Annotated in this window: 434 protein-coding genes, 12 tRNA genes and 3 riboswitches (2 of these 449 cut by a window edge); of the genes, 197 read left to right on the top strand and 249 right to left on the bottom strand. The window is 53.6% G+C overall.

Translation table 11 applies throughout. The features are described 5' to 3' along the window. The 4 genes from ccoO to B9Z46_RS07855 all read right to left on the bottom strand — a co-directional run. Positions 1–276, bottom strand: partial view of a cytochrome-c oxidase, cbb3-type subunit II gene (gene ccoO, locus B9Z46_RS07870; protein ID WP_108255425.1) — the 5' portion only. Its footprint begins 351 nt before the window's first position; 276 of the gene's 627 nt are visible here — the first part of the coding sequence; its start codon is at positions 274–276; the stop codon falls past the left edge of the window. Positions 277–297: 21 nt separating this feature from the next. Continuing rightward, positions 298–1,731 carry a cytochrome-c oxidase, cbb3-type subunit I gene (ccoN, locus tag B9Z46_RS07865; RefSeq protein WP_055361043.1) on the bottom strand — a complete coding sequence of 478 codons (1,434 nt, stop codon included), beginning with the start codon at positions 1,729–1,731 and terminating at the stop codon, positions 298–300. Between the two features lie 65 nt (positions 1,732–1,796). Then, a complete protein-coding gene (gene ccoS, locus B9Z46_RS07860) occupies positions 1,797–1,934 on the bottom strand; it encodes a cbb3-type cytochrome oxidase assembly protein CcoS (protein ID WP_055361044.1) in 138 nt (45 codons plus the stop codon). Beyond that, complete coding sequence (locus tag B9Z46_RS07855; RefSeq protein WP_108255423.1) at positions 1,934–4,243, bottom strand: cation-translocating P-type ATPase; 2,310 nt, start codon at positions 4,241–4,243, stop codon at positions 1,934–1,936. The genes ccoS and B9Z46_RS07855 overlap by 1 nt, the downstream gene beginning before the upstream one ends. A gap of 103 nt (positions 4,244–4,346) precedes the next feature. Here B9Z46_RS07855 and B9Z46_RS07850 point away from each other — a divergent pair, with 103 nt between their 5' ends. Further along, positions 4,347–4,790 (top strand): universal stress protein, encoded by a 444-nt coding sequence (locus B9Z46_RS07850; RefSeq protein ID WP_055361046.1) that lies wholly within the window; start codon positions 4,347–4,349, stop codon positions 4,788–4,790. On the opposite strand, the gene B9Z46_RS07845 is transcribed toward B9Z46_RS07850, so the two are convergent. From B9Z46_RS07845 to lgt, 3 genes are read right to left on the bottom strand one after another with little or no spacing between them, the layout of a single operon-like run. Further along, positions 4,782–6,326, bottom strand: a complete 1,545-nt coding sequence (locus B9Z46_RS07845) for a malonyl-CoA synthase (protein ID WP_108255421.1) — start codon at positions 6,324–6,326, stop codon at positions 4,782–4,784. The two genes, B9Z46_RS07850 and B9Z46_RS07845, sit on opposite strands and share 9 nt — an antisense overlap. A gap of 2 nt (positions 6,327–6,328) precedes the next feature. Continuing rightward, a complete protein-coding gene (locus B9Z46_RS07840) occupies positions 6,329–7,324 on the bottom strand; it encodes a tripartite tricarboxylate transporter substrate binding protein (protein ID WP_108255419.1) in 996 nt (331 codons plus the stop codon). 43 nt (positions 7,325–7,367) lie between these two features. Further along, positions 7,368–8,168: a prolipoprotein diacylglyceryl transferase gene (gene lgt / locus B9Z46_RS07835; protein WP_055361048.1), complete on the bottom strand. Its 801-nt coding sequence runs from the start codon at positions 8,166–8,168 to the stop codon at positions 7,368–7,370. Between the two features lie 130 nt (positions 8,169–8,298). Between lgt and ilvD the strand changes: the two genes are divergently transcribed. After that, on the top strand, positions 8,299–10,011 hold the full coding sequence (gene ilvD, locus B9Z46_RS07830) for a dihydroxy-acid dehydratase (RefSeq protein WP_108255418.1): 1,713 nt from the start codon (positions 8,299–8,301) through the stop codon (positions 10,009–10,011). Between the two features lie 7 nt (positions 10,012–10,018). Further along, positions 10,019–10,357: a c-type cytochrome gene (locus B9Z46_RS07825; protein ID WP_108255416.1), complete on the top strand. Its 339-nt coding sequence runs from the start codon at positions 10,019–10,021 to the stop codon at positions 10,355–10,357. Between the two features lie 3 nt (positions 10,358–10,360). Here B9Z46_RS07825 and B9Z46_RS07820 read toward each other — a convergent pair whose 3' ends face one another. Next, complete coding sequence (locus B9Z46_RS07820) at positions 10,361–10,768, bottom strand: heme-binding protein (RefSeq protein WP_055361051.1); 408 nt, start codon at positions 10,766–10,768, stop codon at positions 10,361–10,363. A 174-nt stretch (positions 10,769–10,942) separates the two neighbouring features. Here B9Z46_RS07820 and B9Z46_RS07815 point away from each other — a divergent pair, with 174 nt between their 5' ends. Further along, on the top strand, positions 10,943–11,641 hold the full coding sequence (locus B9Z46_RS07815) for a Bax inhibitor-1/YccA family protein (RefSeq protein WP_108255414.1): 699 nt from the start codon (positions 10,943–10,945) through the stop codon (positions 11,639–11,641). Positions 11,642–11,727: 86 nt separating this feature from the next. Here the strand turns inward: B9Z46_RS07815 and rlmD are convergent, their stop codons facing one another. From rlmD to surE, 4 genes are read right to left on the bottom strand one after another with little or no spacing between them, the layout of a single operon-like run. Next, the gene (rlmD, locus tag B9Z46_RS07810) at positions 11,728–13,167 is read right to left on the bottom strand and encodes a 23S rRNA (uracil(1939)-C(5))-methyltransferase RlmD (RefSeq protein WP_108255412.1); all 1,440 of its coding nucleotides are present in this window, start codon (positions 13,165–13,167) and stop codon (positions 11,728–11,730) included. Then, on the bottom strand, positions 13,164–14,024 hold the full coding sequence (locus tag B9Z46_RS07805; RefSeq protein ID WP_108255410.1) for a peptidoglycan DD-metalloendopeptidase family protein: 861 nt from the start codon (positions 14,022–14,024) through the stop codon (positions 13,164–13,166). Before B9Z46_RS07805 ends, rlmD begins: the two co-directional genes overlap by 4 nt. 10 nt (positions 14,025–14,034) lie before the next feature. Then, the gene (locus B9Z46_RS07800; RefSeq protein WP_369907420.1) at positions 14,035–14,817 is read right to left on the bottom strand and encodes a protein-L-isoaspartate(D-aspartate) O-methyltransferase; all 783 of its coding nucleotides are present in this window, start codon (positions 14,815–14,817) and stop codon (positions 14,035–14,037) included. Continuing rightward, complete coding sequence (gene surE / locus B9Z46_RS07795; protein ID WP_108255406.1) at positions 14,814–15,578, bottom strand: 5'/3'-nucleotidase SurE; 765 nt, start codon at positions 15,576–15,578, stop codon at positions 14,814–14,816. The genes B9Z46_RS07800 and surE overlap by 4 nt, the downstream gene beginning before the upstream one ends. Positions 15,579–15,679: 101 nt before the next feature. Here surE and B9Z46_RS07790 point away from each other — a divergent pair, with 101 nt between their 5' ends. Continuing rightward, a complete protein-coding gene (locus tag B9Z46_RS07790) occupies positions 15,680–16,654 on the top strand; it encodes an NADPH:quinone oxidoreductase family protein (RefSeq protein ID WP_108255404.1) in 975 nt (324 codons plus the stop codon). Positions 16,655–16,674: 20 nt separating this feature from the next. Here the strand turns inward: B9Z46_RS07790 and B9Z46_RS07785 are convergent, their stop codons facing one another. The 11 genes from B9Z46_RS07785 to uvrC all read right to left on the bottom strand — a co-directional run bounded on the left by B9Z46_RS07785 (position 16,675) and on the right by uvrC (position 27,745). Further along, a complete protein-coding gene (locus B9Z46_RS07785) occupies positions 16,675–18,771 on the bottom strand; it encodes a S9 family peptidase (RefSeq protein ID WP_108255402.1) in 2,097 nt (698 codons plus the stop codon). 28 nt (positions 18,772–18,799) lie between these two features. Beyond that, the gene (locus tag B9Z46_RS15110; RefSeq protein WP_255416922.1) at positions 18,800–19,102 is read right to left on the bottom strand and encodes a 4a-hydroxytetrahydrobiopterin dehydratase; all 303 of its coding nucleotides are present in this window, start codon (positions 19,100–19,102) and stop codon (positions 18,800–18,802) included. 13 nt (positions 19,103–19,115) lie between these two features. Then, entirely contained in the window at positions 19,116–20,183 is a 1,068-nt protein-coding gene (locus B9Z46_RS07775; RefSeq protein WP_233245944.1) for a Stealth CR1 domain-containing protein, read from the bottom strand. A gap of 156 nt (positions 20,184–20,339) precedes the next feature. Next, positions 20,340–20,415 (bottom strand) — tRNA-His (locus tag B9Z46_RS07770). A 36-nt stretch (positions 20,416–20,451) separates the two neighbouring features. Continuing rightward, positions 20,452–22,395 (bottom strand): SurA N-terminal domain-containing protein, encoded by a 1,944-nt coding sequence (locus B9Z46_RS07765; RefSeq protein WP_108255398.1) that lies wholly within the window; start codon positions 22,393–22,395, stop codon positions 20,452–20,454. Between the two features lie 80 nt (positions 22,396–22,475). Beyond that, positions 22,476–22,551 (bottom strand) — tRNA-Val (locus B9Z46_RS07760). A 13-nt stretch (positions 22,552–22,564) separates the two neighbouring features. Continuing rightward, entirely contained in the window at positions 22,565–22,837 is a 273-nt protein-coding gene (locus tag B9Z46_RS07755; RefSeq protein ID WP_055361060.1) for an HU family DNA-binding protein, read from the bottom strand. Between the two features lie 274 nt (positions 22,838–23,111). Next, entirely contained in the window at positions 23,112–24,197 is a 1,086-nt protein-coding gene (locus B9Z46_RS07750) for a tartrate dehydrogenase (RefSeq protein ID WP_108255396.1), read from the bottom strand. Further along, positions 24,194–25,117 (bottom strand): DMT family transporter, encoded by a 924-nt coding sequence (locus tag B9Z46_RS07745; RefSeq protein WP_108255394.1) that lies wholly within the window; start codon positions 25,115–25,117, stop codon positions 24,194–24,196. The genes B9Z46_RS07750 and B9Z46_RS07745 overlap by 4 nt, the downstream gene beginning before the upstream one ends. 26 nt (positions 25,118–25,143) lie before the next feature. Further along, complete coding sequence (pgsA, locus tag B9Z46_RS07740) at positions 25,144–25,710, bottom strand: CDP-diacylglycerol--glycerol-3-phosphate 3-phosphatidyltransferase (protein ID WP_108255392.1); 567 nt, start codon at positions 25,708–25,710, stop codon at positions 25,144–25,146. Between the two features lie 88 nt (positions 25,711–25,798). Beyond that, positions 25,799–27,745 (bottom strand): excinuclease ABC subunit UvrC, encoded by a 1,947-nt coding sequence (gene uvrC / locus B9Z46_RS07735; protein ID WP_108255390.1) that lies wholly within the window; start codon positions 27,743–27,745, stop codon positions 25,799–25,801. A 39-nt stretch (positions 27,746–27,784) separates the two neighbouring features. Here uvrC and earP point away from each other — a divergent pair, with 39 nt between their 5' ends. From earP to B9Z46_RS07720, 3 genes are all read left to right on the top strand, one after another. After that, positions 27,785–28,864 carry an elongation factor P maturation arginine rhamnosyltransferase EarP gene (gene earP / locus B9Z46_RS07730; protein ID WP_108255388.1) on the top strand — a complete coding sequence of 360 codons (1,080 nt, stop codon included), beginning with the start codon at positions 27,785–27,787 and terminating at the stop codon, positions 28,862–28,864. Between the two features lie 113 nt (positions 28,865–28,977). Beyond that, positions 28,978–29,532: an elongation factor P gene (gene efp, locus B9Z46_RS07725; protein WP_055361066.1), complete on the top strand. Its 555-nt coding sequence runs from the start codon at positions 28,978–28,980 to the stop codon at positions 29,530–29,532. A 99-nt stretch (positions 29,533–29,631) separates the two neighbouring features. Continuing rightward, a complete protein-coding gene (locus tag B9Z46_RS07720) occupies positions 29,632–30,456 on the top strand; it encodes a TIGR00730 family Rossman fold protein (RefSeq protein ID WP_108255822.1) in 825 nt (274 codons plus the stop codon). Here B9Z46_RS07720 and B9Z46_RS07715 read toward each other — a convergent pair. The 11 genes from B9Z46_RS07715 to B9Z46_RS07665 all read right to left on the bottom strand — a co-directional run bounded on the left by B9Z46_RS07715 (position 30,453) and on the right by B9Z46_RS07665 (position 42,178). Continuing rightward, positions 30,453–31,634, bottom strand: coding sequence for an MFS transporter (locus B9Z46_RS07715; protein WP_108255386.1), 1,182 nt, complete (start codon positions 31,632–31,634; stop codon positions 30,453–30,455). The two genes, B9Z46_RS07720 and B9Z46_RS07715, sit on opposite strands and share 4 nt — an antisense overlap. Continuing rightward, on the bottom strand, positions 31,631–33,001 hold the full coding sequence (gene rmuC / locus B9Z46_RS07710) for a DNA recombination protein RmuC (protein WP_108255384.1): 1,371 nt from the start codon (positions 32,999–33,001) through the stop codon (positions 31,631–31,633). Before rmuC ends, B9Z46_RS07715 begins: the two co-directional genes overlap by 4 nt. 5 nt (positions 33,002–33,006) lie before the next feature. After that, positions 33,007–33,990 carry a D-glycerate dehydrogenase gene (locus B9Z46_RS07705; RefSeq protein ID WP_108255382.1) on the bottom strand — a complete coding sequence of 328 codons (984 nt, stop codon included), beginning with the start codon at positions 33,988–33,990 and terminating at the stop codon, positions 33,007–33,009. Further along, positions 33,987–35,384 (bottom strand): sodium:proton antiporter, encoded by a 1,398-nt coding sequence (locus B9Z46_RS07700; RefSeq protein ID WP_233245966.1) that lies wholly within the window; start codon positions 35,382–35,384, stop codon positions 33,987–33,989. Before B9Z46_RS07700 ends, B9Z46_RS07705 begins: the two co-directional genes overlap by 4 nt. A gap of 81 nt (positions 35,385–35,465) precedes the next feature. After that, entirely contained in the window at positions 35,466–36,650 is a 1,185-nt protein-coding gene (pncB, locus tag B9Z46_RS07695; RefSeq protein ID WP_055361071.1) for a nicotinate phosphoribosyltransferase, read from the bottom strand. 95 nt (positions 36,651–36,745) lie between these two features. Continuing rightward, entirely contained in the window at positions 36,746–37,429 is a 684-nt protein-coding gene (locus B9Z46_RS07690) for an ABC transporter ATP-binding protein (protein WP_055361072.1), read from the bottom strand. Further along, positions 37,422–38,210: an ABC transporter ATP-binding protein gene (locus B9Z46_RS07685; RefSeq protein ID WP_108255378.1), complete on the bottom strand. Its 789-nt coding sequence runs from the start codon at positions 38,208–38,210 to the stop codon at positions 37,422–37,424. Before B9Z46_RS07685 ends, B9Z46_RS07690 begins: the two co-directional genes overlap by 8 nt. Then, entirely contained in the window at positions 38,207–40,060 is a 1,854-nt protein-coding gene (locus tag B9Z46_RS07680) for an ABC transporter permease (RefSeq protein WP_108255376.1), read from the bottom strand. Before B9Z46_RS07680 ends, B9Z46_RS07685 begins: the two co-directional genes overlap by 4 nt. After that, on the bottom strand, positions 40,057–40,791 hold the full coding sequence (locus B9Z46_RS07675; RefSeq protein ID WP_055361074.1) for a nitroreductase: 735 nt from the start codon (positions 40,789–40,791) through the stop codon (positions 40,057–40,059). The genes B9Z46_RS07680 and B9Z46_RS07675 overlap by 4 nt, the downstream gene beginning before the upstream one ends. Then, on the bottom strand, positions 40,788–41,252 hold the full coding sequence (locus B9Z46_RS07670) for a thioesterase family protein (protein ID WP_108255374.1): 465 nt from the start codon (positions 41,250–41,252) through the stop codon (positions 40,788–40,790). Before B9Z46_RS07670 ends, B9Z46_RS07675 begins: the two co-directional genes overlap by 4 nt. Further along, positions 41,249–42,178 (bottom strand): histone deacetylase, encoded by a 930-nt coding sequence (locus tag B9Z46_RS07665; protein ID WP_108255372.1) that lies wholly within the window; start codon positions 42,176–42,178, stop codon positions 41,249–41,251. The genes B9Z46_RS07670 and B9Z46_RS07665 overlap by 4 nt, the downstream gene beginning before the upstream one ends. A gap of 192 nt (positions 42,179–42,370) precedes the next feature. On the opposite strand from B9Z46_RS07665, the gene phaP reads away from it, so the two are divergent. Next, on the top strand, positions 42,371–42,916 hold the full coding sequence (gene phaP, locus B9Z46_RS07660) for a TIGR01841 family phasin (protein WP_055361077.1): 546 nt from the start codon (positions 42,371–42,373) through the stop codon (positions 42,914–42,916). Between the two features lie 104 nt (positions 42,917–43,020). On the opposite strand, the gene B9Z46_RS07655 is transcribed toward phaP, so the two are convergent. After that, complete coding sequence (locus B9Z46_RS07655) at positions 43,021–43,926, bottom strand: patatin-like phospholipase family protein (RefSeq protein ID WP_108255820.1); 906 nt, start codon at positions 43,924–43,926, stop codon at positions 43,021–43,023. A gap of 120 nt (positions 43,927–44,046) precedes the next feature. Here B9Z46_RS07655 and B9Z46_RS07650 point away from each other — a divergent pair, with 120 nt between their 5' ends. Continuing rightward, a complete protein-coding gene (locus B9Z46_RS07650; RefSeq protein WP_108255370.1) occupies positions 44,047–44,493 on the top strand; it encodes a DUF423 domain-containing protein in 447 nt (148 codons plus the stop codon). On the opposite strand, the gene ahpF is transcribed toward B9Z46_RS07650, so the two are convergent. Together ahpF and ahpC are read right to left on the bottom strand one after the other, a co-directional pair. Next, a complete protein-coding gene (ahpF, locus tag B9Z46_RS07645; protein ID WP_108255368.1) occupies positions 44,450–46,015 on the bottom strand; it encodes an alkyl hydroperoxide reductase subunit F in 1,566 nt (521 codons plus the stop codon). The genes B9Z46_RS07650 and ahpF overlap by 44 nt on opposite strands. A gap of 178 nt (positions 46,016–46,193) precedes the next feature. Then, positions 46,194–46,757, bottom strand: a complete 564-nt coding sequence (gene ahpC, locus B9Z46_RS07640) for an alkyl hydroperoxide reductase subunit C (RefSeq protein ID WP_055361990.1) — start codon at positions 46,755–46,757, stop codon at positions 46,194–46,196. Between the two features lie 241 nt (positions 46,758–46,998). On the opposite strand from ahpC, the gene B9Z46_RS07635 reads away from it, so the two are divergent. Both B9Z46_RS07635 and ggt read left to right on the top strand, forming a co-directional pair. Beyond that, positions 46,999–47,757 (top strand): 3-hydroxyacyl-CoA dehydrogenase, encoded by a 759-nt coding sequence (locus tag B9Z46_RS07635; RefSeq protein WP_108255366.1) that lies wholly within the window; start codon positions 46,999–47,001, stop codon positions 47,755–47,757. Positions 47,758–47,802: 45 nt separating this feature from the next. After that, entirely contained in the window at positions 47,803–49,629 is a 1,827-nt protein-coding gene (gene ggt / locus B9Z46_RS07630; RefSeq protein WP_108255818.1) for a gamma-glutamyltransferase, read from the top strand. A gap of 79 nt (positions 49,630–49,708) precedes the next feature. Here ggt and acs read toward each other — a convergent pair whose 3' ends face one another. After that, the gene (gene acs / locus B9Z46_RS07625; protein ID WP_108255364.1) at positions 49,709–51,670 is read right to left on the bottom strand and encodes an acetate--CoA ligase; all 1,962 of its coding nucleotides are present in this window, start codon (positions 51,668–51,670) and stop codon (positions 49,709–49,711) included. A 164-nt stretch (positions 51,671–51,834) separates the two neighbouring features. On the opposite strand from acs, the gene B9Z46_RS07620 reads away from it, so the two are divergent. The 3 genes from B9Z46_RS07620 to murI all read left to right on the top strand — a co-directional run bounded on the left by B9Z46_RS07620 (position 51,835) and on the right by murI (position 54,928). Then, on the top strand, positions 51,835–52,446 hold the full coding sequence (locus B9Z46_RS07620) for a TIGR00645 family protein (RefSeq protein ID WP_055361991.1): 612 nt from the start codon (positions 51,835–51,837) through the stop codon (positions 52,444–52,446). A gap of 63 nt (positions 52,447–52,509) precedes the next feature. Next, positions 52,510–54,063 carry a fumarate hydratase gene (locus B9Z46_RS07615; protein WP_055361084.1) on the top strand — a complete coding sequence of 518 codons (1,554 nt, stop codon included), beginning with the start codon at positions 52,510–52,512 and terminating at the stop codon, positions 54,061–54,063. Next, a complete protein-coding gene (murI, locus tag B9Z46_RS07610) occupies positions 54,050–54,928 on the top strand; it encodes a glutamate racemase (RefSeq protein ID WP_108255362.1) in 879 nt (292 codons plus the stop codon). The genes B9Z46_RS07615 and murI overlap by 14 nt, the downstream gene beginning before the upstream one ends. Here the strand turns inward: murI and B9Z46_RS07605 are convergent. The 6 genes from B9Z46_RS07605 to B9Z46_RS07585 all read right to left on the bottom strand — a co-directional run bounded on the left by B9Z46_RS07605 (position 54,920) and on the right by B9Z46_RS07585 (position 59,093). Further along, a complete protein-coding gene (locus tag B9Z46_RS07605; RefSeq protein ID WP_055361085.1) occupies positions 54,920–55,438 on the bottom strand; it encodes a YgjP-like metallopeptidase domain-containing protein in 519 nt (172 codons plus the stop codon). The two genes, murI and B9Z46_RS07605, sit on opposite strands and share 9 nt — an antisense overlap. After that, positions 55,435–56,706 carry an MFS transporter gene (locus B9Z46_RS07600; protein ID WP_108255360.1) on the bottom strand — a complete coding sequence of 424 codons (1,272 nt, stop codon included), beginning with the start codon at positions 56,704–56,706 and terminating at the stop codon, positions 55,435–55,437. Before B9Z46_RS07600 ends, B9Z46_RS07605 begins: the two co-directional genes overlap by 4 nt. Positions 56,707–56,739: 33 nt before the next feature. Continuing rightward, positions 56,740–57,369 carry a DUF6806 family protein gene (locus B9Z46_RS07595; RefSeq protein ID WP_055361087.1) on the bottom strand — a complete coding sequence of 210 codons (630 nt, stop codon included), beginning with the start codon at positions 57,367–57,369 and terminating at the stop codon, positions 56,740–56,742. A gap of 18 nt (positions 57,370–57,387) precedes the next feature. Then, positions 57,388–57,480 (bottom strand) — tRNA-Leu (locus tag B9Z46_RS07590). A 109-nt stretch (positions 57,481–57,589) separates the two neighbouring features. After that, complete coding sequence (locus B9Z46_RS15215) at positions 57,590–57,760, bottom strand: hypothetical protein (protein ID WP_194942722.1); 171 nt, start codon at positions 57,758–57,760, stop codon at positions 57,590–57,592. Between the two features lie 82 nt (positions 57,761–57,842). Further along, the gene (locus B9Z46_RS07585) at positions 57,843–59,093 is read right to left on the bottom strand and encodes an MFS transporter (RefSeq protein ID WP_108255816.1); all 1,251 of its coding nucleotides are present in this window, start codon (positions 59,091–59,093) and stop codon (positions 57,843–57,845) included. A 72-nt stretch (positions 59,094–59,165) separates the two neighbouring features. Here B9Z46_RS07585 and B9Z46_RS07580 point away from each other — a divergent pair, with 72 nt between their 5' ends. After that, positions 59,166–59,630 (top strand): YbaK/EbsC family protein, encoded by a 465-nt coding sequence (locus B9Z46_RS07580; RefSeq protein ID WP_108255358.1) that lies wholly within the window; start codon positions 59,166–59,168, stop codon positions 59,628–59,630. A gap of 54 nt (positions 59,631–59,684) precedes the next feature. Here B9Z46_RS07580 and B9Z46_RS07575 read toward each other — a convergent pair whose 3' ends face one another. The 3 genes from B9Z46_RS07575 to B9Z46_RS07565 form a co-directional block, all read right to left on the bottom strand. Next, positions 59,685–61,718, bottom strand: coding sequence for a TRAP transporter large permease subunit (locus B9Z46_RS07575; RefSeq protein WP_108255356.1), 2,034 nt, complete (start codon positions 61,716–61,718; stop codon positions 59,685–59,687). After that, the gene (locus B9Z46_RS07570; protein WP_055361090.1) at positions 61,715–62,374 is read right to left on the bottom strand and encodes a TRAP transporter small permease subunit; all 660 of its coding nucleotides are present in this window, start codon (positions 62,372–62,374) and stop codon (positions 61,715–61,717) included. Before B9Z46_RS07570 ends, B9Z46_RS07575 begins: the two co-directional genes overlap by 4 nt. A 90-nt stretch (positions 62,375–62,464) precedes the next feature. Continuing rightward, a complete protein-coding gene (locus B9Z46_RS07565) occupies positions 62,465–63,571 on the bottom strand; it encodes a TRAP transporter substrate-binding protein (protein WP_055361091.1) in 1,107 nt (368 codons plus the stop codon). Positions 63,572–63,769: 198 nt separating this feature from the next. Between B9Z46_RS07565 and B9Z46_RS07560 the strand changes: the two genes are divergently transcribed. Together B9Z46_RS07560 and B9Z46_RS07555 are read left to right on the top strand one after the other, a co-directional pair. Beyond that, positions 63,770–64,351, top strand: coding sequence for a DUF4337 domain-containing protein (locus B9Z46_RS07560; RefSeq protein ID WP_055361092.1), 582 nt, complete (start codon positions 63,770–63,772; stop codon positions 64,349–64,351). 19 nt (positions 64,352–64,370) lie between these two features. Then, complete coding sequence (locus B9Z46_RS07555) at positions 64,371–65,420, top strand: serine hydrolase (RefSeq protein ID WP_108255354.1); 1,050 nt, start codon at positions 64,371–64,373, stop codon at positions 65,418–65,420. 32 nt (positions 65,421–65,452) lie between these two features. Here B9Z46_RS07555 and B9Z46_RS07550 read toward each other — a convergent pair whose 3' ends face one another. Together B9Z46_RS07550 and B9Z46_RS07545 are read right to left on the bottom strand one after the other, a co-directional pair. Continuing rightward, complete coding sequence (locus B9Z46_RS07550; protein ID WP_055361094.1) at positions 65,453–65,866, bottom strand: VOC family protein; 414 nt, start codon at positions 65,864–65,866, stop codon at positions 65,453–65,455. Positions 65,867–65,953: 87 nt separating this feature from the next. Next, positions 65,954–66,856, bottom strand: coding sequence for a dienelactone hydrolase family protein (locus tag B9Z46_RS07545; RefSeq protein WP_233245941.1), 903 nt, complete (start codon positions 66,854–66,856; stop codon positions 65,954–65,956). Positions 66,857–67,048: 192 nt separating this feature from the next. Between B9Z46_RS07545 and B9Z46_RS15295 the strand changes: the two genes are divergently transcribed. Both B9Z46_RS15295 and B9Z46_RS07535 read left to right on the top strand, forming a co-directional pair. Continuing rightward, the gene (locus tag B9Z46_RS15295; protein ID WP_255416920.1) at positions 67,049–67,174 is read left to right on the top strand and encodes a hypothetical protein; all 126 of its coding nucleotides are present in this window, start codon (positions 67,049–67,051) and stop codon (positions 67,172–67,174) included. Between the two features lie 24 nt (positions 67,175–67,198). After that, entirely contained in the window at positions 67,199–68,242 is a 1,044-nt protein-coding gene (locus tag B9Z46_RS07535; RefSeq protein ID WP_108255352.1) for a 2-dehydropantoate 2-reductase, read from the top strand. A gap of 85 nt (positions 68,243–68,327) precedes the next feature. Here the strand turns inward: B9Z46_RS07535 and B9Z46_RS07530 are convergent. The 9 genes from B9Z46_RS07530 to B9Z46_RS07490 all read right to left on the bottom strand — a co-directional run bounded on the left by B9Z46_RS07530 (position 68,328) and on the right by B9Z46_RS07490 (position 78,890). After that, positions 68,328–68,401 (bottom strand) — tRNA-Cys (locus tag B9Z46_RS07530). Positions 68,402–68,474: 73 nt separating this feature from the next. Next, positions 68,475–68,550: transfer RNA gene (locus B9Z46_RS07525), tRNA-Gly, on the bottom strand. A 96-nt stretch (positions 68,551–68,646) separates the two neighbouring features. Beyond that, complete coding sequence (gene lon / locus B9Z46_RS07520; RefSeq protein ID WP_108255350.1) at positions 68,647–71,079, bottom strand: endopeptidase La; 2,433 nt, start codon at positions 71,077–71,079, stop codon at positions 68,647–68,649. A 105-nt stretch (positions 71,080–71,184) separates the two neighbouring features. After that, positions 71,185–72,450: an ATP-dependent Clp protease ATP-binding subunit ClpX gene (gene clpX / locus B9Z46_RS07515; RefSeq protein ID WP_055361098.1), complete on the bottom strand. Its 1,266-nt coding sequence runs from the start codon at positions 72,448–72,450 to the stop codon at positions 71,185–71,187. Positions 72,451–72,575: 125 nt separating this feature from the next. Beyond that, positions 72,576–73,184 carry an ATP-dependent Clp endopeptidase proteolytic subunit ClpP gene (clpP, locus tag B9Z46_RS07510; protein WP_055361099.1) on the bottom strand — a complete coding sequence of 203 codons (609 nt, stop codon included), beginning with the start codon at positions 73,182–73,184 and terminating at the stop codon, positions 72,576–72,578. 32 nt (positions 73,185–73,216) lie between these two features. Next, the gene (gene tig / locus B9Z46_RS07505) at positions 73,217–74,530 is read right to left on the bottom strand and encodes a trigger factor (RefSeq protein ID WP_108255348.1); all 1,314 of its coding nucleotides are present in this window, start codon (positions 74,528–74,530) and stop codon (positions 73,217–73,219) included. Between the two features lie 19 nt (positions 74,531–74,549). Next, a tRNA-Leu gene (locus B9Z46_RS07500) sits at positions 74,550–74,636 on the bottom strand. A gap of 93 nt (positions 74,637–74,729) precedes the next feature. Continuing rightward, positions 74,730–77,882: an efflux RND transporter permease subunit gene (locus B9Z46_RS07495; RefSeq protein ID WP_108255346.1), complete on the bottom strand. Its 3,153-nt coding sequence runs from the start codon at positions 77,880–77,882 to the stop codon at positions 74,730–74,732. A gap of 3 nt (positions 77,883–77,885) precedes the next feature. Continuing rightward, complete coding sequence (locus tag B9Z46_RS07490; RefSeq protein ID WP_369907419.1) at positions 77,886–78,890, bottom strand: efflux RND transporter periplasmic adaptor subunit; 1,005 nt, start codon at positions 78,888–78,890, stop codon at positions 77,886–77,888. Positions 78,891–79,119: 229 nt separating this feature from the next. Here B9Z46_RS07490 and hpnC point away from each other — a divergent pair, with 229 nt between their 5' ends. Genes hpnC through hpnE form a run of 3 tightly spaced genes read left to right on the top strand, consistent with a single transcriptional unit; the run spans position 79,120 to position 82,123 of the window. Next, a complete protein-coding gene (gene hpnC / locus B9Z46_RS07485; protein ID WP_108255812.1) occupies positions 79,120–79,938 on the top strand; it encodes a squalene synthase HpnC in 819 nt (272 codons plus the stop codon). A 26-nt stretch (positions 79,939–79,964) separates the two neighbouring features. After that, complete coding sequence (gene hpnD, locus B9Z46_RS07480) at positions 79,965–80,804, top strand: presqualene diphosphate synthase HpnD (protein WP_055361103.1); 840 nt, start codon at positions 79,965–79,967, stop codon at positions 80,802–80,804. Beyond that, entirely contained in the window at positions 80,801–82,123 is a 1,323-nt protein-coding gene (gene hpnE / locus B9Z46_RS07475; protein ID WP_108255342.1) for a hydroxysqualene dehydroxylase HpnE, read from the top strand. Before hpnD ends, hpnE begins: the two co-directional genes overlap by 4 nt. Here the strand turns inward: hpnE and B9Z46_RS07470 are convergent. Then, the gene (locus tag B9Z46_RS07470) at positions 82,120–82,770 is read right to left on the bottom strand and encodes a glutathione S-transferase family protein (protein WP_108255340.1); all 651 of its coding nucleotides are present in this window, start codon (positions 82,768–82,770) and stop codon (positions 82,120–82,122) included. The genes hpnE and B9Z46_RS07470 overlap by 4 nt on opposite strands. Positions 82,771–82,803: 33 nt before the next feature. Beyond that, complete coding sequence (locus B9Z46_RS07465) at positions 82,804–83,502, bottom strand: HAD family hydrolase (RefSeq protein WP_108255338.1); 699 nt, start codon at positions 83,500–83,502, stop codon at positions 82,804–82,806. An 18-nt stretch (positions 83,503–83,520) separates the two neighbouring features. Here B9Z46_RS07465 and hemH point away from each other — a divergent pair, with 18 nt between their 5' ends. Beyond that, positions 83,521–84,621, top strand: a complete 1,101-nt coding sequence (gene hemH / locus B9Z46_RS07460) for a ferrochelatase (RefSeq protein ID WP_108255336.1) — start codon at positions 83,521–83,523, stop codon at positions 84,619–84,621. 31 nt (positions 84,622–84,652) lie between these two features. Here hemH and B9Z46_RS07455 read toward each other — a convergent pair whose 3' ends face one another. The 9 genes from B9Z46_RS07455 to B9Z46_RS07415 all read right to left on the bottom strand — a co-directional run bounded on the left by B9Z46_RS07455 (position 84,653) and on the right by B9Z46_RS07415 (position 94,537). Further along, complete coding sequence (locus B9Z46_RS07455) at positions 84,653–85,279, bottom strand: HAD family phosphatase (RefSeq protein ID WP_055361108.1); 627 nt, start codon at positions 85,277–85,279, stop codon at positions 84,653–84,655. A 17-nt stretch (positions 85,280–85,296) separates the two neighbouring features. Beyond that, positions 85,297–86,364, bottom strand: coding sequence for an ABC transporter ATP-binding protein (locus tag B9Z46_RS07450; protein ID WP_108255334.1), 1,068 nt, complete (start codon positions 86,362–86,364; stop codon positions 85,297–85,299). After that, entirely contained in the window at positions 86,361–88,565 is a 2,205-nt protein-coding gene (locus tag B9Z46_RS07445; RefSeq protein WP_108255332.1) for an iron ABC transporter permease, read from the bottom strand. Before B9Z46_RS07445 ends, B9Z46_RS07450 begins: the two co-directional genes overlap by 4 nt. After that, positions 88,565–89,611, bottom strand: coding sequence for an ABC transporter substrate-binding protein (locus tag B9Z46_RS07440; RefSeq protein ID WP_055361111.1), 1,047 nt, complete (start codon positions 89,609–89,611; stop codon positions 88,565–88,567). The genes B9Z46_RS07445 and B9Z46_RS07440 overlap by 1 nt, the downstream gene beginning before the upstream one ends. 105 nt (positions 89,612–89,716) lie before the next feature. Next, a complete protein-coding gene (locus B9Z46_RS07435) occupies positions 89,717–90,781 on the bottom strand; it encodes a branched-chain amino acid ABC transporter permease (protein ID WP_108255330.1) in 1,065 nt (354 codons plus the stop codon). Between the two features lie 15 nt (positions 90,782–90,796). Beyond that, complete coding sequence (locus B9Z46_RS07430) at positions 90,797–91,777, bottom strand: branched-chain amino acid ABC transporter permease (RefSeq protein WP_108255810.1); 981 nt, start codon at positions 91,775–91,777, stop codon at positions 90,797–90,799. Positions 91,778–91,785: 8 nt separating this feature from the next. Further along, on the bottom strand, positions 91,786–92,514 hold the full coding sequence (locus B9Z46_RS07425; protein WP_055361114.1) for an ABC transporter ATP-binding protein: 729 nt from the start codon (positions 92,512–92,514) through the stop codon (positions 91,786–91,788). Next, a complete protein-coding gene (locus B9Z46_RS07420) occupies positions 92,514–93,326 on the bottom strand; it encodes an ABC transporter ATP-binding protein (protein ID WP_108255328.1) in 813 nt (270 codons plus the stop codon). The genes B9Z46_RS07425 and B9Z46_RS07420 overlap by 1 nt, the downstream gene beginning before the upstream one ends. Positions 93,327–93,337: 11 nt before the next feature. Further along, positions 93,338–94,537: a substrate-binding domain-containing protein gene (locus B9Z46_RS07415; RefSeq protein ID WP_055361996.1), complete on the bottom strand. Its 1,200-nt coding sequence runs from the start codon at positions 94,535–94,537 to the stop codon at positions 93,338–93,340. Between the two features lie 284 nt (positions 94,538–94,821). On the opposite strand from B9Z46_RS07415, the gene B9Z46_RS07410 reads away from it, so the two are divergent. The 4 genes from B9Z46_RS07410 to B9Z46_RS07395 are packed head-to-tail and all read left to right on the top strand — an operon-like array spanning position 94,822 to position 111,667. Then, positions 94,822–96,135, top strand: coding sequence for a TolC family protein (locus tag B9Z46_RS07410; RefSeq protein ID WP_233245940.1), 1,314 nt, complete (start codon positions 94,822–94,824; stop codon positions 96,133–96,135). Further along, entirely contained in the window at positions 96,132–98,174 is a 2,043-nt protein-coding gene (locus B9Z46_RS07405) for an ATP-binding cassette domain-containing protein (protein ID WP_108255324.1), read from the top strand. The genes B9Z46_RS07410 and B9Z46_RS07405 overlap by 4 nt, the downstream gene beginning before the upstream one ends. Continuing rightward, a complete protein-coding gene (locus B9Z46_RS07400; protein ID WP_108255322.1) occupies positions 98,171–99,415 on the top strand; it encodes an HlyD family efflux transporter periplasmic adaptor subunit in 1,245 nt (414 codons plus the stop codon). The genes B9Z46_RS07405 and B9Z46_RS07400 overlap by 4 nt, the downstream gene beginning before the upstream one ends. Positions 99,416–99,421: 6 nt before the next feature. Next, the gene (locus B9Z46_RS07395; protein WP_108255320.1) at positions 99,422–111,667 is read left to right on the top strand and encodes an Ig-like domain-containing protein; all 12,246 of its coding nucleotides are present in this window, start codon (positions 99,422–99,424) and stop codon (positions 111,665–111,667) included. 33 nt (positions 111,668–111,700) lie between these two features. Here the strand turns inward: B9Z46_RS07395 and B9Z46_RS07390 are convergent, their stop codons facing one another. Further along, a complete protein-coding gene (locus B9Z46_RS07390; protein WP_108255318.1) occupies positions 111,701–114,355 on the bottom strand; it encodes a zinc-dependent metalloprotease in 2,655 nt (884 codons plus the stop codon). Positions 114,356–114,528: 173 nt separating this feature from the next. On the opposite strand from B9Z46_RS07390, the gene B9Z46_RS07385 reads away from it, so the two are divergent. After that, positions 114,529–115,428, top strand: a complete 900-nt coding sequence (locus tag B9Z46_RS07385) for a diacylglycerol kinase family protein (RefSeq protein ID WP_158268409.1) — start codon at positions 114,529–114,531, stop codon at positions 115,426–115,428. Between the two features lie 17 nt (positions 115,429–115,445). Here the strand turns inward: B9Z46_RS07385 and B9Z46_RS07380 are convergent, their stop codons facing one another. From B9Z46_RS07380 to cysS, 13 genes are all read right to left on the bottom strand, one after another. Further along, complete coding sequence (locus B9Z46_RS07380; protein WP_146179235.1) at positions 115,446–115,856, bottom strand: hypothetical protein; 411 nt, start codon at positions 115,854–115,856, stop codon at positions 115,446–115,448. Between the two features lie 47 nt (positions 115,857–115,903). Continuing rightward, positions 115,904–116,377 carry a TlpA disulfide reductase family protein gene (locus tag B9Z46_RS07375; RefSeq protein ID WP_233245939.1) on the bottom strand — a complete coding sequence of 158 codons (474 nt, stop codon included), beginning with the start codon at positions 116,375–116,377 and terminating at the stop codon, positions 115,904–115,906. Between the two features lie 68 nt (positions 116,378–116,445). After that, complete coding sequence (locus tag B9Z46_RS07370; protein WP_108255314.1) at positions 116,446–117,354, bottom strand: FAD:protein FMN transferase; 909 nt, start codon at positions 117,352–117,354, stop codon at positions 116,446–116,448. Continuing rightward, on the bottom strand, positions 117,354–118,553 hold the full coding sequence (locus B9Z46_RS07365) for a DUF3570 domain-containing protein (RefSeq protein ID WP_233245938.1): 1,200 nt from the start codon (positions 118,551–118,553) through the stop codon (positions 117,354–117,356). The genes B9Z46_RS07370 and B9Z46_RS07365 overlap by 1 nt, the downstream gene beginning before the upstream one ends. Next, the gene (locus B9Z46_RS07360) at positions 118,540–118,758 is read right to left on the bottom strand and encodes a DUF4266 domain-containing protein (RefSeq protein ID WP_108255312.1); all 219 of its coding nucleotides are present in this window, start codon (positions 118,756–118,758) and stop codon (positions 118,540–118,542) included. Before B9Z46_RS07360 ends, B9Z46_RS07365 begins: the two co-directional genes overlap by 14 nt. Before the next feature lie 41 nt (positions 118,759–118,799). Beyond that, positions 118,800–120,854 carry a prolyl oligopeptidase family protein gene (locus tag B9Z46_RS07355; protein WP_233245937.1) on the bottom strand — a complete coding sequence of 685 codons (2,055 nt, stop codon included), beginning with the start codon at positions 120,852–120,854 and terminating at the stop codon, positions 118,800–118,802. Between the two features lie 74 nt (positions 120,855–120,928). Then, positions 120,929–122,191, bottom strand: a complete 1,263-nt coding sequence (locus B9Z46_RS07350) for a D-alanyl-D-alanine carboxypeptidase family protein (RefSeq protein WP_108255308.1) — start codon at positions 122,189–122,191, stop codon at positions 120,929–120,931. A gap of 123 nt (positions 122,192–122,314) precedes the next feature. Further along, positions 122,315–122,407 (bottom strand) — tRNA-Ser (locus B9Z46_RS07345). Positions 122,408–122,424: 17 nt separating this feature from the next. Continuing rightward, entirely contained in the window at positions 122,425–123,687 is a 1,263-nt protein-coding gene (locus tag B9Z46_RS07340; RefSeq protein WP_108255306.1) for an aspartate kinase, read from the bottom strand. Positions 123,688–123,770: 83 nt separating this feature from the next. Continuing rightward, a complete protein-coding gene (gene tilS / locus B9Z46_RS07335; RefSeq protein ID WP_108255303.1) occupies positions 123,771–124,766 on the bottom strand; it encodes a tRNA lysidine(34) synthetase TilS in 996 nt (331 codons plus the stop codon). Next, positions 124,732–125,706: an acetyl-CoA carboxylase carboxyltransferase subunit alpha gene (locus tag B9Z46_RS07330; protein ID WP_108255301.1), complete on the bottom strand. Its 975-nt coding sequence runs from the start codon at positions 125,704–125,706 to the stop codon at positions 124,732–124,734. Before B9Z46_RS07330 ends, tilS begins: the two co-directional genes overlap by 35 nt. Before the next feature lie 21 nt (positions 125,707–125,727). Further along, positions 125,728–126,381 (bottom strand): DNA-3-methyladenine glycosylase, encoded by a 654-nt coding sequence (locus B9Z46_RS07325; protein ID WP_055361130.1) that lies wholly within the window; start codon positions 126,379–126,381, stop codon positions 125,728–125,730. Beyond that, a complete protein-coding gene (gene cysS / locus B9Z46_RS07320; RefSeq protein ID WP_108255297.1) occupies positions 126,363–127,739 on the bottom strand; it encodes a cysteine--tRNA ligase in 1,377 nt (458 codons plus the stop codon). The genes B9Z46_RS07325 and cysS overlap by 19 nt, the downstream gene beginning before the upstream one ends. 241 nt (positions 127,740–127,980) lie before the next feature. On the opposite strand from cysS, the gene B9Z46_RS07315 reads away from it, so the two are divergent. From B9Z46_RS07315 to B9Z46_RS07300, 4 genes are read left to right on the top strand one after another with little or no spacing between them, the layout of a single operon-like run. After that, the gene (locus B9Z46_RS07315) at positions 127,981–128,457 is read left to right on the top strand and encodes a tetratricopeptide repeat protein (RefSeq protein ID WP_158268408.1); all 477 of its coding nucleotides are present in this window, start codon (positions 127,981–127,983) and stop codon (positions 128,455–128,457) included. A 58-nt stretch (positions 128,458–128,515) separates the two neighbouring features. Then, positions 128,516–129,154 carry a peptidylprolyl isomerase gene (locus B9Z46_RS07310; RefSeq protein ID WP_233245964.1) on the top strand — a complete coding sequence of 213 codons (639 nt, stop codon included), beginning with the start codon at positions 128,516–128,518 and terminating at the stop codon, positions 129,152–129,154. A gap of 4 nt (positions 129,155–129,158) precedes the next feature. After that, complete coding sequence (locus B9Z46_RS07305; RefSeq protein ID WP_055361134.1) at positions 129,159–129,665, top strand: peptidylprolyl isomerase; 507 nt, start codon at positions 129,159–129,161, stop codon at positions 129,663–129,665. 18 nt (positions 129,666–129,683) lie between these two features. Beyond that, positions 129,684–130,484, top strand: coding sequence for a UDP-2,3-diacylglucosamine diphosphatase (locus B9Z46_RS07300; RefSeq protein ID WP_108255291.1), 801 nt, complete (start codon positions 129,684–129,686; stop codon positions 130,482–130,484). Between the two features lie 55 nt (positions 130,485–130,539). On the opposite strand, the gene B9Z46_RS07295 is transcribed toward B9Z46_RS07300, so the two are convergent. Further along, positions 130,540–133,353 carry a DUF349 domain-containing protein gene (locus B9Z46_RS07295; RefSeq protein WP_233245936.1) on the bottom strand — a complete coding sequence of 938 codons (2,814 nt, stop codon included), beginning with the start codon at positions 133,351–133,353 and terminating at the stop codon, positions 130,540–130,542. Between the two features lie 216 nt (positions 133,354–133,569). Between B9Z46_RS07295 and B9Z46_RS07290 the strand changes: the two genes are divergently transcribed. The 3 genes from B9Z46_RS07290 (at position 133,570) to nrdR (ending at position 136,216) form a co-directional block, all read left to right on the top strand. Further along, a complete protein-coding gene (locus tag B9Z46_RS07290; protein ID WP_146179234.1) occupies positions 133,570–134,262 on the top strand; it encodes a lytic transglycosylase domain-containing protein in 693 nt (230 codons plus the stop codon). A gap of 43 nt (positions 134,263–134,305) precedes the next feature. Beyond that, positions 134,306–134,469: riboswitch (ZMP/ZTP riboswitch) on the top strand. A 56-nt stretch (positions 134,470–134,525) separates the two neighbouring features. Further along, positions 134,526–135,770, top strand: coding sequence for a serine hydroxymethyltransferase (glyA, locus tag B9Z46_RS07285; RefSeq protein WP_108255285.1), 1,245 nt, complete (start codon positions 134,526–134,528; stop codon positions 135,768–135,770). After that, positions 135,767–136,216 (top strand): transcriptional regulator NrdR, encoded by a 450-nt coding sequence (gene nrdR, locus B9Z46_RS07280; RefSeq protein ID WP_055361138.1) that lies wholly within the window; start codon positions 135,767–135,769, stop codon positions 136,214–136,216. Before glyA ends, nrdR begins: the two co-directional genes overlap by 4 nt. Before the next feature lie 79 nt (positions 136,217–136,295). Here the strand turns inward: nrdR and B9Z46_RS07275 are convergent, their stop codons facing one another. Next, positions 136,296–136,946: a GspH/FimT family protein gene (locus tag B9Z46_RS07275; protein ID WP_108255283.1), complete on the bottom strand. Its 651-nt coding sequence runs from the start codon at positions 136,944–136,946 to the stop codon at positions 136,296–136,298. Positions 136,947–137,016: 70 nt separating this feature from the next. Between B9Z46_RS07275 and B9Z46_RS07270 the strand changes: the two genes are divergently transcribed. The 13 genes from B9Z46_RS07270 to tolA are packed head-to-tail and all read left to right on the top strand — an operon-like array spanning position 137,017 to position 146,090. Then, on the top strand, positions 137,017–137,454 hold the full coding sequence (locus tag B9Z46_RS07270; protein WP_108255281.1) for a type IV pilin protein: 438 nt from the start codon (positions 137,017–137,019) through the stop codon (positions 137,452–137,454). Beyond that, the gene (locus B9Z46_RS07265; RefSeq protein ID WP_108255279.1) at positions 137,448–137,996 is read left to right on the top strand and encodes a hypothetical protein; all 549 of its coding nucleotides are present in this window, start codon (positions 137,448–137,450) and stop codon (positions 137,994–137,996) included. The genes B9Z46_RS07270 and B9Z46_RS07265 overlap by 7 nt, the downstream gene beginning before the upstream one ends. Then, on the top strand, positions 137,978–139,051 hold the full coding sequence (locus B9Z46_RS07260) for a hypothetical protein (RefSeq protein ID WP_108255277.1): 1,074 nt from the start codon (positions 137,978–137,980) through the stop codon (positions 139,049–139,051). Before B9Z46_RS07265 ends, B9Z46_RS07260 begins: the two co-directional genes overlap by 19 nt. Further along, positions 139,038–139,493 (top strand): hypothetical protein, encoded by a 456-nt coding sequence (locus B9Z46_RS07255; RefSeq protein WP_108255275.1) that lies wholly within the window; start codon positions 139,038–139,040, stop codon positions 139,491–139,493. Before B9Z46_RS07260 ends, B9Z46_RS07255 begins: the two co-directional genes overlap by 14 nt. Positions 139,494–139,523: 30 nt before the next feature. Then, the gene (gene ribD, locus B9Z46_RS07250; RefSeq protein WP_199220571.1) at positions 139,524–140,672 is read left to right on the top strand and encodes a bifunctional diaminohydroxyphosphoribosylaminopyrimidine deaminase/5-amino-6-(5-phosphoribosylamino)uracil reductase RibD; all 1,149 of its coding nucleotides are present in this window, start codon (positions 139,524–139,526) and stop codon (positions 140,670–140,672) included. 30 nt (positions 140,673–140,702) lie between these two features. After that, positions 140,703–141,368, top strand: coding sequence for a riboflavin synthase (locus B9Z46_RS07245; protein ID WP_055361145.1), 666 nt, complete (start codon positions 140,703–140,705; stop codon positions 141,366–141,368). Positions 141,369–141,378: 10 nt separating this feature from the next. Beyond that, entirely contained in the window at positions 141,379–142,512 is a 1,134-nt protein-coding gene (gene ribBA / locus B9Z46_RS07240; RefSeq protein ID WP_108255273.1) for a bifunctional 3,4-dihydroxy-2-butanone-4-phosphate synthase/GTP cyclohydrolase II, read from the top strand. A 3-nt stretch (positions 142,513–142,515) separates the two neighbouring features. Next, positions 142,516–143,007, top strand: coding sequence for a 6,7-dimethyl-8-ribityllumazine synthase (ribH, locus tag B9Z46_RS07235; RefSeq protein ID WP_108255271.1), 492 nt, complete (start codon positions 142,516–142,518; stop codon positions 143,005–143,007). Further along, positions 143,004–143,537: a transcription antitermination factor NusB gene (nusB, locus tag B9Z46_RS07230; protein WP_108255269.1), complete on the top strand. Its 534-nt coding sequence runs from the start codon at positions 143,004–143,006 to the stop codon at positions 143,535–143,537. The genes ribH and nusB overlap by 4 nt, the downstream gene beginning before the upstream one ends. Then, complete coding sequence (gene ybgC, locus B9Z46_RS07225; protein WP_108255267.1) at positions 143,534–143,944, top strand: tol-pal system-associated acyl-CoA thioesterase; 411 nt, start codon at positions 143,534–143,536, stop codon at positions 143,942–143,944. The genes nusB and ybgC overlap by 4 nt, the downstream gene beginning before the upstream one ends. Continuing rightward, a complete protein-coding gene (gene tolQ / locus B9Z46_RS07220; RefSeq protein WP_055361150.1) occupies positions 143,941–144,672 on the top strand; it encodes a protein TolQ in 732 nt (243 codons plus the stop codon). Before ybgC ends, tolQ begins: the two co-directional genes overlap by 4 nt. Positions 144,673–144,690: 18 nt before the next feature. Then, entirely contained in the window at positions 144,691–145,110 is a 420-nt protein-coding gene (locus B9Z46_RS07215) for an ExbD/TolR family protein (protein WP_108255265.1), read from the top strand. Between the two features lie 38 nt (positions 145,111–145,148). Next, positions 145,149–146,090 (top strand): cell envelope integrity protein TolA, encoded by a 942-nt coding sequence (tolA, locus tag B9Z46_RS07210; protein WP_108255263.1) that lies wholly within the window; start codon positions 145,149–145,151, stop codon positions 146,088–146,090. A gap of 142 nt (positions 146,091–146,232) precedes the next feature. Here tolA and dnaE read toward each other — a convergent pair whose 3' ends face one another. Further along, a complete protein-coding gene (dnaE, locus tag B9Z46_RS07205; RefSeq protein ID WP_108255261.1) occupies positions 146,233–149,721 on the bottom strand; it encodes a DNA polymerase III subunit alpha in 3,489 nt (1,162 codons plus the stop codon). 45 nt (positions 149,722–149,766) lie between these two features. Between dnaE and B9Z46_RS07200 the strand changes: the two genes are divergently transcribed. Next, positions 149,767–150,507, top strand: a complete 741-nt coding sequence (locus tag B9Z46_RS07200) for a sulfurtransferase (protein WP_108255259.1) — start codon at positions 149,767–149,769, stop codon at positions 150,505–150,507. Between the two features lie 88 nt (positions 150,508–150,595). Here the strand turns inward: B9Z46_RS07200 and B9Z46_RS07195 are convergent, their stop codons facing one another. Both B9Z46_RS07195 and B9Z46_RS07190 read right to left on the bottom strand, forming a co-directional pair. Then, the gene (locus tag B9Z46_RS07195; RefSeq protein WP_108255257.1) at positions 150,596–151,129 is read right to left on the bottom strand and encodes a flavodoxin family protein; all 534 of its coding nucleotides are present in this window, start codon (positions 151,127–151,129) and stop codon (positions 150,596–150,598) included. Between the two features lie 40 nt (positions 151,130–151,169). Further along, complete coding sequence (locus B9Z46_RS07190) at positions 151,170–151,871, bottom strand: pirin family protein (protein ID WP_108255255.1); 702 nt, start codon at positions 151,869–151,871, stop codon at positions 151,170–151,172. Positions 151,872–151,979: 108 nt separating this feature from the next. Between B9Z46_RS07190 and B9Z46_RS07185 the strand changes: the two genes are divergently transcribed. Genes B9Z46_RS07185 through B9Z46_RS07165 form a run of 5 tightly spaced genes read left to right on the top strand, consistent with a single transcriptional unit; the run spans position 151,980 to position 156,626 of the window. Further along, entirely contained in the window at positions 151,980–152,924 is a 945-nt protein-coding gene (locus tag B9Z46_RS07185; protein WP_108255253.1) for a LysR family transcriptional regulator, read from the top strand. A 9-nt stretch (positions 152,925–152,933) separates the two neighbouring features. Beyond that, positions 152,934–153,998: an NAD(P)/FAD-dependent oxidoreductase gene (locus B9Z46_RS07180; RefSeq protein ID WP_108255251.1), complete on the top strand. Its 1,065-nt coding sequence runs from the start codon at positions 152,934–152,936 to the stop codon at positions 153,996–153,998. Positions 153,999–154,004: 6 nt separating this feature from the next. Next, positions 154,005–154,931 (top strand): tRNA glutamyl-Q(34) synthetase GluQRS, encoded by a 927-nt coding sequence (gene gluQRS / locus B9Z46_RS07175; RefSeq protein ID WP_108255249.1) that lies wholly within the window; start codon positions 154,005–154,007, stop codon positions 154,929–154,931. Beyond that, positions 154,928–155,665 carry a tRNA (guanosine(46)-N7)-methyltransferase TrmB gene (gene trmB / locus B9Z46_RS07170; RefSeq protein WP_108255247.1) on the top strand — a complete coding sequence of 246 codons (738 nt, stop codon included), beginning with the start codon at positions 154,928–154,930 and terminating at the stop codon, positions 155,663–155,665. The genes gluQRS and trmB overlap by 4 nt, the downstream gene beginning before the upstream one ends. Next, positions 155,643–156,626 carry a pseudouridine synthase gene (locus B9Z46_RS07165; RefSeq protein WP_108255245.1) on the top strand — a complete coding sequence of 328 codons (984 nt, stop codon included), beginning with the start codon at positions 155,643–155,645 and terminating at the stop codon, positions 156,624–156,626. The genes trmB and B9Z46_RS07165 overlap by 23 nt, the downstream gene beginning before the upstream one ends. Before the next feature lie 81 nt (positions 156,627–156,707). On the opposite strand, the gene alaS is transcribed toward B9Z46_RS07165, so the two are convergent. Beyond that, positions 156,708–159,332, bottom strand: coding sequence for an alanine--tRNA ligase (alaS, locus tag B9Z46_RS07160; protein WP_108255243.1), 2,625 nt, complete (start codon positions 159,330–159,332; stop codon positions 156,708–156,710). Positions 159,333–159,429: 97 nt separating this feature from the next. On the opposite strand from alaS, the gene B9Z46_RS07155 reads away from it, so the two are divergent. Further along, complete coding sequence (locus B9Z46_RS07155) at positions 159,430–160,908, top strand: NAD-dependent succinate-semialdehyde dehydrogenase (RefSeq protein WP_108255241.1); 1,479 nt, start codon at positions 159,430–159,432, stop codon at positions 160,906–160,908. A gap of 97 nt (positions 160,909–161,005) precedes the next feature. Here B9Z46_RS07155 and B9Z46_RS07150 read toward each other — a convergent pair whose 3' ends face one another. Together B9Z46_RS07150 and B9Z46_RS07145 are read right to left on the bottom strand one after the other, a co-directional pair. Next, a complete protein-coding gene (locus B9Z46_RS07150) occupies positions 161,006–161,647 on the bottom strand; it encodes a CoA transferase subunit B (protein WP_055361164.1) in 642 nt (213 codons plus the stop codon). Positions 161,648–161,649: 2 nt separating this feature from the next. Further along, positions 161,650–162,357, bottom strand: coding sequence for a CoA transferase subunit A (locus B9Z46_RS07145; protein WP_055361165.1), 708 nt, complete (start codon positions 162,355–162,357; stop codon positions 161,650–161,652). 80 nt (positions 162,358–162,437) lie between these two features. On the opposite strand from B9Z46_RS07145, the gene B9Z46_RS07140 reads away from it, so the two are divergent. Further along, positions 162,438–163,040 (top strand): peroxidase-related enzyme, encoded by a 603-nt coding sequence (locus B9Z46_RS07140; RefSeq protein ID WP_108255239.1) that lies wholly within the window; start codon positions 162,438–162,440, stop codon positions 163,038–163,040. A gap of 23 nt (positions 163,041–163,063) precedes the next feature. Here the strand turns inward: B9Z46_RS07140 and B9Z46_RS07135 are convergent, their stop codons facing one another. Continuing rightward, on the bottom strand, positions 163,064–163,486 hold the full coding sequence (locus B9Z46_RS07135) for a thioesterase family protein (protein WP_055361167.1): 423 nt from the start codon (positions 163,484–163,486) through the stop codon (positions 163,064–163,066). Positions 163,487–163,622: 136 nt separating this feature from the next. On the opposite strand from B9Z46_RS07135, the gene B9Z46_RS07130 reads away from it, so the two are divergent. From B9Z46_RS07130 to B9Z46_RS07105, 6 genes are all read left to right on the top strand, one after another. Continuing rightward, positions 163,623–165,320 carry an electron transfer flavoprotein-ubiquinone oxidoreductase gene (locus tag B9Z46_RS07130; RefSeq protein ID WP_108255237.1) on the top strand — a complete coding sequence of 566 codons (1,698 nt, stop codon included), beginning with the start codon at positions 163,623–163,625 and terminating at the stop codon, positions 165,318–165,320. Between the two features lie 34 nt (positions 165,321–165,354). After that, positions 165,355–165,457, top strand: a riboswitch (glycine riboswitch). A gap of 17 nt (positions 165,458–165,474) precedes the next feature. Continuing rightward, a riboswitch (glycine riboswitch) is annotated at positions 165,475–165,605 on the top strand. Between the two features lie 14 nt (positions 165,606–165,619). Then, the gene (gene gcvT / locus B9Z46_RS07125; protein ID WP_199220570.1) at positions 165,620–166,777 is read left to right on the top strand and encodes a glycine cleavage system aminomethyltransferase GcvT; all 1,158 of its coding nucleotides are present in this window, start codon (positions 165,620–165,622) and stop codon (positions 166,775–166,777) included. Between the two features lie 78 nt (positions 166,778–166,855). Beyond that, the gene (gene gcvH / locus B9Z46_RS07120; protein ID WP_108255235.1) at positions 166,856–167,227 is read left to right on the top strand and encodes a glycine cleavage system protein GcvH; all 372 of its coding nucleotides are present in this window, start codon (positions 166,856–166,858) and stop codon (positions 167,225–167,227) included. A gap of 59 nt (positions 167,228–167,286) precedes the next feature. Further along, entirely contained in the window at positions 167,287–170,190 is a 2,904-nt protein-coding gene (gcvP, locus tag B9Z46_RS07115) for an aminomethyl-transferring glycine dehydrogenase (RefSeq protein ID WP_108255233.1), read from the top strand. After that, positions 170,187–170,672, top strand: coding sequence for a GNAT family N-acetyltransferase (locus B9Z46_RS07110; protein ID WP_108255231.1), 486 nt, complete (start codon positions 170,187–170,189; stop codon positions 170,670–170,672). Before gcvP ends, B9Z46_RS07110 begins: the two co-directional genes overlap by 4 nt. Before the next feature lie 12 nt (positions 170,673–170,684). After that, positions 170,685–172,643 (top strand): radical SAM protein, encoded by a 1,959-nt coding sequence (locus tag B9Z46_RS07105; RefSeq protein WP_108255229.1) that lies wholly within the window; start codon positions 170,685–170,687, stop codon positions 172,641–172,643. 6 nt (positions 172,644–172,649) lie between these two features. On the opposite strand, the gene B9Z46_RS07100 is transcribed toward B9Z46_RS07105, so the two are convergent. After that, a complete protein-coding gene (locus tag B9Z46_RS07100) occupies positions 172,650–173,165 on the bottom strand; it encodes an Rrf2 family transcriptional regulator (RefSeq protein WP_108255227.1) in 516 nt (171 codons plus the stop codon). A 132-nt stretch (positions 173,166–173,297) separates the two neighbouring features. On the opposite strand from B9Z46_RS07100, the gene B9Z46_RS07095 reads away from it, so the two are divergent. Genes B9Z46_RS07095 through B9Z46_RS07085 form a run of 3 tightly spaced genes read left to right on the top strand, consistent with a single transcriptional unit; the run spans position 173,298 to position 177,167 of the window. Further along, complete coding sequence (locus B9Z46_RS07095; RefSeq protein ID WP_108255225.1) at positions 173,298–174,269, top strand: MerR family transcriptional regulator; 972 nt, start codon at positions 173,298–173,300, stop codon at positions 174,267–174,269. A gap of 6 nt (positions 174,270–174,275) precedes the next feature. Then, positions 174,276–175,805, top strand: a complete 1,530-nt coding sequence (locus B9Z46_RS07090) for a cryptochrome/deoxyribodipyrimidine photo-lyase family protein (RefSeq protein WP_108255223.1) — start codon at positions 174,276–174,278, stop codon at positions 175,803–175,805. Between the two features lie 18 nt (positions 175,806–175,823). Next, positions 175,824–177,167, top strand: a complete 1,344-nt coding sequence (locus B9Z46_RS07085; protein ID WP_108255221.1) for a DASH family cryptochrome — start codon at positions 175,824–175,826, stop codon at positions 177,165–177,167. Between the two features lie 36 nt (positions 177,168–177,203). Here the strand turns inward: B9Z46_RS07085 and B9Z46_RS07080 are convergent, their stop codons facing one another. Genes B9Z46_RS07080 through B9Z46_RS07065 form a run of 5 tightly spaced genes read right to left on the bottom strand, consistent with a single transcriptional unit; the run spans position 177,204 to position 179,745 of the window. Beyond that, positions 177,204–177,794: a histidine phosphatase family protein gene (locus B9Z46_RS07080; protein WP_108255219.1), complete on the bottom strand. Its 591-nt coding sequence runs from the start codon at positions 177,792–177,794 to the stop codon at positions 177,204–177,206. Further along, positions 177,791–177,964 (bottom strand): hypothetical protein, encoded by a 174-nt coding sequence (locus B9Z46_RS15210; protein WP_197274872.1) that lies wholly within the window; start codon positions 177,962–177,964, stop codon positions 177,791–177,793. Before B9Z46_RS15210 ends, B9Z46_RS07080 begins: the two co-directional genes overlap by 4 nt. A gap of 27 nt (positions 177,965–177,991) precedes the next feature. Next, positions 177,992–178,696, bottom strand: a complete 705-nt coding sequence (locus tag B9Z46_RS07075) for an SDR family NAD(P)-dependent oxidoreductase (protein WP_108255217.1) — start codon at positions 178,694–178,696, stop codon at positions 177,992–177,994. Next, complete coding sequence (locus B9Z46_RS07070) at positions 178,693–179,082, bottom strand: thiol-disulfide oxidoreductase DCC family protein (RefSeq protein WP_108255215.1); 390 nt, start codon at positions 179,080–179,082, stop codon at positions 178,693–178,695. The genes B9Z46_RS07075 and B9Z46_RS07070 overlap by 4 nt, the downstream gene beginning before the upstream one ends. 3 nt (positions 179,083–179,085) lie before the next feature. After that, positions 179,086–179,745, bottom strand: coding sequence for a DsbA family oxidoreductase (locus tag B9Z46_RS07065; protein ID WP_055361181.1), 660 nt, complete (start codon positions 179,743–179,745; stop codon positions 179,086–179,088). Positions 179,746–179,864: 119 nt separating this feature from the next. Here B9Z46_RS07065 and aroQ point away from each other — a divergent pair, with 119 nt between their 5' ends. Further along, entirely contained in the window at positions 179,865–180,314 is a 450-nt protein-coding gene (gene aroQ, locus B9Z46_RS07060; protein WP_108255213.1) for a type II 3-dehydroquinate dehydratase, read from the top strand. On the opposite strand, the gene B9Z46_RS07055 is transcribed toward aroQ, so the two are convergent. The 4 genes from B9Z46_RS07055 to B9Z46_RS07040 are packed head-to-tail and all read right to left on the bottom strand — an operon-like array spanning position 180,257 to position 183,935. Beyond that, on the bottom strand, positions 180,257–181,162 hold the full coding sequence (locus tag B9Z46_RS07055) for an alpha/beta fold hydrolase (RefSeq protein ID WP_233245934.1): 906 nt from the start codon (positions 181,160–181,162) through the stop codon (positions 180,257–180,259). The genes aroQ and B9Z46_RS07055 overlap by 58 nt on opposite strands. Further along, a complete protein-coding gene (locus tag B9Z46_RS07050) occupies positions 181,159–182,361 on the bottom strand; it encodes an MFS transporter (protein WP_108255211.1) in 1,203 nt (400 codons plus the stop codon). The genes B9Z46_RS07055 and B9Z46_RS07050 overlap by 4 nt, the downstream gene beginning before the upstream one ends. 9 nt (positions 182,362–182,370) lie before the next feature. Then, positions 182,371–183,450: a chorismate synthase gene (gene aroC, locus B9Z46_RS07045; protein WP_108255210.1), complete on the bottom strand. Its 1,080-nt coding sequence runs from the start codon at positions 183,448–183,450 to the stop codon at positions 182,371–182,373. A 14-nt stretch (positions 183,451–183,464) separates the two neighbouring features. Beyond that, positions 183,465–183,935, bottom strand: a complete 471-nt coding sequence (locus tag B9Z46_RS07040) for a CBS domain-containing protein (RefSeq protein ID WP_055361185.1) — start codon at positions 183,933–183,935, stop codon at positions 183,465–183,467. A gap of 113 nt (positions 183,936–184,048) precedes the next feature. On the opposite strand from B9Z46_RS07040, the gene B9Z46_RS07035 reads away from it, so the two are divergent. Genes B9Z46_RS07035 through B9Z46_RS07020 form a run of 4 tightly spaced genes read left to right on the top strand, consistent with a single transcriptional unit; the run spans position 184,049 to position 187,873 of the window. Then, the gene (locus B9Z46_RS07035) at positions 184,049–185,377 is read left to right on the top strand and encodes an O-acetylhomoserine aminocarboxypropyltransferase (protein WP_108255209.1); all 1,329 of its coding nucleotides are present in this window, start codon (positions 184,049–184,051) and stop codon (positions 185,375–185,377) included. Further along, the gene (locus tag B9Z46_RS07030; RefSeq protein WP_108255208.1) at positions 185,374–186,183 is read left to right on the top strand and encodes an alpha/beta fold hydrolase; all 810 of its coding nucleotides are present in this window, start codon (positions 185,374–185,376) and stop codon (positions 186,181–186,183) included. Before B9Z46_RS07035 ends, B9Z46_RS07030 begins: the two co-directional genes overlap by 4 nt. Beyond that, positions 186,180–187,523, top strand: a complete 1,344-nt coding sequence (locus B9Z46_RS07025) for a cytochrome P450 (RefSeq protein WP_108255207.1) — start codon at positions 186,180–186,182, stop codon at positions 187,521–187,523. Before B9Z46_RS07030 ends, B9Z46_RS07025 begins: the two co-directional genes overlap by 4 nt. A gap of 20 nt (positions 187,524–187,543) precedes the next feature. Then, a complete protein-coding gene (locus B9Z46_RS07020; protein WP_108255798.1) occupies positions 187,544–187,873 on the top strand; it encodes a DUF962 domain-containing protein in 330 nt (109 codons plus the stop codon). Here B9Z46_RS07020 and B9Z46_RS07015 read toward each other — a convergent pair. Continuing rightward, positions 187,863–189,086 (bottom strand): YihY family inner membrane protein, encoded by a 1,224-nt coding sequence (locus tag B9Z46_RS07015; protein ID WP_199220569.1) that lies wholly within the window; start codon positions 189,084–189,086, stop codon positions 187,863–187,865. The two genes, B9Z46_RS07020 and B9Z46_RS07015, sit on opposite strands and share 11 nt — an antisense overlap. 21 nt (positions 189,087–189,107) lie before the next feature. Between B9Z46_RS07015 and B9Z46_RS07010 the strand changes: the two genes are divergently transcribed. The 6 genes from B9Z46_RS07010 to xth are packed head-to-tail and all read left to right on the top strand — an operon-like array spanning position 189,108 to position 193,746. Continuing rightward, positions 189,108–189,548 carry a DUF2069 domain-containing protein gene (locus B9Z46_RS07010; protein WP_108255205.1) on the top strand — a complete coding sequence of 147 codons (441 nt, stop codon included), beginning with the start codon at positions 189,108–189,110 and terminating at the stop codon, positions 189,546–189,548. Then, complete coding sequence (locus tag B9Z46_RS07005; protein WP_108255204.1) at positions 189,545–190,969, top strand: FAD-binding oxidoreductase; 1,425 nt, start codon at positions 189,545–189,547, stop codon at positions 190,967–190,969. Before B9Z46_RS07010 ends, B9Z46_RS07005 begins: the two co-directional genes overlap by 4 nt. Before the next feature lie 52 nt (positions 190,970–191,021). Continuing rightward, positions 191,022–191,855 (top strand): thymidylate synthase, encoded by an 834-nt coding sequence (locus tag B9Z46_RS07000; RefSeq protein WP_108255203.1) that lies wholly within the window; start codon positions 191,022–191,024, stop codon positions 191,853–191,855. After that, a complete protein-coding gene (locus B9Z46_RS06995) occupies positions 191,855–192,355 on the top strand; it encodes a dihydrofolate reductase (protein WP_108255796.1) in 501 nt (166 codons plus the stop codon). Before B9Z46_RS07000 ends, B9Z46_RS06995 begins: the two co-directional genes overlap by 1 nt. A gap of 19 nt (positions 192,356–192,374) precedes the next feature. Further along, positions 192,375–192,959: a DUF4337 domain-containing protein gene (locus B9Z46_RS06990; protein ID WP_055362006.1), complete on the top strand. Its 585-nt coding sequence runs from the start codon at positions 192,375–192,377 to the stop codon at positions 192,957–192,959. A gap of 4 nt (positions 192,960–192,963) precedes the next feature. After that, complete coding sequence (gene xth, locus B9Z46_RS06985) at positions 192,964–193,746, top strand: exodeoxyribonuclease III (RefSeq protein WP_108255201.1); 783 nt, start codon at positions 192,964–192,966, stop codon at positions 193,744–193,746. Here the strand turns inward: xth and B9Z46_RS06980 are convergent. After that, positions 193,743–194,654 (bottom strand): SDR family NAD(P)-dependent oxidoreductase, encoded by a 912-nt coding sequence (locus tag B9Z46_RS06980; protein WP_108255199.1) that lies wholly within the window; start codon positions 194,652–194,654, stop codon positions 193,743–193,745. The genes xth and B9Z46_RS06980 overlap by 4 nt on opposite strands. 121 nt (positions 194,655–194,775) lie before the next feature. Here B9Z46_RS06980 and B9Z46_RS06975 point away from each other — a divergent pair, with 121 nt between their 5' ends. Both B9Z46_RS06975 and B9Z46_RS06970 read left to right on the top strand, forming a co-directional pair. Further along, positions 194,776–195,561 carry an NUDIX hydrolase gene (locus tag B9Z46_RS06975; protein WP_108255197.1) on the top strand — a complete coding sequence of 262 codons (786 nt, stop codon included), beginning with the start codon at positions 194,776–194,778 and terminating at the stop codon, positions 195,559–195,561. Next, entirely contained in the window at positions 195,558–195,914 is a 357-nt protein-coding gene (locus B9Z46_RS06970; RefSeq protein ID WP_108255195.1) for an Hpt domain-containing protein, read from the top strand. Before B9Z46_RS06975 ends, B9Z46_RS06970 begins: the two co-directional genes overlap by 4 nt. On the opposite strand, the gene B9Z46_RS06965 is transcribed toward B9Z46_RS06970, so the two are convergent. Together B9Z46_RS06965 and B9Z46_RS06960 are read right to left on the bottom strand one after the other, a co-directional pair. Further along, positions 195,892–196,947 carry a tRNA-dihydrouridine synthase gene (locus tag B9Z46_RS06965; protein WP_108255193.1) on the bottom strand — a complete coding sequence of 352 codons (1,056 nt, stop codon included), beginning with the start codon at positions 196,945–196,947 and terminating at the stop codon, positions 195,892–195,894. The genes B9Z46_RS06970 and B9Z46_RS06965 overlap by 23 nt on opposite strands. A 47-nt stretch (positions 196,948–196,994) precedes the next feature. After that, complete coding sequence (locus tag B9Z46_RS06960) at positions 196,995–197,513, bottom strand: GNAT family N-acetyltransferase (RefSeq protein WP_055361197.1); 519 nt, start codon at positions 197,511–197,513, stop codon at positions 196,995–196,997. Positions 197,514–197,626: 113 nt separating this feature from the next. Between B9Z46_RS06960 and B9Z46_RS06955 the strand changes: the two genes are divergently transcribed. The 3 genes from B9Z46_RS06955 to bktB all read left to right on the top strand — a co-directional run bounded on the left by B9Z46_RS06955 (position 197,627) and on the right by bktB (position 200,326). Continuing rightward, the gene (locus B9Z46_RS06955) at positions 197,627–198,283 is read left to right on the top strand and encodes an RluA family pseudouridine synthase (protein WP_108255191.1); all 657 of its coding nucleotides are present in this window, start codon (positions 197,627–197,629) and stop codon (positions 198,281–198,283) included. A 15-nt stretch (positions 198,284–198,298) separates the two neighbouring features. Further along, the gene (locus B9Z46_RS06950) at positions 198,299–199,057 is read left to right on the top strand and encodes an SDR family NAD(P)-dependent oxidoreductase (RefSeq protein WP_108255189.1); all 759 of its coding nucleotides are present in this window, start codon (positions 198,299–198,301) and stop codon (positions 199,055–199,057) included. A gap of 84 nt (positions 199,058–199,141) precedes the next feature. Then, entirely contained in the window at positions 199,142–200,326 is a 1,185-nt protein-coding gene (bktB, locus tag B9Z46_RS06945) for a beta-ketothiolase BktB (RefSeq protein WP_108255187.1), read from the top strand. Between the two features lie 71 nt (positions 200,327–200,397). Here the strand turns inward: bktB and B9Z46_RS06940 are convergent, their stop codons facing one another. Genes B9Z46_RS06940 through B9Z46_RS06930 form a run of 3 tightly spaced genes read right to left on the bottom strand, consistent with a single transcriptional unit; the run spans position 200,398 to position 204,172 of the window. Beyond that, entirely contained in the window at positions 200,398–201,417 is a 1,020-nt protein-coding gene (locus B9Z46_RS06940) for a methionine synthase (RefSeq protein ID WP_108255185.1), read from the bottom strand. Positions 201,418–201,435: 18 nt separating this feature from the next. Next, positions 201,436–202,437 (bottom strand): LLM class flavin-dependent oxidoreductase, encoded by a 1,002-nt coding sequence (locus B9Z46_RS06935; protein WP_108255794.1) that lies wholly within the window; start codon positions 202,435–202,437, stop codon positions 201,436–201,438. Between the two features lie 40 nt (positions 202,438–202,477). Then, positions 202,478–204,172 (bottom strand): long-chain fatty acid--CoA ligase, encoded by a 1,695-nt coding sequence (locus tag B9Z46_RS06930; RefSeq protein WP_108255183.1) that lies wholly within the window; start codon positions 204,170–204,172, stop codon positions 202,478–202,480. A gap of 233 nt (positions 204,173–204,405) precedes the next feature. On the opposite strand from B9Z46_RS06930, the gene B9Z46_RS06925 reads away from it, so the two are divergent. Beyond that, positions 204,406–205,002, top strand: coding sequence for a response regulator (locus B9Z46_RS06925; protein WP_108255181.1), 597 nt, complete (start codon positions 204,406–204,408; stop codon positions 205,000–205,002). 102 nt (positions 205,003–205,104) lie between these two features. On the opposite strand, the gene B9Z46_RS06920 is transcribed toward B9Z46_RS06925, so the two are convergent. The 9 genes from B9Z46_RS06920 to folC form a co-directional block, all read right to left on the bottom strand. Further along, positions 205,105–205,181 (bottom strand) — tRNA-Asp (locus tag B9Z46_RS06920). Between the two features lie 68 nt (positions 205,182–205,249). Further along, positions 205,250–205,325, bottom strand: a tRNA-Glu gene (locus tag B9Z46_RS06915). Between the two features lie 40 nt (positions 205,326–205,365). Then, positions 205,366–205,441, bottom strand: a tRNA-Ala gene (locus B9Z46_RS06910). Between the two features lie 58 nt (positions 205,442–205,499). Then, a complete protein-coding gene (gltX, locus tag B9Z46_RS06905) occupies positions 205,500–206,897 on the bottom strand; it encodes a glutamate--tRNA ligase (protein WP_108255179.1) in 1,398 nt (465 codons plus the stop codon). Positions 206,898–206,914: 17 nt separating this feature from the next. Then, positions 206,915–208,126 carry an O-succinylhomoserine sulfhydrylase gene (locus B9Z46_RS06900; RefSeq protein ID WP_108255177.1) on the bottom strand — a complete coding sequence of 404 codons (1,212 nt, stop codon included), beginning with the start codon at positions 208,124–208,126 and terminating at the stop codon, positions 206,915–206,917. A 42-nt stretch (positions 208,127–208,168) separates the two neighbouring features. Next, on the bottom strand, positions 208,169–209,689 hold the full coding sequence (purF, locus tag B9Z46_RS06895) for an amidophosphoribosyltransferase (protein ID WP_108255175.1): 1,521 nt from the start codon (positions 209,687–209,689) through the stop codon (positions 208,169–208,171). Between the two features lie 12 nt (positions 209,690–209,701). Continuing rightward, on the bottom strand, positions 209,702–210,190 hold the full coding sequence (locus B9Z46_RS06890) for a CvpA family protein (protein WP_108255173.1): 489 nt from the start codon (positions 210,188–210,190) through the stop codon (positions 209,702–209,704). A 13-nt stretch (positions 210,191–210,203) separates the two neighbouring features. After that, positions 210,204–211,088, bottom strand: a complete 885-nt coding sequence (locus B9Z46_RS06885; protein ID WP_055361235.1) for an SPOR domain-containing protein — start codon at positions 211,086–211,088, stop codon at positions 210,204–210,206. An 11-nt stretch (positions 211,089–211,099) separates the two neighbouring features. Continuing rightward, on the bottom strand, positions 211,100–212,389 hold the full coding sequence (folC, locus tag B9Z46_RS06880; RefSeq protein WP_108255171.1) for a bifunctional tetrahydrofolate synthase/dihydrofolate synthase: 1,290 nt from the start codon (positions 212,387–212,389) through the stop codon (positions 211,100–211,102). 44 nt (positions 212,390–212,433) lie between these two features. Between folC and B9Z46_RS06875 the strand changes: the two genes are divergently transcribed. From B9Z46_RS06875 to argG, 4 genes are all read left to right on the top strand, one after another. Then, a complete protein-coding gene (locus B9Z46_RS06875) occupies positions 212,434–212,799 on the top strand; it encodes an ArsC family reductase (protein WP_108255169.1) in 366 nt (121 codons plus the stop codon). Between the two features lie 113 nt (positions 212,800–212,912). Next, positions 212,913–213,410 (top strand): glycine zipper 2TM domain-containing protein, encoded by a 498-nt coding sequence (locus B9Z46_RS06870; RefSeq protein WP_108255792.1) that lies wholly within the window; start codon positions 212,913–212,915, stop codon positions 213,408–213,410. Positions 213,411–213,541: 131 nt separating this feature from the next. Beyond that, on the top strand, positions 213,542–213,859 hold the full coding sequence (locus tag B9Z46_RS06865) for a pyrimidine/purine nucleoside phosphorylase (protein WP_108255790.1): 318 nt from the start codon (positions 213,542–213,544) through the stop codon (positions 213,857–213,859). 26 nt (positions 213,860–213,885) lie between these two features. Beyond that, positions 213,886–215,217 (top strand): argininosuccinate synthase, encoded by a 1,332-nt coding sequence (gene argG, locus B9Z46_RS06860; protein WP_055361239.1) that lies wholly within the window; start codon positions 213,886–213,888, stop codon positions 215,215–215,217. Between the two features lie 73 nt (positions 215,218–215,290). On the opposite strand, the gene murB is transcribed toward argG, so the two are convergent. Further along, positions 215,291–216,331: a UDP-N-acetylmuramate dehydrogenase gene (gene murB, locus B9Z46_RS06855; protein ID WP_108255166.1), complete on the bottom strand. Its 1,041-nt coding sequence runs from the start codon at positions 216,329–216,331 to the stop codon at positions 215,291–215,293. 40 nt (positions 216,332–216,371) lie between these two features. Between murB and B9Z46_RS06850 the strand changes: the two genes are divergently transcribed. Further along, on the top strand, positions 216,372–216,857 hold the full coding sequence (locus B9Z46_RS06850) for a YajQ family cyclic di-GMP-binding protein (protein ID WP_055361241.1): 486 nt from the start codon (positions 216,372–216,374) through the stop codon (positions 216,855–216,857). 68 nt (positions 216,858–216,925) lie between these two features. Here B9Z46_RS06850 and plsY read toward each other — a convergent pair whose 3' ends face one another. From plsY to B9Z46_RS06835, 3 genes are read right to left on the bottom strand one after another with little or no spacing between them, the layout of a single operon-like run. After that, the gene (gene plsY, locus B9Z46_RS06845; RefSeq protein ID WP_108255163.1) at positions 216,926–217,579 is read right to left on the bottom strand and encodes a glycerol-3-phosphate 1-O-acyltransferase PlsY; all 654 of its coding nucleotides are present in this window, start codon (positions 217,577–217,579) and stop codon (positions 216,926–216,928) included. Between the two features lie 38 nt (positions 217,580–217,617). Next, complete coding sequence (locus tag B9Z46_RS06840; protein ID WP_108255161.1) at positions 217,618–218,676, bottom strand: aldo/keto reductase; 1,059 nt, start codon at positions 218,674–218,676, stop codon at positions 217,618–217,620. A 49-nt stretch (positions 218,677–218,725) separates the two neighbouring features. Continuing rightward, a complete protein-coding gene (locus tag B9Z46_RS06835) occupies positions 218,726–220,459 on the bottom strand; it encodes an acyl-CoA synthetase (protein WP_108255159.1) in 1,734 nt (577 codons plus the stop codon). 26 nt (positions 220,460–220,485) lie between these two features. Here B9Z46_RS06835 and B9Z46_RS06830 point away from each other — a divergent pair, with 26 nt between their 5' ends. The 4 genes from B9Z46_RS06830 to B9Z46_RS06815 all read left to right on the top strand — a co-directional run bounded on the left by B9Z46_RS06830 (position 220,486) and on the right by B9Z46_RS06815 (position 226,366). Beyond that, positions 220,486–221,400, top strand: a complete 915-nt coding sequence (locus B9Z46_RS06830) for an alpha/beta fold hydrolase (RefSeq protein WP_108255156.1) — start codon at positions 220,486–220,488, stop codon at positions 221,398–221,400. A gap of 67 nt (positions 221,401–221,467) precedes the next feature. Continuing rightward, positions 221,468–222,572 (top strand): peptide chain release factor 2 gene (gene prfB / locus B9Z46_RS06825; RefSeq protein ID WP_108255154.1). Its coding sequence is split into 2 segments (ribosomal slippage): positions 221,468–221,548 and positions 221,550–222,572, totalling 1,104 coding nucleotides; the frame shifts between segments, so codons are not numbered across the junction. 50 nt (positions 222,573–222,622) lie between these two features. After that, positions 222,623–225,334, top strand: a complete 2,712-nt coding sequence (gene pepN, locus B9Z46_RS06820; protein ID WP_108255151.1) for an aminopeptidase N — start codon at positions 222,623–222,625, stop codon at positions 225,332–225,334. 24 nt (positions 225,335–225,358) lie between these two features. Further along, positions 225,359–226,366 carry a class 1 fructose-bisphosphatase gene (locus B9Z46_RS06815; protein WP_055362013.1) on the top strand — a complete coding sequence of 336 codons (1,008 nt, stop codon included), beginning with the start codon at positions 225,359–225,361 and terminating at the stop codon, positions 226,364–226,366. Between the two features lie 42 nt (positions 226,367–226,408). Here the strand turns inward: B9Z46_RS06815 and B9Z46_RS06810 are convergent, their stop codons facing one another. After that, positions 226,409–227,440, bottom strand: a complete 1,032-nt coding sequence (locus B9Z46_RS06810; RefSeq protein WP_108255788.1) for an ABC transporter substrate-binding protein — start codon at positions 227,438–227,440, stop codon at positions 226,409–226,411. A 125-nt stretch (positions 227,441–227,565) separates the two neighbouring features. On the opposite strand from B9Z46_RS06810, the gene B9Z46_RS06805 reads away from it, so the two are divergent. The 3 genes from B9Z46_RS06805 to B9Z46_RS15205 all read left to right on the top strand — a co-directional run bounded on the left by B9Z46_RS06805 (position 227,566) and on the right by B9Z46_RS15205 (position 229,481). Continuing rightward, the gene (locus tag B9Z46_RS06805) at positions 227,566–228,438 is read left to right on the top strand and encodes a PIG-L deacetylase family protein (protein WP_108255148.1); all 873 of its coding nucleotides are present in this window, start codon (positions 227,566–227,568) and stop codon (positions 228,436–228,438) included. A 65-nt stretch (positions 228,439–228,503) separates the two neighbouring features. Next, entirely contained in the window at positions 228,504–229,016 is a 513-nt protein-coding gene (locus tag B9Z46_RS06800) for a lipocalin family protein (RefSeq protein WP_199220567.1), read from the top strand. Between the two features lie 99 nt (positions 229,017–229,115). Further along, on the top strand, positions 229,116–229,481 hold the full coding sequence (locus B9Z46_RS15205) for a hypothetical protein (RefSeq protein ID WP_199220566.1): 366 nt from the start codon (positions 229,116–229,118) through the stop codon (positions 229,479–229,481). A 56-nt stretch (positions 229,482–229,537) separates the two neighbouring features. On the opposite strand, the gene B9Z46_RS06790 is transcribed toward B9Z46_RS15205, so the two are convergent. After that, the gene (locus B9Z46_RS06790; protein ID WP_055361247.1) at positions 229,538–229,864 is read right to left on the bottom strand and encodes a hypothetical protein; all 327 of its coding nucleotides are present in this window, start codon (positions 229,862–229,864) and stop codon (positions 229,538–229,540) included. Between the two features lie 24 nt (positions 229,865–229,888). Beyond that, positions 229,889–230,803, bottom strand: a complete 915-nt coding sequence (locus B9Z46_RS06785; protein WP_108255146.1) for a hypothetical protein — start codon at positions 230,801–230,803, stop codon at positions 229,889–229,891. A 155-nt stretch (positions 230,804–230,958) separates the two neighbouring features. On the opposite strand from B9Z46_RS06785, the gene B9Z46_RS06780 reads away from it, so the two are divergent. Next, positions 230,959–231,963: an adenosine kinase gene (locus B9Z46_RS06780; RefSeq protein WP_108255144.1), complete on the top strand. Its 1,005-nt coding sequence runs from the start codon at positions 230,959–230,961 to the stop codon at positions 231,961–231,963. Between the two features lie 26 nt (positions 231,964–231,989). On the opposite strand, the gene rfbC is transcribed toward B9Z46_RS06780, so the two are convergent. After that, complete coding sequence (gene rfbC / locus B9Z46_RS06775; RefSeq protein WP_108255142.1) at positions 231,990–232,547, bottom strand: dTDP-4-dehydrorhamnose 3,5-epimerase; 558 nt, start codon at positions 232,545–232,547, stop codon at positions 231,990–231,992. Further along, entirely contained in the window at positions 232,547–233,425 is an 879-nt protein-coding gene (gene rfbA / locus B9Z46_RS06770; RefSeq protein WP_108255139.1) for a glucose-1-phosphate thymidylyltransferase RfbA, read from the bottom strand. Before rfbA ends, rfbC begins: the two co-directional genes overlap by 1 nt. A 62-nt stretch (positions 233,426–233,487) precedes the next feature. On the opposite strand from rfbA, the gene B9Z46_RS06765 reads away from it, so the two are divergent. Further along, positions 233,488–234,750, top strand: coding sequence for a DEAD/DEAH box helicase (locus B9Z46_RS06765; RefSeq protein WP_108255137.1), 1,263 nt, complete (start codon positions 233,488–233,490; stop codon positions 234,748–234,750). On the opposite strand, the gene uppS is transcribed toward B9Z46_RS06765, so the two are convergent. The 3 genes from uppS to B9Z46_RS06750 form a co-directional block, all read right to left on the bottom strand. Next, positions 234,747–235,475, bottom strand: coding sequence for a polyprenyl diphosphate synthase (uppS, locus tag B9Z46_RS06760; protein WP_255416927.1), 729 nt, complete (start codon positions 235,473–235,475; stop codon positions 234,747–234,749). The two genes, B9Z46_RS06765 and uppS, sit on opposite strands and share 4 nt — an antisense overlap. A 77-nt stretch (positions 235,476–235,552) precedes the next feature. Next, entirely contained in the window at positions 235,553–235,855 is a 303-nt protein-coding gene (locus tag B9Z46_RS06755) for an H-NS family nucleoid-associated regulatory protein (RefSeq protein ID WP_108255133.1), read from the bottom strand. Positions 235,856–235,950: 95 nt separating this feature from the next. Beyond that, on the bottom strand, positions 235,951–237,240 hold the full coding sequence (locus B9Z46_RS06750; RefSeq protein ID WP_108255131.1) for a hemolysin family protein: 1,290 nt from the start codon (positions 237,238–237,240) through the stop codon (positions 235,951–235,953). A 111-nt stretch (positions 237,241–237,351) separates the two neighbouring features. Here B9Z46_RS06750 and B9Z46_RS06745 point away from each other — a divergent pair, with 111 nt between their 5' ends. From B9Z46_RS06745 to B9Z46_RS06735, 3 genes are read left to right on the top strand one after another with little or no spacing between them, the layout of a single operon-like run. Next, a complete protein-coding gene (locus B9Z46_RS06745; protein WP_108255129.1) occupies positions 237,352–238,182 on the top strand; it encodes a symmetrical bis(5'-nucleosyl)-tetraphosphatase in 831 nt (276 codons plus the stop codon). A 29-nt stretch (positions 238,183–238,211) separates the two neighbouring features. Continuing rightward, positions 238,212–238,931: a CoA pyrophosphatase gene (locus tag B9Z46_RS06740; protein ID WP_108255127.1), complete on the top strand. Its 720-nt coding sequence runs from the start codon at positions 238,212–238,214 to the stop codon at positions 238,929–238,931. Between the two features lie 7 nt (positions 238,932–238,938). After that, positions 238,939–239,913, top strand: a complete 975-nt coding sequence (locus tag B9Z46_RS06735) for a CobD/CbiB family protein (RefSeq protein WP_108255125.1) — start codon at positions 238,939–238,941, stop codon at positions 239,911–239,913. A 13-nt stretch (positions 239,914–239,926) separates the two neighbouring features. Here the strand turns inward: B9Z46_RS06735 and rsgA are convergent, their stop codons facing one another. Next, positions 239,927–240,946 carry a ribosome small subunit-dependent GTPase A gene (gene rsgA / locus B9Z46_RS06730; RefSeq protein WP_108255123.1) on the bottom strand — a complete coding sequence of 340 codons (1,020 nt, stop codon included), beginning with the start codon at positions 240,944–240,946 and terminating at the stop codon, positions 239,927–239,929. After that, entirely contained in the window at positions 240,939–242,198 is a 1,260-nt protein-coding gene (locus B9Z46_RS06725; protein WP_108255121.1) for a M48 family metallopeptidase, read from the bottom strand. Before B9Z46_RS06725 ends, rsgA begins: the two co-directional genes overlap by 8 nt. 66 nt (positions 242,199–242,264) lie before the next feature. Here B9Z46_RS06725 and orn point away from each other — a divergent pair, with 66 nt between their 5' ends. Both orn and B9Z46_RS06715 read left to right on the top strand, forming a co-directional pair. Further along, positions 242,265–242,861, top strand: a complete 597-nt coding sequence (gene orn, locus B9Z46_RS06720; RefSeq protein ID WP_108255119.1) for an oligoribonuclease — start codon at positions 242,265–242,267, stop codon at positions 242,859–242,861. Between the two features lie 280 nt (positions 242,862–243,141). Then, positions 243,142–245,133 (top strand): DEAD/DEAH box helicase, encoded by a 1,992-nt coding sequence (locus B9Z46_RS06715; protein ID WP_108255117.1) that lies wholly within the window; start codon positions 243,142–243,144, stop codon positions 245,131–245,133. 103 nt (positions 245,134–245,236) lie between these two features. Here the strand turns inward: B9Z46_RS06715 and rplS are convergent, their stop codons facing one another. The 4 genes from rplS to rpsP form a co-directional block, all read right to left on the bottom strand. After that, positions 245,237–245,617: a 50S ribosomal protein L19 gene (gene rplS / locus B9Z46_RS06710; protein WP_055362017.1), complete on the bottom strand. Its 381-nt coding sequence runs from the start codon at positions 245,615–245,617 to the stop codon at positions 245,237–245,239. Positions 245,618–245,824: 207 nt separating this feature from the next. Then, the gene (gene trmD, locus B9Z46_RS06705; protein WP_108255115.1) at positions 245,825–246,610 is read right to left on the bottom strand and encodes a tRNA (guanosine(37)-N1)-methyltransferase TrmD; all 786 of its coding nucleotides are present in this window, start codon (positions 246,608–246,610) and stop codon (positions 245,825–245,827) included. 17 nt (positions 246,611–246,627) lie between these two features. Beyond that, positions 246,628–247,245, bottom strand: coding sequence for a ribosome maturation factor RimM (gene rimM / locus B9Z46_RS06700; protein WP_369907424.1), 618 nt, complete (start codon positions 247,243–247,245; stop codon positions 246,628–246,630). A 30-nt stretch (positions 247,246–247,275) separates the two neighbouring features. Then, positions 247,276–247,527, bottom strand: coding sequence for a 30S ribosomal protein S16 (gene rpsP / locus B9Z46_RS06695; protein WP_055361263.1), 252 nt, complete (start codon positions 247,525–247,527; stop codon positions 247,276–247,278). A 149-nt stretch (positions 247,528–247,676) separates the two neighbouring features. Between rpsP and B9Z46_RS06690 the strand changes: the two genes are divergently transcribed. Next, positions 247,677–248,198: a GNAT family N-acetyltransferase gene (locus tag B9Z46_RS06690; RefSeq protein ID WP_055361264.1), complete on the top strand. Its 522-nt coding sequence runs from the start codon at positions 247,677–247,679 to the stop codon at positions 248,196–248,198. A 31-nt stretch (positions 248,199–248,229) separates the two neighbouring features. Here B9Z46_RS06690 and B9Z46_RS06685 read toward each other — a convergent pair whose 3' ends face one another. From B9Z46_RS06685 to B9Z46_RS06655, 7 genes are all read right to left on the bottom strand, one after another. After that, positions 248,230–249,237, bottom strand: coding sequence for an inorganic phosphate transporter (locus tag B9Z46_RS06685; protein WP_108255113.1), 1,008 nt, complete (start codon positions 249,235–249,237; stop codon positions 248,230–248,232). A gap of 17 nt (positions 249,238–249,254) precedes the next feature. Then, positions 249,255–249,902, bottom strand: coding sequence for a DUF47 domain-containing protein (locus B9Z46_RS06680; RefSeq protein WP_108255111.1), 648 nt, complete (start codon positions 249,900–249,902; stop codon positions 249,255–249,257). A gap of 177 nt (positions 249,903–250,079) precedes the next feature. Next, positions 250,080–250,571, bottom strand: a complete 492-nt coding sequence (gene folK / locus B9Z46_RS06675) for a 2-amino-4-hydroxy-6-hydroxymethyldihydropteridine diphosphokinase (RefSeq protein ID WP_108255109.1) — start codon at positions 250,569–250,571, stop codon at positions 250,080–250,082. Positions 250,572–250,591: 20 nt separating this feature from the next. After that, complete coding sequence (gene pcnB / locus B9Z46_RS06670; protein WP_108255107.1) at positions 250,592–252,082, bottom strand: polynucleotide adenylyltransferase PcnB; 1,491 nt, start codon at positions 252,080–252,082, stop codon at positions 250,592–250,594. Next, positions 252,079–252,744, bottom strand: coding sequence for an HAD family phosphatase (locus tag B9Z46_RS06665; protein WP_108255105.1), 666 nt, complete (start codon positions 252,742–252,744; stop codon positions 252,079–252,081). Before B9Z46_RS06665 ends, pcnB begins: the two co-directional genes overlap by 4 nt. After that, positions 252,741–253,427, bottom strand: coding sequence for a DnaA regulatory inactivator Hda (gene hda, locus B9Z46_RS06660; protein WP_108255103.1), 687 nt, complete (start codon positions 253,425–253,427; stop codon positions 252,741–252,743). The genes B9Z46_RS06665 and hda overlap by 4 nt, the downstream gene beginning before the upstream one ends. Then, a complete protein-coding gene (locus tag B9Z46_RS06655) occupies positions 253,424–254,500 on the bottom strand; it encodes an AI-2E family transporter (RefSeq protein ID WP_108255101.1) in 1,077 nt (358 codons plus the stop codon). The genes hda and B9Z46_RS06655 overlap by 4 nt, the downstream gene beginning before the upstream one ends. A gap of 133 nt (positions 254,501–254,633) precedes the next feature. Here B9Z46_RS06655 and purM point away from each other — a divergent pair, with 133 nt between their 5' ends. Further along, complete coding sequence (gene purM, locus B9Z46_RS06650) at positions 254,634–255,665, top strand: phosphoribosylformylglycinamidine cyclo-ligase (RefSeq protein ID WP_108255099.1); 1,032 nt, start codon at positions 254,634–254,636, stop codon at positions 255,663–255,665. Positions 255,666–255,669: 4 nt separating this feature from the next. Here the strand turns inward: purM and B9Z46_RS06645 are convergent, their stop codons facing one another. Together B9Z46_RS06645 and murJ are read right to left on the bottom strand one after the other, a co-directional pair. Beyond that, complete coding sequence (locus tag B9Z46_RS06645) at positions 255,670–256,521, bottom strand: SirB1 family protein (RefSeq protein WP_108255097.1); 852 nt, start codon at positions 256,519–256,521, stop codon at positions 255,670–255,672. 15 nt (positions 256,522–256,536) lie between these two features. Beyond that, positions 256,537–258,102: a murein biosynthesis integral membrane protein MurJ gene (murJ, locus tag B9Z46_RS06640; RefSeq protein WP_108255095.1), complete on the bottom strand. Its 1,566-nt coding sequence runs from the start codon at positions 258,100–258,102 to the stop codon at positions 256,537–256,539. Between the two features lie 117 nt (positions 258,103–258,219). On the opposite strand from murJ, the gene rpsT reads away from it, so the two are divergent. After that, positions 258,220–258,516, top strand: a complete 297-nt coding sequence (gene rpsT / locus B9Z46_RS06635) for a 30S ribosomal protein S20 (protein ID WP_055361275.1) — start codon at positions 258,220–258,222, stop codon at positions 258,514–258,516. A 117-nt stretch (positions 258,517–258,633) separates the two neighbouring features. Here the strand turns inward: rpsT and B9Z46_RS06630 are convergent, their stop codons facing one another. Continuing rightward, complete coding sequence (locus B9Z46_RS06630; RefSeq protein WP_055361276.1) at positions 258,634–258,948, bottom strand: DUF3579 domain-containing protein; 315 nt, start codon at positions 258,946–258,948, stop codon at positions 258,634–258,636. 167 nt (positions 258,949–259,115) lie between these two features. On the opposite strand from B9Z46_RS06630, the gene B9Z46_RS06625 reads away from it, so the two are divergent. Next, positions 259,116–260,312: an aspartate aminotransferase family protein gene (locus B9Z46_RS06625; RefSeq protein WP_108255093.1), complete on the top strand. Its 1,197-nt coding sequence runs from the start codon at positions 259,116–259,118 to the stop codon at positions 260,310–260,312. Positions 260,313–260,317: 5 nt separating this feature from the next. After that, complete coding sequence (gene argF, locus B9Z46_RS06620; protein ID WP_108255091.1) at positions 260,318–261,253, top strand: ornithine carbamoyltransferase; 936 nt, start codon at positions 260,318–260,320, stop codon at positions 261,251–261,253. Positions 261,254–261,297: 44 nt separating this feature from the next. On the opposite strand, the gene B9Z46_RS06615 is transcribed toward argF, so the two are convergent. From B9Z46_RS06615 to B9Z46_RS06595, 5 genes are all read right to left on the bottom strand, one after another. Then, positions 261,298–262,488 carry an FAD-dependent monooxygenase gene (locus B9Z46_RS06615; RefSeq protein WP_108255779.1) on the bottom strand — a complete coding sequence of 397 codons (1,191 nt, stop codon included), beginning with the start codon at positions 262,486–262,488 and terminating at the stop codon, positions 261,298–261,300. Between the two features lie 104 nt (positions 262,489–262,592). Further along, the gene (gene acnB / locus B9Z46_RS06610) at positions 262,593–265,184 is read right to left on the bottom strand and encodes a bifunctional aconitate hydratase 2/2-methylisocitrate dehydratase (protein ID WP_108255089.1); all 2,592 of its coding nucleotides are present in this window, start codon (positions 265,182–265,184) and stop codon (positions 262,593–262,595) included. A 54-nt stretch (positions 265,185–265,238) separates the two neighbouring features. Then, positions 265,239–265,811: a hypothetical protein gene (locus B9Z46_RS06605; RefSeq protein ID WP_055361280.1), complete on the bottom strand. Its 573-nt coding sequence runs from the start codon at positions 265,809–265,811 to the stop codon at positions 265,239–265,241. Then, positions 265,799–266,749, bottom strand: a complete 951-nt coding sequence (locus tag B9Z46_RS06600) for a CoA ester lyase (RefSeq protein ID WP_233245962.1) — start codon at positions 266,747–266,749, stop codon at positions 265,799–265,801. The genes B9Z46_RS06605 and B9Z46_RS06600 overlap by 13 nt, the downstream gene beginning before the upstream one ends. A 60-nt stretch (positions 266,750–266,809) precedes the next feature. Continuing rightward, the gene (locus B9Z46_RS06595; protein WP_108255087.1) at positions 266,810–267,796 is read right to left on the bottom strand and encodes a malate dehydrogenase; all 987 of its coding nucleotides are present in this window, start codon (positions 267,794–267,796) and stop codon (positions 266,810–266,812) included. Positions 267,797–268,025: 229 nt separating this feature from the next. Between B9Z46_RS06595 and B9Z46_RS06590 the strand changes: the two genes are divergently transcribed. The 7 genes from B9Z46_RS06590 (at position 268,026) to B9Z46_RS06560 (ending at position 274,041) form a co-directional block, all read left to right on the top strand. After that, entirely contained in the window at positions 268,026–268,808 is a 783-nt protein-coding gene (locus B9Z46_RS06590) for a GntR family transcriptional regulator (protein ID WP_055361283.1), read from the top strand. Positions 268,809–268,950: 142 nt separating this feature from the next. After that, complete coding sequence (sdhC, locus tag B9Z46_RS06585) at positions 268,951–269,382, top strand: succinate dehydrogenase, cytochrome b556 subunit (RefSeq protein ID WP_055361284.1); 432 nt, start codon at positions 268,951–268,953, stop codon at positions 269,380–269,382. 15 nt (positions 269,383–269,397) lie between these two features. After that, positions 269,398–269,763, top strand: a complete 366-nt coding sequence (sdhD, locus tag B9Z46_RS06580) for a succinate dehydrogenase, hydrophobic membrane anchor protein (protein ID WP_055361285.1) — start codon at positions 269,398–269,400, stop codon at positions 269,761–269,763. 60 nt (positions 269,764–269,823) lie between these two features. After that, a complete protein-coding gene (gene sdhA / locus B9Z46_RS06575) occupies positions 269,824–271,629 on the top strand; it encodes a succinate dehydrogenase flavoprotein subunit (RefSeq protein WP_108255085.1) in 1,806 nt (601 codons plus the stop codon). Positions 271,630–271,647: 18 nt separating this feature from the next. Next, positions 271,648–272,352, top strand: a complete 705-nt coding sequence (locus B9Z46_RS06570; RefSeq protein ID WP_108255083.1) for a succinate dehydrogenase iron-sulfur subunit — start codon at positions 271,648–271,650, stop codon at positions 272,350–272,352. A gap of 28 nt (positions 272,353–272,380) precedes the next feature. After that, complete coding sequence (locus tag B9Z46_RS06565; RefSeq protein ID WP_055361288.1) at positions 272,381–272,671, top strand: succinate dehydrogenase assembly factor 2; 291 nt, start codon at positions 272,381–272,383, stop codon at positions 272,669–272,671. Positions 272,672–272,736: 65 nt separating this feature from the next. Beyond that, positions 272,737–274,041 carry a citrate synthase gene (locus B9Z46_RS06560; RefSeq protein WP_108255081.1) on the top strand — a complete coding sequence of 435 codons (1,305 nt, stop codon included), beginning with the start codon at positions 272,737–272,739 and terminating at the stop codon, positions 274,039–274,041. A 76-nt stretch (positions 274,042–274,117) separates the two neighbouring features. Here the strand turns inward: B9Z46_RS06560 and pntB are convergent, their stop codons facing one another. Next, entirely contained in the window at positions 274,118–275,539 is a 1,422-nt protein-coding gene (gene pntB, locus B9Z46_RS06555) for a Re/Si-specific NAD(P)(+) transhydrogenase subunit beta (RefSeq protein ID WP_108255079.1), read from the bottom strand. Between the two features lie 17 nt (positions 275,540–275,556). Continuing rightward, the gene (locus B9Z46_RS06550) at positions 275,557–277,188 is read right to left on the bottom strand and encodes a Re/Si-specific NAD(P)(+) transhydrogenase subunit alpha (RefSeq protein WP_108255077.1); all 1,632 of its coding nucleotides are present in this window, start codon (positions 277,186–277,188) and stop codon (positions 275,557–275,559) included. Positions 277,189–277,357: 169 nt separating this feature from the next. Between B9Z46_RS06550 and leuC the strand changes: the two genes are divergently transcribed. From leuC to accD, 10 genes are all read left to right on the top strand, one after another. Further along, a complete protein-coding gene (gene leuC / locus B9Z46_RS06545) occupies positions 277,358–278,779 on the top strand; it encodes a 3-isopropylmalate dehydratase large subunit (RefSeq protein WP_108255075.1) in 1,422 nt (473 codons plus the stop codon). Between the two features lie 46 nt (positions 278,780–278,825). Continuing rightward, on the top strand, positions 278,826–279,470 hold the full coding sequence (leuD, locus tag B9Z46_RS06540) for a 3-isopropylmalate dehydratase small subunit (RefSeq protein ID WP_055361292.1): 645 nt from the start codon (positions 278,826–278,828) through the stop codon (positions 279,468–279,470). A gap of 37 nt (positions 279,471–279,507) precedes the next feature. Beyond that, on the top strand, positions 279,508–280,593 hold the full coding sequence (leuB, locus tag B9Z46_RS06535; protein ID WP_108255073.1) for a 3-isopropylmalate dehydrogenase: 1,086 nt from the start codon (positions 279,508–279,510) through the stop codon (positions 280,591–280,593). A 73-nt stretch (positions 280,594–280,666) separates the two neighbouring features. Next, on the top strand, positions 280,667–281,794 hold the full coding sequence (gene asd / locus B9Z46_RS06530) for an aspartate-semialdehyde dehydrogenase (protein ID WP_108255071.1): 1,128 nt from the start codon (positions 280,667–280,669) through the stop codon (positions 281,792–281,794). An 11-nt stretch (positions 281,795–281,805) separates the two neighbouring features. Next, the gene (locus B9Z46_RS06525; RefSeq protein ID WP_158268406.1) at positions 281,806–283,152 is read left to right on the top strand and encodes a FimV family protein; all 1,347 of its coding nucleotides are present in this window, start codon (positions 281,806–281,808) and stop codon (positions 283,150–283,152) included. Further along, positions 283,149–283,931 (top strand): tRNA pseudouridine(38-40) synthase TruA, encoded by a 783-nt coding sequence (gene truA, locus B9Z46_RS06520; protein WP_108255067.1) that lies wholly within the window; start codon positions 283,149–283,151, stop codon positions 283,929–283,931. The genes B9Z46_RS06525 and truA overlap by 4 nt, the downstream gene beginning before the upstream one ends. Continuing rightward, positions 283,928–284,611: a phosphoribosylanthranilate isomerase gene (locus tag B9Z46_RS06515; protein ID WP_108255065.1), complete on the top strand. Its 684-nt coding sequence runs from the start codon at positions 283,928–283,930 to the stop codon at positions 284,609–284,611. The genes truA and B9Z46_RS06515 overlap by 4 nt, the downstream gene beginning before the upstream one ends. Before the next feature lie 4 nt (positions 284,612–284,615). Beyond that, positions 284,616–285,911 (top strand): tryptophan synthase subunit beta, encoded by a 1,296-nt coding sequence (gene trpB / locus B9Z46_RS06510; protein WP_108255774.1) that lies wholly within the window; start codon positions 284,616–284,618, stop codon positions 285,909–285,911. Continuing rightward, a complete protein-coding gene (trpA, locus tag B9Z46_RS06505; protein WP_108255063.1) occupies positions 285,908–286,717 on the top strand; it encodes a tryptophan synthase subunit alpha in 810 nt (269 codons plus the stop codon). The genes trpB and trpA overlap by 4 nt, the downstream gene beginning before the upstream one ends. Before the next feature lie 22 nt (positions 286,718–286,739). Then, positions 286,740–287,612, top strand: a complete 873-nt coding sequence (accD, locus tag B9Z46_RS06500) for an acetyl-CoA carboxylase, carboxyltransferase subunit beta (protein WP_108255061.1) — start codon at positions 286,740–286,742, stop codon at positions 287,610–287,612. Positions 287,613–287,647: 35 nt separating this feature from the next. Here the strand turns inward: accD and B9Z46_RS06495 are convergent, their stop codons facing one another. Next, on the bottom strand, positions 287,648–288,193 hold the full coding sequence (locus B9Z46_RS06495) for a YggT family protein (RefSeq protein WP_108255059.1): 546 nt from the start codon (positions 288,191–288,193) through the stop codon (positions 287,648–287,650). 118 nt (positions 288,194–288,311) lie between these two features. On the opposite strand from B9Z46_RS06495, the gene lysS reads away from it, so the two are divergent. Continuing rightward, on the top strand, positions 288,312–289,862 hold the full coding sequence (gene lysS, locus B9Z46_RS06490; protein ID WP_108255057.1) for a lysine--tRNA ligase: 1,551 nt from the start codon (positions 288,312–288,314) through the stop codon (positions 289,860–289,862). A 24-nt stretch (positions 289,863–289,886) separates the two neighbouring features. Here lysS and B9Z46_RS06485 read toward each other — a convergent pair whose 3' ends face one another. The 19 genes from B9Z46_RS06485 to B9Z46_RS06390 all read right to left on the bottom strand — a co-directional run bounded on the left by B9Z46_RS06485 (position 289,887) and on the right by B9Z46_RS06390 (position 306,298). Then, entirely contained in the window at positions 289,887–290,183 is a 297-nt protein-coding gene (locus B9Z46_RS06485) for a hypothetical protein (RefSeq protein WP_108255055.1), read from the bottom strand. A gap of 1 nt (position 290,184) precedes the next feature. After that, positions 290,185–291,267, bottom strand: a complete 1,083-nt coding sequence (nagZ, locus tag B9Z46_RS06480; RefSeq protein WP_108255053.1) for a beta-N-acetylhexosaminidase — start codon at positions 291,265–291,267, stop codon at positions 290,185–290,187. Then, positions 291,264–291,659 carry a holo-ACP synthase gene (gene acpS, locus B9Z46_RS06475; protein WP_108255051.1) on the bottom strand — a complete coding sequence of 132 codons (396 nt, stop codon included), beginning with the start codon at positions 291,657–291,659 and terminating at the stop codon, positions 291,264–291,266. The genes nagZ and acpS overlap by 4 nt, the downstream gene beginning before the upstream one ends. A gap of 13 nt (positions 291,660–291,672) precedes the next feature. Further along, positions 291,673–292,419, bottom strand: a complete 747-nt coding sequence (locus B9Z46_RS06470; protein ID WP_108255049.1) for a pyridoxine 5'-phosphate synthase — start codon at positions 292,417–292,419, stop codon at positions 291,673–291,675. A gap of 7 nt (positions 292,420–292,426) precedes the next feature. Next, complete coding sequence (recO, locus tag B9Z46_RS06465; protein ID WP_108255047.1) at positions 292,427–293,182, bottom strand: DNA repair protein RecO; 756 nt, start codon at positions 293,180–293,182, stop codon at positions 292,427–292,429. 12 nt (positions 293,183–293,194) lie between these two features. After that, on the bottom strand, positions 293,195–294,109 hold the full coding sequence (era, locus tag B9Z46_RS06460; protein WP_108255044.1) for a GTPase Era: 915 nt from the start codon (positions 294,107–294,109) through the stop codon (positions 293,195–293,197). Then, complete coding sequence (gene rnc / locus B9Z46_RS06455) at positions 294,106–294,759, bottom strand: ribonuclease III (protein WP_055361308.1); 654 nt, start codon at positions 294,757–294,759, stop codon at positions 294,106–294,108. Before rnc ends, era begins: the two co-directional genes overlap by 4 nt. Before the next feature lie 91 nt (positions 294,760–294,850). Then, entirely contained in the window at positions 294,851–295,816 is a 966-nt protein-coding gene (gene lepB / locus B9Z46_RS06450; protein ID WP_108255042.1) for a signal peptidase I, read from the bottom strand. Further along, positions 295,816–297,624, bottom strand: coding sequence for a translation elongation factor 4 (gene lepA, locus B9Z46_RS06445; protein WP_055361310.1), 1,809 nt, complete (start codon positions 297,622–297,624; stop codon positions 295,816–295,818). Before lepA ends, lepB begins: the two co-directional genes overlap by 1 nt. A gap of 454 nt (positions 297,625–298,078) precedes the next feature. Continuing rightward, positions 298,079–299,572, bottom strand: a complete 1,494-nt coding sequence (locus B9Z46_RS06435; protein WP_108255040.1) for a DegQ family serine endoprotease — start codon at positions 299,570–299,572, stop codon at positions 298,079–298,081. 38 nt (positions 299,573–299,610) lie between these two features. Continuing rightward, entirely contained in the window at positions 299,611–300,057 is a 447-nt protein-coding gene (locus tag B9Z46_RS06430; protein ID WP_146179232.1) for a hypothetical protein, read from the bottom strand. A 5-nt stretch (positions 300,058–300,062) separates the two neighbouring features. Beyond that, entirely contained in the window at positions 300,063–301,307 is a 1,245-nt protein-coding gene (gene fabF / locus B9Z46_RS06425; protein ID WP_108255036.1) for a beta-ketoacyl-ACP synthase II, read from the bottom strand. A 6-nt stretch (positions 301,308–301,313) separates the two neighbouring features. Then, positions 301,314–301,550 carry an acyl carrier protein gene (gene acpP / locus B9Z46_RS06420; RefSeq protein WP_055361315.1) on the bottom strand — a complete coding sequence of 79 codons (237 nt, stop codon included), beginning with the start codon at positions 301,548–301,550 and terminating at the stop codon, positions 301,314–301,316. A 36-nt stretch (positions 301,551–301,586) separates the two neighbouring features. Then, the gene (gene fabG / locus B9Z46_RS06415; protein ID WP_199220565.1) at positions 301,587–302,342 is read right to left on the bottom strand and encodes a 3-oxoacyl-ACP reductase FabG; all 756 of its coding nucleotides are present in this window, start codon (positions 302,340–302,342) and stop codon (positions 301,587–301,589) included. Next, a complete protein-coding gene (fabD, locus tag B9Z46_RS06410) occupies positions 302,339–303,289 on the bottom strand; it encodes an ACP S-malonyltransferase (protein WP_199220564.1) in 951 nt (316 codons plus the stop codon). The genes fabG and fabD overlap by 4 nt, the downstream gene beginning before the upstream one ends. 19 nt (positions 303,290–303,308) lie before the next feature. Next, positions 303,309–304,286, bottom strand: a complete 978-nt coding sequence (locus B9Z46_RS06405; RefSeq protein ID WP_108255033.1) for a beta-ketoacyl-ACP synthase III — start codon at positions 304,284–304,286, stop codon at positions 303,309–303,311. Continuing rightward, complete coding sequence (gene plsX / locus B9Z46_RS06400) at positions 304,283–305,338, bottom strand: phosphate acyltransferase PlsX (RefSeq protein ID WP_108255770.1); 1,056 nt, start codon at positions 305,336–305,338, stop codon at positions 304,283–304,285. The genes B9Z46_RS06405 and plsX overlap by 4 nt, the downstream gene beginning before the upstream one ends. 89 nt (positions 305,339–305,427) lie before the next feature. Then, positions 305,428–305,610 carry a 50S ribosomal protein L32 gene (rpmF, locus tag B9Z46_RS06395; protein ID WP_005794249.1) on the bottom strand — a complete coding sequence of 61 codons (183 nt, stop codon included), beginning with the start codon at positions 305,608–305,610 and terminating at the stop codon, positions 305,428–305,430. 130 nt (positions 305,611–305,740) lie between these two features. Continuing rightward, positions 305,741–306,298, bottom strand: a complete 558-nt coding sequence (locus B9Z46_RS06390; RefSeq protein ID WP_108255768.1) for a DUF177 domain-containing protein — start codon at positions 306,296–306,298, stop codon at positions 305,741–305,743. A 25-nt stretch (positions 306,299–306,323) separates the two neighbouring features. On the opposite strand from B9Z46_RS06390, the gene B9Z46_RS06385 reads away from it, so the two are divergent. Then, positions 306,324–306,941 carry a Maf family nucleotide pyrophosphatase gene (locus tag B9Z46_RS06385; RefSeq protein WP_199220563.1) on the top strand — a complete coding sequence of 206 codons (618 nt, stop codon included), beginning with the start codon at positions 306,324–306,326 and terminating at the stop codon, positions 306,939–306,941. Further along, positions 306,938–307,726 (top strand): SAM-dependent methyltransferase, encoded by a 789-nt coding sequence (locus tag B9Z46_RS06380; RefSeq protein ID WP_108255032.1) that lies wholly within the window; start codon positions 306,938–306,940, stop codon positions 307,724–307,726. Before B9Z46_RS06385 ends, B9Z46_RS06380 begins: the two co-directional genes overlap by 4 nt. 19 nt (positions 307,727–307,745) lie before the next feature. On the opposite strand, the gene B9Z46_RS06375 is transcribed toward B9Z46_RS06380, so the two are convergent. From B9Z46_RS06375 to B9Z46_RS06360, 4 genes are read right to left on the bottom strand one after another with little or no spacing between them, the layout of a single operon-like run. Further along, complete coding sequence (locus B9Z46_RS06375) at positions 307,746–308,765, bottom strand: S49 family peptidase (protein ID WP_108255031.1); 1,020 nt, start codon at positions 308,763–308,765, stop codon at positions 307,746–307,748. Then, positions 308,762–309,130, bottom strand: coding sequence for a Rieske 2Fe-2S domain-containing protein (locus B9Z46_RS06370; protein WP_055361321.1), 369 nt, complete (start codon positions 309,128–309,130; stop codon positions 308,762–308,764). Before B9Z46_RS06370 ends, B9Z46_RS06375 begins: the two co-directional genes overlap by 4 nt. A 40-nt stretch (positions 309,131–309,170) precedes the next feature. Next, positions 309,171–309,845, bottom strand: a complete 675-nt coding sequence (locus B9Z46_RS06365) for an HAD family hydrolase (RefSeq protein WP_108255764.1) — start codon at positions 309,843–309,845, stop codon at positions 309,171–309,173. Further along, the gene (locus B9Z46_RS06360; RefSeq protein WP_108255030.1) at positions 309,811–310,830 is read right to left on the bottom strand and encodes an RluA family pseudouridine synthase; all 1,020 of its coding nucleotides are present in this window, start codon (positions 310,828–310,830) and stop codon (positions 309,811–309,813) included. Before B9Z46_RS06360 ends, B9Z46_RS06365 begins: the two co-directional genes overlap by 35 nt. A gap of 527 nt (positions 310,831–311,357) precedes the next feature. Between B9Z46_RS06360 and B9Z46_RS06350 the strand changes: the two genes are divergently transcribed. Next, the gene (locus B9Z46_RS06350; RefSeq protein WP_108255028.1) at positions 311,358–314,255 is read left to right on the top strand and encodes an Rne/Rng family ribonuclease; all 2,898 of its coding nucleotides are present in this window, start codon (positions 311,358–311,360) and stop codon (positions 314,253–314,255) included. Positions 314,256–314,301: 46 nt separating this feature from the next. Here the strand turns inward: B9Z46_RS06350 and B9Z46_RS06345 are convergent, their stop codons facing one another. The 4 genes from B9Z46_RS06345 to hemC are packed head-to-tail and all read right to left on the bottom strand — an operon-like array spanning position 314,302 to position 318,385. Then, positions 314,302–315,588: a heme biosynthesis protein HemY gene (locus B9Z46_RS06345; RefSeq protein ID WP_055361325.1), complete on the bottom strand. Its 1,287-nt coding sequence runs from the start codon at positions 315,586–315,588 to the stop codon at positions 314,302–314,304. A gap of 6 nt (positions 315,589–315,594) precedes the next feature. Next, entirely contained in the window at positions 315,595–316,659 is a 1,065-nt protein-coding gene (locus B9Z46_RS06340; protein ID WP_108255027.1) for a uroporphyrinogen-III C-methyltransferase, read from the bottom strand. Continuing rightward, the gene (locus tag B9Z46_RS06335) at positions 316,656–317,459 is read right to left on the bottom strand and encodes a uroporphyrinogen-III synthase (protein ID WP_108255026.1); all 804 of its coding nucleotides are present in this window, start codon (positions 317,457–317,459) and stop codon (positions 316,656–316,658) included. The genes B9Z46_RS06340 and B9Z46_RS06335 overlap by 4 nt, the downstream gene beginning before the upstream one ends. Next, entirely contained in the window at positions 317,456–318,385 is a 930-nt protein-coding gene (hemC, locus tag B9Z46_RS06330; protein WP_108255762.1) for a hydroxymethylbilane synthase, read from the bottom strand. The genes B9Z46_RS06335 and hemC overlap by 4 nt, the downstream gene beginning before the upstream one ends. 76 nt (positions 318,386–318,461) lie before the next feature. Here hemC and ppc point away from each other — a divergent pair, with 76 nt between their 5' ends. The 6 genes from ppc (at position 318,462) to B9Z46_RS06300 (ending at position 326,692) form a co-directional block, all read left to right on the top strand. Further along, positions 318,462–321,284, top strand: a complete 2,823-nt coding sequence (gene ppc, locus B9Z46_RS06325) for a phosphoenolpyruvate carboxylase (RefSeq protein WP_199220562.1) — start codon at positions 318,462–318,464, stop codon at positions 321,282–321,284. 90 nt (positions 321,285–321,374) lie between these two features. After that, a complete protein-coding gene (gene argH, locus B9Z46_RS06320) occupies positions 321,375–322,829 on the top strand; it encodes an argininosuccinate lyase (RefSeq protein WP_055361328.1) in 1,455 nt (484 codons plus the stop codon). A 12-nt stretch (positions 322,830–322,841) separates the two neighbouring features. After that, entirely contained in the window at positions 322,842–323,354 is a 513-nt protein-coding gene (locus tag B9Z46_RS06315; protein WP_108255758.1) for a hemerythrin domain-containing protein, read from the top strand. A 52-nt stretch (positions 323,355–323,406) separates the two neighbouring features. After that, positions 323,407–324,561, top strand: coding sequence for an alpha-hydroxy acid oxidase (locus tag B9Z46_RS06310; RefSeq protein WP_108255025.1), 1,155 nt, complete (start codon positions 323,407–323,409; stop codon positions 324,559–324,561). An 81-nt stretch (positions 324,562–324,642) separates the two neighbouring features. Continuing rightward, positions 324,643–325,887, top strand: a complete 1,245-nt coding sequence (gene dinB, locus B9Z46_RS06305; RefSeq protein WP_108255756.1) for a DNA polymerase IV — start codon at positions 324,643–324,645, stop codon at positions 325,885–325,887. After that, positions 325,850–326,692, top strand: coding sequence for an enoyl-CoA hydratase-related protein (locus tag B9Z46_RS06300; RefSeq protein WP_108255024.1), 843 nt, complete (start codon positions 325,850–325,852; stop codon positions 326,690–326,692). Before dinB ends, B9Z46_RS06300 begins: the two co-directional genes overlap by 38 nt. Positions 326,693–326,697: 5 nt before the next feature. Here B9Z46_RS06300 and queF read toward each other — a convergent pair whose 3' ends face one another. From queF to B9Z46_RS06285, 3 genes are all read right to left on the bottom strand, one after another. Beyond that, a complete protein-coding gene (queF, locus tag B9Z46_RS06295; protein WP_108255023.1) occupies positions 326,698–327,543 on the bottom strand; it encodes an NADPH-dependent 7-cyano-7-deazaguanine reductase QueF in 846 nt (281 codons plus the stop codon). Beyond that, positions 327,540–328,322 carry a peroxide stress protein YaaA gene (gene yaaA / locus B9Z46_RS06290; RefSeq protein ID WP_108255022.1) on the bottom strand — a complete coding sequence of 261 codons (783 nt, stop codon included), beginning with the start codon at positions 328,320–328,322 and terminating at the stop codon, positions 327,540–327,542. Before yaaA ends, queF begins: the two co-directional genes overlap by 4 nt. Before the next feature lie 62 nt (positions 328,323–328,384). Continuing rightward, positions 328,385–328,807 (bottom strand): rubrerythrin family protein, encoded by a 423-nt coding sequence (locus tag B9Z46_RS06285; RefSeq protein WP_108255021.1) that lies wholly within the window; start codon positions 328,805–328,807, stop codon positions 328,385–328,387. A gap of 137 nt (positions 328,808–328,944) precedes the next feature. Between B9Z46_RS06285 and B9Z46_RS06280 the strand changes: the two genes are divergently transcribed. The 4 genes from B9Z46_RS06280 to galU all read left to right on the top strand — a co-directional run bounded on the left by B9Z46_RS06280 (position 328,945) and on the right by galU (position 334,859). Further along, positions 328,945–330,654 carry an FAD-dependent oxidoreductase gene (locus tag B9Z46_RS06280; protein ID WP_108255020.1) on the top strand — a complete coding sequence of 570 codons (1,710 nt, stop codon included), beginning with the start codon at positions 328,945–328,947 and terminating at the stop codon, positions 330,652–330,654. 18 nt (positions 330,655–330,672) lie between these two features. Continuing rightward, positions 330,673–330,852 (top strand): DUF2783 domain-containing protein, encoded by a 180-nt coding sequence (locus tag B9Z46_RS06275; RefSeq protein WP_082466905.1) that lies wholly within the window; start codon positions 330,673–330,675, stop codon positions 330,850–330,852. A 136-nt stretch (positions 330,853–330,988) separates the two neighbouring features. After that, positions 330,989–333,955: a valine--tRNA ligase gene (locus B9Z46_RS06270; RefSeq protein WP_108255019.1), complete on the top strand. Its 2,967-nt coding sequence runs from the start codon at positions 330,989–330,991 to the stop codon at positions 333,953–333,955. Between the two features lie 16 nt (positions 333,956–333,971). Then, positions 333,972–334,859, top strand: coding sequence for a UTP--glucose-1-phosphate uridylyltransferase GalU (gene galU / locus B9Z46_RS06265; RefSeq protein WP_108255018.1), 888 nt, complete (start codon positions 333,972–333,974; stop codon positions 334,857–334,859). 45 nt (positions 334,860–334,904) lie between these two features. Here galU and B9Z46_RS06260 read toward each other — a convergent pair whose 3' ends face one another. The 3 genes from B9Z46_RS06260 to cysM are packed head-to-tail and all read right to left on the bottom strand — an operon-like array spanning position 334,905 to position 336,618. Beyond that, positions 334,905–335,132: a sulfurtransferase TusA family protein gene (locus B9Z46_RS06260; RefSeq protein WP_197274952.1), complete on the bottom strand. Its 228-nt coding sequence runs from the start codon at positions 335,130–335,132 to the stop codon at positions 334,905–334,907. A 38-nt stretch (positions 335,133–335,170) separates the two neighbouring features. Further along, positions 335,171–335,719: an NUDIX domain-containing protein gene (locus B9Z46_RS06255; RefSeq protein ID WP_055361338.1), complete on the bottom strand. Its 549-nt coding sequence runs from the start codon at positions 335,717–335,719 to the stop codon at positions 335,171–335,173. Then, positions 335,716–336,618, bottom strand: coding sequence for a cysteine synthase CysM (gene cysM, locus B9Z46_RS06250; protein WP_108255017.1), 903 nt, complete (start codon positions 336,616–336,618; stop codon positions 335,716–335,718). Before cysM ends, B9Z46_RS06255 begins: the two co-directional genes overlap by 4 nt. Positions 336,619–336,705: 87 nt before the next feature. Between cysM and B9Z46_RS06245 the strand changes: the two genes are divergently transcribed. The 3 genes from B9Z46_RS06245 to B9Z46_RS06235 all read left to right on the top strand — a co-directional run bounded on the left by B9Z46_RS06245 (position 336,706) and on the right by B9Z46_RS06235 (position 338,955). Beyond that, on the top strand, positions 336,706–337,059 hold the full coding sequence (locus B9Z46_RS06245; protein ID WP_108255016.1) for a glutaredoxin domain-containing protein: 354 nt from the start codon (positions 336,706–336,708) through the stop codon (positions 337,057–337,059). A gap of 106 nt (positions 337,060–337,165) precedes the next feature. Then, entirely contained in the window at positions 337,166–338,131 is a 966-nt protein-coding gene (locus B9Z46_RS06240) for a sodium-dependent bicarbonate transport family permease (RefSeq protein ID WP_108255754.1), read from the top strand. 11 nt (positions 338,132–338,142) lie between these two features. Then, a complete protein-coding gene (locus B9Z46_RS06235; RefSeq protein ID WP_146179231.1) occupies positions 338,143–338,955 on the top strand; it encodes a DUF6671 family protein in 813 nt (270 codons plus the stop codon). Between the two features lie 37 nt (positions 338,956–338,992). Here B9Z46_RS06235 and B9Z46_RS06230 read toward each other — a convergent pair whose 3' ends face one another. Continuing rightward, the gene (locus B9Z46_RS06230) at positions 338,993–340,747 is read right to left on the bottom strand and encodes a cation:proton antiporter (RefSeq protein WP_108255014.1); all 1,755 of its coding nucleotides are present in this window, start codon (positions 340,745–340,747) and stop codon (positions 338,993–338,995) included. A gap of 94 nt (positions 340,748–340,841) precedes the next feature. Between B9Z46_RS06230 and B9Z46_RS06225 the strand changes: the two genes are divergently transcribed. Together B9Z46_RS06225 and B9Z46_RS06220 are read left to right on the top strand one after the other, a co-directional pair. Beyond that, on the top strand, positions 340,842–341,048 hold the full coding sequence (locus tag B9Z46_RS06225) for a hypothetical protein (RefSeq protein ID WP_108255013.1): 207 nt from the start codon (positions 340,842–340,844) through the stop codon (positions 341,046–341,048). Between the two features lie 173 nt (positions 341,049–341,221). Continuing rightward, a complete protein-coding gene (locus B9Z46_RS06220; protein WP_055361343.1) occupies positions 341,222–342,184 on the top strand; it encodes a TerC family protein in 963 nt (320 codons plus the stop codon). Positions 342,185–342,204: 20 nt separating this feature from the next. On the opposite strand, the gene B9Z46_RS06215 is transcribed toward B9Z46_RS06220, so the two are convergent. Further along, on the bottom strand, positions 342,205–343,086 hold the full coding sequence (locus tag B9Z46_RS06215) for a LysR family transcriptional regulator (RefSeq protein ID WP_108255012.1): 882 nt from the start codon (positions 343,084–343,086) through the stop codon (positions 342,205–342,207). A 419-nt stretch (positions 343,087–343,505) separates the two neighbouring features. Here B9Z46_RS06215 and B9Z46_RS06210 point away from each other — a divergent pair. Both B9Z46_RS06210 and B9Z46_RS06205 read left to right on the top strand, forming a co-directional pair. Continuing rightward, positions 343,506–343,590, top strand: a tRNA-Leu gene (locus B9Z46_RS06210). Beyond that, complete coding sequence (locus B9Z46_RS06205; RefSeq protein WP_146179230.1) at positions 343,561–344,181, top strand: hypothetical protein; 621 nt, start codon at positions 343,561–343,563, stop codon at positions 344,179–344,181. The genes B9Z46_RS06210 and B9Z46_RS06205 overlap by 30 nt, the downstream gene beginning before the upstream one ends. Here the strand turns inward: B9Z46_RS06205 and B9Z46_RS06200 are convergent. After that, the gene (locus B9Z46_RS06200) at positions 344,147–345,313 is read right to left on the bottom strand and encodes an MFS transporter (RefSeq protein WP_108255010.1); all 1,167 of its coding nucleotides are present in this window, start codon (positions 345,311–345,313) and stop codon (positions 344,147–344,149) included. The two genes, B9Z46_RS06205 and B9Z46_RS06200, sit on opposite strands and share 35 nt — an antisense overlap. A gap of 10 nt (positions 345,314–345,323) precedes the next feature. Next, positions 345,324–346,274: an SDR family oxidoreductase gene (locus B9Z46_RS06195; RefSeq protein WP_108255009.1), complete on the bottom strand. Its 951-nt coding sequence runs from the start codon at positions 346,272–346,274 to the stop codon at positions 345,324–345,326. Between the two features lie 45 nt (positions 346,275–346,319). Between B9Z46_RS06195 and B9Z46_RS06190 the strand changes: the two genes are divergently transcribed. Together B9Z46_RS06190 and B9Z46_RS06185 are read left to right on the top strand one after the other, a co-directional pair. Next, entirely contained in the window at positions 346,320–347,366 is a 1,047-nt protein-coding gene (locus tag B9Z46_RS06190; protein WP_108255008.1) for a CDP-6-deoxy-delta-3,4-glucoseen reductase, read from the top strand. Next, positions 347,366–348,409, top strand: a complete 1,044-nt coding sequence (locus tag B9Z46_RS06185) for a tripartite tricarboxylate transporter substrate binding protein (protein ID WP_108255007.1) — start codon at positions 347,366–347,368, stop codon at positions 348,407–348,409. The genes B9Z46_RS06190 and B9Z46_RS06185 overlap by 1 nt, the downstream gene beginning before the upstream one ends. A gap of 47 nt (positions 348,410–348,456) precedes the next feature. Here B9Z46_RS06185 and B9Z46_RS06180 read toward each other — a convergent pair whose 3' ends face one another. From B9Z46_RS06180 to B9Z46_RS06150, 7 genes are all read right to left on the bottom strand, one after another. Beyond that, on the bottom strand, positions 348,457–349,173 hold the full coding sequence (locus B9Z46_RS06180) for an ABC transporter ATP-binding protein (RefSeq protein WP_108255006.1): 717 nt from the start codon (positions 349,171–349,173) through the stop codon (positions 348,457–348,459). A gap of 1 nt (position 349,174) precedes the next feature. Beyond that, positions 349,175–349,945 carry an ABC transporter ATP-binding protein gene (locus B9Z46_RS06175; protein WP_108255752.1) on the bottom strand — a complete coding sequence of 257 codons (771 nt, stop codon included), beginning with the start codon at positions 349,943–349,945 and terminating at the stop codon, positions 349,175–349,177. 19 nt (positions 349,946–349,964) lie between these two features. Next, positions 349,965–351,050 (bottom strand): branched-chain amino acid ABC transporter permease, encoded by a 1,086-nt coding sequence (locus B9Z46_RS06170; protein WP_199220561.1) that lies wholly within the window; start codon positions 351,048–351,050, stop codon positions 349,965–349,967. A gap of 15 nt (positions 351,051–351,065) precedes the next feature. Beyond that, entirely contained in the window at positions 351,066–351,995 is a 930-nt protein-coding gene (locus B9Z46_RS06165) for a branched-chain amino acid ABC transporter permease (RefSeq protein WP_055361352.1), read from the bottom strand. Positions 351,996–352,008: 13 nt separating this feature from the next. Beyond that, positions 352,009–353,310: a replication-associated recombination protein A gene (locus B9Z46_RS06160; RefSeq protein WP_108255004.1), complete on the bottom strand. Its 1,302-nt coding sequence runs from the start codon at positions 353,308–353,310 to the stop codon at positions 352,009–352,011. After that, on the bottom strand, positions 353,307–353,936 hold the full coding sequence (gene lolA, locus B9Z46_RS06155; protein ID WP_108255749.1) for an outer membrane lipoprotein chaperone LolA: 630 nt from the start codon (positions 353,934–353,936) through the stop codon (positions 353,307–353,309). The genes B9Z46_RS06160 and lolA overlap by 4 nt, the downstream gene beginning before the upstream one ends. A gap of 74 nt (positions 353,937–354,010) precedes the next feature. Further along, on the bottom strand, positions 354,011–356,434 hold the full coding sequence (locus B9Z46_RS06150) for a DNA translocase FtsK (protein WP_055361354.1): 2,424 nt from the start codon (positions 356,432–356,434) through the stop codon (positions 354,011–354,013). A gap of 104 nt (positions 356,435–356,538) precedes the next feature. Here B9Z46_RS06150 and trxB point away from each other — a divergent pair, with 104 nt between their 5' ends. The 3 genes from trxB (at position 356,539) to rpmG (ending at position 358,195) form a co-directional block, all read left to right on the top strand. Next, complete coding sequence (trxB, locus tag B9Z46_RS06145) at positions 356,539–357,504, top strand: thioredoxin-disulfide reductase (RefSeq protein WP_108255003.1); 966 nt, start codon at positions 356,539–356,541, stop codon at positions 357,502–357,504. Between the two features lie 266 nt (positions 357,505–357,770). Continuing rightward, on the top strand, positions 357,771–358,004 hold the full coding sequence (gene rpmB / locus B9Z46_RS06140; protein WP_055361356.1) for a 50S ribosomal protein L28: 234 nt from the start codon (positions 357,771–357,773) through the stop codon (positions 358,002–358,004). 20 nt (positions 358,005–358,024) lie between these two features. After that, entirely contained in the window at positions 358,025–358,195 is a 171-nt protein-coding gene (gene rpmG, locus B9Z46_RS06135; RefSeq protein ID WP_019425810.1) for a 50S ribosomal protein L33, read from the top strand. A gap of 199 nt (positions 358,196–358,394) precedes the next feature. On the opposite strand, the gene B9Z46_RS06130 is transcribed toward rpmG, so the two are convergent. Then, on the bottom strand, positions 358,395–359,600 hold the full coding sequence (locus B9Z46_RS06130; protein WP_108255002.1) for a fatty acid desaturase: 1,206 nt from the start codon (positions 359,598–359,600) through the stop codon (positions 358,395–358,397). 114 nt (positions 359,601–359,714) lie between these two features. Beyond that, positions 359,715–360,971 carry an RsmB/NOP family class I SAM-dependent RNA methyltransferase gene (locus B9Z46_RS06125; RefSeq protein ID WP_108255001.1) on the bottom strand — a complete coding sequence of 419 codons (1,257 nt, stop codon included), beginning with the start codon at positions 360,969–360,971 and terminating at the stop codon, positions 359,715–359,717. A 41-nt stretch (positions 360,972–361,012) separates the two neighbouring features. Here B9Z46_RS06125 and B9Z46_RS06120 point away from each other — a divergent pair, with 41 nt between their 5' ends. Continuing rightward, entirely contained in the window at positions 361,013–361,267 is a 255-nt protein-coding gene (locus B9Z46_RS06120) for a DUF1653 domain-containing protein (protein WP_055361359.1), read from the top strand. Here B9Z46_RS06120 and purN read toward each other — a convergent pair. Continuing rightward, the gene (gene purN, locus B9Z46_RS06115) at positions 361,257–361,847 is read right to left on the bottom strand and encodes a phosphoribosylglycinamide formyltransferase (RefSeq protein WP_108255000.1); all 591 of its coding nucleotides are present in this window, start codon (positions 361,845–361,847) and stop codon (positions 361,257–361,259) included. The two genes, B9Z46_RS06120 and purN, sit on opposite strands and share 11 nt — an antisense overlap. A 125-nt stretch (positions 361,848–361,972) precedes the next feature. On the opposite strand from purN, the gene B9Z46_RS06110 reads away from it, so the two are divergent. From B9Z46_RS06110 to lspA, 5 genes are all read left to right on the top strand, one after another. Further along, on the top strand, positions 361,973–363,154 hold the full coding sequence (locus tag B9Z46_RS06110) for an acyl-CoA dehydrogenase family protein (protein WP_108254999.1): 1,182 nt from the start codon (positions 361,973–361,975) through the stop codon (positions 363,152–363,154). A 26-nt stretch (positions 363,155–363,180) separates the two neighbouring features. Continuing rightward, positions 363,181–364,296, top strand: a complete 1,116-nt coding sequence (locus B9Z46_RS06105; RefSeq protein WP_108254998.1) for an acyl-CoA dehydrogenase family protein — start codon at positions 363,181–363,183, stop codon at positions 364,294–364,296. Between the two features lie 133 nt (positions 364,297–364,429). Further along, entirely contained in the window at positions 364,430–365,467 is a 1,038-nt protein-coding gene (locus tag B9Z46_RS06100) for a bifunctional riboflavin kinase/FAD synthetase (RefSeq protein WP_108254997.1), read from the top strand. A gap of 137 nt (positions 365,468–365,604) precedes the next feature. Further along, positions 365,605–368,460: an isoleucine--tRNA ligase gene (ileS, locus tag B9Z46_RS06095; RefSeq protein WP_108254996.1), complete on the top strand. Its 2,856-nt coding sequence runs from the start codon at positions 365,605–365,607 to the stop codon at positions 368,458–368,460. A gap of 12 nt (positions 368,461–368,472) precedes the next feature. After that, the gene (gene lspA / locus B9Z46_RS06090) at positions 368,473–368,976 is read left to right on the top strand and encodes a signal peptidase II (protein WP_108254995.1); all 504 of its coding nucleotides are present in this window, start codon (positions 368,473–368,475) and stop codon (positions 368,974–368,976) included. A gap of 40 nt (positions 368,977–369,016) precedes the next feature. Here lspA and B9Z46_RS06085 read toward each other — a convergent pair whose 3' ends face one another. Next, a complete protein-coding gene (locus tag B9Z46_RS06085) occupies positions 369,017–370,000 on the bottom strand; it encodes a quinone oxidoreductase (RefSeq protein ID WP_055361365.1) in 984 nt (327 codons plus the stop codon). 131 nt (positions 370,001–370,131) lie between these two features. Between B9Z46_RS06085 and B9Z46_RS06080 the strand changes: the two genes are divergently transcribed. After that, positions 370,132–371,037 carry a DMT family transporter gene (locus tag B9Z46_RS06080; protein WP_108254994.1) on the top strand — a complete coding sequence of 302 codons (906 nt, stop codon included), beginning with the start codon at positions 370,132–370,134 and terminating at the stop codon, positions 371,035–371,037. Between the two features lie 43 nt (positions 371,038–371,080). On the opposite strand, the gene B9Z46_RS06075 is transcribed toward B9Z46_RS06080, so the two are convergent. The 10 genes from B9Z46_RS06075 to B9Z46_RS06030 all read right to left on the bottom strand — a co-directional run bounded on the left by B9Z46_RS06075 (position 371,081) and on the right by B9Z46_RS06030 (position 381,396). Beyond that, a complete protein-coding gene (locus tag B9Z46_RS06075) occupies positions 371,081–371,878 on the bottom strand; it encodes an SDR family oxidoreductase (protein WP_108254993.1) in 798 nt (265 codons plus the stop codon). Positions 371,879–371,939: 61 nt separating this feature from the next. Beyond that, on the bottom strand, positions 371,940–372,845 hold the full coding sequence (locus tag B9Z46_RS06070; protein WP_108254992.1) for a DMT family transporter: 906 nt from the start codon (positions 372,843–372,845) through the stop codon (positions 371,940–371,942). Beyond that, positions 372,842–374,464: a gamma-glutamyltransferase family protein gene (locus B9Z46_RS06065; RefSeq protein ID WP_108254991.1), complete on the bottom strand. Its 1,623-nt coding sequence runs from the start codon at positions 374,462–374,464 to the stop codon at positions 372,842–372,844. The genes B9Z46_RS06070 and B9Z46_RS06065 overlap by 4 nt, the downstream gene beginning before the upstream one ends. A gap of 3 nt (positions 374,465–374,467) precedes the next feature. Next, entirely contained in the window at positions 374,468–375,412 is a 945-nt protein-coding gene (locus B9Z46_RS06060) for a tripartite tricarboxylate transporter substrate binding protein (RefSeq protein WP_233245959.1), read from the bottom strand. A gap of 218 nt (positions 375,413–375,630) precedes the next feature. Continuing rightward, positions 375,631–377,142, bottom strand: a complete 1,512-nt coding sequence (locus tag B9Z46_RS06055; RefSeq protein WP_108254990.1) for a tripartite tricarboxylate transporter permease — start codon at positions 377,140–377,142, stop codon at positions 375,631–375,633. Between the two features lie 10 nt (positions 377,143–377,152). After that, positions 377,153–377,641: a tripartite tricarboxylate transporter TctB family protein gene (locus B9Z46_RS06050; RefSeq protein WP_108254989.1), complete on the bottom strand. Its 489-nt coding sequence runs from the start codon at positions 377,639–377,641 to the stop codon at positions 377,153–377,155. 130 nt (positions 377,642–377,771) lie between these two features. Continuing rightward, on the bottom strand, positions 377,772–378,539 hold the full coding sequence (locus B9Z46_RS06045; RefSeq protein ID WP_108254988.1) for a spermidine synthase: 768 nt from the start codon (positions 378,537–378,539) through the stop codon (positions 377,772–377,774). A gap of 7 nt (positions 378,540–378,546) precedes the next feature. Then, entirely contained in the window at positions 378,547–379,425 is an 879-nt protein-coding gene (locus B9Z46_RS06040; RefSeq protein ID WP_108254987.1) for a TatD family hydrolase, read from the bottom strand. Next, positions 379,422–380,126: a lipoprotein-releasing ABC transporter ATP-binding protein LolD gene (gene lolD, locus B9Z46_RS06035; protein ID WP_233245933.1), complete on the bottom strand. Its 705-nt coding sequence runs from the start codon at positions 380,124–380,126 to the stop codon at positions 379,422–379,424. Before lolD ends, B9Z46_RS06040 begins: the two co-directional genes overlap by 4 nt. After that, positions 380,119–381,396, bottom strand: a complete 1,278-nt coding sequence (locus B9Z46_RS06030) for a lipoprotein-releasing ABC transporter permease subunit (RefSeq protein ID WP_108254985.1) — start codon at positions 381,394–381,396, stop codon at positions 380,119–380,121. Before B9Z46_RS06030 ends, lolD begins: the two co-directional genes overlap by 8 nt. A gap of 71 nt (positions 381,397–381,467) precedes the next feature. Here B9Z46_RS06030 and B9Z46_RS06025 point away from each other — a divergent pair, with 71 nt between their 5' ends. After that, positions 381,468–382,406 carry a hypothetical protein gene (locus B9Z46_RS06025; RefSeq protein WP_108254984.1) on the top strand — a complete coding sequence of 313 codons (939 nt, stop codon included), beginning with the start codon at positions 381,468–381,470 and terminating at the stop codon, positions 382,404–382,406. A 2-nt stretch (positions 382,407–382,408) separates the two neighbouring features. Further along, complete coding sequence (gene recJ, locus B9Z46_RS06020) at positions 382,409–384,118, top strand: single-stranded-DNA-specific exonuclease RecJ (protein ID WP_108255745.1); 1,710 nt, start codon at positions 382,409–382,411, stop codon at positions 384,116–384,118. Here the strand turns inward: recJ and coaD are convergent. Then, positions 384,115–384,597 carry a pantetheine-phosphate adenylyltransferase gene (gene coaD, locus B9Z46_RS06015; RefSeq protein WP_108254983.1) on the bottom strand — a complete coding sequence of 161 codons (483 nt, stop codon included), beginning with the start codon at positions 384,595–384,597 and terminating at the stop codon, positions 384,115–384,117. The two genes, recJ and coaD, sit on opposite strands and share 4 nt — an antisense overlap. 25 nt (positions 384,598–384,622) lie before the next feature. Continuing rightward, complete coding sequence (rsmD, locus tag B9Z46_RS06010) at positions 384,623–385,240, bottom strand: 16S rRNA (guanine(966)-N(2))-methyltransferase RsmD (RefSeq protein ID WP_108255743.1); 618 nt, start codon at positions 385,238–385,240, stop codon at positions 384,623–384,625. Positions 385,241–385,375: 135 nt separating this feature from the next. Between rsmD and ftsY the strand changes: the two genes are divergently transcribed. Beyond that, complete coding sequence (gene ftsY, locus B9Z46_RS06005; RefSeq protein WP_108254982.1) at positions 385,376–386,398, top strand: signal recognition particle-docking protein FtsY; 1,023 nt, start codon at positions 385,376–385,378, stop codon at positions 386,396–386,398. Here the strand turns inward: ftsY and B9Z46_RS06000 are convergent. Beyond that, the gene (locus B9Z46_RS06000) at positions 386,391–387,674 is read right to left on the bottom strand and encodes an FAD-binding oxidoreductase (RefSeq protein WP_108254981.1); all 1,284 of its coding nucleotides are present in this window, start codon (positions 387,672–387,674) and stop codon (positions 386,391–386,393) included. The genes ftsY and B9Z46_RS06000 overlap by 8 nt on opposite strands. A 130-nt stretch (positions 387,675–387,804) precedes the next feature. Between B9Z46_RS06000 and B9Z46_RS05995 the strand changes: the two genes are divergently transcribed. Together B9Z46_RS05995 and B9Z46_RS05990 are read left to right on the top strand one after the other, a co-directional pair. Beyond that, positions 387,805–388,836 carry a formylglycine-generating enzyme family protein gene (locus B9Z46_RS05995; RefSeq protein ID WP_108254980.1) on the top strand — a complete coding sequence of 344 codons (1,032 nt, stop codon included), beginning with the start codon at positions 387,805–387,807 and terminating at the stop codon, positions 388,834–388,836. A gap of 16 nt (positions 388,837–388,852) precedes the next feature. Further along, entirely contained in the window at positions 388,853–390,226 is a 1,374-nt protein-coding gene (locus B9Z46_RS05990) for a DUF1254 domain-containing protein (protein WP_108254979.1), read from the top strand. A gap of 18 nt (positions 390,227–390,244) precedes the next feature. Here the strand turns inward: B9Z46_RS05990 and B9Z46_RS05985 are convergent, their stop codons facing one another. Then, positions 390,245–390,844 carry a TetR/AcrR family transcriptional regulator gene (locus tag B9Z46_RS05985; RefSeq protein ID WP_055361382.1) on the bottom strand — a complete coding sequence of 200 codons (600 nt, stop codon included), beginning with the start codon at positions 390,842–390,844 and terminating at the stop codon, positions 390,245–390,247. Between the two features lie 172 nt (positions 390,845–391,016). On the opposite strand from B9Z46_RS05985, the gene B9Z46_RS05980 reads away from it, so the two are divergent. From B9Z46_RS05980 to B9Z46_RS05950, 7 genes are read left to right on the top strand one after another with little or no spacing between them, the layout of a single operon-like run. After that, positions 391,017–392,171, top strand: coding sequence for a transporter (locus B9Z46_RS05980; RefSeq protein WP_055361383.1), 1,155 nt, complete (start codon positions 391,017–391,019; stop codon positions 392,169–392,171). 21 nt (positions 392,172–392,192) lie between these two features. After that, positions 392,193–393,398, top strand: a complete 1,206-nt coding sequence (locus tag B9Z46_RS05975; protein WP_108254978.1) for a DsbA family protein — start codon at positions 392,193–392,195, stop codon at positions 393,396–393,398. Positions 393,399–393,401: 3 nt separating this feature from the next. Beyond that, on the top strand, positions 393,402–395,177 hold the full coding sequence (locus B9Z46_RS05970; RefSeq protein ID WP_108254977.1) for an arylsulfatase: 1,776 nt from the start codon (positions 393,402–393,404) through the stop codon (positions 395,175–395,177). Next, positions 395,159–396,445 carry a hypothetical protein gene (locus B9Z46_RS05965; RefSeq protein ID WP_108254976.1) on the top strand — a complete coding sequence of 429 codons (1,287 nt, stop codon included), beginning with the start codon at positions 395,159–395,161 and terminating at the stop codon, positions 396,443–396,445. Before B9Z46_RS05970 ends, B9Z46_RS05965 begins: the two co-directional genes overlap by 19 nt. Further along, the gene (locus B9Z46_RS05960) at positions 396,438–397,229 is read left to right on the top strand and encodes an SDR family NAD(P)-dependent oxidoreductase (protein WP_108254975.1); all 792 of its coding nucleotides are present in this window, start codon (positions 396,438–396,440) and stop codon (positions 397,227–397,229) included. The genes B9Z46_RS05965 and B9Z46_RS05960 overlap by 8 nt, the downstream gene beginning before the upstream one ends. Before the next feature lie 2 nt (positions 397,230–397,231). Further along, a complete protein-coding gene (locus B9Z46_RS05955; protein WP_108254974.1) occupies positions 397,232–398,305 on the top strand; it encodes an MBL fold metallo-hydrolase in 1,074 nt (357 codons plus the stop codon). An 8-nt stretch (positions 398,306–398,313) separates the two neighbouring features. Then, positions 398,314–399,225 (top strand): haloalkane dehalogenase, encoded by a 912-nt coding sequence (locus tag B9Z46_RS05950; protein WP_108254973.1) that lies wholly within the window; start codon positions 398,314–398,316, stop codon positions 399,223–399,225. Between the two features lie 12 nt (positions 399,226–399,237). Here the strand turns inward: B9Z46_RS05950 and B9Z46_RS05945 are convergent, their stop codons facing one another. The 4 genes from B9Z46_RS05945 to garD form a co-directional block, all read right to left on the bottom strand. Further along, a complete protein-coding gene (locus B9Z46_RS05945; RefSeq protein WP_108254972.1) occupies positions 399,238–400,929 on the bottom strand; it encodes a sulfatase-like hydrolase/transferase in 1,692 nt (563 codons plus the stop codon). Between the two features lie 175 nt (positions 400,930–401,104). Continuing rightward, on the bottom strand, positions 401,105–402,082 hold the full coding sequence (locus B9Z46_RS05940; RefSeq protein ID WP_108255741.1) for a tripartite tricarboxylate transporter substrate binding protein: 978 nt from the start codon (positions 402,080–402,082) through the stop codon (positions 401,105–401,107). Positions 402,083–402,156: 74 nt separating this feature from the next. Next, the gene (locus B9Z46_RS05935; protein WP_108254971.1) at positions 402,157–403,110 is read right to left on the bottom strand and encodes a tripartite tricarboxylate transporter substrate binding protein; all 954 of its coding nucleotides are present in this window, start codon (positions 403,108–403,110) and stop codon (positions 402,157–402,159) included. 17 nt (positions 403,111–403,127) lie between these two features. Further along, positions 403,128–404,675, bottom strand: a complete 1,548-nt coding sequence (garD, locus tag B9Z46_RS05930) for a galactarate dehydratase (RefSeq protein WP_108255739.1) — start codon at positions 404,673–404,675, stop codon at positions 403,128–403,130. Positions 404,676–404,778: 103 nt separating this feature from the next. Here garD and B9Z46_RS05925 point away from each other — a divergent pair, with 103 nt between their 5' ends. The 6 genes from B9Z46_RS05925 (at position 404,779) to rpoH (ending at position 410,587) form a co-directional block, all read left to right on the top strand. Beyond that, a complete protein-coding gene (locus B9Z46_RS05925) occupies positions 404,779–405,516 on the top strand; it encodes a FadR/GntR family transcriptional regulator (protein WP_108254970.1) in 738 nt (245 codons plus the stop codon). 82 nt (positions 405,517–405,598) lie between these two features. Next, positions 405,599–406,936, top strand: a complete 1,338-nt coding sequence (locus B9Z46_RS05920) for an enolase C-terminal domain-like protein (protein ID WP_108254969.1) — start codon at positions 405,599–405,601, stop codon at positions 406,934–406,936. A 32-nt stretch (positions 406,937–406,968) separates the two neighbouring features. Next, on the top strand, positions 406,969–407,733 hold the full coding sequence (locus B9Z46_RS05915) for an HpcH/HpaI aldolase/citrate lyase family protein (protein ID WP_108254968.1): 765 nt from the start codon (positions 406,969–406,971) through the stop codon (positions 407,731–407,733). A gap of 25 nt (positions 407,734–407,758) precedes the next feature. Then, positions 407,759–408,583, top strand: a complete 825-nt coding sequence (locus tag B9Z46_RS05910; protein ID WP_108254967.1) for an NAD(P)-dependent oxidoreductase — start codon at positions 407,759–407,761, stop codon at positions 408,581–408,583. Between the two features lie 10 nt (positions 408,584–408,593). Beyond that, positions 408,594–409,553, top strand: coding sequence for a sugar kinase (locus tag B9Z46_RS05905; protein ID WP_108254966.1), 960 nt, complete (start codon positions 408,594–408,596; stop codon positions 409,551–409,553). 89 nt (positions 409,554–409,642) lie between these two features. Next, positions 409,643–410,587, top strand: coding sequence for an RNA polymerase sigma factor RpoH (gene rpoH, locus B9Z46_RS05900; RefSeq protein WP_108254965.1), 945 nt, complete (start codon positions 409,643–409,645; stop codon positions 410,585–410,587). Between the two features lie 45 nt (positions 410,588–410,632). Here rpoH and B9Z46_RS05895 read toward each other — a convergent pair whose 3' ends face one another. The 3 genes from B9Z46_RS05895 to B9Z46_RS05885 are packed head-to-tail and all read right to left on the bottom strand — an operon-like array spanning position 410,633 to position 413,292. Continuing rightward, the gene (locus tag B9Z46_RS05895) at positions 410,633–411,211 is read right to left on the bottom strand and encodes an SCO family protein (RefSeq protein ID WP_108255737.1); all 579 of its coding nucleotides are present in this window, start codon (positions 411,209–411,211) and stop codon (positions 410,633–410,635) included. Between the two features lie 20 nt (positions 411,212–411,231). Next, the gene (locus tag B9Z46_RS05890) at positions 411,232–412,350 is read right to left on the bottom strand and encodes a heme A synthase (protein WP_108254964.1); all 1,119 of its coding nucleotides are present in this window, start codon (positions 412,348–412,350) and stop codon (positions 411,232–411,234) included. 18 nt (positions 412,351–412,368) lie between these two features. Beyond that, a complete protein-coding gene (locus B9Z46_RS05885) occupies positions 412,369–413,292 on the bottom strand; it encodes a class I SAM-dependent methyltransferase (protein WP_108254963.1) in 924 nt (307 codons plus the stop codon). 230 nt (positions 413,293–413,522) lie between these two features. Here B9Z46_RS05885 and B9Z46_RS05880 point away from each other — a divergent pair, with 230 nt between their 5' ends. Together B9Z46_RS05880 and trmL are read left to right on the top strand one after the other, a co-directional pair. Continuing rightward, entirely contained in the window at positions 413,523–414,116 is a 594-nt protein-coding gene (locus B9Z46_RS05880) for a ComF family protein (protein ID WP_369907415.1), read from the top strand. A gap of 44 nt (positions 414,117–414,160) precedes the next feature. After that, complete coding sequence (trmL, locus tag B9Z46_RS05875) at positions 414,161–414,625, top strand: tRNA (uridine(34)/cytosine(34)/5-carboxymethylaminomethyluridine(34)-2'-O)-methyltransferase TrmL (protein WP_108254961.1); 465 nt, start codon at positions 414,161–414,163, stop codon at positions 414,623–414,625. A 25-nt stretch (positions 414,626–414,650) separates the two neighbouring features. Here the strand turns inward: trmL and B9Z46_RS05870 are convergent, their stop codons facing one another. The 3 genes from B9Z46_RS05870 to pcaF are packed head-to-tail and all read right to left on the bottom strand — an operon-like array spanning position 414,651 to position 417,343. After that, positions 414,651–415,106 carry a MaoC family dehydratase gene (locus B9Z46_RS05870; RefSeq protein ID WP_108254960.1) on the bottom strand — a complete coding sequence of 152 codons (456 nt, stop codon included), beginning with the start codon at positions 415,104–415,106 and terminating at the stop codon, positions 414,651–414,653. A 25-nt stretch (positions 415,107–415,131) separates the two neighbouring features. After that, entirely contained in the window at positions 415,132–416,130 is a 999-nt protein-coding gene (locus tag B9Z46_RS05865; RefSeq protein WP_108254959.1) for an NADPH:quinone reductase, read from the bottom strand. Between the two features lie 10 nt (positions 416,131–416,140). Beyond that, the gene (pcaF, locus tag B9Z46_RS05860; RefSeq protein ID WP_108255735.1) at positions 416,141–417,343 is read right to left on the bottom strand and encodes a 3-oxoadipyl-CoA thiolase; all 1,203 of its coding nucleotides are present in this window, start codon (positions 417,341–417,343) and stop codon (positions 416,141–416,143) included. 139 nt (positions 417,344–417,482) lie between these two features. Here pcaF and B9Z46_RS05855 point away from each other — a divergent pair, with 139 nt between their 5' ends. From B9Z46_RS05855 to B9Z46_RS05825, 7 genes are all read left to right on the top strand, one after another. Next, positions 417,483–417,917, top strand: coding sequence for a DUF1841 family protein (locus B9Z46_RS05855; RefSeq protein WP_199220576.1), 435 nt, complete (start codon positions 417,483–417,485; stop codon positions 417,915–417,917). A 102-nt stretch (positions 417,918–418,019) separates the two neighbouring features. After that, positions 418,020–418,862, top strand: coding sequence for a MoxR family ATPase (locus tag B9Z46_RS05850; protein ID WP_055361401.1), 843 nt, complete (start codon positions 418,020–418,022; stop codon positions 418,860–418,862). Positions 418,863–418,865: 3 nt separating this feature from the next. Further along, on the top strand, positions 418,866–419,132 hold the full coding sequence (locus tag B9Z46_RS05845) for a hypothetical protein (RefSeq protein ID WP_055361402.1): 267 nt from the start codon (positions 418,866–418,868) through the stop codon (positions 419,130–419,132). After that, on the top strand, positions 419,132–419,749 hold the full coding sequence (locus B9Z46_RS05840; protein ID WP_108254958.1) for a GNAT family N-acetyltransferase: 618 nt from the start codon (positions 419,132–419,134) through the stop codon (positions 419,747–419,749). The genes B9Z46_RS05845 and B9Z46_RS05840 overlap by 1 nt, the downstream gene beginning before the upstream one ends. Before the next feature lie 3 nt (positions 419,750–419,752). Continuing rightward, positions 419,753–420,937 (top strand): VWA domain-containing protein, encoded by a 1,185-nt coding sequence (locus tag B9Z46_RS05835; protein ID WP_055361403.1) that lies wholly within the window; start codon positions 419,753–419,755, stop codon positions 420,935–420,937. A 32-nt stretch (positions 420,938–420,969) separates the two neighbouring features. Next, entirely contained in the window at positions 420,970–421,266 is a 297-nt protein-coding gene (locus B9Z46_RS05830; protein ID WP_055361404.1) for a DUF1330 domain-containing protein, read from the top strand. A gap of 12 nt (positions 421,267–421,278) precedes the next feature. Beyond that, positions 421,279–421,353, top strand: a tRNA-Arg gene (locus tag B9Z46_RS05825). Between the two features lie 8 nt (positions 421,354–421,361). Here B9Z46_RS05825 and B9Z46_RS05820 read toward each other — a convergent pair. From B9Z46_RS05820 to B9Z46_RS05785, 8 genes are all read right to left on the bottom strand, one after another. Next, positions 421,362–421,850, bottom strand: coding sequence for a carboxymuconolactone decarboxylase family protein (locus B9Z46_RS05820; protein WP_233245932.1), 489 nt, complete (start codon positions 421,848–421,850; stop codon positions 421,362–421,364). Positions 421,851–421,968: 118 nt separating this feature from the next. Further along, complete coding sequence (locus B9Z46_RS05815) at positions 421,969–422,946, bottom strand: tripartite tricarboxylate transporter substrate binding protein (RefSeq protein WP_108255731.1); 978 nt, start codon at positions 422,944–422,946, stop codon at positions 421,969–421,971. 40 nt (positions 422,947–422,986) lie between these two features. After that, a complete protein-coding gene (locus B9Z46_RS05810; RefSeq protein WP_108254956.1) occupies positions 422,987–423,727 on the bottom strand; it encodes a 1-acyl-sn-glycerol-3-phosphate acyltransferase in 741 nt (246 codons plus the stop codon). Positions 423,728–423,729: 2 nt separating this feature from the next. Continuing rightward, the gene (locus tag B9Z46_RS05805) at positions 423,730–425,001 is read right to left on the bottom strand and encodes a dihydroorotase (RefSeq protein WP_108254955.1); all 1,272 of its coding nucleotides are present in this window, start codon (positions 424,999–425,001) and stop codon (positions 423,730–423,732) included. Positions 425,002–425,034: 33 nt separating this feature from the next. Continuing rightward, the gene (locus tag B9Z46_RS05800; RefSeq protein ID WP_108254954.1) at positions 425,035–425,997 is read right to left on the bottom strand and encodes an aspartate carbamoyltransferase catalytic subunit; all 963 of its coding nucleotides are present in this window, start codon (positions 425,995–425,997) and stop codon (positions 425,035–425,037) included. A gap of 2 nt (positions 425,998–425,999) precedes the next feature. Then, positions 426,000–426,518, bottom strand: coding sequence for a bifunctional pyr operon transcriptional regulator/uracil phosphoribosyltransferase PyrR (gene pyrR, locus B9Z46_RS05795; protein WP_108254953.1), 519 nt, complete (start codon positions 426,516–426,518; stop codon positions 426,000–426,002). After that, positions 426,515–426,931, bottom strand: a complete 417-nt coding sequence (gene ruvX, locus B9Z46_RS05790) for a Holliday junction resolvase RuvX (protein WP_055361410.1) — start codon at positions 426,929–426,931, stop codon at positions 426,515–426,517. The genes pyrR and ruvX overlap by 4 nt, the downstream gene beginning before the upstream one ends. Beyond that, entirely contained in the window at positions 426,928–427,560 is a 633-nt protein-coding gene (locus B9Z46_RS05785; RefSeq protein ID WP_108254952.1) for a YqgE/AlgH family protein, read from the bottom strand. The genes ruvX and B9Z46_RS05785 overlap by 4 nt, the downstream gene beginning before the upstream one ends. 26 nt (positions 427,561–427,586) lie before the next feature. On the opposite strand from B9Z46_RS05785, the gene B9Z46_RS05780 reads away from it, so the two are divergent. Continuing rightward, positions 427,587–429,077, top strand: a complete 1,491-nt coding sequence (locus tag B9Z46_RS05780; RefSeq protein WP_108254951.1) for a deoxyribodipyrimidine photo-lyase — start codon at positions 427,587–427,589, stop codon at positions 429,075–429,077. Positions 429,078–429,105: 28 nt separating this feature from the next. Here the strand turns inward: B9Z46_RS05780 and B9Z46_RS05775 are convergent, their stop codons facing one another. Next, on the bottom strand, positions 429,106–429,258 hold the full coding sequence (locus tag B9Z46_RS05775; RefSeq protein WP_055361413.1) for a rubredoxin: 153 nt from the start codon (positions 429,256–429,258) through the stop codon (positions 429,106–429,108). Positions 429,259–429,336: 78 nt separating this feature from the next. Between B9Z46_RS05775 and B9Z46_RS05770 the strand changes: the two genes are divergently transcribed. Both B9Z46_RS05770 and hemL read left to right on the top strand, forming a co-directional pair. After that, on the top strand, positions 429,337–430,281 hold the full coding sequence (locus tag B9Z46_RS05770; protein ID WP_055361414.1) for a bifunctional hydroxymethylpyrimidine kinase/phosphomethylpyrimidine kinase: 945 nt from the start codon (positions 429,337–429,339) through the stop codon (positions 430,279–430,281). Beyond that, the gene (gene hemL, locus B9Z46_RS05765; protein WP_108254950.1) at positions 430,265–431,572 is read left to right on the top strand and encodes a glutamate-1-semialdehyde 2,1-aminomutase; all 1,308 of its coding nucleotides are present in this window, start codon (positions 430,265–430,267) and stop codon (positions 431,570–431,572) included. The genes B9Z46_RS05770 and hemL overlap by 17 nt, the downstream gene beginning before the upstream one ends. A 22-nt stretch (positions 431,573–431,594) precedes the next feature. Here hemL and B9Z46_RS05760 read toward each other — a convergent pair whose 3' ends face one another. The 6 genes from B9Z46_RS05760 to dusB all read right to left on the bottom strand — a co-directional run bounded on the left by B9Z46_RS05760 (position 431,595) and on the right by dusB (position 437,365). Continuing rightward, entirely contained in the window at positions 431,595–432,575 is a 981-nt protein-coding gene (locus B9Z46_RS05760) for a tripartite tricarboxylate transporter substrate binding protein (protein WP_158268405.1), read from the bottom strand. Then, positions 432,575–433,510 carry a phosphate ABC transporter substrate-binding protein gene (locus B9Z46_RS05755; RefSeq protein ID WP_108254948.1) on the bottom strand — a complete coding sequence of 312 codons (936 nt, stop codon included), beginning with the start codon at positions 433,508–433,510 and terminating at the stop codon, positions 432,575–432,577. The genes B9Z46_RS05760 and B9Z46_RS05755 overlap by 1 nt, the downstream gene beginning before the upstream one ends. A 5-nt stretch (positions 433,511–433,515) precedes the next feature. Further along, positions 433,516–434,412: an amidohydrolase gene (locus B9Z46_RS05750; protein ID WP_108254947.1), complete on the bottom strand. Its 897-nt coding sequence runs from the start codon at positions 434,410–434,412 to the stop codon at positions 433,516–433,518. A gap of 90 nt (positions 434,413–434,502) precedes the next feature. Beyond that, positions 434,503–436,083, bottom strand: a complete 1,581-nt coding sequence (gene purH / locus B9Z46_RS05745) for a bifunctional phosphoribosylaminoimidazolecarboxamide formyltransferase/IMP cyclohydrolase (RefSeq protein WP_108255729.1) — start codon at positions 436,081–436,083, stop codon at positions 434,503–434,505. 5 nt (positions 436,084–436,088) lie between these two features. Continuing rightward, positions 436,089–436,325, bottom strand: a complete 237-nt coding sequence (locus tag B9Z46_RS05740) for a Fis family transcriptional regulator (RefSeq protein ID WP_108254946.1) — start codon at positions 436,323–436,325, stop codon at positions 436,089–436,091. Beyond that, entirely contained in the window at positions 436,322–437,365 is a 1,044-nt protein-coding gene (dusB, locus tag B9Z46_RS05735) for a tRNA dihydrouridine synthase DusB (RefSeq protein WP_108254945.1), read from the bottom strand. The genes B9Z46_RS05740 and dusB overlap by 4 nt, the downstream gene beginning before the upstream one ends. A 129-nt stretch (positions 437,366–437,494) precedes the next feature. Between dusB and B9Z46_RS05730 the strand changes: the two genes are divergently transcribed. Further along, complete coding sequence (locus B9Z46_RS05730) at positions 437,495–438,010, top strand: YqaA family protein (RefSeq protein WP_108254944.1); 516 nt, start codon at positions 437,495–437,497, stop codon at positions 438,008–438,010. A 27-nt stretch (positions 438,011–438,037) separates the two neighbouring features. Here the strand turns inward: B9Z46_RS05730 and B9Z46_RS05725 are convergent, their stop codons facing one another. Genes B9Z46_RS05725 through B9Z46_RS05710 form a run of 4 tightly spaced genes read right to left on the bottom strand, consistent with a single transcriptional unit; the run spans position 438,038 to position 442,115 of the window. Continuing rightward, positions 438,038–438,790, bottom strand: coding sequence for a sulfite exporter TauE/SafE family protein (locus tag B9Z46_RS05725; protein WP_108254943.1), 753 nt, complete (start codon positions 438,788–438,790; stop codon positions 438,038–438,040). Between the two features lie 52 nt (positions 438,791–438,842). Continuing rightward, a complete protein-coding gene (locus B9Z46_RS05720; protein ID WP_055361423.1) occupies positions 438,843–439,835 on the bottom strand; it encodes an ABC transporter substrate-binding protein in 993 nt (330 codons plus the stop codon). A 12-nt stretch (positions 439,836–439,847) separates the two neighbouring features. Further along, a complete protein-coding gene (locus tag B9Z46_RS05715; protein ID WP_055361424.1) occupies positions 439,848–440,825 on the bottom strand; it encodes a tripartite tricarboxylate transporter substrate binding protein in 978 nt (325 codons plus the stop codon). 24 nt (positions 440,826–440,849) lie between these two features. Next, entirely contained in the window at positions 440,850–442,115 is a 1,266-nt protein-coding gene (locus B9Z46_RS05710) for a Rieske 2Fe-2S domain-containing protein (protein ID WP_055361425.1), read from the bottom strand. A gap of 158 nt (positions 442,116–442,273) precedes the next feature. Between B9Z46_RS05710 and B9Z46_RS05705 the strand changes: the two genes are divergently transcribed. The 3 genes from B9Z46_RS05705 to B9Z46_RS05695 are packed head-to-tail and all read left to right on the top strand — an operon-like array spanning position 442,274 to position 444,976. After that, complete coding sequence (locus B9Z46_RS05705; protein ID WP_108254942.1) at positions 442,274–443,257, top strand: PDR/VanB family oxidoreductase; 984 nt, start codon at positions 442,274–442,276, stop codon at positions 443,255–443,257. A 2-nt stretch (positions 443,258–443,259) separates the two neighbouring features. Then, complete coding sequence (locus B9Z46_RS05700; RefSeq protein ID WP_108254941.1) at positions 443,260–444,474, top strand: Gfo/Idh/MocA family protein; 1,215 nt, start codon at positions 443,260–443,262, stop codon at positions 444,472–444,474. Then, complete coding sequence (locus tag B9Z46_RS05695; RefSeq protein WP_108254940.1) at positions 444,464–444,976, top strand: MarR family winged helix-turn-helix transcriptional regulator; 513 nt, start codon at positions 444,464–444,466, stop codon at positions 444,974–444,976. The genes B9Z46_RS05700 and B9Z46_RS05695 overlap by 11 nt, the downstream gene beginning before the upstream one ends. Here the strand turns inward: B9Z46_RS05695 and ychF are convergent. Continuing rightward, entirely contained in the window at positions 444,973–446,064 is a 1,092-nt protein-coding gene (ychF, locus tag B9Z46_RS05690; RefSeq protein WP_108254939.1) for a redox-regulated ATPase YchF, read from the bottom strand. The genes B9Z46_RS05695 and ychF overlap by 4 nt on opposite strands. A 68-nt stretch (positions 446,065–446,132) precedes the next feature. Between ychF and B9Z46_RS05685 the strand changes: the two genes are divergently transcribed. From B9Z46_RS05685 to B9Z46_RS05665, 5 genes are read left to right on the top strand one after another with little or no spacing between them, the layout of a single operon-like run. Next, the gene (locus tag B9Z46_RS05685; protein ID WP_108254938.1) at positions 446,133–446,879 is read left to right on the top strand and encodes an NTP transferase domain-containing protein; all 747 of its coding nucleotides are present in this window, start codon (positions 446,133–446,135) and stop codon (positions 446,877–446,879) included. Positions 446,880–446,900: 21 nt separating this feature from the next. Beyond that, positions 446,901–448,079 carry an FAD-dependent monooxygenase gene (locus B9Z46_RS05680; protein WP_108254937.1) on the top strand — a complete coding sequence of 393 codons (1,179 nt, stop codon included), beginning with the start codon at positions 446,901–446,903 and terminating at the stop codon, positions 448,077–448,079. A gap of 43 nt (positions 448,080–448,122) precedes the next feature. Then, entirely contained in the window at positions 448,123–448,836 is a 714-nt protein-coding gene (locus B9Z46_RS05675; RefSeq protein ID WP_108254936.1) for a DsbC family protein, read from the top strand. After that, positions 448,833–449,282, top strand: coding sequence for a DUF3429 domain-containing protein (locus B9Z46_RS05670; protein WP_055361433.1), 450 nt, complete (start codon positions 448,833–448,835; stop codon positions 449,280–449,282). The genes B9Z46_RS05675 and B9Z46_RS05670 overlap by 4 nt, the downstream gene beginning before the upstream one ends. Further along, the gene (locus tag B9Z46_RS05665; protein ID WP_233245931.1) at positions 449,282–451,057 is read left to right on the top strand and encodes a M61 family metallopeptidase; all 1,776 of its coding nucleotides are present in this window, start codon (positions 449,282–449,284) and stop codon (positions 451,055–451,057) included. Before B9Z46_RS05670 ends, B9Z46_RS05665 begins: the two co-directional genes overlap by 1 nt. Positions 451,058–451,060: 3 nt before the next feature. Here B9Z46_RS05665 and paaK read toward each other — a convergent pair whose 3' ends face one another. The 3 genes from paaK to B9Z46_RS05650 are packed head-to-tail and all read right to left on the bottom strand — an operon-like array spanning position 451,061 to position 453,661. Continuing rightward, a complete protein-coding gene (paaK, locus tag B9Z46_RS05660; protein WP_055361434.1) occupies positions 451,061–452,365 on the bottom strand; it encodes a phenylacetate--CoA ligase PaaK in 1,305 nt (434 codons plus the stop codon). Between the two features lie 25 nt (positions 452,366–452,390). Then, entirely contained in the window at positions 452,391–452,855 is a 465-nt protein-coding gene (paaI, locus tag B9Z46_RS05655; RefSeq protein ID WP_108255725.1) for a hydroxyphenylacetyl-CoA thioesterase PaaI, read from the bottom strand. 2 nt (positions 452,856–452,857) lie between these two features. Next, positions 452,858–453,661 carry an enoyl-CoA hydratase-related protein gene (locus B9Z46_RS05650; RefSeq protein WP_108254935.1) on the bottom strand — a complete coding sequence of 268 codons (804 nt, stop codon included), beginning with the start codon at positions 453,659–453,661 and terminating at the stop codon, positions 452,858–452,860. Positions 453,662–453,807: 146 nt separating this feature from the next. Between B9Z46_RS05650 and B9Z46_RS05645 the strand changes: the two genes are divergently transcribed. Beyond that, on the top strand, positions 453,808–453,866 hold the 5' end (the start) of the coding sequence (locus B9Z46_RS05645) for an enoyl-CoA hydratase (protein WP_108254934.1). The gene runs 721 nt beyond the window's last position; only the first 59 of its 780 coding nucleotides appear in the window; it begins with the start codon at positions 453,808–453,810; the stop codon falls past the right edge of the window.

Here is a 453,866-nt window from a genome sequence, read left to right as displayed (position 1 = left end):
ACCGTAACGCAATGTTTCAGCGCGGAAGGGTCGAATCATTTGGGAGTGGCAGTTGTAGCAACCTTCACGCACATAAATATCGCGACCCGCCACTTGCAAGGCTGTGTAGGACTTCAAACCAGGCACAGGCTCTGTGGTTGATTTTTGGAAAAACAACGGCACGATTTCGACCATACCGCCGAACAACAACACCACCAAGATCAGAACGATCATCAGGAAGTTGCTGGTTTCAATTTTCTCGTGGGACATGCCACCGGAATTTGAAGGATTGGACATCTTATTTTTCTCCTGATGCTGTTAGGCGTGTGCGGGTGCTGGAATTTGCACATCAACGGCACGGCCATTGGTGGCTGTTTTCAGCGTGTTCCACAACATGATCAACATGCCGCCCAAGTACAACAAACCACCCAACAAACGCAACATGTAGAAGGGATAAGTGGCTTTGACAGACTCAACAAAGGTGTAAGTCAAGGTACCGTCTGCATTGACAGAGCGCCACATCAAACCTTGCATCACGCCAGCAATCCACATGGCCGCGATGTAAATCACGATGCCGATCGTGGCAATCCAGAAGTGCGCTTCAATGGCCTTCACGCTGTACATCTTTTTCTGACCGAACAAACGAGGAATCAGGTAGTACATGGTGCCCATGGTGACCAAGCCCACCCAACCCAAAGCACCCGAGTGCACGTGACCCACGGTCCAGTCGGTGTAGTGAGACAAAGCGTTCACAGTTTTGATGGACATCATGGGACCTTCAAAAGTGGACATGCCATAGAAGGACAAGGACACAATGAGGAAGCGCAGCACGGGGTCATCGCGAAGTTTGTGCCAAGCGCCAGACAAGGTCATGACACCATTGATCATGCCGCCCCAGCTTGGCGCCAACAAAATGAGCGAGAACACCATACCCAAAGACTGCGTCCAGTCGGGCAATGCGGTGTAGTGCAAGTGGTGAGGGCCCGCCCACATGTAGGTGAAGATGAGTGCCCAGAAGTGAACAATCGACAAGCGGTAGCTGTAGACGGGGCGCTCTGCTTGCTTCGGAATGAAGTAGTACATCATGCCCAAGAAGCCTGCGGTCAAGAAGAAGCCCACCGCATTGTGGCCGTACCACCATTGCACCATGGCGTCTTGCACACCGGCGTAAGCAGAGTAAGACTTCATGAGACCCACAGGCATGGCCGCGCTGTTGACCAAGTGCAACAAGGCTACGGCAATGATGAAGGCACCAAAGAACCAGTTGGCCACGTAAATGTGGCGCACCTTGCGGGTGCCAACCGTGCCAAAGAACACAATGGCAAAAGACACCCAGACCAGTGTGATCAGGATGTCAATGGGCCACTCGAGTTCGGCATATTCTTTGCCACTGGTGTAACCCAAAGGTAAAGTGATGGCTGCCGCCAAGATAACCAGCTGCCAACCCCAAAAGGTGAAGGAAGCCAACTTCTCGGCAAACAAGCGAACATGGCAGGTTCTTTGAACCACGTAATAGGCCGAAGCGAACAAGCCGCAACCGCCAAACGCAAAAATCACGGCATTGGTGTGCAAAGGACGCAAACGGCCGTAACTGAGCCATGGAATGCCAAAGTTGAGCTCTGGCCAAGTCAATTGAGCTGCAATGATCACGCCAACCAGCATGCCCACTACACCCCAAACCACCGTCATGATGGCAAATTGTCTGACAACGGTATCGCTGTAGACGCCTGCCTGTTCGTTGGCAAATTTCATTTTCACCTCTTCTAAAAATACGAATCTAGTGTCGCAGTTAGGGCAAACGCTTAGGTTGACTTAAGTCAATCATTTCTAAGAATTCGCTCCCCTTCTGCCTCTATGTCTTCAAACTGACCGCGGTTCACAGCCCACCAGAGGCCTGCCAGGATGAAAAAGACCAAGGCCACCGACAGAGGGATCAACAAATACAGGATGTCCATCAGGCAAGTCCTTTCACATCAAACTGAAGGGTTTTGGACAATCGCATGGCGTTCAACACCACACCCAGAGAACTGCATGCCATGCCTAGGCCTGCCAACCAAGCTGGCAAATAGCCCAACACCGCCAACGGCACACAAGAGAAGTTGTAGACCGCCGCCCAAATGAGGTTTTGACGCACAATTTGGAGCGTTTTTCGGCTCAAACAAAAGGTGGCCACCAAGGGCTTCAAATCACTGGCCATGAACACAAAGTCAGCCTTGGATTGCGCCAATGGCAGCGCCTGACCCAGAGCAAAAGACACATCAGCCCCTGCCAACACAGGGCCGTCATTCAGACCATCGCCCACCATCGCAACCCGATGCCCTTGGGCCTGTTCCAGTTTCACTTGTTGGAGCTTTTCTTCAGGCGAACAAGCACCCATGGCATCGGCAATGTTCAAGCGCGCAGCAAGATGCGATACAGACGCTTGACCATCTCCGGACAACACGCGAACGCGCAAACCCATTTGCTTCAAAGCTTGCAAAGTCGCTAATGCTTCCTCGCGCGGTGTTTCGGCAAACTCGAAGGTGGCCAACCAACCCTCTTGGTCGCTGAGACAGGCCTGCAACACATCACCCTGCATGGATGGCAAGCCGCAGAACGCTGCTGAGCCCAAACGCAGCTCTTTTCGATTGTCGACACCGTCCCTGTTGTCGCTTTGACGCCATGTCGCTTGAACGCCCTGCCCCGCAAATTCCTGAATGTTCTCCAACTGGGGCTGAACATCCGACGTGTGAACATTGGCGCGCACCAAAGACCTGGACACAGGGTGCAGGGAGTGCTTCGCCAATCCAGCCGCCAAAAACAAGGCTTGCTGATCTGATACACCCTCTCGGGTGAGAATGCGCTGGAGACTAAAGTCCTCTTGGGTCAGGGTGCCCGTTTTGTCAAAGATCACCGTATCAACTTGTGCCAAGCTCTGAAGAGCTTGCAAGCTGCGCAACATAACGCCAGCGCGGGCCAACGCACCTGCCGCAGACAGCATGGCCGCCGGCGTTGCAAGCGACAACGCACAAGGACATGTCACGATCAGCACCGAGACCGCCACCATCAACGCATGCGCAGGGCTGTCTTGCCAACCCCAAGCTGCGGCCAGTGCGGCCACAAGCAAGACGCCCCACAAAAAGGGCTTGGCCACCCGATCGGCTAACAGGGCCATGCTGGGTTTTGAAACTGCAGCACTTTCCATCAAGGCCACCATTTGACCGAATCGGGTTTGCTTGCCCACGGACAAGACTTGCACTTCAACCGTGCCCGTTAAATTCAAACTGCCCGCCAACACGCGTTCACCTGGCGATCGGGGCAAGGGTTTTGACTCTCCCGTCAAAAGCGCTTCATCCACTTGCGTTTCACCCTGCACGATGTTGGCATCCGCCGCAAAAGCTTCACCAGGCTTGACTTGAATGACATCTTGCACGCGCAAATGTCGCAGGGTCGTTAACTCCCAGAGGCCGTTCAGGGACTTTCGGTGCACGGCATCCGGCAGTCTGTTCATGACGGCTTCTAACGCTCCTGCCGTTTTGTCGCGCAACCTGAGCTCTAACCAACGACCCGTGAGCAAAAAGAAAACGAACATGGTGAAGGAGTCAAAATAAACTTCTGCACCAAAAGGCCCCTGTGGCTCGAACGTGCCCATGGTGCTCACCACAAAGGTCACGCCCATGCCAATGGCCACGGGCAGGTCCATGCTGATTTTTCGCTGCTTCAAATCAAGCCATGCCGTTTTGAAAAAAGGCATGCAAGAAAAAAACAAAACAGGCAGCGACAGCACCCATGAAGCCCAGCGTAACAACTGCACCATGTCAGGTGCGATGTCCTGGGGCTCACTCATGTAAACAGGGGTTGCGTACATCATGACCTGCATCATGCAAAGTCCCGCAACACTCCAGCGCCACAGCATTTTGCGAGCGTCTTCCCGGCGCGCTTCATTGGCCAAGGCATCATTGGCAGGGACGGTACGATAGCCCAACTGAGCAACTGCCCTCATCCACTGCGAAGGCTGGGTTTGATCGGCCGACCAGACCACCCGACCCCTGTGACTCGCTGCACTGATTTGCGCCGACTTGACACCGGGCACAGACATCAATGCCTCTTCAATGTTGATCGCACACGCGGTGCAATGCATGCCTTCAAACACCACACTGGAAGTCCATTGGCCGGGTTCAAGGGCACTGGCTTGACTGAAATCGGACCATTCCTGGGCATGATCAAGCAAAGACCATTGAGATGTCAAAACCTCTAAATCGGGAAGGAGTGCTTGCTGAGCCATGCCCTGAAGATAAGGGCGCAAGCTTTCATGAAACTTGATTTACATCAAGACGGGCGAAATTGAGAGTTTTAGACTTTGGTCATCACTTCAAAAGGAGCACACCATGTATGCACGTATTCTTGTTGCCACCGACGGCTCAACCCTGTCCAAAAAAGCAGTTGCCGACGCCATTGGCTTGGCCGCTACCTGCGGCGCCGAATTGATTGCCCTGAAAGTAGTGCCTCGTTATCCTCAGGCCTATTTCGAAGGCAGCATTCCCCTGAATGCCAAAGATGTGGCACGCATTGAGGCCCAATGGACAGACGAGGCGCAAGCAGCTGTCGATGCCGTTCAAAAAGCGGCATCCGCCAAAGGCGTCAAAGCCAAAGGCGTGGTCAGCCGCTCCGACATCGTCTCCGATGCCATCATTGCCGCTGCCAAAAAACACAAAGCTGATTTGGTCGTGATGGCCTCACATGGCCGCAAAGGCATCAAGCGTTTACTGCTGGGCAGTGAGACTCAACAAGTGCTGACACACTGCCATGTGCCAGTCTTGGTCTTACGCTGAGAATAAATTTTTGTGCTGATCTCGCAATAAATTTTTCTGCACTTTGCCCATGGTGTTTCGAGGCAGCTCCGGCACCACGAAACACTTTTTGGGTATCTTGAAATTGGCCAGTTGCGATTTCAAGGTCGCAATGATCTTGTCTGCGTCTATTTGCGCGCCAGGCTTGGCAATCACAATGGCCACACCTACTTCACCAAAATCAGGATGCGGTACGCCCACCAACGCGCTTTCAGCGACGCCAGGCATTTCATTGATGTAGCCTTCAATCTCTGCAGGGTAGACGTTGTAGCCGCCGCTGATGATCAAGTCTTTGCTGCGTCCCACAATGGTGACATAACCACGCTCGTCAATTTTGCCCACATCGCCCGTTTTGAAAAAGCCGTCTGAGGTGAACTCTTCTTTTGTTTTTTCGGGCATGCGCCAGTAGGCTTGAAACACGTTCGGGCCTTTGACCTGGATGTTGCCAATTTCGCCCACAGGTAAAGCTTTGCCATCGTCGCCTTGCACGCGCAATTTGACGCCAGGCAAAGGAAATCCGACCGTACCGCCACGACGCTCACTTTGCCCCCCATGCCGCTTGTCTGCTGCGTAAGGATTGGAGGTCAGCATGACGGTTTCGCTCATGCCATAACGCTCCAAGATGGTGTGACCGGTGCGTTGCTGCCACTCAGTGAAAGTTTCAATCAACAAGGGTGCAGAGCCTGCAATGAACAAGCGCATGTTGCGTGCGGCTTGCTTTGTCAATCCAGGCTCGGCCAAAAGGCGAACATACAAAGTGGGGACGCCCATGAACACCGTTGCTTCGGGCATTTTGGCGATGACAAATTTGGGGTCAAATTTGGCCATCCAAATCATTTTGCTGCCATTGATCAAGGCACCATGAATGGCCACAAACAAACCGTGCACATGAAAAATGGGCAAGGCATGAATGAGCACGTCACCCTTTTTCCAACCCCAATAAGTTCGAAGGGTTTGGGCATTGCTGAGCATGTTGCCATGTGTCAGCATGGCGCCTTTGCTGCGGCCCGTGGTGCCACTGGTGTACAGGATGGCAGCCAAATCGCCTGCACCTTTGACTGCAATCTTGTGCTGGTCTTTGTGGTGAACTGCGCGTTCAAGCAAGGTGCCCGTGCGGTCGTCGTTCAAGGTGAACACATGCTGGGTACCGGCTTTGAAGGCAATCTTGCTAACCCAACCAAAATTGGCGCCCGTACACACCACCACGGCCGGCTCGGCATTGCCAATGAAGTATTCAATCTCGGCACTTTGGTAGGCGGTGTTCAATGGCAAGAACACGTAGCCCGCCCGTAGCGTTGCCAGATACAACATCATGGCTTCGACAGACTTTTCAACCTGCACCGCAATGCGACTGCCTTTGGGCAGTTTCAAACCATCCAGCAAATTGGCCAGCATGGCACTGGCACGGTCCAGGTCACGCCATGAGTACTTCAAACCGTGGTCTGTTTCGACAGCCACTTCATCTAAGTTGGCAGGAAAAGCAGCACGCAGTGCAGCAAACAAATTCTCTTGTGACATCTTCAATCCAATTTTGCGCCAGAGGCTTTCACCACTTGACTCCATTTGCGTAATTCAGTTTTGATGAATGCATCAAATTGTGCACCTGTCAAATTGGGAAAATCTGCGCCTTGTGCTGCCCAAACAGCCTTGGCATCATCACTTTGACAAGCTTTGCGCACCTCTTCGATCATGCGCCCTTGAGCCTCTGAGGGCGTCCCTTTGGGCGCCCAGAGTCCGTACCAAGTACTCACCGTGTAATCAGGCAAGCCGACTTCAGATGAACAGGGTACATCTGGAAATGCAGGATTGCGCTTGGTACCAGAGACCATCAGCGCCTTGATTCTGCCACCCTTGATGTGAGCTGCCGAAGAACCCAAACCATCAAACATCATGTCGACATTGCCAGAAATCAAATCTTGCAAAGCTGGGCCTGCACCGCGGTATGGAATGTGGGTGATGAAGGTTTGCGTTTGCAGCTTGAACAGCTCCCCCGCCAAATGATGCGAGGTACCGCCACCAGCAGAACCATAATTGAGTCGACCTGGATTTTTCTTCACGAAATCCAGAAACTCTTTCATGTTGTTGGCGGCGACTTTTTTAGGGTTGACCACCAAAACCTGCGGCACGGCTGCCACAAAAATCAAAGGCACCAAATCACGTTCAAGGTCGTAATCAAGCTTGGGGTACATGCTAGGCGCGATGGTATGGTGAACCGCACCCATGAAGTAGTTGTAGCCATCAGGGGCTGCCTTGGCTGCAATGCCTGCACCCAAGGTACCGCCCGCACCACCTCGGTTGTCAATGATCAGTTGCTTGCCGGTTTGCTTTGAAAAAATGGCCGACAAGGGCCTGGCAAATGCATCCGTGCCGCCGCCTGCAGGGAAAGGCACGATCATGTTGACCGGTTTGGTTGGCCAAGCAGATTGGGCCAATGCGGGCATCAGCGGTGCTGCGGATGTGGCCGCGGCCCACTGCAACAGCGAGCGTCTTTGAATACCGTCTTTTGAAAACTGCATGTTTGTCTCCTTTGATCAAATGAAACCAACCCACCGATAAGTGTCAAGCATTCTTTGGCTTGTTCACCGCAACGTACAAAATCACACCCAGCAACATCATGGGCACACACAACCACTGCCCCATGCTGAGCCCCATCGACAACAAGCCGAGGTGCGCATCGGGCTCTCTGAAAAACTCGGCAATGAAGCGAAGGCTGCCATAGCCCATCAAAAACACAGCCGATACTTGACCCATGGGCCTGTCTTTGCGCGCAAAGAGCCACATCACCACAAACAGGAGCAGGCCTTCTAGCAAGAATTGGTAAATTTGCGAAGGATGCCTGGGAAAGTCTCCTGCCCCTCTAAAAACCATGCCCCAAGGCAAGTCGGCATCCGCTTGGCGCCCCCATAACTCACCATTGATGAAGTTACCGATGCGTCCGGCTGCCAAACCCGTTGGAACACAGGGCGCCACAAAGTCCATCACCTGGAAAAAAGGGCGTTGTCGTGTTTTGGCAAACCACACCATGGACGCCATCACACCCAACAAGCCTCCATGAAAACTCATACCGCCTTGCCAAACATAGGCCACTTCGAGGGGGTGCGAGAAATAGTAGGCGGGTTGATAAAACAAGCAATAACCAATGCGGCCACCCAACACCACACCCAAAACACCCGCAAACAAGATGTCTTCCACATCCCTCAGGGTCCATTGGGGTAATCGCGAATAGGGCTCGTGCTGAAGACGTTTGCTGGCCAAAAGGAAAAACAAGCCAAATGCGGCAAGGTAGGTCAGGCCATACCAGTGAACAGCAATGGGCCCCACTTGCAGCGCCACAGGGTTAATTTGGGGGTGAATCAACATGGGGGGAGATTGTGCCCTGTTCATGGACCCCGATGCACCCTTATATGCCCTAAGTTCTAGGGGTTCTTCCTGACTCTCCCTTAGAATGACCACCCTAGGCTTAAATTCTTGACTCAATCAGACACCTAACATGAGCGAAAAAATCATCCCCATCCAACCCGCTGGCGCCATCAATCGCCGCAGTGCCAACATCACGCAAGGCAAATCACGGGCGCCCAATCGCTCGATGTACTACGCCATGGGCTACGAAGAAGGTGATTTTGTGAAACCTATGGTGGGCGTGGCCAACGGTCACAGCACAATCACCCCTTGCAACAGCGGTTTACAAAAACTGGCAGACGCTGCAGTGGCAGGCATTGAAGAAGCCGGTGGCAACGCTCAGATTTTTGGTACGCCCACCATTTCTGATGGCATGGCCATGGGCACCGAAGGCATGAAGTATTCCTTGGTTAGCCGCGAAGTGATTTCCGACTGCATCGAAACCTGCGTGCAAGGCCAATGGATGGACGGCGTCTTGGTGGTGGGTGGCTGTGACAAAAACATGCCCGGCGGCATGATGGGCATCTTGCGCGCCAATGTGCCAGCTATCTATGTGTATGGCGGCACCATTCTGCCAGGCCGCTATCAAAACAAAGACCTCAACATCGTGAGCGTGTTTGAAGCTGTGGGTCAAAACGCTGCGGGCAATTTGAGCGACTTCGATTTGAAAGAAATCGAAAAGCGCGCCATTCCTGGCACCGGCTCATGCGGTGGCATGTACACGGCCAACACCATGTCTTCTGCGTTTGAAGCACTGGGCATGTCACTGCCATTCTCCTCCACCATGGCCAACCCCCATGACGAGACCAAAAACTCGGCCAAAGCATCTGCCAAGGTTCTGATTGAAGCCATCAAGAATGACTTGAAGCCCCGCGATATCGTTACCAAAAAATCGATTGAAAATGCAGTGGCAGTGATCATGGCCACTGGTGGTTCGACCAACGCGGTGTTGCACTTCTTGGCCATCGCTCACACCGCCGGAGTGGAGTGGACCATTGACGACTTTGAGCGCATGCGTAAAAAGATTCCCGTCATTTGCGACTTGAAGCCAAGCGGTCAATATTTGGCCGTTGACTTGCACCGCGCCGGCGGTATTCCTCAAGTCATGAAGGTCTTGTTGAAGGCAGGTTTGTTGCATGGCGATTGCATCACCATCACCGGCAAAACAGTGGCCGAAAACTTGAAAGACATTCCAGACGCACCTCGCGCCGACCAAGATGTCATTCGCCCCATCGACAAGCCCATGTACGCAGAAGGCCACTTGGCCATTCTGAAAGGCAACTTATCACCTGAAGGTGCTGTGGCCAAAATTACCGGCTTAAAGAACCCTGTCATCACAGGCCCTGCCCGCGTGTTCAACGATGAGCAGTCTGCATTGCAAGCCATTTTGGACGGCAAGATCAAAGCTGGTGACGTGATGGTCTTGCGTTACCTTGGCCCCAAAGGCGGCCCTGGCATGCCCGAAATGTTAGCCCCCACAGGCGCGCTCATTGGCGCCGGTTTGGGCGAAAGCGTGGGCCTGATTACCGATGGCCGCTTCTCTGGCGGTACCTGGGGCATGGTGGTAGGTCACGTGGCTCCTGAAGCCGCAGCTGGCGGCACCATTGCGTTTGTCAACGAAGGCGACTCCATCACCATCGATGCCCACAAACTGATTTTGGAATTGAACGTGCCTGAGGCAGAAATTGCCAAGCGCCGTGCCAACTGGACTGCGCCCGCACCGCGTTACACACGGGGTGTGCAAGCCAAGTTTGCGTTCAATGCTTCAAGCGCCAGCAAAGGCGCTGTGCTTGATTTGTATTGATCGGCACATGGCGAACTTTGCAAGCTCTTGCTTTCAAAGTGTGCGGTGGGGTTTGACGGCGTCAGCCCTCGCCTGCACAGTGTGCTTGCCCGTTTGGGCAGACCAAGCTTTGGCGAGCAAAAAGAACTGCATGGGTTGCCATGCTTTAGAACGGAAAATGGTCGGACCGTCTTACAAAGACGTTGCTAAAAAATATGCAGCCGACCCCAATGCGTCTGACAAACTGGCGCTCAAAATTCAACAAGGTGGCGCCGGTGTTTGGGGGCCTGTGCCCATGCCCAGCAATCCGCAAGTCAATGAAAAAGAGGCCAAAACTTTGGCCTCTTGGATTCTCAGCTTGAAGTAATCTTCAAAGGCCGATGGCAGCAATGCCTGCTTTGGCAATTTGCGCATCTTCGTTGGACTTCACGCCGCTGACGCCCACTGCACCCAAGCAGAAGCCATCTTTCATGATCGGCACGCCACCTTCCAGCAAACCTTCAACTTCAGGTGCTGACAAGAAGGACACGCGGCCGCCATTGATCACATCTTCGTAAATTTTGCTTTCACGGCGACCCAAGGCTGCTGTTTTGGCTTTGGCAGGTGCAATGTGTGCGGAAATGGGCGGCGCGCCATCCAAACGTTGGAAATGGAACAAATGGCCACCCGCATCCACAATGGCAATGCTCACAGCCCAATTGTTCTTTTGGGCTTCCGCTTGGGCTGCGGCTGCAATGGCTTGGATGTCTGACAGTTCGAGGCTGGATTGAGTTTTCATGGTTCTCTGGAGGTGAAAAAATGATCCGCAAGGATACCTCAGGCAAGGGATCGCATTGCATTCACTCAGGTCACTACACAAAAGACCCTGAATACTTCGGCAAATAGGGCATTTTGGGTTACAAGCCCTACAATTTGCCTACCCGATACAGGGTGGATTATTAGGAGTTCACACATGAGCGATCTTCAAAACATTGAACAACCCAGCTGGGGCGACGTTGTCAGCACGCCAGCAGAGCGCAACAAGGTCATGCGCAACACCTATTGGTTGTTGGCACTGAGCCTCTTGCCAACCGTCTTGGGCGCTTGGCTTGGCGTGGCCACAGGCATCACGCAGTCTTTGGGTGGTGGCCTAGGTTTGGTCGTCTTCTTGGGCGGTGCCATTGGCTTTATGTTTGCCATCGAGAAGACCAAAGACTCCTCCACAGGCGTGTTTGTCTTGCTGGGCTTTACGTTCTTCATGGGCCTCATGCTTTCTCGCATGATTGCCATGGTGCTGGGCTTTAAAAACGGCTCAGACCTCATCATGACGGCTTTTGCGGGCACTGCCGGTGTGTTTGCTGTCATGGCCACTTTGGCCAGCGTCATCAAGCGCGACTTGTCTGGCATGGGCAAGTGGTTGTTTGTCGGCGCCTTGGTCTTGATGGTCGGTGGCATCGTCAACATCTTTGTAGGCTCTACAGCTGGCATGATGGCCTTGTCGGTGGCTGCCATCGGTATTTTCAGCGCCTACATGTTGTACGACCTGAAGCAAATTTTGGATGGCGGTGAAACCAATTACATCAGCGCCACCCTCATGCTCTACATGGACTTGTTCAACGTGTTCCAAAGCCTGCTGGCCTTGTTGGGCATCATGGGGGGCGAGCGCGACTAAGAGCGACTAAGGGCACATAGCGCCAAGCCTTTGGACTTGGTCACTGTCCAAGCATCTGAGTTGTCAAAGGCTCAGATGCTTTTTTTTCAAACAATTCTCTCAAATACAGCCATGCTTTCCACGTGGGCGGTGTGTGCAAACATGTTGATCACGCCGGCACTGAGGCAACGGTAGCCAGCTCTGTGGACCAACAGGCCCGCATCACGGGCCAAGGTGGCGGGGTTGCAGCTGACATACACAATGCGTTTTGGAAATTGCCATTGACCGCGCAGTTCGGTGTTTTCGTGCAATTCAGCCAAAGACTTGGCCAAAGCAAACGCACCCTCTCTGGGCGGATCGATCAGCCACTTGTCAGCAATGCCATCGGCCATCAGCATCTCGGGCGTCATTTCAAACAAATTGCGCGCAATGAATTGGGTTGGTGCCAACGGCTTGCCCGCACCTCGCATGCCTTGATTGCGCGCAAAATTGTCGCGAGAGCGCGCCACCAAGGTTTCTGATCCTTCGATGCCCACCACTTCTTTGGCCGTGGTGGCAATCGGCAATGTGAAATTACCCAAGCCACAAAACCAATCGATCACGCGTTCGTGAGCTTCGGGCTTGAGTAAACGCAAAGCGCGTGTCACCAAGACTCGGTTGATGTGCGGATTGACCTGCGTGAAATCGGTGGGCTTGAAAGGCATGTGAACGCCAAAATCGGGCAGGTCGTATGACAATTCAGGACCGCCCTCGTCCATCAACTTCACGGTGTCCGGGCCTTTGATTTGCAACCACCATTGAACGTCATGCTGTTTTGCGAACGCACGCAAGCGTTCTTGATCGGCCTGTGTGAGTGGCTCGAGATGTCGCAACACCAAGGCAGTGACCGTGTCGCCTTGGGCCAATTCAATTTGGGGCACAGTTTCACGCGCATCCATGCCAAAAATAAGTTCTCGCAAAGCCATCAGCATGGCGCTGATGTTGGGCGGTAAAACGCGGCAGGTTTTGATATCGGCCACATAGCGACTCTTGCGCTCGTGAAAGCCGATCAAAACTTCGCCTTTTTTGTGAACGTAGCGGACCGACATGCGGGCACGGTATCGGTAACCCCAGCTGGGCCCTTCCATGGGACGCAGCAAATTTTCAGGTTTGACTTTGCCCAAGTGCCACAAGTTGTCTTCGAGGACACGTTGCTTGACCGCCACTTGCGCACTGGCTTCCAGGTGCTGCATTTTGCAACCACCGCATGCACCCGCATGCAATCCAAAATGCGGACAGCCAGGCTTCACACGTTGTGAAGATTCTTGATGAACAGCAGTGACAACACCCGCCTCCCAATTGTTTTTCTTGCGATGAACATTGACAGACACTTGCTCAAACGGCAGTGCGCCTTCTACAAAAACAACTTTACCATCAGGGCGCCTGGCAATGCCTTGGGCCTCCATGTCGAGCGCATCAATGTGCAACCAACCTTCGGGCAAATCAGTGCGGCCGAAAATGATCTCTTGTGTTTGTTCTTCTCTCGAAGAATCGCTTTGTTTGCTCATGGACGTGAAGGCAAAAATTTAGAAGGGTCGACAGGTTTGCCTTGCTTGCGAATTTCAAAATGCAACTTCACACGGTCGGCATCCGAACTTCCCATTTCTGCAATGCGTTGACCTTTGACCACGGCTTGATCTTCTTTAACCAGCAAACTTTGGTTGTGCGCGTAGGCTGTGAGGTAGGTGTTGTTGTGCTTCAAGATCACCAAGTTGCCATAACCTCTGAGGCCAGAACCCGCATACACCACCTTACCGTCGGCAGCTGCCAGCACGGGGTCGCCCGCCTTGCCTGCAAAGTCTAGACCCTTGTTTTTGGCTTCATCAAAGCCAGCCAGTATTTGACCCGAATGCGGCCATGCAAAAGTCAAACCATCCTCGGCATTGTTGGATGTTGAAGGCGCTTGGGGTGCAGGCTGGGGGCTTTGTTGGGGAGGTACGGCAGCAGGCTTTGGGGCAGCAGCCACTTTGGTCTCTACAGGCAAAGGTGCCACACGAAGGACCTGGTCAACTTCAATCACGTTGGGGTTGTCTAGGCCATTCCATTTGGCAATGTCACGCCAAGCTTGTCCATGGTCAAGGGCAATTTTGGTCAGGGTGTCACCTGGACGAACGCTGTAGTAGCCTGGCTTGCCTGCATTCTCAGAACCGGGCATGGATGCCCCCATCGAAATAGGCGTGCTGACAGCACCCATGCTTGGATTGGCTTGAGGCGCAGGGGCTTTGGCAGTGCGCGAACTGCTTTGGCCTGCCACACGGTCTTCTACAGGAATAGGGCCACGCGGCTTTGCACTACAGCCCACCAACGTAGCTAATGCTGAAAAACAAACTACCGTCAAAACGTGACGGACACCTATCAATTTCATGCCAAATCCTTCAGGAGACACCCGATTTTAGAGGGACAAAGTGAACGGCTTCGAGCACGTTTTGCTTGAAGCCATGGGGGGTCTTGTCGATCACCATCAAAGCTTGCTGACCACTGGCAGTCACAGTCGGCGCAACCAAACGGCCACCAACGGCCAATTGATCGAGCCAAGCTTGAGGCACAGACTCGCCACCCGCTGCAGAAATGATCGCAGCATAGGGTGCACCTTTGGGATACCCCAGCATGCCGTCGCCAAACAACAGGTGCACATTGGCCAAACGAAAGTGCCTTAAATTGGCGCGCGCTTTTTCGTGCAAACCTTTTAATCGCTCGATGCTATAGACCTCGGTGGCCACATGACTTAAGACTGCCGCTTGATAACCACAACCCGTGCCGATTTCGAGCACGCGACCCAACTTGCCATCGGCGCCTTCGCGCAACAGCTCAATCATGCGGGCCACCACATTGGGTTTGGAAATGGTTTGCCCCAAACCGATGGGCAAGCTGGTGTCTTCGTAGGCTTGCGCGACCAAGGCACTTTCTACAAACCGATGACGCTCAACCGTGCCCATGGCTTGCAAAACCATGGGGTCCTGCAGTCCTTGCGCTGCCAACTTTTGCACCATGCGCTGTCGCACAGCGCTGGAGTCCATGCCCAAGTTTTGAGACAGCATGGGAGCAGACTTGACGTCAGATTGAAGTGCCGATTTCACCGGCGCATTGGTTTTCAGCGAGCGAGGCGCAGGCGAGGCCTTCTCTAACTTCAGCGGAAACCCAGGTCGTTGTGCCATCAAGCACCCCACACCTTTAACTTGGACAAGTTTTGCGACCACATGCCGGCGTTCTCATGGTCCGTTAAATCGACCTTCAAAGGCGTGATGGTGACGTGACCATTTTTAGCAGCATGGAAATCGGTGCCCTCGCCATCGTCCATGGCTTCACCCGCATTGCCAATCCAGTACATGGTTTCGCCGCGCGGACTGAGCTGTGTAATGACGGGTTCGGCAGCATGCCGTCGGCCCAAACGGCACAGCTTGGCATTTTTCCAATGGGCCGAAGTGTTAGGGATGTTGACATTCAAGAGCCACGGTGACTTGCCAATCAACTGCGCTTCTTCAAATTGCGCCACCATGTTTTTGGCAAACTCGGCCGCTTGGTCTAAGTGAGCCCAACCCTTTTCAGTTTGTGAAAATGCCAGCGCAGGGATGCCAAACAAGTACCCTTCCATGGCTGCGCCTACGGTGCCAGAGTAAAGGGTGTCGTCGCCCATGTTGGCACCGTTGTTGATGCCAGAGACAACCAAGTCAGGGCGATAGCCCAACAAACCCGTCAATGCAATGTGCACACAGTCTGCAGGCGTTCCGTTGACATATCGAAAACCGTTTTCACCTTGCCGAACATAAAGCGGGGAATGCAAGGTCAATGCGTTGGACTTGGCGCTGTTGTTGTGCTCGGGTGCCACCACCTCAACATCGGCCACTTGTTTGAGGGCGTGGTAAAGCGCCACAATGCCGTCAGCACGGTATCCGTCGTCGTTGGAAATGAGAATTTTCATGGGGGTGTCCTAGCCCTCAATTGTAGGTCGCTACCGAGACATCCCGATGACGACCTGGGCCTTTATATTCAAGGAATTGTGTGTTTTTGAGGAGAATTTCTGTGCACGCTTGGCTTTGTGAAAATCCCGTCGGCGTTGAGGCTTTAACTTGGAAAGAGTTGCCCACGCCAAGTCCGCAGGCCGGTCAAGTCCTGATCCGCATTGAAGCGGCCAGTTTGAACTTTCCGGACCTCTTGATCGTTCAAAACAAGTACCAAATGAAACCCGACCTGCCCTTTGTGCCAGGGTCGGAATATGCCGGTGTGATTGAAGCCGTTGGCGAAGGCGTGACCCACCTCAAGGTCGGTCAATCCGTGGCCTGTTTGTCGGGCACCGGTGGCTTTGGCACCCACACCTTGGCTCCGGCCAAGTTGTGCATGCCCCTTCCTGCAGGTTTTCCCGCTGTCGACGCCGCAGCCTTCATCATGATTTACGCCACCTCGCACCACGCCCTGATCGACCGAGCGGCCCTCAAAGCGGGCGAAACAGTGTTGGTCTTGGGAGCTGCGGGCGGCGTGGGAACAGCGGCCATTCAAATTGCCAAGGCCGCAGGTGCGCGCGTCATTGCAGCTGCCTCAACCGATGAAAAATGTGCGCTTTGCAAATCCTTGGGCGCCGATGAAACCATCAACTACACCACACAAAACATGCGTGAGGTTTTGAAAACCCTCACGGAAGGCAAAGGCCCCGATGTCATTTACGACCCCGTGGGGGGTGACTTCGCAGAGCCGGCTTTCCGCTCCATTGCTTGGCGCGGTCGTTACCTGGTGGTGGGCTTTGCAGCCGGCCCCATCCCTGCCCTGCCCTTCAACTTGGCCTTGCTCAAAGGTGCCTCCATTGTGGGTGTGTTCTGGGGCGACTTTGCGCGCCGCGAACCCCAAGCCAATGCCGCCATGATGGCCGAATTGGCACAGTGGTATGCCCAAGGCAAAGTCAAACCCGCCATTGACCGCACCATGCCCATGAGCGACCTGAAGGCCGCTTATGCGCACATGGGCTCACGCGGTGTGATGGGCAAATTGGTGATGGTCAACTAAGGCCTCACCCTTCGAGCTGCTTAACCCTGCTTTTTCTTTTGAAAAGCAGGGTCGTAGCGACGAATCCAATTGAAGAACTCGTGGTACCACACCACGTTGTTGGCGGGCTTCAAAATCCAGTGGTTTTCGTCAGGGTACCAAAGCAGCCTTGCGTCCACACCTTTGGCTTTGAGCGTGTTGTAGTACGCCAAGCCTTGCGCGTCGGGCACGCGGTAATCTTTGGCGCCATGGATCACCAAGGTGGGTGTTTTCATGGTGGCGGCAAATGCATGGGGACTTTGCGCATGAATCTTCTTCATGTTGTCCCAATAGGATGCGCCCAGCTCTTGCGGATGCCAACCGTAGGCATCGTCTGAGAACATGCCCACCCAGTCAAAACAGCCTGCATGGCACACGTAGGCCTGGTAGCGGCCAGGCTTCACATGCGCATTCATCCAGGCCACCATGTAGCCGCCGTAGCTGCCACCTGTGGCAAAGACCCGCTCTTTGGCAATCCAAGGTTTTTTGCGCAACCAATCGGTACACGCTTCCATGTCTTGCAACTCGAGCTGCCCCCACTTGTGCGTGATGGAATCCAAGAACTTGAAACCAAAACCAGATGAGCCGTGGTAGTTGACGTTGGCCACCACATAGCCTTGCGCCGCAAACACATGGTAGTTCCAGCGCCAATGCCAAACATCGCCCGGCCCGGTGTGAGGGCCGCCATGGATGGTATGCAGCAAGGGGTATTTTTTGTCCTTCTTGAAGCCAGGTGGGAAGTGCAGCCACACCTGAACATCGTCACCTTGGGCGCCCTTGAACCAGTGCTCTTCGGTATCACCCATGGCAACGCCATTCAAGAGATCGTCATTGAAAGACTCCATCCTGGCCGAGACTGGTGCTGCCGCATGGCCTGCCTCATCAACACCTTGAACATGAATGCGTCCAGGATGAATGGCCCTGTCGCACAAAGTCACCAAACGACCCGCCGCCATGTCAAAGGCATGCACCGTGCCGCCTTCAACCACGCGACTGACCTTGTGGCTGGCCACATCGAATCGCCAAACATGCTGCCGACCTTGGTCCTCTGCCTTGCACAGCAAGGCGCTGCCGTCCTCACTCCACATCAACGGTGCTTGGGGTTCACGGTCCCACTTGGCGCTGAGGATTTTCCAAGCCAGTGCACGTTGGCTTGCAACCGAACTTGTGGGCAACTTCATGCAAGCCAAGCGATTGGGCTGCGTATTGCTGATTTTTTGGTGCGATGCCAAGAAGGCCAATTGCAAACCATCTTCACTGTAAACAGGTGCAGAAAAATCCCAGGCGCGGTCATTCAACACACTTTGAATGCTTTGCGTTTTGTTGCCGCGCAATTCAATTTGCGCCAAGGCCATGCGGGGGGCTGGATTTTGACCGCGGTCTGGATCGTGCACAAAGGCAATTCTTTTGCCGTTGGGTGCAATGGCAAAATCATTTGCACCTGTGTCGCGGCGCTGCAATTCAAAATCGCTGCCCTCCAACAAGTCATGCACACTGCCTGTTGCAATGTCCAAAACACACAAATGCGGCACGCGGTTCATGGGCAGGTTGTGATCCCAATGTCTGTAAACCGCATCTTCCGTGGCGAAAGCAGTGTCTTTGACCGCCGACACTTCTTTGAGTTTGTCGGCTTGCGCTTTAAAACCTTTTAAGTGGGGCCAGACCCAGGTCACAAAGGCAATGCGTTGGCCATCTGGAAACCACTTGAAGTCATCGACCCCGGTAGGCACATGACCCGCACGTCGCGCCTCACCACCGTCGGGTGGGATGAGGTAAAGCTGAGGCTCTTGATCTTTTTGACCGTTCTGTTCACGTTTGGCTACAAAAGCGATCCAGTCCCCATTCGGAGAAAACTGCGGCCGCCCGTCTTTGTCGCCACATTGGGTCAACTGACGCGGCTGTCCACCCAATGTGGACAACAGCCAAATGGCGCTTTGAATGTTGTTTTCTTTGACGGAGGGTTGCGCCACCGCACAGACAGCTTGCGCACCATCAGGGCTGATGCTGGGCGCGCCAAGGCGCTTGAGTTGCCACATCAACTCCACGGTGAGTTGTGAGCGAGAGACCTTGGTCGTAGATGTCGATTGTGAAACAGCCATGTTCAAAAACTTCCCTCTTGTAAATCTGTTAAAAAGCTTGCGCAACCAAGTTGTCAATGGCCTGTGCTAGTTCAAAGTCTTTGGTGCTCAGGCCCTGCACATCGTGCGTCCACAACTTGATGCGAACGGTCGTATAGGCCGATACCATTTCTGGATGGTGATTGTGTTGTTCAGCCAACTCACTCACCTTGACCAACATCGCAATGGCTGTTTTGAAGTTTGCAAAGCGCCACTCCTTGGTGATGCAGGATTCCGATACAGCATGCTGCCATTGGTGGAGGTTTTTCATGCACGCTTCAATTTGGTCAGGATCAAGTCGTTCGAGTGTCATGTGCGCCAATGCCTTATTCGTTGCTGAATTGGGTTTGCATTCTGTGCACGGCGCTATCCTTGAATTCAAGTTCGCAGCGCGATGGCATGGGCAATAGCGCATTCAAAGTTTCACGTACTGCCATCAATCGCGGATCGCCGTCGTGCGCATCGTCTGTCGTGTCGTTGATGCAAAAGAAATGAAGGCGGCCAAACAGGCTTTGAAGTTGTTGGAGGGTCTGCGTTTCCAACAAGTCGCCGGTTGCAATGTAGAGGTGCGAGTGGTCGATGGTTTTCGCAAAGCCATGCGCCAGAGCCCAACGCAGCACGAAGTCTGAAACGATGGTGGGCTTGTTCCAAGTTCGAAACACGGTTGATCGCACTTGTTCAAATAATTCCGGCGCATCGCGTTCGATCTCCAAGAGTACAGACTTCAACATGGGCCTTGGAGAGTGCGAGAACGTTCTGGGCGTGTGTTGATATTCAAAGTCTGGCGAACGGGCCATTGGCGCCTTGTTCGATGACGATTGATCAACTTTACTTTGAAGCCACTCTTTGGACAAGCGACTGGCATTTTCCAGAGAGGTTGATTCAAGCTGCAATTGGCTGCCTTCAACTTCAGGCTCGTCAGACCAAGAAACATAAAAGCCATCCTCATAGAACCAATCGTCCAAACAAACCGGCGCGCCGAAGAACACGTCATCGTTCAAATAGAAATAGCGCTCAGACAGGCCTGGAATGTGGTGAATGTAAGACTCAATGTTGCCAGAGTCGAAGGTGGGCAATGCGGAATGAGGAATGAGTTGATGGTGATCAACCAAAGTGATGTGATTGGAAGCCTGAAACCAATCGGGCACTTGCCCATCCGTCACGATGTAGATGTGACCGTGCTGCGGAAAAAATTTTTCAAGTGCGCGCAAACTGAAGCGCAATTCATCATTGTCGCGGTACCGGCCTTCAACATTGCCAAAGATGGCAACGCTGGCAGTGTCTTCAGCGGCCAGGTCACGTGCATGCTTCTCACGCTTTGCGCGCCATTCATCATCTTTGCCGTTGACCCACAGGTAAACGATGTCAATTGGGTTTTTGATTTGGTTTGACAATTGAATCAAGATGGAATGATGAAAATCGAAGTTTGCAATTAAACCTAAATTTCAAACGCACTGTTGCAAAGGGGGTTACTGAACACATGTTTTGCATCGGTCAGCGTCGATACAAAGAAAAAGGCCTGCAAGATAACTTGCAAGCCTTTGAATCTTTGGGGTGGCTGATGGGGCTCGAACCCACGACAACAGGAATCACAATCCTGGACTCTACCAACTGAGCTACAGCCACCGTAGAAGCGGAATTATAGCTCAAAGAATTTCAAATTCAGGCGCCCTGCGCTTCCGATTTGGCTTTTTCAGGGCTTGGTTTGGTGACCAAAATCTCGGCCTTCAACATGGATTTGAGCTGTGCCAAATACGCTTGCGTTTCGGCCGAACCCCAAAGCTGTGTGAATTGTTGCTGGGCTTGCACCATCAAGTCCTTGTTCTCAGATTCTGGTGGCAAGACTTTGGTGACGCGAATGACTGCGTAACCCTGTGCGCCCAAATCAACCCCTTGGGCTGCAGGAAGTTTGGAAGGATCGGCCTTCAAAGCAGCGTCAACCACTTGGGGCAATTGTCTTTGCGTTTTTTCACGCGACACGACGATGGCATTGGGCAGGCCATCTGTCCCTGTGTTGTTCTTTAATGCGGCCAAACGTTGTTCACCTTGCGCTTTGGCCAACGAAGCAGCCTTTTCTTGCGTCACATTGCGCTTGACGATGTCTTTGACTTCGGCAAAGGGCAACACTGCAGCAGGATGGTATTTGACAACACGCGCCGCCACCAAGGTGCTGGGTGCCACTTCTATGGCTTCTGTGTTGCGCTGCTTTTGCAAAGATGCTTCGCTGAACACAGCCTGCAACAAACCAGGATGGTTGATGGGGTTCTTGGTTTGCGAAGTTGCTGGCGCAGGGTTGCGGCCCACTTTAGAAGCCTGTTGAATGCTGAGCTTCAACTTCTCAGCAACAGGCTTCAGGCTGTCTGATTGTTCATAGACCGTGTTGGAAAATGTTTCAGCCAGCTCAGCATATTTGCGCTGTGCTTGCTGCTTTTTCAAATCGGCTTCGAGCGAAGGACGCAATGACTCAAAACTGGGTGCTTTGGGCGCCTTGATGTCTGTCAATTGAATGATGTGATAACCAAATTCGGATTCGACCACATCGCTGATGTCTGCTTTTTTCATGCTGAATGCAGCATCTTCAAAGGCTTTGACCATGGCACCACGGCCAAAGAAATCGAGGTCACCACCCTTGACGGCAGAACCGGGGTCTTGCGAGTTTTTGCGCGCCAGCTCGGCAAAGCTGGCAGGCTTGGCCTTGACGGTTTTTAACAAAGCCTCTGCTTTTGCACGGGCCGCTTTTTTCTCCGCTTCAGGTGCGTCTTTGGCTGCAGTGATCAAAATGTGACTGGCACGACGTTCTTCTTTGCCTGACAAGCGCTGCAAGTTTTGTTCGTAATATGTTTTGAGATCTTGCTCATTGACCGTGACAAGTTGCTTCAAGCTGTCGGTGTCCAGCACCACATATTCAATGTCTGCAGTTTCTGCAGACTGAAATTGAGCTGTGTTTTTTTCGTAAAACGCCTGCAACTCTGCATCGGTGATGCTTACTTTGTTCAGAAAGTCTGCAGCTGGGAAATTCAAAATTTGAACTTCACGGCGCTGCATGAACGCATTCATGGCCGTTTGCGTTTGAGCTGGCGTGGCATAGGCTGAAGCTTGAACACCTTGAATCACTTGTCGGCTGGACAAATCTGCGCGCACTTGCAATTCGAACATTTCGGGGGTCATGCCTTGTGAAGCGGCCAATTGCTTGTAACGCTCCATGTCTAACTTGCCATCCGGTCCGCGAAGTGCGGCAATTGCTGGACTTTGCTGCAACTCACGGGCAAGGCGTGTGTCGCTGGCTACCAATTGCAGTTTTTGTGCTGCGGCGGCAATCACTTGCTCACGCACCAATCGCTCCAAGGTAGCGTATTTGGCTTCTGGCGTGTCAAACATTTTGACATCGATGTTGGGCATGGAAGCACGAATACGGTCAACCTCTCGTTTGTGCGCTGCATCCCACTCGGCTTGCACAATTTTGTTGCCATTGACTTTGGCCACCACGGCACCTTTGTCATTGAAGCGGCTGTACCCCTCAATGCCAAACATCACAAAGGACGGGATGATGAGCAAGAACAACAAGCCCATCATGATCTTGGTGTTGTTACGGACAAAATCAAACATGTGAGAACTCTCAGTAAAGTTTCGCGGTCAAAGTCTTGAAAGACAAAAGGCGAACAATTTGTTCGCCTTTGCTTGAGGGGTGGTGGGTGATGACGGGCTCGAACCGCCGACCTACGCCTTGTAAGGGCGCCGCTCTACCAACTGAGCTAATCACCCCCTTGATCAAAGATTAATTCAAGGCGTCTTTCAAGGCCTTACCTGGACGGAACTTAGGCACCTTGGCAGATTTGATCTTGATGGCAGCGCCAGTACGTGGGTTGCGGCCAGTGCGAGCAGCACGCTTGGTGACGGCGAACGTACCGAAACCAACCAGGGCAACTGTGCCGCCCTTTTTCAATGTGGTGCGAACGGCGCCGATGGTGGCTTCCAATGCGCGGCCGGCAGCAGCTTTTGAAATGTCTGCTTGTTTAGCAATGTGCTCGATCAATTCTGTCTTGTTCATACAAAGAGCCTTAGAAAAAAATTTGAGCACTCAAATGAATGAGTGACTCATCATGTTAAAAATTTGTTGTTTGAAGATTCTGAAACTTCTTAGACAAAGCATTGTCTCCGCGATGCAATTTGTCAACTTCAATTTGATCAGACAAACCGCGTCTGTCAAATGAATTTGTGCCCACAAACCGCAAAGCGAAACGAATTCTAGACGCAAACTCAATGGCAATGAGGGCTTGACTGAAAAATTTTTTTTAAATATGTAAACTAGTTCCGAAAAGTTCTCACAATGCGGCCGCAATGGCTTTGCCAACGTCCTGCGTATTAGCACTTCCCCCAATATCCGCCGTCCGGGGTGCACCGCTATTAGGCGCCAAAACTTTTTCAATGGCAGCCAACACAGCATCGTGTGCGGGTTTGCAGCCTAAAAATTCCAGCATCATGGCGCCACACCAAATTTGGCCAATGGGGTTGGCAATGTTTTTGCCCGCAATGTCAGGGGCTGATCCATGCACAGGCTCAAACAAAGAAGGATGGGTGCGATCGGGATTCAAATTGGCACTGGGCGCAATGCCAATGGTGCCCGTGCAGGCCGGACCCAAATCACTCAAGATGTCGCCAAACAAATTACTGGCCACCACCACATCAAAAAAGTCAGGGCGTTGTACAAAGTGGGCCGTCAAAATGTCAATATGGAACTTGTCGACATTGACGCCGGGATAGTTCTTGGCCATTTCAACCACACGCTCATCCCAATAAGGCATGGTGATGGCAATGCCGTTGGATTTGGTGGCACTGGTCAAATGCTTTTTAGGACGCGACTGCGCCAACTCAAAAGCAAACTTCAGCACCCGATCCACACCCACGCGTGACATGACTGTTTCTTGCATCACAATCTCGCGCGGCGTGCCAGGGAACATGCGACCACCGATGCTGGAATACTCACCCTCTGTGTTTTCGCGCACGATGTACATGTCAATTTCACCGGGCTGGCGAGGCGAGCCATCGCGGCGCACCACGGGGGCAATGATGCCGGGCATCAAACGCGCAGGACGCAAATTGATGTACTGGTCAAACTCGCGGCGGAACAACAACAGGGAACCCCAGAGTGAGACATGGTCAGCGATTTTCTCTGGCCAACCCACGGCGCCAAAGTAGATGGCGTCGTGACCACCGATTTGGTCTTTCCAGTTGTCGGGCAGCATTTGGCCGTGCTTTTCAAAGTAATCCCAACTGGAAAAATCGAAGTGATCAAACTTCAAATCCAGATTGAACTTGCTGGCCGCAGCTTCCATCACGCGCAAGCCTTCGGGCATCACTTCTTTACCAATGCCATCACCGGCAATCACAGCAATTCGTTTTTGACTCATGTTTTTTCTCCATCTGAAATTTTGGCAGGCCGAACCACCCAACTGACACCCCATGCCGTCAGCGCGATGCCCATCAGTGTCACCGCAGTGATGGGCTCATCAAACAAGACCCAAGCCATCATGGCTGTGCAAGGGGGTACCAGGTACATCAAACTCGACACGGAGGCTGCTGCGCCTTTTTGTATCAGCAAGTAAAGCAATGAGCTGCCGCCTAGCGTCAGACCCAATACCGACCAAGCCATGGCGCCCATCAATTCTTGATTCCATTGCATGGGCTCAGTCTCCAACAAGGCCAGAGGGGTGGTCACCAGCATGGCGGCCATAAGTTGCACCGTATTGGCCGTTCGAACATCACAAGGTTTGACAAAACTTTTTTGATACAAGGTGCCCAAGGTGATGGCAAACAAGGCCATCACTGCAAAACTTAAGTTAACTGCCGTCACATGGTCCAAGGCGCTGCCCTGCGTGAGTTTTCGCCAGACCACCAACAGCAAGCCACAAAAACCCAACAACAAGCCCATCCACTGACGGCGGCTGACAGCGCTGTGTGCTGCGCCGCCATGGGTGGACAACCAAATGGCGGTCAGCACAGGTTGCAAGCCGACAATCAAGGCCGAAAGACCAGAACCCATGCCTGCCTTCACAGCAGCCCAAACACCACCCAGATAGCCTGCATGCATCAAGACGCCTGTGACAGACAAATGCAGCCATTCGCGTTTGTCTTGCGGCCATTTCACGCGCGCCCATTGAATCCAAGCCAAAAAACAGGCGATTGAAAACAGGTACCTGAACCACAGAAAAGAAAATGGGGGGGAATTGGGCATGCCAAAGCGCGCCACAATGAAACCCGTGCTCCAAATGAGCACAAACACTGCTGGCATGTGCTTCACCCAAGAAGCTGTTGAATCAGTTGAATTCATGAACGCTCATTCAGCCGCAATGAGGTTCATTTCACGCGGGCACGTATTTCTGGCAAAGCCTTTTGCATGTAGTAAATCATGGACCAGATGGTCAGGATGGCTGCGACCCAAATGAGCACCGTTCCCCACAAGTGGGTATCGATGACACCAAACAGTTGACCGTTGTAAAGCAAAAAGGGAATGGCGACCATTTGAACAGTGGTCTTGAGCTTGCCCACAAAATGCACAGCAACACTTTTGCTGGCACCAATTTGAGCCATCCATTCACGCAAGGCGGAAATGGCAATTTCACGGCCAATGATGACCAGGGCCACCAAAACGTGAGCACGGTGCAGATGAACCAACATCAACAAGGACGCACAGACCAAAAATTTGTCGGCCACCGGGTCGAGGAACGCGCCAAAGGAAGACGTTTGATTGAGTTTGCGCGCCAAGTAGCCATCCAACCAGTCGGTGATGGCAAAAATCACAAACATGGTGGTGGCCAAGAAATTGCGCGATTCCAGTGGCAGGTCAGAATAAAACACCCCCACAATGAATGGAATCGCAACAATGCGTGTCCAGGTCATGAGCGTGGGAATGGTGAAAAACATGGTCCTTATTGTGGCATGCCTTGACGACTTTTCGCTGACACAGCCGTTCAAAGCACCCGAGAAAACGTCTACCGCCCGAGGGTTTTCGTCAATGCAAAGCCTGGTAAATGGTTTCAGCCAATTCTCGGGAAATGCCATCCACCGACATTAAATCTTCAACACTGGCATCTTCGACGCCTCGCACCCCACCAAAGCGCTGAAGAAGTTTGGCCCGTTTTTTAGGACCAATGCCGCCAATTTCTTCCAATCGGCCACCGCCAACCCGGACCTTGGCACGTTGGGCGCGCATACCCGTAATGGCAAATCGGTGTGCTTCGTCTCGCACTTGGGCCACCAGCATCAAAGCAGCGGAATCTTTGCCCAAATAAACCTTGTCGCGGCCATCTGCAAATACCAACTCTTCCAGGCCGACTTTTCGGCCTTCGCCTTTTTCCACGCCCACAATCAAAGACAAGTCGAGTCCCAGACTCTCAAAGACCTCGCGTGCCATCGACACTTGACCTTTACCGCCGTCAATCAAGACCACATCGGGCATGCGAATTTTGTTGTCCGCTTCGCCCGACTTCATCGCCTCAGCCACTTTGCCATAGCGGCGCATTAGCACCTGGCGCATCGCAGCGTAATCATCGCCCGGCGTGATGCCCTCGATTTTGTAACGACGGTATTCGCTATTTTGCATCTTGTGATTTTGAAACACCACACAAGAGGCTTGGGTGGCTTCACCCGAGGTGTGGGAGATGTCGAAGCACTCCATTCGCAAGGCATCGATGTCATCGGGCGCTAAATCCAAGGCTTCGACCAACGCACGCGTGCGCGCTTGTTGCGAGCCCTCTTCTGCCAACAATCTGGCCAGTTGAATCGCCGCATTTTTTTCGGCCATTTCCAGCCAAGCACGCCGCTGCTCCCGCGGGTTGTGAACCGCCGTCACTTTGATGCCCGTCTGAGATGAAATGGCCTCTATCACTTTGGCGTCAATTTTTTCGCTGGTGATGAGTGCGGGGGGTACAGGAATTTGAAGGTAATGCTGCGCAATGAACGCTTCCAGCACTTTGACTTCCAAGCTGGGCAAGTCAGCTGCCTCATCATCTTCGAGTGCAGTGCCGCCAATGGCATGTCCATCTTCAACATGCGATGGAAAATAGGGCCGATCGCCCAAATGTCGCCCCCCACGCACCATGGCCAAATTGACACAGGCACGTCCGCCCTGCACTTTAACGGCCAAGATGTCGACATCGGTGTCGGTCACTGTGTCCACGGATTGTTGATGCAACACACGCGACAACGCGGTCATCTGATTGCGCACCTCGGCTGCCAATTCAAATTCCAGTTTGTCGGAATGCGCCATCATGCGGGCTTCCATCGCCTTCAAAACCGATTGCGTTTCGCCGCGTAAAAAAGCCTCTGCATGCGCCACATCATTGGCATATTGCTCAACGGAAATCACACCAACGCACGGGCCAGAGCAGCGTTTAATTTGATACAGCAAACAAGGTCGGGTGCGATTGGCAAAGACGGTGTCTTCACAGGTTCTTAGCCTGAAGACTTTTTGCAAGAGCTGGATGGTTTCTTTGACAGCCCAGGCACTGGGATAGGGTCCAAAGTAGCGGTGCTTTTTCTCAACCCCACCCCGGTAATAGGCAATGCGTGAATAGGCGTCTGGCTTGACGCCCTCATCCGACTTGTTGCTGCGAACGCTGCCGGTTCCAGAAACTTTGAGGTAAGGATAACTTTTGTCATCCCTGAACAAAATATTGAACTTGGGACTGAGCGTTTTGATCAGGTTGTTTTCAAGCAGCAAGGCCTCTGCCTCTGAACGCACCACGGTGGTTTGCATGCGCCGAATCTTGCTGACCATGTGACCAATGCGTGTGCCGCCGTGGTCTTTTTGGAAATAACTGCTGACGCGCTTCTTCAAATTGCGTGCTTTGCCAACGTATAGCACTTGGTCTTCGGCATCGAAATAGCGATAGACCCCCGGCAAACTGGGGAGTGCAGCCACTTCGGCCAACAAAGATTCTGGGTGAACGCTCGACATGCTCGCTATTGTGTCTTGAAGCGCGCGACAATATCACGCATGCTTTGGGACATATTTTGCCGCGTCATCGACAACCATGGAGATTTGGGGGTCTGTTGGCGCCTGAGCGTCGATCTGGCGTCGCGCGGGCATCAAATTCGACTTTGGGTAGATGACGCCAGCGCCCTCACCTGGATGGCGCCCGAAGCCAACTTGAATGCCGAGGGCTGGGGGCAACAGGCATCTGAAAAGGGGCAGATTGAAGTTCGCCCCTGGTCAAGCCCCTTGAACGACAAATCCCATGCGTCGCAGATTTGGATAGAAGCCTTTGGTTGCGATCTGCCCGAGCACTTTGTCCATTGGGCCTCCAGCCAGTTGACAGGCCTAACCGAAGCCCAAGCGCCCGTTTGGTTGAACTTGGAGTATCTGAGTGCCGAATCCTATGTCGAGAGAAGCCACAAACTGCCCTCGCCTGTGATGAGCGGCCCGCTCAAAGGACGAACCAAGTGGTTCTTCTATCCAGGGTTCACTGAGAAAACAGGCGGCCTGCTTCGGGAATCCCATGTCGCAAACCGCCTCCCCGCTCAAGCGCCCGCTGCGCCGTTGGTCCCACAAAAAACTTTTCTGTTTTGCTACGAGCCCGATGCGCTCCATGAAGCCATTGACCAACTCGTGGGCCACTCTCCCGCCAACGTTTGGCATGTTGCACACGGCAGAGGCGCTCTTGCGTTTGAAAATGCGTTAACGAAGTTGCCTCCTTACAAAAGGCCCCAATTTCAAATCCTCCCACCCATGCCGCAACCAAGCTTTGATGTGCAATTGGCACAAAGTGATCTGAATTTCGTTCGTGGTGAAGACTCCTTGGTCAGGGCCATCTGGGCCGGTCAAGCTTTCATTTGGCACATTTACCCCCAAGGGGACGGCGCACACGGCCCCAAGCTACGGGCTTTCTTGGACTGGCTGGAGGCGCCTGCTAGTTTGCGTTCATACCATCTGCGCTGGAATGACCTCACGCAAGACCCCCTGCCCCCCATCGACTTGCCCCTCTGGCAAGCCTGCGTCCTGTCTGCACGCACTCGATTGATGGCCCAAATGGACCTGGTCAGCCAAATTCTTCAATTTGTGGCCGAAAAGCGCTAAAATCTTGGGCTTTGGGCAAAGTTTCAGCCTTTGCCCTTAAACAAATTACAAATCTTTTTTAGCAACTTACTCAAAGCAACTCAACGCCTGACAAAGGCACCACTGGACACCTTATGAAAATCGCTCAAGAAATCCGCGTTGGCAACGTGATCATGCAAGGCAAAGATCCCATGATCGTCTTGCGCACTGAATACAGCCGTGGCGGCCGTGGTGCAGCCACCGTCCGTATGAAACTCAAAGCTTTGTTGAGCAACATGGGTTCTGAAGTGGTCTTCAAAGCCGATGACAAAATGGACCAAGTCATCTTGGACCAAAAAGAATGCACCTACTCTTATTTCGCCGACCCCATGTATGTTTTCATGGACAGCGAATACAACCAATACGAAGTTGAATCCGAAAACATGGGCGATGCCATGAACTACCTCGAAGACGGCATGGCTGTTGAAGTGGTGTTCTATGATGGCAAGGCCATCTCGGTTGAGTTGCCTACCAGCGTTGAGCGCGAAATCACTTGGACAGAGCCCGCAGTCAAAGGCGACACATCCGGCAAGGTGCTCAAGCCCGCCAAAATTGCAACAGGCTTTGAAGTACCTGTTCCTCTGTTTGTGAACCAAGGCGACAAAATTGAAATTGACACACGCACTGGCGAATACCGCAAGCGCGTCTAATGCAAAGGCTGTGACGAAAGTCCAGTTTTGCCCCATCAAGACCTCTTCGGAGGTCTTTTTTTTGCTTGAAATTCAGCATGCATGCTTCACAATGGTGTCATGCAATCAACCCAAGACCTGAACGAATCCAAAGAAGTGGCCGATGCTTACCGCTTGGCATTCAATGACCCCGAGTTCTTAAGACGCCCTGAAACTCGCGGCATCCGTTTTCAGCTTGAATTGCTCAAGCCAGAACTGATTCAAACCGAGGAAGGCATACACAACACGGTGGTGGTCTTCGGCAGTGCGCGCTTCAAAAGCCTTGAAGAGGCGCAGCGGCGTTACCAAGAAGTGTCACAACTGCCTTCATCCGCCCAAAACACAGAGGTGTTGGCACTGGCACAGCGTGATTTAGAAAATGCCAGCTATTACGAAGCGGCCAGAAAGTTTGCGCACTTGGTGTCTCAAGCTTGCGCCTCTCACCCCAAAAAAGACCGTTTAACCATTTGCACGGGGGGTGGCCCCGGCATCATGGAGGCCGCCAACCGAGGCGCCATGGAAGCCGGCGCCCCGTCGGTCGCTATGAACATTTCACTGCCCCACGAGCAGGCACCCAACCCCTATGTCACACCCGGCTTGAGCTTTCAGTTTCACTACTTTGCTTTGCGCAAAATGCATTTTGCAATGCGTGCCAAAGCACTGATTTCATTTCCAGGCGGCTTCGGCACATTGGACGAATTGTTTGAAATCCTCACCTTGGTTCAAACACGCAAAGTCCAAGCGACGCCCGTTTTGCTTTATGGCTCGGATTTTTGGAAACGCTTGATTGACTTCGACTGGCTGGTCTCGTCGGGCACCATCGCCAAAGAAGATTTGGCGTGCTTCAAATATGTTGATTCGCCAGAAGAAGCTTGCGAAGAAATTAAAAAGCTGCTGCCCTGTTAACTTGGGTGACTTGCGTGCTTTGGCCTGAGCCGCCAGGCCTGAGGTGTGCCACTGGCAACGCAGGTCCCCACCACCCAAAACACCACAGAGACGCCCGCCACTGCCCCTGCTGCGCCAAAAATCAAAGGCATGATCACGCTGGACGCATTGACCGTCATGATGCGCAAGCCAAGCGCTTCGCCCTGCCGGTGATCCGGCGTGATTTGGTGCAAGGTGCTCATGATCATGGGCTGCACCACCCCCAAAACCACACCCAAACAAACGGAACAAATGCCCATGGCCAAGGCTGAATCAAACAAGGGATAGACGGCAAAGATCAAACTGGCACAAATCATCGCACCGGTCAGCAACCGATACTCTTGCAAACGCCTCGCAATCCATGGCAGCACGACCCGAATCATGGCTGAGGCCACCGCAAAAGATCCCAAGATGGTTCCCACCACTGACGCACTCAAGCCGCGTTCGTGGCCCAGAACGGGCACCACAAAAGTGTGCACATCCCAGCAAGAAGACAATAACCAATTGACCAACAACAAACGACGCATGAGGGGCTCGTGCAGCAAGTCCCACACACGGTTGTTGGCATGCTCTGGGAGCACAGGCTCAACGGGTTTCTCTTGAACTTTGCGGATCCAAAACCATGCCACCAACGGCATGATGGACAACATGACAAAAGCCGCTCTAAAACCACTTGCATCTGCAGGCGTCGCACCAGCATGGTCAATCAGCAAGCCCGCAAAAAAGGGGCCCATGAAGTTGGAGATGGCAGGCCCAATGGCCAACCAGCTGAAGGTCTCTTTGAGTTGATTGGCGTCACTGGCCATGCGCCCCACATGTCTTTGCAGTGCAATAACGGTAATGCCTGTGGCACCACCAGTTGTCAAGGCTCCAAAGCAAAGCACAGGGAAAATGGGCCACACAATGGCCAAGCCCGCACCTACACATGCCACCACGACACTGAAGCGTACGGGCTTTTTCAAGCCATGGCGGTCTGTGAAGCGGCCTGCGGGAATGGCCATGAACACTTGCGTCAATGAAAACAAGGCCAGCAACACACCGACCGCCATGGCACTGTAGCCTTGTTGCAATGCCAACAGTGGCGTGGCCATTCGCATACCCGTCATGCAAGCATGCAAAAAAATTTGGCCGCTGATCAGTCTGGCAAGTTCTCGCTTCACAGAGACTCGCCATCACTTTCTTCTGCCGCCTGCGACAACAAGCCAGGCACCTGCCCCTCCGGCATGGCTTCCACTTGCCTCAGTGCTCTGTGCATCACATTGCTTCGCGTTTGCGCTTTGTCTAAGGTGTTGAGCACTGTTTGGGTTTGCTCTTTGACTTTGGCCAGCACATCGCCAAATTTGCCGAACTCTGTTTTGACGGCACCCAGCACTTGCCAGACTTCGCTGGAGCGTTTTTCCAAAGCCAGTGTTCGAAAACCCATCTGCAAGGAGTTGAGCATGGCCATCAAGGTGGTGGGGCCAGCCAGCGTCACGCGGTAATCGCGCTGCAAAGACTCAATCAAGCCAGGTCGACGCAGAACTTCTGCATACAAACCTTCAGTGGGTAAAAACAAGATGGCAAAGTCGGTGGTGAACGGGGGTTCGATGTACTTTTCGGTGATCGATTTGGCTTCCAAGCGAACCCGGGCTTCTAGTGCTTTGCTGCACAACTCCGCCTGAATGGCATCGGCGCGAGATTGTGCGTCAAGCAAGCGCTCGTAGTCTTCGTTTGGAAACTTGGCATCGATTGGCAACCAGACTGGCTGGCCATCCTCAGACTTGCCTGGTAAGCGAATGGCAAAGTCGACCCGATTTTTACTGCCAGGTCGGGTCGCACATTGCGCTGAATATTGATCAGGCGCCATCACCTGCTCGAGCAAGGATGCCAACTGCGCTTCACCAAACATGCCCCGAGTTTTAACGTTGGTCAGCAAATGCTTCAGATCGCCAACACCTTGCGCCAAGGTGTTCATCTCGCCTAAACCTTTGTGCACCTGCTCCAAGCGATCCGCCACTTGCTTGAAGCTTTCACCCAAGCGAGCTTGCAAAGTGGTTTGCAATTTTTCATCCACGGTTTGGCGCATTTCATCCAACTTGGCCGTGTTGCTTTGTTGGAGTTGCGCCAATTGTGTTTCTAAGGTGCCACGCATTTCCGTCAAGCGCCTTGCATTGGCTTCTGAAAGTTGCTGCACTTGCAAAGTGAGCGTATCCGACAGGGTTTTTTGCAACAAGGACAACTGCTGCGCAAAAGCATCCATTTGGCTGTTTTGCGTCCGGGTGGCTTCAGCACTTTGCTGAACCAAACTTTGCTGGAAAGTACCCAGCGTTTGAATCAGTTCTTGACGACCGCCCCTGGCAGACTCTGAAATGGCATTGCGCAATTCACGCTCAAGGCGTTCGTTGGCTGCATTGAAAGCGGCAGTCAGTTGCGCAAGCTCTTGCTTGTCATGGACTTGCAATTTCAGTTGGCGCCAAATCAAGAAAACGCCCACCAGCACAGCCAGCAAGACAGCACACAACACAGCCGTGAACAATGAGAATTCCATGGAACTTAGCTTGCGCTAGCAACTTGATTGAGCGGTGTCAAAGCATGCCCCTTGGTGAAATACGACACCAAGTTGTCTGCCGCCAATTGCGCCATGGCCAGACGCGTTTTGGTGGTGGCACTGGCAATGTGCGGTGTGAGAACCACATTGGGTACTTTGAGCAAATCGGGATGAACTGTGGGCTCACCCTCAAACACATCCAAGCCGGCGGCCGCAATTTGACGCGCAGCCAATGCCTTGGCCAATGCCGCATCGTCCACGATGCCGCCCCTGGCAATGTTGACCAAAGTAGCGGTGGGTTTCATCAAAGCCAATTCGGCGGCACCAATGGTGTGATGTGACGCCGCACTGTAAGGCACCACCAACATCACATGGTCAGCAGTTTTGAGCAAGGTCTCTTTCGACACATAGGTGGCTTTGCATTCAGCTTCTAATTGCGGCGACAGCTGGGTGCGGTTGTGATAAATGACTTTCATACCAAAGCCCAAAGCACCACGGCGCGCGATACCTTGGCCAATGCGCCCCATGCCAATGATGCCCAAGGTGCTGCCATGAACTTCAGCGCCGGCAAACATGTCATAACTCCATTTTTGCCAATGACCAGCACGCAAATAGTGCTCGCTCTCTGTCACTCGGCGGGCTGTTGCCATCAGCAACGCAAAACCAAAGTCAGCGGTTGTTTCTGTCAATACATCAGGCGTGTTACTGGCCAAGACACCAGAAGCCGTCATAGCCGGCACATCAAAATTATTAAAACCCACAGCCATATTGGCAACGATTTTCAATTGAGGATTGACTTTCAGGACGGCGCCATCAATTCGTTCGCTGCCAGTGGTAAGTGCTCCAACTTTGCCTTGTAAACGCATTGAGAGTTCAGAAGGACTTAACACTTCATCAGCTTGATTACTTTCAACTTCAAAGTGCTTCGACAAATACGCCAATGTCTCTGGGAATATGGCACGTGCAACCAAGATAGCGGGTTTTTTCATTGACGGAACCAAATAAAAGTCATAACGACAAACAAGGGAATCAGCACGCACAGAGACCAAGCCATGTAGCCAAAAAAGCTGGGCATTTTGATGCCGCGATCCTCAGCAATAGCCTTGACCATGAGGTTGGGTGCGTTACCAATGTAGCTGTTGGCCCCCATGAACACAGCACCTGCAGAAATTGCCGCCAAAGTGCTGGACATGGTGGTCATCAATTCTTGTGCATTGCCACCGGCTGTGTTGAAAAAAACCAAGTAAGTTGGAGCGTTGTCTAAAAATGAACTCAACAAACCAGTGATCCAAAAGTACATCATCACATCAGGTGAACCGTTTGGTTGGGTAACGGCCGCAACCACAGGACCAAACGGACCGCTAACACCGGCTTTCAACATCGCAATGACAGGAATGATGGTGAGAAATATACCTGCAAACAATTTCGCAACTTCTTGAATTGGCCCCCAACTAAATTGGTTATCAGAATGAACTTGGGAAGGTGTTAGTTTTAGAGACAATAAGATGATCAAAACCAAACCAAGATCGCGAACAATACTTTGCAATGCCACTTCAGCACCCGCAATGGTAAAAACCACAGGAGATTTCCAAAGCCCACTCATAAGCACTAAGCAGACAACACCACCTAACAATACAAAATTAACCTTTCCATCAAATCCGATTTGACGCGAGTCGGGTGTTGGATCGACAGGTAGCAATTCTTCTCGCCTGTGATAAAACCAGGAATCGAGCAGGTAGAAAATTAACAACAAAGAACCTACCAAGAAAAGTGTTTCTGGAAGCAGTGTTTTAACTGTCCAGAAAAAATCAACACCCTTTAAAAACCCCAAGAACAGGGGGGGGTCACCCAAGGGCGTTAATGAACCTCCTGCGTTGGCCACAATGAAAATGAAAAAAACGACCACGTGCGCAACATGCTTTCGATTGTCATTGGCACGTATAAGTGGCCTGATCATCAACATGGATGCCCCTGTTGTACCCATGAAACTGGACAAAACTGCACCAATTCCCAGGATACTGGTATTTAGTCCAGGGCTGCCATGTAAATTTCCACGAATGAAAATTCCACCTGATACTGTGAACAAGGCAGTCAACAAAATAATGAATGGAATGTATTCCGCCAACAGGGCGTGAATCAAGTTAGCACCAGCAAGTTCGACGCCATAAAGCAATGCAAATGGCACCAAAAAAGCCAAAGACCACGCCACAGTCACCTTACCAAAATGGTGATGCCAAAATTGTGGCGCCATCAACGGAAAAAGTGCAATTGACAACAAGATCCCAGCAAATGGAATTCCCCAAAGAGGACTGAGTTCAGCGCCATTCATCTCGGCAGCATTCGCAATGCCCGGCAGGATCAGCAAACTTCCCAACAAGCACATGAAGAGCATGTGTCTATTTAAATTCATAAATCTTGCACCTAAAAATAAAACTTAGAGTTGTTTGTACTAAATAGCGTCGTATCAATTGATGGGCGAAATTTCAAAAACTTGCGCCAGATATGCCAAGTATTTTTCGTCGTCACACATCCCTTTACCGGGTGTATCTGACAGTTTAGCGACTGGCTGCCCATTGCATCGAGTCATCTTGATCACAATTTGCAAAGGCTCATAACCTAAATCATTGGTGAGGTTGGTACCAATGCCAAATGCCAGCAGACAACGGCCGTTGAACTGTCTGAACAAGTCAATGGTTTTGGGCACGGTCAGGCCGTCGCTGAAAATCAGCGTTTTGGTAAGCGGGTCAACACGGTTGGCACGGTAATGCGCAATCATGCGCTCCCCCCAAATGAAGGGGTCCCCACTGTCGTGACGCGCACCATCAAACAACTTACAGAAGTACATGTCAAAGTCACGCAGAAAGGCATTGAAGCCATAGACGTCGCTCAATGCAATGCCCAGATCGCCGCGGTACTCGCGGGCCCAAGACTCAAAGGCAAAGACTTGGCTGTCGCGCAGGCGCGGGCCCAAAGCTTGACACGCCTGCAAGTACTCATGCGCCATGGTGCCCAAAGGCGTGAGGCCCAGCATGTATGCAAAATGCACATTGCTGGTACCTGCAAATTGGCCATTTGGACCTGAACCCAGTCGGCCAATCAATACACGCAACACTTCTTCATGCCAGGCACGAGAAAATCTGCGACGTGTGCCGTAATCGGCAATCTTCAATGATTTCAGATCGTCCGCTTGCAGCTGTTTGATTTTGGTATCAAGCCGACTACGGCCTTGCATCAAATCGGGCAATCGCTGAGTGTTTCTAAAGTACACCTCGTTGACAATGGCCAGCACGGGGATTTCAAACAGGATGGTGTGCAACCAAGGTCCTTGAATGACGATGTCTATTTCACCCGCCAAATTGGGCGTGACCTGAATGTATTTTTCATTCAGCTTGAACAAGCCTAAAAAATCAACAAAGTCGCTTTTGATGAAGCGCAAAGAGCGCAAATAAGCCAGCTCATCTTCTTTGAAATGCAAGCTGCAAAGTGATTTAATTTCGCTTCGAATTTCTTCAACGAAAGGTGCCAGTTCGACGCCAGGATTTCGGCATTTGAAACGGTACTCAACTTGTGCACCGGGAAATTGATGCAGAACCACCTGCATCATGGTGAACTTGTAGAGGTCCGTGTCCAGCAAACTGGTAATGATCATGTCGAAAATGGGGCTTAGAAGATGACCCTGCAGTGTACGTGAAGCCAGTCTCTTTCAGAGGCTTGGGGGCTCAGGATAAACGCGGCTTTTCTGCCCTATTTAAGCTCAGAAAGCGCCAATGACGCCTCAGGAGAACTCAAGGCCCCGCCTGCCAAGTTCAAGATCTGGTCAGCCAGAGGGTTCAGAGTCCGATTTTGCTCAGCAATCAACAGGGTATAGCCCTCCTGTTTCAAGCGTGCCAAAGCATTCGAAATGGACTGCACCAGAACAGGTGCAATGCCCTCACAAGGTTCATCCAGCAACAACATCTTGGCCTGCGTCATCAGGGTTCTGGCCAAGGCCAACATTTGCTGTTCTCCGCCACTCATTTGGGCAGCAGGTCGCTCCAACATGCCTGCCAAAGCAGGAAACAAATCCAGAATGTCTTGAACATTGACAGAAGCCTTTTGCGGCTTGTTTCGCATCTTGCCCTTTGGCACGGCAATCTCCAAGTTCTGTCGCACCGTGAGTGCCGTGAAAATGCGCCGATCTTCAGGCACATAGCCCAAGCCAAATTCTGATCGTTGGTAAGGCGGCAAATTCATCAGCACTTGACCCTGCCACGAGATATGGCCTTGCACATTGGGCATGAGTCCGATGATGGATTTCATCAAGCTTGACTTGCCAGCACCGTTCAAGCCATGGATCAAGACCAGACTGCCACTGGGCACTGAAAACGAGACATCAAACAAAGCCTGCGCTTCACCGTAAAAAGCATTCAGATGCTTGACTTCAAGCATGTCGCCCCCTTTCAGTCAGGGCAAAACCAGCGCCTAAGTATCTAGCGCGAACTTCAGGATGTGCCGCCATGTCTTCGGGCAAGCCTTGCGCAAGCAGCTGGCCTTCCATCAACACCAAAACACGATCGGCCACACCAAACACGGCGTCCATGTTGTGCTCGGTGTACAGCACCGTTGTGCCTTGTTGGGTCAGCTTGCGAATACGCGCCATCATGTCAAGTCGCTCCTCAGGCGACAAGCCCGCTGCAGGCTCGTCCAGCAGCAGCAAGCCTTGTTCAGGATGGGGCAAACCTGCCATGGCCATGGCCAACTCCAAACGTTTTTTGTTGCCATAAGACAAATGCGCCGCAGCGTCATGAAGCGCTTCCAAGCCCAATTCTTCCAAGCCCATGGTCTGGGCCCAAGCAAGTGCAGCCTCGTGCTCACAATCGTCCAAGCTGTCCAAAGCAGACACAGCCTTGTTTGCCTTCAAGACCAATTGCAGGTTTTGAATGACGGTAAGTGCTTCAAAGACTTGTGCAACCTGGAAAGTTCTGCCGATGCCCAAGGCACGGCGCTCAGTGACAGACACCTGTTTCAAATTTTGATGGCGCCAAACAACTTGTCCTGAGGTGGCGTTTTGTTGACCCGCAAGGCAAGCAAAACAGGTTGACTTGCCAGCACCATTGGGGCCGATCAAAGCAACGCATTCACCCTGTTGCAATTCGAAGCTGACACCTCGCAAGGCATGAACGCCCGCATACTGGTGTTGCAAATTTTGAACTGACAGCACAGCGCTCATGTGTGGCCTCCGCGCCATGGATCCTGTCGACGGCGCCACCCCCAAATACCCTCAGGCGCAAACACCATCAGCAACATGATGAGCAAGCCCAGGAAGCCACGCCAGTATTCAAAGTGTCGGCCCATTTCGGATCCCACACCCACCAAGAAAGCACTGCCAGACAAGGCGCCTAACAAATGGTGAACCCCGCCAAGCAACACGATCATCAATGCATCCACAGAGTTTGCAACCGATGCCACCGATGGGAAAACAGCCCCTTTGCTGATCGCCCATAAACTGCCTGCCAACCCTGCCAGGCTGGCACTTAACCAAAACACGCGATTGTTCAAAGTCCGCACATTCAAACCACTCGCTGTGGCACGCAAAGGTGCATCGCGGCCAGCCTGCAGCGCAGCCCCCATGCTGGAGCGGACCAAACGTGCCAGCCCCAGCACAGACAGCGCACTCAGAGTGATCAAGGCCCATTGAAACGCCGTACGTGATGTGCTGGGCAACAGCTGCAATCCAATCAGTCCGTTGTCACCTCCGGTGAAGCTGATCCACTGACTTGCACTTGCCCATACCATCTGCGCAAAGGCCAAGGACAACATCGCCAAATAAACCCCTGCACTTCTTTGCAACAAGCCCGACATGGCATAGGCCGCCAAACCCGCACACAACATGCCACTGAGGGCGGCCTGCCACGCATTGAAACCCCAATGCAAATGACTCAAGGCCGCCGCGTAGGCACCTAAACCAAAATACGCGGCATGGCCAAAACTGACCCAACCCGACAAGGCCATCATGGCCTGTAAGCTGATGCCAAACAGCATCATGATGAAAACATCTTCAAGCACATGCTGCGTGTAATCATCGACCCACACCATCAACACACTCAGCACCAGCCAAGCCAGGCCTGTCGACAAGATCAAAACACGCTGCGAAGTCCAGCCCTTGAAAGCCGCCACTTCTTCACGGGGTGCAGCGCCAGGCAACTCGCCCATCAAGCCTTGCGGACGCCATGCCAAGACCATGGCCATGGTGAGAAAGATCAACACCAAAGTGGCTTGCGGGAAAAAATAAATGCCAAAGGCATGAACACAACCGATCAGCACAGCCGCAAAAAAGGCACCAGAGATGCTGCCCAGCCCGCCCATGACAACCACCACAAAAGTTTCGACCACCATTTGCAAATCCATCTGCAAATTGGCGGGCTCACGGGGCAATTGCAGAGCGCCAGCCAAGCCCGCCAAGCCACAACCCAACACCACCACGCCCATCATCAGAGGCGCAGGATTGACGCCCAAGGCATCCAACATGTCACGGTCTTGTGTGGCCGCACGAACTTGTCGACCCCATCGCGTTTGCGTGAGCAACAAATGCAAAGCCAGCCAAACCAAAGGGCCTAACAACAAAGTCACCAGTTGCCATTGTGGAAAAAAGTCTTCACCGATTTGAATCGAGCCTTTGAGGCCAGGAAAACGGGGTGCAAAAACTTCTGCAGGCCCCATCCACGCAAGCAATACGTCGTGAACCACCAGGCTTAAACCAAAGGTGGCCACCAAGGGGTAAAGGGGCGGCGAGGCTCGAAGGGGTCTGAACAAACACCACTCTGCAGCCGCCCCCAACAGTGCGGCGGCGCAGGCACCGGTCAATATGACCAACAAATAAAGGTGCGCTTGTTCAGACCAAGACGGCACCCATTGCGTTAGCAAATGACCTGCAAGCATGGCCCCCAGCATGTAAAAACTGCCATGCGCAAAATTGACAATGCGGGTCACGCCAAAGACCAAGGTCAGGCCGGCCGCCATCATGAACAGCGTGCTTGCGTGGCTGAGGCCATTCAAGCATTGAATGAACCAAAAACTCATTCAACCCAATGCGTGAAGTCGCGTGCATCCACACGCGTTGTCTTAAACGTGTTGACCAACGCAGTTTCATCGGCATAACCCAGCGCCATACCGCACACCATCATTTCGTTGTCACCAGCGCCAACGTGTTTGAAAATAATTTTAGAAAAATTATTCCAAGCCGCTTGCGGGCAGGTGTGCAAACCGCGCGCACGGGCGGCCACCATGACGCTTTGCAAGAACATGCCGTAGTCCAGCAAACTGCCGCGGCCCATGACCTTGTCAATGGTGAAAATCAAACCCACAGGCGCTCCAAAGAAACGGTAGTTTTGCTGATGCTGCAAATGCATCTTTTCTTTGTCGCCTTTTCCAATGCCAAGCACGCCATAAAGACCGAAACCGCATTCACGTCGGCGGTCAATGAAGGGACTTACCCATTTGCTGGGGTAGTAGTCGTATTCCTCTGCGTGCTCGGCAGCCAAAGCAGGATTGCTTGCCATGGCGTTGTGCACATCGCAGACCTCGTTCACCAATTTGTCCTTGGTGGCGCCTTGCACCACATACACATTCCAAGGTTGCGTGTTGGTGCCACTGGGGGCACGTGCTGCGACTTGCAACAATTCTTCCAGCACCGATTTCTGAACGGGCTTGTCTAAAAATGCGCGTGCAGAAAAGCGGCTCAAGATGGCAGCATCCACGCTATCGGCATCTGCTACCACCGTGCTCACTTGAGAGGATGTCAGTTCTTTCATGAAAGGGTCTCCAAGACTTGAATAAAGGGTTCAGTTAAGGGCTGAGGACGGCGCGAGGCTTTGTTCACATACACATGCACAAAATGGCCACGTGCAGCGGTCAAGGGCTCGCCCTGCGCAAACAAGCCCACTTCGTAGCGCACACTGGACGTTCCGCGATGAGCGACGCGAATGCCAGCCTCAATGGTTTGGGGAAATGCCAAAGGTGCAAAGTAGTTGCATTGTGTTTCGACCACCAAACCAATGGTGTCACCTTGATGAATGTCCAACACACCTTGTTCAATCAGGTGCGCATTCACAGCCGTGTCAAACCAGCTGTAGTACACAACATTGTTCACGTGGCCATACACATCATTGTCCATCCATCGGGTGGTGACGGGACGGAAGACGCGATAGGCACTGCGAGGCAAAGGCGCCGGCTTGGCATCGGCTTGGGGCGACTGAGGGGCGTTAGAAGTCATAAGCCTCGATTTTGCCAGTGAAGCCAATGGTCCATCGCAAGTTGCCAGGTGTTCATTTGCACTTGGACAGTCTGGGACAATTCATGCCCATAACCGCCGCCCATGCAAATGAGCATGGGCAGGCCCTGTGCTCGAACCCAGTCAAAGACCCTTTGATCTCGCCGCCTCATCCCCTCTTCCGTGAGCTTAAGTCGCCCCAAACGATCTCCCTCATGGGCATCTGCTCCAGCCAAATAGATGACAAATTGAGGTTGAAAGCGTTTCAAAACTTGCCCCAGCGCGTCGTCTAATGCCTCTAAATAGGCCTCATCTGAACAGCCATCAGGCAAACCCACGTCCAAATCGCTGTTGACTTTGCGAAAGGGAAAGTTCTTTTCGCCGTGAAGCGACAGGGTGAAAACACTCGAATCCGTCGCAAAAATGTCGGCTGTGCCGTTGCCCTGATGGACGTCCAAATCAATGACCAAGACCTGCAAGCCCAGCTTGGTCGCCCTGAAATGCTCCATTTGAAGTACGCGGGCCGTGACAGCGATGTCATTGAACACACAAAAGCCCCCACCCTGGTTAGCGCTGGCGTGGTGGGTTCCCCCTGCCAAATTGCCTGCAATACCTTCCCGCATGGCCACTCTGCCCGCCGCGATCGAGGCCCCTGCAGACCGAACTGAGCGCTCCGCCATGGCTGGTGTCCAAGGAAACCCAATTTCGCGCTGAGCTTGGGCGCTCAGACTCCCCGTTTTGACGGCCAAAACATAGTCTGGTGCATGGGCCAATGCCAACTCGCCCTCTGTTGCCGCGGGCGCCTCCAGCAGCCGAACCCCCAAAAGCTCTCGGGCAACACGCTCTCGGAGCATGCTGTACTTGGCCATGGGAAAGCGATGCCCCTCTGGCAGCGGCAGTACAAAATGGTCTGAATAAAAGGCCTTCATGACCCGATTGTGACGAATTTCAATTTCTAGAACGCCGACTCTAAAATGCTGCAACGCAACAAAAACCCCTTGTAATTGGCTTTGGAGTCCCTAAAATCCAAACCATGCTGCACTGCAACAAGAAGTTAGGCCAAGCGTCAAGCAAAGCCGGTTCGGCGCAGTCCCTTGAAACTTTTTTAAATTACTGGAGAAATCATGATGACTACTGAACAAATCGTTGCATCCCACAAAGCCAATGTCGAAACCCTCTTCGGTTTGACATCCAAAGCCTTCGAAGGCGTTGAAAAATTGGTCGAATTGAACTTGACAGCCACCAAAGCTGCCTTGAGCGAGTCTGCACAAAGCACCAAAGCTGCTTTGAGCGTGAAAGACGCCCAAGAATTGTTGGCTTTGCAAGCCAACTTGTTCCAGCCTTTGGCTGAGAAGACAGCTGCTTACAGCCGTCACCTCTATGACATCGCTTCTGGTACTTCTAACGAATTCACCAAAGCTTTCGAAGCCCAAACAGCTGCTGCACAAAAGCAGTTCGCTAACTTGGTGGACTCTGCCACTTCCAACGCACCTGCTGGTTCCGAAACTGCTGTTGCCGTGATGAAGAGCGCCGTGTCTGCCGCCAACAACGCATACGAATCAGTTCAAAAAGCTGTGAAGCAAGCCACTGACATGGCCGAAGCCAACATCGCCGCTGTGACCAACACAGCTGTGAACACAGCTAAGACAGCTTCTAAAAAGCGTTAATCAGTCATGCGCCAACCCTGACTTGCGAGTTGGGGCTGTGTGATACAAAAAAAGCCGGTGACTCACCGGCTTTTTTCATGGTCACGCCAAACAAGGTTTGCAGCTCATGGCTTCACAGCATAGCCAGCCAAGATTTCCTTCAAGCGCGGTAACTGTTTCAGCATGGCTTCCCTGCCCGCTTCGATGGATCGACGTCGCGCTGCAAAATCGGCGCTTTTAACGCCCATCAAAGAAGGCTTGACCACCACATCCGCATCTTTCAACAAGACAGTGTTCAAACTTTTACCCATGATGTTGAAGGTCTGCATCAAAATTTGAAAAGTGTCGGAGGCAGGGCTACCCTCGGGGTCTGTCGAAATGTCCACCGCAATCACCACATTGGCGCCCATGTCGCGGGCTTGTCGAACAGGCACGGGGGAGACCAAACCACCATCCACATATTCTCGGGCACCGATCTTGACGGGTTGAAACACGGCGGGAACCGCACTAGAGGCACGGACCGCTGAACCCGTGTTGCCGCGTCTGAACAAGACAGGTTCACCACTGTGCAAATCGGTCGCCACAATGCCCAAAGGCAATTTCATTTGCTCAATCAAACGACCGCCCACCTGGGTGTTCACATAGCGCGCCAAAGCTTCGCCGCGCAATGCACCGCGGTTCAAAATGGGCATCATCCAATCGGTAATTTCAGCCTCCTCCATGGTCTCGGCTACGCGCTTGAGTTGGGCACTGTTTTTGCCGCTGGCATACAAGGCTGCAACCAGGCTGCCAGCAGAAGTGCCCACAACCAAGTCTGGTTGTATGCCTGCTTCCTCTAAAACTTGAATCACACCCACGTGTGCAAAACCACGCGCAGCGCCGCCGCCTAAAGCCAAGCCAAGGTGCAATACCTTAGGCGCTATGGGAGGCTCGCCCACTGCCGTAACAGTGGTGCTGTCTGCTTGGCTTTGAGGTGTCTTGGCTGCATTGAGATCTGGCGCTTTCACACCGGCACAGCCCGCCAACAACATAGCGCTTAAAAGCCCCAAGCATGCCGAGCGCTGAAACAGCCAAGCACCTAAAGAGTTCAACCGCCACTCAGAGATAAGCTTCACTTGCATAATGATGAAAGTACATTGAGGATTCAAAATATGGAACACAGCACGGGTCAAGCATCACGCTGGACATCAGGCTTTATCGTCTTCGGCGCTTTGTCAGCCGCTATTTCAGTGATTGGTGCCGCATACGCTGCGCATGGTCAGAGTTTATACGGCAGTTCACCGGCCATGGTTCAGTCGGCATTGCAATTGATGCAATTTCACGCACTGGGTTTGATCATGGTCGGTGTTTTAAGCCAATTCAGGCTTCAAGAAAAACGCCTGCGGGTGGCAGGCGTTTTGTTCATGCTGGGCATCCTTCTGTTCTCTTGCAACATTTTGCTTCGCGCCTGGCATGACATTCAAACTTTCCGGGCCTTGGTGCCATGGGGTGGCACCTGTTTCATCTTAGGCTGGTTGGCTTTGGTCTTGGCTTATGTTCGCAAGGAAAAAAACATCAGGCCGCCACAGGGGTCCGAATCAGGTGATCAAACGCACTGAGGGCTGCTTTAGCGCCCTCACCGGCCGCAATCACAATTTGTTTGTACGGCACGGTGGTGCAATCGCCCGCGGCAAACACGCCTGGCACGTTGGTATGACCCTTGGCATCCACCACAATCTCACCGAATTTGCTTAGCTCAAAAGTGTCCTTTAAAAACTCGGTGTTGGGGATCAAACCAATTTGAACGAACACACCTTCTAAGGCCACGTGGTGTTCTTCTCCAGACACACGATCTTTGAAACGAATGCCATTGACAACACTGCCGTCGCCGGTAATTTCGGTGGTTTGCGCGTTGGTGTGAATGGTGACGTTATTCAAGCTCTTGAGCTTGTTCACCAGCACCGCATCGGCCTTGAGTTGATCGGCAAATTCAATGACAGTGACGTGGGCCACGATACCAGCCAAATCAATGGCCGCTTCAATGCCAGAGTTACCACCGCCAATGACCGCAGTCCGCTTGCCCTTGAACAAAGGACCATCGCAATGTGGGCAGTACGCCACGCCTTTGTTTTTGTACTCTTGCTCGCCAGGTACATTGACATTGCGCCAGCGAGCGCCGGTTGAAAGAATCACGGTGCGTGCACTCAATGCGCCGCCATTTTCCATTTGCACTTGAATCAGGCCGCCAGGCTCTGTGGCGGGTACCACTTTGGCTGCCTTCTGTAAATTCATGATATCGACACCGTAGTGGCGAACTTGTTGCTCTAAGGCCGCGCCAAATTTGGGACCGTCTGTCTCCAAAACAGAGATGTAGTTTTCAATGGCCATGGTGTCGTTCACTTGACCACCAAATCGTTCTGCCGCCACACCCACGCGAATGCCTTTGCGTGCAGCATAAACTGCAGCAGCAGCGCCTGCAGGACCGCCGCCCACAATCAACACATCAAAGGCTTCTTTGGCACTCAGTTTGGCGGCTTCACGGTCTGCTGCGCCCGTGTCCAATTTGGCCACGATCTCTTCCACACTCATGCGACCTGAACCAAAGACTTTGCCGTTCAAGAACACCATGGGAACGGCCATGATTTCGCGTTCGGTGACTTCTTGCTGAAAAGCACCGCCTTCAATCACAACGGTCTTGACCTTAGGGTTGAAGATGGCCATCAGCGACAAAGCCTGCACCACGTCTGGGCAGTTGTGGCAAGACAAAGACATGTAGACCTCAAAATTGAAGTCGCCATCCAAGGCTTTGATGGCATCGAGCACGTCTTGCTCAACCTTGGGTGGATGGCCACCCGTCCAGAGCAAAGCCAAGACCAAAGAGGTGAACTCGTGACCCAATGGCAAGCCAGCAAAACGCACACCCTGTGTTTCGCCTTCACGCGCCACCACAAAGGATGGTTTACGAGCGTCACTGCCGGAGGTGTCCAATGACACTTTGTCTGACAAACTCACAATGGTTTCGAGCAGGCTGCGCATTTCCACACCTGTTTCGCTGTCGTCCAAAGTAGCGACCAATCGGATGGGGTTTCGCAACATGCCCAAGTAGGTTTGCAATTGCGATTTGAGTGTGTCGTCTAACATGTATTTCTCCTGATGCTGTGTCTGTTTCAAGTCGATGCGCTGCCAGACCCACGCTTGAACGCAGGTCTTAAAGCTGGGACTTCATGTGGGAATGGGTTGAGGGGAGGACACACAGCCATTCAACGGCCAGATGCCCTTCCCACAACGCCCTGTTGCCAGGGCATTGAAGGTTTGGAAATTAGATCTTGCCGACCAAGTCCAAAGAAGGTGTCAAAGTCTTAGCGCCTTCTTTCCACTTTGCGGGGCAAACTTGACCTGGGTTAGCGGCTGTGTACTGAGCAGCTGTCAACTTGCGCAGTGTTTCAGACACGTCACGTGCGATTTCATTGGAGTGCACTTCCATGGTCTTGATGATGCCGTCTGGATTGATCACGAAGGTACCGCGCAAAGCCAGGCCGTCTTCTTCAATGTGCACGCCAAATGCACGTGTCAATTTGTGTGTAGGGTCGCCGATCAATGGGAACTTGGCTTTGCCCACTGCAGGGGATGTCTCGTGCCACACTTTGTGTGAGAAGTGTGTGTCGGTGGTCACGATGTACACCTCTGCACCGGCCTTTTGGAAAGCTGCATAGTTTTCAGCAGCGTCTTCAATTTCTGTAGGGCAGTTGAAGGTGAAAGCAGCAGGCATGAAAATGAAGACGTTCCACTTGCCTTTGAGACTGGCTTCTGTAACTTCAATGAACTTGCCATTGTGGAAGGCTTGGTTTTTGAAAGGCTGAACTTGTGTATTGATGAGTGACATGGTTTTTACTTAAGGTTGGTTGAACAAAAAGGGTTAATGAGAAAACTCATTGGGCTCAATGCTAAACGCGAATGAAGGCTCGCATGATTGGTAGTTTTTATGACCTCGATAGTCTGAGGTTACAAACGCCCTGAAAAAGCGTACAAAAATCAGCTGACAACCTTGCCAAAAGCTTCCTCTCAAGAGGGCAAAAGTGCATAATTGACGTTTACGTAACGTCAACTAAAAACAGGAGTGAACCATGGACATTCAAGGCAAAGTTTTCATCGTGACAGGCGGGGCATCAGGTCTGGGCGAAGGCACGGCCCGCATGCTAGCGGCCAACGGCGGCAAAGTGGTCATTGCCGACATGCAAGCCGAAAAAGGCGAAGCCATTGCCAAAGAATTGGGCGGCGCGTTTGTGAAGTGCGATGTGAGCAACGAGGCCGATGGTCAAGCTGTGGTGGCCAAGGCTGTCGCCATGGGCAAATTGGTGGGTTTGGTGAACTGTGCAGGCATAGCACCCGCAGAAAAAACAGTAGGGAAAAATGGCGCCCATTCCCTGTCCGTGTTCAGCAAAACCATCACCGTCAATTTGATCGGCAGTTTCAACATGATTCGTTTGGCCGCCGAAGCCATGTGCAAAAACGAGCCCGAAGCAACAGGAGAGCGCGGCGTGATGATCTCTACAGCTTCTGTGGCTGCGTATGACGGCCAAATTGGTCAAGCAGCCTACTCCGCGTCCAAAGGTGGCGTGGTGGGCATGACACTTCCGATTGCCCGTGACTTAGCCCGCAATGGCATTCGCAACATGACCATTGCCCCAGGCATTTTTGGCACCCCTATGATGTTTGGCATGCCTCAAGAAGTGCAGGACGCATTGGCTGCATCCGTCCCCTTCCCTAGCCGTTTGGGCACACCGAACGACTATGCCAAGTTGGTCAAGCACATTTTGGAAAATGACATGCTCAATGGCGAAGTCATTCGCTTAGACGGCGCCATTCGACTCGCACCGAAGTAAGTCATACACTGTGCACTTCCATCAACGGAGTGCAGTATGAAGTCCATGAAGTACCGCAGCAGCCTTTGGGCTGCTGTTGCCATTTTGGTGTCAGGTTTAAGCGCTTGCGCCTCTAAGCAAGTCGCGTTCAACTACAAAGCGCCAGACATCGAAGTTAGCGCGCTTGAATATCAAGAAAAACCTGGTTGGGCCACCAAGAGCTTTGCTGTCGCCGCAGCCAATCCATTGGCCACTGATGCAGGATATCAAGTATTGCAGGCAGGTGGCTCGGCCATCGATGCTGCTATTGCGGTTCAAATGGTATTGACACTGGTAGAACCTCAATCCAGTGGCATTGGCGGCGGTTCATTTGTATTGCACCACGACGGTCAAAAAGTAGAGGCCTATGACGGCCGTGAAAGCGCGCCTGCTTCTGCCACAGACAAATTATTCTTAGATGCGCAAAGCAAGCCACTCCCCTTCATCGAAGGTGTTGTCAGTGGCTTGTCTGTTGGCGTTCCAGGAACCCTGAGCGTTTTAGAATTGGCACACAAAGAACATGGCAAATTACCATGGGCCACATTGATGCAACCAGCCATTCAGCTGGCTGAGCAAGGCTTCAAGTTGAGCCCGCACTTGCACAGAGCACTGCTTTCTGAAAATTTCCTCATGAAAGACCCGGTGGCTGCAAGTTACTTTTATGATCATCAAGGTAAGCCACATCCTGTCGGCTATGTACTGAAAAATCCAGAATTGGCAGCCATCTTTCGTGACATCGCTGCTCGAGGATCGCAAGCTCTAAAGCAAGGCCCTGTGGCCGAAGCTTTGGTGCAAAAAGTCCGGCAGCACCCCACACGTCCGGGCAGCATGACGCTGCAAGACTTGGCAAATTACAAAGCCAAAAAACGCGAGCCCTTGTGCTTTGATCACGCAGTGCAAACCAAAGGCAAAACCTACCAGCTCTGCGGCTTTCCACCTCCCAGTTCAGGCACCTTGGCCATCGGTCAAATGTTGGGGATTTTGAACAATACGCCCGCAGGCAAGATGCCGCTTGAACAAGGGCTGCCGTCCTCTGATTGGTTGCACTTCTACACAGAAGCTGCACGATTGGCATTTGCAGACCGTGGTCAATTTGTGGCCGACCCCGACTTTGTCCAAGCGCCTGGCGGCGATTGGAAAACCATGCTGAATCCGACTTATCTAAAACAACGCAGCAGCTTGATTGGGAACCAAAGCATGAAGGTGGCACAGCCCGGCAATCCTGCTGGCACCAGAACCGCTTTTGGACCCATGCCAGCGCAAGAAGAATACGGCACCAGTCACATCAGTGTGATTGACAAGGACGGCAACGCAGTTGCGATGACCACCACCATTGAAGCGGTATTTGGTTCTAGGTTGATGGTCAATTCGGGTCAAGGTCGCCATGGCGGTTTCTTGCTCAACAACGAACTGACCGACTTCAGTTTTTCACCCACCGATGCGCAGGGCCTGCCCATTGCCAACCGCGTGGAAGGTGGTAAGCGTCCGCGCTCTTCTATGTCGCCTACGTTGGTGTTTGAAAAGGACTCAGGCAAACTGAAAATGACCGGTGGCAGTCCAGGTGGCGCCGTGATCATTCACTACACCGGCAAGCTGTTGATTGGCACTTTGCAATGGGGCTTGAACACCCAGCAAGCCATCAGCTTGCCCAACTTCAGTTCATTGAACGGCCCAACCATCTTGGAAGAGAAACGTTTTCCAGAAAGCACGATCAAGGCACTCCAAGCCAAAGGTCATGATGTGCGCGAAACGCCGTTGCCCAGTGGCCTTCAAGCCATTGAAGTCACACCTACAGGTTTCTTTGGGGGCGCAGATCCAAGGCGTGAAGGTGTGGTGATGGGACCTAAACCCTAAACCGATTCAACCTGTAAGAAAAAAGAGTCCACCCCGCAAGGGTTGGACTCTTTTTTACATGCGAGCGTAGTGCGTTAGGTCAATACGCTTGGCCCAGTTGTCCCAAGATCGCTGGGTTTTCCAAGGTACTGATGTCTTGAGTAATTTCTTCGCCTTTGGCCAAGCTGCGCAGCAAACGGCGCATGATTTTGCCGGAGCGTGTCTTGGGCAAGTTCTCGCCAAAACGAATGTCTTTGGGCTTGGCAATCGGGCCAATTTCCTTGGCGATGTGATCGCGCAATTGTTTGGCAATGGCCTTGCCTTCGTCGCCTGTTGGCAAGGGGCGCTTGAGAACCACAAACGCGCAGATGGCCTCACCTGTGGTGTCGTCAGGACGACCCACCACAGCGGCTTCGGCCACCAGCTCAGTGCAGCTGACCAAGGCAGATTCAATTTCCATGGTGCCCATGCGGTGACCCGACACGTTCAACACATCGTCGATGCGACCGGTGATGGTGAAGTAGCCTGATTCGGCATCGCGAATGGCACCGTCGCCGGCCAAGTAGTACTTGCCCTTAAAGTCATCGGGGTAGTAGCTCTTCACGAATCGATCGGGGTCACCCCAGATGGTGCGAATCATGGAGGGCCAGGGGCGCTTCACCACCAAGATACCACCTTGGCCGTTGGGCATGTCTTTGCCCGTTTCGTCAACGATGGCGGCTTGAATGCCTGGGAAAGGCAGTGTGCAGGAACCGGGCACCATGGGTGTCACACCAGGCAATGGCGTGATCATGTGGCCACCGGTTTCGGTTTGCCAGAAGGTGTCGACGATGGGGCAACGACCGCCGCCCACGTGCTGGTGATACCACTCCCACGCTGCGGGGTTGATCGGCTCGCCCACAGAACCGAGCAAACGCAAGCTGCTGAGGTTGTAGCTCTTTGGATGCACAGCATCGTTGGCTTCAGCGGCTTTGATCAAGGAACGAATGGCAGTTGGTGCTGTGTAGAAAATGGAAACCTTGTGGTCTTGGATCATTTTCCAGAAGCGACCTGCGTCTGGGTAGGTGGGCACACCTTCAAACACAATTTCAGTACCGCCCAAAGCCAAGGGGCCGTAGGTGATGTAAGTGTGGCCCGTGACCCAACCGATGTCGGCAGTGCACCAGAACACATCGTCTTGCTTCAAATCGAAAGTCCATTTGGTGGTGAGTGCTGCGTGAAGCAAGTAGCCACCCGTAGAGTGCTGAACGCCTTTAGGTTTACCCGTTGAGCCAGAGGTGTACAACAAGAACAAAGGATGCTCTGCGCTCACCCACTCTGGCTCGCAAGTTGTTGCTTGCTTGGCGATTAAGTCGTGCATCCAAGTGTCGCGGCCAGCAGTCATGGCCACATCAGCGCCACTTCGTTTGACGACCAGGACATTCTTGATGCTGTCGCAACCACCCAATGACAAAGCTTCGTCCACAATGGATTTCAGGGGCAACTGCTTGCCACCGCGAATTTGGTGGTCGGCTGTGATCACTGCTTTGGCGCCTGTGTCCTCAATGCGATCGCGCAATGACTGGGCAGAGAAGCCACCAAACACCACGGAATGTGTCGCGCCAATGCGCGCGCAGGCTTGCATGGCTGCCACGCCGTCGATGGACATGGAAATATAAATGACAACGCGGTCACCTTTTTGGATGCCAATGGACTTGAGGCCGTTGGCAATTTGGCACGTTTTGGCCAACAATTCGCTGTAAGTGATGCGCGTGACTTCGCCGCCGTCGGCTTCAAAAATCAGGGCAGTTTTGTTGCCGAGGCCTTTTTCAATGTTGCGGTCCAAGCAGTTGTAGGAGGCATTCAATGTGCCATCTTCAAACCACTTGAAAAATGGGGCCTTGGATTCGTCCAGAACTTTGGTGAAAGGCGTTTTCCAAGTAATCAGCTCCTTGGCCAAACGTGCCCAGTAGCCTTCGTAGTCGGTTTCAGCCTCTTTGCACAGAGCAAGGTAAGCAGGCATGCCTGAAATATGGGCATTTTTGACGAAGTCAGCACTGGGTTGGTAAACGGTGGCGCTCATTCTGTGTCTCCTAGGGGAACTTGTTCGAAATAATCACCATGAATGTCGGTCTTGGCTCTTACATACCCCTGACTGACACCATTCTTTCAAGGGTCGGGCCACAGATAGCCCTCAGGGGTAGGAACGCCCCTTAAAATCCGGAATTACCCTCAATGAGCATCACCATGGCCGACAAACCCAAACTCAACCCTGCAGCCACGCCCCTTCGCCCTCTGCCCAAGTTGATCTTCGCCAGTCGTTGGTTACAACTGCCTTTGTACCTTGGCCTGATTGCAGCCCAAGCTGTCTACGCTTTTCACTTTTGGGTTGAGCTGGTTCATTTGCTGGAGGCCGCCTTTGGCAGTCAGGCCGCGTTGGAAGCCCTGATTTCCAGCATCGGCTACAAAGCCGACGCACCCGTGACCCACCTCAATGAAACCGTCATCATGTTGGTGGTTTTGGCCCTGATCGACGTGGTCATGATTTCCAATTTGCTCATCATGGTGATTGTGGGCGGCTATGAAACCTTTGTGTCCCGCATGAATTTAGAGGGGCACCCCGACCAGCCCGAATGGCTGGACCATGTGAACGCCTCCGTTTTGAAAGTCAAATTAGGCACCGCCATCATTGGCATCAGCTCCATTCATTTGCTCAAAACCTTCATCAATGCGGCCAACTACAGCGAAAAAGTTTTGATGTGGCAAACCATCATTCACATCACCTTTTTGCTCAGCGCCATCGCCATTGCTTACACCGACAAGCTGATGTCGCACCATGACAAAGTTGAAACGCATTGAATCGGCAAGCTGAATTTGCCGAGACTCCTTATCCAATTCAAATAGACCTCGTGAAAGACTGACATGACGACTTTGATCAAACAAGAAGACCTGGTTGAATCTGTTGCAGCGGCCCTGCAATACATCAGCTACTACCACCCTGCGGATTTCATTTCACATTTGGCCAGTGCTTATCACCGCGAGCAAAGCCCAGCTGCCAAAGACGCGATTGCGCAAATTTTGACCAACAGCAAAATGAGCGCCATCGGTCACCGCCCGATTTGCCAAGACACCGGCATTGTCAATGTGTTTTTAAAAATCGGCATGGACATCAAGTTCGACAACTTCACAGGCAGCCTGGAAGACGCCATCAACGAAGGTGTCCGACGCGGTTACAACTACGCAGACAACATGCTGCGCGCGTCTGTCGTCGCCGACCCCGAATTCGCCCGTAAGAACACGCAAGACAACTCCCCCGCGGTTATCTTCACGCAAATCGTCCCTGGCAACAAACTGGACATCACTGTGGCGGCCAAAGGCGGTGGCAGTGAGAACAAGTCCAAGATGGTCATGCTCAATCCCAGCGACAGCGTGATCGATTGGGTTCTGAAAACAGTGCCCACCATGGGCGCTGGCTGGTGCCCCCCTGGCATGTTGGGCATTGGCATTGGTGGCACTGCTGAAAAAGCCGTGTTGATGGCCAAAGAAAGTTTGATGGACGATTTGGACATGTACCAGTTGCTTGAGAAATCAAGCAAGGGCGAGAAGTTGACGCAAGTCGACAACATGCGCTTGGAAATTTACGAGAAGGTCAATGCTTTGGGCATTGGCGCGCAAGGTTTGGGCGGCCTCACCACCGTGCTAGACGTCAAGATCAAGATGTACCCTACCCACGCAGCCAGCAAGCCAGTGGCCATGATTCCTAATTGCGCGGCTACACGTCACGCGCACTTTGTGATGGACGGCTCTGGTCCTGTTTATTTGGATGTGCCATCCCTCGATTTGTGGCCAGATGTTAACTGGACGCCTGACACAGAAAAGAGCAAGCGCGTTGACCTGAACGCCCTCACGCCTGCCGAAGTGGCCAGCTGGAAACCTGGTCAAACCCTGCTGCTCAACGGCAAGATGCTGACAGGCCGCGATGCTGCCCACAAGCGCATTCAAGACATGTTGGCCAAGGGCGAGAAGTTGCCAGTCGACTTCACAAACCGCGTGATTTACTACGTTGGCCCCGTGGATCCCATCAAGGGCGAAGCTGTGGGTCCTGCAGGCCCAACGACCGCCACGCGCATGGACAAGTTCACAGAGATGATGCTGGCCCAAACCGGCCTCATTGCCATGGTGGGCAAAGCAGAGCGCGGACCTGTTGCCATTGAAGCCATTCAAAAGCACAAGTCTGCTTATTTGATGGCCGTGGGCGGTGCTGCTTACTTGGTTTCCAAAGCCATCAAACATGCCAAGGTGGTGGGCTTTGCCGACCTGGGCATGGAAGCCATTTACGAATTCGATGTGGTCGACATGCCCGTCACAGTTGCGGTGGACTCTGGTGGCACCAGCGCGCACATTACAGGCCCCGCCGAGTGGCAAAAACGCATCGCAACGGGTGAATTCAAAGGCATCAAAGTTGCCAGCAACTGAACCAAGCACTTCAGGCTTCATTGGCGTTTTTGACAGCGGCATTGGCGGCCTGAGTGTGTTGCAAGCCTTGCGTGCAGAAATGCCGCAAGAGCGCTTTGTTTACTGGGCCGACAGTGGCCATGCGCCTTACGGTGAGCGCAGCGATGCGTTTGTGATTGAACGCTGCATGCGCATCACGCAACAGTTGATGGCACAAGGCCCAGTCAAAGCCATTGTGGTGGCGTGCAACACGGCCACAGCAGCAGCCATTGAGCATTTAAGAGCGGCCTACCCTCAGGTGCCATTTGTGGGCGTGGAGCCAGCGCTGAAACCTGCCATTGCACTGACTCGCACAGGCAGGGTTGGCGTGATGGGCACACAAGGCACATTGAACAGCAGTCGCATTGAGAAGCTAAGGCAAATGGTTCTGGCGGAGGCCTCTCCCAAATCGTGTGAATTTGTGATGCAAGCTTGTGAAGGCTTGGCATTGGCCATTGAACAACAAACTGTCAAAGCACTCAGCGACACACTGGCCCTTGAAAATTTGTGCAAACAGCATCTACAGGCCATGGGGCCATTTGGACAAAACGCTGGTGAAATGGACACGCTAGTCTTGGGCTGTACACACTATGTGTTTGTAGAAGACATGTTGCGCAAGTGGGTTGGCCCCGCAGTCCAAATCATTTCAACGGGCGAAGCCGTCGCCAAACAAACTCATCGCTTGTTGACCGACGTCAACAGGATGCAAGCCCTTCCAAACAAATCGGGCGATGTTCAGCTTTGGACCACAGGTTCATTGCACGCGCTTGAAGCCGCAGCCAGTCGCTGGTTAGATTTAACTGCCGCGCACTGTCACCTTGCGCCGGTGGAGAGTCCGTTAAGCTGAAGCCCACAAACGCTCACCGCCGGCGTCTAGGTGCGTGAGGTAAACGCGAAGTTCAAACTCTGATTGCGCATAGTCTGGCGCCATGTGATGGCACAGTTTGTAAAAAGCTTTGTCGTGTTCGCGAACTTTCAAATGCGCCAGTTCATGCACCGCAATCATCTGCAAAAAAGCCATGGGGGTGTCTTTGAACAAAGCAGCCACTTTGATGTCACGCTTGGCTTTGAGCTTGCTGCCCTGAATGCGGGAGGTGCTGGTGTGCAAGCCCAATGCGTGCTGAATGATGTGCAGCTTGCTGTCAAATGTCACTTTGTTGATGGGATCGGCTTGGCGCAAGAATTCATTTTTCAAATCCATCACATAGGCATAGAGCGTGCTATCGGTGCGAACACCATGCGCCTGCGGATGCCGTGACAACAGCCAAGCACCCAGGCCTGGGCCATCGCTGATTTTTTGCACCTGCTGCAGCAGCGACTCTGGATAGGCTTGAAGGTATTTGAACCTTGAGGTCACGATGGACTGGCCGCTTGGCGTTGGCCTCGCTGAACATTCACAGGCAGCAACAACCACCACCCCACCACAAACAAAACGGTGGTTGATGCGATGGCCAAGCGTTGGTTACCGTCTGTCAACCAAGTGATCAAACCATAGCCCAAGGGACCCACAATGCTGGCCAATCGGATGGCGAAAGTCCAAAGGCCAAAGAATTCGGCCAAGCGATGCGCTGGAATGAACAAACCTGCCATGGCTCTGCCAGTGGACTGGCTGGAGCCCATGCAAATACCAGCCAAAGCAGCCGCCCACCAAAAGACTTCCTTGCTGCTGGTCAGTGCTGCCATCACACAGGTGATGCTCCAACCCACCAAGGTCAGCGACAAGGTCAATTTGTGCCCTATGCGATCTTGCGCATGACCAAAGACCAAAGCACCGACAAAGGCTGCGATGTTCAACACAAAAATCAACACCATGGTTTCTTGGGGCTGAAAACCAATGACTTGCTCGGCATAGATGGCTGCCAGCGTGATGGCCACGGCAACGCCGCCCTGATAGGCCACAGCGCAAGCCATCAACTGCATGAAATCTTTGTAGGCCTTGGCTTCTTGAAATGTTTGGCGCAGCTGCTGCCATTGGCTGCTGGCCTTGACGCGGTGCATTTGAGGCTTGGCATGCTCTTTCATCAAGACAAACGTGACCGAGGCAGCCAATGCGTAAATGACCGCAGTCACCCACATGGTGACGGGCACAAATTGCCCTGCAGTTTGCCCCTGCCCTTGCGCCCAGAGCACGTAGGCCAAACAAATGCCCAAGGTCAGCATGCCCCCCAAATAGCCCCAAGCCCAGCCCCAAGAACTGATGCGCCCCATGGCTTCTGGCTTGGCCAACTCGGGCAGGAAGGCAGCCGTCAAAGACTCACCATATGAATAAAAAGTGTTGGAGACGATGATGCAGACGACGGCCAAGGCCACTTGCCCTGGTCCAACCCACGACAGTGCAGCCGTGCTGAGCACGCAAGCCGCAGTGACCAGCATCAAAAGTTTTTTCTTGGCTGCGTGCCGGTCAGCCCATTCACCTAAGGCTGGCATGGTGAACATGACGATGGCATAGGAAAAGCTCAGGGCGCTGGTCCATGCCAGGGTGGCCCATTCGGCTTTGTCGGCCACTGCACCCACGAAGTAAGCGGCAAACACAGCCGTAATGACCACGGTGGTGTAACCTGAGTTGGCAAAGTCGTACATGGCCCAGCCAAAGACTTCTCTGCGTTTGACACCTGAATTCAGCATGGCAATGGGGCCTGCGCTTGATGAAGAACTGACTTAATGCAAATGACGCGGTCTACGGCCGCCACCATGACCGCCTGAAGGGCCACCGCTGTTGCCTTTGGGTGGCTTGCCCAACTCGAGAGAGCTGACCAAGTTGTCAAAGCGTTGTGAAAACAGTTTGTCGATTTCGTGAACCACACCGCCCAATTCAGCGCCATCAAAGTGACGCTCCATGAGACCCACCACATCTTGTACCAGCAAGTCGCGCTGCGCTTGCATGATGGCTGCAGGATCGGGGCCTACAAACAAGATGACGAAATCATCGCGTGATTCAGTCCCGCGTGTTTCTTCTTCGTCGTCAAATTCGGTATCGTAGAAAGTAACCTCAAGCTGTGCGCCTGCAGCCGAAACTTCGTTGATGTTCATGCACAAATCGTCGAGGACTTGCCGAAAATCGTCGTCGCCACGAACTGTCCAACACAGCTGAAGTTTGTGCGCTTCTGCATCAAAGCGAATGCCAGGTTCTTCTTCGTAGAGACTTTGAGCGCCCTCCGTGAGAGAGCGGCCACCCGCGTATTTCCAAAGGGGCTTGGTGGCTTCTTGCAAGGCTTTGAAGTCGACATCGTCTCGCAACAGGACTTCACCATGAACATGAATTTCAAAGGGGGTACTGAAGGATGTCATGGCTGTCTACTTGGTCAGTGGTGCCCCGGGCCGGAATCGAACCGGCACGCCCGCTATGAACGAAGCGGCGGATTTTAAGTCCGATGTGTCTACCAATTTCACCACCGGGGCTAAAGCTCTATTGTGCCTTCAAGTTGAGCTTTCTGGCATTAAAAAGCCCTCCAAAGAGGGCTTTTCTTGAGTCTAAAGTGAAAACTTCAGAGTCAAAGAAGAAGAGGTATCAACCGCCTTTTTTGGCGCGCTTGCCTGGGTTCTTTTTGCTGCGAGTTGCAACACCGCGCTCTAAGCTGACGCGCTGACCACGGCCGCTGGTGGGCAAAGTGACGCCAGGCAGTGGCTTCAAAGGGGGTGTGAATTTACGGTCAGCTTCGGTAACGATCTTATTGCCCATCTATGGCTCCAGGAAAAAAAGTTCAAGGCGATATTAAGCCACAGATTCGAGGCCTCTCCGGTTCAACACCCGAAATTAGCCTTCAATCTTCATGACCTTGCGACGCTTCCTGGGCTTCACTGAGCGATTTCAGGCTTCTCACCCTCGAAAACGTGATCACGATGGCTTGAACCGCAAAGCCAGCCACCACAACCAGCAAACTGGCCAGATCGGAGCCCATTTCACCCACGAAGCCCCCCAACAAGGCACCCAGAGGGCGGGCCCCTGTGCCGGCCACAATGTTGATGGCCGTCACTCGGCCCATCATGGGATTGGGGGTGACGCTTTGTCGCAGCGTGGTCGAGGTGATGGTCCAAATGATGGGGCCAAAACCAAACAGGAAATAAGCAAAACAGGCCACCAGCACCGAAGGCAACCAATGCGTTGAGGTCATCACGCAGGCCGCCGCGACCGAGAAAAACGGACCGAGCAAGATGGCTTGGCCAAATGGCATCAACGAGACAATGCGCGAGGCCAATAAGGAGCCTGCGATCATGCCCACGCCATAACAGGCCATGGTCAGCCCCACTTCACTTGAACCCATGCCCAGTGTGCGGATGGCATAGGGTACATAGATGGCTTGCAATACAAACCACGAAATATTCCAGGCAATCGAGGTCAACAAAATAGGTCGAAGCAAATGGCTAGACCACACAAAATGCGCGCCATCTTTAAGCTCTAACCAAGGGTGACGATCGGGTGCAGCTTGTCGAACGGGTTCTTGAATTTGCCTTAAAAACCCAACAGCGGCCAAAGACAACATCAAGGACAAAACGAAAGAAGTTGAAGCGCCCATCCAAGCAATCAAAGCGCCCGCCAAGGCAGGACCACCCGCAAACGCCATGCTTCGAGCCAACTCCAAACGACCATTGGCTTGTGCCAATTGTTGACTGCCAACCAATGCAGGAACCAAAGATGGCGCACTCACACTGAAGCCCACAGTACCCACTGCCGCCAAAAATCCAACGCAAGCCAACAAGGGCACGCTGATTTGTTCTAGCAACATCGCCACAATGAGAACCAAAAGGGCACAAACACGCAGCACCTCAGACATCAACATGAGCCTCTTGCGCGACATGCGATCGGCAAGCAATCCCAAGGGAATGGAGAGCAATAAAAAAGGCAGCGATTGAACCGCTGCAATGACACCAATTTCACCAGGGCCTGCTTTGAGCATCAGCACCGCCACGATGGGCACAGCAGCCAAGGTCAACTGCTCAGCCGATTGCGCCATGAGATTGGAGAAAGCCAGCTTGTGAAACGCGGAAGGCAAGGCGTTTGAATTTGAGTTCATCGAGGACATTTTTGGCTGGGCTTTTGTCTGCTATCTTCAGGCCTTCATTTTGCCTTGATTTCCACACACGCCATGAGCCTTCAATCTGTCAAAGACTTCTTTTCCAATCGTCAAATCGACATTGACATCATTGAGCTACCGGTCAGCACAGCCACGGTTGCGCTGGCGGCTGAAGCCCATGGGGTCGAACCGGGTCAGATTGCCAAAACATTGGCCTTTCAGTTAAGCGATGGCCGTGTGGCTTTGGTCGTTGCCAAGGGTGATGCACGGATTGACAACAAAAAATTCAAAGATGCGTTGGGCAAGGGAAAAATGCTAGACCTTGATGCAGTGGCTGAGATCACCGGCCATCCGGTTGGCGGTGTTTGTCCTTTTGGATTGGCGTCCCCACTGCCCGTCTACATGGACGTTTCTTTGAAAATTTACGAAGAAGTCATCCCAGCTGCAGGCTCCATCAACAGTGCCGTTCGCATCAGCCCAGAAAAAATGGCAGACATCACCCAAGCAGAATGGGTCGATGTCTGCCAATCACAATGAGCGCCTGATGGGATCAGGCCTTAAAGCTTCAGCGTTCACTTCATTTGAAGTACATCATTTGCCGTACAAATAGTTAGGCAACCACAGCGTGAGCTCTGGCCAGATGTACATCAAGATCAAGCACAAGATCACGATGAACATGTAAGGCATCATGCCTGCAAAGATCTGATTGATGGTGACGTGCGGTGGCGACACCCCTTTCAGATAGAACGCAGACATGGCCACCGGTGGCGACAAGAATGCGGCTTGCAAGTTCACAAACACCATCACGCCCCACAGCATGGGATCAATCTGGAAATGGGCCAGAAGTGGCAAAAAGATGGGCACAAAAATCACAATGATCTCGGTCCACTCTAATGGCCAACCCAAGACAAAAATGATGGCTTGAGAAAGCAGCAGGAATTGAATGGGCGTGAGGTTCAACGCCATCACCCATTCCTCGACCAAACGCTGACCACCCAAAATAGCAAACACGGCAGAGAACAAGGCTGAGCCCACAAACAACCAGCACACCATGGAGGTGGTTTTGGCTGTCAAGAACACTGCTTGTTTGATTTTTTCAAAATCCAGCGTCCCTGCAGACCACGCCATCAAGAATGCACCTGCTGCACCCACCGCAGCCGATTCAGTGGCTGTGGTGATACCAAACAAAATGACGCCCAGCACCACGAAGGTGAGAATGCCCAAAGGCATGACAGAGCGAACCAACATGTTCAGAATTTCATACTGCTCAGCATCAAAGTGCCAGTAGTAGTAAGCCAGCATGGCAGCACACAAACCACACGCAATCCAGAAGCCTAGGTAAAAGCCTTCAGGAACGGGTTCTGTTTTGGGTGCATCAGATGTGTCGCCATCACCCAAAGCCTGCAACGGCGCATCTGACTCTTCAGCCTTGGCTGAAGTGCTTTCTGCGCCAGGCGGCAATTGAACCCCTTGCGAAGATGACGCTGTCTTCACAGTTTCTGCCCCTGGGGGCTCTTGAACACCTTGTGAACCTGGAGGCTCTTGCAATCCACCAGCACCAGGTGGCTCCTTCAAGTCGCTAGCGCCTGGTGGCTCTTGCACCCCAGAGCGCTCCGTTGCAACGGGCGCAGGAGCGGCATTGGCCTCACCTGCAGGTGCAGCAGTTGGGGCTTCCGCTTGAGCCGTTTGTGTTGCCACCACTTGGGCCGCAGCCGCATTGTTTTCTTCTTGAGAATGAATGACCACATACCACCAGACAGCACCCATGGTGACCACCGTCATCAAGATGGGAACCAAACTCATGACAAAACTTTTGGCGATGAAGCCCCATGTCACCACCACGCTGTCAGCAGATTTCTTCAAAACTTTGCCAGGTGACAAAAGCGCTTGAAAAAGTGCCAAGAAATATTTGGGCGCGTAATGGTCCGCAATTTTTTGCACTTCTGGCGAAATGTTCGCGCGTGTTTGCTCAGCTGGCAGTTTGGGCGCGACTTTGGGATCGATCAATACCCAGCCAATGACGTAGATGAGGTACAAGGTTGCCAAGAAAAATCCTGGGAACATAGCCGCCGCATACAACTTCACCACCGATTGTCCGGCAACCGCCGCGTACACAATGATCATCACCGAAGGCGGAATCAAGATACCCAAAGTTCCGCCCGCGGTGATGACGCCTGCTGCCAAGCGAGTGTCATACCCAGCGTTGAGCATAGGACGCATGGCAATCACGCCCATCAACACCACCACAGCGCCCACCAAACCACTGGCAATACCCCAGAAGGTGCAAATGACCAAAGTGGCCACCGCCAATGAGCCTGGCAATTTGCGGAAGGCCAATTGAACACTGTGGAACATTTTGTCAACCAAGGCGCCCCGCTCCATCACATACCCCATCAGCACAAAGAGCGGGATAGAAAGCAAGGTGTCATTGGTCATGGCACCAAAGGTGCGCTGAACCATGAGGTTGAAAATTTTGTTGTCAAACCATGGGGCCGACGGATCGTAGAAAGCGCCAAAGCCAAAGGCCATGCCCAAACCCATCAAGGTGAATGCTGTTGGGAAGCCCAACATGATCACCACCACGATGAGTGAGAGCATCAAGAGACCGAGTGCGGGATCGCTCATGCTTGGCCTCCTTTCGCGCGTTGGTGGGCAGATTCTTCAATGTTTTTGGCATTGGCAATGGCTTCCATTGCCGCGTCATGGTCTACCAATGTGCTGCTTGCCAACTGCTGCTCCACAACGTCAATCTCGTCTGCATCTTTCAGTCGTGGCGTCCATTCGCCGGTGCGTATGCAGACAGCACAACGCAGAATTTCAGCCAAACCTTGCATGAAAACAATGAGGCCCGCCAGCGGAATGACCGACTTGAAGGGATACAAAGGCAATGGATCGGCGTTGAATGTTTGCTCATGGATGGCCCATGAGTCGGCTGCATAGTTCCAACCTGCCCAGGTGAGCGCAATCACGCCGGGGATGAAGAACAAGATGTACAACACCAAATCAAGCCAAGCTTGTGTTTTGGGTTTGGCACTGCCATAGAAAAAATCGCCGCGCACATGACCATCCTGACATAAGGTATAGGCGCCGCCCATCATGAAGAGCGTCCCATACATCATGTTACTGGCATCAAAAATCCAGGCTGTGGGGGCATTCAATGCGTAGCGCTTGAAAACTTCCACAACCACCAACAACATGAGCCCAACGATCAGCCAGGCAAATGCTTTTCCTACCCACGTGCTGATTTGGTCAGCTGTGTGTAGCAGTGTTTGCGTATTCATATAAAACCGATAAAAAAATTAACAACCAAAAGCAAAATACCCATCCTGACTCAAACCAGGATGGGCAAGCTCTAAAAAAACGAAAGTATCTTAGGCTTTTTTGTTGAAGTAGCGGTTGTACGCCATCTTGAAGTCGACCATGTAGTCGTTCTGCCACTGACCTGCACGCTGCGCAAAAGCCATTTGTGAGTCCATGACTTTCTTGAAGAATGGGTTTTCAGCAGACTTCTTGGCAACCACTTTGTCCCACGCATCGAGCTGCGCCTTCAAGATGGCGTCAGGCGTTTTGTAGAACTTGATGCCCTGCTTCTTCATCTCTGTGTAATCTTTGGAGTTGCGATCGATGGCTTTCCAGCTCATCTCTGCTGAAGAGGCTTGCACGGCATATTCAATGATGGACTTCAACTCTGCGGGCAATGCATTGAGCTTGCCTTTGTTGAACAAGATTTCAAATTGTTCACCGCTTTGGTGGAAGCTTTGCAACATGCAGTTTTTAACCACATCAGGGAAACCCAACACACGGTCTGAAGAAGCATTGTTGAACTCGGCCGCGTCAATCAATCCACGGTCCAAGGCAGGCACAATTTCGCCACCTGGCAAGGGGTTCACGGAAGCACCCAGTTCTGTGAAGATGTCGACAGCCAAGCCAACCGTACGGTACTTCAAGCCTTTCAAGTCAGCCACTTTGGCAATCGGCTTCTTGAACCAGCCCAAAGGCTGCGTTGGCATAGGGCCGTAGACATAAGACGCCACGTCAATGTTCAATGACTTGTAAATTTCTTCGAGCAACTGCTTGCCGCCGCCGTAGTTGTGCCATGACAAAACCATGTTGGGGTCCATACCGAAGGCAGGGCCAGAACCCCACAAAGCCAAGGCAGAGCTTTTGCCATAGTGGTAAGCCAACACACCGTGGCCACCATCGAGTGTGCCCTTGTTCACCGCGTCCAACAATTGGAAGGCTGGCACCACGGCGCCAGAGGGCAACACTTCAATCTTCAAGCGACCGCTGGCCATGTCGTTGACTTTTTTGGCAAAGTCGTTCGCGTATTCATGGAAGATGTCCTTGGCAGGCCAAGTACTTTGGAAGCGCAAGCTGACCGTGTCTGCTTTAGAGATCATGGGAGCGGCTAACGCGCCTGCTGCAACAGCACCTTTCAAAAGGCCGCGGCGAGAAGATGATGTTTTCTTTTCTGTCATGGTTATTTCCTTAAGTTGACCAAATCAAATCCACCAGAAATGATGCACAGGACATGGATTTCACAACTCAGGGTTAGTACCGAATTTGATGAGAATATTTTCTCAAAGTGTCAATCAAAATAGACAAAATATCCCAAGTGATACACCGTTAATTTCCCTCGTGCTAGGCACAATAGGCAGGTCATCAAAGGAGACACCATGGAAGCACAAGAAACCGCAGAACTGATCGAACAAACGGGCCACGGCGACAAATCGCAAAACCGATCTGCGCTCACCATCTCCATCTTGGCCATGGTTCTGGCCATTGCCAGTTTGGGCGGTTCCAATGCGATGAAAGAGGCCACACAAGAAAACATCTTGGCAGCCAATGCCTATGCTTTTTACCAAGCCAAAAACATTCGTCAAACCACATACAAGTTGGCAGTTGCCGATTTAGAACTGCAAATGGCGCGAGAGCCCAACATGAATGCCAATGCCAAGGCCATGTTTGATAAAAAGATAGAGGATTACAAAAAAACGGTTGAGCGTTATGAGTCGGAACCCGACACCAAGGAAGGCAAGAAGGAGTTGATGGCTCGCGCCAAAGAACATGAAGCAAGCAGAGACCATGCGATGCGGCAAGACCCTTGGTTTGACTATGCAGAAGGCATGTTGCAAATCGCCATTGTGTTGCTGTCGGTTTCCATTGTGGCCTCTGTGCCAGCACTTTATTGGGCGGGTTCTGTTTTAGGGGCCTTAGGCTTTCTCAGCACAATCAACGGCTACTTTTTACTTTTCTAATTCCAGCTGACTTACAAGCATGACGCCCTCCCTTCAATCGGCCGTAGAGTTTATTCAATCTTGCGAAACGCCTTGGTCGCGAGACACCTCTGCGCCATGGGGCATTCACGATGTTGATCCGGCCCCCTACAACCGTTTGTATGGGCCTGTACACGGCCGGGGCCCCGTCTCTGGCATCATTTATCACAAGCACCAATTGCTGGCTGCTTGGGGTGAGCCTCGAAAATCGGACCTGACTTTCAGCGTGGCCAAAACCTATTTGGCCTTGTTGGCAGGTGTTGCTTTTGATCGCGGCCTTTTAAGCGATGTGCACGAACCTGTCATTGCAAAATGTCCAGGCATCGGCTTTGAAGGCGAGCGTTTATCACGAATCACCTGGCACCATCTGCTACAGCAAACCAGCGAATGGGAAGGCACCTGTCTGGGAATTCCCGAGCAAGTCGATCGGTACCGGTGGGTGTCCTATCAACCAGGTCAGGCCGACGGTAAAAAAGGCGACGCCAGACCGCTTGGCCAACCTGGATCGCGGTTTGAGTACAACGATGTGCGCATCAACCAGTTGTCTTTGGCACTTTTACATTTGTTCAAGCGCCCCTTGCCTGAAGTCTTTGAAGAATCCATTCTTCAACCCGTGGGATGCCAAGACCCCTTTCAATGGCAAGGTTACGAACAGGGCTGGACCCAAGTGGCAGGTCAACGAATGATGTCTGTACCAGGCGGCAGCCACTGGGGTGGCGGCGTGTCCATCTCGGCCATGGACCAGGCCAAAATAGGCCTCATGCTCATGGGCAATGGCCAATTGAACGGAAAGCAAGTACTGTCTCATCAATGGCTTGAGATGATGCAGCAGGCCTGTGACATTGCACCCTACTACGGCTATCTGATTTGGCTCAACCAATATGGCCAGCTGTTCAAAGATGCACCCCGTACTTCTTGGTTTGCCATTGGCGCAGGTTCCTCTGTGACATGGGTCGACCCGCAACTTGAATTGGTTTGCGTGATGCGCTGGATTGATGCCCCAAAAACAAACGACTGCATCGCCAAAGTGATGCAGTCGTTGTCGATGTAAATCACTGAAGGCTGTGAGCCTTCAGCAAGTCTTCATTTGGCAAACAAGCTGGCTGGATTTGCAAAGGCTTTGAACTCAACAGCATTACCGCACGGGTCTAAAAAGAACATGGTGGCCTGCTCGCCCACCTGACCTTTGAAGCGAATGTGCGGTTCAATGACGAATTTGATGCCGGCTTTTTTCAGCTTCTCAGCCAGCGCTTCCCACTGGCCCATTTCCATCACCAAACCAAAGTGGCGAACGGGCACGTTGTCACCATCAACCGCGCTGGTGTTGCGATGGCCGGCCTCATCTGGCGACAAATGGGCAACGATTTGATGACCATAAAAATTGAAGTCAACCCACTCGTCACTTGAACGACCTTCTGGGCAACCTAACAAGTCGCCATAGAAAGAACGCGCCGTGGCCAAAGAGGTAACTGGAAAAGCAAGGTGAAAGGGTTGCATGTTGATTCAAGTTGATACAAATAAAACGACATTCTGCCTCAAGCTGAGCCCGAGGTGTAGCGGTCGATGTGAGTCAAAGTAACCCGCTTAGGCTTTCAAAGTTTTCTGAAACAAGGCCAAGGTACGGCTCCAAGACAAGTCGGCTGCGGCCTGTTGATACCTGGGCGTCGAGTTGTTGTGAAAGCCGTGTTGCGTGCCTGCATAGAGATGTGCGGCATAGGCCGTGCCCTGCGCCTTGAGGCCCGCTTCAAAAGCAGGCCAACTGACGTTGATGCGCGGATCGTTTTCAGCAAAATGCAAGACCATTTCGGCTTTGATTTTGCTCACCTTGTCTGCTGAAGGGGCGATGCCGTAATAAGGCGCACCAGCTTTGACACCATCACCTAAAGCTGCAGCAATTTCACTTGTCATGCCACCGCCCCAGCAAAAACCAGTCACCCCCAATTTGCCATTCGACAGCGCATGGTTTTTCAAGAAAATGGCGCTGTTCAACATGTCGGTTTGAAGCTGCGAGGGGTTGAGCTTGTCTTGCAACAACTTGCCTTCTTCGTCATTGCCTGGGTAACCACCCATTGGATAAAGCCCGTCGGGCGCCAATGCCAAAAAGCCTGCGGCAGCCAAACGACGTGCCACATCCTCAATGTAAGGGTTCAAACCGCGGTTTTCATGAATCACCAAGACCACTGGAAATTGCGTGGCGGTTGGCGAAGTCGGTTGAACCAGATAGCCACGCATCTCACCGGAACTGCCGCCCGGTGAGGCATATTTCACATAACTGGCCTTGATCCTGGGATCGGTGAACGAAATGGTTTGAGCGCTGGCATACCGCGGAAAGAGGGCTTGCGCCATGGCCATGCCCCCCACAGCGATGGCACTGGCTTTGGCCAGAAATTCTCGTCGGTCCATGGCGCCATGGCAGTACTCATCGTAAAGCGCATAAATTTTGGGATGAATGGTGGCAGGCTGAACAGTCGATTGAGGTTGATGCACGATCACTCCTTGAAGTTTGAGTCATGTTAATTCAAGGGGCTCAAATTTGCTGAAGTCGACGTCATCTGCTTCTTTTTATTATGATGAGACATCCATTTCATTTAGCCCCTTCGTCTCTTGCCAAGTTCCACAACCCTCAGTCCAGTAAATTGTTGGAAGTGCAAACACTTTGCCACCAGCTGGGATCCCAAAATGCCATACAGCTGCAAGTTGTTGGGATTCAAGTCACAAGTCTTGCCCAGCATTCAAGTGATGAACTCAGACGGACGCCCATGCTTTGGCTTCGACCCCAAGCCAGTCAATGCAGCCAAGACCTAATTGGCGCTTTACGCTTGTAACTTGATGAACACCAACATAGGCTTTCTGGATCAAGGCACTCCGCACATTGTTGTCTTGGGTGCTGGTGCCATTGGCGGTTACATCGGAGGCTGCTTGGCAGTTGCAGGCGCTAACGTCAGCTTCTTGGGTCGCACTAAGATGCTTGACATCGTGAAGACCCACGGGTACAGATTGACAGATTTATACGGACGTCATTCCAAGCTCGCGCCCTCTGAAATTCATTTCACTACAGACGCCAAGGTATTGAAGCTGGCAGACTTTGTTTTGGTGGCTGTCAAAAGTCGTGACACGCTTGCAGCAGCCGAGTTGCTCCGTATGCATGCCAAACCGAATGTGACCATCATCAGCTTTCAAAATGGTGTTGGCAATGCAGAGGCATTGGCGAATCATTTGCCACAATTCAAGGTCGTTGCGGGGATGGTGCCTTTCAATGTCGTGACCTTGCCAAACGGACATTTACATTGTGGCACTGAGGGACAACTTTGCACGGAAAGCAACGCCGTCTTAAGCCCACTGAACACGTTCTTTGAAAAAGCAGGATTACCGTTGAAGCAATTTACAAACTTCAAAGAAATTCAATGGGGCAAATTGATTTTAAATTTGAACAACGCAGTCAATGCAATATCAGACCTACCTCTTAAAGAAGAGCTGTCTCAACACGCCTATCGCAAATGTTTAGCGCTCCTGATCAATGAAACTTTAACGGTCTTGGCGCAAGCAGGTATTCATCCGGCCAAAGTTTCAAAAGTATCAGCGCAGTTGTTGCCCTACATTTTGAGAACGCCCGACTTTGTATTCAAAAGATTGACCGCCAGCATGCTCAAAATTGATGAGAAGGCCAGATCTTCAATGTGGGAAGATTTGCAAAATCAAAGAACAACTGAAGTCACAGCCTTGAATGGGGCTGTGGTTGATTTGGCCAAGTCAATTGGCATAAGTGCACCACGCAATGCTCGGATGGTGGCTTTGATCCAACAAGCAGAGCAAGGCGAGTTTAAAGCACTCACAGGAAAAGATTTACTTCAAAACTTGACTTCGCCCCCATGACATTTGCAACTTGACGGTTCAATTTTGCCCTCACCAAACAAAAAGCCCCTTGCGGGGCTGTCTTGTTAATTTCAAAAGAGAAATTTGGAGGCGCGGGCCGGAGTCGAACCGACCTACACGGATTTGCAATCCGGTGCATAACCGCTTTGCTACCGCGCCATTTTTTGCGACAAAAAAGGGAAGCTGTTGCTTCCCTAAATTGCTGAAAGATATTGGCACATCTTTCAATGTTTGGAGCGGGATAAGAGGCTCGAACTCTCGACCTATACCTTGGCAAGGTATCGCTCTACCAACTGAGCTAATCCCGCATTTGCAATCAACTCAGCATTGTATGCCGCTTTGTCTGCGTTGAACGAATTGTAGCGCAATTTTTGCGGATTTTTAAAGTCCCCAAAAAAAATCTATCAATGTTTGACGGCCCCTTCTTTGGCCTCTGTTTTGGCATCGGCCGGGACAGGCGCAGAGGCAGCCACGGCCTCCTCTTCTGGGAGGGGTTCTGGCATCTTTTCCAGGGCTACTTCCAGCACTTTGTCGAGCCATTTCACAGGCACGATTTCAAGGCCGTTTTTGACATTTTCAGGAATGTCCTGCAAGTCTTTGACATTGTCCTCGGGGATCAGAACCGTCTTGATACCACCGCGAAGTGCAGCCAACAGTTTTTCTTTCAAACCACCAATGGCAGTCACTTCACCGCGCAACGTAATTTCACCCGTCATAGCCACATCGGCACGCACAGGAATACCCGTCATGGCAGACACCATGGCGGTGGTCATGGCAGCGCCAGCACTGGGGCCATCTTTGGGCGTTGCGCCATCGGGGACGTGGATGTGCAAGTCTTTTTTCTCAAAGACATCGTCCTTGATGCCCAGCATGCGTGCACGGCTTCTAACCACGGTACGCGCTGCTTCAACAGATTCTTTCATCACGTCACCCAAAGAGCCCGTGCGGGTGATCACACCCTTACCTGGCATGAGTGCGGCCTCGATGGTCAGCAAATCGCCACCCACTTCGGTCCAGGCCAAGCCAACCACTTGGCCCACTTGGTTCTGCGCCTCGGCACGGCCATAGGTGTATTTCTGCACACCCAAGAAATCGTTCAGATTGTCGGGGGTGACCAGCACCGGTGCAGTCATTTGTTTGAGCAACAAACTCTTGACCACCTTGCGGCAAATTTTGGAGAGCTCGCGCTCGAGAGAACGCACACCTGCTTCACGTGTGTAATAACGAACCACATCGCGCACAGCGGCATCGTTGACGCTCAGTTCTTCAGCCTTCACACCATTGTTTTTCATTTGCTTGGGCAGCAAATATTTGATGGCGATGCTGGTTTTTTCGTCTTCGGTGTAGCCAGACAAGCGAATCACTTCCATGCGGTCTAACAACGCAGATGGAATGTTCATCGAGTTGGAGGTGGCCACGAACATGACGTCGCTCAAATCAAAATCGACTTCAACGTAATGATCGCCAAAAGTGTGGTTCTGCTCGGGGTCCAACACCTCCAACAAAGCGCTAGAAGGGTCACCGCGGAAATCTGTGCCCAGTTTGTCGATCTCGTCGAGCAAGAACAAAGGATTGCGTGTGCCCACCTTGTTCAGGCTTTGAAGCACTTTGCCTGGCATGGCGCCAATGTAAGTGCGACGGTGACCGCGAATTTCGGCTTCGTCTCGCATGCCACCTAAGGCCATGCGCACGTACTTACGACCCGTCGCTTTGGCAATGGACTGACCCAAGGATGTTTTACCCACGCCAGGAGGGCCCACCAAGCAAAGAATAGGTGCTTTGACTTTGTCAACACGCTGCTGAACCGCCAGGTATTCCATGATGCGGTCTTTGACTTTTTCCAAACCGTAATGGTCTTCGTTCAACACCACTTCAGCATTGCCCAAGTCGTGTTTGATTTTGGTCTTCTTGCTCCAAGGCAATCCAGTGAGCACTTCAATGTAGTTGCGCACAACAGAAGCTTCGGCCGACATGGGCGACATCAGCTTGAGTTTCTTCAACTCGGCATCGGCCTTTTTGCGCGCTTCTGCGGGCATTTTGGCAGCTTTGATTTTCTTTTCGATCTCTTCGATGTCGGCGCCCTCTTCGCCTTCACCGAGTTCTTTTTGAATGGCCTTGACTTGCTCGTTCAAATAGAAATCGCGCTGATTCTTTTCCATCTGGCGCTTCACGCGGCCACGAATTTTTTTATCAACATTCAGGATGTCAACTTCACGCTCAAGTTGTGTGAAAAGATTTTCCAAACGATCGCGGATGCTGGCCAAGTCGAGCACCACTTGCTTGTTTTCTAACTTGAGTGGCAAGTGCGCCGCAATGGTGTCAGCCAGACGACCGGGTTCATCAATGCTCGAGATCGATGTCAAAATTTCTGGCGGAATCTTTTTGTTCAGTTTGACGTACTGGTCAAACTGCTGCATGACCGCGCGGCGCAGGGCCTCAATTTCGCTGCTTTGCTCGGCCTTTTCAACAGCGGCTTCAACCGGCATGACCGTGGCCACGAAATGCGCTTCACCATCGGCGATGGATTGCACCTTGGCACGCTGCTGACCTTCCACCAACACCTTCACGGTGCCGTCAGGCAGCTTGAGCATCTGCAAGATGGTGGAGACACAACCGACTTCAAACATGTCGGTGGCTTCAGGCTCATCTTTGGCCGCTGTTTTTTGCGCCACCAGCATGATGCGGCGGTCGGTGAGCATGGCGCTCTCGAGCGCCTTGATGCTTTTGGGACGGCCCACAAAAAGTGGAATGACCATGTGCGGAAAGACCACGACATCGCGCAAAGGCAACATCGGCAGGTCGAGCAATTCGGCGGGGAGTGGTGTATGTCCAGACATGAGATTCCCTAAGTTATTGGGGATAGATGGCCCCTGAATTTTCAATTTCAAGCCCAAGTGATGTAGGGGTATTCATTGGATTTCAGGGGGTGGGCTGGAAAAAATTCAAGCTTGTTTGGCCGACTCTCGGTAGACCAACAAAGGAACATGGTTTTCTTCGATGGTGGACGCATCCACCACCACTTTTTCGACATTGCTGGCATTGGGCAATTCGAACATGGTGTCGATGAGGGCTTGCTCCAAAATGGAACGCAAGCCACGCGCACCGGTTTTTCGGGCCAGTGCTTTTTTGGCAATAGCGTGCAAAGCTTCGGGGCGAATTTCGAGTTCGACGCCTTCCATGTTGAGCAACTGGCCAAATTGTTTGACCAACGCATTTTTGGGTTCGGTCAAAATTTGAACCAGCGCTTCTTCAGTGAGTTCGGCCAAGGTGGCCACCACAGGCATACGGCCTACCAGTTCGGGAATAAGGCCGAACTTGATCAAATCTTCCGGTTCAACTTCTGTGAAGACTTCGGTCAGTGAGCGTTGCTTTTTACTTTTGACAACGGCGCCAAAACCAATGCCAGAGGCCTCGGTACGATTTTCAATGACCTTCTCCAAGCCCGCAAACGCGCCACCACAAATGAACAAAATGTTGGTGGTGTCAATTTGCAAGAAGTCTTGGTTGGGATGCTTGCGGCCGCCTTGGGGTGGCACGCTGGCCATGGTGCCTTCAATGAGCTTGAGCAAGGCTTGCTGAACACCCTCACCTGACACGTCGCGCGTGATGGAGGGGTTGTCAGACTTGCGTGTGATTTTGTCGATCTCGTCGATGTACACAATGCCGCGCTGTGCACGCTCAACGTCGTAGTTGCAGCTTTGCAGCAACTTGGAAACAATGTTCTCAACGTCTTCACCCACATAACCGGCTTCAGTCAAAGTGGTGGCATCGGCCATGACAAAAGGCACATCGAGCATGCGCGCCAAAGTCTGGGCCAACAAAGTTTTGCCAGACCCAGTGGGGCCAATCAGCAAGATGTTGCTCTTTGCCAATTCGACGTCTTCTTTTTTGGCGCCTTCTTTGTGCTTCAAACGCTTGTAGTGGTTGTACACAGCCACCGCCAAAGTTCGCTTGGCTTTTTCTTGACCGATGACGTAGTTGTCCAAATTGGACTTGATGTCCAAAGGTGTGGGCAATCCGTTTTTGGTGTCTTTGGCAATTTCGGTAGCGGGCAATTCATCACGGATGATGTCATTGCACAAGTCGATGCACTCGTCGCAAATGAAGACCGAAGGGCCTGCGATGAGCTTCTTGACCTCGTGCTGGCTTTTGCCGCAGAAGGAGCAATACAAATTCTTTTCGGTAACCGAGCCTTTTTTATCGGCCATAAACGACGCCTTGTGGTTCTATTTTCCCAATGATAACGAAAGAAAAACGGCGCTCTCCCAGAATGGGGGCGCCGTCTTCAAAAAACAGGGCTGAAACCTCAATTTCCACCCTGTTGTGTTGCGTCTCAGGGACGTTTTGCGATCACTTGGTCGATCAGACCGTAATCTTTGGCCTCATCGGCGGACAAATAGTAGTCACGCTCAGTGTCCAATTGGATCTTTTCGAGGGGTTGGCCCGTATTTTCGGCCAGGATGCGGTTCAACTGCTCACGGGTTTTGAGGATTTCACGGGCGTGAATCTCAATTTCGGTAGCCTGACCCCGCGCACCGCCCAAAGGCTGGTGAATCATGACTTTGGAATTGGGCAAGGAGAAACGCTTGCCTTTAGCGCCAGCGGACAACAAGAACGCGCCCATGCTGGCAGCCATGCCCGTGCACAAAGTGGACACATCGGGTTTGATGAAGTTCATGGTGTCGTAGATGGCCATGCCAGCACTGACTGAACCGCCAGGCGAATTGATGTAGAACGAAATGTCCTTTTCAGGATTTTCGCTCTCCAAAAACAACAACTGAGCCACCACAGAATTGGCGGTGTAGTCGTTGACCTCACCCACCAAGAAAATCACACGCTCTTTGAGCAAGCGGGAGTAAATGTCATAAGCGCGTTCGCCGCGTCCTGACGTTTCGATCACCATGGGCACATTGCCCAAAGCTTGAATGTCGAGTGAGTTCATGGTGTTTCCAAACTGCAAAGGGTTCAAAGTGATCAGGCTTGTTGGCCCATCAATTCGTCGAAGGTGATGGCTTTTTCAGTCACTTTGGCTTTAGACAAAATGAAGTCGGAGACATTGGACTCAATGACCACAGCTTCAATTTCAGCCATGCGCTGATTGTCGCCATAGTACCAACGCACCACGTCTTCGGGACGCTCGTAGCTAGAAGCCAGTTCTTCAATGTGGGCTTTGATTTGCGCTTCTGTTGCGTTCAAGGTGTTGGCCTTGACCAACTCGGCCACGACCAAGCCCAAACGCACGCGGCTTTCGGCTTGAGGACGGAAGATATCGTCAGGGATTGGGGCTTTGTCGGCGTCTTTGATGCCACGTTGCTTGAGATCGGCACGTGCGCCGTCTTTCAAACGCTCAATTTCGTTTTGCACCACAGATTGGGGCAAGTCGAGCTCGGCTTTTTCAACCAGTGCATTCATGGCGGCTTGTTTGTTGCGACCTTGCAAGCGGAATTTCACTTCGCGCTCGAGGTTTTTGCGAATGTCAGTGCGCAGGCCTTCAACGGAGGCGTCTGCAATGCCCAAAGACTTGGCCAAGGCTTCGTTCACTTCGGGCAAGTGGGCTGCTTCAATTTTCTTCACAGTAACCAAGAAGTCGGCTGTTTTGCCGGCCACGTCTTGACCGTGGTAGTCGGCTGGGAAGGCCAATGGAAAGGTTTTGCTTTCGCCATTTTTCATGCCGCGAACAGCTTCTTCGAATTCTTTCAACATTTGGCCTTCGCCAACCAAGAATTGGAAGTCTTCGGCTTTGCCGCCAGAGAACACCTCACCGTCAATTTTGCCTTCAAAGTCAACCGTCACACGGTCGCCGTCGACTGCTGCTTCAGTAGCAGGACGCTGAGAAAAAGTGCGGCGCTGCTTGCGCAAGATGTCGACGGTTTTGTCGATGGCTTCTTCGGTCACTTCAGCGCTGAGTTTTTCAACTGTGGCCGTGCTCAGGTCGCCCAATTTAACTTCGGGATACACCTCGAAAATGGCTTCAAAAGACAATTCACCTTCGGGCGCGCCTTCTTTTTCAGAAATGCGGGGCTGGCCAGCAACGCGCACTTTGGCTTCGTTGGCGGCAATGGCAAACGCCTCGCCCACTTTGTCGTTCATCACTTCGTACTGGACTGAGTAACCGTAACGTTGTGCCACCACATTCATGGGCACTTTGCCTGGACGGAAACCGTCCATCTTGACGGTGCGTGCCAATTTTTTCAAACGTGCATCGACTTCAGATTGGATTGCAGTCACAGGCAGTGACAGGGTCATTTTGCGTTCCAATTTTTCCAATGTTTCTACAGTAACTGCCATGGTCTTCTCTTTTAGTAAGTGGTGCGCGGGGCGGGACTCGAACCCGCACAGTATTGCTACCGTCAGGACCTAAACCTGGTGCGTCTACCAATTTCGCCACCCGCGCGGGTCCCATCGATATGGGTTGAATCGGTCAACCTTCTATTTTAACCATGGAAGTGGGGGCTTCGAGGTTGAAGCCCCCAAGTCAAGGCCTGCTTTAGGCGGATTTGGCAGGGGGCGAAACCTTGAACCAAGCCGCATACATGGCCGGTAAAGCCAGCAAGGTCAGGGCTGTGGCCACAATGAGGCCGCCCATGATGGCAACGGCCATGGGCCCCCAAAACACGCTTCTGGACAAGGGAATCATGGCCAAAACAGCCGCCGCTGCGGTAAGCACGATGGGGCGCAAACGTCTGACGGCGGATTCCACGATGGCCTCCCAAGCTGGCACGCCCGCGGCACGGTCCTGCTCAATTTGGTCGATCAAGATGACCGAATTGCGCTGAATCATGCCCATCAGGGCAATCACGCCCAGCAAAGCAACAAAGCCAAAAGGACGATCAAGCACCAGCAAGGCCCCCGCCACGCCCGCCATACCCAAGGGGCCGGTGAGGAACACCAACAAAGCACGACTGAAACTTTGCAACTGCAACATCAAGAGCGTGAAGGTAACAAAGAGCATCAAGGGCATGCCAGCAGCAATGGAAGCAGATCCTTTGGAACTCTCCTCCACAGCACCCGCGACCTCAATGCGATAGTCATTGAACCCTGCGTCGTGCCATGCGGCTTCAATCTTTTTGAGTTCGGGCAGCAATTGGTTGGTAACAGTGGCACCCTGAATGCCTTCAATCAGGTCGGCATTGACGGTGATAGCGTAGTTGCGACCTTCACGCCACATGACGCCGGGTTCCCAATTGAACACAGGCTTGGCGATTTGCATCAAGGGGATGGATTTGCCCGTTGCAGTCGGCACATAAGCGCCAGCCAAATCGGTGATGGCATCACGCTCGGACTGCGGTTGTCGCAACACGATGTCGATCAATTTGTCACCATCACGGTACTGACCCACCGTAGATCCGGAAGCCATGGTGCGCGACGCTTGCGCAATGGATTGACTGGTCACACCCAATGCACGTGCTTTGGCTTGATCAACTTCCAAACGGATGACCTTGATCGATTCGTTCCAGTTGTCGTTCACGCCGCGCGTGTTGGGATTGGCGCGCATGGTGGCCTTGACTTCGTCGGCCTTCAAGCGCAGGGCCAAAGGATCGGCACCCACCACCCGGAATTGAACGGGGTAAGGCACTGGCGGTCCATTAGGCAACAGCTTCACGCGGCCGCGAACCTCTGGGAACTCGGTGGCCAACAAAGCTGGCAGTTTGATGCGCAGTGATTCACGCACTTTCAAATCTTTGGGCAGCACAATCAACTGTGACACATTGGACTGGGGGAACACCTGGTCCAAGGGCAGGTAAAAGCGCGGCACACCAGAACCGACCCATGTACTGACGGACGTGACACCCTCCTCCGCCATCAAACGCTTTTCAATGCGCTTTGAAACTTCATCACTGGCTGCAAAACTGGAACCCTCGGGCAACCAAACATCCACCATGATTTCAGGGCGACTTGAGTCTGGGAAAAACTGCTGCTGCACTTTGCCCATGCCCACAATGCCCAACACAAACAAGGCCAAGGTAATAGCGATGGTTTTCCATTTGTTGAACACACACCAAGTGACAGCAGTTCGGAATTTTTTGTAAAAAGGCGTGTCAAACATTTCATGGACGACAGCTTCGCCAGATTCAGCCACATGCGGCGGCGCCTTCAACAACAAGGTCCCCAAATAAGGAACAAAGTAAACGGAGGCAACCCAACTGATCAGCAAAGCAATGACTGTGACAGCAAAGATGGCAAAGGTGTATTCACCCGTCATGGACTTGGCCAATCCGATGGGCAAGAAACCGGCTGCCGTGATCAAGGTGCCCGTGAGCATGGGCATGGCCGTGAGCTCGTATGCAAAGGTGGCCGAGCGAACTTTGTCATAGCCCTCTTCCATTTTGCGAACCATCATTTCAACGGCAATGATGGCATCGTCTACCAACAAACCCAAGGCGATGATGAGCGAACCCAGCGAAATTTTGTGGAGGCCAATGTTGAAGTAGTCCATGGCCAAAAACGTAACCGCTAACACCAAGGGAATGGTGATGCCCACCACCAAACCGGGTCGAATGTCCAAAGTCCAACGGCGCCACAAAGGATGAATGCCCGGACGCTTGTGCAAACCCAGTGACAAGAAACTCACAGCCAACACAATGGCTACGGCCTCCACCAAAGTTTGCAAGAACTCATTCACAGACTTTGACACTGCTTTGGGTTGGTCTTGCACTTGAATCAGCTTCACACCTGCGGGCAAGGTGGCCTCAATGTTTTGTGCGCTGGCCTTGAGTGCTTTGCCCAATTGAATGATGTCGCCCCCTTTGGCCATCGACACACCCAGGCCAATGACCTGCTCGCCGTTGTGTCGCACTTTGACGGAAGGTGGATCGATGTAGTCTTGTTTGACTGTGCCCAAATCAGACAATTTGATTTGCTGGCCAGAAGCACCGCGAATGGGCATTTGCCTTAAGGCCTCGAGGCTGTTGAACTGGCCATTGACACGCAACTGAATGGCATCTTTAGGCAAATTCAACGTGCCTGCAGATTCCACCGCGTTTTGTTGACCCAACTGTGCGATGACGGCGCCCATGTCGAGGCCCATCGCTGCCAATTTCTTTTGCGAAATTTCAACGAATACTTTTTCGTCTTGCACGCCAAACAATTCGACCTTGGCAACGTCTTGAACGCGCAAGATCTTTTGACGCACATCGTCAGCAAACTTTTTCACTTCAGCGGGCGTAAAGCCCTCGGCTTGCAATGCATAAATGACGCCATACACATCGCCAAAATCATCCACGAAGAAGGGCCCGACCACACCCGAAGGCAAGCTGCTGCGCATGTCGCCAATTTTCTTGCGGACGGTGTACCAAACATTGGCCACTTCGGCTGGCTTGGAATAGTCTTTGATTTGAAAAATGATTTGCGATTCACCCGGCTTGGAATAGCTGCGAATCTTGTCGGCATAGGGTACTTCTTGAAGCGTTCGCTCCAATTTGTCAGTGACTTGTTCAGCCACTTGCTGCGCTGTGGCACCGGGCCAATAGGCGCGAACGACCATGACGCGGAAGGTGAACGGTGGATCTTCGTCTTGACCTAAGTTGAAGAAAGCAAAGATGCCCAAAAGCATCAACACCAACATCAAATAACGAGTGAGCGCCGGATGGTCCAGCGCCCATTTGGACAGGTTGAAACCTGCTTTGGGTTCGGTACGCATGGTTTATTTGCTCGCAGGTGGCGTGAGGGCTTCGGGGTTGTAAACCGTGACTTTTTGACCCGGCGACAAAACATGCACACCGGCACTCACAATTTGTTGACCTGGCTTGAGGCCGGAGGCGATCACCACGTCATTGCCATCGGCCGTGGCCACTTGAACCACTTGCGATGAGACCGTGCTACTTGCTGAATCAAACAACCATACCGTGGTTTGCTGACCCTCCTGACGCAAGGCACTGGTGGGTACCTTGATGACATTGGCTTGACTACCCGCCAATTGCGGCGCATGGACATTCAAGGTGATGCCCAAGGGCAAGGCTTCGGCTTTTTCCAAGCCCAATTTGACTGTGAAAGTGCGCGTTGCAGGATCGGCACTGGCACCAATTTCACGCACTTGGCCTTGGACGGTTTGATTGCCGTTGCCAACAGTCGCGGTCATTTTTTGACCCAACTTCAAGCGCCCCACCACATGTTCTGGCACCGCAAAGACGGCATCGCGGGGGCCATCTTGTGCAAAGCGGACCACTGGCTGGCCAGCAGAGACGACTTGGCCGGGTTCAGCTTCCACCCCCGTAATGACGCCAGATGAAGTGGCCAACAATTTGGCATAGCTCGCTTGATTGCTTTGAGACTGTGCTTGGGCCAAGGCTTGATCAAGCGTTGCTTGTGCAGCCTTGAGTGTTGCAGAGCGACGCTCTAATTCGGCCGCACTGATGAAATTTTGCGCCAACAAGGCTTCGTAGCGCTTGAAGTCTGCAGCTGCTAAATCGCGTTGGGACCGAGCGCCAATGACTTGTGCTTGAGCAGCCTGCGCGGCCAAAGCGTAATCTTGCACATCAACCTCAGCCAAAACTTGGCCCGCTTGAACGCGTTGTCCTGCCTCGGCTTGGCGTACCAGAATTTTGCCCCCGACGCGAAAGCTCAAGCGGCTTTCAACCCGTGCTTTGACTTCTGCCGCGTATTCACCCTGCACATTCAAATCCGATGCACCCACAGCGATCAATTTCACGGAACGAATAGGTTCAGGTGTTTCCTTTTTGCCTGAACACGCGCCCAGCGCCATCAAAGCGCTCAGAACTCCCACGAGTCCAATGCGTCTACCTGAAAGGAATGTCTTGAATGTTGCTGGCCAAATGTGGCGCACAAAGAGGTGTGGCATGGTGATCCAAAATTAATGACTGACTGGTTAGTAATTTAGGGTAATCCATGAGGCTTGTCAAGCGAAAATGCTTGGATTCATGACACCTCATCCAGGCCATCCAACCACTGTTCAGCCGCTTCCGGTGACCCACCCCGAAAACTTTCCGGTGGCGTCTTGGTTGTGCCCGCCTACCCTGCGTCCCGCCATTGCAGCCATTTATGCATTTGCGCGCGCAGCCGATGACATTGCCGACGAAGGAGAGATGCCTGCCGCAGAGAGACTGGCGCTGCTTCAAGCGTTTCGTCATGCATTGCAGCATCCGGCGCAGGCCGCCCACTTCCACCCAGAAATTTTTGAACCGCTTCATCAAGTCATCACCTTGAAGGCTTTGCCAGTGGGCTTGTTGGATGATTTGCTGAAAGCCTTTGAGCAAGATGTGACAGCCAGTGCAAATGCTTCGACCTATGCAGACATGAATGACTTGCTGAGCTATTGCAAACTGTCAGCCAACCCCGTTGGCCGCCTGCTTCTGCATTTGTATGGCGTTCAAGATGAGGCGTCTCTTGCGCAGAGCGATGCCATTTGCAGTGCACTTCAATTGATCAATTTCTGGCAAGACTTAAGCGAAGACATTCCGCGAGGTCGCTATTACTTGCCGCAAGATCAGGCCGCCAAGCTGTCCAACTCAGAGCTGCTTGAATTCCTTTGCCAGCACGCACATCAACTGATGATGTCGGGCACACCCTTGGTCCACAAGGTACCAGGTCGCGCGGGTTGGGAGCTTCGCTTGGTCGTACAAGGCGGCATGCGCATCTTAGAAAAAGTGAGGCAACTTGGCCCCCGTGCCCTGCACTCGCGGCCGCGTCTGCGCCCTTGGGATCTTCCCTTGATGTTGTGGCGCAGCCTCTGGATGTAGGCCAGACAGTGGGAGAATCGAAAACCATGACACCCCAAGAGTACGTCCAACAAAAAGCCGCCAGCTCGGGCAGCAGTTTTTATTACGCTTTTCTTTTCCTGCCCACCGAACGTCGAGCTGCCATCACAGCTTTCTATGCGTTTTGCCGAGAAGTAGACGATGTGGTGGATGAAATCTCTGACCCTAGCGTAGCCCAAAGCACCTTGGCATGGTGGCAAAAAGAAGTGGTTCAGGCTTTCGAGGGCAACCCAACGCATCCTGTCATGCATGCCTTGATGCCGCACGTGAAAGCCTATGGCATTGAATCGCATCATTTGTTGTCCGTGATTGAAGGTTGCCAAATGGACCTGACCCAAACACGCTATTTGGACTACCCGGGCTTGCAACGCTATTGCCACTTGGTGGCGGGTGTGGTGGGCGAAGTGGCCGCCAAAATTTTTGGCCAAACCGACCCAGCGACCACGCAATATGCACACACCTTGGGCTTGGCATTTCAATTGACCAACATCTTGCGTGATGTCGGCGAAGACGCATTGCGCGGCCGCATTTATTTGCCCATCGATGAACTCAAACAGTTTGACGTCAAGGCGCAAGACCTGATGCAACGTCAATACTCAGAGCGTTTCACAGCCCTCATGAAATTCCAAGCGGCCCGTGCGCACCGCTTGTACGACGAAGCCTTTGAGCTCTTACCAGAAGCAGACAAACGCGCGCAAAAACCTGGTCTCATGATGGCCAGCATTTACCGCACCTTGTTGCGCGAGATCGAAGCCGACAACTTTCAAGTGTTGCACCAACGCGTTTCACTCACGCCTTTGCGAAAGCTCTGGCTGGCCTGGAAAGTCCAAGCGCTGGGACGGCTTTGAAAACTACTCGCAAGATTGCGGTCGTTGGCGCAGGCTGGGCAGGATTGGCTGCGGCCATCACAGCCACACACCAAGGCCATCAGGTCAGCTTGCTCGAGGCCAGCCGCCATTGGGGTGGCCGCGCCCGTGCCTTGCCACCCGTCCAAACAGATGCGCCCACTTTGGACAATGGCCAGCACATTCTGATTGGCGCTTACGCGCAAACCTTGAAGCTGATGCAAACGGTGGGCGTCGACATTGAGCAGGCCCTGTGGCGAATGCCACTCAAGTTGCAAGACTTGAACGGCAATGGTTTGTCACTTCCCGATGCGCCCTATCCTTTGAATCTTTTGTGGGGCATCGCCAATGCCAAGGGATGGGACTTGACAGACAAGTTCTCACTGGTGACAACCGCATGGCGTTGGCAACGCATGAAATTTGAATGCAGTGAGGCCCTCACTGTGCGCGATGTGTGTCAAGGTTTGTCGCCTGCCGTTTGGCGTGACTTGATTGAGCCCTTGTGTGTCTCGGCTTTGAACACCCCTGCACAGCAGGCCAGCGGCACTGTGTTTTTGCGCGTCTTGAAGGACGCCGTGTTTGGCCCCCCTGGCAGCGCAGACCTTCTTTTACCTCGACAAGACTTAGGCCAGATCTTTCCGCACGCAGCCATTCGCTGGCTTGAGGCGCGTCACGCCAAGTGCCAACTTGGCTCGCGCGTTGAAGGGCTTTCAATCGACAAGACAGGCAACGGACGCTGGCAAATTTTGGATGAAATTTTTGATCATGTGGTGCTAGCAACACCTGCATGGGATGCAGCGCATTTGATGGCCTCCCTGAACCCTGCTTGGTCGCAAACCGCCAGCGCACTAAGGCACGAAGCCATTGCCACGGTCTACATTCAGATGCCAGTCGATTTCAAATTGCCTCAGCCCATGCTGTCTTTGCCATCTAGCAAAGAAGCGCCAGCGCAGTTTGTCTTTGATCGTGGGCAAATGATGTTGCAAGGCAACACGCCAGGATTGCTCGCCTTCGTGGTCAGCGCCGCAGAAACGTCCAAGCAAACATTGGAAGCCAACGTGTTGCAACAAGCGCTGGGTTTACTCAACCGATTGCGCCCAGGACCAGACAACTTGAGCGCAATGCAAGTGCTGCAAACAGTGATTGAAAAACGGGCAACCTTTGCCTGCACACCTCAGTTGCGCAGGCCCAGTGCTCATCCGGTCCAAGGTTTAAGTGTGTGCGGTGATTACGTGGCGGGCCCTTACCCTGCAACCCTGGAGGGCGCCATTTTATCTGGCATTGCCGCGGGCCAACAGGCAGCGCAACCTAGCGAGGCTTAAGCCAATTTTCGAGACGCTGCAAATCCAGGCCTGCCCACACAAGCATCTAACCAGGTTTTGACTGTGGGAAATTCAGTCATCAACAGCTCGGATGACTTGGCCCAAACCAACACACTGGCCATACACAAATCCGCTACTGTAAAACGCTGACCCGACACGTAATGCGCCCCCGCCTTGGCTTGTGATTTCAAATGCGCCTCCAGCACTCGGCAAGGCACACGCAGCCTTTGCTCTGCAGCGTCGGCCAAATCGGGTTTGCGTTGCTCGGCGGGCATGGCCAAGCGGTGCATCAAGACGGTCAACGCATCCTTCTCCACTTCGGTCACGGTCCAAAAACTCCAGCGCAAGGCATCGGCTTCTTCTTGTGCGTTGGCTGGGGTGATGGACTGCCCATCGGCTTCGCCATGAACCTTGGCAAGGTACAAAGCACACGCCATGCTTTCCCATACGGTGACTTTGCCTTCAGGTCGCAAGTCTTCAATGACGGGAATGTGACCGTTCGGATTGAGTGCCAAAAATTCGGGTGTGCGCGTAGCACCGCCCTGATAGGGCACGGACACATGTTCGAAGGTCAAACCCAATTCTGCTGCCGCCCACAAAGGCCGCACTGCGCGTGACGCGCCAATGCCATAAATCTTCAATGTCATGTATTGCTCCTGTTGTCTTTTGAAATTGGTTTTTCAGACGGGCCAAGACTCGCACAAAGCCTTCAAACTGATCACCGTGAACGGCGCAGGATGAACGTCGTGAGTCCAAGGTTTTTCTTCCCGATTCACCCACACGGCTTGCAGGCCCGCACGTTGGGCGGCCAAAACGTCCAAATGAGGATCATCACCAATGTGAAGCACTTCATCGGGCAAGACACCCAAAGCCTGTGCGCCTGCATGAAACATTTGGGGATCGGGCTTGCCGACGCCCAAGTTAATGGGATTGAACGCAGCTTTGAAGTAAGCGGCAAGACCCACTTTTTGGATGTCTGCATTGCCGTTGGACAAAGCCACCATCGGAAACTTGGCATTTAAAAACTGCAGCGCAGGGAGTGCATCGTCAAAAAAAACCACCTTTTGACGTGCTTCAAAAAACACCTCAAACGCTGGCTCGGCCAAGTTGGGGTCTTCGCCGGCCCTTTGCAGCAACACGCGGATGGCTTCGCGGCGCAATGCCGACAGGTCATTGCCAAGGTCGGGCCGCAAGGCTGGCATCTCTTCACGAATTTGCCGCTGATAGCCCGGAATGGCGCACAAGGGGACTGTGAGGGGGGCTTTTTCGGCCAGCCATTGGGCCAGCTTCTCCTCGGCCCGGCCAATCGTGGGCCAAACGGGCCATAAAGTGTCATCTAAATCAAGGGAGATGGCTTTAATTTTTGAAAAGTCGATCATGGTGGGAGAGAATAACGCATGGCTTTCCAAAAAGAACCCCCTTTTCAACACGGACAATCTGCAAAAACAGCCGTGTTGTACTGCAACCTCGGTACACCCGCTGAACCCTCCGCACCCGCATTGCGCCAATATTTGGCCCAATTTTTGGGTGATGCACGCGTAGTCGAAATTCCAAAGGCCATTTGGTGGCTCATCTTGCACGGCATCATTTTGCGTGTGCGCCCCGCCAAATCAGCAGCCAAATATGCAAGCATCTGGACCACCGAAGGCTCCCCGCTTCGCGTTTGGACAGACAAACAAGCACAAGGTTTGGCTGAAAAACTCAAGCAACGTGGCCATGATGTGCTGGTGAAATACGCCATGACCTATGGCCAGCCCAGTGTTGCTTCGCAAATTGACGCGCTCCGCCTTGAGGGTGTCACACGCATTTTGATCGTTCCGGCTTACCCTCAGTACAGCGGCACCACCACGGCACCCGTTTTTGATGCGGTGTATCGATGGGGCCTGACCACCCGCAATTTACCCGAGTTTCGGTTTGTGAACCGTTACCACGATGACGCAGGCTACATCCAGGCTTTGGCCACACGCATCCAAAAACACTGGGCAGCGCATGGCAAAGCAGATCAGCTGGTGATGAGCTTCCACGGCGTGCCCGAACGCACCTTGCAATTGGGAGACCCCTACCACTGCGAATGTTACAAAACGGGTCGCTTGTTGGCTGAAAAATTAGGTCTCGACAAAACACAATACAAAGTGACTTTCCAATCACGTTTTGGCAAGGCCAAGTGGTTGGAGCCCTACACCGAGCCAACCCTCATTGCCATGGCACAAGCAGGCATGCAAAGTGTCGATGTGGTGTGCCCAGGCTTTACAGGTGATTGTTTAGAGACCCTGGAAGAAATCAGCATGGAAGCCCGAGAGGCCTTTTTGCATGCAGGCGGCAAAACATTCAACTACATCCCTTGCTTAAACGATGAGCCCACTTGGATGGATGCCTTGGCCAACATCAGCGAGCAACACTTGCAAGGTTGGCCCACATCGGCTCAAGCTATCAGTGCGCAGGCCGCCGCTTTAGCGAATTCTCGCCAGCTGGCCTTGGCGCTTGGCGCCAAAGACTAAGCCATTCCTTCAGGCGATCTGGTGGCTTGGCTTAGGCCTTCAAAAGGCCCATGGCCACCAAGTCACGCCGCACTTGGGCCGGCTCATCAAAGCGCAAGCCCGTCCAACCATGGGCATGCGCAGCGTCGATGTTGTGCTGAACATCGTCAATGAACACAGTCTCTTTGCCTGACACCTTAAAGCGCTCATTGGCGCTTTGAAAAATAGGCAATTGCGGTTTGATTTGCTGAATGCGCGCCGAAAAAATGCCATCCGAAAAATGTCGGAAAAAATCATTTGAACGTTCTAAATGATCCGCATAAGTCGCTGGCATGTTGGACAAAAAGTAAAGCGGATGTCCCGCTGCTTTCAAATCGGAAATGATGTCTACGGTGCCCACTTGCGGCACCATGTGCGGTGGAATGCTGGCAATCAATAAATGCATATCGGCTTCGGGAATGCCCACACGTTTTGAAATTTTGGCAGCCAAAGCATCGGGCTCAATGAGGCCCAAATCAAACTGCGCCCAATCGCTCAGCGGGTTGAAACTTTCAAAAATCTGATCGGCCCATTGTTTGGCAGCCACTTCATTGGGGGCACGTTCCGGGAATATATTTTGCAACAGCTCAAGGGGTTTCCATTTGAAAACCACGCCGCCAAGGTCAAACACAATCGCCATGAATTACTTTCAAAAAATTAAATACGCGAGACCACCGACACACCGCGGCCTGTCAGTGACAAACCCAGCGTGATGTGCAACGGCCACTCTTGCGACAAATCAGAAGTGACAACAAACAAGGGGCCCAAGGTGGTGTCAAAGGTGAGCTCCAAGGTGCTGCCCAAGTAGGCTTTCTTTTGCAATACACCGGTCAGTGCGGCGCCTTGCGCAGACACCACGGTCCAGGCTTCTGGCCGTATGGCTGCGGTAATTGCACCTTCTTGAACTTGCTGACGCGCTTGAAACGTGAGAGGACCCACACGGACCTGCCCCTGCGCATTGACTTCACCCTGAAACAGCATGGCTTCACCCATGAAACCAGCTACAAACTCGGACACAGGTCGTTCGTACAAATCTTCAGGAGAGCCAGCCTGCGCAATGGTGCCCGCTTCCATCACAATGATTTGATCGCTGACAGCCAGCGCTTCACTTTGATCGTGGGTGACATAAGCGACCGTTAAACCCAAGCGCTGTTGAAGGCTGCGAATTTCGTCGCGCATCGAGCGGCGCAAACGTGCATCCAAATTAGACAGCGGCTCATCAAACAACAACACAGAAGGCTCGAGCACCAAGGCACGTGCCACCGCAACGCGCTGTTGTTGCCCTCCAGAGAGTTCACTGGGCAGACGGTTGTCAAAGCCTTTGAGGCCCACGTTTTCTAAAGCCACATGCGCACGCGCTGTTGCTTCAGATACCGAAACACCACTGACCTTGAGACCATATCGCACATTGTCAATGACGGTCATGTGCGGAAATAGCGCATAACTTTGAAACACCATGCTGACATTTCGCTCGGCTGGTCCCAAGTTAGTGACATCTTGCCCATCGATCAAAATTTGACCGCCACTGACAGTTTCCAAGCCTGCAATCATGCGCAAGGTGGTGGTCTTGCCGCAACCCGAAGGGCCCAGCAAGGTGGTGAGCGTGCCTTTGGGTACGACAAAATCAATGCCCTTGACGACCAAAGGCGCGTTGCCCTCACCATAGCGTTTGGTGACTTGGCGAAACTCAATACCGGCAACGGCAGGTTGTGAATGTGAGGTCATGTGGATGCTTTCATTTCTCTGCGGCCCAACTCACGCTTGCCCACCCATCGTTGGATGACCACTGTGATGAATCCCATGAGTGCCATGAGCACGGTGCAATACGCTAGGGCCACACCATAGTCACCATTGCCCACGCGGCCAATGATGTAGGTGGTGGCCAATTCGTACTTGGCCGTCACCAAGAAAATCACGGCCGAGACGGTGGTCATGGAACGAACAAAACTGTAGATGAGTGCCGCCACCAAAGCCGGTTTGAGCAATGGCAACACCACTTCACGAAGGGTGGTGAGCGTACTGGCCCGCAGCATGACCGAGGCTTCATCGAGTGAGCGATCGAGTTGCTTGAAAGCTGCGGTGCCCGCACGCACACCCACTGGCAAATTGCGAAAAATAAAGCACAGCACAATGACCAAACCCGTGCCTGTGAGCTCCACAGGCGGCACATTGAAGGCCAAGATGTAACTCACGCCCAGCACCGTGCCTGGAATGGCAAAGGTGAGCAGCGCAGCAAACTCAAACGCATTCTTGCCTTTGAACTCGGTGCGCGCCAGCAGCCACGCCATCAGCAAGCCCAGGCCTGCACACACAGGCGCGGCCATGGCCGACAAACTCAAAGTGTTGAACAAGGAGTTCCAAGCTGTGCCTGCCCAAACCCAACCGAATTCACCCCACTGCACATCAAAGGCTGTTTTGAAATGGTTCAAGGTGAAGGTGTAATCCCGGCCCCATGTTTGCACGAACCCACCGGCAAAGGCAAATACATACACAACCAAAGTGAAAGCCAACCAAGGTCCTGCAATGCCGCGGCACACATTCAAAACTGCAGGGGGCAAGTTGAGGGGAATGCCGGCATCACCTTTGCCCGACACTGTGGTGAACTGCGCACCACTGAGCACTTGACGTTGAATGACAAAAACGGCCAATGCAAATACGGTGAGGACCAAAGACAAAGCTGCTGCCATGCCAGGGTCGATGGCAGCGCCCACAATGGCAAAAAAGATTTCAGTCGACAGCACAGAAAACTGTCCACCCAAAATGATGGGATTGCCAAAGTCGGCCATGCTTTCAATGAAGCCCACCAAGAAGGCATTGGCCAAACCCGGTTTGAGAAGTGGCAATGTGATGCGCCAAAAGGTTTGCATGCGCGTGGCGCGCAAGGTTTGAGAGGCTTCTTCCAAAGAAGGACTGACACCCTGAACCACCCCGCGCATGATCATGAAAGCGATGGGCGTAAAGGCAAACATTTGGGCCAACCAAATGCCAAAGACGCCATAGAACCATCGTGTGGGCGGAATGCCAAAGGCCCACTCCAAGGCTTGGTTGACCAAGCCTGATCGGCCAAACAGCAAGATCAAGCCCAGACCCACCACAAAGGGCGGCGTGATGATGGGCATGAGGGCCAATGCGTTGAGCGGCTTGCCCAAACGCGTGCCGCTGCGCTCGGCCCACAAGGCAATGAGTGTTCCTAAAAAGGTGGTGCCTGCTGCAGTCGCCAAGGCCAAGCCCAAAGTGTTCCAAGCCACGCCACAGCGTCCCGTCGCGTTCAAACAATTCAAACTCCATATGCGCGGCGTCCCGATGCGGTCCCATACGGCCATCAGGCTCAGCTCGTTGGCTTCTGTATAAAAAGCGGAGGCCAAGGAGCGGCAAACGGGATAGACCACAAACAAGGCCAACAACATCACGCACAAAGTGACCGCACTGGCAATGAAGACATCGCCTCTGCAATAGCCCAAACGCGCCAAACCTGCGCCCAGCAAAATGGTCAGCGACAACAAGACGCCTGCAGCGCCCCACCCCATGCCGTACTGACCCTGCGCGATGGGACCAAACGATTGCTCAAGGAATTCAAATGACCAGCCCACAGCACCGATGGCAAAACCACTGAGGGTGATACCGAGCAAGCCCAACATGGCACCGCACACCAACAACACCCCTTGGCGTTTGGGATACACCGCCACTGGTGCGATGAGACCGATCAAACAAGTGCACAAACCTGCAAAACCAAACCACAACCAAGGACGGCCGTGTTGGAGGGCTTGCATCAGGGCACTGGCTGTTTCTGGGCCAGCCCAGACAGCGGGCATGGCAGCAGCCAAAGAGCCTTGCTGAAGAAAGTACCAAGGCAGAAAACCAAAACTGAGCAGGCCCAACAGGGCCCACATCGTTAAGGCTCGCTGCGTGCGCAGCGCGGCAGTCATTATTGCGGCAGGCTGTTAACTTCTTTTTCCCAGCGCTGAATTAAACGCTTGCGCTCTGCAGTTTGACCGTACTTGGCATAGTCGTAATTGATGAGCTTGATTTTTTTGAAATCAGGCACACGTGGATCGACTTTGGTTTCTTTGTGCGAAGGCAACTGGAACTGCAATGTGGCAGCACCCAAAGCTTGCGCCGAAGGCGTCAATGCCCATTCGTAAAACTGCTTGGCTGCGGTCAGGTTGCGTGAACCTTTGACAATGGACATGGAGCCAATTTCGGCGCCCGTGCCATCGGCAGGTGTGATGGTTTCAATGGGGAAACCTTGGGCTTTTTCACCAGGGCCGTCGTGAACGAAACTGATAGAGACAGAAGTTTCGCCTCGCGCCACTGCCTTGATGGGCCCAGTGCCTGAACGTGTGTAGGTACTGATGTTTTTGTGGAGCTTCTTGAGGTACTCATAGGCTTGGTCTTCGCCCATTAATTGCACCAAGGTGGCAATCATGGTGTAAGCCGTACCACTAGACGATGGATTGGCCGATTGAATTTCGCCTTTGTACTCGGGCTTGAGCAAGTCATTCCAAGTTTTGGGAATGGCCAGTTTTTTCTTTGCTAACAACTCGGTGTTATAACCAAAACCTAAGGGGCCTGAATATATACCGACCGTTTTGTAGCCAGATTGTTTAGCTTGTTGCTGCGCCCAATCGTGCAGTTTGGGCAAAGTGGGGGATTTGTACTCAAGGGTGAGGTTTTGCTCAGCGGCTTGCAGGTGAGGGTCGCCAGTACCACCGAACCACACGTCCGTTTTGGGGTTGGCTTTTTCAGCCAAGATTTGGGCAATGGCTTCGCCAGAACCCTTCATGGTCATGTTGACCTTGACGCCTTGGCTCTTTTCAAAGGTGACGGCAATCATGCTGCACCAAGCAGCTTGCGCGGAACAAATGACGTTGACTTCACCGCTTTGCGCTAAGGCAGAGTTGCTGGCCATGAGGCCAGTGGCGGCAAGGGCAAGGGCCAATTGACTGGCGCGCGTAGAGGATGATTTTTTCATTGGAAATACTCTCAAATTCAAGTGACGATATCTTGCGCAATTAAAGTGCTTGGAACAACAGGGAAAGCACTCATTTGGGATGAATAAATACCAGATGGATGCGTTTCAGCGCAAGGCTTTGACTCTCAGTCGGCCCACGATACCTGTTGGGAAATAATAAACCGACAACACAAACAGCAGGCCTAACCACAGCAACCAACGATCGGGCGACAGCAGCGCAGCAAGCACTGGCCAAGCCGAGACAGCTTCACTGGCCCAGCGCAGCAAATCTTGCAGATAGCTTTGCGCCCATAAAAAGAGAACCGCACCAATGGCCGAGCCGTAGATGGTGCCCATGCCCCCAATCACCACAATCAACAAAACGTCCATCATGATTTCAAAACTGAGCGACGTATCAGGCCCGTTGTAGCGCAACCAAAGCGCCAGCATCACGCCTGCCATGCAAGCAAACAAAGCCGACAACACGCTGGACAACGTGCGGTACACCACCACGCGATAGCCAATGGCTTCCGCCCTGAATTCGTTCTCTCGGATGGCTTGCAAAACACGGCCAAACGGCGAATTCACAATGCGCAGCAACATCAGGAACTGAAGCAACGCGGCCGCAAACAAGAGGTAGTAGCACAGCAAGCGTCCGTCCAAGTTCACCCCCCAGAAAGGGGTGTCACTGAACTCGGTGCTGGGCAATAACAAGGCTGGCAATTTGAAACTCAAGCCGTCTTCACCACCTGTCCATTCAGACAATTGAGATGCCAAGGTTTGGAATGCTGCCGCCACGGCCAAAGTGATCATGGCAAAAAAGATGGCCCTCACGCGTAGAGAAAAAAGACCAATCAGTAAGGCCAATACCAACGTGAGCATAAGCGCAATTGCAATGCCCAAACCCAGTGACGTCCAAGTTGCCCCCCAATGGTTAGACGACATGGCCACGCCATACGCACCAATGCCAAAGAACATGGTGTGGGCAAAACTAACGATGCCGGTATAGCCCAACAGCAAATCGAAACTGGCCACCAAGACGATGAAGACCAATATCTTGGCAGCCACCGACAAAGCCTTGACACCCGGAAAAAGAAAAGGCGCAAAGGCCAAGCCCAACAACACCGCCGCCAGCATCCAGGCCAGCCAGGTGCTGCGGGGCATGTCATGAGACAGTAAACGTTTCAACATGTCTTGCGCTTTCGTTCAGCGATTGGCCACGGGGTAGACCCCTTGCGGACGCCACAACAAAATGGCGGCCATGAGCGCAATGTTGGAAAACAACGCCAGCTTGGGAAACAAAAAGCCTGTGTAGTTGGCCATCAGGCCCACCATCAAGGCACCGATCAGCGCACCGCCAGTCGAGCCCAAGCCGCCCATGATGATGACAATGAAAATCAGCACATTCACTTGCGCGCCAATTTGCGGCACCACATTTTGTTGGTACAGCCCCCACATCACACCGCCCAAACCCGCTAAGCCACTGCCCACCACAAACACGCCCACAAACAATCGGCGAATTTTGTAACCCAAAGACTCGACCATTTCGCGGTCTTGCACGCCAGCGCGAATGAGCAAGCCCACCTTGGTGCGACTCAAGGTCCAGGCCTGCAAAGCGAACACCAGCAGCCCCACCACCACCGCCATCAAACGGTATTTTTCAAGCGAGGCATCTCCCCACAGCAATGACCCGCGCATGGCTTCGGGCAAGGGCAACGCAATTTGCAAGGGTCCCCAAATCACCTTGATGATTTCCTCGCCAATGATCATGCCGCCCATGGTGATCAAAATTTGTTTGAGGTGTTGGCCATACACGGGCCGCACGATGAATCGCTCAAACGCCAAGCCAATGACTGAAGCCGCCATCATGGCCAGCGCCATGGCCGAGCCGACCGCAAGCAAGTTGCGCCAGAGTTCTTGCGACTGCGTCCAATCGGCCATGCCCGACATCACACTGGTGGCCACAAAAGCACCCAATGCAATGAAAACACCGTGACCAAAATTGAGGACGTCCATCAAACCAAAGACCAAAGTAAGGCCCGAGGCCATGATGAAGATGATCATGCCCATCGCAAAGCCCGCCACACTCAGGGTCAGCCAAGTATCGACCGAGCCAACGAGCGGCAAGGCCAACAAAGCCAAAACCGGAACCAAGAGCAAAGGCTTGATGTCTAAACTTGTTTTCATGTTCACCATCACAATGCCAAGCCCAACAAAGATTGTTGCAAAGCCGGGTCGGCACTTAGCGCGGCCATGCTGCCTGCATGGATGACACGACCGTTGTCCATCACCGCCACGCTGTCACCCAGCTGCTGCGCAAAATGAATGTTTTGCTCCACCAACAAAATGCTCACGCCACTGGCTTTCATTTTTTGAAAGGCATCGATCATGTTTTGCACAATGGCTGGTGCCAAGCCTTTGCTCGGTTCATCGACGATGAGCAAATCGCGGGGCTCGACCATGGCACGGGCCACGGCCAGCATTTGCTTTTGTCCGCCCGACAACTTGCCTGCGGGGTGATGCCAAAATTTTTCAACTGCAGGAAACATGGCGTAAATCCAGGCCAAGCGGTCTGCGTCCATTTGCTGCGCATGCGAGGCTTTGCGTGCAGCCAACAACATGTTTTCTTCAACTGTGAGGTCTGAAAAAATGCCCATGTTTTCGGGCACATAGGCAATGTTGAGCGACGCAATGTCGGGCGTGCTCATGTGCGTGATGTCATGTCCATTGAAATTCACTGTGCCTTGTGAGGCTTGCCACAAACCCATGATGGTTCTGAGCGTGGTGGTTTTGCCTGCGCCATTGCGGCCCAACAAAAGGGTGAGTTCACCTCGAGGAATTTGCAAATTGACGCCATGCAAGATGTGATAAGCCCCAATGTGCGTGTGAACCTCATTCAATTCGAGCAAGACATTGGAAGACATCACACGCCCTCCTCTGCACTGGCGTTGACACTGGATTGTGGATGCATCTGCGCTGGTTTGGCACCCAAATAAGCTTCTTGCACCACGGCAGAGGCCATGACTTCTGATGGCTCGCCATCGGCCACCAACTGGCCGTTGTGTAACACAATGATGCGATCGGCCAATTCGCGCACCACGTCCATTTTGTGCTCGACCAACAAAATGGTTTTGGTTTTGTCACTTTTCAATTGGCGAATGAGGTTCAAGATCACGGGCGCCTCATCTTGGCTCATGCCTGCCGTGGGTTCGTCAAACATGTACACCGAGGGTTTGAGTGCCATGAGCAATGCCACTTCCAATTTGCGCTGATCGCCGTGCGGCAAACTGGACACGGTGGCTTGCGCCTGATGCAGCATGGCCACTTGTTGCAAGATGTCCTGCGCTTGTTGCGTCAGTTGCGCGTGGTCTTGCCAAATTGACCACAAATTAAGACCCCGCAAATGCGCACCCGATTCAGTTGCCTGAACAGCCAATCGCACATTTTCAAGCACAGACAAATTGGGAAATAAATTGGTCAACTGAAACGCACGGCCCAGCCCTGCACGGGTTCTGGCCGAGGCACTCATGCCTGTCAGCTCTTGGCCCTCTAAAAAGACGCGCCCCTCACTGGCCGGCAATTGACCCGATATCAAGTTGAAGTAGGTTGTCTTGCCAGCACCGTTGGGGCCGACGATGGCCGTCAAGGTGCCGGGTTCAAAACGACAAGAGACCGCATTGACCGCCACGTGTCCGCCGAAGCGGATGGTGAGGTCATGCGTTTGCAGAACGCCCAAGGGAGCTCACCTTAGCGTTTGTTGCGAATGGGCACGTTCATTTCTTCAGGTTTGATTTCGCGAATCAACTCTGGCACACCCCACGCAAACGCGGGGTCTACTTTAATTTTGAAGTGGTACATGCTTTGCATGGCTTGATGGTCTTCTTTGCGGAAGGTCATCTTGCCTTTAGGGGTGTCAAAGCTCATGCCTTCCATGGTGCTGATCAACGTGTTGGCATCTGTGTTGCCATTGGTTTTCTTCAAAGCAGTGACCAAGGCCATGGCCGATGCAAAGCCACCTGCTGTAAAGAAGTCAGGGGGCGATTTGAACTGCGTGTAATGACGCGCCACCATGGCATCGTTGACGGTGTTCTTGGGCATGCCGAAGTAATAGTAAGCCGCACCTTCCATGCCAGGGAACTGCTTGTAAGCCACCATGGCGGGCAGGATGTTGCCGCCCGTGGCGATTTCAATGCCGTAGCGCTTCAAGTCCATGTCGGCAATTTTGAATGGATTGCCACCAGCCCAAATGATGAAAATAATTTTGCGACCGGGTTGCGATTTGAGCTTGTCGATCAAATGTTGAGCACCGGCTGTGAAGTCGGTGGTGGCGGGTGGCAAGTACTCTTCATGCACCAGCTTCGCTGTTTTCAAGGACTCTCGGAAAGCCTTCACACCATCACGACCAAACGCAGAGTCTTGTGCCAAGGTGGCGATGCTGTATCCCGCTTTGTCCAATGCAACAGCGTTGGAGATGGCATCTTGGCTGCTGTTGCGACCTGTGCGGAAAATGTACTTGTTCCACTTGTCACCCGTGATGGAGTCGGCAACGGCAGGCTCCACCAGCAAAATCTTTTTGTACTCTTCGGCAACAGGCAACATGGCCAAGGCCACAGGCGATGCCGTTGGGCCCACTGCAATCTCAACTTTGTCGTCACCGTAAGCAGCTGCCAACAGGTTTTTGCCTAAGTCAGGTTTGCCTTGGTCGTCTTTTTCAATCACAACCAACTTGCGACCGCCCACTTGCATGGTGCCACCGGTGGCGTAGTCCAAGCCCATCATCAGACCCACTTGAGTTTGCTTGCCGTAAGCCTCTAAGGGACCTGTTTTGCTGTAAATGTGGGCAATTTTCAAATCTTTGGCCTGGGCCATGGCAAGAGGCGCTGCAGACAAAGCGGCGAAACCAGTCAAAGCAGAAACCAGGATGGGAAGAACAAAACGACGTTGCATCAGCATCTCCAAAAGAGTTGGCATAAAATCATCAAAATGAATACCAAATTATTCACATTTGATTCACACAATGTCCTGCAAATTACAGGGCTAATTTCCATCATAACCCTCTTAGAAGGCCAATGACGAAAAACAAAGTTGAACGAGATGTTCACTCGCAAATAGAACCTGCACCCCCAAGACAAGCGCTTGAAACATGCTAATATTAAATACAACTTAAAGTTTTATTGATTAATTTTCACGAATACAAAAGAATATATAGGCTTCCCCTGCTATGTATTTTTGTGTTGATAAGCGCACAGCCGCTTTATTCCAGCGCAAAAGATCCTGAATTTGGCTTGGTTGCGCAGCCGTCTGTTTTTTCTGCCGTATCGCCCCTGCTACCCCTTCTTTTGCAGAAGGTCACAGCCGAACATCCCCAGGTCCAAAGTCAAATCCAGAACTTGCAAGCTGCAAGCATGGATTTGAAGGTCAAGCAGCAAGCGTATTGGCCAACCCCCTCCATCTCCATGGAACGCGTGCAAACGCAATCACCTGATCCTGTCTACACAGGCTCACCCCAAGTTCTCAGCTTCAGACTCCAACAGCCCCTCTGGACAGGCGGCCGACTGACGGCGCAATCTGACAAAGCGATCGCCACACAAGCCATCGAACATGCACGCCTGATTGAAATTCAACAGGGCTTGGCTTTGAAAACGCTTCAAGCCTGGATGGAGGTGGTCATGGCGCAGCGCCAGCAACAAGTCTTGGAAAAAAGTGAAACGGTTCAAACGCAACTGCTTCTGAAAATCACGCGCCGCGCTGAACAAGGCCTGTCGCCCCTGAACGAAGTCAACTATGCCAACTTGCGCTTGGTGCAAGTTCGTCAAGATCGGTTCAATGCCTTGCAGCAAGAAAACCAAGCTTGGATTCGTTTGTCGCAATGGGTGCCAGAGGCCAAAAGCCTGGATCTCAAGCTGATCCATCCCAACATTCAAATGCTAACGCTGGATGGACTTGCATTGAAGCAAGCTTTGCCGCACTGGGAAACCATCAGCCTAGGCAACTCGCCATTGATCCGTCGACTTGAACACGTTGCTCAACTGCAATTGGCCGAGGTGGCCGAAAAACGCGCAGCCTTGCAGCCTGAAGTTTATGTTCGCGCAGAACACCAACGTGGCAACTACACCTACGCCAACACGCCCAACACCAATCGGGTGTTTGTAGGTTTCAGTGCCAGCACCGGTGCTGGCTTTGGTTTGGCATACCAGCTGGTGGCCTTGCTAAACAAACACGATGGCGCCTTGCAAGAAATTGTGGCTGCTCGCAGAAGTGTGTTGGAAGCCGTTCAAAGCGATTTTTTGAATGCCAATGCAAGGCAAAGCAAGGCGGAGATGCTGCTTCTCAACCTAGAGTCTTCCCAAGAAATTCAAGCTGCTTGGGAGCGTCAATTTATCAATGGCAAGAAAACTTGGATCGATGTGATGAATGCTGCTCGTGAAACTTCGCAGGCTGAATTGGCCGTCATCGAAAACGAGATGGCTTGGCTGCAAAGCCTTGGTCGATTGCACATTCAAGCACACGGAATCCCTGCGGCGTATGCGGGGTCTGCACCATGAATTCATTGCAAGCTGCACTGCAACGCTTGGCGCAACTGCAACGCCAAAGTTTAGACAAGCATGCGTTGTTCGCCTGCACCGACATGGCGCAGGCTCACTCAGCGAAAAAAACTTTGCAACTTTTAAAGTCGCAGCTGAATTGGAAATCTGTGCAATGGCTCAACAACGCCAGCATCGATCCCTCTCAACTGCCCTGCCTCGCCGTCGACCATGAAGGCACTTGGCGAGTTGTTAAAAGCTACAACAGCCAATCGCAATGGGTGCTGGATTCGGCAGACGGCGAGTCCACGCAACACCACTTAAGTTCTTTGGCTTTGGTCAAGGTCGATTTCAGAATGCCCTTTGAGCGATCGAACAGTCCTGTCTGGCGCTTGATCAAACTGGAAATTCAAAAGCATCAAAGTACCTTGATCGATGCCAGCCTGAACGGCGTCATGTTGAATTTTGTCGCGCTGGGCATTTCCTTTTACAGCATGCAAATCTACGATCGCGTGGTGCCCACAGGTGCCAGTGCTACTTTGTGGGTTTTGAGTTTGGGCGTGTTGGGTGCCATTGCGTTTGAATGGTTGGCGCGGCGCTTGCGATCCGACTTGAACGAAAAAATCATTGAAGCTGTCGATCAGCGTTTGGGGCGTGACGTGTTCATGCGACTGCTACAAGTTCGCATGGACAAATTGCCCACCAGCGTGGGCAGCCTGGCTGGCCAAATCAAGGCCTATGAAAGTGTGCGCGCATTTTTAACGGGGTCGGCCACGCAAATGTTGATCGATGCCCCTTTTGCCTTGGTATTCACCTTCGCTTTGTGGGCCATGGCGGGCTGGCTGGCCTTGATTCCTGCGGTGTTTTTGTTGTTGTCCTTGATGGTCGGTTTGCAAGGTCTGCGGGAAATTGAAAAACGCAGTCACCAGGTGGCGTTGGCCAACATGCGAAAAACAGGCCTGCTGGTAGAGGCCATTGAAGGCGCAGAAACCTTGAAGTCTGGCCAAGGGGGTTGGCGCCAACTCAGTTTGTGGCAGAACATTTCGGACACCGCGCGCGGCGAAGAGTTGCGCTTGCGAAGAATCAGCGAATCTGCCCAACACCATCTACAAGCGCTGCAGCAAATTGCCTATGTGGTGTTGGTGGCATCGGGTGCACTGATGATTTCCAGAGGCGAGCTCAGCATGGGCAGCCTCATTGCCTGCTCCATTTTGTCCAACCGCATCCTGCAGCCTATTGCAGCCTTGCCTTCTCAACTCATTCAATGGGGACATTGCCAATCGGCACTTCAAGGCCTCGACCAAATCTGGCAACTGCCGGACGACCATCATGGCCAAACACCCGTGGTTTTGGATGCAGTGCAAGGCAATTACACCCTCAAAGAAGTGATGTATGGGTACGGGCAGCAAGCGGCCCTGAAAGTGAACACGCTGCACATCCGCAACGGAGAAAAAATTGGGGTCTTAGGTCCGATCGGTGCTGGCAAAACAACCTTGTTGCGATTGCTCAGTGGCATGTACAAACCGCAAGTGGGTGGCATTACTCTTGATGGCGTCGATTTGGCGGTCATTGCCAAACCTTTGCTGGCAGAGCAACTGGGCTATCTGCAGCAAGAGGGCCGCTTGTTTGAGGGCACGCTACGCGACAACTTGCTGATGGGCATGACCGATCCAGGTGACGACATTCTGAACGGCGTGGCACAGCAAACAGGACTCCAGCATGCTGTATTGGCCCACCACCCCATGGGCTTTGACTTGCCCATCCAAGAAGGTGGCCATGGCTTGTCGGGTGGACAGCGCCAGCTGGTTAATTTGACGCGCGTGTTTTTAAGGCGACCCCGCATTTGGTTAATGGACGAGCCCACTGCCGCCATGGACCGTCAACTGGCCGATCACGTGACACGGGCTCTTCAACAAACCCTTCGACCCCAAGACACCTTGGTATTGGTCACGCACAAGCCTGAAATGCTGACGTTGGTCGATCGCTTGGTCGTCATCGCCAAACACGAGGTTTTGCTGGATGGCCCTAAAGAGCAAGTGCTCAAACAACTTCAAGCATGAACACACAAACTCCCAGGCCTGACCGCCCCTTCTTTGAAGCTAGGCTCACGCGTTGGCAACAACAACTCACTGGCACGCGCTTGCTGCTAGTGGGTTTGCTTAGCTTTTTAGGCTGGTCCAGCTTGTCGCACATGGACCAGACTGTGCGAAGCAATGGCCAAGTGATTGCGGCATCGCGCAATCAAATCATCCAAGCGGCTGATGGTGGGGTGCTAACCAAATTGCTGGTGACAGAAGGCCAACAAGTGCATGCTGGCCAAGCGCTTGCAATGTTAGAGACCACGCGCACTGAAGCCAGTTACCAAGAAGTCAAATCCAAGCTGAGCGCTTTGCATGCTGCATTGGCCAGGGCTAACGCAGAGTCCTCAGGTCAGGCTCTGGCATTTCAAAAAAATGACGCAGCAAGTAGCGCCTTTCAATCAGGCCAAGCGCAAGTCTATTTGCAAAGAAAACAGGGTCACCTCGATGAATTGAAACTTCTACGCGCTGGCTTAGAACTTTCTGAGGATGAGTTGCGCATGAGTCAATCGCTTTTGAAAACAGGCGATGTCAGCCAACTGGAGATGATGCGCGCGCAACGTCAAGTGCATGAAACGCAAGGCCGCATCGCCGGCGTTCAAAACAAATATTTGCAAGACGCCAAGCAAGATGTGATTCGCTTGCAGGAAGAAATAGCTGCCAACCAATTCAAGCTGAACGAACGCCAAAGTTTGTTGGACCACAGCGTACTCACAACGCCGGTGGATGGCGTTGTCAAATTCATGCGCATCAACACAGTGGGGGGCGTTTTGCGCGCAGGCGATGAGTTGATGCACATTTCACCCAGCACGGGCGGCTACATTGTCGAAGCCAAAATCAACCCGAGCGACATTGGTGAACTGCGCATCGGTCAGCCTGTGAGTTTGAAGTTGGATGCATTCGATTTCAGCGTTTACGGCATGCTGAACGGCACCCTCAGCTACATCAGTTCAGACACCTTCACCGACAGCACCGCCTCGGGTACCACACAAGCCTTTTACCGTGTGCAAGTGCAAATTGATCCCAACACGCCTTCTGAGTCGGTTCAAACACTTAAAAGTGCTTCACTTTTTTCGAACCAAGCCGCTCATCGCCTGCGTATGAGTGATCTCAAGCCTGGTATGACGGCCACACTCGATATACGAACTCGCTCCAGGTCGGTGCTTCAGTACCTTGCCAAACCTGTCCAAAAAGCATTCTCCGGCGCACTGCATGAGCGGTAAATCAGCATGATCAACGACGTTCAACTTCAAGCCACCACGCCCGATGGTCGCGTTCAAACCATTCAACTGGCCAAATTGAGCACGGCCCCTGATGCACCTTTGTCGGTCATCAAACCTCTGCTTGTGAAAACACAACCAGGCTATGAATACAAACTGATCGACAAAGAAGCAGGCGGTCACCTCAAAGGGCAAAAGCTGCTGCGCTCGCAAAAGAACCTTCAAGTGTTGGTGGAAGATCAAGTGGCACTGGAGTTGCAAGACTATTTTGTGGCAAGCATCGCCCCTGTCCCCAACGCACCGGTTTACAAACTGCAAAACCAAGCCTGCGAAGAAGTTCATGTCACAGCGCATTTGCCCAAAGAAGCATTGGACGTCCCTGAAAGTTTGGTTTGGACCGAGCGCGACGATGCGCTCGATTGCAAGGTGGCTTTACTCAATCCTGGCACTGTGATGGCGCTCTTGCCAGCTGCACCTGTTGCGGCAAGCATTGGTTTGGCGGATGTTTCTGGCGCTTTACTTGGCGTGATTGCTTTGAGTGGTGGCGGCAAAGACACGCCTGTCACACCAACTCCAACGCCACCACCACCTGCACCCCCGCCAGTGGTCCACCCAACCACCATCACGTCGATGGCGCTGACAAGCGCCACGGGCGAGATGAACCATCGCTTGAACGCTGGTGACACGCTCACAGCCACAGTCACATTCAGCGGGCTTGTGAACTTAGACACACGCAGTGGCAGTCCTTCCCTTCAATTGATTGTTGGCACCCAAAGTGTCGAAGTGCGCTATGTATCGGGATCGGGCACCAACGCGTTGGTCTTTGTCACCACCATCGTGAATGGTCAAACCGACTTGGACGGTGTGGCCATTGCAAGCAACGCTCTTCAGTTGAATGGTGCAAGTCTTCAAGACACCTTAGGCAGAGCCACCCTCAACACGGCCAGTGCCGTTCTGAGCAACCCTTTGTACTTGGTGGACACCACGGCCCCTATCTCCAAACTTGAGGATGGCTCGCTCACGCTGACACAAACACAGTCAGGCACCCTCCAAGTTCAAAGCAATGAACTGGGTAAAGCCTATGTGGTGCCTAGCACCAGCATCATTCTCAACTTGGGTGATTTGGAAAATCTCAGCCCGCTTGTTTCCAAAAGTGTGGCCATTGACATCGTCCAAAGCAACACCCCCATTTCTCTGAGTGGCCTGCCTGCAGCTGTGTACCATCTCTACGCCGTTGACTTGGCGGGTAATGTCTCGGTGCGCAGTGCTGAATCCTTTGAAGTCACAGCAGACCCAACACCCACGCCGCCGCCCACACCAGACCCAGCACCGCCGCCACCACCGCCAATCACTCCTCCTCCGCCACCAACACCGCCACCTGCGCCACCGCCACCGCCTTCAGATACCACGCCGCCCAATCTCACGGCCATTGTTCTAAGCAGCGCCACAGGTGCTGTGAACCGCATCTTGAATGCCGGCGACACACTCAGCGCCACCGTCAGCTTTGACGATGCGGTCACACTGAATGCGGCGGGTGGCTCACCGACCCTTGCTTTGCAAATTGGCAGCAGCGTGGTACAGGCCACCTACATGTCGGGCACTGGCACCAACACTTGGACTTTCACTGCCACCATCGTGGCAGGCCTCAACGACACCGACGGCGTGTCATTGCCACTCAACGCCTTGACCCTCAACGGTACCATCTTGTCCGATGCCGCCGGCAATGCTTGTGTGATCACCAGTGCGGTGGTTCTCTCCAACCCGCTGTTTTTAGTGGACACCACCGTTCCCACGGTGGTGATCACTTCCGACACGAGCGTATTGAAAGCGGGTGACACGGCCAACATCACGTTCACATTGTCAGAAGAAACTGGCAGCAGTTTTGCATGGGATGGCAGCACCGGCGATGTCGCTGTGACCGGCGGCACGTTGAGCGCACTCACAGGCACGGGTCTCACGCGCACGGCCGTGTTCACACCCGACGCTAATTTGGTCAGCGGCAGTGCCAGCATCACCGTCACGGCACAAAGTTATGAAGACGCAGCGGGCAATTTGGGGGCTGCGGGCGCATCGCCTTCGTTCAGCCTAGACACCGTGGCGCCTAGCTTGACAAATGTGTTGCTGACCAGCGCCATTGGCGCCATTCTCAGCCCCAGTGATGCCACTGTGTCCTTGCTCAATGCGGGTGACACGCTACTTGCAACAATGACCTTCAGCGAAGTGATTGTGTTGAACATCACCGCGGGCTCACCCTCTCTCGAATTGACCGTGGGAAGCAGCACTGTGCAGGCCACGTATGTCTCGGGTTCAGGCACCAACGCATTGGTGTTCAGTACGGCCATTGTCAACGGCCAAATCGACAACGATGGTGTGGCCATTGCACTGAATGCCCTGCACTTGAATGGCGCCAACTTGAAAGATATTGCAGGCAATGCAGCGACCATCACATCTTCTGCGGTGGCCAGCAATCCGGCCTATTTGGTGGACACGACCGCGCCAAGCGTCAACATCACATCGGATGTAAGCGCACTCAAAGCTGACGAAACTGCCAGCATCACCTTCACATTTTCAGAAGCACCTCTTGCCAGTTTTGCATGGGATGGCAGCGCAGGCGACTTGTCAGTCACGGGTGGTTCTTTGAGTGCCATCAGCGGTACAGGACTGACGCGCACAGCGGTGTTCACCCCCACAGCCAATTTGGCTTCTGGCAATGCCAGCATCACCGTCACCGCCAACAGTTACCAAGATGCTGCGGGCAACAACGGCAGCACCGGCGTCTCATCAAACCTCAGCCTTGACACCCTTACACCCAGCATTGCAAGTCTTGCCCTCAGCAGTGCCACTGGCGCTGTGGCCAGCCCGCAGGATGCCACCGTCAAACTGCTCAATGCCGCCGACACCCTCAGCGCCACCGTCACTTTCAATGAAGCGGTCACGCTCAACACCACCGCAGGATCGCCCACGCTGGCCTTGGTGATTGGCAGCAGCACGGTGCAAGCCACTTATGTGTCGGGCTCAGGCACAAGCGAATTGGTGTTCAGCACCACCATTGCCAGCGGCCAAACCGACACCGATGGCGTGGCCATTGCCATCAACGCGCTCAGCTTGAACGGCGCCACCTTGAAAGACAGTGCGGGCAACACCAGCGTCATCACGTCAATCGCTGTGGCCAACAACCCGCTGTATTTGGTCGACACCACAGCACCCAGCGTCAGCATCACCTCGGATGTTGCCACCTTGAAATCGGGTGAAACTGCCGCCATCACTTTTACATTCAGCGAAGATCCCGGCAGCAGTTTTGTGTGGGCTTCCAATGCGGGTGACGTGGTGCTCAGTGGCGGCACTTTAAGCAACATCAGCGGTACCGGCTTAACGCGCACAGCCACGTTCACCCCCACCGCCAATGTGGTGTCAGGCACGGCCTGCATATCTGTCAATGCAGGTACTTACAAAGATGCCGCAGGTAACACAGGCAGCGCTGGCACCACACCTTCACTTACCTATTCAACGTCTACACCCACTGTCAGCCAGGTGGGCCTGAGCAGCGCCACGGGGGCTGTGAGCAACTTGCTCAATGCGGGCGACGTGATTTACGCCAAGGTGGTTTTCAGTGAAGCCATTGTGCTCAATGCCACAGGAGGCTCACCCACTTTAAGTCTGATGATCGGCAGCAGAGTCGTTCAGGCGGACTACGCGTCTGGCAGCGGCACCTCCGACTTTGTGTTCAGCTACAGCATCCTGGCAGGGCAAGAGGATGCCAATGGCATCTCGATTCCCTCGGCGGCCATCACCCTCAACAGCAGCACTTTGAAAAGCGTGCCCGGCAACAGCTTGACCTTGGGCAATGTCAGCGTTGCCGACAACATTTTGTACCCGGTCGACACCACTGCCCCCAGCGTGCTCATCACCTCCTCTGCCTCCAGTTTGAAAACAGGCGAAACCAACCTCATTTGCTTCACGTTCACAGAAGACCCAGGCACCAGTTTTTCTTTGGCAGATATCACCGTGACCGGCGGCACCCTCAGCGCACTCACAGGCTTTGGCAATGTGCGCCGCAGCACCTTCACGCCAACCGCCAACTTGGCCAGTGGTTCGGCCAGCATCACGGTGGCCGACTTAAGCTACACCGACGTTGCGGGCAATCTGGGCACAGCGGGCACCACGCCCAGCATCAGCATTGACACCTTGGCACCAACGATCAGCAGCGTGGCTTTGAGCGGTTCAACGGGCGGCTTGAACAACACCTTGAACACAGGCGACACCTTGAATGTCACGGCCACCTTCAACGATGTGATCACAGTCAACACCGATGGCGGATCGCCTACTTTGGCCTTGCTTGTAGGCGCTAGCACCGTGCAAGCCACCTATGTGTCGGGATCAGGCACCAACGCCTTGGTCTTCACCACCGCCATCGTCAGTGGACAAACCGATACCGATGGCGTTGCCCTGCCCGCCAATGCACTCACATTGAACGGTGCCACCCTCAAAGATGCAAATGGCAACACCAGCAGCATCACGTCTGCCGCTGTCAGCAGCAACGCCAACTATTTGGTGGACACCACGGCACCCAGCGTGGTCATCGCCTCTGACAAATCAAGTTTGAATTCAACGGACACAGCCTCCGTCACATTCACATTTTCTGAAGACCCAGGAACCAGCTTTGCATGGGATGGCACGACAGGTGATGTGGTCATAGCTGGCGGCAGCTTAGGTGCCATCAGCGGCACAGGCCTGACGCGCACAGCGGTGTTCACACCTGCTGCCAACCAAGGCAATGGCACGGCCAGCATCACCGTGGCGGGCAACAGCTACCAAGATGCTGCAGGCAACAATGGCGCAGCAGGCACCACACCCACGCTCAATTTGGACACCCTGGCACCCACCCTCTCAAGCTTAGCTTTAAGCAGTTCCACAGACGGCGTGGCCAGTGCGTCAGACGCCACCGTCAACAATTTGAACGCTGGCGATACGCTCAGTGCCACCGTCACCTTCAATGATGTGATCACCGTCAATGCATCTGGTGGCACGCCCACCTTGGCTCTCAATGTGGGCGGCACAGCGGTTCAAGCCACTTACATATCCGGTTCTGGCAGCAATGCCTTGATCTTCACGGCCACAGTGGCCAACGGACAAAACGACACCAATGGTGTGGCCCTTAACGCAGATGCACTCAGCCTGAATGGCGGCACTTTGAAGGATGCCTCTGGCAACAACACCAGCATCACCTCCTTGGCAGTTGCAGACAACGGCAAGTATTTGGTAGATACCACCCGTCCAACAGCCAGTGTCACCAGCAGTACCAGTGCTTTAATTTCTGGCCAAATTGCCACCATCACGTTCACCTTCAGTGAAGACCCCGGCACTAGCTTTGTTTGGAACGGAACCAGCGGGGACTTGGTCGTCACAGGCGGCACCTTGGGTGCGCTCAGTACCACGGGCAATCCGCTGACGCGCACCGCACTCCTCACGCCCACGTCTGGTGTGAGTGCAGGCACCGCGAATGTGGCTATTTCACTCAACAGCTACACCGACGCTGCTGGCAACATCGGTCAAGAAGCCTCGGCAGGCGTCACCGACAAAACGGCTGACATCAGCGTCAACACAAGCACCACCACCGTTGCAAGCGTGGCCTTGCTCAGTGCCACAGGCATTCAAAATAATTTGCTCAATCAAGGCGACGTGGTGTCGGTGGCCGTCAATTTCACGGAAGCTGTTTTCTTGGATGCCAACGTTGGCACGCCCAGCGTTGACCTCACCATTGGAAGCACCATCGTCAGTGCGCAATATGTGTCGGGCGCTGGCACCACGCAACTGGTTTTCAACTACACCATTCTGAACGGCCAAACCGATGTCAATGGCATTGCCATCAATGCCAACAGCCTCAGCTTAAACGGCAAAGCCCTTACTGACACAGCAGGTAACACGCCCACGCTCACCTTTGCAGCCGCGGCCGACAACGCCAACTATTTGGTCGACACCACTGCGCCAACCGTGGTCAGCATCAGCAGCAGTCGCAGCACCTTCTTGAGTGGCGAAACAGCGATCATCACTTTCACATTCAGCGAAGACCCTGGCAGCACTTTCACTTGGAACGGTAGCGCGGGCGATGTGACGCTGGTCAATGGCACCTTGTCGGCCATCAGCGGTACAGGCCTCACCCGCACCGCCACGTTTTTGCCCACGCAAGGTTTGACGGGTGGCAGTGCCAGCATCACTGTCAACAACGATCTGTTCACCGATAGCGCAGGCAATTTAGGCGTGGGCAACACGCTAGGCAGTTTGGTGGTCAACACCTCACCTGCCACTTTGATGGATGTACAAATTACCAGCGCAGTGGGTGTGCAAAACAATGCCCTCAATGCAGGCGATGTGGTGACTGTCACCGCCCACTTTTCTGAAGCCCAAACACTCAACACCACCGCGGGCTCGCCCACTGTGGCTTTGCAAATTGGCGGCAGCACGGTCAATGCCACTTACGCCTCAGGCGCAGGTACTGCCGACTTGTTGTTCACCTACACCATCCTTGCAGGACAAACCGATGCCGATGGCATCGCTTTGGGTGCCAACGCCTTGTCATTGAATGGCAGTACTTTAAAAGACCCACGCACCAATACCACCACACTCAGCGTGCCAGCAACAGCGGACAACAGTAACTTCACCGTTGACACCACGGCGCCATTTTTAAGCATCACATCCAATGTGGGTCAAGTGAAAGTGGGCGAAACCGCCAACATTACCTTCACCTTCAGCGAAGATCCGGGCAACACATTTGTGTGGAATGGCACCACGGGCGATGTAACCCTTAGCAATGGCACTTTAAGCGCCATCTCTGGCACTGGCGCCACCCGCACGGCAGTCTTCACACCAACCGCTGGCGTCAACTCAGGTACCGCGAGTATTTCTGTCAGCGCAGGTGCTTACCAAGATACTGCTGGCAACAACGGCAGCGCAGGCGGCACACCCAGCCTCACCCTGGACACTCTGGCACCCACCATTTCTGCAATTGCACTCAGCGGTTCAACCGGTATTCTCAACACTTATTTGAATGAAGGTGATACCGCCAACGTCACTGTGACCTTCAACGAAGTGGTCAATTTGAGTCTGGCGGGCGGCTCGCCCACAGTGGCCTTGTTGGTGGGCAGCAGCACGGTGCAGGCCACCTATGCATCAGGCGCTGGCAGCAACACCTTGGTGTTCACCACCACCATTGCCGCAGGTCAAAACGATGCCGATGGCATTGCCATTGCACTGAATGCTTTGAGCTTGAATGGCGCCGTACTGACAGATGCCGCCGGCAACACATCGACACCCGCCTCGGCTGCCGTAAGCAGCAACAGCGCTTACATGGTCGACACGCTTACGCCTTCAGTGTCTGTGGCATTCAATGTAGCTTCCCTTAAAGCCGGCGAAACCGCAACCTTGACAGTGACTGTCAGCGATAAAACAGGTAACAGCTTTTCTTGGGATGGCTCCTCTGGCGACTTAACCGTCACCGGCGGAACACTCGGCTCACTCAGCCCATTTGTATTGAGTGGTACCAACTATGTCAGCACAGCCACCTTCACACCTACGGCGGGAAGTACTATGCTCGGTGTTGTATCAACCGCTTCTGCTGCCTATACAGACTTGGCAGGAAATTCGGGCCAAGTGGGCGCTAGTGCAAGTGTGGCCATAGACACCAATGTGCCATCCCTGACAAGCATGAACATCACTGGTGCCAGCGGCAGTCTGAGCAACACCTTGAATGCTGGCGATGTCTTACAAATCACCGCTGTGTTCAGCGAAGCCGTCATTGTGAATGCCACAGGCGGGAATCCCAAGGTGGTTTTGAATGTGGGCGGAAGTAGCAGCTCAGCCACTTATATATCGGGTTCAGGCACCACCGACTTACTGTTCAACTACACCGTGTCATCCGGCGAAAACGACACCAATGGCGTGAGTTATGCCGACAACGCACTGCTGCTCAATGGCGGCACGATCAAAGACAGCGCTGGCAACAACGCGCTCATCACTTCAACGTCACGCATAGACAATCCTCTTTACAAAGTGGACACCACAGCCCCATCGGTCAATATCACCATGAGTGATGTTTTGTTGTCAAACACCGATACCAGCTTGGTCACATTTACATTTTCAGAAGATCCGGGCAATTCATTCACATGGAATGGCACCTCGGGTGACGTGACCTTGGCGTCTGGCTCCTTGACTGCCATCAGCGGTACGGGACTGACGCGCACTGCCACGTTCAGACCCTCTGCAAATACCATTGCTTCTAATGCCAGCATTGCCGTCTTGGCAAACAGTTATGTTGATGCTGCCGGCAACAACGGTACAGCAGGTACAGGACCCCTTTACAGCATTGACAGCACCACCCCCACACCCAATTCATTGAGTATCACCAGCCCCGGTGTCCTCAATAGTCGTTTGAACGAGGGTGATGTGGTCACGCTAACTGTTTTCATGAATAAAAGCACCATGGTGTTGGACATCACCAATGGCGCCCCCACGTTGGCACTGACCATTGGTAGCACAGTGGTACAAGCCAGCTATGCGTCTTACACCAACTCAACCCTGCAATTCAGCTACACCATTTTGGCTGGCCAAAACGACACGGATGGCGTGATGTTCAACGCCAACGGCTTGAGTTTCAACGGTTCAGTTTTCAAAGATGAGTATGGCAACAATGCAAGCAACGTATATAGCGCTTGGACAGTGGGCAGCTACCGGGTCGACACCACGCTTCCAACGGTTAGCATAACTTCCAACATCAGCGCTATTCTTGCGGGTCAAACGGCCACCATCAGCTTCACATTCAGTGAAGACATTGGTACAAGTTTTTCGCTGGGCGATGTGGCAATCACCAATGGCACGCTCAGCAATTTAGCCGGCACCGGGCTCACACGCACAGCCACCTTCACACCGACTGCCAACTTGTCCAGCGGCACAGCCAGCATCACTGTGACAGCAAACAGCTATCAAGATTTGGCCGGCAACAATGGCCTTGCGGGCTTAACACCTTTGATCAACATTGACATGATTGCGCCGACGGTGGTGATCTCGAGCAGTAAAACAACTTTGAAATCAGGTGACACGGCCACCATCACTTTTACGTTCAGTGAAGATCCCAATACCAGTTTTGCTTGGAATGGCACATCAGGTGATGTGACTGTGACAGGCGGCACCTTGAGCGCAATCAGTGGCACTGGGCTCACACGAACTGCTGTTTACACACCCACCGCCAATAGCAGCGGCAATCCCACCTTCAATGTGGCAGCCGGCAGCTATCAGGATGCCTTGGGTAATTTAGGTACAGCTGGAATCACGCCTTATATGTTGTTTGATACGGTTGCACCCACCGTTGCAGGTCGAGTCAATTCTGGCAGCCTCATTGCTGGACAAACCACTCGGGTTTATTTCACTTTCAGTGAAGACCCAGGGACCAGCTTCACGTGGGATGGCAGCGTTGGAGATTTGACTTTCACTGGCGCGGGCAACTTGGTCATCAGCAGCGTGCCAGGTCAACAAGTGGGCGTAGAAAGGGGCTTTGATTTCACACCCCCTGCCAACACCAATTCAGGCACCACCACGATCAGTGTGAAGAATGCCAGCTATCAAGATGCAGCGGGCAATTTGGGGTCTGCCAGCGGCACCGTCACGGTCCGTTACGACACAGCCGTGCCCACGGTGGCCATCACGTCCAACTTAACAACGGTCGGCATGGGCCAAACGGCCAACATCACCTTCACGTTCAGCGAAGATCCTGGCAGCACCTTTGCTTGGGATGGCACTACCGGCGATGTGGTGGTGACGCAAGGCACGCTGAGTGCTATTTCTGGCACAGGCCTTACTCGGACGGCCGTGTTCACACCCTTTGCGGATACACCCTTGGTTGCCGCCAGCATCACAGTCGCTGCAGGCAACTACACGGACACAGCAGGCAATGCTGGCCTTGCTGGCACGACCCCTACTCTCAATGTCAACACTTTCAAAAACGCCATCTACTTGGACGACATTGCCAACAACATTGGCGGCTACGCCATTGAAGCCCCGAATACCGGTTCGTACTTTGGCTTTGCGGTCAGTTTGGCAGGCGACTTTAACGGTGATGGGTATGGCGATGTGGTGATGGGCGCACCACTCAACACCTTCACCGACACGGCCTTGCGCACTCAAGGCGGTGGCGCCGTGTTGTACGAAGGCGGCCTGAACACCAGCCTGGTGCCCAAAGGTTACAGCGGCACAGGACAGGTCAATGGCCACTACTACACCTACAGCGTCAACAAAGGTTGGTTGGGCTTCTCAGTGGCAGGTTTAGGCGACATGAACAACGACGGTCTGGCCGATCTTTTAATCGGCATGCCGCAAGATGCCGCCAGCACCAACCCAGGTGGCGCCTTCTTGGTCTACGGCAAGGCGAATTCAACAACTGGCAGTTTGGCGGAGTACCAAAAGGACATCTCGGCATTGAGCACCACACCTGATGCACTCAGCATCACCAGTACGTTTGACACGGCAGGCTTTTCAGTCAGCAGTGCGGGCGATGTCAACGGTGATGGCTGGATCGACATGATCATCAGTGCGCACTTTCAAACTGTTAGCGGGCTTGTTGGCAACACAGGTAAGACCTATGTGGTGTATGGCAGCGCGGCCTTGTCGGCATTGCAAACCATCTCATTGGGAAATGTGGGTGGCACGGTGCCAGGCTTTGTCATTTCGGGTTGGCAAGCCGGCGAAGAAAGCGGAACGTCTGTCAGCAGCGCAGGCGACTTCAATGGCGACGGCAAAGCCGACTTGCTGGTCAGTGCCTATTTCAATGACACCGCCGGCAGCCAAGCCGGTGCCACGTATGTCATCTTGGGCAAAACGGGCAACACCGCTGTAGATTTGGCCAACATCAAAAACAACACTGGTGGCTTTGTGATCTTGGGAGAAAACGGCCAAGACATGAGTGGCGTGTCGGTGAGCAGTGGCGGCGACATCAACGGCGATGGCTTGGGCGACATTTTGATTGGCGCCGTGATCGGGGGCAGCGGCAATGCTTATCGAGAAAGTGGCAAAACTTATGTCATCTTTGGCAGAAGCACCGCCAACGCCACCATCGACTTAGCGCAAATTGCGGCTGGCAATGGTGGCTTTGCCATTCTGTCTACCACGGCTGTAGAGCAAAGCGGTCACAGCGTGAGCAGTGCCGGCGACATCAACGGCGATGGCTTGGCCGACATCATCTTGGGCGCACCCTTTAGCCCCGTGGACGGTGGGGCCAGCGCGGGCCGAAGCTTCGTGGTCTATGGAAAATCGACCACCACCAATGTCAACCTGAGTGATGTTCTTAACAACACAGGCGGCTTTGCCATCATTGGCCAAGGCGCCCAAGATTTGAGCGGTTATTCAGTGGGCGCTGCGGGTGATGTGAATGGCGACGGCTTGGCCGATTTAATTGTGGGCGCGCCCGGTTATGACGCAGCCCACGGCAGTGTTCAAACGGGTCGCTCGTACATCATCTTTGGCAGCAAGACCGGCGCATTTGCAGCTGGCAGTGCGGTTGACAACAAAGGTACCAGCGCCAACGACACCCTCACCTCCACGGGCGTACAAACCTTGGCGGGCGGCAGCAACTCTGCTGGTACGGGCAATGACACCTTCACCTCCAGTGGCGCTGACGTGTTGCTGGGCGGCATGGGCAAAGACACTTTCATCGTGAACCAAAGCACCATCACCTCCCTTCAAAGTAATTTTGGTGCAGGTGGCAACACCACACAATTGGCCAAGATCGATGGCGGTTCTGGCATTGACACCCTTCGCCTAGGCGGCACAACGGCCTTGAACTTGAATCTTTCTTTGGTCAGCAACACCTCTGTGGGCAACATCGAAGGCAGCAGCCGCATCAACAGCATCGAACGCATTGACATGAGCACCAACACTGGCGCCAACGAATTGACCATTCGCGTGGCCGATGTGCTCGACATGGCGGGTAGCAACTGGGCCAATTTGTCGGCATTGAACAGCCAGGGTGCGGGGGGTTGGGAAACCTCTGCCGGCTCAACCGGCATCAATGCCAATGTGATGAACTACCACCAAGTGGCCGTGACGGGTGGCACCAACGACAAAGTGAGCACCACCGGCTGGACCTTGGACACTACGGGCAATGTGCGTGACAGCTCATCTGGCATTTACTACAGCGTTTACACCGCCAGCAACGGCGCACCGGCCATGCTGCTGGTGCAAACAGACATTCAGCGCAGCAGCATTTTGTAAGAACTGCTGCTGAATGGCTTTGCTCTGAGAAGGTCAAGGTGCGGCGCGCTGCATCGAGGCCTTTAAGGTGGCATTCAATGAATCCAGTGCATCTGCATAATGCGCACGCGTTGTTTTGGAAATGCCTGGTTTAGCGATGGCCTTTTCCAGCAAACTGACCAATTGACGCGCGTTCTCGCGCATGATGCTGCGGGCGTCTGCTGGCCAAGGTCCGGCTGGTTTGACCAAGACATCCGTCATACGGCGCAGCTGCTCGCGCTGTAAGTTGCGCCGTATGAGACTGGTCTCTTGGCCCGTTTTGGCTTCAGACCAAATAGCGTCTTGCAATGTGTCATAAACGTCAGCCAAACCTAAAGTTTCTTTAGGGTCGTTGACCTTCATACCGACCTCTGCCAAGCGATTGGCGACTGAGGAAGAGTACACATGGTCTAGGATGCCTTTTTGGACGTTAGCGACCAAAGAGGCGACCGAAGTTTGCAAGTTACTTGGATTATCGATGCGCTCTAATCTGTCTGTTGCAAGCCGTGCAATGAATTCAGGTTTGAATTTAAAACTTTCAACACCCAAAAAATCTTTGGTAATCAAGTTCAAAGCCTCTCGCTGCTTAGCGGCTGCTACAGGCTCAAACATCGGCTTCGAAGTGCCAGCTCTTACACGTCTAGTATGAACACCGCCAATGTATTTTGCAGCGAGGGGGGCCACATTCGCCACTTGTGCAAACCCACTTCGGAAGCTTCGCGTAAGGCGTTCGTAACTGTCGCCGGTAGCCAAATTCATATTTTGCAAACGATCCCACAACTCTCTAGATAGTTTCATGCGCAGTTTGTAATAGGCGAGTGGATCAGACCCTAGGTCAAAACGATTCACCATGGGATCAATTCCAATCACATTACCGTAACCGGCGTCTTCGTCTGTATCAAACTGTAATTCAGGTTGAGTTGACTTTGCCAAAATCTGCGCAAGCCCTTCAGACTCTTGTCCAGGCGGAAATTGTCTGTAACCAAATTCGACAGCCCAATAGTCATAAACACCTAAAGTAGACATGACATATTCGCCCTGCTTTTCACCTTTGGGCGCAATGTTGAATGGCGAATAGTCCATGACAGATGCAGCAATGCCATGGATTTTTGTATGCTCCGCGTCGTGAACTTTTTTCAGGTCATTCAATGTAGAAGCCCTGAAGTTATGGCGCAACCCGATGGTGTGGCCGACCTCATGCATGATGGTTCTCTTCAAATATGCTTTTGCCAAAGCTTCAGCCTCTGGACCATCCAACTCAACACCTCTGGCCTCCAACAAATCTAAAGCGTAATTGAGCTCTTGCGCAGAAGTCTCAGCCTCCTCACACATTTCACCATCCTGCCCACGAGGTCTGGCCAAATCATCAACGACCCACCGTCGTGCACTGCGCGTAAAACCATCTGACATGCCAATGTCAGCATCTAAGATTTCACCGGTTCGCGGATCTGCTTGCGAAGGTCCTATTGCAAAGCCTACATCTGCACCCGTAAACCACCGAATGGATGCATGACGTGCATCCATGTTATTGAAGTCGTCATTGTCTTGCTGTTGTTTTACAACCAACGCATTTTTAAAACCTGCTTTTTCGAAAGCCTTGTTCCATTCAAGAACACCTTCTGTCACAGTTGCTCGATATTTCAAAGGTATGTTTTTATCAAGCCAATAAACAATAGGTTCTTTAGGCTCAGAAACAACCGCAGAAGGATCCTTCTTTTCCAATCGCCAACGTTTCAAGTAATGCGTTTTCGATTTAATTTTGGCATCTGAAGTTAAGTCAGAACGAGCAACAGTAAAGAAGCCGACTCGCTCATCTGCCAATCTTGTAGCCATGGGATCAGGCAATGGCATCATGCTGTAATAGAAAGATACAAACATGCTGCGAGGGTCTGGCGTGGCAGTGGGCGGAGGCGGCGATGGCACAGGCGAAGGCATCATCGGTGGCGCCGATAACTTAGGCACTGCAAAATGGGCTCTTACTTCCAAACCTGTTAGTAATGGCGTGTTCTTGGTAGAACTGAACGAGGTGTTTCGAGTATCAAGACTGAATGGCATGCGAAACGCGTATTCCAAGCCCGTTTGATAACCAGGAATGTCCGAGAACAACAGCGCGTTAGCCTCAATCAAAATAGATTTGGTTTCAGGATTCGGTGCTGACACGACAGCCGCGCTGCTCATCAAACTGTCAGAGAAAGACTCAGACACAAACTGCGCTTGCGGTGTGCCCTCTTTGGCAAAAAACTGTGTGTTCTTGGCAATCAACTGAACCTGATTGCCCACCTTTTGAAACTCCACCAACTTGGAGCCGCCCATTTGGCTGCCATACAAACCACGCTCGCCAATGGAGCGTGGCACGTTGTAGGAAAAGAAGAAAGGCTTGCCTAATTGAGAAGGCAAGATTTCAATCCAAACCTTGTCGTCCTTTTGGTGCAATGTGAAAAAACCAGGCTTGGACTTAGCGTCTTTCAAAATGTCTTTCATAGGCCTTAGAGCACCGGGAGCGGCTGGCGGTGTGGCAGACGCGGCAGTGGGTGCCGACGCGTTGGCTGGCGGTGTTGCAGGCGCAGCAGGCGATTGCGCTTGCACTGAAGACCAGGCCCATAAACTCAAACAAGCTGCCGACAACAGTGAATATTTAAAACGGTTTAATTGACATGCAATGCGAGCCATGAGAAGTCCAAGTTCAAAATTTGAATGATTTGCGCATTCTAAAGAGACCTTGACTGGGGTTAATACCAAGCCCTGATGGGCTTAGGGTTAAGTTGCATCAGTGGTGACCTCATCGTGAAAAAAAAGGGTTTGCACGTCTCATGCATTGGCTCACAAACTTGCACAATCTAGGCATGTCGACACTTATCCTAATCAACCCTCATGCGGCAGGCGGGCGAGCCCGGCGACTCTTGCTGCCTTTGGATGTTTGGCTAACTGCGCTTGGACATGAGCAGAAGCCCGATATCGTGATGCCCGAAAGTTTGCACGAGGCGCACCATGAAATTGCCAAGCGCCTCCATGGGTCGAAGATTGTGGTGGTGGGCGGTGATGGCACGCTGAACCAAATGTTGCCCAGCCTGATCAGCGGCAAGCATGTGATTGGCTTGGTACCTTATGGCAGTGGCAATGACTGCGCGCGTGCATGGGGTTTGCACAAGTTGTCTTGGCAGGACGCACTGTCCTTTGCATTGAGTGGTCCAGCCAGTGCCATCGATGTGGGGCACATTCAATTGAACCATCGCGATCCGCATTATTTCCACTCCAGCTTGGCGGTGGGATTTGATGCGTCTGTGGGCAATCGCGCTTTGGCGGGCCCTAAGTTTTTAAGAGGTCTGCCAAGGTATTTGTTGGCCACATTGCGCGAACTATTGCATTTAAAAAACTGGCCTTTGAAGGTTCAAGCTGATGGTCATGTGGTGCATGAAGGCAATTGCTTGCTGGCGTCTGCTTTGAACACCCCTACCTATGGCGGCGGCATGCCGGCTGTGCCGCATGCCATGGTGAACGATGGCCAGCTGAACTTGTTGGTAGGTGGCAGCTTTAACCGTTGGCAAACGCTGTTGATGTTGCCGCGTTTGTTAATTGGCAAGCACTTGGGCCATGCGCGCATTCAATGCGTGGCCTTTACTGAGGCCACCCTCACATGCCCTGCGCCTGTGCCCGTGGCAGCAGATGGCGAGACCCTGGGCTTTGCAACACACATTCAAATTACGTTGCTGCCCGGTGCATTACAAGTCGTCAAGAAGACTTAATTGGGGTCAGATCAACATTAATTGGCACCCAACTTCACATTGCCCGTAAACAAACTGAACCCAGCCCCCAGCACCACCTTCTCCAAAATGTTCTCAGAAGGCGTGCCCAACCCACCGCAAGCTTTTGAGACATGGGACGCATCCAAATGGTCCAGCGCATCCAGGCCCATGTTCACACCCAACAGGGGCAACAAATAGCTGCCCCCACTCAGCAACAACAAGGTGGGCGTTGCAATGGACCGTGTTAGTTTGATGTCGTCGTGCAAAGGCGCCAACTCAAATGAGCGCTGGCATGCGGCGTCTTTGTATTGCGGGCCATGGGGGCTGATGCTCTCCGCCATGTTGCGCGTTTGGCTGGCACAGCCAGTCAAATTCACAGACAGAAAAACCGTTACCAACAAACCAATCAAGCTGACAAATCGGCGCATGACGCAAGCTCTCCAGAATTTGCTTGGCATCATAACTGGACAGGTTATCAGAGCCCCATCAAAGCCAAAATCTTAGCCTCCAACTGCCCGGTCTCTTCCGTCCTGAACCCTGAGTGCACAAACAACACCTTCCCCTCCGGACTCACCAGCATGGAAGTTGGCATGGTCTTAATGGCCAAGGTCTTGGCCGACAAACCCTGTGGGTCATAAGCCACCGTAAACTGCGCTGGCGTGTGCACCAAAAACTTATCGGCATCGGCTCGTCTAACGTCTACATTCACGGCTACAACCTTCAAACCCTTAGGACCTAATTTAGCCTGCAAGGCATTCATCCAAGGGAAGGATTGCCTGCAAGGACCGCACCAAGAGGCCCAATAGTCAATGTAAACAAACTGCCCTGGCGCAGATTGCACTTCTGCCAAACCCAGAGCAGGCAAACTCTTTCCAGGTTCAATGGCGAAGGCGCGACCGGCCTGCAAAGTCAGAGCCAGCAACAGAGCAGCAATCAATTTGAATTTCATAAGAAGCAGTTTAATGGTGCAAGGCTATAGGGTCACGACATTTTTCAAACGCATCCCCTCTAAGTCGCCTACTGACGCATGTGTACTTTGCCAGCGTGATCTATTGCCAAGAAGTCAAACCCAGTAGCCTGCAAAAATGCCAGACCTTCTTCTTCTTTCAGCATGGTCATGGTGCTGGTACATCCCGCCACCACGGCCGCAGGCGCCGTCACACTCACACTACGCCAATACTTGACAGGCCGCCCTGTGAAAGGATTAAGCACATGACAGTAGCGCTCGCCGTTCAATTCAAAATAGCGTTCATAGTCACCACTGGTGGCTAAACCACCTTGCGTAATCGGCAAAGTGGCTACCACTTGATTGGCATGCCTTGGGTCTTGAATGCCGATCATCCAGGGCTCACCCGTAGGTTTAGGGCCTAGAAATCGCATATCCCCAGCTAAGTTTACGTAGCCACTGACCACACCCTGCGCTTGCAGCACTTGTGCGGCTCTGTCGGCAGCATACTCTTTGCCAAAGCCGCCCAAGTCAATTTCCATTCCAGCAGAAGGCAAGGCAATGCTTTGATCTTTCAGCACCACTTTATGCCACCCTACTTTGGCACGCAAAGCATCTAACGTTTCAGTAGAAGGTATTGCGGGCACTTGGAAATTCCAAGCTTGCCGAAACACACCCGACGTGATGTCAAACAAGCCCTGACTTTGTTCGTGCAATTTAGATGCATATTGCAACAAAGCCCAAGTTTCATCGTCGCATACCACGAGCCTCAGACCAGCTTGCTGATTGATGTTGGCAATCAATGATTCGGTCGTATAGCGTGAGTATTTTCTTTCTATGCGCAGCACTTCATCGATGGCCATCTGCGCCAAGCGTTGGGCATCATGCACACTGCTGGCCGCCAACACGACCTCACAAGCACTGCCCATGGCCCTGAAGGGGCACCTGTGAACAGACCAACTTGAAACTGTGCGCGTCATCAAAATGTATGTGTGATGCCCACTTGAATACTGCGCGCATAAAACGGCGCCAATCCCTGACTGCCCGAGCCAGTGAACTTCCAAGCAGCCTTTTGTCCATATTGCTCCACCTTCAAATCGACTGCGGTGTCTAAGCTCAACTGACGCGTCAATTTAAGGCCCATGGTGATGGCACCAAAAGCACTGAGTCGCTGGTCTTCAGAAAAATGGACAGCATTGGGCAATGGACTTGGTGGAAATGGTGCAATGCGCGGGTCAACTTCCACATAAAAGCGGGCCGCATTTTGTGAATACAAACGCAACTGAGGCGCCACGCGCCAATCACTGCCAAAGCGTTGCACCCATTCAGCATCTAAGGTGTGTGAGCGAATGCCCCACGTGTCTGTGTAGTAGCGATAGGCCAAGCGAGATGTGCCGCGCCATTCTGAAACATGGTGATTCCATCGGGCCTGAAACGTTTGATGTTGACGCTCTCTGGGGCGCTCGTCGTAGATTTTGTAGGGATCTGAAAAGTAGCCACGGCCGCTGTAGTGCCCCAGGTTAACTTGCACGATGTCGTCCATGCTGAGCACTTGCGTCACGCCCAGCAACAGGTCTGCACCTCTCTTTTGTTCATGGGTGACAATGAAGTTGGCAGGTTGAATTGCGTCGCGGTTTAAACCCAAACCCGCAGTCCAAGTGGTATTTTTATCTTCTGACACTTGGGTGGCCAAAACAGACACAGCCCGCGAGACGTAATCATTTTCGCCGGAGTGGCTCATCCCCACTGTGAAGGTACCGTGCGGCAAGTAACGTGTGAGCGAGGTGTCAACTGCACGCCGAAAATCTTTCATGCCAGACAAAGCTTGCGTGTGATACGCAGGCGATGCGCCTGAAATGCTGTCCGTGATAAGTGTGCCCGCCACGGACCACTCAGCGTTGAGCGGCACCATCAGGTTGGTGGCACTGGCTTTGACGCGAATGCGATCGTCGAACGCCGAGGCCCCTGACTTGCTGTAACCCGAGTTGCTGCCACTTGCGCCAGCCTCACTGGCAATTTGTTGACGCTCTTGGTAGTTAAGGTATTTGAAACTGAGAGTGCCTTTTTCTGGGGCCGTTTCGGCGTGGGCCACACCCATCACGCAGGGCAAGGCCATGGCGGCACTCAGCAATGCAGCGCCCAGTTCAGTGCTTTGTGAAGAGGTTTTAGTTGCAACCACAGCCGCCTCCGCCTACGCCCGACCCGCCTGCCGATGCTTCTTTGCTGCTGTAAATGTGCTCTTTGTAACCGCGCTCGAGCGGGTCGTCGTCAAAGGTCATTTCTGGCAATGCCAAATTGCCTTTTTGCCATGCCGCCACAGGCTGAATGTGCGAGCACGCTTGCAAGACCAACAGGGCCATCAACGCCAAGACTTTGGCACACATGCAGCTTGTCCTTGTTAAATTTAACTGGGGTCAGAGTAACATTATTTTCCGCCCAAAGCATTCCACAAGAAGGTATTTTCTAGCGCCACCAAATTAGCCCGCTGCGCGTTATCAGCAGCCCCGCCATGACCACCCTCGATGTTCTCGAAATACAGCACTTCATGACCTTGCTCGATCATGCGAGCAGCCATCTTGCGCGCGTGCCCTGGGTGCACCCGATCATCTCGCGTGGAAGTTGCAAAGAGCACCTTGGGATACTTCACACCCTGCTTCACATTCTGATAAGGACTGTATTTGCTGATGTAGGCCCATTCCTCAGGCTTGTCCGGGTCTCCATACTCCGCCATCCAACTGTTACCTGCCAGCAGTTTGTGATAACGCTGCATGTCTAACAAAGGCACGCTGCACACCACAGCGCCAAACAACTCGGGCCGCTGCACCATCACCGCACCTACCAAAAGGCCGCCATTACTGCCACCCATGATGCCTAAATGCTTCGGCTGGGTAATGCCCGCCTTGATCAGATCCTCTGCCACTGCAGCAAAGTCATCGTAACTTTTTTGCTTGTTCTGCTTGATGGCACTTTGATGCCATGCAGGGCCAAACTCGCCACCACCACGGATGTTGGCCACCACGAAAACGCCACCGCGCTGATACCAGGTGGTGCCCCATCCGCCACTGTAAAACGGCGCCATGGAAATTTGATAACCGCCATAGCCATACAACACGGTGGGGTTGGTGCCGTCTGACTTGTAGTTCTTGGGATACACCACAAAGTAAGGCACTTGGGTACCGTCCTTTGAAGTTGCAAAGCGCTGCTCGGTGCGCATGCCTTGTGAATCAAAAAACACCGGATTGCTTTTCAACAAGTCACGTTCATCACTGCCAGCCTTGCCCAGATACAAACTGGCTGGGGTTAAGAAGTCGAGGTACGACATCTGGTAATGATTGGCCAGGGGATCATCTTTCACAAAGGGATCGTGCATGCCCCTGGCACTGAGGGTGCCCGTTAAGGGAACTTTCACATCGCGCCGCTGCCACTGACCCTCTTTGAATTGAAGCTCTTCAATTCGCCCGGCCACATTTTCCAAAATATTCAGCAACACGTGATCGCGTGTGGTGCTGAAACCCTCACGTGACAAAGAACGTGTGCCTGTGGGCTCAAAAAGCACATGGTAGCTGCGTTTGCCATCCATCAATTCATCAAACTTAATGGCCAACAAACTGCCATTTTTGTAAGTGCGATTGTCAACTTGCATGTCACGTTTGAGAAGCAGGAAAGCCCACTCACGGTGCCAAGACAATGACGCATCGCTTGGTTTGTCAATTTTGACCAAGCGGCCATTGATCCACAAACTGATTTCGGTATTGTAAAAATCTGTGGACCGACCCACGATGGTTCGCTCGAAGCCAGGTGTCATGTCTACGCTAGCAAAAGCAGACACATCACTTTCTTGTCCTTCAAAAATGATGGTAGCTGATGACAGCGGCGTACCTCGCTTCCATTGCTTGATGACCCGCGCATAGCCACTCTTTGTCATGCTGCCAGGGCCGAAATCCGTCCCCACCAACAGCGTGTCAATGTCCACCCAATCCAATTGGGACTTAGCCTCAGGAACTACAAACCCATCTTTGACAAATTCGCGCTTTGAAACATCAAACTCGCGCGTCACTTTGGCATCCGCACCACCGCGCGACAAAGAAATCAGGCAACGGTTGTAATCTGGCGCCAAACAATCTGCACCTGCCCAAACCCAGTTTTCATTTTCTGTTTTAGCCAGGGCATCTAAATCTAGAATTACATCCCACAGCGGCTGAGGCTTTCGGTATTCGTCCAAGCTGGTGCGACGCCACAGCCCTCTTGGATTCTTGTCGTCTCGCCAGAAGTTGTAGAGGTAATTTCCCCTGCGGGTGACACCCGGAATTTGATCGCGGTTATTGAGGATCGCTAAAACTTTGGCCTTGTTGTCTGCAAATAAGGGCTGCGCTTGAAGCAGCGATGTAGAAACCGCATTGCGTTCGCGGACCCAAGCCAAAGCTTTGTCGCCCTGCACTTCTTCTAGCCAAAGATAGGGATCATTTAAAGCTGAATTCACAGGCTGGGCCTTTGCAAAAAATGCGCACAACAACGTGACTGCGCCCATAGCACAGCGACGACCGAACGACATACTCACTTCCCAAACAACTTGGTCACATGCTGCCACCCACGCAACAACAACCCAGACCTCTCCACATCGACTTGCGCCACCAGCGGCGCTTCACTCACTGTCTTTCCATTTGAAGTAGCAATCACCTTGCCCACCACAGCACCTTTTGTCAAAGGTGCCTCAAGCCCTGCCTTCACTTCAACAGCAGTCTGAATTTGCTGACCACGCGGCACCGTCACCAACCACGGTGCGCCAAGAACTGCGGGCACAGTATCGGCTTTGCCAAAACTGACCTTGACTGAACTCACCACCGCATTGGGCTGAATTGGCGTGAGTTTCTCAAAACTACCAAAGCCCCAACCCAACAAAGTTCGGGTCTCATCAGCACGCGACTTTGCACTACCCGCATTCAACACCACAGTGATCAAACGCATGCCATTGCGTACCGAAGAAGTCACCAAGCAATAGCCAGCCTCTTGTGTGTGGCCCGTCTTCAAACCATCCACAGTGGGATCGGTGTAAAGCAGTGCGTTGCGATTGCCCTGCTTGATGCCGTTGTACTTGAACTCACGCTCTGCATAGATGGCGTAATAGTCTGCACTGTTGCGAATGATGGCGCGCGCCAAAATGGCCAAATCACGCGCAGATGATTTGTGCGCAGGATCAGGCAAACCTGTAGGGTTCACAAAGTTTGTTTTGGTCATGCCCAGCTTCTGAGCTTCGGCATTCATCAATTTGGCGAAGCCTTCTTCAGAGCCTGCCATGTGTTCTGCAATTGCCTTGGATGCGTCATTGCCCGATTGAACAATGATGCCGCGCAAGATATCGATCACCGTTGCTTGGCTGTTCAACGGCAAATACATGCACGACTCGGTGTTGGTGCCGCGGCACCAAGCGTTCTGACTGACCGAGACCAAATCGGTTGGCTTTAATTTGCCGGAGCGCAAAGCTTGCTCGACGATGTAACTGGTCATCATCTTGGTGAGCGATGCGGGTGGCAGGGGCTCGTCTACATTGGCCGAAGCCAGCAACTCGCCAGAATCAAAATCCATCAAGAGCCAAGCTTTGGCGGCAATAGCGGGCGCATTGGGCGCCAATGAATCCTGAGCTGCCAAAGGGGGTACGGCGCTAGCAGACGCCTCTGATTTTTTGGAAGCTTCGGCTTTTTTGGTGGCCGCATGTTTTGCAGCATGCTGTTTGGCTGCGAAAGAGATGGGCGTGACGAACAAAGATGCCAATGTGATGGCACAAGCGATGGAAATTTTGGAAGATGTGTAGGTTTTCATGGCACTTTTAAAAACAGTGCGCCAATTGTCGCCGAAGTGGTTTCAAAAACACTGCGACACCCCCAACAAAAAAGCCCCTTGCGGGGCTTGTTGCAAAACCTCTTTGGAGGCTTTAAGTTGTGCTGGCGGAAACGGAGGGATTCGAACCCTCGATGAGGCTCTACACCCCATACTCCCTTAGCAGGGGAGCACCTTCGGCCACTCGGTCACGTTTCCAGCACTCGAAAATTATATCAGGCTTGGTCGAGGTCAAAAGCCTTGTGCAAGGCGCGAACGGCCAATTCCATGTATTTCTCATCGATCACCACAGAAGTTTTAATTTCTGATGTGGAAATCATCTGAATGTTGATGCCCTCTTCGCTCAAAGAACGGAACATCTTGCTGGCAATGCCCACGTGGCTGCGCATGCCAATGCCAACGATGGACACTTTGCAAATTTTGGCATCGCCGCTAACTTCGGTGGCGCCCAATGCAGGCACCACTTTTTCTTTCAGCAAGTCCATGGTGCGCGCAAAGTCATTGCGGTGCACGGTGAAGCTGAAATCGGTCTTGCCGTCTTTGCTCAGGTTTTGAATGATCATGTCAACTTCAATGTTGGCATCGGCCACTGCACCCAAAATTTGATATGCAATGCCTGGCTTGTCAGGCACGCCCAACACAGAAATTTTGGCTTCATCGCGGTTAAAGGCAATGCCGGAGACTACGGCTTGTTCCATTTTTTCGTCTTCCTCAAAAGTGATCAGCGTGCCAGATTTGGCTTCTTCATTGATGTCGATGTCCCAAGGTGTGAAGCTAGACAACACACGCATAGGCACTTTGTATTTACCGGCAAATTCAACTGAGCGAATTTGCAAAACCTTGGAGCCAAGCGACGCCATTTCCAGCATCTCTTCAAAGCTAACGGTGGTGAGGCGACGGGCCTCAGGCACTACACGGGGATCGGTGGTGTACACACCATCCACGTCGGTGTAGATCAAGCACTCGTCGGCTTTCATGGCTGCAGCCACTGCCACCGCAGAAGTGTCAGAACCGCCGCGACCCAGGGTGGTGATGTTGCCATCAGGGTCCACGCCTTGGAAGCCGGTCACGATGACCACGCGGCCAGCGGCCAAATCTTTGCGAACGCGAACGTCGTCAATGGATTCGATACGGGCTTTGGTAAATGCGCTGTTGGTTTTGATGGGCACTTGCCAGCCCGCATAGCTGACCGATTCCATGCCTTCCGATTGCAAAGCAATGGCCAACAAAGCAGATGAAGCTTGCTCGCCTGTGGCCGCCAACATGTCAAGTTCGCGGTCGTAAGACGTGTTTGTTTTGGCAGGTGCCAATTCTTTGGCCAAGCCCAGCAAGCGATTGGTTTCGCCGCTCATGGCGCTGGGCACCACCACCATTTGGTGGCCAGCCCGTGCCCATTTGGCGACGCGTTTGGCCACATTTCGAATGCGCTCTGTCGAGCCCATGGAAGTGCCGCCGTATTTATGAACGATCAGTGCCATTTTTAAAAGTTATAAAAGGGAAATTTCAGCAAAACCCGACGATTGTACCCGGGAGAACCCTGATTTTGAGGGTTTCAAAGAGTCTACCCCTCAGCCAACCACACCAAAACACCCTGATCACGCCGTACAAAGCCCCGCCCCACCTTCAAATGCAATTGGTGCCCGCGCGTGGTGCAAGCCGAAATTTGAGACAGCAACTCGGCCAACTGCACAGTACTGGGCGTGGTTTGATGCGCCGCTTTCAGCCAATGCCGCAGCACCAAGGACTGCCTGGCCGAACTGAGGGACTGCAAAGCCTTGATTTCGGGAAAGCCGCCCACCAACACCCTTTGCAAGTCAGCCTCAGCCACCTCATCCAAAATTTCTTGCGCCTCGGCAGCATGGGCAGCACTTCGCGCGAAGGTGTCACGAAATTGAGGGAAAGCACGGTCCAGTGCCGGCAGGAGTTGCGCACGAATGCGGTTGCGGGTGAACTGTTCGTCTTGGTTGGTGGGGTCTTCGACCCATGCCACTTGCGCATCAACAAGGTACTCACGCAACTTCGCACCTGGCACCTTCAACAAAGGGCGATGCCACTGCAAACCGCCACGCGCCCACTGCGCAGGCATGCTGGCCAAACCGGGCAAGCCTGCGCCACGCGACAGCGCCAGCAACAAGGTCTCCACCTGGTCATCGGCATGCTGCGCCAGCGCCACGTCGTTCACACCTTGCAAATCTGGATGCGAATGCACTGCCTCGCTAAGCGCGGCATAACGCGCTTTGCGCGCCGCATCCTCCGGGCTCTGCCCTGGCACATGTTGGGCGTTGACCTCGCATTGAACCAAGGGCACTTGCCATTGGTCGCACAATTGTTGGCAATGCTTTGCAAATTGGTCAGCAGCCTCTTGCAGGCCATGGTGAATGTGAACAGCCCTCACCTGCCCTGGCCATTTTTGGACACAAGCCAAAAGCAAGGCGGTTGAATCGGCGCCGCCGCTGAACGCAACGGCGATTGGCAAGGAAGGCTGAAAACTGAGCGGCAACAAACCTGCGCCGCCTGCAGAATTATTTGCTGACTTTGGTGTCGGTGAAACGGCCATAGCTTTGCAAACGCTCGTAGCGGCGCTCGACCAATTCTTTGGGTTTCAAATCGGTCACTTGGCGCCATGCATCGCCTAAGGCGCGCTTGAGGAAAGCGGCCATTTGGGCGTGATCGCGGTGGGCGCCGCCCACGGGTTCGTTCACAATTTTGTCGACCAAATTGAGCGCCTTCAAACGATGGGCGGTGATGCCCAAAGCTTCTGCAGCTTCTTCAGCTTTTTCAGATGTTTTCCACAAAATGGAAGCACAGCCTTCGGGGCTGATCACGGAGTAAACCGCGTACTGCAACATGAGCACCGTATCGGCCACGGAAATGGCCAAAGCACCGCCAGAGCCGCCTTCACCAATGATGGTGGTGATGATGGGCACTTCGAGTTGGGCCATTTCAAAAATGTTGCGGCCAATGGCTTCGGACTGGCTGCGCTCTTCAGCATCAATGCCCGGATAAGCACCTGGTGTGTCCACAAAAGTAAACACTGGCAATTTGAATTTCTCGGCCGTCTTCATGAGGCGCAAAGCTTTGCGGTAACCCTCAGGCTTGCTCATGCCAAAGTTGCGCAGGGTGCGTTCTTTGGTGTCGCGGCCTTTTTGATGGCCGATGACCATGCAAGGCGAACCATTGAAGCGGGCCAAGCCGCCCACAATCGACAAGTCGTCGGCAAAGTGGCGGTCGCCATGCATTTCCACGAAGTCGGTGAAAATTTCACGGATGTAATCCATGGTGTAAGGACGCTCCGGATGACGGGCAATTTTGGTAATTTGCCAAGGCGTCAGGTCCGAATAGATGTCTTTGGTCAGCTGGTGGCTCTTTTTGCTGAGCTGGTCAATTTCTTCCGAAATATCGACGGCTGATTCGCTTTGCACGTAGCGCAGTTCTTCAATTTTTTCTTCAAGTTCAGCCACGGGCTGCTCAAAGTCTAGGAATGTGCGTTTGGCCAAAATGGGCCTCCTTTATCGATCTCAATACTCAACCGGTAAGGGGTCAAGCGACCGCCAAATATACCAAGTTGCAACGGTACTGTAGGGTTGCCAGGCTTGGGCCACTTCGCGCGCATCGCTGCGGCTGACCGGTTCGCCTGAAAAATAGTTCTTGCTGATGCCGTTGATCAAGCCCACATCGTCGAGCGGCAAAACGTTGGGCCGCATGAGGTGGAAGATCAAAAACATCTCGGCCGTCCAGCGGCCAATGCCGCGAATGGCCACCAATTCGGCAATGATGGCTTCATCGTCCATGCTTTGCCATTCTTTGACGTGCACGGTTTTGCCGTGAAAGTGCAAGGCCAAGTCGACCAAATACTCTACTTTTCGAGCCGACAAACCTGCCGCGCGCATGTCGTCCACTTTAAGCTTCAGCACACCCGCTGGTGTGATTTTTTTACTCAAAGCGGCGAATTTATTCCAAACCGATTGCGCAGCCTTGACAGATATTTGCTGTCCCACAATGCTGCGTGCCAGCGTGACAAACGCATCGCCGCGCGAGACCAAACACGCATCGCCAAACTGAGGAATCAGACGCTTCATCACCCTGTCTTTTTTAGACAGATGTGCGCAAGCAGCAGCCCAATAGGCTGGCGTCATCACCTCGTCGGCTTTGGTCATTGAGACGCTTCCCATGTGGTTCCTGTGGCAGAGTCTTTGAGCACAATGCCCTGCTCTAACAACAGTTTGCGAATGCGATCGGCTTCGGCAAAATTCTTGGCCGCCTTGGCATCGGCCCTGGCTTGAATGTGTGCCTGAATGGCGGCCTCGTCCAGCCCTGCGCCAGATTGCAAATAGGCCACAGGATCAGATTGCAGCAAGCCCAAGATACCGCCCAAGGCTTTCAACAAACCAGCCTGTTCGGCAGACTTGCTGCGATTGACTTCACCCGCCAAATCGAACAACACAGCCACCGCTTCTGGCGTGCCAAAGTCTTCGTCCATGGCGGCTTTAAAGCGTGCGGCATAAGGATTGGCCCAATCAATTTGAACCTCGGCAGGAATGGCCGCTTGCAAAGCGGTGTACAGGCGCTTCAATCCACCGCGGGCATCGTGCAAATGCACGTCGGAATAATTCAAGGGTGTGCGGTAGTGACTGCGAACCAAGAAGAAACGCACTGTCTCAGCATCGAAGGCCTTGAGCACATCGCGAATGGTGAAAAAGTTGCCCAAGCTCTTGGACATCTTCTCGTTGTCCACATTGATGAAGCCGTTGTGCATCCAAAACTTCGCAAATGGCTCGCCTGTGGCGCCTTCGCTTTGGGCAATTTCGTTTTCGTGGTGCGGAAACTGCAAGTCAGCGCCGCCGCCATGGATGTCAAAGCTGTTGCCTAACATTTGGCAAGCCATGGCCGAGCACTCGATGTGCCAACCGGGTCGGCCCGGGCCAAACGCGCTGTCCCACTTCACGTCAGAAGGCTCTGTGGTTTTGGCACCCTTCCACAAGACAAAATCCAAGGGGTCGTCTTTGCCATCCAACACTGCAACACGTTCGCCAGCATGCAATTCGTCCAATGACTTGCCAGACAACTTGCCGTAGCCTGGAAACTTGCGAACGGCATAGTTCACGTCACCTTGAGGTGTGCGGTAGGCCAAGCCTTTTTCTTCCAAAGTCCCAATCATGCTGAGCATTTGGGGCACAAACTCTGTGGCACGGGGTTCGGCAGTGGGACGCGCAATGCCCAAAGCATCAAAGTCGGCGTGCATGGCCTCGATCATGCGGTCTGTGAGGGCGCGAATGGTTTCGCCGTTTTCAACCGCACGCTTGATGATCTTGTCGTCAATGTCGGTGATGTTGCGGATGTGCGTGACTTTGTAGCCACTGGCTTTGAGCCAGCGCTGAACCACATCAAAGGCCACATTGGAGCGCGCATGACCGACGTGGCACATGTCGTAAACGGTGATACCGCAAACGTACATGCGAACGTGGCCAGGCTCAAGAGGCGAAAAATCGGCGACGGCGCGGGAGAGCGTGTTGTAAATGCGCAAGCTCATGAATCACTGTTTTTGTTGTTCGGGTGCAAAAAGGGGCCGCAGCCCCATAGACATTGCAAGGGCGGCCTGAACGCAAGGCCTCCGTTACAATTTGCCCCAGTATAAGGCCCAAATAAGTCACTGACAAAGCTGGATGACCCGCAGTCGGTGGCGCCTTTTTACCCCCCAAAAGCTGCCCCATATGCCGATTCAAAGGGTTCTTGCCCGCGTTTTACCCCTCGTGCTCTGCTTTTTTTGCAGTTTGTCGTGGGCTGACGCCACAGCCGAGTTGGAAGAACTGATCCAAAACAAACAGTGGGCCCAAGCCCAGCAGCGCCTGCAGTCCGCTGCGCAGCAAAACCCCAAAACAGCCGCATCTCCCCAATGGCGCATTCTGAACAGCCAAGTCCTGGCTGGGCAAGGCAAGCGCCAAGAAGCGATCGATGTGCTTCAAGCCCTGATTCAAGAGTTCCCCGAGCTGCCCGAGCCTTACAACAACTTAGGCGTTTTGCTGGCAGCCCAAGGCCAATTGGAAGAAGCCGTCGCGGCCTTGCAGACGGCTGTTCAAGCCCGTCCCAATTACAAAGTAGCGCTTCAGAACCTAGGCGACTTGTACACCGCCCTGGCCCAGCAAGCCTACGGTCAAGCCAAAAATGCCAGCAATGGCAATGGGCTGCTCCCTTTGCCCAAGCCCGCGGCACAAACCACCACCTCAACCAACACACGCACTTTGCGGTAACACCATGAACTTCAGTCATTTGCGTCGTCAAAGTTTGCAACTGGCCAGCACCCTGGCCATGATCTTGGGGCTGGTCACACCGCTCCTCGGCCATGCCCAAGAAGCCCCTAAGCTCAAAATTGCCACCAACTTGGGCGACATCATGGTGGAGGTTTACCCCGACAAAGCGCCCAAAACTGTGGCCAACTTTTTGCAGTACGTGAAAGACAAGCACTACGACGGCACTATTTTTCACCGCGTCATTCCCAATTTCATGATCCAAGGGGGTGGCTATGACGCGCAATACAAAGAGCGCAACACCCGAGCGCCCGTGCAACACGAAGGCCGTCAAGCATTCGTGGCCGGTTTGAAAAATCAAACCGGTTACTTGGCCATGGCACGTACCAACGACCCTCACTCGGCCACAGCCCAGTTTTTCATCAACACGGTCGACAATGCATTCTTAGACCCAACGCCCATTCCGGACGGCGACCCTGTGAAGCGTTTTGAATACCGCGGCCAGGTCTATGAAAACGTGCCTCGTGAAAACTTACTCAATGCCCTACAACTTTTCGGTTATACGGTTTTTGGCAAAGTCACCTCCGGTATGGATGTTGTGAATAAAATCAGAACAACCCCGACGGGCATGGGCGGACCTTTCAGAACAGACGTTCCTAAATCCCCTGTCACTATTCTTTCAATCACTTTGGTGCAATAACAACATGAGCAATCCTCAAGTCGAACTCCACATCGCCGGCAAAGGCGTCATCCTCATTGAACTCGATGCCGAAAAAGCGCCCTTGAGCACTGAGAACTTTTTGCACTACGTGAACAAAGGTCATTACGACAACACCATTTTTCACCGCGTCATTCCAGGCTTCATGATTCAAGGCGGTGGCTTTGAACCCAACATGGAACAAAAGCATTCTGATGCAGCCATTCAAAATGAAGCCAACAATGGTTTGAAAAACAAGAAGTACACCTTGGCCATGGCGCGCACACAAGCGCCTCATTCAGCCACTGCCCAGTTTTTCATCAACACGGCAGACAATGAATTTTTGAACCACACAGCACCTTCCTTGCAAGGCTGGGGTTACGCCGTGTTTGGCCACGTGGTGTCGGGCACCGAGATTGTGGATGCCATCGAAGGCGTCAAAACAGGTCGCAATGGTTTCCACGACGACGTGCCCAAAGAGGCTGTGATCATTGAAAAGGCTGTGGCGCTTTAATTCAGCCCTGCACTTTCCATGACAGCAACCGTGTTGCCGTTTCAGGTGATTGAAGCACCTGAACACTGGCGCACGGTTGACTTTATTTCTGACCTGCATTTGCAGGAAAAAGACCCCGCCACATTCAAGCTTTGGCAGCACTACTTGCAAACCACCACAGCCGATGCGGTGTGGATTCTTGGGGATTTGTTTGAAGTGTGGGTGGGCGACGATGCCGCACAACATCACCCCTTTTTGCAGCAATGCGCCGCTGAGTTAAGCCATTGCGCCGCAAAGCGCCACGTGGCCTTCATGCGTGGCAACCGCGATTTTCTGGTGGGTTCTGAATTTCTAAAGTCTTGCGGTGTTCACGACTTAACAGACCCCAGTGTGTTGAATTTTGCAGGTCAACGCTGGCTGTTGTCCCACGGTGATGAAGGCTGCTTGGGCGATGTGGATTACCAAGCCTTCCGAAGCACCGTGCGGCAACCGGCTTGGCAACAAAGTTTCTTGGCCAAACCCCTTGCAGAGCGTGAAGACATCGCCCGTCAATTGCGCATGCAAAGCCAGCAGCACAAAAACGACCCTGCCACAGTCTATGCAGACGTCGACAACGCATGGGCAGAAACGGCATTGAAGCAATCTCACTGCACTTGCCTGCTGCATGGTCACACGCATCGGCCAGGCGACCATCTGCTAGAAGGCTCAGCACAATTGCAGCGTCGCGTTTTAAGTGATTGGGACGCTCAAAGCACAAAACCTCGCGCGGAGGTTTTGCGTTGGCATGCCAGTGGACTGGTTGAGCGCGTGAACCTGTTGGATCAGCGAACAAGTCGATAACTTGGATCCACAACTCGATGGGTTCTATCACGAACCCTAAGGCTTAGACCCAGCTTCAACGTCGCAGCAAATTTTTCAATGCGTTTTGCAAACGACGCGCCACTTTGGGATCGTGGGCAGACGACAAAACAGCCGTCACGTCCAGCGCCCATGTGTCTTGAGGACCCGGTTGGTTTTTACGGGTTAACAATTGCAATTGCAAAGCCCGACGCTCGTTCAAATTCTCAGCTGGCGTTGGCACTTCAGCCGCCATTTCCAAACGCAAGATGGCTTCACCTGCATCTGCTTTGGGCGATTGGCCGACCGCTTGCGACCATGCCGCACGCGCAGCTGCGTTGACATTGCGACCCAACTCTTGGGGTGTGGGCACCTGATCAGCTTGCCGCTTTTCCCATGCCGCCAGCAAGTTCGTCAAAGATTCGCCATGGGCTTGTGCCGCCAGTTTGCGCAGTGCCATTTCGGCATGCTCTTTGGCATCGCGTTGCGCTCTGAATACTGCATCGCTCAAACGTGGGCCACGGTCTTGGCGCTCAAAACGGTCGCCTTTGTCGGCGCGGTCAAAGCGGCCACCTGCTTTGTCACCAAAGCCAGGTTTGTCACCACGCGGACCGCCTTTGCCGTCGCGGCGATCGCCAGGACGACCTGCCGGTGCGGGCACTGCTTTCTTTTGACCGGGTCGGTCGTCACCTCGCATGGCAACCAAGGGACGTACGGGTTTGGGCGCTTCTGGCGCTTTGCTGACAACAGCCTCGACATCAGGTGCTCGCTGATCCGAAGATTCAGCTTCAGCTGAAGTTTCAGCAGGCGCATCACTTGCAGCCGATGTTGCCTCGGCAGCAACAGCTTGCGCTTGGCCTTTGATGGCCTCATCCAAAGCAGCCATGGCCACTTTGATTTTTTGGACATCGCCAGAGGCATTGGCCGCCTTCAATGCATTGGACGCATCCAGCACCAGACGATCGTGGGCGGACAGAGGCGCTGAAGAAGTGTGTTCGCGTGAACTGGTTTTGCGGCTGAAGGCTTCATCCAATGGCTTGCGGAAAGCTTCCCACATTTTTTGCTCAATGCGGCGGTCCATCGGCACGCTTTGCGCTTCGGTTTGCCAATTGTGTTGCAAAGCTTTGACAGCATCCACACGCAGCACAGGCGCAGCACCCAATTGCTCAGCCTCTGCAATGAGGGCTTGACGGCGGGCCGTGCTGGCTTTTTGTGCAGCCTCCAAGGGCGCGGCAGCCGCATGCAATGCTTGCTTCCACAAAGGTTGTAATTCTGCGAAGGCCTTTTCACTCAAGTGGCCCGCATTGCGCCAGCGATCGCCGAACTGATGCAAAGCACGCAGGTGTGCGCGCCAGTCGTTGTTTTGCGCATTGGCTTCGCCCCAAGCTTTGACCTCTTCAATCAGGGACAAACGCTGAGCACGGTGCTCACTGGCTTCGTGCTTGATTTTGTCTAACCAAGTTTGAACCACTTTGTAGGCGTTGTTGCACGCCGCATCAAAACGTTTCCAAAGCGAATGGTTGGGCAGGCCACCTTGGTCGGCTTGCTTCCACTCCTCGCGCAATTGACGCAAGGCTTCTTGCATCTTGCGACCACCCAAGACGGGCTCGAGGTGGAAAACTTCTTGGGGCGCTTTTTCTTCGGCTTGACCTGCAGCCTCAACGTCGGCCGCTTCTTGTGCCTCGGCAGTTTCTGCTGAGGTCTCTTCTGTTTTAACAGGGACTTTTTTGAACAGGGCTTCCGCTTTCAAGACCAAGGCCAAGCGCTTTTGATCGGCCACATGTCGCTGCCAGCCGTCTGCATCGCCGGCCGCAAGCAGCGCCTCATGCACTTTGGCATCCATGTTGGTGTCCATGTTTCGCCCATGGTCCTTGAGCGTTTGACGCAAGGCCAAGAGATTGGCCTCATTGGACTCTGCAGCCAACAATGTCAATGCACCTGTGACGGCTTGATTGGCCGCTTCACGCAAGGCTTGGCGCTGCGCGGGGTCCATTTTGGTGATGCTGACTTTGGGCGTTTTGGCGGGTTTAGCGTCGGCACCCGATGGGCTGGTATGGGCTTCTTGCGAGCCAGCCGTTGCACCTTCTGCAGGTGCGACAGCCACAGGCTGACCACCGCGCGCAACGCGAATTTCTTCAGCCCAGACCGGCACCGATGGCAAAGCTTGTGCTTCATCATCACGTGCTGCTTTGGCTTGTGACAAGGCACCCTCAAAGGCTTCCCATACGCTGCTCAGTTGATGACGGGATGCGTCTAACTGGGGCGGGAATTTCAAATCAACACTTTGCCATGCGGCATCTTCAGTGAGCGCATGGGCTTGCTGCAACCACTGTGACACGTCCGCTTGCAAAACCTCGTTGGCCGCATCGGCTTCTTTCAAACTTTTGGTGGACAGCACTTCAATGCGCTGGGCCAGCAACACGGCTGTTTCACGTTGCACCATCACTTGGTGTTGCAAATCTTCAACCGCTTTGACTTTTTCTGCCAATTGCGTTTTCAAGCTGGCCAAGGGTTCGCGTGACAAGGGTGCGCCAGCTTTAGCGGCATCACGTTGCCAGGCCATGGCATCGGCAATGTTCAAACGACTGGCATGAAGCATGGCTGTAGCGCGCTCGGCCCATTCAGTGGCCAACACATCTTGTCCTTGGGAGCGCTTGAGCTCGTCCATTTTTTCTTTCAAGACTTTGGCGGCGCCTTTGTCTCGCGTTGAAATTTCTTTGTAAACGTGCTGCAGATCTTCTTGCGAAGGCTCAGTCAACAACCAATCACGCAATTTGGCGGCACGCTCGCCAGAGGTTTGCGCGGCAAAAGCACCGCCAGTCAAGTTATCAAGCGCTTGAACATCGGGGGTCTTGGGGGATGAAGGAGTCACAGTCAGAACACAAAAAGATAAAGAAGCTATTTTCACCGAGGTTGGCTAGGTGCAATATGCCAAAAGCATCTATTTTCGATTTTTTTTATAATTCTCTGTTCCGCCACTCCAACACGTACTTTGACTTCCCTCACCTTTCAGGAATCTGCCAGCCTTTGGACAGGCCGCTTTTGGCGCGGACTGAAAACATTTGTGGCCGATATTGCACGGGGGTTTGTGAACATTTCCCATCACAGCTTTGCGCTGCTGGGACTGATGGCTGTTTTGATCAGCATGCTGGCCTTGGCGCGACCTGAAATCAGAATTCAAACAGTTCAAAGCATCCAGGGCTGGCTCTACACCCGACTGCACATCTCAGATGCTGAAGATGAGCGACAACAGGTTTTGCTGCGCAGCCTAGCGGCCCCGTCCACCGAACTGGATCCCGATCAATTGGCCTTGGTTCAAGCCATCCGAAGCAAATACCGCATTGCACCCGAACCGCTGAACGCCTTGATCCTGGAAGTTTTCGACTTGGCCAACCGCGGCAATCTCGACCCCACCCTCATATTGGCGGTGATTGGCGTTGAGTCCAATTACAACCCTTTTGCCAACAGCCCCACCGGCGCCAAAGGTTTGATGCAAGTGTCGCCCGACACGCACTCTGATCAGTTCGAGCCCTATGGCGGACCGATGGCCATTTTTGACCCCAAAACCAATTTGCGCATTGGCGTCAAAATTTTGAAGGAATGCATCAACCTGTCGGGCAGTTTGGTTGAAGGCCTGCGCCTTTACAAGGCTGGGGAAGAGTCAATTTCACTTGAAACAGACTACATAGCGCGGGTCCTGGCCGAGCAAAACCGCCTCAAAGACGCCCTCCCAAAGTCCCCAGTCCCCGTCAAATCGAGCGGGCGAAAAGCGGCCAAATAAGCCCCTCCCCAGGCCCTCCCCAGGCCCTCTCCTAGGCTACACTCTAGGGGTACGCAACTGGCGATAGGAGCCTGGTGTTGGTATTCAATGCCCCCAGCCTCTGACGTGGACACGAAAGGGCTTTGCCCCTCTAAAAACCACTGGGGAGCGTGCACCTTGCGCAGGTGTTGTGGCACAAGGTTTCAGCCGTTCGCCTGGGCAGCCCATGCCATGTTGGAACTTTTCTTCCAGCGCAGCAAGGAACCATCATTTGAAGGCCTGCCATGTATTCAAGAAACATTCTGATTGAACAAACCGATCCCGAAATTTTTGCGGCCATTCAAGCCGAAAACGCTCGCCAAGAGCACCACATCGAGCTGATCGCCAGCGAGAATTACGCTTCGCCCGCCGTTATGGCCGCGCAAGGCTCTCAGCTCACCAACAAATACGCAGAAGGCTACCCAGGCAAGCGCTATTACGGCGGCTGCGAATATGTCGACATCGCCGAGCAATTGGCCATCGACCGCATCAAACAAATTTTTGGCGCAGAAGCTGCCAACGTGCAACCCCATTGCGGCGCCTCCGCCAACGAAGCGGTGTTCTTGGCTTTCTTGAAGCCCGGCGACACCATCATGGGCATGAGCTTGGCAGAAGGCGGTCACCTCACGCACGGCATGCCCCTCAACATGAGCGGCAAGTGGTTCAACGTGGTGAGCTACGGCCTCGATGCCAACGAAGCCATCGACTACGACGCCATGGAAAAGAAGGCGCACGAAACCAAACCCAAGCTGATCATTGCCGGCGCTTCGGCCTACAGCTTGCACATTGACTTTGCACGCTTTGCCAAAGTCGCCAAAGATGTAGGTGCCATTTTCTTGGTCGACATGGCGCACTACGCAGGCCTCATTGCCGCCGGTGTGTACCCCAACCCTGTGCCCCACGCCGACGTGGTCACATCCACCACCCACAAGAGCTTGCGCGGCCCCCGCGGCGGCATCATCTTGATGAAGGCCGAGCACGAGAAAGCCATCAACAGCGCCATCTTCCCTGGCCTGCAAGGCGGCCCGCTCATGCACGTCATTGCAGCCAAGGCTGTGGCTTTCAAAGAAGCCATGGCACCTGAGTTCAAGGCGTATCAAGCACAAGTGGTGAAGAATGCCCAAATCGTGGCAGAAGTTCTCACCCAACGCGGCTTGCGCATTGTGAGCGGCGGCACACAAAGCCACGTGATGTTGGTCGACCTGCGCTCCAAAGGCATTACCGGCAAAGTGGCCGAGGCCGCCCTGGGCCAAGCACACATGACCATCAACAAAAACTCGATTCCCAACGACCCCGAGAAACCCATGGTCACCAGCGGCGTGCGCATTGGCACACCCGCCATGACCACGCGTGGCTTCAAGGATGAAGAAGCGCGCATCACGGCTCACCTCATTGCCGGTGTGCTCGACAATCCAAACGATCCCGCCAACATTGAAGCCGTTCGCGCCAAGGTCAACGCCTTGACCGCCCGTTTCCCTGTTTACAAATGAAGTGCCCCTTCTGCAGCCACAACGACACCCAAGTGGTGGAGACGCGGCTGGCTGAAGATGGCGACCTGATTCGCCGCCGCCGCCAATGCGCGGCGTGCGAAAAACGCTTCACCACCTACGAGCGCCCGGAAGTTACTTTTCCGGCCATCGTTAAAAAAGATGGTCGCCGAATTGAGTACGAACGCGTGAAGTTGCGCGCCAGCATGAACTTGGCCTTGCGCAAACGTCCCGTCAGTACCGAACAAGTCGACTCGGCCATTGAGCGCATTGAAGAAAAGCTACTGAACTTAGCGCAACGCGAAATTGCATCCAACAAAATTGGTGAGTTGGTGATGCGCGAGCTGAAGAAACTCGACAAAGTGGCCTACGTTCGATTTGCCAGCGTGTACCGCAGTTTCGAAGACATCGACGATTTCAAATTGTTGGTAGACGAAGTTAGCAAGTAATTTCACTTTAATTTTCTACACAGTCATCGCCAAGACTGGCAGGTTCGAAAGCTTCTTGCCGCGCCAGTGCAGGGGCTCATTAGCCCGGGCAATCCTCGATCAACAATTTCTCCAGGCGCGGACGACCCACCGCATTGACCACCACGCGCCAGCCAGTGCTGTTCTTTGTTTGCCGCTCACAGACCGTTAAGGTGCCCGCTTGAAATGCGCTATTCAAAGCCAAACTGCGGCCACTCGCACCAAACGAGACAAAACGATTGACCGTGGCATTGCCACTGGCTGAAACAGTCCGGTGCAATGTTTCGTGCTGCGCCAAGCGCACCTCTCCTTCATCCCAAATGCCGTTGTTGTTGTCATCCTCAAACATCAACCAACCCTGACGCCACACATTGCCAAAAGGGCCATCGCTGCTCACATAACAGCGCAGCAAAGTGCTACCACTGCCAAGTGCCGAGTTGCTCGTTGTACTTTTGGCCGCTGCACACAGCGTGACGCGCTTTTCCAAACGCAAGGCTTGTGATCTGCTTGTTAGAACGGCACTATGCAAATCTTGTGCAGCGGTTTGAAGGTGGGCGCTGGTTTGCAAGCCCTCAGGGCGGAAGCCGCCACACCACACAATAAAACCACAATGAAAAGTACAAACAGCGTGTCTAGCAAACTGTGGCCTCTTTGATTCGAAAATTGTGACATGGCAGGATGGTGCTTTGCACAGTTGGCTGCGCCATTGCATCGCCCTACATCACGCATTGGCTGCAAGCACTTGTGAGCCTTGCGTCTGCCGTTTGAGAGATGCTTCACACATGCATCCAAACAACATACCGCAGCTTCAAGGCTTCACGCTGATCGAATCCGTCTTGAGCATCGCGCTGCTGGCCATCTTGTTAGGAATTGCATTGCCAAGCCTTGAACAGCAGTGGCTCAAAACTCGGCGGCAAGATGCCCACAACGCATTGGAACAATTGCACCTGCGTCAATTGCAGTGGCGCGGTTTGCACACGCAATACGCCAGCACCTTGTCGGAATTGTCTTGGCCCAACGCTACGTCAACGGCAGGACACTACACACTCAAGGTGCAAAACGCCAACGCACAAAGTTTTGAATTACAGGCAACGGCCGTTGGTTTGCAGGCGCGTGATGAACCGTGTCTTGTCATCAGTTTGCGTTGGAACGCAGAGGGCGTTGTGCAACGCACTAGCAAGCTCCAAAATTCAGATCCAGGGCGGTGCTGGCCATGGTGAACCTGCTCTTGGGCCTGACTTTGGGTTTAAGCCTGCTTGCAGCCGCCAGCACCTGGGCTGCATTGCAATGGCGCAGCGACCGGCAGATTGTGCAGCGCAGCCAAACCCAGCAAGAACTTCGCGCTTTGATGGACACTTTGGTGCACGACCTTCGGCGCGCACAATTTCAAGGTGAACCTAAAGATCTGCAGATCAGCCCTCATCAAATCTTGTTCACAGTGAACCGCAACGACAACGCCCTGCGCGACAACAACGAATGCAGCGGCTTTCGATTGAACGGCACCATTTTGCAAACACAAACCTCTTGTCAACCCGCGGTGTGGACCAGCTTGAATGACAACCGCAGTTTGCAAATTTTGGCGCTTAACTTCCAATGGGAATGTGACGCTGACAGCAACAGTCAAGGCGACTTGCTCTCTCTTGAAATAAGGAGTCAGGCCACCCAAGAGCCCGTACCCGCCACTTGGCAACGACATGTTCGCATGCGCAATGTGCATGCGCGCACGCGCCCAACAACAGCGTCATGCACCAGCGCGGCTTAGCCACACTTTGGGCCAGCACCGTGCTGCTGATCCTCACAGGTTTGTGGGGCTGGCTCTGTTTGCAAGCGGTTAATGCCGAGAAGCTTCGCAGTCATCAGCAAATGCATGCAGCCCAAGCACTGGCCAACTCGGAAGCCCTTTTAGAAACAACTTTGGCGCATCTAGAGCAAGCCTACGGCAAAGACAGCCTCGAAGCTGATGCACGCATTTGGTTGTCCAGCGCGGCGATCCACTGCCCTGCAGGCAAAGCACCCCCTCAGTGGCAGTGCACGCTGTGGCCGTTGACCCAATTGCCTTTGCCTGAGTGGACGCACCAGACTGCATCGCAGGTCCGCATGGTCCGCGATGTTCGCAATGCACCCCACCGCATTCAAGTCATGGTCGATGCCAAGCTGAATGAACTGCATCCCGGCGCAGGCAGTCGGGCCACGGTGCAGCAAAGTGTCTACGTTCCACTCAGCGCACCTCATGCCGTCAATGCCTCGACTAACTCGCCTGACGCCCTACTACCTTCGCTCGTCTTGAACGAACAAGTACTCAGCGCTGATGCGCCACAGTGCAAGTCTTTGGCATGGCAAACCGTGTTTGGCGAACTGACACCGTCGCAAGTCAAAGCCTTGTCTGCGCTTCAGTTGCGCAATGGCTTAACTGCCGACAGCCCAGCTTCGCGCACCGTTTACTGGATTGACAGTCCTCAGCTTTGGACCCAAAGCATTGGCACCCCCGCCTCGCCCGTGATCTTGGTTTTTTCCTCAGAGGCCTGCGCCATTCTTTGCCCCTCTCTGGCCAGTTCAACGCAAGTGGTGGGCACGGTGTTCTTTCAAAATCAATGCCAAACCAGCAAGATGTTGAACTGGCAAAGCGGCATCATTGCGGGGCAGTTGGGGGTGGAGTCCAGCTTGGCACCCAACCTGAAGTTGGCTTTGCTTAGTGGCCAGCTTGGGCTCACTGGCACCACCAACGCACATGCCGCCTTCAATTTCGACTGGCCTGCGGGTGTTCAAGCATCGCGTGTGCAGCGCGTGGCTGGAACTTGGAAAAATGCGGGGTACTGACGCCAAACTTCCGCCACGCATTCAAGCGAGGCAGGTTCATGCGGGCTTCACTGTGTTGGAGGCGATCATGGCCAGCGCCATGCTGGCGTTTGGCTTGGCAGGCGCCGTGCGCTTCAGCGTGGCCACATTGAACGCAAGCCAACTGAGTCGCCATGTGGATGTGGCCAGTGGCTTGGCGCAAGATTTGACGGAATGCTGGGGTGTTCAAACCCCCACGTGCCAACACATGTTTCAATCGCAGGACCTGCTTTATCCCATCGCCACCCACCCCGACTTGGCCTTCGTGCGCACGTGGCAAGTCATCAGCATTCCGATGGCCGACATGCCGCCTGCGCACTTGCAAGAATTGCGCATCGCCGTCACGTGGCATGAAGACCAGCAAGCCATGCAAATTGAATGGCGACATCGCCGAGCCAGCACGCCGTTGTGGGTGGGCCGCTAAATGACAGCAACTTATCGTATCCTTGCAACCATGGACGCCCACCTCAACAGCTCTCTGCCACCCAGCCAGCCCATGCAATGGGCGCTCGATTTGGCCGCACAAGCCATGCGCATCACCTCGCCCAATCCGCGGGTGGGCTGCGTCATTGTGGATGCGCAGGGCAAGGTGTTGGGACAAGGTCATACCCAACGTGCCGGCGGTCCGCATGCCGAAATCATGGCCCTGCAAGACGCTCAGTCCAAAGGAAATTCCGTCAAAGGCGCCACAGCCTATGTCACGCTAGAGCCTTGTGCCCACCAGGGCCGCACCGGCCCTTGTTGCGACGCGCTGGTGCATGCCCAATTGGGCAAAGTGGTGGCAGCACTCTCCGACCCCAACCCCGCGGTGGCTGGCAAAGGCTTTGAGCGCCTCCAAGCGGCAGGCATTGAAGTCCAAATAGGCGACGGGGCTGCGCAAGCGGCAGTTCAAAACCCGGGGTTTCTGCGCCGAATGACGCATCAAAAGCCTTGGGTGAGAATGAAGATTGCAGCTTCCTTAGACGGCCAAACAGCCCTCACCAACGGTCAAAGTCAATGGATCACCGGGCCCGAGGCACGCGCCGATGGCCATGCTTGGCGCGCCCGCGCATGCGCCATCCTCACTGGCATTGGCACCGTTCTAGAAGACGATCCCCTGTTGGACCTGCGACTTTGCAAGGATTTGGAAAACCCGCCTCGCATGCCGCATTTGGTCATCGTGGACAGCAGGCTAGAAACGCCTCTGCACGCCAAGTTGTTTCAGCACACAGGCCCATTGGCGCAAACGCCCCGTCAAATTTGGATTTATGGCGCGGTCGACAACGCTGACAAAAGAGCCGCACTGGAGGCCCAGGGTGCTCATGTCACCCTGTTGCCGAACGCTCACGGCAAGGTCGATTTAGCCGCGCTGCTCAGCGATTTGGCGCGACGCGAAGTCAATGAAGTTCACGTCGAAGCGGGACACAAGCTCAATGGCTCACTCATTCGAGAAGGCTGCATTGACGAGTTTTTGGTGTACCTGGCCCCCCAAATGCTGGGCATCGGCCAAGGCATGGCGCAATGGGGGCCTCTGGAGGACTTGTCACAGGGTGTGGCCCTCACCTTCACAGAAACCCAGTTAATCGGCAAAGATTTACGGGTTTTGGCCAGGGTCCTGCCCTAAACAGCACCATTCCCTGCGAAAATACGCGCCATGTTTACCGGAATCATCACCGGCGTGGGGCGTATCGCCGCCCTCCACGACCTGGGCAGCTCTTTAAGCCATGGCAAGCGACTCACTCTTGAGGTGCCTCCGGGCTACCTGGATGACGTTGGCCTGGGTGACAGCATTGCCATCAATGGCGCCTGCATGACCGTCACCTCCTTCGATCTGGCGGCCAACCAATTCACCATCGACATCTCCGCCGAATCGCTCGACAAAACTTGCGGCTTGGACAAAATGGGCAAGGTCAATTTGGAAAAAGCTTTGCGCGCGCACGACCGTTTGGGCGGCCACATCGTGTCTGGCCATGTGGATGGCATTGGCCACGTCACGCACTTTGAACAAGTAGGCGAAAGCTGGGAGCTGCGCATTCAAGCCCCTGTCGGCATGGGCAAGTACTTGGCCTACAAAGGCTCGATCACCGTCAATGGCGTTAGCCTGACCGTGAACAAAGTGACTGACAAAGATGCAGGCTGCGAGTTCAGCATCAACCTCATTCCCCACACCGTGGACAACACAGCCCTTGGTACTTTGCAACAAGGCAGCGCTGTGAATTTAGAAATCGATTTGATCGCAAGGTATGTTGAGCGCATGCTCAGCAACGACGCCTCAGCCAACTCCGCAGCTTCAGCCTTTCAGGCTGGCCAGCAACATTGAAAGTAGAGACATGAGCACGAATTCTGGCGCACCCTTGACGCCTGTCCAAATTTCTCCCGTTGAAGACATCGTAGCCGACTTGCGCGCAGGTCGCATCGTCATCATGGTAGACGACGAAGACCGCGAAAACGAAGGCGATTTGCTGATTGCTTCCGACCATGTCACGCCAGAGGCCATCAACTTCATGGCGCGCTTTGGCCGTGGCCTCATTTGCCTCACGCTCACCCGCGAGCGTTGCGAACACCTCAAGTTGCCCCCCATGGCTGCCAGCAACGGCACCGTGTACAGCACGGCTTTCACGGTGTCCATTGAAGCGGCCGAAGGGGTGACCACTGGCATTTCTGCAGCCGATCGTGCATTGACCGTCAAAACCGCCGTGGCGGCCAATGCCAAGGCTACCGATTTGGTTCAACCCGGTCACGTGTTTCCTTTGCAAGCAGTAGACGGTGGCGTGTTGATGCGTGCAGGTCACACCGAAGCCGGTTGCGACTTGGGCACCATGGCCGGTTGCAGCCCCTCTTCCGTGATTTGCGAAATCATGAAAGACGATGGCACCATGGCCCGTCTGCCTGATCTGCAAATCTTTGCCGCTGAACACGGTTTGAAAATTGGCACCATTGCCGACCTCATCGAATACCGCAATCGCACAGAGTCTTTGGTTGAAAAAGTCGGCTCCCGCGTGATGCAAACAGCGCACGGCGAATTCACGGTTCACGCCTTCAAAGACAAGCCCAGTCAGTCCCTGCACTTGGCCTTGGTCAAAGGTTCTTGGTCTGCCGACACCGAAGTGCCCGTTCGCGTGCACGAGCCTTTGTCGGTATTTGACGTATTGGAAGTGGGTCGCCGCATGCACTCCTGGAGTTTGGAGAACAGCCTCGACTACATCAACAAGCAAGGTCAAGGCGTTGCGGTGCTGCTCAACTGCGGCGAAAGCGCCGAGCAATTGTTGGCGCAGTTTGAAGGTCGCGCCCGCTCTGCCCAAGCCCCTAACCGAAGCAAAATGGACTTGCGCACCTACGGTGTTGGCATCCAAATTGTGCGCGAGTGCGGTGTGCACAAAATGAAATTGATGGGCCAACCCCGACGCATGCCCAGCATGGCGGGTTATGGCGTGGAAGTTACCGGATACATCCCTAAGGAATAAATCATGCAAGGCGCAGACAAAGGTATTGAGCAAGAATTAGACGGCTTGGGGCTGCACATCGGCATCGTGCAGGCGCGCTTCAACGAAGGCATCACGAACGCGTTGGCAGTGGCCTGCATTCGTGAATTGGAAGACTTAGGCGTCCACGACATCGACCACGTGTTGGTGCCAGGTGCTTTGGAAGTGCCCATTGCATTGCAAGCCATGGCCGAGCGCGGCGAGTACGACGCCTTGGTCGCTTTAGGTTGCATCATTCGCGGTGAAACTTACCACTTCGAATTGGTGGCCAATGAATCGGGCGCAGGCGTCAGCCGCATTGCGCTGGACTACAACGTGCCAATTGCCAACGCCATTCTCACCACCGAGAACTTGGAACAAGCCATTGCACGTCAAACAGAAAAAGGCCGTGATGCGGCACGCGTGGCCGTCGAAATGGCGATGCTGATGGAAGACTTGTCCATTAGTGACGACGACCTGGACGAGGAACTGGCATGAGCGAGCAGCACGCATCTCCTGCCGACGACGCGCAACCGAGCAGCACGAAACCCGCTGGCCGCAAACCTGGCAAATCAGCCAGCAAGTCAGCACGCAGTCGCGCCCGTGAGTTTGCGCTACAAGCTTTGTACCAAGTCATCGTGGGCAAAAACGAAGCCGCTGACATTGATGTCTTCACGCGAGACTTGTCTGGCTTTCACAAAGCCGACTCTGCGCACTACGATGCCTTGTTGTACGGCTGCGCTGAACAATCCCTTGAATTGGACAAGTTAATTCTGCCCTTGCTAGACCGCAGCATGGCCGAGATCTCACCCATTGAACGCGCCGCCATGTGGATTGGCGTGTTCGAGATGAAGCATTGCCTTGATGTGCCTTGGCGCGTCAGCTTGAACGAATGCATCGAGTTGGCCAAAGAGTTTGGCGGCACCGATGGCCACAAGTATGTGAACGCGGTGCTGGAGGGTCTGGCACCGCAACTACGTCCCCACGAAGTACAAGCCGACCGACAAGCCGGCCGCGCACGCGCATGACAACACCCTTTGTTTTCCCCATTCGCATTTACTGGGAAGACACCGACGCCGGTGGCATTGTTTTCTACGCCAATTATCTCAAGTTTTTCGAACGCGCGCGCACTGAATGGTTGCGCTCATTGGGCATTCAGCAGCAAGTTTTGAAAGAAGAAAGCGGCGGCATGTTTGTGGTGAGTGAAACGCAAATCAAATACTTCTCGCCTGCTCGCTTGGATGACTTGTTAGAAGTCACAGCGCGTACCGCTGAAGCCGGTCGCGCCAGTTTGGTCTTGGCCCAGCAAGCATGGCTGACCCTTGACGGCGAACGCAAACTTTTGGCCGAAGGCACCATTCGCATTGGATGGGTCGACAGCAACACTTTGAAACCTGGCCGCATTCCGGCCGCCATTTTGGAAGCACTTCAATGAACCAAGACATGTCCATCATCCAACTCGTGTTGCATGCCAGTTTTGTGGTGCAGTTGGTCATGCTCATTCTCATGGCCATCTCCATTGCCAGTTGGGCCGCCATTGTGCGCAAGCTCACAGCCATCAAGCGCATCCAAACTTTGAACGAAGAATTCGAGCAACAGTTTTGGTCGGGCACCAGCCTGAATGATTTGTTTGCAGCGGCCATTCAGAATTCCAAACTGGCCGGTCCGATGGAGCGCATTTTTGCCAGTGGCATGCGTGAGTATCAAAAGCTTCGCGAGCGCCGCATTTCAGACGCTGGCACTTTGCTCGACGGTGCACGCCGCGCCATGCGTGCCAGCTTCCAACGCGAGATGGACGTTGCAGAATCTCAATTGGCTTTCTTGGCTTCCGTAGGCTCTGTTTCCCCCTATGTCGGTTTGTTTGGCACGGTGTGGGGCATCATGCATGCCTTCACAGGTTTGGCCAGCATGCAGCAAGTAACTTTGGCCACTGTGGCGCCCGGCATTGCCGAAGCTTTGGTGGCCACGGCCATCGGCTTGTTCTCTGCCATCCCTGCCGTGGTGGCCTACAACCGATTTGCGCGCGACATTGACCGCGTGGCCATCAAACTCGAAACCTTCATTGAAGAGTTCTCCAACATTCTGCAAAGAAGTTTGGGCGGCTCTACCGGCGCCTCTGGCAGCATTCCAACGGGTGCAGGTCCTTCGGCATCTGGTCACTGATATTCAGGGAGCAACCACATGCCTGCTGTTTCTTCACGTGGCCGAGGTCGGCGCACCATCAATGAAATCAACATGGTGCCTTTCATCGATGTGATGTTGGTGTTGCTGATTATTTTCATGGTCACCGCACCCATGATCACACCCAGCATGGTGGATTTGCCCAGCGTTGGCAAAGCTGCCAAGCAGCCCGATCAAGTGATTCAAATTGTGATTCAAAAGGACGACAGCTTGGAGATGGTGAACGACAGCAAAACGCAAAAGATCAACATGGACAATTTGGCCAACACGATTCGCATGGTACAAACTGGTCAGGCCAACTCGGCCGTGGTCATCAGCGCCGATCGCAACGTGAAGTACGAAACGGTGGTCAAGGTGATGGACACTTTGCAGCGCGCAGGTATTCAGCGTGTTGGCCTGTCGGTGCAATTAGCGCCTTAACTAGCTTTTGCTTTTGAGCTGCTAGATTTTTGAAGTCCATGAACGCCACGGCCTACAACGAATTTGCGCCACCACCCGTGGGTGGCTTTGGACGTTCGTTGTCTTTTGCCTTGTTCATGCACTTGCTGCTGTTGGCTGCTTTGACATGGGGCATTCAATGGAAGACCGAACCCAACACCTTGTCGGCTTCGGCTGAATTGTGGTCGGCGGTGCCGGCTGAAGCGGCCCCTGCAGCCATTGAGCCTGAACCTACGCCACCTGAACCCGTCAAGCCGCCTGAGCCTGTTCAAAAGGCAGAACCAAAACCTGAACCCAAACCGGTCCCTGCGCCGCCCAAAGTGAATGCTGCCGCTGAGCGTGAAGCGGCCGACATTGCCTTGAAAAAAGAAAAAGAAAAGAAGAAACTCGAAGAGAAAAAAGCGGCCGACTTAGAGAAGAAAAAGAAGCTTGAGAAAGAGAAGCTCGATAAGGAAAAAGAGAAGGCCAAAGAGAAAGAAAAGGAAAAGGCCAAGGAGCTTGAGAAAAAGAAAAAAGAAGAAGCTTTGAAGAAGGAAGAGGCTGCTGCAAAGGCGAAAGAAGACGCGAAGAAGGCAGCTGCTGAAGAAAAACGTGCCGCCGCACTTCGCAGCGAAAACTTAAAGCGCATGCAAGGCATGGCAGGCGCGACAGGCGATGAAAACGCCAAGGGCACCGCCTTGAAATCTTCGGGCCCCTCTGCCAGTTATGCAGGTCGCATTCGTGCACGCATCAAACCAAACATCACCTTCACGGACGATGTAGCGGGCAATCCCAAAGCGGAAGTAGAGGTCAAAACCTCACCAGATGGCACCATTTTGAGCAGAAAGTTGTTGTCCAGCAGCGGCAACAAAGCTTGGGATGAAGCTGTGCTCAAAGCCATCGACAAAACCGCCGTCCTTCCCCGCGACGAAGACGGCCGCGTCCCACCAGTTCTAGAGATTAGCTTCCGCCCCAAAGATTAATTGGGGTCAGATCAACATTAATTTGGTCAATCTAAAGGGCTAAAGGCTGAGGGGGGCTTCCTCATACTGGAGTACCAGAAATCGTTCAGCCCCCTCAGCCTTTAGCCCTTTAGATTGGAAATTAATGTTGATCTGACCCCAATTAAATTTCGTAGACGATCTCTGCTTTGCCTTGATCGGCTTGGGCAATCCAGCTGGAAAGGGCTGCATCGCTTGGGAAAAACTTGGCTTGCTCGCCCAAGAGCAACTCAGCACTGGCGGCCACGTTGTCGACTTTGCGCTCTAGTTTCAAACGCACCGGTAGACCGCGTAACAACTCGCCCTGCTCTGTCATCTCCCGTTGCGGCGGGAAGGCTTTCACCAACTTGGCCACCTCAGGCGCGCGGCCATTGACGGCTACACGTAAAAACTTGCCAAAGCGGCATCGGGCTGATGGCAAATCCCACACTTGCTGAATCGACAAACGGTAACCACCCGAGAAACGGTCGGGTTGCATCTTGGCCATCACAATGACCAACTCGTCGTCTTTCAGCAAATGGCGATTGGCGTTGATCATCGCTTCATCGGCTGTTGCCTCCATCACCGCGCTTTTGTCGTCCAACTTAAAGATGGCCAGTTTACCGCGTTGGCCATTGATGATGCGCAAGTCACTGACAATGCCCGCCAACAATTGCGGCTCGCGGCTGTCAATCAGGTCGTCAATTTTGCGCTTCGCAAACAAACGCACTTCACGCTCAACCGCATCAAACAAATGGCCTGACAAGTAAAAGCCAACGGCAGTTTTTTCGTTGGTCAGTTGCTCTTTGACACCCCAAGGCAATACATCGACCAAATCGGGTTCTTGCGTGCTGGAGCCATGCGCATCGTCGCCCATCATGTCAAACAAGCCGCCTTGGTTGGCATTGGCGACAGTGGCATTGGAGAACTCGAAAGCACGGTCAATGGACGCTGCCAGTGCAGCACGATTGCGTTGCAAAGAATCAAAAGCACCCGCCTTGACCAAAGCTTCCACGGTGCGCTTGTTCAAACGGCTGCGGTCAACGCGCACACAGAAGTCAAACAAGCTGGTGAAAGGGCCGCCCTCCTCGCGCGCTTTCACAATGGCCTCAATGGCTTGCTGGCCGGTGCCCTTGATGGCGCCCAAGCCATAGCGAATCACTTTGTCGGACACGGGCTCGAAACGGTGCGTGCCGCGGTTGACATCGGGCGGATCGAAGGTCATGCCAAACTTCAAAGCATCTTCAAACAAGACTTTGAGCTTGTCGGTGTCGTCCATTTCGATGGTCATGTTGGCGCAGAAAAACTCCGCCGTGAAATGAACCTTCAACCAACCGGTGTGGTACGCCAACAATGAATAAGCCGCAGCGTGTGATTTGTTGAAACCATAACCCGCAAACTTTTCCATCAAGTCAAAGACTTCGTCGGCTTTGGCTTCCGACAAACCATTGGCTTCTGCGCCTTTGCGGAAGATGGCGCGGTGTTCGGCCATCTCTTCGGCTTTTTTCTTACCCATGGCGCGGCGTAACAAGTCGGCACCGCCCAAGCTGTAACCACCCAAGACCTGCGCGGTTTGCATCACCTGCTCTTGGTACACCATGATGCCGTAGGTTTCAGACAGCACTTTCTCAACCAAGGGGTGCGGATACTCCACCACTTCACGGCCGTGTTTACGCGCCACAAAACTGGGAATCAAATCCATGGGTCCGGGACGGTACAAGGCGTTGAGCGCAATCAAATCTTCCAAGCGTGAGGGCCGCGCATCTTTCAGCATGCCCTGCATGCCGCGGCTTTCAAACTGGAACACGGATTCGGTGCGACCGTCCGCAAACAATTTGTAGGTGGCTACGTCGTCCAAAGGAATGTTTTCAAAGGCAAAGTTTTCCTGGCCTTTGTGACGCTTGACAATCATCTCGCGCGCCAACTCCAAAATGGTCAAGGTGGCCAAGCCCAAGAAGTCGAACTTCACCAAGCCAATGGCTTCCACGTCGTCTTTGTCGTACTGACTCACAGCAGACATGCTGCCGGGTTGTTGATAAAGAGGACAGAAATCGGTGAGCTTGCCAGGCGCGATCAACACACCACCTGCGTGCATGCCCACGTTGCGGGTCATGCCTTCTAATTTTTGGGCCAGCGCCAGCAGCGTTTTGACTTCGTCTTCTTTTTCTAAGCGTTCAGCCAAAATGGGTTCGGCCTTGATGGCGCCATCGATGGTGATGTGCTGCCCTGGCTTGTTGGGAATGAGTTTGCTGATGCCGTCGCAGAAGGTGTAACTCATGTCGAGCACACGACCCACGTCCCGAATGGCGGCACGCGCCGCCATGGTGCCGAAGGTGGCAATTTGACTGACGGCATCACGGCCATATTTGTCTTTCACATAGTCAATCACGCGATCGCGATTGGTTTGGCAAAAGTCAATGTCGAAGTCGGGCATGGACACCCGCTCTGGATTCAGGAAACGCTCAAACAACAAGTTGTATTGCAGCGGGTCAAGGTCGGTGATCTTCAAAGAATAAGCGACCAAAGAACCGGCACCTGAACCACGACCGGGCCCCACTGGGCAGCCGTTTTTCTTGGCCCAGTTGATAAAGTCACCCACAATCAGGAAGTAGCCGGGGAAGCCCATGTTCAAGATGGTGTTGATCTCAAACTCCAAACGCTCTGCGTAGCGAGGACGCTCTGCTTCTCGTTTGGCAGGATCTGGGTACAGATGCACCAAGCGCTCTTCCAAGCCTTCCACCGACAACAAACGGAAATAGTCCTCGATGGGCATGGGCTTGCCATCGGTGATGGGCGTGGGGTAATTGGGCAACTGGGGCTTGCCCAAGACCAAAGACAAATTGCAGCGCTTGGCAATTTCAACCGAATTGGCCAAGGCACTGGGTACATCGGCAAACAAGGCTTGCATTTCAGCAGACGACTTGAAATATTGATCGCGCGTGAACTTGCGCACGCGGCGCTGGTTGCCCAAAATTTCGCCTTCAGAAATGCAAACCCGTGCTTCGTGCGATTCGTAATCGTCTTGCGCCAAAAACTGAACAGGATGTGTTGCCACCACAGGCAAACTCAAACGTGCCGCCAACTTAACGGCAGCCACCACGTGGACATTGTCTTCTGGTCGTCCCGCTCTCTGAATTTCCAAATAAAAACGGTGCGTAAAAATAGACGCCAACTGCAACGCAATTTCAGCAGCGCGTGATGTATCGCCTTGCACCAAGGCTTGACCGACCGGGCCAGCTTGCGCACCCGACAACAGAATCAAACCTTCAGACAATTCTTGAAGCCACGCAAGTTTGACAACGGCATTGGTTTTGACCATGTTCTGCGTCCAGGCCCGCGCCAGCAACTCGGACAGGTTCAAATAACCCTGTGAACTTTGCACCAGCACCATGACGCGCGACAAAGCCAAGGGATCCGCGCCCAAACCTTCCAAGAAGATTTCGGCGCCCAAAATCGGCTGAACGCCTTTGCCACGCGCGGCCTTGTAAAACTTGATGGCACCAAACAAATTGCTCAGGTCGGTGAGGGCCAAAGCGGGTTGATGGTCGTCTGCCGCAGCCTGCACCACATCGTCAATGCGGCAGGTGGAATCGACAATGGAAAACTCGGAATGAAGGCGCAAATGAACAAACATGGGCCCATTGTAGAAGCTGCATCGGATGTTTTCTACAATACGGGGGTGAACAATATTCTGAACATTTCCACCTACAAGTTCGTCCCCCTGCCGGATGCCAAAGAACTTCGCCCAGTGCTGCTAGAGCGCTGCTTGGCTCGCGCCCTGAAAGGCACGATTTTGCTGGCCGAAGAAGGCATCAACATGTTCTTGGCAGGCCCTGCCGAGGCTGTGAGAGGTTTTGTCTCGGAACTGCATACAGATCCTAGGTTTTCAGACATCACCCCCAAGGAAAGCTGGTCGGAAACCGTTCCATTTAAAAAGATGCTGGTGAAGGTCAAAGGCGAGATCATTCGCATGAACCACCCCACCATTCGACCCGCCGAGGGCCGCGCCCCAGCCGTCAGCCCGGCCACGGCCAAACGCTGGCTTGACCAGGGCTTTGACGACAACGGCCGCCCAGTGGTCATTTTGGACACCCGCAACGATTACGAAGTCGACGAAGGTACCTTCAAGGGCGCAATTGACTGGCGCCTGACCAAGTTCACAGAGTTTCCCGATGCAGTCATGGCCCACAAAGAAGAACTGCAAGACAAAACCATCATCAGCTTTTGCACGGGCGGCATTCGCTGTGAAAAAGCGGCCATCTTCATGCAGCAAAACGGCCTGCCCCACACTTACCAGCTAGAGGGTGGCATTTTGAAATATTTTGAAGAAACCGACGGCTCGCACTACGACGGCGGCTGCTTTGTATTCGATGAAAGACGAGCGGTGGACGTCGCTTTAAAAACAGTCCAGCCCACTTAAGAACACCCAAAATAAAAGCAGTGCAGCCACTAGAACTGCACTGCTTTTCAACGTGAAGGTTAGCGCAAAAATTTGCGCTAACTTTTAATTACCCACGCAACTTGGCGGCCACAGCCGCCACACGCGCGCCATAAGCCTTGGCTGTGTCCAAGTCGCCTTGTGGAATGTCTTCTGCGGGGCTGGTGGGGCCTACTTGTGCCATCACACCGGAGTTGGAACCAATGCGGTTGATCGTGCCGTCGTTCATTGAAGGCTGACCCACCCACACCATGGCTTGTTGCATGGCCAAAGTGATGAAGTACTGAATGGTTGACAGCTTGTCACCGCTGGGGCTGGCAGAGATGGTGAATCCACCGGCCACTTTGTCTTTCCAAGCGCTAGTGAACCAACGCTTTGATGTTGCATCGGCAAATTTCTTGAACTGCCAAGAGGCCATGCCCATGTAAGTGGGTGAGCCAAAGATGATGGCATCAGCGGCGTCCAATGTTTCCCAATCGGCATCGGTGATGTTGCCGTCGGCATCGATGGCGATCAAAGCGGCGTTGGCGCCTTGTGCCACGAATTGCGCCACGCGCTGTGTGTGACCGTAACCTGAGTGATAGATAACGACTGTTTTAGCCATGAGAGTTCTCCTAAAGAAATGAAAAAAAGCGTCTTAAAAATTAAGAAGCCAAGTCAAAAACCAAGACCTCGGCATCTTTGCCATGGGTCAGTTCAAGATTCGTTTCGGCTTGAATGAGGGCTGCATCCCCGCCCTTCAATGCCTGTCCATTCACTTGCAGTTCGCCGCGAATGAGGTGCACGTAGGCTTTGCGTGAGGGGTTCAAAGCCAGCGCTGCTTGCTCAGTGCCATCCAACAAACCAGCGTACAAAGTAGCGTCTGCAGAAATTTTTACCGCATCGCCTTCACCTTTGGGCGAGGCCACCACTTTCAGAGCACCGCGTTTGCTGACAGGCGGTACCGTTTTTTGTTCATAGCTTGGCGCAATGCCCATCACATTGGGTTCAATCCAAATTTGAAAGAAGTGCGTTGTTTCACCTTCAGCATGATTGAACTCGCTGTGCATCACGCCCTTGCCCGCACTCATGCGCTGCACATCACCGGGTGGAATGCCCTTGACATTGCCCATGCTGTCTTTGTGCGCCAAGTTGCCCGACAACACATAGCTGATGATTTCCATGTCTTTGTGGCCGTGGGTTCCAAAGCCAGTGCCGGGCGCAATGCGGTCTTCGTTGATCACACGCAAATTGCCCCAGCCCATGAAATTGGGGTCGTAATAACCTGCGAAGGAAAAACTGTGGAATGACTTGAGCCAACCATGGTCAGCATAACCACGCTCAGCGGAACGGCGGATTTGGATCATCGCGTGACTCACTTTCTGAAAATTAGATGTCGCAACTTTAAATTGCATTGATTTCAATAAGATTGGCATAATTTGGAGCCATCATTCAAAATAATTGAATCATCAAACATGACTGCCAACGCACGTGACCTCCTTACCCCCGACGCCCTCAGCATGCTGCTGGCCATCGAGGAAACTGGCAGCTTTGCAGCGGCAGCCAGGCAGAAAGGCTTGGTTCCCAGTGCACTCACTTACCGAGTTCGGCAAATCGAGGATGCGCTGGACGTCTTGTTGTTCGATCGCAGCAGCCGCCAAGCCAAGCCCACCGAGGCAGGCAAAGCCTTGTTGCGCGAAGCCCAGCGCTTGCTTCAGGACGTTGATGCCATCGCCAATCGCGTGAAACGCGTGGCCACTGGCTGGGAGTCGGTCTTCACAGTAGCCGTGGACAGCATCATTGCCAGATCGGTGGTGATGGAATTGAGCGAAACTTTTTTAGCCCTCAAGCCGCCCACCCAATTGCGCATTCGCTACGAAACTTTGTCGGGTACCTTGGCTGCGCTCAAATCAGGCCAAGCCGATCTGGCCATTGGCGTTTTAATCACGCCTGCCAGCCATGCAGAATTGATGCACGAAAACCTGGGCGAAGTGCGATTTGTCTACGCCGTAGCGCCCCACCATCCTTTGGCCACCGCCCCCGAACCCCTGTCTGACGCTGTCTTGCAAGAACATCGCGCGGTGGCCGTCGCCGACTCAGTCCAGCGCGGCGAAGGCGTCACCATTGGCCTATTGGGCGGCCAAGATGTTTTGACAGTGCCAGACATGCCCAGCAAATTGGAAGCCCAATTGCGCGGATTGGGCGGTGGCTTTTTGCCTGAGAGCATGGCCCAGCCTTACTTGGACAGCGGTCGCTTGGTTGCCAAAAAAGTCAGCCGACTACAACGCATCAACCAAGTTGAATTTGCATGGCGCAATCCTCAAGGCAAGCCGCTGGGCCATGCGCTCAGTTGGTGGCTGTCGCAGTTACAACAAAGCCGCACCAAACAGGCATTGCTCCAACCCCACTATCGCGTGTAGAGTAGCCCCATGACAAAAACAAATACCCAGACAAAGTCCGTTCAAAATTTCGCCATCGTGGGTGCCGGCATGGCAGGCATTGCCTGCGCGCGCACCTTGGTGCAAGCTGGCCATCGCGTCACCGTCTTTGAAAAAAGCAAAGGCGCCAGCGGCCGTATGTCGACGCGCGCGTCCAGCTTTGGCAGCTTCGACCATGGTGCGCAATACTTCACCGTGCGCGATGATCGATTCGCACAAGCGCTGGCCACCACCCCTCAAATTTGCAAACCCTGGAGCGCCAATGCCGTGCGCGTGCTGGATGCCATGGGCCGCGTGGTCGAAGCCGCACGCAACACACAAGACAAGCACTGGGTGGCCACCCCCGGCATGAACGCTTTGGTCAAAGCCTGGGCTCAGCCTTTGATTCAAGCCGATGCGGTGCACTTTGAATCGCGCGTTTTCAAAATCGAGCGCGACACCTTGCATCCTGAACTTTGGCAACTGCACAGCGAAGAGCCCGAAGGTGCGCAATCGGTGTTCAGTGGTTTTGACCAAGTGCTCTTGGCCATCCCCTCAGACCAAGCCATTGATTTGCTACGCAATTCCAACATCAAAATGGAACAAGCCGCTGCCTTGAACAAAGTCCAAGTGGCACCCTGCTGGACCTTGATGGTGGCCTTCCCCAATGCGGCTCAACCCGGCCTGATTACCTTGGGCCCCCAATGGAATGCTGCGCGCAGCGTCCACCACCGCGTGGCATGGCTGGCACGTGAATCATCTAAACCGGGGCGTGATCACATTGAACGCTGGACCGTCCAAGCCAGTGCCGCATGGTCACAAGAACACTTGGAAGATGCCCCTGAGCGTGTACAAGCCAAATTGATCAAAGCTTTTTCAGAAATCACGGGCATCCGGGCCACACCTGCCCACGCAGAAGTGCACCGTTGGCGCTATGCCAAAACACTTCAAGCTTTGGGTGCACCTTACATGCTCAGCCCCAAGCAAGGCATTGGCGTGTGCGGCGACTGGTGCTTAGGGCATCGCGTCGAAGATGCATTCATCTCCGGTTTGGAATTGGCCCTCGCTGTCATTTAAGTCTGAATGTATCGCGGCAGATTCGCGCCCTCACCCACGGGTGAATTGCACGCCGGCTCATTGGTGGCCGCACTGGCCAGCTACCTGGATGCGCGCGCTCACCAGGGCGAATGGAGGGTTCGCATGGAGGACATCGATGGCCCTCGATGTGTACCTGGTGCCGACCAAACCATCATGCAACAGCTGCAGCAATGTGGCTTGCAATGGGACGGCGAAATTGCCTACCAATCCCAACGAAACAGCTTGTATCAAGGTGCGCTAGATCAATTGTTGGCACAAGGTTTGGTCTACCCCTGCGGCTGCACGCGCAAAGAAATTGAAGAAAGTCAGGCCCTGATGGGGTTGAACTTAGAACGTCACAAAGCGGCCGTTTATCCAGGCACCTGCCGCGATGGCCTGCAAGGCAAATCCGCCAGAGCTTGGCGATTCAATGCCCAAGCCTGGAGCGCAAAGCGCGGCAGCCCATGGGTCCATTGGACAGATAGACGCTTAGGCGCACAAACGCAAAACGTTTTAGACGAAGTGGGCGATTTTGTATTGAAACGTGCAGATGGTTTATGGGCCTACCAGCTGGCTGTGGTGGTAGACGATGCGGCGCAAGGCATCAGCCATGTGGTGCGCGGTCAAGATCTAACCGACAACACGGCCAGACAAATCATGTTGCAAGAAGCCTTGGGGCTTGCGCGCCCCCACTATTTGCACACCCCCTTGGTGTTGGGACCCAATGGCGAGAAACTGTCGAAGCAAAATGGCGCCAAGGCTTTGGACTTGAGCACCGAGGCAGCGATATGCAACACCATGAGGCTGGCCGCATCGAGCTTGGACCTTCATACTGCTTCAGATACCTTCACGGCCATGAGCCAGCTGCCTTCAGTGCTTGCGCAGTGGACAGATGAATGGGCACGTCGCGAAGCCACTAAAATCGAGGCATGACCTCAGACACCTCCAACCAAGCGCCCGCAGATGTGGCGTTTCCCAAAAACATCAAAAGCTACGTAAAGCGCGCCGGCCGCACCACCACCGGTCAAGCCAAAGCGTTTGAAGTGTGGGGTCCTCAGTATTTGCTGCAGTACGCGCCCGAGCCATTGAACATGACAAAAGCCTTTGGCTTGAACGGCCAAGACACCGCGCCAGCGCCTGTCATTTTGGAAATTGGCTTTGGCATGGGTGAGGCCACCGCACACATTGCCAAAGTTCGCCCACACGACCATTTTTTGTGCTGCGAAGTCCATGAACCCGGTGTGGGCGCCTTGCTCAAACGCATTGGCGAACAAGACATTCACAACATCCGCATCTTGCAACACGATGCAGTTGAAGTAATCGACAACATGTTGCCTTTGTCGTCGATTGACGGCGTGCACATCTTTTTTCCAGACCCATGGCACAAGTCCCGTCACAACAAACGCAGACTGATTCAAACACCTTTGATTGCCAAACTGGCGGCACGCCTGAAACCTGGCGCTTACATTCACTGCGCCACCGATTGGGAGCCATATGCGGTTCAAATCTTGGAAGTGCTGAGTGCAGAGCCTTTGCTGAAAAACACCGCGGATGCCTCCCACGGTGGCTATGCGCAAAAGCCAGACTACCGCCCGCTCACAAAGTTTGAAAACCGCGGCTTGAAATTGGGGCACGGTGTGTGGGATGTCGTCTTCCAGCGCGTCTAAGCTGCTCGTCAATGGCGTCAGCGCAAGCAAAGTGGGCGTGCCTGCCAACACGCAGCTGACAGCTCTTGATTTTTTGTGCGCAAGATTTCCGGCCGTTCAACGCGAAGTGTGGCTAAAGCGATTTGACGAAGGCCGCGTGCTGAATGCCATCGGGCAACGCATTGAACCCGCGCAGCGTTTGTTAAGCGAATCGCACTTGCACTACTTTCGCGAGGTGTCGGATGAACCCACCTTACCATTCAAAGCGCAGATCATTTTTCAAGACGCGCACTTGGTGGTGGCCGACAAGCCGCACTTCATGCCGGTCACGCCAGGCGGTCAGTATGTGCAACAAAGTTTGCTGGTCCAACTCAAGCAGCAATTGAATTTGCCAGAGCTCTCACCTATTCACCGCATTGATCGAGAGACTGCAGGTCTTGTGGTGTTCAGTGTTCGAGCGCAAGACCGTGATGCGTACCAAGCCTTGTTCAGGCTTCGAGAAGTTGATAAAACATACGAGGGGATTGCGGCAGCGCCCGAGTCCTCTCCCTTGAGGCTTGAATTTCCACTGACACACAAAAGCAGGATGGTGGAAGATGTTCAGTTTTTCAGGATGCGTGAATTGGACGCTGATGAAATACAGGATGGCAAAACAACGAACAGCGAAACTTGGATTGACTGTGTTGATCGATTGGATGGCAACGCTTCAGCCATGCCAACCGTCACCTCATCGCCGCCAGCCCTGGCGCGTTATGTTTTGAAACCCATCACAGGCCAACGCCATCAATTGCGTGTGCATATGAACGCGCTTGGCTTGCCCTTGATGGGCGATCAGTTTTATCCCGTGGTCAAGCGCGCGGCGGATGAACTTGATGATTTCAGCTCGCCCTTGCAGCTTCTGGCAAAGACGATTGCTTTCTATGATCCACTGGCGGGTGTTGCCAGAAGGTTTGAAAGCTGCAGAGCTCTCAAATTCAGTTGACTCGCCCATGAAAAAAGCCCCTAGCGGGGCTTTCTTCAAACTCAAATTTCTGACGACGAAATCGTCAGTGCATTTGAAATATCACAAACGCTCGGTCACCCAAGCCTGCACACTGGCCAATGCAGCATTGAGGTGGGTTGCATCCGTGCCACCCGCCATGGCCATGTCGGGCTTACCACCGCCCTTGCCGCCCACTTGCTGGGCCACAAAGTTCACCAACTCACCAGCCTTCACTTTGCCTGTGGTGTCGGCGGTCACGCCTGCGGCCAATTGAACTTTGTCACCGTCCACCGCAGCCAACACAATGGCGGCGGTTTTCAGCTTGTCTTTCAACTTGTCCATGGTGTCGCGCAATGTTTTGGCATCGGCACCTGGCAGCAAGGCGGCCAAGACTTTGACGCCCTTCACATCGGTGGCTTGCGTCATTAGCTCGTCGCCTTGTGATGAGGCCAATTTGCCTTTGAGCGCGGCCATTTCTTTTTCCAAGGATTTCACTTGGTCCAAGACTTGCGCGATGCGGCTGTTGAGTTCTGAAGGCGCTGCTTTCAAGCTGCCAGCTGCTTTGGAAACAGTGGCTTCCAGAGACTGCAAGTAAGCCAAGGCATTGCTACCGGTGACGGCCTCAATGCGGCGTACACCTGCGGCCACACCGCTTTCGGCCACCACTTTGAACAAACCGATGTCGCCCGTGCGGTGCACGTGGGTACCGCCGCAGAGTTCACGGCTGGAGCCAATTTCCAACACGCGTACAGTTTCGCCGTACTTCTCGCCAAACAACATCATGGCGCCGGTTTTTTGCGCCGACTCAATGTCCATCACACGGGCTTGCGTGGCGGGGTTGGCCCAAATTTCTTGGTTCACTTTGGCTTCAATGGCCAAAATTTGTTCTTCGGTGATCGGGGCGTTGTGCGCAAAGTCAAAGCGTGTGCGCTCGGCATTCACCAAGGAACCTTTTTGTTGCACGTGGTCACCCAAGACTTCTCGCAAGGCTTTGTGCATCAAGTGTGTAGCCGAGTGATTGCGCACGGTGGCCGCGCGCACGTCGGTGTTCACTTGAGCTTGCACTGCATCGCCCACTTTGAGGCTGCCTTCCAGCAACACGCCATGGTGACCAAACACATCCGCCTTGATCTTCAAGGTGTCGGCCACTTCAAACTTGGCGCCCGCTGTTTGCAACAAGCCTTGGTCACCCACTTGGCCGCCAGACTCTGCATAGAAAGGTGTTGTGTCCAACACCACCACGCCGTTTTGACCGGCCTTAAGTTCAGTGGCAGGCGTACCCTCCACATATAGCGCCAACACTTTGGCGGTGGCTTGCAGTTCGTCGTAACCCACGAAGGTGTTGCCTGCGCCGGTGTACTCCAGCGCGCGGTCCATTTTGAATTTGCCAGCCGCACGGGCTTGGGCTTTTTGACGCTCCATGGCGGCGGCAAAGCCGGCCTCGTCCACGCTCAAATCGCGCTCGCGGCAAACGTCGGCAGACAAGTCCAAGGGGAAGCCATAGGTATCGTGCAATTTAAAAGCCACTTCACCAGGCAACACTTTGACGCCGCCTTCCAGTGCTGCGTCCAAAATTTGCATGCCCACTTCCAAGGTTTCAAAGAAGCGCTCTTCTTCAGCCTTCAAGATGTCGGTGATGCGTTTTTCTTGTGAGGCCAAGCTGGGATAAGCCGCGCCCATCAACTTCACCAGGTCGGGCACAAGCTTGTGGAAGAACGGTGTTTTTTGGCCCAACTTGTACCCGTGGCGAATAGCACGGCGCACAATGCGGCGCTGCACATAACCACGGCCTTCGTTGCTGGGCACCACGCCATCGCTCACCAAGAATGCGGTGGCGCGAATGTGGTCGGCAATGACGCGCAATGACTTGTTTTCCAAATCTTTGCAGCCTGTTTCACGCGACGCAGCTTTGATCAATGAATCGAAAATGTCGATTTCATAGTTGCTGTGCACGTGCTGCAGAATGGCTGCCAAGCGCTCCAGGCCCATGCCGGTGTCAACGCAAGGTGCTGGCAAATTCTTCACGCTGCCGTCGGGCTGCATGTCGAATTGCATGAACACGTTGTTCCAAATTTCAATGTAACGGTCGCCGTCTTGTTCAGGGCTACCGGGGGGGCCGCCAGCAATTTCAGGACCGTGGTCATAGAAGATTTCGGAGCAAGGACCGCAAGGCCCGGTGTCGGCCATCATCCAGAAATTGTCGGACATGTAGCGTCCGCCTTTGTTGTCACCAATGCGCACCACGCGCTCGGGTGGCAGGCCAATTTCTTTCGTCCAAATGTCGTAGGCTTCGTCGTCTTCAATGTAGACGGTGGCCCACAGTTTGTCAGCGGGCAATTTGTAAACTTGGGTGAGCAGCTCCCAGGCCCACTTCAAGCTGTCGCGTTTGAAGTAATCGCCAAAGCTCCAGTTGCCCAACATTTCAAAGAAGGTGTGGTGGCGTGCGGTGTAACCCACGTTTTCCAAGTCGTTGTGTTTGCCGCCTGCGCGCAAGCAAGCTTGTACCGACGCCGCGCGCACATAGCTGCGTTTGTCGGTGCCCAAGAACACGTCCTTGAATTGCACCATGCCGGAGTTGGTGAACATCAAAGTGGGGTCGTTGCCGGGAACCAAGGGGCTGGACGCCACCACGGTGTGACCTTTTGACGCAAAAAAGTCGAGGAAGGTTTTGCGAATCTCAGCAACAGAAATAACAGGTGTGCTCATGGCAGGGTATCTTTATGAAAGCCTTACTTGGCCTAACTTTCCATTATAAGATTGCTGACGCTGCGAATCGCGCCCAAAAACTCTCTTGGAGACCCCTATGGACATGAAAACATCCCCCTTGGCCCTGTTGAAGGACCCCACCCTGCTCAAAACCGACGCATTGGTCAATGGCCAGTGGGTCAAAGGCAGCAGCCGTTTTGATGTCAATGACCCCGCCACAGGCGCCAAATTGGCCGATGTGGCGAACCTGAGCGCCCAAGATGCAGAGGCCGCCATTGCAGCGGCCAATAACGCACTGCCCGCCTGGCGCGGCAAAACCAGCAAAGAGCGCAGCATCTTGCTGCGCAAATGGTACGACTTGCTGATGGCCAATGTGGAAGATTTGGGCCGAATCATGACCGCAGAACAAGGCAAGCCCTTTGCAGAAGCCAAGGGCGAAGTGATGTACGGCGCCAGCTTTGTAGAGTGGTACGCAGAAGAAGCCAAACGCGTCAATGGCGAAACACTGCCTCAGTTTGATAACACGCGCCGCCTGATGGTCATCAAACAACCGATTGGCGTTTGTGCGGCCATCACGCCATGGAACTTCCCATTGGCCATGATCACTCGCAAGGTTGCGCCTGCATTGGCTGCCGGTTGCACTGTCGTGATCAAACCCGCAGAGCTCACACCCCTTACAGCTTTGGCCGCAGGTGAATTGGCCATGCGAGCTGGCATTCCCGATGGCGTGATCAACTTGCTCACGGCCGATTCAGACAACAGCATTGCAGCTGGCAAGGTGTTCTGCTCTAGCGACATCGTGCGCCACATCAGCTTTACAGGCAGCACCGAAGTGGGTCGTATTTTGATGGCGCAATCGGCACCCACAGTGAAGAAACTCTCATTGGAATTAGGCGGCAATGCGCCCTTCATCGTGTTTGATGACGCAGACATTGACAGCGCTGTAGATGGTGCCATGGCCAGTAAATACCGCAACGCGGGACAAACGTGTGTGTGTGCCAATCGCATCTACGTGCAAGAGTCGGTGTACGACACCTTCGTGCAAAAGTTTGCCGCCAAAGTCAAAGCTTTGAAAGTGGGCAACGGTTTTGAAGAGGGTGTAGTGCAAGGCCCACTCATCGAACCCGCTGCTTTGGAAAAAGTCACACGCCACGTCGAAGATGCCAAAGCCAAAGGCGGTGTGGTGTTGGCAGGTGGCAAAGCTTTGAACGGTCAGTTCTTTGAACCCACCGTCATTGGCAATGCCACATCCGACATGCTGTGCGCGCGCGAAGAAACCTTCGGTCCCTTTGCACCGGTCTTCAAATTCAAAACAGAGCAAGAAGCCATAGCTGCCGCCAACAACACCGAGTTTGGCTTGGCCAGTTATTTCTACAGCCGCGATGTGGGCCGCATCTTCCGCGTCAGTGAAGGTTTGGAATACGGCATGGTGGGCATCAATGTGGGCATCATTGCCACTGAGCATGTGCCCTTTGGCGGCGTGAAGCAATCGGGCTTGGGCCGCGAAGGCTCGCACCACGGCATGGAAGAGTACCTCGAGATGAAGTACTTGTGCATGGGCGATATTTTGAAGTAATTGAACTTCATCACATCATCCCCATCACGAGGATGTAACACCATGAAAAAAGCCGCTGAGAAGCGGCTTTTTTGTTGAACGTATTTTCTAATTTCGTTTAGAAAATCAGCTTCACACCCGTTTTGCTTTGCAAAACTTCTTGCGTCACACCGGGCGCCATCTCCACAACCTTCAAACCTTCAGGCACCACATCCATCACAGCCAAATCGGTGATGATGCGATCCACAACGCCCACACCCGTTAAAGGCAATGTGCACTGGGGCAAGATTTTCAAATCTTCGGTGCCATCTTTTTTCTTGGCCACGTGTTCCATCAAGATGATGACGCGCTTCACGCCCGCCACCAAGTCCATGGCGCCGCCCATGCCCTTAACCATCTTGCCTGGAATCATCCAGTTGGCCAGGTCGCCCTTTTCGCTCACTTGCATGGCGCCCAGGATGGACAAATTGATTTTGCCACCACGAATCATCGCGAAGCTGTCATGACTGCCAAAGATGGAAGAGCCTTTGATGGTGGTCACTGTTTGTTTGCCCGCATTGATCAAGTCGGCGTCGACTTCATCTTCTGTGGGGAATGGGCCAATGCCCAGCATGCCGTTTTCAGATTGCAGCCACACTTCAATGTTGCTGGGCACATGGTTGGCCACCAAAGTGGGAATGCCAATACCCAAGTTCACATAAAAGCCGTCTTGCAATTCGTGGGCAGCACGCGCCGCCATTTGGTCTTGATTCCAGCTCATGCTCAGACTCCTGCTTTCTCTGTGATGGTGCGTTTTTCAATGCGCTTTTCGGGGTGCTTGTTGAGCACCAAGCGATGAACATAAATGCCAGGCAAGTGAATTTGATCGGGCACCATGTCGCCGGTTTCAACAATCTCTTCGACTTCCACAATGCACACCTTGCCGGCCATTGCCACAGCCGGATTGAAGTTGCGGGCCGTGAGGCGGAACTGCAAGTTGCCTGATTTGTCGGCGCGCCAGGCTTTGACCAAGGACACGTCAGGCACCAAAGCGCGCTCCATCACATAAGTTTCGCCATCGAATTCACGCAGCTCTTTGCCATCTGCCACCACAGTGCCCACGCCTGTTTTGGTGAAGAAGGCTGGAATGCCTGCACCGCCAGCGCGCAGCTTTTCAGCCAGCGTGCCTTGGGGGGTGAATTCCAATTCCAATTCACCCGCCAAAAACTGACGCTCAAATTCTTTGTTCTCACCCACATAGGATGAAATCATTTTTTTAATCTGACGTGTTTCAAGCAACTTGCCCAAGCCAAAACCGTCGACACCCGCATTGTTCGAAATGGCGGTGAGGTTTTTGCAGCCAGAGTCGCGCAGCGCATCAATCAGGGCTTCAGGGATACCGCAGAGGCCAAAGCCACCCACAGCAAGCAGTTGACCATCTGCCACGACGCCTTTCAGCGCCTCGGCCGCAGAGGGGAAAATCTTGTTCACAGGGCACTCCTAAGAGGGGAAAGACTTAAAACCCATAGTGTAATAGGTGAATAGAATCGGAAAACTGACAAGGATTGACCATGACCAGCACCGCCAAAGCCCAACGCTACCCCGTACCTGAGCTCAAAGATGTTCCCGAAGACATTCGCGCCAAGATTTTGGAGGTGCAAGAAAAAGCTGGTTTTGTGCCGCAAGTCTTTTTGGCTTTTGCGCGCAGACCCGCAGAGTGGCGCGCGTTCTTTGCTTACCATGACGCCCTCATGGTGCCCGAGTCTGTAGGTCGCACCAGCAACCTGACCAAAGGCGATCGCGAAATGATCGTCACCACCACCAGTGCGGCCAACAACTGTTTGTATTGCGTGGTGGCCCATGGCGCCATCCTGCGCATTTACGAAAAGAAGCCCTTGGTGGCCGATCAAGTGGCGGTCAACTATCGCAAAGCAGACATCTCACCGCGCCAGCGCGCCATGCTCGATTTCGCCATGAAGGTGTGTTTGCACAGCGACCAAATTGAAGATGCCGACTTTGCGCCTTTGCATGCGCAAGGTTTTGACGACGAAGACATCTGGGACATTGCGGCCATTACAGCCTTCTTTGGTTTGTCCAACCGCATGGCCAGCTTCAGTAACATGATGCCCAATCCTGAGTTTTACTTGATGGGTCGCGTGCCCAAACAAAAATAACAGGCTCTCGGCGGCTTGCTTTTTCAGGGCGTCACGCGAGCCCTGATTTCGTCCGGCAAGTTCACGGCTTTTTGCAAAGGGAAATCCACCCAAATGGTGGTGGCCCCGCCTGCCGCGTAAATCACTCCAGGCTTGTCCACCAGCTCCAAGGTGCACCAGCTCTCAAAAGTGGTGCGCGCAGGGTCGCTCACATACATTTTGGCCAGCACATTCCCTGGGTATTCCAGCTGTTTGTAGAAATTGCAGAAGGCATTCACGATGACGGGACCCTGCCCTTGCGGATTAGGTTCGCAGCCAATCGACTGGAAATAATCAATGCGCACGGTTTCCAGATATCTAAAGTAAACCGTGTTGTTGACATGCCCCATGGCATCCATGTCACCCCATCGAATGGGGATGATCATTTCGTGAACTTTTTTCTTGATCTCTGGTATTTCAAATTTCATCGTTCATCTCGACTAATTGCATTGGCCTAAGTCATCATTTAGGTGACTTGATGAAGGCAGATTCTGCCTCTTCCACGTTTAAAATGGACAAATTGCCATATTTGGCCCCTAAATTTCAACTTGATGTGAGTCCACCATGACACCCGAAGAGATTTTGAATACACACGGTCCCCGCGAATCCATGGAATACGACGTGGTGATTGTGGGCGGTGGCCCAGCAGGTTTGTCGACGGCCATTCGCTTGAAGCAATTGGCCCAAGAAAAAGGCACGGAAGTTTCTGTGGTGGTGTTGGAAAAAGGTTCCGAGCCCGGCGCGCACATTTTGTCGGGCGCCATCATGGACCCCATTGCCCTGACTGAACTCTTTCCCAACTGGAAAGAAATGGGCGCCCCTTTAAATCAACCGGTCACGGAAGACATCTTCTTGATGACCACTGAAAACGGCGCCACACGCGTCCCCAATTTCGCCCTGCCACCCTGCTTTCACAACGATGGCAACTACATCATCAGCTTGGGCAACCTCACCCGCTGGTTAGGCGAACAAGCCGAAGCCTTGGGCGTAGAAATTTTCCCAGGCTTTACGGCGGCAGAAGTTTTGTACAACGCCGACGGCTCCGTCAAGGGTGTGGCCACTGGCAACATGGGCATCGGCAAAGATGGCGAGCCAACGGACAGCTTCCAATTGGGCATGGAACTGCATGCCAAGTACACCGTGTTTGCTGAAGGCGCGCGGGGCCATTTGGGCAAGCAGGTCATTGCCAAGTTCAAATTGGACGACGGCAAAGATCCGCAAAGCTACGGCATCGGCATCAAAGAGTTATGGGAAATCGACCCTGCACGTCACAAAGCTGGCTTGGCCTTGCACAGCGCTGGCTGGCCCTTAGACGAAAACACCTACGGCGGCTCTTTCCTGTACCATATGGAAGACAACAAAGTGGTGGTGGGTTTTGTGGTGGGCTTGGATTACACCAACCCTTGGCTCAGCCCCTTTGAAGAATTCCAACGCTTCAAAACACACCCCAACATTCGCTGGTACTTTGAAGGCGACGAGGCCAAAGGCATTGCGCCAGCTAAACGCATTTCTTATGGTGCGCGTGCCATTACAGCAGGTGGCCTTTTGTCCTTGCCTAAAACTGTGTTCCCAGGTGGCGCCTTGGTAGGTTGCGATGCGGGGTATCTCAATGCCAGCCGCATCAAAGGAAGCCACGCAGCCATCAAGACTGGCATGTTGGCAGCCGAAGCGGCCTATGACGCATTGCAAGCTGGACGCGCGCATGACGAACTCAGCGCGTACCCAGAAGCTTTCGAGAACAGCTGGTTGCACACCGAGTTGAATAAGGCCCGCAACTTCAAGCAGTGGTTCAAAAAAGGCCGCACAGTGGGCACGCTCATGACCGGTGTGGAGCAATTTGTGTTGCGCGGCCATGTGCCATGGACAATTCGCCGTGCAGCGGCCGATCACACTTACCTCAAGCCTGCGGCTGATTGCCAACCCATTCAGTATCCCAAGCCCGATGGCAAGCTCACATTTGATCGATTGTCCAGTGTGTTCATCAGCAACACCAACCACGAAGAGAATCAACCGGCGCACCTTACCTTGAAGGACGCCAGCGTGCCGGTGGGCATCAACTTGGCCAAATTTGCAGGCCCCGAGGCGCGCTATTGCCCTGCTGGCGTTTACGAATACGTCAAGAACGAAGACCAATCCGATCGTCTGCAAATCAATGCGCAAAATTGCGTGCATTGCAAAACCTGCGACATCAAAGATCCAACACAAAACATCGTCTGGGTCACACCAGAAGGCGGTGGTGGACCTAACTACTCTGGCATGTAAAAAGTGCTGGCAGGTTCAAAAGACCTGTTTATAATTTGAGCCGTCAGGAGAGTGCAGGCTTGTAAAAGACTGCCACCGAAGGCGCAGGAAATCTTTAGATTTCTGAACGCTCAGGTACCCAGGACTGACAAACGTTGTTAACTTTGTTTATCAACGCATCCTCACTGGAGAGAGAGGGCGGACCATCCGGTCGAACCCTCCACCGAAGGCGCAACCCGCAGTGAGTCTTTCCCCCGAAAGACACAACCGGCGAATCGCTCAGGTAAAGCGGACAGCGAGGGCAATCCATGATTTCGGTCATGGTTTTACTTTGCCCTTGGAGAATTCAATTGTCCGCTGACACCGCTTTGCTCAACACCCCCCTCAATGCTTTGCACATAGAGCTTGGCGCACGCATGGTGCCCTTTGCCGGTTACAGCATGCCCGTTCAATACCCCATGGGTTTGATGGCCGAGCACCATCACACACGCGCCGAAGCAGGTTTGTTTGATGTGTCGCACATGGGCCAATTGCGTTTGGTGGGTCCCGATGCCGCGGCAGCCTTTGAATCTTTGATGCCAGTCGATGTGATCGATTTGCCTGTGGGCAAACAGCGCTATGGTTTGCTGCTCACCGACGAAGGCACCATCATTGACGACCTGATGTTTGTCAACCGCGGCACTGATATTTTTGTGATTGTGAACGGTGCTTGCAAAGTCAATGACATCGCACACATTCAAGCGCGCATTGGCTCGCGATGCCAAGTCATTCCCATGCCCGAGCGCGCCCTCTTGGCTTTGCAAGGTCCTAAAGCGGTTGATGCTTTGTCACGCATGGTGCCAGGCGTTGAAAAGTTGGTGTTCATGACTGGCGCAGCGTTTGAATGGCAAGGTGCGGATCTGTTCATCACACGTTCTGGCTATACCGGTGAAGATGGGTTTGAGATTTCTGTGGGCAATACCGAAGTGGATGCATTTGCCCGCGCCTTGTTAGCGCAAGCAGAAGTGAAGCCCATTGGTTTGGGTGCTCGCAATTCCCTGCGCCTCGAAGCGGGATTGTGTTTGTACGGCAACGACATCGACACCACCACTACCCCTATCGAAGCAGGCCTCAATTGGGCCATTCAAAAAGTACGTCGCACAGGTGGCGCACGCGCTGGTGGTTTCCCTGGTGCCACCATCGTGTTGGGCCAATTGGATGGCACGCATCCTCTAACTCGCAAACGTGTCGGTTTGATTGCGAAAGAACGTGTGCCCGTTCGCGAACATGTAGAACTGCAAAGCTTGCAGGGCGTCAAGATCGGTGAAGTGTCCAGTGGTTTGCTCGGCCCCACCACCAATGTGCCTGTCGCCATGGGCTATGTGGACGTTGCAAATGCTGCAATGAGCACGGTTGTGAATGCCATGGTGCGCGGCAAAGCAGTGCCCATGACGGTCAGTGCCATGCCTTTTGTTCCTAATCGTTATTACCGCGGCTAAAGATCGCCCAACAATTGTGATCTGACCCCGATAATTAATGTTGATCTGACCCCAATTAAATTATTCAAGGAGAGAAAAATGAGTTTGAAGTACACCGAAGAGCACGAGTGGATCAAGGTTGAAGGCGATGTGGCCACTGTGGGCATTACGCACCATGCGCAAGACGCTTTGGGTGATGTGGTGTTTGTGGAGTTGCCTGAAGTGGGCAGCAGCTTTGAACAAAAAGCTGTGGCTGGCGTGGTCGAGTCTGTGAAGGCTGCAGCCGATGTTTACATGCCCATTAGCGGTGAAATTACCGAAGTGAACGAAGCCCTGCGTGACGACCCCTCTTTGGCCAACACCGACCCCCTGGGTGCCGGTTGGTTCTTCAAAGTGAAGTTGTCGGATGCATCGCAAGTGAATGCTTTGTTGGACGAAACAGCGTACACAGCGTTTGCTGCATCCAACTGAAATCAGAATTGAAATTTTGTTGCTTGTTTTGATCGAACTTTGCGTTTGAAAGCCCCACCATGTTGATGTCATCTGCCACCCCTTTAAGCCAACTCGAAAACAACAGTGAATTCATTGCACGCCACATTGGCATCAGTGAAGCAGATGAGCATCACATGTTGTCCGTCATTGGTGTGGCATCTAGGCGTGCTTTGATTGAAAGCATCGTGCCAGCTTCGATTGCGCGCAGCCAAGCCATGAAGTTGCCTGCGCCAGTGACTGAAGCCAGCGCATTGGCAGAGCTCAAAGCCATGGCGCAACAAAACAAGATTCTCAAAAGTTTCATTGGCCAGGGCTATTACGGCAATCACACACCCGGCGTGATCCTTCGCAACATTTTGGAAAACCCAGCCTGGTACACGGCCTACACACCCTACCAAGCCGAGATCAGCCAAGGCCGCATGGAAGCTTTGGTGAATTTCCAAACCATGGTCTGCGATTTAACGGCCATGCCCATTGCCAACGCATCGATGCTGGACGAAGCCACAGCGGCAGCTGAAGCCATGACCTTGGCCAAACGCTCGGTCAAATCCAAAAGCAACAACATCATTGTGGCGGGCGATTGCCATCCGCAAACGATTGAGGTGATTCAAACACGTGCTGCGCCATTGGGCTTGAATGTGTTGGTGGGCTTTGCACCTGAGTTGATGAAGCAACACGACTACTTTGCAGTGGTCGCGCAGTACCCTTCCACCGCGGGCATGATTCACGATTTGAAAGATGTCATTGCACAGGCCCACGCCGCGCAAGCCGCCTTCATCGTGGCCGCCGATTTGCTGGCCCTCACCTTGGTCACACCGCCCGGCGAATTGGATGCCGACATTGTGGTGGGCACCACCCAACGCTTTGGCATGCCCATGGGCGCCGGTGGCCCGCACGCAGCTTACCTGGCCTGCCGTGACGACTTCAAACGCTCCATGCCTGGCCGCTTGGTGGGCGTGAGTGTGGACGTGCACGGCAACCCCGCTTACCGTTTGGCTTTGCAAACCCGCGAGCAACACATTCGCCGCGAAAAAGCCACCTCCAACATTTGTACTGCGCAGGTCTTGCCTGCGGTCGTGGCCAGCATGTATGCTGTTTATCACGGGCCCGTCGGTTTGAAGCGCATCGCACAACGCGTGGCCAGTTACACAGCCATCTTGGCAGAAGGCTTAGAGCAACTGGGTTGCAAATTGGCGCATAAATCTGCCTTCGACACTTTGCAAGTGATCACCGGCGCACGCACAGATGCCGTGTTGCAAAAAGCCTTGCTCAAAGGCATGAACCTGCGCAAGCTCTCAGCCGACAGCATTGCCGTGTCTTTGGACGAAACCACCTCGCGTGACGACATCGAAGCGCTTTGGTCTAGCTTTGCAGAAGGTGGCCAAGCCCTGCCCGATTGGGCGCCATTTGAAAAAGGCCTCGACAGCCTCATACCTACAAGCTTGCGCCGCACCAGCACGTACCTCACGCACCCTGTGTTCAATCGTTATCACTCCGAAACAGGCATGCTGCGCTACATCCGCCAGTTGAGCGACAAAGATTTGGCCCTCGATCGCAGCATGATTCCGCTGGGCTCTTGCACCATGAAGCTCAATGCCACCAGCGAGATGATTCCCATCACGTGGCCTGAGTTTGCCAACGTGCACCCCTTCGCACCAGCCGATCAACTCAAGGGCTATGCCCTGCTAGATGAACAGCTACGCGAGTGGTTGTGCCAAGCCACCGGCTACGCAGGCATCAGCTTACAACCCAACGCAGGCTCACAAGGTGAATACGCTGGCTTGTTGGTCATCAAAGCTTTCCACGAAGCCAAGGGCCAAGGCCATCGCAACATCTGCCTCATCCCCTCCAGCGCCCACGGCACCAATCCCGCAAGCGCTCAAATGGCGGGTATGCAAGTGGTCGTGACGGCTTGCGATGCGCAAGGCAATGTCGACATGGCGGACCTCCAAGCCAAGTGTGAACAGCACAGCGCCAATTTGGCGGCGGTCATGATCACCTACCCCAGCACGCATGGTGTTTTTGAAACGCAAGTCAAAGCGCTGTGCGAACTGGTACACCAACACGGCGGCCGCGTTTATGTGGACGGCGCCAACATGAATGCATTGGTGGGTGTTGCAGCCCCAGGCGAATTTGGTGGCGATGTGAGCCACCTCAACTTGCACAAAACATTCTGTATTCCGCATGGCGGTGGCGGCCCAGGTGTAGGCCCTGTTTGTGTGGTCGAAGATTTGGTCCCTTACCTGCCAGGTCATGCCACCGGCGGCTTGAAAGTCAACGGCGTAGGCGCTGTGTCTGCGGCGCCTTTAGGCAATGCTGCCGTGCTGCCCATCAGCTGGATGTATTGCCGCATGATGGGCGCAGAAGGTTTGAAGCACGCCACAGAAGCCGCCATCTTGGCCGCCAATTACATCAGCCAACGCCTGGCCGATCATTACCCAACCCTGTATGCCAGCGTCGGCGCCAACGGCAAAGCGGGTCACGTGGCCCACGAGTGCATTTTGGATTTGCGCGGCTTGAAAGAGACCAGCGGCGTGATGGCCGAAGACGTGGCCAAGCGCTTGATGGACTATGGCTTCCACGCACCTACACTTTCCTTCCCAGTGGCCAACACTCTCATGGTGGAACCAACCGAAAGCGAAACCCTGGAAGAGCTTGATCGCTTCATCGACGCCATGATTGCGATTCGCAACGAAGTGCGCCAAATTGAAAACGGCGATTGGCCACAAGACAACAACCCCCTCAAGCATGCACCGCACACAGCCGCCAGTTTGATGGCCGCAGATTGGAACCGTCCTTATTCACGCGAAGTGGGTGCTGCGCAAGCAGGACGCCCATTGAGTAGCGTGAAGTACTGGCCGCAAGTGGGCCGTGTGGACAACGTTTACGGTGATCGCAACCTGTTCTGCAGCTGCGTGCCCATGAGCGACTACGCCTCATGAGCACTTTACAAGTTCAACGCGTTGATTACCTCAACGAAAATGATGCAAAAGCACTGGTCTTTTTGCTCGACGCCTATGCGCAAGATCCGATGGGCGGCGGCGAGGCACTCAAGCAAGAGGCTACTGCGCGTTTGTGCGCAGACATGGCACGAATTCCAGGCGCTGCCAGTTTCATTGCTTGGTTAGACGGCCAACCCATTGGCCTGATCAATTGCTTTGAAGGCTACTCCACCTTCAAAGCCAAGCCCTTGCTCAACGTGCACGACATTGCCGTCTTGGACGGTCACCGTGGCCAGGGTGTTGGCCAAGCGCTGCTTCAAGCCGCCGAAGCCCATGCCCTTTCGCGAGGCTGCTGCAAGCTCACCCTGGAGGTTTTAAGTGGCAACGCACCAGCCATGCAAAGCTACAAACGCTTTGGTTTTGAACAATACGAACTCGATCCAGCTGCCGGACAAGCTCAATTCATGCAAAAGTGGCTGTAAAGTCACGGGTGCATGAACCCCTCGCCGAATTCAAAGCCTTTTAGCGTCTTGAGCGTCATCCCCCCGATGACGCAGCTCAATACGCCCTACCCGTCGACGGCCTATCTGACGGGCTTTTTACGTTCGCGCGGGGTGGCTGCAACACAAGAAGATTTGGCCCTCAAGCTGGTCTTGAATTTGTTCACGCCACATGGCATGGCGCAAATTCGCGACAAAGCACTCTTGCTGCCAGAAGCCAAGCGAAGTGCCAGCGTTAATTTTTTCTTGGATTTCTTTGAGCGCTACGAAAACACCATCGCCCCCACCATTGCTTTCTTGCAAGGCAAGGACAGCACCCTCAGCCACCGCATTGCAGGCAGAGGCTTTTTGCCCGAAGGGCCACGCTTTACAGCGCTGGACGCTTATGACGATGGCGAATCAGCCGACCCCTTGGCCTGGGCCTTTGGCGCTCTAGGTCAACAAGACCGTGCACGCCATTTGGCCACTTTGTACTTGAACGACTTGGCCGATGTGCTGCGCGACGCCGTCGACAGCCGTTTTGAATTCGTGCGCTATGGCGAATCCTTGGCGGGCAGCCAGGCCACGTTCGAACCTTTGGCTGATGCACTTGCGGCGCCTTTGACCCTGATGGACGAGACACTGCAAGCACTCACCCTGAAGGCAATTGAGCAGCATCAACCATCTTTGGTCCTGCTGTCCGTGCCCTTTCCTGGTGCGGTCTATGCCGCATTCCGAATTGCGCAGTGCATCAAGCAACATCACCCCCATATTCACATTGCACTGGGCGGTGGTTTTGTAAACACCGAACTGCGCGAACTCACTGAACCCCGGGTGTTTGATTACGTTGACTTTGTAACCCTAGATTCTGGCGAACGCCCTTTGTTGGCCTTACTGGAACATTTGCAAGGTCAGCGTGCAGCAGGACGTTTGGTCAGAACCTTTGTTCGCAAACCAGACACCGGCACCGTTCAATTGATGAACTGGTCAGAGCCCGATGTGCCCTTTGAAGAAGTCGGCACCGCCACTTGGGACGGATTGCCTTTGAACGACTATTTGTCTTTGCTCGACATGCTCAACCCCATGCACCGATTGTGGAGCGATGGACGTTGGAACAAACTCACCGTGGCGCATGGTTGCTATTGGAAAAAATGTAGCTTCTGTGATGTCAGCCTCGACTACATCTCTCGCTACGAAACAGCCTCTGCCCAATTGCTGGTGGATCGAATTGAAACCATTGTGAAAGAGACCGGTCAAACAGGCTTTCACTTTGTAGACGAAGCCGCACCGCCCAAAGCCCTCAAAGCTTTGGCCGAAGAATTGATTCGCAGAAAGGTGCACATTTCTTGGTGGGGCAACATCCGATTTGAAAAAACCTTCACACCTGAATTGGCAGAATTGTTGGCCGAGAGTGGCTGCATCGCCATGTCGGGCGGCTTGGAAGTGGCCTCCGACCGCTTGCTCAAATTGATGAAAAAAGGCGTGTCAGTAGAACAGGTGGCGCAGGTCACGAAGGGCTTCTCAGAAGCAGGCATCTTGGTACACGCCTACCTCATGTATGGCTTTCCAACCCAAACGGTGCAAGACACGGTGGATGCGTTGGAGTACGTGCGGCAGCTTTTTGAGAATGGCTGTATCCAAAGTGGCTTCTTCCATCGCTTTGCCTGTACCGTTCACTCCCCCGTGGGTTTGAATCCTGAAGACTACGGCATCGAATTGATTCCCTTGCCGCCTGTTTCATTTGGCAAGAACGACATTGGCTTCATTGATCGCACGGGTGTTGACCATGACCTACTAGGCCTTGGTTTGAAGAAAGCCATCTACAACTTCATGCATGGCATTGGCTTGGAAGAAGATGTGCGCACGTGGTTTCAAGATGCACTGATGGAACATGCCGGCGGTAAAACTCCCGCCTTCAAGATTCCCAAGAGCACCGTTTCACGCCGTAAAATTGAACAAGCCTTAGGGCACTGAAAAAATTCAAGCGTGCGTGAGTTGCATGAACTTCGACAGGTCGAACACCGAGTTGGGTGCAACCGGCATCAAGCCTTTGGGCAAGGGCTTGAAGTTGAACGGTAAATTGTTCACTTTTTGAACCTGCGAATTAGCGGGCACCGAACTGACCAGCGCACTCAATGAGAAGTTTTTCAAAAAGTCCTGTTCAATTCTCAAATACTCTTCGTACAAGAGATCAACTGCCACTGTCTCGGTACTGGGTCTTTTTTCGTGATCAGATGGGTCATTGATTTCGAAGCACTTCACAACGTCCCATGCCGTCAAGGTTTGCAAATCTCTCTTCAACTGGTAACCGCCGCCAGGTCCCCTTGAAGCTTGCAACAAGTCGTTTTGCTTCAAGACTTTGACCAAGCTTTCTGTGTAAGACACAGACAATTCTAGAAATTGGGCAATGCTGGCCACAGTGACCGACCTGTGGGCCGGTGTTTGAGCGACATGGGCCATGGCCAAAATGCCTTGATGAGCGCGCTGACTGAGCATAGGACACCTTGTTTGGTTATTGAATAGCTTTAATTTAGCATATCTATTCAATATCTCAGAAATACACTTAAAATATTCAATATTACCTACTCAATACTTATTCAGAAAATATTTTCTGAACAGTCAGTTCCTATGAATCTCCACAAAATTGGTGCTGTTTCAAGTCTAAGCGGGGTTCCCACGCCAACCCTGCGCATTTGGGAGGCGCGCTACCAATGCTTCTCACCTTTGAAAACTGCCAGCCGACATCGCTTGTATTCAGACGATGACGTTCTCAAAGCCACGCTCATGAAAAGACTCACAGAGCAAGGGCACAGCGTGAGCCAAATTGCTCAGAGCAGTTTGCAGGAACTCAATCAACTGGTCCAACAACATCAAGGTCTGGGACAACAGGCCAGCGCGGCCAACAGGTCAACACCTTTTGCCACAGTTGCCATCGTGGGGTTGCCTTTGGCCAGTCGGGTGGAATCCAAAAGATTCACAGAACAGATGGCCCCTACTCAGCTGCGGATCTCCGACATCTTTGGTTCGACTGAAGAGATGCTGCAAGCTCAGCTTCAAGAACAACCTGAATTGCTGCTCATTCAGTGCCACTCACTTCACGCAGGCGTGCAAGTGGACATCCGTCGCTTGGTCGACAAAAGCCAAGCCTCACACGTCATCGTGCTTTACAGTTTTGGGCAAGCACCTGTGATTGAAAGCTTGAAGCAGTGGGGCATGATTGTTCGCAGAGAGCCGCTGCCAGAGTCAGAGCTGAGTGAGTTGATATTGGCCACACTCAGGGTTGACTTGCCAAGCCCCATCAACCGGGGTGCTGAACATGCGGCGATTCCAGCTCGCAAATATGACGACATAGCCTTGATGCGCGTCACTGGCATCTCAACGCAAGTCTTGTGCGAATGCCCTAAGCACGTGGCCGAGCTGATCATGCAACTGGCCAGGTTTGAACAATACAGCCTCGATTGCCTGAACAAATCCAGTGAAGACGCACGCATTCATGCCCATCTGAGCGCCATTTCGGGTACGGCTCGCGCCATGTTTGAAGACGCCCTGGAAATGGTGGCACAGCACGAAGGCATCGACCTCCAGTCACTGGGAAATTAACGCCCCATGACTTGCCAAATCGTTTGGTTCAAGCGTGACTTGCGTTGGCAAGATCACGCTGCACTGGCACATGCTGCCGCGCGTGGACCCGTGCGCTGCATTTACATTGTGGAACCTGGCTACTGGCAGCTCAACGATACGGCACTACAGCACTTCGAATTCATTCGTGAATCATTGCAGGCTTTGAATTCGCATTTGCAGACCTTGGGCGGTTGCGTTGAAATTCACACAGGCGAAGCTGTTGAGGTTTTTGATCGCCTGCTGAAAGAGACGTCTTTCACAGAAATTCACTCGCACGAAGAAACGGGCAATGCATGGACTTATGCCAGAGACCTTCAAGTTAAGACTTGGTGCGAAACGCATCGCATCCCGTGGCACGAGTATGCGCAATTTGGTGTAGTGAGACGCTTGAAAAATCGGAACCAGTGGCAAGCCGCATGGGAACAACACATGCATGCACCGCAGGAAAAGCCCAAGGCCATTCACTTTGCAAGCAAAGTCAACAGCTTGCCGATTTCAATGCAAGCGCCTGCGCATTTAAAACACAATCCCCTCCACCGTCAACGCGGCGGACGACCCTTGGCACTGGCAGTTTTGCGTAGCTTCTTGAATGCCCGAAGCTTAGGTTACCGAGGCGGCATTTCATCGCCCTTGTCTGCACCGGATGCCTGCTCCCGACTTTCGGCTTATCTGGCGTATGGCTGTATCAGCATGCGCGAAGTGGTGCAAATGACGCGCGCCTACATTGAAGAGTTACCCCCGCAAGCCTCACGGCACCGGGCTGGCCTGCAGGCCTTCATGAGTCGCCTTTACTGGCATTGTCATTTCATTCAAAAGCTAGAAAGCGAGCCCGAGATTGAATGGCAAAACATGCACCGCGGCTATGACGGCTTGCGAGAAGAATCGTTCAATGAGGCATTTTTTGAAGCACTCAAAAATGCCCAAACGGGGTGGCCCATGGTGGATGCTTCGGTCGTCATGCTGCGTGAGACAGGCTGGCTCAATTTTCGAATGCGGGCCATGCTGGTGTCAGTAGCAGCCTACCCCCTCTGGCTCCACTGGCAGCCATTCGGAGAGTGGCTGGCCACTCAATTTTTAGATTACGAACCAGGCATTCACTGGAGTCAATTGCAAATGCAATCGGGCACGACAGGCATCAACACCACGCGCGTCTACAACCCCATCAAGCAAGCACAAGACCACGACCCGCAAGGGCTGTTTGTTCGGAGATGGCTGCCCGCCATGCGCAATGTCCCAGACAGCTGGCTTTTTGAGCCCTGGAAAATGCCGGACAACGTTCGTCAATCAACAGGCACTGACGCCGCATCATCCGTTCAAATCCACACACCCTTGGTGGACCTCAGTTCGGCGACACGCAGTGCGAAAGAAAGATTGCACGCACTTCGCAAGAATGACAAAGTTCGAGCCGGCAAAAAGGCTGTGATCGATAAACACGCTTCGCGCAAAACTTTTTCAACACGCCGCACCAGCACCAAATCTCAAGCCGCCAGTTCGCAAATGGGCTTTGATTTTTAAAATAGAAATCGCCACCACATGTCATCCCATCATTCAAGCGCAGGCGTCATCTATTGGTTTCGAAACGATTTGCGCTTGCATGATCAGCCTGCATTGCAAAGCGCGATAGAACTCGCCACAAAATTGCAAACTTGGCTTCTACCCGTCTACATTCACGACGATGCGCTTGAGGCACAGACGCCATGGGGCTTTGCCAGAACATCGCCTCAAAGAAACGCATGGACACAGATGGCTGTGCAGGACTTGGCTCGACAGTTGAGCGCATTCAATAGCCAACTGTTTCAACTCAAGGGCAAGCCTGTTGAAATCTTGCAGGCTTTAAGCCATCACTTCCAAGAGTCATGGATCGTCTGTGAAGACATTGCAGCACCCTATGAACAGGCGTACATCCAACAATTGAAGGATGCCAAGCTGAAAGTTCAAACAGTTTGGCAGTCCACATTGATGCGCCCTGCTGATTTGCCATTTGACGTGCGCAAAGTACCCGATCAGTTCACCACGTTCAGGCAACTGATTGAGCGCCCAACGATTCTTGTCCAAGATCCATTGCCCGTGATCGCTTCGATGCCAGCTCTGCCCGATATATCAGGATTGCAGACGAAGCTGAAAACTCAAATTGAAGCGGCAGACTCCTCCCCTGTTCAAGCGATCAGCATCGACCCGCGCTCTGCGTTTCCATGGGGACCCTCGGGCTTCAAGGGTGGCGAAACATCGGCATTGGCGCACCTTGATCAATACTGCAACAGCAGCTTGCCTAGCACCTACAAACTGACGCGCAATGGTTTGATGGGCGTTGACTACTCCACCAAATGGTCGCCTTGGTTGGCGACTGGCGCGCTCTCAGCGCGGCAAGCTTGGGCTGCAGTCAAAGCCTATGAAGCAATGCACGGTGCCAATGACAGCACTTACTGGATTGGATTCGAATTGCTTTGGCGCGATCATTTTCGCTGGTTGCATTTGAAACATGGACACCAGCTTTACCGACGCCAAGGCTTGTCCACGCAACCACAGGTGCGCAAAGCACACTCATCTGAAAATTTTGAAGCTTGGTGCACTGCCAAAACTGGGCACCCCTTTATCGATGCCGGCATGCGCGAGCTCACCACCACGTCCTACCTGTCCAACCGCATGCGCCAAAACTTGGCCAGCTATTTGATCCATGACTTGGGCTGCGATTGGCGCGCAGGTGCCGCTTGGTTTGAAACGCACTTGATTGACTTTGATGTTTACAGCAACCAGGGCAATTGGCTGTACCTCAGTGGCTGCGGCACTGACCCGCGAGGTGGCAGAAGGTTCAACCCGGACAAGCAAGCCAAGGACTATGACCCTGAAGGCAGCTACCGGGCGCTGTGGCGTCACTGAGGTCCTAAGACCTCTGGTGTCAATTGCCCAAGGCGTTCAAGGACTGGGGTAAATTTTGTAGGACAAGAGTTTGCCTTGAGGACTAACCTTGGCCAACACCATGTCGCCAGAGCCCACGTTTTCGCCCATGAATTCTGCAATGTTCACATGGTGCGTCACCAAGATCAAAGCTTTGTCGGACTTCAATTTCAGTTGTTTGGCAATGAAGGTCTGAAGACGCACATTGCTTTGAGGCCCCTGACGCATGTCGTCAAAAAACGAGTTCAGTGACGGCTCGTGTACTGGGGCGTCATAGCCAAGCTTCTCTGCCGTTTCTTTACAACGACACCAAGCGCTGCTGAACACCATTGCTTCTTTAACACCTTGTGCTTTCAGCCATTGACCGATGCGCTGCGCTTGCTCACGCCCCTTGCCATCCAAGTTGCGTTGGGTTTTGCAATCTTGCAGTGTGTAACCCGCGGGATCACCCACACCCGGCGCCAAGGCATGTCGCATCAGCAACACGTGGTCCGACTTTTTGAGCAGATCGGACAGTTCGCTGGCATTGGCATTGACCTGCGTCAGGCCAATCCCTAACAACACCGCACACACCCATTTCAAGAGCATCTTCAAGTTGCGGTCACTCATTTCGCGGTCTTGCCTTCAGCAACCGGGTTGTCTGTTGGGCGTTCAGCCGTGGAAGTGTCGAGTTTGGGCATTGCCATCTTTTCGCCATCCCATTGCTGACCGCACCAGCATCGGCCCTCAGGATCGATGATGCAGGTTCCTGTGCCACAGCACCTTGGATCTTCGTTCATGTCTACCCCCTTAGAAAAAAATGGCCATCACCATGGAATGGTATGCCCTGCGTAATCCACAAATTGTGCGCGACCCGTTGGCTGGAGGCTTTGTAAAGCTCGCATCATCTGCGACACCGAGTCTTCAGGTGTCATGGCATCTTCTGCAGCCACAAACTTAGCCGACAAACCAGACTGCACAGTGCCCGGTTGCAAAGCTGCAAACACTGCCAGAGGTTTTTGTCGAAAGGCCTCAATGGCCGCTGTTTGCAGCAGCATGTTGCGAGCCGCTTTGGCTGCGCGATAGCCATACCATCCGCCCTTGTGGTTGTCTTCAATGCTGCCAACCCGCGCAGACAAGGTGGCGTAGCAAGCCGCATCTTGCGACACCAACAAAGGTGAAAAATGCTTGATGAGCAATGCAGGACCAACGGCATTGACTTCGAACTGACGCAACAGTTGCTTGGCATTCAAAGCTTGCAAACGCTTTTCGGGACCTTGCCCATCCAGCGTTAAAGCACCTGTGGCATCCACAATGTATTTGAATTCACAAGCGCCATACGGTCCTGTAGTTTGGCGCAACGCCGCTGCGCATTGCGCCATGCTGTCTTCATTTTCCAGTTCAAAGCGCAACACGCTTTGTCGCGACAAGCCCACAGCCAAGGCACACTGCGCATCGTTTTGAAAATGCGCTAAAAAAGCCTGCCCAATGGCGCCACTCGCACCCAGTACCAAAGCTTGATAGCGACTCATGAATGACGTGCGTCCCATTTGAGCAAATACTTTTGCACGGTGGGCCGAATGGGCAAAAACATTTTGTAACCCAGGTTGATGGCCCAACTAAAGGGTCGCACGGAAAAGACTCGGCCAGCCAATCGCCAGCCTCGCAACTCCAACCAAAGGCGTGCAAAGGCCGCACCGCCCTCAAACAATTGCCCCGCTGCATCACGCACATGAAAGTACGCCATGGCGCGTTGGCAATTCAGCCCATCACCCAAGCTGGCATCGTCATTGGCTTGAAAATTCACACTGACGTCATGCCACACCAACTGCGCAGCGTCAGGATTGCTTTTGTAAAAAGCAATCTCACGTCTGCACAAGGGGCAGCTGCCGTCGTAGTAAATGGTCAGGGGTGGCATGCGTCAAACTTCGCCGGCCGCAATGCGTCGCAGCGCTTGTTCAAACACAGCAGCAGGCTGTCCACCAGAGATCAGGTGCTTGTCATTGATGATGACGGCTGGCACAGAATGAATCCCTGCTTGTTGGTAGAACTGTTCAATCTCACGAACTTCTTGGGCATAGGCGTCGGAGGCCAAAATGCCTTTCGCTTCAGACACATCCAAACCCACCGAGGCCACCACTGCCAACAACACCTCATCCGATTCAACGGCTTCAGCGCGGCCTTGGTAAGACTCGAGCAACGCACGCTTCAAAGCGTGCTGACTGCCCTCTGGCCCCTTCACGCCCGCCCAATGCAACAAACGGTGCGCATTGAAGGTGTTGTAGACGCGGCCGCGCCCACCCGGATTGAACTTGAATCCCACTTCTTCACCCCGGGCCGCAATGGTGGCGCGAATTTGAGCTTGTTGCTCTGGGGTTGAACCGTATTTTTCGGTCAAGTGCTCGCCCAAGTCTTGGCCGCCAGGCCCCATGTGCGGGTTCAACTCAAAGGGCTGAAAGTGCAAATCAGCCGCAACCTCACCCTTCAATTGACCCAGGGCTTGCTCCAATGCGCCCAGACCCACAGCACACCAAGGGCAGGCAATGTCGGAGACGAAATCAATTTTCAAGGTAGCGGCCATGGCAAAAAGTTTTGAAATAAAAGCGTGATATTGCCTCAAATATTGGAAAATCGGTGCTCAGGGCGCAGATTCCATGGTTTCACAAGGGATCTTTGCCAGCCCGACCTTTGAGGACGATCATGAAAATTTTGTGTTTGAACGGCATCAACTTGAACATGTTTGGCAAGCGTGATCCCGCCCAATACGGCACCATCACCTTGGCAGAAATTGATGCGCAAGTGAAAAAGCTCGGCCAAGAATTGGGCGCCAGCGTGGAGTGCTTTCAAACCAACTTTGAAGGTGCCATGGCAGAAAAAATTCACCAGGCCCACACGGACGGCATTGATGCCGTCTTGATCAACGCGGGCGCATGGACACACTACAGTTATGGCATTCGCGATGCGCTGGCCATTTTGAAGTGCCCCATCATTGAAGTGCACATGTCCAACATTCATGCACGCGAAGCTTTTCGCCATCACTCTGTGATTGCTGAAATTGCCAAAGGTCAGATTGCAGGCTTTGGGGTGGACAGTTATTTGTTGGGACTCAGAGCGGCTGTTTCTGCGGTGCAAGCCAACAAAGCCAACTGAAACGCATCCGTTCGTTCGTATTGAACCCAATGTCCTGAATCTGGTACCAAATGCCATGAAGTCAAATGTGGCGCTTGGGCTTTAAACAGGGCCTGCACTTCCGGCCAGCGCCCTTTGTACAGCGCATCCCCTTCGCCATAGATCACATGCAGTTGGCACTGAATCTGCGGCAAAGCGCCCGCCACGATGGGCGTTGATGACAAGCGTCGACGCGGCATGCGATCACGTTTGACGTTGGCAACGTGCACAGCCATGGCCAGATCGTCTAAGCTGCGCTCGTGCTTCAACATCAAAGCCATCAGGTTGTGACGATGCGCTTCGGCCTGCAAAGCTTCGGTGGGCAAATGCCGCCACCCTTTGAGTGGGATGCGATCTGGCACCGTCAAACCTAAACCTGGCGAGCCCACCATCACCAATCGCTTTGCATCTTCAGGGTAAGCAGCCAACCACAAAGCGGCTGTCATTCCACCAAATGAAAAGCCAACAAACGCAGCACCAAGGTTTGGGCCTTGAAGCATCTGCCAAGCCGCATGCAAGGGTTCAATCAAGGCATCCACATCACCACCCTGCGCCGGTGCTGCCGAATCACCAAAGCCGGGCAAGTCAACCGCTAGCACACGATGGCCTTGCGCCACCAACGGTGCAATGTTGCGAATCCAATGCATCCAACTGCCGCTGCCGCCATGCAAGAGCAAGATCACAGGCCCCTCAAGCGGGCCCCAAGCGTGCCACACCATAGGCCCTGGCAAAGTCAATTTTTGACCTGTGCGCAACACCTCAACGGTGCCCGCATCCAAGAGGGTCAGCACCGAGGGTTCTATGACGATGGGCTCGGTGGAATAGCTCACGCCAGACTTTCCACCTTTTGCTTGGGGTGCTGCAATCGCCATACTTTGTAAGCGGCTGCAGTGGCGATGGCGGCTGTGCACATCGACACCCAATAGACACTTTGCAAGCCCCAACGATCGCTCATCAACCCGCCCAGCAAACCACCCAGCACGCCAGGAAAGCCATAAGCGATGACGGTGTACAAAGCCTGACCGCGGCCGCGCAAGCGCCCCGGAAAATGATGTGACAACAAGGCAATACAAACCGTGTGATTGGCCGCAAACGTCAAAGCATGTAGCGCTTGCGCCAGCAACAAAACCCACAGCACATCGGCCCATTGCGCCGTCATGCCCATGCGCAAGGTCATGGCAGCAGAACACACCACCAACCATCCCGTGAGGGGCAACTTAGGCATCCATTTGGCTTGCGTGAAAAACCAAAAAATTTCAACAATGACCGACACCGCCCACAGCATGCCAATCCAAACTTTGCTGTACCCCAAGGCGTCGAGGTACAAGGAGAAAAACACGTAGACCCCAATGTGCGAGAGCACATGAAAAAAGGCGGTGATGAAAAACCACATCACGGGTTGTTGCCTGAGCACTGGCCAGACGGACACTTTGGCTTCGTGCTTTGGTACTGCCTCTTTCAAATCTGGCAACCACCAAACACTGGCCGTGACAGCCGCCAAGCTCAACACGGTCCAGCCTGGAAAATGTTTCATGCCGAAGTGTTCAAACCAAGCACCGGCCACAAATACGGTGACCAAAAATCCCAAAGAGCCAAACAGGCGAACACGGCCATAACGTTTGGCATCAAACGCGCCACCTTGACTCACCAAATGGGCCATGGCTGCTTCGCTCATGGGCATCATGGAACTGGTGTGCGTGAACATCACCAAGAGCACCAAGCCCAAGCCCAAAGGCCCGAGGTCAAAAAACAACATGCAGGCGCAAATCAAGGCCATGGTGGCGCCGTAGCGCAGCAACTTGACGCGCTCGCCGGTGTGATCACTGAGCCAACCCCAGCCGTAGGGCGCAAACAAACGCGTCGCGGCTTGCACCGAGGTCAAGATGCTGATGGCCACCAAACCAAAGCCCAGCTCCTTCAACCACAAAGGCAAGTAAGGATTGAAAAATCCAATGTGCGCAAAGTAGCTGGCAGAAACCGCGGCAAACGGAATCAATTGACGGCGTTGGGCCGCGGACGAATTGGGCATGAAGGCCCCTTACAGGTGGGTCGGCGGCACCACGTCACCGCACTGTGCGCGGTGTTGCAGGGCATGTTCGATCACCACCAAAGCCAACATGGCTTCAGCAATGGGTGTGGCACGAATGCCAACACACGGATCGTGACGCCCTTTGGTGAGCACTTCCACGGCTTGACCCTGGGTGTCAATGGAAGGCCGTGGTATCAGGATAGAGCTGGTGGGCTTGACAGCAATCGAGACCTCCAAGTCTTGGCCAGTGCTAATACCGCCCAACACACCGCCGGCATTGTTGCCCACAAATCCATCACGAGTGATGGGATCGCCATGCTCACTGCCCTTTTGTGTGACAGACGCAAAGCCAGCACCAATCTCAACACCCTTGACGGCGTTGATGCCCATCATGGCGTATGCAATGTCGGCATCGAGTTTGTCAAACAGGGGTTGACCCAAACCGACAGGCATGCCCTGCGCCACCACGCGCAAACGCGCGCCACAGGAGTCACCAGATTTGCGCATTGCGTTCATGTAGTCTTCAAGTGCAGAGACATCGGCCACAGGTGCAAAGAAGGGATTGGTGTGCACATGGTCCCAACTCTCAAAGCCAATGGGCACTTCGCCAATTTGGGTCATGCAACCTTTGAAGGTGGTGCCGTATTGCAGCGCCAGCCATTTTTTGGCCACAGCGCCAGCCGCCACCATGGGGGCCGTTAAACGTGCCGAAGAGCGGCCACCACCCCGAGGGTCACGCAAACCATATTTGCGCCAGTAGGTAAAGTCGGCATGGCCAGGGCGAAAGGTTTGAACAATGTCGCCGTAGTCTTTGCTGCGCTGGTCGGTGTTTTGAATCAGCAGTGCAATGGGCGTCCCCGTGGTCAAGCCTTGGTAAACACCGGACAGAATTTGCACGGTATCGGGTTCGTTGCGCTGGGTGACGAATTTGGAAGTGCCAGGCCGCCTGCGATCGAGGTCTGGCTGAATGTCAGCCTCTGACAGCGGCATGCCCGGTGGGCACCCGTCAATCACGCAGCCAATGGCTGGGCCGTGGGATTCACCAAAGTTGGTGACAGAAAATAAGGTGCCGAAGGTATTACCGCTCATAGGCACCCATTATCTCAGAGGGTAGGCGCTTCTTTGCCGGCTTTGTCATCGCCCTCTGGCCAATCGCGAATATAGGCTTTGAGCATTTTGTTTTCAAAATTCTGGCTGTCGACCACCGCTTTGGCCACATCGTAGAAGCTGATCACCCCCATCAACATGCGCTTGTCCATGACTGGCATGTAGCGGGCGTGGTTGTTGAGCATCATGCGCCGAACCTCGTCCATGTCGGTTTCACTGGTGCAGGTGATGGGCGCATCGTCCATGGCTTTGCGCACGGAGACACTGCCTATGGAGCCCCCGTTCTTGGCCAAACATTGCATCACCTCACGAAATGTCAGCATGCCCACCAAATCACCATGTTCCATCACGACCAATGAACCCAAGTCCTTTTCAGACATGATTTGGATGGCAACAGCCAAAGTTTCATCGGGTGTGACGGTGATCAGGCTATGACCCTTGACGCGAAGGATGTCACTGACTTTCATGAGAAGTTCTCCTAGTGGGTGTTTGAATATAGCCCACAATCTTGACTAAGAATAGTAAAAGCTTACCCTTAGGCTCTTGCCTGAAACTTTCAGCTTCTCTTTGGAGACAACTCATGCCCGGCTACTCCGATCCTGGTTTTGACACATTGGCCCTGCACGCCGGTGCGGCGCCCGACCCCACCACAGGCGCGCGCGCTGTGCCCATTCACCTGACCACCTCGTTTGTTTTCGAGTCGAGCGACCAAGCCGCCTCGCTTTTCAACTTGGAGCGTGCTGGCCATGTTTACAGTCGCATCAGCAACCCCACCAATGCGGTGCTGGAGCAACGCATTGCGGCCCTAGAGGGCGGCATTGGCGCCATTGCCACAGCCAGCGGTCAAGCTGCCTTGCATCTGGCCATCACCACCCTCATGGGCGCGGGCTCTCACATTGTGGCGTCTTCTGCCCTGTATGGTGGCTCGCACAATTTGTTGCACTACACACTGCGTCGATTTGGCATTGAGACCACCTTCGTTGCGCCGGGTGATTTGCAGGCTTGGCGGCAAGCCGTTCAACCCAACACCAAATTATTTTTTGGCGAGACCGTCGGTAACCCAGGAATGGATGTGCTGGACTTGCCAGCGGTCAGTCAAATTGCCCATGAAGCAGGCGTCCCCTTGCTGGTCGATGCCACCCTCACCTCCCCTTGGCTTATGAAGCCCTTGGCACATGGCGCAGACTTGGTGGTTCATTCCGCCACCAAATTTTTGTCGGGTCATGGCACCGTCATAGGCGGACTGGTGGTCGATGGCGGCAGTTTTGATTGGTCAGGACCGCATACGCAAGGCAAATTTGAAGAGCTGACCCAAGCCTATGCGGGCTTTCACAACATGGTGTTCAACGAAGAAAGCACCATTGGGGCTTTTTTACTTCGCGCACGCCGTGAAGGACTTCGCGACTTTGGCGCATGCATGAGTCCGCACACCGCATGGCTCATTTTGCAGGGCATCGAAACCTTGCCTTTGCGCATGGCAAGGCATGTGAGCAACACCCAGAAGGTTGTGGAATTCTTGGCATCGCATGCCATGGTAAGCCGCGTCGGTCACCCTATGCTTGAAAGTCACCCCAGCCATGCACTGGCCAAGCAGTTGCTACCCCGCGGCGCTGGCTCGGTGTTCAGTTTTGACATTCGGGGTACACGCCAACAAGGACAAGCCTTCATTGAAGCGCTGCAAGTTTTCAGTCACTTGGCCAACGTCGGCGATTGCAGGTCTTTGGTGATTCACCCGGCCAGCACCACGCATTTCCGGGTGGATGACGAGACCTTGAAAGCTTCTGGCATTGGGCCAGGCACGGTGCGCTTGTCGATTGGCCTTGAAGACCCCGAGGACCTGATCGACGATTTAAAACGCGCACTGCGGGCCGCTGAAAAAGCAGCGCCCACATCAGGAGGTGCCGCATGATTTACAAGGTTCAAGGCGCCCCTTTGTATGCTTACACCGGTGGCAAAGAATTTGATGCCAGCAAACCTACTGCGGTATTCATTCACGGCGTGCTCAACGATCACAGTGTCTGGATTTTGCAAACCCGCTACTTTGCCAACCACGGCTGGAATGTTTTGGCCATTGACTTACCAGGCCATGGTCGCAGTGGCGGCAAAGCGCCAACAACGGTGCAAGATGCGGCTCAGAGCGTGATCGCTTTGTTGGACGCAGCGGGTGTCGACAAGGCCATCTTGATGGGCCACAGTTTGGGTTCCCTCATCGCCATGCAGGCTGCTGCTGAACACCCAACACGCGTCTCCCAATTGGTGATGGTGGGCACGGCTTACCCCATGCGTGTCTCCCCCGCGTTGCTAGAAAATTCCATCAGCAATCCGAACAAAGCCATCGACATGGTGAATGTGTTTTCCCATTCCACCTTGGCACCACCACCCAGCGCTTTGGGGCCAGGCACATGGCTGTTGGGCGGCAGCAAAGCGCTCATGCGGCGCGTCTTGGCCAGCAACCCACATGAGAACATTTTTAACATCGGTTTCAAAGCTTGCGACCAATACGATCAGGGCGAAATAGCAATTGACAAGGTCATGTGCCCCACCTTGTTCATGCTCGCCAAGAAAGATCAGATGACCCCACCCAAGGCGGCGCAAAGTTTGATTCAAAAGGCACGCGACGGCCATGTGGCATGGGTCAATGCCGGACATCAAATGATGGTGGAAGCACCCGAAGAATGCTTGGCCGCCATACTGGCCTTTTGCAAAAAATCATGAGCATCACTTGGCAAACACCAGCTCTTAGTGCTCAGCGTGTGCAAGACATCTGCAGCCAATTTGATTTGCGAAATTTACCCGCAGATTTTTTGGCCAATCCCTACCCCGTCTACGCAGCCTTGCGCGAAACCACGCCGATCAAGCAAATGCCGGATGGTTCGTTTTTTCTCACCCGTCACGCAGACTTGGTGGCGGTTTACAAAGATGCCGCCAAGTTCAGTTCAGACAAGCGAATAGAGTTTGCGCCCAAGTACAACCACGAGCCTTTCAACCAAGCCCCCTTTGCCAAGCCTGGCCAAGATGCACCCCTGTTCGAGCACCACACCAACAGCTTGGTCTTCAACGATGCGCCGCGCCACACACGTGTGCGCAAGCTCATCATGGGCGCCCTGACGCGTCGTTCCATTGACGCCATGGAGGCGGGTTTGATTCAGTTGGTGGACAGCTTGCTTGATCAACTCGAAGCACGCCAACAAGGTGATTTGATTGAAGACTTTGCATCGGCCATCCCCGTCGAAGTGATCGGCAATTTACTCAACGTCCCGCATGCCGATCGCGGACCCTTGCGAGGCTGGTCCTTGGCCATCTTGGGCGCTTTGGAGCCACGACTTACCGCTGAGCAAGAAACTTTGGGTCATCGCAGTGTGCAAGAATTTTCAAACTACCTGCGTGATCTGGTCGCCGACCGCCGACGGCATCCTGGCAACCCCGAGCAAGATGTCCTGACGCGCTTGATTCAAGGCGAATCTTCCGAACACAGCGCAGACGTTTTGAGCGAAACGGAGTTGCTTCAAAACTGCATCTTTTTATTGAACGCAGGCCATGAAACGACCACCAACTTGATTGGCAATGCCCTCCTGAGTTTGCTTGAGCATCCTGCGCAAAAGGCCTCCTTGTTGTCAGACCTTCAAGCAGCCCAAAGCGGATCACATGAAGATGCAGCACCCCCCATTCTGAACATGGCCGTCGATGAATTTTTGCGTTTTGAAGCCTCCAATCAACTGAGCAATCGAAGAGCCACTATTGCCACCCGCATTGGCAATGTTGACCTGCCAGAAGGCGCGCTCGTCACCTTGTGCATTGGCGCTGCCAATCGCGATCCCGCTCAATTTTCAAACCCTGAAGTGCTTGATTTAAAACGCGCTGACAATCGCCATTTGTCATTTGGTTTTGGCGTGCATCAATGTGCCGGACTCAGTTTGGCACGCCTAGAAGGCCGCATTGCATTGGGTCGTTTTCTGCAACGCTTTCCCAATTACCATTTAACGGCCACGCCCACCCGCGGCGGGCGCGCCAGGTTTCGTGGCTTTTTGCATGCGCCCTTTGCCACGGGCCTGTGAACTTCAAAACAGGAGGCACCATGAACAACACCAACGAGATCCAAGATACAAGCGCCATTGACAGCTTTGCTGCGTTCTATCCTTTTTACCTGAACGAGCACAGCAACCGCACTTGCCGTCGTTTGCACTTTGTCGGCTCTAGTTTGTCATTGGTGTGTTTGGCCATGCTGGCCATCACCGGCAAGCCGCAGTATTTTTTATACGGCTTGCTGTGCGGCTATGGGTGCGCTTGGGTGGGCCACTTCGTGTTTGAGAAAAACAAACCCGCCAGTTTCAAACGCCCGCTTTACAGTTTCATGGGCGACTGGGTGATGTACAAAGACATGTGGACAGGCAAGATCAAGTTTTGATCACATCGGCCACGGTCAATTGGTCCAAATGGGTTTTTTGCCAAATCACATCAGCCTCGCCTGGGTGCGCCAGCCAGAGTTTTTCTGCCAAAGGTGCCAAGGGTGTTGTTGACAAATCGATTAGCAAAACCCAAGCGCTGTCGGTCTTGGCATCCGCTTGCTCAATGCGCCCTGCCCATCCCAACTCGTGCAAGGCATCCATCACACGAATTGCATGGCGATGCTCAATTTTCAACTGACTGGCCATCTCACTGAGGCGAAGCCCTTGGGGTGAATTGACGCGCGCATTGCGCAAAAGATTCAGGGTTTCCAGCGCCAATCGAAACGACCACCCCGGCCCATCGACGGGGCGTTTGGCTTGTCGACCGATCTCTGGCAAGCTGGCCGTTAACACCGCACCCAATAAGACCACCACCCAAGCCACATAAATCCAGACCAACAAAATCGGCACGGCAGAGAAGGCACCGTAAATGGCCGAATATGTGGGCATTTGCGCCAAATAAATGGCCAGCAAATTTTTGGCCAATTCCAAGCCCAGTGCCACGGCCACCCCGCCCGTCAATGCATGGCGCCAATCCACTCGGGTGTTGGGCAAATAGTAATAAAGGCCTGTGACCGTTGCGGCCAGCAAGCCAAACTCAACCAGGTCAAGCAAACTGCGCACCGTCACGGGTAACCAATCGGCATAGTCTGACAAATAACCTGTGAAGAGGTAGGACGATATGGCCAGGCTCCCCCCCAGCAACAAAGGCCCCAGCGTCAAGCCAGCCCAATAAATCAACACTCGCTGCCCCCAGGGTCTGGGGCGGTTAACACGCCAAATTTGGCCCAGGGTGCGATCAATGGTGACCAGCAAGGCCAAAGAGGTCATGACCACGGCAATCAAGCCCACCAAGCCCAATCGGTTGGCTTTCTTGGAAAACTGGGTCAATGACCCCAAAACTTGGCGGGAAATGCTTTCGGGAACCAAACTGTCAATCAACCAACGTTGCAATTGGTCCTGAACTTTGGCAAAGATGGGAAACGCCGTAAAAATGGCCAGACCCAAGGTAAACAGGGGCACCAGCGCCAAGACAGTCGTGAAAGTCAATGAACTGGCCGTCATGCCCAAGCGAACCTCGCGAAAACGGCGCCACAAAGTGCGTCCCATGGGCTGCCACGGAAACTGCATCAATTCATTCAATGCGGCACGAAGAGATTCAATCGGGTTCATGACCGGTATGATGCCATCGCCATGAACGACTCACACACAAAATCCTCTTTTCTAAGCCCTCAAACCATCGAATTGACCCGTTGGGTGGCCGTTGGCAGCCTGGTGGCCCTCATATTTGTCGGTTTGGCATGGGAACTTTGGCTGGCCCCACTGCGCCCAGGCGGCTCTTTGTGGGCCCTGAAAGTAGTGCCTTTGTGCTGGCCATTGGCGGGTTTGCTGAAAAACAGGATGTACACCTACCGCTGGGTCAGTTTGTTGGTTTGGCTTTATTTCATTGAGGGCGTGGTGCGCGCTTGGGGCGACAAGGGCTGGTCTGCTGGCCTGGCTGGCGCACAAACGTTTTTGTGCATCAGCTTGTTTGCAGCATGCGCCCTTCACGTGCGTTGGCGTTTTCAAATGGCCAAGGCCAATGCCCTGCCAGAATCTTCTGAAACTCAAGCACCACCAGAGCAGACACCATGAGCGCTTTGATCGAAAATTTGCGTCGCATCTGTGGCGACGCCAACGTCCTCACCCATGACGACCCCAGCACAGACTTAAGTGCATGGGAGCGCGACTGGCGCAAACGCGCGCAAGGTCGCGCCTTGGCGGTGGTTCGTCCTGCCAGCGTGCAAGAAGTCGCAGCCGTTGTGAAGGCCTGCGCCAACACCTTCACCAGCATCGTTCCTCAAGGCGGCAACACAGGCTTGGTGGTGGGTTCTGTGCCCGACGCTTCTGGCCAACAAGTGGTGTTGAGTCTGAAGCGCATGAATCAAATTAGGTCTGTCGATGCCGCCAACCTGACCGTCATCGCAGAAGCGGGTTGCATTTTGCAAAATGTGCAAGAGCACGTTGACCGCGCCGGTTTCCTTTTCCCCCTCAGCTTGGCAGCCGAGGGCAGCTGCACCTTGGGCGGCAATTTAGGCACCAACGCAGGCGGCACCCAAGTGGTTCGCTTTGGCAACACCCGTGAGCTTTGTTTGGGCCTTGAAGTGGTGACGGCGCGAGGTGAAATTTGGCACGGCTTGTCGGGCCTTCGCAAAGACAACACCGGCTACGACTTGCGCAACCTGATGATCGGCAGTGAAGGCACCTTGGGCATCATCACCGCGGCCTGCATGAAGCTCTATCCCAAACCCGCAGCGCAATTGACCACGTGGGCGGCCGTGCCCAGCATGCAAGCGGCAGTGGACTTGTTGGGTTTGGCCCATGAACGACTTGGCGCAGGCCTGACCGGTTTTGAAGTGATGGGCCAATTTGCATTGAGCTTGGTGGACAAACACCACCCGCAATTGCGCGTGCCTTTGTACAAGGACACAGCTTACTGCGTGCTGCTGGAAAACTCCGACCACGAGTCTGAAGACCACGCCCGCCATGGCTTTGAAGGCTTGATGGAAACGGCCATGGACAAAGGCTGGGTCACCGATGCGGTGGTGGCTGAAAGTTTGGCTCAAGCTCAAGTACTTTGGCAAATTCGCGAAACCATTCCGCTGGCACAAGCCGACGAAGGCTTGAACATCAAACACGACATCAGCGTTCCCGTGTCTCGCATTCCTCAGTTTGTGGCTGATACCGACGCGTTACTGCAAGCCAAAATTCCGGGCATACGACTTGTCAACTTCGGCCATTTGGGCGACGGCAATTTGCACTACAACGTGCAAGCCCCCAATGGGACGGATGGCGCAGCGTTTTTGCGTGACTACGAGGACACTGTCAACACCTGGGTCTTCGATCAGGTCAAGGCCTTTGAAGGCTCCATCAGCGCAGAACATGGTGTGGGTAGCCTGAAAGCCGACAAACTGGCGCATTACAAGGATCCAACAGCTTTGGCCATGATGAAAGCGATCAAACAAGCTTTGGACCCTCAAAACATCATGAACCCCGGCAGAGTGATTAAAATTTAGGCCTCAGCCGAGATTGAACTCAAAGCCCTCCTTCATTTCAAATGACCTGCCCATGACCTCACGTCCTATCCGCTCACAATACGAAGATTTCATGCGCCATGTGAACGAGCACGGCGTTTTCAAGGCTGATCGCACCGGCACAGGGACCACCAGTGTCTTCGGCCACCAAATGCGCTTTGATTTGAACGAAGGCTTTCCACTGGTCACCACCAAAAAAGTACACTTGCGCTCCATCATCCAAGAGCTCTTGTGGTTTCTCACGGGCTCTAGCAACAACAATTGGTTGCGCGAACGAGGTGTCACCATTTGGGATGAATGGGCACGGGAAGACGGCGATCTAGGCCCCGTTTACGGCGTGCAATGGCGCAGTTGGCCCACCCCCGATGGCGGCCACATTGACCAAATCGAAGAGGTGATTCGCACCCTCAAAACCAACCCCGATTCACGCCGCATCATTGTGAGTGCATGGAACGTGGCTGAGCTGTCCAAGATGGCGCTCATGCCTTGCCATGCCTTCTTTCAGTTTTATGTAGCCCCCGCGCAAACACCCGGTGGCAAAGGCAAACTGAGCTGTCAGTTGTATCAACGCAGCGCCGACATCTTCTTGGGCGTGCCCTTCAACATTGCCAGTTACGCGTTGCTCACGCACATGGTGGCGCAGCAATGTGATTTGGACGTTGGTGATTTCATTTGGACAGGTGGCGATTGCCACATTTACAGCAATCACAAAGACCAAGTGGCTTTGCAACTGAGCCGCACGCCATTCCCTTACCCCTCCTTGAACATCAAGCGCAAACCGGCTTCGATTTTTGACTACCAATACGAAGACTTTGAAGTGCTCGACTATCAGTGTCACGAAGCCATCAAAGCACCCGTGGCGGTTTGATGAAACTCAAGCTGATTTATGCGCGCGCGGCCAACGGTGTCATTGGCCTCAACAACCAAATGCCTTGGCACTTGCCAGAAGATTTGGCACATTTCAAACGCACCACCCTCGGTTGCCCCGTGTTGATGGGACGCAAAACTTGGGAATCTATCCCTGCCAAATTCAGACCGCTGCCTGGTCGCGCCAACTTGGTCATCACACGCCAACACAATTGGCACGCTGAAGGCGCTTTGGTGGTTCATTCTTTGGAAGAAGGTTTGAGCTTGGCCTTGGCGCACTGCCCAGAAGGCAAAGATTTGTGGGTGATGGGCGGCGCAGAAATTTATGCACAAGCTGCCAGCATCGCAGAAGAAGCGGTGGTCACTGAAATTGACGCCACCTTCGAAGGCGATGCCTTTGCACCCAGACTCGGCGCCACTTGGCACGAAGTGTCACGCGAATCTCATGTTTCTAAGACAGGCTTGAAATACAGCTTTGTCACTTATCGTCAAACCCTCTGAATTTTTGGAGCAAGCACCCATGTCAGGTCACGGCTTTCACGTCCACGGTCCTCACGATCACGAAATTGAACACGCCACGCAAGGTCATGCAGAGCAAGGCGGCAGTCACACCAACTCGATTGCCATGTTCACCGCCATCATTGCCACCGTGGGCGCCATCTTCTCTTACATGGGCGGCGCCACCCAAGCCAATGCAGGCCTGTTCAAGAACAATGCAGCCATCAAAAAGACAGAAGCTTCTAATCAATGGAACTACTACCAAGCCAAGAGCTCTAAACAAAACTTGAGCGAGCTGGCCATTGAACTGGCACCCGCTGCCAAAAAAGAGTTTTACCAAGACGAAATCAAGCGCTATAAATCTGAAAAAGCTGAGATCAAACAAGGTGCTGAAAAGTTAGAAGCCGAAGCCAAAGCTTGGGACGACAAGTCTGAAAACGAAATGCATTTGCACCATCGCTGGGCCCAAGCCACCACCGCGCTGCAAGTTGCCATTGCCATGGCCGCCATTGCCCTCATGACGCGAAAAAAATGGCTCGAAGTGGCCATGTACGGCATGGGCGCGGTGGGCGTCGCCATTGGCGCATTGGCCATGCTGCACATTTAAAAATATGAAAATTGCCACCTGGAATGTCAACTCTCTCACCGTGCGCTTGCCGCAGGTGATTGATTGGCTCAAAGCACAAGAAGCCTTGGGCGCAGACCAAGTCATTGATGTGTTGGCTTTGCAAGAGTTGAAGATGACGGACGACAAGTTTCCGCATCAAGCCTTTACCGATGCCGGCTATCACGCACAGTGGTTTGGTCAAAAAACCTACAACGGCGTGGCACTCATTTCTCGCACACCTGCGGTGGATGTGGTCAAAAACATTCCAGGCTTTGAAGATGACATGTCGCGTGTCATTGCGGGCACCTTTGGCGATGTGCGCGTGATTGGGGGTTATTTTCCAAATGGCCAAGCACCTGACAGCGACAAATTTGTTTACAAAATGCGTTGGCTAGAGGCCCTCAAAACATGGGTCCAACAAGAGATGGCCCGGCACCCCAAGCTGGCACTCATGGGCGACTACAACATCACCTTTGACGATTTAGATGTATGGGATCCTGTGGCCTTGGCAGGCACCATTCATTGCACACCCGAAGAGCGTGCGCACTTGAATGACCTGATTGGCTTGGGCTTGCACGACAGCTTCAGGTTGTTTGAACAACCCGAGAAAAGCTACAGCTGGTGGGACTACCGCGACTTTGGTTTCCGCAAAAACAGAGGCCTGCGAATCGATCACATTTTGGTGACCGATGCTTTGAAAGCACAAGCCACTGCGTGTGTGATCGACAAAGTGCCGCGCAAAAATGAGCGACCCAGTGACCACACGCCCGTGGTCCTAACTATTTAGCTTTTGTGGGCGGCCATGGCCTTGCCCACTTCCAACGTGCCCTGCCCCGAACCCGAACCAGGCACCAATTCACCAGTACGGTCAGTTACCTGAGACATGGCCGCCAACAATTGTTCTGGTGTGTCGTCTGACACACCCAAATGCACGCCTTGCGTAAGCGTGATGTTGGCCACTTCAAAGCTGCCAGCACCGGCACACATGATGGTGCGATTGGGCGCATCTTCGCATGCCATCACCAGCATGGCAGGCACAACGGCTTGTGGCTCCAAGGCTTTGAGCACGGCTTCTGGCATCAGACCTTCTGTCATGCGCGTGGCCGCAGTGGGCGCTAAGGAGTTGACACGAATGTTGTACTTCTCACCCTCGATGGACAAGGTTTGCATCATGCCGGCCAAGGCCATCTTGGCAGCACCATAATTGGACTGGCCAAAGTTGCCATACAAACCGCTGGAAGACGTGGTCATGATGACACGGCCATAGTTTTGCGCTTGCATGATGGGCCAAACTGCTTTGGTGCAATGCACGGCGCCCATTACGTGCACTTCCATCACCAAGCGAAAATCGGCGATGTCCATTTTGGAAAAGCTTTTGTCCCGCAAGATGCCAGCGTTGTTGACCAAAATGTCCACACGCCCCCACTTGTCCATGGCCTGCTTGACCATGCCCTGCACGGCTTCGTAGTCGGTCACAGAAGCACCATTGGCAATGGCCTCGCCTCCCGCTTTGATAATTTCGTCCACCACGGCCTGCGCAGCACTGACCGAGCCACCCTCGCCATGAACGTTGCCGCCCAGGTCGTTCACCAGCACCTTGGCACCGCGCTTGGCCAAAGCCAGCGCGTGTTGTTTGCCCAATCCGCCGCCAGCACCTGTGACAATGGCGACACGTCCGTGAAAATCAATGCTCATTTGGATTCCTCAATCTGATAGCCTTGTGATGGTGTCACTTTAAACCATGGCCTCCATGGCAAGTGTTACCAGATTGACAGTTGTCGGCATGTAGACAATAGACCGCAAAATATGGACCCCTATGGAAATCACCTCGCACATCGTTGACACCCCACCCCGCGACGCAGCCACTGTGCTCATGCTGCGCGAAGGCGACAAGGGCATGGAGGTTTTGCTACTGAAAAGGCACACAGACTCCAAAGACTTGGGCGGTGCCTTTGTGTTTCCGGGTGGGAAACGTGACGAGGCTGACGGTTCACCCACAGCTTTGGCCGCTTTACAAAAAGATGCAGCCAGCTTGCATTCGCAATTGGGAGAATCCGATATCAGCATGGATCATGCGGCCAGTTTGTTTGTCGCTGCGCTGCGTGAAGCCCGCGAGGAATGCGGACTGCAAATTCAAGCATCAGATCTGCAAGCCTGGTCACGTTGGATTACCCCACGCATGCCTTCCTTGATGTCCAAGCGCTTTGATACGCGCTTCTTTTTAGCGCGGGCACCGCTTGCGCAAACAGCGGTTCACGACAACCATGAAACCACTGAAATTTTGTGGACCACGCCGCGCAATGCCCTTGTTCAATACTGGCATGGAGAGATTGTGTTGGCGCCCCCGCAAATCATGAGCCTCTCGCATTTGTGCTTGTTCAACTCCGTAGAGCATGTCATGACAGAGGCAGCTCAACGCAAGCCGCCCGTCATCATGCCCGAGCCCTTTGACCAAGACGGTATGCGCGTGATCTGCTATCCAGGCGACCCACGGCACCCGGTTGCCCACAAAGCACTGCCGGGTCCAACCCGACTGCAATATCGAAACAAACGTTTTGAACCCGATGGTGGTTTGGAAGCTTTGTTGCACGGACCCCTATGAGCCAAGCTGTTTTTTTGTCCATGGCCAAGGCCATTGACTATCTGGGGGACGCCAGCAATGCACAGCAACTGCTGGGCACGCTAGAAAGCACGCTGGAATCAGAAGTGCCAAGCATTGCCGCCGCCATTGAAAGCCAGGATTTTTCACATCTTCAAAAAATTTGGCACCAACTCAAAGGCTTTGCACCTGTGTTTTGCCATGATCAGTTGGTGGCTGAAATTGTCCAAACCGAAACTCTTTGTAAACGCATTCAACTTCAGGACGAACAATCGGCCGCGCTGAACGCCTGTGCGCAGTTGTTGACCCATTTACAAGAATTGTTGACTGAAGTTAAAGCGCAACGAGCGTCTTGAGCGCTTCAGCAGATTCATTCGAGATGGCGGCTTCACTTGCAGCCGCACTGACTGAAGCGTGGGTCGCAGGCGACTGCTGCAACCAAGCTTGCATCACTTTGGGATCATGAACCAATCGAAGTGTGTCAAACGCTTGTTGTGCTTCTGGATAGTGCCTGCGCAAATAATTGAGCCACTGCTTTAAACGGCCCGCGCGATGGCGCGGCGCCACATGCAAACTCATTCGATGCCAGAAAACACTGAGCAATGGCCACAGCTGTTCCCAAGAAAACGACTGCGGCATGTTGGCCAATGTCAGCCCCTTCGTTTGCGCATCGTGGTACTTGATCTCCAACGCCAAACCAGGGTTGTTGATCATGCCGCGACCAATCATCAAATCTTGGCAACCGGTCACTTCTCGGCAACGCACGGCATCGGCCACGGTCCAAATTTCACCATTGGCCACCATGGGCAATTTGACGCACTGACGCACATCCGCAATGCGATCCCAATACGCAGGGGGCCTGTAACCATGGGCCTTGGTCCGCGCATGCACCACCAACTCATCCGCACCTGCGCCTTCAATGGCTTGTGCACAGTCTTCGGCGCGGGAATCGTCGTTAAAACCCAAACGCATCTTGGCAGACACCGGCACATTGGCGGGCACAGCGCGGCGCACCGCAGCCACAATTTGGCCAATCAGTTCGGGCTCGTCCAACAACACCGCCCCACCCCGATGCCGATTGACTGTTTTGGCAGGACAACCAAAATTCAAATCGATGCCCGCAGGATGAAGTTTGGCCAAACGCGCTGCGTTCTCAGCCAACACCTGTGGATCTGAGCCCAGCAGTTGCGCTTTAACGGGAACACCCGCCACTGTTTTTCCGTTGTTGAGCAGTTCAGGCACAACTCGGTAAAACGCACGCTTGGGGAGAACGGCATCCGTGACACGGATGAATTCAGACACGCACAAGTCAATGCCGCCCACACGCGTCAGCGTATCTCGAAGGCTGTGGTCCAACAGCCCTTCCATCGGCGCCAACAGGATTCTCATGCTGCTTGCTGCTTTTGACGTGACTTCACTCAAGCGCGATGGCTGGCTTAAGCCAAAGAACGCTTCATGCGCACTTCTTCCACCTTCACGCCGCCAATCGGAACGGTACGTGCGGTGTTCATCTCGCGCTTGAAGCCGGCCAATTCATGGAAGCGCACCGTACGCTCGTTCAGCAAAGGCACCCAGATACTGACATCGGTGCAATCTTCGTCCAGCAGACCTTCGCGGGCGGCATCCCAAAGCGCCAAGCCAACGCCCTCACCCAAACGATCAGGATCTGCGTAAATGGCCCAAATCTCACCCATGGTGTTTTTGGATTTGGGGTCGCGCGAGCGGTCAAAACCGACAAAGCCCACAATGCTGCCGCCTTCCAGCGCCACCATCACTTGAGGTTCACCGTACTCGATCGCCTCCTTCCAATAGGACACACGCTTGGCCATGGGTGTGGCGTCCCAATGTGCCTCGGGCACCTGCCCAGCGTAAGCTGCACGGCTGGCAATCCAATGCAATTGCGCCACGGCGGCGGCTTCATTCTTGGTGGCAAATCGAACTTCAAAATCAGACATAGCGGTCAATGGGTGAGTCAGAAAACCCTAGATTGTCGCCTGATCTGGCCCGCCTTCAAAATTCAAAGGCTTTCGCGGCTGCAAATGGCACTTTTTGGCGTTATCTTTGAGGCATGAACCTCGATGTGGTCTATTCCGATGCGCATTTGGCGGTGCTCAACAAACCCTCGGGTCTTCTGAGCGTGCCGGGACGCGGTGACGACAAGCAAGACTGCCTGATCGCCCGTGCTCAAAATGTGTGGTCCGATGCCCTCACGGTTCACCGGCTGGACATGGCCACCTCAGGACTGGTGGTGGTGGCGCGCGGGCCCGAGGTACAGCGCATGCTGAGCCAAGCCTTTGCAGAGCGCAAGGTGCACAAAATGTACGAAGCCGTGGTCGATGGCAGCCCACCCGAGGATCTGTCCAATGTAACTTCACCAGAAGGCTGGCAGGACATTCAATTGCCCCTCTTGATCGATTGGCCCAACCGTCCTAAAAGCAAAGTCGATTGGACGCACGGCAAACCCAGTCAGACCCATTGGCGTCGCAAGGCCGGCCCGGTGATCGAAGGTGCAACACGTCTCGAACTTCATCCCATCACCGGTCGAACACATCAATTGCGCTTGCACATGATGGCCTTGGGTCATGCCATTTTGGGGGATACGCTTTACGCCAGCCCCGAAGTTTGTGCACGCGCCCCAAGGCTGCTGCTGCATGCACGCCAATTGCAGTTCCATCACCCACTCACACAAGAATGGCTATCATTTGAAATGGCCGTTCCGTTCTAACAAGGCTTTTTCAACATGACACAACATCTCTACATCCTCACGGGTGGCTCTCGCGGCATGGGCTTGGCCATTGCAGAACAATTGCTGCAAGCTGGCAACACCCTCATTTGCATCTCGCGCAATCAACAAGCCAGCTTGACAGCCAAGGCCCAACAGGCGGGCGCGCACCTAGCGCAATGGACCCATGACTTGGTCGATGGCGCCACGGCCAGTTTGGCGCTGAAAGCTTGGCTTGAGAAACAAACCGCTCAAGCTTTTCAAAGTGCCACACTGATCAACAACGCGGGAGTCATTCCGCATATTGGCCCCCTCAGTCAAGCCGATCCTCACAATTTGGCCATGGCATTGCGTGTGGGTTTAGAAGCACCGATGCAATTGTGTTCAGCGTTTTTAGGCGCCACTGAAAATTGGCCTGTCCCCCGCAAGGTGGTCAACATTTCCTCCGGTCTTGGCCGCCGCGCCATGGCCTCGCAAGCCGGCTACTGCGCTGCCAAGGCCGGCATGGACCATTTCACCCGTTGCTTGGCGCTGGACGAAGCCCTCAAGCCCAATGGCGCCAAAGTCACCTCTTTGGCCCCGGGCGTGATTGACACCGACATGCAAGTGCAATTGCGCGGTGCTGCCCCTGAAAACTTCCCAGATCAAAACGGTTTCCAGCAGCTCAAAGCGACGGGCATGCTCACATCGCCAGCCGATGCCGCCAAGCGAATCCTCGATTACATGGCGCGACCTGACTTTGGCAGCCAGCCTGTTAGCGACGTCCGCGACGCTTGAACACGTACCCCCCGTGTCAGCCCCCTGTAGCCTTGAATGGGCAAACTTTGAGGCTGATCCCCATTCAATTCAAAGGAGACTGAGATGAGTCGTGAAGTTGTTGTTGTCAGCGGTGTTCGCACCGCCATTGGTACTTTTGGCGGCAGCCTGAAAGACATTGCACCCACTGAGTTGGGCGCACAAGTGGTACGCGAAGCGCTGAAACGTGCTAACACCGATGGCAAAGATGTGGGTCATGTGGTGTTTGGCCACGTGGTCAACACCGAGCCCAAAGACATGTACTTGTCGCGCGTTGCGGCCATTAACGGTGGCTGCGCAGAAGGTACCCCTGCTTTCAACGTCAACCGCCTGTGCGGTTCAGGCTTGCAAGCCATCATTTCAGCCAGCCAGTCCATTTTGTTGGGCGATGCCGATGTGGCCATTGGCGGTGGTGCAGAAAACATGAGCCGTGCGCCTTATGCCAGTTTGGCCACACGCTTTGGTGCGCGCATGGGCGATACCAAAATGATCGACATGATGGTTGGCGCATTGCACGACCCTTTCCACACCATTCACATGGGCGTGACGGCCGAGAACATTGCCGCCAAGTGGGGCATCACCCGCGAAGACCAAGACAAGTTGGCCGTTGAAAGTCACAACCGCGCAGAGCGCGCCACGCAAGCGGGCTACTTCAAAGACCAAATCATGCCGGTCATGCTCAAAACACGCAAAGGGGAAGTGGCCTATGACACCGATGAACACTTCCGACCTGGCTGCACCGTGGAAGAGTTGGCCAAACTCAAGCCTGTGTTCGTCAAAGAAAACGGCACAGTGACTGCAGGCAACGCATCGGGCATCAACGACGCTGCAGCGGCAGTGTTGTTGATGGAGGCAGGTGCCGCCAAAGCGCGCGGCGCCAAGCCTTTGGCACGTTTGGTGGCCTACGCACACGCCGGCGTTGACCCCAAGTACATGGGCATTGGCCCTGTGCCCGCTACACAGTTGGCTTTGAAAAAAGCGGGCCTCACAGTCAATGATTTGGACGTGATTGAAGCCAACGAAGCCTTTGCTGCACAAGCCTGCGCCGTCACACGCGACTTGGGCTTGGACCCTGCCAAGGTCAACCCCAATGGCTCTGGCATTTCTTTGGGTCACCCCATTGGTGCCACAGGCGCGTTGATTACCGTCAAAGCTTTACACGAGTTGCAGCGCGTCAACGGTCGCTATGCCTTGGTGACCATGTGCATTGGCGGCGGTCAAGGCATTGCCGCTATTTTTGAACGCATGTAATTTCAAAGCGTTCACGCAAGAAAAAGGCCATCGAAAGATGGCCTTTTTTGTTGCAGCATGCTGATTGAATTTCAGCGATAACGCTCACGCGCAATGCGTGCCCCTTCGGCCAGTGCTTGCAATTTCTTCTCAGCCACTTCACGGCTCATCGGCGCCAAACCACAATTGGTGCAAGGAATGATGCGCGCCTTGGGCACAAACTGAAGCGCACGGCCAATGGTGTCCGCCACTTCTTCCGGCGTCTCCACCACATCGCTGGCCACATCAATCACTCCCACCATCACGTCTTTGCCTTCCAGCAAAGCCATCAAGTCCATGGGCACATGCGAGTGGAAGCACTCTAAGCTCACTTGGTCAATGCTGCTCTTGGCCAAGGCGGGGAAAACTTTTTCGTACTGACGCCACTCGTGGCCCAATGAGTTTTTCCAATCGATGTTGGCCTGAATGCCATAGCCGTAGCAAATGTGAACGGCCGTGGTGCAAGTCAGGCCCTGCGCCGCGCGCTCCAAAGCTTTCACACCCCAATCGGCGGCTTCTTCCATGTACACATTGAAAGCAGGTTCGTCAAACTGAACGATGTCCACGCCATCGGCTTGCAGGGCTAATGCTTCTTGGTTCAACAGTTCTGCAAAGGCCATGGCCATCTTCACTTTGTCACCGTAAAAACGATCGGCCACGGTGTCCACAATGGTCATGGGGCCAGGCAAGGTGAACTTCAATTTTTTCTTGGTGTGGGCACGCGCCAGTTGTGCTTCAAATGCGTGCACACGGCCTTTCAATCGCAGCGGGGCAATCACTTGCGGCACTTGCGCGTCATAGCGATTGTTGCGAATGCCCATGGTCACTTTGTTTTCAAAGTCAATGCCTTCGACCTGCTCCAAGAAGCCATGCACAAAGTGTTGTCGCGATTGCTCGCCATCGCCCACAACGTCCAGACCTGCGTCTTCTTGGGCTTTGATCCACAGCAGCGTGGCATCGGCCTTGGCTTGCTTCAGGCTGTCGCCTTCGGCCATCCATTTAGGCCAAAGTTTGTTGGTTTCGGCCAACCATTCGGGTTTCGGCAAACTGCCTGCAATTGCGGTTTCAAACATTCATGTGCTCCTGAAAATTCACGGTTTTAAATTAAATTCTTGCGCCAACAACGCGTAAGAGTGCAGCTGTGCTTGAGGGTCGTGGGTCCACGTGATCACCACCAATTCGTCCAATGCCAGTCTGTCGGCCAATGCACGCAGCTTGTGGCTGACTGTAGCGGCACTGCCTACCAAGGCATTGGCCTTCAACGCGTCCAAGGCCATCTGCTCAGCGGGCGAATAGTCACGCTCGGCTTGATCTGGGGGCAACATAGGACCAATACGACCCAAGTTGCGGTCCATGCGCCAGCGCGCACGGCTTTTGAACAAATGCCAAGCTTGTTCATCGGTATCCGCCGCCAAAGCCCAAACACACAAGGTGGCCTTGGGCTTGTCCAAACTGGCGCTGGGCCGGAAGGTCTCACGGTACATGTGCAAAGCTTGCTCGGCACCTTGCCCGTCAGTGATGAACCAAGCAAATGCGTATGGCAAACCCAAATGAGCTGCCAACTGCGCGCCGTAATCTGAACTGCCCAACATCCAAATGTCTGGCGAGGTGGCCGATTGCGGATAGGCAAAGACACCATGCCCCGGATGACCCACAGGCAAGGGCTGCCCCTTCACCCAGGCTTGGAGTTCCATCACTTGCTGCGGAAAATTTTCGCTGGCGTAGCGATCGGGATTGAGCAACTGTGCGGTTTTGCCATCACTGCCTGGCGCACGGCCAACGCCCAAATCGATGCGGCCGGGTGCCAACGCATCGAGCACCCTGAACTGTTCTGCAACTTTGAGCGATGCGTAATGCGGCAGCATGACGCCGGCACTGCCGATGCGAATACGCTGCGTTTGGGTGGCGATGGCCGCCATCAAAATCTCAGGCGCAGTGCCCACAATGCTGGGGTGCGCGTGGTGCTCACTGACCCAAAAGCGAGCGTACCCTAAACGCTCGGCAGCCTGAGCCAACGCCAGTGTTTGCCGAATGGACGCATCTTGACCACGACCCGCCATGGCCACCGATTGATCCAAAACAGAAAGCTTCAAACTCATTGAAAAATGACTCGCAACATGGGCAAAATGAAATTCAGGCCTTGGCCATTTCAGCCTCTTGCAAGGCGCGCCACATCACTTTGCCACTGCCACTCTTGGGCAGCGCATCGATGAACTCGACCACGCGCGGAACTTTGTAGACCGCCATCGTCTCACGGCACCAATCGATGATGTCTTGCTCACTCACCTGCCCTTTGTGCGTGCTGCGCAGCACCACCATGGCCTTGACGGACTCACCGCGGTAGGCATCCTTGGTCGAAATGATGCAAGCCTCTTGGATGGCAGGATGCTTGAACATCAGCGCTTCGACTTCTGCTGGCCACACCTTGAAACCACTGGCATTGATCATGCGCTTCAAACGGTCGGTCATGAAGAAATAACCTTCTTCATCAATGCGGCCCATGTCGCCCGATCGGAAAAACGATTTGCCATCGCGTTCAAAGAATGCACTGGCTGTGGCCTCGGGGCGTTTCCAATAACCTTTAAAAACCTGCGGGCCCGAAATCACAATCTCGCCCGACTCACCTTGCGGCAATTCCCTCAGTGTTTCGGGGTCCACCACGCGCGCATCAACACTCATGAAAGGAATGCCCAAACATTGTTTCTTGGGCGCATCGGGGGGGTTGGTGTGCGAAGGTGCAGCGGTCTCGGTCAAACCGTAGCCTTCAATGTATTTCAAGCCAAACTGATCCAACAATCTTTGCGCCACCGCTTCGGGCATGGCGGCGCCGCCGCCGCCAATGTTGACCAAACTGCTAAGATCAAACTGCGCCATGTTGGGGCTGCCCAACAAATCAATCACCATGGTGGGAATGTTGGTCCAGTGCGTGATCTTCCATTTGGAAATGAGACGTCCGGCCAAATCACGGTCCCATCTTGGCATCAAGACCAAGGTGGCGCCAATGTAAATCGACGAATGCATCACGCTGACCATGCCCGTGATGTGAAACATCGGCACCACGCAAAGCGTTTTGTTCTCGGGCGTACCAGCCGCCCAAATGCCGCTGGCCATGGCGTTGTGCATGATGGTGCCGTGGGTGTGCATGCAACCCTTAGGCAAGCCCGTGGTGCCACTGGTATAGGGCAACACAGCCAAATCTTCTGGCTTGGCGGTCACAGGCCCCAAGTCGATGGCGGTTTGCAACGCCTCGGTCCATGCATGGACTTGTCCGCCGTCTAAAACTGGTAAAGCATGCACGGTGCAGAGCCAATCTTTCCAAGCGTTGGGCAAGTCGTCCGACCCCATTCCCTTAGGGTCAAAAACATCTGAGAATTGCGTCACCAACAAATGTTGAAGTCGCTGGCCTTTCTCCAAGGCATTGCTGGCGGCCGCCAATTCTGAAGCCAGGTCGGCCGTGGTCACGGCCACTTTGGTATCAGGGTCCAGAATGTAATGCTTCAACTCTTCCATGCGGTTCATGGGGTTGACGGGCACGACAACAGCATCGAGTCGCAAAATTGCAAAGTGCGTGATGACCAACTGAGGACAGTTTTGCATGTCCAACACCACGCGGTCGCCCTTTTGGACGCCCATCTTGCGCAAAGCGGACGCAATGCTTTCGGCTTGGTGCATGAATTGCGCATAGGTCCATGTTTGGCCCATGAACACCAAGGCCTCTTTGCCAGGAAAACGCAAAGCACTGATTTGCAAATTCATCCACAAAGATGTTTGCGGTGCCGTCAATTGATGGGGCAAACGTTTGGGCCAAAAAGCATGATGGGCGGGCATTCAGTGCGTCTCCAACAGAATACGAAACAGAGCAATTTTTTGTTCTTGCAATGGCTTTCGCCATTTTGCACAAGACATCCTAATGCCGTATGAGTGAATGGAACATCCCCAGAGTCCCTAAGGAGACGAAAGCTTCATCACGTAAAAGAGCGGAAATGAAAGTCAATGTATGCATCTGCAAGAGACAAGGACCTCCATTCGCGATAAATTGAGGCTTTCCAAAGAAGACATGCATGGCCTCTCACCCCACCCCCGCTTGCTGCGGCACCAGCAAAGCCGCTGAACTGCTTCAGCTTTCGGTCGGCACGGTCCAAAGCTTGGTCGACAAAAACATCCTCAACGCCTGGGTCACCGAAGGGGGGCATCGCCGTATCTCCCTTGAATCCATTCACAACTATCAGGTTCAGCAGCAAAAGTTGCCCGCCCTCGAGCGGCTCATCAACGACCGCCTCAGGGTCATGGTGGTCGACGACGACGACGTTACCAGGCACATGTTGCAAGACACTTGCCTAGCGGTCCACGCCCAAATCGACTGCAGTGCCTGGGCCTCTGCCATTGAGGCCCTGCTTCAATTGCCCTTGTTCAAACCCCACATCCTTTTTTTGGACTTGCTGATGCCCCAGGTTGATGGTTGGGAAATGGTTCGACAAGTCAAACTCAAGGAAGACTACTCGAATGTTCAAATATTCACCTACTCGGCACTCAGTCCGGATGAACTCCAAGAGCGAGGCGGGCCTCCGAAAGGCGCAAGTTTCTTGCCCAAGCCACTCGACCTAGGATGGTTAAAGGGGTATTTGCTGGGCATGATGTCGCCCCAAACGCGGGTTTGAAGCCTAGAGCAACCAAACTTCAAAGGCGTTGCAAAGGTTTCGCAAACACAGTGCAAATGAAACGCCCATGAAAAACGCACCCGAAGGTGCGTTTTTGCTTTTTGGCGGAGTGGACGGGACTCGAACCCGCGACCCCCGGCGTGACAGGCCGGTATTCTAACCAACTGAACTACCACTCCTGGTAGCTTGAAGCTTCTGCTCTACTGTCTTAGCTTTCGCTAGCAACAGAGCCAAGTGCAACAAAACTTGGCGACCCTACGGGGATTCGAACCCCGGTACTCACCGTGAAAGGGTGATGTCCTAGGCCTCTAGACGATAGGGTCATAACCTGGACTGAGTTTTAACAACTCATTCTCGACACTTTGGTGGAGGTAAGCGGGATCGAACCGCTGACCTCTTGCATGCCATGCAAGCGCTCTCCCAGCTGAGCTATACCCCCTTTGTGATGCTTTTAAACATCCCTCGTTGGTGTCGAGAAATGGATTATAGACAGATTTTCAGGCCTTTTTCAAGCGGTCTAAAACTTTTTGCTTTTCGCACAAAGACAAGACGGCATCCAGGGAGGGGGTCTGCGCTGTTCCCATCACCAAGACGCGCACAGGCATGGCCAATTGAGGCATTTTCAGGCCGTGCGCCGCCAGGACCTCTTTGATCACAGCCGCAATACTGGCCTTGTCCCAGTCAGCGCTAGACAACTTGTCCACCAAGGTAGCCAGCGCGGGCTTCACAGCATCGGTCACGTGTTGCGCCATCTCTTCTTCTTTCGGCACCACATCGCCATAGAAAGCTGTGACCCAATCGGCCAATACACACAAGGTGTCACAGCGGTCTTTGAACAAGCCGCAAATGGCCGCCAAGCGGTCGTCTGACGCAATACCGCGTTGACGCAAGATGTCACTCACCCACGCCGCCAATTTAGCATCGTCAGTGGCTTTCAAATGTTGGGCATTGACCCATCGCAATTTGGCATCGTCAAACTGCGCGGCACTGCGACCCAAGTGATCAAGATCGAACCAGTCCAAGAATTGCTGGCGACTGAAAATTTCATCATCGCCGTGACTCCAACCCAAACGCGCCAAGTAGTTCACCATGGCATCGGGCAAGTAACCTTCATCGCGGTACTGCGTGACGGGCTTGGCGCCATTGCGTTTGCTCATCTTCTCGCCCTGCTCATTCAACACGGTGGGCAAGTGGGCATACACCGGCACTTCTTTGCCCAGTGCTTTAAAGATGTTGATTTGTCGTGGGGTATTGTTGACATGGTCATCGCCCCGAATCACGTGCGTGATTTGCATGTCAATGTCATCCACCACCACGCAAAAGTTGTAAGTGGGCGTGCCATCAGGTCGCGCGATCACCAAGTCGTCCAACTCTTGATTGCTGATTTCAATGCGGCCCTTGACCTTGTCGTCCCAAGCCACCACACCGTCAATGGGGTTCTTGAAACGCAACACAGGCTTTACGCCTTCAGGCACAGGCGGCAAAGTTTTACCTGGCTCAGGACGCCATGTGCCGTCGTAACGGGGCTTCTCCTTGGCCGCCATTTGCTTTTCACGCAAGGCATCCAACTCTTCAATGCTCATGTAGCAAGGGTAGACCTGCCCAGTGGCTTGCAATTCAGCTAACACTTGCTTGTATCGGTCCATGCGCTGCATCTGATAGAAGGGACCTTCGTCAGGGTTCATGCCCAACCAAGCCATGCCTTCCAAGATCACATCCACAGAGGCTTGATTAGAGCGTTCCAAGTCAGTGTCTTCTATGCGCAAAATGAACGTACCACCTTGTGATTTGGCAAATGCCCAAGGGTACAAGGCAGAGCGAATGTTGCCCAAGTGAATGAAGCCCGTAGGCGACGGCGCAAAACGTGTGCGAACCGGTTGATTTGATGACGACATTGTTGTTGTTTTCAAAATTAAAGGGCTTGAAAGCCGCGGATGAAATCAGCTTTCAAATCATCCAAATGCTCCAGACCCACTGCCACTCGGATCAAGCTTTGCTGAATCCCTGCAACTTGTCGTTGTGCTTCGGACAAACGGCCATGTGAGGTACTGGCTGGATGGGCCACCAAGGTTTTGACATCACCCAGATTGGTACTGAGAGAAACTGTGCGAGTGGCATTCATGACTTTGAAGGCGTTCTCGCGGCCTTGCTCAGGGGAGTTGGCCTTAACCTCAAAGGACAACACCGCGCCACCCAAGCCCGACTGCTGCTTCATGGCCAACGTGTGCTGCGCATGGCTTTTCAAACCAGGATAGTAAACACGGGCCACTTGCGGCTGTGCTTCTAGCCATTGCGCCAGTGCAAGTGCCTGTTGAGATTGCGCATGCATGCGAATGCCAAGCGTCTCCAGACCCTTCAACACCACCCAGGCATTGAAAGGCGACAAGGTCATACCAGCGCTGCGCATCACAGGGCCAAAGACATCGTCGATCAAAGCTTTTGAGCCGCACAAAGCACCCGCCATGACGCGACCTTGACCATCCAAGTACTTGGTCCCCGAATGCACGATTAAATCGGCACCCATCTCTAAAGGACGTTGCAAGATGGGGGTTGCAAAACAGTTGTCGACCACCAACAAAGCATTGCCAGCATGCGCAATGTCTGCCAAGGCCTGAATGTCACACACATCGGTCAAAGGGTTGGTGGGTGTCTCAGCAAACAACAGGCGTGTATTGGGCTGCATGGCCGCTTTCCACTCAGCCACATTGGTTTGTGACACATAGCTGGTTTGCACACCAAATTTGGCAAATTCGCTGCCAATCAATTTGATGGTGGAGCCAAACATGGAATGAGAACAGATGACATGGTCACCGCTTTTGAGCAAGCCCAAACACATCAACAAAATAGCGGACATGCCTGTCGAGGTAGCAATGCAAGCCTCTGCGCCTTCTAAGGCCGCCAAGCGCATTTCAAAACTGCTGACAGTGGGGTTGCCCAATCGAGCGTAGGTGTAGCCCTCCTCCTCGCCTGCAAAACGGCGCGCTGCAGTTTCGGCATCGGGCTGCACATAGCCACTGGTCAGATACATCGCCTCTGAATTTTCACCATATTGGCTGCGGTCTACAGCAGCGCGTACGGCCAAAGTGTCGATGTGCAAATTGTCGGGCAAAGGATGTTGACTCATGTCGGTCTTAGCTGCTTTTCAGGTAATAGGGAGGCAATGAAATTAGGTGGCATTGGGCAAGGCCAAGCGTGAGCGATCTGCGTCGGCTTCCAATTCATCTTGTTGCGAAGGTCGGTTTTCATTGAGTCGCACAATGTCTTCTGCAGAGACATCGCCCGTGACATAAATACCGTCAAAGCAAGAGGCGTCAAAACCTTTGACTTTGGGGAATCCCGGCAAGACAGCATTGGCCACTGCCAATTTCATCGCGTCGACATCTTGGTATATCAAAGCATCGCAATCGATGATTTGACGAATTTCGTCAACCGTGCGGTTGTGCGCAACCAACTCGTCTGAGGTGGGCATGTCAATGCCGTAAACATTGGGATACCGCACAGGGGGCGCAGCACTGGCCATGTACACCTTGCGCGCACCAGCCTCTCTGGCCATCTGAACAATTTCGCGGCTGGTGGTGCCGCGCACAATGGAATCATCAACCAACAAAACATTGCGGCCTTTGAATTCGCTGGCAATCACATTGAGTTTTTGACGCACTGATTTTTTGCGAACTGCCTGACCCGGCATGATGAACGTGCGGCCCACATAGCGATTTTTCACAAAGCCTTCACGGTAAGGCAAGCCCAACAACTGCGCCAATTGTGCGGCGCTGGGTCGACTCGATTCTGGAATGGGAATGACCACATCAATGTCGCTAGGGGGAACAGTTGAAATGACCCGCTTGGCCAAAGTTTCACCCAGGTTCAAACGCGCTTGGTAAACAGAAATACCGTCCAGGGTGGAGTCTGGACGGGCCAAATAAACGTATTCAAAAATGCACGGACTTAGTTGGGGCGTATCAGCACATTGCTGACTGTGCATTTGGGTTTGCATGTCAATGAACACTGCTTCACCCGGTTCAATGTTGCGCTCAAATTGATGCAGTGTGCCTTCAAGTGCCACCGATTCACTGGCCAACATGTATGTGCCGTCCTTGCCTTTGCCAATGCACAGAGGACGAATGCCAAAGGGATCACGAAATGCCAGCAAACCATGTCCGGCAATGAGGGCAATGACAGCGTAAGAACCCTTCACGCGGCGATGAACGCCCTGGACTGCCTTGAAGACATCAGCTGGGGTCAGTGGCAAACCTCGTGTGGTTTTTTCCAACTCATGTGCAAGCACATTGAGCAAAACTTCCGAATCACTTTCTGTGTTGATATGACGATGATCGGTTGAAAACAATTCTGCCTTGAGTGCTTTGGCATTGGTCAAGTTGCCGTTGTGCACCAAGACCAAACCAAATGGCGCATTCACATAAAACGGTTGCGCCTCTTCTTCACTGAAAGCATTGCCTGCAGTGGGATAGCGCACTTGGCCCAGACCACAATTGCCTGGCAGTGAGCGCATGTTGCGTGTTCTGAACACGTCACGAACCATGCCTTTGGCTTTGTGCATGTGAAACTTGCGGTCCATCTGCGTCACGATGCCTGCCGCATCTTGACCACGGTGCTGCAACAACAGCAACGCGTCATAGATCAGTTGGTTCACAGGTGCGTTGCTTGCAACGCCAACAATTCCACACATAAGTCAATCCATTCAGACGGGCAAAAAGGCCCCAAACTTTTCAGGCAACATGGGGCGCAAGCCTTTGAGCATCGTGATCAGCATGGGGGCTCCCTTGGACTCGAGCCACCAATCACTCTCTTGCAATGCTGTCATGTGAACCACCACACTCAAGGCCAAGAGCAAAATCAAACCACGAAACAGGCCAAACACGGCCCCCAAAATACGGTCCACAGGTCTTAAACCTACGGCAGAAATCAAACGCTTCATCAGGGCAGAGATGAGTCCCGCCGCAAAGACACTGGCAATGAAAACCAAAACGAATGCCGCCGCATATCGCAGCGTTTCGCCTGAGCTTTGCATAGGTAATTTTTCGGCCACTTCAGGTGCCAGCCATTGGGCCAACAAGAAAGCAGCAATCCAGCCCATGACCGACAAGACCTCATAGACCAAGCCGCGCCACGCACCTACCAACATAGATGCTGCAAGCACGGTCAGTAGGATCCAATCGGTGGAGGACATGTCTGGCCCTTGCTTAGAGCTTTAAGACGGAAGTGGGTAAGTTCAGTTTGCGAATTTTTTCAGCTGCTTTGTCAGCTTCTTCTTTGGTCGCAAAGGGTCCAACGCGAACGCGAATGCGTTTGCCTTCTTTGGTATCAACTTCTTGCGTGTAGGTTTTCAAGCCTGCTTGTTCCAACTTCGTGCGCGCTTCCTTGGCTTTGGCTGCATCCGCAAAAGCACCCACCTGCACCACAGACCTCACAGCCTCAGATGACTTGGCAGCGTCTTTGCCATCCAACAAGGCTTTGGCCTTGGCTCCATCTTTGGACTCTGATTTGGTCTCCGACTTTTTGTCGGATTTGACATCGGGTTTTTTATCAGTCTTGGGGTCAGCTTTGGTATCCGCTTTGACTTCCGGCTTTGCTTCAGGCTTCACCTCATGCTTAGCTTCTGGTTTGGATTCAGCTTTGACCTCGGGCTTGGCTTCAGTCTTGGTTTCAGACTTGATTTCAGTCTTTGTGTCTTTGGTGACCACCTCTTCGTGAGGGTCCAAAGCTGCCACATTGGCAACAGCACTTTTGGCAGGTGTCACAGCAGGCTGCTCAGGCGCTGAGGGCACCAGCACGGGACGCTCTTTGGCTTGCGTCGATTTGGAACTGTTGCCCGGTGTGGCCAATGGCGCTGCTTGGTTACGATCTGGAATGACGATGGGTGTGTCGATGGCGACCGGACGAGGCTGACTGTCAAACAGCAAGGGTAAGCCGACAACTGCACCCAACACCAAAACGACAGAGCCCATCAAGCGATGACGAGCGCGCTTGCGAATCACCTCCACGCTCTCAGCAGGCGTACTGGACAGCGCATCTGCGCCGGTGTTGGCCGACTGACGGCCAGGAAATCGAAGCTTGAAAAAAGCCATGCGGTGAAGTCTCAATTACGCAGGTGCTTGGCGTGCAGCTTGGGGATGCCCTGCTGCAAAACGCCGCCCACCGTATAGAACGAACCAAAGACCAAGATTCTATCAGTGGGGTCTGCAGCCAAGATGGCGGCATCCAAGGCTTTTTGAGGCGATTCATGCACACTGGAACGAACATCTTTTCGGGTGTTCAAGGCAGCCCAATCTGCGGCCAATTGCTGGGCTGTGCATGCCCTGGGAAGCGGCAAATCGGTGAAATACCAAGCATCGACCAAGGGCAGTAGCTTTTTCAGCATGCTGTCCAAATCTTTATCGGCCATGGCACCAAAAACAGCATGGGTGGTGGGATAGAACCCCATGGCATCCAAATTGGCTGCCAAAGCCGCGACAGAATGCGGGTTGTGGGCCACATCCAAGACCAAAACCGGCTCGCCTGGGACAATTTGAAACCGACCTGTCAACTCCACCATGGCCAAGCCATTTCGGATGGCCTGTGCTGTGACAGGCAATTGCGGGCGCATGACCTCCAAAGCAGCCAACACGCCAGAAGCATTCAGCAACTGATTGGCGCCGCGCAGCGCCGGGTAAGCCAGCCCACTGTACCGACGCCCCCTCCCCGCCCAAGACCATTGAAGCTGATCGCCTGAAAAATTGAAATCTTTGCCAAGCAACCACGCATCGGCGCCCAAAGCCTGCGCATGTTTCACCACACTTTCTGGTGGCATCGGGTCACTGATCACCACCGGTTGACCGGCACGCATGATGCCGGCTTTTTCAAGGCCAATGCTGTCGCGGTCTGTGCCTAGCAAGGCCGTGTGGTCCAAATCAATGCTGGTGATGATGGCGCAATCGGGGTCGATGATGTTCACGGCATCCAAGCGCCCCCCTAAGCCCACCTCCAAAATCACCACATCCAGTCCGGCATCCGACATCATTTTCAAAATGGCCAAGGTGCTGAATTCAAAATAGGTCAAGCTGGTGTCATGGCGCGCACCCTCGACACATGCAAAGGCTGATGCAAAGACTTCTGCCTGAGGCGACTCGCCCACCAAGCGACAACGCTCTTCAAAATGAACCAAATGAGGGGATGTGTAAACGCCCGTTTTGTAGCCCGCCTGAAGGTAAATGGCCTCTAGCAGGGCACAAGTTGAACCTTTGCCATTGGTACCCGCCACGGTGATCACTGGCATGGTCAGACGTAAGTTCATGCGCTGGGCCACTTGACGCACGCGGTCCAAGCCCAAGTCAATGGCTTGGGGGTGCAGTTGCTCGCAATGGGCGAGCCATTCACTCAATGTTTTCATATGGGTAAGATTGTCGCTGAGACTGCATCGACTTACAGGACATCATGAAATACACCAGCATCACCCTTTACGGCATTCCCAACTGCGATACTGTCAAAAAAGCCCGAACCTGGTTGACCGATCAAGGTTTTGAGTATGTTTTCCACGATTTCAAAAAACAAGGCTTGCCCGAAAATGCCCTGAACAGCTGGCTGAAAGCGCTTGGCTGGGAAACCGTGGTCAACCGCAAAGGCACCAGTTGGCGCAAGCTCAGCCCTGAAGACCAAGCCAGCGTGACAAGTGCCGCTTCCGCCAAACCCTTTTTGCTTGCCAACCCGAGCTTGGTCAAAAGACCCGTCATTGAGTGGCAATCTGCCAAAGGCACTGACATCACGGTGGGCTATCAACCAGAACAGTGGCTGACGCGTTAAGTGTTTCAAGGCAGTCATCTGCCTTCAGAGCGGCAACTTTACGCAGGCTTCACGGTACAGCTTTAGCGCCGCTCTAAAATTGAACTTGGCTTTTAACCCTAGAAATGCAATCCATGACAGCTCGCTCTATTTCGTTGACAACATTGACACCCCGTTTGGCAGGCTGCTTGTTCGCCTGTTTGGCCATCGGCCATACCGCGCAAGCTCAAGAAGTGGGCCAGGTCATCAGCCGCACGCCGGTTTATCAGCAGGTTACCGTGCCGCGACAGGTTTGCACCCAAACGCAAGTGACTACTCCCGCCCAAACGTCGGGCGCAGGCGCCGCCATGGGCGCCATTGCGGGCGGTGCCATTGGCAACGCCATGGGCAAAGGTGAAGGCCGAGCCATCGCCACCATGATTGGAGTCATCGGCGGCGCCATTGCCGGCGACAAAGTGGAAGGGCCCCAAAGTCAGACCCAGACGCAGCAAACATGCACCACCCAACAGGTTTACGAAAATCGCTTGATGGGCTACAACGTGGTCTACGAATTTGCAGGCAAGCAATACACCGTTCAATGGCCCAAAGACCCTGGCCCTACCATCAAATTGCAGATCACACCGGTCAATTAAGCGCGAGCGAAGGGCTCATGGGGGTCATGAGGCCCCTGGTTGCCCCGCAATCGCCTAAAATCTAGGGTTTTGTTTCGTCCTACATGGCTGCCCGGTTGGGTTGGTCAGGACAACCCACTCTAGATTTCACCATGACCACCCAGAAAATCGACCACGTCTCCGTTACCACCCAAGCCAACGTTTACTTTGATGGCAAATGCGTCAGCCACAACATCACACTGGCAGACGGCGCCAAAAAATCTGTGGGCGTGGTCCTGCCCTCCACTTTGACATTCAACACTGGCGCGCCCGAAATCATGGAGTGCGTGGGGGGTTCTTGCGAATACAAATTGGCAGGCAGCCAAGACTGGGTCAGCTCCAAAGCTGGCGAAAAATTCAGTGTGCCAGGCCAATCCAGCTTTGAGATTCGCGTCACTGAGGCTTATCACTACATCTGCCACTTTGGTTGATTCGTAACGCATTTGAAAGTACTTCTATGGCCACCATTCTTCAACACATTCCCGCTGGTCAAAAAGTAGGCATTGCCTTCTCTGGCGGCTTGGACACCAGTGCAGCCTTGCTGTGGATGCGCCAAAAAGGCGCTGTGCCTTACGCCTACACAGCCAACTTGGGTCAGCCAGACGAACCCGACTACGAAGAGATTCCTCGCAAGGCCAAAGAATACGGCGCAGAGCAAGCGCGCCTGATCGACTGCCGCAAGCAATTGGCGCACGAGGGCATTGCCGCTTTGCAGTGTGGCGCCTTCCACATCTCAACAGCGGGCGTCACCTATTTCAACACCACCCCCATTGGCCGCGCCGTCACAGGCACCATGTTGGTGGCCGCCATGAAGGAAGACGACGTCAACATCTGGGGCGACGGCAGCACCTTCAAGGGCAATGACATCGAGCGCTTCTACCGCTACGGTTTGCTCACCAACCCCTCACTCAAAATTTACAAGCCATGGTTAGACCAGCTGTTCATTGACGAGCTGGGTGGCCGCGCCGAAATGTCTGCGTTCATGACGCAACACGGCTTTGGCTACAAGATGTCGGCTGAAAAGGCCTACTCCACCGACTCCAACATGTTGGGCGCCACACACGAAGCCAAAGACCTGGAGCACCTGAACAGCGGCATGAAAATTGTGCAGCCCATCATGGGTGTGCCTTTCTGGCGCGAAGACTGCGTAGTCAAACACGAAGAAGTGACTGTGCGATTTGAAGAAGGCCAGCCCGTGGCTTTGAATGGCGTCAGTTACTCAGACCCTGTCGAACTGATTTTGGAAGCCAATCGCATTGGTGGCCGACATGGTTTGGGCATGAGCGATCAAATTGAAAACCGCATCATTGAAGCCAAGAGCCGCGGCATTTACGAAGCCCCTGGCTTGGCTTTGTTGTTCATCGCTTACGAGCGCTTGGTCACAGGCATTCACAACGAAGACACAATCGAACAATACCGCGACAACGGCCGCAAGTTGGGCCGCCTGTTGTACCAAGGTCGTTGGTTTGATTCACAAGCTTTGATGTTGCGCGAAACAGCGCAGCGTTGGGTGGCGCGTGCCGTCACAGGCGAGGTCACCATTGAACTGCGCCGTGGCAACGACTACTCCATTTTGAACACCACATCGCCTAACCTCACCTACCACCCAGAGCGTTTGACGATGGAAAAAGGCGAATCCACCTTCACACCTTTGGACCGCATTGGTCAACTCACCATGCGCAACTTGGACATCGTGGACACACGCGCCAAGTTGGGCATCTATGCACAAACAGGTTTGTTGTCGTTGGGCGAAGGCGCCGAGATGCTCAAACTTGAAGGCGGCAAATAAACGCCACCTGAAGCAAATTGCTTCAATGCAAAAGAGCCACTTCGCGTGGCTCTTTTTTCGTCTGTACTTTGGTTTAAATCACAACGGGCTCAGGCTCTAAACGAATGCCGAACCGCTCGTAGACACTGGTTTGAATGGCCTTGGCCAAGGTGACCACTTCGCCGCCTGTTGCGCCACCGCGGTTGACCAACACCAAGGCTTGCTTTTCGTACACAGCCGCATTGCCCACGCTCTTCCCTTTCCAACCGCAAGCATCGATCAGCCAGCCGGCTGCCAATTTGATGGTGCCATCAGGCATGGGGTAATGAACCACTTTGGGATCACGCGCAATGATGTCGGCACATTGCTCAGGCGTGACGGTTGGGTTCTTGAAAAAGCTGCCAGCATTGCCCAAGACCTTGGGGTCGGGCAACTTGTGGCGACGAATGTCACACACCCATTGGTAAATTTGCTGGGCTGATGGATTTGCAATGCCGGTCTCGGCCATTTTTCTTTCTAAATCCAAATAGCCCAAGACAGGCTTCCACACTTTGGGCAAATGAAAACGTACACGCAGAATCAAGGCGCGGCCGCCCAATCCCATGCCATTGGGCCCGCTGCTGGTGTGTTTGAAAACGGAGTCACGATAACCAAAGGCGCACTGTGCCGCATTGAGGCTAAAGACTTGGCCCGTCAACAAGTCGAGGGCATCCAGAGATTCAAAGCGGTCTTGGAGTTCGACACCGTAAGCGCCAATGTTTTGAACGGGTGAGGCACCCACCGAACCTGGGATCAAAGCCATGTTCTCCAACCCGGGCCAGCCTTGTTCCAGCGTCCAAGTGACCAGCTCATGCCAGTTCTCTCCAGCACCCGCCTCCACAATCCATGCTTTTTCTGTTTCACCGACCAAGCGCTTGCCCATGATTTCCATTTTGAGGACCAGCGGCTTGACATCACCCGTCAAGACGATGTTGCTCCCCCCGCCCAACACGCAGTGGCCCTCAGGGTGATTTTTCAGGTCCTGCTGAACCGCAACGGCCTCCTCCACAGAGCGAATTCGCACCAAGGAATAGGCCTTGGCCACAATGCCAAAGCTGTTGTAAGTCTGAAGGGCTACGTTTTGGGTCACGTTCATGGGAGAATTGTCGCATTCTCTTACTTGATTATTGAATCCCATGCCATCTTTTGACACCGTTTGCGAACCCAACTTGGTTGAAGTGAAAAATGCAGTCGACACCACCGCCAAAGAAATTGCCACCCGCTTTGATTTCAAAGGCACCTCGGCCGCCATCGAACTGAAAGACAAAGAAATTACTTTGTATGGCGATGCCGACTTTCAGCTCACTCAAATTGACGAAGTACTTTTGAACAAAATGGCCAAGCGAGGCGTCGATGTGCGTTTCCTAGACAAAGGCGACGTGCAAAAAATGGGCGGCGACAAAGTCAAGCAAGTCTTGAAGGTCCGCAATGGCATTGCCACCGAAGATGGCAAAAAAATCCAAAAAGTACTGAAAGAAAGCAAACTCAAAGTACAAGCTTCCATTCAAGGTGATGCGGTTCGCGTCACCGGCGCCAAACGCGATGATTTGCAAGCGGCCATGGCACTGCTGAAGAAGGACATCACCGAAGTCCCGATCAGCTTCAACAACTTCCGCGACTGAAACAAAAAAGCGCCCAGGTCCACATCTAGGCGCTTTTTTCATGGCGCATCGGCGCCAATTTCACAAGCTTAGGCGGCTTCTTTTTTGGCACCCAATTTGGATTCAGTGCCCGCTAACAAGCGATTCACATTGTCTCGGTGTCGCCACACCAAAAAAATGCCCATAAGGCACAACAAGCCCAACATGGGCTCTTGCAAGGGCCACAAGATGTCACCAGCCAAAGTGTAATAAACAGGCGCAAGAAGGGCAGCCATCAAAGCAGCCAAGGACGAGTACCTGAAGAACCAAGCCACAGCCAACCAGGTCAAGGCAATGGCCAAGCCCAGCAATGGATTGACGCCCATTAAAACGCCCAAGGCTGTGGCCACGCCTTTGCCACCTTGGAATCTGAAAAACACCGGGTACAAATGTCCCAAGAAAGCAGCAACACCTGCGGCCGCAGCTGTGCTCTCACCCAAGCCGAAAGCGGCACCATACTGCACCACCCCAAACACAGGCAACCAGCCTTTGAGCGCATCAAACAAAAGTGTGAAGATGGCGGCCTTCTTATTGCCAGATCGCAGCACATTGGTGGCACCCGGGTTTTTGCTGCCATAAGAGCGCGGGTCAGACAGCCCCATGAAACGGCTCACGATGACAGCAAAACTCAAAGAGCCCAGCAGATAAGCCAGGATCACCACACTGACAGGACTCAGCACAAGGTTCAACAAATTTTCAGACATGTGCTGATCTTAAACTTGATTGGACAGGAAACCGTACATCAAGTTGCAGGGTCACGGTGCACCAAGCGAATCGCATCAATCTCGGCCAATACTTCTGCAGACAATTGCGTACCCCAAACCTTCACGTCTTCTTCCAATTGCGTTACCGAAGTCACGCCAATGATGGTGCTGGCCACCGACCAACGTGTGTAACAAAAAGCCAAGGCCATTTGTGCCGGCGACATGCCATGGTCACGCGCCAATTGGTTGTACAAGCGGGCCGCATCCAAGGTTGATTGACGTGCCCAGCGCTGCTTGCGCATCGACTCGTATTTGGCCAAACGCCCCATCGGAGCGCCCTCACCGTCCAAGCCTGTCTGATCGTATTTGCCTGTCAATGAGCCAAAGCCCAAGGGCGAATAGGCCAACAAGGACACATTCAAGTGGTGGCACGTCTCGTCCATCGCATTGTCAAAGGTTCGATTGACCAAGCAATAAGGATTTTGAACGGTTTGCACCCGAGGTAAACCATATTGCTCAGCCAAGCGGATGAACTCGTGGGTGCCGTAAGGCGTTTCGTTAGAGAGACCCACATGGCGCACTTTGCCTGCTTTGACCAACTTGGCCATAGCTTCCAATTGCGCATGCAGTGACGTTTCAATTTTGGCTTTGGTCTGATCAAAATACATCATGCCAAAAGCGGGCACATGGCGCTCAGGCCAATGAATTTGATAGAGATCGATCACGTCGGTTTTCAAACGCTTCAAACTGGCATCGCACGAATTCAAAATATCTTGTGGCGTCATGCCAGCGCCTTCACGAATCCACGGCATGCCACGTGAGGGGCCTGCCACTTTGGTGGCCAACACCACTTTTTGACGCACGCCAGGGTTGTTCGCAAACCAATTGCCCAAAATGCGCTCTGTTGAACCGCAGGTTTCTGCTTTTGCAGGCACCGAGTACATTTCGGCCGTGTCCAAGAAGTTGACGCCTAACGCCAAAGAGCGATCCAAGATTTGATGCGCTTCCTTTTCTGCAACTTGTTCTCCAAACGTCATGGTGCCCAAACAAATGGGTGTGACTTGCAGGTCGGATGTACCTAGCGTGATTTTGTTCATCTTGTTTCAAAACTTTTAAAAAATGGATGGCACTGAGTGTAAAACTTATTTAACACTGACGCGCCCGCTCCTCCTCTTGCAAACGCAAGAAGCGTCGCTGCACCTTGCCAGTGGTTGTCATGGGCAATTGGTCAATGAACTCTATTTCCTTGGGATATTCGTAAGGCGCCAACAATCCGCGAACGTGACGTTGCAAATCTTCAATGAGCGTCTTTTCAAATTTCTGAACGTTGGGCGCTGAAGTCTTTTGGGCCACATAGTCTGGTGACAACACCACATAGGCCTTGACCAATGCACCGCGATCCGCATCGGGTTTCGGCACCACAGCCGCATTCACCACGGCGGGATGCTTCACCAAACAGTTTTCAATTTCACCAGGACCAATGCGATAACCCGCTGCTTTGAACATGTCATCTGTGCGGCCTTGGTACCACAGGTACCCCTCTTCATCTTGGATGGCCACATCGCCTGTTCGACACCAGTTGCCTGTGTATTTGGCCTGTGTTGCCATAGGATTTTTCCAATACCCCAAAAAGAAAACAGGGTCGAGATGACCATGGCGATCAAATCGGTTAACAGCAACTTCACCGGCTTCGCCTGGTTTACAAATCTGTCCCTGATCGTCAATCACCGCCACTTGATGACCAGGATAGCCTCGTCCCATGCTGCCAGGCTTTGAGGGCCAAAATACTTGGCAATTGCCCACCACGTAGTTGATTTCGGTTTGACCAAACATCTCATTGACGACCACACCCAATTCGTCTCGGCAATAAGCGAATACCGCATCACCCACGGCCTCCCCTGCACTCATCAAGCCCTTCAATTTCAACTTGAAATATTTGCGCGGATGGGCTTGCGCTTTCATCATCGCCTTCAATGCCGTCGGAAATAAAAAGCTGTGGGTAATGCCATGTGCATGCAAAATTTCAAAAGCAATTTCTGGACTGAAGCGCCCCTGATAGGCCACGATCGGCCTTCCAAAATAAAGCGATGGCAGCAAGGCATCCATCAAGCCCCCCGTCCAAGCCCAATCGGCAGGTGACCAAAAAACAGCGTCAGAGCCCGTTGGCAGATCACCATGAAAGTCAGCCCTTGTAGGCTCAAAACCAAACCAATTTTGGCTGCACACAAATCCCGTCAAATTACCGACCAAGGCCCTGTGTGGAATCAGGGCGCCTTTGGGGTTGCCCGTCGTGCCACTGGTGTAAATCAAAATGGCGGGGTCATCAGCTCGCGTGCTAACCGATTTGAAGTCATGTTTGGCTGACGCACGGGACTGCGCCATACGCAAGGCGCTAGGTACTTCCAAAATGTTTGTCAGGGCTGGACATTCTTTTTTCAAAGCCTGCAAGACAGGAGCAGACGCCTCATCACACAAGGCCACGGCGGCACCACTGTCCTCGACCCGAAAGGCCAAAGCATCCGGCCCAAACAACATCGACAAAGGCATGGCCACAGCCCCCATTTGCAACACGGCCATGTAAGAGACCGCCGTTTCAAATCGCTGCGGCATCACGATGGCCACACGGTCGCCTCGTTTGACACCCAAAGTTTTCAGTTGCTGGCTGAGCACATTGGCGGCAGCCTGCAATTGCGCAAAAGTCCAGGCCATGGGGGTCTTTCCATCTGGCTGATGCGCCAAAATAGCCGTTGCGTTTTGGTGCTGTGGTGACCGAGCCCATCGGCCACAGCACACCTCGGCCATGTTGAACTTGTCGGGCACTTGCCAAGCGAATTGGCGATGAACCGTCTCGTAAGCGTCGTTCCGGTGACTGACACGCATTCCCTGCCTCCTTATGATCTCGCAGTATGTACCAAGTTAAACGCCACTCTACTAGCCATTTCGTCCCATTGCGAGGGCACCACTACCATGTCCGCGAATGGGGCAATCCGCAGTCTTCATTGCCCCCCGTGGTCTTGGCCCACGGTTGGATGGATGTCGCTGCTTCCTGGCAATTCATGGTGGAGTCGTTGACAGAGACTTTTTTCAACAATCGGCGCATCTTGGCAGCCGATTGGCGTGGCTATGGCTTGACCACAGGCCCCGCCACCGACAGTTACTGGCTGCCTGACTACCTTGGCGACCTCGATGCCCTCCTTCGCCAGTTGTGTCCAGACCAGCCCATCGATTTGGTGGGTCACAGCATGGGCGGCAACGTGGTCATGATGTATGCCGGTGCGCGGCCTGATCGCATCCGCCGTCTGGTGAACTTAGAGGGCTTTGGCATGGGCGCCACCCGACCCTCCCAAGCACCTGGCCGATTGGGTCAATGGCTGGACGAGCTTCATGCCCTCGAAAAAGGTGACCTGGACCTCAAGCCCTACCCCGATGTGGCGGCCGTGGCGCAGCGACTCATGAAGACCAATCACCGATTGTCACAAGACAAAGCCGATTGGCTGGCCCAGCACTGGGCCAAAGCAGACGCCCAAGGCCAATGGCGAATTTTGGGCGATGCGGCCCACAAAGTGGTCAATCCCTACCTCTACAGAGTTGACGAGGTGCTGGAAATCTACAAACGCATCAGCGCGCCAACGTTGGTGGTCGAGGCATCCGACGACTCCCTTTCACAATGGTGGAAAGGCAAATTCACGCTCGAAGAGTTCCACGATCGCCTGAAATCGGTGGCCAATTTGAAAATGGCCACCCTGCAAGATGCAGGTCACATGCTGCACCACGACCAAGCAGAGGCCCTGGCAAAGCTGCTTGAAGACTTTTTGGCTTGATTTGACTCGCAAGAGACCTCTAGGCATGAGAAAATCCCATCTTTCATAGATTCGGACACCCTTCCTCATGGACGCAGAACACATCAATCAAATTGGCGCGAAATTGGTCGACTTGGCCGCCCGCACCGAAGATTTACGGAGGTATCTTTGACTACGATGCCAAATCAGAACGCCTAAGAACCGTTAACGCATCGCTCGAAGATCCCACGGTCTGGAACGACCCCAAAAAAGCCCAAGAGCTGGGCAAAGAGAAAAAAGCGCTTGACGGTGTGGTGGTCACACTGAACACCCTCACCTCCGAGCTTTCAGACAACAACGAGTTGTTTGAGATGAGCAAAGAGGAAGGCGATGACGCTGGCTTACTCACCATTGAAGTTGAGGCCAACAAGCTGTCCACCATTGTGGAAGAGCTTGAATTCCGTCGCATGTTCAACAATGAAGCCGATTCCTGCAACGCCTTCTTGGACATCCAAGCCGGTGCAGGCGGCACAGAAGCTTGCGACTGGGCCAGCATGCTAATGCGCCAATACTTGAAATACGCAGAACGCAAAGGTTTCAAAGTCACCGTTGAAGACGAGTCGCCTGGCGACGTGGCAGGCATCAAAGGCGCCACACTCAAGTTTGAAGGTGAATACGCCTTTGGATTGCTGCGCACAGAAACAGGCGTGCACCGTCTGGTGCGCAAGTCACCCTTTGACTCATCTGGCGGCCGTCACACCAGCTTTGCCAGTATTTTTGTGTACCCCGAAGTGGACGACTCCATCGAGATTGACATCAATCCGGCCGACGTTCGCACCGACACCTTCCGTGCCAGTGGCGCGGGGGGGCAGCACATCAACAAGACCGACTCTGCCGTTCGTTTGACGCACATTCCCACAGGCATTGTGGTGCAGTGTCAGGACGGCCGCAGCCAACACAGCAACCGTGATGTCGCCTGGAAACGCCTGCGCTCACGTTTGTACGACTTTGAAATGCGCAAGCGCATGGAAGCACAGCAAAAGTTGGAAGACACCAAGACCGATGTAGGTTGGGGTCACCAAATTCGCAGCTACGTGCTCGACCAAAGTCGCATCAAAGATTTACGCACCAACGTTGAAATGTCCAACACCCAAAAAGTGTTGGACGGTGACTTGGACGCGTTCATTGAAGCCTCGCTCAAACAAGGTGTCTGACACAGCTGGCCATGCCAGCGTGTTGCACCGACCCATGGAGATTTTTTGTGATGCTTGAAGCCCCTGCAAAAGCCATCCGCCGTGTTGATTACACAGCGCCGGCGTTTTGGATCGACACCGTCGATTTGACATTTGATTTAGACCCCACCAAAACACGCGTGCTCAACAAAATGCGTGTACGCCGCAACCCTGATGTAGCACCCCAAGCCCTGCGCCTCGATGGCGAAGAGTTGAACTTGGCGCGCGTCATGGTCAATGGCGGAGGTACCTCCTTCAAAATGGACGGCAACCAGCTGGTCCTTGAAAATTTACCCGAAGGCCACGACGCTTTTGACTTGGAAATTTTCACCACTTGCAATCCGCTTAAAAACACACAACTGTCTGGCCTGTACGTCAGCCGTGATTCTTTCTTCACGCAATGTGAAGCCGAGGGCTTTCGCCGCATCACGTACTTTCTCGACAGACCTGATGTGATGGCCAGCTACACCGTCACCTTGCGTGCCGATGCACAGCAATACCCCGTGTTGTTGTCCAACGGCAACTTGGTGGAACAAGGCAGCCTGGACGACGGTCGTCACTTTGCCAAATGGATTGACCCGCACAAGAAGCCTTGCTACTTGTTTGCATTGGTTGCAGGCAAATTGGTGGCGCGTGAACAGCGAATCGTGTCGCGATCAGGCAAGGAGCACTTGCTGCAAGTGTTCGTGCGCCCTGGCGACTTGGACAAGACCGAACACGCCATGAACTCACTGATGGCCAGTGTGGCCTGGGACGAGGCGCGTTTTGGTTTGCCTCTCGATTTAGAGCGCTTCATGATTGTGGCCACCAGCGACTTCAACATGGGCGCGATGGAAAACAAAGGCCTGAACATTTTCAACACGAAATTTGTGCTGGCCAGTCCTGCCACGGCGACGGATGCCGACTTTGCCGGTATCGAGAGCGTTGTGGGTCATGAGTATTTTCACAACTGGACGGGCAATCGCATCACGTGCCAAGATTGGTTCCAACTCTCTCTCAAAGAAGGCCTAACTGTTTTCCGCGATCAAGAATTCAGCCAAGACATGGCTGGCGTTGCAAGTGCCCGCGCCGTCAAACGCATTGAAGATGTACGCGTTCTCCGTACGGTTCAATTTCCGGAAGATGCAGGCCCGATGGCGCACCCAGTCAGGCCAGATGCCTACGTAGAAATCAACAATTTCTACACCGTCACCATTTATGAAAAAGGCGCCGAGGTGGTTCGCATGATGCAAACCCTGCTCAGCGCACCGGGAGACGAAGATGGCAAGCAAGGTTTTGCCAAGGGCATGAAGCTGTATTTTGAGCGCCACGATGGTCAGGCAGTGACCTGCGATGACTTTGCACAAGCCATTGCAGATGCCAACCCCCACTCACACTTGGCGCAACAATTGACGCAGTTCAAACGCTGGTACAGCCAATCTGGTACGCCGCGTGTTCACGCCAACAGTTCCTATGACAGTGAAGCGAAAACCTTCACCTTGACGCTTTCACAAAGCTGCGCGCCAACACCCGATCAAACTGTGAAAGAACCCTTTGTCATCCCCGTCACTGTGGGTCTTTTGAGCGAAACGGGACAGTCCTTGAATGTTCAATTGCAAGGCGAATCCGGCACGGCGAACCAAAGCAAAACCTTGGTGCTTAACCAAGCGTCTCAAAGCTTTGTTTTTGAAAACATTGAAAACGCCCCGACCCCCTCATTGCTTCGCAACTTCAGCGCACCCGTTAACTTAGACTGCGCATTGACTGACACGCAATGGCTCACTTTACTGGCACACGACCCTGATGCTTTCAATCGCTGGGAAGCGGGACAACGCTTGGCTGTTCAAGCCGCACTTCGATTCATTCGCAGCGGCGGCAACACGCAAACAGACAAGGTGTTGGGCACTGACTTCATTGACGCCATGCGTGCTGTCCTTCAACATCCCGACTTGGACGCCGCCTTCAAAGAATTGGTACTCACACTGCCCTCAGAAACCTACATTTCTGAACAGTTGGAATCGGTTGATCCGCAACAAGTTCACGCCGTTCGTGAAGCCATGAAATTGCAATTGGCGACCTGTTTGTTTGCGCAATGGGAAACCTGCTACGAGCAAAACCGCGTCCTGGGCCCTTACTCACCTGATGCCATTTCAAGTGGCAAACGCTCACTCGGCGGCATGGCCCTCCACATGTTGTGCTTGGTTGCACAGCATCAAGGCACATCCGTTTGGCCAGGCAAAGCCCTCCAAGCGTTCAAAGATGCGCACAACATGACAGACCGCTTCAACGCTTTAGCTGCACTGGTGGGCAGCGGACATGAATTGGCATCATCGGCCTTGGCGCAATTCCACGCGCTGTTCAAGAACGAGGATTTGGTCATCGACAAATGGTTTGCATTGCAAGCCAGCACGCCCGACCGAGGCGGCAACATTTTGCCTATCGTTCGCCAACTCATGCAGCATCCAGACTTCAACTTGCGCAACCCCAATCGCGCACGCAGTTTGATTTTCAGCTATTGCAGCGCCAACCCTGGCGGCTTCCATCGCAGCGATGCAGCAGGCTATGTCTTCTGGAGCGAGCGCGTCATTGAATTGGATGCCATCAATCCACAAGTTGCAGCGCGCCTGGCTCGGGCCTTGGACCGTTGGAGAAAGCTGGCAGAACCCTACCGCCAGGCAGCCAAAGCAGCCATTGAGCGCGTTGCCGCCAAATCTGACTTGAGCGACGATGTACGCGAAGTTGTCTCCCGCGCTTTGGCCGAATAACACCCTTCTACCGGAGTCATGTCCATGTCCCAAAAAATTTCATTGTCTCGTTATTTGGTGGAGCAACAACGCAGCAAGGGTCACATTCCTTCGCAGTTGCGTCTCTTGCTTGAAGTGGTTGCGCGGGCATGCAAAAGCATCAGCCACGCGGTCAACAAAGGCGCCTTGGGTGGCGTCTTAGGCAGTGCTGACATTGAAAACGTTCAAGGTGAAATTCAGAAAAAGCTGGACATCATTGCCAATGAAGTGTTGATCGAAGCCAATGAATGGGGTGGTCATTTGGCGGCCATGGCGTCCGAAGAAATGGAAACCATTCACTTGGTCCCTAACCGTTACCCTCAAGGTGAATACCTGTTGATGTTTGACCCTTTGGATGGGTCTAGCAACATTGATGTGAATGTGAGCATTGGCACTATTTTCAGTGTGCTTAAAAAAGCGGAAGGCCAACAGGCTCTTAGCGAAGAAGACTTCTTACAACCCGGCCACCAACAAGTCGCTGCTGGTTACTGCATCTACGGCCCACAAACGACGCTGGTTCTTACCGTGGGAGATGGCGTGGCCATGTTCACTTTAGACCGCGAGCAAGGCTCATTTGTGCTCACCCAAGAAAACGTTCGAGTTCCCGAAGACACCAAAGAGTTCGCCATAAACATGAGCAACATGCGCCACTGGGATGCCCCAGTCAAGCGCTATGTGGACGAGTGTTTGCAAGGCAAAGAGGGTGTTCGCGGCAAAGACTTCAACATGCGCTGGATTGCCAGCATGGTGGCCGATGTTCACCGCATTCTGACGCGTGGCGGTATTTTCATGTACCCCTGGGACAAGCGTGAACCCCACAAAGCGGGCAAGTTGCGATTGATGTACGAAGCCAATCCGATGAGCTGGCTCATCGAGCAAGCCGGTGGTGCCGCGACCAACGGCCGCGAAAGAATTTTGGACCTTCAACCTCAACAACTGCACGAACGCGTGAGTGTGATCCTAGGCTCTAAAAATGAGGTGGAACGTGTCACGCGCTACCACTTGGAAAAATAATTAACCATGGCTCAGCAAAAGGGACTCATTGAGTCCCTTTTTTCATTGAGGCAAGGATTTGATTTTGTCTTCCCAAAGTTGAATCAACCGTTTGCGTTCGGCCGCCTGCCCATATTTGTTGTAGTCGTACTTGATCAGCTTGATTTTTTTCACGTCTGGCACGCGTGGATCGACAACGGTTGCCATGTTCGAAGGTACTTGGAAACCCCTGGCAGCAAATGCAAATTGTTGCGCCTGAGGTGTCAAAGCCCATTCATAAAAACGTTTTGCAGCCTCCAAATGAGGCGCACCTTTGATGATGGACATGCTGCCGATCTCTGCCCCAGTTCCTTCCGCAGGCGTGAAGGCTTCAATGGGAAAGCCTGCAGCCTTTTCGCCAGGCGCCAAAGCGATGAAGCCAATCGCAATGGCTGCTTCACCACGCGATACAGCCTTGATAGGGGCTTCACCTGAACGGGGGTACCCGCTCATGTTGCGGTGCAGTTTGGCCATGTAGTCCCAAGCTTGCGACTCACCCATCAATTGAACCAAAGTGGCCAAGGCCGTGTAGGCAGCGCCACTTGAACCTGGATTGGCCATTTGTATTTCACCCTTGTATTCTGGTTTGAGTAAATCAGCCCAAGAGGTGGGTGTTGGCAACTTGCGCTTGGCCAAAACTTCTTTGTTGTAAAAAATACCCAAAGGCCCCAAGTACAAACCGACAGACCTCCCCCCAGATTGCTCATATTGCGCCTTGGCCCAAGGGTGCAATTGGGCCAGCGCAGGCGACTGGTAAACCGCCGTTAAGTCCAACTGTGCAGCAGCCAAATGAGGATCGCCGGTGCCCCCAAACCAAATGTCAATTTTCGGGTTGGCTTTTTCAGCATTCACTTGGGCCAAGGCCTCCCCCGTACTGCGCTGCAAAATATTCACTTTGATGCCCGTCACCCGAGGAAAAGTCACTTGGATTAAATTACACCAATCAGATTGCACCGAACACAGAATGTTCAATGTTTGCTCTTGTGCATTCGCAACGGGGGAATAAACGCTCAGCAAGCATGCGGCGGATGCAAACAAACTGCGAACTGAAGTCATCAATGTCATATCGGCTCTCTCAGATAGGGTACTTTTCATCATAATGGTACCCAGAAAATCGTCCAAACGAGTTTGTCTCGTACATACAGTCATCCATTCTTTGTGAACTTGAATTACCATTCAGCATGAGCACACCCTTTGATGACATGGTCAATGCTTATCTGCAAGCTTTGAGTTCGCCTGAGCCAAATCTTCCCATTGCACCCATTTCATCTCACGCACCTGCAGAAGACGCCCCTTGCTGTCTGATTTGCGCTCCTCACCCCGATGACGAATCGCTGGTGGGTGGCTTGGCGCTTCGAATGCGACACCAAGAAGCTTGGCGAGTGGTCAACTTGTCCATCACGCTAGGCAGTCAAACGGATCGCAGGCAAGCGCGCTGGCATGAAGCCCAAGCCGCTTGCAACTATTTGGGGTTTGATTTGGCCAGCCCCTTGGGAATTCAGGAACATGCTTTTGAGAACATCACGCTCCAAGCATTTGAAGCACAAAGTCCGCATTGGCTCAACTGCGTTGCCAATCTGGCCATTCAACTCCAAGTCTTCAAGCCGCGCATGATCATTGTTCCACATGCCATGGACGGCCACACCACCCATTGCGCAACTTATCATTTGTTGATGCAGGCTTTGCCTTTGGCCAAACTCACAGAAAGCTGTCACTTGTTGCTTTCTGAATATTGGAATACGCAACTCTCGCCTCGACTGATGCTGGCCTTGAGTCCCACTGAAGTAGGACAAATGATGACGGCAACTGCGATGCACACCGGCGAAGTAATGCGCAACCCTTACCACCGAAGCCTTCCAGCTTGGCTCATCGACGGTGCTCGCAGAGGCGCAGAGCGTGTTGGCTTGCCTGGCCAAGCTGCAACAGGCATGACCATGGCTGCTTTGTATGGCTGGTTAATCTGGGATGGTTCGTTGCGAGAAGGGCCCAAGGCCTTGGTGAAGATTGGCGACACCATGCCAGATTTTTTATCGTCAACTTATCCTTCTAATTGACTTTGAGGCTTGATGTGACAAAACAAATTGGTGTACTTTTTTTCAAGCATTTCTGCTGTTGCTTGATGGGTTTGAGTCTAGCCGTTCCCATTGCGACACAGGCGGCCCAAGTGAAATCAATTGACCAACTCGACATCAACCAATACATGGGGAGTTGGTATGAAATTGCCAAACTTTCCAACTGGTTTCAACGCAATTGCGCTCAAAACACCAAAGCGACATACAAACTGATCAACCCTGCAGAAATTCAAGTTCTCAATCAATGCCAAGCAGCCAATGGTGAAATGATCCAAGCCTTGGGCATGGCCAGACCCCGCGCCAATGGGCTGCCAGCGCAGCTTGAAGTGCGTTTTGCGCCAAGTTGGTTAGGTTGGCTTCCCTTGGTATGGGGAGATTACTGGGTGTTGGATTTAGACCCGCAGTACCAACTTGCTGCAGTGGGCGATCCCAGCAAAAAATACCTCTGGATCTTGTCGCGCACCCCTCAAATTTCAGAAACTTCCTACAAGGCTTTGACGCAGCGGCTGTTGTTGATGGGTTTTGACGTCAGTCGACTCGAAAAAACAACGCAAAATTAAGCAAACTTTGCCAGATGCGATAGCATGCCAATCGTGAAAAGTGATTGCAATTGATTGCACGCTTGCAGCAACCCACGCCATCCAACTTAGGAGACCTCAATGAAAACTCGTTTAACCCTCACATTGATCGCCTCTTGCCTGACGCTGCTCAGCGCCAGTGCAGTATTAGCCCAAGCAGCAGATCCTGCCGTCAAAAAATCTGAGGCTGGCATTTGTCATGATAAATCTAGCACCAGTTATGGCACCACTAAGAAATTCGAAACCTTTCCCAACATGGAAGCTTGCTTGAAAAGTGGTGGCCGTGCACCTGCCAATACAGCAGTTGCCGAAGTCGTTGTCAAAAAATCGGACAGCGGCATCTGCCACGATAAAAGCAGTGCCAGCTACGAAAAAACTCAGAAATTCACGCCCTTCAAATCACTGGACGAGTGCGTGAAGAGTGGCGGCACTTTGCCCAAAAAATAAAGCGGGGCAATTGAAAATCTAGTGCGCATGCATGGCAGCATTTTGGGTCTGATGCCTTAGTTGCCAATCAATTGGCACGGTGCCTTGATGTGACGGGCTTCACGCTGCTCGTCACAATGTTGGATGGCTTTGCGCTGCGCTACCGCAGACAATTTGACATAAATAGAGCACGCAAAGGCCATTTTGCTGTCGTCCGTTCGGCTATCAAAAGCAGCCGCACAATGTCCAAACTTTCCTAGATGCGGCTTGTTGGCGTTCCAACTCGTTTGCAAGGACATGGGCAACAATTCAGCTGCGATGCGTTGATGCTCTTCTGTAGCATTTACAACAGCAGGAATCCCTCCACCGATCAGTAGCGCAATACCAAAGACCTTTTGCCACATGGTGTACTCCTTTTCGGGCCTTCGTTAAATAGGCTCTTCAATCGATGGAACAACCGGTTGCGTGCTTGGCGTTTGAACTGAATCTGCAGAGAGAGTGTCAAATGCAACGGCTCTGAAAATTTCACGGAGCATTTTTTTCTCGGGCAACGAAAGCGCTCTCGTTAATCGATGGCGCATGCGGAGCAGCAACTGGCGATCAACCTCTTGCGGGATTCCGCGATTGATGTGAAGTTCATCACGCAACTCTTCACGCTTATCTTCTGGCTCTTCTGCCCACCATGACTGAATCACCTCGGTCATGGTCTGGCGAATCACTTCTGGGTCCTCAGGCACTGCATTGCCCTCCTTGGACACCACACCCTGGAGAATTTCGGCCAGTGCTTTGGGTTGAACCACAATACGCCGGTCGGCCTGCGACAACAAGCGACCCCATCCAGGATCAGTTTGGTGCAATTTAGGCATGTTGCGAGCGGCATCATCCGCCAGAATGTGGACAAACATCCCCGTCAGCTGTGCGTTGTCAATCGCAGTCAACAAGCGTTCGTCGTCTGACGCCAACAGCACATGATCACAAGCACCGTGCTGGGCCAAACGGCTCAAATCTTGGCCCATGCTTTGGAGCAGTGACACGCCGCCATCGGCATCGTGCGACAGAACTCTGCGAACAATTTGACCGTCCACATCCAATGTCTCTTGATCTTCAGAGTACCAATAAATTCTTTGGACATCGAGGTCCAAACCTGCTTGTGACAACGCATCGCCCAAAAATTGGGACAAGCCCTGCCTGTTCACACTTTCCTGCTTGGATTTTGTTTGGGCATGCTGCGCTAGCCATGACAAATAGCGTGCATCAACGAGTGCAATACATCGTTGCGCAGGGTTATCTTGATGTCTTCGATGGGCTTCTTTGGAAGCATGAGAAAAATAATCGCGTTTCATCGCAGGCTTGATCCCTAAAATAAATCATAAAAGGAAAAGCTCATCAGCTTGTCCACACGTAGCGGGTCTGCGAACCCATGAGTCTATTTTAACGATGCGAGCGCAGACAAAGGCATTAAACTTGGCCATTCTTTGATTTAGATCTACGCCCTTCCATGTCCCACTACGATCTCTACGCCATTGGCAACGCCTTGGTCGACTCCGAATACGAAGTTTCTGACGCGATGCTTCAAAAGATGGGCATCAGCAAGCGCCACATGACACTGATCGACACCCCCCGTCGCGCAGAGTTGTTGGACCATGTCACCCACCTCCAACCCAGGCAAACTGGCGGCGGCTCTGCCGGCAACACGGTGGTGGCTTTGGCGCAATTGGGTGGCAAAGCTTTCTATTCCTGCAAAGTAGCGCACGACAATTTGGGCGATTTTTACGTCAAAGACCTTCAAGCCCAAGGCGTTGATACCAACCTCACGCACACACGCGCTTCGGAGGGACAAACCGGCAGCTGCATGGTCTTGGTCACCCCCGATGCTGAAAGAAGCATGTGCACATTTCTGGGGGTTTCAGCAGAACTGGACGACGCTGCCCTGCACGCCCAAGACATTGTCAAATCCAAGATTTATTACATGGAAGGCTACTTGGCTGCATCACCTACAGGTTTGAATGCAGCACTCAAAGGGCGACAGATTGCACGCGAAGCAGGCGTGGCCTTGGCGCTCACCCTCAGTGATGTCAGCATGATTCAATTTTGCAAAGCTGGCTTAGATGCCATGCTGGGTGACGGTGTTGATTATTTGTTCTGCAACCAAGAAGAAGCCCTGGTGTGGTGCGGCACCGAAGATCTGGAAGTCGTTCGAAGCGCATTGAAAAAATTGGCAAAAACAGTTTGCTTTACTCGCGGCCCTGATGGTTCTGAAGTATTGACAGCCGATCAGTCTTGGCATGTGCCAGCTGAAAAAGTCAAAGCCATTGACACCAACGGCGCTGGCGACATGTTTGCCGGTGCATTCTTGTATGCCGTCACGAAGGGTTACGCTCCAAACCAAGCTGCCGCGCTGGGCAATCACGCTGCAGCCGCTGTGGTCAGCCAACATGGCAACCGATTAACGTTGGGCCAACTCAGTGCCATCAAGGCCTACGCGCTCCCACCTCTCAAATAAAGAGGCTCTCGCTTCATCGGCTAGGATTAGTAGGCTTGTGCTTGTGAGAGCGGCATAGCTGCCGCATCTTTTGCAGCCAACAAAGGCGTTTGAAGTCCCTCTGGCAAAGGCCATTCAATGCCGAGCGCAGGGTCACTCCACAGCAGGCTACGCTCGTGCTCTGGGTACCAGTAATCCGTGGTTTTGTACAAAAACTCGGCTGATTCACTGAGCACCAAGAAGCCATGTGCGAATCCGGGAGGCACCCACATTTGCTTTGCATTTTCGGCACTTAAATGACAGCCGGTCCATTTTCCAAAATTTGCGGATGACTTGCGCATGTCAACAGCGACATCAAAAACTTCCCCATGGGTAACACGAACCAGTTTGCCTTGCGCATGTTCAATTTGGTAATGCAAGCCACGCAAAACACCTTGAGTCGATCTGCTGTGATTGTCTTGTACAAACTGAACATCTAGGCCAGTGACATTGGCAAAATCGCGCGCATTGAAACTTTCAAAGAAAAAACCACGCGCATCCCCAAATAGTTGAGGCTGCAAAATCAAAACTTCCGGCAAATTGGTGGGCGTGACGGTATAGGGCATCAATTTGCCTTTATCAGATTCAACAAATACTGACCGTAGCTGTTTTTAGCCAAAGGCGATGCCAACTTTTGAAGCTGCGCAGCATCAATCCATTTTTGGGCAAATGCTATTTCTTCTGGGCAAGCGACCATCAAACCTTGGCGTTTTTGAAGAGTCGCAATGAAACCCGCAGCCTCGAGCAAACTGTCGTGCGTGCCTGTGTCGAGCCAAGCATAACCTCTGCCCATGATTTCCACATGGAGTTGCTGGTGTTCAAGGTACCAACGGTTGACGTCGGTAATTTCCAATTCACCGCGTGCTGAGGGCTTGATGTTGGCTGCAATGTCACAGACTTGTGAATCGTAAAAATACAAACCTGTTACCGCGTAATTGCTCTTCGGCTTCAAGGGTTTTTCTTCGATGCTCAGCGCACGTTGCTGACCGTCAAATGCCACCACACCATAGCGTTCGGGATCGTGAACGTGATAAGCAAAAACACTGGCTCCTTTGGTTTGTGCATCAGCGCGCTGCATCAGTTTGACCAAGTCATGACCATAAAAAATGTTGTCACCTAATACCAAAGCACTCGGGTTTGCGCCCACAAATTCACGGCCAATGATGAATGCCTGTGCCAGGCCATCAGGACTTGGCTGAACTGCGTATTGAATGTTCATGCCCCATTGACTGCCGTCGCCCAACAACGCCGTAAACCGAGGTGTATCTTGCGGTGTACTGATCAACAGCACATCCTTGATGCCAGCCAACATCAGCGTTGTTAAGGGGTAATAGACCATAGGCTTGTCGTACACCGGCATCAACTGCTTGGAGACCGCTTGTGTCACGGGATACAGACGGGTACCCGACCCCCCTGCCAAAATAATGCCTTTGCGTGTATTCATAGTGCATGATTTTGCCACGCCCTGCTGGTATATCAAGCCATATGCACTTATGCTTGAGCCCTATGTCTTTTAACGATCTGGGCCTTTCGCCCGAGTTGCTTCGCGCACTTAAACCCAAAACCTATCCAGCGCCAACCCCGGTTCAACAGGAATTCATTCCTGCAGCGCTCACCGGCCAGGACATCTGGGTCACTGCGCCCACAGGCTCAGGCAAAACAGTCGCCTATGCCTTGCCCCTGATTGAGAAGCTGACCCGGTCTGGCCTTTCCCAAAGCACCCAAGAGGGAAGAAATCAAAGAGCACTTCAGTCCTTGGTTTTGGTTCCAACCCGTGAATTGGCCATTCAAGTTGGACAAACTTTCATGAGTTTGTCGGCACATTTGGGCAAACTTTGCAAAGTCACGGTGGTTTTTGGTGGTGTTTCCATCAACCCACAAATGATGGGCTTGCGAGGTGGCACTGACATTTTGATTGCCACGCCAGGTCGACTGCTAGACCTGCTGGATCACAATGCATTGAAACTTTCACAAGTTCAAACGCTTGTTTTGGACGAAGCCGACAAATTATTGGAACTGGGTTTTCAAGATGAGTTGGGCCAGATTTTGGCTAAGTTGCCACACAAACGACAGAATTTATTTTTGTCCGCCACGCGTCCAAACAGCATCGAATCCTTGGCGCAAAGTTTGTTGCACAACCCACTTGAAATTCACATTGAAAGTACTACGCTCCAACCCGCTGTCATCGCACAGCGCGCCATTTACACCGACACCCCTCAGCGTACTCAGCTGTTGAAGCACCTGATCAAAACAGACCATTTGAAACAACTGTTGGTTTTTGTAGCCACTCAACACAGCAGCGAAATTGTGGCAGCCAAACTGCGCGTCGCTGGCATTGCTGCAGAACCCTTTCATGGCCAATTAAGCCAAGGTAAACGTCAACAAGTGTTGGCCGACTTTAAAGCGCATCGTGTGAAAGTCGTCTTGGCAACCGATCTGGCTGCGCGCGGCCTGGACATCGAAAAATTACCCGCTGTGGTGAACTACGACCTGCCACGGTCGGCCGTCGACTACACACACAGAATTGGCCGCACGGGTCGTGCGGGTGAAGCAGGTTTGGCCATCAGTTTTGTATGCCCCGAAACACTGCATCATTGGAATTTGATTGAGAAAAGACACAATGTGAAACTCGCGCTTGAAACCATTCAAGGGTTCGAGGCAACGCAGGCAGTTCCAGAGCAAGGCTCTGCCAATGGCGGCATCAAAGGCAAACGCCCCAGCAAAAAAGACAAATTACGGCAAATGGCAGCCAGTGCCAAGCCAAGTTAAAAAGGTGCAGCTGACCCAAATCGACGATCGCGTTTGGAGAACCATGCCAGCGCTTCGTTAAATTGTTTCACTGAAAAGTCTGGCCACAAAGCGTCAATGAAAAACATCTCGGCATACGCGGCCTGCCAAAGCATGAAATTGCTGATGCGAGACTCTCCACCTGTTCGGATGAGCAAGTCCATTTCAGGCGCATCCGCCGTGCTCAAGTGAGCCGCAAGCCCCTCTTCCGTCAGCGCAGCAAAGCTCAAGTCCGGGTTGTGAAGTTGCCAAGACTTTGCAGCCTGCACCATGTCCCAGCGGCCACCATAGTTGGCCGCAACACGCAGCGTGATTTTTTCATTGTGCTGAGTTTGCAATTCAGCACGCAGAATTAATTCTTGGAGCTCAGAACTGAATTTGGTTTTATCGCCGACAACCTTGAGCCTTACGCCATTGGCCTCCATCGCATCGACTTCTCTTTGCAAATAACTCGCAAACAGACTCATCAAGACGGAAACCTCTTCTTTTGGCCGGCGCCAATTCTCGGTACTGAAAGCAAAAAGACTCAAATGGGGTATGTCTGCCCTGATACAAGCTTCGACAATGTCACGGACTTGCTTTGCACCTGCGGCATGCCCCATCGCAGTCGGCAAAAAACGCTTTTTGGCCCAGCGTCGATTGCCATCCATGATGATGCCGATATGCCTTGGAGGCGATTGAGTCGTCAAATTAATTTCTCTTGAAATATTTATTTCGATTTTACAAGTTTGGCGACATGAAAAAGGCCACCCAGGGTGGCCTTCGTAACATCAATGGGTTTGAATTACCCGATCAAGAAGGGAGAGCGCTCTTTGCCGTCAATCCATTTTGGTGCCTTGCCACGCCCTGTCCAAGTTTGACCTGAAACTGGATCGCGGTATTTAGGGGCAACCTTTGATCCTGTGCTACTTTTTTGCTTGGCAGCTCCGCGGCCTGATGGAAATACATCTTGAACGGTCAATCCGAATTCAGAAACCAGTTGGCGCACTTGACGAACAGCTTCAGACAACTCATTTTCACGCGCTTGCGCAATCGCTTGCTCCAGAGCATCTCGCTGTTTAATCAATTCTTTGTATGAAGTGGTCATTTATTTTCCTAATATATCGATGCTAGAGGGTTAGATAATGTTTTATTATATTTTAATAAGGCGATAATCTGATTATTAAAATCATAAATTATTAATCAAGTTAGATTATTTTTAGCAATTACCTTATCTATCCTTCTTCCATCTAACAAAATAACTTTAAATTGCCAATCTTCAGCAATTAGAGTATCACCAACCTTAGGTAAATAACCCAATTCCGCCAATATAAATCCTCCCAAGGTATTGAACAAACCTCGGTCTTCGCCATTAATTTGCTTAATTTCCAATCTGGCCTTCAACTCATTGATAGGCATTAGGCCATCTAACAGCCAAGAACCATCTTCTTGCGCACTGGCCCAAGCGTCGGCAACCTGCAAAGGTTGCAATTCACCCGTAATGGCCTCTAACAAATCACGCGGGGTTAACAAACCTTGCACAACCCCGTATTCATCCACCACGAACACCATGCGTCCTGACTTGCCTCGCAGTTGCTCAAGCAATGACATGCCACTGAGGGTTTCAGGCACAAACGTAGCGGGAATGGCATATTTTTCAACAGGGTCCTGTTGAGAATCGATTGAAACCAATCGAGCCAAACTGACAACACCCAAAACATTGTCCAAACTATTTTTGCACACGGGATACCAAGAATGTCCGTGCGCCCCATCTTGAAGGCCGACTTTTGCCAAACATTGGGCCACGCTTAAGCTGCCGTCGAACCATTCAATGTCCAAACGGGGCACCATCAATGAGGTTAGGGGGCGGTCGTCGAGGTGAAATACATTTCGAACCATCTGATGTTCATGGGCCTCAATCAAGCCTGCATCAACACCCTCCTCCAGGCTGGCCGTGATTTCCTCTTCGGTCACTGCCCGGTTGCCTCGGGTGTCGATTTGCAACATTTTCAGAACGGCATGGGTGGTCAGTGAAAGCAAACCTACAAACGGCTTGGCAATGCCGGCAAGCCATGCCATAGGCCTGGCAACCAACCTGGCCACTGGCTCGGGGTACAGCTGGCCAATGCGTTTGGGGACCAGTTCACCGAAGATGATGGTCGTGAACGTGATGACCGTGACCACCAAGGCCGTGGCCGTGATGGCAGCAGCAGATTCTGTAATGCCCAGGCCAACCAGCCAAACGGCAACATCGCCACTGAAAGCTGCCTCGCCCACAATGCCATTCAGGACGCCAATAGAGGTAATGCCCACCTGCACGGTCGACAAAAATTGGGTTGGGTTTTCAAGCAGTTTGAGCGCCGTGGCTGCTCCTTTATCCCCGGCCTCTTCCATCGCCGCCAGTCGGGCTTTGCGGCTGGAGGCCAATGCCAACTCGGACATGGCAAAGAGCCCGTTGATGAGGGTTAACAGTGCAATCAGTAAAAAATCCATCCCCTGATTGTGCCAAGGCCCGAACTCGAAAGAAACACACTTCTTCTTTCAAGGGTCAATTCTTCAAGAAATACATCGACAATGTCGCATTCAGCTTGATTTTGGAAGTCAATGTCAGTTTTTTGGGTGGGCGATATTCAAGGTTGCGATGAACCACTGGGTCACATGCTAGACCAAGTGGGGTTTTCAGCCAGCCGCGATCGACTCTATGTCTTGGGTGACTTGGTCAACCGTGGACCCAGCTCGCTGGCGGTCTTGCGCCGCCTCTACAGTCTGGGCTCAAGCGTTCAATGCGTCTTGGGCAACCATGATTTGCATTTGCTGGCCCTTTCAGCGGGTGCGCGAGCGCCTGGTGCATCCGACACCCTCAACGACATTCTTCAAGCGCCAGACAAGGGCACCTTGCTGCATTGGTTAAAGCACCAGTCCATTGCCATTTACCAAGAAGATGTTTTGATGGTTCATGCAGGCGTTTTGCCTCAATGGACTTTGGAAGAAACTTTGTCATTGGCCCGAGAACTGGAAAACATTTTGCAAAGTGACGAGGCCGATGCGTTTTTCATGAACATGTACGGCAACGAGCCCGCACAATGGCAAGCTCAACTGCAAGGCATGGCGCGCTGGCGCTGTGCACTGAATGCTTTCACGCGCCTTCGCTTTTGCTCACTCACAGGCGCCATGGAATTTGCGACCAAAGAGAATGCGGCCAAGGCACCTCAGGGCTACATGCCCTGGTTTGAAGTCCCGCAACGCCTAACCGCCAACACCACCATCGCCTTCGGTCATTGGTCAACCTTGGGCGCTGTTGAGCGTCAGGACATCTGGGCCTTGGACACGGGTTGCGTCTGGGGTGGATGCCTTACAGCATTGCAACGCGATCACGTCGGTGCGCCACCAAAGCGCATCGAGATCAAGTGCCCCAGTTATCAAAAACCATTTTGAAATTCACGCTACCCCATTGAACACACCATATGAAAAGCTCATTGGGATTTGACCCTCGCGACATACCATGGACAAGCCCTTTGGGTGAATGGCCCGCCTTGTCGCAAGAACACTTGGTGGCCGATCGATTGAAAGCGGTCTTCAAAAATCCGCCTGATTGGTCACCTGAAGTTAAACGTGAACCCGCGCTAGGACAACGTCCGGCCAAAGCGGCCGCTGTTCTCATTCCCATCGTGCTCAGAGGCGATCAAGGCTCTGAGCCACACATCCTTCTGACACAGCGCACCATGCACCTGTCTTCGCATGCCGGACAAATTGCATTTCCTGGCGGCAAGGTCGATGCAGAAGATTCATCGGTAGAGGCTGCTGCGCTCCGAGAAGCCCAAGAAGAAGTAGGTTTGGCCCCTCAGTTTGTCGAGATCTTGGGAACCTTGCCCGAATACATCACTGGCACAGCTTTTCACATCACGCCGGTGGTGGGACTGGTCTCCCCCCAGCACGAAATCACGCCCAATGCTTTCGAAGTCGAGGCCGTTTTTGAAGTGCCCCTGGCATTTCTCATGAATCCAGCCAACCACCGCTTGCATAAGTGGGAGCGCGACGGGGTTTCTCGACGGTGGTATTCCATGCCGTACCACGAACCCAGCGGCTTGCCCACACAGCCCCCCACTGAGCGTTTCATTTGGGGCGCGACGGCAGGCATGATTCGGAACTTTTATCGCTTTTTATTGGCAGCGAATTCTTTATGATGCGGCTATGAGCTTTTTTTCCATCTTTTTGGCGCTCGTCATCGAGCAAGCAAGGCCTATGAGCCCCACTCACTTTTTGCACCAGTGGCTGCGAAAGTGGGCTGATTGGGTCACCTCGCACGTTGATGGTGGTACGCGCTCTCAAGCTTGGCTTGCTTGGGGTTTGATGATCGGCGCACCTGCTGGCTTGGCCGTCCTCATTCACTGGTTATTGGCGTTTTTTCTAGGATGGTTTTTTGCTATCGTCTGGAACGTCGCATTGCTCTATGTCACCTTGGGGTTCCGACAGTTCAGTCACCATTTCACGGGCATCCGCGATGCGTTAAATGACGGCGATGAGTCGCTTGCTCGAAAGTTATTGGCTGAATGGCAACAAGTTGAAATCAATGAACTGCCTCGCAATGAAATTGTGCGGCATGTCATTGAACACTCTATTTTGTCTGCACACCGTCACGTCTTTGGCGTTTTCTTCAGCTATGCATTGCTATCGATCATAGGCTTGGGGCCAGTAGGCGCAGTGGTCTACCGCATTTCTGAATTTGCAAAACGCTACAGCGAGTCAGCCGCCAGCTTGTCGCAACAGTCCATCGCTGGCAATCCCACCCAAACCCATTGGATCAGTGACGCTTTGAAGTCAGTGTCACACGAAGCTTGGCATGCCATCGATTGGCTTCCTTCCAGAGCGACGGCCATGGGCTTTGCCATCATGGGCAGTTTTGAGGATGCAATGGATGGATGGCGTCACCATTCCGAAAAGTTTCCAGATGACAACGATGGGGTTATCTTGGCAGCCACGTCAGGTGCTATCAATGTGCAATTGGGCGGCGCCGCATTGCAACCCGATTCGCCAGGGAGTAGCAGCACACCGGGTCGCCCCCCCGAACTTTCACATTTTGCGCAGGTTGTCGGATTGGTCTGGCGTACCGTGATCATGTGGTTGGTGTTGGTGGCCTTGCTGTCATTGTCAAACCTGCTGGGCTAAGTTGCCCCAACTTTTACCAACGCTGCTGACCTAGTTCTTCGAACAGCTGGGCATAAATTCGGTGACGCCGGGTACTCACCTCGGTTGGCTGAAGCGCCAGCGACTCATCCTTTTGCAAGGCAGCCAATACACCGCAACCTGGCTCATGCAAATGCGTACAGTTGTAGAACTTGCAAGTCGAAATAAATGGCTTTAAATCAAGCATGCAAGAGGCCAATTGATTTTGAGGAATATGCTGCAAACCAAACTCTTGAAATCCTGGCGAGTCAATGATGGCAGTTCCGGTATTCTCTTTTTGCAGGCTAGCGGGTCTGTCACCCACCCAGTAAAGCGAGGTGCTGGTGGTGGTGTGCTTGCCAGAATTCAGCGCTTGCGAAATCTCCCCGGTCAACGCACGTGCATTAGGAACCAAGGCATTCACCAAGGTACTTTTGCCAGCGCCAGAAGGGCCTAATATCAAGCTTGTTTTGCCCGCCATCTCTGCTTGCAAAAGCTGCAATGAGTCATTGGTTTCGTTGGATGTCTTCAACTGCAAAGGCATGACGGTGTAACCCATTTGGCGGTAAGCCGTCAATCTCTGCCAAGCTTGCGTGAAAGCTTCACCCAAATCACTTTTATTCAGAACAATCAAAGGCTTGATGTGCTCAGCCTCGGCCGCAATCAAGGCTCTAGACAATTGGGTTTCAGAAAATTCAGGTTCTGCCGCCAACAAGATCAAGACCTGATCAAGGTTCGCTGCAAAGGATTTGGTTCGCACTTCATCCCTGCGATAGAACAGATTCTTTCGTTCCATGACACTTTCAATCGTGCCTTCATCCCCCGCGACTTGCCACCTGACATGATCCCCCACGACTGCCTGACTTTTTTTACCTCGCGGATGGCAAATGATGCGAGTGCCATCGTCCAACTCCACAACACAATGCCGGCCATGTGTTGCCACCACCAAGCCCAAGTTGAGGGCATCTTGCGTTGAAGCCGCCAAGGCTTGTGCCACCTTGGTTTTGGTGTGTGTGCGCTGATGGAGTTTACGCATCTTGCATGCGAGCCAATCGCAAACTGGCCGGCGGGTGAGAGTAATAAAACGTCACATAAAGAGGGTCTGGCGTCAATGTAGAGGCATTGTCTTGATAGAGCTTGAGCAAGGCTGACTTCAAATCAGCCGCAGGTGTTTGTGAAACCGCATAGGCATCCGCTTCGTACTCTTGCACCCTTGAGCGCCAAGAAGACAGCGGGGCCAGTAAAAATGTGAAGACTGGAACCACCAACATGAAGAGCAGCAGGGCCACAGCTTCATTGCCTGAATTCAAATTCGGCATGACACCCAATCCTGTGTAAAACCAAACTTGCTGAGACGCAAAACCTAAAACGGCCAGTCCCAACAGGGTGGTGACAAAACTGGTGGCCATCATCTTCACAATGTGCCGGTGTTTGAAATGCCCCAACTCATGCGCCAGCACAGCCTCCATTTCAGAAGGTGACAGTTGCTTGAGCAAGGTGTCAAAAAACACCACACGTTTGCTGGCACCAAAGCCTGTGAAGAAGGCATTGGAATGGGCTGACCGCTTACTGCCATCCATGACAAAAAAACCTTTTGCGGTAAAACCTGCTCGCTGCATCAGGCCATTCACACGTGACTTCAAGACATCATCTTCAAGGGGCGTGAACTTGTTGAACAAGGGCATGATCAGATTGGGGGCAATGGCCATTAAAAACAATTGCCAGAAGACCAAGGCACACCAAGTCCAGAGCCACCAATAAACGCCGCCTGCTTGCATTAACCACAATATCAATGCAATGAGTGGCACACCGAGTACCAGCCCCAGCACCAAACCTTTTGCTGCGTCGCTTAGCCACAAAGACCATGTCATTTTGTTAAAGCCAAACTTTTGCTCCAGCACAAATGTTTGATACAAGGACAGTGGCAAGTCGAGTAATCCACCGATCAAGGTGAAGCACAAGACCAACACGACTTGTTGCCAAATGCCAGGCGACATGAACGTCAACACCAAGGCATTCAAGGCGCTTAAACCACCCAACAGGGTCCAGCCCACCAAGACGGCGGCATCGATCAAAATATCAAGTTGAGACACTTTGGCCTTGGCCAAGGTGTAGTCAGCTGCCTTCTGATGGTCAGCCAAAGAAATATGACTGGCAAATGCGCTGGGGACTTCACTGCGATGACCGGCCACATGGCGCACTTGTCTGGCGTTCAACCAAAGTTTCAATAAAACATTGGTCAGTAACGCGCCTACCAATAAATAAGTCAGGGTCAGAGTCGGATTCATAGACCGAAGTGTAGATCAGCTGACATCAGCGACAATCAGAACCTTCACGAAAAGCCGTATTTTGAAATGACAAGCCCTACACCCGACCATCACCCAGCAGAAAGTCATGCCGCAACGCTTTCCAAGTCAGATGACAACTTGGTATGGATTGACTGTGAAATGACCGGGCTAGACCCCGAAAAAGAACGCCTATTGGAGATTGCTGTTGTTGTCACCGGCCCTAATCTCACCCCCCGCGTTGAGGGCCCTGTCTGCGTCATTCATCAAAGTGACGAGTTGCTCAACAAAATGGATGCTTGGAACAAGGGCACGCATGGTCGCAGTGGCCTGATTGACAAAGTCAAAGCTTCCACCACGACGGAGCAAGACGCTGAAGAACAGATTTTGGCATTCATCAAAAAGTACGTGTCAAAAAATGCGTCGCCTCTTTGCGGCAACACCATCAGCCAAGACCGCCGATTTTTAGTCAAATTCATGCCCAAGCTAGAAGCCTATTTGCATTACCGCAATTTGGACGTGAGTACTTTGAAAGAACTCTCCAAACGCTGGAAGCCCGAAGTTTTCAACAGCTTCAAGAAACAACAGAAGCACACGGCGCTGGCCGATGTGCATGAATCGATTGAAGAGTTGGTGCATTACAGAGAGCACTTCATCAAGCTTTGAGCTTCGCTCAAATCATTTCAGGGAAAACCCGCACAAACTGAAAAAACTGTGCCATAATCGCCGGCTGAGCTGCAAACCGGCCTCGTGCCGCAGCCTTTGTGCATCACCCTTCATGCCTTTGACTCACTGATAAGAGTCACTCGACTGGAAAAGATGGCGCCATGACAACACGTCATGCCCACTCTCTTCAAACAGCACCGAGCTCCGTTTGATGGTTGATGTTTTTTAACCATGAACGGCGCCACCGCAAATCTTGCGGACGTCCGTGCGAGAAAAAAATATGACTGACGCTTTTGAAGTGCAGGACGACTTGTCGTCTGCGCAATCCTCTAAGAACGAAACTTTCGTGACTGAAACTTTGGCGCTTGATGCTGCCAATGTGAACGAAACCACAGAAACTGAAATCACACCCGAGCAACCCAATGGTTTCGTGCTGTTGGGCTTGGCCCCTGAACTGGTTCAAGCTGTGGCCGACCTGGGCTACACACAACCCACTTCTGTGCAGCTCAAAGCCATTCCTTTGGCACTCCCCAAAGAAACCTTGGGCGAAGCCCACAAATACATTGACCTGATGGTGTCCAGCCAAACAGGCTCAGGCAAAACTGCCGCTTTCTTGTTGCCCGTGTTGCACACCCTGTTGCAAGAGTTGGCCGCCGAAGAAGAAGCCGATCGCGCTGCATTTGCCAAAGCCTGTGCCGACGCCGCCGCCAATGGAGAGCCAGCACCCAAGCGCCCCAAGCGCAAAGACCCCACCAACGCACGCAATTTCAAAGCCCCCTCACCCGGTGCCTTGATTGTTTGCCCCACCCGCGAATTGGCACAGCAAGTTGCACACGACGCCATTGATTTGGTGAAACATTGCCGCGGCCTGCGCGTCGCTAATATTGTGGGCGGTATGCCTTACCAGTTGCAAATTGCCAAGTTGCAAAATGCCAATTTGGTGGTGGCCACACCAGGTCGTTTGCTTGACCTGCAACGCTCGATGCAAATCAAACTCGACAAAGTTAAATTCTTGGTAGTCGACGAAGCCGACCGCATGTTGGATTTGGGCTTCTCTGACGACTTGGCTGACATCAATCAACTCACCAGCCAGCGCCAGCAAACCATGATGTTCAGCGCAACATTTGCGCCGCGCATTCAACAGTTGGCCATGCGCGTGATGCACGATGGTGGTTCTTCTGTTCAGAAAATCCAAATCGATTCACCCCAAGAGAAACACAGCAACATCAAGCAAGTTTTGTTCTGGGCCGACAACGCACAGCACAAACGCAAATTGCTCGACCATTGGTTGCGTGATGCCTCCATCAATCAAGCTATAGTGTTTGCCAGCACCCAAATTGAGTGCGATGGTTTGGCAGCAGACTTGCAGCAAGATGGCTTTGATGCCGTTGCATTGCACGGTGCTTTGAGCCAAGGTTTGCGCAATCGCCGCTTGATGGCTTTGCGCAATGGCCAAGTTCAAATCTTGGTGGCCACCGATGTGGCTGCGCGTGGCATTGACGTGCCCACCATCACACACGTTTTCAACTTTGGCTTGCCCATGAAAGCTGAAGACTACACACACCGCATTGGTCGTACAGGCCGTGCCGGCCGTGATGGCTTGGCCATCACCTTTGCCGAAATTCGCGACCGTCGCAAAATCATGGACATCGAGGCTTACAGCCGTCAGCCCTTCAAAGCTGAAGTGATTCCAGGCATGGAGCCCAAACTCAACTTCCCAGAAACTCGCTCAGGCCGTGGTGGCAATGACCGAGGCGGCCGTGGCCGTTCATTTGGTGGCGGCGGTGGCGGCTTTGGCGGCAATCGCGGTGGTGACCGTTTTGAATCACGCGGCGCGCCTCGTTTTGAAGGCAACCGCGGTGGTGATCGCTTCGAAGGCCGTGGCGACCGTTTTGAAAACCGCGGCGCACCTGCACCCCGCTTTGAAGGTCGTCCTGAAGGTCGCGGTGATTTCCGTCCCGAAGGCCGCTTCGAGCCACGCGGTGATTTCCGCGGTGAACAACGCAGCTTCGCACCTCGCGGTGGCGAAGGTCGATTTGAGCCCCGTGGCGATCAGCGCCCAGACAACCGTGGCGACCGCTTTGATTCACGTGACAGCCGTGCACCACGCGCACCGGGTGGTCGCGACAATGCACGCGGCGGCGCAGGCGATCGCTTTGCACCCCGTGGCCCCAAAGTCATCGGTGCAGGCAACTTCAAACCCCACAACGCTGGCGGTCACGCAGCACCCAAGCGCACGGGCGCTAAAGTGTTGAAAGTTACACGCGGTTAATTCCCCTACCCCATGCCCCTGTCAAACAGGGGCGTAAAAAAACCGCCTTGGCGAAAGCCTTGGCGGTTTTTTCATGCAGGCCTTGTGAGACCTGCGAAGCTGATTAAGCTGCTGCTGTTTTGGCAGCGCGCTGTGGCAACTTTTCTTTGATACGTGCAGACTTGCCGCTACGATCACGCAAATAGTAAAGCTTGGCGCGGCGAACATCACCACGACGCTTCACTTCAATGCTGGCAATCAAGGGGCTGTATGTTTGGAACGTACGCTCCACGCCTTCACCACTTGAAATTTTGCGAACAGTAAAACCACTGTTCAAGCCGCGATTGCGCTTAGCAATCACAACACCTTCATAAGCCTGAACGCGCTTGCGGTTACCTTCAACCACATTGACGCTAACGATGACGGTGTCACCAGGCATGAAGTCAGGAATTGTTTTACCCAAACGGGCAATTTCTTCCTGCTCGAGAGTTTGAATCAAATTCATTTTGAGCTCTTTCAACGTTCGATCGTGCACAACGCTACGCTAAAGGCGGCTTCTATGCTGCGAGCTCTCAACCATGAAGACGAGAACAAGCGCAACAGCCGCGGCGGGCAGAGGATCGACAGCCCATGATTATATATTTGTTTTATGGCTGAATGAAAGCCAGTCTCGTGCTGACATCAGACCAATGTTCTGACTTCGGCGTTTTGCTTAAGTCTTATCAGGTGCAGACACCGCAAAATGAGCCAAAAAGTGTTCATCTTTTGCGCTCAGCTTTCCCATCTTCCGGGCCCATTCAATCAGGTCTGGCCGATGCTTTTGAGTCAAGGTCAAACTTTGCTGACGTCGCCATTTGGCAATATCGGCATGGTGGCCAGACATCAAGATAGGCGGGACGGTTTCACCATGCCAAATTTCAGGACGTGTGTAATGTCCACAATCCAACAAGCCATCCAGCGCTGGATTGAAGCTGTCCATTTGATGACTGACCTCATCGTTCAAAACGCCAGGCTGCAAACGCGCAATGGCATCCAAGAGCGCAATGGCAGCGATTTCGCCGCCCGATAAAACAAAGTCACCCAAACTGATCTGGGCATCGACATGGGCATCAATGAAGCGCTGGTCAAGGCCCTCATAGCGACCGCAAATCAAAATGGCGCCATCGCTTTGAGACCACGACGCAACGCCGGCGTGGGTCAAGGTCTGGCCAATGGGCGAAAAAAGGACGACAGGTACTTTGGCTTCTTTGGGATTTTGGGCGATGCGGTCTTGGCGAATGGCCAGCAAACACTTTTCCAAAGGTTCAGCCATCATCACCATGCCAGGCCCACCGCCAAAGGGTCGATCGTCGACACGGCGATAAGTTCCTTCGGAGAAATCTCGCAATTGCCAAAGCTTCAGCTCTACAGCGCCAGATTCAAAGGCACGGCGGTTGATGCCAGAACTTAAAAAGGGGGCGAAGAGTTCGGGAAACAGCGTGATGACATCAAAGCGCATGGCTTGCTTTCACCCGCTCAGTAGTCAAGCTGCCAATCAACCGTGATCTTGCGACCAGGCAGGTCCACGTTGTCGACGAAGGCTGCGACAAAGGGAATCATGCGCTCCACCGGTGGCTTGTCTGCTTCTGCTGAAGCTTGCGACAAGACCAGCACAGTTTGAGGCCCAGTGGACATCAAGTCTTTCACCTGACCCAAGGCCACACCTTCGCGGTTGACAACATCCAAGCCCAGCAAGTCCACCCAGTAATACTCGTCTGCACCGGCAGTCGGAAAACTTGAACGCGGCACAAAAATGCGTGCGCCTTTCAGGGCTTCAGCTTGGTTTCTGTCGGTCACGTCCAGTGAACAAGCGACGACGGTGTCGGCATGGTCTTTGGCTTCTTTGATTTTGAGCAGTACGGGCTTTGAAGGGCCACCAGCAGCAGGCGCTGCCGACTTGGCCGTTGGCGACTTTGCACCACCGACAGCGCGATCGGAAGGCAGCAAATACCATCGCTTAGAAGAAAAAAGCGCCTCGGGTGAGGCGCTGTGGGGCAAGACTTTGAACCAGCCTTTGATGCCCCAAGCATCTGCAATACGCCCCACTTCGATGGCGTCTGCCGGCATGTCGGCAAACTCTAAATGGGGTAGCACAGCAAAGCCTTTGGCGAAGCCAAAAAGCAATTAAGCAGCTTTGGCAGCAGCTTGTTTGACCAAACGCTGAACGGTTGGAGACACTTGAGCGCCAACGCCTGTCCAGTATGTCAAACGGTCTTGCACAACGCGCAGGCCTTCTTCTGTATCCTTGGCGATAGGGTTGTAAAAACCAATGCGCTCAATGAAACGACCATCGCGGCGAACGCGCTTGTCAGCCACAACAATGTTGAAAAATGGACGGGCTTTAGAACCGCCACGAGAAAGACGAATGACAACCATGATTTATCCTAGGGTGGTGTACACATTGCACAATTCAAAAAATTTGAAATGAAACAAGGACACAAATTCTTCCAGCGTTTGAGACACGCAACTGGCCACCCGGCCAGTGACACACTGAAAAGCCGCTGATTATAACCCGGAGTTCAAGAATGCCAACCATTCGCCCCAGCCAACCCTCAGACATGGCCGCCATCACGGCCATTTACAAGCACCACGTCCTTCATGGAACGGGCACTTTTGAAATTGACCCACCCTCCCTTGAGGACATGACGGCCCGCAGGGAGGACGTCTTGAGCAAAGGTTTGCCCTATTTGGTCCTTGAAAATGAAGGCCAAGTGGTCGGTTTTGCCTATTGCAACTGGTTCAAACCACGCCCCGCCTATCGATTCTCAGCCGAAGACTCCATTTATCTAGCCGCAGACACAGCAGGCAAAGGCTGGGGACGCATGCTACTGGCTGAGCTGTGCCAAGCTGCCGAAAAAGTCGGTATCCGAAAGTTGATCGCAGTCATTGGCGACTCTGGCAATGCCGGCTCAATTGGCGTCCATACATCGGTAGGCTTCAAGCACGTCGGCACTGTGTCTGGCTGCGGCTGGAAATTTGAACGCTGGCTAGACATCGTCATGATGGAAAAAGCCCTAGGACTGGGGCAAACTCAAGCACCAGCCTAAGGCTTGACGAGAGGGCACCGCCCTCTCGGGTTTAGAAAAGTTGCAAGCTCAGCCAGTAAGCAATGGCCGCCACAAAACCACTGGCTGGGATGGTCAAAATCCATGCCCACACAATGTTGCCCGCTACGCCCCATCGAACGGCACTTGCACGTTGGGTTGAGCCAACACCCACAATGGCACCCGTGATGGTGTGTGTCGTGGAAACAGGAATGCCCAAGGAGGTGGCCAAGAAGAGGGTTAAAGCACCGCCTGTTTCAGCACAGAAGCCACCTACTGGCTTGAGTTTGGTGATTTTCTGACCCATGGTTTTGACAATGCGCCATCCGCCAAACATGGTGCCAAAGCCAATGGCCAAGTAACAAGAAACAATGGTCCAAGAGGGGGGCGATGTTTCTGCAGCCGAGACGTAACCAGTTGCCACCAGCAACATCCAAATGATGCCGATCGTTTTTTGTGCATCGTTACCACCATGACCCAAGCTGTAAGCACCTGCTGAAACGAGTTGCAGACGGCGGAACCACTTGTCGACTTTGGAAGGTCTGCTGCGCTTGAACAAATTGGCCACCAAGACCATCATCAGGGAACCCAAAAGGAAACCCAGCAGCGGCGAAACAAAGATAAAAGTCACCGTTTTCAAAACACCCGCAGACAACAAAGCACCCGCACCTGCTTTGGCAATGACCGCACCCACAATACCGCCAATCAGGGCATGTGAGGAACTGCTGGGTATGCCGTAATACCAAGTGATCACATTCCATGTAATGGCGCCTACCAAGGCACCAAAGACCACGTGAACGTCGACCACACCGGGTTGGACAATGCCCTTGCCAACGGTGGCAGCCACGCTGAGGTGGAAGATAAAAATGGCGACGAAATTGAAGAAAGCTGCAAACACAACGGCCTGCGTTGGTTTCAAAACGCCTGTTGAAACAACCGTGGCAATTGAGTTGGCGGCATCATGAAAACCATTCATGAAGTCAAATGCCAGCGCCAAAGCCACCAGCAACATAACCACCCACAAAGCGGCTTGTGTGTCCATGCTCAAGGTTCCAAGTATCAGGAGTTCTCGAGGACGATGCCCTCGATTTGATTGGCAACGTCTTCACATTTGTCAGTGATGGTTTCAAGCAATTCGTAAATGGCTTTCAACTTGATCACTTCACGCACATCAGGCTCTTCGCGGAAAAGCTTGCTCATGGCACTGCGCATCACGCGGTCGGCATCGGACTCTAGTCGGTCAATTTCTTCGCATGTCTTCAATGCAGCTTCAGCCGTTGCGGGATCTGCAATGTTGCCCAGCATATTGACGGCATCCCGCAAACGCTCACAACATTTGACGGACAAATCGGTTAAACGGGTAATTTCTTCCGTCATGACGCGCACATCGTAAAGCGCCATGGTTTCTGCGGAGTCTTGAATCAAGTCGGCCACATCGTCCATCAAATTAATGAGCGTATGAATTTGCTCGCGATCAATGGGTGTGATGAAAGTGGTGTGAATCAAGCGATTGACTTCGTGCGTCACGCGATCGGCTGATCGCTCGGCATTGTCAACATCTTGCGTGTATTTTTCACGCAGGTGGCCGTCTGTGTAATTGAGCACCAAGTTTGAAAAGGCACGTGCCGCTTCAACGATTCGGTCTGCATGCTGGTTGAACAACTCAAAAAAGTTGCCCTCTTTGGGCAAAAGCTTGCCAAAAAACATAGGATTCTCCGTGAACAAAAAGCGAGAAATTCGCTCATTGAGGCATGCGGGAGTTTAAACCCTAAGCTTGTAAATATTGCAAAGCGGTGACATTTTTATGTCTGAAAAAAGACAATCAAAAACAGCAAATTGGCAGATATCGTAGCCCTTTGCAGCTCGGTACTTTGTCACCGAAGGTTAAAGGTCATCAGAACTAGAAGCATCTAGTTTTTCAATGGCTTGCGATTGAACGCTTTGCAAGTCTTGCGCGCTTACCCGTTGCGGCGACAGCTCCGAAAGAGGCTTCAACACAAAGGCTCTTTCCCGCATCCTTGGATGGGGCACGGTCAGCACTGGGCTTTGGATGCTTGCATCACCAAACAACAACAAGTCAATGTCCAAAGTTCGAGGCGCATTCCGATAGGGTCGCACACGGCCCGCCATGTTCTCCAAAGATTGAAAGGCCTTCAATGCTTCATAAGCATTGAGGCGCGTTTCCAAATGAAGCACCGCATTGATGTAATCGGGCCCCGTCGCATCCACAGGGGCTGACCGGTAGAAAGAGGAGCAGTTGAGGGCCCGGGTATGCGGCAATTTGCCAATGGCCTTCACAGCAGCATCTAGGGTCTGGCGCGCTTCGCCCAAATTAGCACCCAGGCCAACAAACACTGACACCCATTCACGATGCATGAAGGCCCCCTGATGTCGCCTTACTCACCCGACGGCGATTGTCCTGGCTCGGCGTTACCGGATGCACCCGAAGCATTTTTCGCCACTGGCTTTCGGCGACGCGGCGCACGTCGTGTTTTGCCAATTCCCGAAGCAGGAACGTTGCCCTTTTCAGACTTCGCCTGTTGAATCAAGTCCTCGCGAGCGGCATCGTCTGCCATGCTGAATTCTTGCCACCAATCGGCCAACGTCAAATCGACATCCGCCACTTCAGCGCGTAAACGTAAAAAGTCGAAGCCAGCGCGGAATCGGGGCTGCTCTACCAAACTGAATGGCGTACTGCCAATGCGTTTTTCAAAGCGGGGCTGCATCATCCAAATTTCGCGCATGTCAGCCGCCAATTTACCGCGTCCCGAGACGTCACCGATGCGCGCATCAAAGACTTCATCGATGGCTTCTTGCAGGGCTGGAAATGGCGGAATGCGTTTGGCAACACGCTGATCCCAACCCGCCTTGACATCGGTCCATAAAACACATGCCAGCAAAAAGCTGGGCGCCACGGGTTTTTCTTCACCTACACGGCGATCTGTGTCGGCCAATGCCGCTTTCACAAAAGGCGTATCAGCACGCTCAACCACCACATCCAACAAAGGATAGATGCCTTTGTGCAAACCCAAGGATTGCAATTGCGCCACAGAGGCCAAAGCATGGCCCGTTTGAAGCAACTTCAGCATTTCATCAAACAACCTGCTTTGCGGTACATCGGCCAGCAAGTTCAGCATGGTCGCCAAGGGCTTGGCAGTTTTGCTCTCGAACTTGAAACCCAAGGGGCTGAGCTTTGCTGCAAACCGCACCGCACGAATGATGCGCACAGGATCTTCGCGATAACGTGCAACGGGATCGCCAATCATGCGCAAGACTTTCTTTTTGGCATCCTGCATACCGCCGTGGTAGTCAACCAAATACTGAGACTCCGGGTCGTAGTACATGGCATTCACCGTGAAGTCCCGACGTGTTGCATCTTCGTCTTGGGGGCCCCAAACGTTGTCGCGCAGCACCCGGCCGCTTGAATCGACAGCGTGCGTCATACCTGCAAGTTCAGATTTGCTTGTTTTTTCATTGCCCTTGACCTGCTCTGCTGCGCGGTTGTCCAAATGGGCCCTGAAGGTAGACACTTCAATCACTTCATGCTCGCGGCCACGACCGTACACCACATGCACAATGCGAAAGCGTCGTCCGATGATGAAGGCTCGGCGAAACAAGCTTTTCACCTCTTCTGGCGTGGCATCGGTCGCCACATCAAAGTCTTTAGGACGAAGTCCTAAAAGCAAATCGCGTACCGCGCCACCCACCACATAAGCTTCATAGCCTGCATCTTGCAAAGTTCTGACCACATTCAGAGCGCGCTCGTCAACCAGGGCTGGATTGATGCCATGAACGGATGCAGGAATTTCGACGCGCTTGCCAAAATCAACAGCGCCTCGCCCGCCTTTGGGCTGGCCTAATATTTTTTGAATGAATTTTTTGATCATGAGAAAAGTTGAAGTGTGCGCCAGCCTCGATCGGTCGCAAGTTGGCGCAAACGCGCATCTGGATTGGTCGCAACGGGTGTTTGTGCCATTTCTAAAAGTGGCAAATCGTTGATTGAATCCGAATAAAAGGTAATGTGCACATCTGACCAATTCAGATTTCGTGCCGCCAACCATTGTGCAATCCGAGTGACCTTGCCTTCTTTGAATGACGGCGTACCCAAAATTTCTCCCGTGATCCAGCCTTGCTCGTCGCGCGCCAATTCAACAGCAATCAAATCAGACACACCAAAAGCAGTGGCAATGGGTCGCGTGACGAATTCATTGGTGGCAGTGACGATCATGACATGATCACCTGCCGCTTGGTGTTGTTTCACCAATTCGATTGCAGAGGGCTTCACAGCAGGCAAGATAATTTCGCGCATGAATTGGCGATGCGCGATTTCCGCTTGCTCAGCCCCCTTCAGGCGCACCGCATCCGTTGCAAATCGCACGTACTCATGAATGTCCAACACACCCGATTGATAGTCTGCGTAAAACTGATCATTGCGTGCTTTGAAAGAGACTGGGTCAGTCCAAGCAATGTGCTGACTGAATTCACCCCAGGCGTAATCGGAGTCAATTGGCAACAAAGTGTTGTCGAGATCAAACAGGGCCAACTTCATGTGCTCTCCAACATGGATTTGATCAGCGGAATGGTGATGGCCCTTTGCGTTTGTAAAGCAAACTGATCCAAGTGATTGAGCAAAGTCATCAAGCTGCTCAAGTCGCGTGAAAATCGTGTGAGCATGTAAGACATCACCTCATCACTCAAAAACAAACCTCGCGAGTCTGCCTCTTGACGCAACACTGCACGTCGCTCGTTGTCACTTAAGACCTGCAGAGCATAAACATGCCCCCAACCCAAGCGAGAACGTAAATCATCACGCAACTTGAGGTCTGCAGGGGGCAATGTGCCGGCCGCCAATACCCAACGCGGCTGACCTGACTTGGGCGTGAGAGCATTCACAAACCAATTGAATCCCATGGCCTGTTGCTCTAAATTGAACAGATGCACATCGTCCATCAACACAGCAACCCAAGATGCATCAAAACTCAGATGCGCTTCAGTTGAGGCATCCAGCCAGCCCACAGAAAGTCCTTGATCTTTGAGCGCCGCATAAACACCCTTGAGCAGATGCGTTTTGCCTGAGCCACTCTCCCCCCAAAGGTAAGTAGGGACGGGACTGGGCATTTGACCGGCGGTCCAGAGTTTGAGATGTTGCAGTGCTGCAGCATTGGGTCCTGCAAAAAAACTGTCCAAGCTGGGCGCTGTTTGCAAGCCTATGTCTAAGGCCATTTGCTTCATGCGTCAGGACCTTGGTAAATGGTGCTCTCAAAATATTGATCACGCACTCTGCGCAGTGCCACCAAAATCACCGCACTGGCAGGCAATGCCACCAGCACGCCCACAAAGCCAAACAATTGACCCAATGCCAACAAAGCAAAAATGACAGCCAAGGGATGTAAGCCAATGCGTTCACCGACCCACTTGGGTGTGAGCCAAAAGCTTTCAAGCAACTGCCCCGCACCAAACACCACCGCCACCATCAACAAAGCCTTGAGGGATGCAAATTGTAAAAATCCAGCAAACAAGGCCAAGATAAGGCCAAGCCCAAAGCCCAAGTAAGGCACGCAAACGGCCAAACCCGTGAAGACACCAATGGGCAATGCCAAATCCAATCCGAAGGCATACAGGCCGACGGCGTAGAAAACTGACAAAGCCAGCATGACCAAAATTTGTCCATGCAAATACTGGCCTAAGACTTCATCGCATTCACGCATGAAACTGTCATAGGCAGGGCGCCAGTGAAGGGGTACCCACAAAACGACTTGCGAGACCCAACGGTCCCAGTCCTTGAGCAGATAAAAAAGAACCACTGGAATCAAAATTAAATTACCCAAGACCGCCAGGGCAAAGCTGCCACCCAGTTTGAGTGAGGCCACCAACGGCTCCATCCAATCGCCTCGGTTGGCACTCAAATAGGTGAGCAGTTGTGCCTTGATGGAGGCCACATCCAAAGTCAATCGCCAGCCGTACTTGTCCAGCAGTGCATTCAAGAAGGCTGCCAATCGGTCTATAAGGGTTGGTAATTGCTGCTGAAGCAATGGAATTTCGCGGGTCAAAATGGGTACCAACAAAAACAGAACACCCATCACCGCCAGCAGCGCCAACAACTCAATCAACATCACACACAACACATGAGGCAACCAAGGGGCGGCTTTGTGCATTCGAAGCACGGCTGGATGCAGTGCGTATGCCAGCACCCCCGCGACTGCAAAGGGAACCAAGACAGGTCCCAAGACCCACAGCATCAAGGCCACCACAACAGCGACGCCCACCCCTAAAGTCAGGCGTTTGTTGGCGATATGGATGGGCATGTTGGCAATTCGTGGTTAAAGAAAATCAAAAGAAGCTGACGGCATTGGCAGATGCAAGCAGCACTGCCCCTTAAAATATGCTTAGATTTTAGTCTCCCCTCGCCCTCTTCCCCACATTTTCCCCATATTTCACATGAGCTCAACTCCCCTTTCCTACAAAGATGCTGGCGTCGACATCGTCGCGGGTGACGCTTTGGTCGAACGCATCAAGCCTCTGGCCAAAAAGACCATGCGCGAGGGTGTTTTAGCAGGCATTGGTGGGTTTGGCGCCTTGTTTGAAGTGCCCAAACGTTACAAAGAGCCTGTTTTGGTCTCTGGCACGGACGGTGTGGGCACCAAACTCAAACTCGCATTTGAGTGGAACATGCACGATACCGTGGGCATCGACCTGGTCGCGATGAGCGTCAACGATGTCTTGGTTCAAGGGGCAGAGCCGCTGTTCTTTTTGGACTACTTTGCATGCGGCAAGCTGGATGTGGACACAGCAGCTGCTGTGGTGGGCGGCATTGCCAATGGCTGCGAAATGTCCGGTTGCGCTCTGATTGGCGGCGAAACGGCCGAAATGCCAGGCATGTACCCCGCAGGCGAATACGATTTGGCCGGATTTGCGGTGGGCGCTGTTGAAAAATCAAAAATTCTCACCGGACGAGACGTCAAACCAGGCGACATCGTCTTGGGCTTGGGCTCCAATGGCGTGCATTCCAATGGTTTCAGCTTGGTTCGCAAATGCATTGAGCGGGCTGGCGCGCAATTGCCCGCCCAACTCGATGGTCAAGATTTCAAGCAAGCCATCATGGCGCCCACACGCTTGTACGTTAAAACGGTCTTGAGCGCTTTGGCCCAACACCCCATCAAAGCTTTGGCTCACATCACAGGTGGCGGTTTGTTGGAAAACATTCCCCGTGTTTTGCCCGAAGGCACTGCGGCGCATTTGGTCAAGGGCAGCTGGCCTCAATCTGAATTATTTGCATGGCTTCAAAACACGGCAGGCATTGACGACATCGAAATGAACCGCACCTTTAACAACGGAATTGGCATGGTCGTTGTCATCGATGCAACGAATGCTGCAGCTTGTGCAGACACTTTGCGCCAAGCTGGCGAAAAAGTTTATGAAATTGGTGTCATTGCTGCACAGACTGATGGTGCACAGGTAATCGTCAAGTAATTTTTCAGGAATCGATGGATGCCAGTCGCAAACGAATGATGTCGACGTCACTGGCATCGGTCGCCTGGCTCACATAAGCCTGCAAGTCATCGCGAGCCTCAGCATTCAAGCCCAAGGACATCAAAGCTAGCCCGCGATCGCGTCGCTCATAAATGGCATCGGGATTGAGGACGATCAACCGGTCCAAGACACACTTCAAGCGTTGCCAATCAGATTGGCTAGAGAAAATTTCTTTCAGATTGCGCAGCATGCGCGTCAAGATGTCACGGGGCATGGCTGGCTGCAGATACAAGCCAAGTGGCGTGTCACTGTCTTCCACGTCATCCGCAAGGTCAACACGCTGACGATAAGGTGCCAATCTCTCTGCCAAGCGCTCCAAACCCAAGGAATCGCCTGTTAAGGGATCCATCACAACCAAGCCCTCAGGCAAAGTGACTTTGACCAAGAAATGCCCCGGGAAAGAGACGCCTTCAGCCTGCAAGTCGAGTGCCTGCGCCAACTCTAACCAAATGACCGCAATCGAAATCGGAATGCCGCGACGCGTTCTGAAAACTTCATTCAGGTAACTGTTCTCGGGGGCATAAAAGTTGTTGGCATTGCCACCGAAACCCAGTTCGTTGTAGAAAAACTGGTTCAACACCGTCAACTTCTGAAGGGGCTCTGCTTCGCGCTTCAATCGCCGCTTCAACCGAACCAACAAAGCATCACAAGTGGCCAAGACCTCTTGCACGTCCAACGCGGGCTCTTCATCCTGCGCAATAGCCGCCGCAGCCTCTAGCAATGGAAAGTTCTGGTCCGCTGCCACCAAACTTTGGAAGTAGGTCAATGGGGTCACTGTGGTGGCTTGTAAATTCATAGTGCAAGCATCTTTTTAGCGACGAACAAAGGATTTCAAACGCAAACCACACAAACGCAAACACCCAAAATAAAGAAGGGCTGAAGTGATCAAAACAAGGGCCATCGCAGCCAGTCGCACTAACACTTGTTGACGGCCACCCAGCCAATCAAATTGGGTTGAAGCCACAAGCAAAAAACCAGTTAACAACAAGGTAGCAAGCGCGACTTTGGCGCTAAACCAGCCCCACCCCGGCAAGGGTTTGTAGCTGCCTTTTCGAATCAGCCCCACCAGAAGCCACATTGCATTCAACAAAGCACCCAAACCGATGGACAGCGCCAAGCCTGCATGGGCTAAAGAAGGAACCAACACAAAATTCAAGGCTTGCGTCAAGCACAAAACAAGCACCGCAATTTTGACCGGCGTTTTAATGTCCTGGCTGGCGTAGTAGCCCGGCGCAAGAACTTTGATGGCCACGAGTCCTATCAAGCCAACACCATAGCCCGTCAGCGCCATCGTCGTTTGCTTCACATCGTAGTCGGTGAATGCGCCGTAGTGATACAGCACGGACACCAAAGCTTGCGAGAAAGTGAGCAATGCAGCCGCACAAGGCAAGGCCAACAACACAACCAAGCGCAATCCCCAATCCAACATGGCAGCGTATTCAAGCTGATCACCTTTGGCCCTTGCGGCAGCCAACTGCGGCATCAAAACAGCACCCAAGGCTACACCCAAAATGGCCGTTGGAAATTCCATCAAGCGATCGGCATACGTCAACCAACTGACACTGCCTGGCGCCAAGTGAGAAGCAATCTGTGTGTTGATGAGCAGTGATATTTGAGCCACCCCCACGCCTAACAATGCCGGCAACATCAAGCTTGTAATTTGGCGTGTAGCGGGATCGTTCAAGGCTTGTTGAATGGCTCGCCAAGTCACACCAATACGCGGCAGCAATCCCAAATTTGCAAGTGCCGGAATTTGAATGGCCAGTTGCAACAAACCACCCAACATCACACCAACAGGCAAGGCATAAACCGGTTGAATGCCCTGACTTTTGAACCAGGGGGCCAAGAGCCAAGCCGCACCAATCATAGCCACATTCAACAACACAGGCGTTGCAGCAGGCACCGCAAAGCGTTTCCAAGTATTCAAAATACCTGCCGACAAGGCGACCAAGGACATGAACGCAATGTAGGGGAACATCCAACGCGTCATGAGAACAGCCGCCGCATAGGAATCGGGTTGTTGTTGCAAGCCACTGGCCATGGCCCACACCAAAAATGGTGCAACGGCTACACCCAACAAGCTCAAGAGCAACAAGGACCAAGCCAGCAAGGTGGCCACATGGTCGATCGCTTGTCGTGTGGCTGCCTCACCATTTTGAGCCTTGCTAGCTGCCAATACAGGGACAAAAGCTTGACTAAAAGCACCTTCAGCAAAGAAGCGCCGAAACAAATTAGGAATACGAAAGGCCACATTAAAGGCATCGGTGAGCGCACTGGCCCCAAAAACGGAGGCGATCAATAGCTCTCGGACCAATCCCGTGATGCGGGAGGCCAGGGTCCAAAGAGAGACAGTAGAAGCTGATTTAAGAAGGCTCACGGCGAGAGTGTAGCGACTGATTGGGTTGGCTGTCAGGGGGACTCGACTTGGCGGGATTTAGCCTGTTACAATAGCCGGCTTTGCTGACAACATCCTCAGACAACTAGGATAAATAAAATGGCTTCTGGAAAACCCAAGAAAAAGAACCCCCGCCTGGCATCAGGCCGTAAACGCGCACGTCAAGACGTGAAACTGAACGCAGCGAACACCTCACTGCGCTCTAAATACCGCACCGCCGTGAAGAACGTTGAAAAAGCTGTTCTGGCTGGTGACAAAACCAAAGCTACTGAACTGTTTGCCAAAATGCAAGCCGTTGTGGACACGATTGCTGACAAAGGCATCTTCCACAAAAACAAAGCAGCTCGCGATAAGAGCCGCTTGTCAACCAAGGTGAAAGCCTTGGCCCTCGCCTGATCAATTGATCATCAGCCCGGCGCCCACCAGGGTGCCGCCGTTTGAAACGGGTGCGCTGTCAGCAAAGAAAAAGCAAAAAGCCGTCTTAGGACGGCTTTTTTGTGGGCGTTTGACGACTCAGCGGGGATGATCAGGAAGCAGGCAGGCCTCAGACACTTGCAAATTGTTGTCTTTGGCAAAGTTCATGAGGAAGTCCCAGGCCATGGGCTCATAGTCTCTTAAATCGGTGTGGACCACAACGCATTTGATGCCACCCAAGGTCTGGGGAATGCACCATGGCGAGTAACTCAAGTGGCTGCCTGGTGTAGCGCCTCCAGGCCGAAATTGCCCCATCACGCCAGCCAAACGCTCAGCCCAATCGCTGGGTCTGAATGTGCGGCCGTCCAAGGTCACTCCTTGAATCAGTACTTCTTTGGCGTTGTTGGAAACCATCGATCAGAGGTTAGGTAATTTGACGGGCAGACATCAGGGATCGCCTCAATGTTGCATTGCACAACTATTGTATCTTATATAAGACTTAAAGCTTTATTTCTGGCTCTAAAATCTCATCTCAGCGGCCCTCTTCGTTGGGCCGATTTCTTTTCAGAGGAGTTCTCAGCATGTCTGCTTTCATTGAAGCCACTTCGCCGCACACCATGAACACCTACGGCCGATTGCCCATCGCAATGAGCCATGGTCAAGGTTGCCGATTGTGGGATGTCAATGGCAAAGAATATTTGGACGCGCTAGGCGGCATTGCGGTGAACACCTTGGGCCACAACCATCCAGAGTTGGTCCCGGCCCTGCAGGATCAACTGAGCAAGATCATCCACAGTTGCAACTACTACCATGTGCCCAACCAAGAAAAGTTGGCCGCCAAACTGGTCGAGTTGTCTGGCATGACCAATGTCTTTTTTTGCTGCACAGGCTTAGAAGCCAATGAAGCGGCCATCAAGTTGGCACGCAAGTTCGGGCACGACAAAGGCATCGACAAACCCGAGATCGTGGTTTACGAAAAAGCCTTTCATGGTCGCAGCATTGCCACACTCAGCGCCACGGGCAACACCAAGATTCAACAAGGCTTTGGACCTTTGGTTGAAGGCTTCATTCGTGTGCCAGTGAACAACATAGAAGCCTTGAAAAAAGCCACCGCCAACAACCCCAATGTCGTGGCTGTGTTCTTTGAAACCATTCAAGGCGAAGGCGGCGTCAATCCCATGCACATGGACTACCTGCGCGATGTGCGCGCACTGTGTGACGAAAAAGATTGGCTCATGATGATTGACGAAGTTCAATGCGGTATGGGCCGCACAGGCAAATGGTTTGCGCATCAATGGGCAGGCATCAAAGCCGACGTGATGCCACTGGCCAAAGGCTTGGGCTCTGGCATGCCCATCGCAGCCGTGGTGGCGGGCCCTAAAGCCGCCAACATTTTCCAACCGGGAAGTCATGGCACCACCTTCGGCGGCAATCCATTGGCCATGCGCGCGGGTGTTGAAACCATTCGCATCATGGAAAAAGACGGTTTGCTTGAGAACGCAGCACGTGTAGGTGCTCATCTCAAAGCGCGCCTTGAGCAAGGCTTGGCCGGCGTCAAAGGCGTCAAAGAAATTCGCGGCCAAGGCCTGATGTTGGGCATTGAACTCGACAAAGCTTGCGGCGCTTTGACACAACGCGCGGCCGATGCTGGATTGCTGATCAGTGTCACCGCAGACAGCGTCATTCGCATGGTGCCACCGCTCATCATGACGCAAGCCGAAGCAGATCAGGTTGCTGATATTTTGTTGCCCTTGATCAAAACATTTCTAGCGGAGTAATTTCAATGGCCACAAATGCTCAGGCATTGCCACTTCGGCATTATTTGCAATTTACCGATCTCACCGCCGATGAGTACGCGCATCTGTTCAAGCGGGCTGCTTTCATCAAAGCCAAATTCAAAGCCTACGAAAAATACCAGCCACTGACAGACCGCACATTGGCCATGATTTTTGAGAAAGCATCTACGCGCACGCGCGTCAGTTTTGAAGCCGGCATGTACCAACTGGGTGGATCTGTGGTTCACCTCACCACGGGCGACAGCCAATTGGGCCGCGCAGAGCCCATTGAAGACAGTGCGCGCGTGATCAGCCGCATGGTTGACCTGGTGATGATTCGCACGTATGGCCAAGACAAGATTGAAAACTTTGCAGCGCACTCACGTGTGCCTGTGATCAATGGCTTGACCAATGAGTTCCATCCTTGCCAAATCTTGGCAGACATCTTTACCTACATTGAACACCGCGGTTCCATCCAAGGTAAAACAGTCGCGTGGGTAGGCGATGGCAACAACATGGCCAACACTTGGCTTCAAGCGGCCGACTTGCTTGGCTTTAAAGTAAACCTCAGCACCCCCAGCGGTTATGAGGTCGACCCGTCGGTGGTTGGCGTCAGAAGCGCCGCCAGCACACAGTTCTTCAAAGATCCTATGCAAGCCTGCGAAGGTGCCGACTTGGTAACCACCGATGTCTGGACCAGCATGGGCTACGAAGCCGAAAACGAAGCGCGCAAAAAAGCCTTTGCCGACTGGTGTGTGGACGAAGACATGATGAAGGTTGCCAAGCCAGATGCCTTGTTCATGCACTGCTTACCTGCACACCGCGGCGAAGAAGTCAGTGCGGAAGTCATTGATGGCCCGCAATCCGTCGTGTGGGACGAAGCAGAAAATCGAATGCATGCGCAAAAAGCGCTGATGGAGTTTTTGCTGTTGGGCCAAGTTTAAAACGCGGTGAATTTAGCAGCGAATTAGCCGTGACCAAGGCTGATTCAGGGGCCCGCATAAAGCCAGGGCAAATCCATCAAGGACTCCCCCATCATGCGCATGGCGATGTTTCTGCCCCAGCGCAACGGCCCTTGCATGTGAAAGATCTCACCGTTTCGAATCGATCTTTGTTGAACCCTGGCATTTCGAGCCCACCGGGCTTGCGCATACAACTGCCAGCGCTCGGCGACACTTAAATCGCTTCTTGCCCAACATGAGGCCAGTTGCGATGCATCCTCAATGGCCATGCCTGCACCCTGCGCCAAAAACGGACGCATAGGATGCGCCGCATCGCCCAATAAAGCAATTCGGCCTTTGGCCATTTCGTGAAAGCCCGCAACGGGCGGTCGATCGCACAAGGGCCACATGCGCCAAGCCGACACAGTTTCCAAAATCTTTTTCAAATCGGCATGCGCAAAGCCCATGGCCAAGTCAAGATCTCGCTTGTTGGCTGCGTGATCCCAATCTTCAAGTGACTCTGGCGAACGGGCCCGCACAATGACCACCAAGTTCAAAAATTCTCCACGCCTGACGGGATAAAGCACTGCGTGAACCTGAGGCCCCACCCACACCGTGACATCTTGTGTTCGCAAACTTTCAGGCAAGGCTTGCATAGGCACAAGTGCACGGTAGGCTATCAATCCCGTGACGCGAGGCGAGGTTTGGGGCACAACATATTGACGTGTGGTACTCCACAGCCCATCCGCGCCTACAACGGCCTCTGCCGTGACATGTTCAAAGCGCCCTTCGGGAAGGCCGCGGCCACTGACAGAGAGGTGGTCAGTCTCCTCACGAATCAAATCGATTGGAGTGTTGAGACTTAATTGGCATGTGCCAGAACGAAGCACATGATTCAACAAAACTTGATGCAGGTCTGCACGATGTACCGTGAAGTAAGGCGCACCATAAGTCTCAAGACTTCTTTGCCCCAAACGCAGTACACCCAAGGAAGCGCCTGAATGGGTATCCCGCACATGCAAACGATGGGGTGAGAAAACTACGTCTTGCAAGGACTTTTCCAAACCCCACGCGAACAAGGTTCGGGTGACATTGGGCCCCATCTGAATACCCGCACCCACTTCACTGAAGACTTGGGCACGCTCGACGACGTGTGGCTGTGCACCTTGCTGCGCACAAGCCAAAGCGGCCGCCATGCCACCGATACCGCCGCCGACAATGAGTATTGAATTTTTCACAAGGTCCATTTTGCAGTGAAGTTTTCAGCCCAACATGCGCGCCATCAAAAAAGCCCAAAAGACTGACATCTTTTGGGCTTTGGGTCTAAGCTGAAAAGCTTGGATTAAGCAGCTACACCTTTGGCCACTTCTGCGTACTCTTCGATCTTGTCGAAGTTCATGTACTTGTAGATCTGACTTCCGTCTTTGTTGATTTCAGTCATGCTGGCTTGGTACTCTTCTACCGTTGGAATGCGGCCCAGCTTAGAGCTGATGGCAGCCACTTCGGCAGAACCCAAGTAGACGTTGGTATTTTTACCCAAACGGTTGGGGAAGTTGCGCGTGGATGTAGAAACAACCGTCGCACCTTCGCGCACCTGAGCTTGGTTGCCCATGCACAAGGAGCAGCCTGGCATTTCTGTGCGCGCACCAGCAGCACCGAACACACCGTAGTGGCCTTCTTTGGTCAATTCGGCGGCATCCATTTTGGTTGGGGGTGCAACCCACAACTTCACTGGAATGTCGCGACGACCTTCAAGTAGCTTGGATGCTGCACGGAAGTGACCAATGTTGGTCATGCAAGAGCCGATGAAAACTTCGTCAATCTTGGTGCCCGCAACTTCTGACAACAACTTGGCATCATCAGGATCGTTAGGGCAGCACATAACGGGTTCTTTGAGCTGGTCCATGTCAATTTCGAGCACGTGAGCGTACTCTGCATTGGCATCGGCTTCGAGCAAGTTGGGATTGGCCAACCAGGCCTCGACCGCCTTGATACGACGCTCAAGGGCGCGCTTGTCACTGTAGCCTTGCGCAATCATGTTCTTCATCAGAACAATGTTGGAGTTGAGATACTCTTTGACCGGCTCAGGATTGAGCTTGACGGTGCAACCAGCAGCAGAGCGCTCGGCAGAAGCATCTGACAATTCAAAGGCTTGCTCCACTTTCAAATCGGGCAGGCCTTCAATTTCCAAAATACGGCCAGAGAATTCATTGATCTTGCCGGACTTGGCAACGGTCAACAAGCCTGCTTTGATGGCGTAGTAAGGAATGGCGTGAACCAAGTCGCGCAAAGTGATGCCAGGCTGCATCTTGCCTTTGAAACGAACCAAGATGGACTCAGGCATGTCCAAAGGCATCACGCCAGTAGCGGCACCGAAAGCCACCAAGCCAGAACCTGCAGGGAAAGAAATACCAATAGGGAAACGTGTGTGAGAGTCGCCACCGGTACCGACTGTGTCGGGCAACAACAGACGGTTCAACCAGCTGTGAATCACACCGTCACCGGGCTTCAGAGAAACACCACCACGATTGCTCATGAAAGCAGGCAGTTCATGGTGCATCTTGACGTCAACAGGCTTTGGATAAGCTGCCGTGTGGCAGAAGGACTGCATCACCATGTCAGCACTGAAACCCAAGCATGCCAAGTCTTTCAACTCGTCACGCGTCATGGTACCTGTGGTGTCTTGTGAACCCACAGTGGTCATTTTGGGTTCGCAATATGTACCGGGGCGAACGCCCTGACCTTCTGGCAAACCGCAGGCACGGCCCACCATTTTTTGAGCCAAGGTGAAACCAGCTTGGGTCGAAGCTGGCACTTTAGGCAAGCGGAACAAAGTTGAAGTGGGCAGACCCAAGAACTCGCGTGCCTTGCCGGTCAATGAGCGGCCAATGATCAAATTGATACGACCACCCGCACGGACTTCATCAAATAACATCTCGCTGCGCACTTCAAACTCTGCAATCAAAGTGCCGTTTTTCATGATCTTGCCTTCGTAAGGCAAAACATCAATCACATCGCCCATTTCCAATTTGGAAACGTCAACTTCAATGGGCAATGCGCCAGAGTCTTCTTGTGTGTTGAAGAAAATGGGTGCAATTTTGCCGCCCAAAGTCACACCGCCAAAGCGCTTGTTGGGCACAAAAGGAATGTCTTCACCAAAGCCCCAGATGATGCTGTTGGTGGCAGATTTGCGTGAAGAACCCGTACCGACCACGTCACCCACGTAGGCTACCAAGTGACCTTTTTTCTTGAGTTCTTCAATGAACGCCATGGGGCCACGCTTGCCATCTTCTTCTGGTTTGAAAGCGGCATCAGGGCGTGTGTTTTTCAACATGGCCAAGTAGTGCAATGGAATGTCGGGGCGGCTCCATGCATCAGGCGCGGGAGACAAGTCGTCGGTATTGGTTTCACCAGGCACCTTGAAAACTGTCACCGTGATTTTCTTCTCAACTTCAGGACGTGATGTAAACCATTCCGCATCGGCCCAGCTCTTGATCACAGCGCTGGCATTGGCGTTGCCAGCTTTGGATTTTTCTGCAACGTCATGGAAAAAGTCAAACATCAACAAAGTTTTCTTCAATCCTTCTGCAGCCACAGCACCTACTTCTTTGTCGTCGAGCAAATCGATCAACGGCTTGACGTTGTAGCCACCCACCATGGTGCCCAACAACTCTGTCGCCTTGGCTTTGCTGATCAATGCAACATTCAGATCGCCGTGCGCAACTGCGGACAAGAAAGAAGCTTTCACTTTGGCGGCATCGTCAACACCTGGGGGCACACGATGTGTCAGCAGGTCTAACAAGAAGGCATCTTCACCTTGTGGCGGATTCTTGATCAGATCAATCAATTCTGCGGTTTGCTTTGCATCCAAAGGCAGCGGGGGGATACCCAGCGCTGCGCGTTCGGCGGCATGTTCACGGTAGGCTTTCAACATGGTTTTCTCCTGTCTAAATAAATTTACAAATCAATAATTTTCAAACGACTCCATTCAGCGCTGCACTGATGCCGCAGGACTGCTGACATCGATCAAGGCTGGCGGGGGATTGACTTTCATGTCGTTGGCGACGGCCACCTGGTCTGGGTGCGCACATTCATCTGCCAATCGACGTCCATTTTTTTGGTCCATAAGCATGGATTTGTTGGCAAGCTGCAGCCACACTGCGCCTGCTTTTTCATCTTCCAAACGAATAGCACCTGTACTTGTGGTCACAGGTCGCATTCTGTATTTGTAGCCTTTGCCTTGCAAGTTGAAGTACCCAGGGGCATTGGCATCAGCTGTCATGCGAACAGTAGCGCCCAACTCGCAAGGCAGCTGCCCCACGTGCACGCGCTCTGCAATGCTGAGCTCTTGCGGCGCCAAGGCGAGTTCTGTGTCGGCAACAACTGCTTTCGAGGCTTCGTTCTTCTTCTGAGATTTGGCAGTGCTTGCTTGTACGGCAGGCTTGGCCTTGCCTTCTTTTTTACTCGCCACATTTGTCGCACTTGAGGACTGAGCTTGCGCCACGTGAGCGCCGAGCAGACAGCTCAAGATAAACAAGCTGATGATTTTCAAGCTGCGCATGATGTCTCTCCAAAATAGGATTGAACTGACGCTGGCAAGGGCCTTCCGGTTTGATAGGCACGCTCAAGCACTTGCCAAAAAAATCTGTAACTGGCGCGATCATGCAATTGACCTGCATGACTTACTGGCGCCCATTCAGCGCGTTGGGCCGCCGATATCAACTCTGCAGCTTGTTCAATTTCTTGTGCACTAGGGGCGAGGGCCTCGACCACAGGTCTGATTTGACTGGGGTGAATACTCCACATGCGTGTAAAGCCCAGCTCACGTGACGCTTTGGTGGCCGCCACTTTGATGGCATTCAGATCACTGAATTCAGTCACCACACAATGCGATGGCACTTTGCCGTTGGCATGGCATGCGCTGGCGATCTCCAGTTTGGCGCGCAACACCAAGGGGTGTGTAAATTGCCCCTGAACGCCCATGCCGCTGGCGGGAATGGCGCCGCCATGGGCAGAAACAAAATCCATCAATCCAAAACTCAAAGATTGCACCCGAGGATGGGCTGCAATTTCAAACGCGCGGTGAACTGCAGCGGGGGACTCAATCAAAACATGCAATGGCAGATTCAATGCACCCACTTGGTTCAGTGCACTGGCAGCCGTCTCAACATCTGCAACAGATTCCACCTTGGGGATCATCACATGTCGCAAGCGTGAATGAACACGACCTAAGATCAGGTCCACATCGTCGAAAAACGAAGGATGATCAACCGGATGAACGCGGACAGCAAGCCTGGCTTCTGGCGCTGCGCTGCTTGTCATTTCTTTCACCAAATGGGCATGCTCAATTTCGCCGCCAACAGGCGCGCCATCTTCGCAATCCAAGGTGACATCGAAGACGCAAGCACCGAACTCTTGCGTCATCTCTGCTTGCAGTTGCAAGCTTTTGCGCATCCGCACTTCGACACCGCTGTAATGGTCACAAACAGGCAAGACCATGCTTGCCGCTTGTGAGCCCAACAGAATGTCGCGCGGATGCTTCACAACAGTGACGTCTGATTAGACCAAGTGCGCCACGCCGGCTTGCTCGTCTGTCAGCTCTTTCAAAGTTTTGTCGATGCAAGATTGGCTGAACGCATCAATTTCCAAACCTTCCACCACTTTGTATTCACCGTTTTCGCATGTGACGGGGAAACCGAACATGACGTCTTTGGGAATGCCGTACCAACCTTGTGAAGGAATGCCCATGGTGACCCACTGGCCGTTGGTGCCTAAGGCCCAGTCGCGCATGTGATCGATGGCAGCATTGGCAGCAGAAGCAGCTGAAGACAAACCACGTGCTTCGATGATGGCTGCACCGCGCTTGCCCACTGTGGGCAAGAACACGTTGGCGTTCCACTCTTGGTCGTTGATCATGGTCTTGACAGATTCGCCATTGATGGTGGCAAAGCGGTAGTCAGCGTACATGGTGGGCGAATGGTTGCCCCAAACGCACAGCTTTTGAATGTCGGCCACGGCTTTGCCGGTTTTGGCGGCGATTTGTGAAGCAGCGCGGTTGTGGTCCAAACGCAGCATGGCAGTGAAGTTGCCAGGCTTGAGATCAGGGGCACTCTTCATGGCGATGTAGGCATTGGTGTTGGCGGGGTTACCGACCACCAAAACTTTGACATTGCGTGAAGCCACAGCGTTCAAGGCCTTGCCTTGCGCTGTGAAAATGGCGCCATTGATGGCGAGCAACTCAGCGCGCTCCATGCCAGGGCCGCGAGGACGTGAACCCACCAACAAGGCGTAGTCGGTGTCTTTGAAAGCGGTCATGGGGTCGGAGTGGGCTTCCATGCCAGCCAGCAAGGGGAATGCGCAATCGTCCAACTCCATCATCACGCCCTTCAAAGCTTTTTGGGCTTTTTCATCGGGGATTTCGAGCAATTGCAAGATCACAGGTTGATCTTTGCCCAACATTTCGCCGGAAGCGATGCGGAACAACAATGCGTATCCAATTTGACCAGCGGCTCCTGTGACGGCGACGCGAACGGGCTTTTTGCTCATGGTGTGAACTCCAGATAGTGATAAGAAAACGGACTTCGCCGACCCCATCTGTGCATTCACTGCCGACCGGGTCATCTGGGTCTTCCAGACAGGTACACAAATAAATCTGAGTACGGGCAAACAGCTTTCGAGTGTACCCGCGAAAACCCGCAAAAGTCAATTTGTCTTATGTCTTATATAAGATATCATTGCCCCACTTTTGTGCCCGCCCTTTTCAAGGGCCAATGACATGACATCCCAAGTTTTTTCTGATGATTCCGCCGGTTTTCCAGACGCATCAGCAGCAGCGCCAGCCTTCAGCCCTCTGTACCAGCAAATCAAGGGGCTGATTCTCCAAAGCCTGCAATCGGGCGAATGGAAACCGGGCGAAGGAATACCCAGCGAAATGGACCTGGCGGCCCGCTACCGCGTCAGCCAAGGCACGGTTCGCAAAGCCATTGATGAATTGGCCAATGGCAATCTCTTGGTTCGCCGGCAAGGCAAAGGGACCTTTGTGGCCACCCACGCCGAGCAACAAGTCCAATACCGATTCCTCAAACTACTGCCCGATGAGGGAGATCCCAAAAGCGAAGGTCCAGCGCAACGCAAAATCATCGACTGCAAGCGCCTAAGAGCCAATGCCGACATTGGGCGTGCGCTGGCATTGCGCACCGGCGACGCCGTCTTGCAAGTCAGACGTGTACTTTCGTTCGCGGGCGCACCAACCATTTTGGAAGACTTGTGGTTGCCCGGCAATCCCTTCAAAGGCCTCACAGCAGAACGTCTCAGTGAGTATGACGGCCCCATGTATGCGCTGTTCGAGACCGAATTTGGTGTCCGCATGGTCCGCGCAGAAGAACGCATCAAAGCAGTGGTGCCGGATGCTGCGCAATGCAAGCTCCTCGAGATTAAATCTCACACACCCCTGTTAAGTGTGGAGCGCATCGCCTACACCTACAACGACACGCCGATGGAATTGCGTCGAGGCTTTTATGTCACCGACACCCATCATTACCATAACGAACTCAATTGACGCCTAGGCGACTTTTTTGAAGCAATGACATCTCGATGTGTAATTTCTTTCTGAAATCCTCATGTCAGTTTGTTGCGTTGCAATAGAATCCGCGAACACTGAATTTAAAAATGACAGTGCCGTTACCAAAGAGGAATAAAAAATGACCGAAACCGCCCGTCAAAGGCCTGAATTTCGCAACATCAACGCCATCAGCGATTTGCCTACCTATCGCCTTCCTGCGGCGGGTTGGGTGTCCATCCTGCACCGCGTCAGCGGCGCTTTGATGTTTTTGCTGATGCCCTTCATCATTTGGATGTTTGACAACTCAATCACATCTGAGTTTTCATTTGCCGCATTTGCTGCCGCCTTCAATGTTGGCATCGGCTTCATCCCAGGCTGGTTCATGAAATTGGTCGCTCTGGCCCTCATTTGGGCCTATTTGCACCACTTCATTGCGGGTGTTCGTCACCTCTACATGGACACTTTCCATGCGGTGACCAAAGAATTCGGCAAGTCTTCTGCCGTGGCCACGCTGGTTTTAAGCCTTGGCCTCACTGTCGTTCTCGCTGCCAAATTGTTTGGCCTTTACTAATTAGGAACAGAACTCATGTCAGTCAATTACGGTTCCAAACGCGTCACAACAGGCGCTCGCTACGGTCTGCGCGACTGGTTGGCCCAACGCATTACTGCAGCCCTGATGGCCTCCTTCACCTTGGTGGTGTTGGCGCAAGTTATTTTCACCAGTGGCCCCATTGGCTACGAAGAGTGGTCCGGCATTTTTTCAGCCCAATGGATGAAGTTTTTAACTTTTGTCACCATCCTCTCTTTGCTCTATCACGCATGGGTTGGCATTCGTGACATTTGGATGGACTACATCAAACCCTTGGGTTTGCGTCTTTTCTTGCACGTTGCTTCATTGGCTTGGCTCATCGGTTGCGCTGGCTGGGCTGTTCAGGCCTTGTGGCGTCTTTGATGCCGTTCAGATCCGCTTAAAGACTGAACCCCATCCTTATTCAACAAGAATTCAAACACCATGACTTACACCAAAGACAAGATCGCCACGCGTAAATTTGACGTCGTGATCGTCGGCGCAGGCGGCTCCGGCATGCGCGCTTCATTGCAACTGGCACGTGCCGGTTTGAACGTTGCTGTTCTCTCCAAAGTATTCCCCACACGCTCACACACTGTGGCCGCGCAAGGTGGTATTGGCGCTTCATTGGGCAACATGTCCGATGACAACTGGCACTACCACTTCTACGACACCATCAAGGGTTCTGACTGGCTGGGCGACCAAGACGCCATCGAATTCATGTGCCGCGAAGCACCCAAGGTGGTGTACGACCTTGAACACATGGGCATGCCCTTTGACCGCAACCCAGACGGCACCATTTACCAACGTCCTTTTGGTGGTCACACCGCCAACTATGGCGAAAAGCCTGTGCAGCGTGCTTGCGCTGCGGCCGACCGTACCGGTCACGCCATGTTGCACACCTTGTACCAACAAAACGTCAAAGCCAAAACCAGCTTCTTCGTGGAGTGGATGGCCCTTGATTTGATCCGCGACGCCGAAGGCGATGTGGTGGGCGTCACTGCCCTCGAAATGGAAACCGGCGACTTGCACATCTTGCATGCCAAGACTGTGTTGTTGGCCACCGGCGGCGCAGGCCGTATCTTTGCAGCTTCAACCAATGCCTTCATCAATACCGGCGACGGCTTGGGCATGGCAGCGCGTGCTGGCATTCCTTTGGAGGATATGGAATTCTGGCAGTTCCACCCCACTGGCGTGGCCGGTGCCGGTGTGTTGCTGACAGAGGGTTGCCGCGGTGAAGGCGCCATTTTGTTGAACAGCAATGGCGAACGTTTCATGGAGCGCTATGCGCCTACATTGAAAGACTTGGCCCCTCGCGACTTCGTGTCACGCTCTATGGACCAAGAGATCAAAGAAGGCCGTGGTTGCGGCCCCAACAAAGACTATGTGCTTTTGAAACTGGACCACTTGGGTGCAGAAACCATTCACAAGCGCTTGCCTTCTGTGTACGAAATTGGCGTCAACTTCGCCAACGTCGACATCACCAAAGAACCCATTCCTGTGGTGCCGACCATCCACTATCAAATGGGCGGCATTCCCACCAACGTCCACGGCCAAGTGGTCACGCAAACGGCCAGCAGCCACAACGCCGTGGTCAATGGCTTGTACGCTGTGGGCGAATGCTCTTGCGTCAGCGTTCACGGCGCCAACCGTTTGGGCACCAACTCTTTGCTCGACTTGTTGGTGTTTGGTCGCGCAGCCGGCAACCACATTGTTGACTTTGCCAGCAAAACCAAAGCGCACAAAGATTTGCCGAAAGACGCAGCCGACTTCACGCTGGCGCGCCTCAACCGCCTCGAAGGTCGCAAAGGCGAATACGCCCAAGATGTGGCCAACGACATGCGCGCAACGATGCAAAAACATGCTGCTGTGTTCCGCACACAGGCCAGCATGGACGAAGGCGTGCAAAAAATTGCCGAGATTCGCGAGCGCGTCAATGCCATTGGTTTGACCGACAACTCCAAAGTCTTCAACACAGCCCGCATTGAAGCCTTGGAAGTTGACAACTTGATCGAATGCGCTCAATCCACCATGGTGTCTGCTGCCGCTCGCAAGGAATGCCGCGGCGCTCACACCGTGAGCGATTACGAGCGTCCAGCCGATGATCCGATCGCACCCTTGGGCCGTGACGATGCCAACTGGATGAAACACACCTTGTGGCACAGCGAAAGCAACAGCCTGACTTACAAGCCCGTCAACTTGAAACCGCTGACTGTGGACTCTGTGCCACCCAAAGTCCGTACGTTCTAAATTACTGAAGGTTGAATCATGACTCTACGTACATTTGAAATCTATCGTTACGATCCTGACAAGGATGCCAAGCCCTACATGCAAACCATTCAAGTTGAATTGGATGGCCACGAGCGCATGTTGCTTGACGCTTTGATGAAGCTGAAAAAAGTAGACCCCTCTTTGTCCTTCCGCCGCTCATGCCGCGAAGGTGTGTGTGGCTCTGACGCCATGAACATCAATGGCAAAAATGGTTTGGCTTGCCTCACCAACATGTTGACATTGCCCGGCAAGATTGTTTTGAAACCTCTGCCAGGCCTGCCCGTTGTGCGCGACTTGATCGTTGACATGACGCAGTTCTTCAAGCAATACAACTCTATCAAGCCCTACTTGATCAACGACACCATTCCGCCTGAAAAAGAGCGTCTGCAAAGCCCTGAAGAGCGCGAAGAACTCAATGGCTTGTACGAATGCATTTTGTGCGCAAGCTGCTCTACTTCTTGCCCCAGCTTCTGGTGGAATCCGGACAAATTTGTCGGCCCCGCTGGCTTGTTGCAGGCTTATCGTTTCTTGGCTGACAGCCGCGACCAAGGCACAGCAGAGCGCCTAGACAATTTAGAAGACCCTTATCGCTTGTTCCGATGCCACACCATCATGAACTGCGTGGACGTGTGCCCTAAGAGCCTCAACCCCACCAAAGCGATTGGCAAGATCAAAGAGATGATGGTGCGTCGCGCCGTCTAATTTGAAAGCACTGCTAAGTCCAAACTTTATGGGAGATGAACTGCTTGATGGATTAGATCGCCACACCCCTCTGGGTGAGCGCGCTTTAAGTAAACTTCGTTGGCGTTGCCGACGCGGCTTGTTGGAAAACGATCTTTTCATTGAACGGTTCTTCAATCGCCATGCCTCCCACTTGACCGTGGGTCAAGCCAGGGGCATGTATGTACTGATGGACTTGTCGGACAACGACTTGATGGATTTGCTCATGAAGCGCAAGTCCCTTGAGCCTGAAATGGCAACAGAAGAAGTCAGCGAAGCGCTGAACATGCTGATGGCATAAAGATTGCAAGGCATTATTGCAATCACGCAAATTTGAATTGAATGATGACTAGAGGAAATTGAATCATGAAACTTGCTGACAACAAAGCAACCCTGTCTTTCAGTAACGGCAGCCCCAGCATTGAGATGCCCGTCTACAGCGGCAACATCGGTCCTGATGTGATCGACATTCGCAAGCTTTATGGCCAAAGCGGCATGTTCACCTACGACCCCGGCTTCTTGTCGACCGCCTCTTGCCAATCTAGCATCACCTACATCGACGGCGATAAGGGCGAATTGCTTTATCGTGGCTACCCCATCGAGCAATTGGCCAACCATGGCGACTATTTGGACACCTGCTATTTGCTTTTGAAAGGCGACTTGCCAGACGCCAAGCAGAGCACCGACTTCCACAAGCTGGTCAACAACCACACCATGGTCAACGAGCAGATGCAATTCTTCTTGCGCGGTTTCCGCCGAGATGCGCACCCCATGGCCGTCTTGACTGGCTTGGTTGGCGCTTTGTCTGCTTTCTATCATGACAGCACAGACATCAACAACCCAGAGCATCGCGAAATTGCGGCGATTCGCTTGATCGCCAAGATGCCAACTTTGGTGGCGATGGCTTACAAATACGGCGTGGGTCAGCCCTTCATGTACCCCCAAAACAACTTGTCCTACTCAGGCAACTTCCTGCGCATGATGTTTGGTGTGCCTTGCGAAGACTATGTGGTCAACCCAGTGCTCGAACGCGCTTTAGACCGCATCTTCATCTTGCACGCAGATCACGAGCAAAACGCGTCCACCTCTACAGTGCGTTTGTGTGGCTCTTCAGGCACGAACCCCTTTGCTGCCATTGCAGCTGGCGTGGCTTGCCTCTGGGGCCCTGCACACGGCGGCGCCAACGAAGCTTGCTTGAACATGCTCGATGACATCCAAAAAATGGGCGGCATATCCAAAGTGGGCGAGTTCATGGAACAAGTCAAAGACAAAAACTCTGGCGTCAAGCTGATGGGCTTTGGTCACCGCGTTTACAAAAACTACGACCCCCGCGCCAAATTGATGCAAGAGACTTGCAACGAGGTCTTGGCAGAACTGGGCTTGGAAAACGACCCCTTGTTCAAGTTGGCCAAGCAAGTCGAAAAGATCGCTTTGGAAGACGACTACTTTGTGTCTCGCAAGTTGTACCCCAATGTCGACTTCTACTCTGGCATCGTGCAACGCGCCATCGGCATTCCAGTGAACTTGTTCACCGGCGTGTTCGCACTGGCTCGCACAGTGGGCTGGATTGCTCAACTGAATGAAATGATCGGTGACCCCGAGTACAAAATCGGCCGTCCCCGTCAATTGTTTACCGGCTCACCCCGCCGTAACGTGCCTGGCGCTAAATAAGCCGAGTGCCTCGCAAAAAAGCCCGCGTGATCCGCGGGCTTTTTTTTATCTGCTCAAACTGATGAATGATGAAGTTTTAACTCTTGAGAGAAACCAGAACTTCGTCCAGCATCTTCTTCGCATCGCCAAACAACATGCGGTTGTTGTCTTTGTAAAAGAGTGGGTTGTCCACACCTGCATAGCCACTGGCCATTGAGCGTTTCATCACAATGCTGGTGCGCGCTTTCCAAACTTCAAGCACTGGCATACCCGCAATGGGGCTTGTTGGATCGTCTTGGGCCGCTGGGTTCACGATGTCATTGGCACCAATCACGATGGCAACATCAGTGTCGGGGAAGTCTTCGTTCAGCTCATCCATTTCCAAGACGATGTCGTAAGGCACTTTGGCTTCAGCCAACAGCACGTTCATGTGCCCCGGCATACGACCCGCAACAGGGTGGATACCGAAGCGAACATTGACGCCTTTTTCGCGCAGGGTTCGGGTGATTTCAAAGACGGTGTGCTGTGCTTGCGCCACAGCCATGCCGTATCCCGGCACAATGATCACGTTCTTGGCATCGCGCAACAACTCTGCCGTCTCGGCCGCCAAGATGGGACTCACCTCACCCTGCGGCTCGGCACTTGCACCTTCAGCAGGCTTGGGGGCTGCAGCGGTGGTACCAAAACCACCGGCAATCACACTGATGAAACTGCGGTTCATGGCGTTGCACATGATGTAAGACAGGATGGCACCGCTGGAGCCCACCAAGGCACCCACTACGATCAACAAATCGTTGTTCAACATGAAGCCTGTGGCAGCAGCGGCCCAGCCTGAGTAACTGTTCAACATGGAAACCACCACCGGCATGTCGGCGCCACCAATGGCCATCACCATGTGAATGCCAAACAAAAGCGCAATGGCGCTCATCACAAACAGCGGCATCATGCCTTGTTCGATGGTCTCCGCTTGCAAGAACAAGCGACCAAAGTAAACCACCGCCAGCAAACCTGCCAAATTGATCCAATGACGGGCGGGGAGCAGCAAAGGACTGCCACCGATGCGACCTGACAACTTGCCAAATGCCGCCACCGAACCAGAGAAAGTGACCGCACCGATGAAGATGCCGATGTAGATTTCCATGGCGTGGATGGTGTGCGCTGCACCCTCAAAACCTTTGGTGGCCTCGGGGTCGACGAAGGTGGCATAGCCCACCAATACCGCGGCCATACCGACCATGCTGTGCATGAGCGCGACCAACTCGGGCATTTGCGTCATTTGTACTGCACGTGCAGCGTACAAACCAATGGCGCCACCAATCACCAAACTGCCCACAATCCAAGGCGTACCCGCGCTTGTCACTTGAGGGCCCAAGACAGTGGCCAACACGGCCAAGGTCATGCCGACCATGCCGTAGAGGTTGCCACGGCGAGCGGTTTCTTGGTTGGACAATCCGCCCAAGCTGAGGATGAAGAGAATGGTGGCGCCGATGTACGCCACCGTAGACAAGTTAGAGGTCATGAATTACTTCTTCCTGATTATTTTCTGAACATCGCCAGCATGCGCTGAGTGACAGCAAAGCCGCCAAACATGTTGATGGCGGTGAGCACCAAGGCGAGCGAAGCCAACACAATGATCAGCGTGTTGGGGCGTGCAGCTGCATTGGCCATGGGTGAGATTTGCACCAGTGCGCCAATGGCAATGATGGAGCTGATGGCATTGGTCACACTCATGAGGGGTGTGTGCAGGGCAGGCTTGACATTCCAAACCACCATGTAGCCCACAAAGCAGGCCAACACAAACACCGTAAAGTGCGACAGGAACGCAGTCGGCGCATAAAGGCCCACCAGGACAAACAAGACCGCAGCGATGCCCGCCACGATGGCCAGTTGACCAGCAGGCATGGGGCCAGAAGGTTCGCCATGGCCATGGCCTTTTTTGGCGACGGAAGCTGCAACTGGTTTTGGCGCAGGTTTGGCAGCAACCACCAAAGGCGGTGCTGGCCACGTGATGGTGCCCTCTTTGATGACCGTGAGTCCGCGAATGGCATCGTCTTCCATGTTGACGTTGATCACGCCATCTTTGGTTTTGCAGAGCTCTTCAGTTAAGCGAAACAGGTTGGTGCCATAAAGCGTAGACGACTGGCGCGCCATGCGAGATGCCAAGTCGGTGTAACCCACAATGGTGACACCGTGCTTGACCACTGCTTTGCCTGGCTCGGTCAGCTCGCAGTTGCCGCCTTGCTCGGCGGCCATGTCCACAATCACGCTGCCGGGCTTCATGTTGCGTACCATCTCAGCCGTGATCAGCTTGGGGGCTGGTTTGCCGGGAATGAGTGCGGTGGTGATGATGATGTCGCATTCTTTGGCTTGCTGCGCATACATCTCGCGCTGCGCCGCTTGAAAGCCCTCGCTCATGACTTTGGCATAACCGCCACCGCCAGAGCCTTCCTCCTCAAAGTTCACTTTGACGAACTCGCCACCTAGCGAAACCACTTGGTCGGCCACTTCGGCACGCGTGTCGTTGGCGCGAACGATGGCGCCCAAGCTGGCCGCGGCACCAATGGCTGCCAAACCCGCAACGCCAGCACCGGCAATGAACACCTTGGCTGGCGGCACTTTGCCCGCAGCCGTAATTTGGCCGTTGAAGAAGCGACCAAAAGCACCTGCCGCCTCGACCACAGCGCGGTAGCCACTCACACCGGCCATGGAGGTCAGTGCGTCCATTTTTTGGGCACGGCTGAGAGTTCGTGGCAGCGCGTCAATGGACAAGGCAGTGACTTTTTTGGCCGCCAGTTGCTGCATCAAATCGGGGTTTTGAGCAGGCCACAAGAAACCAATGAGGGTCTGGCCTTCGTGCATGAGGGCAACTTCCTCGGCCGTCGGTGCACGAACTTTGAAGACGATGTCGCTGCTGCTCCAAAGCGCCTCAGCGCTGGGCGCAATGCTTGCACCAGCTTGCTCGTAGGCTTGATCAGACAGGTCGGCCAGTTCTCCTGCACCTTTTTCGACGGCGACTGAAAAGCCCAGCTTGATCAGCTTGGTGACCACATCAGGTACGGTGGCAACGCGCTTTTCGCCAGGAAATACCTCTTTGGGTACGCCAATGCGTTGTGGACTAGAGGCCGCTTTGCCGTCTAAAACATTGTCACTTGGGTGGACAGTCGTCATGGAAAAGTCTCAATAAAAGTTAACTGATGTAGCTGGCTTGCGCTTCTAGGACCGGCTGTTCGACACTATAGCTTTTCAAGACGCAATTCCATCGATCCTACCCTGCAAATACAGCGCGGGCAATATGCGTAATCAGCTTAAAATGCGGGGCTTGACCCTAGGAAGCACCATGTCACGTACGCTTTACGACAAAATTTGGGACGAACACGTCGTCCACACCGAAGAAGACGGCACCTCCGTCTTGTACATCGACCGTCACTTGGTGCATGAAGTCACCAGCCCCCAAGCCTTCGAAGGCTTACGCCAAGCGGGACGCAAAGTCTGGCGCGTCAGCTCCATTGTGGCCACGGCTGACCACAATACCCCCACAACTGGTTGGGAGTTAGGCTACGACGGCATCACCGACCCCATCAGCAAAGAACAAATTACCACCCTGGACAGCAACATTGCTGAATTTGGTTCCGCGGCATTTTTCCCCTTCATGTCCAAACGCCAAGGCATTGTTCACGTCATTGGCCCGGAAAATGGTGCCACCCTCCCCGGCATGACGGTGGTTTGCGGCGACTCCCATACGTCCACACACGGCGCTTTTGGCGCCTTGGCCCACGGCATTGGCACCAGCGAAGTTGAGCACGTCATGGCCACTCAAACTTTGTTGGCCAAAAAAGCCAAAAATATGCTGGTGAAGGTCGAAGGCACAGTTGCCAAAGGCATTACGGGCAAAGACATTGTGCTGGCCATCATCGGCAAAATCGGCACAGCCGGCGGTACGGGCTACACCATTGAGTTTGGTGGCTCGGCCATTCGTGCGCTGTCCATGGAAGGTCGCATGACCGTCTGCAACATGGCCATTGAAGCTGGCGCACGCGCTGGCTTGGTGGCCGTTGACGAAAAAACCATCGAGTACGTCAAAGGTCGCTTGTTGTCTCCCACCGGTGTGGAATGGGATCATGCGGTCACTTATTGGAAAACCCTGCAATCCGACGCCGGCGCTCATTTTGATGCCGTGGTTGAAATCAACGCTGCCGATATCGTGCCGCAAGTCACTTGGGGCACCTCACCTGAAATGGTGTTGGGTATCAACGGCACCGTGCCCGATCCCGACAAAGAAAAAGACGCCAACAAACGCGGCGCCATTGAACGCGCCCTCACGTACATGGGCCTTGAACCCGGCAAAGCGCTGAACGACATTTTTGTTGACAAAGTTTTCATTGGTTCTTGCACCAACAGCCGCATTGAAGACATGCGTGAAGCGGCAGCTGTGGTCAAAAACTTGGGCCAAAAAGTTTCCAAAACCGTCAAGTTGGCCATGGTGGTGCCGGGTTCTGGTTTGGTCAAAGAACAGGCCGAGCGCGAAGGGCTGCACGAGATTTTCAAAGCCGCTGGTTTTGAATGGCGTGAGCCAGGTTGCTCGATGTGCTTGGCCATGAATGCCGACCGCTTAGAGCCCGGCGAGCGTTGCGCCAGCACCAGCAATCGCAACTTCGAAGGCCGTCAAGGTGCAGGCGGACGCACGCATTTGGTCAGCCCTGCCATGGCAGCCGCAGCTGCCATTCATGGTCATTTTGTGGACATTCGTCAATTTGCTTAAGTGCATTTGAGAACGAAGCACTCACACAGTCGATCAAGGAATACACATGCAAAAATTTACAGTTCACAAAGGTCTTGTGGCACCCATGGACCGGGAGAACGTCGACACCGACGCCATCATTCCCAAACAATTTCTCAAGTCCATCCGCAAGACTGGCTTTGGCCCCAACTTGTTTGATGAATGGCGATATCTGGATGCGGGCTACCCTGGCCAAGACCCCACAAGCCGCAAACCCAATCCCGATTTCGTATTGAACCAATCACGCTACCAAGGTGCGTCCATTTTGTTGGCTCGCAAAAACTTTGGCTGCGGCTCATCACGTGAGCACGCCCCTTGGGCCATTGACCAATACGGCTTCCGTGCGGTCATTGCCCCTAGCTTCGCCGACATCTTTTTCAACAACTGTTTCAAAAATGGCTTGTTGCCCATCGTCTTGCCCGAAAACGTGGTGGCCAAATTGTTTGACGAAGTGGCTGCCTTCCCCGGCTACCAACTCACCATTGATTTAGAGCGCCAAGTGGTGCTTCGTCCCCAAGGCGAGGAAATCCCTTTTGACGTCCAAGCCTTCCGCAAATACTGCCTGATGAACGGCTTGGACGACATTGGCTTGACCTTGCGCTACGCAGACAAAATCAAAGCCTATGAAGCCGAACGCTTGGCCACCAAGCCTTGGTTAGCCCACGTCGCCTAAAAACGTCACAACTCCATCGTTTGAGAAAAGAATCATCATGAAAATCGCAGTTCTGCCGGGTGACGGCATTGGTACCGAAATCGTGGCAGAAGCCGTCAAGGTTTTGAACGTCCTCGACTTGAAATTCGAAATGGAAGAAGCCTTGGTGGGCGGCGCTGCTTACGAAGCTCACGGCCACCCTTTGCCAGAGGCCACCTTGAAACTGGCCAAAGAATCCGATGCGGTTTTGTTTGGCGCGGTGGGCGACTGGAAATACGACAAACTCGACCGACCTTTACGCCCCGAACAAGCCATCCTGGGCTTGCGCAAAAACTTGGGCCTGTTTGCCAACTTCCGCCCCGCCATTTGCTACGAGCAATTGGTCAGTGCCTCCAGCCTCAAGCCCGAACTCATTTCGGGCCTCGACATCCTTATCATTCGTGAACTGACCGGCGACATCTACTTTGGTCAACCTCGCGGCCGCCGTATTGCCACAGACGGTCACTTCCCAGGTGCCGAAGAAGCCTTCGACACCATGCGCTACTCGCGCCCCGAAATTGAACGCATTGCCCACGTGGCCTTCCAAGCCGCTCGCAAACGCAGCAAAAAAGTCACCAGCGTCGACAAGGCCAATGTGCTTGAGACTTTCCAATTCTGGAAAGACGTGGTCACCGACGTTCACAAAGAATACCCAGACGTCGAACTGGAGCATATGTACGTGGACAATGCCGCCATGCAATTGGTCAAGGCGCCTAAGAAATTCGACGTGGTGGTCACAGGCAACATGTTTGGCGACATTTTGTCCGACGAAGCTTCCATGCTGACCGGTTCTATCGGCATGCTGCCCTCGGCCAGTCTGAACAGCCAAAACCAAGGCCTGTATGAGCCAAGCCACGGCAGTGCCCCTGACATTGCGGGTCAGGGTATTGCAAACCCATTGGCTACAATACTGTCAGCTGCCATGATGCTCCGTTTTTCACTGAACCAAGCCGAATCTGCCGATCGCATTGAGACGGCTGTGAAGTCTGTTTTGGCTTCCGGTTTGCGGACGGTCGACATCTGGTCTGAAGGCACACAAAAGGTCAGCACCCGCGAAATGGGCGAAGCCGTTGTGAAAGCCATTACGAAAACGACAAAGAGCTAACAGCTCACAACTCGTCATGCCCTTCCGGCTCGACGAGTCGGAATCTCAAAATTAACATTGAAAGGGTGATGACATGAAATTGGTAGGACTTGTAGGCTGGCGCGGCATGGTCGGTTCCGTCTTGATGGACCGCATGCAAGCCGAGGGCGACTTTGGTTTGATTGAACCTTTGTTCTTCTCCACCTCCAACTCTGGCGGCAAAGCGCCCGCCATGGCCAAAAACGAAACGACGCTGCAAGATGCTTTCAACATCGATGCCTTGAAGCGTTGCGACATCATCATCACGGCCCAAGGTGGCGACTACACCACCGAAGTGTTCCCCAAGTTGCGCGCCGCAGGTTGGAACGGTCATTGGATTGATGCCGCTTCCACACTGCGCATGGAAAAAGATGCCGTGATCATTTTGGATCCGGTCAACATGCCCGTCATTCAATCTGCCCTGAAAAACGGTGGCAAGAATTGGGTCGGCGGCAATTGCACCGTCAGCTGTATGTTGATGGGCGTGGGCGCTTTGTACAAGGCCGGATTGGTCGAGTGGATGAGCACCCAAACGTACCAAGCAGCCTCTGGCGGCGGCGCGCAGCACATGCGCGAGTTGCTCACGCAGTACGGCACCTTGAATTCTGAGGTCAAGGCTTTACTCGACGATCCCAAGAGCGCCATCTTGGAGATCGATCGCAAAGTTATCGCCAAGCAACGCGCCCTCACCGGCGCCGAAACAGCCAACTTTGGTGTGCCGCTGGGCGGCTCGCTCATTCCTTGGATCGACAAAGATCTGGGCAATGGCATGTCCAAAGAAGAGTGGAAAGGCATGGCCGAGACCAACAAAATTTTGGGTCAAGGCGAAGGCTTCAATGCGCCAGCAGTTCCTGTCGATGGCTTCTGCGTTCGTGTGGGCGCTATGCGCTGCCACAGCCAGGCACTCACCTTCAAATTGAAAAAAGACGTGCCCGTGGCCGACATTGAAGCCATGATCGCTGCCGACAACCAGTGGGTCAAAGTGGTTCCCAACACACGTGAAGCCACATTGAAAGACCTCACACCTGTTGCTGTGACAGGCACCATGACCATTCCAGTGGGCCGCATTCGCAAACTGGCCATGGGCCCAGAGTATGTTGGTGCCTTCACCATTGGCGATCAATTGCTATGGGGCGCTGCCGAGCCACTGCGTCGCATGCTGCGCATTTTGCTGGACGCCTAACCAAGGCCCCCATGCCAAGTCCCCGCACCCTTCTTGCCGGCATCATCAGCGCCTTGGGCGTGTGCTTGAGCGCGCATGCCCTGACGCTGGCCGGCATTGAGGTGCAATCGTTCAAAGGTGAGCCCTTGCGCGCCGAAATCGGCGTGGCCAGTGCCACTGCCGAAGAATGGGGCCAACTGAGTGTCAAAATTGCGCCAGCAGAGCGGTTTGCCCAACTGGGACTGATCTACTCACCTGCAGTGGGTCAATTGCAAGCTGAGCCCTACGAAACACGCGATGGTACGCAGCGCATTCGCATTACAGGTCCCCAAAGTTTTTCGGACAACTTTGTCGATCTTCTGATTGAAGCCCAAACAGCTTCTGGCAAATGGGTCAAGGCCTTCACATTGATGTTGAAGCCTGCGCCCAGCAAATCAGAAACGCCCATACAACTGGCCACGGCAGCAAGCGCAATGGCCAAACCAGCCACTGCCGCACCCACAGAGCACGTGGTGCAAAAGGGAGAAAGCGCCAGCCAAATTATTCAGCAATGGCTGACCGAAGACATGAGCACTCAGCAAATGCTGGTGGCCTTACTCAAAAGCCAACCCGACGCCTTCATCGAAGGCAACGTCAACTTGCTGCGAGCGGGTGCTGTGCTCAAAGCACCCTCAGCGACAGCTGTTCACGCCATTGATGCCAATGAAGCGCGACAATTTTTGGTCACGCAGCAAAAAGAGTTTCTGGCCTTTTCACAAGCCGCTGCACAAAGCACGCAATTGATCAAAGGCCAAGCACCTTCACGACAAATGTCTGGCAAAGTGGGCCAAGAAGAAGCCGCGCTCAAAGCAGCCGAAGCCACCATCGATCAGTTGAAGCTGACGCAGGCCAAAATTGAAAAGCAAAATGCTGAAACACGATTGGCAACACAACGTGCTTTACAAGATGCACAAAAGCAGTTGGCAACTTTGCAAAGCAATGTGGATCAATTGGTTCAACTGACAGCCCCTGCCCCCATCACCGTTGGCCCTGCCGCACCCCAACGTGCTGCCAGCGATGCCGCCATGGGCTGGCTGAACTTAAATCGCTTATTGGACGCGCCCCATCAAAACGCCTACTTGTGGGCTGCATTGACTTTGCTCGGCGTGTTGGCAGTTTGGGCAGGCTTGCGTGTTCAGGGTCGCCGTTCATCGCCCACGCTCAGCACCTTGATGCCCGCGGCTGACATGGCCACTGCGCCTACCGGCATCTCACCTGGCATCAAATTGGAATTGCCTGCAGACATTACTGCATTGGATTTAAACCTGAACCCAAGCACTCAGGTAGCCCAATCAACTGGGCACTTTCGATCGCCCACTACCACCGAGACACTTCAGTGAGAGTTGCGCTGGGCATCACCTACAACGGGCAGCCCTACCAGGGCTGGCAAAGCCAAAGCACTGGCCTGACCATCCAAGATAAATTGGAAAAGGCGCTCAAAGAATTCACCACTCAAAGAGTCACCACCTTGTGTGCGGGTCGAACCGATGCAGGCGTTCATGGCTTGATGCAAGTGGTTCACTTCGATACCCCACTAGAGCGCGACATGGGTTCTTGGGTGCGCGGCACCAACCGCTACTTGCCAGATGACATTTCAGTCCAGTGGGCGCAAGAAGTTCCAGCTGAATTTCATGCGCGCGGCAGCGCTTTGTCCCGAAGGTATGCCTACATCGTTTTAGAGTCGCCCGTTCGGCCCAGCTTGGAGTCTGGTCGCGCAGGGTGGGTCTACCGCGCTTTGGACGAGACGGCCATGCGCCAAGCCGCCCAATACTTGCTGGGTGAACACGACTTCTCCTCTTTCAGGGCAAGCAGTTGCCAGGCCTTGTCGCCCATCAAAACCATGCTGCGCGTGGACATACACAAGCACGGCCCTTACTGGCGCTTTGAATTTGAAGGCAACGCCTTCTTGCACCACATGATTCGCAACATCATGGGTTGCATGGTGACCATTGGCCAAGGCTTTCAGCCCCCCGAATGGATGGCACAAGTGATTGAAAGCAAACGCCGCGATGCCGCAGCGCCAACTTTCTCGCCAGATGGTTTGTACTTTCAAGGACCGGTGTACGACCCTCAATGGGGCTTGCCCACCGAGACACCGCCTTTTCATTGGCTGCCATGAGCTCAGACGCACACCCTACTTTTGTCAAAATTTGCGGTCTCACGCGCGAAGCCGATGTTTTAGATTCCGTGGCGGCGGGCGCCAATGCAATTGGATTTGTGATGTACCCCCCAAGTGCACGCTATGTTGCCCCCGAACGTGCAGGACAGTTGGCCAAATTACTGCCTTCTGATGTCACGCCCGTCCTGTTGTTTGTGAATGCCAGCCTAGAGGAAGTAGAGGCCGCCTGCCTGGCCGTGCCCAACGCTCTGCTTCAGTTTCATGGTGACGAATCCCCCTTTGAGTGCGACCGTTTGGCCCAAGCTGTGCAACGCCCCTACTGGCGCGCGGCCCGAATTCCCACCGACAACACCGCCTCCTTTGACTTGGTAAAATTCTGCCAAGATTACTCAAATGCCCAGGCCATCCTGCTCGACGCTCATGTTGACGGTTATGGCGGTGGCGGGAAAACATTCAATTGGTCACAGCTTCCTCCAAACGTCAACGCTCACCTCGTTTTGAGTGGTGGATTGACGCCTGCAAATGTGACCGATGGCATTCGCCAGCTTCGGCCCAAAGCCCTGTCTTTGGCCGTTGATGTCAGCTCGGGTGTCGAGCTTGAGGGCCACAAAGGCCTGAAAGATGCCCGAAAAATCCAAGAATTTGTGGCTGCCGTCAAAGCAGCCGATGCCATTGAGTAACAACATGTCCCATTACCAACAACCCGATGCCTCTGGCCACTTTGGCATTTTTGGCGGCAGCTTCGTCAGCGAAACCCTGACGCACGCTATCCTCGAATTGCGCGAGGCCTATGCCAAGTACCAAAACGATCCTGCGTTTTTGGCCGAGTTCCAATACGAATTGGCGCACTTTGTCGGCCGTCCCTCTCCCATCTATCACGCTGCTCGCATGAGCCGTGAAGTGGGTGGTGCACAAATCTATTTGAAGCGCGAAGACCTGAACCACACGGGCGCGCACAAAATCAACAACACCATAGGTCAAGCCATGTTGGCCAAGCGCATGGGCAAGCCGCGCATCATTGCCGAAACCGGCGCTGGCCAACACGGTGTGGCAACGGCCACCATCTGCGCGCGCTACGGACTTGAGTGCGTGGTGTACATGGGTGCCGAAGACGTCAAACGTCAAAGCCCCAATGTGTACCGCATGAAACTCTTGGGCGCTACTGTGGTGCCTGTGACATCAGGCAGCAAAACCCTGAAAGACGCCTTGAACGAAGCCATGCGCGACTGGGTGGCCAATGTCGACAACACCTTCTACATCATCGGTACCGTGGCCGGTCCACACCCCTACCCCATGATGGTTCGCGATTTCCAAAGCGTGATTGGTAACGAATGCCTTGAGCAAATGCCGACCCTTTTGGCGCAAACCGGTTTGCACAGCCAACAACCCGATGCCGTTATCGCGTGTGTGGGTGGCGGCTCCAACGCCATGGGTATTTTCTATCCCTACATCAACCACAAGAACACACGCCTCATTGGCGTGGAAGCGGCGGGTGAAGGCTTAGAAAGCGGCAAACACTCTGCCTCTTTGCAGCGCGGTAGCCCCGGTGTGTTGCACGGCAACCGCACCTACATCTTGCAAGACGACAACGGACAAATTACAGAAACGCACAGCATCAGCGCGGGCTTGGACTATCCAGGCGTGGGCCCTGAGCATGCCTTCCTGAAAGACATTGGCCGTGCTGAATACGTGGGCATCACCGACCAAGAAGCACTGGACGCGTTCCATTACTTGTGCCGCACCGAAGGCATCATCCCTGCCCTCGAGTCCAGTCATGCTGTGGCCTATGCCAAAAAATTGGCCGCTACCATGAAGCCCGATCAATCCATCTTGGTCAACTTATCAGGCCGTGGCGACAAAGACATCGGCACCGTGGCCGACCTGAGCCAAGCCGATTTCTACTGCCGCCCCAGCTGCCAAGGCCAAGGTGTCAAAGGTGGTTTGCCCATGGGCGAGCAATTTGTGAAAGTCGTCAAATGAGCCGCATTGAAGCCACCTTCGAACAACTGAAAGCCAAGGGTCGACAGGCCCTCATTCCGTACGTCACAGCGGGTTTTCCCTTTGCAGATGTCACACCCGAATTGATGCATGCCATGGTGGCAGCAGGCGCCGATGTCATTGAATTGGGTGTGCCTTTTAGCGACCCCTCAGCCGACGGCCCCGTCATTCAAAAAGCCGGCGACAAAGCCTTGGCGTTTGGCATTGGCACCACCCATGTCATTGACATGGTGAAAGCCTTTAGACAAACCAACACCACCACCCCCGTGGTGCTGATGGGCTATGCCAACCCCATTGAACGTTATGACCTGAAGCACGGCAAAGACGGCTTCATTCGTGACGCCTCAGAGGCTGGCATCGACGGCGTCTTGGTAGTGGACTATCCGCCCGAAGAATGCGTCGAATTTGCTGCCAAACTGCGCGCCCACAACATGGACCTGATTTTCTTGTTGGCCCCTACCAGCACCGATCAGCGCATGCAGCAAGTGGCCGACGTCGCCAGTGGCTACGTGTATTACGTGTCGCTTAAAGGCGTCACAGGCTCCGGCGCACTGAATACGGACGAAGTGGAAGCCATGTTGCCCCGCATTCGCCAAAAAGTCAGCATCCCAGTGGGCGTTGGTTTTGGCATTCGCGATGCCCAAACGGCTCAAACCATTGCCAAAGTGGCCGATGCCGTCGTGATTGGTAGCAAAATCATCCAGTTGATAGAAAATGAACCCCGCGATAAAGTCGCCGCTGTGGCTGGCGACTTTTTGCGTGGCATTCGCCAGGCCATGGACGCCTGAAACAACCCATAAGGACCTTGACATGAGTTGGCTCGAAAAACTGCTTCCCCCCAAAATTCTGCACACCGACCCGGCCGACCGCCGCAGCGTGCCAGAAGGCTTGTGGATCAAGTGCCCCCAGTGCGAATCCGTGCTCTATAAAACTGACTTGGAGCAAAACCAAAACGTTTGCCCCACCTGCAGCCACCACCACCGCATTGGCGCGCGCGCCCGTCTGAACAACTTTTTGGACAACGAAGGTCGCTATGAAATTGGCCAAGAAGTGGTGCCCGTCGACGCTTTGAAATTCAAAGACAGCCGCAAGTACCCCGAGCGCATCAAAGAAGCCATGAGCAACACCGGCGAAACCGACGCCTTGGTGGTCATGGGCGGCGCCATCCACAGCATCAACGTGGTGGCCGCCTGCTTTGAATTTGACTTCATGGGCGGCAGCATGGGCTCCGTGGTGGGCGAGCGTTTTGTACGTGGCGTTGAAACAGCCATTGAACAAAAAGTGCCCTTCATTTGCTTTACCGCCACGGGTGGCGCGCGCATGCAAGAGGGCTTGTTGTCCCTGATGCAAATGGCCAAAACCAATGCTGCACTCACCCGCCTGGCCAAAAAAGGTTTGCCTTACATCAGCGTACTCACCGACCCCACCATGGGTGGCGTGTCTGCTGGCTTTGCCTTCATGGGCGACGTCGTCATTGCCGAACCCAAGGCCCTGATTGGCTTTGCCGGCCCCCGCGTGATTGAAAGCACTGTGCGAGTCACCTTGCCAGAAGGTTTCCAACGGGCTGAGTTTTTGCAAGAAAAAGGCGCCATTGACTTCATCAGCGATCGCCGTGAATTGAAGATGACCATTGCCAACACATTGGCCATGCTGACACGCCAGTCAGCCGACGCGGTCAGCTAACCCTGTCCAGAAGCAGCGGACGCCGTCCGCTGCCCTTAAAACCCGCCATATTGCAAGCCAGCGAGCAACATGCCCGCAATTTGCAAAATGACCAACAGCACCAAAGGCGACAGGTCAATGCCACCGGGCTGAGGAATGGCGTTTCGAATGGGTGCCAACCAGGGCTCCACAATGCGTGACAACAGCATCATGCTGCCGCTGTTGGGTTGCACCCAAGACAGGATGGCGTACAACAATATGATGGCGCTCAAGCCAGAAACCAGCCAATGAAGCACGCCAAACAGGCTGGCAATCAAGACCCCGACAAAGGCTGCCTGAGTACCGCCCAAAACCCACATGATGGTCACGTGACTGAGTTTCATGAGCCATGCGGCCGCCAGACTGGAAGTGTCTAAGCGCCCCACAGCGGGCAGTACACGCCGGAGCGGCATCACCAGCCAATCCGTCACGGCAAAGACAAAGCGCCCAATGGGGTTCTGAAAAGGCAAACGCTGCCATTGCATCACCAAGCGCATCAAACATGCGCCGCCCACCAAACCAGTGGCCACATCCAAGATCAAATTGACAATTTGTAGAAACACAGCAGTCCTCCAAGTGTGTGGATGATAGCGTCAGCCCCAAGGAATCGTAAAATAACGGATTCGCGCTGACCTTCAGCGTTTTACGGGTTTTGAACACCCCCTTACCGAAGTGCACTTCATGTCAGACACGCCAGCAGAAAATCAAACCACCCCCGTCGTTGACGAGAACCAGCTGATTGCAGAACGTCGCAGCAAACTCAAAGCTCTGCGTGAAGCGCAAGCCCAAGGCAAAGGCGTGGCATTCCCCAATGACTTCAAACCTGAAGACCGTGCAGAGCCGCTCACATTGGCGCACGGCGAGAAAGCAGCTGAAGCATTGAAGGGCGAAGGCGTCACACCTGTGAAGGCCAAAATTGCTGGCCGCATGATGCTCAAACGCGTGATGGGAAAAGCCAGCTTTGCCACACTGCAAGATGCCACAGGTCGTTTTCAAATTTATGTCACGCGCGACGACATTGGCGAAGAAGCCTACAACGATTTCAAACACTGGGATTTGGGCGACATCGTGGCCGCTGAGGGCTTCTTGTTCAAAACCAAAATGGGCGAGCTGTCCTTGCATGCTACCAGTGTTCGCATGCTCACCAAGAGCTTGCGCCCTATGCCCGACAAGTTCCATGGTGTGGCCGACCAGGAAATCAAATACCGTCAACGCTATGTAGACTTGATGATGGACGAAGACGCGCGCAAACGCTTCACAGCGCGCAGTAAAGCCGTCAGTGGCATTCGTGACTTCATGGTCAAGCACAACTTTCTAGAAGTTGAAACGCCCATGCTGCACCCCATTCCTGGCGGTGCCAATGCACGTCCCTTTGCCACACACCACAACGCACTCGACCAAGAAATGTTCTTGCGCATTGCGCCAGAGTTGTATCTCAAGCGTTTGCTGGTGGGCGGTTTTGAGCGCGTGTTCGAAATCAACCGCAACTTCCGCAACGAAGGTATTTCCGTTCGCCACAACCCCGAATTCACCATGATGGAGTTCTATGCGGCGTATTGGAACTACCAAGACTTGATGGGCTTTACCGAAGAATTGATTCGCGATGCCGCCATGAATGCCGTGGGCCATTTGCAACTGAGCTATGCCGGCAAACCCGTCGACTTGGCCAAGCCATTTGCACGCCTCACCATCCGTGAAGCCATTGTGAAACACACAGAAGCTGGCGACAAAGTGGACGACGCGGCCTGGCTCATTCAGGCCCTGCAAAAGCTGGGCATGAGTGAAGCCAAGAACAACCTGTCTAAGAAATCATTGGCCGGTTTGCAGGTGTTGTACTTCGAAGAAACCGTGGAAGAAAAACTGTGGGAGCCCACGTTCATCATGGAGCACCCCACCGAAATTTCGCCCTTGGCGCGTGCCAACGATGAGCGCCCAGAAGTGACCGAGCGTTTTGAGCTCTACATCACAGGCCGTGAATTTGGCAACGGCTTCTCTGAGTTGAACGACGCCGAAGACCAAGTGGCGCGCTTCCAAGCACAAGTGGATGCCAAAGACAGCGGCGACGATGAGGCCATGTACTTTGACCACGACTTTGTGCGTGCCTTGGAATACGGCATGCCACCTGCTGGCGGTTGCGGCATTGGCATTGACCGCTTGATGATGCTGCTGACCGACAGCCCCAGTATTCGCGATGTGATTTTGTTCCCTGCACTCAAGCGAGAACAAGAATAAAAAGAGCGCCTAGTGCGCTCTTTTTTATTCCTTGTTCAACCGATCTTGGGGCCGTGCCACATTGGGAACTTCCCTGGCTTCGACGTCGACCACCTCGGCCTCATGGCGGGCCCCCTTACCCCAAGCACCGAAAGGCGCTTTGCTGCGGGCCATGTCTTGGTAGCGTTGCCACACCACAGCCACTTCAGGCTTGCGGCCGCGCACCAATGACCAAAGAGCACCAAACAGCAAAGAAAACAAGAGAATACAAAGCATGCCCAGCACAAACACCAGCCCCAGCAAACTGAAGAAGACTTTAAAAATCCAAGCAATGAATTGCATATCAGGGCAAGCAGGCTAAGGCTTGTTGGTAATTGACCGAACGGACCAGATCATCCCAAGCCAATGCGGGAGATGAAGGCAACAGTGCCAAACGGCGTGCTTCACTGATTTCATCAGGCTGCCACCAGCCTTTTACTTGAGCCTCAGCCAAGCCGTCTAAAACCTCGTCGATGACCTTGCTGCCCTTCAATGATTGATTGCACAGCAACGCCATGTCACAACCCGCCTGAAGTGCAGCCAAGGCACCTTGCGTGAAGCTGATGGCTTGACCGTCTAATACTCGCGCGCCAGCCATAGACAAATCATCACTGAACACAGCCCCTGTAAATTCCAACTGCTCACGCAAAATAGTTTGAATCCAGGTGGCAGAAAAACCAGCAGGCTGTGAATCAATTTTGGGATAAATCACATGGGCTGGCATCACGGCTGTCAATTCGTTGGTCAGCCACTCATAAGGCTTGGCATCGTCTTTCAAGATGGTTTTGAGGCTGCGCTTGTCGATGGGCATGTCCACATGAGAGTCCGCCTTGACATAGCCGTGTCCTGGAAAGTGTTTGCCACAGTTGCCCATGCCAGCTCGGCGCAAACCATGCATCAGGCTATTGGCCAACAAGCTCACATGTCTGGGGTCTCGGTGGAAGGAACGGTCACCAATCACGCTGCTTTCGCCGTAATCTAAATCGAGCACTGGCGTGAAACTGAAATCCACACCACAGGCGCGCAACTCTGCTGCCAATACATAGCCCACGGCAGTGGCTGCTTGACAGGCTTTCAAGACGCCCTCACCTTCAAGCCCTTTGCCATCTTGTGACCACATTTCACCCAAGCGGCGCATGGCCGGCAAATGCGTAAAACCATCGGTTCTGAAACGTTGCACGCGACCACCTTCATGGTCCACGCAAATCAGCAAGTCTTTTCGTACCGCTTTGATCTCTGCACACAATGCCGTCAGCTGCGCCCGGCTTTGCCAGTTGCGGCCAAACAAAATGATGCCGCCTGTTAAAGGATTTTTCAGGCGCTTTTTGTCTTGCGCGGTGAGCGCGTGACCTTCAATGTCAATGATGAGTGGTGCTTGAATGTTCATGCCGTTCTTTCCACCACGCAATAACTACCGGCGTAATCCGCCTCGTCCGTCACGCTGATGTGTGCTTTTAAATGTTGGGACTCGAACCAGGTTTTCAAGGCACCATGCAAAATAATCACAGGCTGCCCAGAGGGCAGTTTGCCAATTTCGCAAGAGCGCCAAGTCATGGGCATGCGCATGCCCAAACCAATGGCTTTGCTGAAAGCCTCTTTGGCAGAAAACCGCGTGGCCACATAACGCACGCCACGTTCTGGCCACCTTGCACCTCGTGCCTTGTAGGTGGCAAATTCGGCGTCACTCAAGACTTTTTGAGCAAAGCGATCACCATGCTTTTCCAAGCTGGCTCGGATGCGCCTCACGTCACACAGGTCGGTTCCAATGCCGTAAATCATGGCCTGGCTCCTGCTATCGACCTAAGGCTTTCAAATAGCCGCGAACAGTGGCCCCATAGCCAACTTCCAAAGCGTCAGCAATCAACGCGTGACCAATGGAAACTTCCAACAGGCCCGGCACTGCTTGTGCAAATGTTGGCAAGTTGTCCTGGTTCAAATCATGGCCGGCATTGACACCCAAACCCAGCGCCATGGCAGCTTTGGCTGTGGCCACATACGTTTCCAAACAGGCCGCATTGGCGGATGAGCCAAAGCTTGCAGCATAAGGTTCTGTATAAAGCTCTACGCGGTCTGCACCCACTTGCTTCACCGCTTGCATCTGCTCAGGCTCAGGATCCATGAACAAACTGACGCGCACACCCAAGGACTTGCATTCATCTATCAAAGGTTTGAGCTGGGCTGCATCCTTCGTAAAGGACCACCCATGGTCACTGGTGAACTGGCCTTCGCTGTCGGGCACGAAGGTCACCTGGTGAGGCCGATACGTTCTGACAAAGTCCATCAGTTGGTGAAAGGGATTGCCCTCAATGTTGAACTCCCGGTCAGGCCAGCGTTTCATCAAGTCAGCCAATTCCACCACGTCTGTTGCGCGAATGTGGCGCTCGTCGGGCCGCGGGTGAATCGTGATGCCTTGTGCGCCAGCCTCCAGGCACATCTGCGCTGCTTTCAGGACGCTGGGAATTCCCAAGTGGCGCGAATTGCGAAGCAAGGCCACTTTGTTGACGTTGACGGACAGTGCCGTTTTGGAATGAAGGGTCATGAAGGGCTCACAAACTTTGAATGTCGATCATCATTTGACGGGTCTTTAAAGTGCCGACACCGCAATGGTAATTGAGCAAGGTGCGCAGTTGGGTGCGAAGTGGCGTCAACATGTCCAAGCTCAAACGAAGCGTGTCCGTAAAAGCGGATGCGCCATCCAAGGCATTTTGAAGCGCTGTCCACTGAGCGCCCTTCAAGGCATGACGATCATCTCGGTGCGCCAAGCGCAAACCACCTTCTGGCACCAAGCAGTAATCTCGGGTCTCGTCCAAGTCGGCCATGGTGAGCGTTTGGCAATTCAGACTCGGTAACAAACCTATTTCTCTGAGCAATAAAAGCTCAAACACACGCAATGAGGCTTGAAGCAATTCGCCCGGCTCTGTGGCCATGACCCTTACAGTGGCTGTGTAAGCATCGAACAATGACGGATGGGGATCTTCCCGCGCCAACAATTTGAGGAGCAGCTCGTTCAAGTAATACCCAGAGAGCAAGGCATCACCAGTTGGCATCACATGACCACCCACCCACTCGGCCGACTTCAAGGTGCGAATGTCTGCGTCGCCACCGTAGGCCACTTGAATGGCCTGAAGCGGCAGCAAAACGGGCCGGAAAGAAGAACTGGGTTTTTTCGCGCCTTTGGCGACCAAGGCAACGCGCCCATGATGCCGTGTGAAAACCTCGAGAATGAGGCTGGACTCGCTCCAATCGTAGCGGTGCAGCACATAGGCCGGCTCATCCGAAATTCGTTTCAAGACTGCGGCCATGGCCTGCGCTTTTTATTCGTAACCGAAGGAGCGAACACGCGCTTCGTCGTCGGCCCAGCCTGAGCGAACCTTGACCCATAACTCGATGAACACTTTGGCATCCATGAGTTTTTCAAGCTCTTGTCGCGCTTCTGTTCCGATGCGCTTCAGGCGCTCGCCTTTGTCGCCAATCACCATGGCTTTGTGGCCTTCGCGCTCGACCACAATGGTGGCTGCAATGCGAATCATGCGATTGGCAGAGCGGCTGGGTTCTTCTTCAAACTTGTCGATCACCACCGTGGAGGTGTAAGGCAATTCATCGCCTGTGAATCGGAACAATTTTTCGCGAACAATTTCGCTGGCCAAAAACTTTTCGCTGCGGTCGGTCAATTCATCCTCGGCATACCACCAGGCTTGCTCGGGCAGGTACTTCTCGCAGTAACCCATCAAGCGCTCAATGTCCTTGGCGTTTTTGGCCGACATGGGCACAAACTCAGTGAACGGATGACGCTCTTGCATTTCTTTGAGCCAAGGCGCCAAATCTTCACGGCGGTTGATGGCATCCAGCTTGTTGGCAATCAACAAAACAGGCACATTGGGCTTGAGCAAGGCCAACACTTTGGCATCGGCGGTATTGAACATGCCCGCTTCAACCACAAACAAAACCAAATCCACATCGCCCACAGCACCGAGAACCGTTTTATTCAAGGACTTGTTCAAAGCCGTGTTGTGACGGGTTTGAAAACCTGGCGTGTCGACAAACACATACTGGGTCGACCCTTCGGTACGAATGCCTGTGATGCGGTGGCGTGTGGTTTGCGCTTTGCGCGAGGTGATGCTGATTTTTTGGCCGACCAATGCGTTGAGCAAAGTGGATTTGCCCACATTGGGTTTGCCAACAATGGCCACCAAACCGCAACGTTGGGCGGGATTGGTTTCTGTGTTCATCCGCGTGCCTTGACTTTCAAAATTTCAAGCATGGCAGCTGCCGCGGCTTGCTCACCGGCACGACGCGAAGGGCCGCTGCCGTGTTGTGAGAGACTGAGTTCGGGGATGTCGCAAGCGACATCAAAAATTTGACGGTGGGCGGCGCCTGAGGTGGCCACCACACTGTATTGGGGTAACTGCAATTTACGGCCTTGTAACCACTCTTGCAATTCTGTTTTGGGGTCTTTGGCGGCCGCTTGCATTTGCGGCGTGATCTCGACATTTTGAAAAAGAGCATGTACCCATTTTTCCGCCACATCGTAGCCAGCATCTAAGAAAACGGCGCCAATCAAGGCTTCCAGGGCATCGGCCAGAATAGAAGGACGGCGTTGACCACCCGATTTCAACTCACCTTCACCCAGCTTCAAGCAAGCCGGAATTTCGAGTTTGAGCGCCAGTTGGTGCAAGGTCTCTTGCTTGACCAAATTGGCACGTACACGAGACAAATCGCCTTCAGGCAAATCGCGCAACTGCTCAAACAGCAAGTGTGCCACGGCCAAATTCAAGACAGAATCGCCCAAGAATTCGAGACGTTCGTTGTGATCCGCTGAAAAACTCCGATGCGTAATTGCGCGTTCAAGCAAAGCCACGTCTTTGAAGTTGTGGTTCATGCGGACTTGCAACTGAATTAGACCGTCGTTCAAACTGTTGACCTGTTCAATGTTTAAATGTGTGCAAACCTGATCTTGCCCAAAGGTTTAATCAATTGAAGGAGCCGATGCGGCCCAAATTGCCAAAATTCATCCAGACAAAAAATGCCCTGCCCACGATGTTGGCATCGGGCACAAAACCCCAATAACGAGAATCCAAAGAATTATCGCGATTGTCACCCATCATGAAGTAATGGCCTTCGGGTACTTTGCAAACAACACCCTCCACGGTGTAATTGCAACGGTCTCGGAATGCAAAATCATCGGCACCTGGAATGAACGCAGGGCGATCGTCGTCCACAATCAAATTGTGCGTTTTGTCGCCCAGCTTTTCTTTAGACTGTTTGAAATAGCGCATGACGGATTCATCAAAAAACTCAGGCAGCGCTTCTGTGGGCACTGGCTTGCCATTGATGCTGAGTTTCTTGTTCAAATAAGCCACTTCATCGCCTGGGACACCGACGACACGCTTGATGTAATCGACGCTGGGGCGTGGTGGGTACCTGAAAACCATCACATCGCCTCTCGCCACGGGGGTACCTTGAGTGATTTTGATGTTGGCCACAGGCAAACGAATGCCATAGTGAAACTTGTTCACCAAAATCAAGTCGCCCACCCATAAGGTGGGAATCATGGAGCCCGATGGGATTTTGAAGGGCTCAAACAAAAAGGAGCGCAGGACAAAAACAACCAAAATGACGGGAAACAGACCGGCTGTCCAATCGAGCCACCAAGGCTGCATGAGCAATCTGTCGCGTGCCTCTCCAGTGTCTGTGTCCACACGGTCAATGCCCATCTTGGAAAGTTCTTGGTGGCGCTTTGCTTTTTCTCGGTCAAGTTGCTCGACAGCTTTGAGTCGCTGAGGCCAGAAATAGAATTTTTCAGCCAGCCAATAGCTGCCAGAGATGACCACCGCCATCAGCATGAGCAAAGCAAAATTGCCCTCGATCAAACCAAAGTACCAAGAACCAGCGTAGCCACAAAAAGCCGCCAGCAAAAATCCAGTCAGAACTTCCATCAATCTTCTACCTGCAAGATGGCCAAGAATGCCTCTTGGGGCACCTCAACCGAGCCAATTTGTTTCATCCGCTTTTTACCTGCCTTTTGCTTCTCTAGCAATTTGCGTTTGCGGGTGATGTCGCCACCATAACACTTGGCCAACACGTTTTTGCGCAAGGCCTTGACGGTTTCACGAGCGATGATGTTGGCACCAATGGCCGCCTGAATGGCCACATCGAACATCTGTCGGCTGATGATTTCGCGCATTTTGGCGACCACCGCACGGCCACGGTAGGCAGCTTGGGTGCGGTGCACAATGATGGACAAAGCGTCCACCTTGTCGCCGTTCAACAAAATGTCGACCTTCACAACATCGGAGGCACGGTACTCTTTGAACTCATAGTCCATGGAGGCGTAGCCCCGCGACACGGACTTCAGCTTGTCGAAAAAGTCCAAAACGATCTCACCCAACGGCATTTCATAAGTCAACATGACTTGGCGACCGTGGTAAGCCATGTTGATTTGCACGCCGCGCTTTTGGTTGGCCAATGTCATGACAGGGCCCACATAGTCTTGGGGCATGTACAAATGCACCGTGACGATGGGCTCCCTGATCTCTTGCATCTTGCCCTGATCGGGCATTTTGGCGGGATTCTCGACCATGATGACTTCGCCATCGCCCTTGACCACTTCGTACACCACACTGGGCGCCGTGGTAATCAGGTCTTGGTCAAATTCACGCTCCAATCGCTCTTGCACAATTTCCATGTGCAACAAACCCAAGAAGCCACAGCGGAAGCCAAATCCCAAAGCTTGAGAAACCTCAGCCTCGTAATGCAAAGAGGCATCGTTGAGTTTGAGTTTCTCCAAGGCATCGCGCAAAGAATCGTATTGATTGGCTTCGGTGGGGTACAAACCGGCAAACACTTGCGGCTGAATTTCTTTGAAACCTGGCAGCGCTTGTTCAGCAGGTCCTAAATTGTTGGGCAGTTTCTTTTCAAGTGTGATGGTGTCGCCCACTTTGGCCGCTTGCAATTCTTTGATGCCTGCAATGATGTAACCCACTTGACCTGCTTCGAGGCTCTCACGTGGTTCATTGGCGGGCGTGAAAACGCCCATGGTGTCTGCGTTATACACAGCCCCTGTGGCCATCATCTTGAAACGCTCGCCCTTGCCCAAACGACCGTCAACCACGCGCACCAACATCACCACGCCCACATAGGTGTCAAACCAACTGTCGACGATCATGGCGCGCAGTGGCGCGTTGGGATTGCCTTTGGGGGCTGGGATTTTGGCAACGATGGCTTCCAAAATATCTTCGATGCCCATGCCCGTTTTGGCAGAACACGGAATGGCCTCGCTGGCGTCAATGCCGATCACATCTTCGACTTCCGCTTTGGCATTCTCTGGATCTGCTTGCGGCAAATCCATCTTGTTGAGCACAGGCACCACCTCGACACCCAGGTCGAGTGCGGTGTAGCAATTGGCAACGGTTTGAGCTTCCACACCTTGGCTGGCATCGACCACCAGCAATGCACCTTCACAGGCCGACAAGGAGCGTGAAACCTCATAAGAGAAGTCAACGTGACCTGGTGTGTCGATCAAATTGAGGTTGTAAATTTGGCCGTCTTTGGCTTTGTATTGCAGCGAAGCTGTCTGCGCTTTGATGGTAATGCCGCGTTCTTTTTCGATGTCCATGGAGTCGAGAACTTGCGCTTCCATTTCACGTTCTTGCAAACCACCGCAACGTTGAATCAGGCGATCGGCAAGCGTCGATTTGCCATGATCGATGTGCGCAATGATGGAGAAATTTCTGATGTGATTCATCAAGGACCAGCTACAAGTGTTTGAGATTCAAAGGACTAGACAAGAAAAAAGGGCGCGTCGAATGAGGACGCGCCCTGAACCAACAATCAATGGCAACTGCGATAGTTGGGACTTCATTGTAGGCAAAAAGCCAGACACGTACAGCCTCAAAATCGCTCTTTGCAGGTCGTTGCAAGCTCGCAACAGAAAACTTATTAACAAGTTATTCACAATTTAGCTTGGGCTTTTATGAATAACTTGTGGGTGTTCTGTGGATCACCGGTGGACTGATGTGGGACATCCCACATCGTGAACACACTCCTGCTTTTTTCGCCATGAATCTTGGTTCAAGTGCTCAGATTTTAACCATTTTTGACAAACAGAGCCTTAAAAAGTTAGTGAATACAAACCTAAAAAATATTTTTAAATTCTGGAAAACCCTGTGATTCAAAAGGGACTCTTGACATTCTAAAGATCAACGAATCGGCCGAATCAAGGCAAAGCGCGTGAGCTCACCCCGACGGAACAACACACTGACCGCTAAATTCTTGTCAATTTTGGCAACCGCAGCTTCAAATTCTTTCATCTGCGTCACTTCGTGATTGCCAACGGCCAGAATCACATCACCCTCTCTCAATCCTGCTTTGGCGGCTTGATCTTGCACGCTTTCAACGCGCACGCCGCCTTTGATTTTCAATTCTGTTTTCTGAGCATCGGTCAATTCCGTCACGACCAAGCCCAAGCCTTGCGCAGAAGCGCTGGCCTTTGGCTTCTCTTCAATTTCCGAACTGCGCTTGGCCACCTTTTCAGGTTCAAGTTCAGCGATCACGATGCTCATCTCTTTGGTTGCGCCACGTCGGAACACCGTTAAAGTACTTTTGGTACCGGGTTTGGTGTTGCCCACCAAGCGAGGCAGATCTGCCGACTTCTCAATCTGCTTGCCATCAATTTTGAGGATCACATCGCCCGCTTCCAAGCCCGCTTTGTCTGCGGGCGCACCTGGTTCAATGCGGTTGATCAAGGCGCCTTGCGCCTTGCCCAGTCCGATTGACTCGGCCAACTCTTTGGTGACGGGCTCTATCTGTACACCAATGCGACCTCGCGTGACACGTCCGTTGGACCGCAACTGCTCACTGACACGCATTGCTTCGTCCATCGGAATGGCGAAGGAAATGCCCATGAAACCACCTGAGCGGGAATAGATTTGACTGTTGATGCCAATCACTTCACCGCGCATGTTGATCAAGGGGCCACCCGAATTACCTGGGTTGATGGCCACGTCGGTTTGAATGAAGGGCAAGTAGTCGCCCGTATCGCGCTGCTTGGCACTCACAATACCTGCCGTCACGGAGTTGTCTAACCCAAATGGGGAGCCAATGGCCATCACCCACTCGCCTACTTTGAGTCGCGACACATCACCGACTTTGACAGCGGGCAAACCCGTTGCCTGAATTTTCACCACAGCGACGTCTGTGCGCTTGTCTGCACCAATCAATTTGGCCTTGAACTCTCGCTTGTCGGTCAAGGTCACCAACACCTCATCGGCGCCATCGACGACATGGGCATTGGTCATGATGAAACCATCAGAGGTCAGTACAAAACCAGAACCTACGCCTCTGGGTTGTGATTCTTCAGGCACGGGTGTGCGACCTTGCCTAGGCGCCTGTCTGGGCGCGTTGGGTGGATTGGGCACGTTGGGAATAGGAATGCCAAAGAAACGACGCAGTAGATCCTGTGTTTCGTCGTCCATTCCGCCGCCGTTTTGCGGCTGTGCACGAACTTTCTCTAGCGTGCGAATGTTGACCACAGAGGGCCCAACTTGCTCAACCAACTCTGTGAAGTCTGGCAAGCCTTTGACCATGCCTTGTTGCGCCGAGGCCATCAAAGGCATTTGCAGACTGAAGGCACATGCCAATGCCAAGAAAAACGACACCCCAGATCCCGGTGCTTTTGCATTCAATGATTTCATAGAAAACGTTCGCTCCAAATTTTTCAATGAAAGAGACTTCATTCGGAACGCGAATATACAGCGCAACGAAAGCCATGCCAACGCTCAGGAAATGATTTTCGACTGACCCAAAACCATTTGCGAAAACCATTCGGGTTGTACAAGGACACCAGCATGTGCCTCTGCATATCGAGATGAACGGTGACGCCGCAGTCCAACACATTTTCTGGCGAGAAGCTGGACGCGTTGATGGGCAACTCATGCCAGACATTGCCGTTCCAAGACAACCAACCACGTGACTGACCTTGTCTCACTGCCCACATTGACAGGCCACTGGCGAAAACCCAAACAAGCAGCAGCAAATTGGCGCGCCAACCTTGAAAGTCACCAAACAAAAAACTGTAGGTCAAGGCGCCAGCGGTGACAATGGAGAACGCCATCACCATGTAAACGCCCATGAAAAAACGCCCCACCGGGAAGTCAACCGATGGGGCGTTGGAATTCAACTGAATTAGATCCGACGGAAAACCAAACTGCCATTGGTGCCACCGAAACCGAAGTTGTTTTTCAGCGCGTAGTCAATTTTGACATCGCGAGCGGTGTTGGCGCAGTAATCCAAATCGCACTCAGGATCTTGATTGTCCAAGTTGATGGTGGGCGGCACTTTTTGGTGATGCAAAGCCAACACCGTGAAAATACTTTCAATGCCACCTGCACCACCCAGCAAGTGGCCGGTCATTGACTTGGTCGAACTGACCAAAGTTTTCTTGGCATGGTCACCCAAAGCAGCCTTGATGGCATTGGTTTCATTCACATCACCCAAGGGCGTGGACGTACCGTGTGCGTTCAAGTAATTGATTTGGTCTGCATTGATGCCGGCATTGCGCATGGCCGAGACCATGGCTCGACGTGGTCCGTCCATGCTAGGTGCAGTCATGTGACCCGCATCGGCGCTCATGCCATAACCGCAAACTTCGGCATAAATTTTGGCACCGCGGGCTTTGGCATGCTCGTATTCTTCAAGCACCATGACACCCGCGCCTTCGCCCAAGACAAAACCGTCACGGTCTTTGTCCCAAGGACGAGAAGCAGCTGCTGGATCGTCGTTGCGAGTAGACAGGGCGCGCATGGCCGCAAAGCCACCCAAACCCAAAGGCGAAATGGTGGCTTCGGAACCACCCGCCACCACGACGTCTGCATCACCGTACTCAATCATGCGGCTGGCTTCGCCAATGCAGTGGAGACCGGTGGTACAGGCGGTGACAACGGCCAAATTGGGACCTTTGAAACCAAAACGCATGGAAACATGGCCAGCAATCATGTTGATGATGGAAGCTGGCACAAAGAAAGGAGAAATACGGCGTGGGCCGCGAGCGGTGTACTCGACATGAGTTTGCTCAATCATGGGCAAACCACCAATGCCAGAACCAATCACGCAAGCAATGCGTGTGGCCAACTCGTCGTCCAAAGCCTCGCCCGTAGGCAAGCCGGCATCTTCTACAGCTTGAACCGCTGCAGCAATGCCAAAATGAATGAAGGTGTCCATCGTGCGCGCTTCTTTGGCGCTGATGTACTGTTCCAAATTGAAGCCCTTCACCTCTCCTGCGATGCGGCAAGAGAAAGCGGAGGTATCAAATTTAGAGATCAGACCAATACCGGATTGGCCTGCCAAGAGATTGGCCCATGCGTCCGCCACCGTATTTCCAACGGGGCTGATACATCCCAGGCCCGTGACAACGACGCGACGACGGGTCATCTCAGATCAAGCCTTTTTGCTTTGGGCGTAGTCGATCGCCGCTTTGACAGTGGTGATCTTTTCAGCGTCTTCGTCTGGAATTTCAATTCCAAATTCGTCTTCTAACGCCATTACCAGCTCTACTGTGTCCAGTGAGTCTGCGCCCAAGTCAGCAACGAATGCTTTCTCTGGTGTGACTTGTGACTCTTCAACGCCGAGTTGTTCAGCAATGATTTTTTTGACACGTGCTTCGATATCGCTCATGGTTCCCTCTGAGGGTTGTGGAAAAAGGAGATTTTATCAGGACATGTGCATGCCGCCATTGACATGCAGTTCCTGACCCGTAACATAACCTGCCAGCGGACTGGCCAAATAGGACACTGCATGCGCAATGTCCTCAGGTGTACCTAGTTTACCCAATGGAATTTGAACCATCAGGGCTTGATGCTGTGCTTCTGGCAGCGCAGCCGTCATATCGGTGGCAATAAAGCCTGGCGCGACGCAATTGACCGTGATGTTGCGGCTGCCCAACTCGCGGGCCAAGGCACGGGTCATACCGGCCACACCGGCTTTTGCAGCGGCGTAATTGGCTTGTCCAGGGTTGCCAGAAGCCCCTACCACGCTGGTGATGCTGATGATTCGGCCGTAACGCTGCTTCATCATGGGGCGAATGGCTGCACGGCTCATGCGAAAAACAGCCTTTAAATTGGTGTCCAACACGGCGTCCCAATCGTCGTCCTTCATGCGCATGGCCAAAGTGTCACGGGTAATGCCCGCGTTGTTGACCAAAACATGCAGGCCGCCTTGTGATTTAACGATGTCGTCGATCAGAGCCTCACCTGCTGCTGCGTCATTGACATTCAAATTAGCCCCACGGCAGCCAGGAAAGGCTGACAAAGCGGCAGAAATGCGTGCGGCGCCTTCGTCTGTGGTGGCTGTACCAACCACTTGCAAGCCTTGTTGGGCCAATTCCAAAGCAATGGCTGCGCCAATGCCGCGGGAAGCGCCTGTGACCAATGCCACTTGGCCTTTGAATTCTGTTGTGGCGATACTCATGCCAAGGCTCCTTTCACTTCCGCCAAAGAGGCAGGATCGAACAAAGGCAAGCCTGTCATGTCGGCATCAATGCGCTTGACCATGCCCGCCAAGACCTTGCCAGGACCGCACTCCACCACGTTGGTGATGCCTTTGGCCTTGATGGCTTGAACGCATTCGACCCAACGAACGGGGCCAAATGCTTGGCGATAGAGCGCATCGCGAATCCGATCCGCATCGATTTCCACCGTCACATCAATGTTGTTCACGACCGGAATTTGGGGGGCGGCAAATGTTGTTGACGCCAACTTTTCTTTCAACTTTTCTGCCGCAGGCTTCATGAGACTGGAGTGGAAAGGAGCTGACACTGGCAAATTGAGTGCACGCTTGGCACCCATTGCTTTCAAAACTTCACACGCTTTTTCGACGGCAGCCTTGCTGCCGGCAATCACGGTTTGACCGGGATCGTTGAAGTTCACAGCTTCTACCACCTCGCCACTGCCTGCAGGGAAAGTGGCTTGGGCTTGGGCGCAACCTTCAATGACTTTGGTTGCCTCCATACCCAACACGGCGGCCATCGCACCAGCGCCTACGGCCACTGCATCTTGCATGGCCGCAGCACGGAATCGCACCAGAGGCGCGGCTTGTGCCAATGTCAAAACGCCAGAAGCGACCAATGCCGAATACTCACCCAAAGAATGGCCAGCAAGCACAGCGGGCTTGGCACCACCTTCTGCCAACCAGGCACGATAAGCCGCAACGGCCGAAACCAACATCACTGGCTGCGTGTTGGTGGTCAGTCCCAATGCTTCCTTGGGCCCGTTTTGAATCAGCGCACCCAAATCTTCACCCATGGCATCGGAGGCCTCTTGGAGGGCTTCCTTGACGGCAGGATGATCGCCCCATGCGTCCAACATGCCCACGGATTGTGAACCTTGACCAGGGAAAACGAAAGCAAATGCACTCATGATGTCTGTACAGAATTTTTCAATATTTTAAGAGGACAGATCCCCAAGTAAAACCACCACCGACGCCTTCCAGCATCAAGGTTTGACCTTTGGAAATTTGTCCAGAACGAACACCGTGGTCCAGCGCCAGCGGAATGGATGCAGCGGACGTATTGCCGTGCTGATCGACCGTGACAATAACTTTTTCCATCGGCATTTTGAGTTTGCGAGCCGTGCTTTGCATGATGCGAATGTTGGCTTGGTGCGGAATAAGCCAATCGATGTCGGAATCGTTCAAGCCCGCCTTACCCAAAGATGCGCGTGCGGTTTCTTCCAACACGCCAACAGCCAACTTAAAGACCGCCTGACCGTCCATTTTCAAAACGGGATCACCCAAAATGGCACCGCCCGACACGTGGCCAGGCACACACAAGATGTCGGAATATTTGCCATCGGCATGGATGTCAGTAGCCAAGATACCCGGGGTGTCAGAAGCTTCCAGCACAACAGCACCGGCGCCGTCACCAAACAAGACGCAAGTGGTGCGATCTTTGAAATCCAAGATGCGGCTGAAGACTTCGGCACCAATGACCAAAGCGCGTTTGGCAGTACCGGTTTGAATCATGGCATCGGCCACGGTCATGGCATAGATAAAGCCGCTGCAAACCGCTTGAACATCAAACACGGGGCAGCCTGCAATGCCCAGTTTGTTTTGAAGCAAAGCAGCCGTAGATGGGAACACCATGTCTGGCGTGGAGGTGGCAACGATGATCAGATCAATGTCAGATGCTTGGCAACCTGCTGCAGCGATGGCTCTGCGTGCAGCCTCTGCACCCAGATCACTGCTGCCAACGCCAGCGTCAACAAAATGTCGAGCCCGGATGCCGGTGCGCTCAACGATCCACTCGTCAGAGCTTTCGATGCCTTTTGCGGCCAATTCGGCCACCAAATCGGCATTGGTCAATCGCCTTGGGGGCAGATAGCTGCCTGTGCCTGAAATACGTGAATAAATGGTCATTCGGTAGCGGCCGCGTGAGCCGAATCCTCAGATGAGGCGCCTTGCATGGCCAACAAAGGGGCTGCATGGGCAATTCGGGCCGCAACACGGCTGAGCAGTTGATGTCTAGCCGCATCATACGCTCGGTTGAGTGCAGTTTCGAAGGCCAGCTCGTCGGCTGAGCCGTGACTTTTAAAAACCAATCCACGCAAACCCAACAAGGCAGCGCCGTTGTAGCGGCGATGGTCAACCCTGTTTTTAAACGAATTTAGAACAGGATAAGCAAAGATGGCAGCAATTTTGGTGAAGATATTGCGAGAAAACTCAGATTTCAAGAAGCCACCCATCATGGTGGCCAAGCCTTCGCTGGTTTTTAGAGCGACATTGCCCACAAACCCATCACACACCACGATGTCGACGGTGCCCTTGAAAATATCATTGCCTTCGACGTTGCCATAAAAGTTCAAATCGCCGGAATTGCCGGCAGATCGCAGCAGTTCACCTGTTTTTTTGATGATTTCGTTGCCTTTAATGGCTTCTTCACCAATGTTCAACAAACCCACACTGGGGCTTTCGTTGTCTTGCAAGACCGAAACCAAGGCTGAACCCATGACTGCAAACTGAAGCAGGTGCTCGGGCGCACAATCGACATTGGCTCCCAAATCCAGCATGGTGGTGCCACCGCCTTTGAAATTGGGCATTTGTCCCGCAATGGCCGGTCTGTCGATGCCGTCCATTGTTTTCAGAACATAGCGTGCGATCGCCATCAATGCACCCGTATTGCCAGCAGATACAGCAGCATCAGCTGCGCCAGACTTAACCTGCTCGATGGCCACGCGCATCGATGAGTCTTTTTTACGGCGCAACGCAACCTCAACCGGGTCGTCCATTCCCACCACCTCGGAGGCTGCGACGACTTCAACACGCTCATGCTGAAATCCGGCCAAAGCCTCTGGCTGCCCCACCAACAACAGTCGTGCTGCAGGATGTTTTGCTAAAAAGTTACGACACGCCGGCAGGGTAATGCGAGGACCATGATCCCCGCCCATGCAGTCGACAGACAGCGTGAAGATTTCTTTGGAGGACATGTTTCTTAAAAGCGCAAAAACAAAGGCCCGAGGCTACCTTGAATGTAGCATCGGGCCTTTGTGTCTAGCGTCAGTTAGGCTTCTGACTTGTTCTTCAATACTTGGCGACCACGGTAGAAACCGTTGGGGCTGATGTGGTGACGCAAGTGTGTTTCGCCAGTTGTTGGCTCGACAGCGATACCAGGCACGTTCAGTGCGTTGTGTGAACGGTGCATGCCACGTTTGGAAGGTGACTTTTTATTTTGTTGAACAGCCATGATGGCTCCTTAGAGGCGTTGTAAGCAGCGTAATTTTTGCAACGCAGCTTTGGGTTAAATGGTGGACTCACGTCCCTGAAAGACGCGAAGCCGCTGATTATAGCCCAATCTTTTGAGCCCTTCTAGGGCTTTAGTGTGGTTTTTGTTTCAATTGTGCAAGGGCGGCAAAAGGATTGGGTTTGGCTGCCAAAGCCTCCTCAAAAGCCTCGTCAGCAACCGAAAGCGTCACCGAAGCAGGACAAATCTCATGTTTGGGGACGATGGGCGCCGACATGATCAACTCATCCTCAATCAAGGCCCCAACATCCAACTCAGGGGCTAAAACCAACAAATCCTCTTCAGATTCATCATCTTGCGCCTCAGCTGTTGCTTCATCGGCCACAAAGCGGAAGGATTGATCTGAAAATACATCCACCAACACGGGCCCCATGCATCGCTGGCACTGCATGGGCAGACTGACCTCGGCTGACAAATGCAACCAGATTTCCGAATCCCCCCCCGTGACGGGGACCATTTCACCAGTCAGTGACCAAGAAACTTGCGAACTCTGCGCTTTTTGTCCTTCGCCAGACCATGCCAAGTCTGACAAACGCTCAAAATGCGCCAAACTTTCCTGACCTTGCGCATTCATGCCGTCCCGGGCAAAGGCCTTGACGTTGAAGTGTTTCAAATCAATTTTTTTATCCATGGCTGCAGTGTAAGAGAATTGAGGCATGTCCAAAGACAATTCAACCCACCTATCCCCCGCTTCAAGTCGCACTTTGATCCTGGGCTCAAGCTCACGCTACCGCAAGGAATTGCTGTCCCGGCTGAACATTCCCTTTGAGGTTGCAGCCCCCGAGGTGGACGAAACACCCCACATCAACGAAACGCCTAGAGATTTGGCGCTGCGTTTGGCCTTGGCCAAAGCACGGGCGGTTGCCAGCAAAAACCCGGAGGCCGTGGTGATTGGCTCTGATCAAGTGGCCGACCTAGAAGGGCAACCTCTGGGCAAACCAGGCAATCACGCCAACGCAGTGAAGCAATTGCAACGCATGCGCGGCAAAACCGTCATTTTTCAAACAGCGCTCTCGGTGATTTGTTTGGCCACAGGTTTTGAGCAAACGGACTTGGCCGCCGTGAAAGTGACCTTCAGGGATTTGACTGACGCAGAAATTGAGTCCTATCTGAAAGCCGAAGAACCTTACGATTGCGCCGGCAGCGCCAAAAGCGAAGGCCTTGGCATTGCCTTGTTGGCCGCCATCGACAACGACGATCCAACCGCTTTGGTCGGACTTCCTTTGATCCGAACTTGCCACATGCTCAGCGCCGCTGGGGTGAAATTGCTATGACAAACGCTGGTAAAAATTTGGGCAAACTTTATTTGGTGCCAGCGCCTTTGGATTTTGGCTGCAAGCAAGAAGCAGCGCTTGAAAGCGTCATGCCAATGGGCACGGTCCAAGCTGCCGCCAACATCACCCACTGGATTTGTGAAAACGCAAAAACAACGCGCGCTTATCTCAAACGCATTGACGCAAGCTGCACGCTTTCAGCGCCCATTCAATCTCAAGTGATCACCGAGCTGCCACGGGAAGTTCATAAAAAAGGCGATCACCAAGGTGGCTTTGATGCCAAGCCATTGCTGGCAATGGCAATGCAGGGACAAGACATGGGATTGGTGAGTGAAGCAGGCATGCCAGCGGTTGCAGACCCCGGCAGCTCTGTGGTGCGCGCCGCCCACGACCTTGGCATTCAAGTCGTGGCCTTGGTGGGCCCTGTATCTCTGTTGTTGGCTTTGGCCAGCAGCGGCATGAATGGCCAAAACTTTGCTTTCGTGGGGTACTTGCCTCAGGATGCACAAGAACGCAGCCGCCGCATCAAAGAATTAGAACTGCTTGCACACAAGACCGGTCAAACGCAGTTGTTCATTGAGACGCCTTATCGCAACGCACCGCTGTGGTCTGCGCTGGTGCAAACGCTTCAAGGCAATACGCGCTTGGCATTCAGCAGCGGCATTACCTTGCCCGATGCCACGCATCGCAGTACAGCTGTTCAGCAATGGCGAAAATTGGCCGCAGGTCAATTGCCCGATGGCCTTAACAATCAAACGCCCGCCGTATTTGCCATTGGCAATTGAAGGCTAGCGTACAAAAAGTTCAACGAATGGGGCTACTGGCGCGCATGGCACGCCAAGCACCCTCGCCCATCGCGGCACCAAAACGTTTGACCAGGCGCTCGGCCACATTGTCGCGGCGAGAGTAGTCAACCAACTCTTCAGCCTTGACCACGTCTCTTGCAACTTGATCAAGACTTCCTAACTCATCGGCCAAGCCCAACTCAACGGCTTGTTGACCTGTCCAGAACAGGCCACTGAACATGTCAGGCGTTTCTTTCAAGCGATCGCCACGGCCTTTTTTAACCACGGCAATGAACTGACCGTGAATGTGATTCAACATGGTCTGCGCGTGCTTTCTTTGCGCATCTGTTTGAGGACTAAAGGGGTCTAAAAAGCCTTTGTTCTCACCCGCTGTCATGAGGCGTCTTTCAACGCCCAATTTGTCCATCAAGCCCGTGAATCCAAAACCATCCATCAAGACGCCAATGCTGCCCACAATGCTGGCCTTGTCGACATAAATTTTGTCGGTAGCAGCAGCAATGTAATAAGCCGCAGAAGCGCATGACTCCTCGACAACGGCATAAATGGGCTTCTTGTGCAAAGCCTTCAAGCGAACAATTTCATCGTTGATGATGCCCGCCTGCACGGGACTTCCGCCGGGTGAGTTGATCAACAAAATCAGGCCTTGCGAGCCTGTGTCTTCTAGGGCTGCTCGCATTGCGGCCACCACATTCTCGGCACTGGCGTCTGACCCATCGGCAATTTCACCTTTGATGTTGACCAATGCGGTATGCGGCGTGGTGATGTTGGTTGCCGTTTGATTGTGCGAAAAAATTTGCCACAAAACGACCACCCAAAACAACAGCCAAGCCAAGCGCAAGCCCATCTTCCAGCGGCGTGCGGCTTGTTGCTCTTTCAAATTGGCTTGGACCAAATCAGAAAGCATCTGGCGCTCCCAAGCGCTTGCAGCCTGCGATGGCGAAGCAGCGCTTGCAGGATGAGGACCGCTTTCTAGAGAAGTGGCCGATGCACCGAAAGATTCAGGATGTTCAGTACTCATGAGAACTCAAAAGGTTTTAAATTGAAATCAGTATGCCAGTGAACTACACCGCCTTGCTCGGACAAGGTGATTGGAATCAATCCGCCATTGCAAGGCCCACCCGCACAGGCGCCGGAGTCTGGTCGGTACATGGCGCCATGGGTTGCGCACATCAAAAACTGTCCAGATGCGTCGAAGAAGCGATTGGGCTGGTAATCCATTTCCATGGCGACATGGCTGCACCGATTTAAATAGGCGTGCACCTGCCCCTTGAAGCGAATGGCGAAAGCTCGGCAGGTTTGTCCGCCGTAGATGACATCAAAGGGCACGGCCAAGCCACTGTCGACCAAGTCCTTGGAATTGCACAAAGGAATTGCTTCACTCATGAAATACCTCTTATCGAATCAAATCAAAACACCCGGGGCCTCATGCATTCGCCAACAACCATTCATGCAAGGCTGGCACTGAATGCGCCACAAACAGCGGCTTCAAATCATGAAACGCCGCGGGTTCGTGGGCGCCATAACTCACCCCCACGCTGGCGCAACCGGCATTCAAAGCCATTTGCAAATCATGTGTCGTATCGCCAATCATGAGCGTGCGCTCTGGCTCAACGCCAAATTCACGCATCAACTCCTGCAGCATCAGAGGGCTGGGTTTGCCGGCCGTTTCGTCTGCTGTTCTTGATCCATCAAAGGCGCCTTTCAACTCAACAGCATGCAAGGCTTCATTCAAGCCCTTGCGGCTTTTACCCGTAGCAACCGTGAGCCAATGATGACGCTCTTTCAGTGCGGCCAGCATCTCCAGAACACCCTCAAACAAAATTAAATCATTTTGGTGGGCCATGTAATGGTGTCGGTAGCGCTCCCCCAGTTGGGGGTATTTTTCAACTGGCACATCAGGGGCTGCATGGGCCAAAGCCTGCATCAAAGCCATGCCAATGACATAAGAGGCCGCCTCCTTCGTAGGCTCCTGCCCTCCCACATCCACCACAGCGCGCTGGATGCAGCGGGTGATGATGGCGGTTGAGTCAAATAGCGTGCCATCCCAATCGAAGGTGATCAGGTCAAATTGCCGTGGGCGTTGATTTTGATTTGACATGATTTGCATAGAGTTGTAATTCGGGAGGCAGCGGCGATTTCAAGTTCACCCGCTTGCCCGTGGCAGGGTGCGTAAATTCCAAACGCCAGGCATGAAGGAACATGCGTTTCAAACCTTGCTTGTTTAAAGTCTTGTTCCACTCAAAGTCGCCGTACTTGTCATCGCCCGCAATGGGATGACCTTGCGAGGCCAGATGCACTCGAATCTGGTGAGTTCGCCCGGTTTTGATGGTGACTTCTAACAAGGTGCAGCCTACTAAGCGCTGCGCCACCTTGACCAAGGTGATGGAGCGCATGCCATCGGGATCGTCATTCGAGGTCACGCGAACACGCCGTTCGCCATCAGGAAGCAAGTACTTGTGCAGCGAACTGTCGATAACTTTCAGCTTTTCTGGCCAACTTCCCTGAACAAGAGCCAGATAGGTCTTGCCAGTTTCCCGTTCCCGAAACTGATCTTGAACGTGTTTCAAGGCGCTTCGCTTCTTGGCAACCAACAAAATTCCACTGGTTTCACGGTCTAGGCGGTGAACCAACTCCAGCAACTTGGCCTGCGGCCGGACCTGCCTCAATTGCTCAATCACACCAAAACTAACCCCCGATCCGCCATGTACCGCCACGCCAGCGGGCTTGTCGATGGCCATCAAAGCGTCGTCTTCTAACAACAGTGGAAATTCACGTCCCGGCGCCGGTCTGGCCGCCTTTTCTGCCACTTTGTCGGAAATCCGGACAGGGGGAAGTCTGACCACATCACCGTTCTCAATTCGGGTGTCGGCCGAGGCGCGGCCCTTGTTAATCCTCACTTCGCCGCTGCGAATGATCCGGTAAACGTGGGTTTTGGGCACCCCTTTGAGGTGACGAATGAGAAAGTTGTCCAGCCGCTGGCCCGCCGACTCTTCATCGACGGTCAACCATTTCACTTCCAAAGCCGGATTTGTGCCCGGGGAAGTGGTCGATTGGGAGGCTTGGGGCCCTATAATGTGATTCACCGGCGTTGTGCTGTAAGTGGTTGATTTGAATGGAAATGAATTCCTGATGACAGGAGTTTAGTTCACTCTCCACCCACATACGCCGTAAGTTCGATGCCGCCATGAGCGAAATCTGCAGACTGAAGGCCAGGGCCAACAGTGGCAGACCACCTTTTTGGTTGGACCGATGCTTTGAAACCCAGATACGGAATATTTTTATTCAGTAGCTTTTCAGCTACTGAACGGATTGAGTCGAAATGAGTGTGTTGTTTGGATCTTTGCTGTCTTTTCTGCAGTGGCTGTTTGCGCCACTGGAGACACCATTGCCTGCACGCACCCACAGCCTCGACGCTTCCACGCGCCCCTGTCCACATTCCAGCGAATCATTTGCGCACATGAATGTCGGACTCTTTTGGCAATTCCCTTCGTTTCGAACGTCAGTCTCGGCACCGTTGGCTCCTTGAGAGCTGGTTGTTAAACAGGTGATCCGGCCCCAACGCCAAGAATGGCGGGGTGGGTATTGCTGACACATAAAGAAGGGATGCATCATGAAACGGATGCTGATCAACGCCACGCAGGCTGAAGAACGCCGCTTGGCCATCGTCGATGGACAAAAACTCCTCGACTACGAAATTGAAATTGAAGGCCGCGAGCAACGCAAAGGCAACATCTACAAAGCAGTTGTCACACGCGTCGAGCCCTCGCTCGAAGCTTGCTTCGTTGACTACGGTGAAGAGCGTCACGGCTTCTTGCCCTTCAAAGAAATCTCTCGCCAATATTTCGCCGAAGGTGTTTCCGTAAGCCAAGCACGCATCAACGATGTGATCCGCGAAGGCCAAGAACTCTTGGTGCAAGTTGAAAAAGAAGAACGTGGCAACAAGGGCGCAGCCCTCACCACCTTCATCAGCTTGGCTGGCCGCTATGTGGTCTTGATGCCCAACAACCCCCGCGGTGGCGGTGTCAGCCGACGCATTGAGGGCGACGACCGCGCTGAACTCAAAGAAGCCATGGACCAGTTGGAATATCCCAAAGGGATGTCCATCATTGCCCGCACCGCCGGCATTGGTCGCAGCGCACCCGAGCTCCAATGGGACTTGAACTACTTGCTCAAATTGTGGTCTGCTATCGATGGTGCAACGCAAGGCGGCAAAGGTGCCTTCCTGATTTATCAAGAGTCCAGCTTGGTGATTCGGGCCATTCGCGATTACTTCAACAGCGACATCGGCGACATTCTGATCGACACCGACGACATCTACGAACAAGCTCAGCAATTCATGAGCCACGTGATGCCTGAGTTCGCGCCGCGTGTGAAGCGTTACCGCGACGATGCACCCTTGTTCAGCCGCTTCCAAATTGAGCATCAAATTGAATCGGCTTATGCACGTACCGTGCAGCTGCCATCTGGCGGCGCCATCGTGATTGACCACACTGAAGCTTTGGTTTCAGTGGACGTCAACTCTGCACGCGCCATCAAAGGCGGCGACATTGAAGAAACTGCTACACGTACCAACCTTGAAGCTGCCGACGAAGTGGCACGCCAAATGCGCTTGCGCGACTTGGGCGGCCTGATCGTGATCGACTTCATTGACATGGAAGAGTCACGCAACCGCCGCGAAGTGGAAAACCGCTTGCGCGATGCATTGCGCCAAGACCGTGCCCGTGTTCAGTTTGGTTCCATCAGCAAATTTGGCTTGATGGAAATGAGCCGTCAGCGTTTGAAGCCCGCCTTGTCAGAAGGCTCTTCAATCCCCTGCCCTCGTTGCGGTGGCTCTGGCCATGTGCGCGACACCGAGAGCTCGGCTTTGCAAATTTTGCGCATCATCCAAGAAGAGTCCATGAAGGACAATACCGCCGCAGTGCACGCCCAAGTGCCTGTCGAAGTGGCCTCTTTCTTGTTGAACGAAAAGCGCCCTGAAATTGCCAAGATTGAATTGAAACAACGCATCAATGTGTTGTTGGTGCCCAATAAATCTTTGGAAACACCGCACTACAAACTCGAGCGCTTGAAGCACGACGATCCCCGTTTGGACAACATCGAAGCCAGCTATACCATGGCAGAAGAAGTCGAAGATCCAACCACGGTGACACGTCGCTCACAAGAGCCCACCAACCGTCAAACACCGGTCATCAAAGGCGTATTGCCTGACGCACCAGCGCCAGCCTCATTGCCAAAAGCTGAGACGGCCAAACCCGCCAAGCCTCAAGCAGGCAAGGCTGAAACCAAAGCTGAAAGCAGCGGCGGTTTCTTTGGGTGGTTGAAGCGCTTGTTTGGCGGCGACACTGAAGCCAAGACTGAACCTGCGAAAAACGTTGGCAAGCGTGGCGATCGCGCTGGCAAAGAAGGCGAACGTACTGAACGTGGCGAGCGCAACGGCGAACGCCGTGGCGGTCGAGGTGGCCGTGGCGGCCGTCGTGGCGATCGCAACGATCGTGGCGACCGCAGCGATGCAGAGCGCAGCGACAAAGGTGAGCGCAACAATGAGCGCACTGAAGGTCAGGAAACACGCGCACCTCGCGAAAACGGCGGCAACCGCCGCGGCGGCGAACGCAATGAGCGTGGTGGCCAACGCGGCGAACGCCGTGAAAACGGCAACAACCTTGCCGGCCAATCTGCAGATGCCAGCAACGTCAGTGCGGATGCTTCTGAATTGAACAATTCAGAACAGCGCAACGAGTCGCGCGGTGAACGCGCACCTCGCGGTGAAGGTCGTCGTGAACGCGGTGAAGGCCGCCGTGAGCGTGGTGATCGCGGCGAGCGACGCAACCAAGATGGCAATCGCCCCAATGCATCTGCAGACAATGCAGACCCATTGGCACCCGCCCAAGGCTTGACCAACGACAACACCTCAGATGCAACTTCGCAAGAAGAGCGCACTGACGGCAATCAAGGCACGCCAGAACGCAGAGAGCGTCGATCACGTGATCGTTACGGTCGCGACCGCAGAGAGCGCAATACCGGCGCTGACAGCACCGCAACTGATGAAGCCCATGCAGCCCCCGCCGAAAACACTTCAGCGGATCAGGCTCACGAAGCAGAAGCGCCTGCAACGCGTTCATACTTTGATCGCGCGTCTGCGCCTGCAGCGGCAACGACGCCTGCCTCAGTGCAATCTGCAGAATCCACAAGCATCACACCAGCAGCCCCCGCTGCTGCACCAGCAACTGCGACATCTGCATCCTCGCCTACAACAGCACCCGCAGGTTTGCCCAAAGTGCAAACCTATGTGTTGCCCGTTGCAAATTTGATTGAAGTGGCAGAAGGCTCTGGCTTGAAGTGGGTCAACTCAGATCCTGAGAAGATTGCTCAAGCGCAAGCAGCCATTGCCGCAGAACCCAAGCCTGTGCACGTTCCTCGCGAGCGTCCACCTGCAGTGGTGATTGACGAAGGCCCCTTGGTCTTGGTGGAAACACGCAAAGACCTGAACAACCTGAACCTGCCCTTTTAAATCAAAAGAACAGGCATGAAAAAAGGGACCTTCGGGTCCCTTTTTTTCAATCCATCGCAGCTTTTTTCAAGGCTTGCAATGCAGCTGCGACATCCTCTCGCTGCTCAGCCAATTCTGCAACCGCACGCCAAGCTTGGCGCCGCAATTGTGGGTCTTCCAATGCAGGCGCAGCTTGCGCCAACAAGACTTGGGCCTTGCCCCACAGCTGACGTTTTTGACACAAGCGACCCGCTAAGAACTGCAGCAAGGCATCACGTGGATTGGCTTTTTGAGCTGTCTCAATCGACACCAACCATTCGCGCTCTTCTGGGGTGTCTTGTCCCGTGAAACTCAAATCCAGGGTTTGAACCAACTTCAGCTGCTGGGCCTTGGACAATGCTTTGTTGTTGGGCTGCAGTTTGTTCCAAATCGGTTTGAGCCAGGTTCTTGCAACGGCTGGATCACCTTTCAATTGGAGCCAATGTTGCGCCGCTTGAATGGCCAAATCGCTGGACTGGCGCTGCGCTTCACCCAGGCGTGTCCAGAGTCTTTGCAACTGACCCAATTCATGCGTTTTGGCAATCAACTCAAAGACCAAACTGCGGACCATGCTTTCAGCCGCTTCTGTTGTAAAGGCCCTGTGTTTGATCAACAACAATGCAGTGTCCAAAGCTTGAGAAGGTTCTCCCGCCAATCGCGCCGCCTTTAAACGCAAACGCATGGCCAACGTGCGGCGTGAGACGCCTTGTGGCAAGCGGTCTAACCAGAGGAGGCTCTCGGCGGCATCGCGATCGTCGAGTGACCAACGTGCAGCGCGCAACATGGCGCCCTCCATCAGAGATTGCCTCAGCCCTGCATGACCCGACATGGGTTCTTGCAAGGCGGCATCGAGATGGCCCTGCCTTGCGGCCTTGTCTTGAAGCGCGTGCGCAGATTCTGCAGCCAAGATGTGCGCCACGCTGCGAAGTGCGCCGGCATGCTCCAACACTTCGCCGGTTTCACTCAAGGACTTCTCGCGCACTAAAACCAATTCAGCGGATTTTCGGGCACGCAAAAACCGACCCTCCATGAATTGCGCCATCCCCTCCAACAAGGCGGCATGGGCTGCACGCTCCTTTTGTTGCATGCGCCAACGTTTGGCTTGCCTTGGCAACTCAAACAGTGCCGTCAAAGCGCGCTGCGCCCAGTGCATGGTGAGCAAAATCAGCACCAGTCCAAACAAGACCAGGTTCAGGGAAACGTCAACGCGGTAGGGGGTCCAAAAAATGGACACGGTGCCCACATTGTTGGACGCCAACAAAGCGGAGGCCACAGCCACCGCAAACAAACTCATGAGCCAAAGAGCAGCACGCATGGTGGTTTACTTTCCAGCTGACGCCGTGGCCAAGGCTGCCAGCGAACCATCCAAACGGGGGATGGGGCTGCCCTTGCTGAGGCTTTGCGCTTTGTCCAACAACTGCAAAGCTTGCTGCGTTTTGCGCGCACTGGGATCGAAGTATTTTTTAAGGGACACAGAGACGGCTTGCAAGTCTGACTTGGCTGTATCGCCCTGACGCGCCAGCAAACTCAAGCGCGCATTGAGCAATTTCAACTTGAGGTTTTCACGCAAAAAGAAGCCTTGCTCAGGCGCCAACAATGCGGCTTCTGGGCTGTCGATGCGGCTGACGCGCAACAAGCCGCGAGCTTCCACCAAGACACGCTCCAACGCCTGTTTCCACCAAGGGGCATTGACAGGGATACCCGCAGTTGCGTTTTCCACAGGTTTGATGGCCGTGGTTTGGGGGCGATTGTTGTCAATGGCCAAAGGCAACTCATCGGCCATGGCCACCAAATCGTCCAGCACCAGCAACATGCCAGGCAAGTCTGTGATTTGCGCAGATTTAACGGTCTCTAAATCGCGGTCAATGGCGCGCTGAATGGTCATCAAGCGAGGATTGGAGGCACGGTGCAATCGCTGTTGGGCTGTTTTCAATGCGCCCAACAAAGGCTCTAAGCTGCTGGTCAATTGCGCTTGTTGTTGCGCCAAGCGCAGCGACGATTCAATGTCCAACACCAGATTTTCATCTCGTGAGCGCGACAAGGATTGAATCAATTCTTCCAATTGCGCACGTTGCAAAGCGGCCTCACCCAAGCGTGACTCAACCAAGGCCATTCGCGCCGCACTGTCTTTGACACTGTCTTGCGCTTGTTTGGCCCAAGCTTTGGCTTCTAAGGATTGCTGACCTGCATCGGCACTTTGCCTTGCCAACTGACCTTGAATGCGGGATAACTTTTCCCATAGCAAAGCACTGAAGGCAACGGCCAAACCCGCTAAAACCAAAGGCACCCACAATGTCAGTGGGCGTCGGGCGTGCAACTCAGCCTTTGGGGCAGGCTGCAATGGGGCTGCAGAATCGGGCGAGGCGGTAGGTTGTTCAGTGCTCATGCCAGCGATTTTATAGATGCCAGCATGGAACGGATACCCGGCGCAGCAATTGACACTTGCTGCCAGCCAGATTTCTGGGCCAATTGGGCCATGCGAGGGTGTGTCACCACCGCCTTGGCCTTGGACCAGTCAATGCCGGGGCACTGTGACATCAGACTCTCAATGGCTGCGGAGCTGCTGAACAACCACACCGCACCCTGGGCCACGTAAGCCGAGGCCTGCGCCTGCAGCACCGGCGAGAGCAAGGTGGGCAAGCGCCGATATGCGGCAACAGCTTGAACATTCACTTGAGCGTTTTCAAGTTGTTGCGCCAACCAATCACGACCTGCAATGGCGCCTGATTCGTCGGCCCCCCGAATGAACAGCACGCACATGCCCGGGGTCACTTGGCCAGAAACCACTTGCCAAAGCGACTCCGAATCCAATTGCGCAGCAAGGCTCGAAGGTTGATCGATTTGACTTTCTGGAATACCGCAAGCTTTGAGCGCTGCCGCAGTGCCTGGGCCGGTACACCAAGCGCGAGCCCCTTGTTGAAAGTGCGTCAGCCATTCGGGTGATTCGGCCAAGGCTTTGGCCAAAAAGCGCACAGCATTGGCACTGACAAACATCACTGCCTGACTTTGCAACAGAAGCTCACACGCTTTTTGAGCTTCTGGTGCCGCCATGAAGTCGGACAAATCGAGCAAGGGGAACAGACTGACCTTGAAACCCGCTTCTTCCAAAGAACCCGCCCAAGATGCAGCATCTTGTTCTGGCCGGGTGATGATGACCTGCTGCATGCCGGTGGAGAGCAGGCTCAATGAGCCCCACCTCGCTTCAGATCATGGGCCACTTGAAGACCCAAGGCTTCAGCATCTTGCAGACTGCTCACCGCCCCTGAGATGGTCGCATTGACCAATTGGGTAGAGCCCTCTGGATCGCCCCATGCCGCTCTCAAGCTCAAGACATCGCCTGCCAAAGTGGCATGCGCCGCCAAGGGCATCGAGCAACTGCCGCCCATGGCACGGCTGACGGCACGCTCCGAAGCCACAGCCAGCCAGGAGGTGTTGTGAACCAAGGGTTGCAGGGCGTCCACCAAATCGGAACGGCCTTCGCAAATCTCGATACCCAATGCACCTTGGCCCGCTGCGGGCAGCATTTGGTCCGTGTCAAAAATATGTCGAATGCGATCAGACAGTTTTAAGCGCTTAAGGCCTGCTGCAGCCAAAATGATGCCGGCATATTGCCCTTCATCGAGTTTTCGCAAGCGCGTGTCCAGGTTGCCGCGCAAGGGCTCAATCTTCAAATCGGGGCGCAAAGCACGCAGCAGCACCGTTCTGCGCAGGCTTGAGGTGCCTACCACCGCTCCTTGGGGTAAGTCCATCAAACTGGCGTATTGGCTCGATACCCAAGCATCACGAGGATCTTCACGTTCCATGACACAAGCCAAGGCAAAGCCCTCGGGCATGTCCATGGGCACATCTTTGAGAGAGTGCACTGCAATGTCGGCACGGCCTTCGGACAAGGCCACTTCCAATTCTTTGACAAACAAGCCTTTGCCGCCAACCTTGCTAAGGCTGCGATCCAAAATTTGATCACCCTGCGTCGTCATGCCTAACAACTGCACTTCAAAACCACGCGATTGCAAAATGGCCTGAACATGCTCGGCCTGCCACATGGCCAGACGGCTTTCACGGGTGGCAATGACGATGGGGCGTTTTGTCAGAGTGGGGGCAGAAGGGTTCAAACCGGTAACCTGTTCGTAATATTTCAATCAAATCAAATGCTAGCATGACATCAGACCATCACCGCTCAGACTTGTCATGCCCAACGCCAGTATTCCCCCTCTGAAACGCAATTCTCGCGACAACGAACGCCCTTTGGTCGAAGACATTCGGCTTTTGGGACGAATTTTGGGTGATGTGATTCGCGAACAAGAAGGCGCCGAGATTTACGAGTTGATTGAAAAAATCCGCAAATTGTCCGTGGCTTTCAGGCGCGATGCCGATCACGCGGCAGACAAGGCTTTGAAGAAACTCCTCAAAGGATTGCCAGGCGATCACGCCGTGAGCGTCATCCGTGGCTTTACCTATTTCAGTCACTTGGCCAACTTGGCAGAAGACCGTCACCACATTCGCAGACGTGCCATCCACGAACGCGTAGGCGACACCCAAGAAGGCAGCATTGAAGTCGCGCTGCAAAGGCTTCGCTGGGCAGGCATCACGCCCAAAATCATTTCACAAACCTTGGCCCACAGTTTTGTATCGCCTGTGCTCACAGCCCACCCGACTGAAGTCCAACGCCAAAGTATTCTGAGTGCAGAACGCGACATTGCAGAGTTGCTGCATGAGCGTGACGAAATCAAAGCACGTGCTGCAGTGGTCAATGCCACCAAGGACGCATTGACCCCCAAAGAATTGGCGGCCAACGAACAACGCATGCGCGCAAGAGTGATGCAACTTTGGCAAACCCGTTTGCTGCGTTTTTCCAAGTTAACTGTGGCAGATGAAATTGAAAATTCATTGAGCTACTACGAGTCCACTTTTTTGCGTGAAATCCCCAAAATTTACGCGTCTTTGGAAGAAGCCTTGGGCACGCATCCCGTTGCACCGTTCCTGCGCATGGGCCAATGGATTGGCGGCGATCGCGATGGCAATCCCAATGTCAATGCGCAAACCCTCCAGCAAGCGCTCAAACGCCAAGCCGAAGTTGCCTTGCGCCATTACCTCACCGAGGTTCATTACCTGGGCAGCGAGTTGTCACTGTCAGCCATGTTGGTGGATTTTCCGCCCGCGATGAAAGCCTTGGCCGAGAAATCCCCTGACACCAATGCACACCGCATGGACGAGCCTTACCGCCGCGCGCTGACGGGCATGTATGCCCGCTTGGCCGCCACACTCAAATCCTTGACGGGCGGCGATGCAGCGAGGCATGCTGTTGAACCGCAAAATCCTTATGCCGATGCAAGCAGTTTTTTGGCAGATTTGAAAATCATTCAAACCTCATTGAAAAGCCATCATGCGCAGGCTTTGGCCGCTCAGCGTTTAGACCCCCTCATTCGCGCCGTTGAGGTCTTTGGCTTTCATTTGACCACCGTGGATTTGCGTCAAAGTTCAGACCAGCACGAAAAAGTAGTTGATGAATTACTTCACACAGCACGCATTGAAAAAGATTACGCCGCGCTCGACGAAACCAGCAAACGCGCTGTGCTGATGCAACTGTTGAACGACGCAAGACCTTTGCGCATCCCTGGTGCAGTCTACACAGAACACACCCAATCGGAATTGGCGATTTTTGAAGCCGCACTTGCAGCCCGCGCCACATACGGCGCAGAAGCCATTCGCCACTACATCATCAGTCACACAGAGACAGTGAGTGACTTGCTCGAAGTCCTGCTGCTCCAAAAAGAAGTGGGCTTGATGCGTGGCACTTTGGACGACAAAGCCTTGGTCGATTTGATCGTGGTGCCCTTGTTTGAAACCATTGAAGACTTGCGTAACTCGGCCAGCATCATGCGCGAGTTTTATGCGTTGCCAGGCATTGCCAATTTGGTCAAACGATCTGGCGCCGAGCAAGACATCATGCTGGGCTACTCCGACAGCAACAAAGACGGCGGCATCTTCACCAGCAACTGGGAGCTGTATCGCGCCGAAGTCGCTCTGGTGGAAGACTTTGACCGACTGGCCAACAGCCACAACATTCAGTTGCGCATGTTCCACGGACGTGGCGGCACAGTAGGCCGAGGCGGCGGGCCCAGCTACCAAGCCATTTTGGCGCAGCCACCAGGCACTGTTCGGGGTCAAATTCGACTCACAGAACAAGGCGAAGTGATTGGCTCTAAATATGCCAACCCCGAAATTGGTCGACGCAACTTAGAAACTTTGGTGGCCGCCACCTTGGAGGCCACTTTGCTACAACCGACCAAGACTGCGCCCCGCAATTTTTTAGAAACAGCGGCTCAACTCTCTGAAGCCAGCATGGCAGCCTACCGCCACTTGGTTTATGAAACAGCCGGCTTCAATGATTACTTTTTTGGCGCCACACCCATTCGAGAAATTGCGGAGCTCAACATCGGCTCTCGCCCTGCTTCGCGCAAAGCCAATCAAAAAATAGAAGACCTTCGGGCCATTCCTTGGGGCTTCAGCTGGGGTCAATGTCGCCTCACCTTGCCTGGTTGGTTTGGCTTTGGCTCAGCGGTTGAAAAGTTCTTAGATCGACCAACAGACAAAGAGCGCAAGGCAGCCTTGGCCTTGCTGCAAAAAATGGTCAAGCAGTGGCCGTTTTTCAAAACCTTGTTGTCCAACATCGACATGGTCTTGGCCAAGAGCGACTTGGCCTTGGCCTCCCGCTACAGTGAATTGGTCAGCGACGTTAAATTGCGTAAAAAGATATTTGCAGCCATCGAAACAGAATGGCATCGCACCGCAGATGTCATGACACTGCTCACCGGCGAAAAGCACCGATTGGCCAACAATCCAGCCCTGGCACGATCTATCCGCCACCGATTCCCTTACATCGATCCCCTGCACCACCTGCAGGTGGAACTGATTCGCCGTTATCGCGAAGGCAAGGCCGACGAACGGGTACAACGCGGTATTCACATCTCCATCAACGGCATTGCCGCCGGACTGAGAAATACGGGTTAAGTCCTAGGGAGACCGTTTTTCGGCATTTTCAGCTTGTTTTGAGGGTCAGTGACCGGTTTTAAAAGCCCGGCAACCCGATAAAATCTGAGAATGTCTAAAAACCAATTCGATCAAAAGTCCCAGGCCTGGTCGGCCTTATTTTCCGAGCCCATGAGCGACTTGGTGAAGCGCTACACCTCCAGCGTCTTTTTCGACAAGCGACTTTGGCAGTCGGACATTCAGGGTAGTTTGGCGCACGCCGAGATGCTGTCTGCGCAAAAAATCATCAGCGCCCAAGACTTTGCCGACATTCAGCGCGGCATGGCCCAAATTACCGAAGAAATCTCCAAGGGTCAGTTTGACTGGAAGCTGGACTTGGAAGATGTGCACCTGAACATTGAAGCGCGCCTGACGCAAATTGTGGGCGATGCAGGCAAACGGCTGCACACAGGTCGCAGCCGCAACGACCAAGTGGCCACCGATGTGCGCCTTTGGTTGGTCAGCGAAATCGATCTGATTGGCGGCTTGCTGAACGACCTGCAAAAGTCATTGATCGAAGTGGCCGAGCGCAATGTCGATGTCATCTTGCCCGGCTTCACGCACTTGCAAGTGGCACAGCCTGTGAGCTTTGCACATCACCTGTTGGCCTATGTCGAAATGTTTGCGCGCGATGCCGAACGCATGGCCGATGTGCGTCGCCGTACCAACCGCTTGCCCTTAGGCTCTGCAGCTTTGGCTGGTACAACTTACCCGCTCGATCGCGAACGTGTTGCCAAGAGCCTTGGCATGGTGGATGAAAATGGCAATGCGTGCGTCAGCCAAAACAGTTTAGATGGCGTGAGCGACCGCGACTTCGCCATTGAATTTACCGCAGCGGCGTCTTTGTGCATGGTGCACATCAGCCGCTTGAGTGAAGAACTCATTTTATGGATGAGCCAAAACTTCGGCTTTGTGAAAATTGCCGACCGCTTCACCACCGGCAGCTCCATCATGCCGCAGAAGAAAAACCCCGACGTGCCCGAATTGGCACGTGGCAAAACAGGTCGTGTGGTGGGCCACTTGATGGGCCTGATCACATTGATGAAAGGCCAACCCCTGGCCTACAACAAAGACAACCAAGAAGACAAAGAGCCTTTGTTTGACACCGTGGACACGCTCAAAGACACGCTGCGCATCTTCAGCGAAATGATCGGCGGCCAAATCAATGCACAGACCGGCCAAAAAGAAGGCGGCATCACCGTCAATGCCGAGGCCATGGAAGCTGCGACTAAAAAGGGCTATGCCACGGCCACCGATTTGGCCGACTACTTGGTCAAAAAGGGCTTGCCCTTCCGCGATGCGCACGAGGTGGTGGCACACGCCGTCAAAACAGCCCAAACCCAAAACTTGGACTTGAGCGAACTGCCACTAAGTACCTTGCAGCAATTCAACCCGGCCATTCAAGCCGATGTGTTTGAGTGCCTCAGCTTGGTGGGCTCCTTGAATGCCCGCAAAACTTTAGGCGGTACTGCGCCAGATCAAGTGCGTCAACAAATTGCGCGTCATCATGCGCGTTTGAATTTCTAAAAGGTAGAGATGATGGAAGCCACGCAAACCGAAGCCACTTCTGTGTCGCCCTATGCAGCAGGCCTGAACTGGACGTCTGAGTTGCACACAGGTGATGAGCGCATGGACCACACTCACGAAGAGTTTGTGACCATGCTGAATGCCTTGCTGCTAACACCGCAAACAGAGCAGCTCAATTTGTACCGCGAATTTCTGAACCACACGGTAGAACATTTCGCCCAAGAAGATCGCTGGATGCTGGCCACAGGCTTCAGCGAAGACAACTGCCATGCAGGTCAACACGCCACCATTTTGGAAACCATGCGTGCTGTTGAAACTCATTATGTTCAAGGCGACCATGAGATCATTTCACGCTTGGCAGAGGCGCTCGCAGAATGGTTTCCGCAACACGCTGCCAGCATGGATGCAGGTTTGGCGCAGCACTTGAAATCTGTGAACTTTGACAGCGTGACAGAAACGCTGGCCGATCCCTCCGTGATTAAGAATGTCACCATGTCAGGCTGTGGCAGCGTCAGTTGCAGTTGATACACTTGAATCGCCCAAACCGCAATAAAACCATCCGCATTGGAAATTAAAGATGTCCGTGATCACCACCATTGAAGAACTTCGCATCCTGGCCCAAAAACGTGTACCCCGCATGTTCTACGACTATGCAGACAGTGGCTCATGGACTGAGAGCACCTACCGCGCCAACGAAAGCGATTTTCAGAAGATCAAGCTTCGTCAGCGGGTGGCTGTCAACATGGAAGGTCGCAGTACCGCCACCACCATGATTGGCCAAAAAGTGGCCATGCCAGTGGCCATTGCGCCAACTGGCTTGACTGGCATGCAACACGCCGATGGCGAAATCTTGGCAGCTCGCGCCGCCAAAAAATTTGGCATTCCCTTCACGCTGTCCACCATGAGCATTTGCTCGATTGAAGATGTGTCCAAAGGCACCGACGGTCACCCCTTCTGGTTTCAGTTGTACGTCATGCGAGACCGCGATTTCATTGAGCGCTTGATTGAACGCGCACGCGCTGCCAATTGCTCTGCGTTGGTCATCACCTTGGACTTGCAGATCTTGGGTCAGCGTCACAAAGATTTGAAAAATGGTTTGTCTGCACCGCCCAAATTAACGCTGGCCAACATGATCAACATTGCCACCAAGCCTCGCTGGGCTTTGGGCATGTTGGGCACACCCCGCCGCGAGTTTGGCAACATCGTGGGTCACGTTAAGGGCGTTGAAAACATGGGCTCCTTGTCCGCGTGGACAGCGCAACAGTTTGACCCTCGCCTGAATTGGGGCGATGTGGAATGGATCAAAAAACGCTGGGGCGGCAAAATTATTTTGAAGGGCATTCAAGACGTTGAGGATGCGCGTTTGGCCGTTGAAAGCGGTGCCGATGCCATGATTGTGAGCAACCATGGTGGCCGTCAACTCGACGGCGCACAAAGCAGCATTGAAGCCCTTCCCGCCATTGTGGATGCCGTGGGCAAGCAAATTGAAGTGCACATGGACGGCGGCATTCGCAGCGGTCAAGATGTACTGAAGGCGCGCGCACTGGGTGCACAAGGCACCTACATTGGCCGCGCATTTTTGTACGGCTTGGGCGCCATGGGCCAACCGGGTGTTGAGAAAGCCCTGCAAATCATTCACAACGAACTCGATTTGACCATGGCCTTTTGCGGTCGCACGCATATGGACACGGTCGACAAGAGCATCTTGTTGCCAGGCACTTTTCCCCAGTAAAACGCGCCAATCTGCTTTGAGTTTGTGACCGACCCCAAAGCACCTGCATCGCCGCTGAAGCGGCGCATTGCCCACCTCGACATGGACGCGTTTTACGCGTCGGTCGAGTTGTTGCGTTACCCACAACTCAAAGGCTTGCCGGTGGTGATTGGCGGCGGCAGGCGCAAGGAAGATGACTTGCTAGGACGCCTGCGGGCAGCGCACCCAGACTACGAATGGACCGCCGACAACCTGTCTGAAATTCCTCTGGATTTTTTTCCACGCATCGAAGGCTACACAGGCCGAGGTGTGATCACCACGGCCACTTACGCCGCTAGGCAATTTGGCATTGGCTCGGCCATGGGTCTCATGAAGGCCGCCAAGCTGTGCCCGCAGGCCATTTTGCTGCCCGTGGACTTTGACCAATACCGGCACTACTCCAGAGTCTTCAAGGGCATCATCACCGACATTGCGCCGCTCATGGAAGATCGCGGCGTGGACGAGGTCTACATCGATTTCACTGAAGTGCCAGGTGGGCAACGCGAAGGTGGCAGGGTCTTGGCACGCCTCATTCAAAAATGCATTTTTGAGGCCACAGGGCTGACCTGCTCGGTGGGCGTTGCACCCAACAAACTGATTGCCAAAATGGCGAGTGAGTTCAACAAGCCCAACGGCATCTCCATCGTTCATGAAGAAGACTTGCAAACAGCCATCTGGCCACTCAGTTGCCGCAAGATCAACGGTGTGGGTCCCAAGGCCGATGAGAAACTCAAGCTACATGGCATTGAAACTATTGGCCAGTTGGCCGCTTGTGAATTGCATTGGTTGCAAATGCACTTTGGCAAAGTCTATGGCGCCTGGCTGCATGAAGCCGCATGGGGGCGAGACGACCGCCCCATCAGCACCGAAAGCGAGCCTGTCAGCATCAGCCGTGAAACCACCTTTGAAACCGACCTGCATGCCGTGCGCGACAAAGAAGAACTGGGCAAAGTGTTCACGCGTCTGTGCCAACAGTTGGCGGCCGATTTAAAGCGCAAAGGCTATGACGGCAAAACCATTGGCATCAAGCTGCGCTACGACAACTTCAAAAGCGTGACGCGAGATCAAACCCTCACCTTCTACACGCAAGATGCCGCAGAAATTCGCAAGTTTGCTGGGTTGTGCTTGAAGCGCGTCGACCTGACCCGCAAACTACGGCTGCTGGGCGTCCGCGTCGGCTCTTTGGTCAAACACGGGACAGTCCCCGAGAACAACGCAAGCTACAGTTCGCAAAACCCCACCCACCCTGCTCTGCACGAGGCCGATCCCCATGGACAAACTCAATTGCTTTTCTTTGACGATGAATGACCACGTTGCGCATTTGGTGCTGAACAAGCCCGAATCGCTCAACACCATGCATCCCACGTTTTGGCGCGAACTCGACACCGTGCTGCACCAGCTGAACAACGAAGGCAAAGCCAGAGCCTTGGTCATTTCCAGTACCGGCAAACATTTTTCGGCGGGCATGGACTTGGAAACATTTTCAGGCGCCATCTCGATGGATGCCGACAGCCCTGAAGGTCGAGCCGCCATTTATGACTCGCTCACCGACATGCAATCGACCTTCACCTTGTTGGAAAGCATGCGAATTCCCGTCATTGCAGCCATTCATGGCGGCTGCATTGGCGGCGCTGTTGACATGGTGACGGCCTGCTGCATTCGCTACGCCACGCAGGATGCGTTTTTCTGCATTCAAGAAATCAACATTGGCATGGTGGCCGATGTGGGCACGCTGCAGCGCCTGCCCAAATTGTTGCCGATGGGTTTGGTCAAAGAGTTGGCCTATACCGGTCGCAGGTTAAGCGCAGCCAATGCTTTGAACCACGGCTTGGTGACGCAAGTGTTTGACACGCAAGAAGCCATGGTGGCGGGCGCCTTGGCCTGCGCCAAAGAGATGGCCAATAAACCACCCGTGGCCATTTGGGGCACCAAGCAAGCCCTCAACTACGCGCGCGATCACAGTGTGGAAGACAGCCTGCGCCAAATGGGTTGGCTGCAAGGCGCCATCTGGAGCAACCCACACATTCGCGAAGCCATTGTGGCGGCCAAAGAAAAACGTCCGGCCAACTTCCCGCCCTTATCGCCTCTCAAAGGTTTTAAAACCTACGGCTAACGCGCTTACTGCCTGGCCGTGCGAATATTGGCCGGAGGTGATTGCGGATGGCTGGTGCGCCAAGGATTGATGTCCAGCCCACCGCGACGCGTGTACCGCGCATACACCGTGAGCTTGAGAGGTTTGCAGCGCGTCCAGATGTCCATGAAGATGCGCTCAACACATTGCTCATGGAATTCATTGTGATTTCTGAAACTCACGATGTACTGCAGCAAGCCCGCCTGGTCAATTTGTGCGCCTGAATAAGAAATTTGCACACTGCCCCAGTCGGGTTGCCCTGTTACCAGGCAATTACTTTTGAGCAGATGGCTCACAAAAGTTTCTGTCACGGGCGCTTCATTGTGTTCTGCCGTGAGCAACTCGGGAGCCGGTTGATACTGGGTGCACTCAATGTCCATGCGGTCCAAATTCAGGCCGTCCAATTCGTGCACGGGCTCTTTGTCAAATTCTTCGGGCAAGATGATCTTCACACCGCAGCGCGCTTTGATTTGGCTCCCATGCCACAAGGCTTGATCCAAGTCTTCGCGCATGCAATCGCGCACTGCTTGCGCATCCACAAACTTTGTGGCATTGAAACTGTTCAAGTACAACTTGAACGATTTGCTTTCAATGATGTGTGTGCTTTCTGCAGGCACTGTGATGTGCGCCAGCGCCACTTGGGGCTTGCCTTTTAAGTTGAGCCACGACAGCTCAAAAGCTGTCCACAGATCGGCGCCAAAGAAAATGGGCGCACCTTGAATGCCCAGTTCTGCTCGTTTGACTGAACGAGGAATGGGAAATAAGAGAGAAGCGTCGTATTGGTCAACATACGCACTGTTTTTTCCCAATTGGGATTGTTCAGGCTGGTTCATACAACACCTTTTACGCGACGGCGAAACACCCAACGGTTTTCGTCAGACGCGGAAGCCACAAAGCCATAGCCATCGGCATCAAAGTCTTTGAGCTTCTCTGGATTTTTGATTTGTTTTTGAATGGCGTAGCGCGCCAGCAGCCCGCGCGCCCGTTTGGCAAAAAAGCTGATCACTTTGTATTTGCCGCCTTTGTAATCTTCAAACACACACTCCACCACGCGGGCCTGCAGCGTTTTGAGATCGACCGCTTTGAAATACTCTTGCGATGCCAAGTTGATGATGACGGGTGTTTTGTCTTTGCTCAGTCGCTGATTCAGGTAATCCGCAATGCTGCTGCCCCAAAATTGGTACAAGTTTTTGCCACGCGGATTGGTCAAAGCCGTGCCCATTTCCAAGCGGTAAGGCTGCATCCAATCCAAGGGGCGCAACACGCCATAGAGGCCACTCAAAATACACACATGGTCTTGCGCCCATTCAAGGTCTTTGACTTTGAGTGTCTTGGCGTCTAAGCCATCGTAGACATCGCCATTGAATGCCAAGACGGCTTGCTTGGAATTCTTGGCCGTGAATTTGGGACGCCATGTTTCATAACGCGCCACATTGAGCGCCGCCAAGTTGTCGCTCAAGTCCATCAACTCTGCAATTTGCGCAGGTGTTTTGGGTTTCAACACCTCAATCAACTCGGCTGACTGACTGACAAATTGAGGCAAGGTGTGTGACACGCCTTCCACGGGTGTCTCGTAGTCCAACGATTTAGCGGGTGATAAAAGTAACAACATGCGCAGAGCCCTTTGAGGACGCCATTATCTGGCAACTGGCCATCGGCTGGGATGTGCGCCTTTCAATCCACCAAGTCGTTCAATGCTTTTTCGTAGCGCAGGGTGTGCGATCGCTCAGCCTTGGCCAAGGTTTCAAACCAGTCGGCAATGTCATCAAAGCCTTCCTCCCGCGCCGTCTTGGCCATGGCGGGATAGACATGGGTGGACTCGTGCGTTTCACTGGCCACAGCGGCCGCGAGGTTTTGGCGGGTGTTGCCCATGGGCAAGCCTGTGGCGGGGTCGCCAGATTGCTCGAGGAACTCCAAATGGCCGTGCGCATGCCCCGTTTCGCCTTGGGCAGAGGACCGAAACAAGGCGGCCACATCGCTTTTGCCTTCTAAGTCTGCTTTGTTGGCAAAGTACATGTAACGCAGTTGCACCTGCGATTCAATGGCAAAAGCCTCTTTGAGGCATTGTTCGGTGCGAGAGCCTTTGAGTTCAGCCATGTCATTTTCCTAAAAGGATTTCACTGCAAAATTCATTTCTAACAAAGAAACGAAAACAAAAGTAGTTTAGTCAATAAATCAGGCCAGCAGAATTGTTAAAGTGCGACCTGAGACAGGCACCATTCCAAAGGACAGCGATGAACACGCCCACTTTCAAAGAAGTTCAATTCACCAATGGGTATGAATTTACAGAAGGCACCGGTTACACCTTACCTGAATACCCCTTCGTCAAGCCACCTGAATTGGTCAACAACAAAACCTTGCGCCATGCAGTGGTCATTGTGGGTGGCGGCATCACGGGCCTCACCTTGGCGTGCGCCTTGGCCAATTTGGGCATCAAGGCCGTGCTGCTAGACGAAGACAACACAGTGGGGGTTAAAGGAGCGTCCTCCCGCGGCATTTGTTACACCCAAAAGTCTCTCGAGATTTTTAACAAACTGGGCATTTTTGATCGCATCGCCAAGAAGGGCATTCAATGGAGTGTGGGCCGCACTTTTGCGGGTGATGACGAGGTCTACAACTTTGACCTCAAGCAGCAAAGCAATTTCAGCCTCTCAGAACAACCTGCGTTCATCAACATCCAGCAGTTCTACATTGAGGGCTTTTTGGTGGAACGCATTCAAGAACTGGGCAGTGTTGATTTGCGTTGGCAGTCGCGTGTGAAGGCTTTCAAACAGAACAAAGATTTCGCAACGCTCAGTGTGGAAACCCCAGAGGGCTCTTACGACATTCAAGCCGATCATGTGATCGACGCATCGGGCTCGCACACGCCCTTTCATGCTTGGACAGGTGTCACCATGGAAAGCAAAAAAGGCGATGACCGTTGGTGCATTGCGGACGTTCGCTTTGACACGCGCCCGCCCACAGAACGCCACACTTGGATTGAAGCCCCTTTCAACGAAAACCGCGCAGTGTGGCAACACTTGATGGCCGATGATGTGTGGCGCATTGACTACCAAATGGAACCCAATGCCGATGCCGCTTACATCAGCCGCGAAGACGTTGTTCGAGAACGCTTGGAGCGCCAGTTTGGCAAAAACGTGAAGGTCGACATCGTGTGGGTGGGCCCCTACGCCTACAAGAGCCAATGCCTCAACACATTGCGCATGGGCCGCGTATTTTTCATGGGTGATACCGCCAAAATTGTGAACCCCTTTGGCGCACGCGGCGGTAACACGGGTGTAGCAGATGCCGACAACTTGGCTTGGAAGTTGGCCGCGGTATTGCGCGGCCACGCCGATGAAGCACTCCTTGAAAGCTACAACGACGAACGTCTTGAAGCAGCGCAAGAAAACGTCAAGGTGACACGCCGTACTGCTCGATTTTTACGACCTGCAGATGGCATTGAACGCGCCTTTAGAAAAGCCACCATCAGCTTGGCCAAACAGCATCCCTTTGCACGTTCTTTGGTGAACACGGGCCGAATGGCTGTGGCCAACACGTATCGAGGCTCGCGCATTTGTGGTGACAACGGCGGCGTGTCCGTTCAAAACGTAAAAATTCAGTGGCGTCCTGGCAAAACAGGTGCTTTGAATGATCTGCTTCAGTGGGCAGATGGCCGCTTGCTCATTTTGGTTTTTGGTGAGCAAACCAAAGCATCTTTGAAACGACTCCAAGAACTGAGTCTCTCGGGTCTCCCTGTTCGTTGCGTGCAAGTTTTGACGCAAGGTGATCACGTGCAAGCGCGGGAGCATGTTTGGGACAAGCAAGGCCGCCTGCAAAGTGCCTGTGCAGCAGTGCCATCAGGTGGCTGGGCTCTGATTCGACCTGATGGTTATTTGGCCGACACAGGCAAAGCGATCAATGGTGAGTTGGTTGGCGCCGTTGCCAGGTCTTTGGGTCTTTGATCACATTTGGACATCATAATGAAAACAGAACTGAACCTGCAAGACGCCGACACCTTTTACGAGCAGCTGCTGAATGCCCATGAGGGCCTCAGCGCTGAGCAGTCTGAGCAATTGAACATGCGCCTGATTTTGCTACTGGCCAATCAGGTTGGCGATGCCGCTGTCTTGCGGGATTGCATCGAATCGGCCAAGAACTGATCCTGAACCAACCTGGATTGCCTTTCATGGGTACTGGAATGGGCAATTAGCCGGGAATCAGGGCTCTTGCCCAGTAAAATCATGGCTTTAGAACATTCATGACATTGCCCCTGGGCAATCTCTAACCATTCAGCCCATGAGCAACGAGTCCACCCCCGCCCTTCAGCAACCCGGCCTTGAAAGCCTGTCCAAGTCTTTTGAGCCCGCCGCCTTAGAAGCCCACTGGGGCCCCGAATGGGAAAAACGCGGTTACGGCATTGCTGGCCATCGCGGCAGCCAAGCGCCCAAGGCTGACGCCCCCAACTTCGCCATCCAATTGCCGCCCCCCAATGTGACAGGCACCCTGCACATGGGCCATGCATTTAACCAAACCATCATGGACAGCCTCACGCGCTATCACCGCATGATGGGCTTCAACACCGCTTGGATTCCGGGCACCGACCACGCCGGCATTGCCACGCAAATTGTGGTGGAGCGCCAGCTGCAAGGCCAAGGCTTCAGCCGCCACGACATGGGCCCAACGCCTGCCGAAGCCCGTAAAAACTTTGTATCCAAAGTGTGGGAATGGAAAGAACAATCGGGCAACACCATCACGCAGCAAATGCGCCGCATGGGCGACAGCGTGGACTGGACGCGCGAGTACTTCACCATGGACGACAAGCTGTCCAAAGTGGTGTCCGAAACCTTTGTGAAGTTGTACGAGCAAGGTCTGATTTACCGCGGCAAGCGCCTGGTCAGCTGGGACCCAGTGCTGCAAAGCGCGGTGTCCGACTTGGAAGTGGAAAACACAGAAGCCGACGGCAAGATGCATTACATCTTGTACCCGTTTGCAGACGGCCCTCAACTGATTGATGGCGTGATGCAAAAAGGCATGACCATTGCCACCACACGTCCCGAAACCATGTTGGCTGACGGCGCGTTGGCCGTTCACCCTGAAGACGAACGTTACAAACATTTGGTGGGCAAGAAAGTCGATTTGCCTTTGTGCGATCGCCAGATCCCCATCATTGCCGATGACTTTGTCGATCGCGAATTTGGCTCAGGTTGCGTGAAGATCACCGGCGCTCACGACGCCAACGACTACGCATGTTCCATGCGTCACAACTTGCCGCTGATCACCATCTTCACATTGACGGCCACTGTGAACGAAAACGGCCCCAAAGCCTACCAAGGCATGGACCGCTTTGTGGCGCGCAAGGCTGTGATCAAAGACTTGGAAGCACAAGGTCTGCTGATTGAAATCAAAGCCCACAAACTGATGTTGCCCATATGCGCCCGAACAGGCCAAGTGGTCGAGCCCATGCTCACAGACCAATGGTTTGTGGCCGTGAACAAAGTCAGCCCCCAAGACCCCACAGGTAAGAGCATTGCGCAAAAAGCCATTGATGCGGTGCACTCCGGCCAAGTGAGCTTTGTGCCCGAGAACTGGGTCAACACTTACGACCAGTGGATGAACAACATTCAAGACTGGTGCATCTCACGTCAACTCTGGTGGGGCCATCAAATTCCCGCTTGGTACGACGAAGAAGGCAATGTGTACGTTGCCAAGTCGGAAGCTGAAGCTCAAGCGCAAGCTGGTGCAGGCAAGAAACTCAAGCGCGATGAAGACGTACTCGACACTTGGTATTCCTCAGCCTTGGTGCCCTTCTCCACCATGGGTTGGCCAGAGGCCGTGGCCACATCAGGCACCAACAAAACACAAGACTATGACTTGTACCTGCCCTCCTCTGTGCTGGTCACTGGATACGACATCATTTTCTTCTGGGTGGCCCGAATGATCATGATGACCACGCACTTCACAGGTCGCGTGCCTTTCAAACATGTCTACATTCACGGCTTGGTGCGCGATGCACAAGGCAAGAAGATGAGCAAGTCAGAAGGCAATGTGCTCGACCCCGTCGACTTGATTGACGGCATTTCTTTAGAGCCTTTGCTCGAAAAGCGTTCACAAGGTTTGCGCAAGCCCGAGACGGCACCGCAAGTGCGCAAGAACACGCAAAAAGAATTCCCCGAAGGCATTCCAGCCTACGGTGCAGATGCACTGCGCTTTACGTTTGCCGCTTTGGCCTCCTTGGGCCGCAGCATCAACTTTGACAGCAAGCGCTGCGAAGGCTATCGCAACTTCTGCAACAAGCTGTGGAACGCCACACGCTTTGTGTTGATGAACTGCGAAGGCCAAGATTGTGGTCTGAAGGAACACACCAAAGCCGAATGCGCGGTGGGTGGACCTGCACATGGTTATTTGACTTTCAGCCAAGCCGATCGTTGGATCTCTTCCAAAATTCAACGCGTCGAAGCCGACGTGGCTAAGGGCTTTGCAGAATATCGCTTGGACAACGTGGCCAACGCCATCTACGACTTTGTGTGGAACGAGTTTTGCGACTGGTATTTGGAAATTGCCAAAGTGCAAATCAACACGGGCGATGCCTCACAGCAACGCGCGACCCGTCGCACACTCATTCGCGTTTTGGAAACCATTCTGCGTTTGGTGCACCCCATCACCCCCTTCATCTCTGAAGAGTTGTGGCAAAAGGTGGCGCCCGTGGCGGGTCGTGCAGGTCCTTCGGTCAGCATTGCGGCCTACCCTGTGTCACAACCCGAGCGCATCGACGAACAAGCAGAGGCGCATGTGGCCAAGCTCAAAACGCTGGTGGATGCCTGCCGCAATTTGCGCGGTGAGATGAACGTCTCGCCTGCCACCAAATTACCTTTGTATGTATTGGGCGATGCAGAGTTCATGAAATCTGCTGGACCCGTGTTGCAAGCCTTGGCCAAGTTGAACGAAGTGAAAGTGTTTGACAACGAAGCCGAGTGGACCAAGGCTGCCGCCGCTGCGCCTGTGGCCGTGGTGGGCGAAGCGCGTCTGTGCTTGTTCATGGAAGTGGACGTGGCCGCAGAGAAGATTCGTCTCAGCAAAGAAGTGGCCCGCTTAGAGGGCGAAATTGGCAAAGCCAATGGCAAGCTGAGCAATGAGGCCTTTGTGGCCAAAGCCCCACCCGCAGTGATCGATCAAGAACGAAAGCGCGTGGCTGACTTTGAGGCCACCTTGCTGAAAGTGAAAGCCCAGCTTAGCCAGCTTGAAGCGACGCCTGCCAAATCTTGACAATGAAAGCACAGCCATGAGCAATCAACCCAGCATTCGCAAAGCCGTCTTTCCAGTCGCTGGTTTGGGCACTCGTTTCTTGCCAGCCACCAAAGCGGCACCCAAGGAAATGTTGCCCGTGGTGGACAAGCCGCTCATTCAGTACGCTGTTGAAGAAGCCTACTCAGCAGGCGTGCGCCACATGATCTTCGTCACTGGCCGCAGCAAACGCGCCATTGAAGATCACTTTGACACCGCTTACGAACTCGAAACCGAATTGGAAAGCGCCCAGAAGGACGAGTTGTTGAAATTGGTCCGCTCTGTGCAGCCCGACGACATGGTTTGCGCCTATGTACGTCAGCCCCGCTCGCTTGGCCTGGGACACGCTGTTTTATGTGCGGAAGCCATGGTGGGTCGCGAACCTTTTGCAGTGTTGTTGGCAGATGACCTCATGGTAGGTCGCAAAGGTGGGCCTTCTGTATTGGCCCAAATGGTCAAAGCGTATGAGCAGCAAGGTCGCTCTATTTTGGCGGTGCAAGAGGTACCTCTAGCGCACGTCAAACGCTATGGCATTGTGGCTGGCGAATCCGCTGGCAAGCAATTGATTCGCGTCGAACAAATTGTAGAGAAACCTGCACCCGAGCAAGCGCCCTCGCGCATGGGTGTTGCGGGTCGCTACATTCTCACCCCAGGTATTTTTGATGAGATCCGAAATCAACCCACAGGGGTTGGCGGCGAGATTCAGTTGACCGATGCCATAGCACGTTTGAAATCCAAAGAGGCTGTGTACGCCTTTCAATACGAAGGCAAACGCTACGATTGCGGCAGCAAAGAGGGTTTCTTAGAAGCCACAGTTGAATTGGCTTTGGAACACCCTCAAGTGGGTGAAGCTTTCAGAGCCTATCTGAAAACTTTGAGTCTTTGAACTCAAATCGAACATCTCAAAAGCTTCACTCTGTGAAGCTTTTTTTCAGCGACGCTTCAACCAAATCAAAAAACGTTCGCCTTCTGTTTCTTGGGCCAACAACTCATTGCCCGTTTGCCTGGCAAAGGCTTCAAAATCGCGCAAAGCGCCTGGATCGGTGGACAGCACTTTCAGCACTTGACCTGAGGTCATGGCCGTCAATGACTTCTTGGCCTTCAAAATAGGCAAGGGGCAATTCAAACCACAGGTGTCCAGTTCAACGTCAAACGACAAGCTCATTTTGCAATCTCTTCTTTTTTCTTTTCAGGCTGTTATTCCGAAGTGCGTCCTTGCGCATCTCGCTCTTCCCAAGTCATGAACTTAGGCTCAATTCCGATGGTGCGCAGCCAATCGCCCAGCGCATAGCCTGTACCCGCAGGCCAGCACACCAACTCATCAAAGTTGAACATCTTGTATTCTGCCAACTCGGGCGACAAACGAACGTTGCCAGAGGCCAAAGCGTGATAAGCAATGATGACTTGGTTCATGCGCTGGAAGTCGTACACACCAATGAGTTTGAGTGCACTGACTTGCAGGTTGGTTTCTTCTGCAATCTCACGGGAGATGCCTTCTTCAGGTGTTTCACCCGCTTCCATGAAGCCAGTGATCAACGCAAATTTACGGCCGGTCCAAGCGGCGTTGCGTGCCAACAAAATTTGATTGCCCACTTGCACAATGCCAGCCAACACCGGCGTGGGATTGTTCCAATGCGTGAAGCTGCATTCGGTGCAACGCAAGCGCAATTTTTCACCGCCATCTTCCATTTGCGGCAACCACGACAGCGGCGCACCGCAACAAGGACAAAAGCGATATTCGGTCATGCAGGGAACACTCCGGTTGAAAGGTAACGATCACCGCGATCGCACACAATGAAAACGATGGTGGCATTGCTTTCGCGTGCAGCGATTTGCTGCGCCACCCAGCATGCTCCCGCGGCTGAAATGCCAGTAAACAAGCCTTCTTCACGGGCCATCTGACGGCAAGTGTCCTCTGCATCGTCTTGGCTGACGTAGATCAGCTCATCGACATTGGCTGGGTTGTAAATTTTGGGCAAATACTCTTCAGGCCACTTCCGAATGCCAGGAATGCGCGAACCCTCGCTGGGTTGTGCGCCCACAATTTGAACCTTGGGATTCTTCTCTTTCAAAAACTGCGACACCCCCGTGATGGTGCCGGTGGTGCCCATGGCACTCACGAAGTGCGTGATGCGACCTTCGGTTTGCGCCCAGATTTCGGGGCCTGTGGTTTCATAGTGAACGCGTGGATTGTCTGGATTGGAAAACTGATCCAGGATGCGGCCCTTGCCCTGCGCAGCCATGTTGTCCGCCAAATCGCGGGCGTATTCCATGCCGCCGCTCTTGGGGGTCAAAATGAGTTCAGCACCAAAGGCCTTCATGGTTTGAGCGCGCTCAATCGACAGGTCTTCGGGCATGATCAAAATCATGCGATAGCCTTTGATGGCAGCGGCCATGGCCAAGGCAATGCCGGTGTTGCCGGAGGTGGCTTCGATGAGGGTGTCACCGGGCTTGATTTCGCCGCGTTCTTCCGCGCGCTTGATCATGGACAGCGCGGGGCGGTCTTTGACCGAGCCTGCTGGGTTGTTGCCTTCAAGTTTGCCCAGAATGACATTGCCTTTGGGGGTCATCAACTCGGCGGACAGGCGTTGCAACCTCACCAGGGGTGTGTTGCCAATGGATTCGTCAAGGGTTGGGTACGTCATTTCCGCATTATCCTTCGAACATCGAGGCCTTGTCATTTCGTCAGAATCAGGCTTTGCCCAAATATTTCATCTTTTTGAGGACGCGCCATGCCAAGACACATTTTGAACGAATCCCACATTCATCCCGCCATTCAGGGCTTCATTGCCAACCATCACCGTGAGGTGGTGGAAGAGGTGCAAGCAGCCATCGCCCAACATCGCGTTGTCGTGGTGGGCATGCGCCAAAACCCCATGTGCAAAGCCGTTCGCAAACGCCTTTCTGATGCCAACATCCAACATCATTATTTGGAATACGGCAGTTATTTCAGCGACTGGCGCAAACGAAATGCCCTCAAATTGTGGACCGGCTGGCCCACCTTCCCCATGGTGTTTGTAGAAGGCGTCTTGGTCGGCGGTGACAGCAATGTCAAAGATTTGCTGGCAGCCGGCCAACTGCGTTAAAGGACCAGGCTTCCTGCTGAAATCACATACATCAGGAAAGGTTAAAGAGATTCCATAAAAATCTCCGCACACGTGCCTTCAAGATAAAAAGACAAACAAGATCATGCTGAACAACTTCATGGACCCAGCCATCTTGTTTTTTCTTTTCGGGGTTGGTGCGGGCTTGGTCAAGTCGAATTTGGAAATACCCGCCCCAATTTCCAAATTTTTATCGCTTTACCTGCTCATGGCACTGGGCCTCAAGGGTGGATTTGCCTTAGCACAGTCTGGCTTGACACTCGAGGTTGTCAAGGGTTTAGGTGCCGCCCTGCTGCTTGCCATCATCATTCCTTTGGCGGGCTACCAAGTTCTCAAAAAACTAACTGGCCCCTTTGACGCCGCGGCAATTGCCGCCACATATGGCTCCGTCAGCGCCGTCACCTTTATCACCAGTGTGCAATTTTTAGACGGTCAACAAGTGTCCTATTCAGGCCACATGTCGGCGGCCATGGCCGTGATGGAATCGCCAGCTATTTTGTTGGCTGTTTTTTGGGTCAACTCAGTGCGAACTCAGACTGCGACAACTTCGAATGGACAAGTCCACAGCTTGCGTCAAACCCTCCACGAGTCATTGACGGATGGCGCGCAACTTCTTTTGCTTGGCGCCATGTTGGTGGGCATTTTGTCGGGCGACCAAGGCAAAGCAATGATGGCGCCGTTTTCGGTGGACTTGTTCAAGGGCATGCTCGCCTTCTTCTTACTGGACATGGGCTTGACCACTGCCAAAAACTTTCCGAACCTCAAGGGACAGTCACCGTGGCTCATGGCCTACGCCACTTTGGGCCCCTTGATTCACAGCGGCATTGCCCTCATGGTTGCACTGGCGCTTCAACTGTCCTTGGGAGATTCATTTCTTCTCATGGTGCTTGCCGCTAGCGCGTCCTACATTGCTGTGCCCGCCGCCTTGAAGCTGGCCATACCGGAAGCTTCGCCCACGTTGTACCTTGGCCTGTCTTTGGGTCTGACGTTTCCGCTGAACATCATTCTGGGCATTCCCTTCTATTTTCAAATTGCGCAAAAGTATGTCGCTTGAACGGTCATGACATGGCGCAAACCCTCGCATTCTTAACTTGTCACCACAAAGATGTGGCTGTCAAAAAAGCCATGGCGAAAAGTGGTTTTGACGTCGTTCTGCATGACGCTTTCAACACAGACACCTTGGGCACCTTCACCAACGAGAAAGCCCGCGAATTAAGCCAAATGCAAACGGCTTTGAAGAAAGCACAACTGGCGTGTGAATTGACAGGCCATGCCTTTGGATTGGGCAGTGAAGGCGCCTTTGGCCCCCATCCGCAGATCCATCTTTTGCCTTGGAATTACGAAGTATTGGCCTTCTGGGACGCCGCACATCAGCATGCCATTTACGCTGTGCACGGTACGGCAGACACTAATTTTGCTTCGCAGCGTATCACCTCACTTGAAGAGGCTGAAGAATTTGCAAAGCAATCGCGGTTTCCTAGCCATGCTTTGATTGTGGGAAGTCCATCAGATTCTTATTTTCAAAAAGGTGTTCAAGATCCGGATGCATTTCAAGCACTGGTGAAGAGCGCCTTGGCACTCAATTCATCGTTATGGCTTGAAACCGACATGCGCGCCCACATGAACCCCACACGCATGAACGTGATTGCGCAAACTGCAGAAAAACTTCAGGCGCTGTTGGGCTCGCATTGCCCCCAATGTCAATTGCCTGGATTCGGCCTGACCCAACTCATTGCAGGGGCCTTGTGCAAAACATGCCACACCCCTACGCGACTGCCCAAAGCCGAGCAATGGTCCTGCGCCAACTGCGGGTACGCGAAAATCAAAGAGCTCAACACTTGGGCTTCAGCAGCACAGTGTGATGTCTGCAACCCCTAAGCCTCAACTGGCTGGGGTGTACTGATTCCCCAATGCGTTAACGGGGACTTGCGTCTTCAGATTCTTCCGAAAATGTTTGCTCTCTGAGCAGTTCATAGCGCTGCTGCCTTTGCGCTTGCACCATGCGAATCACCCGTTTCATGGGTACGCCCATCAAAGCCAATGCGTGTGTCGCCAGCATCAATGATCCCTCGACGGACTCAGGCACCACTTCTGTCGCGCCGGCTGCTTGAAACTTTTCAAGATCCCGATCATCTTTGGTCCGCACCACCACAGGAACCTTGGGTGCGTGCTCTCGAGTTAAGGCAACCACGCGCAAGGATGACGCATTGTCGAGGTAAGTGACCACCACAGCACTGGCCCTGGCTAAACCCACCGCCATCAGGGACTGCAATCTGGCGGCGTCACCAAATGCCACATGATCCCCTTGCGCCAAGGCACCGTTGACACGATCGGGGTCGAGGTCAAGGGCCATGTAGGGAATGTTTTGCGCTTTCAGCAATCTGGCCAAGTTTTGACCACACCTGCCATAGCCGCAGATGATGACATGCTGCTCCGTACTGATGCTTTGCTGTGCCATTTGGGTCATTTGCAAAGACTGCTGCAACCAATCGCTGTTGGCCCATTTCATAACCCACCGATTGGCATTCATCACAATGAAAGGTGTGGCCAGCATCGACAGCACCATGCTGGCCAGCACAGGGTTGAACCAATCAGCCGGAATGAGTTGATTTTGGTTGCCCAAGGTCAACAAGACAAAACCAAATTCACCGGCTTGTGCCAAGTACAAACCTGTCCTTAAAGAAACACCTTCACTGGCGCCACTCAGCCTTGTCAACGCGGCAATCAGCAAAAACTTGAAAGCTACAGGCACAGTGACCAGCAGCAACACGAATTCCCAACGATCCCAAACAATGCGCCAATCGAGCATCATGCCAATGGTGATGAAGAACAGGCCCAGCAATACATCGTGAAAAGGCTTGATGTCGGTTTCAACTTGGTGTTTGAATTCGGTTTCAGAAATCAACATGCCGGCCACAAAAGCACCCAGCGCCAAACTCAAACCCGCCATTTCAGTGAGCCAGGCCAAGCCCAATGTGGTGAGCAAAATGTTCAGCACAAACAGCTCTTGGCTTTGACGCCTGGCCACCAAAGTTAGCCAAGCATGCATGACGCGTTGCCCACCCGTGAGAAGGAGCGTCAACAGCAAGACGGCCTTGATGCCGGCCAACAACAAAGACATGGCCATTTGCTCAGGTGCCGAACCCAAAGCGGGAATGAGAACCAACAAAGGCACCACGGCCAAATCCTGAAACAACAAGACGCCCACCACGCGCTTGCCATGCTCCGAGTCAAGCTCTAAACGGTCCACCATGAGCTTGATCACAATGGCTGTGCTGCTCATGGCCAAGGCGCCCGACAAAGCCAAGGCGGTTTGCCAACGCATTTGCCAAATGGATGGCGCCATGCTGGCCAAAAACATCGACCCCACAGTGACACAGACCATGGTGAGGATGACCTGCATGGAGCCTAAGCCAAAGACATGGCGCCGCATGCTTTTGAGTTTGGGCAAGTTGAACTCTAAGCCAATGACAAACATCAAGAACACAACGCCAAACTCGGCCAAATGGCGAATGCCTTCAGAATTTTGGGCCAGTGCCAACGCATTGGGACCAATGACCACGCCCACCGCCAGGTAGCCAAGCATAGGTGGCAATTTGAAAACCCGACAAGCGGCCACCCCAAGCACTGCAGCAAGGAGGTAAAGCAGGGTTAGGTCCAAGGAACTCATGGTCCTATGCTAACCCTTTGATATAGACCTGATAAATATTAGATTATTCAGAGGCGGTTAGAGTTTCATTCATAATCAAATTTTGGAGAACTCTATGATTCAAGTTGTTATGCAAGGTGCCCTTCGTCGCTTGAAGTCCAAGTTCAAATTACCAGCGCCACCTGCGTCCGAAAAACACTCAGAAGGCTCGAAGGATCAAGCTGGAGAGCCCGAAGGCAAAGACAAAACTGGATTCATCTTGAAATTCTTTTTGATTGCGACGGTGGTTTTATTGATTGTGTTCAGCAACGTGCTGCCATAAGCAGCCCCATAAAGCGCCGCGCGTGATGTTGGACTGACAACCCTTCGCAAACCAGGAATCAACCATCCTAATTTTCCGAAGTATTGTTGTGATTTAATACAAAAAAAAACAGAGGACTCCTCAACGTTTTTTTGTAATTTCATATCCACAACAACTTGATAGACACTCACATCATGCAAACAATTGCCCCTCTTTGGCTTTGGATCACTTTTGTGGTCATTGTTTTAGTCTCCTTGTTCATTGACTTTTGGATGCTCAAAAAACAAGGCTCTCAAGACATGAGCATGAAAGATGCGCTGCGCTGGTCCGTGGTTTGGATTGTCATGAGCTTCTTGTTCAACGGTCTGTTGTGGTGGGCCGTGAAAGACACTGCCAACTCCACTGAAATGGCCAACGACAAAGCCCTCGAATTTTTAACAGGCTATCTGATTGAGAAGTCTCTGGCTGTTGACAACATTTTTGTCTTCTTAATGATCTTCACCTACTTTGCTGTTCCCTCGCACTATCAAAAAAGGGTGCTCATGATTGGCATTGTGGGCGCCATTGTGTTGCGCACCGTCATGATCTTGATCGGTGGTTGGCTACTGGCCCAGTTTCACTGGATTCTTTATGTATTTGGTGCATTCCTGGTACTCACTGGCATCAAGATGTGGTGGGCTGCCGGCAAGGAACCCAGCTTGGATGACAACCCTGCACTCAAGTTGCTGAACAAACTGATACCTGTCAGCAAGTCTTACGACGGTGAAAAGTTTTGGACAGTCGAAAATGGCAAGAAGATAGCGACCCCACTGTTCATGGTCATCTGTTTGATTGCCATCACGGACATCATTTTTGCCGTGGACTCCATCCCTGCCATCTTCGCCATCACGGACGACGCGTTCATCGTTTTGACCAGCAATGTTTTTGCCATCTTAGGACTGCGCGCGATGTACTTTTTGTTGGCCAATGTCGCCTCCAAGTTTCATTTACTCAACTATGGCTTGGCTGTCATTTTGATGTTCATTGGCACCAAAATGTGCTTGGTGGATGTCTACAAAGTACCTGTTGTTGCATCTTTGGCTGTGGTGGTGGTCGTCCTTGCAGCAACCATGTGGCTAAGCGTGAAGACGGCAAAGCCCGAGAGTCACAGCAACTGACATTCAAACCAACCCCCTTTTCACTTGTGTTGCAACAGCGACTGAACCAAGGGGTGATGTACTTTTCGCTCTGTGCCGATGGCAAAGAAATGCTCTTTAACACCGGTACAAGCGCCAAGTCTGCTGACGCCGTACTGCGACACCAAGTCTTCTTGAACCCATTCTGCAGCTGGGAATATGCCCATGCCGTTGGCACCGAACGTTTGCAGGAGTGCACTGTCCTCAAACTCGCCCACGACATTGGGCGTGATGTGGTTGTGCTCAAACCATCGGTCCAGTCGATCACGCATTGCGGTATGCGCCGTGGGCAGCAAGATGGGCACTGAAGACAAACTTTGCGGAAAATTCTGTCGTGCCGATTTGACCCATGTTTTGGTGCCATATAAGGCAATGTCGGTGGCACCCAGCGCATGGCTGTACAACTTGAGATTGCTGTTGTTGGGTGCAGCGCGATCAGACAGCACCACATCCAGGCGATGCAAGGCCAAGTCCCCAAGCAGGTCTTCCAGTTCACCCTCGTAACATGTGAGCTTTAGATTCTTCACCGACATGATGGGCTGCAACAAACGATGCGCCACCATTTTGGGCAAGCTATCACAAATGCCAACCGTCAATCGCGCCATTGGTTTGCTGGCTGCATTTCTAACATGTGACGGCAATGCTTCACCTAATTGAAAAATGAGATCTGCTTGTTTCATGGCCGCTGTGCCAGCTTCCGTTAACACCAATCCTCGACCAGCAGGTTTCAAAAGCGCAAAGCCCAAAGACTTTTCCAGCTCACGAACTTGTGCGCTGACAGTTTGGACAGCCATGTCCAACTTGTCTGCCGCTTTGGTGATGCCGCCCTCCTTGGCCACAACCCAAAAATAGTAAAGGTGCTTGTAATTGAAATGGACGCTCATGACAGTTTTTTAAGGATGGTTGTTATTGAATTTTCTGCTTTTTCAGAACCGCTTGCTGAACTACCTTAGCTTCCATCGCAATCCCCGCATTTCATGGAGAGAATATGACTGACATCCAAACAATTGACATGTCCATTGGCGTTTTAATCATTGCCGTCGCAGTTATGTACGCGGCCTGGTACGAGTACAGAAAGAAAATCAACAAGACGCCAAGTTGTTACTCGCAACCGGCCTGCTCAGTTTGAGTGGCAGCGCATTCATGATGATGGCCCTGTAAGTTGAAATACCCAAGCCCCTCAAGGGGCAAATAAGACAAATAAAATCAAGAGCAATGACGGTCAACGGTCAGAGTACAAAAAACCAAAGACCCGATGCAAAACCCGAAAAAAATATGTCATAATCGCGTTCTTCGCAATCCTGCCCGGGTGGTGAAATTGGTAGACGCAGGGGACTCAAAATCCCCCGCCGCAAGGCGTGCCGGTTCGATTCCGGCCTCGGGCACCATCGATTTTTCTCAAATCGAATCACATTAATTGCGAAATGCTATTCCTGCTAATAATTGCATTAGCTGTACTGTACCCCGCAGTGCACATACTGAATGGTTGGCTGTTTGACTTTGCCACCATCAACCACCATATCTCGCTGATCTATTTGCCTGCTTTTTTGCGGCTGTTCAATCTGCTGGTGTTGGGGCCTGTTTACGGAACGCTCACAAGCATTCTGGGCGGCCTGTTTCTCATGGGCAACTTCAATGAAGCACTGGCTTTTGCACTGTTCAACATTGCATGCTCAGCGACCGGGCCATTGCTTGCCCTCTTTGGCTTCAGGCTCTACTTTAAAAGACGCGTCGAGCTCACTTATTTGCGTGATCTCACAACGCTGACGCTCATTTATTGCATTTGCAATTCACTGATCCACCACACTGCTTGGCAAATTTTGGAAACTACGCGTGACTTTGATCTGCAAGAGGCCGCTTGGATGTTCGTTGGCGACTTCAACGGTGCTTTGCTTGGCGCTTACCTCACAAAAGCGCTGATCGATGCACTTGAAAAGCGGGGCTTCAATTTTTCAGGCTCTTCGCAGCCCAAAAACTGAGCGCCACCAATGGCAAGCTGACCGCAAAGGTGGCGCGAATGCCGAAGTACTCAGCCACCCAACCCAACAAGGGTGGGCCAATCAAAAAAATCACAAATGAAGTTTGCGCCAAAGCGGCCACATTCAAAGCCGCAGGTCTGTCAGTGCGCTGCGCAGCGGCAGACATGGCCAGCGGAAAAATGGCACTGGTGCCAACACCCATCAAGGCCAAACCCAACAAAGCCAACCATGCAGCTTGAGCCCAAGTGACAGCGCAGACACCCAAACCTAAAACCAAAATCAAACCTCTGGCAACTCGAACGGGTTGAAATCTCTCCACCAAACGATCAGCAAAAAAACGGGTCACTGCTTGGGTTGTTGCGCCTGCAGCCACCGCCAGACCACACACAAAGGGACTGCTTGAAAAAACATCACGCATGTAAATGGCAGACCAATCAATGCCCGCACCTTCCATCAGCATGGCCGCAAAGGTGGCCACAACCAACATCAAAATAGCAGGCGTTGGCCATGCGAACTGAATGTTTTTCTGAGCGTCTTCTGAATTGATCCGTGGCCTGTGAGGTGCAGCTTCAAACCCACCCAACAGCAGCATCACCATGAGGGCGACCACAGCCACCATGCCCAACAAATGAAGTTGCGGTGACAAGCCCCCTTGCGCAGCCAAACCCCCTAACAAACCCGCAGATGCGAAGCCAATGCTCCAAAATGCATGCGCCCTGTTCATGATGCGGCGACCTAACGCAAATTCAACACGGTCAGCTTCTAGATTAACCACCTGTTCAATAGCGCCAATGCAAATGCCAGCAGGCAACAAACTCATGAACATCCAAAAGGGATGGGTGGCAAATGCAGCCAAGGCATAAAAAACGGTGACGAGCGGCAGACCCAACCATAGGATTTTTTGAGCACCCCAGCGCTCAATCCATCGGCCTCCAAAGGTCAAAGAAATGAGAGTGCCCGACGCTGTACCGATGAGACCCAAGCCCAAAGCACCTTCGGCCACGCCCATGCTGAGTTGAACCTCGGCCATTCGGGGATACAAACCTCCCAGTGCCAGGGCGTAAAGAAAAAATGCAGCATAGACACGTTGAACGGCAGACATGTTCCAACCGATAACTTGGAAAAATTTCATGCGCAGATTTTCAAATTGTCTTCGGAAGTTTGGCCGCCAAGGGCAGCAAACCTTCTCTCACAGTAGGGTAATGCAATCGAATCTTGAGTTCAGATTTGAGCCGTTGATTCTGCAACCTGCGTGATTCACTCATGAAACTCAACAGCATCAGTGGCAAGGTTTCTTGTGCCTGTGTTCGCTGCACGCGCGGTGGACGAGGCAAGCCCATCAGGTCAGCTGCCATGTCAAAGTAATCACCCATTTTCAAATGCGTATCGTCAGTCACATGCACCACGCGCTGCGGTTTCCCACGCCACACAGCGGCTACACAAGCCCGGGCTAAATCATCGGCATGGATGTGATTGGTATAAACATCGTCATGCGCTACCAAAACCGGGGTCCCTTTCAGGAGACGATCGCGGGGTGTGCCGCTGGGTCGGTCTACTGCATAGATACCTGGAATTCGCAAAATGCTGGTTCGAACACCTGTTTTGCCAAGAAATCGAACGATGCGCTCAGCATCCACACGCCGAATCGCGCGAGGCGTATGGGGTTGAACTGTTTGCGTTTCGGGCACCCAGGCGCCACCACAATCGCCATACACACCGCTGGTTGAGCCATACACCAAGCTTTTGGGCAAGCTTCTCTTTTGAAGTGCTCTGACGAGGTTCAGGGTGCGCGGATCGGTCGACCAGCCGCCCACTCTGTCGGCGGGCGGTGGCGCTAAATGAAGAATGCGCGTTGCCCAGCCGGACAAACGCTGCAGGGTTTCGGGTGCATCTAAGTTACCGACCAGCGGAACAATGCCCTGCGCCCTGAAACTGGTAGCTTTTTCTGGGCTCGAGGTCAAGGCGGCCACCCTGGTTCGTCCCACCCATTGTTTGGCCGAACGTTGACCCACATCACCACATCCGATGATCAAAACGCGCTCTTTTCGAAAGCGAGCAGGTAAGGCGCCCAAAGGGGTTTGGTTTGAAGGCAAAATCAGGGGTCAAAGAATTTCAGACCCCCCTAGGATAACGAAAACATGAGCTTCCAAATCACCGTTGAGCCAAGTGGCCGTACTTTCAGTGCTGACAGCAGCGAAACTTTGCTGGCGGCTGGCATTCGCCAAGGCATTGGCCTGCCCTATGGCTGCAAAGACGGCGCTTGTGGTTCTTGCAAGTGCAAGAAGATTTCTGGCACCGTGGTTCACGGCGAACACCAAGCCAAGGCTTTGAGTGCTGAAGAGGAGGCGCAAGGCTTGATCTTGACCTGCTGTTCCACAGCGCAAAGCGATGTGGTGCTCGAGTCCCGCCAAGTAACCGAAGAAGGCAGTTTCCCCATCAAGAAAATGCCAGTTCGAGTGGTCAGCCTCGAGAAGAAGTCGCACGATGTGATGTCAGTGATCATGCAACTGCCTGCCACCGACGTGATGAAATTCCATGCGGGTCAGTACGTGGAATTTTTGCTGCGCGATGGCGCACGGCGCAGCTACAGCATGGCCAATGCACCCCACACCCTGGACCCTGCAGCACCCAAAGTGGAACTGCACATTCGCCACATGCCCGGCGGCAAGTTCACCGATGTGGTGTTCAGCACCATGAAAGAAAAAGACATTTTGCGCATTGAAGGCCCATACGGCAGTTTCTTTTTGCGTGAAGACTCGCAAGCACCCATCATCTTATTGGCATCGGGTACAGGCTTTGCACCGATCAAAGCCTTGATCGAGCACATGCAGCACAAGAACATCACGCGTCCAGCCTCCCTGTATTGGGGCGGCCGGCGTCCCTCCGATTTGTACATGAGCGACTGGGTGGAAGCGCAAGTGAAAGCCATGCCCAACCTCACATACGTGCCTGTGGTGTCTGATGCTTTGCCAGAAGATGCATGGACCGGCCGAACAGGCTTTGTGCACCAAGCTGTGCTGCAAGATCACGCCGACTTAAGCGGCTACCAAGTTTATGCCTGCGGCGCACCCATTGTGGTGGATTCAGCGCGCGCAGATTACGTTGGCAAAGCAGGTCTGCCCGAAGAGGCTTTCTTTGCAGATTCATTCACCACGGAAGCCGACAAGGCCAAGGAGTCCAATTGATGCGCAACACATTTGTCCATCGCCGCACATGGCTGTTGTCTGCTGGCTTCATAACTGCCTCTTCGCTTTTCAGCGGCCTTGCTTCGGCTCAGACACAGCCCAGCACACCTGCAGTTGCACCCGTGGCCGCACCCGCGCCTGCCTTGAACAAGCCGATTCGTTTGGTGGTGCCTTATGCACCCGGTGGCCCCATCGACGTCACCGCACGTGCGTTGGCTGAGCGCGTCAAAGACTCGCTGGGTGTTGTGATCATTGACAACAAGCCAGGCGCCGGTGGCAACTTGGGTGCGGACATTGTGGCCAAAGCACCTGCCGATGGTTACACCATTGGCATTTCTGCCGTGGCCACGCACGCCATCAATCCTTGGCTGTTTAACAAGATGCCCTTCAATGCGGCCACCGACTTTGCCGCCATCACGCAAATGGTCCGCGTGCCCAATGTGCTGGTGATGAATGCCGACACAGCTCAGCGCCTCAAAATCAACACTGTGGCCGATTTGATTGCTTATGGCAAAGCCAATCCTGGCAAACTGAACGTGGGCTCAGGTGGCAATGGCAGTGCGGGCCATTTGGCCGCCGAAATGTTCAAGCGCGATGCAGGCATCTTTGCGGTTCACATTCCCTACAACGGCGGCAACCCTGCACAGCTGGCTTTGTTGTCAGGCCAAGTCGATTTCAACTTCGACAACTTGGCCACCGCAGCGCCCAACATCAAGGCAGGCAAGCTCAAAGCACTGGCCGTCACCACGGCACAGCGCAGCAGCGCCCTGCCCGATATCCCCGCCATGGCCGAAACTTTGAAAGGTTTTGAAGTGGACACTTGGTGGGGCTTGGTGGCCCCAGCCAACACGCCCCCTGCTGTGGTGGCGCGTTTGCATCAAGCCTTTGCTTCTGCCTTGAATGCACCAGAAACCAAAACACGTTTTGGTTTGATGATGGCCGAGCCTGTGAGCAGTACGCCTGAACAATTTGCAGCGTTCATGAAGCGCGAGCTGACCAAGTACGAACCGGTGGTGAAAGCCAGCGGTGCCAAGGTCGATTGAGCTTTTGACACCTGATAAAAAAAGGCGCTGAACTCAGCGCCTTTTTTTCATTCGCCCAAATAAGCGGCTCGAACTTTGGGATCGTTCAGCAAGTCTTGACCAGGGCCGGTCATGGAGATCAAACCGGACTCCATCACATAGCCACGGTTGGCAATGGCCAAGGCACGGCTGGCATTTTGCTCAACCAACAAAACCGTGACGCCTTGCGCAAAGACATCGCGCACCACTTCAAAAATTTTGTCAACCATGATGGGCGACAAACCCATGGAAGGCTCGTCGAGCAACAAGACTTTGGGACGGCTCATGAGCGCACGGCCCATGGCCAACATTTGCTGCTCACCACCCGACATGGTGCCGGCCAATTGGTCTTTGCGTTCTCGCAAGCGCGGGAAGGTGTGAAAAACTTTTTCGATGTCGTCTTGAATGGCGGCGGTGTCGGTGCGAATGTAGGCGCCCATCAGCAAATTCTCGATGATGGTCATGCGCGTGAACACGCCGCGGCCTTCTGGCACCATGGCCAAGCCTTGCTTGACCAAGTCCCAGGGGCCTTGGCCCACGATGCTCTTGCCCAAGTACTCGATGTCGCCACTGTGAATGGGCAAGGTGCCCGTGATGGCTTTCATGGTGGTGGTCTTGCCCGCCCCATTCGAGCCAATGAGGGACACCAACTCGCCTTCGTGCACTTCAAAGTCCACACCCTTGACAGCCTGAATGCCGCCGTAGGCCACTTGCAGGCCTTTGACTTTCAATAAGGTGACTGTCATTTCAATGTCCTCCGGTGCCCAAATAGGCTTCGATCACTTTTTCATTTTTCTGTACGTCAGCAGGTGTGCCTTCGGCAATCTTTTTGCCGTAGTCGAGCACTGTGACGCGGTCGCACAAGCCCATCACCAACTTCACATCGTGCTCAATCAACAAGATGGTGCGGTTGTCTTTGCGGATTTGGTCGATCAGTTCGCGCAATTGAACTTTTTCGGTGGCGTTCATGCCAGCTGCAGGTTCGTCCAATGCAATGAGTTGGGGGTCTGTAGCCAAAGCACGTGCAATTTCCAAACGGCGCTGATCGCCATAGGACAAAGTGCGCGCGCGGTAGTCGGCATATTTGCCAATGCCCACGTAATCGAGCAACTCTTGTGCACGCTGTGCAATTTCAGCTTCTTCTTGTTTGAATTTGGCCGTTCTGAAAATGGCGCCCATCAAGCCTGAAGAGGTTCGCACGTGGCGGCCCACCATCACGTTTTCCAAGGCCGTCATTTCGGCAAACAAGCGGATGTTTTGGAAGGTGCGTGCAATACCGGCCTGTGCCACTTCGTGCACGGCTGTAGGTTGATAAGGCTTACCAGCCAATTCAAACGTGCCGCTGTCAGGCGTGTAGAGGCCTGTGATGACGTTGAAGAACGTGGTTTTGCCGGCGCCGTTAGGGCCAATCAAGCCATACACCTGACCGCGTTCAATGGTCATGTCGACATCGGACAAAGCTTGCAAGCCACCAAAGCGTTTGGAGATGCCTGCAACTTTTAATACAGTTTTGCTCATTTGATTTTCTGCGTTCATGTCAGGCTCCCTCTTTGGCTTGGAGCGCTTTGCCATGTTCGTGGGAAGGCCACAAACCGCGGGGACGCATCAACATGATGATGATCATGGCCAAGGCAATCAGCAACTGACGCAAAATGGCAGCGTCAATGCGGCCATCGGTCATGGACTGCAAAGGACCTGCCACGTAGCGCAAGATTTCGGGCAAGGCCGACAAGAGCACTGCGCCCAAGACCACGCCAGGCAAGTGACCCAAGCCACCTAGCACCACCATGGCCACAATCATGACCGACTCCATCAAGCTGAAAGACTCGGGAGAGATGAAGCCTTGGAAGCCTGCGAACATGGCGCCAGAAATTCCGCCGAATGTGGCACCCATGCCAAAAGCCATGAGTTTCAAGTTGCGCGTATTCAAGCCCATGGCTTTGGCCGCAATTTCGTCTTCACGAATGGCCATCCATGCGCGGCCAATGCGGGAAATTTCCAAGCGATAGGAAATCAAAATGGTGACCAACACCAAAGCCAAGAACAAGTAGTAGTACAAGCTGACAGAGGCCACTTCAAAGCCCAACACATCCAGCTTCTTGCCCAAGTTAATGCCAAAGAAATGGATGGCATCAATTTGGTTCAAACCCTTGGGGCCGTTGGTGATGTTGACGGGTTGGTCCAAGTTGTTCAAAAACACACGGATGATTTCACCAAAGCCCAAGGTGACAATGGCCAAATAATCACCACGCAACTTCAAGGTGGGTGCACCCAACAGCATGCCAAACAAACCGGCCAGCGCTGCACCTACCGGCACGATCACCCACAAGGGCATGTGCAAGCCACCCGGAAACATGGCTGCAATGGCCGGGAAGGTTTCAAAGAGATGGGGCGATGCCAACAAGCCGTACATGTAAGCACCCACGGCAAAGAAAGCCACATAGCCAAGGTCTAACAAACCTGCATAGCCCACCACAATATTAAGACCTACGGCCAACAAGACGTAGAGCAAAGCCATGTCGGCAATGCGCACCCAAGCATTGCCAAACTGCTGCAACACCAAGGGCAAGATCAAGAGCACCACACCCAAGGCCATCGCTTTTGTATTTTTAGAAAGATTCATGTTTTGAACTCCCAATTAAGCGCGATCGGCCACGCGTTCACCCATCAAGCCCGAAGGACGCAGGGTCAACACCACAATCAGCACAATGAACGCAAAAATATCGGCATAGTGACTGCCCAACACTCCACCGGTCAGGTGACCAATGTAGCCCGAGCCAATGGACTCAATGAGGCCCAGCAAGATACCGCCCACCACAGCGCCGGTTAAGTTGCCAATGCCGCCAAAGACCGCAGCTGTAAAGGCCTTGAGGCCAGGTAAGAAGCCCATGCTGTGATGCACAGTGCCGTAGTTGGAGGCAAACATCACGCCTGCAATGGCCGCCAAAACAGCGCCGATGATGAAGGTGGCGGAGATGACCATGTCGGGCTTGACACCCATCAAAGCCGCAACGCGTGGATTCTCGGAGGTGGCGCGCATGGCACGGCCCAACTTGGTGGAATTGACCAACCACATGAGCAAGGCCAATGAAATGGCGGTGACGCCTAAGATCATGATTTGCGTGGTGGAGATCACAGCGCCGCCCACTTGAATGGGGGTGGCAGACAACAAGGTAGGATAAGGTTTGTAGTTGGGCTTCCAGATGATCATCGCCAAGGTTTGCAGCAAGATGCTGACACCAATGGCCGTGATGAGGGGCGCCAACTTGGGGCTGTTGCGTAAAGGACGGTAGGCAATTTTTTCAATCGCAAAGTTAAGCGTTGCGGCCACCACACTGGCAATGATCAAAGAGATCAGCAACATGAGCCAACCCGGCAAACCTGGCATGGACTCTTGCATCAATCCAATCACTGACCAACTGGTGAGCGCAGCCACCATGAGCACTTCACCGTGCGCAAAATTGATCAAATTGATGATGCCGTAGACCATGGTGTAACCCAAGGCAATCAAGGCGTACATGCTGCCTTGAACCAGTCCATTGATCACTTGTTGAAGAAATACATCCATACCGTCACTCCTGTTATTTGGCGCCGCGTGCGCGATTGATCTCACGCAAGTTGGCCATTTTTTCTGCAATTTTCATTTCCAAACCGCGGTCGACTGGGCGATAAAAACCCGGGGCTGGCATGCCTTCAGGGAGGTAATTCTCTCCTGCCGCAAAGCCGCCTTCTTCATCGTGCGCATATCGATAACCCTTGCCATAGTCCAAGGTTTTCATCAATTGGGTGGGCGCATTGCGCAAATGCATGGGCACGGGACGGGTTCCGTCTTTTTTGACCCAGGCTTTGGCCTCGTTGAAAGCTTTGTAAACCGCGTTGGATTTGGCCGCTACGGCCAAATAAATGACGCATTCTGCCAGAGCCAGCTCCCCTTCTGGGCTGCCCAGCCGCTCATAGACTTCTGCGGCGTCCAGGGCCAAGCGCAAAGCCCTGGGATCGGCCAAGCCAATGTCTTCAGCCGCCATGCGAATCAAGCGACGGGCCATGTACCTGGGATCGGCACCGCCATCGAGCATGCGGGTGAACCAATACAAAGCGGCGTCGGGATCAGAGCCTCTGACCGACTTGTGCAAGGCGCTGATGGTGTCGTAAAACTGCTCGCCACCTTTGTCGTAGCGCCGCATGCGCTCGCCCAAGACTTTCAAAAGCCAAGCATCCGAAATGCTTTCAAGCTTTTCGCGTTGCGCGGCCACCGCCAAGGTTTCAAGGGTGTTGAGCAAACGCCGCGCATCGCCGTCGGCATATGCAATGAGGCGTTGTTCAGCATCGACTTCAAGCGGCGCAATGGCCCTAATCTCTAGCGCCCGCTGAACGATTTGTTTCAGGTCTGCCTCGTTCAACGCTTGCAACACATACACCGCCGCACGCGACAACAAAGCCGAGTTGACTTCAAACGATGGGTTTTCGGTGGTGGCACCAATGAAAGTAAACAGGCCACTTTCAACGTGGGGCAAAAAGGCATCTTGCTGACTTTTATTGAAGCGGTGCACCTCATCGACAAACACGATGGTACGTTGGGGTTGGAGGCCCTCGAGTGCAGCCTGCGCTTTTTCAACCGCCTCGCGAATGTCTTTCACGCCACCAAGTACCGCACTGATGCTGATGAACTGCGCATCAAACGCATCGGCCATCAAGCGTGCAATGGTGGTTTTGCCAACGCCAGGCGGCCCCCACAAAATGCAGCTGTGAGGCTGGCCCGACTCAAAGGCCAAGCGCAACGCCAAGCCTTCACCGATCAGGTGTTGCTGGCCAATGACTTCGCCCAAGTTGCGGGGGCGCAGTCGCTCTGCCAAAGGTTGCTGCAAATGAACGCTGACGCTCATGGCCGAATCACCTGTGCACCCGCAGGCGTTTTAAATTGAAAGCTGTCGTTGGGCAACTTGACGTTGACCTCGAAGTTTTGAAAACTCAAGCGCGAGGTTTGCCCCAAGCCATCGACAATTTCCAGCACCGACAAGACAGGCGGGGTTGTTGTGCTGCCAGCTGGTTTCAAGCCCACTCGGATGGCTTGCAGCGCACCGTCAGATTGTTTGGGTGTGGCCTTGACCCACTGCAAACCTTCTGCCTCGGGTTCGGCTTTCAAATTGAATTCGGCTTGAAGCGATTTCAAATCACCCGAGGACGCAATGAACGCAGCGGGCGTTTGACCAAGCAATTGGCTTTGTTTGCGAACCGTGACTTGGTTCAAATCGGCGTCGTACAACCACAGCGACTGACCATCGGAGACCATGGTTTGCACAAAGGGTTTTTGATAGGCGAAGCGAAATTGTTGAGGCTTTTGAAATTCAAAAGTACCCGATGAGGTTTTACGCCGCGGCGCTTGGTCAGCCTTGGCCGGTGAAGTGACCACTTGGGTGAACTGCGCACGGCCGCTGTTTGTTTGCTTCAAAAATTGGCTCAAAGCGTCCAATGAATCGGCAGACGACTGGGCCATTGCAAACGTTGCCATCTGCAAGGCCAACAAGCCAAATCCGATGCATCGTCGTAAGGCAATCATGAGCAGATTTAAAGTGATGCAAAAACTTATTCAGTGCGCGCAGGCACCAAAATTTCACGCTGACCACTGCTGCTCATGGAACTGACCAGGCCGGCCTTCTCCATCTCTTCCACCAAACGAGCTGCGCGGTTGTAACCAATCTTGAGGTGGCGCTGAACCAAGGAAATACTGGCCTTGCGGTTCTTGAGCACCACTTCAACGGCTTGGTCGTACATGGGGTCTTTTTCGGCATCGCCGCTGTCGCCATAACCGGTGTCTTCACCATCGGTGGTGCCACCTTCTAAGACGCCCTCGATGTAATCGGGTTCGCCTTGTGTCTTGAGGTAACTGACCACGCGGTGCACTTCCTCATCGCTCACAAAGGCGCCATGAACACGAATAGGGAAACCTGTTCCCGAGGGCATGTACAACATGTCACCCATACCGAGCAACGCTTCTGCACCCATCTGGTCCAGAATGGTTCGGCTGTCAATTTTGCTGGAGACTTGGAACGCAATGCGCGTGGGAATGTTGGCTTTGATCAGGCCCGTGATGACGTCCACGCTAGGACGTTGTGTGGCCAAGATCAAGTGAATGCCTGCGGCGCGGGCCTTTTGCGCCAAGCGCGCAATGAGCTCTTCAATCTTCTTGCCCACCACCATCATCAAGTCGGCCAACTCGTCAATCACCACCACGATGTGGGGCAAGCGCTTGAGCGGCTCGGGATCGTCGGGGGTGAGACTGAAAGGATTCAAGATGAATTCTTCGCGTTCGGTGGCTTCGTCAATCTTGGCGTTGTAACCGGCCAAATTGCGAACGCCCATTTTGCTCATCAACTTGTAGCGGCGCTCCATTTCGCCGACGCACCAATTGAGTCCGTGCGCTGCTTGTCGCATGTCGGTCACCACAGGAGCCAACAAGTGGGGAATGCCTTCGTAAACCGACATCTCCAACATCTTGGGGTCGATCATGAGCAAACGCACATCACGCGCTTCTGCTTTGTACAGCAGCGACAAAATCATGGCGTTGATACCCACCGACTTACCAGAGCCTGTGGTACCGGCTACCAACACGTGCGGCATTTTGGCCAAGTCGGCCACCACGGGATTGCCCACGATGTCTTTGCCAAGGCCCATGGTGAGCAAGGACTTGGCTTCGTTGTAAACCTGCGAGCCCAAAATTTCACTCAGCTTGATGGACTGACGTTTGGCATTGGGCAATTCCAAGGCCATGTAGTTTTTGCCAGGAATGGTTTCGACCACGCGAATGGAAATGAGGCTGAGCGAACGGGCCAAGTCTTTGGCCAAGTTCACCACTTGAGAACCCTTCACGCCTGTAGCCGGTTCGATTTCGTAACGTGTGATCACAGGGCCAGGCATGGCCGCCACCACGCGCACTTCGACGCCAAAATCTTTGAGGCGTTTTTCAATCATGCGGCTGGTCATCTCCAGCGTCTCTGGCGCCACGCCTTCTTGGCGCTGCGTCAGGCTGTCGAGCAAATCAACCTGCGGCAATTTGCTGTCGGGCAATTCGTTGAACAAAGGCTTCTGACGTTCTTTGACCACGCGTTCGCTGCGCGGCACATCGACCACTGGCGCTTCAATGATCATGGGTGCGACAGGTTCTGCAAACACGGGCGCAGCCACACCTGCCGCTGCAAACAAAGGCTTCTCTTCAAACTCGTTTTCAAAGGGATGCAGTTGCGGCTCGACGGGCAATTTGGATTGAAGCTGCTCACGCTCACGCAAGGCTTGTTGGCCCATGGCCAAGTCTTCTTCCATTTCGCGCTTCACTTGGCGGGACTGCATCAAACCGTCGAGTTTGGCGCCTAAGTTTTCGCACACTTGGCCCCAAGAGAAACCGAAGGCCCAGCCCATTCCCAGCGCAACGCACACCACCTCAATCAAGGAGGAGCCATTGAAGCCCAACCATTTCAAAGAAAAATTTCCGACGGCATAACCGAGTGCACCGCCACTGGTGCCGGGCAAGGCCGCATCCCATCGTGTAAGGCGCGCCCACTCCAAGGCACAGCTGGCGGACATGAGCACGATCAAGCCCAGCCAAAACACCAAGCGCGTTTTCCAGGAGGCTTCTTCTTCAGATACTTGCGCCAATGCGGGCTCGTTGCCGCGCAACCAATCGGCCCAAGCATTCAGCCACACACGTCCCAACAAAGCCACCAGCCACCAAGCCGAGTAGCCAAAGCAAAAATACATGCCATCGGCCAACCACGCGCCAACCAGACCCATCCAGTTGACAACTGGGCCCCCTAAGCCGGAACCCGACCAAGAGGGATCTTTGGGACTGAAGCTGAACATGGCCAAGGCCAAGACCAAAAGCAAGGCGGCGCCCATGAACAGGACGATTTCTTGGGTGAAACGCATCAGTCCAGTACCTTCTGACAAGCCTGATGACGAGTCGTTTTCGGAGGTGCCGGCAGCGTTGGTAAGGGTGCGAAGTGAATATGTCATGGTCTAACCCTGAAGCTTACCCGATAGACCCTGTCAAACAGGTGTTTGCCAAGCTTCTTACAATGTCGTTTTAGCGTTTTCCCGAATTCAGCAAGATTCCCATCATGTCCAACACACTCCCCACCCAACACGCCCAAGTTTTGATCCTCGGTTCTGGCCCTGCCGGCTACACCGCTGCCGTGTACGCCGCCCGCGCCAACTTGAAGCCTTTGCTGATCACTGGCATTGCCCAAGGGGGTCAGTTGATGACCACGACCGAGGTGGACAACTGGCCCGCCGACGTGCATGGCGTGCAGGGACCCGACTTGATGCAACGCTTCTTGGAGCACGCAGAGCGCTTCAACACGCAAATCGTTTTTGACCACATCAACAAGGTCGACTTCAGCAAGCGCCCTTTCACATTGACGGGTGACAGCGGTGTTTACACCTGCGATTCCTTGATCATTGCCACTGGTGCTTCCGCCAAGTACTTAGGGCTGGACTCTGAAACGGCCTTCATGGGCCGCGGCGTGTCAGGTTGCGCTACATGCGACGGCTTCTTCTACCGCGAGCAAGTGTGCTGCGTGGTGGGTGGTGGCAACACCGCTGTGGAAGAGGCTTTGTACCTCTCCAACATTGCCAGCAAGGTGTACCTCATTCATCGCCGCGACAAGTTCAAAGCCGAGCCCATCTTGGTCGACAAGCTGATGGACAAAGTGGCGGCAGGAAAAATCGTGCTGCAAACCTTCCAAACCCTGGAAGAGGTTTTGGGCGACGAAACCGGCGTCACAGGCGTGCGCTTGAAGTCCACCAAAGACGGCTCTTTGCAAGATTTGGAACTCAAAGGCTGCTTCATTGCCATTGGCCACGCCCCCAACACCGAAATCTTCCAAGGCCAACTGACCTTGGACAATGGCTACATCGTCACCCAAAGCGGCCTGAAAGGCTTTGCCACCATGACCAGTGTGCCCGGCGTGTTTGCCGCGGGTGACGTGCAAGATCACGTGTATCGCCAGGCCATTACCAGTGCCGGAACGGGCTGTATGGCCGCCTTGGATGCCCAGCGCTTTTTGGAGCAAGAAGGCGCTTGATCCGCTGAAATTGGGGGTGGTTTTGCACCACCCCAAGCTTTGGCAGCTTGGTTTTTGGCGCTTTTTGCTTGGCTGAGGCCCAAAAAGCTGGCTATAATCCAAGGCTTTGCTGAACAGTCCCTGTAGGGGCGTCTTCAAAAATGGGTTACCGCCACCCTTCTGGCGAGGTGAGGCTGGAGCGCCTTAAGTTGTGCAAGTTGGCTTTATCGCTAGCTTCGCAAAACTGATCAGGCACCAGCTGTTTATAAAAGTATCGGAGTGTCCACATGGCACGCGTCTGCGACGTAACGGGCAAAGGCCCAATGGTCGGAAACAATGTTTCCCACGCCAACAACAAAACCAAGCGCCGGTTCCTGCCGAACCTGCAATATCGCCGTTTCTGGGTAGAGAGCGAAAACCGTTGGGTGCGCCTGCGCGTTTCCAGCGCCGCTTTGCGCCTGATCGACAAAAATGGCATTGATGCCGTTCTCGCAGACCTGCGTGAACGCGGTCAAGCCTAAACCCTAACAGGAGCACCATCATGGCAAGCAAAGGCGGACGCGAAAAAATCAAGCTGGAATCTACAGCTGGTACTGGTCACTTCTACACGACCAGCAAGAACAAGAAAACAATGCCCGAGAAAATGTCGATCATGAAGTTCGACCCAAAAGCTCGCAAGCACGTTGAGTACAAGGAAATCAAACTGAAGTAATTCAGCTTGACCCAACAAAAAGCCCGCTGATGCGGGCTTTTTTGTTTAAATGGGGTCAGATCCACATTAATTTGGTCATTCAAAGGGGCTAAAGGCTGAGGGGGGCTCAATAATTGGGGTCAGATCAACATTAATTTTCAAGATTCAAAGCGACCTGTGCGCTAAGTAAATTAATGTTGATCTGACCCCAATTAAATTCTTACGCTCTAGCAGCGCGAAGTTGTGTGGAGAAATCGCGCAAGGCAGCAATGCCGCTCTCTTCAGCGCGTTTGCACCAGGCTTGGAGGTCCAAGGCCAACTGTTCGCGGTTGTGTGAGGTGTTGAGCCAGATTTGACGGAGTTCTTCACGCATGGCCAGCATTTTTTGCAACACTGGGTAAGCAGCCAAAGTGGCGCTCAAAGGTGCTTGCGCTTCTGCGGGAACCTTGTCGCCATCACGGTGAATCCAGCGAGCGGCAATTTTCAACACACTGGCGTCGAGCTTTGCATTGGCCACTTCTTCACGGAACACGCTGCGCATCTGGCGAGCGTAACCGGCCATCACTTCGTAGCGGTTGGCAATCAGGGCTTCCAATGTTTTTTCGTCTGCCACGGGGCGAACTTCACCGTAAGCCAAGACGGGCGGTGTTTTCTTCACATGTGCCAAACCAAAGAACTGCAAGATGCAGATGTAAGTCCAGCCCAAATCAAACTCATAGGGCTTGACCGACAACTTGGCTGAAGTTGGGTAGGTGTGATGGTTGTTGTGCAACTCTTCGCCACCAATCAGAATGCCCCAAGGCGAAATGTTGGCGCTGGCGTCATGCGCTTCAAAGTTGCGATAGCCCCAGTAGTGCGCAGCACCATTGATGATGCCCGCAGCGGTGATGGGAATCCAAGCCATTTGCACAGCCCAGACTGTCAGCCCTAAAACACCAAACAAAGCCACATCGATGATCAACATCAGGGCCACGCCTTGCCAAGAGAAACGCGAATACAGATTGCGCTCCATCCAGTCGTCGGGCGTGCCGTGACCATAACGGCTGAGTGTTTCTTTGTTTTTGGATTCTTTGCGATACAACTCAGCACCCGTGAACAACACGGTTTTGATGCCGTGCACGTGAGGGCTGTGAGGGTCTTCGGCTTGCTCGCACTTGGCGTGGTGTTTGCGGTGAATGGCCGCCCACTCTTTGGTCACTTGGCCGGTGGTCATCCACAACCAGAAACGGAAAAAATGCGACACAGCGGGGTGCAAGTCCAAGGCTCTGTGAGCCTGGTGACGGTGCAAAAAGATGGTGACACTGGCAATGGTGACGTGGGTCAGGCCCAAAATGACAAAGAAAACTTGCCAGCCAGAAAAGTCTAAGAGTCCATTGGCCAACCAGTTGAGGGTGGCGTCAAATGCAGCAGAGTCGATGAACAACATGCAGTCGCTTTCTATGTAAAGATGCCCTGACAGGCAATCCCAGTATTTTAAGATTTTCGAATTCAATTTGAAAGTCAATTCAACAAAGCGCTTCAAAAATGAAACCTTTGGATTTCACTTTCGGACCCAGATTGCCGCAAAAAAACCATCGGTGCCATGACGGTGAGGCCACAAGCGCAAAAACGGGCCGTTGCACAAGCTTCCAGCATGGGCCACCTTCAAGCGACTCAACTCATCCAACACTGGCAATTGCACAAAATCGGGATGGGCCGCAGAGAAAGCATTGGCAATGTCTTCGTTCTCTTGGGGCAGCACACTGCAGGTGGCATAGACCAAACGACCCCCTGATTTGAGCAAGCGCGCAGCACTGTCCAAAATGGCCGTTTGCGTGGCCGCCACATCGGCAATGCCTTCGGGCTTTTGGCGCCATTTCAGATCGGGGTTGCGGCGCAAAGTACCCAAACCCGAACAAGGCGCATCCACCAACACGCGGTCAATCTTACCGGCCAAACGCTTCACACGATCATCGCGTTCGTGCGCAATGGCGGCGGGATGCACGTTGGACAATTGGCTGCGCGCCAATCGTGGCTTCAACGCATCCAAGCGGTGTGCAGAGGTGTCCATGGCATACAGGCGTCCGGTGTTGCGCATGGCTGCACCGATGGCCAGGGTTTTACCGCCGGCACCTGCACAAAAATCCACCACCATTTCGCCGCGGTGTGCGTCCAAGAGCAGCGCCAGCAATTGCGAGCCTTCGTCTTGAACTTCCACAGCACCGCGCTCAAAAGCTTTGACTTTGGCCAGTGAAGGCTTGCCTTGCAAACGCAAGCCCCAAGGTGAGAAAGGGGTGAGCTCGCAGGCGATGCCCGCAGCCGTCAGTTCTTTTAGAACTTCAGCACGTTTTTCGTTCAGATCGTTGACGCGCAAATCCAAAGTGCCAGACTCTAAAAAACTCTTGGCCAAAGCTTCAAATTCATCGCCTACTTGTTCCTTGAGCGGACGCGCCAGCCAATCGGGCAAGTTGTGAATGTGCTGCGACATCAAGTCGGACGGCTGAATGCTGTCGCACATGTCGAGCCATTTTTTTTCGGTGTCGTTCAAGGCACTTTTGACAAAGTCGCGCGGGCCTGCAAAACCCAAGATGGCCAAACGACGTTCTTTGGCGCCACTGCCCGAGCGGGCCATGTGTTCAAACAACAATTTTTGGCGCAAGACTTTGAACACCGTCTCGGACAAGGTGGCGCGTTCGCGCGGACCTAAGTTGCGGTTGTCGCGAAAAAATCTAGAGACCACCGCATCGGCGGGATGGTTAAATTGGAGGGTGAGCCTGACCAATTCGGCGCAGGCGTCTAACAGGGCTTTAGGATGCATAGTCCCTATTGTCCCACTGCTGCACCACTTCGAAAGACTTCATGCAAGAAGAAACCTTACCGCCCCTGATCACCACCCGCCCCGGCTACTACCGTCATTACAAAAATTTACTCTACCAAGTGCTAGGCACCGTGCGTCACAGCGAGTCATTGGAGCCCATGACTTTGTACAAAGCGTTGTACGGCGAACAAGGCATGTGGGTCCGCCCTGCCGCCATGTTCAACGAAACCGTCGAGATCAATGGCGTGGTGCAACCAAGATTTGCTTGGGTCGGTGAAGAGCGCCCTACGGCTTGAAGAAGGCCGCCACGGCGGCGGGGTAGATCAAGTGTTCTTGCGTCAAAACACGTGCCGCCAAATCATCTGCGGTATCGCCTGGCAACACGGGCACCACCGCCTGCGCCAGGATCTGTCCATGGTCTAACTCGGATGTCACCTGGTGCACTGTGGCGCCAGCAAATTTACAGCCCGCATCAATGGCACGTTGATGGGTGTTCAATCCCGTAAAAGCAGGCAACAAAGAGGGATGGATGTTGATCAAACGGCCTGCGTAATGCGCCACAAAGCCAGGGGTCAGAATTCTCATGAATCCCGCCAACACCACCAAATCTGGCGCATGTGCGTCAATTCGCTGCATCAGCGCCTGGTCAAAGGCTTCGCGAGAATCAAATTGGGTATGTTCCAGAACATCAGTTTGAATGGCCGAATACGCTGATTGGCTGCGAAGCCAATCGAGCCCAGCAGCGCCGGGCTTGTTGCTGATTACGGCCGCAATCTGCACCCCCAGACGTTGCGCCCAACGTTGATGATGCGCTGCTTGAACAATGGCCGCCATGTTGGATCCGGCACCTGAAATCAAAATGACAATCTTTTTCACCCTAGGATTATCCCTGCTCACGCAGCCTAAATAAGGTTTTGTCGCAGCCAAGACAGCGCATTTGCGCACGGTCGTGCTAAAAACGACTTTTCATCAATCACTGGCTTTGACCGGAGACACATTTCATGGATTTGGCATTCACACCCGAAGAGCTCGCATTTCGCGAGGAAATTCGCGCATGGGTTAAGGCAAATTTACCCGCCGACATTTCACAAAAAGTCCACAGCGCCATGCGCTTGACCCGCGATGACATGCAACGCTGGGCCAAAATTTTGGGTAAAAAAGGCTGGCTCGGTTGGGGTTGGCCTGAGCAATTTGGCGGACCCGGCTGGACCGCGGTGCAAAAGCATTTGTTCGAAGAAGAATGCGCCTTGGCCGGTGCACCGCGCGTTGTGCCCTTCGGCCCTGTGATGGTGGCCCCCGTCATCATGGCCTTTGGCAATGCTGAACAACAAAAACGCTTCTTGCCTGGCATCGCCAGCGGCGAAGTGTGGTGGAGCCAAGGTTACTCAGAGCCAGGTTCCGGCTCCGACTTGGCCTCCCTCAAAACACGTGCCGAACGTGTGGGCGACAAGTACATCGTCAACGGCCAAAAAACATGGACCACCTTGGGTCAATACGGCGAGTGGATTTTCTGCTTGGTCCGCACAAGCAACGAAGGCAAGCCCCAAACCGGCATTTCCTTCTTGCTGATCGACATGAAGTCGCCTGGCATCACCGTGCGCCCAATCAAATTGCTCGATGGCGAATGCGAAGTGAACGAGGTTTGGTTCGACAACGTGGAAGTGCCGGCCGAGAACTTGATCGGTGAAGAAAACAAAGGCTGGAACTACGCCAAGCACTTGTTGGCCCACGAGCGTACCAACATTGCCGACGTCAACCGCGCCAAGCGCGAACTCGAGCGCCTCAAGCGCATCGCCAAAGCCGAAGGTGTTTACGACGACATGCGTTTCCGCGATGAAATTTCCAAATTGGAAGTGGACATCGTGGCCTTGGAGATGTTGGTATTGCGTGTCTTGTCTGCCGAGAAATCTGGCAAGAATTCCCTCGACATTGCAGGCCTCTTGAAAATCAAGGGCAGCGAAATTCAACAACGCTACAGCGAACTCATGATGTTGGCCGCCGGCCCTTACAGCCTGCCCTTTATCTTCGAAGCGATGGATGCAGGTTGGCAAGGCGACTTCCCAGGTCACGAAATTGCCAACGCACCTTTGGCTGCCAACTATTTCAACTTGCGCAAAACCACGATTTACGGCGGCAGCAATGAAGTGCAGCGCAACATCGTGGCTCAAACCGTTTTGGGTTAATTCAATTAACCATACAAGGACAGATCATGGATTTCGATTTTTCAGACGACCAAGAACAACTGCGCGACGCAGTCCGTAAATGGGTGGACAAGGGCTACACCTTTGATCGCCGCCGCGAAATTACACACGCTGGCGGCTTTGACCGCGCAGCCTACACCGAACTGGCCGAGTTAGGCCTGTGCGGCCTGTACATCAGCGAAGACCACGGCGGCATGGGCATGGGCCCGGTTGAAGGCATGGTGGTGATGGAAGAGCTGGGCCGCGGCATTGTGATGGAACCCATTCAGCAAGCCCTGATTTCAGGTGCTGTTTTAGAAGGCTATGCACCCGACGCACTCAAAGCCGAGTGGCTGCCCAAAATTGCAGGCGGCGAAGCCATCGTCGTGTTGGCGCATCAAGAGCGCAAGTCTCGCTACAACATCAGCAAGTGCGACGCGCAAGCGCAGCAGCAAGATGGCCAGTGGAACATCACAGGCACCAAGAGTGTGGTGGCTGCAGGCGATCATGCCGACGCCTTTTTGGTGCCAGCGATGGCAGCAGGCAAACTGGCATTGTTCTTGGTGGCCAAAGGCGCCAAGGGTTCTGCAACATCGGGTTATGTGACCCAAGACGGCGCGCGTGCTGCCGAGTTGACGCTCAACCAATCACCTGCCAGCTTGGTCAGCTTGGACGGCCAGACCGCCCTCAGCCACGCCGTCGACATTGGCATTGCCAGTGTGTGCGCCGAAGCAGTGGGCGTGATGGACAAAACCATGGCCATCACCGTGGACTACATGAATACACGCAAGCAGTTCAACACCACCATTGCCACTTTCCAAGCACTGCGCCACCGCGTGGCCGACATGAAGATGCAATTGGAACTGGGCCGCTCCATGAGCTACTACGCCAGCCTCAAACTGAACACACCTGCGGCCGAACGTCATCAAGCCATGGCCCGTGCCAAGTACCAACTGGGCAATTCCATGCGCTTTGTGGGCCAGCAATCTGTGCAATTGCACGGCGGTATTGGCGTGACGGACGAGTACATCGTCAGCCACTACTTCAAGAAATTGACGCAACTCGAAATGACATTTGGCGACACCCTGCACCACTTGGGCGAAGTGTCCAACAGCATGCAAGAAACTGCGGGCGTTTTTGCTTAAACCCCTTACCCTGCCATTGCATTGTTTGCACAATGCTTTGGCTTGGTCACAAACCGCCCTCGTGGCGGTTTTTTCATGGCCTTAACTGGGTCACAATAGAGCCCATTGAATTCGAGCATCACACATCTCAGGCATGAAGGTATTTCGCGGCTTTAACCATCCAGACAGGGCAACCCAATGTGCCTTGACGATTGGTAATTTTGACGGTGTCCACCGCGGTCACCAAGCCATGCTTGCGCTATTGAAAAACGAAGCAGCGCACCGCGGTGTACCCAGCTGTGTCATGACATTCGAGCCCCACCCTCGCGATTTTTTTGCCAAGCTGCACAACAAACCCGAATTGGCACCCGCCCGCATTGCCACGCTGCGCGATAAGTTGCTGGAACTTGAAAGTTGCGGCATTGACCAAGTGGTTGTGCTGCCCTTTGACGAACGCCTGGCCAGCCAAACCCCTGAGGACTTCATCCAACAGGTTTTGGTGAAAGGCTTGGGCGTGAAGTACTTGTTGGTGGGCGACGATTTCCGTTTTGGCGCCAAACGCGCAGGCGATTACGCCATGCTGGACGCAGCAGGCCAGCAACAAGGCTTTGACGTGGCCCGCATGAACAGCTACGAGGTGCATGGCCTGCGCGTTTCGAGCTCCGCCGTGCGGGATGCCCTTGGCCGAGGCGACATGGAGGCTGTGGCTCGCCTTTTGGGTCGGCCTTACAGCGTGAGCGGCCATGTGGTGCACGGCCGCAAGCTGGGCCGTGGCCTTGGCGCGTCCAAAGAAGGCGCCGAAGACGGCTTTAGAACCCTCAATTTGCGCTTCAGCCACTGGAAACCCGCGGCCAGCGGTATTTTCAATGTCGAAGTGCACGGCTTAACGCCAAAGCCCGTGCCGGGGGTGGCCAATTTGGGCATTCGCCCCTCTTTAGACCCCAATGATGTCAATGGTGGCCGGGTTCTTTTAGAGACCCATTGCCTTGATTGGCCCACCAGCCTCGAAGCCGAGGGTGGCTACGGTAAAATCATCCGCGTGGACCTCTTGCACAAATTACACGACGAACTCAAATACGACAGCCTGGAAGCCCTGACTGTGGGCATTGCCAAGGACTGTGATGACGCGCGTGCTTTTTTTGCATCCCGTCATGGTCAAACCCATCGCCAAACATCGCGCGATCGAATTTGACGCTCGCCACGCACCTCACCTGATGTGCAGCTTTGTGAATGCCTGCACTTTCTTTGTGATCCAAACCTGCATTTTGTGAAATCAACACACTGCAGGTTTTCATTGCAAACCCCTTTTGAAGATTGAATCGTTTGACCATGTCTGAACCAAAAACAAATTACCGCGCCACCTTGAACATGCCCGACACCGCCTTTGCGATGCGCGGCGACTTGCCCAAGCGTGAGCCCGCCTGGGCCAAAGCCTGGAGCGATCAAGGTCTGTACAAAAAACTGCGCGTTGCTCGCAAAGGCGCACCCTTGTTTGTGTTGCACGACGGCCCCCCTTACGCCAACGGCAAATTGCACATTGGTCACGCCCTGAACAAAGTGCTCAAAGACATGATCGTCAAGTCCAAGCAATTGGCGGGCTTTGACGCGCAATACATCCCCGGCTGGGACTGCCACGGCTTGCCCATTGAAAACGCGATTGAAAAATTGCATGGTCGCAAACTGAGCCGCGACGACATGCAAGCCAAGAGCCGCGCATTTGCCACCGAACAAATTGACCAACAGCGCGAAGACTTCAAACGCTTGGGTGTTTTGGGTGATTGGGAACGTCCCTATCGCACCATGGACTTTGCCAACGAGGCCGGTGAAATCCGCGCCTTCAAACGCGTCATCGAGCGTGGCTTTGTGTACCGCGGTTTGAAGCCCGTGTACTGGTGCTTCGATTGCGGCTCTTCTTTGGCCGAATTTGAAATTGAATACGCCGACAAAAAGAGCGACACCTTGGACGTGGCCTTTGAAGCGGCAGACCACGCCGCTTTGGCCAAGGCTTTTGGTTTGCAAGAACTGCCAGGTCAACCCAAATCAGCCTTTGCTGTGATCTGGACCACCACCGCGTGGACCTTGCCTGCCAACCAAGCCCTCAACGTCAATCCTGAATTGGTTTACGCCTTGGTGAACACCGAAAAAGGCGCATTGGTTTTGGCCGAATCCTTGGTCGAGAAATGTTTAGAGCGATACAAGCTTGAAGGCCAAGTGGTGGCCACCACCACCGGCGACAAATTGGGCGGCTTGAACTTCAAACATCCTTTGTACGACGTGCACGCAGGCTACCAACGCTTCTCGCCTGTGTATGTGGCCGAGTACGTGAGTGCGCAAGACGGCACCGGCATCGTTCACTCCTCACCCGCTTATGGTGTGGACGACTTCAACTCTTGCGTGGCCAATGGCATGGCTTATGACGATATCTTGAACCCTGTTCAAGGCAACGGCAGCTACGCTGAAGACCTGCCCTTGTTTGGTGGCATGAACATTTGGAAAGCCTGCCCCCGCATCATCGAAGTGTTGGGCGAAAGCAATCGCCTCATGGCCACTTACGGCATCACCCACAGCTACCCTCATTGCTGGCGCCACAAAACGCCTGTCATTTACCGCGCTGCAGCGCAGTGGTTTGTGCGCATGGACGAAGGCCCTGGTGTCTTCACCAAAGACAAGGCTCCGAAGACTTTGCGTCAGTTGGCCCTCGATGCCATCGACCAAACCCACTTCTATCCCGAAAACGGCAAGACCCGTCTGCGCGACATGATCGCCAACCGCCCCGACTGGTGTATCTCTCGTCAACGCAGCTGGGGCGTGCCTGTGCCCTTCTTCTTGCACAAAGACTCGGGCGAGTTACACCCCCGCACCATGGAGATCTTGGACCAAGCGGCCGACATCGTTGAAAAAGGCGGCATTGAAGCTTGGAGCCGTGTCACGGCGGAAGAAATTTTGGGCGCCGCCGATGCGCCCAACTACACCAAGAGCACCGACATTTTGGAAGTTTGGTTTGACTCCGGTTCTACCTTCCAACACGTGCTGCGCGGCAGTCACAAAGATGCGTACGATCGCAACCCCTTCCACGATGCAGGCCCCGAAGCCGATTTGTATTTGGAAGGCCACGACCAACATCGCGGCTGGTTCCACAGCTCTTTGTTGCTCGGTTGTGCGTTGTACGACCGTGCTCCCTATAAAGGTTTGCTAACCCACGGCTTTGCCACTGACGGCCAAGGCCGCAAGATGAGCAAAAGCTTGGGCAATGTGGTGGCGCCGCAAGAGATCAGCGACAAAATGGGCGCAGAAATTGTGCGCTTGTGGGTGGCTTCAACCGATTACTCTGGCGACCTCAACATCGACGACAAAATTTTGGCGCGTGTGGTCGACGCCTATCGCCGCATTCGCAACACCCTGCGTTTCTTGTTGGCCAACGTCAGCGACTTTGATCCCACCAAAGACACAGTAGCCGATGCCGACTTGTTAGAGATCGATCGCTTTGCCCTGAGCCGTGCAGCGCAATTGCAAGCCGACATCCTGTCGCACTTCAAAGACTACGAGTTCCACCCTGTGGTTTCCAAGTTGCAGGTGTACTGCTCGGAAGATTTGGGCGCGTTCTATTTGGACGTGCTCAAAGACCGCCTCTACACCAGCGCACCCAAATCATTGGCACGTCGCTCTGCACAAACCGTGCTGTATCGCATCACGCATGCCATGCTGCGCTTGATGGCGCCGTTCTTAAGCTTTACCGCTGAAGAAGCTTGGCAAAACTTTGGCGGCTCAGAATCGATCTTCATGGAAACCTTCAGCGACTTGGGCACGCCCAATGAAGCGCTGCTGGCCAAGTGGACCCGCATTCGCGAAATTCGCGATCAGGTGAACAAAGACATTGAAGCCTTGCGTGCCGATGGCAAAGTGGGCGCCTCTTTGCAGGCTGCTGTCACCTTGCAAGCCGGCCCCGAAGATCATGCCTTGTTGGCCAGTTTGGGCAAAGACCTGAAGTTTGTGTTCATCACTTCTCAACTTAACTTGGAAGCCGGCGACAGCCTGGTGGCCAAAGTGGCCGTGAGTGAAGACACCAAATGCGATCGCTGCTGGCATTACGCCCCTGACGTGGGTGTGAACCCAGCCCACCCCACACTCTGCGGACGTTGCGACAGCAACCTGCATGGCGAAGGCGAGAAGCGTTTGTTCGCTTAAGCAATCAGCGCAATGGCCAAAAACAAAAGTGCTTTCTCATCAGGGTCAGGGGTCTGGCTTTGGTTGGGCGTTGCGCTGATCACTTTGCTGTTAGACCAATTGACCAAAATTGCAGTGGTAGGTGCATTCCAATTGGGTGAGGCATTGCCCATCACGTCCTTCTTCAATTTGGTTCGCGTTCACAATCCCGGTGCAGCGTTTTCTTTCTTGGCCGATGCCGGGGGTTGGCAACGCTGGTTCTTTACCGGACTGGGTGTGGTTGCAGCTGGCGTGATGGTTTACTTGCTTCGCATGCATGCCGGTCAAACTTTGTTTTGCTTGGCCTTGTCTTTGTTGCTAGGTGGCGCCGTTGGCAACGTGATCGATCGTTTGCTCTACAGCCATGTGATTGACTTCTTAGATTTCTATTACGGCACATGGCACTTCCCTGCCTTTAACGTGGCCGACAGCGCCATCACCGTTGGCGCTGGCTTACTGATACTGGACGAGTTGCTGCGAGTTCGCCGCGGCAAATAAAAAAGGCACCCGCGGGTGCCTTTTTGATGTCAGGGACGCATCACAAAGTGAGGATGGTGCAACCTGTGGTTTTGCGGGCTTCCAAAGCTTTGTGCGCTTCTTGCACTTGCGACAATGGGAAGGTTTGATCAATGTGAATTTTGACCTTGCCACTCTGCACAACCGCAAACAAATCATCGGCCATGGCTTGTGTGCTTTCACGTGTGGTGATGTGGCTGAACAAGGTTTGACGTGTGACGTACAAAGAACCTTTGGTGCCCAGCACGCCAGGGGCAAAAGGTGGCACTGCACCAGAGGCATTGCCAAAGGTGGCCATCAAGCCGAAGGGACGCAAGCAGTCGAGTGATTTGTCCCAGGTGTCTTTGCCCACGGAGTCGTAAACCACTTTCAAACCTTTGCCACCCGTGATTTCTTTCACGCGCGCCAAGAAGTCGTCTGTGCTGTAGTTGATGCAGTGCTCAGCACCATTGGCAATGGCCAATTGGCATTTAGCATCAGAACCTGCAGTACCAATCATGCGAAAGCCCAAGGCCTTGCCCCATTGGCAAGCAATGAGGCCTACGCCACCCGCAGCAGCATGGAACAACACGTGGTCACCCGCTTGCAGGCCTTCAACAGGGCGCGTTTTCATGAGCAGGTATTGCGCAGTGAGGCCCTTCAGCATCATGGCGGCGCCAGTTTCAAAAGAGATGTCGTCGGGCAGTTTGCAAACGCACTTGGCGGGCATGACACGCTCTTCGCAGTAGCTGCCTGGAGGCTGGCTGGCATACGCTGCACGGTCGCCTACTTTGAGGTGCGTCACGCCCTCGCCAACGGCTTCCACAATGCCTGAGGCTTCCATGCCCAACTTGAGGGGCATGGGCAAGGTGTACAAACCGCTGCGCTGGTAAACGTCAATGAAGTTCAGGCCAATGGCTTTGTGGCGAATTCGAATTTCGCCGGGACCAGGCTGGCCGACTGTGACATCGACCAATTTGAGTTGTTCAGGACCACCGTTTTGGTCAATTTGGACGGCTAAGCTCATGCGTATCTCCTTAAAAATGAAATCGTTGGCGACTGGCTTGTGAAGCCAATTCACAATGACCGCTACTTTGCCACGAATTGAATGTCCCTGCCCTCGCAGTCGGGTACACAGTTGACGTTACAGTCACTGGCATGACACAAAAACTCTCACCCGGTACGGCTTTGATGCTCACTGTGCCACCCCTCCTCTGGGCAGGCAATGCAGTGGTCGGTCGACTGGTCAGTGAATTGGTGCCTCCCATCACCCTGAACTTCTTGCGCTGGGCGATCGCCTTTTTTATTTTGTTGCCCCTGACATGGCAATTGCTGAAGCCCAGTAGCCCCTTGTGGCCCCATTGGCGCCGGTTTGCCTTGCTCAGCTTGCTTGGCGTAGGTTGCTATAACGCGCTGCAATATTTGGCGCTGCAAACTTCCACACCCTTGAACGTCACTTTGGTGGCGGCCAGCACGCCGGTATTCATGTTGGCAATTGGCGCCTTGTTTTTCAAGACGCCGGTCAGAGCCGCCCAATGGCTTGGCGCTGCTTTCTCCATCGCTGGCGTTTTGGTGGTGCTGTCGCGCGGCGATTGGGAACAGCTTTTTCAAGTGCAGTTTGTGGTGGGCGACATTTACATTTTGCTGGCTGTGGCTTGTTGGGCCATGTACAGCTGGCTTTTGACGCAACGCAATGAGCCCGATGAGATTCGCAGCAACTGGGCTGCATTTCTGATGGCGCAAGTGATATTTGGATTGGGATGGGCCGGCATGTTCACAGGTGCTGAATGGGCGCTGACCGATGCGCACATCACTTGGGGCATGCCTTTGTACGCCGCATTGGCGTTTGTGGCCATCGGCCCTGCTGTGTTGGCCTATCGATGCTGGGGCTTGGGTGTGCAAACTGCTGGGCCTGCAGTGGCCGGTTTCTTTGCCAACCTGACGCCCTTGTTTGCCGCCATCATGTCCAGCGTGTTTTTGGGTGACTTGCCCAAGGTGTATCACGCCCTGGCGTTTGCCCTCATTGTGAGCGGCATTGTGGTGTCGTCAAAGCGCGCCAGCTGAAACCTTTCAAAGGCGTCAGCCTGAAGCGCGCATTTTTGTTGACTTAGTAAGTGCCAGGATAAGCACCACCATCGGTCAAGAAATTTTGACCGGTGATGTAAGAAGCTTGCTGGCTACAAATGAAGGCACACAAAGCGCCAAACTCTTGCGGTGTGCCATAACGACCTGCGGGCACCATTGCTTGTTGCTGCGCACGAATTTCGGCCACTGTTTTGCCCGTCTTTTGCGCTGTGGCTTCGACGGTGGTGCGAATGCGATCGGTATCAAACTTGCCGGGCAAGATGTTGTTAAGGGTGACGCCTTGGGCTGCAATTTTGGTGCGCGCCACGCCAGCCACAAAACCCGTTAAACCACTGCGAGCACCGTTCGACAAGCCCAAAATATCAATCGGTGATTTGACCGAACTGGACGTGATGTTGACGATACGGCCAAAGCCACGCGCGGCCATGCCATCGATGGTGGCCTTGATCAGCTCAATAGGCGTCAGCATGTTGGCATCGACCGCATTGATCCAAGCTTCACGGTCCCAATTGCGGAAGTCGCCGGGTGGTGGACCGCCTGCGTTGGTCACCACGATGTCAAAGTCTTTGCCAGGACCTCCTGCCACCGAAAACAAAGCCGCACGACCCGCTTCAGTGGTGATGTCTGCCGCCACAGGAATCAAGGTCACCCCAGGCGCTTCTTTTTGCAAATCGGCCACCGCTTGGTTGAGCACTTCTGCGCCGCGTGCCACCATGACCACGTTCACGCCTTCCAAAGCCAACGCACGTGCACAACCCCAGCCCAAGCCTTTGCTTGCACCGCCCACCAATGCCCATTTACCTTTGATGCCTAAATCCATTTTTTTTCTCCAAAATTAATGCACATTGCCGCAAGCGTTTTGGCGCATTGCAGACTCAAAATTATTCAACAACTTTGGGCGTTTGCGTCACCCAAAATACTCCGCCCAACACCAATGCGGTTCCCATCAGGGTCCATGCATTGAAGGGCTCATTCAACAACAAGGCCCCCATGGTCAAAGTCGACATTGGGCCAATCATGCCAATTTGCGACGTCAAGCCCGGACCGATGCGCTCAATGGCCATCATGACCATCAATACGGGCAACACGGTACAAGCTGTGGCGTTGAGCATGGACAGCCAAATGACCTCGGGTGCCACGTCCAAAGCCGCGGCTGGTTTGAGCACCACAAATTGCACGATGCACAACACGCACGCCACAGTGGTGGCCAATCCCGCCAAACGCAGTGAACCCAAACGCTGCACCATTTGACCGCTGTAGCTGAGGTAAATGGCATAGGTGATGGCGCTTGAAAAAACCAAGGCCGCACCCAAGGCCACATGCTCGCCGACCAAGGACACCTCATGGCCAAACACCAACAGCACACCACTGTAACTGACCGCCATGGCCACGCCTTGGCGATATGAAATTTTGCGCTTGTACAGCACCCAACCTAGTACCAAGACCAAGGTTGGGTTGAGGTACAAGATGAGCCTCTCAAATGAAGCACTGATGTATTGCAGCCCCAAGAAATCCAAAAAACTCGACAGGTAGTAGCCTGAAAAACCCAAACCCAATACCCCTAGCCAATCGCTGCGCGTAAGGGGTTCTTTGCCGCGCCCTGCCCACCACGCCATGGCGATGAAAAACGGTACGGCAAACAGCATGCGAAACATGACCAAGGTGATGGCATCGACGCCATGCCGATAGGCCAATTTCACGATGATGGCTTTGCCGCTGAAAGCAATTGAGCCTGCTGCTGCCAGCAACAGGCCCGATGTGAATTTGGGCTTGGCGGCTTCGCTCAAAAGCCAACCGCCTGCCCATCTCGGCGCGGGTCAGAGGCAGCCACATAACCCTGCACTTTGGGATCGCCCATGCGCCAAATGAATTGGCCAGCACCGAAGTCCATGTACGAATCGTTGATGACAGCCAGCTCATGACCCAAGTCACTCAAGCCCTGCACCGTGTTGCGGTCCATCGACGCTTCCACATTAATGGACAGGCCGTTGTTGCAGCGCCAGCGAGGTGCGTCGCAAGCTGCCTGCGGATTTTGTCCGTAGTCGAGCATGCGGACCAAGGTTTGCATGTGACCTTGCGGTTGCATGCTGCCACCCATCACACCGTAGCTCATGACAGGCTGGCCGTCTTTCGACAAGAATGCTGGAATGATGGTGTGGAAAGGTCGCTTGCCTGGTGCGACCAAATTGGCTGGGTTCAAGCCTTTGGGATCGGTGCTGAAGTCAAAGCCACGGTTGTGCAAACTGATGCCGTACGTGGGCTCGACCACGCCCGAGCCAAAGCCCATGTAATTGCTTTGGATAAAGCTGATCATCATGCCGTTTTCATCGGCAGCTGTGAGGTAAATGGTACCGCCCTTCACAGGATTGCCCGCCTTGAAATCTTGCGCTTTCTTCATGTCAATGAGATTGGCGCGGCTCTTCAAATAGGCGGGGTCGAGCATCTGCGCTGGCGTGACTTCCATGTTGCGCGGATCGGCCACATAGCGGTACACATCGGCAAAGGCCAACTTCATGGCTTCGATTTGCAAATGCTGAGATTCAATACCGTCCACTTTCAAGCTGGGCAAATCAAAGTTTTCCAAAATGCCCAAGGCAATCAAAGCAGCAATACCTTGACCATTGGGTGGAATTTCGTTGAGCGTGTAGCCATGGTAATTTTGCGAAATGGGCTCGACCCATTCAGGGCGGTACTGCGCCAAGTCTTGCAGCGTCATGGCACCGCCATGTTGATTTGAAAACTTCACCAAGGCTTCAGCAATTTCACCTTCGTAGAAGGCACGCCCCTTGGTTTCGGCAATTGCGCGCAAACCACGCGCTGCCGCTTTGAACTGGAACAATTCACCCACGTTGGGTGCACGACCCCAAGGCAAAAATCCTTCTGCAAAACCCGGCAAGGATTGCAGCAGCGGCGTGGCGGCTTCCCATTTTTGCTGCACCACCACGGGCAATAAATAACCCCGCTCTGCAATTTCAATGGCAGGCTCCATCAAATCTGCAAAAGGCAATTTGCCAAAGCGCTCACTCAAAGCGGCCCATGCGCCCACGGCGCCAGGCACGGTGACTGAGTCCCAACCGCGCTTGGGTGGGTTCACCGCATCGGTGCCATATTTTTTGTGAAAGTACTCTGGCGTCCAAGCCTGTGGCGCAGGGCCAGAAGCATTGAGGCCGTGCAGTTTTTGGCCATCCCACAAAATGCAAAACGCATCAGAACCCAAACCATTGCTGACAGGTTCTGTGATGGTGATGGCCGCTGCTGCTGCAATGGCGGCATCGACCGCGTTGCCGCCTTTGAGCATCATGCGCAAACCAGCTTGCGCTGCCAAAGGATGCGAAGTGGAAACAACATTGCGCGCAAACTGCGGCAATCGCGCAGAAGCATAAGGGGTGCTGAAATCAAAGTTCATGTTTCAATCCAAAGTGATTTTGCGTTCAGTGATGATCTTTTTCCATTTGGCCGACTCTGCAGCCAACATGGTGGTGAATTGGGCTGGCGATGTGCCAATCGCTTCAATGCCCAGTCGCTGTAATTTGTCTTTGACTTCGGAGTCGCTCAGCGCTTGAATCGCAGCCGTGTTGACGCGCGAGACCAAATCAGGCCGCATGCCCTGTGGTCCAAACAAACCAAACCATGTGGTGGATTCATAACCAGGCAAGACTTCTGAGATGGCTGGCAAACCAGGCGCCATGTTGGTCCTTTGTGCTGAAGTCACACCTAAGGCACGCAAACGGCCATCTTTGACGTGTGGCAAACCTGTTGGCAAGGAGTCAAACAAAACATCTACTTTGCCACTGATGAGATCTGGCATGGCCAAGGCGGTGCCTTTGTAGGGAATATGCACCACAAACAAACCTGCCTGCGATTTAAACAGCTCAGCCGTCAACTGAACGATGGTGCCATTGCCACTGGAGGCGTAGTTGAGTCGGCCAGGATTTTTCTTGGCCAACTCAATCCATTCTTGAATGGTTTTGGCGGGCGAGCTGTTGGGCACCAACATGATGCTGGGGGCGTTGCCGACCTGGCCAATGGGCGTGAAATCACGCACAGCGTCGTAGGGCATCTTGGGGTTGAGGTTGGGCCCAATGGAGTGCGTGCTAGAAGTGGCGAGCAACAAGGTATAGCCATCGGGCGCGGACTTGGCCACGATGTCCGAGCCCAACGTGCCACCTGCACCAGGTTTGTTTTCAACCACCACCGACGTACCCAATTTTTCGCCCAACTTCTGCGACAAGGTACGCGCAAAAATATCGGTTGCACCACCAGCTGGAAAGGGCACCACCAAGCGGATGGGTTTGGTGGGGTAAGTGGTTGATTGGGCGACTGCAGTGGATGCACCACCCACCAGGCCCATCATGACCACAGCTGCAGACAGCGCAGTTCGCATTGCCAATGCCGAGATTTGACGGCGTTTCAAATTCATTTTGTACTGCATGATGAAATTTCCGATGTCACATGAAGAAGAACATTGTGGCAGGAAAAATGTGAACCTACTTCAACCAAGGCTGTCACTTTTCAGAAGTCCCATGAAAAACGGCACCCGAAGGTGCCGTTCAAGTTCACAACGCGTGTGAATCAATCTTCGACGAAGGCTTCTTCGCGCTTCGATTTGACAGACGGCAAGAGCACAATGATGAGCAACACCGCTGCGGCTGCAAGCAAGCTGGCAGACAAACCGCGTGTGACAAACACGGACCAGTCACCGCGAGACAGCAGCAATGCACGGCGCAAGTTCTCTTCCATCATGGGGCCCAAGATGAATCCCAGCAACAAAGGTGCAGGTTCTACGCCCAACTTGATGAACAAGTAACCAATGACACCGAAGGCACCCACCAACCAGATGTCGAAGGTGTTGTTGTTGGTGGAGTACACGCCAATGGCACAGAACAGCACAATGGCAGGGAACAACCAACGGTAAGGCACTGTGAGCAGCTTGATCCACATGCCAATGAGTGGCAAGTTCAAGATGATCAACATCAGGTTACCAAGCCACATCGAAGCAATCAAGCCCCAGAACAACTCAGGGTTGCTGGTCATCACTTGAGGACCTGGCTGAATGTTGTGGATGGTCATGGCACCCACCATCAAGGCCATCACGGCATTGGGTGGAATACCCAATGTGAGCAACGGAATGAAGGAAGTTTGCGCACCGGCGTTGTTCGCAGCTTCAGGCGCAGCCACACCACGGATGTTACCTTGACCAAAGGGAACTTCGCCTGGACGAAGTTTGGTTTTCTTCTCGATGGTGTAAGCGGCAAAAGCAGCCAACAATGCACCACCGCCTGGCAAAATACCAAGGCATGAGCCAATGGTCGTTCCACGCAACACCGCAGGAATCATGTTGCGGAAATCTTCACCCGTAGGGAGCAAACCAGTCACTTTTCCGGTGAACACTTCGCGCTTGTCTTCAGGTTGGGACAAGTTGGCAATGATCTCGCCATAACCAAACACACCCATGGCAATGGTAATGAAACCAATGCCGTCTGTGAGTTCAGGAATGTCGAAGCTGTAACGGGCCACGCCAGAGTTAACGTCGGTACCCACCAAGCCCATCAGCAGGCCCAGCACAATCATGGCCACCGCTTTAAGCAAGGAACCAGAAGCCAACACCACCGCGCCGATCAAACCCAAAATCATGAGTGAGAAGTACTCGGCAGGACCGAATTTGAAGGCCACTTCTGTCAAAGGCGCTGCAAAAGCCGCCAAGATCAAAGTACCCACGCAACCGGCAAAGAATGAACCCAAACCAGCGGCCGCCAAAGCGGGACCCGCACGGCCTTTGCGGGCCATCTGGTAACCGTCAATCACCGTTACCACGGAAGAAGACTCACCAGGCAAGTTCACCAAAATAGCGGTGGTAGAACCACCGTATTGGGCACCGTAGTAAATACCGGCCAACATGATCAAAGCCGCAATGGGGGGCAAAGCATAAGTGGCTGGCAAGAGCATGGCAATGGTTGCCACGGGGCCAATGCCAGGAAGCACACCAATCAAGGTGCCCAGCAAACAGCCGATGAAAGCATAAATCAGGTTTTGGAAGGTGAAAGCCACCCCAAAACCCAACGCCAAGTTATTGAACAAGTCCATTGATTACTCCTTAGCCGCTAATGAATGTTGGCCACACAGGGAACTGCAGTTTGAGCAGCATGATGAAAGCTGCGTAGCTCATCACTGACAAAATGGCGCTCAACACGATGGTTTCTTTGAAGTTGAACTGATCACCAGCCATGCTGACCACGATGGTGGTGCCAAAAATGGCTGCAATCAAACCCATGGCTGGCAAACCAATGCTGGGCAAACCGCCCAACAACACGCCAAACAACAAGTTGCCGGCAATGATGAAGATCAGGGGCTTCCAGGCAAAAGCGCCAACGGGTTCGCCATCGGGGGTTTCAACCACCAATGACTTGAACAAAATCGCAGCGCCTAACAGCGCCAAGATCACGCCCAGTAGCAGGGGAAAGTAGCCAGGGCCCATGCGGGCGCCGGTACCAATGGTGTAACTCGTTGCTCCGTAGGCAAATGAAGCACCGACAACGGTGAACATCAGACCGGAGAAAAAGTCTTTCGAACTTTTGATTTTCACAGGGACACTCCTCCAAAAAGTTTGGGATGGCGGGATTCTGAACCTAAACCACCGCAAACCGGATGTGGATTTCACCTACAGAAGGTCAATGAAGGGCCCAAACGTTTGGGTTAACCCTAGGTTTGAGGGTTTATTGTTTCACGAGCGGTTTGAAAACGCGCAGCCATTTGGTGGCGGGCAGGCCAAATCGGTTCTCAATGGCTTCTGCTTGCGTGAGCAAAACTTCGCGTTTGGGCCTGCTGGGCGTGCGTTGCGCCAAGACCACCGTGTTGCCCTCTCGGGTGGGTTTGAAAGCCCACAAGGCATCCTCCCCAAAAGCTTCTGCCATCTTGGCCAAGCTCTTTTCATAACTGGAGGTGCGGCCAAACAAATTGACCGCCATTGTGCCTTCGTCTGTAAGCAAGGCACGGCAGTTTTGATAAAACGCAACGGAGTCCAGAACAGGTGCGGCCGCCTCGTGGTCGTACAAGTCCACGTGCAAGATGTCGACCGTGCCTAACCATTCATCGCTTTGAATTTCTTGCGCAGCATCGGCAATGATGACGCGCATGCGTGGACCGTCTTCTGGCAATTTGAACCAGCCACGGCAGGCATGTAAAACGCCGGGGTTGAGTTCGATGGCGGTGCAAGTCCACTTGAGCTTCTTGTAACAAAACTTGGTGAGGCTGGCCGCCCCCAAACCCAACTGCATGGCATGCCTGCCAGCCACCGACGCGCTTTTTAAAAACAACAAGCCGGCCATCATGCGCTGCACATATTCAAGCTCTAACTCAAAGGGCTCTTTGATGTTCATGGCGCCTTGAATCCAAGGCGTGCCCAAGTGCAAATAGCGCGAGTCACCGTGCTCTGAGAAGTTCACTTCTGGCAGTTCGATGGCTTTGGATTTTTTAACGGACATAAAGACTCTAATGGGAGCTTAAAGATGAAATCGATTGAAGGCGCGGCAAGACACGCAGTGTGTTTTGCACAGTGGCTGTAGCCACATGCTCTATTGACGCGCCACGCAGTTGCGCCAGCACGGCGCCAATTTGTGGCAACTGACTCGGCTCGTTTCGTCCTTGCGGCAAGCCCTCTGATTGTCGCTGGGATTGGGTTCGGTAAAGCCAATGCGGCGGTATATCGGGTGCGTCGGTTTCCAACACGATGGCATCCAAAGGCAAGGTCGTGGCCAATTGACGCAATTGCAAGGCGCGCTCGTAGGTCATGGCGCCGCCAAAGCCCAATGCAAAACCCAGTTCAACAAACACCTGCGCTTGTTGCAAGCTGCCATTGAACGCATGGGCAATGCCACCTTGAACTTGGCATCGGCGCAATCCCTTCAGCAGCGCATCGGCCGACTTTCGCACGTGCAGGATGACAGGCAGCTTGTAGGTTTTGGCCAGCTTCAACTGCGCGTTGTAAAAAAATTCTTGCTTGTCTCGCATGGCAGGCTCGCACAAACTGGGCACCCAAAAGTCCAAGCCGATTTCACCCAAGGCGACCAAACGTGGATCGCTTGCAGTGCCCTCTTCATTCAAAGACAAAGCCGATTGCAAATGCTGTTCTAACAAAGCCAAGTCAGACACTTGGGCTTGAGGCACATACAAAGGATGAATGCCCAATGCGTAGGGCTGATTCGTGCTGCGTGCAAATTGACGCAGTGGTTCAAAGTCTTTGGCCTGAACGGCAGGCATGACACAAGCCGCAACACCTTGCGCTTGTGCACGCTTTAAAACTTCCAAGCGATCGTGCGCAAACTCTGGGGCATCCAAATGGCAATGGCTGTCAATCCACTGCACGGTCATGGCTGCAGCACGCCCCTGTCCAATCGCAACACACGGCTGCAGCGAGCCGCCAAATGAGCATCGTGCGTCACCACGACAAAAGCGGTGCCTTGGCTTTGCGCCGTGTTCAACATGACATCGAACACACCTTCTGCGGTGCTGCGGTCAAGGTTGCCTGTTGGCTCATCGGCCAACACACAGGCTGGCTGCGTCACCATGGCGCGGGCAATGGCCACGCGTTGACGTTCGCCACCCGACAATTCAGCAGGACGGTGCAATGCACGGTGATCAAGCCCCACACGCTCTAACCACTTCATGGCCACTTGCTCGGCCTCCGCCTTGTTTGTGCGGCGAATCCACAAAGGCATGGCCACGTTTTCAAGCGCAGTGAATTCGGGCAAGAGATGGTGGAACTGGTAGACAAAGCCTAGCAACAGGTTGCGCCTAGCACCTTGCGCTGCGGCGCTCAATTGCGTCCACGCTTGACCCTGCAACAGCACGTGTCCTTGGGTGGGCTGATCGAGGCCGCCCATCAAATGCATCAGGGTGCTTTTGCCAGAACCCGAGGCTCCCACAATGGCCACCGTTTCACCAGCACCCACTGTCAGGTTCACCTCTTGCAAGACGGACACATCGAGACCGCCTTCGGCAAAGCGTTTGCTCAAACCGCGCACTTCCAAAACGGCTTGTGCTGTTGACATGGGGCTTGCTGAATTACTCATAACGCAAAGCCTCCGCAGGATTGACTTGGCTGGCACGCCAGCTGGGATACACCGTGGCGACAAAAGACAAGAGCAAAGAAATGAGCACCACAGGCAAGATGTCGCTCATCTGCGGATCGCTGGGCATTCGGCTGATGAGGTAGATGTCTTTGGGCAAGAAACTGGCTTGGAACACGGCCTCTAAGGCAGGCACGATCACATCGATGTTGAAGGCAATCAACAAGCCCAACAGCATGCCACCCAAGGTGCCAATGACGCCAACCATCGCACCTTGCACCATGAAGATGCCCATGATGCTTTGGGGACTGGCCCCCAACGTGCGCAAGATGGCAATGTCGGCTCGCTTGTCAGTGACCGTCATGACCAAGGTGCTGACCAAATTGAACGCTGCCACAGCCACAATCAGGGTCAGGATGATGAACATCATGCGTTTCTCAACCTGCACAGCAGCAAACCACGTGCGGTTTTGCTGCGTCCAATCGCGCACGGCCATGCCCATTGGCAAGGCCGGTGCAAGTTCTTTGGCCACCGCACGCGCCTCATGCAAATCTTTGATTTTCAAACGAATGCCTGTGGGGCCTTCGAGCCTGAAAATTTTGCCCGCATCGGCCACATGCAACATCACGAGTGCCGAGTCGTATGCATAATGGCCAGAATTGAACAGGCCCACCACTTCCATTTGTTTGAGGCGCGGCAAGACGCCCGCGGGTGTGACCTGGCCGTTCGGGGCAATGAGGGTGACGGGGTCGCCAACGCGCAGTCCCAACTGCCGCGCCAAATCGACGCCCAAAACCACCCCAAACTTGCCTGGCGACAAGGCTTGGATGCCAGGCATGCCCTCGTTGAATCCTTGAGAGGCCACCGACAGGTCCACCACCGATGGCTCCAAGGCGGGGTCGATGCCGCGCACCAACACACCCTTCATGTCTTCACCGCGGGCCAACAGGGCCTGCGCGGCAATGAAGGGGGCCGCGCCCATCACTTGCGGATGTGCTTTGACTTGTTTCAAAGTGCCTTCCATGTCTTCGAGGGCACCGCCATCGACCGAGATGACTTCAATGTGGGACACCACACTCAGCATTCGATCGCGGACTTCTTTTTGGAAGCCATTCATGACCGATAGCACAATGACCAACGCGGCCACGCCCAAACCGATGCCCAACATGGACACCCCAGAGATGAAGGAGATGAAGCCGTTGCGACGCGTGGCGCGGCCTGCGCGGGTGTAGCGCCAACCTAAAACCAATTCGTACGGTAGTTTGAGTGTCATGCCTTCATCATTTCAAGCGTGTCATATCAGACCTGCAACAGGGTGATTGTGTCATCCCTGACAATACAGGCATGAACGACGCTTTGCCTTTGTCAAACAGCCCCGCTGCTGCAGGCCCCCCACATTGGGTGATTGCCTATGCCAGCAGCCACGCCGCCCCCTTGCAGCAAGCTTTGGACACATTGTATTTGCCTCATTTGGAAAAAGTCCTGCAAGGCATGACTTGCGTTGCCAAATCAGACGCAGAAGTCGAAGCCACCGCCCCACTCCTGCCCCATGAAAATGTCCCCACTTTATGGGATCAATCCCCTGCGTGGGGAGAGGAAGCGCTGATCACCCCTTGTCACTGGCAAGTGGGCATGAACGAAGTTTTGTTGCTGAACCCTGCCGAAATGCAGCTCAGCGCGGAGGAATCGCAACAACTGCTGGCGGCTGTGAAGCCCTATTTTGAAGAAGATGGCCTGCACCTCTCCTACGAGAGCCCTCTAATTTGGCGCGCCACGGGTCCCTTGTTCAAAGACATGCCCTTTGCCTCCTTGGAAAAAGTCGCAGGACAACACATCAAGGATTGGCTGCCACAAGGCCCCCACGCGCGCACGTTGCAGCGCTTGCAAAGTGAAATGCAAATGCTGCTCTACCAACACCCCGTGAACGATTTGCGAAGCCAAGAAGGCCGCTGGACCGTGAACTCATTTTGGGTTCACCGCTCACTAGAACAACTTTATCCAAACAATGACATCACTGCGTTTCGCATGGACCTGCAACAAGCAGCTGTCAGCGGCAACGCCAAGGCATGGCTTGCGCAGTGGCAAGTGCTCGACACATGGATGGGACATCAATTCCAATCTGCGCCTTCAGGCATTGCATCGATCACCTTGTGCAGTGAAACGCATTGGCGGCACTATCGCCCACACCCCCCATCCTGGCTTCAATCTTTGAAGCGCAAGGTGTCCCCTCTCAAAGTGCAAGCCGAGTTGCATGCACTCACCGCCGGAGTTTCTGCCCCATGAGTTTGCAAATTTTGACGCGCGATGTACCGCCGCGTACAGCGTGGACGCTGGAACAAGCCGGTGTTCACCCCTTGCTGTCCCGCTTGTTTGCCGCAAGGGGCATTCAAAGTCCAGATGAACTTGACGATGGTTTGGCCAAACTCTTGCCCCCTCAAACGTTGAAAGGCACTGAAGCTGCAGCCAACTTATTGGCCGATGCCATCGACGCTCAAAAACGTCTGTGCATCGTAGCCGATTACGACTGCGATGGCGCCACGGCTTGTGCTGTTGGCCTGCGCGGCTTGCGCATGCTGGGCGCACAACACGTGAGCTACATCGTTCCCGACCGTGTTGTCGATGGCTATGGCCTCACCGCCCCCATTGCACAGCGCGTTCAACAAGCGGGCGCCGATGTGTTGATCACCGTGGACAACGGCATCGCCAGCATGGAAGGCGTGGCACAAGCACAAGCTTTGGGATTGCAAGTGTTGGTCACCGACCACCATCTGCCTGCCGCCACATTGCCCAGCGCCGATGTGATCGTCAATCCCAATCAACCCGGCTGCAGTTTTGAAAGCAAAGCTTTGGCGGGTGTGGGCGTGATGTTTTATGTGCTGCTGGCTTTGCGCGCAGAACTGCGTAAACGCGGCCTGTTCACTGCCGAGACACAGCCCAAACTGGATGCACTCTTGCCCTTGGTGGCCTTGGGTACCGTGGCCGATGTGGTCAAACTGGACAACAACAACCGGCGCTTGGTGGCACAAGGCTTGAAGCGCATTCGCGCGGGCGCCATGCCCACAGGCATGTTGGCCTTGTTCAAAGCTGCTGGTCGCGATGCACGCGTGGCCACCACCTTTGATTTTGGTTTTGCACTGGGCCCACGCATCAATGCAGCGGGTCGTCTGTCTGACATGACTTTGGGCATTGAATGCCTGAGCACCGACGATGCAGCGCGCGCAGACGAGTTGGCTCGGCAACTCGACAGCATCAACCGTGAGCGCCGCGACATTGAAGGCGACATGCGCCAGCAGGCCATGGAAATTGCCGAGTCTTTGATGGACGACAGTGAAGAACCGCCACCCGCCATTTGCGTGTTCGACCCCGATTTTCATGAAGGCGTGGTGGGCATTGTGGCCTCGCGCATCAAGGACAAATTTCACCGGCCTTGCTTTGTGTTTGCGGCCAGCAATGCACCAGGCAAAGAGCACGAGCTCAAAGGCTCAGGTCGCTCCATTCCAGGTTTTCATCTGCGCGATGCCCTTGACCTGATGGTCAAGAAACACCCTCACCTGTTGTTGCGCTTTGGGGGTCATGCCATGGCGGCAGGTTGCACCATCGAAGAGGAACATTTGGAATTGTTTGAAGCCTGCTTCATGGAGGTGGCTGCACAACTTTTGTCGCCCGCCACATTGCAGCGCAAACTGGAAACCGATGGCCCCTTGGATGCGCAATATCGCCGCGCCGAGTTTGTCGATGTGATGCACAAGGAAGTGTGGGGCCAAGGCTTTGCACCGCCGGTGTTCAGTGACGAGGTGGAAGTGGTGTCACAACGCTTGGTAGGCGAAAAACATTTGGCCTTGAAACTCAAACATCAAGGTCAGCCTGTGGATGGCATTTGGTTTGGCCGCATTGAGCCACTGCCTGCGCGCGTGAAGTTGGCTTACCGCTTAGATGTGGACGAATGGCAAGGCCAAAAACGAGTTCGCTTCATGGTGGAAGCTGCAGAGCTTTAACGTTTGGCTTGCAGGGCCTTCAGCACTGCGGGCGAAACCAAGCCGTCCACTTTGCCACCGAGCGTCGAGATTTCACGCACCAAGGTGCTGCTGATGTGCTGAACTGATGCGCTGGTGTGCAAGAAGATGGTGTCCACTTCGGGCGCCAAGTGGCGGTTCATGCCGGCCATTTGTGTTTCGTAGTCGTAATCGGTGACCGAACGCAATCCGCGCACAATGACGCGAGCGCCTTGGCTGTGCACAAAGTCGCACAACAAGCCTGAGAACGTCACCACTTCAACATTGCCTAGATCTTGGGTCACGTCTTTGGCCAGGGCCAGTCGCTCGTCCAAGCTGAACAAGGTTTTTTTGTGATGCGCAGCAGCCACCGCCACCACCACATTGTCAAACATTTGCGCAGCGCGGTACACCACATCTTCGTGGCCCAAAGTGATGGGGTCGAAGGTTCCAGAATAAACGGCAGTGACTGAGCGACTCATGTGAACTCCTGATCAATGAGGGGCATTATCCCTCGATGGGCCGTTGTAGCAAATGGGCATGCACAGCACCCGCCTTCATGTATTTGACAGGCTGCAAACCGCAGGCGGCAAGCGCCTCAGCCTGCCATGCCACTGGCGCTTCCAAATAAACCCACCCGCCGGGCACCACCGCTTGGGCAGAGGCCTGCAAGGCTTTTTCAAAATGAGCGCCGTCAAAGGGGGGGTCTAGAAAGATCACATCTAGGCTGCCGGGCGCAAGGCGCTGAAGGGCCATCATGGCATCGCCTTTTTGAACTTGCACAGCTGTGGCCGACAAACGTTTTTGAGTTTCACCCAACAAGCCCACCAATTGGGCGTCTTGTTCCAACATCAGCACAGACTTGGCACCGCGTGAAGCTGCTTCAAAACCCAGTGCACCCGTACCCGCAAAGGCGTCTACACAGCGCCAGTCCGTGAGGTCTTGGCCCAACCAATTGAACAGGGTTTCACGCACACGGTCTGGCGTGGGGCGCAGACCTGGTTTGTCGATGACTTTGATTTTGCTGCGTTTCCATTGGCCGCCAATGATTCGCAACTCATGCGAGGGTGATCCTGTGACAGCCTTGGCCACGGGGGGAGTCTTGTTGAGGGGTTTGGTTCTCATAGGTGGCAAGCTTAAACGCTTGATGCAGGTCAGTTGACGCATCGCGCAAAAAAACACACAGAAGCCCCGTCAGCCATGCTTTTTTGAGAGAGTCTGGCGTTTTACTTAGAATGGGCACTTAGACAACGCCCACTTATGTTCAGTTTCTTTCGCTCCAAACCCAAACCAGACGCTGCCGAAGCGCCCCCATCTGCGCCCCAAACGCAGGCGCTGCAAGTACCTTCTGAACCTGAAGTTAGCGCTGAGGAGGCAGCAAAGCCCCGGCAATCATGGCTCAGCAAACTGAAAGCGGGATTGCGCAAAACGGGGGGTAGCATTGCCGCCGTCTTCACGGGCACCCAAATTGACGATGCGCTCTACGAAGAATTAGAAACCGCCTTGCTCATGGCCGATACAGGGGTGAAGGCCACAGAGTTTTTATTGAATGATTTGAAAGCGCGCGTCAAAGCCGCAAAAGCTACCGAACCTTCCGCCGTCAAAGCACTTTTGATTGACGCCATCACCGACATGCTGATGCCCCTGCAAAAACAATTGCAAATTGGCGACCAAAAACCCATGGTGCTGATGGTGGCGGGTGTGAATGGCGCTGGCAAAACCACTTCTATTGGCAAACTGACGCACCACTTGGCCGACCAAGGCGCCAGCGTGTTATTGGCTGCCGCTGATACCTTCCGCGCTGCTGCGCGCGAGCAATTGGCGGTATGGGCGCAACGCAATACGGTGGAGATCATTAGCCAAGAAGGTGGCGATCCCGCGGCCGTCAGCTTTGATGCCGTGTCTGCAGGCAAAGCACGTGGCCGAGATGTGGTGTTGGTCGACACAGCAGGTCGCTTACCGACACAACTCCACCTCATGGAAGAGTTGAAAAAAATCAAACGTGTGGTGCAAAAGGCCGATGCGCAAGCGCCCCACGAAGTGCTGCTGGTGATCGATGGCAACACGGGGCAAAACGCGCTCACGCAAGTCAAAGCTTTTGATGAAGCCTTGGGCCTGACGGGCTTGATCGTGACCAAACTGGATGGCACCGCCAAAGGCGGCGTGCTGTGCGCCATTGCCCGCGAAAAACCCATTCCGGTTTATTTCATTGGTGTGGGCGAACAACTCGACGATTTGCAAACCTTTGATGCGCATGAATTTGCGCAGGCTTTGCTCAACTAAAACGCGCTGGACTGAAAGCTGCGGGGTTGATGCTGGTCCTTTCGCCAGCCATCAACTCAGCCAACAACACACCGGTGCCCGGCCCCGTACTAAAGCCGATGTGCTGGTGACCAAATGCCAGCCACAAGCCCGGGCACTGCGGCATCTCGCCAATCACGGGTCGACTGTCGGGCGTGGTGGGACGTGAGCCCAGCCAATCGGAACCCTCAACCGCTTCTTTGAGTGGAATGGCGCGCCGCGCTGCGTTTTCTGCCGCTTCCAATTGCTGAGCGTTGGGCGCTGCATCGCGCCCCGCCAACTCCACACCGGTGGTCATTCTGAGAACTGGCGCCCCTTCAGCATTGACCATGGGCGACAACACATAAGCCCCTGCCGTGTCGTACACCGGCCGTTGCAAAGTCACGCCTGCCACAGGTTTGAAATGCCGGTGATACCCCCTCTCAAAGGCCATGTGGGCTTTGAAGTCGGATGGCAGCTGACTGGCTTTGAGCAAACTCTCGGACCATGGTCCCATGGCCAGCACCACGTTGGGTGTCCAATGGGGGGAACCACTGGCATCTGTCCATTGCCAACCTTGTGGCTGTTTTTGCAATGCGCGTACTTCGGACTTTTGGAATACACCGCCCTGTTTCACAAACTGATTGGCATAGGCCTTGACCACTTCTCCAGGGTTGTCGACTGAAGATGCATCTTGAATCCACAGTGCATGTTGGAATTGGCTTGAAAGGTGGGGCTCTAAAGATTGAATGTCTTGGCCATGCAGCGCTTGTGCAGCCACCGAAAATTCTTGCAAAACTTCTCGCGAAAAGGCACTGCCACGCCATGCTGCATCGTTTTGGAACAACCACAGCCAACCGTTTTCGCGCAAACGATGTTGCACCGCTGATTGCGCCAACCAAGCTTTGTGGGTCTGGGCAGACAACTGAATCAAGCCATCCAATGCCACGGTGGTGATGTCAAACGATTGGCGTCTGGCATGCCACAAAAATCGCCACATGAAATCAAAGTGCGCCAAAGCACTGGGGCGAACTTGCAAACTGGGGCCCGGCTTGAGCAGCATGCGCGGCAAGCTTTGCCAAAGCCCAGGACGATTAAAGGGCAACAGCGAACTGCGCGACAACACACCCGCATTGCCAGCCGAAGTTGCTTCGCCAGGGTTGCGCTGATCGACCAAGGTGACATGCCATCCCTTGGCCTGCAAAGCCAATGCGCACGACACACCCACCATGCCCGCACCGAGCACTGTGACTTGCCGACTGGTCTCGAAGAAATTCATGGGCTCATTTTGCTTCAAAAAATTGATGAATCACTTTTGACAAAACCTCACGATGACCGCGCTGTCAGGTTTACAGTCAAAGCATCGGGCTTTATAGTGCCCTCACTAAATTGGGAATGGATTGAACTGAATGCAGAAGTCGCGCTTGTATTTGTGGTTGGGTGGCTTTTGCGTCGCATTGATCGCAGTTGTGGCTTGGCAATTCAAACCTGCCGATACAACAGAAATTGTTGCCACCGGCAAATTGCAATGTGATTTACCTGCACCCGATGCCAAGGCACCTCACCCTGGCATGGTGTGGGTTCCACCAGGCAAGTTCGACATGGGCGACAGCGTGTATGCCGAAGAAAAGCCCGTGCGCAATGTGCAAGTCAAAGGCTTTTGGATGGACCGCACCGAAGTCACCAACCAAGAATTTGCAGCCTTTGTCAAAGCCACGGGCTATGTCACCGTGGCAGAGCGCCCAGTGGACCCCAAGCTGCATGCCAGCTTGCCCGAAGTCATGCGCCAAGCAGGCGCGGTGGTTTTCAAAATGCCGAGCCAACTAACGCGGGGTGACGATCCAAGTCAATGGTGGCAATACATGCCTGGGGCCAACTGGCAACACCCCGCAGGGCCTGCCACAAGCATCGAAAAGCATGGGCATTTTCCAGTCGTTCACATCACTTACGAAGACGCATTGGCGTATGCCAAATGGAAAGGCCGCACCCTGCCAACTGAGGCGCAGTGGGAATGGGCCGCGCGTGCAGGCGCCAAAGAATTGCCAAGTCAGCACGACCAACCGGCCAGTGCCAACACGTGGCAAGGTATTTTTCCCATGGCCAATTCTGCGGAAGATGGCTTTGCTGGCCTTGCCCCTGTAGGCTGTTATGGGGCCAATGCTTGGGGCCTGTTTGACATGATTGGCAACGTGTGGGAACTGACGGCCGATGTGTTTGTGGCTGAGCGATCGACCCCAGCGAAGGGTCAAGGCTTGGACCCCGATGCCGCACAACAACCACCGGTGTTCAAAGCAGGCACGCCGCAAGCCCGCGTCATCAAAGGGGGCTCGTTCTTGTGCGCCCCCAACTATTGCATGCGCTACCGCGCAGGTTCCCGGCAGCCGCAAGAAGAAGATTTGGCCGTGAGCCATTTGGGTTTTAGGACCATCTTGCAACCCTGAAGAAAAGCCCACATCCATGTACGCTGTCAAATCAACTGGCCAACGCGTTGGGGTCTTCATGCTTGGCACGGTGATCTTGATCGCAGCCTTGCTAGCCCTGCTCAAAGACAAAATCATGTTGGGTGCCGAGGCATATTTGTACGGGTACCCCTTGGTGATGATGGAAACCACACGCGTGCACAGTGGCCAGTTCATCGGACCCGAAAACCAGTTGCGCTTGGTGAGACAGTTTCCCGATGCCAACTTCAAGGATGTGGTTCGCCCCAACGTTGACACGCTGTACACCACTGCTTTCATCAGCATGAAAGACGGACCCTGGGTGTTTGAAATGCCCGCCAACACAGAACGTTACGAATTGATGCCGTTCATGGATGCTTGGACCAACGTGTTTGCATCACCAGGCACGCGCACCAGTGGAACGGCTGCAGCCACTTATTTGTTGACCGGCCCCGGATGGCAAGGTGACGTTCCTGTGGGCATGCAAAGGCTCCAATCCCCAACCGACATGGTCTGGCTGATTGGCCGCACGCAAACAAATGGCGAGGCCGACTATGCAAGAGTTCACCGTTTGCAAGACCGATTGCGATTGAAAAAATTAGGGCCTGACAACAAGCCCAACGCAAGCACGCCAGATGCATGGCAGCGCAGCACGATGCCCGCTGTGCCACCTGTTGTGCAGATGCGCAACATGGCCACGGCAGATTTTTACGAGCATTTGATGGGCTTGATGGTGGCCAACCCTGCCTCCGCAGACGATGCGCCCATGCTGCAACGTTTGGCCGCTGTGCAATTGGTCCCAGGCCAAGCGGTCCGTTTGAATGCCTTGAACAAAGCATGTTTTGCGCTGGGCCGCTGGCTAGCCGACTACAAAGTACACAAGGTCTTGAGCACCAAAGCCACCGATGGCACGTGGTCCTCCCCGCCCTTGAATCTGGGTGCCTATGGTACCGACTACAACACACGTGCTGCAGTGGCCATGGTGGGTTTAGGCGCCAACTTGCCGCAAGATGCGCTGTACCCCAATACCAGCTTGGACCATGAAGGCAAACAGCTGATGGGCGATCAACGTTACCGCCTGCATTTCAAGGCCAATCAATTGCCACCCGTCAAAGCTTTCTGGTCCATCACCGCTTACGGTGCGGATGAGTTTTTGATCGATAACCCCCTCAAGCGCTATGCCTTGGGCGACAGAGATGCACTTAGCTTCAATGCCGATGGCTCACTGGACATTTGGATACAGGCGCAAGCGCCTGACACCCCTGCAAAGCGCAGCAATTGGCTGCCCGTGAAAGATCAAGCGCCTTTCTTGCTCAATGCCCGCCTTTATTGGCCGAAAGACGATGCACTGAATGGTGGCTGGAAAATGCCCGCCATTGAGCGTTTGCACTGATGCAAAGCGCTGCGAACCTCAGTTCACTTGTTTGGCCACCAAGTAATGTGAAATGAGTGTTCGAAAATAGGCGCGGATGTTGGGAGGATTGGCCGGACGGCTTAATGCTTGAAAGCCTCCTGCAATGGACAAATAAAGCAGCGCTGCCAAATCACGCGCTTTGGTGGCATCTTTCACCAACACCAAAAATTTGGACTGAAACAAGTCCATGCGATTGGCATCAACCTCAACCAACAATTGCGCCGCCACTGGGTTGTGATGGCTGAGTGCGCGCATGGCTTGTTCAAAACGCAAGTTTTCCAATTCGGAACCCGCCTGAAGAAAAGCAGCATCCACGACCAAGTCCAAATCCTTCAGCGCGTCACCGCTTTGCTGCAATTTCAATTTGGCGTCCAACTCCAATTGCGCCACTTTCCAGCGCATCAGCAAACTGTTGATCAGATCGGCGTGGTCGGTGAAGTGCCAATAAAAACTGCCACGTGTCACTTTGAGTTTTTCGGCCAAGGAAAGGACTTTGACGTTGTCAAAGCCGCCATCCACCACCGCTTTGAAAGCCTCGTCCAGCCAATCATCCCGGGTCAGGCGCGATGCTTCTTGGGCTGTGGGTTTTCGATTCATTGGTGGTTGGCTGGCCATAGAAGTCATGAGATATTTTGCAACACTCGCCGATCGGACCTCTTTATTGGGAGCCGCTAGCGAAAACCCTAAACATGTTTGATCTTTGCTGTGCTAGAGTGAAATGTCAATACACAAGTGTACTGACTTACACCCACATTCTTTGGAGACACCCATGATTCGTTCCATGCACAAAGCAACACCTCGCCAGTACATTCTTGCCTCATTGCCATGGGTCTGTCTCCTAGCCTGCGGCTTGAATGCGCAAGCTGCTGAAAGTTACAAACTGCGTCAAGCCCCTGTGGGTGCATTTGGTGGTGAGATTGCGGCGTCGGCCGACAACCCCGGTTTTTTTGGCACCGCCAGCCTGACGCAATTGCAGATTTACAAAATTGCCGATGCCAATGGCAACAATGTTGCGCCCTCTTCCATTGCACCGATTCAATTGAATCCAGCACTGCCTTACAAAGTGGCGTTCCCAACAGGCAGCTTGGCCTTCAATCAAGATCAAACACAATTGAATTTGGTGGGTGGTTACCTCACCGAAGGTAAATATGGCGATGGTCACGTGGCCTTTGCCATCAACGTGCCCTTCATCCAGCAAAAGCGCACCTTTGTGGTGACGCAACCTGCAGGCACATTGACTCCCGCAGCCACAACACCTCCTTTGAGCGCTGCCATCGTAGGCCAACTCAATGCGGGTGCCGCGCAAGCCAATGCCCTGGTTCAGGCCAAAGTTTTGGCAGCCGGCGCCAATCAAAATCTTGAGACCTCTGGCGTTGGCGATACCGAGTTGTCGACTGTTTGGGTTCGTCACGTCGATCGACTCAAAGTGGCCGCAGGCGTTTCCTTGTTTGTCCCCACAGGCTCTTACGATAAAAATCGTGGCCCCAACCCAGGCTTTGGCAACTTCTACACCTTGCGTCCCGGTGTGGCCGTGACGTACAACTTGAACCCCAAGCACTCGGATGAAACATGGGACTCTGGCGTCACCATTGCAGGTCGCGTTTCTTATGGCATGAACACGCGCAACAAAGACACCGATTACAAAAGCGGCAACTTCATTTACAGCGAAGGCGGTATTGTCAAAGTTCGTGGTGATTGGGCCTATGGCGTGAATGTGTTCTCTATTCAACAAATTTCTGACGACACAGGCAGCGGCGCCACGCTGGGCGGCAATCGCTACAAAACCAATGGTGTCGGACCTTTTGTCTCCTTCAAGTTGCCCGGTAAAGACGCCGGCTTCAACTTGCAATACAGCGACAACTTTGGTGGCCGCAACGCCATCGTGGCCAAGTCATTGCAATTGCGTTTTGTGAAGGCTTGGTAAGCCCTTCAGTGAATTGACGCCATGTCCTTTCGCAGTTTAAAAAGTTGGCTGATGCCCGTCATCAGCCAACGTTTTTTATCTCGCGAAAGATTGTTGGCCCTGCGCCGTCAAGCAGAACAAAAAAGACAATCGCAAAGTCGGCCCCATGTGCTGCACTTTTTCCATCAGGTCGACGATCCCTATTCACAATTGTTGGCGCAGGCCATACCGCTGCTGAAGTCGCGCTATGCCGTCTCCATCTTGCAGCATGTGGTGGGCGAGCCTGATGACTCCGCGGTGCCTGAACGTGAAATGCTGAAGGCTTACAGCCAACTTGACGCATCACGCTTGGCATCTCACTACGGCTTGCGTTTTCCTGAGGCCGTCGAACCTGTTCACACACCCAAACCCACCGCCGAGTCACTGTTAGCGTCTCATCGCTTGCGCAAAACTTGGGGCCACTACCTCAGTGGCATGATTTATTACGAAGGCGAATGGTATTGGGGCATTGACCGCTTGCACCACCTTGAATCGCGTCTAACCGATTTGGGTTTGTCGACACAAAAAAAATCGCACCCCCAACAGCGCAGCGCACCCCTCTTTGTCACTCAGCAATACCAGCCCTTGCGCAATGTGCCTGAAGGCACCAGCATCGACTTCTACTTCTCTTTGCGAAGCCCTTACTCAGCCATCAGTGTGGCCAAAGTGTTTGACTGGGCCAAAGCCAATGGCGTGCAAGTGAATTTGAAATACGTGTTGCCCATGGTGATGCGCGGTCTGCCCGTCCCCGCCGAAAAAAGAAAATACATCAGCTTAGATACAGCGCGAGAAGCACACCTTCAGAACGTGCCCTTTGGCCGCTTGAACGATCCTGTTGGCAAGCCCACCGAACGCGGTTTGGCTCTGATCCCTTTTGCCCAAATGCACCAATTGGCTGAAAGCTACATTCAATCCTTCATGCAAGGCGTTTGGTCTGAAGGTTTGGATGCCGGCACAGACGCTCATTTGAAAATCATGGTCGAGCGCGCTGGCCTTAATTGGGAAGCTGCCAAAGACATCCTGAAAAGCAAAGCCAATGACGCGCATTGGCGTGCTGTTGCCGAGCAAAACAGACAAGCCATGCTGGCCTTGGGCCTGTGGGGCGTGCCGTCCTTCCGATTCGAAGAAACAGCTGTGTGGGGGCAAGACCGCTTTTGGGTGATCGAAAAAGCCATGCACGCTGAGTTTGACCCTCCAACACCCGCTTGAACCATGTCATTGATTTGCAGTACCCGCCACACATGGCTGAGCATTTTCGCCGCCGCAACCTTGGCCATCTGTGCGCCTGCATGGGCGAAACGCCCCAACATCGTGGTGTTATTGGCCGACGATTGGGGCTTCAGCGATGTCGGTGCATTTGGCAGTGAAATTCATACACCGCATTTGAACCAATTGGCGCAATCGGGCACACGCTTTTCTAACTTTCACGTCAGTGCATCATGTTCGCCAACGCGCTCGATGTTGTTGACCGGTGTTGACAACCACCTGAATGGCGTGGGCAACATGCGCGAAACCATTCCCCAATCGCATGTGGGACGCGCCGGTTACTTGAGCGTTTTAAACCAACGCGTGGTCACTGTGGCCAGCCTGTTGCAAGACCACGGCTATCGCACCTACGCTGCTGGCAAATGGCATGTTGGCAAAGAGCCGCACAACTTACCCCCTGCGCGCGGCTTTGACCGCTCCTTGGTGATGGGCGACAGTGGCTCGGACAACTGGGAGACCGGCAAGTTGTATTTGGACTTGACGGACAAGGTGTATTGGTACGACAACGGGCGTGAAGCGCAAATGCCCAAGACTTTTTACTCGTCAGAGTTTTACGTCAGCAAAACCTTGGACTACTTGAAGACGGATGCCAAATCGGACAAACCGTTTTTTGCTTACTTGGCATTCCAAGCCAATCACATTCCGCTTCAAGCGCCCCAAGAGTTCATCGACAAATACAAAGGCCGCTACAACGCAGGTTGGGATGTGTTGCGTCAAGAGCGCCGCAACAAGGCCATCGAGTTGGGCTTGGTGCCGCCCAACACACCCATGGCTGCCTTGCCCGCTACGCATGTCGCTTGGGACTCCCTCAGCCCGCAAGACAAAGCTTACCAAGCACGCCGCATGGAAGTTTATGCCGCCATGGCAGAGGCCATGGACTTTCACATTGGCCGCCTGATGGCGCACTTGAAGCAAACCGGAGAATACGACAACACCGTCTTTGTGTTCATGTCAGACAACGGTGCAGAAGCATCCGATCCCTACGCCTTGGCGGTTGGCCGCTGGTGGCTGGACCAACATTACAACCGCGACATCGATCGCCTTGGTAGTCCAGGCGCTTACAGCATCATTGGCCCCAACTGGGCACGCGCTGCCACAGCACCTTTGAATACGTACAAGTTTTTTGCAGGCGAAGGAGGCATCCGGGTTCCATTAATCATCTCTGGCATCCCTGCCGCCCACAAACAGTCGGTCCAAAACAGCCTGACACACGTCAGCGACATCGTCCCCACCTTGCTTGATTTGGCGGGTGTACAGCACCCCGGCACTTCTTACAAAGGTCAAACCATTTATCCGCTGACGGGTCACAGTTTGCTGCCCATCCTTCAAGGCAAAGCCACACGGGTTCGCGGCCCAGAGGAAGTGTTGGGTTATGAGCTGTCTGGCAATCGCGCCGTCTTTAAAGGTGACTACAAATTGCTGAGCAATTTGGCACCCGTGGGAGATGGCCAATGGCATCTCTACAACATCGCAACGGACCCCGGTGAGACACGGGACTTAAAAGACGAGATGCCAGAGCTGTTCCAAAGCCTGCAAAACGATTACGCCAAATGGGCCAAGGCCAATGGCGTACTGCCGATGCCCGAGGGCTATGACCCGATTCAACAAGTGATCATCAACTCGTTGGTGTTTGTGTACTGGCCACGTTACCAATGGCACCTGGCAGGTTTGGGTGTGTTGCTTTTGCTCAGCGGGGTGTGGCTATGGCGACGCAGGCGTTAAGCGGCTACTTTGACAGCCCTTGGCCTTGCGAAGATGCAGGCCCAAGCAGATTGCAAGCATTGCAGGGTGCCAAAGGCTTGAACCTCCAAGCCCACGAAAAACTTCAAAGTACCTCACGACGCACACATCTCTCCACCATGACGGTGTTGGGTGAGCCTGGTGAAGTTTTTTTGCTCACGCATTCTGTCCTTGCATCGCATTTCGGTTTAGCCACTTCCGCGCAAGTCGCTTTGATCGATCCCATCACTCTGGCCACCAGAGTCCAATCCCCACGATTGCCAGGTGGGCCGATGTGGCCAGGCGGCATGGCCGTTCTCAGCAACGGTCATGTGTTGGTGGTTTATGGGCGGCATGCACATCTGCTGAACCGGCAATGTGAGTTGCTGCATTCAAAACAACTGCCTATCAATGAGCCCTACAACAGCTTTGTGGTGTTGGCGAATGGCCTGGTGGTGACCAAAAACATCTCTGACAAAACAAGCGCTCGTTTAAGTGTCTTGAATCCGGACACGCTCGAACCCATGGCTTCAGACATTGACTTTGCGGAACCCTCTATTGCCCGCCTCAGTGCACATGGCAATACCGTGTACGTGGTGGGTATGACTTCAGTGGTGCGTTACCACTGGGATGAAGCGCAATTGTGTTTGGTCCAAGATGCCACATGGTCTTGTCACTACTTGAAAGATGCCAAGCAAAGCTATGGCTGGGACCTGGTGCTGACAGAACACGATGCCTGGTTCATGGACAACGGCGCGCACAACTACGTGATGAGCATGCTGGGTGCGGGCCAAAATGACATGCCCAACCGGCTGCACCGTGTGTCACTCACCGATTCAAGCGTTCACCAGCATTGGGAAGTGAGCGGCATCCAAGGTGGCGCCATCACCAATCCGCCCTTGGTCGATGAAGCACGGCAAATTGTGGTGGCCTTTGATTCGGCCAATCGCCATCTGCGCGCATGGCGCATCCATCGGAATTTCGGGCATGACACACAGCTTGAATTAGAAGACCTTTGGCATCTACAAAATTTTGGCGCGGCCAGTCACATGCTGCTGTTTGCCGACACAGGCGAACTGTGTATCAACGATTACCAGCGCTTCAAAGAGCAAGTGGTCATTTTGGACATCGAAACTGGCCAAGAAAAATCGCGCACCCACACAGGTGGCTTGATGCAAGGCGTGGTGTTTCCCAGTGCAGGCTGGCAACGCGACGTTTACTGGTCCTCCATGGACCGACTGACACGGATACACATCGCACCCCATGACTAAAACCATTCTGATTACCGGCGCAGGCACAGGCATTGGCAAAGACACGGCCTTTGCTCTGGCTCAAAGAGGCCACCGGGTATTGGCCACCACGCAAACTGAGGCGCAAGCTTTGAACTTGAAGCAGGCTGCCAGCGAACAAGGCCTTCGTTTGGAGGCTTTCAAACTGGACATCACCTTGAAAGAGGACCGGGCATTGCTTGCACAACACCACGTCGATGTGCTCATCAACAACGCCGCTATGGGTGAATCGGGCTCTTTGGCAGAAGTGGACATGCAGCGCGTGCGTCAATTGTTTGAAGTCAATTTGTTTGCCACTTTAGAGCTCACGCAAGTGGCTTTGCGTCAAATGATTGAACGCGAAAGCGGCACTGTCTTGTTCATCAGTTCCATTGCGGGACGAGTGCCCATGCCCTTTTTGATGCCCTACAGCATGAGCAAGTTTGCATTATCTGCCGCAGCGGCTGGCCTTCGCGCCGAGATGGACCAACTGAAAAAGAACATTCACATTACCGTGATTGAGCCTGGCGCCATTCACACTGGCTTTAACCAAGCCATGACCGACAGCAAGTACGCATGGATGGGGCCCTCATCTTATTTTGCGCACCAAGCTGAAGCCATGAAAAAGCAAGAGCGCATCACCTTCAATTGGCTTGAAGCCAAAACCACGCGCAGCATTGCGAATGCCATTGTGAAAGCGACTGAAGCCAAGAGGCCACGTCTGCGGTACGTCGCACCTTGGATTCAAGGCTTTGGTGTTCGTTTGGCCAGAATTTTGGGAGTTTGAACATGCGAATGAAAAAAACTGCCATCACTTTGATGGTGCTTGGACTGTTGGTGGCAGGCTTGTACTTAGCCCGCGCACCCATCAGCTTGGCCATCGCCAAACGTGTGGCGGCCCAGCGTTTAGGCAGTGATCCCCTGCGCGACTTGCCCGATGGCTTGCATGTGGCTGTTTGTGGCGCTGGTTCACCGATGCCAGACGACAAGCGCGGCGGCCCTTGCACACTGGTTATGGCAGGCCAACAAATGTTTGTGTTTGACAGTGGCAACACCAGCGCTCGCAATATCAACAAGATGGGCTTCAATGCGGGCTTGATCGATGGCATTTTCATCACCCACTTTCATTCAGACCACATCGATGGCTTGGGTGAATTGCTGTTGCAGCGTTGGGTGTCTAAGCCCAACGCAGAGCCGGTTCCTGTGTTCGGCCCCGAGGGCATTGACACTGTGGTCAACGGATTCATGCAAGCCTATAGCCTAGACCGTGGCTACCGCGTGGCTCACCACGGCGATGCCGTATTGCCCAACAAAGGCTTTGGCGCCATCCCCAAGTCGTTTGGATTGCAAGACGACAAAGCCACCGTGGTGTTTGAAAACGCAGACACCCGCATCACCGCTTTCAGCGTCTCGCATGCACCAATTCATCCAGCGGTGGGCTACCACATTCGCTACAAAGACCGCAGCATGGTGATCAGCGGCGACACTACACCTTCAGCGCATGTACAACGCGAAGCTCAAGGCGTTGACTTGTTAGTTCATGAAGCCATGTCGACAGAATTGATGACCTTCTTGCAAGAAGGTGCACACGAAGCCAAGCGTGACAAGCTAGAGCAACTCATGAAAGACATCGTTAATTACCACACCACGCCGCAGGAAGCCGCCACCATTGCCAGCAAGGCCAATGTGAACTTCTTGTTGCTGAACCATGTCGCACCGCCACTGCCTTTGCCCGGCTTGGTGGACGTGTTCTTGAAGGGCACTGCCGAAATCTTCAAGGGCAAAATTCAGGTGGCCAAAGATGGCGACATGTTGAGCTTGCCAGCAGGCCAAAAAGTGATTCAAACCAGCAACCGGTTTTAAAGGTATTTATGCGTCAACTCCCCGTCGTTCAAGACTTTCTTCGCACACCCGAAGAACGCTTTCAAAACCTGCCGGACTTTCCCTACCAACCCCACTACACACTCATTGGCGGCTTGCGAGTGGCGCACATCGATGAAGGCCCACGCGATGGCCCTGTGGTTTTGTTGATGCACGGCGAACCCGCTTGGTCGTTTTTGTATCGCAAGATGATTCCCGTCTTGGTTAGCGCAGGCTTCCGAGTGGTGGTACCTGACCAGGTGGGATTTGGTCGTACCGACAAACCTGTGCACCGCAGTGACTACACCTATCACAACCACGTGCAGTGGATGAGTGCTTGGCTTGAAACGCAAAACCTGAGCGGCATCACTTTATTCTGCCAAGATTGGGGCTCACTGATTGGCTTGCGCATGGTGGCTGAAATGCCCGAGCGATTTGACCGCATTGCCCTCAGCAATGGTGGCTTGCCCACAGGCATGGAAAAAATTCCAAGAGCCTTTCACATTTGGCGCGCCTTCGCCATGTACAGCCCTTGGTTTCCCATTGGCAAAATTGTGCGCGCGGGTTGCGCACAAGGGCTCAGCGATGAGGCCGCGGCAGCCTACGATGCACCCTACCCCAGCAGCCGCTACAAAGTAGGTGCCAGAGTGTTTCCCACCTTGGTCCCCATTGACCCCAGCAATCCCGCCAGAGAAGCCAACGAGCGCGCATGGGACTTGTACAAGGCTTGGAAAAAACCTTTTATCACCTTGTTCAGCACCCGCGACCCTGTCACCAAAGGCGGCGAAAAGATTTGGCAAAAATATGTACCCGGTGCTGCCGGACAAAATCACACCCAAATTCGCGGCGCGGGCCACTTTGTTCAAGAAGACAAAGGCGCTGAAGTCGCCCAAGCTTTGGTGGACTTTATTCGCGCAAACTAAAGCCAGTTGCGGTCAGTTGCCGTAGTAAACGTACTCGTCGCCCGGCACCATTTTTTCGCGCAGGTTTTTATCGATGGCAATGGCTGCTTCCGCCATGGAGGGCCAGCTGGGCTTCACTTGCGTGGCATTGAAGGCTTCAAGTTCCTTCTTCATGCTGGCCACCCTGTCTGGCTCTTTGTCGGCCAGGTTATTTTTCTCGGTGGGATCGACGACCATGTTGAACAACCAATCCTTGCGGGGGTTCTGCGCTACTTGCAGTTTCCAGTCACCCTTTCGAATCACTCGGTAAGTGTCTGTTCGCCAGAACAGCGTACGGTCGGGTCCTTTGTCGGTAGGCTTGCTCAGCTGCGGCAACAAATTGATGCCATCGATTGGTCGATCTGCCGGTAACTTTGCACCTGTCGCTGCTGCAACGGTTGTGAAAATGTCCATGTGGTTCACAGGCAGTTGTGGCTTAACGCCTTTGGGAATTCCGGCAGGCCACTTCATGAACAAGGGCACGCGAATACCGCCCTCAAAGAAGGTGGCCTTCCAACCGCGGTATGGCTTGTTCAATCCATCTAATCCTACGTAATGCGCGCCGCCGTTGTCACTTGTGAAAATGACCAAGGTGTTGTCGTCAAGACCTTTGTCTTTGAGTGATTGAAGAACCCGGCCAATGTTTCGGTCCAGGTTGCGAACCATGGCGGCATACACACGCAGCGTGTGATCCTCAATGTGTGACAAGGCTTCGTAATCTTCTTTGGTGGCTTGCAAAGGCGTGTGCGGTGCGGTGTATGCCAAGTAAAGGAAGAAGGGTTGATTGCGATTGGCTTCAATGGCTTTTTCGGCTTCGTCGGTTAAGTAATCGGTGACATAGCGCTTGGGCTTGAAAGCTTCACCGCCATTGAAGTGCATGCCAAAGCTGCCGGCGGCCCATTGAAAGCGGTCGATGATGTCAAATTCTTGCTTTGAATTCACCACATTGGGATCGTTCTCAGGCAAGTAAAGTGAGCTGGCATGTTGGAAGGACAATGCCTCATCAAAGCCATGCACGTGCGATCTAAATTCGGGGGCATCGCCCAAATGCCATTTGCCCACATGCAAAGTTCGATAGCCTTGCCCCTTGAGCATCTTGGCCATCGTGATTTCGGAACGCGGCAGACCCATGGTTTCGTAAGGGATCAGATCTTTTTCGCGCTCTGCATGGTAGATGGCATCGTAGAGTTGATTGGGGCCTTTGTAATGCCCAATCACTTTCATAAACTGTTTGGGCGTAGGCGTGAACTCAAAGCCAAAGCGTGTGGGATAGCGACCCGTCATCATGGCCGCACGCGATGGGGCACAGGTGGCATTGCCCGAATAGCTGGTTTCAAAATTGGCGCCTTGCTGCGCCAAGCTGTTGATATGGGGTGTAGGCACTGTGCCTTTGGCCAAGCCGCCACCGTTCAGAGTGATGTCGTTGTAGCCCAAGTCGTCGGCCACAATCAAAATGATGTTGGGTGGTTTTCTTTCGGAACCGGCTTGAGGATTGCCAGCAATTGCAGTCGGTGCAGTTGGGACGGCCCACTTCACTTCTCTGTTGGGGGCGTCCTCATGGCGCAAAAAGATTTTGACCACCCACAACAAGACTTCGGCTGAACCGCCTTTGGCGTAGAGCCCCCCTACCGCAAGCACCAATGCTGCAAGAACCAATCCTAAAAAAATACTTACTTTCTTCAGCATGAAAGGTCCTCAAAATTCAATACAGCAATGTATGGAAATATAGCAAAAATGCGGTCTTTCAAAAAGCTCTCCAAAACCCTCGGTCCTGCTTTTTGATTCACAAGTTGCAAGAAAAAAGCCTTTGCAATTTCTAGCAAAGGCTTTTTTCATGAATGCTTAGAAAGCAGTTGCTGGTTTATTCAACTGTGATCTTCTCATCTTTCACAATTTTGGCCATGGCTGGAATTTCTGTTTTCACCCACTGCGCAAATTGCTCGGGCGTCATGCCGGAGGGCTCAGCTCCCAAAGTCACCAAGCGTTCTTTGACATCGGGCAAAGCCGCAATGCGCTTAATTTCTGCATGCAGCTTGTCGATGATGGGCTTGGGTGTACCAGCGGGCGCCAACAAGCCCTGAAAGCTACCGGTTAAGAAACCCGGCAACGATTCAGCCACCGTGGGTGTGTCTGGCATTTGTGCGTTGCGCGTAAGTCCCGACACCGCAATCAGTTTGATCTTGCCGGCTTTGACATGGGGGTAAGTTGCCACCATGCCATTGAACATCACATCCACTTGACCACCCACCAAATCGGTGATGGCTTGGGCGCCGCCTTTATAAGGTACATAGCCCCACTCAATGCCATTGCGCTGTGCGTACATCACACCTGCCAAATGCGACGCACTGCCCATGCCCGCTGCCACGGCGTAATTCAGTTTGCCTTTTTGCGCTTTGGCATAGGCCACCAACTCAGCAGGTGTATTGGCAGGCACTTTGGTGCTCACTGCCAACAAGTGTGGTGAGTAAGCCACCATGGCCACTGGCGCAAAATCGTTGATGACATTGAAAGGCAATTTGAACAAGGCTGGACTGATCACCAAGTTACCCACATCCATCAAGACCAAGGTGTAACCATCGGGTGCAGACTTGGCAACTTGGTCTGCGCCCAAGTTGCCGCTGGCACCGGGACGGTTCTCAACCACCACAGGCTGCCCCCAGTTTTCTGTGATTTTTTGACCGAAGATTCGGGCCAACACATCGGAGGTACCGCCTGCAGGAAAGGGGACCACAATTTTGATGGGTTTGGAGGGGAAATTGGCAGCGGGTTGTGCAATGGCCATTCCGCTAAGCAGCATTGCCGCCGCAGAGGCGAATGCAACCCAAGAATTTTTAATCATGACAAACAACTTTTCTGGAGATTGACTGCGGGTCATTATGAACTTGGCCTTTCTATTTTTCTAAACAACTGATATCAATCCGCTTTGATATTGCGTGATTGAATCAACTTGGCCCAACGCGCAAATTCAGAGGCCTGATACGCGGTGAACTGCTCAGGCGTGTTGGCCACAATCTCAAATCCCAACTCTAACAATTTAGGTTTCACAGCAGGATCATTTAATCCCGACACAATGGCTGCGTACAACTTGGCTTTGACATCGGCTGGAATGCCTTTGGGTGCCGCAATGGCCTGCCATGAATACACATTGGCCTCTTTAATACCCAACTCTTCCAAAGAAGGCACTGCTGGCAACAAAGGTGAACGTTTGGCACTGGTAATAGACAGTGCGCGCAGTTTGCCAGCCAATATTTGCGGCATAGCAGTATTGATGTTCATAAAAGAGCCATCCACTTGCGCCCCCAACAAATCGGTCATGACGGGGCCACCGCCTTTGTAGGGCACATGAATGCCCGTGGTGCCTGTTTGTTGCCAAAACAACTCTGCCGTGAGGTGATCGCTACTGCCATTGCCCGAAGAGGCCAAGGTGAACTTGTTAGGATTGGCCTTGTGAAAGGCAATCACATCGGCCATCGATTTGTGCGGAGAACTGGCCGGTACCACCAAGACATTGGGCGCCTGAACCGCAATGGTGATGTAGTCAAAATCTTTCAGCGCGTCATAAGGCACCTTGGCTAGCAAATGCGGCGCAATGACAAAAGGTCCTAAAGATGACACAAACAAAGTGTGACCATCGGGTGCCGCCCGTGTGACAAAACCTGCGCCAATGGTGCCCGTTGCACCCGCTTTGTTGTCGATGATGAAGTTACCGCCTAGCTTTTCTTGCAGCTTCGGCGCCAAGGTCCGCGCTATCAAGTCGGTGGACCCACCAGGCGGGAAAGGTACCACCAAAGAAACTGTTTTATCGGGCCAGGCCATCGCGCCTGTGACACACAAAGCAGTCATCAACCCTGTCAATAATTTTTTCATTGTCGTCTCCTTCTGAATTAGGTAATGGGGGCTGGATTGAAGAGCACCAAGGCGTTGTGCAACTTCCAATGCTCGGCCCATGTTTTGCGACCACTGGCCACATCGAGCAGTAGCTTGAACAGCTCCCAGCCGCCCTCTTCAATGCTGATGTCGCCATCGGCCACACGGCCCGCATTTAAATCCATGAGGTCGTGCCAGCGCTTGGCCAAGTCTGTGCGTGTGGCGACTTTGACCACAGGGCATGCCTGCAAGCCATATGGCGTACCGCGTCCGGTGGTGAACACATGGACGTTCATACCCGCCGCCAACTGAAGCGTTCCGCAAATGAAATCACTGGCAGGCGTTGCCGCAAAGACCAAGCCCTTTTGATGAGGTTTGAGCTTCTCGCCAGGTGACAAAACATGCTGAATGGGCAAGCTGCCACTCTTCACAATCGAGCCCATGGCTTTTTCAACAATGTTCGACAAGCCGCCCGCTTTGTTGCCCGGGGTGGTGTTGGCGCTGCGATCGGCTTGGCCGCGCTCTAGATAGCGGTCGTACCAATCGAGTTCTCGCACAATGCTTTGTGCCACTTCTGTTGTTTTGGCTCGCGAAGTCAACTGCTCTACCGCATCGCGTACCTCAGTGTTTTCGCTGAACATGATGGTGGCACCTGCTCGCACCAACAAATCAGCAGCAAAGCCAACGATGGGGTTGGCGGTCACGCCCGAAAAGGCATCACTGCCGCCGCATTGCACACCCACCACCAATTCGCTGGCGGGTACGGTTTCACGGCGTCGGGCATTGAGGCGTTCCAGGTGTGGCTTGGCGCCTTCTGTGATGTGTTGCAACATCGACATAAAGCCGATGTGTCGATCATCTTGAAGGCAAATGGTATCGGGTCCATCTGAGTTAGTGCGCTCATCAACCAGCGGAAAACTGCCTGGAGGCAAAAGACGCTGTGGTGGTAACTTTTCACAACCCAGGCTGATGACAAACACTTCATTGCCAAAATTGGGATTGAGGCTAATGTTTCGCAAAGTGCGAATCGGAATCACAGCATCTGGTGCATCAATGGCTACACCGCAGCCGTAGGTGTGCTCAATGCCCACCACGTCGTCGACGTTGGGGTACAAAGGCAACAACTCTTCTTTGATTTTTTGCACAGCCAAGGAAACAACACCGGCCACACATTGCACGGTGGTGGTGACGGCCAAAATGTTGCGTGTCCCTACCGAGCCATCTGCATTGCGAAAGCCCTCGAAGGTGTAGCCTGTCAATGGTGCTAAATCAGGTTGCAGCGCTGTTGCCATGGGCAAATTTTGGAAGTCTCTTGCAGCAGGCATGTCAAGCAAACGCTCGTGCACCCAGCTGCCAGCAGGAATGTCGACTTTGGCGATACCCACATTGACGTTGTATCGCAGAACAGCTTGACCCGCCGCAATATCGACCAAGGCAACTTTGTGACCTTGGGGTATGGCATTCAGCAATACCAACGCATCGGTACTCAGGCCCTTTTGAACCTGATCGCCCGCCTTCAAACCACCCGCTGTGACAACAATGGCAACGTTGTCGGCGGGGTGCATGGCAATGGTGGGATGCAGCGTGGTGGTCACAGGGTAAATATTAACTTGTCGTACAAGTAGAATTATGTAATCCTTCACGCTAATTAGACTCCGTACTTACCCGATGACCTTCACAATCGCCACCTTAGAAGAGCCTCGCAAAGCACGCAGCCTTGGCCTAGATCTGGTTGACAAACTCACAGCAGACATGCGAATGGGTCGCCTTCAAGCAGGCGAAAAATTACCCAGTGAGGCAGAAATCATGAAGCAGTTTGGCGTCAGTCGAACAGTGGTGCGTGAAGCCTTGTCCAAGCTTCAAGCCGCACAGTTGGTTGAAACCCGTCACGGCATTGGTACATTTGTCTTGCCACAAAACAGCGCGCCAACATTTCAAATTAGCCCACATCAACTTGGCACTTTGCATGAAGTGATTGCCTTGCTAGAGTTCCGTATCAGCATTGAAACAGAGGCTTCTGCTTTGGCCGCTCAGAGGCGAAATGCTGAAAATTTGGCAGCAATGCAAGATGCCATGGAGGCATTTGCCAATGCCATTGAAGCGGGCCGTGATGCTGTCCAGGCCGATTTCAGATTTCACCAAGAAATTGCGCACGCTACGCACAACAAACATTTTCAAGACCTGATGCACTCCCTTGGAACAGGTGCCATTCCACGCGGTAGGTTGCAAAATACTTTGCCCGTAGACGCCAATCGTCTGGCCTACTTGCGACGTGTGCATCAAGAGCACGATAGCATTTTCAACGCTATTGCGGCGCAAGACCCAGAAGCAGCCCGCGCCGCCATGCGTACACATTTGTCTAACAGCCGCGATCGCTTGAAGAAAAGTGCGCGACTGTCAAACTGAACATCTGCCCCATTCAGGGTTTTGCCGATTTCGAATCAACGATGCAAGTTGTACGATGACTTAAAGTTGAATTTTTTGCACCATGACACACACCAACCTCACCCCCACCATCACCCAGTTACGCGTCATCCCCGTGGCGGGTCGAGACAGCATGTTGTTGAATCTCAGTGGCGCCCACGGACCTTTCTTCACACGCAACATCCTGATACTGACAGACTCCAGCGGTAACACTGGCATTGGCGAAGTGCCAGGCGGAGAAAAGATTCGCAAAACACTTGAAGACGCTCGCCCTTGGGTAGAAGGCCAAAGCATTGGCAATGCCAAAAACTTACTCAACAACCTTCAACAAAAATTTGCAGACCGCGATGCTGGTGGCCGCGGCAACCAAACCTTTGACTTGCGGGTCGCCATCCACGCTGTCACAGCCATTGAAAGCGCCTTGCTAGATTTGCTAGGCCAACATTTAGGGGTGCCTGTGGCCGCTTTGCTAGGCGAAGGCCAGCAACGCTCGCAAGTTCAAGTTTTGGGCTATTTGTTCTACATTGCCGATCGCCTCAAAACCGACCTGCCCTACAACAGCGAGCCCGATGCCAACAACGACTGGCAACGCCTGCGCCACGAAGCTGCCCTGACGCCAGAGGCCATTGTGCGTTTGGCACAAGCTGCACAAGATCGTTATGGCTTTCAAGACTTCAAACTCAAAGGAGGCGCGATTCGGGCAGAAGAAGAAGTCCAAGCCATTGTGGCCTTGCATGAAACCTTCCCCGATGCGCGCATCACGCTCGACCCCAACGGGGGGTGGTTGCTCAAAGACGCCATCCGTTTGCTGCGCGATCATCGCAACACCATGGCCTATGCCGAAGATCCTTGCGGTGCCGAAGGTGTGTTCTCAGGTCGCGAAGTGATGGCCGAATTCAAACGCGCCACAGGCTTGCCCACGGCCACCAACATGGTGGCCACCGACTGGCGCGAAATGGCGCACAGTATTCAATTGCAGTCTGTCGACATACCCTTGGCCGATCCCCACTTCTGGACCCTACAAGGCTCAGTGCGAGTGGCGCAGTTGTGCCAAATGTACGACCTCACCTGGGGCTCGCATTCCAACAACCACTTTGATGTGTCATTGGCCATGTTCACGCACTGTGCGGCGGCCGCGCCCGGCAAAGTGACCGCCATTGACACGCATTGGATTTGGCAAGATGGCCAGTACCTCACACAAGAGCCGCTGCAAATTAAAGGCGGGATGATTGATGTGCCCACAGCGCCGGGCTTGGGCGTCAAGCTCAACATGGATGCTGTGGAGGCGGCTCATCAACTTTATTTGCAGCACGGCTTGGGCGCGCGCAACGATGCCATGGCCATGCAATACCTCATTCCCGGCTGGACCTTCAATCCCAAAATGCCAGCCATGGTTCGATAAATCATTTTTGCAAACTCTCAACAGTCCACACCATGCAAAGCATTCACAACAAATTCAAGCACGCCATTCAAAACGGTCAAAAACAAATTGGGCTGTGGTCACATTTGTGCAGCCCTATCAGCATTGAAATCTTGGCCCATTGCGGCTACGACTGGCTGCTGCTGGACATGGAACATTCGCCCAACGACCTCAGCGAAATTTTGGCGCAACTGCAAGCCATGAAAGGCGGCACAGCCACGCCCATCGTGCGCCCCCCTTGGAACGACATGGTGACCTTCAAACGCCTGCTCGACATCGGCGTTCAAAACTTGCTGGTACCCTACATTCAAACCGCGCAAGAAGCGCGCGATGCGGTCTCTTACACGCGCTATCCACCGCAGGGTGTTCGCGGTTATGCAGGCGCGCCACGCGCCAGCAACTACGGCCGCGTGAAAGATTACGCCAAGCTCAATGGCAATGAACTCTGCTTGTTGCTGCAAGTCGAAACACTGCAAGGTTTGGACAACTTAGAAGACATTGCCAACGTAGAAGGTGTCGATGGTGTCTTCATTGGCCCCGGTGACTTGTCCGCAGCCTTGGGCCATTTGGGCAACCCAAAGCACCCTGACGTGTTGAAGGTGATTGACCAAGCCATTGCACGCATCAAATCCTGCGGCAAAGCGGCTGGTATCCTCACGGGTGATGTGGCCTTGGCTCAACATTATGTGGCGCAAGGCTGCATGTTTGTCGCGGTGGGCGCCGATCAAAACGTGCTGCGTGACAGTGCGACTGCCTTGGCGCAAAGCTTCAAAGACTGATCACTTCCATTTCAAAAACGTCATCATGCTCAAGCCCAAAGCTTCCCCACTCACTTTTCCAAGATTGTTGCTAACAGGTGCCGCGGGGCAATTGGGCCAAGAAATGCGGCCACGCCTCAAAGCTTATTGCGATGTACTGCGTGTCAGCGATCAAAAAGATCTGGGTGCGGCGCAACTTGGCGAAGAAGTGCAAATCACCAATCTGGCCAATGCATCCGACATGCAAAGCTTGCTCTCAGGCGTTGATGCCGTTGTGCATTTGGGCGGCATCTCCACCGAGCAAGCCTGGGAACCCATTTTGGCGAGCAACATTGTGGGCATGGTGAACTTGTACGAAGCCGCACGCCTTCAAGGCACAAAGCGCATTGTCTTTGCCAGCTCCAATCACGTCACAGGCTTTTACCAGCAAGACGAAGTCATTGACACCAAGATGCCACCCAAGCCTGATGGTTTTTATGGTTTGTCCAAAGCCTTTGGCGAAGACTTGGCCGAAATGTATTGGGCCCGTTGGGGCATCGAAACCGTCAGCATTCGCATTGGCTCTGCACTCCCCGCCCCCAAAGACCGCCGCATGTTGTCCACATGGATCAGCTTTGACGACCTGGAGCGTTTGGTCGTAGCGGCGCTCACGGCCCCCATCGTGGGCCACACCATCATCTTTGGCATGTCCGACAACCAAACCTCTTGGTGGGACAACACCCATGCCAAACACATTGGTTACCGTGCGCTGGATTCATCCGACGTGTTCAGGCACGAAGTGGAAGCAAGACAGCCACACATCGATCGACATGACAAGGCCGCTTTGTACCAAGGCGGAGCCTTTGTCAAAGTCGCACCCCACGGCGAGTGACGGCTGAAAGATGGAAGTGCGCAAACCCCTTCAATTCATCGCCATTGGCGAATGCATGTTGGAAGTTCAAGCCAATGGCTTTGGACCCTGCGTGTTGTCTTATGGCGGCGACACCTTCAACACGTCGGTCTACTTACGCCGCTGCGCATCCTCCAAAGCCATTGAAGTCAGTTATGCCACAGGCTTAGGTGTTGATCCGCTCAGCCAACAACTGAAGCAGGCATGGACAGCCTTGGGCCTCAACCTCAATGCCATTCAATCAATTGACGGCAAGTTGCCAGGCATGTACCTGATTGAAACGGACGACCAAGGTGAACGCAGTTTTCACTTTTGGCGAGAAAGCAGCGCCGCTCGCGCTTACTTTCAAGCACCCGAAACTGACTTGGAAAAAAACGCGCTCAACTATGACTGCATTTACTTCAGTGGCATCTCGTTGGCCATTCTGGACGATGCTTCTCGCAAGCGGCTTTTCAGCATGCTGCAAAAAGTTCGCGCTTTAGGCTGTCGTGTGGCGTTTGACAACAACTTCAGGCCTAAGCTTTGGCCCAGCCTGCAAGTGGCCCAGCAGGTTTACCTTGAAGCGTTGAACGTTTGCCATACCGCCATGCTCACCTTGGACGACCACCAAGCGGTCTTTGGTCATGTCAATTTAGACGATGCCTTGCGCCATGCACAGGCACTCGAAGTGCCAGAGTTGGTGATCAAGCGCGGCGCAGACAGCACCTTGGTTCGTGAGACGCCAGACGCCCCTTGGCAAAGCATCGCCACCGAACGGGTTGAACGCGTGATCGACACCACCGCTGCTGGGGATTCATTTGCCGCAGGCTTTTTGAGCCGCCGCCTCATTGGAGAAAGCGCCCTTTTATCGGCAGAATTTGGCAACAAAGTGGCCGCAAGGGTCATTCAGCATCGCGGCGCCCTGATTCCCCTTGAGGCCATGCAAGACCTCATTTCTCCTCCGGTCTATTGATAAATATCAACAAAATCAATAAGTTATATATTTAGCACTCTTCACAAGAGAGTGCTAAAATCCGGTCCATTATGGATAGGAGTTCTGGAATGACACACCTGACTGGATCCCCCGACACAGCACTGGCCCTGAAGAACCCATGGGCCGTCGTGCCTTCATTGGGGCACCTTGATGCGTACATCTCTGCGGTCAACCGCATGCCCATGCTCAGCCCCGAGCAAGAGCAAGAGTTTGCGCGCAAACTGAAAAACGAAAACGACCTCGAAGCCGCCAGTAAGTTGGTGCTCTCGCACCTGCGCGTGGTGGTTTCTGTGGCACGTCAGTACTTGGGCTACGGCCTGCCCCATGCCGACCTGATTCAAGAAGGCAACATCGGTTTGATGAAAGCCGTCAAACGTTTCGACCCCGATCAGGGCGTGCGCTTAGTGAGCTACGCCATGCACTGGATCAAGGCTGAAATTCACGAGTACATCTTGAAGAACTGGCGCATGGTCAAGGTGGCCACCACCAAGGCACAGCGCAAATTGTTTTTCAACTTGCGCTCCATGAAGCAAGGCCTCAAAGCCGAAGCCGATGAAGCCACAGGTACGCACCGCGACACCCTCACCGCAGCGCAAATTGACAGCATGGCCAAAGACCTGAATGTCAAACGCGAAGAAGTGATGGAAATGGAGACACGCATGTCAGGCGGCGATGTGCTGCTCGACCCTGCGCCGTCCGATGATGGCGAAGTGGCCTACGGTCCCATCGCTTACTTGGCCGATGCGCACCACGAACCCACCGCCATGATTGAAGCGCACCAGCGCGACATGATGGCCAGCGATGGGATTGCCACTGCTTTGGCGTCCCTTGACGAACGCAGCCGCAGAATTGTGGAAGAGCGTTGGCTCAAAGTGAACGACGATGGCTCGGGTGGCATGACACTGCACGACTTGGCCGATGAGTTTGGCGTGAGTGCCGAGCGCATTCGCCAAATTGAAGTGGCGGCCATGAAGAAGATGAAGGCAGCTTTGACCGAATACGCTGAAGCTTAATCAGCTGCAATCAGCAGATGAAAAAGAGGGCCTAGGCCCTCTTTTTTATTTCAGCAACCATTTGAAATCTTCGGCCAACACTTTGGCGCCAGAGCCATAACGGTTGAACAAGCGAACACGGCCTTGCGTGTCAAACGCATAGCTCCCCGCAGAGTGGTCCATGGTGTAGCTGGTGGGTGTTTTGCCTTCTACCCGTTTGAAGTAAATCTTGAATTCTTTGGCAATGGCTGGCAATTGCTCTGGCGTGGGCCTGAGCGCCACAAAGCTAGGGTCAAAGTTTTCAACATAGGCCTTGAGCAATTCGGTGGTGTCACGCTCTGGATCGACCGTGACAAACACGGCTTGCAACTTATCACCATCAGCACCCAGCAAACGTTTCACATCGCTCAGCTCTTGCATGGTGGTGGGACACACATCCGGGCATTGTGTGTAGCCAAAGAAGACCACCACAACCTTGCCGGCAAAATCTTTAAGAGTGCGTGCTTGACCATTCTGATCGGTGAGGTTCAACTCTTTGGCGTAGTCTGCACCTGTGATGTCAACGCCATGGAAAGACATTTTTTGTTCATTGCAAGCACCCAAGCTTAGAACCAAAGCAAGGCTTGTCAGTAGTTTGGCAATCATGTTCATCTCTTAACGCTCCATCAACGACCAGGGGCTCGCGTGCAGCTGAGCATCCAAGTCAACACCATCATCAAAGCACCCGCACCACCCGTGTGCGCCACGGCTGCCAACAAAGGCCAATCCAACACCACATTGGACAAGCCTGTCAAAAATTGCAGCGCCAGCAAAGCAGCCAGCCAGCGCGACAAATCTTTTAAAACACCATTGCGCTTGAAAGACCACAGCATGAATGCGCCGTAAGTGAACACGACCAAGGCCATCAAGCGGTGCACCATGTGCACCGACTGCAAGGCTTCAAAAGGCAAATTCTGACCTGCCGCGTCAACACCTAGATGACGCCAAATTTGAAATGCAGCACCATTCCAAGCGGGCCACCATTGGCCATTGCAATCTGGGAAACCGGTGCAAGCCAACACAGCGTAATTGGTACTGACCCAAGCGCCTAAAGCAATTTGAATGACCAGCAACACGGCTGCTAACCACAGCATGGCGCGCAAACGCGCCGACATGACTTCGCGTTGTACAGAAGGCACCCACGCCACTTGCGCACTTAGCAGCACCAACAAACCAATTCCGCCCAGCAAGTGCAGTGTGACGATGGCGGGGAACAATTTCATGGTGACAGTCAATGCACCAAAGGCCCCTTGCATGCACACCCACACCAAAGTTAACCAAGCCCAGAAGGGGCGAACCTGCCAAGCGTCTTTTTCAGCCACATGACCTTTGAATTTTTGCCAGGTGCTGACCACAGCCAAAACCAAGATCAAAAATCCCACCGACATGGCCAAATAGCGATGGATCATTTCAATCCACGCTTTGTTGTGCGTCACGGGACCCGTGGGCATGGCCGCCACGGCCGCATCGATGTGATCGTCGGCACCAATGGGGCTGGCATGGCCATAACATCCTGGCCAGTCGGGGCAGCCCAAACCAGAGTCGGTGAGGCGCGTGAACGAGCCAAACATCACCAGGTCAAAGGTGAGGAACAAGGTGAGCACCACCAAGGCGCGCATTTTTGAATTTACATTGCGACCTCGGTTTTTGTACAGGGTCAACAACAGTGGTACCACGGCAATGAAAAACCCCACACACAACAAACGTGCGGTGGGACTCAGGTTGTACAGATCGACTTCGGTCATGGTGGGGGTGGATTCTGATTAATGCGGTGCGCGCGGTTGCTTGAGCATTTGGCGCATGTCGTCCAAACCGATTTGACTTTCGGAAGCCACTTTCAATCGGGGTTGTGGTTTAAGGGCATGTCCATAGACCACTTCAAAGCTCAGAGCCAAGCGGCCGTCTTCATCAGGTTTAGCCAGGCTTAACAAAACTGAGTGAAGTTGCTTCAACCAAACTTTGCCTCGCAAGCCGTCAAATCGGTCCACGTGAAAATTGCGGCCCATGCTGCGCAAATCTTCCAGCAATTTGTCTGGGTTTGCATAAGTCAACGTGATCTTTTCCATGTCCATCACGGGCTCGGCAAAGCCCGCATGAACCAACATGTCACCCCAATCGTGCATGTCGGTGAATTCATGCGCTGGCATGGGCCAGCCAGCTTTCGCATAAGCCGCGCGCAACTCGATCAGGGTATCGGGACCGAAACAAGAAAACATCACAAAACCATTGACCGCCAAGGCACGATGCCACTGCGCCAGCAAAGCTTCTGGCTGCGAAGCTTGGTGCAACAACATGTTGGCCCACACCAAGTCGATGCTGTGGTCTGCAAATTGGGTGGTTTGCAAACGTGATTCAAACCAAGCGGCTGGCTGCCACCATGGCTTGCGTGCCCATGTTTGCACTTGCGCGGCTTCGCTGGGCCGTTGCGCTTTCAAAAAGCCCTTGGCCTTGGGATAACGCTGTTTTAGCAAAGCCAAGGCATTCAGGCCTGCCCGCACGGGGTCCCAACACACCCACGACTGAGGTTGCAAAGTGATGAAGGCCAAACGCTCTTCCATGCGGCGCGCCACTTCTTCGTGCAACCAAGGCGAACTGAGCGAGCGCGCTTGCTTGCCTTTGGCCAACGGCAGCATCGCCCAGCGACTTGCGGCGACAGGGTCTAGGCTGGGGGGGCGTTCTTGGGCCATGTGATTGTTAAAAGAGCAGACAGCAGCGTTTGAAAATTTGCGCCATGCAGGGCAATGAAGGCCCCCTGGCAAGCCTGTGCAAGGGTCACAAGCGATGTCCAGAAGTATATTGGTTCGTGATTAACCTTCCCAGCCAATGTGCAATTTGCAAAGCTTGGCCTGCCATCCCCATTTGCCACGCCTGCGTCAGTGCATTTGGACGGCCCCAAAGACGTTGCTCACAATGCGCTTTGGCCCTTCCCGTCTCTTCCTGGAATGCCGTTCATACCGGCCCCAACCATGCCTCTCGGCAATGTTCCAGCTGCCTTCAAAGCCCTCCCGCGCTAGACGCCTGTTGGGCCGCCACTTCCTATGCTTGGCCGTGGACGCAACTGGTGGCGCAATTCAAATTTCAAAACGATTCGGCTTGGGCCCGCGCTTTGGCCTTGCTGATGCAAAGTGCCCCTGGGGTTGAAGATGTCTTAGAGCAAGTCGATGTCATCCTGCCCATGCCTTTGTCTGCACAGCGTTTGGCCGAGCGCGGGTTCAATCAGGCCTTGCTTTTGGCCAAAGCTTTGAACCCGCACAAAACCCAAGCTTTGACCTTGCTCAAGCTTAGGCACACAGCACGGCAAAGCAGCCTTAAAAGGTCTGAGCGACTTCTCAACTTGGCAGGTGCTTTGGCTGTATCGCCATTGCGCGCAGCGTCCCTCAGAGGGCAACATGTGCTGCTGGTGGACGATGTCATGACCAGCGGCGTCAGCCTCAACACGGCAGCGCAAGTCTTGAAGCAAGCAGGCGTTCAATCGGTGAAAGCTTTGGTGTTTGCGCGTACAGAAGTGTGAACGCCTGTTCAAGCTGCGCCAATTCCGAAGCACAATAGCGACTTATGTTTCACATAGTTTTAGTCGAACCCGAAATCCCGCCCAACACAGGCAACGTCATTCGCTTGGCGGCCAACACGGGCTGCGCCTTACACCTTATTGAGCCCTTGGGTTTTTCGATGGAAGACAAGCACATGCGGCGCGCGGGCTTGGACTATCACGAGTACACACAGGTCAAGCGCCATGCCGACTGGGCCACTTTTTTGGCCACAGAAAAGCCCGATGCGGCGCGCATGTTTGCGCTCACCACCAAGGGCACGCGCTTTGTGCAAGACACGCAATTTCAAGCGGGCGATTGGTTTGTGTTTGGCGCAGAAACTCGGGGCTTAGCGCCCGAGTTGCGCGAGAGTTTTGCGCCTGCGAACCGATTGAAACTGCCCATGCTCGAGGGCCAGCGCAGTCTCAATTTGTCCAACAGTGTGGCCGTGGTGGCTTACGAAGCTTGGCGCCAGAATGGCTTTCAAAGTTAAACGCCTTGGCGTTTAACTTCCTGCATCAAACGTAATAGCGTGCCAAAGATTCGGCAATGCAGCTTGGCTTCTCAGAGCCCTCACGCTCAATCTTCATCTCCCATGTGAACTGCATGCCGTTGCCATCAATGGCCACAGCATCTAGCAATTTCATGTGACCGCGCACCTTGCTGCCCACAGGCACAGGCGACGTGAAGCGCACTTTGTTCAAACCGTAGTTCACACCCATGCGCACATCTTCAATTTTGATGGCGCTTTGAGACAACTTGGGAATTAAAGACAGGGTTAAAAAACCATGTGCAATGGGCGCACCAAAGGGGCCGGCCTTGGCTTTTTCCACATCGATGTGAATCCATTGATGGTCGCCTGTTGCTTCGGCAAACATGTTGACTTGTTCTTGCGTAATCTCGGTCCATGGCGAAACAGCCACCGTTTGACCAACACAAGCCGCGAGTTCTTTGAGGGTTTGAAATGTTTTCATAGCCCGCACTCTAACCAGCTTTGTCTCAGAGATCAATCACCACATTGCCTAATTGACCTGCTTCAACGGCTTCATGCGCTTTCACAATTTGGTCCAACGTAAATCGGGCACCAATGGTGTGTTGTAACTGACCTCTGGCCAGCAATTCATTCAGGCGATTGACACACCATGTGCGATCTGCAGGCAGCAAGTCGTAGACCAAGAAAAATTTCAGACCAATTGAATTGAACAACAAGGGACGGAAGGTCAAAGGAATATCGCCCACCACGTTGGAGCCATAACCGATCAATTGGCCATGGGGCGCCAAGCCACCGGTGGTGACCCACTGAGATGCCGTGGCAAAGTCCATGTCGATGATGACATCAACACCTCGTCCTTGGCTGAAGGCTTTCAAGCGCTCGACCACTGGCTCTGTTTTGTAAAAAATAGTTTCAACAGCACCCGCTGATTTGGCATGCGCGGCTTTTTCTTCGGAGCCCACAGTGCCAATGACCTGACCACCATAAAGCGTCACCATTTGCGTGACGTAATGCCCCACCGCAGAAGATGCGCCAGTGACCAAAACCTTTTTGCCACGCAAATTTTCGTCGCCTGCCAAATGCACTGCATGCACAGCTGTCAAACCTGGAATACCCATACAAGCACCCGCTGCAAAATCGGTGTTGTCGGGCAGTTTCACAGCTTGCGCTTCAGGCACTACGATGGCTTCAGAAGCCGTACCGTGCGGGCGTTGCCACTGCGCGTTCCAAATCCAAACACGTTCGCCCACGCGCTGGTTTAAAACACCCTCACCCACAGCCTCAATCACACCAGCGCCATCGCTGTGCGGCACCACCCAAGGGTCGGTCAAGGGCCGTGCACGGCGCGACTTCACATCGGAAGGATTGACACCCGAGGTGGCCAAACGCACGCACACCTCACCTCTGCCCAGCGCTTTGAGTGGCAGTGAACCCAAAATCATGACGTCTCGGGCTTCACCATTTTTTTCGTACCACGCTGCACGGGTTGAGAGGCTAGTTGTCATGTGAAAATCCTTAGACGCGTTCCAGAATCACGGCAATGCCCTGGCCCACGCCAATGCACATGGTGCACAGTGCATAGCGACCACCGGTGGCATGCAAACGGTTCACGGCGGTTGTGGCCAAACGCGCACCCGAGGCACCCAAGGGGTGACCCAAGGCAATGGCGCCACCCCAAGCATTCACGCGCTCGTCGTCGTCTTTCAAACCCAACATGCGCAGCACGGCCAAGCCTTGCGCTGCGAAGGCTTCGTTCAATTCAATGACATCGATTTGATCCAGGGTCAAACCTGTTTGCGCCAATACTTTCAAGGTGGCAGGTGCGGGGCCAATGCCCATCACGCGCGGTGCCACGCCAGCAGTGGCCATGCCCACCACACGGGCTTTGGGTGTCAGGCTGTACTTTCCCGCCATGGTTTCGTTGGCCAGCAACAAGGCACATGAACCATCGTTGACGCCACTGGCATTGCCCGCTGTCACGGTGCCATCAGGGCGCACCACGCCTTTGAGCTTGGCCAAGGATTCGAGGCTGGTTTCGCGGGGATGTTCGTCAGTGTCCACGACGATGGCATCGCCTTTTTTCTGAGGAATGCTGACAGGGGTAATTTCTCGAGCAAGGTGGCCAGCTTTTTGTGCAGCCACTGCTTTCATTTGGCTGGCCAAGGCCATGCGGTCTTGCGCTTCGCGTTCAATTTTGTAATCGGTGGCCACGTTTTCGGCGGTCTCGGGCATGGAGTCCACGCCATATTTTTCTTTCATCAATTTGTTGATGAAGCGCCAGCCGATGGTGGTGTCATACACCGCATTGGCGCGACTGAAAGCAGACTCGGCTTTGGGCATCACAAAGGGTGCGCGGCTCATGCTTTCCACACCGCCGGCAATCATCAAACCGGCTTCGCCTGATTTGATAGCACGTGAGGCAGAACCCACGGCGTCCAAACCAGAACCGCACAAACGGTTCAAGGTGGCACCTGGCACTTCAATGGGCAAACCTGCCAGCAAGCTGCTCATGTGCGCCACATTGCGGTTGTCTTCGCCGGCTTGGTTGGCGTTGCCGTACAACACGTCGGTGACAGCAGCCCAATCCACTTGCGGATTGCGCGCCATCAGGGCACGAATGGGGATGGCACCCAAGTCATCGGTGCGAACACTGGACAAGGCGCCGCCATAACGGCCGAAGGGCGTGCGAATGGCGTCACAAATGAAGGCTTGGGTGATGTTGGAACTCATGGTGGCTCTTTGAAGTTGGACTGAGGTTTTGATGAATCATGCAATATAGTGCATGTTTGGGCTAATTTCAAGTCGGAATTGACCCTAAGCTTTGGCCGCAAAGCCCTTCGGAGACAATGTTGGCATGCTGATACAACCTTCCCAAGCCGATGTGCGCAGATTCTTCTGTGGCACCTATGCCAAAGCCCGTTCAGGCGCCACGCTAGAGCCCATTGAAATTCTGGCCAGCCAGTGGATTGACGAGCATCCCGAATACCACGCCGACTTCGCGGACGTTGATGCCGCCTTGGCCAGCATGTTGAACGTGGATCCCAACAAAGAGAATCCTTTTTTACATTTGTCCATGCACCTGTCCATCAGCGAGCAGTGCAGCATTGACCAGCCCCGGGGCATCCGTCAGGCGGTGGAACTGCTCACCCACAAAAGGAACTCCTTGCACGAGGCGCATCACGCCACCATGGAGTGCCTCGGCCGCATGATTTACGAAAGCCAAAAATCGGGACGCATGCCCGATGGTCAGGTTTACATCGACTGCGTGCAAAGGCACGCCACCCAGGATTGATTTTCGGTCACTGAAGCGACATTCCAAGCGGTGAACCCTAATCCTCAAGCGGGTGTTCTCGCGCACAATCAAAACAAGCTTAACCACTCCATCTAGTTCATTATGAAATTCCAAGGTACCGACAACTACGTTGCCACGCAAGATTTGAAATTGGCTGTGAATGCGGCCATCACCTTGAAGCGCCCTTTGCTTGTCAAAGGCGAACCCGGCACGGGCAAAACCATGTTGGCCGAGGAAGTGTCTGAAGCCTTGGGATTGAAACTCATTCAGTGGCACATCAAGTCCACGACCAAAGCGCAACAAGGCTTGTACGAGTACGACGCCGTGAGCCGTTTGCGTGACAGCCAATTGGGCGATGAAAAAGTCAAGAACATCGAGAACTACATCATCAAGGGTGTGCTCTGGCAAGCCTTCACGTCTGAAGAGCCTGTGGCCATTTTGATTGACGAGATTGACAAGGCCGACATCGAGTTCCCCAATGACTTGCTGCGCGAAATCGATCGCATGGAGTTTTATTGCTACGAAACACGTCAGCTGATCAAAGCCAAAACACGTCCCTTGGTATTCATCACCTCCAACAACGAAAAAGAATTGCCCGACGCTTTCTTGCGCCGCTGCTTCTTCCACTACATCAAGTTCCCTGAAGCCGACACCATGAAGCAAATTGTGGATGTGCACTTCCCCAATTTGAAAAAAGAATTGCTCACGGTTGCGTTGAAAAATTTCTACGATGTGCGCGGTTTGCCTGGCCTCAAAAAGAAACCTTCTACCAGCGAGTTGCTCGACTGGCTCAAGCTGTTGGTGGCAGAAGACATTCCTTTGGAAGCCTTGCAAAGTGCCGACCAAAAAGTTAGTGTGCCGCCACTGGTGGGCGCCTTGCTGAAGAACGAGCAAGACGTCAGCTTGTTTGAAAAGCTGGTGTTCATGAACCAACGCAACCGCTAAAACATGTCACGCAATTTGCTCGCTGAAGGTTTGTCAGACGCTGTCGGCTTTGTCGGTGGGGCGCTGCTGGGCTTTTGGGCTGGGCAATTGCTTGGCTGGAACATTTTTGCAGCAGGCTACGGCAACGACAGCATTGGCGGCATTGTGTTGGTGGGCTTGGGCGGTGGCTTGGGTTTGCAATTGGCCAGGCGATGGCAAGCGCATCAAGCGGCCTCGCGATCAGATGAAGCAAACGATGCCTCAGGCAACAGCTCATCGAAAGACAAATGATGAGCACACCAAACGCATTCACGCAAACGGTTCACCTTCAAGGCAAACATGCTGAGTTGGTACCTTTGAACGCGTCGCACCATGACGATTTGGTCGAAGCCGTGAAGGATGGCGAGCTTTGGCGCCATTGGTACACCTTCATTCCCACGCCAGAAAAAATGGCCGATGAAATTGCGCGGCGCTTGAATTTACACAAGGAAGGCAGCTTGCTGCCCTTCACCGTGATGGTGAACGGCAAGGCTGTGGGCATGACCACCTACATGCACATCGATGCGGCCAACCTGCGTGTTGAGATTGGCTCCACGTGGTATCGCAAAAGTGTGCAACGCTCACCCGTCAACACAGAATGCAAACGCCTGCTGTTGGCCCATGCCTTTGAGCATCTTCACTGCAATGCGGTTGAATTTAGAACGCATTTCTTCAACCAACAAAGCCGCCGCGCCATTGAGCGCTTGGGCGCCAAGTTGGATGGCGTCTTGCGCAACCATCAAATTAACCATCACCCCGATGCAGCAGGCGCCCTGCGTGACACCTGCGTCTACAGCATCTTGAACACCGAGTGGCCTTCAGTGAAAGCGCACTTGGATTACCAACTCAGTCGTTCGCGCGAGGCCTGAAGCATGCTGATCGATTTTTTCTACACCCTGCGTGCCGCCAAATTGCCGGTGTCTGTGCGCGAATACCTCAACGTTTTAGAAGCATTGCAAGCCAACGTGGTGGGCCCTGCTTCAGACGCCTGCAGCATTGACGACTTCTACCACTTGAGTCGCACCATCATGGTGAAGGACGAGAAGCACTACGACAAATTTGACAAGGCCTTTGGCGCCTACTTCAAAGGCGTTGAGATGCTCACCGACTTCACCAAGGAAGTGCCCTTGGAATGGTTGCAAAAAATCTTAGAAAAAGAACTTACGCCCGAACAAAAAGCCGCCATTGAAAAAATGGGCTGGGATGAGCTGATGGAGACCTTGAAGAAGCGTCTCGAAGAACAAAAAGAACGCCACGAAGGTGGCAACAAATGGATTGGCACAGGCGGCACCTCGCCCTTTGGCAATGGCGGTCAAAACCCCCAAGGCATTCGCATTGGCGGCAAAGGCGGTCAACGCAGCGCGGTCAAAGTGTGGGAACAACGCGCCTACCGCGATTACGATGACACCCAAGAACTGGGCACCCGCAACATCAAGGTGGCTTTGCGCCGTCTGCGCAAATTTGCGCGCGAAGGCTCTGTTGAAGAACTCGACTTACCAGACACCATTCGCTCAACAGCAGCCAATGCGGGCTACCTGGACATCAAGATGATTCCAGAGCGTCACAACAATGTGAAAGTTTTGTTGCTGATGGACGTGGGCGGCACCATGGACGATCACATCGCTCGCGTGGAAGAATTGTTCTCGGCGGCCAAGGCAGAGTTCAAACACTTAGAGTTTTATTACTTCCACAACTGTGTGTACGACTTCATGTGGAAGAACAACAAGCGCCGTTATGCCGAGAAGTTCTCAACCTGGGACATCCTGCGCAAGTACAACAAAGATTACAAACTGATCTTTGTAGGCGACGCCACCATGAGCCCCTACGAAATTCTGCAGCGCGGCGGCAGCGTGGAATACAACAACGAAGAAGCCGGTGCTGAATGGTTGCAGCGCCTCACGCACACCTTCCCAAAATTTGCGTGGATCAACCCCGAGCCACAAGGCGTTTGGCAATATCGCCAAAGCATTGCTGTGATTCAACAACTCATGAGCAACCGCATGTTCCCGCTCACCCTCAAAGGGTTGGAAGATGCGATGCGCATGATGAGCAAGTAATTTTTGAGTTTAATTTTCTTTTAGGAGCCACCATGGCCAAGGCATACATCATTGGGCAAGTGACCGTTCACAACCCAGAGGGTTACACCAAGTACTCGCAGCATGTGCCCGCCACATTGGCCCAATACGGCGGAAAATATTTAGTTCGGGGTGGTGACTGCACACAACTCGAAGGCACAGCGCAAGGCAATCGCCGCGTTGTGATTGAATTTGCAAGTCGAGAAGCGGCCCAAACTTGGTACAACAGTCCTGAATACCAAGCCATCTTGCCGCACCGGAAGGCCAATTCAGAAGGACATATTGCCCTTGTCGATGGATTTGAAGGCTAAAATTCAGCCTCCGCCGCCGTAGTTCAATGGATAGAACGAGTGCCTCCTAAGCGCTAGATACAGGTTCGATTCCTGTCGGAGGCGCCAAGCATCATTTATCTTAAATGCTTGCCTGCATTCCAAGTTCTTTGCCCCGCAGTTTTGACTGCAATCTCATTGGGCACATCTTCTAAAGGTGTCGCCATGCTGTCATTCCATCTGTTGAGGAATCCAAACATGGCCACCACACCCAAAATCTCAACAATCTGACCATCTGTCCAATGCTGTTTCATGTGCTCAAAAAGTTCATTTGTGACGGCATTGGGCTGCGAAGCAGCAGCCAAAGCAAAATCAAGTGCCAGCTTTTCTTTTTCTGTGAACAGGGGGCTGGTTGAATACTGCCAAACATCTGCCAATTTTTCTTCAGAAACACCAAAGTTGTGAGCACCTAAGAGGGTGTGCGCTTGGCAATATAAACAACCTGAAGCCTTACTTGCAACATGGCCAATGAGGCGTCTAAAACCCAAATCAACTTCGCCTTCAGGGTCCATCACGGCAGCATTTAACTGGGCAAAGGCTTGAACCAGTTTAGGTTTGCGTTGCATGGTCAAAACGCTGTTCGGCGTAAAACCCAAAGTGCCTAGAAAAAAATCAAAGTAATTTTTTAGCGCAGGTGTGGTTTCGGGGGGCAATGGGTCGAGTCTGGACATTTGTCTGCAATTTTCAGCTGTCTAATTCAATTTTTCTGTCGCGTGCAAGCTTGGTCCAACGCTCAATGTCGGCCTTCATGTAAGCAGCAAAAGCATCTGGTGACAAAGGCATCAGTGCAACAGCTTCAGACGACAGTTTGTCCTTGAAGTCTTGCTGCGCCAAGACTTGGGCAAGTGCCTCACTGAGTGTTTTGACAATGCTTTGTGGCATGCCGGCAGGGCCGACAATGCCATACCACTGTTGCCCATCAAAGCCCTTGTAACCCAGCTCCTCAAAGGTTGGCACATCTTTGAGCAGTTCATGGCGCTTGGGCCCCGTCACAGCCAAGGGACGCATCCTGCCACTTCGAATGTGTGGCAACGCACCTGCCAAGCTAGGAAATAAAGCTTGCGTCTGTCCAGAAATTAAATCGACGTTGGCAGGCGCAACACCTCTGTAGGGAATGTGGATCATGAACAAGCCGGTCTGCTGCTTGAACAACTCTCCCACCAAGTGCGTTAGAGAACCAGCGCCAGCAGAGCCATAGGCAATTTTGCCAGGCTGTTTGCGGACGTATTCCACAAATGTTTTGACATCGTTGGCAGGCACGCCCGGATTGACGCACAACACATTGGGTGCAGTTCCAATCATGCCTACGGGCGTGAAGTCTTTAAGGGCATCGTAATTTAATTTACGCGTTGCGGGCGATGTGCCGTGTGTGGCCACATAGGCCTGTAACAAGGTGTAGCCATCAGGGTTGCTCTTGGCCACGTTTTGACACGCGATGGCACCACCGCCGCCAGAGACGTTTTCAATGATGATGCTTTGCCCCAAAACTTTGGTCAAACGCTCACAAGTGGCGCGGCCAATCATGTCGGCGCCGCCACCTGCAGCCACTGGCACCACATAGCGAATGGTCTTGTTGGGATAAATGCTTTGCGCATTGGACCATGGTGCCAAAGTTGATGCTGCCGTGGCCAAAAGCAATTGCCGTCTATTTTTTGAAATCATGTTTTTTGTCTCCGTCAACATCTTAGTCGGAACTCAAAAATCATGCCGCAAAACACTTATTTTTAAGTGACAAAACCTCTTGGTGCAGGTCTTGCGCCCAAGCCCTGCGATCGCGATCTTGAGCTGTCTGCATCTGGCCAAAATTGACAATGGCCTTTAAGCCTTGCGCATTCAAGGTTGACCACACAGACGCCAACAAGGTGTCATCGTCAATGTAGCGCGCAGCCATGCTGATCTGACCCGAAGCAGAATCTACAAACTGCAAAGCCATGGGTTGAATGGGGGCATCCGCTTCAATGGCCGACTGAATGAGGTTGGCATGGAAAGGCAGCATGCCAATGCCGTCGCCCGTGGTGCCTTCTGGAAACACGCCCAACACATCGCCATTGCGCAAAGCTTGCGCCATGTCTTTGACCATGCGCATGGCATCTTTGCGCTGCGCGCGTTGAATGTACAAGGTGCCACCGCCAGTGGCCAAGGTGCCCAACACGGGCCAATCTCGCAACTCCGATTTCGACACAAAACGGCAGTGCCGGGTGGCATGGATCACCAAGATATCGAGCCAAGAGATGTGATTGCAAACCAAGAGCGCAGGACCCGACACAACAGGCTGCCCACGCACTTCCAGATCAATGCCCCAAATGCGCAACAGCTGCATGGCCCACACTTGCACGCGCGCATCACGTTGCTGCTGGCTCAGTTGTGGAAACCGAAAATAAATGGTCACCCACCCTACCAACACGTGCCAAATGCCACGCAGCAATTTGAGGGCTGCGCGCATGCTTAGGCTTGATAGGCCACTTGTCCGCTGACCAAGGTGTATTGCACCCGCCCTGGCAAGTCATAACCCGCAAAAGGCGTGAACTTGCCTTGGCTGCGCAAATTGCCAGCGGTCACTTGCCAATTGGCTTCGGGATCCAAAATGCAAACGTCGGCTTGTGCGCCCACTTTCAATTGCCCAATGTCTTTGCCCAGCACACGTGCGGCTTCGCTGGTGACGGTGGCAATGGCGCGGGTCAGAGGTACTTTGCTGTCTTGTGACCATTTCAAAGCCAGGCTGAGCAACAACTCGAGGCCGGTGGCACCAGGTTCTGCTTCGGCAAAAGGCAGGGCTTTTTCATCTTCACTGACGGGGCTGTGATCGGACACCAAGGCGTCAATGGTGCCGTCGGCCAAGGCTTCGCGCAGCGCATCGCGATCGCGCTGTTGACGCAGCGGTGGCGACACGCGCGCACGGCTGTCGAAGTAGCCCACATCGGCGTCGGTGAGGTGCAAGGAGTTGATGCTGACATCACACGTGATGGGCAATCCTTCGGCTTTGGCCTGACGCACCAAGGCCACGCCAGCAGCGCTGCTGATGCGGCACAAGTGCACATGGGCTTTGATGCTTTTGAGCAATTCAAAAATGGTGTGCAAGGCAATGGTCTCCGCGGCCACAGGCACGCCGGACAAACCCATGCGCGTAGCCAATGGGCCGCTTGCAGCCACGCCTTTGCCCAAATGCAATTCTTGGGGACGCAGCCACACGGTGTAACCAAAGGAGTTGGCGTATTGCAGCGCGCGCTGAAGAACTTGAGTGTTCTCCAACGCCACTTCGGCTTGGCTGAAACCCACGCAACCCGCTTCTGTCAGTTGAACCATTTCAGTCAGCACTTCGCCTTTTAAGCCGCGTGTGAGTGCACCCAAAGGCATCACATGTGCACGGTGGTGTTTCTCTGCTTTGAAGCGAAGCATTTCAACCAGGCCTGGCTCGTCGAGCACTGGATCGGTATCGGGTGGGCACACCAAGCTGGTCACACCCCCCGCAACAGCAGCGGCCAATTCGGAGTCGAGCATACCTTCGTGTTCATGGCCAGGCTCTTTGAGTCGCACCGACAGATCCACCAAGCCTGGCATCACGATGAGGCCTTTGGCATCGATGGTTTTTTGCGCTTGAAAATCTGCGGGCACTTTGCCAATCGCCACAATTTTGCCGGCCGAGATGGCGACATCGGCCACTGTGTCGGTTTTGCTGGTGGGGTCGATGACGCGGCCGCCTTGGATCAAAATTTTCATGGTCTGTTGTCTTTCTTCTTCGACTTCTGCGGATTAGGCTTCGTTGCCCGCCACGATGCTCATCACCGCCATGCGCACCGCGATGCCAAATGTCACTTGCGGCAAGATCACGCTTTGCGGACCGTCCACCACCGCAGAGTCAATTTCCACACCGCGGTTGATCGGGCCAGGGTGCATCACGATGGCGTCAGGTTTGGCCAGTTGCAACTTTTCAGGCGTGAGGCCAAAGCGTTTGAAATACTCTTGGCTGGAGGGGAGCAAGGCACCGCTCATGCGTTCGTTTTGCAAGCGCAAGGTGATCACCACATCGCAGTCTTTGATGCCTTCTTCCAAGTTATGGAACACCTTCACGCCCATTTGCGCCATGTCAGACGGCACCAGCGTTTGCGGACCCACCACACGCACTTCGGCGCAGCCCAAGGTGGTGAGTGCATGAATGTCGGAGCGCGCCACGCGCGAATGCAACACGTCGCCCACAATGGCCACGGTGAGGTTGGCGAAATCTTTTTTGTAGTGGCGAATGGTGTACATGTCGAGCAAACCCTGTGTGGGGTGTGCGTGTCGGCCGTCACCGGCATTGACCACGTGCACATGGGGTGCCACGTGCTGTGCAATGAGGTAAGGCGCGCCCGACTCGGAGTGGCGCACCACAAAAATATCGGCCGCCATGGCCGACAAGTTGGCGATGGTGTCGAGCAGCGATTCGCCTTTGGATGCCGATGAGCGTGCAATGTCGAGGTTGATCACATCGGCCGACAAACGCGTGGCCGCAATTTCAAAGGTGGTGCGGGTGCGCGTGCTGTTTTCGAAGAACAAATTGAAGACGCTCTTTCCGCGCAGCAAAGGCACTTTCTTCACTTCGCGGTCGCTGACGCTGACGAAGTTAGCGGCTGTGTCGAGGATGTGCGTGAGGATGTCGCGTGACAAACCCTCGGTGGACAGCAAGTGAATCAGTTCACCGTTTTTGTTGAGTTGGGGATTTCGTTTGTAGAGCATTCTTATTTTTTCCCTGCTGTGCTGTTGTCTTCTTGTACTTCAAAGCTGAACTCGCCATTGGCCAAGCGGGCCAGCGCCAAGGATTGGGTGTCGGGCAAAGCCACGCGCGCGGCTGCGTAATCGGCTTGAATGGGCAACTGCCGACCCCCGCGGTCGACCAGAACAGCCAATCGCACACTGGCCGGACGGCCGTAGTCAAACAACTCGTTGATGACGGCGCGAATGGTGCGGCCGGTGTAGAGCACATCGTCCAAGATCAGCACATCGGCGCCTTGAATCTCAAACGGCAGTTGCGTTTGGCCGCCGGAGGACAAGCCGCGTTGCGCAAAATCATCGCGGTGCATGGCCGATGAAATGCTGCCGTGCTTGCCGCTCAAGCCCAAATCTTTTTGCAGACGCTCGGCCAACCAAGCGCCGCCCGACGTGATGCCCACCAAGCGGGTTTCAGAGGTGCACATGGTTCGCACACCGCACAAGAGTTCGCTGTACAGCGCCTCTGCATTCAAAGCCAATGCACTCAAGGCAGACTCCTTAAAAATTGTTCCAAAATGATGCAAGCCGACGCAGCATCGGCATCTTTGGCACCGGCCGAAATGGCTTCGGTGGTGCTGTAACGTTCGTCCACTTCGTAGACGTTCAAACCAAAACGTCCCCGAAGTTGTCTCGCAAATTTTTGTGCGCGAAGGGTGTTCTCGTGGGAGGCCCCATCGGGATGAAAAGGCACCCCGACGACCAAAGCATCGGGCGCCCATTCTTTGATGCGTTTCTCGATGTGCGCAAATCGTGCATCACCTTCCGCCACCACGGTGGCTTGGGGTGTGGCTTGGCGCAGCATGCGATTGCCCACGGCCACGCCGGTGCGCTTGAGACCAAAATCGAAAGCTAAAAAACTCTGCTGCGACGCAGGCACAGAGAGCGCCTGGTCCAGGCTCATGCGTGACCCGCCTCTGACGACAACATCCACGCTTGCAAGCCCAAGAGGCTGAGGGCTTTGTCGTAGCGCTGCTCAATGGGTGTGTCAAAAATCACCGCAGGATCGGCAGGCACTGTGAGCCAGCTGTTTTCACCAATTTCAGATTCCAATTGGCCTTCGCCCCACGAGGCATAACCCAATGTGACCACCACGCGCTGGGGACCTGAACCATTTGCCAGGGCTTCAAGCACATCCTTGGAAGTGGTCATGGCCAACCCGCCAGGCACACTGAGGGTGGAGGCGTAGATGGAATTGGGTGTGGCGACTGCTTCTGTGTTTGAATTTTCTGAATCCACCGAATCTTTTTCCAACACGGGATCGTGCAACACAAAGCCACGTTCTGTTTGGACCGGGCCACCATGCAATACATTGCATTGCAAAAGGTCTTGTCGCTGCAGGGGTAACTCGACTTTCTCGAACAAATGCTTCAGACTGAGATCGCCGGGCTTGTTGATGATCAAGCCCATGGCACCCCGCTCAGAGTGCTCGCACACGTACACCACACTCTTGGCAAATGTAGGGTCCTCCAGTCCGGGCATGGCAATCAAAAAATGATGCGAAAGCTGAGTGGAGGCAAAATCGGCAGACATGCCCCAATTTTAACGGCCTCAAACCCATGCACAAACCCTTTTCTACCGGCTTGGTCTGGTTTCGGCGAGATTTACGCGTTGCCGACAACACAGCCCTGTTTCATGCCCTCAAAAACTGCACCAAAGTGCAATGCGTGTTTGTCTTTGACACCGGCATCCTGAACGAGTTGCCCCGAAAAGATCGCCGGGTCGCCTTCATTCAAGCTTCTTTGGTCGAATTGGACCAATTGCTGCGCCAAGCCGCCCAAGAGGCAGGGCTCGACGCCAGAGCAGCCGCCCAAGTGGGTCTCATGGTGCTGCACGGCAACCCCATCCAAGAAATTGCGCATCTGGCCAAGCAAATTGAGGCACAGGCCGTCTTTGCCAATCACGACGACGAGCCGGCCGCCTTGGCCCGCGATGCCCAAGTGCGCGGCGCCTTGGCCAACGCTGGCATTGCCCTGCACACCTACAAAGACCATGTGGTTTTCGAGCGACAAGAAGTGCTCACCTTGGCCGGCAACCCTTACACCGTTTTCACACCCTACAAAAACGCTTGGCTCAAGAAGTTGCAGCCCCAAGATTTGGCGCCTCACCCCATTGCCGAGCACGCAGCGGCATTGGCGCCCCGCCCCAAAGCGCTCCAATTGCCAGTGCCTACCCTGTCCGACATCGACTTCGAAGAAGTCGACCTCACGGCCTTGCACTACAAAACGGGCTTTTCTGGCGGCCAGGCTTTGCTAGAAGACTTTCTGCACCGCATCGACCGGTACGAAGAAACCCGCAATTTCCCTGCCGTCAAAGGACCCAGTTATCTCAGTGTGCATTTGCGTTTTGGCACCGTTTCTGTCCGGCAATTGGCCCTCGAAGCATGGCGTCGCTACAAAACCAGCGAAGGCGCCAGCGTCTGGTTGTCCGAACTCATTTGGCGGGATTTTTACGCCCAAATCTTGGCCAACTTCCCCCACGTGGCCGAGCGAAGTTTCAAAGCCGAATACGACGCCATCCAATGGGACCACGGCCCCCACGGCAAAGCCCTGTTTGCCGCATGGTGCGAAGGCCGCACGGGCTACCCGCTGGTTGATGCGGCCATGGCCCAAATTAACCAAACGGGATATATGCACAACCGCCTGCGCATGGTGGTGGCCTCTTTCCTCACCAAAGACCTGGGGGTGGACTGGCGTTGGGGCGAAAAATACTTTGCCCAGCACCTCATCGACTTTGACCTCTCGGCCAACAATGGGGGCTGGCAATGGGCCAGCTCTAGCGGATGCGATGCCCAGCCCTACTTTCGCATTTTCAACCCCGTCACGCAAAGCGAAAAGTTTGACCCGCAGGGCAAATTCATCAAACGGTATTTGCCGCAACTTGCGGGCTTACAAGGCGCAGACATCCATGCGCCATGGGATGCCAAACCACTGGCTTTGCAAGCGGCTGGGGTGACATTGGGAAAAGACTATCCCCTGCCCGTGGTGAACCACGCAGAGGCCCGAGAGAAAACGCTGGCGCGCTACGCCGTCGTCAAAAAAACGGTCTAAGCTCAGCCAGGCAACTGGGGGGGCCGTTTTAGATGGCCACCATCTCAAAGTCTTCTTTGCGGGCGCCGCACTCTGGACAAGTCCAGTTCATGGGCACATCGGCCCAGGCGGTGCCGGGCGCAATGCCGTCCTCTGGGCAACCAGCGGCCTCGTCGTAAATCCAGCCGCAAATTAAGCACATCCAAGTTTTAGTATCTGTCACAGTGTGGCACCGGTGTCGAATAGAATGAAACGATTGTATCGGGCTTCACTGTAACCCATGACCACTTCTTTACCTCCGTCAGATGCCCCCGATCTGGCCAACGACAGCGAAGACGACGCGTCAATTGCCTGTGTCTTGGTGTTCAATGCCAGCGACCCCAGCGGCGCCAGCGGCATCAGTGCCGACGTTCTGGCCATCGCTTCGGTGGGTGCGCACGCCCTGCCCGTCCTCACTGGCGCCTACGCCAAAGACACCGCACAAACATTCGACTTTTTCCCTTTGCCCGAAGAGGCTGTCGGCGACCAAGCCCGCGCCATCTTGGAAGATGTACCCCCTCAGGTCATCAAAGTTGGCTTTGCCGGCAGCGCCGAAAACATCAGCATCATTGCCGAACTCACGGCCGACTACGACGGCGTGCCGGTGGTGGCCTATATGCCCAACCTGTCTTGGTGGGAAGACGACCAAATCGACCAGTACCTCGATGCCTTTCGCGAACTGTTGTTGCCGCAAACCAGCGTGTTGGTCGGCCATCACAGCACTTTGCGCCGCTGGCTCTTACCCGACTGGTCGAGCGAAAAAAATCCAGGCCCCCGCGACATTGCCAAAGCGGCATCTGAGTTGGGCGTACCCTACACCTTGGTCACGGGCCTTACAGCCTCTGACCAGCACATCGACAACGTCTTGGCCACACCCGAAACCGTGGTGGGTCATGAAAAATTTGAACGCATCGAAGCTGTGTTCAGCGGCGCAGGCGAAACCCTGTCCGCCGCACTGGCGGCCTTGATTGCCACTGGCCTCGATTTATCCGTGGCGGCCAGCGAAGCTTTGCACTACCTCGACCGTTGCCTGGACGAGGGTTTTCGCCCGGGCATGGGTCACGTCATTCCCGATAGACTCTTCTGGGCTTTACCCGAGTCCGAAGAGGGCGAAGAAGGCGATGAAGGCGGCCCCGACATGAACGCCGATTTTTTTGAAATGCCGATCAATGAAACCAAACACTGACCTCAACGACACCCTGTTCGAACGCGCACGCCAAGTTATTCCTGGCGGTGTGAACTCACCTGTTCGCGCCTTCCGCGCAGTGGGCGGCACACCCCGTTTTGTGAAGCGCGCTGAGGGCGCTTACTTCTGGGATGCCAACGGCAAAAAATACATCGACTACATCGGCTCTTGGGGCCCGATGATCTTGGGTCATGGCCACCCCGCCGTTTTAGAAGCCGTGCAAAAAGCTGCGCTCGATGGCTTCTCGTTTGGCGCCCCCACCGAGCGCGAAGTCGAGTTGGTGGAAGCCTTGCTCAAGCTGGTCCCGTCCATGGACATGGTGCGCTTGGTCAGCTCGGGCACCGAAGCCGGCATGAGCGCATTGCGCTTGGCCCGCGGCGCCACAGGTCGCAGCAAAATCATCAAGTTTGAAGGCTGCTACCACGGCCACGCCGATGCCCTCTTGGTCAAAGCCGGTTCGGGCTTGGCTACGTTTGGCAACCCCACCAGTGCAGGCGTCCCCCCTGAAGTGGTGCAACACACCTTGGTGCTCGAGTACAACAACATCGAGCAATTGGAAGAAGCCTTCAAAATTCACGGCAACGAGTTGGCGTGTCTGATGATCGAGCCCATCGCTGGCAACATGAACTTTGTGCGCGCCAGCGTGCCTTTCATGAAACGTTGCCGCGAACTGTGCAGCCAGTACGGCGCTTTGTTGGTGTTTGACGAAGTGATGACCGGTTGCCGCGTCGCCTTGGGCAGCGCGCAAAGTGTTTATGCCAAAAGCATTCCTGGCTTCGAGCCCGACATGACCGTCATGGGCAAAGTGATTGGCGGCGGCATGCCTTTGGCTGCCTTCGGTGGCAAGCGCGCCGTCATGGAGCAACTGGCACCTTTGGGCCCTGTGTACCAAGCGGGTACTTTGAGCGGCAATCCTGTGGCCACCGCGTGCGGCTTGGCCACCTTGGCCGAAATCAGCAAGCCTGGTTTCTTTGATGCGCTGAGTGCGCGCACACGTTTATTGGTGGATGGCCTGTCGGCTGCAGCAGCGGCAGAAGGTGTTCCCTTTGCAGGCGACTGCGAAGGCGGCATGTTTGGTTTCTTCTTGCTGCCCACCTTGCCCAGCAACTACCCCCAAGTGATGAAGACCGATGGCAGCAAGTTCAACACCTTGTTCCACGGCTTGCTAGACCGCGGCGTGTACATTGCGCCAGCACTTTACGAAGCTGGCTTTGTGAGCGGTGCACACACTGCGCAGGACATTGCCGACACAGTGAGCGCAGCGCGCGAGATCTTCAAGACGCTCGCCTAAGTTTCGAGCTTAGGCGTCGGTTTTATGACTCGCGGGTAATGCCCGTTTCCTTGACGATCCTAGTCATCAGCTCACGGTCGGCAAGGAACACTTTGTTGAAGGCGTCTAGGTTCCACTGAGGCGAATCCATGCCCAATGCCAGCAAACGCTCTTTGACATCTTTGTTGCCAATGATTTTGTTGACAGCAGCATTGATCTTTTCTTGAATGGCTACGGGCGTGGCTGCAGGCGCCAGCAAACCAAACCACGATTCAAAGTGGAAACCAGCCAAACCCGATTCCGCCAGGGTGGGAATGTTGGGCAACAAAGCTGAGCGTTTTTTGGACGTGATGCCAATCACGCGAAGGCGCGTGTCTTGCAAATAAACACCCACACCTGCCGTAGGCACAATGACTGCGTTGCCGCGCCCACCTGACACATCCGTCACGGCCTCAGCGGTTCCTTTGTAAGGCACGTGCACCATGTCGATGTCGGCCGTCTTGGCAAAATAGGCCATGGCCAAGTGCGTAGAGCTGCCCACACCTGCAGAGTTGTAATTGAGCACACCTGGTTTGCTCTTGGCATATTGAATGAACTCACCCGCAGTTTTCACAGGCACGCTGGCGTTGACCATCAGGATGTAGCTCTGATTGCCAATGTTGGCCACCGGAGCAAATTCTTTGACTGGATCGTAAAACGGACGTGCGCCCATGGCCGATGTCACAAAGTGGCTGGAGGCTGCCATGAGCAAAGTTTTGCCATCGGGTGCCGCTTTAGAAACAAAGGCGGTGCCAATGGCGCCGCCTGCACCGGGCTTGCTTTCGATGATCCAATTTTGGCCGGTCTCTTGTGACAACTCTTGCTGAATGGCACGGGCTGGCATTTCACGTGCACCGCCGGGTGCAAACGGCACGATGATGCGCGACACACCACCCGATTGCGCAAAGGCTTTGCCCAAACCAGCTGACAACAAGGCTGCCAACATGAGTTGGCGACGACCTAAAAAGTTTTCTTTGAATTGCATCATTTTCCTAACAGGTCACGGGTTTCATCAAACAATTCGTCCACCGAATAAGGTCTGGGAATCAAACCTTGTTGGTAGGTGTAGCGAATCAAGACCTCAAGGGCTTTGCGGTTGGGCTCGATGCCAAACGGGGTAAGGTCCATCTCGCCTTTGACGGCGTGCACGCTGCGGCGAGGGTTTTCGTCTTTGGCCATGGCTTTGCTTTGAGCCAGAACTTGGTACACCTCTTGAATGACATCGGGGCGGTCTTTGCACAGGTCCATGTCGATGGCCATCATGTGATTGATGGGCAACATTTGCAAACGACGACTCCAAGCTTGCGCGGCATCGTGCGGATCAGGGAGCACCGGCTGCAAACGTGGATCGTCTGGCAAGTCGCTGCCGATGATGGCCGCATCGAGTTCGCCCGACAACAGCATGTCGACCATCTTGCTGCCTTCTGGCGCACGCTCAAAACCCTTGGGATCAGGAAACTCAGCCAAGTGACCATGCTCAAACGTCACCCATTGCACTTTGGGTAAGTCGACCCCATAGTCGTTGGCCAACACACCGCGCACCCACGTGACAGTGGTTTGCGCATGCGCACGAATGCCCACGCGTTTGCCATTGAGTTGGGCCACCGTTACTTTACCGCGCTCAGCGTTGTACACCAAGCAGTGGTGTTGGAAGCGGCCTTCGCCCACCACCGCAGGCAACAGTGCCAAGGGTTTGCCGTAGGCTTTGGCTTGCAAGTACGTGACCAAGGCCAACTCGGCCACATCAAATTCCAATTCACGCACCACGCGCTTGAACGCACGGTTGGGCGTTTTGACGGGGTCAAATTCAAAATCAAACAGCTTGGGCCGCAACACGCCGTTTTTCAAAGCCATGGTGTTGGGGTAATCGCCCAACAGGGTTTTGAGTTTGAGTTTTTCGGGTTTCAAATGAGAAGACATGCTGCTTAGCCCTTGTTCAGATCTGGGTACAAGGTATGCGCCGTTCCGGAGTAAATCCAGCGTTGGTCTTCCAAGGTCAATGACGCTGTGGCCTCGAGGGCTTCTTGCAAATGCTTGGTCAAACCACCGGCAGACGCTGGGAAGTTAGAGCCCCATGCGATGCGCTTAGCACCAAAGGCGCTGACCACCGCTTTGCAGAAGGAGGCCTGTGTGGCTTTGCCTTCTTTGGATTCACGCACATTGTGGGTGGTGAATTTGAAATTCAAATTCTCGTACTTGGCCAGTGCAAACAAACTCGCGGCTTGCGCGTATGGCGCCCCCTCTTCCAACACAGGGCGGGCGAAGTGGTCCAGCAAGACGATGGCTTTGGGGAACTGCTTCAGGAGCGTTTCGAGTTGGGGCAAACCGTCGGCGCGCAGTTGCACGCACATGGGAATCTTGTGCTGGGAGATGTACTCCCAAACGGGAAAGCTGCGGGGGTCGTCCAAACGCACACTGTGGTCCGCGGCGGTATGACCGGCAATGAAAACGCGGGTGCCGCTGAGGCCAGCGTCTTTCCAACGCTTCACTTGCGCCACAGCATCGGGCAGCAAGGTGTCCACGGAATACACACCCACAAATTGCGAAGGGTTGGCTTTGACACAGTCCAGCGTGTAGCTGTTGTCGTGGCCATAGCAGGTTGAGGCTTGCACCAAAATGGACTTGGCCACGCCGGCCTCTTTCATGGCCTGGGCCATGCCTACGCCATTGACTGGACGCTCTTTGGACCAATCCGATTGTTTGCCGCCCATAGGCGCCAGCGGATAGCGAACAGGATCGTCCGCAATCACGTGGCTGTGAGAGTCCACCACGGGCACGCCCAGCGAAATGGACGTCAAAGGGGAATTTGTAGATGCAGTCATGAGGCCTTGGATGCGAGATTTCGCTTGAGTCTGAACAGGCTCACATCATGCCTTTTTTCAAAGGCATGTTGCTCTACAAAATTTCACAGCTCAATGACGGAAGTGGCGCACGCCCGAGAAGACCATGGCCACACCGCGCTCGTCGGCCGCCGCAATCACTTCGGCATCGCGCATGGAGCCGCCCGGCTGAATGACGCAATTGGCACCGGCGTCCACCACCACATCGAGGCCGTCACGGAACGGGAAAAAGGCGTCGCTGGCCACCACGGTGTTTTGCAAGCTCAATCCAGCATGGCCGGCTTTGATGCTGGCGATGCGCGCAGAGTCCAAGCGGCTCATCTGGCCTGCGCCCACGCCCATGGTCATGCCATTGGCACAGAACACAATGGCATTGCTCTTCACGTACTTGGCCACTTTCCAGGCAAACAACAAGTCTTGCAGCTGCGCAGGTGTAGGCTGCACTTTGGTGACCACTTTGAGGTCGGCCAATTGCAGCTCGTGGTTGTCGGCGGTTTGAATGAGCAAGCCTGAACCCACGCGCTTGATGTCTTGTGCGTTGCGACCTTGCTCGAAGGGGGTGCCGCCTGCTTTGAATTCGGGCAAGGCAATTTGCAACACGCGCACATTGGCTTTGGCTTTGAAAATTTCCAGCGCTTCGGGTGAATAAGCGGGTGCCATCAACACCTCAACAAACTGCTTGCTGATTTGCTGCGCTGCCGCAGCGTCCACGATGCGGTTCAGCGCAATGATGCCGCCAAACGCGGATGTGGGATCAGTTTGGAAAGCTTTACTGTAGGACTCGAGTGCATTGGCACCCACGGCCACACCACATGGGTTGGCGTGCTTCACGATCACGCAAGCTGCTTCTGAAAAGCTCTTGACGCATTCCCAAGCTGCATCCGCATCGGCAATGTTGTTGTACGACAGCTCTTTGCCCTGCAGCTGCACAGCTGTGACCAGTGAGCCAGGCGCTGGATACAAGTCGCGGTAGAAGGCGGCTGTTTGATGCGGATTCTCACCGTAGCGCAAGTCTTGCAACTTCACAAAGCGGCCATTGGACTGCGCTGGATATTCGGTGCGAGTGCCTTCTTCCAAGTTGTAAGAAGACAGGTAATCGCTGATGGCAGCGTCGTAATTGCTGATGCGGTTGAATGCAGCGACAGACAATGCAAAGCGTGTTTTGTCAGACACTTTGCCGCTGGTTTTGAGCTCTTCAATCACAGTGGCGTATTGCGATGCGTCGGTGAGTACGGCCACGTCTTTCCAGTTCTTGGCGGCACTGCGAACCATGGCCGGACCGCCAATGTCGATGTTCTCAATGGCATCTTCCAAGGTGCAACCAGGCTTGGCCACCGTAGCTTCGAAGGGGTACAAATTGACGATGAGCAGATCAATGGTTTGAATGCCGTGCTCTTTCAGAGCGGCCATGTGTTCAGGCACATCGCGGCGTGCCAACAAACCACCATGCACTTTAGGGTGCAAAGTTTTCACGCGGCCGTCCAGCATTTCTGGAAACTCAGTGACTTGCGCCACTTCGGTCACGGGCAGACCTTGCTCGGCCAACAACTTGGCTGTACCGCCTGTAGACACCAACTCCACCTTCAGCGCATGCAGCGCTTTGGCGAGTTCGACGATGCCAGTTTTGTCAGAGACAGAAATCAGTGCTTTCATTTTTTTCACTTCAAAAGTTTGTGTTCGATCAGTTTCTTGCGCAGCGTGTTGCGGTTCAGGCCCAGCCACTCCGCAGCGCGCGATTGGTTTTGGTCGGCTTGTTGCATGACCACATCCAGCAATGGTTTTTCAACGGCATTCAACAGCATGTCGTACATGCCGTGAGGTTCTACGCCGTCCATGTCTTGAAAGTAAGCGTTCAAGCTGTCGCGAATGCACTCATCTATTTTCTTCTTGCTCATTCCATCGTCTCCAGCGCCATGTCAGGCTGAATGCCCGCCACAGCCTTTGGCATGCGCTCGATGCGCGCTGCCATCTCTTCAAAAAAATCTGCCACCGCGCGCGATTGCAATTCAGCCGTTTCCAAGGTGTTCATGTGGTCTCTGAACACATCACCCCCTGGCAAATCGCGGACGTACCAGGCAATGTGTTTGCGCGCAGAACGCACCCCGGTCAGTTCGCCGTACAAGCCATAGTGGTCTTGCAAATGGTCGAGCAATGCACGCTTCACCTCTGCCACCAAGGGCGGCGCCAAGTGTTCACCCGTGGCCAGGAAATGAACGATCTCGCGGAAGATCCAAGGACGACCTTGGGCTGCGCGGCCCACCATGAGGGCATCGGCACCGGTGTACTTTAAAACGTGCAGTGCTTTTTCAGGTGAATCAATGTCGCCATTGGCCACTACCGGAATTTTGACGGCCGCTTTCACGGCGGCCACGGTGTCGTATTCGGCAAAGCCTTTGTAGCCTTGCTCGCGAGTGCGTCCATGCACGGTCACCATTTGAATGCCCACACTTTCAAAAGCTTTAGCCAAGGTGAGCGCATTCTTTTCTGTGTCGCACCACCCGGTGCGCATCTTCAATGTGACGGGCACACCGCGCGGTGCACATGTGGCCACCACGGCTTCTGCAATTTCAATCGCCAAGCTTTCGTTTTGCATGAGCGCAGAGCCCGCCCATTTGTTGCAAACTTTTTTAGCGGGGCAACCCATGTTGATGTCAATGATCTGCGCACCCTGATCGATGTTGTAAGCGGCGGCCTCCGCCATCATGGGCGCATCGGTGCCCGCAATTTGCACCGCAATAGGACCTGGCTCGCCATCGTGGTTGGCACGGCGCGAGGTCTTCAAACTTTTCCACAAGTCTTTGCGGGACGTGACCATTTCGCTCACGGCATAGCCCGCGCCAAACTGTCTGCACAGCTGGCGAAACGGCCTGTCGGTGACGCCGGCCATCGGCGCCACAAACACAGCATTGGGCAAGACATAAGGTCCAATTTGCATGGGAAAAGGGGGTGGGTGTGGGGGCGGGCTGCTTAAAAAGGAGGCACGATTGTATTGCTTAAATTTTGAGCAAGGGCATTATTTTCAAAGAAATTTCAAAATTGAAACCTTTGGCTACACTCTATTGACATGGAAGATTGGATCACCCCTCACCTCTCGCAGCTTTTGGCTTGGCTGGCATTTCCTGAACACGGTTTGTCGACGGTGTTCTTGATCGCGTTCATCTCAGCCACCTTGTTGCCATTGGGCTCTGAGCCCGCCGTTTTTGGCTTGATCAAAATCAATCCCGACTTGTTCTGGTCGGCCATTTTGGTGGCCACCGCCGGCAACACCTTGGGCGGCATCGTCAGTTGGTGGATGGGCTATGGGGCACACCAAGCGGTGGACTTGGTCAGGAAAAAACAAAACCCAACAAAGTCAGAGCGCACCAGCTGGGGCGACAAATTTCACGGCCAAGCCTTGGCATGGCTTGAAAAAATGGGCCCTAAGGCCTGCTTGTTGTCTTGGCTGCCTGGCGTTGGTGATCCGCTTTGCGCTGTGGCAGGTTGGCTCAAAATGCCGCTCTTGCCTTGCGCCATCTACATGGCCATTGGCAAGTTCCTGCGCTATGTGGTGATGACGTCTTTGCTGTTGTGGGTTTTTTAAGACCACTCAACGCTTTAACTAAACGCTTTAACGGAGCACCAACAAACTGGCCACCAGCACCAAGAAGGCCAACAGAACTTTTCTGAAAGCGTCTTCACTCAGTCGGTGACGCAACTTTTGGCCTGTTTTCAAACCCAAGGCCATGGGCACCAAAGCCAAAATGGAATAGCCGAGGTCTATCAACTCCATACGCCCAAAGCCATACATGGCGATGTACAGCGGCCAGGCGGCATTCAAGTAAATGACACTGATGCAGCCCACAAACTCGTCGCGCTGCAACTTCAAAGACATCATGTAACTGATCAGGATGGGACCCATGAGAGAGGACACGCCGCCCAGCATGCCCGACAAGGTGCCAACCAAGGCTCCCACCCACCGCTCTTTTTTCGGTGGAATTTGGAAGCTGGGTTTGAACAACATGGAAACAACCGCCAGCACCACGGCAAACGCCACCAACATGTTGAGTTGCTTCACACTGAAAGACAAAGTCCAATGCACTGCAAAGACTGTCATAACAGCCTGCGTCAACATCAAAGGCCAAAAGCGTTTGATGCTGGCTTTCCAACTGGCCTCTTGCCAGGCCTGCCATATGTTGGAGACCAGCACAGGCACGGCCACCAGCGCAATGGCTTGGGTGCTGCCAATCATGAGTGACATGATCGGCACAGCAAACAAGGGCAAACCAACGCCCAATGTGCCTTTGACGATGCCGCCAAACAGGATCGCTGCAGCGCAAGCTGCAACGATCAACACCGTATCGGTGTTGAGCAAAATATCCATGAGGCGGACCTTGTGAATTTCACGCGCGTGAACTCACGCAGCGCGAAGGGATTTAAATCTTGAAAGCTTCCAGCGATTCTGGTGCAAACAATTCTTGCGGGCTGAGTTTGCGGGGTGACAAACCTTGTTCTTGGTGGTAACGCGTGAACGTTTCCAACACGTTCAGGTTGTTTTCCAAACCATACGACCACCAGTCATTGCCAAATTCACGACGTGCATCTTCCACATGGGCGGTCAACCAAGGCAACATGGCCTTGAGCGCTGCTGTTTCGTACAAATCTTCGTACGTGCGGCGCTGCGCTTCAATGAAGGCTTTGGTGAGCGATTGCGCAATCCAACGATTGGCTTCATACACTTCACGGCGAATCACCACAGTGTGCATGATGGGGAAAATTTTGGTTTGACGGTAGTACGCGCGCTCAATGTCCACGTAGTTTTCAAACAAGCGCTTGACCTTGCCATCGCCCTTCAAGAACGACGAAGGCATGCGCGCGGTGTAGAGCGCATCGAGTTCACCGTCGTGCAGCATTTGCGACAAAGTTTGGTGTGGCTGAATAGGGTGCACTTGAATGTTAGGCGGCAGATTCAGCTTTTGCTTTTCAATGCGGCCCGTTTCTTCTTCGCCACCGAAAAGGTAAGGCTGCGCATCGACAGGCACACCATAGTGGTCTTGCAAAATGCCACGAATCCACACAGGTGCGGTCATTTGGTACTCGGGGCTGGCAATGCGTTTGCCGATCAAATCTTTGGGTTCGTTGATGCCCGAGTTGGCATTCACATAGATGCAAGAATGACGGAAGAAGCGTGAGGGAAACACCGGAATCGCAATGAAAGGACGATCGGGTTTGTGCAAAGACACGCAATACGATGAGAGCGACATTTCGCAGACATCGAACTCACGGAAACGTGCCATGCGGAAGAAGGTTTCCTCCACGGGCAGGTTGAGGTAGTTCAAATCGATGCCGTCGACTTGAACGCTGCCGTCCATGAGGGCGCGTGTGCGATCGTAGTTCCAGCAAGCAAAGCTAAGAGGGAGTTTGGCCATGATTGAGTTTCCTTATTCTGGTTTCAAGCCAGCCAAAGCGACTGCTTTGGCCAATCGTTCGTTTTCGGACTGAATGGCTTTGCCATAGTCAGCGGCTGTGCTGCCTACGGCATCAATGCCTGCCGTGCCCAAGGTGGTCAACAGTTCGGGATGATTTTTCACCGCCGCGGCCTCTGCACTCAAACGTGCAATGGCACCTGCTGGCGCATTGGCTGGCGCAAGCGCACCAATGATGACGGCGAAATCAAAACCGGGAATGATTTCAGAAATGCTGGGCACTTGCGGCATCAAAGATGAGCGCTGTCCTGCATTGCTGCCCAAAATTTTGACTTGGTTGGTTTTTGCAAACCCGGCCAAAGAAGGCAAGGCTGAAAACAAGCACTCAACCTGACCACCGACCAAGGCCGGCACCGATTGACCCGAGCCCCTGAATGGCACATGCCGGATGTCAATGCCCAAGGCCGCCTTCATGGCTTCCATGGTGAGGTGGTGGCTACTGCCAATGCCAGAAGAACCATAGTTGAGTTGATCGGGACGCGCTTTGACGTATTGCACAAATTCTTGCAAAGTGTTCACAGGCACTTTGGGATGCACAGCCAAATACAAGGGCGAGCGCGCTAGCAAAGTCACTGGTGCAAAGTCGCGCTTCAAATCATAGGCCAAGCTTTTGTAAATGAGGGGGTTGATGGAGAACATGGATCCATCAGTCACCAAAAAAGTGTGCCCATCATTGGGACTGCTGGCCAAAGCCTGCGCAGAGACCACGCCATTGCCACCTGGTTTGTTTTCAATCACAACCCCTTGGCCAATGCGCTCACCAATGCGCTGCGCAAACACGCGCGCAACGGTATCTGGCAAGCCACCAGGTGCATAAGGCACGATGAATTTGACGGCCTTGGTGAAATTAAATGTGCTTTGACTCCAAGCAGGCATTTGCATGCCGGCCAACCAAGGGGCGGCAGAAACTGCCAACAGATCGCGACGTTTCATAAATGTCTCCAAGCGTTCAACAGATCAGACGGGTTGGGCGTCAAACTCACGCCAGTCTGTGGTTTTAGGGATGATGGATTGATAGGCACAAACCTGCGCAGGAATGTGGTTCTCGCCGGTGCCAATGGGCGTTTCACCAGCCATGAAGCTGCGAACGGCCTGCAGCATTCTTTGCCTGAACTCCACGATGGCCAAGTCGGATGCGCCCAATCGATCGAACGTTCTGTCCACGATGGGGCCCATCGACACCCACATGGCCATGTCTTGATTGGGAATGCCTTGAATCCCCGTGAAATTGCCCGCTTTCATGGCGGCACGGTCTTGACCAAACCGGTTCTCGTGCGTGCGTTTGGGATGGTATTGCGGATCTAAATCGGGGCCCACTTGCGCATGCAAAAATGCACGCCAAGTTTCATGATCAGGCGTTGTATCGGGAGAGCCCCAAGCCATGAAGTGAAAGGCTGTGTGGTGATCGTCGATGGGCACATTCATGTTGGCCACGTTGTACTGATCATTGGGCGGAATGAGGGCGGAGGCTGGTGCCACAAACACGGTACTGCGAACATAGTCGTGGGTTTGCGCATCCTTGATCGGCCTGCGTATGGCTGCATACCTGAAGCCATAGGGCGTGCGCTCCACTTGCATGCGCGGCGATTTGTCGGTCGAAGGTCGCAGCCATTGGGTGTCGGTGGCCTTGGCGCCATCTACACGCGCAGGCACCATGTCGGAGGAATGCAAGCTGGAACTGTGCGCAGAATCAATTTGTCCTTCCAAGATCTGCGCCCAATTGCAAGGAATGATGATCTTGGCCACAGCCAAACGCGACTCGGCATTGGGCGCCCAAGGGGGTGGCGTGAACTCGGGTTGGTGCTCGGGTGGCCCCATGTAAGCCCAAACAAAACCGCCCCACTCATGCGTGGGATATGCGCGGTGTTTGACTTTTTCAACCAAACCACTGCCCGCAGGCTCGGAAGACATGTCCACGACATTGCCCGCTACATCCATCTTCCAGCCATGGTAGAGGCAACGCAAGCCGCAGTCCTCGTTGCGGCCATAGACCAATGAAGCTTTGCGGTGCGGACAATATTCGTCCATCACGCCCACGCGACCTTTGGTGTCTCTGAAGACCACCAAGTCTTCGCCCAAAATTCTGGCCTTGATGGGCGTGCCATCGGGTTCAGACACTTCTTCTATCAAACAAATGGCAATCCATTGACGGCGCATGAGTTGCCCCATGGGCGCTTGGCCTTCAACGCGGCACAGCAAGTCATTTTCTTCAGGGGTGATCATGGTTTGGGCATTCAGAGCGCAAGTTCAAGCTGTTTGACACTTGCGAAATTATTCTTAGGGCTCTAAGATAATGGAAAAACATGACCGATGTCAAGTTTTACATTTGACAGACCCTTTTCTTAACTGATCTTTGGCCAAGACTCACCACAGCACTCTCAATGACCCAAGCGATTGACCCAGAATTTTCTTCTTTGCTGGTGCAGCACAAAAGCCAAGTGGCCAAAGACATTTGGCACTTCAAGCTGGTTCACCCCAATAGCCAAGATTTGCCCTCCTTCAAAGCAGGCGCGCACATCACCGTACAAACCCCCGCAGGCCAACGCCGCAATTACTCGCTTTGCAATGATCCAGCGGAAACAAGTTTTTGCGAGATCGCCATCAAGCTGGAAAGAAACGGACGGGGTGGCTCGCAAAGCATGGTGGACCAAGTTCAAGCTGGCGATTTACTCAGCGTCTCGTCACCCCGAAATGATTTTGAGTTGCTCGACAACGCCAATGAGGTGATCTTCATTGCAGGTGGCATTGGTGTCACGCCCTTGTTGTCAATGGCCAGGCAAATGGCCAGAGTGAAGGCAGACAGTGGGCAGGGTCACTTTCGGTTTTATTACTGCGCACGCGATGCAGAAGGCGCCGCTTTCATGCCTGAGTTGCTGGCCTTGGAAAGCGCGGGGCAAGTCAGTTTTCACTTTGACGGCGGCAACCCCGACGCAGGCTTGGACTTTTGGCCACTGCTGGAAAAACCCAGTCAAGCTCACATTTACTGCTGCGGACCGCAGGGCTTGATGGATGCCGTTCGAGACATGAGCGGCCACTGGCCACAAGGCCGCGTGCATTTTGAAAGCTTTGGGGCCAGCGCTTCGTCTCAAGCCGCCAACAGTCCCTTCAGCATTAAGTTATCGCAATCGCAAACAGTATTGCCCGTTGCCGAAACCGAAAGCATTTTGGAAGCGCTACGCAAAGCAGGCTACCGCGTCCCCAGTTCATGTGAAAGCGGTACTTGCGGAAGCTGCAAAACAAAATTGGTATCTGGCACTGTAGAACACCGCGACTTTGTGTTGAATGAAGATGAAAAGTCGACCCACATCATGGTCTGTGTGTCACGTGCCAGCTCACCCAACGACTTGATTGAAATTGACCTGTGAACATGGCAAGCGACAACATTTCAAGCATCAAAATAGGCGTTGCTGGCTTAGGCCGGGCCTTCACTTTGATGTTGCCGACATTTTTGCAAGACCCTCGTATTCAGCTGGTGGCAGCCACCGATCCGATTGCGGCAGCCAGAGCGCAGTTTGAAAAAGATTTTCAAGCCATCACCGTCGACAGCGTGGAAGCTTTGTGTGCCTTGCCCGACGTCGAGGTGATCTACATTGCAACACCGCATCAATACCACGCTGCGCATGTTCAGATGGCCGCCCAACATGGCAAACATTGCTGGGTCGAAAAACCCATGGCCATTTCTTTAGAGGAATGCACCCGCATGATGGAAGCCTGCCAAAAAGCAGGCGTGCAACTCATGGTAGGTCACAGCCACAGCTTCAATGCACCCGTGTTGCGCGCACGCGAGCTGATTGCATCAGGAGAGTTGGGGCAAGTTCGCATGATCACGGCCCTTAACTACACCGACTTTTTGTACCGTCCCAGACGTCCTGAAGAATTGAACACCGCATTGGGTGGCGGCGTGATCCACAGCCAAGCCGCCCATCAAATCGATGTGGTACGTTTGCTGGGTGGCGGCAAAGTGCGCAGTGTGCAAGCTTGCACTGGCCAATGGGATGCCACACGTCCCACCGAGGGTGCCTACAGTGCACTGCTGCAATTTGAAAACATGGCTTTTGCCACAGTCACCTACAACGGTTACGGCCACTTTGACAGTGATGTCTGGATGGACCATGTGGGCGAAATTGGTCAGCCCAAACCTGCCAACGAAAGCGCGCAGCGTTATGGCCAGGCGCGTCGCAGACTAGAAACAACCCATCACACGGACGAAGAATCAAGCCTCAAGGCCGCACGCAACTATGGCGGTCCTTTGTATGCGCCCGCAGCCATCACCAGCAATGCCTATCAACATTTCGGTCCTGTTGTGGTCAGCTGTGACAAAGGCGACATTCGTTTAACGCCCTTGGGGATGTGGGTCTATGGCCCAGACAAAGAATATTTCGAAGCATTGCCAGAACCAGCCTATCCGCGCAAAGAGGTTATTGACGAGCTGTTTCAAAACCTCCGAGGTTCGGGCGCATTGACGCACAGTGGTGCCTGGTCTCGCGCCAGCACCGAAGTTTGCTTGGGCATCTTGGAAGCTGCAACACATCAACACGCGGTACTGATGCACCACCAAGTGGGAGTGCAAGATGGCCACTAAGATTCCTGGAAACACCCAAAGTATTTTGAAACACTGGCACGAGTCCGTGCCAGATGATCGCCTGGCCCACTTGGTTCGTGATGCTGGCAGGGCCTTCAACAAACGACTGCAAGTGCGTTTGCAAAAATACAATGTGTCGTTTGGGCATTGGACATTTTTGCGAATTCTTTGGACCTCGGATGGCCTGACCCAAAAAGAACTCAGCGACTTAGCAGGTGTGATGGAGCCCACCACCTTCAGCGCCATCCAAGCCATGGAAGCCTTGGGTTATGTGGTGCGCAAACAAAAACCCGAGAATCGCAAAAACATGTACGTGCACCTCACGCCCAAAGGCAAAGCTTTGAAAAAAGCTTTGGTGCCCTTGGCCGTCGACGTCAATCACGTGGCAGTGCATGGCGTCAGCCAAGCCGAGCTCCTGACAACGCGCAAGGTGCTGTTGAAAGTGATCGAAAATTTAGCGCAAGAAGAAGCACAGATGGACATACGTCCATCGACGCCTTAACTGCTGAACAAGAAGTTCATCACGTCGCCATCTTTGACGACGTATTCCTTGCCCTCAGCGCGCATCTTGCCGGCATCTTTGGCGCCCTGCTCGCCTTTGAAGGCAATGAAGTCTTCGTAGGAAATGGTCTGTGCACGGATGTAGCCTTTTTCGAAATCCGTGTGAATCACACCCGCTGCTTGCGGTCCTGTGTCGCCCACATGAATGGTCCAAGCGCGCACTTCTTTCACGCCAGCGGTGAAATAGGTTTGCAAACCCAACAATGAATAAGCGGAGCGAATCAAGCGGTTCAGACCCGGCTCGGATTGGCCCAACTCTTCCAAGAACATCTGACGGTCTTCGTCTGACATTTCCGACATTTCGGCTTCGAGCTTGGCGCAAATGGCCACCACCGGTGCGTTTTGTGCCGCAGCGTAGGCTTTCAATTTGTCGAGCAAGGGGTTGTTTTCAAAACCGTCTTCGGCTACGTTGGCCACAAACATGGCGGGCTTGGCCGTGATCAAGAAGAATTGATTGAGCAATGGGCGTTCTTCTTTGCTGAACTCAATGGTGCGAACAGGCTTGCCTTCGTTCAGGGCGGCTTGGCATTTTTCCAAAATGGCCACCAACTTGATCGACTCTTTGTCGCCAGAACGCGCCGTTTTTTGCACGCGATGCAAACCTTTTTCCACCGCCGTCAAATCGGCCAAGCACAACTCGGTTTGAATGACTTCAATGTCAGAAATCGGATCCACACGGCCTGCCACGTGAATCACGTTGTCGTCTTCAAAGCAGCGCACCACATTGATGGTGGCGTCGGTTTCACGGATGTGCGCCAAGAATTTGTTGCCCAAGCCTTCGCCTGTGCTGGCACCGGCCACCAAGCCGGCAATGTCCACAAACTCCACAATGGCGGGCACGATGCGCTCGGGGGAAATGATGGCGGCCAACTCTTGCAAGCGCGGATCGGGCACCTCCACCACGCCGGTATTGGGCTCAATGGTGCAGAAAGGGTAGTTTTCGGCCGCAATGCCAGCTTTGGTCAAGGCGTTGAAAAGGGTGGACTTGCCAACGTTGGGCAAGCCCACAATGCCGCATTTGAGGCTCATGAGGGACTTTCTTGGATTCTTCGAACAATCCGTGATTTTAAAGGGTGCGCGTGGTCTAATTTCTGCCCATGACCCAAGCCCGCTTTGATTGCACCCTCCCCGCACCCTGCCCACGCCTTCGCGTGGTGGCCATTGTGTTGGCAGCAGGCACCGCGTCCCGCATGGGGGGACGGCCCAAATGCCTGTTGCAACGCGACGGCCAGACGCTGCTCCAGCGCCTGCTAGAGCGCCTAGAGGCTGCAGGCATTGACGAAACCGTGCTGGTTCTAGGGCACCATGCCGACGCTGTTCAAAAGGTACTGGACACCTCACCCCCTGCCTACACCTTTGGGCGTATGACCCTCCACCGCGTGCTGAACCCCCAACCTACAGATGGTCAAAACAGCTCTTTGCACCTGGGTCTGGCCAAGGCACAAAGTTTGGCGCCCGATTGGTTGATGGTGGCACTTGCAGACCAACCCCTGCTTGAGACGCAAGACCTTCAAGACTTGGTGGCCGCTGTGAAACACGCGCCCCCTGGCACGCAAATGCTCCAACCCCAGGTCGCAAAACCTGGCGAATCGGCACAACCGGGCAATCCTGTGATGTTGAGCAACGTGGTCATGACCGACCTCCTTCAAAAGGGCCAAAGCTTGGGCACCACAGATCTGTCCAAGCTGCCTGGTGGCAAGGAATGGCGGCAACGCAACCCTGCCCAGTTTCATCCTTGGACCACAGCCAATGTGCATTACCGAGTTGACATGGATACGCCCGACGACTTGGCGACATTGCAAAGGCAATACGGCATTCAACTGGTCTGGGGCCAAGGTCTTTGAGTGGCTTCTACAATTCACACCATGACGCACTCTTCCACCCCTTTTGACGTCTGCATTCGAGGCGCCGGCATTGTGGGCCGCAGCTTGGCCTTGCTGTTGGCGGCGCAGCAGTTGCGCGTGGCCTTGGTTCACAAGGGTGCCGTAGACCCTTCCGAGACGGGTCACAGTGATGTGCGCGCCTATTCCCTGAACACGGCGTCCAAGCAATTGCTGTCTGATCTGCGTTGCTGGCCCGAAGGCGATGCCTGTACCCCCATTTTGCAAATGCAGATTCAAGGCGATCAAGGCGGTGATTTGCGCTTTGATGCCGCAGCGCAAGGCGTTGAAGCCTTGAACTGGATGGTCGATGTGCCCGTGCTGGAAGCCAAATTGGCGCAAGCAGTGGCTTATCAAACCTACATTGAAGAGATGACCGAGCCTGCACCGGCCCCCCTCACCGTGATCTGCGAAGGACGCGCCAGCCAAACGCGTGCAGAGTTGGGTGTGAACTTTGAAGTCAAGCATTACGCACAACACGCGCTGGCCTGCCGCATTCAAACCTCTGAAGCGCACCACCAAGTAGCGCGTCAGTGGTTTCAAACCACACATGGCCCCGAAATCTTGGCCCTCCTGCCCATTGGCGGTAAAAACAGCCATGCGTGGGCGGTGGTGTGGTCCCTCACGCCAGAGCGCGCACAAAATTTGTTGCACGCAGATGCCGCCGATTTTTGTGCCCAACTGGCATCTGCCTGCGAACAAGTCGCCGGCACAGTTCAACTGACCAGCGAGCGCGCTGTGTGGCCCTTGCAGTTGGCCAAAGCCGAGAGATGGATTGGCGTGATCCCGCAAGCTACAGCTGCAGCTAAAGCCACTTCAAAACTCCAAGCCTTTGCATTGGCAGGTGATGCAGCGCATGCCATTCACCCATTGGCTGGCCAAGGCTTGAATGTAGGCTTGGGCGACGTGGCCGAATTGGCCCGTGTGATTGAAACCAAAGAATTCTGGCGGCCCTTGAACGATCCCAAACTGCTGCGCCGTTACGAGCGCGCACGACAAGCCGAAGTCTTGGCCATGGGCTGGGTCACGGACGGTCTTCAAAGCTTGTTTGCCCAGCCTGCCTTGCCTCTGCAAAAACTTCGCAACTGGGGCATGTCGGGCTTCAACCAATTCAGTCCCCTGAAAAAATGGATGGCCCAACACGCCATGAAATCTGCATCTTGAAACATGTGCATTGACGACCTCTTCACCTTAGGAATTTGAACCCATGCGCTTGATTCAAGCTTTCACCGCCACATGCCTGGTCCTTTGCAACACCAGCCTTTGGGCACAAGACGCCAACTTGAAAAAAACCTTGGCTGAGCGTTTGCCGTCGCTACCCAAAATTGAAGAGGTCAGCAAGACTCCCATGCCTGGCGTGTTTGAAATTCGTGTGCAGGGCAATGAGATTTTTTACACCGACGCCAAAGGCGATTTCCTGATTCAAGGCGCACTCATTGACACCAAGCAAAAGCGCAACCTGACTGAAGAGCGCAACGACAAACTCTCGGCCATTCCATTCGACAGCCTGCCGCTTAAGTACGCTTTTACCCAAGTCAAGGGCAATGGCAAACGCAAGCTGGTTGTCTTTGCCGACCCGAATTGCGGCTACTGCAAACGCTTTGAACGCGACCTGCAAAAAATCGACAACGTCACCATCTATCACATGATGTACCCCGTGTTGGGCGAAGACTCTAAAGTCAAATCGCGCAACATTGCCTGCGCCAAAGACCGCGCCAAAACATGGAATGACTGGATGCTGCAAGGCATCGCACCGCCTGCCGTCGCTTGTGACAACCACAACATTGACGCCATCGTCGAGTTTGGCAAGAAGAACCGCATCAACGGCACGCCCACACTTTTTGTGGCCGATGGCACGCGTGTGCCAGGCGCCATTGAAGCCGCTCAAATTGAATCGCTCTTGAATGGTGTCAAGCCATGAACCCCCACGCAGATCAAACCCGCAAGCACGTCAAACGCTTGGCCTATGCAGGCCTCATTCCCTTCGTGGGCATGGCCATGTTGTTGTGGCTGATCGATGCCGATCTGCACCCTTTTGTGGCCTTGGCATTGGCAGGCTACGGCGCCGCCATCGTGTCGTTTTTGGGGGGCATCCATTGGGGCATCGGCTTTCGCAATGTGGCGCGCATGCACAACGCCCCCTTGTTTAATTTTGGCTGGGGTGTGGTGCCTTCTTTGCTGGCTTGGATTGCCATCACCATGCCGGCTTATGCGGGCCTGCCCTTGCTGGCCTTGATTTTGATCATTTGCTACACCGTCGATCGCAAAGCCTACCTTGAAGCGGGCTTGCAAGACTGGTTGCCAATGCGCTTGCACCTGACTGTTGTGGCCGCCTTGAGCTGCCTGATTGGCGCTGCCGCCACTTGATGAAGAAAACAATGCCTGCCATTCACTACACCGTTGACGCCAGTCAAACCCACAGCCACCTCTTTCAAATTTCATTGCACATTGCCAAGCCCGATTCGGGTCAGGTGGTGTCACTGCCCGTGTGGATTCCTGGCAGCTACTTGGTGCGCGAGTTTTCTAAACACCTGCAAAACCTCAAAGCCAAACAAGCAGGCAAATCCGTCGGGGTGTTTCAAGACCATAAAAGCCAGTGGCACATCGATTGCAAAAATACCGCAGCCCTTGAATTGACCTACGAGGTCTATGCGTTTGACAATTCAGTGCGCACCGCATGGCTGGACACCCAACGCGGTTTCTTCAATGGCACCAGCCTGTGCTTGCGTGTCCATGGCCAAGAAGACGCGGCGCATGGCCTTAGCTTGACGGCCCCCAAAGGTTCAAGCTGGTCAGTGGCCACAGGCTTGCAAAGCGTCAAGGTCAACAAGCAAGGTTTTGGCGAGTACCTTGCGTCCAATTACGACGAGTTGGTCGATTGTCCGTTTGAGATGGGCAACTTCTGGCGGGGCGAGTTCACAGCCTGCGGCATCCCCCACGAATTTGTCATTGCAGGGGCCATGGCTTCATTTGATGGCGCGCGCTTGTTGGCTGACACGCAAAAAATTTGCGAAACAGAAATCAAGTTTTGGCATGAGAAAAAACCAGCTGCCCATGCCCCCTACAAACGTTACGTCTTCATGCTCAATGCGGTTGAAGAGGGTTATGGCGGTCTAGAGCATCGCAACTCCACCGCCTTGATTTGCAATCGGCGCGATCTGCCTTCTTTGGACATGAAAAAAATGTCCGAAGGCTATGTCACTTTGTTGGGCCTCATCAGCCACGAGTATTTCCACACCTGGAATGTGAAACAACTGCGCCCCGCCGAGTTCAAGCGCTACGACTACACCCAAGAGAATTACACCGAATTGCTGTGGTTCTTTGAAGGCTTCACCAGCTACTACGACGACCTGCTGCTGCGCCGCGCCAAATTGATTGACGATGCGCAGTACTTCAAACTGCTCAACAAAACCATCAACCTGGTTTTGCAGGCACCAGGGCGGCAGGTACAAAGTGTGGCGCAAGCCAGTTTTGACGCGTGGGTGAAGTACTACCGCCAAGACGAAAACACACCCAACGCCACCATCAGCTACTACACCAAGGGTGCATTGGTGGCTTTGTGCATTGACCTCACCCTGCGCGCCGAAGGCACGTCTAATTTGGACAACGTGATGCGCGGCTTGTGGGTGCGCTGCAAAGGGGGCCCCTTGCGTGAAGCAGATTTGTTGGCCGAGTTGGAAATGCAAACCGGCAGAAGCTGGAAGAAGGAACTCAAAGCTTGGGTGCACAGCACGCAAGAGTTGCCACTCAAAACTTTGCTGTCCTCGCACGGTGTGGTAGTTCACGAAGATGCGCCACAAATGGCACAGCGCTTGGGCCTGCGCGTACTCGAGGCACAAGGCGTGGTGCAAGTCAAAGCGGTGCTGCGTGGCGGCGCTGCAGAAAAAGCAGGCATGGCCGCTGGCGATGAATGGTGGGCCGTGGCCAGTGCCAAAGCCAAGTCACAAACTTGGCGCTTGAAAAAACTGGAAGACTTGTCGCTGCTGCTGGGCAATGAGAAAAAAGCCGTTGCCACCATCACGCGTGATCAAAAGGTGTTTGCACTGGCGCTGACATTGCCCAGCGATGTGCACACTTGGCGCTTAAGCCAAACAAGTACTTCGCTCAACGCCCGCACCAGCGCTTGGCTGGACGGGGCTTAGGATTTATTTGCCACGCAAGTCAAGCACGCGCTTGGCTTTGCCTTGGCTTCGCTCTACGCCACCTTCGGCGCGCAAATCAATTTCCACGCTAGAGCCGATGTAGACCTTGATCTCGTGCTGCAACATCTTGGCAGCTGCACGCGCTTCAATGCTGTCAGGCTGCATGCCGGGGCGTGTTTCTACGGCCACCTTCAAGTTGTCCATCGGACCTTCGCGCGTCAGCACGCACTGGTAATGCGGCGCCAGCTCCGGGCGCTTCAAAATGAGTTCTTCAATTTGCGAGGGGAACACATTGACACCGCGAATGATCATCATGTCATCGCTACGGCCTGTGATCTTTTCCATACGGCGCATGGTGCGTGCTGTGCCAGGCAACAGACGGGTTAAGTCGCGGGTGCGATAACGAATGATGGGCAAAGCCTCTTTGGTCAAACTGGTGAACACCAACTCGCCCATTTCACCATCGGCCACAGGCTCGCCTGTTTCGGGGTTGATGATTTCAGGGTAGAAGTGGTCTTCCCAAATAGTGGGGCCATCTTTGGTTTCGATGCATTCGCTGGCCACGCCAGGGCCCATCACCTCTGACAAACCATAAATGTCCACTGCATCAATGCCCATGCGCTGTTCAATGGCCGCTCTCATGTCATTGGTCCAAGGCTCGGCGCCAAAAATACCAATACGCAATGAGCTGCTTCGGGGGTCAATGCCCTGACGCTCAAATTCGTCGGCAATGGCCAGCATGTAGCTGGGCGTGACCATGATGATGTCGGGTTTGAAATCTTGAATCAGCTGTACTTGGCGCTCGGTTTGACCGCCGCCAAATGGCACCACGGTCAGGCCCAATTTTTCAGCTCCGTAGTGCGCACCCAAACCTCCAGTGAACAAACCATAGCCATAACTCACATGGACCATGTCGCCAGGTTTGGCGCCACCTGCACGAATGCTTCGCGCAACCACGGTGGCCCAAGTGTCAATGTCGCGCTGGGTGTAGCCGACCACTGTGGGCTTGCCTGTGGTGCCGCTAGAAGCATGAATGCGTGAGCAGCCGGAACGCGGTACCGCAAACATGCCGTAGGGGTAACTGTCGCGCAAATCGGCTTTGGTGGTGAAGGGGAATTTGGCCAAGTCGGCCAAGGATTGGCAATCACTGGGGTGAACGCCCGCCTTGTCAAACTTGGCCTTGTAAACGGGCGAGTTGTCGTAGGCGTGTTGCAGCGTGGCTTTGAGCCGCTTGAGCTGCAAAGAACGCAGCTCATCAACGCTGGCTTTTTCAATTGGCTCTAGGGGCAATGGGGAGGCTTTGCTCATCTCTGTATTTCCTACTTGTCCAAATTTATTCGGGGATCACGGTACCTGGAATCTGCGCGCTCTTGCCGCGGAACATGGCAATGACCTCGCCCTTTTGGTTGGTCACTTTCATGTCGTAAATGCCGTGACGGCCACTCAGTGTTTGTTCTTGTCCTACACAAGTGAGCACATCGCCCAATTGGCCGGATTTTAAAAATTCAATGCTGCATCCTGCTGCCACAGCCACCTTGTTGTAGCTGTTGCAGGCGAAGGCAAAGGTGGAGTCGGCCAAGGTGAAGATGAAACCGCCATGGCAAATTTTGTGACCGTTCAAATGAAGTTCTTTGACTTCCATGCGAATGACGGCGCGGCCAGGTTCGCAGGAAATGAGTTCCATGCCCATGGTGTCTTTGCTGGCCGTGTCGACTGCAAACATCGACACGCCCACTTGCTTGGCCAAATCGATGGCTGCTTGTGAAGGGGCTGCTACAGGATTTGCATGCGTGCTCATGTTCATTCGCCTTTAAATTGCGCGGGGCGTTTTTCCAAAAAGGCTTTCACGCCTTCAAAGTAATCGTGCGTTTTGCCCAACGCCGATTGCGCATCGCGCTCTTGGTCCAGCTGCTCAGACAAGCTGCGGGTGTGCGCGCCCATCATGAGTTTGCGCGTGGCCACCAAAGCCTTGGTGGGCATGACGGCCAATTTTTCGGCCATGGCCATGGCCGCGGCCAATGCGTCATCGGCCACATCCCAAATCACGCCCCACTCTTTGGCTTGTTGTGCGCCCAATTTGTCGCCCGTCATGGCCAAGGCCAACGCGCGAGGCATGCCCAAGCGTTCGACCAACAACCAACTGCTGCCGGCATCAGGGATCAAGCCAATCTTGCTAAAGGCCTGAATGAAGCTGGCATTGGGTGAGGCAATGGCAATGTCGCAGGCCATTGCGATGGAGGCACCTGCGCCAGCCGCGACGCCATTGACCGCCGCAATGATGGGCATGCGCAGCGATTGAATGCGGCGCGTGCTGGGATTGAAGGCTTGGTCAATGATGGGGCCGGGATCGGCGCGCTTCACCATGTCGGGGCCGGGCGTGAAATCAAATTCAGACAAATCGGCACCGGCGCAAAATCCGCGGCCTGCACCTGTCAGCACCACGGCGCGAATTTCTGGATCGGCTTCCGCTTGATCAAATGCCGCCCACAGGTCATGGTGCATTTGACGGGTGAAACTGTTCAGTGCCTGCGGACGGTTGAGCGTGACCAAGGCCACGGCACCGCGTTTTTCGAAGGTCACAGATAAAGTGCTGTCTTGGGTCATGGTCTAAGCCCTGCTTGTACGCCAAAAGGTCAAAATGTACCATTAACCGACCGATCGGTTGGTTAATGTTTTCCCTTGATTTTGGGCCTATTTTCATCCCGTTATAGTCAGGGGTAACGACATTCAACCCCCATTGGAGAACTGTTTTGGCTTACGAAAACATTGAAGTCCGCACAGAAGGCGGCAAAGTTGGCATCGTCACCCT

This window comes from Limnohabitans sp. Hippo4 (genome assembly GCF_003063605.1).
GTDB lineage: Bacteria > Pseudomonadota > Gammaproteobacteria > Burkholderiales > Burkholderiaceae_C > Limnohabitans_A.
This window is presented reverse-complemented; position numbering and strand designations above follow the sequence as displayed.

What these genes read in the sequence shown, in the direction of transcription:
- B9Z46_RS07260 (WP_108255277.1), top strand. Translation starts at nt 137,978, where the DNA reads ATGCACCAGCGCGGCTTAGCCACACTTTGGGCCAGCACCGTGCTGCTG.
- leuB (WP_108255073.1), top strand. Translation starts at nt 279,508, where the DNA reads ATGAAAATCGCAGTTCTGCCGGGTGACGGCATTGGTACCGAAATCGTG.
- rpsP (WP_055361263.1), bottom strand. Translation starts at nt 247,527, where the DNA reads ATGGTTGTCATTCGTCTTTCTCGTGGCGGTTCTAAAGCCCGTCCATTT.
- B9Z46_RS05685 (WP_108254938.1), top strand. Translation starts at nt 446,133, where the DNA reads ATGACCCAAGCCCGCTTTGATTGCACCCTCCCCGCACCCTGCCCACGC.
- B9Z46_RS06655 (WP_108255101.1), bottom strand. Translation starts at nt 254,500, where the DNA reads ATGCCCATCCATATCGCCAACAAACGCCTGACTTTAGGGGTGGGCGTC.
- B9Z46_RS06235 (WP_146179231.1), top strand. Translation starts at nt 338,143, where the DNA reads ATGGCGCAAACCCTCGCATTCTTAACTTGTCACCACAAAGATGTGGCT.
- B9Z46_RS06470 (WP_108255049.1), bottom strand. Translation starts at nt 292,419, where the DNA reads ATGACCCTTCATTCCAAAACGGCACTGTCCGTCAACGTCAACAAAGTG.
- ftsY (WP_108254982.1), top strand. Translation starts at nt 385,376, where the DNA reads ATGTTCAGTTTCTTTCGCTCCAAACCCAAACCAGACGCTGCCGAAGCG.
- purF (WP_108255175.1), bottom strand. Translation starts at nt 209,689, where the DNA reads ATGTGTGGAATTGTTGGCGTTGCAAGCAACGCACCTGTGAACCAACTG.
- B9Z46_RS06175 (WP_108255752.1), bottom strand. Translation starts at nt 349,945, where the DNA reads ATGAGCAAAACTGTATTAAAAGTTGCAGGCATCTCCAAACGCTTTGGT.
- B9Z46_RS07265 (WP_108255279.1), top strand. Translation starts at nt 137,448, where the DNA reads ATGGTGAACCTGCTCTTGGGCCTGACTTTGGGTTTAAGCCTGCTTGCA.
- argF (WP_108255091.1), top strand. Translation starts at nt 260,318, where the DNA reads ATGGCCACAAATGCTCAGGCATTGCCACTTCGGCATTATTTGCAATTT.
- B9Z46_RS05650 (WP_108254935.1), bottom strand. Translation starts at nt 453,661, where the DNA reads ATGACCCAAGACAGCACTTTATCTGTGACCTTCGAAAAACGCGGTGCC.
- B9Z46_RS06025 (WP_108254984.1), top strand. Translation starts at nt 381,468, where the DNA reads ATGAACGACGCTTTGCCTTTGTCAAACAGCCCCGCTGCTGCAGGCCCC.
- B9Z46_RS07165 (WP_108255245.1), top strand. Translation starts at nt 155,643, where the DNA reads ATGTCGTCTTCCAGCGCGTCTAAGCTGCTCGTCAATGGCGTCAGCGCA.
- B9Z46_RS06835 (WP_108255159.1), bottom strand. Translation starts at nt 220,459, where the DNA reads ATGCGTGTCAGTCACCGGAACGACGCTTACGAGACGGTTCATCGCCAA.
- B9Z46_RS05995 (WP_108254980.1), top strand. Translation starts at nt 387,805, where the DNA reads ATGCAGAAGTCGCGCTTGTATTTGTGGTTGGGTGGCTTTTGCGTCGCA.
- B9Z46_RS07400 (WP_108255322.1), top strand. Translation starts at nt 98,171, where the DNA reads ATGAACACACAAACTCCCAGGCCTGACCGCCCCTTCTTTGAAGCTAGG.
- B9Z46_RS07030 (WP_108255208.1), top strand. Translation starts at nt 185,374, where the DNA reads ATGATTTACAAGGTTCAAGGCGCCCCTTTGTATGCTTACACCGGTGGC.
- B9Z46_RS06280 (WP_108255020.1), top strand. Translation starts at nt 328,945, where the DNA reads ATGAACACGCCCACTTTCAAAGAAGTTCAATTCACCAATGGGTATGAA.
- B9Z46_RS07825 (WP_108255416.1), top strand. Translation starts at nt 10,019, where the DNA reads ATGGCGAACTTTGCAAGCTCTTGCTTTCAAAGTGTGCGGTGGGGTTTG.
- ybgC (WP_108255267.1), top strand. Translation starts at nt 143,534, where the DNA reads ATGACAACACCCTTTGTTTTCCCCATTCGCATTTACTGGGAAGACACC.
- B9Z46_RS07190 (WP_108255255.1), bottom strand. Translation starts at nt 151,871, where the DNA reads ATGATCCAAATCCGCCGTTCCGCTGAGCGTGGTTATGCTGACCATGGT.
- B9Z46_RS05985 (WP_055361382.1), bottom strand. Translation starts at nt 390,844, where the DNA reads ATGAATCGAAAACCCACAGCCCAAGAAGCATCGCGCCTGACCCGGGAT.
- B9Z46_RS06105 (WP_108254998.1), top strand. Translation starts at nt 363,181, where the DNA reads ATGGATTTCGATTTTTCAGACGACCAAGAACAACTGCGCGACGCAGTC.
- B9Z46_RS07765 (WP_108255398.1), bottom strand. Translation starts at nt 22,395, where the DNA reads ATGTTTGATTTTGTCCGTAACAACACCAAGATCATGATGGGCTTGTTG.
- B9Z46_RS07450 (WP_108255334.1), bottom strand. Translation starts at nt 86,364, where the DNA reads ATGACCTCACATTCACAACCTGCCGTTGCCGGTATTGAGTTTCGCCAA.
- B9Z46_RS06590 (WP_055361283.1), top strand. Translation starts at nt 268,026, where the DNA reads ATGACATCCCAAGTTTTTTCTGATGATTCCGCCGGTTTTCCAGACGCA.
- B9Z46_RS06130 (WP_108255002.1), bottom strand. Translation starts at nt 359,600, where the DNA reads ATGTTGTTCATCGACTCTGCTGCATTTGACGCCACCCTCAACTGGTTG.
- B9Z46_RS07655 (WP_108255820.1), bottom strand. Translation starts at nt 43,926, where the DNA reads ATGTTGTTGGCGGGCTGTGCCGGTGTGAAAGCGCCAGATCTCAATGCA.
- B9Z46_RS06850 (WP_055361241.1), top strand. Translation starts at nt 216,372, where the DNA reads ATGCCATCTTTTGACACCGTTTGCGAACCCAACTTGGTTGAAGTGAAA.
- B9Z46_RS05755 (WP_108254948.1), bottom strand. Translation starts at nt 433,510, where the DNA reads ATGTCTTCTCATTTGAAACCCGAAAAACTCAAACTCAAAACCCTGTTG.
- pepN (WP_108255151.1), top strand. Translation starts at nt 222,623, where the DNA reads ATGCTTGAAGCCCCTGCAAAAGCCATCCGCCGTGTTGATTACACAGCG.
- acpS (WP_108255051.1), bottom strand. Translation starts at nt 291,659, where the DNA reads ATGATTTACGGCATTGGAACCGACCTGTGTGACGTGAGGCGCATCCGA.
- B9Z46_RS06625 (WP_108255093.1), top strand. Translation starts at nt 259,116, where the DNA reads ATGTCTGCTTTCATTGAAGCCACTTCGCCGCACACCATGAACACCTAC.
- B9Z46_RS05865 (WP_108254959.1), bottom strand. Translation starts at nt 416,130, where the DNA reads ATGACAACTAGCCTCTCAACCCGTGCAGCGTGGTACGAAAAAAATGGT.
- queF (WP_108255023.1), bottom strand. Translation starts at nt 327,543, where the DNA reads ATGAACCAGCCTGAACAATCCCAATTGGGAAAAAACAGTGCGTATGTT.
- B9Z46_RS07845 (WP_108255421.1), bottom strand. Translation starts at nt 6,326, where the DNA reads ATGTCACAAGAGAATTTGTTTGCTGCACTGCGTGCTGCTTTTCCTGCC.
- B9Z46_RS07025 (WP_108255207.1), top strand. Translation starts at nt 186,180, where the DNA reads ATGAGCATCACTTGGCAAACACCAGCTCTTAGTGCTCAGCGTGTGCAA.
- B9Z46_RS07040 (WP_055361185.1), bottom strand. Translation starts at nt 183,935, where the DNA reads ATGAAAGTCAGTGACATCCTTCGCGTCAAGGGTCATAGCCTGATCACC.
- B9Z46_RS06065 (WP_108254991.1), bottom strand. Translation starts at nt 374,464, where the DNA reads ATGAACTTTGATTTCAGCACCCCTTATGCTTCTGCGCGATTGCCGCAG.
- B9Z46_RS06605 (WP_055361280.1), bottom strand. Translation starts at nt 265,811, where the DNA reads ATGCGCAGCTTGAAAATCATCAGCTTGTTTATCTTGAGCTGTCTGCTC.
- B9Z46_RS07405 (WP_108255324.1), top strand. Translation starts at nt 96,132, where the DNA reads ATGAATTCATTGCAAGCTGCACTGCAACGCTTGGCGCAACTGCAACGC.
- purM (WP_108255099.1), top strand. Translation starts at nt 254,634, where the DNA reads ATGAGCTCAACTCCCCTTTCCTACAAAGATGCTGGCGTCGACATCGTC.
- B9Z46_RS07180 (WP_108255251.1), top strand. Translation starts at nt 152,934, where the DNA reads ATGACAAAAACAAATACCCAGACAAAGTCCGTTCAAAATTTCGCCATC.
- B9Z46_RS06735 (WP_108255125.1), top strand. Translation starts at nt 238,939, where the DNA reads ATGAGCTTTTTTTCCATCTTTTTGGCGCTCGTCATCGAGCAAGCAAGG.
- B9Z46_RS07755 (WP_055361060.1), bottom strand. Translation starts at nt 22,837, where the DNA reads ATGAACAAGACAGAATTGATCGAGCACATTGCTAAACAAGCAGACATT.
- B9Z46_RS05975 (WP_108254978.1), top strand. Translation starts at nt 392,193, where the DNA reads ATGTCCTTTCGCAGTTTAAAAAGTTGGCTGATGCCCGTCATCAGCCAA.
- B9Z46_RS07585 (WP_108255816.1), bottom strand. Translation starts at nt 59,093, where the DNA reads ATGAACTCAAATTCAAACGCCTTGCCTTCCGCGTTTCACAAGCTGGCT.
- dnaE (WP_108255261.1), bottom strand. Translation starts at nt 149,721, where the DNA reads ATGTTTGTTCATTTGCGCCTTCATTCCGAGTTTTCCATTGTCGATTCC.
- B9Z46_RS06220 (WP_055361343.1), top strand. Translation starts at nt 341,222, where the DNA reads ATGCAAACAATTGCCCCTCTTTGGCTTTGGATCACTTTTGTGGTCATT.
- B9Z46_RS06100 (WP_108254997.1), top strand. Translation starts at nt 364,430, where the DNA reads ATGAAGGTATTTCGCGGCTTTAACCATCCAGACAGGGCAACCCAATGT.
- B9Z46_RS06930 (WP_108255183.1), bottom strand. Translation starts at nt 204,172, where the DNA reads ATGCCCGCCCATCATGCTTTTTGGCCCAAACGTTTGCCCCATCAATTG.
- B9Z46_RS06385 (WP_199220563.1), top strand. Translation starts at nt 306,324, where the DNA reads ATGTCCAAAGACAATTCAACCCACCTATCCCCCGCTTCAAGTCGCACT.
- B9Z46_RS05870 (WP_108254960.1), bottom strand. Translation starts at nt 415,106, where the DNA reads ATGAAAACATTTCAAACCCTCAAAGAACTCGCGGCTTGTGTTGGTCAA.
- B9Z46_RS05845 (WP_055361402.1), top strand. Translation starts at nt 418,866, where the DNA reads ATGTCACGCAATTTGCTCGCTGAAGGTTTGTCAGACGCTGTCGGCTTT.
- B9Z46_RS05830 (WP_055361404.1), top strand. Translation starts at nt 420,970, where the DNA reads ATGGCCAAGGCATACATCATTGGGCAAGTGACCGTTCACAACCCAGAG.
- B9Z46_RS07535 (WP_108255352.1), top strand. Translation starts at nt 67,199, where the DNA reads ATGAACACCAACATAGGCTTTCTGGATCAAGGCACTCCGCACATTGTT.
- B9Z46_RS07850 (WP_055361046.1), top strand. Translation starts at nt 4,347, where the DNA reads ATGTATGCACGTATTCTTGTTGCCACCGACGGCTCAACCCTGTCCAAA.
- B9Z46_RS07035 (WP_108255209.1), top strand. Translation starts at nt 184,049, where the DNA reads ATGCCCGGCTACTCCGATCCTGGTTTTGACACATTGGCCCTGCACGCC.
- pncB (WP_055361071.1), bottom strand. Translation starts at nt 36,650, where the DNA reads ATGATCATTACCAGTTTGCTGGACACGGACCTCTACAAGTTCACCATG.
- B9Z46_RS06345 (WP_055361325.1), bottom strand. Translation starts at nt 315,588, where the DNA reads ATGCGTGCTGCTCTTTGGCTCATGAGTTTGTTTGCGGTGGCTGTGGCC.
- B9Z46_RS06560 (WP_108255081.1), top strand. Translation starts at nt 272,737, where the DNA reads ATGAAACTTGCTGACAACAAAGCAACCCTGTCTTTCAGTAACGGCAGC.
- earP (WP_108255388.1), top strand. Translation starts at nt 27,785, where the DNA reads ATGCTTTGGGACATATTTTGCCGCGTCATCGACAACCATGGAGATTTG.
- B9Z46_RS06040 (WP_108254987.1), bottom strand. Translation starts at nt 379,425, where the DNA reads ATGACCGTGCAGTGGATTGACAGCCATTGCCATTTGGATGCCCCAGAG.
- B9Z46_RS07100 (WP_108255227.1), bottom strand. Translation starts at nt 173,165, where the DNA reads ATGCTCAGTCAGCGCGCTCATCAAGGCATTTTGGCCATGGCCCATGTC.
- B9Z46_RS05840 (WP_108254958.1), top strand. Translation starts at nt 419,132, where the DNA reads ATGAGCACACCAAACGCATTCACGCAAACGGTTCACCTTCAAGGCAAA.
- B9Z46_RS06745 (WP_108255129.1), top strand. Translation starts at nt 237,352, where the DNA reads ATGTCAGTTTTTTGGGTGGGCGATATTCAAGGTTGCGATGAACCACTG.
- trpA (WP_108255063.1), top strand. Translation starts at nt 285,908, where the DNA reads ATGAGCCGCATTGAAGCCACCTTCGAACAACTGAAAGCCAAGGGTCGA.
- B9Z46_RS05710 (WP_055361425.1), bottom strand. Translation starts at nt 442,115, where the DNA reads ATGATCACCCCTGAAGAAAATGACTTGCTGTGCCGCGTTGAAGGCCAA.
- B9Z46_RS06685 (WP_108255113.1), bottom strand. Translation starts at nt 249,237, where the DNA reads ATGGACACACAAGCCGCTTTGTGGGTGGTTATGTTGCTGGTGGCTTTG.
- B9Z46_RS06750 (WP_108255131.1), bottom strand. Translation starts at nt 237,240, where the DNA reads ATGGATTTTTTACTGATTGCACTGTTAACCCTCATCAACGGGCTCTTT.
- galU (WP_108255018.1), top strand. Translation starts at nt 333,972, where the DNA reads ATGAGCAATCAACCCAGCATTCGCAAAGCCGTCTTTCCAGTCGCTGGT.
- B9Z46_RS15110 (WP_255416922.1), bottom strand. Translation starts at nt 19,102, where the DNA reads ATGACACTCGAACGACTTGATCCTGACCAAATTGAAGCGTGCATGAAA.
- B9Z46_RS06810 (WP_108255788.1), bottom strand. Translation starts at nt 227,440, where the DNA reads ATGACTTCAGTTCGCAGTTTGTTTGCATCCGCCGCATGCTTGCTGAGC.
- B9Z46_RS06405 (WP_108255033.1), bottom strand. Translation starts at nt 304,286, where the DNA reads ATGACCATTTATTCACGTATTTCAGGCACAGGCAGCTATCTGCCCCCA.
- B9Z46_RS07600 (WP_108255360.1), bottom strand. Translation starts at nt 56,706, where the DNA reads ATGCTGAATTCAGGTGTCAAACGCAGAGAAGTCTTTGGCTGGGCCATG.
- B9Z46_RS06870 (WP_108255792.1), top strand. Translation starts at nt 212,913, where the DNA reads ATGACAGCTCGCTCTATTTCGTTGACAACATTGACACCCCGTTTGGCA.
- orn (WP_108255119.1), top strand. Translation starts at nt 242,265, where the DNA reads ATGACAAGCCCTACACCCGACCATCACCCAGCAGAAAGTCATGCCGCA.
- lolD (WP_233245933.1), bottom strand. Translation starts at nt 380,126, where the DNA reads ATGAGTAATTCAGCAAGCCCCATGTCAACAGCACAAGCCGTTTTGGAA.
- B9Z46_RS06830 (WP_108255156.1), top strand. Translation starts at nt 220,486, where the DNA reads ATGTACCAAGTTAAACGCCACTCTACTAGCCATTTCGTCCCATTGCGA.
- ahpC (WP_055361990.1), bottom strand. Translation starts at nt 46,757, where the DNA reads ATGTCACTCATCAATACACAAGTTCAGCCTTTCAAAAACCAAGCCTTC.
- B9Z46_RS07665 (WP_108255372.1), bottom strand. Translation starts at nt 42,178, where the DNA reads ATGAAGGCCTTTTATTCAGACCATTTTGTACTGCCGCTGCCAGAGGGG.
- B9Z46_RS07805 (WP_108255410.1), bottom strand. Translation starts at nt 14,024, where the DNA reads ATGAAATTGATAGGTGTCCGTCACGTTTTGACGGTAGTTTGTTTTTCA.
- B9Z46_RS05670 (WP_055361433.1), top strand. Translation starts at nt 448,833, where the DNA reads ATGAACCCCCACGCAGATCAAACCCGCAAGCACGTCAAACGCTTGGCC.
- B9Z46_RS06550 (WP_108255077.1), bottom strand. Translation starts at nt 277,188, where the DNA reads ATGACGACTGTCCACCCAAGTGACAATGTTTTAGACGGCAAAGCGGCC.
- B9Z46_RS07620 (WP_055361991.1), top strand. Translation starts at nt 51,835, where the DNA reads ATGGCCGACAAACCCAAACTCAACCCTGCAGCCACGCCCCTTCGCCCT.
- B9Z46_RS06165 (WP_055361352.1), bottom strand. Translation starts at nt 351,995, where the DNA reads ATGGATGTATTTCTTCAACAAGTGATCAATGGACTGGTTCAAGGCAGC.
- B9Z46_RS05720 (WP_055361423.1), bottom strand. Translation starts at nt 439,835, where the DNA reads ATGGCCAAACTCCCTCTTAGCTTTGCTTGCTGGAACTACGATCGCACA.
- B9Z46_RS06805 (WP_108255148.1), top strand. Translation starts at nt 227,566, where the DNA reads ATGAGCACACCCTTTGATGACATGGTCAATGCTTATCTGCAAGCTTTG.
- B9Z46_RS07430 (WP_108255810.1), bottom strand. Translation starts at nt 91,777, where the DNA reads ATGAAAACAAGTTTAGACATCAAGCCTTTGCTCTTGGTTCCGGTTTTG.
- hda (WP_108255103.1), bottom strand. Translation starts at nt 253,427, where the DNA reads ATGAAGCAAATGGCCTTAGACATAGGCTTGCAAACAGCGCCCAGCTTG.
- pgsA (WP_108255392.1), bottom strand. Translation starts at nt 25,710, where the DNA reads ATGTTTTTCACCATTCCCACGCTCATGACCTGGACACGCATTGTTGCG.
- ruvX (WP_055361410.1), bottom strand. Translation starts at nt 426,931, where the DNA reads ATGAGCCTGGACCAGGCGCTCTCTGTGCCTGCGTCGCAGCAGAGTTTT.
- B9Z46_RS05700 (WP_108254941.1), top strand. Translation starts at nt 443,260, where the DNA reads ATGGCAAGCGACAACATTTCAAGCATCAAAATAGGCGTTGCTGGCTTA.
- rpmG (WP_019425810.1), top strand. Translation starts at nt 358,025, where the DNA reads ATGGCAAGCAAAGGCGGACGCGAAAAAATCAAGCTGGAATCTACAGCT.
- B9Z46_RS07275 (WP_108255283.1), bottom strand. Translation starts at nt 136,946, where the DNA reads ATGCAATGGCGCAGCCAACTGTGCAAAGCACCATCCTGCCATGTCACA.
- dusB (WP_108254945.1), bottom strand. Translation starts at nt 437,365, where the DNA reads ATGCAAATTGGACCTTATGTCTTGCCCAATGCTGTGTTTGTGGCGCCG.
- ggt (WP_108255818.1), top strand. Translation starts at nt 47,803, where the DNA reads ATGAAGTACCGCAGCAGCCTTTGGGCTGCTGTTGCCATTTTGGTGTCA.
- B9Z46_RS06170 (WP_199220561.1), bottom strand. Translation starts at nt 351,050, where the DNA reads ATGAATCTTTCTAAAAATACAAAAGCGATGGCCTTGGGTGTGGTGCTC.
- B9Z46_RS06840 (WP_108255161.1), bottom strand. Translation starts at nt 218,676, where the DNA reads ATGAACAAAATCACGCTAGGTACATCCGACCTGCAAGTCACACCCATT.
- B9Z46_RS07245 (WP_055361145.1), top strand. Translation starts at nt 140,703, where the DNA reads ATGTTTACCGGAATCATCACCGGCGTGGGGCGTATCGCCGCCCTCCAC.
- B9Z46_RS06180 (WP_108255006.1), bottom strand. Translation starts at nt 349,173, where the DNA reads ATGACAGTCACCTTATTGAAAGTCAAAGGCCTGCAAGTGGCCTACGGC.
- B9Z46_RS07090 (WP_108255223.1), top strand. Translation starts at nt 174,276, where the DNA reads ATGACTTGCCAAATCGTTTGGTTCAAGCGTGACTTGCGTTGGCAAGAT.
- B9Z46_RS07570 (WP_055361090.1), bottom strand. Translation starts at nt 62,374, where the DNA reads ATGAATACGCAAACACTGCTACACACAGCTGACCAAATCAGCACGTGG.
- B9Z46_RS07085 (WP_108255221.1), top strand. Translation starts at nt 175,824, where the DNA reads ATGTCATCCCATCATTCAAGCGCAGGCGTCATCTATTGGTTTCGAAAC.
- hpnD (WP_055361103.1), top strand. Translation starts at nt 79,965, where the DNA reads ATGACACCCCAAGAGTACGTCCAACAAAAAGCCGCCAGCTCGGGCAGC.
- B9Z46_RS06150 (WP_055361354.1), bottom strand. Translation starts at nt 356,434, where the DNA reads ATGACATATTCACTTCGCACCCTTACCAACGCTGCCGGCACCTCCGAA.
- fabF (WP_108255036.1), bottom strand. Translation starts at nt 301,307, where the DNA reads ATGACCCGTCGTCGCGTCGTTGTCACGGGCCTGGGATGTATCAGCCCC.
- B9Z46_RS06990 (WP_055362006.1), top strand. Translation starts at nt 192,375, where the DNA reads ATGTCAGGTCACGGCTTTCACGTCCACGGTCCTCACGATCACGAAATT.
- B9Z46_RS07340 (WP_108255306.1), bottom strand. Translation starts at nt 123,687, where the DNA reads ATGGCACTGATCGTTCATAAATACGGCGGCACTTCCATGGGCTCGACA.
- B9Z46_RS07070 (WP_108255215.1), bottom strand. Translation starts at nt 179,082, where the DNA reads ATGCCACCCCTGACCATTTACTACGACGGCAGCTGCCCCTTGTGCAGA.
- B9Z46_RS07095 (WP_108255225.1), top strand. Translation starts at nt 173,298, where the DNA reads ATGAATCTCCACAAAATTGGTGCTGTTTCAAGTCTAAGCGGGGTTCCC.
- rnc (WP_055361308.1), bottom strand. Translation starts at nt 294,759, where the DNA reads ATGAACCACAACTTCAAAGACGTGGCTTTGCTTGAACGCGCAATTACG.
- B9Z46_RS07065 (WP_055361181.1), bottom strand. Translation starts at nt 179,745, where the DNA reads ATGGCCGCTACCTTGAAAATTGATTTCGTCTCCGACATTGCCTGCCCT.
- B9Z46_RS07135 (WP_055361167.1), bottom strand. Translation starts at nt 163,486, where the DNA reads ATGAAATTTGAAATACCAGAGATCAAGAAAAAAGTTCACGAAATGATC.
- B9Z46_RS06030 (WP_108254985.1), bottom strand. Translation starts at nt 381,396, where the DNA reads ATGACACTCAAACTACCGTACGAATTGGTTTTAGGTTGGCGCTACACC.
- B9Z46_RS07455 (WP_055361108.1), bottom strand. Translation starts at nt 85,279, where the DNA reads ATGGCGATTGTGTTTGACCTTGGCGGCGTGGTTTTCAAATGGAAACCC.
- B9Z46_RS05820 (WP_233245932.1), bottom strand. Translation starts at nt 421,850, where the DNA reads ATGCAACGCAAACCTAAACTGGTTCAAGCCTTTGCCCAGTTAAATGCT.
- B9Z46_RS07305 (WP_055361134.1), top strand. Translation starts at nt 129,159, where the DNA reads ATGAGCAATCCTCAAGTCGAACTCCACATCGCCGGCAAAGGCGTCATC.
- B9Z46_RS05705 (WP_108254942.1), top strand. Translation starts at nt 442,274, where the DNA reads ATGACCCAAGCGATTGACCCAGAATTTTCTTCTTTGCTGGTGCAGCAC.
- B9Z46_RS06595 (WP_108255087.1), bottom strand. Translation starts at nt 267,796, where the DNA reads ATGAGCAAAAAGCCCGTTCGCGTCGCCGTCACAGGAGCCGCTGGTCAA.
- nrdR (WP_055361138.1), top strand. Translation starts at nt 135,767, where the DNA reads ATGAAGTGCCCCTTCTGCAGCCACAACGACACCCAAGTGGTGGAGACG.
- B9Z46_RS06255 (WP_055361338.1), bottom strand. Translation starts at nt 335,719, where the DNA reads ATGACCGAATATCGCTTTTGTCCTTGTTGCGGTGCGCCGCTGTCGTGG.
- B9Z46_RS06975 (WP_108255197.1), top strand. Translation starts at nt 194,776, where the DNA reads ATGGAAATCACCTCGCACATCGTTGACACCCCACCCCGCGACGCAGCC.
- tilS (WP_108255303.1), bottom strand. Translation starts at nt 124,766, where the DNA reads ATGGCCGTTTCACCGACACCAAAGTCAGCAAATAATTCTGCAGGCGGC.
- B9Z46_RS06995 (WP_108255796.1), top strand. Translation starts at nt 191,855, where the DNA reads ATGAAACTCAAGCTGATTTATGCGCGCGCGGCCAACGGTGTCATTGGC.
- lepB (WP_108255042.1), bottom strand. Translation starts at nt 295,816, where the DNA reads ATGGAAGTTCTGACTGGATTTTTGCTGGCGGCTTTTTGTGGCTACGCT.
- rpmF (WP_005794249.1), bottom strand. Translation starts at nt 305,610, where the DNA reads ATGGCTGTTCAACAAAATAAAAAGTCACCTTCCAAACGTGGCATGCAC.
- B9Z46_RS06865 (WP_108255790.1), top strand. Translation starts at nt 213,542, where the DNA reads ATGACCACCCAGAAAATCGACCACGTCTCCGTTACCACCCAAGCCAAC.
- B9Z46_RS07140 (WP_108255239.1), top strand. Translation starts at nt 162,438, where the DNA reads ATGACCAGCACCGCCAAAGCCCAACGCTACCCCGTACCTGAGCTCAAA.
- sdhD (WP_055361285.1), top strand. Translation starts at nt 269,398, where the DNA reads ATGTCAGTCAATTACGGTTCCAAACGCGTCACAACAGGCGCTCGCTAC.
- B9Z46_RS06120 (WP_055361359.1), top strand. Translation starts at nt 361,013, where the DNA reads ATGCAAGAAGAAACCTTACCGCCCCTGATCACCACCCGCCCCGGCTAC.
- B9Z46_RS06185 (WP_108255007.1), top strand. Translation starts at nt 347,366, where the DNA reads ATGCGCAACACATTTGTCCATCGCCGCACATGGCTGTTGTCTGCTGGC.
- B9Z46_RS05960 (WP_108254975.1), top strand. Translation starts at nt 396,438, where the DNA reads ATGACTAAAACCATTCTGATTACCGGCGCAGGCACAGGCATTGGCAAA.
- fabG (WP_199220565.1), bottom strand. Translation starts at nt 302,342, where the DNA reads ATGAGTATCGCCACAACAGAATTCAAAGGCCAAGTGGCATTGGTCACA.
- purH (WP_108255729.1), bottom strand. Translation starts at nt 436,083, where the DNA reads ATGAAAGCACTGATTTCTGTCTCTGACAAAACTGGCATCGTCGAACTC.
- trmB (WP_108255247.1), top strand. Translation starts at nt 154,928, where the DNA reads ATGACCTCAGACACCTCCAACCAAGCGCCCGCAGATGTGGCGTTTCCC.
- leuC (WP_108255075.1), top strand. Translation starts at nt 277,358, where the DNA reads ATGTCACGTACGCTTTACGACAAAATTTGGGACGAACACGTCGTCCAC.
- B9Z46_RS05925 (WP_108254970.1), top strand. Translation starts at nt 404,779, where the DNA reads ATGACCTTCACAATCGCCACCTTAGAAGAGCCTCGCAAAGCACGCAGC.
- ccoN (WP_055361043.1), bottom strand. Translation starts at nt 1,731, where the DNA reads ATGAAATTTGCCAACGAACAGGCAGGCGTCTACAGCGATACCGTTGTC.
- xth (WP_108255201.1), top strand. Translation starts at nt 192,964, where the DNA reads ATGAAAATTGCCACCTGGAATGTCAACTCTCTCACCGTGCGCTTGCCG.
- B9Z46_RS05775 (WP_055361413.1), bottom strand. Translation starts at nt 429,258, where the DNA reads ATGTGCTTAATTTGCGGCTGGATTTACGACGAGGCCGCTGGTTGCCCA.
- B9Z46_RS07595 (WP_055361087.1), bottom strand. Translation starts at nt 57,369, where the DNA reads ATGACATCCTTCAGTACCCCCTTTGAAATTCATGTTCATGGTGAAGTC.
- B9Z46_RS07815 (WP_108255414.1), top strand. Translation starts at nt 10,943, where the DNA reads ATGAGCGATCTTCAAAACATTGAACAACCCAGCTGGGGCGACGTTGTC.
- acpP (WP_055361315.1), bottom strand. Translation starts at nt 301,550, where the DNA reads ATGAGCGATATCGAAGCACGTGTCAAAAAAATCATTGCTGAACAACTC.
- B9Z46_RS05990 (WP_108254979.1), top strand. Translation starts at nt 388,853, where the DNA reads ATGTACGCTGTCAAATCAACTGGCCAACGCGTTGGGGTCTTCATGCTT.
- B9Z46_RS05725 (WP_108254943.1), bottom strand. Translation starts at nt 438,790, where the DNA reads ATGGATATTTTGCTCAACACCGATACGGTGTTGATCGTTGCAGCTTGC.
- rfbA (WP_108255139.1), bottom strand. Translation starts at nt 233,425, where the DNA reads ATGAATACACGCAAAGGCATTATTTTGGCAGGGGGGTCGGGTACCCGT.
- B9Z46_RS06075 (WP_108254993.1), bottom strand. Translation starts at nt 371,878, where the DNA reads ATGGATTTAGGCATCAAAGGTAAATGGGCATTGGTGGGCGGTGCAAGC.
- B9Z46_RS06570 (WP_108255083.1), top strand. Translation starts at nt 271,648, where the DNA reads ATGACTCTACGTACATTTGAAATCTATCGTTACGATCCTGACAAGGAT.
- B9Z46_RS07155 (WP_108255241.1), top strand. Translation starts at nt 159,430, where the DNA reads ATGGACATGAAAACATCCCCCTTGGCCCTGTTGAAGGACCCCACCCTG.
- nagZ (WP_108255053.1), bottom strand. Translation starts at nt 291,267, where the DNA reads ATGAACATTCAAGCACCACTCATCATTGACATTGAAGGTCACGCGCTC.
- argG (WP_055361239.1), top strand. Translation starts at nt 213,886, where the DNA reads ATGGCCACCATTCTTCAACACATTCCCGCTGGTCAAAAAGTAGGCATT.
- B9Z46_RS06815 (WP_055362013.1), top strand. Translation starts at nt 225,359, where the DNA reads ATGTCCCAAAAAATTTCATTGTCTCGTTATTTGGTGGAGCAACAACGC.
- B9Z46_RS07195 (WP_108255257.1), bottom strand. Translation starts at nt 151,129, where the DNA reads ATGGCTAAAACAGTCGTTATCTATCACTCAGGTTACGGTCACACACAG.
- uvrC (WP_108255390.1), bottom strand. Translation starts at nt 27,745, where the DNA reads ATGTCGAGCGTTCACCCAGAATCTTTGTTGGCCGAAGTGGCTGCACTC.
- B9Z46_RS07465 (WP_108255338.1), bottom strand. Translation starts at nt 83,502, where the DNA reads ATGATCGACTTTTCAAAAATTAAAGCCATCTCCCTTGATTTAGATGAC.
- B9Z46_RS05850 (WP_055361401.1), top strand. Translation starts at nt 418,020, where the DNA reads ATGAAATTCCAAGGTACCGACAACTACGTTGCCACGCAAGATTTGAAA.
- B9Z46_RS06310 (WP_108255025.1), top strand. Translation starts at nt 323,407, where the DNA reads ATGTCCGTGATCACCACCATTGAAGAACTTCGCATCCTGGCCCAAAAA.
- B9Z46_RS07270 (WP_108255281.1), top strand. Translation starts at nt 137,017, where the DNA reads ATGCATCCAAACAACATACCGCAGCTTCAAGGCTTCACGCTGATCGAA.
- B9Z46_RS07325 (WP_055361130.1), bottom strand. Translation starts at nt 126,381, where the DNA reads ATGGGAAGCGTCTCAATGACCAAAGCCGACGAGGTGATGACGCCAGCC.
- B9Z46_RS07690 (WP_055361072.1), bottom strand. Translation starts at nt 37,429, where the DNA reads ATGCTTGAAGTCAAGCATCTGAATGCTTTTTACGGTGAAGCGCAGGCT.
- B9Z46_RS07700 (WP_233245966.1), bottom strand. Translation starts at nt 35,384, where the DNA reads ATGTGCTTGTTGGGAAGTTTGCTGATCCTGCCGGGCATTGCGAATGCT.
- era (WP_108255044.1), bottom strand. Translation starts at nt 294,109, where the DNA reads ATGAACACAGAAACCAATCCCGCCCAACGTTGCGGTTTGGTGGCCATT.
- clpP (WP_055361099.1), bottom strand. Translation starts at nt 73,184, where the DNA reads ATGAACTCACTCGACATTCAAGCTTTGGGCAATGTGCCCATGGTGATC.
- B9Z46_RS07820 (WP_055361051.1), bottom strand. Translation starts at nt 10,768, where the DNA reads ATGAAAACTCAATCCAGCCTCGAACTGTCAGACATCCAAGCCATTGCA.
- B9Z46_RS05885 (WP_108254963.1), bottom strand. Translation starts at nt 413,292, where the DNA reads ATGGCCCAAGAACGCCCCCCCAGCCTAGACCCTGTCGCCGCAAGTCGC.
- B9Z46_RS06780 (WP_108255144.1), top strand. Translation starts at nt 230,959, where the DNA reads ATGTCCCACTACGATCTCTACGCCATTGGCAACGCCTTGGTCGACTCC.
- B9Z46_RS06965 (WP_108255193.1), bottom strand. Translation starts at nt 196,947, where the DNA reads ATGAGAATCCTGTTGGCGCCGATGGAAGGGCTGTTGGACCACAGCCTT.
- B9Z46_RS06725 (WP_108255121.1), bottom strand. Translation starts at nt 242,198, where the DNA reads ATGAATCCGACTCTGACCCTGACTTATTTATTGGTAGGCGCGTTACTG.
- B9Z46_RS07370 (WP_108255314.1), bottom strand. Translation starts at nt 117,354, where the DNA reads ATGACGCGCACAGTTTCAAGTTGGTCTGTTCACAGGTGCCCCTTCAGG.
- B9Z46_RS05715 (WP_055361424.1), bottom strand. Translation starts at nt 440,825, where the DNA reads ATGAAACGTCGCGATCTGTTGGCAGTTTCTGCCGCCCCTTGGTTGGCC.
- B9Z46_RS05695 (WP_108254940.1), top strand. Translation starts at nt 444,464, where the DNA reads ATGGCCACTAAGATTCCTGGAAACACCCAAAGTATTTTGAAACACTGG.
- rplS (WP_055362017.1), bottom strand. Translation starts at nt 245,617, where the DNA reads ATGAATTTGATTCAAACTCTCGAGCAGGAAGAAATTGCCCGTTTGGGT.
- rpoH (WP_108254965.1), top strand. Translation starts at nt 409,643, where the DNA reads ATGACACACCTGACTGGATCCCCCGACACAGCACTGGCCCTGAAGAAC.
- B9Z46_RS05730 (WP_108254944.1), top strand. Translation starts at nt 437,495, where the DNA reads ATGGAAGATTGGATCACCCCTCACCTCTCGCAGCTTTTGGCTTGGCTG.
- B9Z46_RS06000 (WP_108254981.1), bottom strand. Translation starts at nt 387,674, where the DNA reads ATGAATTTCTTCGAGACCAGTCGGCAAGTCACAGTGCTCGGTGCGGGC.
- B9Z46_RS06300 (WP_108255024.1), top strand. Translation starts at nt 325,850, where the DNA reads ATGGACAAACTCAATTGCTTTTCTTTGACGATGAATGACCACGTTGCG.
- B9Z46_RS05935 (WP_108254971.1), bottom strand. Translation starts at nt 403,110, where the DNA reads ATGAAAAAATTATTGACAGGGTTGATGACTGCTTTGTGTGTCACAGGC.
- rmuC (WP_108255384.1), bottom strand. Translation starts at nt 33,001, where the DNA reads ATGGAATTCTCATTGTTCACGGCTGTGTTGTGTGCTGTCTTGCTGGCT.
- B9Z46_RS05905 (WP_108254966.1), top strand. Translation starts at nt 408,594, where the DNA reads ATGGAAGTGCGCAAACCCCTTCAATTCATCGCCATTGGCGAATGCATG.
- rlmD (WP_108255412.1), bottom strand. Translation starts at nt 13,167, where the DNA reads ATGAGCAAACAAAGCGATTCTTCGAGAGAAGAACAAACACAAGAGATC.
- B9Z46_RS05675 (WP_108254936.1), top strand. Translation starts at nt 448,123, where the DNA reads ATGCGCTTGATTCAAGCTTTCACCGCCACATGCCTGGTCCTTTGCAAC.
- B9Z46_RS07005 (WP_108255204.1), top strand. Translation starts at nt 189,545, where the DNA reads ATGAGCGCTTTGATCGAAAATTTGCGTCGCATCTGTGGCGACGCCAAC.
- B9Z46_RS07185 (WP_108255253.1), top strand. Translation starts at nt 151,980, where the DNA reads ATGACTGCCAACGCACGTGACCTCCTTACCCCCGACGCCCTCAGCATG.
- B9Z46_RS07075 (WP_108255217.1), bottom strand. Translation starts at nt 178,696, where the DNA reads ATGAGTCGCTATCAAGCTTTGGTACTGGGTGCGAGTGGCGCCATTGGG.
- trmL (WP_108254961.1), top strand. Translation starts at nt 414,161, where the DNA reads ATGTTTCACATAGTTTTAGTCGAACCCGAAATCCCGCCCAACACAGGC.
- gcvH (WP_108255235.1), top strand. Translation starts at nt 166,856, where the DNA reads ATGAGTTTGAAGTACACCGAAGAGCACGAGTGGATCAAGGTTGAAGGC.
- ppc (WP_199220562.1), top strand. Translation starts at nt 318,462, where the DNA reads ATGCCCAACGCCAGTATTCCCCCTCTGAAACGCAATTCTCGCGACAAC.
- B9Z46_RS06630 (WP_055361276.1), bottom strand. Translation starts at nt 258,948, where the DNA reads ATGGTTTCCAACAACGCCAAAGAAGTACTGATTCAAGGAGTGACCTTG.
- B9Z46_RS05895 (WP_108255737.1), bottom strand. Translation starts at nt 411,211, where the DNA reads ATGATTGCCAAACTACTGACAAGCCTTGCTTTGGTTCTAAGCTTGGGT.
- B9Z46_RS07360 (WP_108255312.1), bottom strand. Translation starts at nt 118,758, where the DNA reads ATGTGTGCCAAAGTCTTGGCGTTGATGGCCCTGTTGGTCTTGCAAGCG.
- B9Z46_RS06435 (WP_108255040.1), bottom strand. Translation starts at nt 299,572, where the DNA reads ATGAAATCATTGAATGCAAAAGCACCGGGATCTGGGGTGTCGTTTTTC.
- B9Z46_RS06380 (WP_108255032.1), top strand. Translation starts at nt 306,938, where the DNA reads ATGACAAACGCTGGTAAAAATTTGGGCAAACTTTATTTGGTGCCAGCG.
- B9Z46_RS06515 (WP_108255065.1), top strand. Translation starts at nt 283,928, where the DNA reads ATGAGCTCAGACGCACACCCTACTTTTGTCAAAATTTGCGGTCTCACG.
- cysM (WP_108255017.1), bottom strand. Translation starts at nt 336,618, where the DNA reads ATGACGTACCCAACCCTTGACGAATCCATTGGCAACACACCCCTGGTG.
- B9Z46_RS06350 (WP_108255028.1), top strand. Translation starts at nt 311,358, where the DNA reads ATGAAACGGATGCTGATCAACGCCACGCAGGCTGAAGAACGCCGCTTG.
- B9Z46_RS06790 (WP_055361247.1), bottom strand. Translation starts at nt 229,864, where the DNA reads ATGTGGCAAAAGGTCTTTGGTATTGCGCTACTGATCGGTGGAGGGATT.
- B9Z46_RS06800 (WP_199220567.1), top strand. Translation starts at nt 228,504, where the DNA reads ATGGGTTTGAGTCTAGCCGTTCCCATTGCGACACAGGCGGCCCAAGTG.
- B9Z46_RS05950 (WP_108254973.1), top strand. Translation starts at nt 398,314, where the DNA reads ATGCGTCAACTCCCCGTCGTTCAAGACTTTCTTCGCACACCCGAAGAA.
- B9Z46_RS06110 (WP_108254999.1), top strand. Translation starts at nt 361,973, where the DNA reads ATGGATTTGGCATTCACACCCGAAGAGCTCGCATTTCGCGAGGAAATT.
- B9Z46_RS07685 (WP_108255378.1), bottom strand. Translation starts at nt 38,210, where the DNA reads ATGAGCGCTGTGCTGTCAGTTCAAAATTTGCAACACCAGTATGCGGGC.
- B9Z46_RS07840 (WP_108255419.1), bottom strand. Translation starts at nt 7,324, where the DNA reads ATGCAGTTTTCAAAAGACGGTATTCAAAGACGCTCGCTGTTGCAGTGG.
- B9Z46_RS07255 (WP_108255275.1), top strand. Translation starts at nt 139,038, where the DNA reads ATGCGGGGTACTGACGCCAAACTTCCGCCACGCATTCAAGCGAGGCAG.
- ribD (WP_199220571.1), top strand. Translation starts at nt 139,524, where the DNA reads ATGGACGCCCACCTCAACAGCTCTCTGCCACCCAGCCAGCCCATGCAA.
- B9Z46_RS06645 (WP_108255097.1), bottom strand. Translation starts at nt 256,521, where the DNA reads ATGAATTTACAAGCCACCACAGTGACCCCATTGACCTACTTCCAAAGT.
- B9Z46_RS07560 (WP_055361092.1), top strand. Translation starts at nt 63,770, where the DNA reads ATGGAAGCACAAGAAACCGCAGAACTGATCGAACAAACGGGCCACGGC.
- glyA (WP_108255285.1), top strand. Translation starts at nt 134,526, where the DNA reads ATGTATTCAAGAAACATTCTGATTGAACAAACCGATCCCGAAATTTTT.
- tolA (WP_108255263.1), top strand. Translation starts at nt 145,149, where the DNA reads ATGAACGCCACGGCCTACAACGAATTTGCGCCACCACCCGTGGGTGGC.
- gluQRS (WP_108255249.1), top strand. Translation starts at nt 154,005, where the DNA reads ATGTATCGCGGCAGATTCGCGCCCTCACCCACGGGTGAATTGCACGCC.
- hpnC (WP_108255812.1), top strand. Translation starts at nt 79,120, where the DNA reads ATGACACCTCATCCAGGCCATCCAACCACTGTTCAGCCGCTTCCGGTG.
- B9Z46_RS07675 (WP_055361074.1), bottom strand. Translation starts at nt 40,791, where the DNA reads ATGAAAGAACTGACATCCTCTCAAGTGAGCACGGTGGTAGCAGATGCC.
- dinB (WP_108255756.1), top strand. Translation starts at nt 324,643, where the DNA reads ATGGACGCGTTTTACGCGTCGGTCGAGTTGTTGCGTTACCCACAACTC.
- plsY (WP_108255163.1), bottom strand. Translation starts at nt 217,579, where the DNA reads ATGTCTGAAAATTTGTTGAACCTTGTGCTGAGTCCTGTCAGTGTGGTG.
- B9Z46_RS05805 (WP_108254955.1), bottom strand. Translation starts at nt 425,001, where the DNA reads ATGAAAATTTTGATCCAAGGCGGCCGCGTCATCGACCCCACCAGCAAA.
- B9Z46_RS06680 (WP_108255111.1), bottom strand. Translation starts at nt 249,902, where the DNA reads ATGTTTTTTGGCAAGCTTTTGCCCAAAGAGGGCAACTTTTTTGAGTTG.
- B9Z46_RS05955 (WP_108254974.1), top strand. Translation starts at nt 397,232, where the DNA reads ATGCGAATGAAAAAAACTGCCATCACTTTGATGGTGCTTGGACTGTTG.
- B9Z46_RS07440 (WP_055361111.1), bottom strand. Translation starts at nt 89,611, where the DNA reads ATGAAAAAATCATCCTCTACGCGCGCCAGTCAATTGGCCCTTGCCCTT.
- trmD (WP_108255115.1), bottom strand. Translation starts at nt 246,610, where the DNA reads ATGCGCTTTGATGTCATCACGCTGTTTCCCGAACTCTTCGCCCCCTTT.
- B9Z46_RS05760 (WP_158268405.1), bottom strand. Translation starts at nt 432,575, where the DNA reads ATGCAATTCAAAGAAAACTTTTTAGGTCGTCGCCAACTCATGTTGGCA.
- B9Z46_RS07750 (WP_108255396.1), bottom strand. Translation starts at nt 24,197, where the DNA reads ATGAGTCAAAAACGAATTGCTGTGATTGCCGGTGATGGCATTGGTAAA.
- B9Z46_RS06690 (WP_055361264.1), top strand. Translation starts at nt 247,677, where the DNA reads ATGCCAACCATTCGCCCCAGCCAACCCTCAGACATGGCCGCCATCACG.
- leuD (WP_055361292.1), top strand. Translation starts at nt 278,826, where the DNA reads ATGCAAAAATTTACAGTTCACAAAGGTCTTGTGGCACCCATGGACCGG.
- B9Z46_RS07020 (WP_108255798.1), top strand. Translation starts at nt 187,544, where the DNA reads ATGAACAACACCAACGAGATCCAAGATACAAGCGCCATTGACAGCTTT.
- ilvD (WP_108255418.1), top strand. Translation starts at nt 8,299, where the DNA reads ATGAGCGAAAAAATCATCCCCATCCAACCCGCTGGCGCCATCAATCGC.
- tig (WP_108255348.1), bottom strand. Translation starts at nt 74,530, where the DNA reads ATGGCAGTTACTGTAGAAACATTGGAAAAATTGGAACGCAAAATGACC.
- B9Z46_RS07550 (WP_055361094.1), bottom strand. Translation starts at nt 65,866, where the DNA reads ATGCAACCCTTTCACCTTGCTTTTCCAGTTACCTCTTTGGCCACGGCG.
- hemL (WP_108254950.1), top strand. Translation starts at nt 430,265, where the DNA reads ATGAAACCAAACACTGACCTCAACGACACCCTGTTCGAACGCGCACGC.
- B9Z46_RS06940 (WP_108255185.1), bottom strand. Translation starts at nt 201,417, where the DNA reads ATGTTTGAAACCGCAATTGCAGGCAGTTTGCCGAAACCCGAATGGTTG.
- pntB (WP_108255079.1), bottom strand. Translation starts at nt 275,539, where the DNA reads ATGACCTCTAACTTGTCTACGGTGGCGTACATCGGCGCCACCATTCTC.
- pcnB (WP_108255107.1), bottom strand. Translation starts at nt 252,082, where the DNA reads ATGATCAAAAAATTCATTCAAAAAATATTAGGCCAGCCCAAAGGCGGG.
- hemH (WP_108255336.1), top strand. Translation starts at nt 83,521, where the DNA reads ATGGCTTTCCAAAAAGAACCCCCTTTTCAACACGGACAATCTGCAAAA.
- B9Z46_RS07050 (WP_108255211.1), bottom strand. Translation starts at nt 182,361, where the DNA reads ATGCCCAATTCGTCCGCGGCCCAACGCCGTCAATTGATTCCGTTTGCC.
- B9Z46_RS06485 (WP_108255055.1), bottom strand. Translation starts at nt 290,183, where the DNA reads ATGCAATTCATTGCTTGGATTTTTAAAGTCTTCTTCAGTTTGCTGGGG.
- B9Z46_RS05740 (WP_108254946.1), bottom strand. Translation starts at nt 436,325, where the DNA reads ATGAGCAAGAAGAAAATAGATGAGTGCATTCGCGACAGCTTGAACGCT.
- B9Z46_RS07010 (WP_108255205.1), top strand. Translation starts at nt 189,108, where the DNA reads ATGAACGACTCACACACAAAATCCTCTTTTCTAAGCCCTCAAACCATC.
- B9Z46_RS06950 (WP_108255189.1), top strand. Translation starts at nt 198,299, where the DNA reads ATGACACAACATCTCTACATCCTCACGGGTGGCTCTCGCGGCATGGGC.
- B9Z46_RS15295 (WP_255416920.1), top strand. Translation starts at nt 67,049, where the DNA reads ATGCCATACAGCTGCAAGTTGTTGGGATTCAAGTCACAAGTCTTGCCC.
- B9Z46_RS06270 (WP_108255019.1), top strand. Translation starts at nt 330,989, where the DNA reads ATGAGCAACGAGTCCACCCCCGCCCTTCAGCAACCCGGCCTTGAAAGC.
- argH (WP_055361328.1), top strand. Translation starts at nt 321,375, where the DNA reads ATGTCTAAAAACCAATTCGATCAAAAGTCCCAGGCCTGGTCGGCCTTA.
- B9Z46_RS06275 (WP_082466905.1), top strand. Translation starts at nt 330,673, where the DNA reads ATGAAAACAGAACTGAACCTGCAAGACGCCGACACCTTTTACGAGCAG.
- B9Z46_RS06315 (WP_108255758.1), top strand. Translation starts at nt 322,842, where the DNA reads ATGGAAGCCACGCAAACCGAAGCCACTTCTGTGTCGCCCTATGCAGCA.
- B9Z46_RS06375 (WP_108255031.1), bottom strand. Translation starts at nt 308,765, where the DNA reads ATGAGTACTGAACATCCTGAATCTTTCGGTGCATCGGCCACTTCTCTA.
- B9Z46_RS05835 (WP_055361403.1), top strand. Translation starts at nt 419,753, where the DNA reads ATGCTGATCGATTTTTTCTACACCCTGCGTGCCGCCAAATTGCCGGTG.
- trpB (WP_108255774.1), top strand. Translation starts at nt 284,616, where the DNA reads ATGTCCCATTACCAACAACCCGATGCCTCTGGCCACTTTGGCATTTTT.
- B9Z46_RS05770 (WP_055361414.1), top strand. Translation starts at nt 429,337, where the DNA reads ATGACCACTTCTTTACCTCCGTCAGATGCCCCCGATCTGGCCAACGAC.
- B9Z46_RS06665 (WP_108255105.1), bottom strand. Translation starts at nt 252,744, where the DNA reads ATGAAGTTGGCCCTGTTTGATCTCGACAACACTTTGTTGCCAATTGAC.
- B9Z46_RS06765 (WP_108255137.1), top strand. Translation starts at nt 233,488, where the DNA reads ATGTCTTTTAACGATCTGGGCCTTTCGCCCGAGTTGCTTCGCGCACTT.
- asd (WP_108255071.1), top strand. Translation starts at nt 280,667, where the DNA reads ATGAAATTGGTAGGACTTGTAGGCTGGCGCGGCATGGTCGGTTCCGTC.
- B9Z46_RS05920 (WP_108254969.1), top strand. Translation starts at nt 405,599, where the DNA reads ATGACACACACCAACCTCACCCCCACCATCACCCAGTTACGCGTCATC.
- B9Z46_RS07415 (WP_055361996.1), bottom strand. Translation starts at nt 94,537, where the DNA reads ATGCAACGTCGTTTTGTTCTTCCCATCCTGGTTTCTGCTTTGACTGGT.
- folC (WP_108255171.1), bottom strand. Translation starts at nt 212,389, where the DNA reads ATGAAAACATTGAGTGAATGGCTCGCCCATTGCGAGCAACTGCACCCC.
- B9Z46_RS07705 (WP_108255382.1), bottom strand. Translation starts at nt 33,990, where the DNA reads ATGAAAAAACCCGCTATCTTGGTTGCACGTGCCATATTCCCAGAGACA.
- B9Z46_RS06160 (WP_108255004.1), bottom strand. Translation starts at nt 353,310, where the DNA reads ATGAGCGTCAGCGTTCATTTGCAGCAACCTTTGGCAGAGCGACTGCGC.
- B9Z46_RS06190 (WP_108255008.1), top strand. Translation starts at nt 346,320, where the DNA reads ATGAGCTTCCAAATCACCGTTGAGCCAAGTGGCCGTACTTTCAGTGCT.
- B9Z46_RS06055 (WP_108254990.1), bottom strand. Translation starts at nt 377,142, where the DNA reads ATGGACTTGTTCAATAACTTGGCGTTGGGTTTTGGGGTGGCTTTCACC.
- paaK (WP_055361434.1), bottom strand. Translation starts at nt 452,365, where the DNA reads ATGAGCAAAGCCTCCCCATTGCCCCTAGAGCCAATTGAAAAAGCCAGC.
- B9Z46_RS06600 (WP_233245962.1), bottom strand. Translation starts at nt 266,749, where the DNA reads ATGGTCTTGCCTGTTTGTGACCATTACAGCGGTGTCGAAGTGCGGATG.
- B9Z46_RS07385 (WP_158268409.1), top strand. Translation starts at nt 114,529, where the DNA reads ATGTCGACACTTATCCTAATCAACCCTCATGCGGCAGGCGGGCGAGCC.
- B9Z46_RS07215 (WP_108255265.1), top strand. Translation starts at nt 144,691, where the DNA reads ATGCCTGCTGTTTCTTCACGTGGCCGAGGTCGGCGCACCATCAATGAA.
- rfbC (WP_108255142.1), bottom strand. Translation starts at nt 232,547, where the DNA reads ATGCCCTATACCGTCACGCCCACCAATTTGCCGGAAGTTTTGATTTTG.
- rsmD (WP_108255743.1), bottom strand. Translation starts at nt 385,240, where the DNA reads ATGAGAACCAAACCCCTCAACAAGACTCCCCCCGTGGCCAAGGCTGTC.
- efp (WP_055361066.1), top strand. Translation starts at nt 28,978, where the DNA reads ATGAAAATCGCTCAAGAAATCCGCGTTGGCAACGTGATCATGCAAGGC.
- B9Z46_RS06125 (WP_108255001.1), bottom strand. Translation starts at nt 360,971, where the DNA reads ATGCATCCTAAAGCCCTGTTAGACGCCTGCGCCGAATTGGTCAGGCTC.
- sdhA (WP_108255085.1), top strand. Translation starts at nt 269,824, where the DNA reads ATGACTTACACCAAAGACAAGATCGCCACGCGTAAATTTGACGTCGTG.
- B9Z46_RS07565 (WP_055361091.1), bottom strand. Translation starts at nt 63,571, where the DNA reads ATGACAGAAAAGAAAACATCATCTTCTCGCCGCGGCCTTTTGAAAGGT.
- B9Z46_RS07395 (WP_108255320.1), top strand. Translation starts at nt 99,422, where the DNA reads ATGATCAACGACGTTCAACTTCAAGCCACCACGCCCGATGGTCGCGTT.
- B9Z46_RS05980 (WP_055361383.1), top strand. Translation starts at nt 391,017, where the DNA reads ATGATTCGTTCCATGCACAAAGCAACACCTCGCCAGTACATTCTTGCC.
- B9Z46_RS07000 (WP_108255203.1), top strand. Translation starts at nt 191,022, where the DNA reads ATGACCTCACGTCCTATCCGCTCACAATACGAAGATTTCATGCGCCAT.
- lysS (WP_108255057.1), top strand. Translation starts at nt 288,312, where the DNA reads ATGTCAGACACGCCAGCAGAAAATCAAACCACCCCCGTCGTTGACGAG.
- B9Z46_RS07350 (WP_108255308.1), bottom strand. Translation starts at nt 122,191, where the DNA reads ATGAAAACCTACACATCTTCCAAAATTTCCATCGCTTGTGCCATCACA.
- lon (WP_108255350.1), bottom strand. Translation starts at nt 71,079, where the DNA reads ATGTCTGGACATACACCACTCCCCGCCGAATTGCTCGACCTGCCGATG.
- murB (WP_108255166.1), bottom strand. Translation starts at nt 216,331, where the DNA reads ATGAACGTGACCCAAAACGTAGCCCTTCAGACTTACAACAGCTTTGGC.
- B9Z46_RS06200 (WP_108255010.1), bottom strand. Translation starts at nt 345,313, where the DNA reads ATGAAATTTTTCCAAGTTATCGGTTGGAACATGTCTGCCGTTCAACGT.
- B9Z46_RS15215 (WP_194942722.1), bottom strand. Translation starts at nt 57,760, where the DNA reads ATGGGCAATAAGATCGTTACCGAAGCTGACCGTAAATTCACACCCCCT.
- B9Z46_RS05940 (WP_108255741.1), bottom strand. Translation starts at nt 402,082, where the DNA reads ATGATTAAAAATTCTTGGGTTGCATTCGCCTCTGCGGCGGCAATGCTG.
- B9Z46_RS05780 (WP_108254951.1), top strand. Translation starts at nt 427,587, where the DNA reads ATGCACAAACCCTTTTCTACCGGCTTGGTCTGGTTTCGGCGAGATTTA.
- B9Z46_RS06365 (WP_108255764.1), bottom strand. Translation starts at nt 309,845, where the DNA reads ATGTCAAATCAAAATCAACGCCCACGGCAATTTGACCTGATCACCTTC.
- B9Z46_RS07615 (WP_055361084.1), top strand. Translation starts at nt 52,510, where the DNA reads ATGACGACTTTGATCAAACAAGAAGACCTGGTTGAATCTGTTGCAGCG.
- lspA (WP_108254995.1), top strand. Translation starts at nt 368,473, where the DNA reads ATGGCCAAAAACAAAAGTGCTTTCTCATCAGGGTCAGGGGTCTGGCTT.
- B9Z46_RS06080 (WP_108254994.1), top strand. Translation starts at nt 370,132, where the DNA reads ATGACACAAAAACTCTCACCCGGTACGGCTTTGATGCTCACTGTGCCA.
- B9Z46_RS07855 (WP_108255423.1), bottom strand. Translation starts at nt 4,243, where the DNA reads ATGGCTCAGCAAGCACTCCTTCCCGATTTAGAGGTTTTGACATCTCAA.
- trxB (WP_108255003.1), top strand. Translation starts at nt 356,539, where the DNA reads ATGTCCAACACACTCCCCACCCAACACGCCCAAGTTTTGATCCTCGGT.
- lolA (WP_108255749.1), bottom strand. Translation starts at nt 353,936, where the DNA reads ATGGCAACGTTTGCAATGGCCCAGTCGTCTGCCGATTCATTGGACGCT.
- B9Z46_RS07310 (WP_233245964.1), top strand. Translation starts at nt 128,516, where the DNA reads ATGATCTTGGGGCTGGTCACACCGCTCCTCGGCCATGCCCAAGAAGCC.
- ribBA (WP_108255273.1), top strand. Translation starts at nt 141,379, where the DNA reads ATGAGCACGAATTCTGGCGCACCCTTGACGCCTGTCCAAATTTCTCCC.
- B9Z46_RS06970 (WP_108255195.1), top strand. Translation starts at nt 195,558, where the DNA reads ATGAGCCAAGCTGTTTTTTTGTCCATGGCCAAGGCCATTGACTATCTG.
- B9Z46_RS07580 (WP_108255358.1), top strand. Translation starts at nt 59,166, where the DNA reads ATGAGCCTTCAATCTGTCAAAGACTTCTTTTCCAATCGTCAAATCGAC.
- rpmB (WP_055361356.1), top strand. Translation starts at nt 357,771, where the DNA reads ATGGCACGCGTCTGCGACGTAACGGGCAAAGGCCCAATGGTCGGAAAC.
- B9Z46_RS06740 (WP_108255127.1), top strand. Translation starts at nt 238,212, where the DNA reads ATGAAAAGCTCATTGGGATTTGACCCTCGCGACATACCATGGACAAGC.
- B9Z46_RS05750 (WP_108254947.1), bottom strand. Translation starts at nt 434,412, where the DNA reads ATGACTGCATCTACAAATTCCCCTTTGACGTCCATTTCGCTGGGCGTG.
- ileS (WP_108254996.1), top strand. Translation starts at nt 365,605, where the DNA reads ATGTCTGAACCAAAAACAAATTACCGCGCCACCTTGAACATGCCCGAC.
- acnB (WP_108255089.1), bottom strand. Translation starts at nt 265,184, where the DNA reads ATGTTGAAAGCCTACCGTGAACATGCCGCCGAACGCGCAGCGCTGGGT.
- gcvP (WP_108255233.1), top strand. Translation starts at nt 167,287, where the DNA reads ATGTTGATGTCATCTGCCACCCCTTTAAGCCAACTCGAAAACAACAGT.
- B9Z46_RS07745 (WP_108255394.1), bottom strand. Translation starts at nt 25,117, where the DNA reads ATGAATTCAACTGATTCAACAGCTTCTTGGGTGAAGCACATGCCAGCA.
- rpsT (WP_055361275.1), top strand. Translation starts at nt 258,220, where the DNA reads ATGGCTTCTGGAAAACCCAAGAAAAAGAACCCCCGCCTGGCATCAGGC.
- B9Z46_RS06890 (WP_108255173.1), bottom strand. Translation starts at nt 210,190, where the DNA reads ATGTCCTCCACCGATTGGATCCTACTGACCGTGCTTGCAGCATCTATG.
- B9Z46_RS06215 (WP_108255012.1), bottom strand. Translation starts at nt 343,086, where the DNA reads ATGAGCGTCCATTTCAATTACAAGCACCTTTACTATTTTTGGGTTGTG.
- B9Z46_RS06225 (WP_108255013.1), top strand. Translation starts at nt 340,842, where the DNA reads ATGATTCAAGTTGTTATGCAAGGTGCCCTTCGTCGCTTGAAGTCCAAG.
- ribH (WP_108255271.1), top strand. Translation starts at nt 142,516, where the DNA reads ATGCAAGGCGCAGACAAAGGTATTGAGCAAGAATTAGACGGCTTGGGG.
- B9Z46_RS07375 (WP_233245939.1), bottom strand. Translation starts at nt 116,377, where the DNA reads ATGAAATTCAAATTGATTGCTGCTCTGTTGCTGGCTCTGACTTTGCAG.
- surE (WP_108255406.1), bottom strand. Translation starts at nt 15,578, where the DNA reads ATGAAAATTCTCATTTCCAACGACGACGGATACCGTGCTGACGGCATT.
- gltX (WP_108255179.1), bottom strand. Translation starts at nt 206,897, where the DNA reads ATGTCGTCATCAAATCAACCGGTTCGCACACGTTTTGCGCCGTCGCCT.
- bktB (WP_108255187.1), top strand. Translation starts at nt 199,142, where the DNA reads ATGAGTCGTGAAGTTGTTGTTGTCAGCGGTGTTCGCACCGCCATTGGT.
- B9Z46_RS07300 (WP_108255291.1), top strand. Translation starts at nt 129,684, where the DNA reads ATGACAGCAACCGTGTTGCCGTTTCAGGTGATTGAAGCACCTGAACAC.
- B9Z46_RS06565 (WP_055361288.1), top strand. Translation starts at nt 272,381, where the DNA reads ATGGGAGATGAACTGCTTGATGGATTAGATCGCCACACCCCTCTGGGT.
- B9Z46_RS07080 (WP_108255219.1), bottom strand. Translation starts at nt 177,794, where the DNA reads ATGAGTGACCGCAACTTGAAGATGCTCTTGAAATGGGTGTGTGCGGTG.
- B9Z46_RS05915 (WP_108254968.1), top strand. Translation starts at nt 406,969, where the DNA reads ATGCAAAGCATTCACAACAAATTCAAGCACGCCATTCAAAACGGTCAA.
- B9Z46_RS07130 (WP_108255237.1), top strand. Translation starts at nt 163,623, where the DNA reads ATGACACCCGAAGAGATTTTGAATACACACGGTCCCCGCGAATCCATG.
- B9Z46_RS06285 (WP_108255021.1), bottom strand. Translation starts at nt 328,807, where the DNA reads ATGGCTGAACTCAAAGGCTCTCGCACCGAACAATGCCTCAAAGAGGCT.
- tolQ (WP_055361150.1), top strand. Translation starts at nt 143,941, where the DNA reads ATGAACCAAGACATGTCCATCATCCAACTCGTGTTGCATGCCAGTTTT.
- cysS (WP_108255297.1), bottom strand. Translation starts at nt 127,739, where the DNA reads ATGAGCTTGCGCATTTACAACACGCTCTCCCGCGCCGTCGCCGATTTT.
- B9Z46_RS07015 (WP_199220569.1), bottom strand. Translation starts at nt 189,086, where the DNA reads ATGAACCCGATTGAATCTCTTCGTGCCGCATTGAATGAATTGATGCAG.
- B9Z46_RS06755 (WP_108255133.1), bottom strand. Translation starts at nt 235,855, where the DNA reads ATGACCACTTCATACAAAGAATTGATTAAACAGCGAGATGCTCTGGAG.
- B9Z46_RS06955 (WP_108255191.1), top strand. Translation starts at nt 197,627, where the DNA reads ATGAACCTCGATGTGGTCTATTCCGATGCGCATTTGGCGGTGCTCAAC.
- B9Z46_RS07575 (WP_108255356.1), bottom strand. Translation starts at nt 61,718, where the DNA reads ATGAGCGATCCCGCACTCGGTCTCTTGATGCTCTCACTCATCGTGGTG.
- B9Z46_RS07150 (WP_055361164.1), bottom strand. Translation starts at nt 161,647, where the DNA reads ATGAGCTGGAATCAAGACCAAATGGCGGCGCGTGCTGCCCACGAATTG.
- B9Z46_RS07650 (WP_108255370.1), top strand. Translation starts at nt 44,047, where the DNA reads ATGGAACACAGCACGGGTCAAGCATCACGCTGGACATCAGGCTTTATC.
- B9Z46_RS07105 (WP_108255229.1), top strand. Translation starts at nt 170,685, where the DNA reads ATGAACCCCTCGCCGAATTCAAAGCCTTTTAGCGTCTTGAGCGTCATC.
- B9Z46_RS07785 (WP_108255402.1), bottom strand. Translation starts at nt 18,771, where the DNA reads ATGGCTGTTTCACAATCGACATCTACGACCAAGGTCTCTCGCTCACAA.
- B9Z46_RS05945 (WP_108254972.1), bottom strand. Translation starts at nt 400,929, where the DNA reads ATGCTGAAGAAAGTAAGTATTTTTTTAGGATTGGTTCTTGCAGCATTG.
- gcvT (WP_199220570.1), top strand. Translation starts at nt 165,620, where the DNA reads ATGGTTTTACTTTGCCCTTGGAGAATTCAATTGTCCGCTGACACCGCT.
- B9Z46_RS07555 (WP_108255354.1), top strand. Translation starts at nt 64,371, where the DNA reads ATGACGCCCTCCCTTCAATCGGCCGTAGAGTTTATTCAATCTTGCGAA.
- garD (WP_108255739.1), bottom strand. Translation starts at nt 404,675, where the DNA reads ATGCACCCCGCCGACAACGTTGCCATTGTTGTCACAGCGGGTGGTTTG.
- B9Z46_RS05810 (WP_108254956.1), bottom strand. Translation starts at nt 423,727, where the DNA reads ATGCGCGCAGCCCTCAAATTGCTGCGTGGCATTTGGCACGTGTTGGTA.
- B9Z46_RS06045 (WP_108254988.1), bottom strand. Translation starts at nt 378,539, where the DNA reads ATGTCCGTTAAAAAATCCAAAGCCATCGAACTGCCAGAAGTGAACTTC.
- B9Z46_RS05910 (WP_108254967.1), top strand. Translation starts at nt 407,759, where the DNA reads ATGCTCAAGCCCAAAGCTTCCCCACTCACTTTTCCAAGATTGTTGCTA.
- folK (WP_108255109.1), bottom strand. Translation starts at nt 250,571, where the DNA reads ATGCATCGTGAATGGGTGTCAGTGTTTGTTGGCCTGGGTGCTAATTTG.
- B9Z46_RS06875 (WP_108255169.1), top strand. Translation starts at nt 212,434, where the DNA reads ATGAAATACACCAGCATCACCCTTTACGGCATTCCCAACTGCGATACT.
- B9Z46_RS06785 (WP_108255146.1), bottom strand. Translation starts at nt 230,803, where the DNA reads ATGAAACGCGATTATTTTTCTCATGCTTCCAAAGAAGCCCATCGAAGA.
- fabD (WP_199220564.1), bottom strand. Translation starts at nt 303,289, where the DNA reads ATGAGTGCATTTGCTTTCGTTTTCCCTGGTCAAGGTTCACAATCCGTG.
- B9Z46_RS07495 (WP_108255346.1), bottom strand. Translation starts at nt 77,882, where the DNA reads ATGCGTACCGAACCCAAAGCAGGTTTCAACCTGTCCAAATGGGCGCTG.
- B9Z46_RS06230 (WP_108255014.1), bottom strand. Translation starts at nt 340,747, where the DNA reads ATGAGTTCCTTGGACCTAACCCTGCTTTACCTCCTTGCTGCAGTGCTT.
- B9Z46_RS07635 (WP_108255366.1), top strand. Translation starts at nt 46,999, where the DNA reads ATGGACATTCAAGGCAAAGTTTTCATCGTGACAGGCGGGGCATCAGGT.
- B9Z46_RS06370 (WP_055361321.1), bottom strand. Translation starts at nt 309,130, where the DNA reads ATGAGTGAAGCAATTCCTTTGTGCAATTCCAAGGACTTGGTCGACAGT.
- lgt (WP_055361048.1), bottom strand. Translation starts at nt 8,168, where the DNA reads ATGTTGATTCACCCCCAAATTAACCCTGTGGCGCTGCAAGTGGGGCCC.
- accD (WP_108255061.1), top strand. Translation starts at nt 286,740, where the DNA reads ATGAGTTGGCTCGAAAAACTGCTTCCCCCCAAAATTCTGCACACCGAC.
- B9Z46_RS06525 (WP_158268406.1), top strand. Translation starts at nt 281,806, where the DNA reads ATGCCAAGTCCCCGCACCCTTCTTGCCGGCATCATCAGCGCCTTGGGC.
- ahpF (WP_108255368.1), bottom strand. Translation starts at nt 46,015, where the DNA reads ATGTTAGACGACACACTCAAATCGCAATTGCAAACCTACTTGGGCATG.
- ychF (WP_108254939.1), bottom strand. Translation starts at nt 446,064, where the DNA reads ATGAGCCTCAAATGCGGCATTGTGGGCTTGCCCAACGTTGGCAAGTCC.
- B9Z46_RS06340 (WP_108255027.1), bottom strand. Translation starts at nt 316,659, where the DNA reads ATGAGCACTGAACAACCTACCGCCTCGCCCGATTCTGCAGCCCCATTG.
- recO (WP_108255047.1), bottom strand. Translation starts at nt 293,182, where the DNA reads ATGGCCGCAGTCTTGAAACGAATTTCGGATGAGCCGGCCTATGTGCTG.
- B9Z46_RS05665 (WP_233245931.1), top strand. Translation starts at nt 449,282, where the DNA reads ATGAAGAAAACAATGCCTGCCATTCACTACACCGTTGACGCCAGTCAA.
- B9Z46_RS06085 (WP_055361365.1), bottom strand. Translation starts at nt 370,000, where the DNA reads ATGAGCTTAGCCGTCCAAATTGACCAAAACGGTGGTCCTGAACAACTC.
- B9Z46_RS07720 (WP_108255822.1), top strand. Translation starts at nt 29,632, where the DNA reads ATGCAATCAACCCAAGACCTGAACGAATCCAAAGAAGTGGCCGATGCT.
- B9Z46_RS07110 (WP_108255231.1), top strand. Translation starts at nt 170,187, where the DNA reads ATGAGCACTTTACAAGTTCAACGCGTTGATTACCTCAACGAAAATGAT.
- yaaA (WP_108255022.1), bottom strand. Translation starts at nt 328,322, where the DNA reads ATGTTGTTACTTTTATCACCCGCTAAATCGTTGGACTACGAGACACCC.
- B9Z46_RS06245 (WP_108255016.1), top strand. Translation starts at nt 336,706, where the DNA reads ATGCCAAGACACATTTTGAACGAATCCCACATTCATCCCGCCATTCAG.
- acs (WP_108255364.1), bottom strand. Translation starts at nt 51,670, where the DNA reads ATGAGCGCCACCGTTTACCAACCCAGTGCTGACTTCGTCAAAAATGCC.
- B9Z46_RS15205 (WP_199220566.1), top strand. Translation starts at nt 229,116, where the DNA reads ATGAAAACTCGTTTAACCCTCACATTGATCGCCTCTTGCCTGACGCTG.
- B9Z46_RS05965 (WP_108254976.1), top strand. Translation starts at nt 395,159, where the DNA reads ATGGCGACGCAGGCGTTAAGCGGCTACTTTGACAGCCCTTGGCCTTGC.
- B9Z46_RS06390 (WP_108255768.1), bottom strand. Translation starts at nt 306,298, where the DNA reads ATGGATAAAAAAATTGATTTGAAACACTTCAACGTCAAGGCCTTTGCC.
- B9Z46_RS06885 (WP_055361235.1), bottom strand. Translation starts at nt 211,088, where the DNA reads ATGGCTTTTTTCAAGCTTCGATTTCCTGGCCGTCAGTCGGCCAACACC.
- B9Z46_RS07470 (WP_108255340.1), bottom strand. Translation starts at nt 82,770, where the DNA reads ATGACATTGAAGATTTATGGCATTGGCGCGTCACGCGCAGTGCGGCCT.
- rsgA (WP_108255123.1), bottom strand. Translation starts at nt 240,946, where the DNA reads ATGCGTAAACTCCATCAGCGCACACACACCAAAACCAAGGTGGCACAA.
- B9Z46_RS06715 (WP_108255117.1), top strand. Translation starts at nt 243,142, where the DNA reads ATGACTGACGCTTTTGAAGTGCAGGACGACTTGTCGTCTGCGCAATCC.
- B9Z46_RS06960 (WP_055361197.1), bottom strand. Translation starts at nt 197,513, where the DNA reads ATGTCTGATTTTGAAGTTCGATTTGCCACCAAGAATGAAGCCGCCGCC.
- B9Z46_RS07425 (WP_055361114.1), bottom strand. Translation starts at nt 92,514, where the DNA reads ATGTCTTCCAATGTCTTGCTCGAATTGAATGAGGTTCACACGCACATT.
- B9Z46_RS06925 (WP_108255181.1), top strand. Translation starts at nt 204,406, where the DNA reads ATGGCCTCTCACCCCACCCCCGCTTGCTGCGGCACCAGCAAAGCCGCT.
- aroC (WP_108255210.1), bottom strand. Translation starts at nt 183,450, where the DNA reads ATGAGCGGTAATACCTTCGGCACCTTATTTTCTGTCACCAACTTTGGT.
- B9Z46_RS07390 (WP_108255318.1), bottom strand. Translation starts at nt 114,355, where the DNA reads ATGGCTCGCATTGCATGTCAATTAAACCGTTTTAAATATTCACTGTTG.
- B9Z46_RS06900 (WP_108255177.1), bottom strand. Translation starts at nt 208,126, where the DNA reads ATGAGTCAACATCCTTTGCCCGACAATTTGCACATCGACACTTTGGCC.
- B9Z46_RS06980 (WP_108255199.1), bottom strand. Translation starts at nt 194,654, where the DNA reads ATGAGCATTGATTTTCACGGACGTGTCGCCATTGTCACAGGTGCTGGC.
- B9Z46_RS07670 (WP_108255374.1), bottom strand. Translation starts at nt 41,252, where the DNA reads ATGACTTCTAACGCCCCTCAGTCGCCCCAAGCCGATGCCAAGCCGGCG.
- coaD (WP_108254983.1), bottom strand. Translation starts at nt 384,597, where the DNA reads ATGAGTCGCTCAGTCACTGCCGTTTATTCTGGAACCTTCGACCCCATC.
- alaS (WP_108255243.1), bottom strand. Translation starts at nt 159,332, where the DNA reads ATGAGCACACCTGTTATTTCTGTTGCTGAGATTCGCAAAACCTTCCTC.
- B9Z46_RS05970 (WP_108254977.1), top strand. Translation starts at nt 393,402, where the DNA reads ATGTCATTGATTTGCAGTACCCGCCACACATGGCTGAGCATTTTCGCC.
- nusB (WP_108255269.1), top strand. Translation starts at nt 143,004, where the DNA reads ATGAGCGAGCAGCACGCATCTCCTGCCGACGACGCGCAACCGAGCAGC.
- B9Z46_RS05815 (WP_108255731.1), bottom strand. Translation starts at nt 422,946, where the DNA reads ATGATTTCAAAAAATAGACGGCAATTGCTTTTGGCCACGGCAGCATCA.
- paaI (WP_108255725.1), bottom strand. Translation starts at nt 452,855, where the DNA reads ATGAGCACGCATGCAAATCCTGTAGCAGCCCCTTCACAAGCAGCCATC.
- clpX (WP_055361098.1), bottom strand. Translation starts at nt 72,450, where the DNA reads ATGGCCGATAAAAAAGGCTCGGTTACCGAAAAGAATTTGTATTGCTCC.
- B9Z46_RS05785 (WP_108254952.1), bottom strand. Translation starts at nt 427,560, where the DNA reads ATGTCTGCCGATTTTGCCTCCACTCAGCTTTCGCATCATTTTTTGATT.
- B9Z46_RS05890 (WP_108254964.1), bottom strand. Translation starts at nt 412,350, where the DNA reads ATGACCGAAGTCGATCTGTACAACCTGAGTCCCACCGCACGTTTGTTG.
- ccoS (WP_055361044.1), bottom strand. Translation starts at nt 1,934, where the DNA reads ATGGACATCCTGTATTTGTTGATCCCTCTGTCGGTGGCCTTGGTCTTT.
- B9Z46_RS07380 (WP_146179235.1), bottom strand. Translation starts at nt 115,856, where the DNA reads ATGCGCCGATTTGTCAGCTTGATTGGTTTGTTGGTAACGGTTTTTCTG.
- B9Z46_RS06060 (WP_233245959.1), bottom strand. Translation starts at nt 375,412, where the DNA reads ATGATGGGCCTGGTGGGTGGTGCATCCACTGCAGTCGCCCAATCAACC.
- aroQ (WP_108255213.1), top strand. Translation starts at nt 179,865, where the DNA reads ATGAAAATTTTGTGTTTGAACGGCATCAACTTGAACATGTTTGGCAAG.
- B9Z46_RS07680 (WP_108255376.1), bottom strand. Translation starts at nt 40,060, where the DNA reads ATGAGTTTTTGGTTCATTCAATGCTTGAATGGCCTCAGCCACGCAAGC.
- B9Z46_RS05800 (WP_108254954.1), bottom strand. Translation starts at nt 425,997, where the DNA reads ATGCTCTACAAACGAAATCCCCAACTCAACAAAAACGGTGAACTGATT.
- B9Z46_RS15210 (WP_197274872.1), bottom strand. Translation starts at nt 177,964, where the DNA reads ATGAACGAAGATCCAAGGTGCTGTGGCACAGGAACCTGCATCATCGAT.
- B9Z46_RS05680 (WP_108254937.1), top strand. Translation starts at nt 446,901, where the DNA reads ATGACGCACTCTTCCACCCCTTTTGACGTCTGCATTCGAGGCGCCGGC.
- B9Z46_RS07445 (WP_108255332.1), bottom strand. Translation starts at nt 88,565, where the DNA reads ATGACTGCCGCGCTGCGCACGCAGCGAGCCTTAACGATGTGGGCCCTG.
- B9Z46_RS07435 (WP_108255330.1), bottom strand. Translation starts at nt 90,781, where the DNA reads ATGTTGAAACGTTTACTGTCTCATGACATGCCCCGCAGCACCTGGCTG.
- sdhC (WP_055361284.1), top strand. Translation starts at nt 268,951, where the DNA reads ATGACCGAAACCGCCCGTCAAAGGCCTGAATTTCGCAACATCAACGCC.
- lepA (WP_055361310.1), bottom strand. Translation starts at nt 297,624, where the DNA reads ATGAATCACATCAGAAATTTCTCCATCATTGCGCACATCGATCATGGC.